Origin of the sequence: Cupriavidus agavae, from assembly GCF_004217045.1 — a bacterium.
Lineage (GTDB): Bacteria > Pseudomonadota > Gammaproteobacteria > Burkholderiales > Burkholderiaceae > Cupriavidus > Cupriavidus agavae.
Genome location: NZ_SGXM01000001.1, coordinates 1429456 through 1890828 on the forward strand (window position 1 = coordinate 1429456; position 461373 = coordinate 1890828).

Genomic DNA, 461373 nt, shown 5'->3' on the forward strand with positions numbered 1-461373 from the left:
AGAAAATACGATTCCAGCGGCGATCGTCCGCCAACGCGGCGCACAAACAAAAAAGCCCGCACGGCTGACCGGCGGGCTTTCGAATCTGGTTGCGGAGGCAGGACTTGAACCTGCGACCTTCGGGTTATGAGCCCGACGAGCTGCCAACTGCTCCACTCCGCGGGGCGAACTATACCCGGATTGGGGAAGGAATGGTAGGAAAGTTTGATGCGCAACCGTCAATCCCAGTAGTCGTCGGGTAATTCGCCGGTCTCGAGCAGAGCAGATAGTTGCCATTCCGTGAGGATATACACGCGCTGATCCCTGGCCTTCGCCACTTTTTTCGGACCCGCGTTGGGTCCAGTGCAAAGGAACGTCAGGGACTGGGTGACCGATTGGACGACGCGGAGGCCGGCCACACCCGCCCTTCGCTCCAGATCTGAGCGGTGTTCTTGGGCGAACCCCGTAAAGGTAATCTGAGGCAGATTACGGTCGAAACCTGACGTCCGTGCTCGCGCAATCTTCGGAGGGGCCGGCATATAGGGCTCGGCAAGCAACGCGTATCCGCCACGCAGATACTCGATAACCCGATCCTTTCTGAAGGTTCGGAGAGCCCGCGCCGCCAAGCAGAACCCGCTAACGTAGTAGCCGGCCTCCACCCAGTTTGCGACCTCGTAGTGTTTGGTTTCGCCTTTCGCGTTTCGATACAGGAAATGCAGATTCATAGCCTTTCTCGGGCATGCTGCGGCCCAGTGGAAAGGGGGCGACCAAGGATGTCTACGGGGAGTTGGCGTACATGGCGCCAGAATGAAGTTCGAGAGAAACGACTGCAATTTTAGGCAAGCTTCTCCCGCCTCATCAACTGCCCTAGGACCGGTATAGATGGTTTCAGGCCGGCAACGTCGGACCACCCTTCGGCAATGAGGCTGTCGTCGGCTTTTCGCTGCACCCTATCATTCGCTGCGTGAGTCGCTTGCGCATGATCTCGATCGGCAGTTCGATGAGGTATATCGCAGCAGTGGCTGCGACAAACGTTGCCGCAACATAGAGCAGAGGCGTGGGTTCGACCATCCCGGACCATCGCACTAACGTCCCGACCGGAATCTGGAAGATGTAAACCGGGAAGGAGAGATCCCCAAAGAACTTGTCCAGTCGGCTATTTTTGGTTGCTTCGAAGAGTATGCCCGCGAGCGCTGCAGTGGCCACGTATAGGAGGGTGTACGGCTGAGGGCTTGCCACCCATAAACTGCCGGCTATGACAAGAAACAGTGTCCAATGTCTAGGATTTCGGATATCGCCGACGCGATGCATCCAGTACGACAGGATGCCTAGCCCAAAGAAAAGCATGGCATATGGGTAGTACATATCTACCCGGTAACGAAGCGAAATGTCTGCAGGGGCGAAGAATCTAAGTGAGAGCCAGTAGACAAGACCAACTAACATAAACGCGAGCGACCGCTTGAAATTGCGAACGACGTAAGGTGCCGCGGCGTAGAACAGGCACTCAAAGGCGAGTGTCCACGCCGGCACGTTCAAGATAAGCGACGCGCCATTGTGTTGCTTGTCTACACCAAATTCTGAAAACACCATCCGGCCGTCCACGTTGCTTACATGCGCCAACAGGTCGAGGCCAATGATGAAGGTGTTGGAGAACAGCGTCAAAGCACCCATGACGGTAGGAAGCTTGAGGGCCTGTTCAAACACGCTTGCCACAATGCCAGTGGGTACCAGGATCAGAATGGAGGCTGCGTAGGTTGGCCACAATCTGAGAAAACGCCCGGCATAGAACGCCCGGTTCGCACCCGGTCCGACATAGCGTTCGTTCAGCCCCATCGCGATATAAAAGCCGGAGAGGATGAAGAAACAATACACGGCAGCACCAGCGTCTATGAGCTTTATGCCCCCTAGGTTCCCGGTGTGTGAGAAAAGTACCGCAACCGCCAGAAAGAGTCTGAATAGGCCCATTTGTCTGTGGAGCTCGTTTTTTGTGCCGCGATATTACACGCGGCTCGGACTCGTGCCACAGGTCTTTTGGGGGGTATCTACCCGTTCCAAGCAATGGTTGAACCCTGATATATTCATCTTTTGTAACGAAAAGAGCAAAATAGAGGAAAAATGTCTGAGTTTCAGTTTCGAATCCCGGAAGAGTGCGATATCGAGCCCATTCTCGGACTGATGGCCGCAGCATTTCCCGGCGCTACGCTTTACTCTCGCGACTACCTCAATTGGCTGTACTGGAAGAACCCTGTCGGCGCTGCGGTAGGGTTCAATGCCTGGGACACTGAAGGCTTGACTGGACACGTGGTAGCCATCCCGCAGCAGATCGTCCTGCATGGAAAACCGGAAACCGCGATCTTGCTTCTCAACGTCGCCACCGCCCCTCGAGCGAGGGGCAAAGGTCTGTTTATTGAACTCGTACGCCGGACAATTGAATTGGCCGCCGAACGAGGGCACGCCGCGGTGCTGGGTGTCGCAAATGCCCAGACCTATCGTGCCTACGAGCAAAAACTCGGCTTCCAGAATGTCGCAGGACTAGACGCACATGTGGAGTTCATCTCGCATAAGCTGGACATGATGTGGGCTACAGAACGAGCCCAATTGCACCAGGACTGGACGGAAGAGACGCTGCAATGGCGGTTGTCCAATCCCAACAACCCGCTCAGGATTGTCGCGGCCACTCGCGATAGCATTACCGTCGAAGGAAAGTCGTCGATGCCGATAATCCGGTCTCGCGCCATCATCCCTCGTCGCGGCATTCCGGTAGGGAAGTCGTTGACTGGGACTTCTAGCCGTATCGGCCCGGCTGTAGTTCTCGGCATGGCGCCGAAGGGGACGGTTCGGCATCGTTTCGCTTTGGAGGTGCCGAAAAAAATGCGACCATCACCGCTTCGCTTGGTCTACCGGAATCTGGTGACACCGGGCGACCGACTACACCCTGAAGAGATTCTCTTTAGCTTCCTGGACTTCGATGCCTTTTAGCCTTGCCTGACATCGGAACCCTCTGTGGGGCCTGGCCACCCGCAAGGAACAGACGTACCGCGACCAGACCTCCGGCGCCATCGTCCGCGCTATCGCCGCCCACAACGGTCGCGAACCCACGATATCGTCCGTCCTCGCTGGCCTGAGCATCGACCACAGGTCGAAACGGACGTCTTGAACCGCGACCGCGTCCACCTGCTCATACGCCTGCCCCTGACCGAACGCGTCATCGTCAAGGTCGAGGCGAACCGCTACTCCATCACCCACGCCACCGAGTCGCCCAACCCCTACGACGACCCCACCGGCTAGAAGCTCCCCACCTCGTGAACGCCGACCTCGAAGACATCGCCGCCAGTCCGGCTGGATCACCCAGCAACGCAATCCGGACGGCACGCCCTTCGAGCCCCGCAAGCCGCAGCTACGACCTCCGCCCGGGCGCCTCAGGCGAAAGATGTTCGCCAAGCTGCCGACCACGAAAAACATGCGAGTGCAGGCCGGGCCGGATAGCGCTGTGGTCGAGTTTGCTGGGAGCGTGCGGAGGATGGCGGTAGTCACCCCTGCGGGCTGAGGGATCGGGTGAACCGCCGGTGGTGGGTTGGAGGTCGAATATGCGCGGCGGGAGCTGCTGGGATTCGGGGGGATGTGGGGCGGTTGGGGGAACTGATGTCGGGGTGGATGAGCACCCGAGAGGAGGCGTTGCGCAAGGACGGTTGGCTCGTAGAAAAGGCGCGGGGCCTTGGCAAGGGCAGCGTGCGGCGGATCACGCGAGGGGGGAAGTCGAAACTCTGCTCGATCCGCATTACGCAAGACCAGTTGATCGCTTTTCCCCGCAACGAGATGGACAACGGCTGGAGCAAGCTAGCCGATGTTGACATGGTGGTGGTGGCATCCGGGGATGATCCAGCTTCGCCGCGCGCCGCACGCATTCACCTGTTTGACGCCAATGAGGTGCGTGACCGATTCGACCGCACCTACGCGGCGCGGATAGCCGCAGGGCACTCGATCCCGGTCGGTCGCGGGGTCTGGTTGGGACTCTATACACCGGATGGTGCGCACGAGCCGCCGAGCTGCGTCGGCGGAGGCATTGGCAACAAGTATCCGCCCATCGCGGTGATTCCCTTTGCCGATCTCCAGGCACCCACGGCGAACGGCTTCGACGACGAAGGCGGCGACGATGCCCTGCAATTGGTAGACGGCCACGCAGAGCGTCCGGCAGAACAGCCGGCCGTGCCGTTGACCATTTCCGAGCAAAGCGGCGTTTGGCAGAAGCCTTCGGCGTATCGCCCGAGAACGTGAAGATAACGATCGAGGGGTGACGAAAAAAGAAGCGCCCCCCTGCTTGGGGTCGCTCCTTTCGCATGTTGCGTAGTTCCCTCGAAACAGGGATCAACTGACCCGAAACTCCAGATGCTTCCCCAGCGCCTGAAACGCTGCGGCAATCGTATCGATCGTCGTCGCGTGGCCGCAGCCGCGTTCCTCTGCGGGGGTGAAGATGCTGGATAGCACATCTGACTGCCTCGACAGTAAGTGATGAAGGCGGGAAGTGAGGAGCCGTAGGCTTCCTATCAGACTCCGCCGTCCAGTTTGCATTTTGACAATGCTCCCTCATCGCTCTCCGCAGCTTGCACAGGACTTCGGACTAAACTAAGCTAAACTAGATAAACTAGCTGAAAACCCAGAAGGAGAGCGTATGCAAACGGTGAACATTCACGAGGCCAAAACGAACCTCTCACGCCTCATCGAGGCTGTGGCCGAAGGCCAAGAGGTTGTCATCGCGAAGGCGGGCAAACCGATGGTGCGCATGGTGCCGTTCGCCACGCCGCAGACGCCGCGGCGCCTGGGCGGGCTGAAGGGAAAGATGCGCATCGCAGACGACTTCGACGCCCCGCTCCCCGACGACTTGCTGGCGGCATTTGAAGGGCGGTAATGCGTATTCTGCTCGATACCCATATCTTTCTCTGGGCCGTTTCAGATGACCCGAAGCTGAGCAAGAAGGCTCAGCAGCTGATCGTCGATGCCCGCGAGGTTTACGTCAGTGCGGCAACGATCTGGGAGATCTCCATCAAGGCGGGGCTCGACAAGATCGAGGGCGACGTTGACGAACTGGTCGCGGAGATCGGCGCAGCGGGCTTCCGTGAATTGCCCGTAACGAGTGCGCATGCTGCGACGGTTCGCAGCCTGCCCTACCATCATCGCGATCCGTTCGACCGTTTGTTGGTGGCCCAAGCCATCACGGAGCCGTTGCGGCTGTTGTCAGCCGACGAACACGTCTGGAAATACTCCGATCTGGTGATCCGGGCGTAACCGATGTCCACCATCAGCCCGGCGCCGCGCGAGGTCGTAGTCACCGTCCTGAGCATCGAGGGCGACGGCACCGTAGGTCAGGACGTCCTCGACACCCGATGCGGGTTGTAAAGCAGATGGGACGCGCTGACTGGACGATGATCGCCCGCGTGTATGGCCGCTGGATGCCCTTAACGCGGGGAGTTCGCGGGGAAAATTCGGGGAGCGCGGGGTGATTATATAGTCCGAAAGTGGTCCAATGTGGACGGCGGATCGCCCGCTAAGCCTTGTGGGGACTGGGGTTAAGGGTGTTTAGTGGGAGATAGTGACGTGTTGTGTATTCGTCACAAAATAGGTGGTGGTGCGAGGGAGGGGACTCGAACCCCTACACCATTGCTGGCGTCAGGACCTAAACCTGGTGCGTCTACCAATTTCGCCACCCTCGCGGTCCTTGGGAGCGGCTTCGGGAAAGCAAAAAAGGCGGCTGGAACTGCCCGCCTTTGCTTGCTTGTGGCGCCTGTAGCGCCGGAAGCCGGTCCGTGCCGCGGGGCGTTGTGCAGCCTGCGGCGTAATGAGGAAGCGGATTGTATCGCAAGGCGAACAGGGAATCCAGTCCCCTGCCCGTCCTGCGGATGCCGCGCCGGGGTTACTTGCGGGTGCGGATGAAGGCGATGACCAGCACGGTGGCGCAGGCTTCCAGGGCGGCCACGAAGTACAGGCCCGACGACAGCTGGCCGGTGTTCGACTTGAACCAGCCAATCGTGTACGGCGCCACGAAGCCGGCCAGGTTGCCGATCGAGTTGATCAGGGCGATGCCGCCCGCCGCGGCGGTGCCGGTCAGGAAGGCCGAGGGCAGCGACCAGAACACCGGGAAGGCGGCCAGGATGCCGATCGAGGCGATGGTCAGGGCCACCAGGGCCAGTACCGCGCTGTGCAGCCAGAAGCCGGTCAGGGTCAGGCCCACGGCGGCGATCAGGGTGGCGATGGCGCAGTGCATGCGGCGTTCGCCGGTGCGGTCCGAGTGGATGCCGTTGAGCACCATGGCGATGGTGCCGGCCACGAACGGGATGGCCGAGATCAGGCCGATCTGCAGGTTGCCGTGGACGCCCAGCTCCTTGATGATCGACGGCGACCAGAACGCAATGGTGGCGTTGCCGCTGACCACGCAGAAATAGATCGCGGCGCAGATCCAGACGCGGGAATTGGTGAAGGCGTCCTTCAGGTGGGCATGCTTGGAGGGGTCGCGCGCCTCGGCGTCCACGTCGGCCGTGACGATGGCCTGCTCGCGGGCGCTGAGCCATTTGGCGTTGACGGGCTTTTCCGGCAGGAAGGCCAGCACGGCGAAGCCGGCCAGCACCGAGGGGATGCCCTCGATCACGAACAGCCATTGCCAGTTGGTCAGCCCGTCCACGCCGTCCATCACGCTCATGATGAAGCCGGCCAGCGGGCCGCCGACCACGCCGGCGATGGCAAACGAGGTCATGAACAGGCCGTTGATGCGGGCGCGCCGGGCGGCCGGGAACCAGTAGGTCAGGTAAAGCACCACGCCCGGGAAGAAGCCGGCCTCGAAGATGCCGAGCATGAAGCGCAGCGTATAGAACTGCATCGGCGTCTTGACGAAGATCATCGCCATCGACGCCAGGCCCCAGAGGATCGTGATCCGGGCCAGGGTCTTGCGGGCGCCGATTTTTTCGAGCAGCAGGTTGCTCGGCACTTCGAACAGGAAATAGCCGATGAAGAAAATCCCCGCACCCAGGCCGTAGACGGCCTCGCTGAACTGCAGGTCCTGCAGCATCTGGAGCTTGGCGAAGCCCACGTTGACGCGGTCGATCCAGGCCAGGATGAACAGGAAGACGAGAAACGGGATCAGGCGGACGGTGATCTTGCGGTACGCCTCGCTGCGCTGCTGGGCCAGTTCGGCGGGCGGCAGGCCGTCGAAGGCGCCCGGGGCGCCGGTCATCACGGAAGACATCGGTAAGTACTCCTTGGGTGTGGTGGGCGGGGCCCCGCTGCGTTGGCGAGGCCCTCTACGCTCTTGCGCTGTGCTGGCGCAGGCGGCGGGCGGCGTGAATCCGCCCTGTCGGATACGGGAATCCGGGTTCTGGCAAGCCGGCCGCGATCAGCCGAGCGCGGCCTCGATGGCTGCGGACACCTGCAGCACGCGGGCATCGCTGCCGCGCAGGCCACACACGCCCAGCCCCATGCCCTCCCCCATTGGCAGCGAGGTGGCGCAGCCGTCGAGGAAGTTGATGACGCTCGGGTTGCGCAGCACCAGGCCGTTGATGGCGAAGAAGTCTTCGTCTCGGGTCAGCGCGTCGAGGCGTGGCGGACGCACGGCCACGCTCGGCATGAGCCAGGCATCGGCATCGCGCAGCAGGTCGGCGGCGCGTTGCTGCATGGCGCGGCGCTCGGCCAGCAGGACGATGTAGTCAGTGGCCGACAGCTTCTCGCCACGCCGGATGCGCTGCGCCACGCGCTGGTCGTACTGGTCACCCTTGCTTTGCAGCAACTCGCGGTGCCACGTCCACGCCTCGGCCGCGGTCAGGCCGCCGGCAGCATTGATCTCGGGCAGGCGGCGCAGTTCGGCAAAGCTGAACTCGATGATCTGCGCGCCCTGGGCCGACAGGCGTGCCACCGTGGCCTCGAAGGCCTGGCCGACCTCGGCGTCGATGCCGTCGAACACGAAATCGCGCGTCACGTACAGGCGCAGGCCGCGCAACGGCGCGGGGCGCGTGTCGAGCGTCTCGCCGCTCAGCACGGCGTCCACCGCCGCACAGCACGCCACCGAGCGCGCCAGCGGGCCGGCCGAGTCGAGCGAGGTCGAGAGCGGCACGGCGCCGTCGAGCGGCACGCGGCTGGCGGTGGGCTTGAAGCCGGTCAGGCCGCAGAACGCCGACGGGATGCGGATCGAGCCGCCAGTATCGGTGCCGAGCGTGGCCACCGCCATCTCTTCGGCCACGCTGACAGCGCCGCCCGAGGTAGAGCCGCCGCTGATGCGCTCCGCGTCGAATGGTGCGCGCGGCGTACCGTAATGCGGGTTGAAGCCCAGCCCCGAGAACGCGAACTCGCTCATGTTCGTGCGGCCGATCAGCACGGCACCGGCAGCGCGCAGGCGGGCCACGGCAGGCGCGTCGGCCTGCGCCGGCGCGTTGCCGTCGAGGGCCTTCGAGCCAGCGCGCGTCACCTGGCCGCGCACGTCGAACAGGTCCTTGACCGACACCGGCAGGCCGGCCAGCGGCGAGGCCACCAACCCGGCCGCGCGGGTCTGGTCGGCGGCGCGGGCCTGCGCCAGCGCGCCGGCGGCATCCACGCTCAGGAAGGCGGTGCCGCCGGCCTGCTGATGGCGTTCGATATTGGCCAGCGCCTGCTCGGTCAGGGCCACGCTGGTGGTACGGCCAGCCGCGAGCGCGGCGGCGAGTTCGGCAATGGTCGGGGCTGTCATCGTCTTCCTCTGCTCTCGGGGTTGTCTTACTCGGCGACGGCCAGCGTTTCCACGCGGTAGGCGTGGCGCAGGCTGCGGTTGCGTACCGGGTCGTGCAGTTCCACTTCGAACGATTCGCCGTGGCCCATCTCGCCGATCACGGCCTGGGTGCCGCAGAACATGGCCGTGCCGGCCGGCAGCTTTGCTTCGCCGGTCAGGCGTTCGATCAGGTCACGCGGGTCCAGCAGGCGCGTGACCTTGCCTTCCTGATACAGCGCGCGCTGGCCGTCGCGCACGCGCCAGCAGCGCATGTCCAGCGCGTCCCAGTGATCGGCCACCTCGTCGAAACGCCAGACTTCGCGGCTCATCGGCTTGGCGCACATCTGCTTGGAGACGGTCACGTCATAGGCTTCCACCTTGCGGTCGGTATGGTCCGAGCCGATGCCGATGTAGAGCGCGTCCTCGCCCTGCAGCAGCACGAACTCGGTTTCGCCAGACGAGTCGTCGCGCGGCACTTCGAGCACGTCGTCGGTCGTCAGCAGCTGGGCGGCCAGCGGGTAGAACGTGGGCACCGTGGCGGGCGGCTTCACGCCGATGGCCTTCAGCTCGTCGATATGGTGCTGGACAGCGTCCTTGTCCCGGCCGGTCCAGCCGGCAATGATCAGTCGTTCGATGTCGAGGGCGAGTGCGCCCCCGCCGGCTACCTGGAGTTGCAGTGTCGGCATGGCTTGCTACCTTGTTACGGAGGGTAAAAGTTCGGTCAGAGGGTCCGGATGATGTTTTTCCGGAATTCGTCGATGTGTTCGCGGATGGAATCCCGCACGGCCGGGATGTCGCGCCGTTCAAGGGCGTCGACGATCTCCAGGTGCTCCTGGTACACGTTCTCCAGGTGCTGCGGATCGGACAGCGAGAGGAACCAGAAGCGCGCCTGTTTCTCGTGCAGGCCACGTAGTAGTTCCGCCAGAACGCGGTTGCGCGAGGCGGCGGACATGGCGGTGTGGAATTTCAGGTCGAGCGAGGCCAGCGCGGGGATGTCGCGGCGGGCGATCAGGTCCGGCGAGCGGTCCACGATGTCGCGCATCGCCTTGAAGTCGCTGTCGTGTCCGCGCTCGCAGGCCAGCGTGGCGCACAGCACCTCGTTGGTGGCCCGCACCTCGATCATGTCCAGCACCTCGTTCAGCGACAGCGGCGTCACCAGCACGCCCTTGCGCGGCAGGATCGACACCAGCCCTTCCACCTCCAGCCGGTGCAGCGCCTGGTGCACGGGTGTACGGCCCAACCCCAGCAACGTTGCCACCTGCGCCTCGATCAGCGGCTCCCCCGGGCGGAACTCGCAGGAAATGATGCGGCGCTTGATCTCGGTATATGCCTGCTCGCGCAGGGCCGCGCCGCTCTGGGCGGGGGTCAGCGGTGCCGGTGCGGGATCGGCCGTGCCGACCAGTCGGATGGGATTCGCCATGTACTGCCTTCAGCGATGTTTGAAGTTGCAGTGATACTAGTGTGATATTTCACTGAGGGCAACGGGAAATGGCTTAGGGTAAACGCGGGGAATGGGCCCCCGCACCGCCCCGGAGCGTGCACCGCGCGCCCGATACCATTGGTGCAATGTGATGCCATCGTGGTGCAGTGGCTGGCGGGACGGCGGCTTTGCTATCCCGCATGCTCCAGCATGGCCAGCAGCAAAACGTTGGCCCCGGCCTCGATATGCTCGGGCAGCGCATCCTCCAGTTCGTTGTGGCTGATGCCATCCTTGCAAGGCACGAAGATCATGCCCGCGGGCGCGCGCCCGGCAACGTACACCGCGTCGTGGCCCGCGCCGCTGACCACGTCCATATGCGGCAGGTCCAGCCGGGTGGCGGCGCGGCGCACGCTGTCCACGCAAGCCGCGTCGAAGATGCACGGTTCGAACTTGACCACCTGGCGGATCTCGACGGTCACGCCTGCCATATCGGCGATGCCGCCGAAGGCCGCCCGCATCGCCGCGTCCATGCGGTCCAGCCCGGCCTGGGCCAGGTTGCGGAAGTCCACCGAGAAATCCACGCGTCCCGGAATCACGTTGCGCGAGTTCGGCGTGACCTCGACAAAGCCCACCGTGCCACGCCCATGCGGCGCCTCGTCACGGGCGATGCGGTTCACGGCCTCGATCATGCGGGCCGAGGCCAGCAGCGCGTCGTGGCGCAAGGCCAGCGGCGTGGGGCCGGCGTGAGCGTCCTGGCCGAGCACGGTCACGTCGTACCACTGCTGGCCCAGCGCACCGGAAACCACGCCGATCGGCAGGCGCGCGGCTTCCAGCACAGGGCCCTGCTCGATGTGGGCCTCGAAGTAGGCCGCGTACATGCCGCCCGGCACGTCGCCCGCGGGATGGGCGCCGAGGTAGCCGATGGACGCCAGCGCGTCGCCCACGCTGATGCCGTCGCGGTCCTGCTGCCCGCGGGCTTCCTCCGCATCGAACACGCCCGCGAAGACGCCTGAACCCATCATCACCGGCGTGAAGCGCGTGCCCTCCTCGTTGGTCCAGAACGCCACCTCCAGCGGCGCGCGCGTGGCGATACCGAGGTCATTCAGTGTGCGCATGACTTCGAGCCCGGCCAGCACGCCGAAGTTGCCGTCGAACTTGCCGCCCGAGGGCTGCGTATCGATGTGGCTGCCGGTGGCCACGGCCCGCGCGTCGGGGTCCGTGCCGGCGCGGCGCGCGAACACGTTGCCGATCTCGTCCACGCGTACGTCGAGCCCGGCCTCGCGGCACCACTGCACCACGAGGCCGCGGCCCTGGCGGTCTTCGTCGGTCAGCGCGATGCGGCAGACGCCGCCCTTCGGCGTGGCGCCGATCGCGCCGAGGTCCATCAGCGATTGCCACAGGCGGGCGCCATTGATGCGGGGAGTGAATTGCGAATCCATGTGTGAGTCGTCCGGGTCGGAGAAGGTCGAGCCGCTATCGAGCAAGAAGCAGACCACACGTTTGCCGCGCACCGTTGCGCCCGCGATGGGTGCATGGCCACTGGCACATCACTTGCTAGACCGAACGCAGCCCCATGCAGACGTCCATGCCGGACGTTTCCCCATCACTACGGAGCCATGCCTGTGTCCCACTCCACGCCTTCCCAAGCCAAAGGATTCTCTGCCGCCGTCCGTTCCGTCCCGGCTGCCGTCGCGCTGTCGCTGCTCGTCCTGCCCGGCGCCGCGATGGCCGAAAAGGTCTTGCGCATCGGCATGACCGCCGCCGACATCCCGCGCACGCTCGGCCAGCCCGACCAGGGCTTCGAGGGCAACCGCTTCACCGGCATTCCGATGTACGACGGCCTCACGCAGTGGGATCTGTCCAAGGGCAACGGCCCGAGCCTGCTGATTCCCGACCTGGCTACCGAGTGGAAGGTCGATGACAAGGACAAGACGAAGTGGACCTTCAGGCTGCGTCCCGGCGTGAAGTTCCACGACGGCTCGGCGTTCAACGCGGACGCCGTGGTCTGGAACGTCGGCAAGGTGCTCGACAAGACGGCGAAGCAGTTCGACGCGAGCCAGGTTGGTGTGACGGCCTCGCGCATGCCCACGCTGCGCAGCGCGAAAAAGATCGATGACCTGACCGTAGAACTGGTCACGTCCGAGCCGGACTCGTTCCTGCCGTACAACGTCTCGAACCTGTTCATGGCGTCGCCCACGCAATGGGAAAAGAAGTTCGCTGCGGTGCCCGCCTCGGTGACCGACGCCGCCGAGCGCAGCAAGCAGGCGTGGGTGGCGTTTGCCGCCGACGCCTCCGGCACGGGTCCGTTCAAGATGACGCGCTTCGTGCCGCGCGAGCGCCTGGAACTGGCGAAGAATCCGGCCTACTGGGATGCGAAGCGCGTGCCGAAGATCGACAAGGTCGTGATGTTGCCGATGCCCGAGGCCAATGCCCGCACCGCCGCGCTGCTGTCGGGCCAGGTTGACTGGATCGAGGCGCCCGCCCCCGATGCCGTCGCGCAGATCAAGAGCCGTGGCTTCGAAGTCTACGCCAACGCCCAGCCCCATATGTGGCCGTGGCAGTTGTCGTTCGCCCCGAATTCCCCGTGGCTCGACAAGCGCGTGCGCCAGGCCGCCAACCTCTGCGTGAACCGCGCGGGGCTGAAGACGCTGCTGGGCGGATACATGGCCGAGGCCCGCGGCATTGTCGAGGCCGGCAACCCGTGGTGGGGCAATCCGAAGTTCGACATCAAGTACGACCCCGCCGCCGCCAGGAAGCTGATGGCCGACGCCGGCTACTCGGCGGCCAAGCCGGTCAAGGTCAAGGTGCAGGTCTCGGCGTCGGGCTCGGGCCAGATGCAGCCGCTGCCAATGAACGAGTACGTGCAGCAGAACCTCAAGGAGTGCTTCTTCGACGTGGATTTCGACGTGGTCGAATGGAACACGCTGTTCACGAACTGGCGCATCGGCGCCAAGGACGCCAGCGCGCACGGCGCCAACGCCATCAACGTGAGCTTTGCGGCGATGGACCCGTTCTTTGCGATGGTCCGCTTCGTCAGCACCAAGACCCAGCCGCCGGTTTCGAACAACTGGGGGTTCTTCGGCAACGCCGAGTTCGACAAGCTGATCGAGACGGCCCGCACCTCGTTCGGGGAGAAGGACCGCGACGCCGCGCTGGCCCGGCTGCATGCCCGCATCGTCGAGGAGTCGCCGTTCGTGCTGATCGCCCACGACGTGGGCCCGCGGGCGATCTCGAAGAAGGTCAAGGGCGTGGTGCAGCCCCAGAGCTGGTTCATCGACATTGCGACGATGTCGATGGATTGAGGGGGATTCTGCTCCCGATGGTTTGCTCCCCTCTCCCGCTATACGGGAGAGGGGAGCTTGCTGCAATCGTCATCGCTCCGAATCTACAACCCCACAGCCGGCCACCGCCCATGACCTACCTGCTCCGCCGCATCGTGTATGCGTTGCCCATCCTGCTTGGGGTCGCCCTGCTCTGCTTCTCGCTGGTGCATATCGCACCCGGCGATCCGCTGGTTTCGGTGCTGCCACCGGATGCCTCCGAGGAACTGCGCCAGCAACTGACCGCGCTGTACGGCTTCGACAAGCCGTTCCTGGAGCAATTCATCCACTGGTTCAGCCGCGCGCTGCACGGCGATCTCGGCACCTCGATTGCGACGAACCGCCCGGTGATGGCCGAGGTGTCCAAGGCCGTGATCAACTCGATCCGGCTGGCCGCCGTGGCCACGCTGATCGGCTTCACGTTCGGCTGCCTGTTCGGCTTCGTGGCTGGCTACATGCGCGACTCGGTGTCGGACCGGCTGGCGTCGTTCGTGTCGGTGCTCGGCGTCAGCATTCCGCACTACTGGCTCGGCATGGTGCTGGTGATCGCGTTCTCGGTCATCCTGGGCTGGCTGCCGGCCACCGGTGCCGGGCCGGGCGGCTCGGGCGACTGGTCGTGGGACTGGGAGCACATCCAGTACCTGATCCTGCCGGCCGTGACGATGTCGGTGATCCCGATGGGCATCGTCGCCCGCACCATCCGTGCGCTCGTGGCCGAGATCCTGTCCAACGAGTTCATCGTGGGCCTGCGCGCCCGGGGCCTGTCGGACATGGCGGTCTTCCGCCACGTGGTGAAGAACGTGGCGCCCACGGCGCTGTCGGTGATGGGCCTGCAGCTCGGCTACCTGCTGGGCGGGTCGATCCTGATCGAGACGGTGTTCTCGTGGCCCGGCACCGGCTTCCTGCTGAACTCGGCGATCTTCCAGCGCGACTTCCCGCTGCTGCAGGGCACGATCCTGATCCTGGCCGTGTTCTTCGTGCTGCTGAACCTGGTGGTCGACGCGCTGCAGACGCTGTTCGACCCGCGCATCCAACGCCACTGAGGAGCCTGCCATGGAAATGACGCTGAACAAGGCCCTGGCCCCGCTGCCGGTCGAGCGCTCGCCCGGCTACTGGAGCACGGTTGGCCGACGCCTGCTGCGCAACAGGCTGGCGATGCTGGCCGCGCTGGTCCTGCTGACGCTGATCGTGCTGGCGATCTTCGCGCCAATGCTGATGCCGGCCGATCCGTACGCTTCGTCCATCCTCAAGCGGCTCAAGCCGATCGGCTTCGAAGGCTACCCGCTGGGTACCGACGAACTGGGCCGCGACATGCTCTCACGCCTGATGCTCGGCGGCCGGCTCTCGCTGTTCATGGGCATCACCCCGGTGCTGCTGGCCTTCGTGATCGGCAGCGCCATCGGCATCGTGGCCGGCTATGCGGGCGGCTGGACCAACACCGTGATCATGCGGCTGACCGACATCCTCTACGCGTTCCCGTCCGTGCTGCTGGCCATCGCGTTGTCCGGCACGCTCGGCGCCGGCGTCGGCAACGCGCTGCTCTCGCTGACCATCGTCTTCATTCCGCAGATCGTGCGCGTGGCCGAGAGCGTGACCACGCAGGTGCGCAACCGCGAATTCGTTGATGCCGCACGCGCCTCGGGGGCGTCGTCGCTGACCATCGTGCGCGCCCACGTGCTCAACAACGTGCTCGGGCCGATTTTCGTCTACGCCACGAGCCTGATCTCGGTGTCGATGATCCTGGCGTCCGGGCTGTCCTTCCTCGGCCTGGGCGTCAAGCCGCCCGAGCCCGAGTGGGGCCTGATGCTGAACACGCTGCGCACCGCCATCTACACCCAGCCGTGGGTGGCCGCCCTGCCCGGCGCGATGATCTTCCTGACATCGATCTCGTTCAACCTGCTGGCCGACGGCATCCGCTCGGCCATGGAAATCAAGGAGTGAGCATGACCGAGACGCTTGCACCGCTGCCCCCGGCCGCCGCACCCGACGTGGGCGGCCCGGCACAACCGCTGGTCATCGCCCGCAACCTCGTCAAGCATTTCCCGCTGAAGTCGCCGGTGCCGCTGCGCAAGGGCGGCGTGGTCCGTGCCGTCGATGGCGTCAGCTTCGACGTGCTCAAGGGCGAGACGCTGGGCGTGGTGGGCGAGTCCGGCTGCGGCAAGTCCACCACGGCGCGCCTGCTGATGCAACTGACCCCGCACGACAGCGGCGAGCTGATCTTCGACGCGCAGGGCGTGGGCTCGGCCCAACTCCCCATGAAGTCGTTCCGCAGCCAGGTGCAGATGGTGTTCCAGGACAGCTACTCGTCGCTGAACCCGCGCCTGACGATCGAGGAATCGATTGCGTTCACGCCGCGCGTCCACGGCGTGCCGGCGCAGGAAGCCACCGGGCGGGCCCGCTATCTGCTCGAACGCGTGGGGCTGGAGCCGAAGCGCTTTGCGGGCCGCTATCCGCACGAACTGTCAGGCGGCCAGCGCCAGCGCGTGAACATTGCGCGGGCGCTGTCGCTGCGGCCCCGGCTCGTGATCCTCGACGAGGCGGTGTCGGCGCTCGACAAGTCCGTGGAAGCCCAGGTGCTGAACCTGCTGCTCGACCTCAAGGCCGAGTTCGACCTGACCTACGTTTTCATCAGCCATGACCTTAACGTGATCCGCTACCTGTGCGACCGCGTGATGGTGATGTACCTCGGCAAGGTGGTGGAAGTGGGTGAAACCGAATCGGTGTACGCCAATCCGGCCCACCCGTACACGCGGGCGCTGCTGGCGTCGATGCCGTCGATGGACCCCGATCACCGCACACTGGCCGCCCCGCTGGCCGGTGATCCGCCAAACCCGATCAACCCGCCGCCCGGCTGCAGCTTCCACCCGCGCTGCGCACGCGCCGAGCCGGTGTGCGAGCGTCGCGCCCCGGCGCTGACCGACGCACTGGCCGGGTATCCGGTGTCATGCCTGATGGCGATGCCCGACGGCGGCCACTCGCTGCCGCTGCGGCGCATGACTCCCGGCCTGCACGCCGCCACGCCCTGACCTCGCGGAGAACGATATGTCCCAAGAACTCGGCGCCTCCACGGCCCCCCTCCCGCCCGCGGTTTCGGTGCGCGACCTCCACGTCACCTTCTCGGGCGGCGGCAAGACCATCCGCGCCGTCAATGGCGTCTCGCTCGACGTGTCGCCCGGCGAGGCCGTGGCACTGATCGGCGAATCGGGTTCCGGCAAGAGCGTCACGCTGCGCGCGCTGATGCGGCTGCACCCGCCGCGTCGGACGACGATGACCGGCCAGATCCGCGTGGACGGCCACGAAGTGCCGGCGCTCGACAAGCGGGCGCTGGCGCGGCTGCGCGGCGGCACCATCGCCATGGTGTTCCAGGAGCCGCTGCTGGCCCTCGACCCGGTCTACACGGTCGGCCAGCAGATCATCGAATGCATCCGCACGCACCGCAAGGTGTCGAAGACCGAAGCGCGGGCGCTCGCCCTCAAGGCGCTCGAAGCGGTGCGCATTCCCAGCCCCGAGCGGCGGCTGGCGGCGTATCCGCACGAGATGTCGGGCGGCATGCGCCAGCGCGCGATGATCGCGCTGGCGCTGTCGGCCCGGCCGAAAATCCTGCTGGCCGACGAGCCAACCACGGCGCTCGACGCCACGGTGCAGATCCAGGTGCTGATCCTGCTGCGCGAACTGCAGCGCGAACTTGGCCTGTCGATCGTGTTCGTGACCCATGACATTGGCGCGGCGGTGGAAATCGCCGACCGCGTGGCCGTGATGTACGGCGGCCGCATTGTCGAGGAAGGCCCGATCCGCACGCTGCTGCGCGACGCGCGGCACCCCTACACGATTGCCCTGCTGCAAAGCCGGCAGCACGGCATGGACCGCGGCCAGCGCCTGCAGACCATTGGCGGTGCGCCCCCCGATCTCTCCGCGCTGCCTCCGGGCTGCACGTTCGCACCGCGCTGCGCGCATGCCCGGCCGGCGTGCCTGGCCGAGGTGCCACGCGCTGTCGCGCTCGGCGGCGGCCACCAGGTCAGCTGCGTGCTGGCCGAGGCGCCCGCCATCAGCGAATGCGCCGCCTGATTCCATGCTTCCTGCCACGAGGATTTCACACACCATGAGCCTGGCCACGCATCCCGCCCGTGCCTTCCTGCCCTACCCCGACGCGCCCGTGCCCGGCGCGGCCGATGGCCCGCTGCGCAGCCTGACCTTCGCGGTCAAGGACCTGTTCGACGTGGCGGGCTACCCCACCGGCGGCGGCAATCCCCATGTGCTGGCGCGTTCGGGCATCAAGACGACGACCGCGCCCACGGTGCAGAAGCTGCTCGATGCCGGCGCCACGTTCGTCGGCAAGGTCCATACCGACGAACTTGCGTTCTCGATGAACGGCCAGAACTACCACTACGGCGGCCCGTTCAACGGCGCGGCACCGGACCGCATCACGGGCGGATCGTCGTCGGGATCGGCTTCGGCGGTGTCGAACGGGCTTGCCGACTTTGCGCTCGGCACTGACACGGGAGGCTCCGTTCGCGCCCCGGCCAGCCATTGCGGCCTGTTCGGCATCCGGCCAACGCACGGGCGCATCTCGCTGTCGCAATGCATGCCGCTGTGCGAATCGCTCGACACCTGCGGCTTCCTGGCACGCGACATCGCCACGTTCGCCCGCGTGGCGGACGTGCTGTTCGGCGTCGATGGCGACCCACTGCCAGCCATGCCGAGGCTGCTGCTGGCCGCCGACCTCTTCGAACTCCCCACCGCCGAAGCCCGTGCCGCGCTGGCCCCCGCCGTGGCCCGCATCGAAGCCGTGTTCGGCAAGGCTACCCCGGTGGACGTGGCCGACCGTCCGCTCCCGGACCTCTATTGGGCCTTCCGCTACGTGCAGGGCTGGGAGGCATGGCAGGCCGATGGCGCGCTGATCGAGCACTACGGGCTGCAGCTCGGCCCCGACGTGGCCGGGCGGTTCGCGTTCAGCAAGGGCGTGACGCAGGCGCAATTCGACCAGGCGGGCGCCGTACGGCGCGAGTTCACGGCACATCTGGGCCGGCTGCTCGGCCACGACAGCGTACTGGTGCTGCCGACCATGCCTGATATCGCGCCGCTGCGCACAGCGCCGATGGAATCGCTGGAAGACTACCGCACGGCCGCGGCGCACTCGCTGTGCCTGACGCCGCTGTCGGGCTTCCCGCAACTGAGCCTGCCGCTGTCCGGGCGCAGCGGCGCACCGCTGGGGATCTCGCTGATCGGGCCAAGGGGCAGCGACCGGAGCCTGATTGCCGTGGCGGAGACGCTGATGGCGGGGCTGGCCTCGTGAAGCCCGCTGCAAACCGAACACCTGGTAAAACGAACATGCCCAAGATCCGCATCACCGCCGCCAGCCACACCTTCCTCGCCGAAACCCACCCGGACGCCCCGGAGACCGTCGCGGCCTTCCTGCAACTGTTGCCGTACCGCCAGAAGCTGATCCACGTGCGCTGGAGCGGCGAAGGCTGCTGGATTCCGCTGGGGGAGTTCCGGCTCGGCGTGGGCTTCGAGAACCATACAAGCCACCCGTCGGTGGGCGACATCCTGTTCTACCCGGGCGGCTACAGCGAGACCGAGATCATCCTCGCCTATGGCAGCTGCTGCTTCGCCAGCAAGATGGGGCAACTGGCCGGCAACCACTTCCTGACCATCGTGGAAGGCAGGGAGAACCTGCGCGCGCTCGGCACCAAGGTGCTCTGGGAGGGCGCGCAGGACGTGGTGTTCGAACTCGCGGAGTAGCCGCTACGCGGTATCCTTGGGCCGTCAACGGGGAGCACCGCATGTACATGATCTACTGGACCGAAGCCACCACCGAGGGCATGGCGCCGCACGCTCAGTCCTTTCCGGGCGATGGGCTGCGCGACGCCCTGCAGTTTGCCGAGTCACTGCGCCGGCGCCAGTTCGCCGGCGAGCCGGTCAGCTTCGTCACGCTGTGTTCGGAGAACCCGAATTCGGTTGGCAAGTCCGGCGCCGCCGATCCGCTGCCCGACTACGAGTGGAAGAAGCGGCGGCCGTAGGATCCACGGCCGCCGCTGGCATCAGCCCGCCAGCACGCCCCGGTCGCCATCGGGCGGCGCCACGCGGAACCATGCCGCGTAGAGCGCGGGCAGGAACAGCAGCGTCAGCAGTGTGGCCACGATCAGCCCGCCCATGATGGCCGCGGCCATCGGCCCCCAGAAGACCGAGCGGGCCAGCGGGATCATGGCAAGCACGGCCGTGGCAGCCGTCAGCAGGATTGGCCGGCAGCGGCGCACGGCCGATTCCACGATGGCCTCCCATGGCGGCAGGCCGGCGCCGATATCCTGTTCGATCTGGTCCACCAGGATCACGGAGTTGCGGATGATCATCCCGAGCAGCGCCGTGATGCCAAGCTGGGCCACGAAGCCCATCGGCACGTGCAGCAGCAGCAGCGCGGCGGCCGCGCCGATCAGCCCCAGCGGCCCCGTCAGGAACACCATCACCGCACGCGAGAAACTGTGCATCTGCAGCATCAGCAGCGTGAAGATGATGAAGATACACAGCGGCAGTTGCGCCGCGATCGACGCACCGGCCTTGCCGCTCTCCTCCTCGGCGCCGGCGATGGAGATCCTGTAGCCCGCCGGCAGCGAGGCGCGGATCTCGTCCAGCCTGGGGTTGATCTGCGCGGTGACGGTCGGCCCCTGGATGCCGTCCACGATATCGGACTGCACCGTGATGCCGAAGTCGCGGTTCTCGCGCCAGATCACGCCCGGCTCGGAACGCAGCGTGACGCGCGCCACCTGGGTCAGTGGCACGGCCCGGCCGCTGCTGGTAGGCACCAGCACGTTGTTGAGGTCCGACATCGCGTCGCGCTCCTCGCGTGGCGTGCGCATGATGATGTCGATCAGCTTGTCGGCATCGCGGTACTGTCCGACCGGCACGCCGGTCAGCACGGCCTGCGTGGCGCGTGCCACAGCGTTGGTGGTGACCCCCAGCGCGCGTGCCTTGTCCTGGTCGAGTTCGAGCCGCAGCATCTTGACGTTCTCGTTCCAGTTGTCGTTCACGCCCACGGTATTCGGGTTGTCCGCCATGATCGCAGACACCTGGTCAGCCGCCTTGCGCACCACGGCGGCGTCGGGGCCGATCACGCGGAACTGCACCGGGTACTGTACCGGCGGCCCGTTCGGCAGCAGCTTCACCCGGCCCCGCAACTGCGGGAACTCGCTGGCGATCACCTTCTCCACGCGGCGGCGCAGCGGGTCGCGCGCCTCCACGGTCACCGGCATCACAATCAGCTGCGCCACGTTCGACTGCGGAAAGATCTGGTCAAGCGGCAGGTAGAAGCGCGGCGAGCCGTTGGCCACGAAGGTGGTGATGCTGTCCACCGCCTCGTCGCGCCGCATGGCCACCTCGAAGCGCTTGGCCACCGTTTCCATTTCCACGAAGCTGGTGCCCTCGGGCATCCACAGCTCCACCATCAGTTCGGGCCGGCTCGAATCAGGGAAGAACTGGGTTTCGATGAACTTGAACGCAAACAGCCCCAGCGCGAACATCGCCAGCGTCACGGCGATCACGGTCTTGCGCCACTCGACGCACCAGTTCACCAGCTTGCGGAAGCGCGTGTAGAACGGCGTGTCGAAGACCTCGTGATGCCCGCCATCGTTGCCGCGCGTCTTCAGCAGCAGGTAGCCCAGGTACGGCGTGAAATAGACCGCCGCCAGCCACGACAGCAGCAGCGCCAGGGCCGTTACCGCGAAAATCGCAAACGTGTACTCCCCCACCGTGGATTTGGCCAGCCCCACGGGCAGGAAGCCCGCCGCCGTGATCAGCGTGCCCGTCAGCATCGGCATGGCGGTCGAGGTGTAGGCGAACGTGGCCGCCTCCATCTTCGAGAAGCCTTCCTCCAGCTTGCGGACCATCATTTCCACGGCGATGATCGCGTCATCGACGAGCAGGCCCAGCGCGATGATCAGCGCCCCCAGCGAGATCTTGTGCAACCCGATGCCGAAGATGTTCATGAACAGGAACGTCACGGCAAGCACCAGCGGGATGGTCAGCGCCACCACCAGCCCCGGCCGGACGTCGATGCGCAGCGGCCGGGTATGCAGCCCCAGCGCCACGAAGCTTACGCCCAGCACGATGACCACGGCCTCGATCAGCACGCGCACGAACTCGCCCACGCTGCGCTTGACCGCCTGGGGCTGATCCTGCACCTGCTCCATCTCGATGCCCATCGGCAACTGGCCTTTGAGCCGGTCCGTGACGCGGCGCAGTTCCTTGCCCAGCGCGATGATGTCGCCGCCCTTCTCCATCGAGATACCGAGCCCGATCACGTCCTTGCCGTTGAACCGCATGCGGCTGACCGGCGGATCGACATAGCCGCGGTAGACGTTGGCGATGTCGCCGAGCCGGATGTTGGCGATGCCGTTCGGGCCGCGCAGCACCAGGTTCTTGAGGTCCTCCACATCGCCAAGCTGGCCCGTGATGCGGACTTGCAGGTTGTCCGTCGGCGTCACCAGCACGCCGCTGCCGGTGGGATTGTTCTGTTCCGAGATCTGGTTGGCGATGGCGTTGATGTCCAGCCCGAGCTGGGCAAAGCGCGCCTGGTTGAACTCGATGTAGAGCTTTTCGTCCTGCAGCCCCAGCAGCGTGACCTTGGCTACGGCCGGAATGCGCAGCAGATCCTGGCGCACCAGGTCGGCGTACTCGCGCAGTTCCTTGTAGTTGAAGCCGTCGGCGCTCAGCGCATAGATGGAGCCGTAGACGTCACCAAATTCGTCGTTGAAATAGGGCCCGCGCACGCCCTGCGGCAGCGTCTGCTGGATGTCGCCGATCTTCTTGCGCACCGTGTACCAGATCTGCGCGGTGTCCTTGGCCGGCGAGTTGTCCGCCAGTTGGAAGACCACCGTGGTCTCGCCGGGCTTCGAGAAGCTGCGGATCTTGTCGGCGTACGGCACCTCCTGCAGTTGCCGCTCGATCTTGTCGGTGACCTGCACGGCGATCTGCTCGGCCGTGGCACCCGGCCAGAACGCCTGCACCACCATCACGCGGAACGTAAACGGCGGGTCCTCGTCCTGGCCCAGCTGGAAGAACGCCAGCAGGCCGCCCAGCAGCAGCACGACCAGCAGGTAACGCGTCAGCGGCTGGTGCTCGAGCGCCCAGCGCGACAGATTGAAGCGGGAATGTTCCATGGGCCGGCCTCAGCCCAGATGGCGCGCGAGGGCGCCGATGCGCACGCCCGGATTCGAAGCGGGCTGGGCCGGTGCCACGGACTGCATCGGCTTGACCCGCTGGCCAGCCTTGAGCAGATGCACGCCGGCCGTGACGATGGCCTGGCCCGGTGCCAGGCCCTGCCGGATCTCGATCAGGTTGCCCTGCGCCTCGCCCAGTGTCACGGGCACCGGCTTCACGGTGCCGGTGCCGTCCTGGCCGGGGGTATAGACCCACACCTGGTTGCTGCCCTTCTGCTGCAGCAGCGCGGTCAGCGGGATGCGGATCGCGGCGGCGGTACCGGTGCGGCTGAACGCCACCACGGCGGTCATGCCAATGCGCAGGTCGGCCGGCGGGTTGGGGATTGTGACGCGGGTGGGATACGTGCGGGTGACCGGATCGGCCGCGGCCGAAATCTCGCGCACCCGGCCGGGCAGCACGCGGTCCGGCTCGGACCAGGTATGGATCGATACGTCGGAGAGCCCGCGCAGCATGTCCACCTGATCTTCGGGCAGCCCGATCGCCACCTCCTTCTCGGCGGTCTGCGCCACGCGTACCACGGGCTGGCCGGGCGACACCACCTGGCCCACCTCGGCATCGATGGCGGTCACCACGCCGTTGGCGTCGGCGGTCAGCACGGCGTAACCGGTCTGGTTCGACTGGTTGCGCAGGCTGGCCTGCGCCTGCTCCAGCCGCGAGGCGGCCGAATCGTAGGTGGCCTGGCGGCGGCTCAGTTCGGCCGAACTGATGAAGTTGCGCGCGGCCAGTTCCTTGTAGCGCTTGAGATCGGAGGCGGCCAGGTCACGGTCGGTCCTGGCGGCGTCGAACTGGGCGCGGGCGCCCGATTCGGCGAGCGCCAGATCGGTGGGATCAAGGCGTGCCAGCGGCTGCCCCTTCTGCACCGCCGCGCCCACGTCCACCAGACGCGCCGAAATCTTGCCGCCCACCCGGAAGCCGAGCCGCGATTCGATGCGGGGCCGGATGTCGCCGGAGAATTCGAACTCGGTCTTGCCCGTGGCCGGACTCAGTTGCAGCAGCCGCACCGGCCGCACCGGTGCCTCTGGCTCCGCCTTGCGCTGGCAGCCCGATACGCCCAGCGCCGCCACCAGCACCAGCCCGAGCAAGCCGCCCCCGGCCTTTCGCACACGGCGCCCGAACGCCGCAGCGGCGCCCTGCGGCACCGCAATTTCCTGGGTTTCAACGGCCGCGACTTCCGGCCTGGCAAATGGCACTGGCATGGACAAGCGTCTTTGTAGTGAGATGAAGCGGAACTGCACCAACGACGGGTATTGCCTGGCGCGGCCGGACGGCCGATGGGGGTCTCGCTGGCGCCTCTGCGGGCAGCCTTGCCAGTGTCTCCGCCATGGCTGGCGGGCAATTAATAACTGGCCGGTCAGTAATATAGCCACGTCGGGCGAGTGCGTCAAACGCCGGATGACAAATGGCGGCCTGGTGCGACGAAATGTCTGCCATCCGGCGCCGCCGGCGCACGGGAGCGACCGTTGGCCGATGTTACAATTCGCGGCCCGGCGCTACGGCCCCCCGCCGCCGTCCCCTCCGCCGCCCCACCCGCCTTACCGAAAAAGAGATTGGCGTGACGCCCGATCAGTATTGCCAGGATAAAGCCGCAAAAAGCGGTTCCAGCTTCTATTACAGTGCCCTGCGGCTGCCTCCCGAGCGCCGGCAGGCCCTGACCGCCCTGCAGGCCTGGCGCATCGAACTCGACGCCATCGTCCATGAGAACCACGACGCCGGCGTGGCCCTGCAACGGCTGGACTGGTGGCGTGCCGAACTGCGCCGCCTCTACGACGGCCAGGGCGCCCACCCGGTCAGCCAGGCGCTCCGCCCCAGCCTCGACCTGCTGCCCCAGGCCGAAATGACCCAGGTGCTCGACGGCTCCGAGATGGATCTGGCCCAGTCCCGCTATATAGACGAAGCGGCGCTGGCGAAATACAGCCGTGCCGTGGGTGGCACATTCGGCCGGCTGTCGGCGCGGGTGCTGGGCTGCAGCGACCCCCAGACACTGGCCGCCGCCGAGAAACTCGGCCTGTCGCAGTTGCGCATCCGCATCCTGCGCGAAATGGGCAGCGATGCCCGCCAAGGCCGTATCTATATTCCCGTCGATACGCTGCAGCGCTTCGAAGTGCCCGCGGCGGACATCATGCAGTCGCGGCATGCCGAGCCCTTCGTGGCGATGATGCGCGACCAGGCCGCCCAGGCCCGTGCGTTGTACCGCGAGGCGCTCGACACGCTGCCCCGCGCCGACCGCCGCGCCCTGCGCGCCCTGCTGGCGCTGGCGGCGATCCACCACGCCCTGCTCGACGAAATCGAGGCCAGCCAGTTCCAGGTGCTGACCCAGCGCATCGCGCTGACGCCCATGCGCAAGCTCTGGCTGGCGTGGAAGACCTGGCTGCGGAACCGTTGAAGGAAATGACGATGACTGCTGCACCCCCCTCGCTCGGCGCCCGCATCCTGGCGCGCGCGGCGGAACTTGCCCGCCATTCGGACATGGAAGGTGGCCTGACCTGCGCCTTCCTGACGCCAGCCCACGCCCGTGCCCAGGCCGACCTGGCGGCATGGATGGAAGACGCCGGCATGACCGTGCGCATCGACGCCATCGGCAACGTGATCGGCCGGTATGCCGCCGATCCGGACGAAGCCGCTGCGCAGGTGCTGATGACCGGCTCGCACTTCGACACCGTGCGCGACGGCGGCCGGTACGATGGCCGGCTTGGCATCCTGCTGCCGATTGCCGTGGTGGGCGCGCTGCGCGACGCCGGCATCCGCCTGCCCTACCACTTGGACGTGGTGGCGTTCGCCGAGGAAGAGGGGCTGCGCTTCAAGACCAGCTTCCTGGCCAGCAGCGTGCTGGCCGACCGCTTCGACGCCGCGCTGCTCGACCGCGTGGATGCCGACGGCGTGACGATGGCCGCGGCACTGGCCGGGGCCGGTTTCCCGGGCGCCGGGAAACCGGACGCGCTGCGCGCGGCCGCCGTGGACCCAGCCACGCTGGCCGGTTTTGTCGAAGTGCACATCGAGCAGGGACCGGTGCTGCTGCATCGCGGCCTGCCGCTGGGCATCGTGACGCAGATCGCCGGCAGCAGCCGCTTCCAGGTCCGGATCGAGGGGCTGGCCAGCCATGCCGGCACCACGCCGATGGACATGCGCCGCGATGCCGCCGCCGGCGCCGCCGAGATGATCCTGCTCGTGGAGCAACGCTGCGGCCAGGTGCCGTCGCTGGTCGGCACGGTCGGCCAGTTGCAGGTACCCAACGGTTCCAGCAATGTGATTCCGGCCGCCTGCACGTTCTCGATGGATATCCGGGCGGGCGAGGACGGCATCCGGGAGGCAGCCATCGCCGACATCGTGGCCGGCATCGAGCGGATTGCCACCCGACGCGGCCTGACGGCAAGCGTGGAGCGCGTGACGCCGGTCAACAATGCACCCTGCGCGCGCTGGCTGATGGACCAGTTCGGCGCGGTGCTGCGCAAGCGTGGCATGGAGGTGTTCGAATTGCCGTCGGGCGCCGGGCACGACGCGATGATGATGCAGCGGATCACCGATGTGGCGATGCTGTTCGTGCGCTGTGGCAATGGCGGGATCAGCCACAATCCGCTGGAAACGATCACGGAGGAGGATGCCCAGCAGGCGGCGGAAGTCTTCGTCGACTTTTTGCGGCACTTCCGGCCCAAACCGGTGGAGCAATGACGCGGCGGCAGGTCAGCTGCCGCGGTACATTTCCTTGCTGAGGTCGTAGAGATTCTTGCGCAGCGTCTTGCGCTCGTCGGGCGACAGCTTCTGGCTGCCACCGCGCGGCCCCTGGCGGCCCGCCCGTTCGGCCATGTCGCGCTCGGTCTCGGCCCGGTCGCCGCGGCGCGGCGGTTGCCGGTTGCGGTCGGGCTGGGGCGGATGGCCCTGCCCGTTGGGCGGCTGGCTGCGCGGGTGAAGCAGGTGCGCCATGCCCGCCGACTGGGCGTTTGCCGACGCGGGCGCGACGGCGAGCAGCAGGGTCATGCCGGCAAGAACGCCCACCCGCGCGCAGACCGCGCGACGCAGGGTAAGCCCGTGCCGGTTTTGCTTCACTTTCATTGGATAATTGCGGTGTAGACAGTATCCCGCCGCCCGTTCCGGGGGGCGCGACATACCCGTGGTGACCATGTTTTGCCGGGCCAGCTGAAGGGGCCTCTGGCAACGGTTTGCGGAGTGTAATTGCACAAAAGGTGCACGCCGCCATACCACGGGGTAAAGTATGTAACGTTTTGTTAAGCCATTTTGAGCGAAAGCGATAGTCGCTAAGATACCGCCATGGAAAATACCAGCCACAAGATTCTCGTCGTGGATGACGACCCGCGCCTGCGCGACCTGCTGCGCCGCTACCTCGGCGAACAGGGATTCACCGTGCTCGTGGCGGAAAACGCCACGGCCATGAACAAGCTCTGGCTGCGCGAGCGCTTTGACCTGCTGGTGCTTGACCTGATGATGCCGGGCGAGGATGGCCTGTCGATCTGCCGCCGCCTGCGCGGCGCCAACGACCAGACGCCGATCATCATGCTGACCGCCAAGGGCGAGGACGTGGACCGCATCGTCGGCCTGGAAATGGGCGCCGACGACTACCTGCCCAAGCCTTTCAACCCGCGCGAACTGATCGCGCGCATCCATGCGGTGCTGCGCCGCAAGGGTCCGGCCGAAGTGCCGGGCGCCCCGTCGGAGACGCCCGAGACCTTTGCCTTCGGCGATTTCGTGCTCAACCTGGCCACCCGCACGCTGACCAAGAACGACGAGGAAATCACGCTCACCACGGGCGAATTCTCGGTGCTCAAGGTGTTCGCGCGCCATCCGCGCCAGCCGCTCTCGCGCGAGAAACTGATGGAAATGGCGCGCGGCCGCGAATACGAGGTGTTCGACCGCAGCCTGGACGTGCAGATCTCGCGCCTGCGCAAGCTGATCGAGCCGGACCCGAGCAACCCGCGCTTCATCCAGACGGTCTGGGGCCTCGGCTACGTCTTCATCCCCGATGGCGTGAAGTAAGCCCGGTCCGCACAGCAGCATCGTGTCGACCGCCCTCGGCCGTACCGCAACGCGGTTCTTCGGTTCGCTGTTCTGGCGAACCTTCATGCTGATCGCCCTGTTGCTGGCGATCTCGCTGGGTATCTGGTTCCAGAGCTACCGGCTCTTCGAACGCGCGCCACGCGCCCAGCAGATCGCCATGCAGGTGGTCAGCGTGGTCAAGCTCACGCGCGCCGCCCTGCTCTATTCCGACCCCGCGCGGCGCCGGTTCCTTCTGCTCGACCTCGTCCAGAACGAGGGCATCAAGGTCTATCCGCGCGAGAAGGACGACGACTTTGCGGCACCCAAGGCCAACCCGTTCCTGACCCAGCTGGTGCAGCAGGAGATCCGCAGCCGCCTGGGCGAGGACACCGTGCTGGCCACCACGGTCAATGACATTCCGGGCGTCTGGGTCAGCTTCGAGATCGAGGGCGACGACTACTGGGTAGCCATCAGCCCCGAGCGCTTCGAGCGCGTGCCGGGCATCCAGTGGCTCTGGTGGAGTATTGCCGCGCTGCTGCTGTCGATCATCGGCGCGGCGTTCATCACGGCCCGCGTCAACTACCCGCTCAAGCGCCTGGCCAACGCGGCCAAGCAGATCGGCACCGGCGGCGATCCGCCGCCACTGCGCGAACAGGGCGCCAGCGAGGTGGCCCAGGCCAACCGCAGCTTCAACCAGATGGTGCGCGACCTGCGCCAGCTCGACGACGACCGCGTGGTCATGCTGGCCGGCATCTCGCACGACCTGCGCACGCCGCTGACGCGCCTGCGGCTGGAAACCGAGATGTCGCCGGTGGACACCACCACGCGCGACGCGATGATCGCCGACATCGAGCAGATGGACGCCATCATCGGCCAGTTCCTGAACTACGCGCGGCCCGGGCAGGAAGTGGTCGAGCCCGTGGACCTGTCGGCGCTGGTGCAGGAATCGGTCGGCGTCTATGCCGCGCACGATGACGTACGCGTGCACGTGCGCTCCAACGGCCCGGTCATGGCCGTGGCGAACCGCATGGAGATCCAGCGTATCCTGGACAACCTCGTCGAGAACGCGCGCCGCTACGCCAAGGACGAGGAAACCGGCATGGCCGAGGTGGAGATCTCCACGCGGCTCGACGACAAGGACGCCGTGCTGACCGTGGCCGATACCGGCCCCGGCGTGCCAAACGAGCAGCTCTCGCTGCTGACGCGCCCGTTCTACCGCCTCGACAGCGCGCGCAGCGAGGCCAAGGGCGCCGGGCTCGGGATGTCGATCGTCAACCGCATCCTGCAGCGCAACGGCGGGCGCCTGGTGCTGGCCAACCGCCAGCCGCCGAAGAGCGGACTCGTGGTCACCGCGCTGTTCCGCCGCGCCTGAGCGGCCGGAACCGCCCTGCCCGGCGCTCCCCTTTGCGGATTTGCGCCACTCGCTTCGGATTGACAGGTTTTCTTCAGCTCCCGATATCGGATTGAAAGGCTGCCGACAGCGGATTGACAGCGTCGGCGCGCACACTGGCTGGCAGTATCCGACCACAGGCCCCCGGACCCACGGGCGCCAGACCGAGAGACAGCCATGTCCAGCACTCCGACCTCCCAGCACGGGTTCCGCACCGTGTTCCGCGTCGTCAGCGGCAATTTCCTAGAAATGTACGACTTCATGGTGTACGGCTTCTACGCCGCCGCCATTGCCCGTACGTTCTTTCCGTCCGGCAACGAATTTGCCTCGCTGATGCTGTCGCTGGCCACATTCGGCGCCGGCTTCCTGATGCGCCCGCTCGGCGCCATCGTGCTGGGGGCCTACATCGACCATCACGGCCGGCGCAAGGGGCTGATCGTGACGCTGGTCATGATGGCGCTGGGCACGCTGCTGATCGCGCTGGTGCCCGGCTACGCGTCGATCGGCGTGGCCGCGCCGCTGCTGGTGTTGCTGGGCCGGCTGCTGCAGGGTTTCTCGGCCGGCGTGGAGCTGGGCGGCGTGTCGGTCTACCTGTCGGAAATCGCCAAACCCGGCCAGAAAGGGTTCTATGTGGCGTGGCAATCGGCCAGCCAGCAGGTGGCCGTGATCTTCGCGGGCCTGCTGGGCGTGATCCTGCACGCCACGCTGGCGCCGGCCCAGATGGACGACTGGGGCTGGCGCGTGCCGTTCCTGATCGGCTGCCTGATCGTGCCGTTCCTGTTCATGATCCGCCGGTCGCTGGAGGAGACGGAGGCATTCCGGGCGCAGAAGCACCGCCCGGCCATCGGCGAGATCTACCGCTCGATGCTCGACAACTGGGGCATCATCGTCGCCGGCTGCATGCTGGTGGTCATGACCACGGTGTCGTTCTACATGATCACCGCCTATACGCCCACCTTCGGCAAGACCGTGCTGAAGCTCGGCGACGTGGACAACCTGATCGTGACCATGTGCGTGGGCCTGTCGAACTTTATCTGGCTGCCGGTGATGGGCGCGGTGTCAGACCGCGTGGGACGCAAGCCGCTGCTGGTGGTATTCACGATCGCCACGCTGGTGTCCGCCTACCCGGCCGTGTCGTGGCTCGTGGCCGAGCCCTCGTTCGGCCGCCTGCTGATGGTGGAACTGTGGCTCTCGTTCCTCTACGCCAGCTACAACGGCGCGATGGTCGTCACGCTGGCCGAAGTGATGCCGCCGGCAGTACGCACCACCGGCTTCTCGCTGGCCTACAGCCTCGCCACGGCGCTGTTCGGCGGCTTTACCCCGGCCATCTCGACCTACCTGATCCATGCCACCGGCAACAAGGCCGCACCGGGCCTGTGGCTCACGTTTGCCGCGCTGTGCGGCCTGGTGGCGACGCTGCTGATCTTCCGCGCACGCCGGCAGCAGACGGCGCTGCGCACGGCGTGACGACCGATTCGACGGCTGTCACGACACGGTCAGCGCATGCGTGGCATACTGCGGCCTTCGGCAATTGCTGCACTGCGTCAGTCGAGTCTGCCTATCGGGGCCTTTGAGATTTTCAATTGGCACCCGAGGTGTCCGGCGGCGCATAATCACAGATTGTTGCGATCGCTTTCAGGTACCGGGTACTGCCCGGCAGCCGGCAGCGAATCGCTCGCCTCACTCTCTTCAAACCGTATCAGGAGAAGTCCATGAAGACCGTTGGTCAAAAGCTCGAAGCGTTCCAGATCGTTGGCGTGAAGCCTGGTTTCAACAACCACGAGGAAAACGGCCAGTCGGCTTTCGAAGACATCACCGAGAAGTCGTTCGAAGGCAAGTGGAAGGTGATCTACTTCTACCCGAAGGATTTCACGTTCGTGTGCCCGACCGAAATCGTGGCCTTCGCCAAGCTGAACGGCGACTTCGCCGACCGCGACGCGATCGTGCTGGGCGGCTCGACCGACAACGAATTCGTGAAGCTGGCATGGCGCCGCGAGCACAAGGACCTGAACAAGCTGGACCAATGGCAATTCGCCGACGTGACCGGCTCGCTGGTGGACCAACTGGGCGTGCGTGACGTTGCCGCCGGTGTTGCCCTGCGCGCCACGTTCATCGTCGATCCGGACAACGTCATCCAGCACGTTTCGGTGAACAACCTGAACGTCGGCCGTAACCCGGAAGAAGTCCTGCGTATTCTGGACGGTCTGCAAACGGACGAACTGTGCCCGTGCAACCGCGCTGTCGGCGGCGCCACGCTGTAATTGGCCTGCCTCGCCAGTCGCCGCAAGGCGATTCGGCACCTCGCGCGGAAGGGTCACGCACCCTTTCGCGTCGGAACCCGCTACGTGCGGGTTTTTTGAGCCCTCGTCGATAGGAGAAATAAATGGAATTCCTGAGCACGATCAAGAATTTGATTCCCGACTACGCCAAGGACATCCGCCTGAATGTGGATGGCACGATCGCGCGCTCGTCGCTGGAAGGTACTGACGCCGTGGGCGTGGCGCTGGCCGCCGCCTTTGCCGCGAAGAGCAAGATCATCGTCGACGTGATCCGCAACGCCAACGTGCTGTCGGCCGAGGAAGTCACGGCTGCGCATACCGCCTCGGCGCTGATGGGCATGAACAACCTCTGGTATCCGTACGTGGAAATGGCCGAGGATCCGGATTTGGCCAGCCAGCCGGCCGGCCTGCGCATGAACGCCTATGCCAACCATGGCGGCGTGGACAAGCGGCGCTTCGAAATGTACGCACTGGCCGCCTCGATCATCGGCAAGTGCCATTTCTGCGTGAAGTCGCACTACCAATTGCTGAAGAACGAGCAGGGCATGAGCGCCCAGCAACTGCGTGACGTGGGCCGCATTGCCGCCGTGATCGGCGCTGCCGCCAACGTGATCGCCGCCGAGTAACGTCCGGGGTACACGGCGCGCCTGCGGGCACGGGGCCGGCTGGCATCGCAAGGTGCCAGGCGGCTTTTTTTCGTCGGACGCCCGACAGTTTCCGCACTGTCAATGGGTATTGTCCGACACGGGCGCAGGCCATTGAGGCGGTGCATTTGTGCATCGGACGGCCTACAATCCACGCAAGGTCACGAACTTTGCCGTTGCCATGAGCACCCTGCCTTCCCACACCTCGCCGCGCTTCCGCTTCCGGCTGGCCGCAGTACACGACTGGGGCGATATCGCCGCCGTCACGCAGCAGGCCTACGGCCAGTATGAGCTGGAGATCATGGAGGACTGCCGGGCGTCGTTCCAGCGCGGCATGCAGGCCGTGATGGCGGCCAAGAACAATCCAGACATGGAGTGGTGGGTTGCCGAAACCGACCACGGCGTGAGTGGCGCAGTGCTGTTTTGCCATCCCGGGGCCACGCTGACCGCGCTCGACGGCAGCACACTCACGCTGGAACAACCCGAGGCGCGTTTGCTCTCGGTCAACCCGCAGGCCCGCGGACTGGGCCTCGGCAAGCGGCTCATGCAGATCTGCATCCAGCGCGCGCACGATATCGGCGCCGCCACGCTGGTGTGTCGCGCGATGCCGGAAATGGATTCCGCGATCCGCCTTTGCGAACAGATGGGCTTCCAGCGCCGTGCCGAGCCCGGCTCCCGCCAGGGCGGCAAGACGCGCCTGATCGACTACGTCTACACGATTCCGCCTGACGAGGCCCCGGCAGCGTCGCCGCCGCCGGGCTGAAACGGGCGCGAATCAGTCCTGGCTGTCGGCCGGGCGGCGGAAGATCAGCACCGCTGCCTGGGCGACGATCCCCTCTTCCTTCCCTTCGAAACCCAGCTTCTCGTTGGTCTTGGCCTTCACGTTGCAGTGCGTGAGCGGCAAGCCCAGGTCTTCGGCGAGATTCGCCACCATGCCCCGGATGTGCGGGGCGAGCTTGGGTTTCTGCGCGATCACGGTGGCGTCCACATTACCGATCTCGAAACCGGCCTCGCGCACGCGGCGGGCGGCTTCGCGCAGCAGCACGCGGCTGTCGGCACCGGCAAAATTGGGATCGGTATCCGGAAAATGCCGGCCGATATCGCCCAGCGCGGCGGCGCCGAACAGCGCGTCGGTCACGGCGTGCAGCAGCGCATCGGCGTCGGAATGGCCCAGCAGGCCACGGTCGTGGGGAATATCCACGCCGCCTAGGATCAGCTTGCGGCCCGGCACCAGGGCGTGTACGTCGTAACCCTGCCCTACACGGAAATCGAACGGATTCAAAACGGCTCCTTCAGGTAAGTGTCATGCGCCTGGCGTCGTGCCGGCGCGCAGCAGGACATCGGCCAGCGCGAAGTCCTCGGGATAGGTCACCTTGAAATTACGCAGCGAACCATTGACGAGGCGCGGATGCAAGCCCAGCCGCTCGATCGCGCTGGCCTCGTCGGTCACCACCGCGCCGGCTGCCATGGCATCCTCCAGCGCGTGGCGCAGGACGCCAATCCGGAACATCTGCGGAGTCTGGGCCTGCCACAGGCCCTCGCGCGGCACCGTGGCGCCGATCCGGGCGTCGCTCGGCACCCGCTGCTCGGCGCGCTTGAGCGTATCGGGCACCGGCACCGCCAGGATGCCGCCAATCGGCTCGCTGGCCGCATCGTCCGACTCCACGGCCCGCACCAGCGTGTCGATCATGGCCGGCGTCAGGCCGGGGCGCGCCGCATCGTGCACGAGTACCCAGTCGGTATCGGTGGCGCCCAGCGTCTCCAGATGATGCAGCCCGGCCAGCACCGAGGCGTGGCGCGAATCGCCGCCCACGAATGCCGTATCGAACCGCAGCCCGGCAAACGCCTGGGCGCCGAAGCGCGATTCCAGCGGCATGTCGTCGGGGGCCAGGACCAGCGCGGTAGCACTGATGGCTTCGCAGGCCGAGAACGCGGCCAGCGCGAACCATAGCATCGGGCGTCCGGCCACGGTCTGGTACTGCTTCTGCACGGTGCCTCCGGCGCGGCTGCCGGTACCGGCACAGGGAATCAGGGCGAATCGACGATCGGACACAGGTTCTGCGGAGGATGGGTGGAAGTCCGGCCAGCAGGCCGGCCGGTGCGCATTCTATAATACGGCCCTTGCCCGCCGCCATGCCCAGATGGCGTGGCCGGGATCGCCGACACCCCTGCCCGCGACACGCTGCCCCAGCATCGCCGGCGGGGTGGCGTCGTTTTTGCATCTCTTCGCCCCATGCCAGACAAACTGCCCGACTTCCCCTTCGCCGCCCTGCCGCTGCTCAAGCCCGGCATGCGTCATGCCGTGACCGGACTGACCGGCTCGGCCGACGCGCTCGTGGTGGCCGCCTACGCCCGCCAGCACCCCGCCAGCGTGCCGATGGTGGCCGTGGTCTGCGCCAACGCCATGGATGCGCAACGGCTGGCCGACGAAATCCCGTGGTTCGCGCCCGAACTGCGCGTGCGCCTGCTGCCCGACTGGGAAACGCTGCCTTACGACAGCTTCTCGCCGCACCAGGATCTGGTGTCCGAACGGCTGGCGACGCTGCACGACATCCAGACCGGCCAGTGCGACGTGATGCTCGTGCCGGCGTCCACCGCGCTGTACCGGCTGGCGCCGCCGTCATTCCTGGCGGCCTATACGTTCTTCTTCAAGCAGGGCGAGAAGCTCGACGAGGCCGCGCTCAAGGCCCAGTTCACGCTGGCCGGCTATGAACATGTGAGCGCCGTGATGCGGCCCGGCGAGTACAGCGTGCGCGGCGGGCTGATCGACCTGTTTCCGATGGGCTCGGCACTGCCATACCGGATCGACCTGTTCGGCGACGAGATCGAGACGATCCGCGCCTTCGACCCCGATTCGCAGCGCAGCCTCTACCCGGTCAAGGAAGTCCGGCTGCTGCCCGGCCGCGAGTTCCCGCTCGACGAAGCCGCGCGCACGGCGTTCCGGGGGCGCTGGCGCGAGATCTTCGAGGGCGATCCGACCAAATCGGCGATCTACAAGGACATCGGCAATGGCGTGCCGTCGGCCGGTATCGAGTACTACCTGCCGCTGTTCTTCGAGCAGGGCGCCACGGTCTTCGACTACCTGCCAGCCGGCACCCAGCTGGCGTTCGCGGGCAATGTCGACGAGGCGATCCGGCGTTTCTGGGCCGACACCACGCAGCGCTTCAACTTCATGCGGCACGACCGCGAGCGGCCGCTGCTGCCGCCGGCGGACCTGTTCCTGTCCGAGGAACAGTTCTTCGTCGGCGCCAAGCCGCTGGCCCGGCTGGTGTTGCAGCGCGACCCGGCCCCCGCGGAGTCGCCCTCTTTCTCGGCGGCCCTGCCGGACGTCTCGGTCAACCGCCGCGCCGAGGACCCGCTCGTCAACCTTGAAGCCCTGCTGCTGAACAAGGCCACCCGCGTGCTGATGTGCGCGGATTCCGCCGGCCGGCGCGAGACGCTGCTGCAACTGTTTGCCGAAAGCGGACTGCGCCCGATGGTGGTCGAGGATTTTGCGGCATTCCAGGCCGGCGAGTCGCATTTCTCGATCGTCGTGGCGCCGCTGCAGAGCGGCTTCGCGCTGCCCTCGGCGGCGTACGCGTTCGTCACCGAGAACGAGCTGTACGCCGGCACCGCGCGCCGCGCCGGGCGCCGCAAGCAGGAGCAGGCGAGCACGGTTGACGCCATGGTGCGCGACCTCGCCGAACTGAAGATCGGCGACCCCGTGGTGCACAGCGAGCATGGCATCGGCCGCTACCAGGGCCTGGTGACGCTCGACATGGGCCAGGGCGAGGAAGAATTCCTGCACCTCGACTACGACCGCGGCAGCAAGCTCTACGTGCCCGTGCACCAGTTGCACGTGATCTCGCGCTACTCGGGCGCCGATCCGGACACCGCGCCGCTGCACTCGCTCGGCACCGGGCAGTGGGACAAGGCCAAGCGCCGCGCCGCGCAGCAGATCCGCGACACCGCGGCCGAACTGCTGAACCTCTACGCGCGCCGCGCGCTGCGCGAGGGTTTCGCCTTCCCGCTGCAACCGAAGGACTACGAGACGTTTGCCGAGAGCTTCGGATTCGAGGAAACACCCGACCAGGCCGCCGCCATCGCGGCCGTGATCGCCGACATGACCTCCGGCAAGCCGATGGACCGGCTGGTCTGCGGCGACGTGGGCTTCGGCAAGACCGAGGTGGCGCTGCGCGCCGCGTTCGTGGCCGTACTCGGCGGCAAGCAGGTGGCCATGCTGGCGCCCACCACGCTGCTGGCCGAGCAGCATTTCCAGACGCTGTCCGACCGCTTCGCCGAGTGGCCGGTGCGCATCGTGGAGCTGTCGCGCTTCAAGACCAAGAAGGAGATCGACGCGGCGATCAAGCAGATCAACGACGGCACCGTGGACATCGTGATCGGCACGCACAAACTGCTGTCGGAGCAGGTGAAGTTCCAGCGCCTGGGCCTGGTCATCATCGACGAGGAACACCGCTTCGGCGTGCGCCAGAAGGAGGCGCTCAAGGCGCTGCGCGCCGAGGTGGACGTGCTGACCATGACCGCCACGCCGATCCCGCGCACGCTGGGCATGGCGCTCGAAGGGCTGCGCGACTTCTCGGTGATTGCCACGGCGCCGCAGAAGCGGCTGGCGATCAAGACCTTCGTGCGGCGCGAGGAAGACGGCGTGATCCGCGAAGCCATCCTGCGCGAGCTCAAGCGCGGCGGGCAGGTCTACTTCCTGCACAACGAGGTCGAAACCATCGAGAACAAGCGCGCCCGGCTGGCCGAACTGGTGCCCGAGGCGCGCATCGCCGTGGCGCACGGCCAGATGCACGAACGCGAGCTGGAACGCGTGATGCGCGATTTCACCTCGCGCCGCGACAACATCCTGCTGTGCACGACGATCATCGAAACCGGCATCGACGTGCCCACCGCCAACACGATCCTGATCCACCGCGCCGACAAGTTCGGCCTGGCCCAGTTGCACCAGTTGCGCGGCCGCGTGGGCCGCAGCCACCACCAGGCGTACGCCTACCTGCTCGTGCACGACCCCGAGGGCCTGACCAAGCAGGCCCAGCGCCGGCTGGAGGCCATCCAGCAGATGGAGGAACTGGGCGCCGGCTTCTACCTGGCCATGCACGACCTGGAAATCCGCGGCGCCGGCGAGGTGCTGGGCGACAAGCAGTCGGGCGAGATCCACGAGATCGGCTTCCAGCTGTACACCGACATGCTCAATGCCGCCGTCAAGGCGCTCAAGGCCGGCAAGGAGCCGGACCTGATGGCGCCGCTGGCCGCCACCACCGAGATCAACCTCGGCACGCCGGCACTGCTGCCCAACGACTACTGCGGCGACGTGCACGAGCGGCTGTCGCTGTACAAGCGCCTGGCCAACTGCGAGACGGCCGAGCGCGTGGACGATATCCAGGAGGAACTGATCGACCGCTTCGGCCGGCTGCCCGCACAGGCGCAGGCGCTGATCGAGACGCACCGGCTGCGCATTGCCGCCGCCCCGCTGGGCGTGCGCAAGATCGACGCGGGCGAGGCCACGGTCAGCATGCAGTTCGTGCCGAATCCGCCCATCGACGCCATCAAGATCATTGAACTCGTGCAGAAGAACCGGCATATCAAGCTGGCCGGGCAGGACAAGCTGCGCATCGAGGCCAAGATGGATGACGTGGCCGCCCGCGCGCAGACGATCAAGCACACGCTGCGGCAACTGGCCTGACCGGCGCGCCGGGTGTACGATCTCATCCTTGACGAATCAACGTTTTTTTACGACACACTGCCCCATGCAAGCTACCCACGACACCACCGCCGCCGCCCATGACACCCCGCCGCGCGGCAGCGCGCTCGACTGGACCCAGCGCCTGGTGTCGTTCGATACCACCTCGCGCCACTCGAACCTGGGCCTGATCGAATCGGTACGCGACCATTTCCTGGCCAAGGGCCTGCGTCCTCACCTGAGCTACAACCCCCAGGGCGACAAGGCCAACCTGTTCGTGACGGTGCCGGCTGCGAACGGCGCCACGGACGGCGGCATCGTACTGTCGGGCCACACCGACGTGGTGCCGGTGGACGGCCAGAACTGGTCCACCGACCCCTTCCAGCCCGTGATCCGTGACGGCAAGCTGTACGGACGCGGCACCTGCGACATGAAGGGCTTCATCGGCACCAGCCTGGCGCTGCTGCCGACCATCCTCGAAGCGAAACTGCGCGAGCCGGTGCACTACGCGCTGTCGTTCGACGAGGAAATCGGCTGCATGGGGGCGCCGTACCTGCTGGCCGAACTGCGCGACCGCGGCGTGCGGCCGTCCGGCTGCATCGTGGGCGAGCCCACCAGCATGCGCACGATCGTCGCCCACAAGGGCATCAACGCCTACCGCTGCTGCGTGAAGGGCCAGGCCGCGCACTCGTCGCTGACGCCAAAGGGTGTCAACGCCATCGAATACGCCGCCCGGCTGATCTGCTACATCCGCGACATCGCCGACGAGTTCAGGGCCAACGGCCCGTACGACCAGGCGTTCGACGTGCCGTTCACCACGGCGTCCACCGGCACGATCCAGGGCGGTATCGCGCTGAACACCATCCCGGCCGAGTGCGAGTTCGTGTTCGAATTCCGCAACCTGCCCGGCGTCGACCCCGAGGCGATCCTGGCGCGCATCCAGGGCTATGTCGGCGATGTGCTGGTGCCGAAGATGCGCGCCGAGCACGTGGATGCCGGCATGGTCATCAGCAAGATCGCCGCCGCGCCATCGCTCGACGCCGCCGAGTCGGACGCCATCACGCAGCTGGTGCGCGCCCTGACGGCCGACCGCGAGACCAACAAGGTGGCCTACGGCACCGAGGCCGGCCTGTTCCAGCGCGCCGGTATTCCGGCCGTGGTGTGCGGCCCCGGCGACATCCAGCAGGCCCACAAGCCCGACGAGTTCGTGGCGCTGGACCAACTGGCGGCCTGCGAGTCGTTCCTGCACAAGGTGGTGGACAGCCTGCGGGCAGCGTGATCCGGGCACCCGGGCCGGTTACAATACCGGCCTTCCGCCTCGCCCTCACCTTCCGCTTCTGCCGTCATGCCCCTGATTCTCCAGAGCCTGTCCCCGCTGTCCGCCGCCGATCTCGACGCCGTCCGCACGGTGGCCAATGCTTCGCCGTTCGCCCTGCGTGGCGACACCGTGGCCGTGGCCGAAGACTGCAATCCGCTGACGCCGGCCCTGCGCGCTGCGCTGGAGGATGCCTGCGGCACGCGCGGCATCGATTGGGCCGTGCTGCCGGCCGGCCGCAAGCTGTCGGACTTCAGGCTCGTGGCCATGGACATGGACTCGACGCTGATCACGATCGAGTGCATCGATGAAATCGCCGATTTCTGCGGGCTCAAGGCCGAAGTGTCGGCCATCACCGAAGCGGCGATGCGTGGCGAGATCACCGATTTCAACGAAAGCCTGCGCCGCCGCGTGGCCCTGCTCAAGGGCCTGGACGCCAGCGTGCTCGATCGGGTCTACGCCGAGCGGCTGCGCCTGTCTCCCGGTGCCGAGCGCATGCTGCAGACCATCCAGGCGCTGGGCTTGCGCACGCTGCTGGTGTCGGGCGGCTTCGTCCACTTCACCGATCAGCTCAAGCCGCGCCTGAAGCTCGACTTCACCCGCGCCAATACCCTGGAAATCGTCGATGGCAAGCTGACCGGCAATGTGGTGGGCGAGATCGTCAATGCCGACGTCAAGGCACGCACCGTGCGCGAGGTGTGCGCGCAGATCGGCGCGGACACCTCGCAGGCCATCGTCATGGGTGATGGGTCCAACGACCTGAAGATGATGGCGGTGGCCGGCTTGTCGGTAGCGTTCCGCGCCAAGCCGGTAGTCCGCGAACAGGCCAGCGTGGCATTCAACCACGTGGGACTGGACGGCCTGCTGAATCTCTTTCCGCACTAAATTGCCGGTGAGCGCCTCGTAAGGCACACGAGGCGCCTGCTGCCACACTGCCGGGCGCTCGGCGCATTACATTTCTGTCATTGGTGTTTTGGTCGCAAACTGCACCGGAGTGCACCATAACGCCTTGATTTCCTTGTGAAATCAAATGCGAATGATTATTATTGTTCGCCTCCCCACACTGTCTTTCGATCGCCCGACGCATGCAAGCGTTAGCCATACTCCTATCCCTGGCCGCAGCCGCGTGCCTGTACCTTGCCGCGCCCAACCAACTGCTGGTCGTCGATGACGCCGGCAAGGGTCGTTCCCCGCTTTCCTCCCGCCTGCTGTGCTGGACCGGCCTGCTGCTCGCCGTGGCCGGCACGTGGGTCATGAGCGTTCCGGAAGGCTGGCCCGTGGCCATCGCCGCCACGCTGGTCGTCATGACGTGCTTCCTGTCGTTCTGGCCGTTCATCGGCACGTGGCTGCACCACAGCCGCACCGACGACGAGCCGGCCGACGCGCCCAACGACATGTCGAAGGAAGGGAGCGCATCATGATCGGTACCAAATGGCTCGCCGGGGCGCTGCTGGGCCTGCCCCTGGCCATCGCGCTCTGTACGCTCGGCATCCTGTGGCTGCCCGGTGGCTGGGAAGGCGGCGTCATTATCGGCGTCACGCTGAGCTTCGTGCTGTGGGTGGCCATCATCAGCCTGAGCCTGCTGTTCGAGACCAGCCTGGCCGCCTGGCTGTGGCTGATCGGCGGCAACGTGATCTGCTACGGCATCCTCTGGACGGTACGCGCGATGAATGCGATGCCGCCTGCCTCGGCGCTTTCCGCCGTCACCGGTTCCTGAGGCGATATTCATGAAAGCCAATACCCTCCGCGTCTACAACACGCTCCACACCTGGGTCGGCCTGATGGCCGGCTGGGCGCTGTTCATCGCCTTCTTCGCGGGCGCGATCACCGTCTTCCACCACGAACTGCACGTCTGGCAGAACCCGGCCCGCCTCGAAGGCCAGCACGGCACCGAGGTGCAGGTCGAAGGGCCGGCCGTCGACGCCTTCGTGCAGAAGCTGATCTCGGTCCATCCCGACGCCGCGAACAGCGTCTATGTGGGCCTGCCGAGCAAGGAAGAACCCGATTTCAACGCCTACTGGCAGGACAAGGCCGGCGAGTGGCACACGATGAACGGCGCGCGCCTGAACGGCGACAAGGCCGCGCAGAACGACACGTCGCTCGACCACGCCACCGGCGAACTGTCGGCCTTCCTCAACGCCCTGCACTACTCGCTGGGCCTGGGGCTGAACGGCACGTACTTCATGGGGATCATTTCCGTGCTGTACGGGCTGGCGCTGGTATCGGGCGTGATCCTGCACCTGCCGCGTCTCAAGAAGGACCTGTTCGCCGTGCGCCCGGGCCGCAACCTGAAGCGGTTCTGGATGGATTCGCACAATGTGATCGGCCTGTTCAGCCTGCCGTTCCACCTGATCTTTGCGATCACGGGCGCGATGTTCTGCCTGTCGCTGGTCATGGTGATGGTATTCAACGTGCTGACCTTCGACGGCAAGCTGTTCGATTCCGTGCCGCGCGTGACCAGCGGCACGCCTGAAGTGGTGGCCTCGGGCCGCGCATCGCCGACGATGACGTCCGCCCAGTTGCTGGCCATAGCCCGCGAGCACGGTGGCGAGCGCTTCACGCCTACCGCCATCCGCTTCCAGCGTTACGGTGACGCCAACGCCGTGGCCGACGTGCGCGGCGAAAGCACCCGCGCGCTCGGCAACGGAGGCTCGGTCGGCATCCACGCCGCCGCCAACGAGCCGAACGCTGGCAAGCTGATCGCCAACCAGACCGCCGGCGCCCGCGACACCAACCACATGGTCTACAGCGCCATGTTCGCGCTGCACTACGGCACGTATGGCGACATGGCCGTGCGTATCGTCTACCTGATTGCGGGGCTGGCCGGTGCCTTCCTGTTCTACTCGGGCAACCTGCTCTGGATCGAAACCCGCCGCAAGGCCCGCCAGGCCGAGCAGCCGCGCGTGCACAAGCTGCTGGCGCAGGCCACGGTTGGCGTCTGCATCGGCACCTGCATCGGCGTGGCGCTGTGCTTCCCGGCCGCGCTGCTGTGGCCCGAGCGTGCCGTGAGCTACGTGTTCTGGCCGGTCTTCGGCATTGCCGTGGCGTGGGCACTGGTGCGCCCGCCGATTCGGGCCGCCGTGGAGTTGCTCTATGTGGCCGCGCTGGCCACGCTCACGGTGCCGCTGTCCAACCTGATCCTGACTGGCGACCACCTGTTCGTGGCCGCGCTCAATGGCCGCTGGGTCATTGCAGGTTTCGACATTGGCGCCATCGCCATGGCCGTGGGCTACGTGGCGCTGGCCCGCGCCACGCAACGCCGCGCGGAAAATGGTCCGGTCGAATCGGTCTGGGCGTCGCCGCGCGCCGTGGCCGCCAGAGAGACCAGAGAGCCCCAGGCAGCGATGCGCAAGGCCGACGCGTCCTGAGGCCAGGCGCCCGCCAGCAAAAAAGCCCCGCCGGTTCCGGCGGGGCTTTTTGTTTTCCGGGCTGCGCTCCGGTGCTCAGCGCAGTTGCGACTCCATGGCCTGTTTCAGATCGCCGATCAGGTCGCGCGTATCCTCCAGCCCGATATACAGCCGCACCAGCTCGCCGGCGTTTTCCCACTCGGCGGGCGGCCACGTGCCTGCCGGGCGCATCTCCTCGACGTGGTATGGCACGGCCAGGCTGTGCGCCCCGCCCCACGACCAGCCAATGGCGAACAGTTGCAGCGCCTCCACGAACGCATCGACCTGCTCGCGCGTGTAGCGGCTGTGCAGGATGACAGAGAACAGGCCGCTGGCGCCGGAGAAATCCCGCAGCCACTCGGCATGGCCGGGGCAGTCGGGCAGCGCCGGGTGCAGCACGCGCGCCACTTCGGGCCGCTGCTTGAGCCATTCGGTCACTTCGCGGGCGGCGCGGTCGTGCGCGGCCAGCCGCACCGGCATGCTGGCCAGGCCGCGCAGCACCAGGAAGCAGTCGTCGGCGGACACGCCCCAGCCCATGACCATGCGGGTGCGTTTGAGGCGATCGTGAAGCTTGCCGTCGCGCGTGATGACCGCGCCCATCAGCACATCGCTGCCACCCGACTGGTACTTGGTCAGCGCCTGCACCGAAATATCGATGCCCTTGTCGAACGGCTTGAAGTACACCCCGGCCGACCAGGTATTGTCGATCGCCGTGACCACCCCGCGCGCCCGCGCGGCCGCGACGATGGCCTCGGAATCGGGCACCTCCATGGTCACCGAGCCGGGCGCTTCCATCCAGATCAACCGCGTGTTGGGCTGGATCAGCGCAGCGATACCGCCGCCAATCGACGGGTGGTAGTAACGCACGGTAACCCCGAACTCGCGCGCCAGCCACTCGCCGTGGTCACGGTTGGGGCCGTAGACGTTGTCAGGAACCAGTACGTCGTCGCCCGATTTCAACAGCGCGAAGTAGACCAGCGAGATCGCGCCCATGCCGGACGGCAGCAGCAGCGTGTGGCTGCCCCCCTCGAGCTGCGCCAGTTGCTGGCACAGCGCCTCGCTGGTGGGCGTGGCGTGCAGGCCATAGCGCCAGTAGGTCTTGCTGCGGTCGCCGTAGGCGCGCAGTTCGGCCAGGTTGCGGAAGACGATGGTGGAGCCGCGGTAGGTGGGCGTCGAGAACGATTCGAAGCCGGGCGCGATATCGAGATCGGGCTGGACCGCGGTGGTCTGGGTATAGCGGGACGGGTTGCGGGGCGAGTCAGAAGCGGACACGGCACGTTTCCTCGGAAGTCTGGACAGGCGTCCGAGCTTACCAGCAAATGTGAATCAGTCCACCCCGGCAGCGCAGGGGGAACAGGCGTCAGCGCGACTTGCCCGTGGAAATCGAGGACTTTGGCGGGGGCGGCGCATAGGTGACGCCGCTGTTCGGTGCCATATCGAATGGCGGAATGACGAGATAGCCGCCAAACGGCCGGATGAAGAATGGCAGGACGATGGCCGGATCGTACGGATCGGTCCAGGTGCCGCGCACGGCGCCGTTCCGGTCGATCTGGCCGTCCCAGTTGCCTGAGACGCGCGTGCCGTCGTCCGACTCTTCCATCAGGAAGTTGCCGTTTTCCCATTCACCGGAAAGCAGCCGCACGCCCTTGCCGTCGCCGATCGAGTATTCGCCCTGCAGGCTGTCGCGCGTGTCGGATTTCGGCGCCACGCGCATCCGCACCGGCTTGTCGCCGAGCGTGCCAACGTAGACAGGGTATTGGGCGTACTCGGGGCGGGCAACAAGCACACCGGCAGGCCCGGTGGACAGGGTCGTGCCGCGCCGGCTCTCGCCGGCCCGGATTGCATCGTTGATACCCAGGGAGCCGCCCTGCCCGCCCGCCGTCGACAGGCTATCACCCGCCGCCAGGGCGGCAAACGGGGTCGCCAGCATCGCGGCGACCGTCCAACCGAACAAAGCGGGCAAAGCAGCGGAAAAACGGGGCAAGGCGGACTTCCTAGGGTATTTGTCTGCCGAGACTTTAAACGCGCTCGAAGATCGCGGCAATCCCCTGGCCGCCGCCAATGCACATCGTCACCAGCGCATGGCGACCCTGCACGCGCTGCAGTTCATGGAGCGCCTTGACCGTGATCAGGGCGCCCGTGGCACCGATCGGATGGCCCAGCGAGATGCCGGAGCCGTTCGGGTTGACCTTGGCGGGATCCAGGCCCAGCGATTTCGTCACGGCACAGGCCTGCGCCGCGAATGCCTCGTTGGCCTCGATCACGTCGAGATCCTTGACCGACAGGCCCGCGCGCTCCAGCGCAATCCTGGTCGCCGGCACCGGGCCGATGCCCATCGTCTTCGGATCCACGCCAGCGTGGCCATACGACACCAGGCGAGCCAGCGGCTTCAGGCCACGGCGCTCGGCCTCGGCACGTTCCATCAGCACCACCGCCGCGGCCGCGTCGTTCAGGCCCGAGGCATTGCCCGCCGTCACCGTGCCGTTCTCCTTGACGAAGACCGGCTTGAGCTTGGTCATGTCGTCGATCGTCGCGTCGTGGCGCACGTGCTCGTCGGTATCGAACACGACCTCGCCCTTGCGGCTCTTCAGCGTCACGGGGACGATCTGGTCCTTGAAGTAGCCGGCCTTGATGGCGGCCGATGCCCGGCGATGCGATTCCAGCGCGGCCTCATCCTGCTGCTGGCGGGAAATATCGTATTCCTTTGCCACGTTCTCGGCGGTCACGCCCATGTGGATGGCGTGGAACGGGTCGTGCAGCGCGCCCAGCATCATGTCGATCAGCTTGGCATCGCCCATGCGCGAGCCCCAGCGCGCCATCGGCGCCAGATACGGCGCCCGGCTCATGCTCTCGGCACCGCCGCCAATGGCCACGTCGGCGTCACCAAGCAGGATGGTCTGCGCGGCGCTGACAATCGCCTGCAGGCCCGAACCGCAGAGGCGGTTCACGGTGAGTGCCGGGGCATTGATGGATACCCCGCCGTTCACGGCGGCGACGCGGCCCAGGTACATGTCCTTGGGCTCGGTCTGGATCACGTTGCCGAACACGACGTGTCCGACGTCCTCGCCCGACACCTGGGCGCGGGCCAGCGCCTCGCGCACCACCAGCGCCCCGAGTTCGGTCGGCGCCAGATCCTTCAGGCTGCCGCCAAACGTCCCGATTGCGGTGCGGACACCGCTCACCACCACCACTTCACGCGTCATGTCTTGTCTCCATGCGGAATGTTGCGGCGCACAGTATAGACCCGGGAGCGCAAAAACGAACGACCGTACTTTTACCTAATTGTCTCTACAGGCACGCGGACAGCCGTGCCCATACGGTCAGGCCACCTCGCCCCACAGATCGTGCCCGTCGGCGCCCGTGATCTTCACGTTGACGAAATCACCGGTCTTGTAACGCTGCGACGGCTTGGCCGCCGGGTCGATGTAGACCAGCCCGTCGATCTCGGGCGCATCGGCCGACGAACGGCCGATGCCGCCGTCCTGGTTCACCTCGTCCACCAGCACGCGCAGCGTCTGGCCGACCTTGCGTTGCAGGCGGCGCGCCGACACCTCCTCGGCAACCTCCATGAAGCGGGCACGGCGCTCCTCGCGCACCTCGTCCGGCAGTGCGCCGGGCAGGTCGTTGGCGGTCGCCCCATCCACGGGCGAATAGGCGAAACAGCCCACGCGATCCAGTTCGGCCTCGGCGATGAAGTCGAGCAGCGTCTGGAACTCTTCCTCGGTCTCTCCCGGGAAGCCGGCGATGAACGTGCTGCGGATGGTCAGGTCCGTGCAGATCGCGCGCCAGGCGCGGATGCGGTCGAGCGTCTTCTCGGCATTGGCCGGACGCTTCATGCGCTTGAGCACGTCCGGATGTGCGTGCTGAAGCGGCACGTCCAGGTACGGCAGCACATTGCCCTGGTTCATCAGCGGGATGATCTCGTCCACGTGCGGGTACGGGTAGACATAGTGCAGGCGCACCCAGGCACCATACTGACTGGCCAGTTCGCCCAGCGCGCCAACCAGCTCGGTCATGCGCGTCTTGAGCGGCCGTCCGGCCCAGAACCCGGTGCGGTACTTCACATCCACGCCATAGGCACTGGTGTCCTGCGAGATGACCAGCAGCTCCTTGACGCCCGCCTTGAACAGGTTCTCGGCCTCCAGCATCACCTCGGCCACCGGACGCGACACCAGATCGCCGCGCATCGACGGAATGATGCAGAACGAGCAGCGATGGTTGCAGCCCTCGGAAATCTTCAGGTAGGCGTAGTGCTTGGGCGTGAGCTTGATGCCCGCGGCCGGGACCAGGTCGGTGAACGGATCGTGCGGCTTCGGCAGGTGCGTGTGCACGGCCTGCATGACCTCGCCCAGCGCGTGGGGACCGGTCACCGCCAGTACCTTGGGATGCACCGTGGTCACGATGTCCTGGCCTGCCGAATCCTTCTTCGCGCCCAGGCAGCCCGTCACGATGACCTTGCCGTTCTCGTTGAGCGCCTCGCCGATGGCATCCAGGCTCTCCTGCACCGCCTCGTCGATGAAGCCACAGGTGTTCACGACAACCAGGTCGGCGCCGTCGTACGTGCCGCTGATGGCATAACCCTCGGCCCGCAGCTGCGTGATGATCTGCTCGGAATCGACCAGTGCCTTGGGGCAGCCAAGTGACACAAAGCCGACTTTCGGCGCAGGAGTGGACAGAATGGTTTCAGACGACATGGGGCACCGCGTATGTGGGGATCTGGGCGCGTCCTACCGTCCCCGGTGGCGCGCCGCGCTCTGGCTAAGGGCATCCGGCGAGCCTGCCGGGCGCCGCGTGCCATGGAAGGCCGAGATTTTACCTTGATCGGGCCGGCTTGGCGCGGCGTTCGCCAAGACCCACCCGTTCACCGGCCAAACAGCCCTGCGAGCCGATCGATCACCACCTCCCCGCCGATGGCGTAACCAAGCATGGCGCTGCCACCCGAGGCGAACCAGATCGCCTTGTTAACCCGGTCTCGCAACGCGAGAATACGACCCTCGTTGGCCTGGATCTGGTCGGTCAGATGGTCTTCGAGGCGATCGAACCGCTTGTCGATGTTGGCTTCTGACTTCTGGATCCGAGCCTCGGTTTTCTCCTCGGCCTCGAGGAACTGAGCCTTTACATTCTCCTCGGCCTGGCGGAACCGGGCATCCACTTGTTGGAACCGAATCTCCATCTTCTCATCGGTCTCCCGGAAGCGAGCTTCCATCTTCTCCTCGGTCTCCCGGAACCGCGCTTCCATCTTCTCGTCGGTCTGCCGGAAGCGCGCTTCCATCTTCTCGTCGGTCTGCCGGATGCGCGCATGCAAATCGACTTCCATCCTGTCGACCCGGTCTTCGAACTTGTCGAAGCGGTTCGCCAACTGGTGGATTGCAGCCAGAACCCGGGATTCGGAAACCTCGATTCGATCGGTAACCCGGGTTTCGGTGTGCTTGATCTCTTCCCGCAATGCCACTTCCACGGCGTCGATCTGTCGCTCGTTGCGCTCCACGCGAGCCTCGAGCGCCTGCTGGGAGGCCTTGACCTCGCCAATTTCGCGCTGGACGTGCGTCAGCTGGCCGTAGATTCCCCCGGCAAACTCGACAAGCCTGGCGAGTCCGGATGTGTCGGCGGATTGGGATGAGATGCTCCACGCATGCGCGGGATTAGACATGGATCGCCCTCCGGATCGGACCGGATGGCAGGCAAGGCGGGATGCGCTTGGAAATGGCCATCGTGCAGTGGAAAAAAGGATTGTCATCGGCTTGCCCGGTGCTCAGGGCTTTGCCGATTGGAGCACAAGTCGCCTCCTGAAATCCTTGTTCTGCAACCAACAGCGCGTAAAAAGGGCAAACCGCCACACATCCACAACATTGCGTGGCGCAGAGGCAACTCTTTCCAGCCTGCATTGCACAGGGGGAGAGATGCCCGCCGCCCTTTTTCCGTCAGTCTGGCGAAACTACTTCTTGTCCTGCTGGTTGAACGGGAACGTGCCGAACATGCTCTTGGCCTGGTTCTGCATCTGTTCCTGCATCTGCACGAACAGGTTCTTGCTCTGCTCGATGTAGTTGCTCATCATGCCCTGCATCATCGGGCCCTGCAGGTTCATGAACTGCGACCACATGTCGGGGCTGAAGGCCTCGCCCGAGTAAAGGCCCTTGGAGTTCTCGGCCAGCTTGTTCTGGATGTCGATGAACGCCTGGATGTTCTTCTCGAGGTAGGTGCCCATCATGCCTTGCATGGCATGGCCGTAGAAACGGATGATCTGCGACAGCATGGCGCTGGAGAACATCGGCACGCCGCCCGTTTCCTCTTCGAGGATGATCTGCAGCAGGATGCTGCGCGTGAGTTCGTCACCGGACTTCGCGTCGACCACCTTGAAGTCTTCGGTGTCCATGACCAGTTGCTTCACGTCCGCGAGCGTGATGTAGGTGCTGGTTTGCGTATCGTAGAGCCGGCGATTGGGATATTTCTTGATCAGTCGCTCTGCGCCTTTTTTGGTCGTGGCCATCGATGCTCTATCCTTTTGTCGTCGCTGGTGCCGTGTCCCGGCACCGCTGCTGCGCCCCGGCACGCGCTGCTGCACCGCATGCGGTGCAGTGCGCAATAAAGCGCGTCATTCCGGCCGGGTGACACGCCGCGGGCGCGCAAGATACAACCGGACCAGACCCATGTGGACCGCGCCACTTTGGTGCCGGTTGCGCCATTGCCCTGATTCTATGCTCAAGAAAGCACTATGGAAAGCCGCGGGGCTTTAAGGAAAACCCGCAGCATTCCGCTTGGTCGCCGTTAAAAGCAAACCGTCCGCAGGCCACCAGGCTTGCGGACGGAAAGATGCCCGACAGGCTGATTTCCAGACAGGCGGCACGCTTGTGCAGCGCGCCAGATGCGCCGCATCATCGGCCGCCTTCCCGGGTCAGCCCATGTGCAGACCGCCGTTCAGCGAGAAGTCGGCACCGGTCGAGAAACCGGATTCGTCCGACGCCAGCCAGGCGCAGATCGAGGCGATTTCCGACGGTTCGCCGAGGCGCTTGACCGGGATCGTGCCCACGATCTTGTCGAGTACGTCCTGGCGGATCGACTTGACCATGTCCGTGGCGATGTAGCCCGGCGACACCGTGTTGACCGTCACGCCCTTGGTGGCCATTTCCTGCGCCAGCGCCATCGTGAAGCCGTGCAGGCCGGCCTTGGCCGTCGAGTAGTTGGTCTGCCCGAACTGGCCCTTCTGGCCGTTGACCGACGAGATATTGATCACCCGGCCCCAGCCGCGGTCGGCCATGCCGTCGATCACCTGCTTGGTCACGTTGAACAGCGACGTCAGGTTGGTGTCGATCACGGCGTCCCAGTCCGCGCGCGTCATCTTGCGGAACACCACGTCACGCGTGATGCCGGCGTTGTTGACCAGCACGTCCACCTCGCCCACTTCGGCCTTGACCTTCTCGAAGGCCGCCTTGGTCGAATCCCAGTCCGCCACGTTGCCCTCGGACGCCACGAAATCGAAGCCGATGGCGCGCTGCTGTTCAAGCCACTTCTCGCGGCGCGGCGAGTTCGGGCCGCAACCCGCCACCACCTTGAAGCCGTCCTTGGCCAGGCGTTGGCAGATGGCGGTTCCGATGCCACCCATGCCCCCGGTCACGTATGCAATGCGCTGAGTCATATCCACTCCTAGTTGGCTCGATCGATTCGATGTTGCCGAAACGCTTCGGTTGTTGTTGTCGATGCCGGCGGCGTCCCTCGGTACGGTCCGCCGGCATACCCCTCATGCTCTTGTCGCCAAATGCCCTGCCCTGCTCAGCGCTCGACCGCCAGGGCCACGCCCATGCCGCCGCCGATGCACAGCGAGGCCAGGCCCTTCTTCGCGTCGCGGCGCTTCATCTCGTGCAGCAGCGTCACCAGGATGCGGCAGCCCGACGCGCCGATCGGGTGCCCGATGGCGATGGCACCACCGTTCACGTTGATCTTCGACTGGTCCCAGCCCATCTCCTTGTGCACCGCCAGCGCCTGCGCCGCGAACGCCTCGTTGATTTCCATCAGGTCCAGGTCCTGCACACCCCAGCCGGCGCGCGACAGGCAGCGCTTGCTGGCCGGCACCGGGCCCATGCCCATCACGGCGGGGTCCACGCCCGCGTTGGCGTAGGCCTTGATCGTCGCCAGCGGGGTCAGGCCCAGCTCCTTGGCCTTGGCGGCCGACATGACCACCACGGCGGCGGCGCCGTCGTTCAGCCCCGAGGCGTTGGCCGCCGTTACCGTGCCCGCCTTGTCGAAGGCCGGCTTCAGGCCCGACATGCTGTCCAGCGTGGCGCCCTGGCGCACGAACTCGTCGGTCTTGAATGCCACCGGGTCGCCCTTGCGCTGCGGAATCATGACCGGCACGATTTCCTCGTCGAACCTGCCAGCCTTCTGGGCCGCCTCGGCCTTGTTCTGCGAGCCCACGGCGAACTCGTCCTGCGCCTCGCGCGTGATGCCGTATTCCTTGGCCACGTTCTCGGCGGTGATGCCCATGTGGTACTGGTTGTAGACGTCCCACAGGCCGTCCACGATCATCGTGTCCACCAGCTTGGCATCGCCCATGCGGAAGCCATCGCGCGAGCCCGGCAGCACGTGCGGCGCGGCGCTCATGTTCTCCATGCCGCCCGCCACCACGATCTCGGCCTCGCCGGCGATGATGGCGTTGGCCGCCAGCATCACTGCCTTCAGGCCCGAACCGCACACCTTGTTGATGGTCATGGCCGGCACCATGTCCGGCAGGCCCGCCTTGCGCGACGCCTGGCGGGCCGGGTTCTGGCCCGAACCGGCCGTCAGCACCTGGCCCATGATCACTTCGCTGACCTGGTCCGGCTTCACGCCAGCACGCTCCAGCGCCGCCTTGATCACCAGCGCGCCGAGTTCGGGCGCGGGGATCTTGGCCAGGGAACCACCAAACTTGCCAACTGCCGTGCGAGCGGCAGAAACAATGACGATATCGGTCATTTCAGGTCCTTTCGAGAAAACGGTTCGCGGATCGGGTCGGAACGGAGCCGGCTTCCGTGCGCCGGCCCGCGAGAAAATCAGGCACGCTGTTTGACGTAGCGTCCCGGCGCAGGTTCGATCGCCTTGTAGTGGGCATTGCCGAACGCCTCGGGCGCCGCGCGCTTCTGGCCGGCCTGCTTGCCGAGCCACGCCATCCAGTCGGGCCACCAGCTGCCCGGCTGCTCCTTCGCGCCGGCCAGCCAGTCATGGGCCGAGGCAGGCAGCGAATCGTTGATCCAGTGGCTGCGCTTTTTCTTGACCGGCGGGTTGATCACGCCGGCGATGTGGCCCGACGCGCCCAGCACGAAGCGCAGCTTGTTCTTCAGCAGCGCGGTGGAGGCGTACGCCGCCGTCCACGGCACGATATGGTCCTCGCGCGAGCCATAGATGTAGGTCGGCACGTCGATGGCGCCCAGGTCCACTGGCGCGTTGCAGACCGTGAGCTTGCCCGGCACCTTGAGTTCGTCCTGCAGGTACGTGTGGCGCAGGTACCAGCAGTACCACGGCCCCGGCAGGTTGGTGGCGTCGCCGTTCCAGAACAGCAGGTCGAACGGCACCGGCGTGTTGCCCTTCAGGTAGTTGTCGACCACGTAGTTCCAGACCAGGTCGTTCGGCCGCAGGAACGAGAACGTGTTGGCCAGCTCCACGCCCCGCAGCAACCCGCACGGCGCGCCCGAGGCACCGCCCAGCGTGGCTTCACGCAGTTGCACGTGCGATTCGTCGACGAACACGTCGAGGATGCCGGTGTCCGCGAAATCGAGCAGCGTGGTCAGCAGCGTCAGGCTGGCGACGGGCCGTTCGCCCCGGGCAGCCAGCACCGCCAGCGCCGTGGAGATGATCGTCCCGCCAACGCAGAAGCCAAGCACATTGATCTTGTCGAGCCCGCTGATGTCGCGCGTCACTTCGATGGCGCGGATGGCGGCGTGCTCGATGTAGTCATCCCAGGTGCGCTCGGCCATCGAGGCATCGGGATTGCGCCACGAGACCAGGAATACCGTGTGCCCCTGCTCCACCGCATGGCGCACGAGCGAACTCTCGGGCTGCAGGTCGAGGATGTAGTACTTGTTGATGCACGGCGGCACCAGCAGCAGCGGGCGCGCGTAGACCTTGTCGGTCAGCGGCTTGAACTGCAGCAGCTGGAAGTATTCGTTCTCGTAGACCACCGCACCTTCGGTCACGGCTACGTTGCGGCCCACCTCGAAGGCGGCTTCGTCGGTTTGCGAGATCTTGCCGCGCCCCAGATCCTCCAGCATGTTGCGCACGCCGTTGCGCAGCGACTCGCCGCCGGACTCGATCAGCCGCTGCTGGGCGTCGGGATTGGTGGCGAGGAAGTTGGCGGGCGACATGGCGTCCACCCACTGCGACACGGCGAAGCGGATGCGCTGCCGAACCTTGGGATCGGCTTCCACGGCATCGGCCAGTTCCGTCATTGCGCGAGCCGTCAGCAGATAGAACGCCGCCGTATAGCGATACGCGGCGTTGTTGCGCCAGGCCGGGCTGGCAAAACGGCGATCCGACAGGCGCTGGCTCGCGGCGCCCTCCGCTGCGGGCTGCGTGGCGCCGTTCGGCGCCATCGCGCCGGCGCCCATTTCACGCCACAGTTCGGAGAAATCCTTCAGGTAGCGTTCCTGGATACTGGCCAGCTGGGCCGGCGCAATCTTCACCGCACCCGCCGCGCCATTGCCCTGCAACGCCTCGAACGCCTTGGCGAAGGCGTCGCCGCCGGGGAAGCCGGCAGGAAAGCCGTTGGGGAACCCATTGGGAAAGCCGTTCGGGAAACCATCGGGAAATGCACCGGCCATGCCGGCGGAAAAACCGGGTGGCGTCGTGCCACTGGTTTCGGGTGCCCACAGACGGGACCACTCCAGCCAGGCGGCTGGATCGAATGGCCCCGGCGCAAATTGAAACGGTTGGGACTTGTCTTCCGTGCCGGAAGCTGCCGCACCTTTGCCGGTCGCCATGATGTATTCGTCTCTCTGCCGTCGTGATGGTTGACGGGGACGGGGTAGCTGTCTCCCGACCCGCCCCGGAATCCGGGTTGCGTTCCACGGGCCCACTGGAGCGGCCCGTCACTTACGCTATGCTTGCCGGCGAAACCCTCGAACTTCCTCGGTTCCGATACATTTGAAGGCATTGTTGCCTTGCAATGTAGAGGCTGTCAATGCGGAATTCCGCATTCCCATACGGCCGTCGGGGAAGTCTTGCCCGACCTACCGGACGGTAATCCACATGCGGATTCCCGGGTCCCGGAGGCTCCCTACCAGAACGAGATGAAGCGCTGATGTATATCGTGGCAATTGGCTGGCTCTACGTGGTGCTGATGATGGCGATCACGGAGACCAATGTGGTGGCCGGGGTGGCGACGTTCGTGTTTTACGGGCTGGCGCCCGTGTCACTGGTGATGTACATCCTGGGCACGCCGGGCCGGCGCCGGCGCCGCAAGGAGCAGGAGGCCCGGGCGGCCCAGGCGGCGCGCGAGGCGCCCCCTGCCCGTCCGGAGCAGGACACCGGCGGCTAGTCCGCCAGCCAGACCAGCGTGGCCATGCGGCCCGTGGTGCCGTCGCGGCGATAGGAATAGAAGCGTTCGGCGTCGGTCACGGTACAGGCGTTCCCGCCCCAGACTTCGGTGCAGCCGGCCCGCGCGAGCCGGAGCCGGGCCAGTGCGTACAGGTTGGCCAGGAACTTGCCCGGCGCCCCCGGCACGAAGGCGGCATCGACGCCCGGCCGCTCGTGCGCCAGCGCCCGTTCGAGGAATGCCGCGCGCACCTCCGCACCCACTTCGAAAGCCGCCGGCCCGATAGCCGGGCCCAGCCAGGCCAGCCATCGCGTACCGCTATCGCCGCCAGCCCGCTCGGCCATCCGCGCCAGCGTGGATTCGATCACCCCATCGCACAACCCGCGCCAGCCGGCGTGTGCGGCGCCGACGACCGTCCCCGCCGCATCGCACAGCAGGACCGGCAGGCAATCGGCGGTCATGACCGCGCAGACGGCACCGGGTCGCGTGGCGATGCTGGCATCGGCCTGCGGCACGCCAGGGCCGCCGGGTCCACTGTCGTCGGCCGTGGCGACGCCGCAGCCATGCACCTGTTCGAGCCAGTGCGGCATCGCCGGCAGATGGCTGGCGAGCCGCGCCCGGTTAGACGCCACTGCCGCCGGTTCATCGCCCACGTGGGTGCCGAGGTTGAGTCCGCCCGGCCGGCCGCCGGCCAGCCCGTAGACGCCGGTGCTGACACCGCCGTGGCGCGTGGTGGAGAGCGCCCGTACCCGGGCGGGCGCCGGCCAGTCCGGCACGAGCCAGCCGGCTTCCGTCACCGCGTCAGCGCCCGCGGTCATCGTCATCGTCGTCATCGGCTTCGCCCTCGTACCAGGTGGCTTCGTCGAAATCGTCGTCCTCGTCGTCCTGATCGGCATGCGCCTCGAAATCGAGCGCGTCGATCAACGCCTGCAGGTCATCAGGGGGCGGCGCCTCCCACGAGACCTTGCGGCCCGAGACCGGGTGCACCAGCCCCAGCTTGTAGGCGTGCAACGCCTGCCGCGCCAGCGGCACCGGCAGCGGCACCCGGATGGCCTGGCGCGTGCCGCGCTGCGTGGCCTTGTGGTAGACCGGATCGCCCAGCAGCGGATGGCCGATCGATTCGAAATGCACGCGAATCTGGTGTGTGCGGCCGGTTTCCAGCTGGCACATCACCATCGAGACATGCGAGCGGCCCAGCGGCACCGTACCCAGCGTCTGGAAATGCGTGCGCGACGGCTTGCCGCTGTTCGTATACACGATGGCCATGCGCGTGCGCTCGCGCGCGTCGCGGGCAATCGGGGCGTCGATCGTTCCCTCGTCCGGCGTCTGGCCCCAGACAAGCGCCAGGTACGTGCGCTTGACCGTGCGGGCAGCCAGCTGGCGCACCAGGTCGGTCTGCGCGCTGATCGTGCGGGCCACCACCATCAGCCCGGTCGTTTCCTTGTCGAGCCGGTGCACGATGCCGGCGCGCGGCAGCCGCGCCGCGCCGGGATCGCGGTGCAGCAGGCCGTTCAGCACGGTGCCGCTCCAGTTGCCGGCCGCGGGATGTACCACCAGGCCGGCGGGCTTGTTGATGACCAGCAGCGTGTCGTCCTCGTAGACCACGTCCAGCGGCACGTCTTCGGCCGTAAACGCCGTCGATTCGGGCGCGGCCTGGGGCCGGATCTCGATGCGCTGGCCCATCTGGACCGACGCCTTGGCGCGGCTAGGTTCGCCATCCACGCGCACGGCGCCGTCCTCGATCCATTGCTGGATGCGGCTGCGCGAGAATTCGCTGAAGTGACGTGCAAGCAATTTGTCGAGCCGTTCGCCGTGGCCCGCGCTGTCGACGTCGAGGAACTGCGGCGCCATGTCGGCGGCGCCAGGGGCAGCCCCGGCCACCTCGTCCTGGTCTTCCCCGGCCTCGTCGAGCGCGTCGAAAGGCTCGTCGAGGTCCTCCGCTACGGGGTCGGCGACCTCCGGCGTTTCGATGTGGCCGTCCAGACCGGTTTCGGTGCTGGGGGTTCGGCTATAATGCTTGGCGCTATTTTTTTTCATCCGGAACAGGTTGCCCATGCAATTGCAGAGCATGAAACGCGCTGATTGGCGCGCGAAAATTGGAGCGGTTTTGCTCGCAGGCGGCTGCGTCATGCTGTCGGCATGCGGCCTGCTTGGAGACCAGCCTGACGAAACGGCCAGCTGGTCGGCCAACAAATTATATTCGGAAGCCAAGGATGCCCTCGACGGCGGCGACTACACGCGCGCCGTGAAGCTGTACGAGAAGCTCGAAGGCCGCTATCCGTTTGGCCGCTACGCCCAGCAGGCGCAGATCGATACCGCCTACGCCAACTACAAGGATGGCGAGACTGCCGCCGCGCTGGCCGCCGTGGACCGCTTCATCCAGCTCCACCCGAGCCATCCGAACATCGATTACGCCTACTACCTCAAGGGCCTGATCAACTTCAACGACAACCTCGGCTGGCTGGGCCGTTTCTCGGGCCAGGACCTGAGCGAGCGCGACCCGAAGGCCGCGCGCGCCGCCTACGATGCGTTCCAGATCCTGATCACGCGCTACCCGGACAGCAAGTACACGCCTGACGCCACGCAGCGCATGCAGTACATCGTGAACTCGCTGGCCCAGCACGAGGTCCACGCGGCGCGCTACTACTACCGGCGTGGCGCCTATCTGGCGGCCGTGAACCGGGCCCAGCAGGCGCTGAAGGACTACGACGGCGCGCCGGCCAACGAGGAAGCGCTCTACATCATGGTCCGTTCGTACGACGCGCTGGGCATGACCGACCTGCGCGACGATACCGCCCGGGTCATGGAGCGCAACTATCCGAACAGCGACTTCATCAAGTACGGCGCGCGCCGGAAAGACAAGTCGTGGTGGGAAGTGTTCTGACTTCCGCGCCAACCTGAGCCAAGGCTGACAGTGCCTGCCAGCCCGGCCCCGACACCCCGAATGCCGCCTCAGGCTTCGGGGTGTTTTTGTTTCCGGCGCGCGCCCGGCATCGTCCCAGTCTCAAAATCACCGCATCTGGATTCAGACAATTCCTAGCGTCGCAGCGGGGGTGCATCAATAAGCTGTCCTGAGAGTTTTCTTAGGAGCTTTACCATGCATACGCTGCATCCTACCGCCGCCGAACCCGGTTCGATCATTCCACAGAGTCGCGCGGCGCCGGCTCCGTCTCAGGCCCTTCAGGCCCTTCAGGCCCTTCATGCCCGCCCGCGCGGCCGCTGGCTGTCACGGACCACCAAGCGCCTGTTCGACGTTTCCGCCGCAGTGAGCCTGCTCGTCGTACTGTCGCCGGCGCTGGCCGCAATTGCCTGGCGCGTGGGCCGCGACGGCGGACCGTGCCTGTACGGCCATCCCCGCATCGGCAAGGGTGGCCGCCCCTTCAAATGCCTGAAATTCCGCTCGATGGTGCCCGACGCCGAGGCCAGGCTGAAATCGCTGCTCGAATCCGACCCCGCCGCCCGCGCCGAGTGGGAGGCCACCTACAAGCTTCGCAACGATATCCGCGTCACCGCGATCGGCCGGCTGCTGCGGCGCACCAGCCTCGACGAACTGCCCCAGCTCTGGAACGTGGTGCGCGGCGAGATGAGCCTGGTGGGACCGCGGCCGGTGGTGGAGAAGGAACTGCAGCGCTACGGTGCCTGCGCCGCGTACTACCTGCAGGTGCCGCCCGGCATCACCGGGCCCTGGCAGGTCAGCGGACGCAACGACACCAGCTACGAGGACCGCGTGGCGCTCGACCTCGACTACGTCACCCATTGGTCGCTGGCGCGCGATATCGGCATCCTGTTTCGCACCGTCGGCGTGGTGCTGCGCCGGCGCGGCGCCTACTGACGCGTCACCGGCCTCAGCAGCAGCATCGACAGCGGCGCCAGTGCCGACAGGTGGCGCATGTAGCTGCCGAGGTCCGGCTCGAACAGCATCGACACCGCCACATGGGCCATCACGAGACAGGCCGGCAGGCTCGCCGGGCTGGCTTGTGCCCGGCCGGCCACCCCGCCGGCCACCGCGCGGAACGCCGGCCACGCGGCCAGCCAGAGCCAGAACTGCATGGCCGCCTCCTTCACGCCCGGATGCCACAGCACCGTCAGGTTCAGCCGCAGGCAGGCGTAGAGATAGTTGCCGATGAAGCCCGGCAGGGAGTCGAGCGGATACGGATTCAGGAAGCTCGTGCGCGCACCATACGGTGACTGGAACTGCAGATACTGCACCGCCAGATCCCGGGCAACCTGCAGCGTGTGCAGTATCGCGGGAGGCACCAGCATCAGCGCCAGCAGAGCCACGCCCAGCGCCACGATGCGCCGGCGCGGTCCGAGCCGCGTCAGCAGGTACAGGGCCAAGGCCAGACCGAGGATCAGCGCGTAATAAGGCCGCAACAGGACGGCATAGGCCGTGTAGGGCAGCAGCAGCGCCAGCCACATGCGTATCGGCCGACCCTGACGGGCGCCCGTGGCCACCAAGAGCGCCATCGCCACCACCAGCGTATCCTTGCTCGCCACGAACAGGTTGAAGAACACGCACGCCACGCCAAGCAGCGTGGCCGCCGCCATCAGCCCCGGACGCCGGGCGTCGCGGTACAGGAACCACAGCAGCCACGCGCCAATGCCCATCACGAACGGATCGAGTCCCGCCCCGATCGCCGTGAACAGCTGGCCCGCCACGTCGAACGAACTGCCGGCGTAGGTGTCGGCGCCCGCCATCTGTTGCTCGATCTTCTCGGCGTCCCGGAAGATCGTATCGGGCAGCAGCCGTCGCGCGTTGAGGTACACCAGCCCGTACGACGCGATGGCACCGGCAGCCACGGTACGGGTCACGCCGGCGCTCAACGCCGGGCCCACGCTCAGGCTGCGCATCGACGCCGTCCCGTCATGCCGTGGCGCATTCGCTGTCAGGCGCTGCGGGACAGCGCAATCTCCAGGCAATGGCAATCGCCAGCCACGCCAGCACGGCCGCGCTGAGCACCAAATGCGCCGACGCCGCCCCGAGCATGCCGTGCCCGGCGATCAGCAGCCAGCTTACCGGCACGCCAGCCAGCACCACCGGCAGGAAGCCGCACAGCAGGAAGCCGCGCAGTTCGAGCGCAATCGCCGATACCCATAGCAAATCCGCCAACGCCCGCAGCACAAACGAGCCCAGCAGGACCGCGAAAACGATGCGGTCGGCGGCGCTGGCGTGCCCGTTCGCCAGCGCCAGTACCGGGTCGAGCAGCAGGAACAGTCCCACAGCCATGACCACCGTGGTGGCCAGCAGGCTCACAGACTGGCGCGCGAGCAGCCCCGCGAAGCGCCCCGGCGCCTGGCTGGCCGTGCGCGCCAAGGCAGGGCCAGCCGTTGCCACCAGCCCCGCCTGAGCCAACGTCTGCACGGCATTGGCAATGGCCCACAGGAAGACGTACTGGCCCACGGCCACCGCGTCGAGCCACGCCGAGGCGATGAAGCGCTCGGCGTACTGCGTGCCTGACAGCAAGACGGCGGCCAGATAGAAGCTGGCCCCCGCCCTCCAGATCACGGCCAGCGGCAACGCCGCTTCGCGTGCGCGGACCGGGGGCGCCGCGTCGGCTTCCCGGGCGATGACCCACCAGCCGTGGGCGATCACGCCCAGATTGGCCGCCACCCACAGGCCCAGCACTTCGACCATCGACGTCACCACGCCCGCCGCCAGCCCGGCCATCGCCGCCACGGCCCACAGGCCCGTGCGCACGAACAGCAGCCACGACGCAGCCCGCGTGCGATGCAGTGCGAACAGGTAGCTGTTGACCTCATAGGCCTGATGCTCGCTCACTACCAGCAGCGCAAGCACCACGGCCGCGCTGGCCGGCAGCCAGCCCGCCGGCACCAGCGCGAGGATGGCAAGGCAGACCACCGCGTACGCCATGCCATAGATCCGTTGCAGCCGGATTGCCTCGCGTACCGCCGGCCCGGGCCCGCTGGCAAGCCGCCGGTTCATCTCGGCGCTGTACCCGAGCCCGAGCAGCTTCGTGCCGATGACCGCGGCGGCCAGCGCCAGTCCATACTCGGCCATCGCGGCACCGCCGAGCACCCGCGCGATGGCCAGCGTCAGCGCGAACTTGGCGGCCAGTGCCACGGCCCGCAGCGCGAGCCGGATCAGCATGGTCCTGCCCTCCTTGCGTGACCGCCACCGCTCACATCGCGGGCATGGCGCAGGGTGTCGACCAGCTCGCCCCAGGCCGCCTGGTGATGCGCCGTCCGTCGCCGCAAGCTCCGATGGAAGGCATCGGCGGCACCCGGCGCGAGCACGGTTTGCAGCACGGCCAGCGGATCGAAATCGTTTGCATTGGCCACCCACTCCGGCAGGCCAAGGTCTTCATAGGCGCCGAAACCCTTGCGCTCATAGCTCAGGTGGAACGCCGGCACGCCGGCCAGCACGGATTCCAAGGCACCGTGCAGCCGCACCGACACCACGGCGTCCGGGCGGTCGTTGCGCAGCAGATCGCGCAGCGTGCCAGCCGGCTCGATGCCGAGGCTGCGGTAGTACCGCGCGTCGTCATTGCCGCGCACGGCGCTCTGCACGGCGAAGCTGATGCGGCATTCGCGCCCGAGCAGGTCGATCAGCCGGCGGGTCTGGGCGCGGTACTCCTGCCGGCGCGCGGCGCCCCATGCCGGGGCCTCGCGCAGCACCATCGCCACGTGCCGCACCGTTGTCGGGGTGGCGTCCGGCGTCGCCGACGCCAGCTGGTTTCCCAGCGCGAGCACGGCGAGGTCCGGCGCGCGCCGGACGTTGCCAAGTCGCGCCAGCCACTCCAGCGACCGGCCATCGCGCACATGGACCCGGTGCAACCCGCCCAGATGGTGCGCCAGCGCGCCGGACAGCCCCGCCGCCAACGGTCCGAACGCCGCCAGCGCCGGCCCGATGCTCTGCGGCAGATAGACCGCCGGCACGCCGGACTCCGCCGCCGCGCCCAACTGGACCATATGCCCGGCGTGCAGCTTCAACGCCTCGATGTCGGTGCGCGCACGCAGGTACCCGCCGCCGACCCCGACGATCAGGTCGGAGCCACCCAGCAGGCGCCGCAGCGCCCGCACGTCTGCGGTGGGAATCGCCGCCAGCGTGGCACCGCAGGTCCACAGCCGGCGCCAGCCCGCGCTGGCGATCACGGGGGCAGGCACCACCCGGCCGAAGTCGGCAAAAGACTGCGGGTCAGAGGCCACCAGCGTGATCTCGGCCTGCCCGCCCAGCGCCTCGCGGATCAGGCGCGCGGAAATGTCGACGAGCAGCCCGTCGCCGGAATTGCGGCGGCTGTAGGCGTGCAGCAGGGTCACACGGCTGCGGCTCATTGCATCGTCCCCTGGCGCCGGGGCGCCATCAGATCGTGGTAGAGCCGCATGACCCGGTGCACCATTGCCTCGACCGAATGGCGCTGGGCTGCCGCCGCGCAGTTCCGCCGCAGGCGCTCGCGCAACGCGGCATCGTCATGGACGCGTGCCAGCGCCGAGGCCAGCGGCCATGGATCGTCGGTATTGGTCACCACGAGGCCGATCTCTTCGGCATCGACCAGTTCGCTCGCGCCCGCCACCGCCGTGGTGACAATCGGCACGCCGGCCTGCATGGCTTCGAGATAGACGTATGGCAGGCCCTCGTAGCGGCTGGGCAGCAGCAGCGCGTCGAAGGCGCCGAGATAGCGCCGCGCCTGTGCCACGGCGCCCACCAGCCGCACGTTGGGCGGTACGGCGTCGGCCGGGCATCCCGCCACGGCCGCGAAATCGCCCTGCCCGATTACCGCAATCTGCGCCGGACAGCCAAGCCGGCCACGCAGCAGGTCGGCCACGCCTATCAGGCGGTCGAGCCCTTTCTGGTACACCAGCCGGCCGATGAATCCCACCACGAAGCGGTCAGGATCGATCCCCAGCGTCCGGCGAGCCTCGGCGCGCGGCAGTGTATCGAAGCTCGGTACGCCGTTGGGGATCGTGGTGATGCGCTGCCGTGCGATGCGCAGCGCCTCATGGGCATGGCTGGCTTCGGCGCCTGAGACCGCCACCAGCCGGTCGCAGGCATGGTTGCCGAGCAGCCGTTCGATGCCCCCGATCACGCGCCGCCGCAACGGCGACAGCGCCGGGTTCAGCGTGTAGAGCGCGTGGGGCGTGTAGACCTGCCGCCACGGCCCCCGGCAGCAACGCGCCAGCACGCCGGCCTTGGAACTGTGGCTGTGGACGATATCGGGCCGGATGCGCAACAGTTGCCGGTACACGGCCAGCCACGCCAGCGGATCGCGCCAGCCGATGCGGTGCGGCATCGGCACCTGCCCGATACTGGCGCACCGGTCGAGCACGCTGTCGTCGAAGATGGAGCGGTCGAGCCGCTCTCCGGCCGGCACCACGAGATGCGCCGCCACCCCTCCCGCGGAAAGCCCCCGGATCAGGTCGGCCACATGCATGGCCACCCCGCCGCTCACTGCCTCGGCCACCAGCGCCACCCGCAGTTGGCCCTTCGTGTCTGGATTCACTGTCACTGTCATTGTCGGCGCCCTCCGCGCCAGAGACTTCTTAATCTTGCCGACCACGCGCCCAGGCGCCCCGGCGGTCGGCCGCCGGCACCGTAGCGGCCGTAGCCGCCGTACCCATAGGTGCCGTAGGCGCCGAAGCGCCCGCCGTAGCGTCCCAGGCGGGGCGTCACCCCATTGAGCACCGCGCAGTCCAGTTCGATGCCGCACAGGCGCAGGCGCCGTACCGACTCGCGCAGATCGCCCATGCGCGAATGGCCGTCCCGTGCCACCAGCAGGACGAGGTCCGCGTTGCGGGCAAACAGCACCGCGTTGGTGTTGGCCTGCACCGGCGGGGCGTCGATCACCACGGCGTCGTAGCTGAAACGCGCCTGCGCCAGGAATTCCGCGAGGCGGCCGCCCGCGAACGGCTCCACCCCGTCGCCCGGCGCCTGGCCCTGGGTCAGTACGTCGAGGCCCGGCGCCACGCCGCGATGCACGGCGGCATCGAGCGAGAGCGCGCCGTCCACGACCTCGCAGGTTCCCGGCGCGGCTGGCAGCCGGAATGCCTCATGGACGCGCCCGCAGTGGGTGTCGATGTCCACCAGCAGTACGCGCAGGCCATCGGCCCCGAGCAACGCCGCCAGATTGGTGGCGATGAACGACTTGCCCGAGCCCGGCTCCGAGCCGGTGACCAGCACCACGCGGCGCTGCTGGTTCAGGCGCGTCAGGCGCAGCGCGGTCCGCAGGCTGCGCAGGCTTTCCACGGCGGGATCGTCCGGGGCGACCCCTGACAACAGGCCCCCGCCCTCGCCACGGCTGATCTGCACGTCGAGCGCCCGCTGCCGCTCCGTGCGCGGCACCATCGCCAGCACGCTGACGCCAAGCGCGGCCTCGATTTCCTCCGGTTCGCAAACGCCGCCGGCAAACCAGTCGCGGGCGAATGCCAGCCCCGCGCCCAGCACCAGGCCGCCCAGCAGGCCCATGCCGAGCGCCAGCGGCCATTTGGGCGCGATCGGCGTCTCGCCCGCTTCGGCCATGTCCACCACACGGGCGCCGGCCACCTGCCCGGCCTTCACGAGTTCGAGCTGCTGCGCGCTGCCCAGCAGCGCCATGTAGAGGTCGGTGGCCACGCGCACGTCGAGTGTGAGTTCGGCCACCTGCCGCTGCAGCGCCGGCAGGCCGCGCACGTTGCCCTCCACCTGCTGCAACTGGCGCCGCACGGCGTCCATCTGCCGGTCGATGGCGGTCACGCTGGCGTGGTGGCGCGTGAAACGCGTCACCAGTTCCTCGCGCTTCTGCGTCAGCCACAGCAACTGGGTGCGGGCCTCGGCGGCGGCCTTGAGCGCCAGGCGCGCCTCTTCGGCGAGGTCGGCAATGCCGTGCCGCTCGGTCATCGACGTGTAGCGCTCCTGCGCGGCCTCCAGCTGGCGCTTGAGGTCCGGCAACTGGCGGTCGAGAAACAGCAGGGACTGGGCCGCCTCGGCCGAGCGCTGTTCGATGCTCTGGCGCACGTACTGGTCGCCGATCTCGCGCAGCAGCGCCGTCACGAGGGCGCGGTCGGTGCCCCGCAGCGTTGCCACGAGCACGCCGGACTGCCGCACCTTCTCCTGCACGTTGAACTGGTCGCGCGTGGCCGCCACCATGCTGAGCCGCGAGCGCCGCGTGACCGTGAACTGCGCGCCGGGCGCCGCGCCGCGATCGATCACCTTGATCCGCCAGGGCCCATCCACGGTTTCCATCGCATGTTCCACGCCCATGGCGGCCGTCACCGGGATGCCGAGGCCCGGTCCGTCGAGGCGCCAGTGCCGGCCGTCCGGCAGCACCGTCAGCCGGAACGCCTCGCCTTCGAACGGCGCCGGCACGTCGAACGCCTCGACCACCACCTCGTCCACCCGCTCGCCCAGCCAGCCGCGCAGCACCCCGAGCGCGGCCCAGCGGCCCGGCAGCACCTCGATGTGCAGCCGCAGGCGGGTCACCGCGCCGGCCAGCACGCGCCGCGACGCGAGGATCTGCGCCTCGGCGGCGGCGGTGGTTTTCACGTCGAACAGGTTTGCCATGTCGGCGGGCAGGCCCAGCGTGGTGGCGGCCGTGCCCGCGTCGTCAAGCTGGATCAGCATGTCGGCCTGCCACGTGGGCCGCACCAGCAGCATGAAGGCCATCCCGGCCAACAATCCGGCCAGCACCATGGCCACCACCAGGCGACGGTGGCGGCTCAGCACGTCGAACAGGTGTAGCAGCGTTACCTCGTCGCGCGCAGCGGGCGCTCTGGCAGCGGCAGATGTCATCGGAATCGCGGGATGGAAGTTCTTGATGGGGGTCGGGTCGGCAGCTCGGGAATCCGGCCGCCTCTAGTGCAGCGATCCGATGCGGGCGGTCCACTCGCGCACGCCTTGCCGGATCTGGGCCAAGGCACGCTCGAAGGCGGACCGGGGGTGGCCGTAAGGGTCCGGCACGCCGGGCCCGCCGTGCTGATCGATCAGGAAGACCTTGCCGGAGCCCGGCAGGTACAGTTGCTGGATCGCCGATTTCTGGACCGCGTCCATGACGAGCACGAGATCGGCCCGCATCAGATGCGCCAGCGTCAGTCGCTGCGCGCGGTGTGCGGACAGATCGAGGCCCCTTTCCGCGCAGACTGCCGCCGCCAGCGCATCGGCCGGCGCGCCGGGAATGGCTTCAAGACCGGCCGACCACACCCGCCGCCCCGGCAGTGCCTCGCGCATGAGCCCCTCGGCCATGGGGCTGCGGCAGATGTTGCCGATGCAGACGACAAGAATGGCGCCGATCATTTGAGGACGCTGGCGGTCGAGTTCAGATACTGGGCGCTCGGAATCAGCTGGTTGACGACCCGGGCCCAGCGCGTGATGTCGCCGGCATCGACGAACACCACGTCGCGCGGCTTCAGCGGGAAGCCCTCCGCCAGCGCCAGCGCCACCGGCGAGCGGGCGTCCAGATGAAACACTTCCGGGCCGCCCGTCTCGTGCTTGCGCACCACGTAGATATGCTGCGGATCGCTGGTCATCGGATTGACGCCGCCGGCTTCGCCCAGCGCCTCGTTGAGGCTCAGCCGGCCGTTGCGCGGCAGCACCACGGACGGCTTGTGCACTTCGCCGAGCACGAAAACCTTGCTGTCCTCGCGCTGCGCCACCCGCACGATGTCGCCGCTGCGCAGGCCGATGCCGGCAGGGTCCTGCCCCGCCCGCAGCAGTGCCGGCAAGTCGATGTCCCAGCGCCGGCCGTCGCGGTGTAGCGTGATGCGGCTGCTGTCGCCGCGCTCGGCATGTACACCGCCGGCCCGGTTCAGCGCCTCCACCAGCGTCATCGGCACGTCGTCGATGTATTGCGGCCCCGGCGTCCTGACCTCGCCATCGAGGTAGACCCGCTGGCTGCGGTAGGCCAGCACCCGCACCGTCACCTGCGGCTGCGCGATCACCCGGCCGATGCGGCGCGTCAGTTCGTCGCGCGCCTCGCCCACCGTCATGCCCGCTACCCTGACGCGGCCCGCATAGGGAAACTGGATCTCGCCGGCCCGGTCGACCACGTAGCCCGGCACGGTCGAGGCACCGCCGTAGCCGGGCGCATCGTAGCCGATGCCTACCGAATAGGTCTGGTGGGGAAACATCAGCTCGGGGTGGTCCCAGACGACGATGGAGAGGATGTCGGCCGCGCCGATCTGGTACGGGCCGGGGCGCGCCAGCAGCGCGCCGAGGTCGGCCGGGGGCGCCCCGGCATGGGCCTGAAGCGTGTTGACGAGGTCCCAGGAGATCGCGGTGACGCCGGGTGCGCCGGGTGCGCCGGAGGGGTCGGCGGCAGGATCGCCGGCTTCCGCGGAATCAGAGGCTGTCGATGCGAACGACAGCGCGCCACGCATGCCCGGCGCCAGCATGCAGCCGTGCAGGGCAAGCGCTGCCAGCAGCATGGCGAGCATGCGCGCCACGCCAGTGCAGTACCGTCCGCCCGGGCCATCCGGCCGCCGCCTTCCGCTCATAGACCGCCTGTCAGGTGAAAAGAAACAGGCGGATCGTAACGACGGCGACCCACTGGTCACCATCGGATTTATCCTATTCTTTGCGGTGAATTCTTATGTCAGCGCATCACAGGTTTTCGCGTGTATTCTCGGGATGCGGCACTGCTGTGCCGTGGTCTTTCCCGCAACATCCTTGTTATTGCAATACCCACTGTGACCCGCATCATCCTCGCCGACGACCACACTCTGATCATTACTGGCCTGCGGGCATTGCTGGGCGGGAAAACCAATTGCGAGATCGTCGGTGAAGCGGCCAATCCCGAGGCCCTGCTGACGGTCTTGCAGGAACACCCCTGCGACGTGCTCGTCACGGACTTCCACATGCCCGACGAGCGCTGCGCCGACGGGCTGGTCATGCTCGGCATGATCCGGCGGCGCTTTCCGCAGGTACGCGTGATCGTGCTCACGGCGCTGGCCAATCCGGGGCTGGTCGGGAGCATGCTGCAGGAGGGCGTACGGGGCATCCTCGGCAAAGGCGGCAACATGAGCGAACTGCCGCTGGCCATCAAGGAAGTAATGAACGAACGAATCTACCTCTGCAAGTCGATCCGCCGCGAGCTGGAGCGCTTCGACCGCAACGTCTTCGCCCAACAGCCGACCCGCGTGCTCAGCCCCAGCGAGCTGGAGGTGGTGCGGCTCTACGCCAGCGGCCTTAGCGTGACGAGCATTGCGGGCGTGCTCCATCGCAGCATCAAGACCATCAGCACCCACAAGCGCAATGCCATGATCAAGCTCGGCCTGGACAGCGACGCGGCGCTCTGCCAGTACGCGTCGCGCAACGGACTCAACTAGCGTCGCCGCTGGCGCCCGCATCCGCTTGGGGCAGTTCCGCAGACGCTGCCGAACTGCCGTTCAGCCCTTCCAGGAAGCGGACCACCGTTTCGGACTCGCGCGTGCGCGTAAACGGCGGCAGGCTCTGCCAGATCTGGCGGCCGTAGGGTTTCTCCACGAGCCGGGTGTCGCAGATCACAAGAACGCCACGGTCCGACTCCGACCGGATCAGGCGCCCCGCGCCCTGTTTCAGCGTGATCACGGCGTGCGGCAGCTGGTGCACGGCAAACGGGCTCAGGCCCTTCTTCTGCAGCACCTCCATGCGCGCGGCCAGCACCGGATCGTCGGGCGGCGCGAACGGCAGCTTGTCGATGATGACCAGCGAGAGCGCCTCACCGCGCACATCCACGCCCTCCCAGAAACTCTGGCTGCCCACCAGCACGGCGTTGCCGAGCTGGCGGAAGCGATCGAGCAGCTCGGTACGGCTGGCCTGGCCCTGCACCAGCAGTGGCAGGTTCAAGCCGCGCGCCGCGAACAGGTCGTAGAGCATGTCCGAGGCCTTCTGCACGGCGCGCAGCGTGGTGCAGAGCAGGAAGGTCCGCCCGCCGGCGGCCTCGATCAGCGGCAGCGCCTTTTCCACCACCGCTTCGGTGAATTGGGGCGAGTTGGGCGGCGGCATGTCGCGCGGCACGTAGAGCAGGCCCTGCTTCGCGTAGTCGAACGGGCTCGGCAGCGTCAGCGAGCGGTCCTTGTCGAGCCCGAGCTGCGCGGCGTAGTGCGTGAAGTTGCCCTTCACCGACAGCGTGGCCGACGTGAAGATCCAGGCGCGCGGATGGCCGGCGCGCTGGCGCGTGAAGATCGGCGCGATCGACAGCGGCGTGCGGTGCAGTTGCACGGTCTGCGAGAAGACCTCGACCCAGCGCACGGTGTCGGGGCCGAGTTGCAGCGGTTCGGGTGCCGCGGGTGCCGTGGATGCCGCGGCATCGGTCCCGTCAGCACCCTCCTGGGCGGCCGGGGCTTGCGGTGGCACGGCGGTGGCCACGCGGTCGTCGCGCCACGCCGCCAGGCGCTGCGCCAGTTCCACGGCGCGGCGGTGGCACTGCTCCAGCGTTTCGGCGCGCTCGGCCTGAGATTCCAGCGCCTCGACGAAATCCGACAAGGCGGTGTCCAGCGCGTCGAGTGTTTCCTGGAACGGTTCGCGCATGCGCGGATCGGCCTCGATCTGGCCCAGCGCCAGGCGCATGTTGTCGCGGCCGAAGGCCAGCCGCAGGTCGCGGGCGGCGCGCTCCAGCGGTGCGCCCAGCGCCACCCAGTCCACGGCGTCACGGGCGTGCGACAGGCCCTCGGCCACGGTATCGCGCGCCAGCTCCAGCAGTTGGCTGGTCGAAAGCGTCTCGCCGAAGAACAGCGTGGCCGTCTCGGGCAACTGGTGGGCTTCGTCGAAAATCACCGTGTTGGCGGCCGGCAGCAGTTCCGCCATGCCGGTATCGCGCAGCACCACATCGGCGAAGAACAGGTGGTGGTTGACCACCACCACGTCTGCCTGCTGCGCCTCCTTGCGCGCCCGCATCACGAAGCATTCCTTGTACTGCGGGCACTCGCTGCCCAGGCAGTTGTCGCGCGTTGAGGTCACCATCTGCCAGACCGGCGCGTTCTCGGGCACGGCGGCCAGTTCGGCCTTGTCGCCGGTGGCCGTGGTCTTGGCGAACTTGGCGATGTCGCGCAGCCAGGCCGCGTCCTGCTTCGACGCCAGCCGGCCGTTGGCCTGCGCGCGCTCCAGGTGGTAGTGGCACAGGTAGTTGGCGCGCCCCTTGAGCAGCGCCACCGACACCGGCACATTCAGCGCGTGGCGCACGGTGGGGATGTCGCGCAGGAACAACTGGTCCTGCAGGTTCTTGGTGCCCGTGGACAGGATCACCTTGCCGCCCCACAGCATCGCCGGCACCAGATAGGCAAAGGTCTTGCCGGTGCCGGTGCCGGCCTCGACGATCACCGATTCGTTCTGCGCGATGGCGTCGGCCACGGCCTCGGCCATCTTGCGCTGCGAGGCACGCGGCCGGTAGCCGGGGATGGCGGTGGCCAGCGTGCCGGTCTCCGCGAACATCGTCGCCAGTTGCGCCTGCTGGGCAGCCAGCTCGCTGGCGGGGGCCGCCGCTACCGGCTGCGGGTCCGCCCCGCCATGTTCGGCAGCGGACTCGGGCGCGTGGGCGTGTTCGGAGAGGAGATCGGGCTGGGACAAGGTGGGGTGTCTTCTGTGTGGCTGGCCGGGTGCGCCGGGAGCGACGCTGGCCGGGTACGGCGGCGGTACGGCGGGCGCCCGGCCGCCTGCTGCATCAGGCCGGAACGTCGGGCTCGATATGCAGCTGCAGCAGCGTGATGGCGTCCTTCAGCTTGAGGCGGCGTTTCTTGAGCCGGCGCAGCTGCAGTTCGTCGTGCGTGGGATCTTCGGACAGGCGACCGATCAGGAAGTCGAGATCGCGGTGTTCGATCTGCAATTCGATGACCTGCCGCTCCAGCGTATTCAGATGTTCATCCATGATGCCTTCCTGCTGCGCGGGCGCGCCAGGCGTCCCGCGCGACCCGCCGGGCGTCAGAAGCCGAACGGGCTGGGCTGCTTCGACCCCTGCCCCTCGGACTTCTTTTCCTCGGCCTTGGCACGGCGTTCTTCCAGGTCCTTCTGGCGCTGCGCCGCGTCCTGCTGCTTCTGCTGGTAAGCCTTGACGTTCTCCTGCCGCTGGCGTGCCTGGTCGGCGCCCTTCTCGCGGGCCTCCTGCAGACGGGCGTCGAAATCGTCCTGCTTCTTCTGGTAGGCGGCGGCATTGGCCGCGCGCTCCGGCGCCTGGGCGCCGGCCTGCGCATCGCGCACGGCCTGCTCCTGCTGCTTGCGGTCGTAGGCGTCGCGGCTGGCCTGCTCGTTGGCGGCCCGGCCCGGCTGGCCCGCCTCGAACTCGGCGCGGCGAATGGCCTGGGAGCGGTCACGCTCGGCGGCCCGGAAAGCGCGCTCGGCATCGCCGACTTCCAGCTCCCTGGCGCGCAGCACATGCAACTCCGTGCGCTGCTGGTCCTTGGCCTTCTCGATGCAGCTGTTGACCAGGAACTTGCCGTAGCACTCGCGCTCGGCCACGGCGAAGCGGTAGCGGGTCCAGCTGCGCGAATCCTCGATGGCCTTGCGCTCGGCCTGGAAGTCGCGCGGGGCACCGCCCTGCGGCACCACGGCCGGGGCAGCGGCCGCAGCCGCGGTGGCGGGTGCCGGCGCCTGCGCATGCGCGGCGCGCGGCGGCGCGGCCAGCAGCAGCGCAGCCAGCGCAAGGGCGGAGAACGTGAGGGAAACCGGGTGAGCCATGACGGCCGCAGGGGGCTTGACGATCATGGCGCGATTCTAGCATCCGGCACCACTTCGGGCCGCCCTGCCGGGCGGACATGCGGCCGCCCGGCGAAAAGGCGCCGTAAAAGGTGTCTTCCCGTCACCGGAACGGCGCCGGGCTTGTGGCACAATGCCCCGCTTTCGACTGACTCGTTTTTTCGATGTCCAATCTGCCTGCTTCCGTCCTGCAAAAGATTGTGTCGCTGATCGCGGCCGAACTGTCTGTGCAACCCCGCCAGGTGGCCGCCGCCGTCGGCCTGCTGGACGAAGGCGCCACGGTGCCGTTCATCGCCCGCTACCGCAAGGAAGTCACGGGCAACCTGGACGACACCCAGCTGCGCAATCTCGAAGAACGACTGCTGTACCTGCGCGACATGGAAGACCGCCGCGCCACGATCCTGGCCTCGATCGAGGAACAGGGCAAGCTGACCGACGAACTGCGCGCCGCCATCGAGGCCGCCGAGACCAAGCAGACGCTCGAGGATCTGTACCTCCCGTACAAGCCCAAGCGCCGCACGCGCGCCCAGATTGCCCGCGAATGCGGCCTGGAGCCGCTGGCCCAGGCGCTGCTGGCCGACCCCACGCTCGACCCGCAGGCCGAGGCGGCGAAGTACGTCAACGGCAACCCGACCGCCGACGGCGGCGTGCCCGACGTGAAGGCTGCGCTCGACGGCGCCCGCGACATCCTCTCCGAGCAATTCGGCGAAACCGCCGAGCTGCTGGGCAAGCTGCGCGAACACCTGTGGACCAACGGCCTGGTGTCGTCGTCGGTCATGGAAGGCAAGGAAACCGCCGAGGAAGAGAAGTTCCGCGACTACTACCAGTACAGCGAGACGATCCGCACGGTGCCGTCGCACCGCGCGCTGGCGCTGTTCCGCGGCCGCAACGCGGGTGTGCTGATGGTCAAGCTGGGCCTGGGCGAGGAACAGGACGCCATGGTGCCCCACCCGTGCGAAGGCATGATCGCGCGCCATGTCGGCATCGAGAACCGCAACCGCCCGGCCGACAAGTGGCTGGCCGACGTGTGCCGCTGGTGCTGGCGCGTCAAGGTGCAGCCGCATATCGAAACCGAACTGCTGACCCAGTTGCGCGAAACCGCCGAGGGCGAGGCCATCAAGGTCTTCGGCCGCAACCTGCATGAACTGCTGCTGGCCGCGCCGGCCGGCCCCAAGTCCGTGATGGGCATCGACCCGGGCATCCGCACCGGCTGCAAGATCGCCGTGGTGGACCACACCGGCAAGCTGCTGGAAACGGCCACGATCTACCCGCACGAGCCGCGCCGCGACTGGAACGGCTCGCTGGCCACGCTGGCCCGGCTGGCCGAGCAGCACAACGTGGCGCTGTGCTCGATCGGCAACGGCACCGCCAGCCGCGAGACCGACAAGCTCGTGCAGGACCTGATGAAGAACCTGCCCGAACTGAAGCTGACCAAGATCGTTGTCAGCGAGGCCGGCGCGTCGGTGTACTCGGCATCGGAACTGGCCGCCAAGGAGTTTCCGGACCTGGACGTGTCGCTGCGCGGTGCGGTGTCGATCGCACGCCGGCTGCAGGACCCGCTGGCCGAACTGGTCAAGATCGATCCGAAATCGATCGGCGTGGGCCAGTACCAGCACGACGTGAACCAGCGCGAGCTGGCGCGTGCGCTGGACGCCGTGGTGGAAGACTGCGTGAATGCCGTGGGCGTGGACGTCAATACCGCCTCGGCGCCGCTGCTGGCGCGGGTGTCGGGCCTGAACTCGGTGCTGGCGCGCAACATCGTCGATTTCCGCGATGCCAATGGCGCGTTCCCGAACCGCGATGCGCTGAAGAAGGTGCCGCGCCTGGGCGACAAGACGTTCGAGCAGGCGGCCGGCTTCCTGCGCATCAACACCGGCGACAACCCGCTGGACCGCTCGTCGGTGCACCCGGAAGCCTACCCCGTGGTGCAGAAGATCCTGGAGCACATCAAGAAGGGCCTGCCCGACGTGATGGGCAACCGCGAGGCGCTGCGCGGCGTGTCGGCCCAGCAGTTCGCCGACGACAAGTTCGGCCTGCCGACCGTGCGCGACATTCTCACCGAACTTGAAAAGCCGGGCCGCGACCCGCGCCCCGAGTTCAAGACCGCGACCTTCCAGGAAGGCGTGGAAGACGTGAAGGACCTGCAGCCGGGCATGATCCTGGAAGGCGTGGTCACCAACGTGGCCGCGTTTGGCGCGTTTGTCGACATCGGCGTGCACCAGGACGGGCTGGTCCATATCTCGGCGCTCTCGACCAAGTTCGTCAAGGACGCGCACGAGGTGGTCAAGGCCGGCCAGATCGTCAAGGTCAAGGTGATGGAAGTGGACGTCAAGCGCAACCGGATCGGCCTGACGATGCGCCTGGACGACGAGCCGGGGCAGACGGCGGCCCGCGTGGGCGGAGGCGAGCGCTCCGGCGACAGGGGCCCGCGCAGCGGTGGTGGCAACCGTGGTGGTGGCAACCAGCGCCAGCCGGAAACCCAGGGCGCAATGGCGGCTGCGTTTGCCAAGCTGAAACGGTAAATCTACTTCCGCTGACGGGGTGCTCCCCTCTCCCGCACAGCGGGAACAAAGTAAAAAACCCCGCAATCGCGGGGTTTTTTACATCAAATTTCCACCTTCGTCCCCAGCTCCACCACCCGGTTGGCCGGGATCGAGAAGAAGTCTGACGGCTTGGCGCCGTTCTGGTGCATCCAGGCGAACAGGTTCTCGCGCCACATCGACATGCCCGGCAGCTTCGACGGAATCACCGATTCCCGGGCGATGAAGAACGACGTCTCCATCAGTTCGAAGTGCATGTCGAGCTTGCGCTGGGCGAGGTCCAGCACGCGCTGCACGTCCGGGGTCTCCTTGAAGCCGTATTCCGACTCCAGGATGAACACGCCGCCGCCGAGATCCTTGCAGGTCAGGCGGTGGTCGTCATCCACGTACGGGATGTCGCGCGTGACAAAGCACAGGAACACCACGCGCTCGTGCAGCACCCGGTTGTGCTTGAGGTTGTGCAGCAGCGACACCGGCACCGACTCGGTATTACCGGTCAGGAACACGGCCGTACCCTCCACGCGATGCGGCGGATGCGCCAGCAGGCCGGCGATGAACGGCTCCAGCGGAATGCCGTCCTCCAGGCTGCGCGCACGCAGCAGCTTGCGGCCGCTGTGCCACGTCATCAGCAGGAAGAACGCCGTGGAGCCCATCAGCAGCGGGAACCAGCCGCCCTCGGCCACCTTGAGCAGGTTGGCCGAGAAGAACGACAGGTCGACGATCAGGAAAGTGGCGCCCAGCACCATGACCAGCACCCGGTTCCACTTCCAGAAGCGGCGCATCACGATCACGGCCAGGAAGGTGGTGATCAGCATCGTGGTGGTCACGGCAATGCCGTAGGCCGCCGCCAGGTTCTCGGACTTGCGGAACGACAGCACCACGGCAATCACCAGCACCAGCAGCGCCCAGTTGATCACCGGCAGGTAGATCTGGCCGATTTCGGCCGCCGAGGTGTAGCGGATGCGCATGCGCGGCAGGAAGCCGAGCTGGATCGCCTGGCTGGTCAGCGAGAACGCGCCCGAGATCACGGCCTGCGAGGCGATGACCGTGGCGGCCGTGGCCAGCAGCACCATCGGCAATTGCAACAGTTCTGGCACCATCAGGAAGAACGGATTGGCAATCGCGCCGGGATTGCCGAGCAGCATCGCGCCCTGCCCGAAATAGTTCAGCATCAGGCACGGCATGACCAGCACGAACCAGCCGTACCGGATGGGCCGGGCGCCGAAGTGGCCCATGTCGATGTAGAGCGCCTCGGCGCCGGTCAGCACCAGGAACACGCTGCCAAGCACGATGAACGCCTGCAGCGAGTGGTCGAGCAGGAACGAGATGCCGTACCAGGGGTTGATGGCCTTGAGGATGTCCGGCGACTGCATCAGGTTGTAGATGCCCAGCGCGCCCAGCGCCAGGAACCACGCCACCATGATCGGCCCGAACAGCTTGCCCACGGCGGCCGTGCCATGGCGCTGGATCACGAACAGCACGCAGAGGATCGACACCGTGATCGGGATCACGAAATGCGACAGCCCCGGCGCGGCAATCTCCAGCCCCTCCACGGCCGACAACACCGAAATGGCCGGCGTGATGACCGCATCGCCATAGAACATGCAGGCGCCGAAGATGGCCGACATCATGATGATCTTCGCCATGCGCGAGCGCGGCGCCGCCGTGCGCTGCGCCAGGGCCATCAGCGCCAGTACCCCGCCCTCGCCGTTATTGTCGGCGCGCATCACGAACAGCACGTACTTGATCGACACCACGACGATCATCGCCCAGAACAGCAGCGAGATGATGCCGAGTACCGCTTCGGGGCTGAACGGAATGCCGTGGTCCTTGCTGAAGCATTCCTTGAGCGCGTACAGGGGGCTGGTGCCGATGTCGCCGAAGACGACGCCGATCGCGCCGATCATCAGTGCACGCGTGCTCGGACTCTCGACGAAATAATGGCTGGTTGTGGACTGGGTGGTCATGGATTTGGGTCAGGTGGACCGGCCTGCGTCCTCAGCGCGTCAATATGACTTTACGCGCACAATTCTACTCACGCAGGCGGCGCCGGTCCCCGATGGGGCGCGTTGGCCTTCTCAATTTCTATTGCGTTGCACAAACGCGCGCATTCTAGAGGAAGTGCCCTGCGACGACCACTGTTGAAATTCCCGGGCAGCGGCGCGCAGGCGGCGGCGTGACCGAACAAGCATGGGAAAGAAGCGGGAGCGGGTCAAGGACCGATGCGTCGGGCGGCGCGCCGAGGGGCGGCCGCACCCGTTGCATGGGTACGACAGACATGGCGAATGCATCACATCCGGTTAACCGCGTTCCGCACGCGCATGCTCAGACGCCGAGGTAGCGGTCCAGCGCCGCCGGCGCCGCGGCCAGCTCGGCGGCCGCGCCGGACATGGCCACCAGCCCCTTTTCGAGCACCACCACCCGCTCGGCATGGGCCAGCACCGCCCGGTAGTTGCGATCCACCACGATGCTGGCGATACCGGTGCCGCGCACCGTGGCAATCACGTTCCAGATCTCATGGACGATTTTCGGCGCCAGGCCCTCGGTGGCTTCGTCGAGGATCAGGCAGTCGGGGTTGGTCATCAGCGCCCGGCCGATCGACAGCATCTGCTGCTCGCCGCCCGACAGTTGCTGGCCGCCGTGGCCCAGCCGTTCCTTCAGGCGCGGGAACAGGTCGAGTACCCTGCCCTCGTCCCAGTCCCGGCGGCCGTTGCAGCCGGCGCGCGCCGCCATCAGCAGGTTCTCGCGCACAGTCAGATTCGGAAAAATGCCACGTCCCTCGGGCACGTAGGCCACGCCCAGCCGGGCCACCTCGTGGGGTTTCGCGCGCGACATGTCGCGCCCGGCCACGTGGATCGCGCCCTCGCGCTCGCGCACGTGGCCCAGGATGGTCCGCAGCAGCGTGCTCTTGCCCATGCCGTTGCGGCCCAGCAAGCCCACGGTCTCGCCCTCGCCAACGCGGAAGTCGATGCCGCGCAGCACGTGGCTGGAGCCATACCAGGCGTTGACGCCGGCAATGTCGATGATCGCGGCGGCGCTCATGCCGGCTCCTCCTCGCCCAGGTAGGCCAGCTGTACCTCGCGGTTGGCACGGATCGCGGCCGGATCGCCCGAGGCGATGACGCTGCCGTTGACCATCACCGTGATGCGGTCGGCCACGGCGAAGACGGCTTCCATGTCGTGCTCGACCAGAAGGATCGCGTGGCCGTCGCGCAGGCCGCGCAGCAGATCGAGCATGCGCGCTGATTCCTCGGCGCCCATGCCGGCCAGCGGTTCGTCCAGCAGCAGCGCCACGGGCTCGGTGGCCAGGCACATCGCCACTTCGAGCTGGCGTTTCTGCCCGTGCGCCAATTCGCTGGCCACGCGGTTGGCGTGGCGGGCCAGCCCTGCGCGCTCCAGCGCCTCGTCGGCCAGCGCCTGGCTGGTGCGGCAGCCCTGCGCCGGCTCCCAGATGCGCCACGCCCGCTGGGCGCGCGATTGCGCCGCCAGCCGGCAGTTCTCGCGCACGGTCAGCGGCAGGAAGATATTGTTGCGCTGATAGCTGCGCCCCACGCCCTGGCGCGCCAGCCGGGGCTGCGCCCAGCCGGTGACGTCCTGGCCCTGCAGGTCCAGCCGCCCCTCGCTGGGCGGCAGTTCGCCGGACATCAGGTTGATCAGCGTCGACTTGCCGGCGCCGTTGGTGCCGATCACGGCATGGATCTCGTGCAGATGCAGCGACAGGTCCACCCGGTTGACGGCGGTCAGCCCGCCAAAGCGGCGCGTCACGCCATGGGCCTGCATCACGGGTACGGGTGCGGTGGTCATGCGGCCTCGCGGCTGTGGGTGGCGGCCTCGGAAGCCTCGGCGGCCGTGCGGGCGTGGCGGGGCGCGCGATGGCGCAACACGGCCGGCACGCTGACCAGCCCGCGCGGCAGCAGCGCCACGGCGGCGATGATGAAGCCGCCCATCAGCAGTTGCCAGTGCTTGGTCAGTGCGCCGAACCATTCGGCCAGCAGTACGAACGAGAACGCGCCCAGCACCGCGCCGGCCAGGCTGCCGACGCCGCCCAGGATCACCATCAGCATCGCGTTGCCCGACTGGTGCCACGAGGCGATTTCCGGATTCACGAAACCGAACTGGATCGCGTAGAGAAAGCCGGCCAGCCCCGCCAGCATGCCGCCGGCCACGAAGGCGCCCAGCTGGTAGCGGTACGTGGCATAGCCGGCCGCCCGCATGCGCTGCTCGTTGTGCCGGATGCCCACCAGCGCATGGCCGAAGCGCGAGCGCAGCAGCAGCGCCAGCACGGCCACGGTCAGCACCAGCGCCGCCAGCACCAGCCAGTAGAACTGCACCGGTTCGTTGACGGTCAGCGGCTGTTCCGAGAACAGCCCGAACTCGGGCCGGAAGTAGATATAGGTGCCGTCGCTGCCCCCGGCGATCTTGGTGTCGTGGAACACGAAATACACCATCTGCGCGAAGGCCAGCGTCACCATGATGAAGTAGATGCCGCGCGTGCGCAGCACCAGCGCCCCCACCACCAGCGCCAGCAGCCCCGCCGCGCCCATCGCGCCGAGCAGCAGCAGCCAGCCGTTGCCGGCGCCGCCCTGGGGCGCCAGCATGGCCGTGGCATAGGCCGCCATCGCAAAGTAGGCGGCATGGCCCAGGCTGACCAGCCCGGTGTAGCCGATCAGCAGTTGCAGCGACAGCGCGAAGATCGCCATGATCATCACCTTGCTGAGCAGCTCGACGTAGTACTTGTGGCTGTCGGCGGTCAGCACCAGCGGCGCGGCACAGAGCAGCGCCAGCGCGATGACCCAGCCGGCGGCGGCCAGCCACGTGGGGCGGCGGACTTCGAGTGGCGGCGGGGTTTCGGTGTTGGGTTGCATGTCCATCTAGCTCGGTTATGCGCTCCCCTCTCCCGCACTGCGGGAGAGGGGAGAAAACAATCAGCAAACAATCGGTACGACTTCGCCCTACCCCGCCTTGAACAACCCCTGCGGCTTCCACAGCAGCACCACCGCCATCAGCACGTAGACCAGCACGCCGGCGGCGTCCTGCCAGAACACCTTGCCGAAGGTGTCGACAAAGCCGATCAGCAGCGATGCCACGAGCGCGCCCTTGACCGAGCCGATGCCACCGATCACCACCACCACGAAGCAGATGATCAGCACCTGCCCGCCCATGCCCGGATAGACCGACGACACCGGCGCGGCGATCATCCCGGCCAGCACCGCCAGCGCCACGCCCAGCGCGAAGACAAAGCGGTACAGCACGTTCACGTTGACGCCGAGCGACTGCACCATCTCGCGGTTGGTGGCGCCGGCGCGGATCATCATGCCCACCCGCGTGCGGCGGATCACGTAGTACATCGCGCCGGCCACCAGCAGGCAGACCGCCGAGATGAACAGCCGGTAGACCGGATAGGTCATGTCATTGCCGATGGGCAGCGACCCGGCCAGCAGTTCTGGCACGGGCACGCCGTGCACGTCGTCGCCCACCAGGATGCTGCGCAGTTCCTCGAAGACCAGGATCAGGCCGTAGGTCATCAGCACCTGCTGCAGGTGGTCGCGCTGGTACAGGTAGCTGAAGAACGCCCATTCGAGCACGTAGCCAAAGGCCACCGCCAGCACGATGCCGAGCGGCAGCGCGATGAACAGGTTGCCGGTCAGGCTGGCCAGCGTGAACGCCAGGTAGGCGCCCAGCATGTAGAAGCTGCCATGGGCGAGGTTGATCACGCCCATGATGCCGAAGATCAGCGTCAGCCCGCTGGCCACCAGGAACAGCAGCAGCCCGTACTGCACGCTGTTCAGGCACTGGATCAGGAAAGAGACGAGGTCCATGCGGGCTACCGGGGCACAAAAGGCATGACGGGACCGGTCACAGGCGGCAGCCGCGCGCCGGATCGGCCAGCGCCTTCACGGCCACGCTGCTGACCTTGTTCTCGCGGCCGTCCACCTTGCGCAGGTAGAAATCCTGCACCGGGTTGTGCGCCTTCGACAGCGTGAAGGTGCCGCGCGGGCTGTCCACGCGGGCCGCCTCCATCGCCTTGATGACCTCGGGCTTGCGCGTCATGTCGCCCTTCACGGCGTTGGCCCCGGCCGCCAGCAGCTGGGCGGCGTCGTAGCCCTGCACCGCGTAGACATCGGGCTGCAGCTTGTAGAGCTTGGCGTAGTCGAGGCGGAACGCCTTGTCGCGGGCGTTGGTCAGGCCGTCGGCGTAGTGCAGCGTGGTTTCCAGCCCCTGGGCTGCCGCGCCCTGCGCTTCGAGCGTGCCGTCGGTCAGGAAGCCCGAACCATACAGCGGAATCTTGTCCTTGAGCCCGGCCGCCTGCCAGTCCTTGACGAACTTGACCGCCCCGCCGCCGGCGAAGAACACGAATACGGCGTCCGGCTTGAGCGACGCCACCTCGGTGATCAGCGCCTGGAACTCGACGTTCGGGAATGGCACGCTCAGTTCCTTGACCACCTTGCCGCCCTTGGCCTCGAACGCCTCCTTGAAGCCCTTGACCGACTGCTCGCCGGCCGCGTACTTCCAGGTCAGCGTGACCACCTTCTTCATGCCGCGCTCGGCCACCACCTGGCCCATCGCGTAACCGGGCTGCCAGTTCGAGAACGACGAGCGGAAGATGTTGGGGCCGCACAGCGGGCCGGTGGCCTCGTCGGCGCCGGCGTTCGGGATGATCAGCAGCGTGTTGTTTTCCTTGGCCACCTTGACGATGCCCATCTGCACGCCCGAGTGCACGGTGCCCACCACCACATCCACCTGGTCGCGCTTGATCAGCTTGGTGGCGTTCTCGGGAGCCTTGGCCGGATCCGATTCATCGTCGACCTTGAAATACTCCACGTCGCGTCCGCCCAGCTTGCCGCCCTGCTGCTGCACGTACATCCGGAAGCCGTTCTCGATGGCCGTGCCCAGCGCCGCGTAGGTGCCCGTGTAGGGCAGCATGAAACCCACCTTGACCTTGCCGCCCGCAGGCGCTGCCGCCGGGGCGGCGGTCTGGGCGACGGCCCCCGTGCCCGCCGCGAGCAGCGCGGCGGCGCCGAGCCAAAGGGACAACCGTGCCGACAAGGGACGAGCGTGGGGCGGCCTGCGCGAGGCATTGCGGTGCATGGAATCTCCTCCTGGTGGTCTGAAGCCCGGGCGCGGCGGTCGGCCCCGGTGAGACCCGGGAGCCGGGAGCCGGGAGCCGGGAGCCGGGAGCCGGCCGCACCAATTATTTTAGGATTGAAGTATGTGTGTTTATAAACGCCACGGTGGCCGCCGTCAATGCACCGGCCTGGTCGCGGTGCGGCGAATGCCCACAGCGCGCGAGTTTAAGCAGCACCGTTTGCGGGGCATATCGATGGATACCCTCGATCTGGGCCATCGTGCCGTACTCGTCTTCCTCGCCCTGCACCGCCAGCACCGGGCAACGCAGGTTGTCGAGCAGCGGGCGCAGGTCGAAGGCGCGGAAGGCCGGATCGAGCCAGATATCGTTCCAGCCCCAGAACGCCGAATCCACGTCGTGGTGATGGCGTGCCAGCCTGGCGCGCAGGTCGGTGGTCAGGTAGGTCTCGCGCGTGACGGCGATGCTGCGCACCGACAGGTCCTCCACGACGATATGCGGGGCCAGCACGGTCACGCCGTCCACGGCATCGGGAAAGCTCGCCGCGTGGATCAGCGCGATCGAGCCGCCGTCGCTGTGGCCCAGCAGCCAGGGCTTGCCGTGGCGGCGGCCGGGACCGATATCGAGTGCCGCGAACAGCGCCGGCAGTGCCTCGCGCGCCTGGCGGTGCATGAAATCGACGCCCCACTTCTCGTCATGCGGCCGGGGCGTCGATCCTCCATAGCCGTATCTTGAAAAAACCAGCCCGCGGAAATCGCCGGCCTCGCACAGCTTGCGCGGAAAATCGCGCCACATGCTGACCGAGCCCAGCCCCTCGTGGAGGAACACCGCCAGCGGCCGCCGCACGCGCTCGGGCCGCAGCCATTGGTATTCGATCTCGATCTGGCGCCCGTCGAACGGAATCCGTACTGCCTCGCTGCTCATGTCGTCACCTTGCCTTGCCCACCCCGCGCCCACCTCACACCGCCCGTGCCGCTTCCTCGCGCTGGCGCAGCCGGAACCGCTGGATCTTGCCCGTGGCCGTCTTAGGCAGTTCCGCCACGCATTCGATCTGGCGCGGATACTTGTACGGCGCCAGCTTCGACTTGACGAAGGCCTGCAGTTCCCCCGCCATGCCATCGTGCCATTGCTGGCCCGGCCGCAGCACCACGAACGCCTTGGGCTTGACCAGCTCGTCGGCGTCGGCCACGCCGATCACGGCGGCCTCCAGCACGGCCGGATGCTGCGACAGCGCCGCCTCCACCTCGAACGGCGAGACGTAGATGCCGCCCACCTTGAGCATGTCGTCGCTGCGGCCCGCGTAGGTGTAGTAGCCGTCGGCATCGCACACGTACTTGTCGCCGCTGCGCGTCCAGGCGCCCACGAAGGTATCGCGGCTCTTGTCGCGGTTGCACCAGTACATCAGCGCGGCCGAGGGCCCCTTGATATAGAGGTCGCCGATCTCGCCGGCCGCGCAGGGCTGGCCTTGCTCGTCGAGCAGCTTCAGTTCATAGCCCGGCACCGGCTTGCCCGTGGTGCCGTAGCGCACCTCGCCGGGCCGGTTCGACAGGAAGATATGCAGCATCTCGGTGGAGCCGATGCCGTCGAGGATGTCGCAGCCGAAATGCGCCAGGAAGCGGTCGCCGATATCGCGCGGCAGTGCCTCGCCGGCCGAGGTGCAGACCCGCAGCGCCACGCCGTCGCGGGCCGGCAGGTCGGCGGCGGCCAGCATGCCGGCGAACAGGGTCGGCACGCCGCAGAACACCGTGGGCCGGTGCGCGGTCAGCCGCTGGAACACCGCCTGCGGCGTGGGGCGTTCGGCCATCAGCACCGTCGTGGCGCCCACCGACATCGGGAAGGTCAGTGCATTGCCCAGCCCATAGGCAAAGAACAGCTTGGCCGCCGAGAAAACCACGTCGTCCGCGCGGATGCCAAGCACCTGCCGGGCGTACAGGTCAGCGGTGTGGAACAGGTTGCCGTGGGTATGCACCGTGCCCTTGGGCCGGCCCGTCGAGCCCGACGAATACAGCCAGAAAGCGATGTCGTCCGGACCGCTCGCCACGGCCTGCGCCAGCGGCGCGGCGGCGGCAACCATGCCGGCCACGGTGTCCGGCCCGTCTCCGGCGCCGGCATGGGGGGCGGCCACGATCAACGCCGGGGCCATGGCGGCCTTGTCGATGGCGGCCAGCATCATCGGCCGCAGCGGCGCGGACACCACCACGGCGCGCGCGCCGCTGTGCTCCAGCATGTACGCGTAGTCGTCGGCGGTCAGCAGCGTGTTGACCGCCACCGGCACCACGCCGGCCAGCAGGCAGCCCAGAAAGACCACGGGGAAGTCGATGGTGTCGAGCGCGCACAGCAGCACGCGCTCCTCGCGGCGGTAGCCCGACTGGCGCAGCGCCCCAGCAAAACGCCGGCTGCGCGTGTCGAGTTCGGCATAGGTGATGGCGCCGCCGTCATCGATATAGGCCGGCTTGGCGCCGCGCCCGGCCTGAAGGTTGCGCGAGAGCAGATCGTCGGCGGCGTTGTAGCGCGCGGGCAGCGCCTGCACGGCAGCGCCGGACGAACCGGCGCCGGCGGCAGCGGGGGTTGGGGGCGTCATGTCTCCACTCCTCTGGCCAGCCGGGTCGTAAAAAGTCCAAATGCGGCCCGCATGGCTGTCAGCAGTTTGTCTTCTTGTCCCGACAGCTGGCAGGGCCGCCGCCGGATATGCGATGCATTTTATTTCACATCGACTATTATGCAAGCAAGGGTATGCACTATATAACCGAAGGTATGCCTTTGACGGCCGCCGGTGCCCCTTATAATGCGCGCGCCCCGTGACACCGATCATCCGTAACCGAATCCAGCATGCGCCGAGACCCTGACTCGATCCTGACTGCGGACCACCGCGCCGAGCCACGCGGCGCCGGCGAGCGCGATCCCTACCTGACGCAGCTTGGCGAGCGCATCCGCTCGCTGCGGGCCGCGCGCGGCATGTCGCGCAAGGATCTGGCGCGGGGCGCCGAGGTGTCCGAACGCTACCTCGCCAATCTGGAGACCGGCACCGGCAATGCGTCGGTGCTGCTGCTGCGCCAGGTGGCGGCGGCGCTCGACGTACCGCTGCCGGTGGTGCTTGCCGAAGTGGACGGCCAGCTCGATGCGTCGGGCCAGCCCGGCCAACGCGCGACCGAGTTCTCGCAACTGGTGCAATGGCTCGCGCAGCTGCCTGCCGCCGATCTGGCCCGCGTGCGCGAGGCCGCGCGGCATGCCCTCTCACCGGCCGAATCGCGCGACGCGCGGCACCGGCGCATTGCACTGATCGGCCTGCGCGGGGCCGGCAAGTCCACCATCGGGCGTGCGCTCGCCGCCGCCGAAGGCATGCCGTTCGTCGAACTGAACACGGTGATCGAACGCGAAGCCGGCGCGAGCCTGTCCGAAATCCACTCGCTGTACGGCCAGGCAGCCTACCGCCGCTACGAAAACCGCGCGCTCGACCGTGTGCTGCGCGAGCACGACGCAATGGTGCTGGCCACGCCAGGCAGCCTGGTGTCGGAACCGGCCACGTTCAACCTGCTGCTGGCGCGCTGCTTCACGGTCTGGGTCAAGACCTCCCCCGAGGAACACATGGCGCGCGTGGTGGCCCAGGGCGACATGCGTCCGATGGAGGGCAACCGCGAGGCCATGGCCGACCTGCGCCGCATCCTGCAGGCCCGCACGCCGCTCTACTCGCGCGCCGACGTCTCGATCGACACCAGCGGCCAGGACGCCGCCACCTCGCTCACCGCCCTTCGCGCACTGCTGCCCGTCGCCCACTGACCTGCGCCTCCCCGGCGTAGGGGTTCCACCGGCCTTGCACTGCCCGCATCGATGCACTATATTGCATCAACAAAGATACAGCACTATAGTGCACTGAAGGAGACGCCCCCATGCCGACGGATCTCGCCGCGCCCGCCCCCGTGACCTTTGAGCGCGATCCCGCGCACTACCGCCACTGGAAACTCACTTTTGACGGACCGGTTGCCACGCTGGCGATGGATGTCGACGAGGAAGGCGGCCTGCGGCCCGGCTACGCGCTGAAGCTGAACTCCTACGATCTGGGCGTGGACATCGAACTGCACGATGCGCTGCAACGCATCCGATTCGAGCATCCCGAAGTCCGCACGGTCGTGATCACCAGCGCCCGCGACCGCATCTTCTGCTCGGGGGCCAATATCTTCATGCTCGGCAAGTCCAGCCACGCCTGGAAGGTGAACTTCTGCAAGTTCACCAACGAGACCCGCAACGGCATCGAGGACGCCAGCCGCCATTCGGGCATCAAGTTCATCGCCGCCTGCAACGGCACCACGGCCGGTGGCGGATACGAACTGGCGCTGGCCTGCGACGAGATCGTGCTGGTGGACGACCGCTCGTCGGCCGTCAGCCTGCCCGAGGTGCCCCTGCTCGGCGTATTGCCCGGCACCGGTGGCCTGACGCGCGTCACAGACAAGCGCCGCGTGCGGCGCGACCACGCCGACATCTTCTGCCTGACCACCGAAGGCGTGCGCGGCCAGCGTGCCCGCGACTGGCGCCTGGTGGACGAGGTGGTCAAGCCGGCCGCCTTCGCCGAGCACGTGCGCGAGCGGGCGCAGGCGCTGGCGGCGCAGAGCGACCGCCCCGCCGATGCCGCCGGCGTCAGGCTGACCCCGCTGGCCCGCGAAGCCGGCGATGGCGGCTACCAGTACAGTACGGTCCGGGTCGATCTCGACACCGGCAGCCGCCAGGCCACGATCACGGTTTCCGCCCCGTCGGGCACCCAGCCTGCCGACCTGCCCGCGATCCTCGATGCCGGCGCCCAGTGGTGGCCGCTGCGGATGGCGCGCGAACTCGATGACGCGATCCTGACACTGCGCGCCAACCACCTCGATATCGGCATGTGGGTCCTGAAGACCGAGGGCGACGCCGGCAAAGTGCTGGCCGCCGACGACCTGATCGAGGCCCACGCCGGCCACTGGTTCGTGCGCGAGACCGTGGGCATGCTGCGCCGGACGCTGGCGCGGCTCGATGTCTCGTCGCGCAGCCTGTTCGCGCTGATCGAGCCCGGTTCGTGCTTCGCCGGCACGCTGCTGGAACTGGCGCTGGCCGCGGACCGCAGCTACATGCTACAGGTCTCCGATGTGGCCGACGAGACGCCCACCGTACACGTCCACGCCGCTAATTTTGGCCGATATCCGATGCCGAACGGCCTGACCCGCCTCGCCGCCCGGTTCTACGAGGACGCGCAGGCCATCGGCGCCGTGCGCGAACACATCGGCCAGCCGCTCGACGGCGCGCAGGCCGAGGCGCTGGGGCTGGTCACGATGGCGCCGGACGATATCGACTGGAACGACGAGATCCGCATTGCACTCGAGGAACGCGCGAGCCTGTCGCCCGACGCGCTGACCGGCCTGGAGGCCAACCTGCGCTTCGGCGGCCACGAGACCATGGAAACCCGCATCTTCGGCCGCCTCACGGCCTGGCAGAACTGGATCTTCAACCGCCCCAACGCGGTAGGCGAGCACGGGGCCCTCAAGGTATTCGGCACGGGCAACAAGCCCCGCTTCGACTGGGACCGCGTCTGACCCGGCCCTGCCCCCTATATATATATATAAGAGGAGACCCCATGAGCATCGACTACAGCCAGAAGATCCCGAACAACGTCAACCTGTCCGGCGACCGCGCCCTGCAGCGCGCGCTGGAGCACTGGCAGCCGGCATTCCTCGACTGGTGGCAGGACATGGGCCCCGATGGCTCGCACCATCATGACGTCTACCTGCGCACGGCCGTGTCGGTCGATCCTTCGGGCTGGGCCCATTTCGACCATGTGAAGATGCCCGACTACCGCTGGGGCATCTTCCTGCAGCCGGCCGACGCCGAGCGCCGCATCCACTTTGGCGAGCACAAGGGCGAGGCCGCGTGGCAGGAGGTGCCGGGCGAGCATCGCGCCAACCTGCGCCGCATCATCGTGACGCAGGGCGATACCGAACCGGCGTCCGTGGAGCAGCAGCGGCACCTGGGCCTGACCGCCCCGTCGCTCTACGACCTGCGCAACCTGTTCCAGGTCAATGTCGAGGAAGGCCGCCACCTGTGGGCGATGGTCTACCTGCTGCACCGCTACTTCGGCCGCGACGGCCGCGAAGAAGCCGAGGCACTGCTGGGCCGCCGCTCCGGCGACGAGGACAACCCGCGCATCCTGGGCGCGTTCAACGAGCGCACGCCGGACTGGCTGGCGTTCTTCATGTTCACCTACTTCACCGACCGCGACGGCAAGTTCCAGCTCTGCGCGCTGGCCGAATCGGGCTTCGACCCACTGGCGCGGACCACGCGCTTCATGCTGACCGAAGAGGCGCACCACATGTTCGTGGGCGAATCGGGCGTGTCGCGCGTGATCCAGCGCACCTGCGAGGTGATGCGCGAGCGCGATATCCGCGACCCGGCCGAAGTCCGCGCCGCCGGGGTGATCGATCTGGAGACCATCCAGCGCTACCTGAATTTCCATTACAGCGTGACGATCGACCTGTTCGGCGCCGACCAGTCGTCGAATGCGGCCACGTTCTACAGCGCCGGCCTCAAGGGCCGCTTCGAGGAAGGCAAGCGCACCGACGACCACGTGCTCAAGGGCGACGTCTACCGCATCCTCGAAGTGGCCGACGGCAAGCTCGGCGAGCGCGAGGTACCGATGCTCAACGCGCTCAACGAGGTACTGCGCGACGACTACATCAAGGACTCGATGGGCGGCGTGGCGCGCTGGAACAAGGTGATCGAGAAGGCCGGCATCGACTTCCGCCTGACCGTGCCGCACAAGGCGTTCAACCGCCGTATCGGCACGCTGGCCAACCTGCGCGTGTCGCCGGAGGGCCAGGTCGTCAGCGAGGCCGAGTGGAACGCCAACGAATCGCGCTGGCTGGCCACCGACGACGACCGCCGCTTCGTGGCCTCGCTGATGGGCCGCGTGGTGGCGCCGGGCAAGTTCGCCAACTGGATCGCGCCGCCGGCCATCGGCATCAACCGCCAGCCGGTGGATTTCGAGTACGTCCGGTTCAACTGAGCCACCGACCCACCGCCTCACCGATTGCCAGCCATGGGCGCCGCCGACCTCATCAAGCAACACCTGATCGATCCGGAGATCTGCATTCGCTGCAACACCTGCGAAGACACCTGCCCGATCGACGCCATCACCCACGACGACCGCAACTACGTGGTCAAGGCCGATGTCTGCAACGCCTGCGGCGCCTGCCTGTCGCCGTGCCCCACGGGCGCCATCGACAACTGGCGCACCGTGCTCAAGGCCGACGCCTACCCGATCGAGGCCCAGCTGCTGTGGGACGAACTGCCGGCCGAGGCGCCGCCGTCCGAGGCCAGCATCGACGCCGCCGCGGCCGCCGGCCAGGCCCTGGAGGCCGCGGCCCAGCTTCCGGGCCAGCCCACGGTGCAGCAGGTGGAAACCAGCCGCCACACCTCGGCCCGCGCGCCGTGGTCGGCGGCACACCCCTACGTGAACCTGCACGGCCTGCGCGAGCCGGCTACCGCCACCGTGGCCGGCAACTACCGGCTGACCGAGGCCGATGCGTCGAGCGATATCCACCACATCGTGCTCGACTTCGGCAACCAGTTCTTTCCCGTCCTCGAAGGCCAGGCCATCGGCATCGTGCCGCCCGGCACCGATGCCTCGGGCAAGCCGCACTACATCCGCATGTACTCGGTGGCCAGCCCGCGCGATGGCGAGCGCCCCGGCTACAACAACCTGGCCCTGACCGTGAAGCGCGTGGAGACCGACCACGACGGCAATCCGGTGCGCGGCGTGGCGTCGAACTTCCTCTGCGATCTGGCCAAGGGCGAGACCGTGCAGGTAGTGGGGCCGTTCGGCAGCACCTTCCTGATGCCAAACCATGGCCAGGCCAGCGTGATGATGGTCTGCACCGGTACCGGTTCGGCGCCGATGCGCGCCATGACCGAGCGGATGCGCCGCAACATGGAGCACTTCACCGGCCGGCGCCAGTTGTTCTTCGGCGCCCGCAATCGCCGGGAACTGCCCTACTTCGGGCCGCTGCTGAAGCTGCCGGAGGATTTCCTCGACATCCACTTCGCGTTCTCGCGTGACCCCGACGTGCCCCGGCGCTATGTGCAGGATGCCATCCGCGAGGCCGCCCCCAGCGTGGCGGCGCTGCTTGGCGACCCGCACGGCCACGTCTATATCTGCGGGCTCAAGGGCATGGAGGAAGGCGTGCTGCAGGCGTTCGCGGATGTCTGCGAAGGCGCCGGACTGCACTGGAACGATCTTGAAGCGGCCCTGCGCGCCGAGGGACGGTTGCACATCGAAACCTATTGAGGGTGGCCCCTGGCGCCGACGCCCGGAAAAACCGCCTTCCCTTCTGAAACCTGCTTCCTATAATGTTTCTCAAGAAACAGGAGCAGAGCGAATGCAATCGAGGCAGATTCCGGAGGCAGGACCCGGCGGCAGCCCCGACCCCGGCGTGACGCTGACCAAGGCCGTCATGCGCGCGGCCGGCTTCCTGGGCATCAGCCAGGCCATCGTGGCCAGCGTGCTGGGCATCAGTACCGCTTCGGTATCGCGCATGGCTTCGGGCGGCTACGTACTCGACGTGCATCGCAAGGAATGGGAGTTTGCCGTGCTGTTCGTACGCCTGTTCCGCTCGCTCGACGCCATCCTGGGCCATGACGAGCAAGCGCGGCTGTGGCTGACACATGACAACCTCGCGCTCGGCGGCAAGCCGCTCGAACTGATCCGCACCACCGAAGGACTCGTCCGTGTCGTTCACTACCTGGACGCCACCCGCGGTCGCATCTGAGCGCAAGCCGTTCGCGCTCGCGCTCTGGCGGGCCGTCGAGGCCCAGCATGTGGTCTCGACCATGCCGCTGGTGGACACCCTCGACGAACAGGCAGCGCTCGAAGCCGTACTCGACGCCGGCAAGCCAGCCATTCCGCCCGACGCGCGCCACCTCCACTACCTGATGTTTACGCCGTTCCGCTATCCACCCACCGAATGGGGTTCGCGCTTCCGGGGCGGGCAGGACCCCGGCGTGTTCTACGGCGCGCTGACCGTGCGCACCGCCTGCACCGAATTGGGCTACCGGCGCTGGCGCTTCCTCGAAGACTGCCCCGCGTTGCCCCGCATCGACGCCCGCGCGCAGACCCTGTTCCAGGTTGGCATCCGTACCGAAGGCGTGGCGCTCGACGCCCCGCCGTTCGACCAGGACGCCGCGAGCTGGACCGATCCGGACCACTACGATGCCTGCCAGGCTTTTGCCCGCACCGCACGCGAGGCCCGCATCGGCCTGATCCGCTACCGCTCCGTCCGCGATACCGCGCCCGCCGAGCCTGGTGTCTGCGGTGCGGTCCTCACGCCACTTGCGTTCGCATCGCCCCAGCCGCTGGCCACCACCACGTGGATGCTGACCGTCCGCCACGATCGCGTGATCTGGCAGCGCGACGACTTGCAGCAACGCGACAGCTTCGAGTTCGAGAGTGCCCCCTGGCGAACCTCGCCGCATCGCACAAGCGAAAGTCCGCAATCAGCCTGAACCCACCGTTGCCCACAGCGCTCCAACGACTATGGACACGGGTTTCACGTCCATTTGATGACGAGGCAAAGTTTCTGTTGCATTGCGCCAACACATTGCCTATAATCATCTTCTTCGACGGACGCGGGGTGGAGCAGTTGGCAGCTCGTCGGGCTCATAACCCGAAGGTCGCAGGTTCAAGTCCTGCCCCCGCAACCAACCGATCGAACGCAGTATCGCTACGACAAACCCGCCAACTCAGGCGGGTTTTTTGTTTTCCGGCTCCCGCCTCGCGCGCCCCTCCCTGCCTCCCCACCCGCAATTTCTGCAGCCAGCCCCTGCGCATTCTTCAATCCGCATGCCTCATGAGGCACCTGGCGCCACCGTTTCGGGGCGGAACGACTTTTGCAGACCTACAGGCTCCTACGCAATGTTTCTTCAGTCCCTGAAAGGAGAATTGAAATGACGATGCAAAAGACCATGGCAATCCTGGCCGCCTGCACGATGCTGGCAAGCGGCGCCGTTCTGGCACAAGGTTCGGGTGGCGGCGGAGCCGGTGGTGCAGGCGGTGGCGCGGGCGGCGGTAGCGCCGGCACCGGCGTCAGCGGCGGCGCGCCGGGCACGAGTACCAATCCGGGGCCGACCTCGACCAAACCGGGCAGTGCCACGGGCGCCTCGCCGCGCTCCGACGGTACGGCTACCGGCTCGATCCACGATTCGGGACGCAACACGGACGGAACCCGGCGCGGCAACACGCGCAGCGGCAACGATGCCGGCAGTTCGCAACAGCGCACCACGCCGGGCTCGTCATCCTCGACCGGCGGCACGGCACCGGGCACCGGCATGGGCACCAGCGGCAGCATGGGTACCGGTACGCCCGGCATGGGCACCGGCACGCCCGGCACCGGCACGGGCGCTCCGGGAAGCGGCCGATAAGGCAGCCGCGCAGGGGTTTTCCCACATGGGCACATAGGAGCGACGGGACGGGGCCGGTGTTACACTTGGCGCCATTCTTCCCGGACGCTCCTCCATGAAATTCTGCTCGAACTGTGGTCATGCGGTGGTGCTGCGCGTGCCCCAAGGTGACAATCGTCCGCGCAGCGTTTGCGACGGCTGCGGCACGATCCATTACGTGAATCCCCGCAACGTGGTGGGTACCATCCCGGTCTGGGAAGACAAGATCCTGATCTGCAAGCGCGCCATCGAGCCCCGCTACGGCTTCTGGACGCTGCCCGCCGGCTTCATGGAAGTAGGCGAGACCACGGCCCAGGCCGCCGCGCGCGAGACGCTTGAAGAAGCCGGCGCCCGCGTGGAGGTGGGCGAGTTGTTCTCGATGCTGAATGTGCCGCACGTCCATCAGGTCCACCTGTTCTACCTGGCCAGACTGCAGGACCTCGACATCGCGCCGGGCGAGGAAAGCCTCGAGGTCAAGCTGGTCACCGAAGCCGACGTGCCGTGGGACGACCTGGCCTTCCCCACCGTCATCCACACGCTGCGCAGCTTCTTTGCCGACCGCGCCTCCGGGCGGATCGCCGCCGGCGATTTCCGTCTGCACACCCTCGATATCGACAAGCCAATGCGGCCGCTGACCAGCCGCGCCACGGTCACGCCCTGACGGCCACGGCCGCGCTCCGAACAGCCTGCGCATGATCACCTGGCTTGACCCGCAAGACCCGTTTCCGCCAGTCGAGCACGCGCTGGGAGCCGCCAGCGATGCCCCGGGACTGCTCGCCGCCAGCCGCGACCTGACCCCGCAACGGCTGCTGCTGGCGTACCGGCAAGGCATCTTCCCCTGGTATTCCGACGGGCAGCCCGTGCTGTGGTGGAGCACCGATCCGCGCATGGTGCTGGCGCCCGACGCCCTGAAGATCTCGGTTTCCTTCCGCAAGACCCTGCGCCGCGTGCTGCGCGACCCCGACTGGGAAATCCGCGTCGACGACAACTTCGTCGCCGTGATGCGGGCCTGTGCCATGGCGCCGCGCGACGGCCAGCTTGGCACCTGGATCACCGACGAGATCGTCTCGGCCTACGCCGCGCTGCACCGCGCGGGGCGCGCCCATTCCGTCGAGACCTGGTACCAGGGCGAACGGGTGGGCGGCCTCTACGGCGTGGCGCTGGGCCGCATGTTCTACGGCGAATCGATGTTCGCCCATCGTACCGATGCCTCGAAGATCGCACTGGCCGCGCTCTGCGGGTTCCTGTCGCAGCACGGCGTCGCCATGATCGACTGCCAGCAGGAAACCGACCACCTGGCCTCGCTCGGCGCCGCGCCCATCCCGCGGGCCGATTTCGTGGGCCATGTCAGGCAGGCCACCGCGGCGCCCGACCTCGACCCGTGGCGCTTCGACAAGTCGGCACTGGCACGCTGGACAGCCTGAGCGTCAGCGGCGCTGCTCCAGCCGGCCTTCCAGCCTGCCGACCCGCCCATTCAGCGCACTGACCTCCTTCGAGACGCCCTCGACCCGCTGCTCGATCCGATCCGTGCGGGCATCGAGACGATCCAGCCGCCGATCCACGTTATCGAGCCGGGTAGATAGCCGTTTGTCCATTTCGTCGATCTTGCCCGTCAGCCGCTTGTCCACCTCATCGATCTTTCCCGTCAGCCGCTTGTCCATTTCATCGATCTTGACTTCCAGCGGTGCGATCGCTTGTCCGATGGCCTGCGGAAGCACGCGCTCGACCTCTTCCCGGACCACCTGCGGCACCACCTTCCGCACCTCCTCGCGAACGGCCTTGCCGACCTCGATGCGCACGGTCTCCTGAATCATGCCCGTCTGCTTCTGCAGCATGCCGAACATGGAGCCGACCACGCCGAGGCCCACGGCCAGCACGGTAGCCATGTTGGCGTACCGGTTCCATTGCGCGCCGCCCTGCCCGCCCCCCACCGCTCCTGCGGCTGCCGTCGCCGGCATTGCCAGACCCACCATGACATTCTCCTTTTCATGTGCCAGATGCCCCACATGCTAGAGGTCCGTTTCGCAGAAGGATATGGGACGAGTCTCAAAATGGCCCCGCCCTGCGCCGCGGGGCGGCACACCGTCCGCCATGGCGTCTGATAGACTGCCAATCACACCCCGTGAGCAGGCGACTGATCCGCCCCCGTCGACGTCATGAGCAAGCTGAAGGAACTCCCGCTATCCGCGCTGCAGTTTTATGCGACGGCGCCGTATGCTTGCAGCTACCTGGAAGGCCGCATGGCGCGCTCGCAGGTAGCCACGCCGGCGCACCTGATCAACGCCGATGTCTACTCGCGGCTGGTGCGCGCCGGCTTCCGCCGCAGCGGCATCTTCACGTACCGGCCCTATTGCGACGAATGCCGCGCCTGCACGCCGTGCCGCGTGGTGGTGGACCAGTTCCATCCGGACCGCAGCCAGCGCCGCGCGTGGCGCCAGCACCAGGGGCTGCAGGCGCTGGTGGCGCCACTGACCTATGTCGAGGAACACTACGCGCTGTACCTGCAGTACCAGTCGATGCGCCACGCCGGTGGCGGCATGGACCAGGACAGCCGCGACCAGTACGAGCAGTTCCTGCTGCAGAGCCGCGTCAACTCCCGGCTGGTGGAATTCCGCGAGCCGCCCGGGTCGGCCGAGGCCGGCAAGCTGCGCATGGTGAGCATGATCGACGTCCTGGACGACGGGCTTTCGTCGGTCTACACGTTCTATGATCCGCTGATCGAAGGGGCCAGCTACGGCACCTACAACATCCTCTGGCAGATCGCCCAGACCCGCGAGCTGGGGCTGCCCCACCTCTACCTGGGCTACTGGATCGCCGAGAGCCGCAAGATGGCCTACAAGGCGCGCTTCCAGCCGCTGCAGATACTGACCGGCAACCAGTGGCACGCGTTCGACGAGGCCGCGCCGCCCGTGGCGCCCCAGCCCGCCCCGCGCGCACCGGGCCCGGCCCAGGAATAGCCGCCCGGCCACCTGCGCTCGCGCAACCTGCCGGAGCCGGCCCCGGAGCGGCTACAATGCCGCCCTGGTCCCGACTTCCCGCCGGCCGCCGGCCGCGCCCCGCCTGTGCTCAACGCGCTCTACCCCCTGTTTCGTCCCGCCCTGTTCTCGATGGATGCCGAGGACGCGCACCATTTCACGCTCAACAACCTGATGCGCGCCCAGCGCCTGGGGCTGGCCGGCTGCATCGGCAACAGCATCGCCAGCGATCCGCGCACCGTGATGGGCATCCGCTTTCCGAACCCGGTGGGCCTGGCGGCCGGACTGGACAAGGACGGCGCCTATATCGACGGGCTGGCCGCCTTCGGCTTCGGCTTCATCGAGGTGGGCACGGTCACGCCGCGCGCCCAGCCCGGCAACCCGCGCCCGCGCATGTTCCGCCTGCCGCAGGCCGACGCGCTGATCAACCGGATGGGCTTCAACAACGGCGGCGTCGATGCCTTCGTACGCAACGTGCAGGCCTCGCGCTGGAAGGCCGAGGGCGGCGTGCTGGGGCTGAACATCGGCAAGAACGCCGACACGCCCATCGAACGCGCGGCCGACGACTACCTGTACTGCCTGGAGCGCGTCTACCCGCACGCGAGCTATGTGACGGTCAACATCTCGTCGCCCAACACCAAGAACCTGCGCCAGCTGCAGGGCGCCAGCGAACTGGACAGCCTGCTGGCCACGCTCAAGGACGCCCAGCAGCGGCTGGCCGACCAGCACAGGCGCTACGTGCCGGTCACGCTGAAGATCGCGCCCGACCTCGACGACGACCAGATCCGCAACATCGGCGACGCGCTGGTGCGCCACCGCATCGATGGCGTGATCGCCACCAACACCACGATCTCGCGCGACGCGGTCAAGGGGCTGCCGCATGCCGAGGAAGCCGGCGGACTGTCCGGCCGGCCGGTGTTCGACGCCTCCACGCGCGTGGTGCGCGAACTGCGCCGCGTCATCGGCGACGCCCTGCCGATCATCGGCGTGGGCGGCATCTTCGATGGCGCCGGTGCGCGCGCCAAGATCGATGCCGGCGCCGAACTGGTGCAGGTCTACAGCGGCCTGATCTATCGCGGTCCCACGCTCGTGCGCGACTGCGCCGCCGCGCTCAGAGCGGCAGCGTAAGCCGGGCTTCGAGCCCGCCCTCGCTGCGATTGGCCAGGCGCAGGTCCGCGCGGATGGCCTGCGCGAGCCGCCGCGCAATGGCCAGGCCCAGCCCGCTGCCGGGCGCCCGTCCGGCGGTCTCTGGCGCCCGATACCACGGCTGGAACACGGTCTCGAGCTGGGCCGGCGCGATGCCGGGCCCGGAATCGAGAACGGCCAGCGTCAGCCGCTGCGGCTCCACGTAAACCGCCAGCCGGACATTCGAGCCATAGCGCAACGCGTTGTCGATCAGGTTGACCAGGATCCGGCGCAGCGCGTGCGGGCAGGTCAGCACCTGCTGGCCGATGTGGCCGTCGAGCGGGATCGGCCGCCCGGCATCCTTGTAGTTGTGGAGCAGCGCATCGAGCAGGTGGTCGGCATCGACCTGCCGCAGCGATTGCGGCCCGCTGCCCTGCATCCGCGCGCAGGCCAGGCTGGCTTCGGCAAGCTCGCGCATTTCATCGAGATCGCGCTCGATCGCCCCGCGCAGCAGCGGCTCGTCGATCAGTTCCGCGCGCAGCATCAGCCGCGTCATCGGCGTGCGCAGGTCGTGCGCGTACGACGCCTGCACGGCCAGCAATTCCGCCTCGCGCTCGGTGCATCGTTGTTTCGCCAGATTGATCGTCTGTACCAGTTGGCGAACGATGGCCGGCCCCTCCACGGGCAGGAACTGGCCCGCCTCGTCCGGCGCGGGTGGATCGTCGATCCGGGACGCCAGCTCCATGAGCGCCGCCTGCACCGCCAGCAGATGCGTGGCGCAGAGCGCCGCGACGATGGCCAGGCCCATCACGCAGGCCAGCAGCAGGAGCAGCGCAAGGTCCACGGAAGGCGGCACGTGCGCGATCAGCCTGTGCAGCCCGAGCCAGCCCAGCGCGGCAACCAGCGCCAGGATCACCGCAGACGCGCCAAGCCGCGCCCGGTCATGGCGGGCCAGCGTGGCGCCGCACCGCTGGAGCAGGCTGCGGGCCACGGGCGCCGGCGGCGGCGGGGTCGGCGCGGCCACGCGGGGCGTGCCGTGGGCCAGGTTGGTCAGGGTCGGCTGGATGGTCATGACGTTCTCCGGAGTGCCGCCTCACCGGACAGCTCGGCGCTATGACACCATGGGCTGAGCCAGGGCACCATTGAACGTGAGTTCTCCCACCCTATACGTTGATTTACCTCCCCCTATGCGCGATGACGATTCCAGCGCACTCGCTGTTTCGCCAGTTTCAGCGCGCCGCCACCGTCTTGGGCTCAAGGTATGACACCAGCCCCGCCAGGCCAAATTCCCGGCCGAGCCCCGATTGCCGGACCCCGCCGAACGGCGCCAGCACCTCGGGATCGACGCGGTTGACCAGGATCGTGCCGGCCTGCATGCGCTCGGCAATGCCACGGGCGCGCTGCGCATCGGCGGAGAACACATAGCCGAACAGCCCGTACGGCGAATCATTGGCAATCTCCACGGCATCGTCCTCGGTGTCATAGCCGATGATCGACAGCACCGGGCCGAAAATCTCTTCCCGGGCAATCTCCATGTCGTTGTGCACGCCCGCGAACACGGTCGGTTTGACGAAAAAGCCCCCGGCCAGGCGCTCGGGCAGCCCTTCCGGCTTGCCCTCGCCGCCCGCCACGAGCACGGCGCCCTGTTCCTGGCCACGCCGGATGAAGTGCTGCACGCGGTCGAACTGGGCCTGGCTCGCCAGCGGCCCGAGGGCGGTGGCCGGATCGCGCGGATCGCCCACCACGAGGGCGCCGACGATGGCCTGCACCCGCTCCACCACCTCGCCCATCAGCGCCTGCGGCACCAGCAGCCGCGTACCTGCCATGCACGCCTGCCCGTTGTTCAGGAAGGCGCCGCTGACCGCCATCGGCAGCACCCTGGCGAGATCGGCGTCGGCCGTGACGATCGACGCCGACTTGCCCGACAGCGCCAGCGTGACGCGCTTCATCGTATCCACGGCCGACCGTGCGATGGTCTTGCCGGTCTGCGTCGAGCCCGTGAACGAGATGCGCGCCACGGCGGGATTGGCGCAGATTTCCGCGCCCACGTCGCCGCCCCGGCCCAGCAGCACGTTGAACACGCCCGGCGGCAGGCCAGCCTCGTGCAACGCCTCGCAGAGCACCTGGGTCTGGAGCGGGCTCAGTTCGCTGGGCTTGATGACCGTGGCGCAGCCGGCCGCCAGCGCCGACGCCAGCTTGCTGCACACCGTGCCCGCCGTGCTGTTCCAGGGGGCGATCAGCGCCGACACCCCTACCGGCTCCAGCAGCACCGTGGCCGTGCCCGCGCGGTATTCGAGCGGATACCCGGCCAGCGCGTCGGCCGAACTGGCAAAGCACTGCGACGCGTACTGGCTGACCCATTGGGCCCGGGCCACCGGCGCGCCGTATTCCTCGATGGTCGCGTCGCGGATGGCGTCGGTGTAGCGCAGCACGGCCGCCTGCAGGCTGCGCAGCATGTCGATACGCTCGGCCTTGCCGGTCTGCCGCAGCTGGACCTGCGCACTACGGGCGGCGGCGATCGCGCGCCGTGCGTCGGCGCGATTGGCCAGCGTTACCACGGCGAGCGGCGCGCCCGTGGTCGGGTTGACGATCTCGATCGTCTCCGCGCCCTGCACGCGCACGAATTCGCCATCGATATAGGCAGTGTTCAGGATTTGCATGAGGTTTCTCCAAAGGCACGGCAGCTCCCTGTCGTTGCTGCGTTGGAGACCACTCTAAGGCCGGGACGTATCGCATCCGTAGCCATCCGGTGGCCATTGTGTGAGCGGACGTATCGCGCCGGAACGCCGATACACGCCGATACAAGCCGCCCCCCGCGCCGACACAAACGCAATACACGGCCACGTCTCAATGGAGCCCGGAACACTCCCCATCCCCAACCCCGCCTGGAGAAGCCTCATGAAGACCGTGCACGCCGCCGCCGTGGTGGCCGCAGCCGCCGCCACCCTGTGCGCCACGCTGTTCGCCGCCCATGCCATCGCCGCCGACAAGCCGGCCGCCAACCCCAATGCGTCGCCGATCTATGGCGTGACGATCCCCGAGGGGTATCGCAAGTGGGAACTGGTGGCGCCGGCGCTGGAACACGAGCCGCTCAACGAACTGCGCACCGTGGTGGGCAACCAGATCGCCATCGACGCCTACAAGAGCGGCAAGCTGCCGTTCCCGGATGGCGCCGTGCTGGTCAAGCTGGCCTGGAAGTTCACGCAGTCGCCCGATTTCCCCTCGGCGCTGATCCCGGGCAAGGCCACCACGGTGCAGGTCATGGTCAAGGATTCGAAGAAGTACGCGGCGTCGGGCGGCTGGGGCTACGGGCGCTTCATCGACGGCAAGCCCGCCGACCTGGCCCAGCACCAGACCTGCTTCGCCTGCCACAACTCGCTCGTGAAGGATCGGGACTATGTGTTTACCCGCCTTGCGCCGTGACGCAATTTGTAGAATCCGGCCCTCGCGGCCGGTGAGCGCAAACGCATGAAAATCGGCATTTCGGCGCAATTTATTGCGGCAGCCTTGTTTCCTGGAGACGTTTTACGGCAGGATATGCCGCTCTGCAGCACTAAAAGCAAGCCACCCACCCCCTGAAAATGGTATCCTCGCAGGCTTCGCGCCGTCGCATCCGATGCGGCTACGCGCGCGCCTGCACCTGCCGCCGGGCGCGCAGCGTTCGCCTCGAACCGCCGGGCCGTCATGCAGCACGCATTTCCGTGTACGTGGTCGCCCGGAGGACGGGCGCGCGTACCGCTTGCGGCTGACTGATAGCACCGATTCTTCGGGGGAGAACAATTACATGCTGCGTCTCAAGGCATCCACCACCCAGACCATCCTCGGCAGCGCGGTAGCGCTGGCCCTGCTCTACGGCGGCGCCGTGCAGGCCCAGACGGCCACCGTGAAGGTCCTGTCGATCGTGGATCACCCGGCCCTCGACGCCATCCGCGACGGCGTGCGCGACGAGCTGAAGTCCGCCGGCTACGACGCCGACAAGAACCTGAAGTGGGAGTACCAGAGCGCCCAGGGCAACCCGGGCACGGCCGCCCAGATCGCCCGCAAGTTTGTGGGCGACCAGCCGAGCGCCATCGTCGCCATCGCCACGCCGTCGGCGCAGGCCGTGGTGGCCGCCACGAAGTCGGTGCCCGTGGTGTACTCGGGCGTGACCGATCCGGTGGCCGCCCAGCTGGTGAAGGGCTGGACCGCCACGGGCACCAACGTGACCGGCGTCTCGGACAAGCTGCCGCTGGACAAGCAAGTCACGCTGATCAAGCGCGTGGTGCCCAATGCCAAGACCGTCGGCATGGTCTACAACCCCGGCGAAGCCAACTCGGTGGTCGTGGTCAAGGAACTCAAGGAACTGCTGGCCAGGCAGGGCATGTCGCTCAAGGAGGCCGCCGCGCCCCGTACCGTCGACATCGGCCCGGCCGCCAAGAGCCTGATCGGCAAGGTCGACGTGATCTACACGAACACCGACAACAACGTGGTCTCGGCCTACGAATCGCTGGTCAAGGTGGCCAACGAGTCGAAGATCCCGCTGGTGGCCGCCGACACCGACAGTGTCAAGCGTGGCGCCGTGGCCGCGCTCGGCATCAACTACGGCGACCTGGGCCACCAGACCGGCAAGGTCGTGGTGCGCATCCTGAAGGGCGAGAAGCCCGGCACGATTGCCTCGCAGACTTCCGACAACCTGGAACTGTTCGTCAACACCGCCGCTGCCGGCAAGCAGGGCGTGACGCTGGCGCCGGACCTGGTCAAGGAAGCCAAGACCGTCATCAAGTAAGACCCGCCGCGCCGCGCGCCCTACCCTGCGGCGCGCGGCGCCAAGCGCCCCCGTGGCCCTACCCGGGCCGCCGGACGGCCTGCAAAGGATTCCCCCCATGTCCCTGTTTTCCCTGCTGGGCGCCCTGGAGATCGGCCTGATCTTCAGCCTCGTGGCGCTCGGGGTGCTGATCTCGTTCCGCATCCTCAACTTCCCCGACCTGACCGTCGACGGCAGCTTCCCGCTGGGCGGCGCCGTGGCGGCCACGCTGATTTCCGCCGGCCAGGACCCGTTCCTCGCCACCGTGGTGGCGATCGTCGCCGGCGCCATGGCCGGCTTCGTCACGGGCTGGCTCAACGTGCGGCTCAAGATCATGGATCTGCTGGCCAGTATCCTGATGATGATCGCGCTGTACTCGGTCAACCTGCGCATCATGGGCCGGCCCAACGTGCCGCTGATCACCGAGCCGACGATCTTCACGATCCTGCAGCCCGAATGGCTGCCCGACTACGTGCTGCGGCCGCTGATCCTGTTCGTGGTGGTGATCCTCGCCAAGCTGGCGCTGGACTGGTTCTTCTCGTCGCAGCTCGGCCTGGCCATGCGCGCGACCGGCGCCAACCCACGCATGGCGCGCGCCCAGGGCGTGCCCACGGGCCGCGCCACGCTGGCCGGCATGGCGCTGTCGAATGCGCTGGTGGCACTGGCCGGCGCCCTGTTCGCCCAGACCCAGGGCGGCTCCGATATCTCGATGGGCATCGGCACGATCGTGATCGGCCTGGCGGCCGTGATCATCGGCGAAACCATCATCCCGGCGCGCCGGCTGGTCTACGTGACGCTGGCGGTCGTGCTCGGCGCCATCCTCTACCGCTTCTTCATCGCGCTGGCGCTGAACTCCGATTTCATCGGCCTCAAGGCCCAGGATCTGAACCTGGTGACCGCCGCGCTGGTGACGCTGGCGCTGGTGCTGCCGGCCACGCGCAAGAAGCTGTTCGCCCGCAAGACCGGAGGTGCCTGAGATGTTGCGCGCTGAAAACCTGAAGCTCACGTTCAACCCGGGCACCCCGATCGAGAACCGCGCGCTGCGCGGCCTGAGCCTGGAGATCCCGGCCGGCCAGTTCGTGGCCGTGATCGGCTCGAACGGCGCCGGCAAGTCAACCTTCCTGAACGCCGTCAGCGGCGACACGATGGTCGACAGCGGCCGCATCCTGATCGACGACACCGATGTCACGCGCCAGCCGGCCTGGGATCGCGCCCACCTCGTGGCGCGCGTGTTCCAGGACCCGATGGCGGGCACCTGCGAGGCGCTGACGATCGAGGAAAACATGGCGCTGGCCATGGCGCGCGGCGCACGGCGCGGTTTCCGTCCGGCGCTGAACAAGGCGTCGCGCGAACTGTTCCGCGACAAGCTGCGGCTGCTGAACCTGGGCCTGGAAAACCGCCTGACCGACCGCATCGGCCTGCTCTCGGGCGGCCAGCGCCAGGCGGTGAGCCTGCTGATGGCATCGCTGCAGCCGTCGCGCATCCTGCTGCTCGACGAGCACACGGCCGCACTGGACCCCAAGACCGCCGCATTCGTGCTGGAACTGACCGCGCGCATCGTCGAGGAAAGCCAGCTGACCACGATGATGGTGACGCACTCGATGCGCCAGGCGCTCGACTACGGCCAGCGCACGGTCATGCTGCACCAGGGCCAGGTCGTGCTCGACGTCTCGGGCGACCAGCGCAAGGGGCTCGACGTGCCCGATCTGCTGAAGATGTTCGAGCAGACCCGGCATGAGCAACTGGATGATGATGCGTTGCTGCTGAGCTGAAACTGCGCCCCTCTCCCGTCATGCGGGAGAGGGGAGAAAACCGGCGGCACATTACATCTCTTTCAAGCTTTCCCCGCCTTCTCCAGCCACTTCCCCAACTGATCCGTCACTGCCGTGCTCGAGAACGAGCAGCTGTCTTGCGCGAACACCGCGGACATCTCCATCCGGCGTAGTAATTCCTCCATCGCCTGCCCGAAGACCGGCGGCAGCGTCAGCGACGCCGCCGAGGCGCGCCACTGCGCGATCAGTTCGCCAACCGGCAACTGGCCGGCGACATGGGCATCCAGGGCCTGCCGCATGGCAGCCAGCGTAGTTTGATTGGCGCCCATCAACGCGCCCTCCTTTCTTTGTAAAGTTCTCGGAACGTGCGGCCGCTCGGGGCCGGCATGTCCCGCGTATCGGTCCAGCCGCGGCCGGCCATCGGCAATCGGGAGATCAGCTTGCCGCGTCCACCCATGCGCGCCATCAAGCGCGCTCCAAGGCGCGTGACGAATGCATAGAGATCAGGACGCCGTGCCACATAGCCCCAGACCTGCAGCGCCATGCGCTCCTGCCACGGACGCAGGCCGCGTTCCATCTGCTTCTCGCGCAGCTTGCGCAGCAGGTCGGACAGCGGGATCGACGCCGGGCAGACCCGATTGCATTCGCCGCACAGCGTGGCCGCCTGCGGCAGGTCCACGGCATTGGCCAGCCCCACGTAGCTCGGCGTCAGCACGCTGCCCATCGGGCCGGGGTAGACCCAGCCATAGGCGTGCCCGCCGATCTTCTGGTACACCGGGCAATGGTTCATGCAGGCGCCGCAGCGGATGCAGCGCAGCATCTCCTGGAACTCGCCGCCGATCAGCCCGCTACGGCCGCCATCGACCAGCACGAAGTACATGTGCTCGGGGCCGTCCTGCTCCCCCGCGGCGCGCGGGCCGGTCAGCAGCGAGAAATAGTTCGAGATCGCCTGCCCCGTGGCAGAGCGCGGCAGCAGGCGCATCACCGTGGCCAGATCCTCCAGCGTCGGCAGCACCTTCTCGATGCCGGTCACGGCCACGTGCACGCGCGGCATGATCGTGCACATGCCCTCGTTGCCTTCGTTGGTCACCACGGCCACCGAGCCGGTCTCGGCGATGATGAAATTGCCGCCCGTCACGCCCATGTCGGCGGACAGAAATTCCGGCCGCAGCACCTCGCGCGCCTCGCGCGTCATCTCGGGAATGTCGGTCAGGCGCGGCTTGTTGTGGACGCGGGCGAACAGGTCGGCAATCTCGTCCTTGTCCTTGTGGATCACCGGCGCAATGATGTGCGACGGCGGCTCGGCGTCGTTGATCTGCAGGATGTACTCGCCGAGATCGGTCTCGATGCTCTGCACGCCCATCTCGCCCAGCACCTGGTTCAGGCGCATTTCCTCGGTCACCATCGACTTGCTCTTGATGACCTTCTTCACGCCGTGTTTCTGCGCGATCTCGCCCACCAGCCGGGCGGCGTCGGCGGTGGTCTCGGCGAACAGCACCGTGGCCCCCCGCTTCGTCGCATTTTCTTCAAATTTGGCAAGCCAGACGTCGAGGTTCTCCAGCGCGCGGTTGCGGCGCTCCTTGAGCGCGGCGCGCGTGGCATCGAAATCGATGTCGCGGATCGCGTCGGCGCGGGCCGTGACGAACTTGGTCGACAGCTTCTTGAGGTTCTGCTGCAGGCGCTGGTCGGCCAGCTTCTGGCCGGCGCGCGCCTTGAATTCCATGCTGTGGACTTGCATCGTGGAGGCTCCGATGTGTAGACGGCGTGGCGGCGTCAGGCGTCGCCCGCCAGCACCTGCGCGATATGGAGCACGCGCGTGCGCGCATCGCCAGATCGCCGCAGGCGCCCTTCGATATTGAGGATGCAGCCCAGGTCGCCCAGCACCACCGCATCGGCGCCGCTGGCCTGGATGTTGGCGCACTTCTCGTCGACGATGGCCGTCGAGATATTGCCGTACTTGACCGAAAATGTGCCGCCAAAGCCGCAACACGCCTCGCAATCCTTCATTTCGGTCAGTTGCACGCCCGGCAGCTTGCCCAGCAGCGCGCGCGGCTGCTGCTTGACGCCGAGTTCGCGCAGGCCCGAGCAGGAGTCGTGATAGGTCACGTGGCCGGTAAAGCCGGAGTCGAGGGCATCCACCTGCGCCACGTTGACCAGGAAATCGGTCAGCTCGAAGACCCGCTCGCGGAGGCGCTCGTAGCGGCCGTGCAGTTCGGGATCGTCGCGCAGCAGGTCGTGGTAGTGATGCAGAATCATGCCGCCGCAGGAACCCGACGGGATGACGACGTAATCGAAGATCTCGAACTCGCGCAGGAATTTCTCGGCCAGGTCGCGCGAGACCGCGCGCTCGCCGGAGTTGTAGGCGGGCTGTCCGCAGCAGGTCTGCGCCTCGGGCACCATCACCTCGTACCCCGCCGATTCCAGCAGCTTGAGCACCGAGAACCCGATTTCGGGACGCATGAGGTCCACCAGACAGGTGGCGAACAGTCCGATTCGCATCGTAGAACCTTTATTCCAGACCCGGAAACCTCGCAATTATGCCTGCCCCGCCGCCCGCTGCGGGCGTGTGTCTTCACGCATTGACCGTACCGAAATACCGGGAATCGCATTTCACCAGTTGAAATTTTCACAATGCGAGATAGAATCAGGCAAACGCTTAATTTTTGCCGCACGGCAACATTTCCCATATGGCAGAAGCAGACAAGACACCTGGCAAGACCTCGATCCAGGTGATCGAGCGCATGATGACCCTGCTGGACGCGCTGGCCCAGCACGCGGACCCCGTCAGCCTGAAGGAGCTGTCGCTGGCCACCGGCCTGCACCCTTCCACGGCCCACCGCATCCTCAACGATATGGTGGCGTGCCGTTTCGTCGACCGTTCCGATCCGGGCAGCTACCGGCTCGGCATGCGGCTGCTGGAACTGGGCAACCTCGTGAAGGCACGGCTGTCGGTGCGCGATGCGGCGCTGGCGCCGATGCGCGCGCTGCACCGCGTCACCGGCCAGACCGTGAACCTGTCGGTACGCCAGGGCGACGAGATCGTCTATATCGAGCGCGCCTACAGCGAGCGTTCGGGCATGCAGGTGGTGCGCGCCATCGGTGGCCGCGCCCCGCTGCACCTGACCTCGGTGGGCAAGCTGTTCCTGGCCGCCGACGAGGCGCCGCGCGTGCGCAACTACGCCACGCGCACCGGCCTGGCGGGCCACACGCGCACGTCGATCACCGAGATCGCGCGGCTGGAACGCGAGCTGAGCTGGGTGCGCTCGAACGGCTATGCGCGCGACAACGAGGAACTGGAGTTGGGCGTGCGCTGCATCGCCGCCGGCATCTACGACGATTCGCGCCGGCTCGTGGCCGGACTGTCGCTCTCGGCCCCGGCCGACCGGCTGCAGGACAGCTGGCTGCAGAACCTCAAGGACACGGCGCTGCAGATCTCGCGCGGCATGGGCTACGTGCCCGAGACGGCGATCTGACCCGGCGCCGCGCTGCGGCGAGGCACAAAAAAACGCGCCGGAGGCTCACCCTCCGGCGCGTTTTTCATGGGCGCACGTTGCCTTCAGGTGCCGTGCGCGTGCGCCGACACCAGCATCGCCGTCGGCGATCTAGGACCCTGAGTAAGATTCGGCGTGGACGGAAAAGGGCGCGGTTGGCCCCCTGCCGTCGGGGGCTGGTGTTCGAGCCAGCTACGCACGCGCGTGGCATCGGCAAAGCGCGACAGCTTGCCCACCGAATCCAGGAAGACCATCACCACATTGCGATCGTTGACGCGCGTCTGCATCACCAGGCACTGGCCGGCCTCGGAGATATAGCCGGTCTTCTGCAGGCCGATCTCCCAGTTGCCGCCGCGCACCAGGCGGTTGGTGCTCACGTAATGCTGCGAGCGGCCCAGCACGTTGACTTCGTGCTCGGTCTGCGTGGAGAACTCGCGGATCGTGGGATTGCGGTAGGCGGCGTTGACCAGGCGGGCCAGGTCCATGGCGCTCGACACATTGCTGCTCGACAGGCCGCTGGAATCGACGAAATGGCTGTCGTTCATGCCCAGTTCGCGCGCCTTCTTGTTCATGGCGCTGACAAACGACGGCAGGCCGCCCGGATAGCTGCGGCCCAGCACGGACGCCGCACGGTTCTCCGACGACATCAGCGCCAGCAGCAGCATTTCGTGGCGCGTCAGCGTGGTGCCGAAGCGCAGGCGCGAGCTGCTGTGCTTCTCGGTGTCGCGGTCATCCTCGGTCACCGTCAGCATCTCGTCCATCGGCAGGCGCGAGTCCATGACCACCAGCGCCGTCATCAGCTTGGTGATCGAGGCAATCGGCAGCACCGCCGTGGAATTCTTCTGGAACAGCACCTCGTTGGTGTTCTGGTCCATCACCAGGGCCACTGACGAACGCAACGACAGGGCGTCGTCGGTATCGCGCAGGCCCATGGCCTCGCCCAGCGAAGGCTTGGACGGCACGAATGCCGCCCGCACTGGCGCGGCACGGCTGGCCACGACGGTGCGCTTGCCGTTCTTGACGACAATGACCTTCCTTGCCGAGGGCGCGGCCTTGGCCGCAGCCACCTTCTTTGATGGTTTGGCGGATTTAGACGATTTTGCGACTTTTTCGGTCTTCTTGACCGAAGATTTCGCCGCAGTCGACTTCGTCGCTGCGTACGTAACCGGGGCGGTCATCAGGGCAACCGACACCAGTGCCGTGGTGGCAAAGGCGCTCAGTTGAGGAAGGCCGAAGAGTCGGGACATAAAGGATTCGGTCCGGAACATTGTCTGCTCAGCGCGGGGCGGAATGGCGCTAGTTTAGAAAATTAAGAAATTCATAGCAAGATTAATGACTTACAACGGCTCGTTAAAGTTGAATTTGCAAACATTTCCACAATGTGGAAAAAGAGCCGTTTAAGTCATTCCTCCGCTACCTCAAATACAACAAATTACCTCGTCGTGCTGCCCGAAAACGCCTCAGCCAGCATATCGGTTGTCATTTGACTGTCGTTCGATACAAATGAGACGTTTGAGCAAGAATCAGGCTAAAAATCGTGCAAATCGGCTCACCGGCTCGCGGTCGGTGGTCAACTGGTTGGCCGTGGCGCCGGGATCGGCATAGCCGAGCGACATGCCGCAGACCACCATTTCCTCATCGGTCAGCCGCAGCTGATCCTTGATGATGCGGTGAAACTGGGTGAAGGCAGCCTGCGGGCAGGTGTCGAGGCCACGCGCGCGGGCCGCCACCATGATGCTCTGCAGGAACATGCCGTAGTCGAGCCAGCTCCCCTGCTCCATGATCCGGTCGATCGTGAAGATCAGGCCCACCGGCGCGTCGAAGAACCGGAAATTGCGCGCGTGCTGCTCGTGCATGCGCGCCTTGTCCTCGCGGCGGATGTCGAGCAGGCTGTACAGGTCCCAGCCCACCTTGCGGCGGCGCGACAGATACGGGTCGACCCACTCGCGCGGATAGTACGGATACTCCTCGCGGTACTTGGTGTCGCGCTCGGGATCGTCGTAGGCGGCCAGCACGTCGGCACAGAAGCGCGCCTTGGCGTCGCCCGACAGCACGTAGACCTTCCACGGCTGCGTATTGGTGCCCGATGGCGCGCGGCTGGCCACGGCCAGGATGTCCTCGATGGTCTCGCGCGGCACCGGCGTATCCAGGAACGCGCGCACCGAACGGCGGGTGGTGATGGCGCGATCGACGCAGGCTGCCTCGGCGGAATTCGGGGAAGTCGACATGCCTGGCGGTCTCCTCAATGCTGGTTGATGGCTTCGGGCTGGCCCACGACCAGCTGCTCCAGCGCGTGGCGCAGCGCCTGCGGCAACGGCACGGGCCGGCGCGTCTCGCGGTCCACGTAGACGTGCACGAAATGGCCCTGCGCGGCGGCCGTCTCGTCGTCGTTGCTGAACAGCCCCACCTCGTAGCGCACGCTCGAATTGCCGAGCTTCGCCACGCGCAGCCCGGCCACGACCGTGTCAGGGAACGTCAGCGACGAGAAGTAGTTGCACTGCGTCTCGATGACCAGCCCGATGGTGCTGCCCGCCTCGATGTCGAGCACGCCCGCCTTGATCAGGTACGTGTTCACGACGGTATCGAAATAACTGTAGTAGACAACGTTGTTGACGTGGCCATAGACATCGTTATCCATCCAACGCGTGGTGATCGGCTGGAAATGCGCGTACGTGGAACGGTGAGCAGGTTCGGGCTTCATCGGGATGGGAATCGGTCAGACTGCAACGCCGGAAGCGGCGGGTTGATAGCGTTGCCGCCGCCACACGAGAGGTCGTATGAGCGCACGGTACGCCGCAAGGTTCCAAACTTTTTGAGATGAATGCAACAAAATCATGACGCTTCGACCGAAAGCGAGGCCAGGCGACGGTGATACTGCGCGGCAAGCGTGACCGTTTGCGTGTGCACGGCCACGGTGTTTTCGATCTGGTTGCCGTAGCCGCCGGCCATCGCCACGGCGATCGGCAGCCGGCGCGCGGCGGCGAAATCGAACACCATCGCGTCACGCCGCGCCAGCCCGGCCATGGTCAGGCGCAGCCGGCCGAGCCGGTCGTCCTCGTGCGGATCGGCGCCGGCCAGATAGATCAGCAGATCGGGGGCGAAGCGTGCCGCGAGCGTGTCGAGCGCCCCGGCCAGCGCGGCGGCGTAGGTGGCGTCGTCGCAGCCGTCGGGCAGGCCCACGTCGAGATCGCTCGCCTCCTTGCGGAACGGATAGTTCTTCTCGCCGTGCAGCGAGAGCGTGAAGATGCTCGGGTCGTCGCGCAGGATCGACGCGGTGCCGTTGCCCTGGTGCACGTCGAGATCGATCACGGCCACGCGGCGCACGGCGCCATCGCGCTGCAGGCGCCGCGCCGCGATGGCCGCATCGTTGAACACGCAGAAGCCGCCGCCCTTGTCGGCATAGGCGTGATGGGTGCCGCCGGCCAGGTTCACGGCGATGCCCTGCGTCAGCGCCGCCTGGCACGCGGCAATCGTCGCCCCGGCGGAGCGCCGCGAACGCTCCACCATCTCGGGCGACCACGGAAATCCGATCTCCCGCTGGCGTGCCGCGTCGAGCTGACCTGACGAGACATCGGCGATGTAGGCCGCCGTATGGGCCAGCGCCAGATCGCTGTCATCGGCGCGCGGCGCTTCGTGCAGCGTCAGCCCCGGCACCTCGCGCACCACGGCGTCGCGCAGCATGCTGTACTTGCGCATCGGAAACCGATGGCCAGCAGGCAGCGGCAAGACGAAATGGTCGGCGTAGAAGGCAAACATGGAATCGGGGGCGTGATCGGGCAGCGCGGCCAGGGTGACGCCTTCGCACCATTCCCCGACCGGGCAGTCAGCGATGGTAGCACCGTCGCGACGGGGCTGAGAATTTCCGCTTCAAACGGGTGTTTCTCCCGCATCGCACCACGATGCCGACTCGGTATTTACCCTTGCCGGTCGCCCTTACGTGGAGCAACCTGCCCTTGCCAGCCCCTTCCATGGCCTATTTTTTGTGCGATGCACAAAAACCGCTTGACACCCATCGTCGTTTTCTTAGAATTGGAATTGTTGCGGCGCATCAAAGCCCCGGACCGGAGCCCCGGCCGAAGGCGGTGCCGACAAACATACGGATATACGCTCGGGCTAGCCAGGCTCCAATCAGTCATGGCTCTGACATCTGGGCGGCTTAATTTCTATTTGCTAGACCTTGAAGTTTCACCACTGGAGACCAGCATGATTCTGACCCCGGAACAAGTTGCAGCCGCACAAAAAGCCAACCTCGAGACCCTGTTCGGTCTGACCTCGAAAGCCTTCGAAGGCGTGGAGAAGCTGGTCGAGCTGAACCTGCAAGTGGTCAAGGCCACGTTCGCCGAGAACGTGGACAACGCCAAGAAGGCGCTGTCCGCCAAGGATGCCCAGGAACTGCTGGCCATCCAGGCCACCCTGGTGCAACCGGTTGCCGAAAAGACCCTGGCCTACACCCGCCACCTGTATGAAATCGCTTCGGAAACCCAAAGCGAGTTCACCAAGGTAGCCGAAGCCCAACTGGCCGAAGGCACGAAGAACGTCCAGGCCCTGGTCGAGAACTTCGCCAAGAACGCCCCGGCCGGCTCGGAATCGACCGTCGCCATCGTGAAGTCGGCCATCTCGGCCGCCAACAACGCGTACGAGTCGGTCCAGAAGGCCACCAAGCAAGCCGTTGAAATGGCCGAAAGCAACTTCCAGGCTGCCGCCACGGCTGCTTCGAAGGCTGCCCAGCAAGCCAGCGCCACGGCTCGCACCGCCACCAAGAAGCCCACGGCCGCTGCCTAAGCTTCTGCACCCGTAGTACTCCAGCGCACCGGCTCCGGCCGGTCCGTTGGCCGAGCGCCCTCCCCCGTCGATCAGGACGCTCCGCCAACGGCGGCGACCCCCGCAGCACCCCTCTCGCCCGCACCGTACCGCTGTCTCCTCGGTGCCGATCCAAAAGGTATCGATTCAAACCCGGCCCCTGCATGCAGGCAGCCGGGATTTTTTTCGTCCCGGCCTTCGCGGATGCGACAAAAGCACGGCGGTTAATTGAATTAATTCGAGGCAGAAGAAAACCCGCCAAGGGGCGGGTTTTCCAACGACACAAACCATCAAGGCTTATCGCTTGCGCGGCGGCGGCACGTCCGTGCACACCCCCTCGTAGATTTCGGCAGCCATGCCGATCGATTCGCCGAGCGTCGGGTGCGGGTGGATGGTCTTGCCGATATCCACCGCGTCCGCGCCCATTTCGATCGCAAGGCAGACTTCGCTGATCAGGTCGCCGGCGTGGGTGCCGACGATGCCGCCGCCGATGATCCGGTGCGTTTCCTCATCGAAAATCAGCTTGGTGAAGCCTTCGTCGCGGCCGTTGGCGATGGCGCGGCCCGACGCGGCCCACGGGAACGTGCCCTTCCCGTACTTGATGCCCTGTGCCTTGCACTGCTCTTCTGTCAGGCCGGCCCAAGCCACTTCCGGATCGGTGTAGGCCACCGACGGGATCTGCTTGACGTCGAAGTACGCCTTCTCGCCGTGGGCAGCTTCGGCGGCCACGTGGGCCTCATGCACAGCCTTGTGGGCCAGCATCGGCTGGCCGACGATGTCGCCGATGGCGAAGATATGCGGCACGTTGGTGCGCAGTTGCTTGTCGACCTCGATGAAGCCACGGTCGGTCACGGCCACGCCGGCCTTCTCGGCGCCGATTTTCTTGCCGTTGGGCGTGCGGCCCACCGACACCAGCACCGCGTCGTAGCGCACCGGCTCGGCGGGAGCGCCCTCGCCTTCGAACTTGACGTAGATGCCGTCCGGCTTGGCTTCCACGCCAACCGTCTTGGTCTTGAGCATCACGTTGTCAAAGCGATGCTTGTTCATCTTGTCCCAGACCTTGACGAGGTCGCGGTCCGCGCCCTGCATCAGGCCGTCGAGCATTTCCACCACGTCGATGCGGGCGCCCAGCGTGCTGTACACCGTGGCCATTTCCAGGCCGATGATGCCGCCGCCGATGACCAGCATCTTGTTCGGGATATCGCGCAGTTCCAGCGCGCCCGTCGAGTCGAAAATGCGCGGATCTTCAGGGATGAACGGCAGCTTCACGGCCTGGCTGCCAGCCGCGATGATCGCCTTTTCGAAGCGGATCACGGTCTTCTTGCCCGTGGTCGCCTTGGCATCGCCCTCGGTTTCCTGCACTTCGAGGTGGTTCGGGTCCAGGAACGTGCCGATGCCGCGCACGGTCTGCACCTTGCGCGCCTTGGCCATGCCGGCCAGGCCGCCGGTCAGCTTGTTGACCACGCTTTCCTTGTAGTGGCGCAGGCCGTCCAGGTCGATCTTGGCTTCGCCGAACAGGATGCCGTGCGCGGCCAGCGCCTTGGCCTCGTCGATCACGGCCGCGTTGTGCAGCAGCGCCTTCGACGGGATGCAGCCCACGTTCAGGCAGACGCCGCCCAGCGTGCCGTAGCGCTCCACCAGCACCGTGTTCATGCCGAGATCGGCCGCGCGGAACGCCGCCGAGTAGCCGCCGGGGCCGGCGCCGAGCACGAGCATGTCGCACTGGATATCGGCCGACCCGCTGTGCTTGCCAGCGGCCGGTGCCGGGGCGGGAGCGGGGGCTGCCGCCGCCGGCGCCGCGGCCGGAGCCGGTGCTGCCGCAGGGGCAGGGGCCGGTGCCGGGGCAGCGGCCGCGCCGCCTTCCACCGTACAGATCACGGTGCCCTTGGCTACCTTGTCCCCGACCTTGACCTTGACGTCCACGACCTTGCCGGCCGACGACGACGGCACTTCCATGCTGGCCTTGTCGCTCTCCAGCACGATCAGCGACTGCTCTTCCTCGACCGTATCGCCGGCCTTGACCAGCACTTCGATCACTTCCACCGCGTCGAAATCGCCGATATCCGGCACCTTGACTTCGATCACACTCATGCTTTCCTCCTGGGATGCGCGCCCTGCCCGCCTCGGGGTTCAGGCCGCGCCGTCGTTGTTGGTTGCCGAGCCATCCGGCTGCCGGGGCTGCTGGAATTCCGTCTGGAGCTTCACCGTATGCACGTCGATCGGGCCTGCCGAGCTTTTGTCGAACTCGATGCCGGCATCCACCCCCACCCGCGCGATCTCGCCGGCATCCATGCCCGGCAGGTCATAGACCGCGTGCATCGCGCCCAGCGCATAGTTGCGCCCCGAGCCGATACCCCAGAAACGGTCGAACGAAAACACCTCGCGGTAGGAATAGACGCCATAGATGCCGCCCGGATTGGCGATCAGGCAGACGATCTGCGATGACTCGTAGGGGTCGTCGTCGTCTTCCTTGGTGTTGATGAAATACTCGTTCTTGAGCTTTTCATGGACCTTGAGGAAGGTTCGGAACACCTCGTCGCGGGTCATCAGCCGGCACTCTTCGCCCATGCCCGTCAGCAGCGCGCGCATGACCGGAAAATGGGCCGTGGTGCCCGCCAGCGCGACAAAGCTCTCGCCCACGGGAATCACCTTCTGGTTGCGCTCGTAGGCACGCGACAGCCGCGTATCGCCGAACGTCACCAGCGCATCGGCTGCGATCGCCACCTCGTCACCCTTACGTACGACAACGCAGGTCGTCATGGCTCGCCTCCGTTACTTTGCTTCTCGGCGCCCCGGCATGCCGGGGCGCGTTGCGGTTGCTTAGAGCAGGATGCGGCGGAAGTCCGCCAGCAGCGCCGCAAAGTACGTGTTGAAGCGCGCAGCCTCGGCGCCGTCGATCACGCGGTGATCCCACGACAGCGACAGCGGCAGCGTCAGGCGCGGCGCAAACTGCTTGCCGTCCCAGACCGGCTTCATGTACGACTTGCACACGCCCATGATGGCCACTTCCGGCGCATTGATGATCGGCGTGAAGTACGTGCCGCCGATGCCGCCCAGCGACGAGATCGAGAAGCAGCCGCCCTGCATCTGGTCCGGCTTCAGCTTGCCGTCGCGGGCCAGCTTGGCCAGTTCGCCCATTTCCTGGCTGATCTCCAGCACGCCCTTCTTGTCGGCGTCCTTGATGACCGGCACGACCAGGCCGTTCGGGGTGTCGGCGGCAAAGCCGATGTTGAAGTACTTCTTCAGCACCAGGTTGTCGCCGTCCAGCGAGGCGTTGAAGTTCGGGAACTTCTTGAGCGCCGCCACGGTGGCCTTGATCATGAATGCCAGCATCGTGATCTTGATGCCGGCCTTCTCGTTTTCCTTGTTCATCTGCACGCGGAAGGCTTCCAGCTCGGTGATGTCCGCCTCGTCGCAGTTGGTGACGTGGGGGATCAGCACCCAGTTGCGGTGCAGGTTGGCGCCCGAGATCTTCTTGATGCGCGACAGCGGCTTGGACTCCACCTCGCCGAAGCGCGTGAAATCGACCTTCGGCCACGGCAGCAGGTCCAGGCCCACGCCCGAACCGCCACCAGCGGCGGCGGCCGGCGCGGCGCTCTGGCCGCTCATCACGCCCTTGACGAAGCCCTGCACGTCCTGCTGGGTGATGCGGCCCTTCGGACCGGTACCGGGCACGCGCGCCACATCGACGCCGAGTTCGCGGGCGAACTTGCGCACGGACGGGCTGGCGTGGGCGGCCTTGCCGGTCACGCCCTGGGCCGGCGCGGCGGCCGGGGCCGCGGCGGGAGCCGGTGCCGGGGCGGCGGGAGCGGGAGCCGGGGCGGCGGGGGCAGGAGCCGGGGCGGCCGGCGCGGGGGCCGGTGCGGAAGCGGCGGCGGCACCTGCGGCGCCGGCAGCTTCCAGAATCAGGATCAGCGTACCCTGGGCCACGTTGTCGCCCACCTTGACCTTGACTTCCTTGACCGTGCCGCCCTGCGGCGCGGGCACGTCCATCGTGGCCTTGTCCGATTCCAGCGTCACCAGCGCGTCTTCGGCGTTGATGGTGTCGCCCGGCTTCACGTGGACTTCGATGACGGGTACGGCGTCGTAGTCGCCGATATCGGGGACCTTGACCTCGACGGTGCCGCCACCAGCAGGCGCGGCAGCCGGCGCGGGCGCTGGTGCAGCAGCAGCCGGAGCCGGAGCCGCCGCGGCAGGCGCCGGGGCGGGAGCGGCAGCGGGCGCCGGGGCGCTGGCGCCAGCGGGCTCCAGCATCACGAGGATCGAGCCCTCGGCCACGTTGTCGCCTACCTTGACCTTGACTTCCTTGACCGTGCCGCCCTGCGGCGACGGCACGTCCATCGTGGCCTTGTCCGATTCCAGCGTCACCAGCGCGTCTTCCGCGTTGATGGTATCGCCCGGCTTCACATGCACTTCGATGACGGGAACGGCGTCATAGTCGCCGATATCCGGCACCTTGATTTCAATCGCTTGACTCATTCAGTGTCTCTCCTGGGCAGCCGGCACCCTGGTTGTTGGCGACGTGGCGACAAACGGACAAACGCAATCGGCGAGGTTACTCCGGCCTCACGCATCTGTCACGCTGCCGCGCATCACCAGCGGCCGCGGGCGCCGCCGGACCAGCCGGGGGCACCCGCGGCACGGCGGCATGCCGTGCTGCGGGGGGTTCAGTCGTGCAAGTCCGGGGTCAGACCGACATCGGGTTCGGCTTGTTCGGGTCGAGGTTGTACTTCTTGATGGCTTCCGCCACCTTCTCGCGGCCGATCGCGCCCTCGTCGGCCAGCGCCTTCAGCGCGGCCACCGTCACCCAGTTGCGGTCCACTTCGAAGAAGTGGCGCAGCTTCTCGCGGGTGTCCGAGCGGCCGAAGCCGTCGGTACCCAGCACCACGTAGCGGCGCGGCACGAACGGACGGATCTGTTCGGCGAACGCGCGCACGTAGTCGGTCGAGGCAATCACCGGACCGCGCACGCCCTTGAGCTTCTGGGCGACGAACGATTCGCGCGGCGTCTCGGTCGGGTGCAGCAGGTTGAAGCGCTCGGTGGCCTGGCCTTCGCGGGCCAGTTCGGTGAAGCTCGGGCAGCTCCAGATGTCCGATTCCACGCCCCAGTCCTTCTTGAGCATGTCGGCGGCGGCAATCACCTCGCGGAAGATCGTGCCCGAACCCAGCAGCTGCACGCGCGGGGCGTTGCTGTTTTCCACGCCCTTGCGGAACTGGTACATGCCCTTGACGATATCCTTCTCCGAGCCGGCCGGCATTTCCGGGTGCTCGTAGTTCTCGTTCATCACCGTCAGGTAGTAGTACACGTCTTCCTGCTCCGCGTACATGCGGCGCAGGCCGTCCTGCATGATCACGGCCAGTTCGTACTGGAACGTCGGGTCGTACGAGATGCAGTTCGGGATGGCGGCGTGGAACACATGCGAGTGGCCGTCCTCGTGCTGCAGGCCCTCGCCGTTCAGCGTGGTCCGGCCCGAGGTACCGCCCAGCAGGAAGCCGCGCGAGCGCATGTCGGCGGCGGCCCAGCACAGGTCGCCGATACGCTGGATACCGAACATCGAGTAGTAGATGTAGAACGGGATCATCTGCACGCCGTGCGTCGAGTACGACGTGGCGGCGGCGATCCAGTCACACATGGCGCCGGCTTCGTTGATGCCTTCCTGCAGCACCTGGCCAGTCTGCGATTCCTTGTAGAACATCAGCTGGTCGTGGTCTTCCGGCACGTACTTCTGGCCCTGCTGGTTCCAGATGCCGACCTGGCGGAACAGCCCTTCCATGCCGAAGGTGCGCGACTCGTCCGGGACGATGGGCACCACGTGCTTGCCAACCTGCTTGTCCTTGAGCAGCGTGTTCAGGATCCGGACGAAGGCCATCGTGGTGGACACTTCGCGGCCCTCGCCGGTGGCCTTGAGCAGCGCGTCGAACGCCGACAGCTCGGGCACCTTGAGCGCCTCGGCCTTCTGGCGGCGCGTGGGCAGGTAGCCGCCCAGGTTCATGCGCGCCTGGCGCATGTATTCCAGTTCCTTCGAGCCTTCCTCGAAGGTCAGGTACGGCACTTCCTCGAGCTTGTCGTCCGGCACCGGGATGCTGAACTGGTCGCGGAACGCGCGGATGGCGTCCACCGGCATCTTCTTCTGCTGGTGGGCCACGTTCATGGCCTGGCCGGCATCGCCCATGCCATAGCCCTTGATGGTCTTGGCCAGGATCAGCGTCGGCTGGCCCTTGTGCTCGCTGGCGGCCTTGTACGCGGCGTAGACCTTGTGCGGATCATGGCCGCCGCGGTTCAGGCGCCAGATGTCGTCGTCGGACCAGTCGGCCACCATGGCCTTCAGTTCCGGGGTGTTGAAGAAGTGCTCGCGCACGTAGGCGCCGTCCTTGGCCTTGAAGGTCTGGTATTCGCCGTCCACGGCGTCCATCATCCGCTTCATCAGCAGGCCCTTGGTGTCGCGCGCCAGCAGCTGGTCCCAGCGGCTGCCCCACACCACCTTGATCACGTTCCAGCCCGAGCCGCGGAATTCCGATTCCAGCTCCTGGATGATCTTGCCGTTGCCGCGCACCGGGCCGTCCAGGCGCTGCAGGTTGCAGTTGATCACGAAGACCAGGTTGTCCAGCTTCTCGCGGCCGGCCATGCCGATCGCGCCCAGCGATTCCGGTTCGTCGGTCTCGCCGTCGCCCAGGAACGCCCAGACCTTGCGGTCGCCGGCCTTGACCAGGCCGCGGCTGTCCAGGTACTTCATGAAGCGGGCCTGGTAGATGGCCATGATCGGGCCCAGGCCCATCGACACGGTCGGGAACTGCCAGAAATCCGGCATCAGCCACGGGTGCGGGTACGACGAGATGCCCTTGCCGTCCACCTCCTGGCGGAAGTTGTCCAGTTGCTCGGGCGTCAGGCGGCCCAGCAGGAAGGCGCGCGAGTACACGCCCGGAGCCGAATGGCCCTGCACGAAGACCAGGTCGCCGCCGCTCTGTTCCGACGGGGCGCGCCAGAAGTGGTTGTAGCCCACGTCATAGAGCGTGGCCGCCGAGGCGAACGACGAGATATGGCCGCCCACGTTGGTGTGCTTGTTGGCGCGCAGCACCATGGCCATGGCGTTCCAGCGCGTGTACGAGCGGATGCGGTGCTCCACGTCCTGGTCGCCGGGAATGCGGGCCTGCTGCTCCACCGGAATCGTGTTGATGTACGGCGTCTCGGCGTGGAACGGCTGCGTCACGCCATTCACGCGTGCGTATTCGATCTGCTTGTCGATCAGGAAGGCCGCGCGCTCGGCGCCTTCGGCGTTCAGGACGCCCTGCAGGGCATCCAGCCACTCGTGGGTTTCCTGGGGATCGGCGTCGTTGGCGCTGCTGGCGCCGAGAATCTGCTCTGGTACAGCGGACATGGACTGTCTCCTGGTGAATTCCGGTGGCGGCAAACGCGTGGCGCCCGCCCGCACTCTTTCGGTCGAAGCGATTCTATGGAAGCACAGCAACGGCTGACAAGCGAAATTTTCAGATTACGAATTCCTTTTTTATAATGCGGAATATTGCGGCAGTGCACCAGAAACGGCGCCGCACGCGGGGTTCCGCGCCGGCCCGGCCTGCCGCCAAGCCCTTGTGGCGTATAGGCGGTTTCCCCAAGCGACGCACCGCAATAAAGCCGATACACTGCCCGGTCAGTCGTCAATCCCTTATGCAGTTCTTCGAACGAATCCTCTCCGGCCTGCGCTCGGCCATTTTGCCCCCTGATGCCGCCAGCACCGTGAGCGAGCCCGCCCGGCCCGCCCACGCCGCCCGCATGGGCGGCGCGCCCGCCGATCATGGCGACCCCGGCGAGCACGTGGACGCCATCGAGACGCTGGCCCCGGCGCCGCGCCGGCTGTGGATCCTGCGCTGGCGCAACCTGGTGGCGACGAGCTGGTTCATGTTCATCCCGCTGGTGGCCATCGTGCTGTTCACGGTGGCGATGGGCGTCATCCTGTGGTCGCTGCACGAGACCGAGCGCCAGCAGCAGCGCGACGCGCTATACCGCGACGCCGCCTGGGCGCAGCAGCGCGTGCGGCTCTCGCTGCTCAGCAACCAGGACCAGATGGCCTCACTGGCGCGCGACATTGCCGCCGCGCAGCTCGACCAGGGCGCCTACCGCACCGCCGCCCAGGAAATCCTGCGCGAGAACCCGGAAATCGTCTTCATCAACTGGCTCGATGCCACGCGCAAGGGCCGGTGGTCGCTGCCGTCCACCTCCGAGTTTGCCGGCCGCCTGCGGGAAATGGTGGACAAGCCGCTGGAACCGGAAGTTCTCGACACCTTCGACGCCGCCCGCGAGACCCAGCGCGTGGTCTATTCCCGCCCGCTGACCAACGACCGCGGCGACAGCTTCATGCTGATGGAAGTGCCGATCGTGCGCGACAACGAGTTCCTGGGCACGCTCGGCGCGCTGTACTCGATCAACGGCATCCTGACCCACCTGCTGCCGCCCGAGCTGACCGAGCGCTACCGCTTCTCGCTGATCGACAAGAACAACCAGACCCGCGCCAGCACGTCGGTGCGGCCGGTGCCGGGCAATGCGCTGTCCTACGAAGTGCTGCTTGATCCACCTGGCCACTCGCTCTCGCTGCGCGCCGACGCCTATCCGCCGCCGTCGAACCTGCCCAACAACATGCTGCTGTGGCTGGTGGTGGGGCTGTCGTGCTTCCTGCTCTGGAGCCTGTGGAGCATGTGGCGGCACACCAGCCGCCGCTCCGAGGCGCAGCGCGCGCTGCTGGCCGAGACATCGTTCCGGCGCGCGATGGAAAACTCGATGCTGATCGGCCTGCGGGCGCTCGATCTGAACGGCCGCATCACCTATGTGAACCCGGCCTTCTGCCGCATGACGGGTTGGTCCGAGGCCGAGCTGGTGGGCCGGGTGCCGCCCTTCCCCTACTGGCCGCCCAACGACCAGCAGGAGATGCAGAAGCAGATCGACCTGACGCTGCAGGGCAAATCGCCGGCCACCGGCTATGAAATGCGCGTGATGCGCCGCGACGGCAGCAGCTTCTTCGCGCGGATGTACGTCTCGCCGCTGGTCGACAGCCGGGGCCGCCACACGGGCTGGATGAGTTCGATGACGGACATCACCGAGCCCAAGCGCGCCCGCGAGGAACTGGCCGCCGCCCACGACCGCTTCACCACGGTGCTGGAAAGCCTGGACGCCGCCGTGTCCGTGCTGGCCACCGACAAGGCCGAACTGCTGTTCGCCAACCGCTACTACCGCCAGTTGTTCGGCTGGGAGGCGGAGGGCCACCTGAAGCTGGCCGGCGACGATTTCGACAAGGACCAGATGTCGAGCGACAACACCGACTTCGTCGATGCCTACGCCGGCCTGCCCGCCTCGGAACTGATGCCGTACGCGTCTGACGCGCGCGAGGTGTTCGTGCCGGACATGCAGAAATGGTTCGAAGTGCGCCGCCGCTACATCCAGTGGGTGGACGGGCATCTGGCGCAGATGCAGATCGCCACCGACATCACCGTCCGCAAGGCGGCCGAGGAAATGGCGCGCCAGCACGAGGAGCGCATCCAGTTCACGAGCCGGCTGACCACGATGGGCGAAATGGCGTCGTCGCTGGCCCACGAGCTGAACCAGCCGCTGGCCGCCATCAACAACTACTGCATGGGCGCCGTGGCGCGCCTGCACTCGGGCCGCAGCACGCCCGAAGACCTGATTCCGGTACTGGAGAAGACCTCGGCGCAGGCCGTGCGCGCCGGCACCATCATCAGCCGGATCCGCGGCTTCGTGAAGCGCAGCCAGCCGCAGCGCCGGGAAGCCGCGCTGCACGACATCGTGGCCGACGCCGTGGGCCTGGCCGACCTGGAGGCCACGCGCCGCCGCGTGACCATCCTGACGCGCCTGCCGGCACCGCCGGTCATGCTCTACGTCGATCCGGTGCTGATCGAACAGGTGCTGGTCAACCTGCTCAAGAACGCCGTGGAGGCCATGGCCGGCCTGCCCGCGATGCGCGCCACGGGCGTGGTACGGCTGCATGCCCGCATCGAAAACGTTGAGTTCGGTCAATGTTGCTGCATCGACGTGATCGACCAGGGCCCGGGCGTGGACGAGGCCACCAAGGAGCGGCTGTTCGAGCCGTTCTTCAGTACCAAGTCCGACGGCATGGGCATGGGCCTGAACATCTGCCGCTCCATCATCGAATCGCACCAGGGCCGGCTCTGGGTCGAAAACAATGTGGACGGGATCGGCTGTACGTTTAAAATCACCCTGCCGCTGCAGCCGGCGCTGCCCGAACAGTAACGGGAGCACCCCTGGCATGCCGGGCCTACCTCTGCCGCGGGGCATCGGGAGGGCGCCCGGACATCCACCCCCGGGGGTGTTGCGCGCCGCCGCATGCAGTTACACTTCGTTGCAAACGACTTTGCCCCAGGAGACTTCATGACCGCAACGCCCAGCCCAACGCCGCATCGTGGCGAGACCGTCTACATCGTCGACGACGATGAGGCGATGCGCGACTCGCTGACCTGGCTGCTAGAGGGCAACGGCTACCAGGTGCGCAGCTTCAACAGCGCCGAGCAGTTCCTCTCCGCCTACGACACCAGCACGGTGTCCTGCCTGATCCTCGACGTGCGCATGCCCGGCATGAGCGGCCCCGAGCTGCAGGAACGCATGATTGCCGAGAACATCGACATCCCGATCGTCTTCATCACCGGCCACGGCGACGTGCCGATGGCGGTCTCCACGATGAAGCGCGGCGCCATCGACTTCATCGAGAAGCCGTTCGACGAGTCCGAACTGCGCTCGCTGGTGGAGCGCATGCTCCAGAAGGCCCGCACCGACCACTCCACGGCCCGCGAGCAACGCGCCGCCAAGGACCTGCTCGGCAAGCTGACCACGCGCGAGCAGCAGGTGCTGGAGCGCATCGTGGCCGGCCGGCTGAACAAGCAGATCGCCGACGACCTGGGCATTTCCATCAAGACCGTGGAGGCGCACCGCGCCAACATCATGGAAAAGCTCAACGTGAACACCGTGGCCGACCTGCTGAGGCTGGCGCTGTCGCGGAACGCCTGAGGTTGTCCGCTGCCTCCGGGCCAGCACCCTCTCCCGCCACGCGGGAGGGGTGCAAGCTTCACCCTCCCCCCAGCGCCTGATACAACATCATCCGCACCCGTAGCCGGTTCAGCCGGTTGCGTTCCACCGCCGCCTGCGCCGTGCGCAGCGCCTGCCGGTCCTCCAGCCAGAACCGGATGGTCTGCTTGCCGGCCCGATAGCGGGCCGCGCCAGCCTTTTCCGCCGCCTGCGCCGCCCGGCGGGCATCGAGCAGTGGCGCCGCTTCGCGCAGCAGGCTTTCGCGCTGGCCCAGCGCTTCGCTGACCTCGGCGAACGCCTGATACAGCGTCTTGCGATACAGCACGACCGATTCCTCGTACTCCGTGCGCGAGATTCCCACGTTCAGCCGCACCGTATTCCACTGCAGGAACGGCAGCGCCAGGCCCGCCCCGAGCGTGCCGATCGGGTTGGTCAGCACGTGGCCGAGATCGCGGTGCGCGGTGCCGACCGTGCCGGTCAGCGACAGCGTCGGAAAAAATCCGGCCTTGCTGGCATCGTGCGCCGCCAGGCTGGCACGGATGCGCGCCTGCGCGGCGGCCACGTCGGGCCGGGCCTGCAGCACGCTGGCGGGCAGGCCGGGCCGGACGTCCGGCTCGGGCCCGTCGGGCAGGACAAACCCGGCGATCTCGTCGAGCGGCACGGCTTCGTCGAGCAGCGTCGTCAGCGTCCTGCGCTGCGCTTCGCGCTGCTGCAGCAACTGCTCGTAGGCGGCCTCGTTTCCGGCCATCGCACGGCGGGCCAGCGCCAGTTCGGCCATCCCGTCCGCGCCGGCCCGGTAGCGTGCCGCCACGAGCGCCTCGATGCGGCGGGCGTCGCGGATATCGGCCTGCGCATCGGCAAGCCGGGCGTTCAGCTCGGCAATCGTCCAGTACGTCGACGCCGTGGCGCCGATCAGCGACAGCCGCGCGCTGTCCAGGTCGAAACGCGACGCTTCCGACGCCCAGGCCGCCGCATCGCGGGTCCGCGCCAGCTTGCCCCACAGGTCCAGTTCGTAGCCAAGCTGGAAGGTCAGGCCGTACTCGCGCTGGCTCGGATTGTCGTGCCGCAGCGCCTTGCTGACCGATGACTGGCCGCCCAGGCTGGCGTCGGGCGTCAGGTTGGTGTCCGCCAGTCCCGCCTGCATGCGCGCCCGTTCGAGCCGGATGGCGGCAAGCGCCAGATCGGCATTGCGCGCGAGCGCCCGGTCGATCAGGCTGTCCAGCCGCGCGTCGCCGAACGCCTGCCACCAGTGGTCGGCTTCGCCCTCGCTGGCCGCGCTGCCGCCGCGTGCCTCCCAGGCGTCCGGGAGTTCGACCTCCGGTGCCCGATACGGGGTTTCGAGCAGCGCGCCGCAGCCGGCCAGACTGGCGAGCGCGGCGGCGAGCAGGCAGTTTCGGATCGTCATCGTCGTCACCCTCGCGCCAGCGCCGCCACCGGATCGAGCTTCGACGCATTGCGCGCCGGCACGAAGCCGAAGCCGATGCCCGTGGCAGCGGCGGTCGCGCAGGCGCCCAGCACGGCCAGCGGCGAGAGGTACATGGCAATGGCGTCCTGCAGCCAGCCGAACACGATCCCGATGGCCCACGCCATGACCACGCCGAGCACCCCGCCCACCAGGCAGATCAGCACCGCCTCGATCAGGAACTGCTGGCGGATATCCGATGGCCGGGCGCCCACGGCCATGCGGATGCCGATCTCCCGGGTGCGCTCGCTGACCGACACCAGCATGATGTTCATCACGCCGACCCCGCCCACCACCAGCGACACCACGGCAATGGCCGACACCATCAGCGTCAGCGCATTGGCGGTGCCCTCGATACTGCGGATGAAGCTGTCGTTGGTCGTGACGAAGAAGTCCTTGCGGCCATGGCGCCTGGCCAGCAGCCGCTCCACGTCGGCCACCTGCCACGCCCCGCCGCCCGGCTTGAGCCGGAGCTTGATGCCCTGGAAGTAGTCCTGCGGCGCCAGCCGCGACATGTGCGTGGTGTAAGGCAGCCAGATCCAGAGCGTATCGTCGCCATCCAGTAGCGACTTGCGCGAAACCGCCACGCCCACGATGCGCAGCGGCACCTGCCCCACCAGCACGATCTCGCCCAGCGGGTCGCCGTGAGCACCGAACAGCCGCGTCCTGAGGTTCTCGTCGATCACGGCCACCTGGGCGCGCCGCGCCACATCGTCCGCGGAGAACCACGTGCCCGCCGCCAGCCGGGTATTGCTGGCCCGCGCATAGGCGTGGCCGACGCCCAGCGTCGAGACGTCGAGCCGGCGGTTGCCGCGCCGCAGGGCAGGCGTTCCGTAGGTCACCGGGCTGAGGCTGTCGACGTACGGCTGGGCGGCCAGCACCGGCAGGTCGGCCTCGCGCAGCGACTGCAGCGCGCGAGGGTCTTCGCCGCCGCGCTCGGCCCCCGGGTAGATGTCCATGGTGTGCGAGCCCATCGCATGGAAATCCGCCACCACCCGGCGCTTGGCGCCCTCGCCCAGCCCCACCACGGCGATCACCGAGGCAATTCCGATCACGATCCCGAGCATCGTCAGCAAGGCGCGCATCCGGTGCGTGAGCATGGCGTGCCAGGCCGTGCCCAGGCCGGCACGCAGCGTGGCAAACGGAAGCGCCCGGCGCGCGCCGCCAGCGGCCGGCGGCTCCGGCAGCCTGGCCGGCTGGCTGGTCCGGGCCGACGGGCACGCGCCGGTACGCCGGTCGGCAACGATGGCGCCATCCTGGATCTCGATGATGCGGTCGGCACTGGCCGCCACCTCGGGATCATGCGTGACGATGACGATCGTATGGCCCTCGCGGTGCAGCGCCCGCAGTTGCGCGAGCACGTCATGATGGCTGGCCCGGTCGAGCGCACCGGTCGGCTCGTCGGCCAGGATCACGGCCCCGCCGTTCATCAGCGCCCGGGCGATGCTCACGCGCTGCTGCTGCCCGCCCGAGAGCTGCGCGGGCCGGTAGTCGAGCCGGTGGCCCATGCCGAGCCGCTCCAGCAGCGCGCGCGCCCGCTGGTCGCGTGCGGCACGCTCCATTCCCGCGTAGAGCGCCGGCATGCCGGCATTGTCGAGCGCGCTCAGGTGCGGCAACAGGTCATAGCGCTGGAAGATGAAGCCGAAGTATTCGCGGCGCAGCGCCGCCAGCGCGTCGGGGCCGAGCAGGCTGGCATCCTGCCCGGCGATGCGGTACGCCCCGGCACTCGGCCGGTCGAGGCAGCCGAGGATATTGAGCAGCGTCGACTTGCCCGACCCGGAGCGGCCGATGATGGCCACCCTCTCCCGCGTCGATGCGCAGGTCGATGCCCGACAGCACCGTGGAGGTTTCCCGGCCGTTCCGGTACACGCGCGACACGCCACGCAGTTCGAGCAGCGGGCCGGTCATGGCTGGCCTCCGTCGTCCGGGGACCGGGCGCCCACCACCACGCGCTCGCCCTCCGCCAGCCCGCCCAGCACCTGCACCGAGACGTGGTCGCTGACCCCGGTCTCGATCTGCCGGGATTCCACCCCCGCACCGTTGCCGCCGGACAGCACATCCACGCTGTACCGCCCTGCCCGATCCGGGCCGCGTACCGCCGCGGCCGGCACCACCAGCGCCTGGCTGGCCCGGCCGAGCACGATCGACACCTGCGCCGTCATCGACGGCCTGAGGATGCCGTCTTCGTTCGCCACTTCCAGCAGCCCGTTGTAATAGACCGCACCGGCCGCGCCCGACTGCCCCGGCATACCGTCCTGCGACGCCTGCTCGACCGGCGGCGCCGGTTCCACGCTCTTGAGCCGCGCGTGGAACTTCCGCTGCGCGGCGCCGAGGATCGTGAACCACGCCTCCTGCCCCGCCCGCACGCGCACCACATCGGCCTCCGAGATGCGCGCCTTGACCAGCATCTGGTCGAGTTCCGCCAGCACCAGGATCGTGGGCGCCGCCTGTGCCGACACCACGGTCTGGCCCTCCTGCGTCACGATGGCGATCACCTGCCCGTCCATCGGCGCCGAGATGCGCGTATAGGCCAGGTTGGCGCGCGCCGTCTCCACCGCCGCCCGGCCCTGCCTGAGCTGCGCGTCGAGCGCGGCAATGTTGGCGCGCGTGGTATCGGCCTGGCTTTGCGCCAGTTCGAGATCGGCCACGGCGTTGGCATCGTCGGCGCGCAGTGCCTGCTCGCGCCGCAGCGCCAGTTCGTGCTGCCGCCGCAGCGCCACCTGCGCGGCGCGCTGCGCCTTGAGGTTCTGCAAGGCGGCTTCGGCCTGCAACAGCTCGTTCTGCTGCAGGATGGGATCGATCTCGGCCAGCAACTGGCCCTTGACCACGCGCTCGCCCAGCGCCACCTTCAGCGACTTCAACTGGCCGCTGACCTGGGCGCCGACACTGACCTGCCGGACCGGCGTCAGCGTGCCCGAGGCCAGCACCGCCTCCTCGATGTCGGCGCGCGCCACCGGCACGGTATCGAATTCGGCAGGCGCCGGCTGCAGCAGCCACCCGCCGCCGGCCGCCAGCAGGCCAGCGGCCCCCAGCGCCGCCAGCCATCGCGCATGACGCAACCCGCTCATGAGGTGGCTCCGTCCCCGGCGGGGACCACGCGCACCAGCACGCCGTCCGCCAGTTCATAGACGGTATCGAACATCGGCAGGTACGTCCGGTCATGGGTCACGACCACCGCCGCCTGGCGCCCCGCCGTGATCGCCGCCATCACCTGGCGGGCGCTTTCGCCATCGAGATTGGCCGTGGGTTCGTCGAACAGGCCGATGCTGCGCCGCGCGTACAGTGCCCGCGCCACCATCAGCCGTTGCCGCTCGCCGGAAGACAGCGACGCCGTGGCCTCGCTGACGACCGTGTCGATGCCGGCCGGCAGCGCGCCAATGCGCTCCCCGAGCCCGACGTCATCGATCAGCCGCAGCGCCGCCAGCCGGTCGGGCCGCGCCGCGAACATCGTCACGTTGTCGAGCACCGAGCCGCCGAACAGGATATCGGCCGAGGTCTGCAGGTACATATGGCGGCGCAGCGCCGGCCACGGCGCCTCGGCCCCGTCGATCCACAGCACGCCGTCATCGGGCAGGTCGAGGCCGGACAGCAGCGTCAGCAAAGTGGATTTACCGGCACCCGAAGCACCAAGCAGCGCGATCTTCTCGCCGGGCCGGATGCCGAGTTCGATCTCTGAGAGCGCCACCGGGCTGCTCTCGTGCTGGAACACCAGATGCTCGACCCGGATCGCGTCGTGCCACGGTGCCGGGTCAGGCAGGTCCGCGTCGCGCTCCTGCTCGAAGAGGTCGCGCGCCCGTTCGTTCGCCACATGGTTGGAACGCGCCGCCAGCCAGGCGCCGTAACCGGCCGTGGCCGCGCCAAAGGCGATCTGCCGCAGGAACACGAACGCGTAGAAGGCACCGAACGATAGCTGGCCGGCCAGCATGGCCGACGCGGCCACCCCCAGCATGACCAGCAACTCGATATTGCCGAGCAGCATGTAGCTGGTTTCCTGCCGTATCAGCAGGTTGGCCTTGCGCCGCCAGGTGTCGGTGATGCGCAGGCCATGGTCGCCGTAGTCCGCGGCCCGGCGGTGCGTGGCGAGCGCCGATTTCCAGGCCGTGATGCCGAGCACGGTTTCCAGCAGGAACTGCTGCTGGTCCGCCGCCGCCTGCTCCGATTCCAGCCTCAGGCCCTGCTCCTCGCCCTTGAAGCGCTGCGTCAGCAGGCCCGACACGGCGATGCCCGACACGCTGACCACCGCCAGCCACGGCTGCAGCCAGGCCATCGCCGCAATCGCCACGACCGACACCACGACCGAACACAGCATCGTGTTGGAGAGCCTGACGCGGTCGAGCGCCGCGAAGCCATAGGCGGTAAAGCGCTCGACGATCTCGCCCGGAAAGCGCCGCGAGAAGTAGCGCAGCCGGTTCTCCACCAGCAGGCCGAACCCGTTGTCGAGCGCCCGCATGCCCGTCATGGCGCAGCGCAGGTACATCAGCCGGGCGGCCAGGCGCATGAAGAAGAACGCCGCCACCGTGGCCAGCAGGAAGGCCACCCCGATGCGCAGGTAGGCCGCCATGCCGTCAGCCCCGAGCATGCGGTCCACGGCTGGCCCGACAAACAGCGGCGTCACGAACGACAGCAACGACACCAGCAGCGTCAGGCCAATCAGCCCGGTACCGCCGGCACGGTCGACCAGCGAAGCCAGCGCATGGGACCGGGGTGCGGCATGCGGGTGCGGGTGCACCGATTCGTCAAGGATCAGCGCGTAGCCCGAGGCGGAGGCGGCAAGCACGCCAGCGGGCAGCATCTGCTCGCCCATCGCCGGATCGTAGACCTGGAACAGGTCGCCGCCAGCCCGCATCACCAGCACGAAATGATTGCCGCCGACGTGGAGAATGGCCGGCAACGGCAGTTCCGCCAGCGCACCACGCCCGAACCGGACCGGATCGGACGCAATGCCGTAGCCGGCCAGCACTTCGGACAGGTCGGCCAGTGACATGCCGAGCTGCGGCGCGCCGTAGCGGGCTCGCAGTTCCGCCAGATCGGCGGGAATGCCAAGGGAACCGAGCAGCATGGCCAGGCAGGCCAGCCCGCATTCGGACGTCTCGCCCTGGTAGACCGGCTCGATATCGTGCAGGCCCCGCAGGGTATGGGGAAAGATCGTCTGGAGCATTACTGGCCCCCGTCATTGAAATAGAACAGCGACGGAAAATGCCAGAGCAGCCATTGGTCGCCATGCTCCCGCAGGGCCTGCTCAAGACAGCGTGCGACGTCGTTGCCATCCACACAAGGAGGAAAAACGCGGATCGCAAGCCGTCCGCCCTCCCAGAACACATAAAAGGGAATCAACCGGCCGCCCACCAGCCGGGCCAGCTCCCCGGCGCCGCCATGCAGCCGGGCCGGACGGCCGAACAGCGTCACCGGATGCGTGCGCATGGCTCGCCCCAGATGGGCCTCGGTGAATTGCGGCAGGATGTCCGGAAAAATGGCGAGATTGGCGTGGTTTGCACGCATCTCGCGCAACATGGCCCGGCGCGCGGCGGCCGGCTCGTCCGGGTGATGCTGGATCATCACCGCATCGCGCCGCGCAAAGGCGGCGGCCTCGTCGGCGCCGTAGTGCCCGGCCGCGTAAATGGAAATGGTGTGGGTGCGCCGGGGCGGCACCAGGGAAATGACCGCTACGGCCAGCGCGTCGGAGCAGACATGGAGCGGCGCGAAAACCGGCGTGAAACCCTGCGCGACCATGTTTTCGCGCGCCATCGCCAGTTCGGCGGCGCAGGCTTCGAGCATGCCCACCAGCCCGGACTCGGTGTGGTACATCGCCGATTCCAGCACGAGGCGGCGGCGCACCAGCGCGGCATAGCCCTGGCGCGGCGCCACGCCAAGCAGTTTGCGCTGGTTCTCCCGCCAGGTCCGGGCGCGCGCCCGGTCGCGGGCCGCCTCCCGGCCAATCCGCCAGGGCAGCCGGGCCAGCGACGCCGCCAGCCGGACAGGCATGCAGGACCAGAACGCCGCACCAAGGGCCGCGCTCAGGCGAGCCGCCAGCCGGCTGCGGGCGCGTGCGAGCGCGGCCGCGATACCCGCCCTGCCGAGCGAAATGGCAATGGATAGCTGCATGATGAGGACCTGCGAATGGGAGGAGAAACCAGAAAGCCGTTGCCAGGAGAAACGGCCGGAATATCCGGCCGTCCTTCGTGAGTATTCCTTCCGACGGGAATAATCACGGGTAAAACACCAATCTCGAGAACCGACGATTATTTACCAGGGGTATTGGCGTACCACTGGCCGGTCTTCGAGTCCTTCTTGCATTGGGCATAACGGCTGCGGCAGCCTTCGAACGTCTTGAACATCTGACGTTTTCCGCCAACCACCGCCATGGCCTGCTGCGGACTGAGCTTCTGAATCCTGGCTTGGGTGTCTGACATTTTCTTCGAGTGCAAAATCGCGCCTGTTTATCTGATGGGTACCGGCTTGCGGCGCATGCAAGACCGCCCCATCGTCCGGAGCCCGTTGGAAAACACTCCGGATAACCGGAATACTAGGCAGACGGCAGAGACGTGAAAATCGAAGAAAGCTTAAATTACAGCGCTGCAATCAAGTAGCCGCGATACTTCTGATATTGCAGGCTCTGCTACGCCAGATATTCGCGCCCGTTGAAAGTCAACACCCAGTGCGGACGAAACACGACGAATATCGCCACCAACATGCCGGTCAGGAACGCGTCGCCAAAGGCCATGATGACGACCCCGGTCAGCCGGTCCGCCACACTCAGTCCGGCCCCGCCGGGCGCCGAGGTCTGCACCAGCCACGCCACGCGCAGGCCGCCTGCCACCATGGACGCCAGCAGCGCCGCGAAATAGCCATGCCCGAGGATGAAGACGAACAGGTGCCGGGGCAGGCGGCGGCGCAGCACCGCCTGCAGCGCCGCCGTGACGAGCGCGGGCACCGCCGCCATCCAGATGAAGCGCGGCGCCAGCGCCACCCAGCCGATGTCCGGCCACGCCTGCCCTGACAAGTAGGCCAGGCCGAGCAGCGAGACCACATTGGCCAGCGCCAGCGAGATCAGCGCCAGCGGCAGGCCGAACATCGTCACGGCCAGCGTGGCGCCGGTCAACTGGATCACCACGTCGTGGCCCACCGTGGCCCGCGCGGACCACAGCAGCGTCAGCAAGACCAGCGATCCCAGCCACGCATGCTGGATCGGCTCGCGCTGCAGCACTTGCCACGGCCGTTGCATCACTGCCCAGAGCAGCACGCCCACCGCCAGCGTGGGCAGCGGCCAGACCGCCAGGAACTCCAGAATTGAAGATTTTTCGATGTGCATGGGCGGATGCTAGCAGCCCGCCCGCCGCGGCCACTTGCATGCGATCAAGCGCGCCGGGATGCCGTCGCGCCGCGCCGGAGCCTTTATAATCCCGGTTTCGCGCCGCCGCCCCCGGCCCGGCGCCCGCCTTTCCAGTCATTCCAGCCACGTATCCCATGTCCGCACAACTGATCGACGGTAACGCCCTCGCCAAACATATCCGTGCCGAAGCCGCCCAGCGCGCCGCCCGCCTGACCGCCGCCGGCCACCAGCCCGGCCTGGCCGTGGTGCTCGTGGGCGAAGACCCGGCCAGCCAGGTCTATGTGCGCAACAAGGTCAAGGCCTGCGAGGACAACGGCTTTCATTCGTCGCTGGACCGCTACCCGGCCGACCTTTCCGAAGCCGACCTGCTGGCCCGCATCGACGCGCTGAACCAGGACCCGAAGATCCACGGCATCCTGGTGCAATTGCCGCTGCCGAAGCACATCGACAGCCACAAGGTGCTCGAAGCCATCGCCCCCGGGAAGGACGTCGACGGCTTCCACGTGGCCAACGCGGGCGCGCTGATGACCGGCGCCCCGCTGTTCCGCCCGTGCACGCCGTATGGCTGCATGAAGATGCTGGAGTCGGTGCAGTTCCCGCTGCGCGGCGCGCGTGCCGTGGTGGTGGGCGCGTCGAACATCGTCGGCAAGCCGATGGCGATGATGCTGCTGCAGGCCGGCGCCACCGTCACCATCTGCAACAGCAAGACGCGCGACCTGGCCGCCCATACCCGTGACGCCGACGTGATCGTGGCCGCGGTGGGCCGCCGCAACATCATCACGGCCGACATGGTCAAGCCCGGCGCCGCCGTGATCGACGTGGGCATGAACCGCGACGATGCCGGCAAGCTGTGCGGCGACGTGGACTTTGCCGGCGTGCGCGAGGTGGCCGGCTACATCACCCCGGTGCCGGGCGGCGTGGGTCCGATGACGATCACGATGCTGCTGGTCAACACGCTGGAATCGGCCGAGCGCGTGGCCGGGCTGGGCTGAGGCCCGCCGGAGGCGCCCTGCCGGCGCCTCAATCGCACCCATAGCAAAGTCGTACTGGATATTTGGGCCCAAAGGCCTCATCTTGCACAGGTAACGTGCCGCGCCGTCCCAGTCGCGCGGCCCACCAGCCGGGAATTGCCATGACTGATACCACCGACCGCGCCAACAATCCGCTGCTCGATTTCTCCGATCTGCCGCGCTTCGCCGAGATCCGCCCCGAGCACATCGGCCCGGCACTGGACGTGCTGCTGGCGCAGGCGCAGGCCGCCGTCGACCGCGCCGAAGACCCGGCCACGCCGGCCACCTGGAACACCGCCGTCGAGGCGCTGGAAACCGCCACCGAGCCGCTGGGCCGCGCCTGGGGCGTGGTGGGCCACCTGAGCGCCGTGGCGGACACGCCCGAACTGCGCAAGGCCCATGCGGACAACCTGCCGCGCATGACCGAATTCTGGTCGTCGCTGGGCCAGAGCCTGGCGCTGTACGAGAAGTACAAGGCCGTGGCCGCCGGCCCCGAGTTCGCCGGCCTGAGCCCGGCGCGCAAGCAGTTGCTCGAAAACGAGCTGCGCGGCTTCCGCCTGGGCGGCGCCGAACTGGCCGAAGACCGCAAGCCGCGCTTTGCCGAGATCCAGGAAGAGCAGGCCCAGTTGTCGAAGGCGTTCTCCGACCACGTGCTCGACGCCACCAACGGCTACGCCCTCTATATAGAAGATGGCGCGCGGCTGGCCGGCATCCCGGCCGATGCCCAGGAAGCCGCCAGGCTGGCCGCCGGGAAGGACGGCAAGCCGGGCTACAAGTTCACGCTCCATTTCCCGTCGTACTACCCGGTGCTGCAGTACGCCGACGACCGCGCGCTGCGCCGCACGATGTACGAGGCCAGCGTCACGCGCGCCTCGGAACTGGGCCCGCAGTACAACAGCGGCCAGGCCGACTGGGACAACACCGCCAACATGCGCGACCAACTCGCGCTGCGCCGCGAGGAAGCCCGGATGCTGGGCTACGCCAACTACGGCGAGGTCTCGCTGGTGCCGAAGATGGCCGAATCGCCGGCCGACGTGCTGAAGTTCCTCGATGAACTGGCCGTCAAGGCCCGCCCCTACGCCGAAGCCGACTGGAAGGAACTGCAACAGTTTGCATCAAGCGAACTGGGCCTCGACAGGATCGAACCGTGGGACGTGGCCTACGCCTCGGAGAAGCTGCGCCAGAAGCGCTACGCGTTCTCCGACGACGAGGTGAAACAGTACTTCCAGGAGCCCAAGGTGCTGGAAGGGCTGTTCGGCGTGGTCGAGAAGCTGTTCTCGGTCAGCATCCGGCCGGACACCGCCCAGACCTGGCACCCGGACGTGCGCTTTTTCCGCGTGGTGTCGCCGCAGGGCGCGCTGCTGGCGCAGTTCTATATCGACCTGTACGCCCGCGAAGGCAAGCGCGGCGGCGCCTGGATGGACGACGCCCGGGGCCGCAAGGAACGCGGCAACGGCACCGTGCAGACGCCGGTGGCCTATCTGACGTGCAACTTCACGGCGCCGGTCGGCGGCAAGCCGGCGCTGTTCACGCATGACGAGGTCATCACGCTGTTCCACGAGTTCGGCCACGGCCTGCACCACATGCTGACGCAGGTGGGCGACCTCGGCGTCTCGGGCATCAACGGCGTGGAGTGGGATGCCGTGGAACTGCCGTCGCAGTTCATGGAGAACTTCTGCTGGGAATACGAGGTGCTGGAAACGATGACGGCCCACGTGGAAACCGGCGCCCCGCTGCCCCGCGCGCTGTTCGACCGGATGCTGGCGGCCAAGAACTTCCAGAACGGCATGATGACGCTGCGCCAGATCGTGTTCTCGTCGTTCGACATGCACCTGCACACCGATTTCGATCCCCAGGGCACGGTCTCGGTGCTGGAACTGTCGCGCCAGATCAACGACAGCAAGCACGTGGTGCCGCAGTCGGCGCTGTCGCGCTGGCCGAACACGTTCAGCCACATCTTCGCGGGCGGGTACGCGGCCGGCTACTACAGCTACAAGTGGGCCGAGGTGCTGTCCGCCGACGTCTACGCGGCGTTCGAGGAAGCCGGCAACCTGTCGGGCAGCGTGCTCGACAGCGCGGTGGGCGAGCGGTACCGGCGCGAGATCCTGTCGGTGGGCGGCAGCCGGCCGGCCATGGAATCGTTCGTCGCATTCCGCGGCCGCGCCCCGCAGATCGACGCGCTGCTGCGCCACGGCGGCATGGCCGAGACGGCTGCGGCGGCCTGATCGCCTGAACGCCTGAACGCCTGATCGCCTGATCCCGCCACCGGCGCCCGGCCATGGACCTTCCTTTCCCGATTCGCAAGGAATGTCCGCCGGGCGCCTGCGTCTGCAACCGCGAGGCGCTGCTGGCCGACCCCGGCGCCGACCTGCGCATCCTGCAACTGACGCAGCAGGAAGAGAAGAAGCTCGTCGAAAGGCTGGAGAACGTGGCGTCGCTCGACGAACTGCTGCGCATGCAGGCGCGCATGCGCGACCTGCTCGGCATGGAGATTTCGATCACGCCCAGCGACAATGTCGTGCGCACCACGCGCGGCTTCCGCATCGAAATGGCCGACCAGCCGGGCCTGTGCCGCAAGACGCGGCAGGCCATCCCGGCGGCCATCCGGCGCAGCATGGACAACCATCCGGAAATCGCTTTCGCTATCCTGAACCAGCGCGACCTGCTGGGCGGGTAGCATGCTGTCCGGGCCGGACAACCCCCGAAGAATAAAACCAGAGCCACCGATGAGAATTGCCAGCTGGAACGTCAACTCCCTGAAGGTCCGCCTTCCCCAGGTCTTGCAATGGCTGGCCGCCCAGGACGCCGCCGGCACGCCCGTGGACGCGCTGTGCCTGCAGGAACTGAAGCTGCCCGACGACAAGTACCCGCTGGCCGAACTGGAAGCCGCCGGCTTCCACAGCGTCTACACCGGCCAGAAGACCTATAACGGCGTGGCCATCGTGGCGCGCGACGGCACCATGCCGGCGCCCACCGACGTGGTGCGCAACATTCCCGGGTACGAGGACGCGCAGCAGCGCGTGGTGGCCGGCACCTATGGCGACGTGCGCCTGATCAGCGCCTACTTCCCGAACGGCCAGGCGCTCGACTCCGACAAGTTCGTCTACAAGCTCGACTGGCTCAAGGCCATGACCGACTGGCTGCGCGCCGAGATGGCCAGGTACCCGAAGCTGGCGCTGCTGGGCGATTTCAACATCGCCCCCGAAGACCGCGACGTGCACGATCCCGCCAAATGGGAAGGCCAGAACCTGGTCTCCCCGCAGGAGCGCGATGCGTTCAAGGCACTGATCGCCATGGGTTTCGTGGATTCGTTCCGGATGTTCGAGCAGCCCGAGAAGACGTTCTCCTGGTGGGATTACCGCATGATGGGCTTCCGCCGCAACGCGGGGCTGCGCATCGACCATATCCTGCTGTCGCCGGCGCTGGCCGGGCGCTGCAGCACCTGCATGATCGACAAGGAACCGCGCCGCTGGGAGCAGCCGTCCGACCATACGCCGGTCGTGGCCTCGCTCGACCTCGCCTGACCGCGGCCCACCGATGAGCGTCGCCGCCCGCGCCCACCCCCCTGCCCTGCAACGCTGGTTCCCCTGGCTGCGGCGCGTGACACCGCTGACGCTGCGCGCCGACGCGATTGCCGGGCTGCTCGGCGCCGTGCTGGTGCTGCCGCAGGGCGTGGCCTTCGCCACGCTGGCGGGCCTGCCGCCGCAGTACGGCATCTACACGGCCGTGGTGCCGTGCATCGTCGCGGCGCTGTTCGGGTCGAGCTGGCATGTGATGTCGGGGCCAACCAACGCCAACTCGCTCGCGCTGTTTGCGATGCTGAGCCCCGTGGCGTTCGCCGGCAGCCCCGCCTACATCGCGCTGGCGCTGGCCGTGACGATGCTGGTGGGCGTGCTGCAACTAGCCGTGGGGGCGCTGCGGCTGGGTTCGCTGGCCAACTTCATCTCGCCCTCGGTGCTGCTCGGCTTTACCTGCGGCGCCGCCACGCTGATCGGGCTCTACGCGCTCAAGGACCTGTTCGGCCTGGCCGTGCCCACGGGCACCAGCGCCTTCGGCGTGGTGCGCTTCCTGTTCGACAATGTGGATACGGTCAATGCCAGCGCGCTGATCGTGGGCGCCGTCACGCTGGCGGTGACCATCGCCATCAAGCGCGTGTGGCGCCGGCTGCCGTTCATGCTGCTGGGCCTGCTGGCCGGCTACGGCACCGCGATGCTGCTCAACCATAGCGGCTGGGCCGCCGCGCAGCACGTCAACGTGGTGGGGCCGATCCCCTCGGCCATCCCGCCGTTCCACGTGCCCGACATCAACTGGCGCACGGTGCCCGACCTGCTCGGCATTGCCGCCGCACTGACCATCGTGGCGCTGGGCCAGTCGATCTCGATCGCCAAGGCCGTGGCGCTGCGCTCGGGCCAGCACGTCGACGCCAATCGCGAGTTCATCGGCCAGGGCCTGTCGAACATCGCGGGCGGCCTGTTCTCGGGCTATATCTCGTGCGGCTCGCTGAACCGCTCGATGCCGAACTTCGAGGCCGGCGCACAGACGCCGCTGGCCAGCGTGTTCTCGGCACTGCTGCTCGTGGTGCTGGTCATGGTCAGCGCGCCGCTGCTGGCACAGATTCCGCTGGCGGCCATTGCCGCCATGCTGCTGCTCGTGGCCTGGGGCCTGTTCGACTTCAAGCGCCTGGGCCGCATTGCCCGGCTGTCGCGCACCGAGTTCGCCATCGCGGTGGGCACCTTCGTCGCCACGCTCGTGATCCGGCTGGAGATGGCCGTGCTGCTCGGCACGATCCTGTCGCTGGTGGCCTACCTGTACCGCACCTCGCGCCCGGCCGTGCGCAGCCTCGTGCCCGACGCCGACGACCCGGGCCGCCGCTTCACTCCTCTGGACGAATTACGACGTCCGCAGCCAGAATGCCCGCAGCTGAAACTGCTGCGCATGGAAGGTGCCATCTACTTCGGCGCGGTGCAGTACGTGACCGACCGCCTGCACTGGCTGCGCACCGTCGACGCGGACCAGAAACACCTGCTGGCGATGACCAAGAGCATGAATTTCATCGACCTGGCCGGCGCTGAAATGTGGGAGGCCGAATTGGCCGAGCGGCGCGCCGAAGGCGGCGACCTCTACTTCCACCGGCCGCGCACGCAGGTGCTGGAAACGTGGACGCAGACCGGCTTCGCCGACAAGCTCGGGCCGGACCATATCTTCCCGACCAAGCGACAGGCGCTCCGCACGATCATCGCCAGGCTCTCGCCCGAGATCTGTGCGCAGTGCCATGTGCGCATCTTCGAGGAATGCGCAGCCCGTCCGGGCGGCCCCGACCATCGCGGCACGACGCAAGCGGACGCACAAACGCGTCACCCGGCCTGAGCGGCGATCGGTTCAACCAGACAAATTTGAAGTTATTACGAGATACGGTAGGAATGTAGCGCGCCGGCCGGCCTGTCGTGACAACAGGACCAGAACCGGCGGCGGAGGGTTGCTGCCGTCGGTCGGTCCTCAGACCGGCGCTACGTGCGCGCGCTTGACCACGACCGGCTGGGGCACGCCCTGCTCGATCAGCACCACGGCCGCGCGTTCGATCGTGTCACGACCGGCGCGGAACGCCTCTTCCAGCGACAACACCTGGTCGGCACTGAAGCCTTCCCAGAGCGCTTCGCGCGTTACCACACAGGTCACTTGTTCACCATTGACCACCGCGTGGAACAGCAAACCCTCATTGTTGATGTCGTAGCGGTCTTGCTCCTGGAATTTGATTTCCATCATCACAGCCCTCCATATGCAAGTGGAGAAGCATCCTAACATGGCTTTGCGGAAATCGTCTGTGATCCCCTGCACAAGCCATGCCGAATGCGATTCGTCTCATTCGTCGCGGTCATCGACCCATCGGATCTCGTTTGCCGCGAGCATGACGCACGCATGTGTCAGCGTGATGTGCCCGATCGTTTCGATCACGCGGACGGTTGCCGCGCGCAGTCGGACCACCACTTTCGGGGCCTTTCACGAAACGTTTGACAACGCGGAAAATCCTGCTAGAATCTCGGTCTTCGTCGGGGCGTTAGCTCAGTTGGTAGAGCAGCGGACTCTTAATCCGTAGGTCGAGTGTTCGAGTCACTCACGCCCCACCAGACACAAGAAAGGCCGGAAGCAGCGATGCTTCCGGCCTTTTGCTTTCCGGCGCCAGGCTTTTCCGCCCCTACGCCGCCTGCGAGCGCTCGAACAGCGTGCGCGCGAGGCGCCGGTGATCGGCCAGCACATGCGGCAGATCGGCCGTCAGCAGCACACCGTCGCGCACCACCGGCCGGCCATTGATGATGCTGGTCGACACATTGGCCGGCGTGCAGAACACCAGCGCCGCCACGGGGTCATGCCCGGCCCCCGCAAATCCGACGTCCGACATGTCGAACGCGACGATGTCAGCCGACATGCCCGGCGCCAGCGCGCCAATATCATCACGGTTCAGCACCCGCGCGCCGCCGAGCGTGGCAATCTCCAGCGCCTCGCGCGCACTCATCGCCGCCGGGCCGAAGCCCACGCGCTGCAGCAGCATTGCCTGCCGCGCTTCGCCGAGCAGATGCGCGCCATCGTTGGAGGCGCTGCCGTCCACCCCCAGCCCCACCGGCACACCGGCGTCGCGCATGCGGCGGATCGGCGCGATGCCCGACGCCAGCCGCATGTTCGAGCACGGACAATGCGCCACGCCGGTACCGGTGCGCGCGAACAGCGCCACGCCCTCCTCGTCAAGCTTCACGCAATGCGCGTGCCAGACATCGTGCCCGACCCAGCCCAGGTCCTCGGCGTACTGCGCCGGCGTCATGCCGAACTTTTCCCGCGAATAGGCGATGTCGTTGTCGTTCTCGGCCAGATGGGTGTGCAGCGACACGCCGTAGTGGCGCGCCATCACCGCCGACTCGCGCATCAGGTCGCGCGATACCGAGAACGGCGAGCACGGCGCCAGCACCACGCGCAGCATGGCGTGGCGCGAGGCGTCGTGATACTGCTCCACCAGCCGCTGGCTGTCGCGCAGGATGGCCGGCTCGGTCTCCACCACCACATCGGGCGGCAGCCCGCCCTGGCTGCGCCCCACGCTCATCGAGCCGCGTGCGGCGTGGAAGCGCATGCCGATCTGTCGCGCGGCGTCGATCGAATCGTCGAGGCGGGAGCCGTTCGGGTACAGGTAGAGGTGGTCGCTCGTGGTCGTACAACCGGACAGCATCAGTTCGGCCATCGCGGTCTGGGTCGAGACGCGGATCATCTCGGGCGTCAGGTGCGACCAGATCATGTAGAGATTGGTCAGCCAGCCGAACAGCTCGGCGTCCTGCGCGGCCGGCACGGCGCGCGTCAGGCTCTGGTACATGTGGTGGTGGGTATTGACCAGGCCCGGCGTGACCACATGGCCGCGCATGTCGATGACCTCGGCGCCGCCTTCGTCGACCAGGCGGCGGTACTGCGGGGGCAGCTCGGCGGTAGGCCCCACCCACTCGATGGCCGGACCATTGGCGACGAGCGCACCATCGGCAATCTCGCGGCGCTGGGCGTCCATGGTGACCAGGACGTCGGCGTGCTGGAGGATCAGGGTCATGGTTGTCTTCCGTCTCGGATGTGTACGAGCCGAAGTCTACTTGCCGCCCGCAGGCCGCCCAAAGCGCAGAATTCCGCGCCGGGTGTGCGCAAATTGTGGACACCCGGCGCGCCGCAGCCCTAGCGGAACAGGTTGGCCAGCGCCGCCCCCATGGCCTCGGCCATCAGCTCGGCCGCCGGCGTCAGCGCACTGCGCCCGCGCGCCACCAGCCGCAACGTCTGGCGCTGCAGCCCGGCGTCCTGCAGCGGCACGAAGACCACCGAGCCGCGTGCGCGGTCTTCCATCACGTCGAGCGGGTTGAGCAGCGCCACGCCACCGCCAGCCGCCACGAGCCGCTGGATCAGCACCACCGACGTGGATTCCACCGCCGGCGCCACCTCGATAGCCTGGCGCGCGAACGCATCGTCCACCAGTGCGCGGATCGACAGCGACGGCGCCGGCAGGATCAGCGGGTAGCCGGCGCACTCGGCCAGCCGCGCGGAAGTCTGCGCCGCCAGCGGGTGCCCGGGCGCCACCACCGCGCCGATCGACCACTCGCGGCTCGCCACCACGCGAAAGGCGGCCACCTCTGGCAGGTCGTAGCCCAGGCCAAGGTCGGCATCGCCCTGCTCCACCGCCGCCACGATACCGCTGACGGGCAGATCGGCCACGCGCACGACAATGCCCGGATGGTGTTGACGGAAGTCATGCACCAGCGACGGCATCAGCGCCCCGGCCAGCCCCGAGGTGGTGGCCACCGTCACCATGCCGCGCCGCGCACCCCGGATCTCGGCCACGCGCGCCTGCAGCGCCTCGTGCTCGCGCAGCGTCTGCCGCACATGGGCCAGCACCATCTCGCCGAGCGGCGTCAGTTGCAGACGCCGGTTGATGCGGTCGAACAGCGGCGCCCCCAGCGAAGCTTCCAGATCGAGGATCTGGCGGTTGATCGCCGTGGGCGCCACGTGCAGGACTTCCGCCGCGCGCCGGATCGATCCGCGCCGGACAACCTCGTCGAGATAGCGAAGCACGCGCGCATGCATGGCGGGGAGCGGTTGTTTGGGACCGGCGCATTGTAATGCCGGCCAGTCTTCGACAAAAAAATCGCAAAAGGGGCTTGCGCGGTACTCGATGGCTTGCTAGAATCTCTTTCTTCGTTGGGGCGTTAGCTCAGTTGGTAGAGCAGCGGACTCTTAATCCGTAGGTCGAGTGTTCGAGTCACTCACGCCCCACCAGCGAATTCCTCGAAAGCCCGAAGCGCGCAAACGCTTCGGGCTTTTGTCATTTCCGGGCCACCTCGCTAGTGGTCTGACCTCCGCGGGTTCGCCCCAATGTTCGCCCGTACGCTTTCGCGGTTGAATGCTCTCGACGCACATCACGGAACGAAGTTCCGTATTGCGGAACATAGAAGAGCAACACCTCGGAGGCATCTCTTGAAAGCAGTTCTGAAAGCGGGCGCGATGGGCGCCCTTGCGGCGTTCGGCCTGAGCGCGGCCGGCGTGGGTCACGCACAGTCCTACCCCACCAAGCCGATCCGCCTGATCGTGCCGTTTGCCGCGGGCGGTACCACCGATATCGTGGGCCGCGCCGTTTCCGAGGCGCTGGGCCGCGAGCTGGGCCAGCCCGTGGTCGTCGAGAACAAGGGCGGCGGCGGCGGCGCGATTGGCGCCGACGCACTGGCCAAGTCGGCTCCGGACGGCTACACGCTGGGCATCGCCACCGTCAGCACGATGGCCACCAACCCGGCCACCAATGCCAAGAACCCCTACGATCCGATCAAGGACTTCGCGCCGATCACGAACCTGGTGAACGTGCCGAACGTGCTGACCGTCAATCCGAAGGTGCCGGCCAAGAACCTCAAGGAATTCGTGGCGCTGATCAAGGCCAATCCGGGCAAGTACAGCTACGCCTCGGCCGGCAAGGGCAGCATCTCGCACCTGGACGGCGAACTGTTCAAGTTCATGACCAAGACCGACATGGTCCACGTGCCCTACCGCGGCTCGGGCCCGGCGCTGAACGACACGCTGGCGGGTCAGGTCAACGCGCAGTTCGACAACCTGCCGTCTTCGATGCCGTTCATCCAGAGCGATCGCCTGCGCGCGCTGGCCGTGGCCGCGCCCAAGCGCGTCGAGGGCCTTCCCAACGTGCCGACTTTTGCCGAGGAAGGCATGAAGGAAATGAACAACATGGCCTGGTACGGCCTGGTGGCACCGGCCGGTACCCCGCCGGCCATCGTCGCCAAGGTGCACGACGCCGCCGTCAAGGCGCTGCAGGACCCGGCCGTCAAGAAGCGCCTGCACGATGCGGGCGCCTATCCGGACGGCAACACCTCGCAGCAGTACGCGGCCCAGATCAAGCGCGAGCTTGACCTGCGCAAGAAGATTGCCGTGGATCAAAACATCACGCTGGAGTGATGCAACGATAACCCAGCGAGTGGCGCGCCCGTCTCAGGCAGTGTTGCCGGTACAACACCCCGGTCTGCGGGCCGCCACAATCCCCGGTACAGTGTCAGGATCCAATGATCCATGTTCAGGCCGGAGACCCATCCCCGGCCGTCTCTCGAGAGGAAGATGATGCTGAAGAAGACCGTACCGACGCTGATCGTTGCCGCACTGACTGCCCTCGGCGCCGTGCAACTGGCCCACGCGCAGCAGAAGAACTACACCGAAGGCGGCGACCTCTACAGCGGTAGCCGCGCCAAGGACAAGGCCAATCCGAACCAGAATCCGGCCAAGTCCGGCAAGTTCGATCCGTACACGGACGGTGCCAGGAAGTCCACCCGCACCGACCTGGCACCGCGCAAGGCCGATCCGTACACCGACGGCGCCCGTGGCGGCACGCGCGACCCGTACCTGGACGGCGCCCGCACCGGCGCGCGCGACCCGTACACGGACGGCGCCAAGACCGGCAAGCCCGATCCGTACACCGACGGCGCCAAGAAGTAATCCACGCCCCGCGCTGGCCGGATCACCGGCCGGCACGCCCGTCCCAGGCAACCTCGCCCGGGACGCGCCGCTTCACCTTGCCACCGCCTCCGGGGTGCCGACCACCTGAAGTCTCGGCAGCCACGTTGCAGGTCCGGGCGGCACGACCACCTTCCCCTTTGCCTCGACCCGCCGGCCGGCCAGCTCCCGCGCCTGGGCCTCGCCCATGCCCGATAGCTCCCAGGTGCCACGGTCCGCCGTTTCGAGCATGACCACGGGAAAAGGCGCGCTGCCCTTGATCCGCAGGTCGCCGACCAGGGTTTCCAGTTCCGGGGCCGCCGAGGTGGCGCACGCCACGATGCCGAGCGCCGCGACGGCGCACGCAAGAATTGCCTTCAACTTACAGTCTCCGAAAACAGGACGGGGCAGCCTTCGCCGCCCCGCCCTGCTGCCATATGGCGTGGTTGCCGAACGGCCTTATTGGATCACGACCGACAGCGTTGAGCCAGCCGGCACCTTGACCGTCTCGCTATACGTGCCCGTCACGGCCTTGCGGACCACCGGCAGGCTCGCGTACGGCTGGAGCGTGGCCGGCACGGCCTGCGTCAGCGTACGGCTCGGCAGCTGCTGTTGCGGGTCGATGACCGGCAGCACGAAGCCGCCCTCGCTGCGCGCCGGGAAGCCGAAGCCGCCCGGGCTCGGCGCCTTCATCAGCGCGCCCGAGGTGGCCGCAAAGCGGCGCAGTTGCTCGCCCAGGCTCGACGTGGGCGCCACGGCGCGGATCGCGTTGTCGAGGACCACGACCGAATCCGTGCTGCTCACGTTCGCCAGCAGGCCCTTGTAGAACGTCAGGCCGAGCTGGCGGTCCAGGAAGCCGCCCAGCGAACCGGACACCGAGTAGCTGTCGCAGGTGGCGCCGAATGCGGTCCAGTCCAGCAGGTTGCAGTTGTACGAACCGGCCTTGTACCCGATGTAGTTCGGGAAGCGGACGTCGCGGATGGCGTTGTACGTGGGCTCGATCGACTGGCTGGCGAAGTCCTCCATCATCATCGCCGAGGCTTCTTCGAGCCAGGTGTCGAACTGCTTCGTCGGTCCGGCCACCACGCCGCGGCGATAGAAGTTCTGCATGTGCATGCCTTCGTGCGCCATGGTCAGGAGCATCGACTTCATGCCTTCCGGGCCGCCCAGGTACAGCGTCTCGGCGTCCAGGTACAGCGACACCGAGTCGTTGCCGTACGGGTTCTCCGTCGGGTCGCTCTTCACGGCATTGCGCGAGTAGAAGTAGCCGATCATGCCGAACGGCGTGCCATCCTGGTCGAAATTCAGGATCACGATATCGATCGGCTGGCCCGTGCCGGAGATCAGCTCGGAATAGCCGTGCGCCCCCCAGAGCGGACCGCCCACGGACTTCAGCATGTCGTAGATCTTGCCGGTCGGGGAGAATCCTGCCGCCAGCGTGTTGACGATGGCCGGGGTGACCTTCCCGGTCATGTTCTCGGCCGTTTCCACCCAGAAATTGATGACGGTGCCGTCGCTGGCCGTGTCCTGGCGCACCAGCGTCGCGGGGCGGGCGCTGTTGTCCTCGTGATAGAAGACGCGGGTGTCGTTGACCACCGAGCGGGTCGGGGCACCGATCATCGAGGCGCTCGGGCTGCCCGTACGGGAACCGGCCTTGGCCACCCAGCCCGTATGGTTGAAGTCCGAGATGCGGCGCTTCGCCTCTTCCACGCCATTGCGCCACCGCACTTCGCTGGCCGCCACGTTCGGGTAGTACGACGCGGTCAGCGGGATCGTCGGCATGGTCTGCGCGGTGCCGGTCTGGTTCGTGAAGACCAGCGTCACATCCTGGCCGGTCAGGCCGGCGATGCTGACGGGCATCTCCACGGCCGAGGCCGTCGCATTGATGTTCTGCCAGACACCCACGCCGGAGCCGGCATAGGTATTCGCATCGACGGCACCACAGCCGCTGCAGGCCGGCGAGACGACGCTGGTAGGCTTGGCCGCCGGATCGGACGACCCCGTGTTGCCGGTATTGCCAGTCGTGCCGGTAGCGCCGGCCGTGCCGCCCGAGGCCGTGGTGGCCTGCGTGGCCGGGGTGCCGCCGTCACCGCCGCCTCCGCAGGCGGCCAATACGGCTGATGTCAGGACTGCCAGAGCAAGGGACCCCGGGAAAGACAATGTGCGCTGTTTGCGCATCGCGATTTCTCCAAATTGTTAGCCAGCCGACACCTGTCGCGGCGTCTTCTGCTAACGGCAGCCCCGGCATGCCCTGCACCCGACTTCAGAGGGATTCCCCGTCCCTGCGATCCCTGCGGCACCTCCACCAAAAGATTGACTAGGACATACCCGACCTGTCATGCAATTGTCTCGACATTGCTGCTAGTGTTGCGCCTACCGAATTTTGTCGTTCCGCGACCGGCCCGGATGAGGCTGGCGCCCAAGCCGCCCGGGCCGGCCAATGCACCGGCCCAAGAAGTGTCACAGGCGGCAAGAAAACCCTGATAGGGAGACCTGAGCCAATGCAGCCAAAAGCACTCGAGATTCACGAACCCGTAGTCCTGTCGCTCGTCGATGCGGTCACCGCATGGCAGGACGCGCTGGACCGCACCCTGAACGTGTCGGGGCTGACCTATCCGAAGTGGCTCCTGCTGCGGGCCATCAAGCAGGACCAGTTCACGCGCGGCCAGCCGTGCCCGGGTGCCATCCTCCTCGATGTGCCACAGACCGAACGCCTGCTGCGCGAACTGCACGCCGACGGCTGGCTGGAATTCCCGGCCGACGGCTCGCCGCGCATCGCCGCCAGCGCCGAGCGGCGTATCGAGCGCGCCGCCCAAGGCGTGCGCGCGCTCCATTCGGTCTCGGTCTGCAACCTGAACGCCGCCGAGCGCGCCGCGCTGACCGGCCTGCTGCACCGCATGACGGCCACGCTGGAGGACCACTCGGCCCGCCACGCCCGCCATGCCGCGTGGGATACCCATCCGCTGTCGATCGTGGTGCCCGACGACGCCGGCCACGGCACCCGGCACGCCCTGGCCGCCTGAGCCCGGCGCTTTCTGCCTTCCGCGCCTTCCCTGCCTTCCCGGCAGCCCGACGCCCCGCCCTGTGCGGGGCGTCGCCGTTTTGTCGCCCGGCGCGCGCAAATCTTGCCTACAGTGTGAGAGCACCGGCACATGGCCGGGCGCCACCGTGGAGAAGCCATGCCCCCGGAAAACGAAGAAAAGGTAGCGCAGCTGCTTGAAGACCTGGTCGCCTTCGCGCGCGAGCGGCTGCCCGACGCCACGTTCGCCATCGTCGAGCCACTGCTGCGCCACTACTACGACCTGGCCGATGCCGAGGACCTGCTGGCCCGCAACGTGGCCGACCTCTACGGCGCCGTGATGGCGCACTGGCAGACCGCCCAGAAGTTCGTGCCCGGCACGGCGCGGCTGCGGGTCTACAACCCCAATTTCGAGGAGCACGGCTGGCACTCGGACCACACCATCGTCGAGATCGTCAACGACGACATGCCGTTCCTGGTCGATTCGGTGACCATGGAGATCAACCGGCACGGCATGACGCTGCATTCGGCGATCCACCCGGTGTTCCGCGTCTGCCGCGACGGCCGGGGCGCGATCGAAAGCCTGGGGCTGGGCGGCAGCGAATCGGGCACCGAGACCTGCCGGCTCGAATCGTTCATCCACTTCGAGATCGACCGGACTGGCGAAAGTACGAGGCTCGACGCGCTCCGCTTCGGCATCGCCAGCGCGCTGGGCGATGTGCGCGCCGCCGTGGAGGACTGGCCGCGCATGCGCCAGATCGCGCAGGAGACCGTGGCCGGCATGGCCCAGGCCCGCGACGCCGGCTCGCCCGACGCGCTTGAGGCGCGCGCCTTCCTCGAATGGATGCTCGACGACCATTTCACGTTCCTGGGCCACCGTGACTACGAACTGATCGCCCGCGACGGGCAGTTCTTCCTGCGCGGCGTGGCCGGGTCAGGCGCGGGCATCCTGCGCGAGGCGCTGCGCGATCCGGGCTCGGACGACCTCACGCCACTGCCGGCCGCCGCGCGCGCCATCATCGAGGGCGCCTCGCCGATCTTCGTGACCAAGGCCAACTCGCGCGCCACCGTGCACCGGCCCGGCTATCTGGACTACGTGGGCGTCAAGCTGCTCGATGCCGACGGCAAGCTGTTCGGCGAGCGGCGCTTCGTGGGGCTGTACACGTCCACGGCCTACATGGTCAGCGCCAGCGAGATTCCGATCGTGCGGCGCAAGTGCGCCAATATCCTGGCGCGCGCCGGCTTCCTGACCAAGGGGCACCTCTACAAGTCGCTGGTGACGATCCTTGAGCAGTACCCGCGCGACGAGATGCTGCAGGCCGACGAGGACGAGCTGTTCGGCATCGCGCTGGGCATCCTGCGGCTGCAGGAGCACCAGCGCACGCGGCTGTTCGTGCGGCGCGACCGCTTCGACCGCTTCATCTCGTGCCTGGTCTTCGTGCCGCGCGACAAGTACAACACCGACCTGCGCCAGCGCATCCAGAAGCTGCTGGTCCAGGCGTTCAACGGTACCAGTTGCGAGTTCACCCCGCTGCTGTCGGAGTCGCCGCTGGCCCGCATCCAGCTGACCGTGCGCGGCGAGCCCGGCACGATGCCCGAGGTCGATACCCGCGAACTCGAAGCCCGCATCGTGCAGGCCACGCGGCGCTGGCAGGACGACCTGGCCCAGGCGCTGCACGACAACCGCGGCGAGGAACTCGGCAACCGGCTGCTGCGCCACTACGGCGATTCGTTCCCGGCCGGCTACCGCGAGGATTACGCGGCGCGCACCGCCGTGCGCGACATCGAACTGATGGAACACGCGCGGCAGCACCCGGGCGGGCTGGCGATGAACCTGTACCGGCCCATCGAGGCGGCGCCGGGCGCGTTCCGCTTCAAGGTCTACCGGGCCGGGCAGCCCATCGCCCTGTCGCTGAGCCTGCCGATGCTCGAACACCTGGGCGTGCGCGTGGACGAGGAGCGCCCGTACCTGATCGAGCCCGATGCCGGCGCGCCGGTGTGGATCCACGACTTCGGCCTGGAAATTGCCGCCGACCCGGACGGCCGCCCGCTCGACGTGGACCTGGAGAAGATCAAGCCGCTGTTCGAGGACGCCTACGGGCGCGCCTGGCACGGCGAGATCGAGAACGACGACTTCAACCGGCTGGTGCTGCGCGCCGGGCTGGCCGCGCGCGACGTGACGATCCTGCGCGCCTATGCCAAATATCTGCGCCAGGTGGGCTCCACGTTCAGCAACGCCTATATCGAGCGGGCGCTGACGGCCAACCCGGAAATCGCCGCGATGCTGGTGTCGCTGTTCATGGCCCGCTTCGACCCGGCCCAGGCGGGCGCCGACCCCGCAGGGGGTGCCGAGGCGCGCAGCCGCAGATGGCTGGACCAGATCGACGCCGCGCTGGACAAGGTGCCCAACCTCGACGAGGACCGCATCCTGCGGCTGTTCCTGAACGTGATCAACGCCACGGTGCGGACCAACTACTTCCACCGGGGCGCGGACGGCCAGCCGCGCCCCTATGTCTCGTTCAAGTTCAACCCGGCGCTGGTGCAGGGCCTGCCCGAACCGCGCCCGATGTTCGAGATCTGGGTCTACTCGCCGCGCGTGGAGGGCGTGCACCTGCGCGGCGGGCGGGTGGCGCGGGGCGGGCTGCGCTGGTCAGACCGGCGCGAGGATTTCCGCACCGAGGTGCTCGGCCTGATGAAGGCCCAGATGGTAAAAAATACCGTGATCGTGCCGGTCGGGTCGAAGGGCGGCTTCGTGGTCAAGCGCCCGCCGCCCGCCACCGACCGCGACGCATTCCTGGCCGAAGGCGTGGCCTGCTACCAGACCTTCCTGCGCGGCCTGCTCGACCTGACCGACAACCTCGTCTCCGGCGAACTGGTACCGCCGCCCGACGTGGTGCGCCTGGACGAGAACGACCCCTACCTGGTGGTGGCCGCCGACAAGGGCACGGCCACGTTCTCGGACTACGCCAACGCGATTTCGGCAGACTACGGCTTCTGGCTCGACGACGCCTTCGCCTCGGGCGGCTCGGTCGGCTACGACCACAAGAAGATGGGCATCACGGCGCGCGGCGCCTGGGAAAGCGTCAAGCGCCATTTCCGCGAGATGGGCACCGACATCCAGACCACGCCGTTCACCGTGGTGGGCGTGGGCGACATGTCCGGCGACGTGTTCGGCAACGGCATGCTGCTGTCGCCCCACATCAAGCTGCTGGCCGCATTCGACCATCGCCACATCTTCCTCGACCCCGACCCCGATTGCGCGAAAAGCCTGGCCGAGCGCCAGCGCCTGTTCGATTTGCCCCGATCGAGCTGGGCCGACTACGACACCACGCTGATCTCGGCCGGCGGCGGCGTGTTTCCGCGCTCGGCCAAGACCATCGCGCTGTCACCGCAGGTGCGCGCCGTGCTCGGCGTCGAGGCGGCCACGCTGTCGCCGAACGAACTGATGCACGCCATCCTGTCGGCGCCGGTGGACCTGCTCTACAACGGCGGCATCGGCACCTACGTCAAGGCCAGCACGGAGACGCACCTGCAGGCCGGCGACCGCTCGAATGATGCCATCCGCGTGAACGGCAGCGACCTGCGCTGCAAGGTGGTGGGCGAAGGCGGCAACCTCGGCTTCACCCAGTTGGGGCGCATCGAGTTTGCGCGTCACGGCGGGCGGATCAATACCGACGCCATCGACAACTCGGCCGGCGTCGACTGCTCCGACCACGAGGTCAATATAAAGATTCTGCTAGGTCTGGTGGTGGCCGACGGCGAAATGACCGAGAAGCAGCGCAACAAGCTGCTGGCCGAGATGACCGACGAAGTGGGCCTGCTGGTGCTGCACGACAACTACTACCAGACGCAGGCGCTGTCGGTGGCCGGACGCGAGGCACCCGCCCTGCTCGACGGCGAGGGCCGGCTGATCCGCTGGCTCGAACGCGCGGGCCGGCTCAACCGGCCGCTGGAGTTCCTGCCCTCCGAGGCCGAGATCGCCGAGCGCCGCGCGCTGGGCCAGGGGCTGGCTTCGCCCGAGCGTGCGGTGCTGCTGGCCTACAGCAAGATGTGGTTGTACGACGAGTTGCTGGCCTCGGACCTGCCCGAGGATGCGCTGGTGGCCGGACTGCTGCTCGACTACTTCCCCGAGCCGCTCCGGCAGCGCCATGCGGCGGCCATGACGCGCCATCCGCTGCGGCGCGAGATCCTGTCCACGCATCTGACCAATCTGCTGGTCAACCGGATCGGTGCCACGTTCGTGCACCGGCTGATGGAGGAAACCGACGCCCGCCCGGCGGACATCGTGCGCGCCTGCCTGCTGGCGCGCGACGTGTTCGGCCTGAGCGGCCTCTGGGCCCGCATCGACCAGCTCGACAACCGCGTGGACGATGCCGTTCAGGCGCGCATGTTCGGCGCGCTGGGGCGCCTGCTGGAACGCGCCACGCTCTGGTTCATCCGCTACCTGCGTGGCGGCGGCACCGTGGAACCGGGCGCGGCGCGCTTTGCCGAAGCGGCCCAGTGGCTGACGCCGCAGCTCTCGGCCCTGCTGCCCGAGGACGGCGCCAGGGAACTGGCCGAACGTGCCGCCGCGCTGACCGAGGCCGGCGTGGACGACGACCTCGCGCTGCGGGTAGCCGCCGGCGACCTCTCGGCCGCCGCGCTCGACATCGCCGAAGTGGCCGCCTCGTGCCAGCGCACCCTCGACGCCGTGGCCGGGGTCTACTTCGCGCTCGATACCGAGATGAATTTCGCGTGGCTGCGCGAGCGCACGCTGTCGCTGCCGTCCGATACGCACTGGGACCTGCTCGCCCGCACCACCACGCTCGAAGACCTGGGCCGGCTCAAGCGCGCGCTGACCACGAGCGTGCTGGGCCAGGCGCACGACGGCGAAGCCGCGCCGGCCATGATCGAGCGCTGGCGCGGCCACCGGCAGGTGGCGCTGGAACGCTACGCGCAGATGCTGACGGACCAGCGCGCGTCCGGGGTGTCGGGCGCGGCGGCGTTGTCGATGCTGTCGGTGGCGGTCAGGGAGATTGGCCTGCTGGAACGCGCCTGACCGGAACGCGCCCGAAGTGCGGGGCGCGTCCGGCAGGCGGTGTCAGTCGTCGTCGATGACGTCGTCATCGTCCATGTCGCGCAGCGGCGGCGGGTCGTCACCATCTTCGGTGAGATCGTCGTCGCCGTCGCCACGGGCACGGAATTCGAGATTGAGGCGGAGGAAGAGGTCGAACGCATCGGCCAGCAGGTGTTTCTGGCGCGGCAGCAGGCTTGCGTAGGGCATGTCGTAGATGGACTGATGCGTGCCACGCGCGCCCTTGAGCCCGCGGTCGCGCGCGATGTCCGACAGCAACGCGGCAAAGCCCGAGAGATCCTGGGCCGCCAGCGCCGTGTTCAATACACGCGCGATGACTTGCGGGGAAGCACCCGACCATCCAATGACTTCGGCATTGGAGGCGGAATCGTGGGAAAGATCGCTGATGTCCATGATTGCCTTAACGGTCCGGCACCCGCCGCCTTGAGCGAACTTCGGCGACTTCACCCCTCGCAACCGCCGTCGCCCCTCTTGAGGGGGGAGATCAGGCGCGTTTGCCGCCACGCCGGCCGTCCGCGGGCCGGGCCGGTTTCGGCGATTCCTTGAGGCGGGCCACCTGGCGGTACTTCTGCGTGCCGTCGGGCGCCTGCTTGACCTCGAGCGGATTGCGCGCGCCGCACTGGGGGCAGCGGAACAGCGGACCCTGGCCTTCGTTGCGGATTTCTACCTCGTCCTGCGCCCACTGGGCACCGCAAGGCTGGTTCTGACAGACAAACATCTATGGACTCCGATCGAGCGAGTCATCGTACCACGAGAGCAGGAAAGATCACCTGAGCGAGGCGCCCTACATCGGCGGGGTACGTGACTTGAGGTTATACCAATGGGGCGCGTACGCCAGGGAAGTCACAGCGCGTCGTGCAAACGCCAGACAACGGCGCGGCAAAGGCCGCTATACTACTGTACGTTTATACAGTATCGGACCGATCCCATGCCCGCCTATCAAGCCGCCGCGATCCTGCTGGAAGCCCACTACTTCGGCGACGACGCCGAGACCCTGCACCTGCCCTGCGACAGCGTGACCGTGCAAGGCGGCGCCATCCTCGTGGAGGGCGTGGAGATCAGGTTCCTGCGCGGCCTGCGCTGGACGCCGGATTATCTGTCATTCCAGTCCGGGGGTGACCATTATCGGTATCCGGTGGGCCGCCCGGCCGTGGTGGGCCCCCAGGCGGCGCGCTTCGGGATGCTGTAGATCGTGGAAGCGGGCAGGACTATCGCGCCGCCCGCAACGCAAACGTCAGCCGCGTCCCCTGCCCGCCCTCCACCAGCCGCACCTGGCTGCCATTGAGTTGCAGCATGCGCTGCACGATCAGCAAACCCAGCCCGCCGCCGCGATGCGCCCCGCCTGACGGAAATGGCCGCTGGAAGATCGATTCCCGCAAGGCGGCGGGAATGCCGGGGCCGGTATCGCTGACCGTGACGGCGACCTTGCCGTCCTGGCTGGCAAGGTCGATTTCCACGGTGCCGCCGGCCGGCGTATGGCGAATCGCGTTGTCGAGCAGGTTGGTCAGCACGCGCTCGATCATGCCGAGATCGGCCGAGACCGCCGGCAGCGCGGGCGGCACCCCGGCGCGGAGCTGGAGCTGCTTGGCCTCGGCGGACAGCGCGAACTTCTCCAGCACGTCCTGCGTGAGGTCGACCATCGAGAAGTCCTCGGGCATGGCCTGCACCATGCCGTGTTCGAGCCGCGCCAGTTCGAACAGCGATTGCGCCAGCCCACCCACCTTGGCGCTCTGCGCCAGCGCAATGGCCAGGTAGCGCTGGCGCTCCTCCACGCTCAGCGAATCGGCCTTGACCGACAGCGTTTCAAGATAGCCATGCAGCGAGGTCAGCGGCGTGCGCAGGTCGTGCGAGATATTGGCGACCATCTCGCGGCGCTCCTGGTCCTGCTGGCGCAGCGCGCGCCATTGCGATTCGATGCGGCCAGCCATCTGGCGGAAGGCGGTCTGCAGCGCGGCAATCTCGTTGCGCGGCAGCGGCTCGGCCAGTTTGTCGGGCACGGCCGCCTGCCCGTCGCCCGAGTCGAAACGGCGAATGTCCTCGGTCAGCCGGCGCAGCGGGCGCGTGATCAGCCCGAACGCCACCAGGCCGGCAACGAGGCACAGCGCCGCCACCAGCCCCATCGACCAGAGCGTGGTGCGCATCACCGACAGCTCCGACGCCTGCGCCGCCAGCTTGTCGTGCGCCTCGCCCATCAGCACCACGTAGATATAGCCGCCCTGACGCAGCGGCGCCGCGCTGAAGACCTTGCGGCCAGTGGCGCTGCGCGGGTCGTCGCCGAGGATGGGCAGCGCGCCGCCGTCGATCAGCTTCTTCACGGGCGCCAGGTCCACGCGGTCGCGCACGAGGTGCCCGCTCGGGGCGTCGTGGCCCCGGATGCGCCCCTGGTCGTCGAGCAGGTACACCTCGACGCTCGGGTTGACCACCATCAACTGGCCGAACAACTGCCGCAGCGCCTGCGGCGCGAGCGCGCTCTGGTCCTCCAGCAGCGCGTTGCGGGCGATATAGGCGGCCAGCCCGCGCGAGATGTCCTGGATCACCTCTTTCTCGTGCATCGCGTTGGCGCGCACCTGAAGCCAGGCCGAGGCGCCGCAGCAGGCCAGCAGCAGCGCGGCAAAGACCAGCGACAGCCGCTGGGTCAGCGAGAGGTTCTTCATGGCGCGGCTCCGGGCTCGGTGCCGTCCGCCGGCGGGTTTGCCGACAACTCGGCCTGCGGATCGGCCACGAAGCGGTAGCCCCGGCGCCAGACCGTCAGGATGCGCCGCGGCGCGGCCGGATCGACCTCGATCTTGGTGCGCAGCCGGTTGATATGGGTGTTGACGGTGTGCTCGTACCCTTCGTGCTGGTAGCCCCAGACCGCGTTGAGCAGGTCCATGCGCGAGAACACCTTGCCGGGATGGCGCGCGAAGTAGTACAGCAGGTCGAACTCGCGCGGCGTCAGGTCAAGCCGGCGGCCATCGAGCGTGACCACCCGCGCCAGCGGGTCGATCGTCAGGCCAGCCAGGTCGAGCGTGCCGGCATCGGACCGCACATCACGCGCCATGGCCTCCACGCGCCGCAGCAGCGCCTTGACCCGGGCCACGAGTTCGAGCACCGAGAACGGCTTGGCCAGGTAGTCGTCGGCGCCCAGTTCCAGGCCGAGGATGCGGTGCACCTCGCTGGAGCGGGCGCTGGTGATGATGATCGGGGTGTAGCGCGTCATGGCCCGGGCGCGGCGGCAGATCTCCAGGCCGTCGACGCCGGGCAGCATCAGGTCGAGCACCAGCGCGTCCCAGCCCCCCTGCTCCAGCAGCCGCAGCCCCTCGGCGCCGTCGGCGCTGTGCACCACCTCGTAGCGCTCGTCGCGCAGGTGCATCGCCAGCACATTGGCGATGCCGACATCGTCTTCGACCAGCAGGATGCGTTTGGCTTGTTCCATGTTCTCTCGGGCCGGGGCCGGGTGGCGCGGGGGTCGCCCCGGCATGCCGCTATTGTGCAGAAATCCGCGCGAGCGGGTGTTCACGAATTGTTTAAGGTTTGGCGAAGACTCCGGGACCGCCGCCTGCCTACGATTCGTCTCATCCCGCAATCGATCCGGAGACCATCATGCGCATGACCCGTCGCTTTCTGCTGTCTGGCGGCACCCTGACCGCCGCGGTGGCCGCCGTGGGCGGCTGGCGGCTGCTGGCCGACAACCTGGCCAATGCCGCGTCCACCGCCTCGGCCGCCAAACCCGGCGCGCCCGCGCCCCAGACCTTCGCCGTCACGCTGACCGACGCCCAGTGGCGCGCCAGGCTGACGCCGGCCCAGTACGACGTGCTGCGCCGCGAAGGCACCGAGCGCCCGTACAGCAGCCCGCTCAACAACGAGCACCGCAAGGGCGTGTTCGCCTGCGCCGGCTGCGCGCTGGACCTGTTCTCGTCGAACACCAAGTTCGACAGCGGCACCGGCTGGCCCAGCTTCTGGGCGCCGCTGGCCGATGCCGTGGGCACCACCAGCGACCGCACCTTCGGCATGCTGCGCACCGCCGTGCACTGCCACCGCTGCGGCGGGCACCTGGGCCACGTGTTCGACGATGGCCCGAAGCCGACCGGCCTGCGCTACTGCATGAACGGCGTGGCGATGACCTTCCGCCCGGCTTCGGCCTGACCCCGCGCTCCCACCCCTGACGAGGCCCTTGCCATGTTGCTGCTGATTCTCTCCTATCTGGGCGGCGTGCTCACGATCCTGAGCCCGTGCATCCTGCCCGTGCTGCCGTTCGTGTTCGCCCGCGCCGACCAGCCGTTCAGGCGCTCGGGCCTGCCGCTGCTGGCGGGCATGGCGCTGACATTCGCCGGCGTGGCCACGCTGGCCGCCGTGGGCGGCGGCTGGGTGGCGCAGGCCAATGAATGGGGCCGCTGGCTGGCCATCGCGCTGCTGGCCGTGTTCGGCATCACGCTGCTGTTCCCGAGCGTGGCCGAGCGGCTGACCCAGCCGCTGGTGCGCGCCGGCAGCCGCCTGACCAACATCGCCCAGGCCGATGGCAAGCCGGCCAGTCCGGCCTCGTCGTTCCTGCTCGGCATCGCCACGGGGCTGCTCTGGGCGCCGTGCGCCGGGCCGATCCTGGGCCTGGTGCTGACCGGCGCCGCGCTGCAGGGCGCCAGCGTGGGCACCACGTTGCTGCTGCTGGCCTACGCGGCGGGCGCCGCAACCTCGCTGGCCGTGGCGCTGCTGATCGGCGGACGCGTGTTCGCGGCCATGAAGCGGTCGCTCGGGGCCGGGGAATGGGTGCGGCGCGGCATTGGCGCCGCCATGCTGGTGGGCGTGGGCGCCATCGCGCTCGGCCTCGACACGGGCATCCTGACCCGCATCTCGACCGTGGCCACGGGCGGGCTGGAGCAGCGGCTGGTGGACCGGTTCGCCGGGCGGGCGGACGCGGGGGCTGCGGGCGGCGCGATGATGATGCAGGCCGGCGGCAACCCGGCCATGGCGATGGCCGCCAAGGCTGACGCCGGCAACCTGCCCGTGGAAGGCAAGTTCCCGGGCCTCGACGGTGCCGTGGCGTGGATCAACTCGCCGCCGCTGACCGCCGCCGAGTTGCGCGGCAAGGTGGTGCTGGTGGATTTCTGGACGTACTCGTGCATCAACTGCCTGCGCACGCTGCCCTATGTCAAGGCGTGGGCCGACAAGTACCGCGACCAGGGCCTCGTGGTCATCGGCGTGCACGCGCCGGAGTTCGCGTTCGAGCGCAATCTCGACAACGTGCGCAAGGCCGTCAAGGACCTCGGCATCACCTACCCCGTGGCCGTCGACAACAACTACGCCATCTGGCGCGCCTTCCAGAACAACTACTGGCCGGCGCACTACTTCATCGACGCCCAGGGACGCATCCGCTACCACCATTTCGGGGAAGGCAACTACGCCAAGTCCGAGCAGGTGATCCGCGAACTGCTGGCCGAAGCCGGACACGCGGGCGCCGAGAAGCTGGCGATGACCGGCCCCGACGTCGCCCAGGGCGTGGAGATGGCTGCCGACAATGAGGCGCTGCGCTCGCCCGAAACCTACATCGGCTTTGCCCGCGCCGAGAATTTCGCGTCGCCGGGCGGACTGAAGCCCGATGCCGCGCAGGACTACCGCGCCCCGGCCGACCCGGCACTGAACCAGTGGGGGCTGGCCGGCGACTGGAAGGTTGGCCGGGAGCACGCCACGCTGGCCAAGGCTGACGGGCGTATTACCTACCGCTTCCACGCCCGCGACCTGCACCTCGTGCTCGGCCCCGGGGCGGATGGCAAGCCGGTGCGCTTCCGCGTGACCATCGACGGCCAGGCGCCCGGTGATTCCCACGGCACCGACGTGGCCGCCGATGGCACCGGCACCGTCACGGGCCAGCGCCTGTATCAACTCGTGCGGCAGACCGGCGATATCCGCGACCGCACCTTCGACATCGAATTCCTGGACCCCGGCGTGCAAGCCTATGCCTTCACGTTCGGCTGATCCCGGCCCTTGCACCGCTGCTTTTTCGTAGAACTACTATTGCTGAACAGGTTGAAAAGGAAACGACCATGACAACCAACAAGACCAATACCACCGCCACCGCCACCGCCACCACCACCACGCTGCAACGCTGGATGCGTCCGACCACGCTCAAGATGATGGGGCTGGCGGTGCTGGCGGCCATCGCCACCACGTGGCGGGTGCCCGCGCTGTCGGCCGAGGACGCCGTGCGCATTCCCGCGCCCGTCGTGGACCAGAAACCGGGCGCGAGCCATGCGGAATCGGCCGTCTTCGCGGGCGGCTGTTTCTGGGGTGTGCAAGGGGTGTTCCAGCATGTGCGCGGCGTGACGCTCGTCACATCCGGTTACGCAGGCGGCGCCGCCAACACGGCGCAGTACGAGAAGGTGGGCACCGGCAACACCGGCCACGCCGAAGCCGTGGAGGTGCGCTACGACCCCACGCAGGTCAGCTACGGCAAGCTGCTGCAGATCTTCTTCTCGGTCGCCCATAACCCGACCCAGCTCAACTACCAGGGCCCGGATCGCGGCACGCAGTACCGCTCGGCCATCTTCCCGCGCTCAGCGGAGCAGCGCGCGGTGGCCGAAGCCTACATCGCGCAACTGGGCGCCACCAAGGCGTGGAAGGCACCGATCGTGACCACCGTGGAAAACGACAGGAAGTTCTATGCGGCCGAGAACTATCACCAGGACTTTCTGGTGAAGAACCCGAATTATCCGTACATCGTCATCAACGACCTGCCCAAGGTCAGCAACCTGAAGACGATGTTCCCCGATGTGTACCGGAAGGACCCGGTACTGGTGAATGCGAAGGGCGGGTGACACGTGCCTCCGCTGGCGGGCTTCAACTGGACAATCTGACTGCGACAGTCATGATCCAGCCCGCCAGCACGCAGGCGCCTACCCAGCCAATTCCGATTACAAGAACGTCACGCCAACTCATTGCCATTCCGGTTGCCTGGATTGGGGTTAAGGCTAGACGATCTCGCACCCGGAACAATGTCCAAGATGTAAGGAATCGTTGCGATTTGCGACGATTACCGACCTCTTGAGACAGTTGCAATATTTACGATACCAACTCAATACGCGCGGGCCAGGAAGTCCCGCGTCCGGGCATGCACCGATGCGCCGAACAGTTGCGCCGGCGCGCCCTCTTCCACGATCCGGCCGCCGTCCATGAACACCACATGGTTGGCCACTTCACGCGCGAAACCCATCTCGTGCGTGACCACGAGCATCGTCATGTGCTCCTCGGCCAGTTGGCGCATGGTGCGCAGCACTTCGCCGGTCAGTTCGGGGTCGAGTGCCGAGGTGGGTTCGTCGAACAGCATGATGTCCGGTTCCATCGCCAGCGCGCGGGCAATGGCCACGCGCTGCTTCTGCCCACCCGACAGCCGCGACGGATAGTTGTCGCGCTTGTCGAACAGGCCGACCTTGCGCAGCAGCGCCTCGGCCGTGGCCACCGCCTGGGCGCGCGGCAGTTGCTTGACCGTCATCGGCGCCTCGATCAGGTTTTCGAGCACGGTCAGGTGCGGGAACAGGTTGAACGACTGGAACACCATGCCCATCCTGGCGCAGATGCGGCGCAAGTGCTTCGCGTCGGCGTACTTCGCGCGCCCGTCGGTCGTGGCGGCCAGCACCTCGCCCTCGACCACGATCTCGCCGCTGTCGATGACTTCCAGATGGTTCAGGCAGCGCAGCAGCGTGCTCTTGCCGGAGCCGGACGGCCCGATGACCGCCGTCACATCGCCCTTGCGCAGCGACAGCGACACGCCCTTGAGCACTTCCAGCTCCCCGAACGACTTGTGGATGTCGCGGGCGCCGATCATCAGCTCACTGTTCATATCTTGCATAGCGCTTCTCCAGCCGCTGGAAGAACCACGTCAGGACCAGCGTCATGACCAGGTAGAACGCCGCGGCCACCAGGAACGGGGTGGTGGTGAAATCGCGCTGCACGATGCTGCGGGCGGTGCGCAGGATGTCATTGAGCGCCAGCACGTAGATCAGCGAGGTGTCCTTGACCAGCGTGATGGTCTCGTTGCTGACCGGCGGCAGCACGCGGCCGATCATCTGCGGCAGCACCACGCGGCGCATGGTCTGCACGTAGCTCAGCCCCAGCACCTTGCTGGCCTCGTACTGGCCACGGTCCACGGACTGGATGCCGGCCCGGAAGATCTCGGCGAAGTACGCGGCATAGTTCAGCGCGAACGCCACCACGGCCGCCGGAAAATCGGGCAGCCGGATGCCCACATACGGCACGAACGGCAGCGCGAAGTAGATGAACAGCATCTGCAGCATCAGCGGCGTGCCGCGCATCAGCCAGATATAGCCGTTGACGAGCTGGCTCAGCGGCCGCCAGGCCGAGATGCGCATCAGCGCCAGCGCCAGCCCCAACGGCACGGACAGCGCCAGCGTGATGGCGAACAGGGTCAGTGTGACCTTGGCCCCTTCCATCATCGGGGGCAGCAGTGATAGTACGTAGTCCATGCGGGAGCGTCAGGGCCAGGGCGGCGCCGGTTGCGTGATGACTGCCTGTCTTATTTCGTGATGTCCGAGCCGAACCACTGCGCCGAGATCTTCGCGGCCGTGCCATCCTGCTTCATCGCGGCCAGCGTCTTGTTGAGCTTGTCGAGCAGCTCCGCGTCGTCCTTGCGCACGCCCACGCCGTAGTCCTCGGTGCCGAAGTTCTCGTCCAGCACGCGGTACTCGCCGGTGCGCTTGCTCGCCAGGTAGCGGCCCACCACTTCGTCCACGACGATCGCATCGAGGCGGCCTGCCGACAGATCCATCAGCGCCGTCACGTTGTCGCCGAAGGTCTTCACTTCCTTCAGGCTGGCGGCGGTCTTCTCGTCCTTCCTGATCGCGTCCACGGCGCTGCTGCCGTCCTGCGCACCCACGATCTTGCCGGCCAGGTCGGCCTTGGCCTTGATCGGCGAGTTGGTGGTCACCATGATGATCTGGTGATTGGTCATGTACGGCGCCGTGAAGCTGATGTTCTTCTTGCGCTCTTCGGTGATCGTCAGGCCGTTCCAGAGCACGTCCACGCGCTTGCCGTTCAGCTCGGCTTCCTTGGCGCTCCAGTCGATCGGCTTGAACTCCACCGCCATGCCCAGGCGGTTGGCCGCTTCCTTCGCCATGTCGATGTCGAAGCCGACCAGCTGGTTCTTGTCATCCCGGAAGCCCATCGGCGGGAAATTGTCGTCAAGGCCAACCACCACGGCGGTGGCGGCGCCAGCAGCCGGCTTGGCCGGCTCGGCGTCCTTCTTGCCACAGGCGGCCAGCGTGACGAGACCGGCGATCATCAGGAGAGCTGCGATTTTCTTCATGGGTTCTGCACTAGAGTCGATTTCAACGGCGATACGATACCAGCGGAGCATGCGCCCCGACTCGCACCACAAATGACACAAATGAAAAAACCCGCCTGGCTTTGAGCCAGGCGGGTTTTTTGATTTCTGGTCGGGGCGAGAGGATTTGAACCTCCGACCACCTGCACCCCATGCAGGTACGCTACCAGGCTGCGCTACGCCCCGAAGAAGAACGAGAGTATATCAGAGCCATCGCCGATGGCTAGAGGTTTGCGTGCATTTTTATGCGCGCCGCGTGATCTCGCCGAGCTGGGCGAGCAGGTTCTGCACGTCGAGCAGTTCGCCGCGCAGCGTGGCGAGGTCGACGGACAGCGCCGGCGACGTCTTTGTCTGCGCCGGTTGAGCTTCGTCAAGCTCGGCGGCCAGGCCGGCGTGGTGCCGCACTTCGTCCAGCCGATTGCGGGCGCCATTGATCGTGAAGCCCTGCTCGTACAGCAGTTCGCGGATGCGGCGGATCAGCAGGACTTCGTGGTGCTGGTAATAGCGGCGGTTGCCGCGGCGCTTCACCGGCTTGAGCTGCGTGAACTCCTGCTCCCAGTACCGCAGCACATGCGGCTTGACGGCGCAAAGCTCGCTGACCTCACCGATGGTGAAGTAGCGCTTTGCGGGAATCGGCGGCAACGCGATGCGCTCGCTGGCTTTGTCCGTCATGCGATGGAGGTGCTGGTATCCGGGCCAGGGGCCCATGAGCGGTTGGCGCGACGCGCGCGCGGCATTGCAGGATACAGATTGCCAACCCCTCGGGCAATCCACATGGCGGGGGTCGCGGGGGTGACTGTATGGTGGCCGCTACGCCCGGGACGGGCAGCGGCGCCGGAGGCGGGCTCCGGCGGCCGGGTCGGCGTCAGATTCGGTTCAGCCGGGCAGCGCCAGGTCGGCACGCTCCTCGACCAGGCTCTTGAGCTTCTGGCTGGCGTGGAACGTCACCACGCGGCGCGCGGTAATCGGGATGATCTCGCCGGTCTTGGGGTTGCGCCCGGGACGCTGCGCCTTGTCGCGCAGCTGGAAGTTGCCGAAGCCGGACAGCTTGACGCTGTCGCCCTGCTCCAGGGCTTCGCGGATCACGTCGAAAAATGCCTCGACCATGTCCTTCGATTCGCGCTTGTTCAGCCCGACCTGGTCGAACAGCATTTCTGCGAGTTCGGCCTTGGTCAGCGTGGGCACCTCGGTCGCGCGGGCTTCCGGCGATGCATCGTCGAGGGAGGCAGCGTGCCGGTCGCTCACCTCGCCCAGGTCTGCAGCATTCATGGAAATCGCGTCTCGATCGTTCATCCTAGATCGCTCTGTCAAATCTGTCTGGCGATCCGCCCGGAAGCTGTGTCCGGGCGCTCCTGATGCGGGTTACCGCTCAACCGCGCAGGCGGGCGTCGAAGCCTGCCGTCAGCGCATCGACCATGCAGCGTACCGCGCTGTCGACGGTCTCGTCCTGGAGGGTCGCCCCAGTATCTTGCAAGGTCAGGCGGAACGCAAGGCTTTTCTCGTCGGCGCCGATCGAGGCCGAAGCGGCCTTCGGACGGAACTCGTCGAACAGCACCAGCCCCTGCACGAAGTGGCCCAAACCGGCCTTGTCCAGCGCCGCGCGCATCGCGTCGGCCATGTCCTGCACACGCACCGACTGCCTGACCACGACGGCCAGATCGCGCACGGCCGCCGGGAACTTCGACACTTCCGTGTACGCGGGCAGGCCCACGTCGCGCAGTGCGTCCAGTTCCAGTTCGAACACCACCGGGGCGTTGACCAGTTCGTACTCCTGCAGCCAGCGCGGGTGCAACTCGCCCACCACGCCCACCGGCTTGCCGTCGACGATCACGCGGGCGGCGCGGCCCGGGTGCAGCGCCGGGTGCGACACCGGCTCGAAGCGCGGCGTGCGCGGATGGAACAGCGCCTCGACGTCGCCCTTGACGTCGAAGAAGTCGACCTGGCGCGTCGCCACGCCCCACTGCTCCTCGAACGCCGGGCCGTAGGCGATGCCGGCGGCCATCATCGGCTGGCGATAGCCGGCCACGGTCAGGCCGCCGTCGGCTACGCTGGCGTCGCGGTGGAACACGCGGCCGACTTCAAACAGCCGTACGCGCGCCGCCTTGCGGTTGAGGTTGTAGCGGACCTTGTCCACCAGCCCGCCGATCAGCGTCGAGCGCATCACGGCCAGTTGGCTGGCGATCGGGTTCAGCAGGCGGATCGGGTTGTCGTTGGCCGCGAAGTCGCGCTCCCACTGCTCCTCGACGAACGCGAAGTTGATGACCTCGTGGAGGTCGCGGGCCGCCAGCGCGTGGCGCACCACGTGCTGCGAGCGGCGGGCCTCGTTGGTCGGACGCATCTCGCTCTCGGCGATCGGCGGGCGAGCCTGGATGCGCTCGAAGCCGTAAATCCGCGCCACTTCCTCGATCAGGTCTTCCTCGATCTCGATGTCGAAGCGGTAGCTCGGCGGCGTCACCTCGAACACCTCGCCCTCGGCACCTTCCGAACGCGTGAACGGCAGCTTGAGACGCAGGAACACATCGGCGATTTCCGCCGAAGACAGTTCGATACCCAACACACGCTCGGCACGCGCCACGCGCAGCTGCACCGGGGCGCGCTGCGGCAGGTTGACCACGTGATCGTCCACCGGACCCGCCTGGCCGCCGCAAATTTCAAGAATCAGCGACGTGATGCGTTCGATATGCTCGACCGTCGTCGCGTAATCCACACCGCGCTCGAAGCGATGCGCGGCATCGGTCGAGAAGTTGTAACGGCGCGCACGGCCCTGGATGGCGTTCGGCCACCAGAAAGCGGCTTCCAGATAGATGTTCGTCGTGTCGAGTGTCACGGCGGTGCTGTCGCCGCCCATGATGCCGGCCAGGCTCTCGATCTCCTTGTCATCGGCGATCACACCCACCTGCTCATCCACCTCGACCGTGTTGCCGTTCAGCAGCTTGATCTGCTCGCCCTTGCGGCCCCAGCGGACGTCCAGCCCGCCGTGGATCTTGTCCAGGTCGAACACGTGCGACGGACGGCCCAGTTCGAGCATCACGTAGTTCGAGATATCGACCAGTGCCGAGATGCTGCGCTGGCCCGAGCGCTCCAGGCGCTGGACCATCCAGCCCGGCGTGGCCGCGCGGGCGTTGACGCCGCGGATCACGCGGCCCGAGAAACGGCCACACAGGTCCGGTGCCGAGATCCTGACCGGCAGCTTGTCCTGCAGCGTGACCGGCACCGGCGCCATCGCGGGCAGCGTCAGTTCGGCGCCGGTCAGTGCCGACACCTCGCGCGCCACGCCATGGATCGACAGGCAGTCCGCCTTGTTCGGCGTCAGCTTGATCGTGAAAACCTGGTCATCCAGGTCAAGATAGCTGCGGATATCCTGGCCGACCGGCGCATCCTCGGGCAGCACCAGCAGGCCGCCGGCGTCCTCGGACAGCTTCAGTTCGCGCGCCGAGCACAGCATGCCGTAGCTTTCCACGCCCCGCAGCTTGCCCACCTTGATCTCGAACGGCTTGCCGCCCGCCTCGGCCGGCGGCAGCACCGCGCCCACCAGCGCGCACGGCACCTTGATGCCTGGCTTGACGTTGGGCGCGCCGCACACGATCTGCAGCGTCTCGCCCGTGCCCACATCGACCTGGCAGACGTTGAGACGGTCGGCATCGGGATGGCGCTCGGTGGCCAGCACGCTGGCCACCACGATCTTGCTGAACGGCGGCGCAACCGGGCCCACCTCTTCGACTTCGAGCCCGGCCATGGTCAGGGCGTGCGAAAGCGCGTCGGTGGAGATCTTTTCAGGATTGGCGAAAGTACGAAGCCAGGATTCCGAGAATTGCATGGCGCTTCTGATCCGGTAGGTATTCTGTGATGTCTTTGACGATGCGGGCTGGGTGTTCCGGCGCTTTGGCGATCAGGCGCTCAGGCGAACTGGCGCAGGAAGCGCACGTCGCCCTCGAAGAACAGCCGCAGGTCGTTGATGCCATAGCGCAGCATCGTCAGGCGCTCCAGGCCGGAGCCGAACGCGAAGCCGATGTAGCGCTCGGGGTCCAGCCCCATGTTGCGCAGCACGTTCGGATGCACCTGGCCCGAGCCCGAGATTTCGAGCCACTTGCCGTTGCCGAACGCCATGTCGATTTCCGCCGACGGCTCGGTGAACGGGAAGTAAGACGGGCGGAAGCGCACCTGGATATCGTCGCGCTCGAAAAACTTGCGCAGGAAATCGGTGTAGACGCCCTTCAGGTCGGCAAAGCTCACGTCCTCGCTGATCCACAGCCCTTCCACCTGATTGAACATCGGCGAATGGGTGGCGTCGCTGTCCACGCGGTAGGTGCGGCCGGGGCAGATCACCTTGATCGGCGGCATGGCGCGGCCGGCGTACTTCTGCACGTGCATGCGCGCGTAGCGGACCTGCATCGGGCTGGTATGGGTGCGCAGCAGCAGGAGCTTGTCGTCGCTGTCGCGGCCGTCCACGTAGAACGTGTCCTGCATCGAACGTGCCGGATGGTTGTCCGGGTTGTTCAGCGCCGTGAAATTCATCCAGTCGGTCTCGATCTCGGGGCCATCGGCCACGTCGAAGCCGATCGAGCCGAAGATCTGTTCCACGCGCTCCCAGGTGCGCATCACCGGATGGACGCTGCCGCGCGCCACGGCTCGGCCGGGCAGCGTCACGTCGATGGCCTCGGCGGCCAGGCGGGCGTTCATCAACGCGTCTGCCAGCGCCTGGCGGCGGGCCTGCAACGCGGCTTCCACCTGCTGCTTGACCTGGTTGATGCGGGCACCCTCGGTCTTGCGCGCCTCCGGGTCCAGCTTGCCCAGGCCCTTGAGCAGTTCGGTCAACGCGCCGGTCTTGCCCAGGAAGCGGGCTTTTTCGTTTTCCAGCGTGGCGTTGTCGTTGGCACCCGCGAAGGCGGCCTGTGCGTCGGCGACGATTTGTTCCAGATCCAGGGACATGACGGCAATACGTGGACAGTACGTGGAAGGGTGGCCAGCCCCGCGCGGCAGATCACGCGCGGGATGGCTTCGGCATTGCGAATGGCGTTTCGACGATTGACACGGGTGCCAGGATCGACACGGCATTCGCAATGAAAACGGGGCTCGGTAAGGAGCCCCGTTTCAGCGGACCTTGCGGTCGGTGCTTGCCCGGAAGCGCCTTTCAGCGCGTCCGGCAGCCGGCATCAGGCAACGGTGGCTTTCACCTGGTTGACGATGGCGGCAAAGGCAGGCTTGTCATGGATAGCCATGTCCGACAGCACCTTGCGGTCCAGCTCGATCGAAGCGCGCTTCAGACCGTTCATGAACACGCTGTAGGTCATGCCATGCTCACGCGTCGCGGCGTTGATACGTGCAATCCAGAGGGCGCGGAACACGCGCTTCTTGTTGCGACGATCGCGGTACGCGTACTGGCCAGCACGCATGACCGCCTGCTTGGCGATACGGTAGACATTATTGCGACGGCCGCGGTAACCCTTGGCAGCGTCGATGACTTTCTTGTGACGGGCCCGTGCAGTGACCCCACGTTTTACTCGAGGCATATGAAGCTCCTTTCGTTATCGTTGAGGGTTATGCGTAGGGCATCATGGCGCGAACCGACTTCAGGTTCGTCTCATGGACGTCCTGGGTGCCGCGCAGCTGACGCTTGTTCTTGGTGGTCTTCTTCGTCAGGATGTGACGCTTGAAGGCCTGGCCACGCTTGAACGAACCGTTCGGGCGTGCCGTAAAGCGCTTGGAGGCGCTTTTCTTGGTCTTCATCTTAGGCATGAATAACTCCAGCTCTATGACATGCATGCAGGTGGACGGCTGACGCCATCGCTTGCAAGACCCGCATCCACTTGTTTTTGTACGCCGCACCCCGCAAGGCGCCGCGCACGGCTTCCGCACGAGGCGACGCCGGGATGCGCATGGCATCCCGGCCGTCCTCCCCGCACAGGAATTACTTCTTCTTCTTGGGCGCGATGACCATCACCATCTGGCGACCTTCCATCTTCGGCATCTGCTCTACCTGACCCAGTTCGTCCAGGTCAGTCTTCAGACGCTCCAGCACGCGCGCGCCGATTTCCTGGTGAGCCATCTCACGGCCGCGGAAACGCAGCGTGATCTTGGTCTTGTCACCCTCTTCCAGGAAGCGCTTCAGGTTGCGCAGCTTGACGTTGTAGTCGCCATCATCCGTGCCAGGACGGAATTTCACTTCCTTGACCTGGATGATCTTCTGCTTGAGCTTGGCCTCATGGGCGCGCTTGGCTTCCTCGTACTTGAACTTGCCGTAGTCCATGATGCGGGCCACGGGCGGAGCCGCGTTGGGCGCGATCTCCACCAGATCCAAGTCCTTGTCCTCGGCCATGCGCAGTGCGTCCATGAACTTGACGATGCCGAGCTGCTCGTTATCAACCCCTACCAGGCGCAGCTCAGGCGCGCTGATCTCACGGTTGATACGGTGACCTTTGTCTGTAGCGATGTTCCGTTACCTCAAGAAGACAAAAAAACAAGCCGTGCTTCACACCCTCAGGCTTTGCTGGAGACGTCGTTCTGAAGACGCTCCACGAACGCGGAGACGGGCATCACACCCAGATCCACGTTGCCTCGGGCACGCACGGCCACTTGATTGGCGTCCCGCTCCTTGTCGCCTACCACCAGCAGGTAAGGGATCTTCTGAAGCGAGTGCTCGCGGATTTTATACGTAATTTTCTCGTTACGCAAATCTGCCTTTGCCCTAAACCCTTGTTTTTGCAAGAGTTGCACAACGCTCTCGGCATATTCCGATTGCGATTCCGCAATGTTCATCACCACCACCTGCTCCGGCGCCAGCCAGGCGGGCAGCGCACCTGCGTGGTTTTCCAGCAAGATGCCCAGGAACCGCTCGAACGAACCGAGAATGGCCCGGTGCAGCATGACCGGACGCTTCCGGGCGTTGTCGTCGGCGACGTATTCGGCACCCAGGCGCTCCGGCAGCACCAGGTCGAGCTGCAGCGTGCCGCATTGCCACGAGCGGCCGATCGCGTCCTTGATGTGGTACTCGACCTTCGGACCATAGAAAGCGCCCTCGCCCGGCAATTCTTCCCACTCCACGCCGCAGGCACGCAGTGCCAGGCGCAGGCCCTCCTCGGCGTGGTCCCAGACCGCGTCCGAGCCGGCGCGCTTTTCGGGGCGCAGCGACAGCTTGACCTTGACATCCTTGAAGCCGAAATCGTCGTAGACCGAGAAGGCCAGTTCGTTGAACGCCTTCGCTTCCTCGACGATCTGCTCTTCCGTACAGAAGATGTGTGCATCATCCTGCACAAAACCGCGCACGCGCATCAGGCCGTGCAGCGCGCCCGAGGGCTCATTGCGGTGGCAGGCGCCGAACTCGGCAAAGCGCAGCGGGAGGTCGCGGTACGAGCGCAGGCCGTGGTTGAAGATCTGGACATGGCCCGGACAGTTCATCGGCTTGATCGCGTAGTCGCGCTTCTCCGACTCCGTGACGAACATGTTTTCCTTGTAGTTCTCCCAGTGGCCGGACTTCTCCCAGAGAGAACGATCCATCACCTGCGGCGTGCGCACTTCCTGGTAGCCACCTTCCGTCAGGCGGTTGCGCATGTACTGCTCCACGGCCTGCCAGACGCTCCAGCCCTTCGGGTGCCAGAACACCATGCCCGGCGCCTCTTCCTGCAGGTGGAACAGGTCCAGCGTCTTGCCGAGGCGGCGATGGTCGCGCTTTTCGGCTTCTTCGAGCATCGTCAGGTAGGCTTCCTGGTCTTCCTTCTTCGCCCAGGCCGTGCCGTAGATGCGCTGGAGCATCTCGTTGTTCGAGTCGCCGCGCCAGTAGGCGCCGGCCACCTTCATCAGCTTGAAGACTTTGAGCTTGCCCGTCGACGGCACGTGGGGGCCGCGGCACAGGTCGACGAAGTTGCCTTCGCGGTAAAGACCGATTTCCTGGTCGGCGGGAATCGACGCGATGATCTCGGCCTTGTACTTTTCGCCCATCGATTCGAACAGCGCCACCGCCTCGTCGCGGTTCCAGACCTCGCGCGTGACCTTCTCGTCCTTGCGGGCGAGTTCCGTCATCTTCTTCTCGATGGCGGCCAGGTCTTCGGGCGTGAAGGGGCGCTTGTAGGCGAAGTCGTAATAGAAGCCGTTGTCGATGACCGGGCCGATCGTGACCTGGGCGTCCGGATACAGCTCCTTGACCGCGTAGGCCAGCAAGTGGGCCGTGGAGTGGCGGATCACGTCGACACCATCGGCGTCCTTGTCCGTGACGATGGCCAGCGCGGCATCGCGGTCGATGCGGTAGCTCGTGTCGACCATCTGGCCGTCAACCTTGCCGGCCAGCGCGGCCTTGGCCAGGCCCGAGCCAATGCTCTGCGCCACTTCGGCCACCGTGACGGGGCCGGGATATTCACGGCGGGAGCCGTCCGGCAGCGTGATTGCGATCATCATTGCACCTCTTGTGGAATCCGCCGCGCCGGCGTCGGGCGCCATGGCGAGCGGAGCAAAGCAACTTTTGTGGCGCCGGCCCGTCACGTCAGATGCGGACAAACCGGCTACTGGATTCTTCTGGCCGACGCGCCGCCGGAACCTCACGGACACGGGCGACGCGGCAGCATAGCAGCACGCTGGCAGGCGACAGACGAAAAAAAACGCGGCCAAGGCCGCGTTTTTCTGTGTTTCCCCGCATCCGCTGCGGGTCGAAGGCGCACCTCGACTACTGTCGCTAACCAGCGGTAGTAGTTCGAGTTGTCATGTTCATGATGCGCTTCCGGCGTTGTACTGCATGTGCGTTGGTAGGCTCGATTGGACTCGAACCAACGACCCCCACCATGTCAAGGTGGTGCTCTAACCAGCTGAGCTACGAGCCTAGCGAAGCGCAGAGTATAACCTTATTTCCGGCGCGCGTGCAACACCCCCTGCACTTCCTCGATCAACGACACGGCGCGCTGCAGTTGCGTGGCCTCCGCCACTTCGGCCGTGAACTGCATGCGCGCCACGCCCTTGCTCGACAGGGTCTTGACGCCGGTCACGTTGATCTTCTCGCGCGACAGCACTTCGGAGATATCGCGCAACAGCCCCTGGCGGTCCACCGCTTCCACGTGGATGTCCACCGGGTAGACGGAATCGCTGCGCTTGCCCCATTCGGTCTGGATCACCCGCTCCGGCGCCCGCGACGACAGTTGCTGGAACGTGCTGCAGTTGCGCCGGTGGATCGACACCCCGCGCCCGCGCGTGACGAAGCCGACGATATCGTCGGGCGGCGCCGGCTTGCAGCAGCGCGACATCTGGGTCATCAGCGAATCCACCCCCACCACCAGCACGCCGCTCTTGGCGCCGCGCGCCACGCTGGTGGCGCGGCTCTTCTTGGTGACGGCCTCTTCCTCGTTGAACTGCGGCTGGACATCGCCCTCGGGGTGGCGCAGCGCGTGCTCCACGTGCCGCAGGCTGAACTCTTCCTTGGCCACCGCGGCAAACAGGTCATCGGTGGTCTTGAAGTTCAGGCGCGTCGCCAGGTCGTCGAGGGCAACGGCGGTCTTGCCCTCGCGCTGCAGCGTCTTCTCGATCAGGGTCCGGCCCTGCGCGATGGTTTCCTGCGAGTCGAGCGCGTTGAACCACGCCCGCACCTTGGAGCGCGCCCGGCTGCTGGCCAGGTAGCCGAGATCGGCGTTCAGCCAGTCGCGCGACGGCCCGCCCTGCTTGACCGCCACGATCTCCACGGTCTGGCCGTTCTTGAGCGGCGTGTTCAGCGGCACCATGGCGCCGTCCACGCGGGCGCCCCGGCAGCGGTGGCCGAGATCGCTGTGGAGGTAGTAGGCAAAGTCCACCGGCGTGGCGCCCTGCGGCAGCGCCACCACGCGCGCCTGCGGCGTCAGCACATAGATATGGTCGTCGATGGCCGCATGCTTGAGCTGCTCCCATGGCGAATCCTCGTGGGCCACCGTGTGGTCGGCCTCGTCCTTCCAGGCCAGCAGCTGGCGCAGCCACGCGATCTTCTCGTCGTAGCTGTCGTCCGCCGTGAACTGGCCCGAGTAGCCCTTGCCGCCCGCCTCCTTGTAGCGCCAGTGCGCCGCCACGCCGTATTCGGCAAAGTGGTGCATCTCCTGCGTGCGGATCTGCACTTCGAACGCGCGGCCGTCGTCGCCAATCACCACCGTGTGCAGCGACTTGTAGCCGTTGGCCTTGGGCCGCGAGATATAGTCGTCGAACTCGCGCGGGATCGGCTGCCAGATATGGTGCACGATGCCGAGCACCGTGTAGCAGTCCTTGATGTCGTCCACGATCACCCGGAACGCGCGCACGTCATACAGGTCGGCGAAGTCGAGCTCCTTGCCGCGCATCTTCTTCCAGATGCTGTAGATGTGCTTGGGCCGCCCCGACACCTCGGCGCGGATGCCGGCGGCGTCCAGCTCGGCGCGCAGCCGCTCGATCGCGCCCGCGATGAAGCTTTCGCGCTCGATGCGCTTCTCGTCGAGCAGCCTGGCGATGCGCTTGTACGTATCGGGCTGTTCGAAGCGGAAAGCCAGGTCCTCCAGCTCCCACTTGACCTGCCAGATCCCGAGCCGGTTGGCCAGCGGCGCGTAGATGTCGAGCGTTTCGCGCGCCACGCCGGGCAGCGGCAGCGTCTTGGTCTGGGCCAGCCAGCGCAGCGTCTGCAGCCGCGAGGCCAGCCGCACCAGCACCACGCGGATGTCCTGCGCGAAGGCCAGCAGCATCTTGCGCAGCGCCTCCACCTGCTCCTGCCGCGCGGCCGCCTGGGACTTCGACGATTCGGAAACGTCCGCCTGGCTCACGGCAATCGCGCCGATCCGCAGCAACTGCCGCACGCCGCGTTCGAGCCGGCACACTTCCTCGCCGAACCGTTCGGCCACGCCGGCCTCGGCGCCGGGCACGAACGCCGACACCGCGAACAGGCAGGCTGCGGCGCGCGCGGCATCGTCCACGCGCAGGCCGTCGAGGATGCGCAGCATGCCCTCGGCATGCGACAGCACGCTCTCGCCGGTGGGCAGCAGCGCGGGCTGGCCGTCTTCCTCGCCGCCCGCCACCTCGCGCACATACGCCAGCGCGCGCTCGACGAGCCCGGCGTCCGGTACCCCGGCCGTCTGCCCCGTCAACTCCGTGGACGTCACCATGTCACTACGCCTGCCATCAGTTGAGGGCGGCGGTCACCACCACTTCGATCAGGTAGTCGGGGTTGGCCAGCCTGGCCTCCACCGTGGCGCGCGGCGGCGTGTTGCCCTGCGGCACCCAGGCGTCCCAGACCTCGTTCATCTCGCCGATGCGCGTCACGTCGGTCAGGAAGATCTGGCACATCAGGATGCGGGTCTTGTCGCTGCCGGCCTCGGCCAGCAGGCGGTCGATATGGCCCAGCACCTCGCGGGTCTGGCCGCGCAGGTCGGCCTTGGGATCGACCTCGGGCACCTGGCCGGCCAGGTAGACCACGCCGTTGAAGACCGCGTATTCGGACAGTCGCTGGCCCACGTGGGCGCGCTTCAGGGTGTTGGTGCTCATCGCAATTTCTTTAAATTGATGGAATCAGATTGTTCAGGTGCCCAGGAAGAAACGCCGGGCGATGTCGACCTGGGCGGCATCGACAAAGGTCGGTGCGTGGCCCACATCGGGAATGTCGATGGTCGTGACCTGCTTGCCACGCGCGACCATGTCGGCGGCCGTCTCGCGCAACAGCAGGTCCGACTGCGCGCCGCGCACCACCAGCGTCGGTCCCGGCGCGGCTCCGAACAGGTGCCAGAGCGCGGCCTCGCCAGCCTGGACCACCTCGGGCGTCGTGTTCCGGAACGGCACGGCCAGCGCGGGATCGTAGTGCAGGCCCCACTCCAGGCCCTCGGCGCCCTGCACCGGCTTCAGGATGGCCCCGTTCAGTTCGCGCCATTGTTCCGGCGTGTGCCGGCCGAACGACGCGCTGATGGTCTGCAGGTAGGCCAGCCCTTCCTCGAACGTCTTGAAGCGGACCGGCAGGCCCAGGTAGGCGCCGATGCGCTCGATGGCCTGTGCCGTGATGCGCGGGCCTACGTCGTTGAGCAGCAGCTTGCGCACCGGCGATTTCGGCAGTCCGGCCAGGCTCATGCCGATCAGGCCGCCCATCGACGTGCCGAACCAGTCCACCTGCTCCACATTGAGCCGCGCGATCAGCGTGACCATGTCCGAGACATATTGCGGCAGGATGTACTGCTTCGGATCGGCCAGCCACTCGGAGCGGCCACGCCCCACGACATCGGGGCAGACCACGCGATACTCGTCAGACATCGTACGCGCGAAGACGTCGAAATCGCGGCCGGTCCGCGTCAGGCCGTGCACGCACATCAGCACGCGCGGATTGGCCGGATCGCCCCACTCGTGATAGGCCATGCGGTGCAGCCCCGCGGGACTGATGCATTGAACGAAGCCGAGGCGCGGGCTGGAGGTCATCGGGACTCCTGTGGGAAGGCCGCCGCATCCCCTGCGGCGTGCAGTTTTTCAGGAACAGCTGCGCGCGATCAAATGATGCGCGGACGTGGGCAACCAGGCAAAAGACCAAAGCCGGATTGTACGCCCTGCGGGTACAATGCCGCAGCACATCCTGACACTCCCGACGGAGGCTTCCATGCTCAAAGGCAAGACGGCACTGGTCACGGGCTCGACCAGCGGTATCGGACTCGGCATCGCACAGGCATTGGCTGCGCAAGGCGCCAATATCATCGTCAACGGTTTCGGTGACGCCGACGGCGCAAAGGCGGAGATCGCCAGCGCGGGCGGCGGCATCCAGGTGGGCTACCACGGCGCCGACATGAGCAAGGCGGCCGACATCGAGGACATGATGCGCTACGCCGAGAAGGATTTCGGCGGCGTGGACATCCTCGTCAACAACGCCGGCATCCAGTTCGTGGCGCCGATCGACGAATTCCCGGCCGAGCGCTGGGACGCCATCATCGCCATCAACCTGACCTCGGCCTTCCACACCACGCGGCTGGCGCTGCCGTCGATGAAGGCGAAGAACTGGGGCCGCATCATTAACGTGGCCTCCACCCACGGGCTGGTGGCATCGGCCAACAAGTCGGCCTACGTGGCCGCCAAGCACGGCATCGTCGGCTTCACCAAGGTCACCGCGCTGGAAACCGCGCAGACCGGCATCACGGCCAACGCCATCTGCCCGGGCTGGGTGCTGACCCCGCTGGTACAGAAACAGGTCGAGGCGCGCGCCCAGAAAGAAGGCATTCCCGTGGAACAGGCCAAGCGCGAGCTGGTGCTCGAAAAGCAGCCGTCCGGGCAGTTCGTCACGCCGGAAGAACTGGGCGCGCTGGCCGTCTTCCTGGCCGGCGACGCGGCGCGCCAGGTGCGCGGCGCGATCTGGAACATGGACGGCGGCTGGGTGGCCCAGTAAGGAGTGGCGATGATGAAGACGCGTCGCGATGCATTGCGGACGCTGGGCGCCGGGGCCTTGATGCTGTCACCGCTGCTGGCGGCAGCACAGGCCGCCAGGCCGCTGGCCATCACCGTCTACAAGACGCCGACCTGCGGCTGCTGCGGCGCGTGGGTCCAGCATCTGCAGGACAACGGCTTCACGGTGACCACGCACGATGTGGACGACACCGGCCCGTATCGCCAGAAATATGGCATTCCGGAGCGCTTCGGTTCCTGCCATACCGGCGTGATCGACGGTTACGGCATCGAGGGCCATGTGCCGGCGGCGGATATCCGGAAACTGGTGGCGACCAGGCCGAAGGCGACGGGGCTGGCCGTGCCGGGCATGCCGGTCGGATCGCCGGGCATGGAGGTTGGATCGCGCAAGGATCCGTTCGACGTGCTGCTGGTGAAGGCCGATGGGGCGGCTTCGGTGTTTGCGAGCTACAACAGGAAGGGGTAGGACTTGTTGCTTCCCTCTCGCGCCATGCGGGAGAGGGAAGCAAACCCAGACTTAAACCAGCTCCGCGCCGGTCTTGGCCTGGACTTCCTCACGGGTGACGCCGGGCGCCGTTTCGACGAGCTTCAGCCCTTGCGGCGTCACGTCGATCACGGCCAGGTCGGTGATGATGCGATTCACCACGCCCACACCGGTCAGCGGCAGGTTGCAATCCTTGAGGATCTTGAGGTCCTCGGTGCCATCCTTTTTCTTGGCGGTGTGCTCCATCAGCACGACCACGCGGCCCACGCCGGCCACCAGGTCCATCGCGCCGCCCATGCCCTTGACCATCTTGCCCGGGATCATCCAGTTGGCCAGGTCGCCGCGCTGGCTGACCTGCATCGCGCCGAGGATGGCCAGGTTGATCTTGCCGCCGCGGATCATTGCGAACGAATCGGCCGACGAGAAGATCGAGGAGCCGCGCAGCGTCGTCACGGTCTGCTTGCCGGCGTTGATCATGTCGGCGTCCACCTCGTCCTCGGTCGGGAACGGGCCGATGCCGAGCAGGCCGTTTTCGGACTGCAGCCACACCTCCATGCCCTGCGGCACGTGGTTGGCAACCAGCGTCGGCAGGCCGATGCCGAGATTCACATAGAAGCCGTCCTGCAGCTCGGCGGCCGCGCGCGCGGCCATTTCATCACGTGTCCATGCCATGATCTGTCTCCTTACTTGGCACGCACGGTGCGCTGTTCGATGCGTTTCTCGGGATTCGTGTTCAGCACGATGCGGTGCACGAAGATGCCCGGCAGGTGGACGTCGTCCGGATCGATCTCGCCGGTCTCGACGATTTCCTCGACCTCGGCCACGGTGATCTTGCCCGACATCGCACAGACCGGGTTGAAGTTGCGCGCGGTGCGGCGGAACACGAGGTTGCCGGCCTTGTCAGCCTTCTGGGCCTTGACCAGTGCCACGTCAGACACCAGCGATTGCTCCATCACGTACTGTTCGCCGTTGAACTCGCGCACTTCCTTGCCCTCGGCCACGATCGTGCCCACGCCGGTCTTGGTGAAGAAGGCCGGGATGCCCGAGCCGCCGGCGCGCAGCTTCTCGGCCAGCGTGCCCTGCGGGGTGAATTCGAGTTCGAGTTCGCCGGCCAGGTACTGGCGCTCGAACTCCTTGTTCTCGCCCACGTACGACGAGATCATCTTGCTGATCTGGCGCGTGGCCAGCAGCAGGCCCAGGCCGAAGCCGTCGACGCCTGCGTTGTTCGAGATGCAGGTGAGCTGCTTCGCGCCACTGTCGCGCAGCGCGGCGATCAGTGCCTCGGGGATGCCGCACAGGCCGAAGCCGCCCACGGCGATCGTCTGGCCGTCGCGCACGACGCCCGCGAGCGCCTCGGCGGCACTGGCGTAGACCTTGTTCATGTTTGCTCCTTCCTCGGTAGTCCCGCTGCGCGGCCGGGCGGCCCCGCGCGGAAATTGTAACGGTACAATCGGCGGTCAGGCGCCGCCGTTGACGACCCAAAGCATACGTCAACGCATGGCGAAAACGCCATTACGTAAAAGTACATAAGGGATAATGCCCGCCATCGATTACCAGACCGCTTTCCAGCTGGCCCCGGTCGGCCTGGTGCTTTCGCGCGCCCGCGTGATCGAGGATTGCAACGACGAGGTGTGCCGGATCTTCGGCACCACGCGCCAAGCGCTGATGGGCCAGTCGTTCCAGGTGCTCTACCCCACCGCCGACGAGTTCGAGCGCACCGGCGCGCGGATCGTTCCCGTGATGAACACGAAGGGGCTGTATTCGGACGAGCGGATCATGAAGCGCGCCGGCGGCGAGCTGTTCTGGTGCCACGTGACGGGCCGCGCGCTGGACCGCAAGGACCCGCTCGGCGCGGGCATCTGGACGTTCGAGGACCTGTCCCAGAAGCGCCCGGTCACGGCCGAACTGACCGCGCGGGAGCGGGACATTGCCGCCCAGCTCGTGGAGGGCCGGACCAGCAAGCAGATTGGCAAGCTGCTGGCGATCAGCCCGCGCACCGTGGATATCTACCGGGCGCGGCTGATGAAGAAGTACGGGGCCCACACGGCGGTGGACCTCGTGCAACGGCTGGTGAACCACTGAGGCCACCGGCCGCCCGCTGGCTTCAGCGCTTGGCGATCGACGCTTCGGCCTTGCCGACCAGATCGGCGCCGATCTGCTTCTTCCACTTGTCGTAGACCTTGGCCGTGGCCTTCTTGAACGCGTCGTGCTCGGCCGGGGTCAGCTGCGTCACTTTCACGCCGTGCTGCTCCATGTCCTTCCAGGCCGGGGCGCCGGCCTCGACCAGCCCCTTGCGGGCCAGCGCGATTTCCTGCTTGCCGGCGTCGATGGCGGCCTGCTTCACGATCTCTCGGTCAGCCGGGGTCCAGCTTTCCCAGATCTGCTTGTTGACCACGAAGATCAGCGGATCGGCCACGTAGCCCCAGGTCGTCACGTACTTCTGGCCCACCGTGTACAGCTTGGCGGCGGCGAACACGCTTTGCGGGTTCTCCTGGCCGTCCACGGCGCCAGACGCCATGGCGGGCTGGGCGTCGGCCCAGCTCATCTGCGTCGGGTTGGCGCCGAGCGCGTTGAACGTCTCGATGTAAAGTGGCGAACCCACCACACGCAGCTTCAGGCCCTTGAGGTCTTCGGGCTTGCGGATCTCATGCTTGGAGTTCGACACCTCGCGGAAGCCGTTCTCGCCCCAGGCCAGCGGCACCACGCCCGCCTTCTCCAGCGTGGTGAACAGTTGCTTGCCCACCTCGCCCTGCGTCAGGGAGTCCAGGGCCTTGTAGTCGGGCATCAGGAACGGTAGCGAGAACAGGTTCAGTTCCTTGACCTGCGGCGACCAGTTGATGGTCGAACCCACGGCCATGTCGATCACGCCCTGGCGGATGGCCGAGAACTCGCGCGTCTGGTCGCCGGCCACCAGCGAGGTGCCGGGGTAGAGCTTGATGTTGATCCGGCCATTGGTCCGCTGGCGCACCAGGTCGGCCCAGATCTCGCCGCCCTTGCCCCACGGGAAGGCGGGGCCGAGCACCAGCGACATCTTGTATTCGGACTTGTAGGTCTGGGCCGAGGCGGCCGCCGGCAGCAGCGCGGCGGCGGCGATCGAGGCGGCAACGGACAGCATCAGGGCACGGCGTTTCATGCGGGAATCTCCTTGAGTCGGTTTTCTTGTCACTGTTGTTGAATCAGTAGCCCAGATAGTCGGGCAGCCACGTTGCCAGCGGCGGGTAGGCCAGCACCATCAGCATGGCGATGAACATGGCCAGCAGCATCCAGATCACCCACGGCACGGTTTCCTCCATGCGTACCCTGGCGATGCGGCACGACACCATCAGGTTCACGGCCAGCGGCGGCGTGAACTGGCCGAGCGCCACCTTGAGGGTCAGGACCACGCCAAACCATACCGGATTCCACTGGAAGGCGTTGGCAATCGGCAGCAGCAGCGGCACGAAGATCAGGAAGATCGAGATCCCGTCCAGGAACATGCCCACTGTCATCAGCAGCAGCACGATCAGCGCCAGCACGCCGTACTCGCCCAGCCCGGAGTTGGCGATGGCATGGGCCAGCGGGTCGATCACGCCGAGCGTGGACAGCGCGTAGGCGAAGATGCCGGCCAGCGCCACCACGAGCAGGATCACCGCCGAGGTCTCGGCCGCCTCCTGGAAGATCGTGAACAGGTCGCGCATGCCGATGCTGCGGTAGATCACCATGCCCACGAACAGCCCGTAGACCACGGCCACCACGGCGGCCTCGGTGGGCGTGAACCAGCCCGCGCGCATGCCGCCGAGGATCAGGAACGGCGCCACCAGGCCCCAGGCGGCCTCGCGCAGGCTCTTCCAGAACGGCGGACGCGGCAGCGCGGCTTCCACCGCGCCCATGTTGTGCTTGCGCGCCAGCCACACGGCCGGCACGATCAGCGCCACGCCGGCCAGGATGCCGGGGATCAGGCCCGCGGCGAACAGCGCCGGCACCGAGGCGCCCGGCACCAGCACGCTGTAGATGATGAATGCCACCGAGGGCGGGATCAGGATGTCGGTGGCCGCAGCCGCGCCCACCACCGCCGCGCTGTACGAGCCCGGATAGCCGGCCCGCGACATCGCCGCGATCATCACGCCGCCCACGGCCGCCGCGTTGGCCGGGCCCGAGCCCGAGATGCCGCCCAGGAACATCGCCACCAGGATGGCCACCAGCGGCAGCATGCCCGGCCCGCGCCCCACCACGGCGATGGCGAACGTGACCAGCCGCGCCGCCACGCCCGAGCGGTCGAAGATCGACCCCACGAGCACGAACATCGGAATGGCCAGCAGCGGGTACTTGGCCAGCCCCGCGTAGAAGTTCTGCGGCACGGCCAGCAGGCCGAACATCTGGGTGTCGAGGTTGGACAGGCCGATGGCCACCAGCCCGCCCAGGCCCAGCGAGACGCCGATCGGCACGCCCAGCAGCATCAGGCCGATGAAGATGACGAAGAGAATGATGGCGACCAGGGTCATGGCGCGCCCTCCCCGCCTTGCCGGCGCAGCGCCTTCAGCGCGCGGAGGTTGCGTCCGGCCAGCGCCAGCGCCCGCAGCGCGATGGCTACCGACAGCACCGGCAGCCAGACCGAATACCACCAGCTCGGCACCCCGATGCCCGGCGAAGTCTCGCCGAACGTGTATTCATCCCATGTGATCCGTACGCCCAGTACGGCCAGCGCCAGGAACATGGCGGCCACGGCCAGCGCCGAGAGCACCGCCAGCCGCTTCTGCCGGGTGGCGCTGCCGCGCTCGAAGAAGTACTCGATGCGGATGTTGCGGTCGCGCGCCACGGCGGCGCTGCCAGCCACCAGCGCCAGCACGATCATCAGGAAGACCGAGAATTCCTCGGTCCAGGCGAACGATTCATCGGTGAAGTAGCGCACGACCACATTGGCGAACGTGATGCCGACCAGCAGCACCATGACGATCACGCCGATCCAGTCCTCGATACGTGGGGAAATGCGGAATTCGCTGTCGCGCGCCTCGTCGGCCGCTTCGGGGATGACCGCCGAATCGACGAGATGCTGCGGCCCGGCGTCGCGCCGTGCCTGTTTGTCTTGATCCATTTTTGCTACCCGGCCTCCGGTTCCGGGCCGCCCGGGGGCCTTGCCGGCCGCCGGGGCGTCTCATTCTTATGTTTCTTCGCGGCCTGTCTCCTCCCGGGGGCGGAGTTCAGACCATGCCATCGTCGGCGGTGACCACCGCGCCGTTGATGAAGCGCGATGCATCGGACGCCAGCAGCAGCAAGAGGCCATCGAGGTCTTCGGGTTGGCCCAGGCGCTTGCGCGGCAGCATCTGGATCAGCTTCTGCCCCGCGTCGGTATCCCAGTGGTGGTGGTTGATGTCGGTATCGATGTAGCCCGGGCAGATCGCGTTCACGTTGATACCGTGGCGCGCCCACTCGAGGGCCATGGCCTTGGTCATGTGAACCACGGCGGCCTTGCTCATGCAATAGACACCAATCTGCGACAGTACCTTGAGACCGGCCACCGACGCAATATTGATGATGCGTGCCTGGGGCAATGGATTGCCCTGTTTTTCGGCGCCCTTGGCCCGCGCGATCATGCGCTTGGACACTTCCTGGGCCACGAAGAACGCGCCCCGGGTGTTGGTATCGAACACGAAATCGAAGTCGTCCGGGGTCACGTCGGTGAGCTTCTGCGTGGTGGACACGCCCGAATTGTTGACCAGGATATCGATGGAGCCAGCCTCGGTCTCGGCATGCGCCACGGCGGCGCGGATGCTGTCGGGGTCGGTCACGTCGAGCCGCACCACGTGGGCGCTGCCGCCATCGGCCTCGATCGCCGCGCGCAGCTCCTTGAGCAGTTCCACCCGGCGCGAAGCCAGTATCACCTTGGCGCCGGCGGCCGCCAGCACATGGGCGAACCGCGTGCCCAGCCCGCTCGAGGCCCCGGTCACCAGCGCGACCTTGCCTTCCAGATTGATCGACAAACCCATAGTTACCTCGGTATTGGTGCCCTCCGGGCAGGGCCGGACGGCGCGTTCGTGTTCCGCTCCGCGGGCGCCGGGCACGCGCTCCGGCGACCCTTCGAAAAAAAAGAACGGTCGTTCCAAAAAATTGCTTGCCTGAGGGTGTCGAGTCCCGGACAATGCCGAAGATTCTAAGAACTTGGTCCCCAAAGGGAAAGAGGAAAAACGCCTAGTTCAGGCCCGGTGATCCGCCGGCAGCCCTGTTCGCAGCGCCTTGTCCGCGTGCGCAAGCACCCACCGGCGCACAAGGACGCGCCCGCCGCCCGCCTCGCTCCCCGCCCGTTCCCGGTTCCGCAGAGCACGCTCACCGCATCCCACAAACCGCAGTTCCGCGTCACGCGCTGCAAGTTACGCGCTGCAACCATGCGGCAGTATTGCCGCCCAGAAGAAACAGAGGGTTAGAGACAATGGATCAGCAACAGCTCGTCGAGCAGTTCGGACCGCGCGAAGCCATGGAGTACGACGTCGTCATCGTTGGCGGCGGCCCCGGCGGCCTGGCCACGGCCATCCGCCTGAAGCAGCTGGCGGCGGAAAAAGGCAGCGACGTCAATGTCTGCGTGCTCGAAAAGGGCTCCGAGCCCGGCGCGCACATCCTGTCGGGCGCCATCATGGACCCGATCGCGCTCAACGAACTGATCCCGAACTGGAAGGAACTCGGCGCGCCGCTGAACCAGCCCGTCACCGAAGACAAGTTCCTGTTCCTGGACGCCAACGGCTCCAAGGGCGCCCCGCTGCTGCCCGAGTGCTTCCACAACGAAGGCAACTACATCGTCAGCCTGTCGAACTTCGTGCGCTGGCTGGGCCAGCAGGCCGAGGCGCTGGGCGTGGAAATCTTCCCGGGCTTCCCGGCCGCCGAAGTGCTCTACAACGAGGACGGCTCGGTCAAGGGCGTGGCCACCGGCAACCTCGGCATCAACAAGGAAGGCGAGCCCACCGAGAACTTCCAGCTCGGCATGGAGCTGCACGCCAAGTACACGATCTTTGCCGAAGGCGCCCGTGGCCACCTGGGCAAGCAACTGATCGCCAGGTACAAGCTCGATGCCGGAAAGGACCCCCAGAGCTACGGCATCGGCCTCAAGGAACTGTGGGAAATCGATCCGGCCATGCACCAGCCGGGCCTGGTCGTCCACACGGCCGGCTGGCCGCTGGACCCTGCCACCTACGGCGGCTCGTTCCTCTATCACATGGAGGACAACAAGGTGGCCGTGGGCTTCGTGGTGGGTCTCGACTACACCAACCCGTGGCTGTCGCCGTTCGAGGAATTCCAGCGTTTCAAGACCCATCCGGAAATCCGCCAGTATTTCGAGGGCGGCAAGCGCATTGGCTACGGCGCCCGCGCCATCACGGCCGGCGGCCTGCTTTCGCTGCCGAAGACGGTGTTCCCGGGCGGTGCGCTGGTGGGCTGCGATGCCGGCTACCTGAACGCCTCGCGCATCAAGGGCAGCCACGCCGCGATCAAGACCGGCATGCTGGCCGCCGAGGCCGCGTACGACGCGCTGCAGGCCGGCCGCCAGCACGACGAACTGGGCGCCTACCCGGCCGCCTTCGAGCAAAGCTGGCTGCACAAGGAACTGCTGCAGGCCAAGAACTTCAAGCAGTGGTTCAAGAAGGGCCGCACCACGGCCACGCTGATGACCGGTATCGAGCAGTGGCTGCTGCCGAAGCTCGGCATCCGCAACCCGCCGTGGACGATCCACCGCGAGAAGCCGGACCACGTCTACCTGAAGCCGGCCGCCGAGTGCCAGAAGATCGAGTATCCGAAGCCGGACGGCAAGCTGACCTTCGACCGCCTGTCCTCGGTATTCATCAGCAACACGAACCACGAGGAAAACCAGCCGGCGCACCTGACGCTCAAGGACGCCAGCGTGCCCGTGAACATCAACTGGGAAAAGTACGCCGGCCCCGAGGCCCGCTACTGCCCGGCTGGCGTGTACGAGTTCGTGCAGAACGACGAGGGCAAGGAGCGCCTGCAGATCAACGCGCAGAACTGCGTGCACTGCAAGACCTGCGACATCAAGGACCCGACCCAGAACATCGTCTGGGTCACGCCGGAAGGCGGCGGCGGCCCGAACTACGTGGGCATGTAAGCCCTCGATGTCGACACGACGCCGGCCCCGCGCCGGCGTTTTTTCATGGTTCAGGCGCTGCTGCCGGGCGGGGGCCGGAAGACCTGCACATCGGGCGGCGTTCCGTGGAATTTCTCCGCCTGGGCCATTGCCGTATGGCCACAGTTGCCATTGGCCAGCTTCGAGGTGGCAATGTTCGACGTGAGGTTGTTCACGTCGCCGTACCGGCACAGCGTGCCGGGCTTGCCGGGTTCGACCGGATCGTACCAGCCCCCTTCCGAGACCCGGATGGCGCCGCGCCGGATCTGGTCGGTCAGCCGCACCCCCACCAGCATCTGCCCGCGATCGTTGAACACGCGGATCACGTCGCCGTCGACAATGCCGCGCGCCCGGGCGTCCTCGGGATGCATCAGGCACGGCTCGCGCCCGTGGATCGCGTAGGTTTCGCGCAGCACCGTGCCGCATAGTTGCGAATGCAGCCGCCCCGCCGGGTGGCTGGACACGACGTGGAGCGGGTACTTGGTGCCCGTGCCGCCCAGCCGTTCGAGCGGCTCCATCCAGGTGGGATGCGGCGGGCAGTCGTCGTACTTCATGTGCGCGATGTTCGAGGAATAGATCTCGATGCGCCCCGACGCCGTGCCCAGCGCGTTGAGCAGCGGATCGTCGCGGAACTCCTTGTGACGGATATACCCCTTGGCTTCCTCGCTGATCGGGAACGCCAGTGGCTTGTTGCTGTTCCAGAACACGTCGAAGACCGGCATCTCCATGCGCTTGCCGCGTGCCTGGATGCGCGCGGCCTCGTAGAAGACCCGGATCCAGCCCATCTCGTCGCGCTCCTCGGTAAAGGCCGAGCGGGTGCCCATGCGCTCGCAGATCGCCGTGAAGATGTCGTAGTCGTTGCGCGCCTCGAATAGCGGATCGACGACCTTGCGCATCGGCAGGATATGGCTCATCGCATAATCGCCAATTCCCTCGATATCGTTGCGCTCGTACGAGGTGGTACACGGCAGCACGATATCGGCATGGCGCGCCGTGGCGGTCCACTGGTAGTCATGCACGATGAAGGTGTCCAGCTTCTGCCAGGCCTTGATCATCCGGTTGCGGTCCTGGTGGTGCATGAACGGGTTGCCGCCCACCCAGTACGCCAGGCGGATGTCGGGATAGGTCTCGCGCTTGCCGTTGTGGTCGTAGGCGCCGCCGGGGTTCTCCAGCATCTCGACGATGCGCGAGACGGGAATCGTCTCGGTGCCGCCCGCTTCGAGCCACTCCGAGCCCGGCGGCGGCTTGGCGCCGGCCGAAATGCCGGGCAGCACCGGGCCGGTGGCCGTGGGACTGCCACCATTGGCATAGTGGTACGTGAACCCGTAGCCCCCGCCGGGCAGGCCGATCTGGCCCAGCATGGCCGCCAGCGTCACCAGCATCCAGTGGGCCTGCTCGCCGTGGTGCTGGCGCTGGATCGACCAGCCAGCCGCCAGCATGGTGCGCTTCGACGCAAAGCGCCGTGCCAGCGCCCGGATCGTGTCGGCGGGAATCTCGCAGATATCCGATGCCCACTGGGCGTCCTTGGGCTTGCCATCGGACTTGCCGGTCAGGTACGGCACGAACTGATCGAAGCCGGTGGTGTAGCGTTCCAGGAACTTGGCGTCGTGCAGGTTCTCGGTGTAGAGCGTGTGGGCGATGCCGAGCATCATCGCCACGTCGGTCTGCGGGCGCGGGGCCAGCCATTCGGCGCCGAAGAAGCGGCACGTCTCGGTTTTCTGCGGATCGATGCAGATCACCTGGACGCCCCTGCGCCTGAGTGCCTCCATGCCGGGATAGGCACCGTGGTCCGGCACCTGCCAGCCGATCTGGTTCGTGACCATCGGGTTGGCGGCCCAGAACACCATCAGCTCGGTATGCTCGGCCAGCACCGGCCAGACCGTGGGCTGCTCGTAGACATCGATCGATCCCACCACGTAAGGCAGGATCACCTGCGCCGCGCCGGTCGAATAGTCGCCGCTGCGGCTCACAAAGCCGCCATTGACCGTCAGCGCGCGGGCCAGCAGCGTCTGGCAGTTGTGCAGCTTGCCCGGGCTCTTCCAGCCATACGAACCACCGAAGATCGAGGTGGGCCCGTAGTGCTTGCGTACCCGCGTCAGTTCGTTGGCCACCAGGTCGAGCGCCTTGTCCCAATCCACCCGCACGAAGTCGCCCTTGCCCCGCCCTGCCTTGTCGCTGCCCGGTCCGTGTTCGAGCCAGGCGCGCCGCACCATCGGATAGCGGATGCGGGTGGGCGAATAGATCGAATCGCGCACGCCCGGCAGTTGTGGCGAAGGGTGCGGATCGCCTTCCCACGGCCGGATGCCCGTCACATGACCGCGCTCGGTGCGCATGTAGAACGCGCCCCAGTGCGAGCCGGTCAGGACTTCGGCCGGCCCCGGCGGCGCCGCCCGGGCGCCCGGCACCAGCAAGCCGGGGCGTACGGCGCCGAGCGCCCCCATCGCCAGCCCGGCCTGGATCAGGCGGCGGCGCGTCAGCTTCGCGCCATGGTCGCCATGGTCGTCATGGTCGTTGGAATCATTCGGCATCGTGGCTCCCTTGTCGTTGTGGGGCCGGGGCTCCCATCCCCAGCAGGCTTTCGAGACATTGCGCAAGTCCGCCGTAGAAGCCGCCGGCATCGTGCCGGCGGCAACCGGCGACAAACGCCGGCATCCAGCCCGCCAGCCGCGTGCGCAGCAGCGCCACGCCTTCGGCATCGCCATCGCGCAGCAACGCCGCGTAGAAGGCCAGTTCGATGGCCGCGTGGTCCGGCGGCTCGCGGCTGTCACCCACGGACAGGTCGTAGCGGCCTAGCAGATCGGCCATTTCGTGGGCGGCCGGGCCGAACAGCTGCGGCGTGGGCTGGCCCGTGGCAGCCGGGCCCGTGGCATGGAAACTCTCGTAGAGCGATACGGCCGGCGGCCCCGCCACGCCTTCGAACAGCCGGGTGTAGGCCACGGAAACATCGAGCGCCACGGTCTCGACGGATCGCTCCGTCCCCCCGTCCAGCCCCCGCCACAGTTCGCGCATGGCGTCGTGGCAGCCCAGTTCGTCGGCCATCGCCTCGCAGACCCGGCGCCCTTCTGGCGTGCGCAGCATCGCCACCTCGGTCACCCCGGGCGGGGCCGCCAGCAGGCCCGCCATCCATTCGAGCATCGAGGCCTGCAGGCTGGCGGCGTCGGCGTCGGCGGTCATCATGGCTTCGCTCCCCGGGCGGCGGCGCCCACGTCCTTGGCGTGGTACTGCAGCCACGACAGCAGGAGCCGGTACTCGGCATCGTCGAGCGACGTGTAGCGCTTCATCGCCCCGAGCGTGCCGATCCACTGGTTGGCGAGGAAATCCTCGGGATGCGGCAGCGCGTGGCAGGTGGCGCAGGTAGCGCGGAAGGTCTCGTCGCTGTGGCGCCACAACTGGGCCAGATCGGCGGAAAGACCCTTCTGGGCGATCCATACCGTCAGCCGCACCTCATGCCACGACTGGTCCGCGTGTTCGGGCTTGACGGTACGCAAGCGCTGGACCGAGGCAATCGCCTCGGCGGACAGCACCGCCTGGAGGATGCGCTGCCCCGGCAGCGCGTAGATCACGCTGTCCGAGCCCTCCACCTGCCAGCCATCGACCCGCACCTGCAACCAGCCCTCCTGCCGCGACAGCACCGTTACCCTGGTGGCGCCAAGCAGCTTGCCGTCCTCGCCCGTGTGCTGCGGGGCCTGGGCGAGCACGAATGGCGTGGGCGAAATGACATAGAGCGCCTGCGCCCTGGCCTGCTGGTCGGGCGACGCCGCGAGCGCGTCGAGCCGCGACGGCCCGGCGGCCGCGTGTGCCGCTGGCAGCATCACGATCTCGTCGGTCCGGTTCGGCTTCGGCTGGCCGGCGTTGGGCGCGTCCACCGGCGGCAGCGATTTCAGGTACTCGGCCATGGCGAGCCGGTCGTCGGCATGCAGCCGCGAGGTGTTGGCGATCACCTCCTTCATGTCGCCGCCCGCCTTCATGGCGATCGGGGTCACGCCTTCGGCCAGATAGCGCGCGATGTCGTGCACCGACCAATACCCAATGCCGGTCTCGTCGGGCGTGATGTTGGGGATGTAGCCGGTGCCTTCCACATTGGGCCCGCCCGAGAAGCGCCGTCCCAGCGGCACGGCACCCATGGCGTTGCGCGGCGAGTGGCACTCCACACAGTGTCCGGGGCCCTCCACCAGCGCGCGGCCCCGGTGCCACGCGGCGCTCTTGTCCGGCACGGATGCGTCGAGCGGCTTGCCATCGAGGAACATCAGCCGCCACAGGCCCACGCCGCGCCGCATCGAGTACGGGAAGTGCAGGTCGTGGTCGGGCGCCGCGCCGACCTCCGGCGGCAGCGTCTGCAAGTATCCGAACAGATCGCGCAGGTCGTTGGCGGACATGCGCTGGTACGAGGTGTACGGGAACGCCGGGTACGCGTGCCCCTTGTCGGGCAATACCCCTTCGCGCATCGCCGTCACGAACTGTTCGAGCGTCCAGCGGCCAATGCCATCGCCGGGGTCGGGCGAGATATTGGGCATATGGAAGGTGCCGAACGGCGTCTCCAGCGCCCGGCCGCCGCCGAGCAGCGTTTCCTCGTTCTTGCCCGGCGACGCGTGGCACGTGGCGCAGTCGCCGGCCAGGAACATCGTGCGGCCGTTGGCAAGATCGGGCGGGGCGGCGTCGGGCAGGTCGCGCGAGGCGTGCAGCAGCCGCCAGGTCGACGGTGCCGTCAGCGCGAAGAACGCGCCGATGGCGATCAGCACGATCACCAGAAGAACGATGCGTGGGGACGCTCTCTTTTTCATGGCACCACCTCCCTGGTTGCTGGAGCCCGCTGCCCTCCGGGCATGCCGTAGTGTTCCCGACAATGCGTCACACAGGGGGAGAGTGTGAAAACGTGAAAAACGACGCCGCAGACTCGGTCCGCGCGCAAAAAAACGCCGGTCACTGACCGGCGTCTCTCATTGGCAATTCCTGACTTTTCAGCGCTTCAGCCGCCTGCCCCGCGCGGGGCCTTGAACACCTCCACGGGCGGCGGCGTGCCCTTGAACTTCTCCACGTCGGCCATCGCCGTGTGCCCGCAATTGGCCTGGGCGAGCTTCGACGTGCCGATGCCGGTAGTCAGGTTGTTCACGTCGCCATACCGGCACAGCGTGCCCGGCTTGCCACCCTCTGCCGGGTCATACCACGCGCCCTCGCAAACGCGGATCGCGCCGGGCCGGATATCGTCGGTCAGCCTGACCCCGGCCAGCATCTGCCCCCGGTCGTTGAACACACGCACGAGGTCGCCATCGGCGATGCCCCGCCTGCGCGCATCCTCCGGGTTCATCAGGCACGGCTCGCGGCCCTGGATGGCGTAGCTTTCGCGCAGCACCGTGCCGCAGAGCTGCGAATGCAGCCGGCTCTTGGGATGGCTCGACACGATGTGCAGCGGGTATTTCGTGGTCGGCCCGCCCAGGCGCTCGATGGGCTCCATCCAGGTGGGGTGCGGCGGGCAGTCGTCGTACTTCATCCGCGCGATGTTGGACGAGTAGATCTCGATACGCCCGGAGGCCGTACCCAGCGCATTGAGCAGCGGATCGTCGCGGAACGACTTGTGCCGGATATAGCCCTTCGCTTCCTCGCTGATCGGGAAGGCCAGCGGCTTGTTGCTGTTCCAGAACACGTCGAACACCGGCATTTCCATGCGCTTGCCGCGCGCCTGGACCCGTGCCGCTTCGTAGAACGAGCGAATCCAGCCCATTTCGTCGCGGCCTTCGGTGAAGGCCTTGCCGGTGCCGAGGCGCTCGCAGATCGACGCGAAGATGTCGTAGTCGTTGCGCGACTCGTAGACCGGATCGATGACCTTGCGCATCGCCAGGATGTGGCTCATCGCATAATCGCCAATTCCCTCGATATCGTTGCGCTCGTACGAGGTGGTACACGGCAGCACGATATCGGCATGGCGCGCCGTGGCGGTCCACTGGAAGTCGTGCACGATGAAGGTGTCGAGCTTCTGCCACGCCTTCAGCATCCGGTTGCGGTCCTGATGGTGCATGAACGGGTTGCCGCCCACCCAGTACGCCAGCCGCACGTCCGGGTAGTTCGCCCGCCGGCCGTTGTGGTCGTAGGGCTTGCCCGGGTTCTCCAGCATTTCGACCACGCGCGCCACCGGAATCGTCTCGGTGCCGCCCGCTTCGAGCCACTCCGAGCCCGGCGGCGGCTTGGCGCCGCCGACGATGCCCGGCAGCACCGGACCCGTGGCCGTGGGGCTGCCGCCATTGGCGTAGTGGTATGTGAAACCATAGCCCCCGCCGGGCAGCCCGATCTGGCCCAGCATGGCCGCCAGCGTCACCATCATCCAGTGCGCCTGCTCGCCGTGGTGCTGGCGCTGGATCGACCAGCCACCGGCCAGCATGGTCCGCTTTGACGCAAAGCGCCGTGCCAGGTCACGAATCGTATCGGCAGGAATCTCGCAGATTTCCGATGCCCACTTGGCGTCCTTGGGCACGCCGTCCGACTTGCCGGTCAGGTACGGCACGAAGCGGTCGAAACCGGTGGTATAGCGCGCCAGGAACTTGGCGTCGTGCAGGTTCTCGGTGTAGAGCGTGTGGGCAATGCCGAGCATCAGCGCCACGTCGGTCTGCGGGCGCGGGGCCAGCCACTCGGCGCCGAAGAACCGGCAGGTATCGTTGCGCACCGGGTCGATGCAGAGCACCTTGATGCCCTTCTGCTTGACGGCATCCATGGCCGGAAAGGCGCCATGGTCCGGCACCTGCCAGCCGATCTGGTTCGTGACCACCGGGTCCGCGCCCCAGAACACCAGCAGCTCGGTGTGCTCCACCACCACCGGCCAGACCGTGGGCTGCTCGTAGACATCGATCGAGCCAACCACGTACGGCAGGATCACCTGCGCTGCCCCAGTCGAATAGTCGCCGCTGCGGCTTACGAAGCCGCCGTTCACGGTCAGCGCCCGCGACAGCAGCGTCTGGCAGTTGTGCAGCTTGCCCGGGCTCTTCCAGCCGTACGAACCGGCGAAGATCGACGTCGGCCCGTGCTTGCGGCGCACGCGGTCAAGTTCCTTCGCCACCAGGTCGAGCGCCTTCTCCCAGCTCACGCGCACGAAATCGCCCTTGCCCCGCCCTGCCGTGTCGGCTCCCGGGCCGTGTTCGAGCCAGGCACGCCGCACCATCGGATAGCGGATACGGGTGGGGGAATAGATCGAATCCAGCACCCCCGGCAGCATGTGCGACGGGCGCGGATCCTTCTCCCATGGCCGCAGGCCCGTCACGCGGCCACCTTCCACCTTGGCGTAGAACGCGCCCCAGTGCGAGCCGGTCAGTATCTCGGCATTGCCGCCCGCGCCCTGCGCGCGGGCGCCGGCAGCCAGCAATGCGGGGCTGGCGGCGCCGAGTGCGCCGGTAGCCAGGGCGCCCTGGATGAAACGACGGCGCGAGACGCCCGATGCGCCCGTGTCACGGTAGTTATTCTCATTCGGCATGGTGACTCCATTCTTGTGATTCGAGGCCCGGTGCGTGCTGCAGCAGCACGCCGAGCAGACTGGCGACGGCGCCATGAAACCCGCCGGGGTCGTTCAGGCGGCACAGTTCGATCAGCGCGGGCACCCAGCGCGACAGCCGCTCGCGCATCAGCGCGATGCCATCCGCGTCGTGGCGCCGCAGCAGCACCGCGTACAGCGCAAGCTCCACCGACACGTGATCGGCGGGTTCGCGCTGCGATGCCAGCGAGACGTCGAAGCGCACCAGCAGTTCGTTCATCTCGTCGACTGCGCAGCCGAACAGCCGCGCGGCCGGCCTGGCCGGGTCGTCCGCGTAGGCGCTTTCATAGAGCGGCACGGTCGGCGCGCCCATGACACCCTCGAACAGGCGGGTCCAGTCCACCGCGATGTCGAGCGCCAGCGTCGACGCCGGCCCGGCCGCCAGCGCCGCACGCAACTGGGCGATGGCCGCCCTGGCGTCGAATTCCTGCGCGATGGCGTCAAGCAGCACCTGTCCCTCCGGCGACTGCAACTGCGCGATGGTCGGCTCGCTCGGCGGCTCGTCGAGCCAGGCGGCGATCCGTTCGAGCATCGCCGCGCAGATCTCGCGTGGCGCCCAGTCCGATTTGTCCGGTTTGTCCGGTTTGCCGTGCCCGATCATTGCGCCCTGCCGTGCGGTGTCTCGTCGTGCGCTCCGCCCACGTCCTTCGAGTGGTTCTGCAGCCAGGCCAGCATCAGCCGGTACTCGGCATCGTCAAGCGACGTATAGCGCTTCATCGCCCCGAGCGTGCCGATCCACTGATTTGCCAGATACTCGTTCGAATGCGGCAGCGCGTGGCACGAGGCGCACGACTGGCGATAGGTCTCGTCGGCATGCTTCCAGAGTTGGGCCAGGTCGGCCGACAACCCGGCGGGCTGGATCCACACCGTCAGGCTCGTCTCGTGCCAGTCCTGTCCGGTTTCGGCGTCGCGCACGGTCTGCTTGCGCTCGGCCCTGGCAATGGCTTCGGGCGACAGCACCGCCTGCATGATCCGCTGGCCCCTGAGCGCGTACAGCGCACTCTCCGATCCGTCCTGCTGCCAGCCATCGACGCGCACCTGCATGCGGCCGCCGTCGCGGGCCAGCACGGCCACGCGCGTGGCGCCGAGCAGCTTGCCGTCCTCGCCCGTGCCGCCGGCCTCGATCGTGAACGGCGTGGGCGCCACCACGAACAGCGCGTCGTGCCGGGCCAGTTCGGCGGGCGGCGCCGCCAGCGACGCCAGCCGGGACGGCCCCGCGTGGCTGCGGTCTTCCGGCAGCAGTACCACCTCCCCCGTCCGGTTCGGTTGCGGCGCGCCTGCATTGGGCGCATCCACGCCGGGCAGCGACTTCAGGTAGACCGCCATCGCCAGCCGGTCACCCTCGGACAGCCGCGACGTGTTCATCACCACTTCCTTCATGTCCCCGCCGGCCTTGATGCCGATTGGATTGACGCCTTCCTCCAGGTAGCGGGCGATGTCGTTGACCGACCAGTAGCCGATGCCCGTTTCGTCCTGCGTGATATTGGGGATGTAGCCAGTACCCTCGGGGTTCGGGCCGCCCGCGAAGCGTTTGGCGAACGGCACCGCGCCCATCAGGTTGCGCGGGGAGTGGCACTCCACGCAGTGCGCCGAGCTTTCCACCAGGTACCTGCCGCGGTTCCATTGCTCGGTCTGCGTCGGGTCGTCCTCGACGGGCTTGCCGTCAAGGAACGCCAGCCGCCACAGCCCCACGCCGCGCCGGATCGAGAAAGGGAACCTCAGATCGTGGTCAGCCACCTTGCCCGGCACCGCCGGCAGCGACTGCATGTAGGCAAACAGGTCGCGCAGGTCGTTGGCCGACATGCGCTGGTATGACGTGTACGGAAAGGCCGGATAGGCGTTGCCCTTGCCGGGGATCACGCCTTCGCGCATGGCCATGATGAACTGTTCGAGCGTCCATCCGCCGATGCCGTCGCTGGCGTCCGACGAGACGTTGGGCATGTGGAAGGTGCCGAATGCTGTTTCCAGCGAGCGCCCGCCGCCGAGCAGGGTTTCGTCGCCCTTGCCCGGCGAGGCGTGGCACGTGGCGCAGTCGCCGGCGAGAAACTGGATGCGCCCGTTCCTGAGATCGGGCACGGATGCATCCGGGACATCGCGTGCGGCGTGCAGGAGCCGCCAGGTGGATGGTGCCGTGAGCACCAGGAAAGCGGCGATGCCGATGACCGCCACGGCGGCGATCATGATCAGGGACCTTCTTCTCGTTTTCATGCGGTTACCTCGTTGAGCAATCCGTGATTGCCCGTAACCGTATGCCCTGCCGCCAATGTTGTTATTGACCCTCGGCAAGCCTTGCTATGGCCGCGATAGTCTGAGGCAATCTGCCCCCGCGGCCTTGCGCCGCGTCATGGTCACGCCCGCGGCCGGCGTCGCGCGCAGGCGACAGCCGCCGGGGGCCGGCCCCGCTCAGGTGCCCTGCACCGGCATGCAGGTCGAGGCCAGCAGTTGCTCGTAGATGAAGCACTGCAGCAGGGTCAGCTCACGCTCGCCCAGCGCGTCGAATGCCACGCCGAACGCCGGGAACTCGTCATCGTCCTGCGACGGCGCGCTGCGCACCGCGCCGTCGACCGTGATCTCGGTATCGAGCGAGGCCGTGCGCAGCTGGAAGCGCAGCCGCACGCGCTGGCCCACGGCCGGCGCCGGAGAAGACGTCTGCACCAGCGCGCCGCCCGTGCTCAGGTCGGACAGCAGGCCCAGCCGTGCCAGCCCTTCGCTCATGCAGGAGTCGAGGCACGCGGTCGGCGGCAAGGCGGCGGCGTCCGATGCCGCGTCGTCGGCGCCTTCCAGGTTTTCCACTAGATAGGCGGCCAGCCGGGTTGGCACCCGGGCGGCCCGGCGCACCGGCATCTGCTCGGTCTGGGCCGGCGCCGACAGCACCAGGTAGCGGAACGGGCTGCGGCACACCGCCGTCACCGTGGACGTGAAGCTGTGGATGGCGTGGCCCGAGAAGCCGCGCAGCAGCAGGTCTTCGCCGGCGTTGATCGTCAGTTCGCGGCCGCCCAGCGTGGGCCAGGTCACGAACAGGCCGTGCTCGATGAAGCCGATCAGCCGGCTCGCGGCGGCGCGTGCCGTGTCGCCGGGCGTCTTGACGTGCAGCAATGTGCCGACCTGGAGCCCGAGCGGCCCGGCGGTCAGCCGCGACGCGCCACGGGCGTCGGGTTCGTTGCCGGCCTCGGGCATGTCGTCCGGGCGGCAGACCGTGCCGTGCCGGAACATCAGCGCGAGGTCGCGCGCATCGGGGATGATGCTGCCGCTGCCAAGCATCAGGTTGCCCTGGCCGTCGAGCAGCGACCACGGCAACGGCTGCCCGACGGGCAGGTCCTGCGGAGTCAGAGGGATCATGGCGGATGGCTCTCCATGAAGCGCCGCACCGGCGCGGGCAGGCGCCGGTGCGAGGAAATCGATGAGATCGGGCCGGCACATGGGCTTGGCCGTGCACAACCCGGATGTGTCAGCTATCGACAGTTGTCCGTGAACCTTGACCCCCCGATGGGGGCATGATGCGGCGCCCCGCCATCGCCCCCGGGCCTCGCGCAGCGTCGGCGGAAGGCAAACGGGCCTTGACCCAAGCCAGCCTACGTCGCAAAATCGCCAAACGCAAAAAAAGCTGTCAGACAGCCTGACATCCGAACGGACGTTCCATGGACCGACTCACCCGCCCGGCCACGCTGGCCAGCCGCATCGCCCAGACGCTGCGCGACGACATTGCCGCGGGCCACTTCGCCGCGGGCGCACGCCTGCCCGCCGAGGCCACGCTGGCCGAAACATTCGACGTCAGCCGCCCGATCGTGCGCGAGGCCATCGCGCTGCTCAAGGCCGATGGCGTGCTGGTCACGCGCAAGGGCTCCGGCGCCTATGTGTCCGATACGCCCGGCGGACAGGTCTGGCGCCTGGCCAGCGCGCCCGATGGCGGGCCCACGCTGGCGCAGCTGTTCGAGCTGCGCCGGGTCGTGGAAACAGCCTGCGCCGAAATGGCGGCGCTGCGCCGGACCGACGCCGATGTGGCCGCGATGCGCGACGCGCTCGACGCCATGCAGCGCCAGGCCGACGATTTCCCGAGCGCCGCGGCGGCCGATATCGCCTTCCACCACGCCATTGCGCAGGCGGCCCACAACCCGTGTTTCACGGGCCTGACCGATTTCGTGAGCCAGCAGTTGCTGGCCGCCCGACAGCGGGCCTGGGAGAACAGCGCCCGCCTGCGGACCACCGGCGCCGCGCCACGCGCGGCCGATGCCGAGCATGCGGCGCTGGCCGACGCCATTGCGCTGGGCGACCCGGTGGCGGCCCGTGCAGCGGCCACGGCCCACCTCGGGGCAGCGGCGGCACGCATGGGCCTGGCCTGAATCGCCAAATCAAATCGTAAAAACGCCAGAAAAGCAGGAGCAGACAGATGGAACACGTAGATTGCGTCGTGATCGGCGCCGGGGTGGTGGGGCTGGCCGTGGCCCGCGCCATGGCACTGCAGGGCCGCGAGGTCATCATTCTCGAAGCCGAGAATGCGTTCGGCACGATCACGAGCGCGCGCAACAGCGAGGTGATCCACGCCGGCATCTACTATCCGGCCGGTTCGCTGAAGGCCGAACTGTGCGTACGCGGCAAGGCCATGCTCTACGACTACTGCGCGAGCCATCACGTGACCCACCAGCGCTGCGGCAAGCTGATCGTGGCCACCAGCGAGGCACAGGTGGCCACGCTGGCCGGCATTCGCGCCAAGGCCGAGGCCAACGGCGTCCACGACATGCAGTTGCTGACCCGCGACGAGGCCCGCGCGCTGGAACCCCAACTCGAATGCCACGCGGCGCTGCTGTCGCCCTCGACCGGCATCATCGACAGCCACGGGCTGATGACGGCGCTGCTGGGCGACGCCGAGCAGGCCGGCGCGATGCTGGCCGTGCAGTCGCCGGTGCTGTCCGGCGCGGTGACGCCGGACGGCATCCGCCTGGAAGTTGGCGGCGCCGAAGGCAGCACCACGCTGCTGGCGCGCACCGTGATCAATTCGGCTGGCCTGACGGCCCCCGAACTGGCGCGCCGCATCGACGGCATGCCCGCCGGGCACATTCCGCCCCAGTTCTACGCCAAGGGCTGTTATTTCACGCTGGCGGGCCGCGCGCCGTTCTCGCGCCTGATCTACCCGGTGCCCGAAGCGGCGGGGCTGGGCGTGCATCTGACGCTGGACCTGGGCGGCCAGGCGCGCTTCGGCCCCAACGTGCGCTGGATCGACGACATCGAGTACAGCGTGCCGCCGCACGACGCCGACAGCTTCTATGACGAGGTCCGCCGCTACTGGCCGGGGCTGGCCGATGGCGCGCTGCAGCCGGGCTACGCGGGCATCCGCCCGAAGATCAGCGGGCCGGGAGAGACCGCGGCGGATTTCCGCATCGACGGCCCCGCGACGCATGGCGTGCCGGGGCTGGTGAACCTGTTCGGAATCGAATCGCCGGGGCTGACGTCGTCATTGGCGATCGGGGAACGGGTGGCCGCGCTGCTGCAGCGATGAAAGGCCGGGGTCAATCCTGACCCTCGCCCCGGAAACTCATCGCCGCGCAACCTGCCCCCACCAGTGCCGCCGCGGCCGCCAGCCCGAATGTGTGCATCGGCGCCAGCGTCTTCCACGTCCAGCCCATCGCCAGCCCGCCCAGCGTGCCGCCGAGGCCGTACGAGATGCCGGTGTAGAGCGCCTGGCCACGGCCCTGCAGCGGCCCGGCGAACCAGCGCTGCAGGCGCTTGAGGCTGGCGCTGTGGTGCGCGCCGAACGTGGCGGCGTGGAGGATCTGCACCACGGCCATCAACCAGACGAACTGGGTGAAATATCCGGTCAGCCCGAAGCGCAGCGCGGCCAGCACGAACGTGCCGGCCAGGATGGTCCGTAGCGCCAGCGCGCCGAACAGCCGCCCCTGATAGAAGAAGAACACGATTTCCGCCACCACGCCGATGGTCCACATCGCGCCAATGGCCAGCTTGCTGTAGCCCAGTTGCTCCAGGTACAGCGAATAGAACACGTAGAGCGCCGCGTGCGCGAACATCATCAGGAAGGCCGAAGCCAGGAACCAGGCCACGTCAGGGCGCCGCAGCAGCGGCAGCGCGGGCGGTGGCCTGACGCGCGGGCCCTCGTCGGCGGCATCGCGCATGCCGAACACCACCACGGCGAACAGTGCCAGCGTGGCACTGGCCAGCCACGGGAAGGCCGGCATGCCGAAGTGCTCGAACAGCGCACCACCGGTCAGCACGGCCGCGATGAAGCCGACCGAGCCGAACATGCGCACGCGGCCATAGCGATGGTCGAAGGCGCCGTGGCGGCGCAGCGTGGAGATCGTCAGCGCGTCACCGAGCGGTGACATGGCGCTGGTGATCAGGTTGAGCCCGATCATCATCGCCATCATGCCGCCGTAGCTCGTGATGCCCGGCACGGCCAGGAAGGCAAGCAGCGCCGTCACGGCCGCCAGCCGCAGCAGCTTGACCCGCGTGTGCATGACATCGGACAGCCAGCCCCAGAGGTAGGGGCCAACAATGCGGCTCAACTGGAAGCACGCCATCAGCACGCCGATCTGCACCGGCGAGAAGCCGCGATCGGCGAAGAACAGGCTCACATACGGCGAAATGACGCCGACATAGGCGTAGTAGCCGAGGTAGAACAGCCCGAAGCGAAGGTAGGTGGCCCCGTCGATCGATCCCGGCGAGGCCGTGGTCGTGCCCAGGGCGTCTCTCAGGGGGTGTCCTGGACCGGGATATGGGCCGGGATGCGCGGGGTATCGACGTGGACATCGCCGCATTGCGCCCGGTGGCGCAGCGCGTGGTCCATCAGCACCAGTGCCAGCATGGCCTCGGCGATCGGCGTGGCGCGGATGCCCACGCACGGGTCGTGCCGGCCAAATGTCTCGACGCTGGCGCTGTTGCCCCCCTTGTCGATCGATTCCCGCGCGGTGCGGATGCTCGACGTCGGCTTGATGGCCAGCGACACCGTGACGTCCTGCCCGGTCGAGATCCCGCCGAGCACGCCCCCGGCATTGTTGGTGCGGAAGCCGTTTGGCGTCAGTTCGTCGCCATGGACCGTGCCGCGCTGCGCCACGCTGTCGAAGCCGGCGCCGATCTCCACGCCCTTGACCGCATTGATGCCCATCATCGCGTGGGCGATATCGGCGTCCAGCTTGTCGAACAGCGGCTCGCCCAGCCCCACCGGCACGCCGCTGGCCACCACCTCGATCCGGGCACCCACGGAGTCGCCATCCTTGCGCAGCGCATCCATGTAGGTTTCCAGCTCGGGCACGATGTCGGCGTTCGCCGCAAAGAACGGGTTCTCCGGCACATGCTTCCAGTCGGTGAACGGCACTTCCACCTCGCCAAGCTGCGACATGTAGCCGCGAATCTCGGTGCCGTACTGCTCGCGCAGCCATTTCTTCGCAATGGCGGCCGCGGCCACCACGGGCGCGGTCAGGCGGGCCGACGAGCGGCCGCCGCCACGATAGTCGCGGATGCCGTACTTGTGCCAGTAGGTGTAGTCGGCGTGCCCGGGGCGGAAGGTCTCGACGATATTGCCGTAGTCCTTGCTGCGCTGGTCCGTGTTGCGGATCAGCAGGCAGATCGGCGTGCCGGTGGTCTTGCCTTCGAACACGCCCGAGAGGATTTCAACCTGGTCGGCTTCCTGGCGCTGCGTCACGTGGCGCGAGGTGCCGGGCTTGCGGCGGTCCAGGTCGATCTGGATATCGGCCTCGGTCAGCGACAGTCCCGGCGGGCAGCCATCGACGACCGCGCCAATCGCGGGCCCGTGCGATTCGCCGAAGGTGGTGACTGTGAAAAGCAGGCCGAGAGTATTGCCAGACATGATCGAAACCGCGCAGGAATTGGGGACGGCCTACATTGTACGGCCATTGGCGACGGCCAAGGGCGGCACGGCCGCCTGCGGCGCCGCTGCCCCGCCAAACCCGGCCGCAAACACGCCGCTGCCCTCGAAGCCGGGATAGAACTGGCTGCGCATCCGCGCCAGATACGCCTGCAGCCTGGCATGCGACTCCGCTGCCGCGCGGATCGGCGTCTCGAAGACCGGTGACTGGAGGCTGGCGCCAAATGCGAACAATGTGGCGTCCGCGCCGCATGGCCGGTCGCCCATCAGATAGGGCTTGTCGCCGAGCACGTCCGCCACGGCCTTGATCCCGTGCACCGCGATGGCCGTCATGTCGGCTTCGCTATGGCGCCCCAGCCCCTGCGCCCACAGCATCTGGCGCACCTTGCGCCGCACCAGCGCCTTGACCAGCCCGCGCGCCGGCTTCGGCACGATGTTGAAGAACTGGGCGGGGCCGCGCTCGAAGTTGTCGCCTTCCAGCCAGCGCACCCGCGCCACGGCCCAGTACAGATTGTCTTCGAGCAGTTTCTCCACCGCCCACGCCGTGCCACGCTCCGCCGGCGTCAGGCCCTCGTCGAAATCGATGTGGTACGTCTTTTCCAGATGCCAGCGGATCAGCGTGGAATCCGCCACGAGCCGGCCCATGTCGTCGAGGTAGGGCAGCTTGCCCTTGGGCGCGCGGCGCACGTCGCCCCGCTTCGCCTGGTATGGCAGGCCGGCGAGCTTGAGCAGCATCTCGGCCTTCATGACGAACGGGCTGGCATCGGGCAGCCCGAACGCCGGGCCGAAGGTGTAGAGCGTGATCATGGCGTTTTTCCGATCTTTCCGAGGGTTGTCCGCTTACTTCCAGTCGCCGCGCAGGGCGAGCACCATCTGCTGCAGGCTTTCCGGCGTGGCCGCTTCGGGCGGCACCGGTTCGCCGACCACCAGTTCGAGCCGGCTCAGGATGCCCCGCCGGAACGGCCGCGTCATCGCGGGCGCGCCCTTGCGCGAGAAGAAGCTGCCCCACAGCCCGCGCAGCGCCATCGGCACCACGGGCACCGGCGTGCGCTGGATGATCTGGTGCACGCCGCTCTTGAACGGATTGAGGTCGCCGGTGGCCGTGATCTTGCCCTCGGGGAAGATGCAGACCAGTTCGCCCTCGGCCAGCGCCGCCGCCACGGCGTCATAGGCCCGCGCCAGCATTTCCGGATGCTCGCGCGCCGGGGCAATCGGAATCGCCTTGGCCTGGCGGAAGAACCATGACAGGCCCGGCACCTTGAAGATATTGTGATCCATCACGAAGCGCACCGGCCGCGGGCTCGCCGCCATCAGCACCACCGCATCGGCAAAGCTCACGTGGTTGCAGACCAGCACGGCCGCGCCCTCCTCCGGGATGCGTTCGGCGTTGATGCGGCGCAGCCGGTAGATCGTATGCACGAGCAGCCAGGCGATGAAGCGCAGCAGGAACTCGGGCACCAGCGTATAGATATAGATGGCCACCACGGCGTTGAGCAGCCCGACCACCAGGAACAACTGCGGGATCGAGTAACCCGCCTGCGTCATGAACACGCCCAGCAGCGAGGCGGCAATCATGAAGAAGCTGTTCAGGATATTGTTGGCCGCGATGATCCGGGCGCGGTGCGTGGGCGCCGAGCGGCTCTGGATCAGCGCGTAGAGCGGCACGCTGTAGAAGCCGCCAAACATCGCCAGGAAGAACAGGTCGGCCAGCACGCGCCAATGCCCCGGCTCGGCCAGGAAGCCGCCCACCCCGCTCAGCGCGGCGCCGGCGGCCTGCCCCTGCGAGGCGAAATAGAGATCCACCGCGAACACGGTCATCCCGATCGAGCCGAACGGCACGAGGCCGATCTCCACATGGCGCCCCGACAGCCGCTCGCACAGCAGCGACCCGATGCCGATCCCGACCGAGAACACCGCCAGCAGCAGCGTGACCACGTTCTGGTCGCCGCCGAGCACGTCCTTGGCGTAGCTGAAGAACGAGGTCAGGAACGTGGCGCCAAGGAACCAGAGCCACGAAATGCCAAGCAGGCTCAGGAACACCACGCGGCGCTCGCGCGCCAGCTTCAGGTTGCGCCAGGTTTCGGTGAACGGGTTCCAGTTGATGCGCAGGTCGGGCTGCGGCGCCGGCGACAGCGGCACCCCCTGCGACACCACGCGCCCCGCCACGGCGATCAGCACGCAGGCGACCCCCACGTAGAACGGCCCCACCACGGTACCGTCGCCGCGCGTCAGGCCCGCCATTTCGCCGCCCAGCAGCGTGCCGAGCAGGATGGCCACGAACGTGCCCATTTCCACGAGCCCGTTGCCGCCCACCAGTTCGGTCTGGTCCAGATGCTGCGGCAGGTAGGAGAATTTGACCGGTCCGAAAACCGTGGAATGGAGCCCCATCAGGAACGTGCCCAGGTACAGCAGCGGCGCGCTGTGCAGGTAGAAGCCAGCCAGCCCGAACAGCATGATGACGATTTCCAGCGTCTTGACCAGCCGGATCAGCTTCGCTTTCTCGATCTTGTCGGCAATCTGGCCGCTGGTGGCGGAAAACAGCACGAACGGCGCGATGAAGATGGCCGAGATCAGGAAGGCCGCGCTATGGGGGTCGACACCCTCGAACAGCGCCGCGTGGTAGGTCACCAGCGAGGTGAAGGCGACCTTGAAGACGTTGTCGTTCATGGCCCCCAGGAACTGGGTCCAGAAGAACGGGGCAAAACGGCGCAGGCCCAGCAGGCGAAACTGGCTTTCTTGGCTCATGGATGCAAACGGAAATTGGCCCCGGTGACCCACGGGGGGATCAGTTCGCCGCCATCATGCCAGCAGCCGGCGGTGCCGGCTATGGGACGATTCTCAATCGGAACCAATTAGTAGAAATACGAGGCGGCCCGTTGACAGGGCCGCCTGGAGGGGGTGCCGGAGCCGAAGCCGGCTCAGCCGGCGCGGTTCTGCGGCTCGGCGCCGCGCTCGCCGGTCTCCTCGGGCCAGTCACGGATATACGCCTTGAGCATGCGGTTCTCGAAGCTTTGCTCCTCCACCACGGCCTTGGCCACGTCGTAGAACGAGATCACGCCCATCAGCGTGCGCTTCTCCAGTACCGGCAGGTAGCGGGTGTGGCGCTCCAGCATCATGCGGCGCACCTCGTTGACGTCGGTTTCGGGGGTGCAGGTCAGCGGCGCATCGTCCATGACCTTGCGGATGCTGTGGGTACCAAGCGTGCCCTGGTTGGCCGCCATGGTCTCGATGATCTCGCGGAAGGTCAGCATGCCGACCAGGTCGCCGTACTCCATGACCACCAGCGAGCCGATGTCGTGGCCGGCCATCGTCTGGATGGCCTCCAGCAGCGGGGTATCCGGCGTGACGGTGAAGAGCGTGTTGCCCTTGATCTGCAGGATGTCGCTGACTTTCATGATGGTGTCTCCGCTGCCTCGGTGATGCGCCCGTGGGACCGGGCTATATATATAGGACCTGGGCTGACGCCCGATGGCCGATCCTAGCCCAATTCCGCGCCGCAAGTAAAGCGAGGGCGGCCCCGGGAGCGGCGCCGGCGGCGCCGGACGCCGAGTTACCCCCGATGGCGCGGGCGCCGCATGGTGCTAGGATGCCGGGCAGAGACAATCCATCGATCGAGAGAAGCCCAATGTCCGGTACCCGATTCGACACGCTGGCGCTGCACGCCGGCGCCGCGCCCGACCCCGCCACCGGGGCCCGCGCCACCCCGATCCACCTGACCACGTCGTTCGTGTTCCGCGACAGCGAGCACGCCGCGTCGCTGTTCAACATGGAGCGCGCCGGCCACGTCTATTCGCGCATCAGCAACCCCACGGTGGCCGTGTTCGAGGAACGCATCGCCGCGCTGGAGAATGGCGCGGGCGCCATCGGCACCGCCTCGGGCCAGGCCGCGCTGCACCTGGCGGTGGCCACGCTGATGGGCGCCGGCGCGCATATCGTGGCGTCCACGGCGCTGTACGGCGGCTCGCACAACCTGCTGCACTACACGCTGCGCCGCTTCGGCATCGAGACCACCTTCGTCAACCCGCGCGACATCGATGCCTGGCGTGCCGCCATCCGCCCCGAAACGCGGCTGCTGTTTGGCGAGACGCTCGGCAACCCGGGGCTTGACGTGCTCGACATCGCCACGGTGGCGCAGATCGGGCAGGACCACGGCATTCCGCTGCTGGTCGATTCCACGTTCACCACGCCCTATCTGCTGCGCCCGTTCGACCATGGCGCGGGGCTGCTCTACCACTCGGCCACCAAGTTCCTGGGCGGCCACGGCACCACCATCGGCGGCGTGCTCAGCGAAGGCGGTACGTTCGATTTCGAGGCATCGGGCAAGTTTCCGGAGTTGTCGGAGCCCTACGAGGGCTTCCACAACATGGTGTTCACCGAGGAAAGCACGGTGGCGCCGTTCCTGCTGCGCGCCCGGCGCGAGGGGCTGCGCGATTTCGGCGCCTGCCTCAATCCGATGGCGGCCTGGCAACTGCTGCAGGGCATCGAGACGCTGCCGCTGCGCATGAGCCGCCATGTCGACAACACGCGCCGCGTGGTGAACTTCCTGGCCGGCCATCCGATGGTGGAATCGGTGGCCTATCCCGAACTGGAATCGCATCCCGACTACGAACTGGCGAAACGGCTACTCCCGAAAGGGGCCGGCGCGGTGTTCAGCTTCAACCTCAGGGCGGACCGCCAGGCAGGCCAGCGCTTCATCGAGAGCCTGGCGCTGTTCTCGCACCTGGCCAACGTGGGCGATGCGCGCTCGCTGGTGATCCATCCGGCCTCGACCACGCATTTCCGCATGGACGCCGCCGCGCTCAGGGCCGCCGGAATTGGCGAAGGTACGATCCGGCTGTCGGTGGGCCTGGAAGATCCGGACGACCTGATCGACGATCTCAAGCGCGGCCTCAAGGCTGCCGAGAAGGCCATGGAAAAGGGAGGCAAGGCGAAATGAGACTGGAACTCTCCGGCCAGCCGGCTTATGCCTACACCGGCGGCAAGCCGTTCGATCCCGCCCTGCCCTGCGCGGTCTTCGTCCACGGCGCGCAGAACGACCACAGCGTCTGGGCGCTCCAGACGCGCTGGTTCGCCAACCACGGGTTCTCGGTGCTGGCGGTCGACCTGCCCGGCCACCATCGCAGCGGCGGTGCCCCGCTGGATACCGTCGAGGCCATGGCCGACTGGGTCATGGCGCTGGTGGCGGCGGCTGGCGTGACGGCGCCGGTGCTGGTGTTCGGCCACAGCATGGGCTCGCTGATCGCGCTCGAATGCGCGGCGCGGCATCCGGCGGCGGTGCGCGGCATCGGGCTGCTGGCCACGGCGTACCCGATGAAGGTGTCCGACGCGCTGCTCGACGCCGCGCTGCACCGCGAGCCCGACGCCATTGCGATGGTCAACCAGTGGTCGATTTCCAGCCTGGCCAGCAAGCCGTCGTCGCCCGGCCCCGGCGCGTGGATGCACGGCGGCAGCCAGCGGCTGATGGAGCGCATTGCCGCCCGCAACCCCGGCGCGCACGTGTTCCACACCGATTTCTCGGCCTGCAATGGCTACGCGCACGGCGAGCAAGCGGCGGCGGCCGTGGCGTGTCCGGCGTTGTTCGTGGTCGGCAGCAAGGACATGATGACGTCGCCCAAGGCGGCCCAGGCACTGGCCGGGCGCATGCGCGACGCCCGCGTGGTCACCGTGCCCAGCGGGCACGCGATGATGGGCGAGAAGCCGGACGAGGTGCTCGACGCGCTGGCGGCATTCGCACGCAAGGTGCTTGGCGCCGGATAGCCGGCCGCGCACTACACTGCAGTGAAACCATAAAAATCAGGAGACTGCCATGGCCCACGCCCCCACGAAGGAATTTGCAAGCTTTGCCGAGTTCTACCCGTTCTACCTGAACGAGCATCGCGACCGCACCTGCCGGCGCCTGCATTTCGTCGGCTCGACCATCGCGCTGTGCTGCCTGGCGGCACTGGTGGTCACGGGCAACGCCTGGTGGCTGCTGGCGGGGCTGGTCTCCGGCTACGCCTTTGCCTGGGTGGGCCATTTCGGCTTCGAGAAAAACCGCCCGGCCACGTTCCGGCACCCGTTCTACAGCTTCGCCGGCGACTGGGTCATGTACGCCGATATCTGGCGCGGCCGGATTCCGTTCTGAGCCGGTCCGCCCCCGGCCGCTGGCCTTCAGACCTGTCCGTGCCAGCCCGGCGGCACCACTTCCACCACCCTGCCCTTGCCGGCCGCGGCCTCGTTGGCGGCGGCATCGGCCGTCTGCTGGCGGAACACGGCCTCCAGCGGCTGGTCGAGCTGGGGGTTGTCGAGGATGCCACGCAGGATCTCCACGCCCTGCATCTGCTGGGCCAGCGCCGTGCGCGGCAGGCGCGCCAGATTCAGCACCAGCCGGTCATGCAGCATCCGCAGCGTGACCTGGGCCGGATCGCACAGCAGCGCCCAGTGCGCCTGGCCCCGGTCCTGCTGGAGCTTGCCCACCAGGTGCAGCGTCTTGAGCTTGCCGAGCAGGCCGGCCAGATAGTCGGCCTCCACGCGCAGCTTGCGGCCCAGGTCCAGCTCGCCGACGCTGCGCGGCACGTCGTCGCGGGCGCGATACAGCACATAGAGGATACCCAGCGCGTCGAAGAACTCGCTGCCGGCAAAGGTGCGGCGGCGCCAGTGGCCCTCGCGGATCACCGGCAGGTTGGCGGCGATCGTGGCGCCCAGCAGCGTCACCAGCCAGCTCACGTACATCCAGAGCAGGAACAGCGGCAGCACCGCGAACGTGCCGTAGACGGCGGTATAGGTCGGGATATGGGTGATGAAATAGCCGAACACGCGCTTGGCGATTTCGAACGCCACGGCGGCCACCACCCCGGCCGTCAGCGCGTCGCGCCAGTCCACGTAGGCGTAGGGCACGGCCATGTAGAGGAACGCGAAGGCCACGGCGGACAGCAGCACCGGCACCACGCTCACCAGCAGCGTCACGCCGAACGGCAGGTTGCCGACATAGCCCATCGAGATCGACAACAGGTAGGAACTGACCGACAGGCTTGCCCCGATCAGCACCGGCCCCAGCGTCAGCACGGCCCAGAACACCAGCACCCGCTGGGCCAGCGGCCGGCGCCGCTTGACGCGCCAGATCGCGTTGAGGGCGTCTTCGACGGTCAGCATCGTCAGCACCGACGTCACCATCAGCCCGCCCAGGCCCAGCGCGGTCAGGCCGCGCGCGCTCTTGGCGAACTGGCCGATGTAGCGCGATACCGAATCGCTGACGTTGCCGCCCGGAATCAGGTTCTGGAACAGGAACATCTCGATCTGCCCCCGGAAGTCGCGGAACACCGGGAACGCCGCCAGCAGCGCAAAGGCCACCGTGAGTACCGGCACGACCGCCAGGAACGTGGTGAAGGTCAGGCTGGCCGAGACTTGCGGCAGGCGGTCTTCCCCCGCGCGGCGCAGCGCATAGCGCGCCAGCGCGCGCACCTTCTGCAGGTTCCACTCCCTGCGCAGACGGGCGATTCGGGCAGCGGCACGGGCGGCGGCAGACATGCGGGGAAGGACTCCTGGATTGGGACGATTCTGAATCTGACAGGCCGGGAGCCACGGCTACGGCACCCGGCGCGGGGGCACAACTATAATACGCGGATTGTTTCGCGGCGCCCTGCGTCACCTTTCGTTGCAGATTCCGTTGCAGATTCCGTTGCAGATTCCGCCGCGGGCCCCGTCTACCCCTGTCCTTCCACCCCGGAGCCACCCTCCCGCCGCCGGACCCCGATGACCGACATCCTCGTCCTCTACTACAGCCGCCACGGCAACACCCGCAAGCTGGCCGAACTGATTGCCGCCGGCATCGACCGCGTGCCCGGCGCCCAGGCCCGGCTGCGCACCGTGCCACCTGTGTCCACCGTCTGCGAGGCCACCGCGCCGGATATCCCGCCCGAGGGCGCCCCGTACGCCGAATTGCGCGATCTCGAAGAGTGCGCGGGACTGGCGCTCGGCAGCCCCACCCGCTTCGGCAACATGGCGGCGCCGATGAAGTACTTCCTCGACGGCACCGTGGCCCAATGGCTGTCCGGCGCGCTGTCGGGCAAGCCGGCCTGCGTGTTCACGTCGACCGGCAGCCTGCACGGCGGGCAGGAAACCACGCTGCTGTCGATGATGCTGCCGCTGCTGCACCACGGCATGCTGATCGTCGGGCTGCCCTATTCCGAGCCGGGGCTGATGACCACGGCCGCCGGCGGCACGCCGTACGGGCCGAGCCACCACGCCCATGTGGACAACCACGGCCCGGTCACCGACCACGAGGCCTCTCTGGCCATCGCCATGGGCCGCCGCCTGGCCGAATCCGCGCTGAAGCTCGCCGCATGACGCCCTCGCCGACCGCCCCATCCGCCACCGCCACCGACCGCGCCCTGCACCACGCCGGGCTCTGGCGCCTGAGCCTGTGCAGCCTGGTCGCGCTGATCGCGCTGTGTATCGCCTGGGAGTGGTTCCTTGCCCCGCTGCGGCCCGGCGGGTCATGGCTGATCCTGAAGTTCCTGCCGTTGCTGCCGGTGCTGCGCGGCGTCTGGCGGCGCAACCGCTACACGATGCAGTGGTCGTCGATGCTGATCCTGCTGTACTTCACCGAAGGCATCGTGCGCGCCACGAGCGACCGGCCGCCCTCGGCGTGGCTGGGCTGGGTCGAGGTGGCGCTGACGCTGCTGTTCTTCGTGGGCACGGTCTTCTATCTGCGCCCCTACAAGCGCCGCGCCCGCGCCGCCGCCCAGGCCGCCGCCCCTTCCGCCAACCCGCCTACTTCCCGCTGACCGTCATGACCGCTGCGCATACCGATTCCTTCCTCGACCTCTGCCGCGCGGCCCTCGGTCCGCAGAACGTGCTGACCGACCCGGCGGACAAGGCCCCGTATCTGACCGACTGGCGCCGCCGCTACACCGGCGATGCCCTGGCGGTGCTCCGCCCCGGCTCCACCGAGGAAGTGGCCGCCGTGATGCGCGCCTGCCATGCCCACCGGCTGGCCGTGGTGCCGCAGGGCGGCAACACCGGCCTGTGCGGCGGCGCCACGCCCGTGGGCGCCGATGCCGGGCGCAACACGGTGGTGCTGTCGCTGCAGCGCATGAACCGTGTCCGGCAGGTGGACCCGCTCAACAACACGATCACGGTCGAGGCCGGCGTGATCCTGCAGCAGTTGCAGGACGTGGCACAGCAGCACGGCCGGCTGTTCCCGCTCTCGCTGGCGGCCGAAGGCAGTTGCACGATCGGCGGCAACCTGTCGACGAATGCCGGCGGCACCGCCGTGCTGCGTTACGGCAATACCCGGGAGCTGTGCCTGGGGCTGGAAGTGGTCAACGCCCGGGGCGAGGTCTGGGAGGGGCTGCGCGGACTGCGCAAGGACAATACCGGCTACGACCTGCGCGACCTGTTCATTGGCGCCGAAGGCACGCTCGGCATCATCACGGCGGCGGTCATGAAGCTGTTCCCGGCTCCGCGCGCCCGCGTCACGGCGCTGGCGGCCGTGCAGAGCCCGCGCGCCGCGCTGGCGCTGCTCGCCATCGCCCAGTCGCACGCCAGCGCCATGCTGACGGGCTTCGAGCTGATGTCGGCGATGTGCCTGGAACTGGTGACGAAGCACTTCCCGCAACTGCGCTACCCGTTCGACGCGCCCCACCCGCAACTGGTGCTGCTGGAACTGTCCGACAGCGAGAGCGAGGCGCATGCGCGGGGCATCTTCGAGAAGATGATGGAGGCCGCCTTCGAAGCCGGCGTGGTCAGCGACGCCGTGGTGGCGGAGTCCGTCCAGCAGTCGCGCGATTTCTGGAACCTGCGCGAGCACATTCCGCTGGCGCAGGTCGAGGAAGGCAAGAACATCAAGCACGACATCGCCGTGCCAATCTCGCGCGTGGCCGATTTCATCGAAACCACCGACAGCCTGCTGCAGGACGCCTACCCCGGTGCCCGCATGGTCACCTTCGGCCACCTTGGCGACGGGAACCTGCACTACAACGTATCGCCGCCGGCCGGGGTCGATCACGAGCATTTCCTGCAGCACCAGGACGCCATCAACCTGATCGTCCACAACAGCGTGCATGCCCACCACGGCTCGATCTCGGCCGAACACGGGCTCGGACAGCTCAAGGTCGAGGAAAACCAGCGCTACAAGAGCATGGTGGAAATGACCATGATGCGGGCCATCAAGCACGCGCTGGACCCGCAGGGGCTGATGAATCCGGGGAAGGTGGTCTGAGCGGCTGCTAATGCAGGACCGGCGCCTCTCCCCCTTCGCCCTCGCCGAACAACTCCCCGCACAGCGCCTCGCCCTCCTCGGTCAGCCGGGCCGTGCCGCGGCCGTCCTCTTCCATGGCGGTGACCACGAGGTCGGCTTCGGCGAGTTGGGTCAGCATGCGCCGCAGCACGCTCATCTGGGCGCCGGAGCGCTTGCTGAGGCGGGCCAGCGAGAGGTCTTTCGCGTGGTCTGCCGGCCCCACGGCGCTGCGGGCGTGGTCCCAGAGGGTCTGGAGCACTGCCGCCAGCACCGGGTCGAGGCCCTCGCCGGCTTCGTCTTGCTGGTCTGTGTTGTCCGTCATGTTGTCTCCCGTTCCTGCAACGTCGCCACGAGCTTGCCCAGCGTGACCACGGCCGCCTCGACCTCGGCGGACCAAGCGCCGCTGTAGTTCAGGCGGATGCAGTTGGTATAGGTCGGCACCGGCGAGAAGATATGGCCGGGCGCCACGGTGATGCGCCGCTCCAGCGCGGCGTGGTACAGCGACATCGCGTCCACCTCTTCGGGCAGTTCCACCCACAGGACATAGCCGCCGGCGGGGCGCGAGACCCGCGTGCCGGCCGGGAAGAACCGCCGCACCGCCGCCGCCATGATGTTGGCCTGCTGTGCGTACGCCTTCCGCACCCGACGCAGGTGGAAATCGTAACCGTCTTTTTTTAAGAATTCTGCGATGGCTAGCTGGGGGATGGTCGAGGTGGTCAGCGTATTCAGGAACTTGAGCCGCTCCACCTTCTCCTTGTAGCGTCCCGGCAACGCCCAGCCGATGCGGTACGCATTGGTCAGCGTCTTCGAGAACGACGAGCAGTGCAGCACGATGCCAGCCGTGTCATAGGATTTCAGCGAAGTCGGATGCACGTCGCCGTAGTACAGCTCGCCGTAGACATCGTTCTCGATGACGGGAATGTCACGGTCGGTCAGCAGCGCCACCAGCGCCTGCTTGCGCTCGTCAGACATCTGGAAGCCCAGCGGATTCTGGAAGTTCGGCATCACCATGCAGGCGGCCACCGGGCGTTCATCGAGTAATTTCGCCAGGGCCTCGACGTCGATGCCGGCCACCGGGTCGGTGGCCACTTCCACGGCCCGCATGCCGAGCCGCTCGATGGCGTGCAGCATCGCGTAGTACGTGGGCGACTCCACGGCGATGGTGTCGCCGGGCCGCGCCACGGCCTGCAGACACAGGTTGATGGCCTCGGTGGCGCCGATCGTGACGATGACCTCGTTGGGGTCGACGGTGTAGCCGTTTTCGAGATAGCGGCGCGTGATCTGGCGGATCAACTGCGGCGAGCCCGGCGGCAGGTCGTCGAGCACGCTCCAGGTGTCGTAGCGCTTGCCGATCGCATTGGCGTACTGGATGATCCGCTGCCACGGGTAGAGCTTGGGGTCGGGATACGGCGAGCCGAGCGGAATGGCATCGTCGGCGCGGATCGAGCGCAGCGTCGACAGCACGAGCGCGCTGACATCCACGGCCGAGGGGCGCGCGGCGGGCCGGCTGGGCTGCAGGTCGATGGCCGGCTCACCGGGCCGGGCGCGCACGAAGTAGCCCGACTGGGGCCGGCTTTCCAGGATGCCGCGCGATTCCAGCAGCAGGTAGGCCCGGATCACGGTGGTGATGCTGAGCCGGTGGTGCTGGGCCGCCTGCCGTACGGACGGGATCTTCTCGCCGGGCAGCAGTACGCCCTGCTGCACCAGCGCTTCGATATCGGCGGCAAGCTTTTCGTACAGGGTGGCCAACGGGGGCGCCTTTCAGGGTTGTCCGGCCGTGCCGGCACCCGGAGGCGGTCAGCCTGCGGTCACTGGCGCGTCGGTAGCGGTCACGGAATCAGCCGAAGTGTATTCGACGTAGCCGTCCTGGCGGCAGAAACTGAGCAGGCGCAGCCCCGCCTGGCCGGCGATGCGGATGGCCAGCGAGGTTGGCGCGGAGATCGTGGCCAGCATCTGGATCCGCATCCGCGCGGCCTTGCGGACGAGTTCGTAGCTGGCCCGGCTCGACAGAAAGACGAAACCGTCGCCGAAATTCTCGCGGGCACGGGCCAGGTGGCCGATCAGCTTGTCGAGCGCGTTGTGGCGCCCCACGTCCTCGAACACGGCGCGCAGTTCGCCGTCCGGGCCGCACCAGGCCGCGGCATGGACGCCGCCGGTGGCCGCCATCAGCGGCTGGCGGGCACGCAGCGCGTCGGCGGCGCGGCGCATCATGGCCGGGGTGGGCGAAATCCGGTGCGCGGGGGCGCCCATCGGCTCGGGAACGAGGTCGAGCAACGCCAGGCTCTCGATACCGCAGACGCCGCAGCCGGTCCGCCCGGCCAGCGAGCGCCGCCGGGCCTTCATCGCCATGAAGGCGCGCTGGGAGATCTCCAGCCGGACCTCGATGCCGTCGCAGCCGGGCTCGACCTCGACCTCGTAGATCTCGCCAACGCCGTCGACAATGCCTTCGGTCAGCGAGAACCCCACCGCGAACGCTTCGAGATCGAGCGGCGTGGCCATCATCACGGCATGCGAGATGCCGTTGTAGACCAGCGCCACGGGCACCTCGTCGGCCACCATGTCGATTTCCAGCGCGACGGCGTCGCCCTGGTGGCGCCGGATATCGCGCGCCACGTAGCCTCGTTCTGCCATGCCTGCTCCCGCTGTCCGGCGTGTCAACCCAATGTCGCCCGCTCAGCCCGCGCGTTGCAGCAGCACGGGGATCGACTTCGACGTGGGCGTGCCCGACCGGTCGCCGATGCTTTCCAGCGGCACCAGCGGGTTGGTCTCCGGGTAGTAGGCGCCGAGGCAGCCCGCCGGAATGTCGTAGTCGACGAGCAGGAAGTCTTGCACGTGGCGCGTGATGCCGTCTTCCCAGACGCTCGTGACATTTACGCGTTCGCCCTCTGCAAACCCCAGGCGCTCGCGGTCGGCACGGTTGATGAAGATCACCCGGCGCAGGCCGAACACGCCACGATAGCGGTCGTCGAGCGCGTAGATCGTGGTGTTGTACTGGTCGTGCGAACGGGTGGTCATCATGACCATCAGGTCGTCGCCGTACTGCTGGCGGGCACGCTGGATCGGCGTGTCGCGGTCGATCGCGTGCACCAGGAACTGCGCCTTGCCCGACGCCGTGCGCCAGACGCGGTTGCGCGAGGCCGGGGTCAGATGGAAGCCACCCGGCTGCGCCACGCGCTCGTTGAAGCGCTCGAAGCCCGGAATCACCTTCTCGATGGCGTCGCGGATGCGCGAGTAATCCTGCGCGTACCAGCGCCAGTCCACCTTCGCGGTGCCAAGCGTGGCTTCAGCCATGCGCGCCACGATCATCGTCTCGGACAGCAGGTGCGGCGAGGCCGGCTTGTTCATGCCGTACGACATGTGCACCATGCAGACCGAATCCTCGACGGTCACGCCCTGCGCCACGCCGTCCTGCTCGTCGATCTCGGTGCGGCCCATGGTCGGCAGCAGCAGCGCGTCGCGGCCGATGACCAGGTGGCTGCGGTTGAGCTTGGTGGCGATGTTCACGGTCAGGTCGCACTGGCGCAGCGCCTCCCAGGTGCGCGGCGTGTCGGGCGTGGCGATCGAGAAATTGCCGCCCAGCCCCACGAACACCTTGACCTTGCCTTCCAGCATCGCGGCGATGGCCGCCACCACGTCCTGGCCGTGCTCGCGCGGCGGCTCGAAGTCGAATACCTGCCCCAGGCGGTCCAGGAACGCGGCATCGGGTTGCTCCTCGATGCCCATGGTGCGGTCGCCCTGCACGTTCGAATGGCCGCGCACCGGCATCAGGCCGGCGCCCGGGCGGCCGATATTGCCGCGCAGCATCATCACGTTCGACAGCAGCTGGATGGTGCGCACCGACTGCTTGTGCTGCGTCAGGCCCATGCCCCAGCACATGATCGTGCGCTCGCTCCTGACGTAGACGTCGGCCAGCGCGTCGATGTCGGCACGCGGCACGCCGGATTCGGCCACGATGTCGGCCCAGCTTTCGGCGCGCAGGTCGGCGGCGAAGGCCTCGTAGTCAGCGGTGTGCTCGCGGATGAAATCGATATCCACCACGCGCTTGCCGCCCGTGGCCACGGCCTCGTCGTCGAGTTCGATCACGCGCTTGCCCAGGCCCTTGAGCAGCGCGAAGTCGCCTGCCAGCGTGGGACGCACGAACATCGAGGCGATCTGCGTGCCGCCGCCGCCCAGCATCTCGGTCACGTGCTGCGGGCTGACAAAGCGCTCCAGGCCGCGCTCCTTGAGCGGATTGACCGAGACGATGGTCGCGCCGCGCTTCGAGGCGTCGCGCAGCTCGTTGAGCATGCGCGGATGGTTGGTGGCCGGGTTCTGGCCCCAGACCATGATCGTGTCCGCCAGCTGGAAATCGTCGAGCAGCACCGTGGCCTTGCCCACGCCCACCGTCACCGGCAAGCCCCGGCTGGTGGCCTCATGGCACATGTTCGAGCAGTCTGGGAAATTGTTCGTGCCGTACATCCGGACGAACAACTGGAACAGGAATGCCGCCTCGTTGCTGGCCCGGCCGGACGTGTAGAACGTGGCCGCATCGGGGTTGTCCAGCCGCTGCAGGTGCGCGGCGACCAGGCGGAACGCCTCGTCCCACTCCACCGGCACGTATTTGTCGGTGGCGGCGTCGTAACGCACCGGATGCGTCAGGCGGCCATGCTGCTCCAGCTCGTAGTCCGACTGCTGCATCAGCTCCGCCACCGTGTAACGGGCGAAGAACTCGTTGGTCACGCGCTTGCTGGTGGCCTCGGCGGCCACGGCCTTGACCCCGTTCTCGCAGAATTCGAAGGTCGACGCATGCTGGCGATCGGGCCAGGCGCAACCGGGGCAGTCAAAGCCATCGGGTTGGTTCTGCTTGAACAGCGTCTTGTACTTGCCGCCGGCAACCTTTTCCTTGACCAGGTTGATGGCGACCTGCTTGAGCGCGCCCCAGCCAGCGGCCGGGTGCGTATACGGGGCAACGTGTCCCTTTTCGGGTGTCGGGGTACTCATCGGGGGCGACTTCCAGCTAAAGAGCCCGAGTGCCCGGCCCGGTTTTCCGTGTCTATCCGGACGCTCGCAGCGATAGCTGGAAGCCTAAGCGCGCCATGTGACGCGGGGGACGTACAGAGGGACGACGACCAGAAGAGTACAGTTTGTGACAACGCAGTGCACAAATCCGGAACTGTGCTTGTTATTTGTGCATGGGACGCCGGATTCAGGAGTGCACGGCATAAAAAACGTCAAGAACGGCAAGGGGTTCTCCATCGTGCTTGCCATAGACAGCATTAAGTACGATATTGCTGGTTATGCCACGCAACAGCGCCTCTCCACTGCCGCCCGAAGTTGCCGCCCGCCTTGAAATGCTCGGGGCGCGGATCCGTGATGCCCGCCTGCGCCGGAAATTTCGGCAAGTCGACCTCGCCACCCGCACGAAGCTGTCCCGCTCCACGATCGAAGCGATCGAGCGCGGCAGCCCCGATACGGCGATCGGCGCCTATGCGCGCGCGCTGTGGGTCATGGGGCTCGACCGTGAGATCGACCTCATCGCTGATACCGCGCTGGACGCCGAAGGCGCGGCGCTGGAGTACCAGCCCGGCGAACGGCGGGTGCGGGTACGCAAGGGGTTGGACAATGACTTCTGAAGTCTGGGTCTGGGCCTGGCTTCCCCGCGATACCGAACCAACGCTGGCGGGACGCTTCGTTCATGCGCGGCTGGCGCGGGACGCCGGACTTCCCCGCTTCCTGGGCCGGTTTGTCTACGGACGCTCCTATCTGGCCAACCCCGACGCGCTGGCGCTCGATCCATTGCATCTGCGGCTCGCTGACACCACCTACGAGACCGTTGCACTTGGCGGCTTCTTCGGAGCGCTGCGCGACGCCATGCCCGACGACTGGGGCCGTTTCGTCATCGACCGGATGTGGGGCCGGCAGGAAGACGCAACAGGCTACCTGCTGAACGGCAATGGCGACCATATCGGCAACCTGGGCTTCAGCGCGTCGCGCGAGGCGCCGCCGGAGCGACCGGTCCTGCCCGAACTCGATGTCTTGAAGCCGGCGCGGCAGGTGCTGCTCGGCATGGCACTTCAGCGAGAACCTGACCCCGTCCTGCGAGGGCTGGTGCAGCCGAACACCAACCTGGGTGGCGCGCGGCCGAAGCTGACCATTATGGATGGCGGCAAGCAGTGGATCGCCAAGTTCCCGGCGCGCGAAGACCACGGTGCGCCGATGGCCCGCATCGAAAACGCGATGCTCAAGCTCGCGCGGGCGTGCGGCATCGACACCGCTCATGCCCGCGTCGTGGAGGATGACATCCTGCTTGTCGAGCGCTTCGACCGTGCGCTCGTCGCGGATGGCACCGGATGGCGGCGCGACGGGTTCCTGAGCGCCCAGACCGTTTTTCATGGCAATGTCGAGGTACAGGCATACAGCTTCCCGGGAAGTTATCCCCGGCTGGCCCGCGAGATGGCGCGTTTTAGCGAGGAGCCCGCCGCCGACCAACGGGAATTGTTCCACCGGATGGTCTTCAACTGCTGCATCTCGAATACCGACGATCACGAGCGCAACCACGGGTTCCTGGCCGCTGACACTCCCGGATTCTATGCGCTGTCCCCCGCCTACGACATGGTGCCGCGCCACCACGCGACCCGCAGGAAGGAGCATGCACTGGGAATCGGCCAGCATGGCGCAGTGGGGACCCGCGAGAACCTGCTTAGCGACTGCGAGGTCTTTGGCCTGACCCGGGCGCAGGCGCGCGAGATCCTCGAACGGGTCGAGCACACCGTGCAAGCCGACTGGGAACAAACCCTGCGGGATGAGGGGCTGGACGGCGCAGCCCTGGACGCGTGGCGCCCCTGTTTCGCGCCGCTGCCCGAGACGCTCTGATCCTCCACCTCCGCCGCCTACTCCGGCGCCTGCGGCGTAGCCGCGATGATGTCTTCCAGCTGGGCGCTCATGGGAATACCGAGCCGTTCGCCGGTGGGCAGGCGGTTCAGGAACCACTGCTTGTAGAGTCGTTCCAGCTCGCCCGAGGTGATCAGGTGGCGCACGGCGTTGTCGACTACGCTGGCGAACTGGGGGTCGTCGCGGCGCAGCATGATGCCGTAGGGGTCGTAGGACAGGAAATCGCGCGTCACCACGAATTGCTTGCCGGCGTCGGCGCGGGCCAGGAAGCCGTACAGCAGCACATCGTCGCCGGCATAGGCGGCCGCGCCGCCGTTGCGCAGCACTTCGAACGCGTCGGCGTGGTCGCGGGCGCGGATCAGCTTCACGCCCAGGTTGAAGCGCTGCGACAGTTGCTCGATGGAATCGGCGTTGGTCGTGCCGGCGGTGGCCACGACGGTCTTGCCCTTGAGGTCGCGGAACGCCTTGATCGGCGAGTTGCGCGGCACCATCAGCTTGGTGCCGGCCACGAAAATAACTGGAGAAAATGCGACGGTGCGCATGCGCTCGGCGTTGCGGGTGGTGGAGCCGCATTCGAGGTCGATCCTGCCCGAGGTCATCGCGTCGAAGCGGTTTTCGGAGGTCACCGGCACCCACCGGATGGCCAGTTCCCGGCTGATCTCGGCGGCGGCGGCGCTGACGATGGCCTGGCAGATATCGATCGAGTAGCCGATCGGCCGTTTTGCCTGGTTAAGGTACGAGAACGGCAGCGACGATTCGCGGTAGCCGATCACGAGCGTGCCGGTGTCGCGCGCCTTCTTCAGCGTGCCGGCCAGCACCACCGGTTCGGGCGCGGTGGTCTGGGCCGCCGCCATCGGCGCCAGCACGGCCAGCCATGCCGCCAGCACCGCCGGGAGGGTAAGGCGCCACGCGCGCATCGCGTCAGGCTCCCGCCGATTCGGGCTTGGTGCCGGGAATGTCCTTTTCCGTCTCGGGCACCGGCCCCGTGGTCAACTGCCCCTCCCACTTGGCCACCACGGCGGCGGCAATCGAGTTGCCCACGGCATTGGTGGCCGAGCGGCCCATGTCAAGGAACTGGTCCACGCCCATGATCAGCAACAGCCCCGCCTCGGGAATGCCGAACTGGTTCAGCGTGGCCGCGATCACCACCAGCGAGGCGCGCGGCACCCCGGCCATGCCCTTGGACGTGAGCATCAGCAACAGCAGCATCGTGATCTGCGTGGCCATCGGCAGGTGGATGTCGTACGCCTGGGCGATGAACAGCACCGCAAACGTGCAGTACATCATCGAACCGTCCAGGTTGAACGAGTAGCCCAGCGGCAGCACGAAACTGGAGATTTTACGATTCACGCCGAAGCGGTCGAGCGAGTCGAGCAGCTTGGGATAGGCCGCTTCCGAGCTGGCCGTCGAGAACGACAGCAGGAACGGCTCGCGGATCAGCCGGATCAGCTCGAACACGCGCCGGCCGAGGAACACGAAGCCCGCCAGCGCCAGCAGCCCCCAGAGCACGAACAGCGCCAGATAGAAGCTGCCCATGAACTTGGCGAACGTGATCAGGATGCCCAATCCCTGCGTGGTCACCGTGGAGGCAATCGCCGCGAACACGGCCAGCGGCGCCATCCACATCACCGCGCCGGTGATCTTCAGCATGATCTGCGCCAGATCCTCGATCACGGCGGCCATGCGCTGGCCGCGCTCGCCCAGCGTGGAAATGGCGGTGCCGAAGAAGATCGAGAACACCACGATCTGCAGGATCTCGTTGTTGGCCATCGCCTCGGCCACCGATTTCGGCACCAGGTGCGAGATGAAATCCTTGAGCGTGAACGCGTTGGTCTTGAGGTTGGTGGCGGCGCCCACGTCCGGCAGCGGCAGGCCGATGTTGATGCCCGGCTGCAGCAGCGTGGCCATGATCAGCCCCAGCGTCAGCGAGACCAGCGAGGCCGTGATGAACCAGGCCAGCGCCTTCACGCCCACGCGCCCGACGGTGCTGGCGTCGCCCATGTGGGCAATGCCCATGACCAGCGTGGAGAACACCAGCGGCGCGATGATCATCTTGATCAGCCGCAGGAACACATCGGTGATGATCGAGATGTAGCCGGCGATGTCCTTGGCCACCTTCGGGTCGGGGAACGCGGTATTGCACGCGTAGCCCACGGCGGCGCCGAGCACCATCGCAATCAGGATCCAGGTCGTGATACTTGACTTGCTCATGGCGTCTCCAGGGATGGACCGATGGCTCCCGCGCCGGGGCACGTGGATAACCATAGGTCGCAGAAGCGCCAAAACGCAAATCGCTACGCAAACCCGGATGCACTCCCGGCGCCCCGGGGTGCCGCCGGTAGCACCTCGCACGCGCCGGGTGGCGGATGGTGCCCAACGCTAACGCTTCTGCCAGACCCGCAGGCCGAACAGCGGCAGCACGCCATAGATGTGATCGAAGAGGTCCGACTGGATCTGCTCGAAACGCTCCCAGCGCGTGTCGTTGACGAACAGGAACACTTCGAGCGGCAGGCCCTGGCTGACCGACTGCACGTGGCGCACCACGAGCGGCAGGTCCTGCCGGATGGCGGGATGCTGGCGGAAGTAGCCCAGCATGTAGCGGCGCAGCAGGCCCAGGTTGGTCAGGCGTGGCTCGCCGGGCTCCGGCGTCAGCGGCACGCGCAGTTCCGCGTGGCTGGCCAGTTGCGCCAGCAGTGCATCGTCGCAGAAGCGCACGCTGTCGGCATCCACCGGGATGCTGTGCCGCACCCGGCGCGCACCGCCTTCGAGCATGCCGCGCCAGTTCCTGACGCCGTTGGTCAGCAGCACATAGCTCGGCAGCGTGATGATCGTGTTGTCGAAGTTCTGCACCTTGATCGTGTTCAGCGCGATGTCGGTGACGACGCCATCGGCCACGTAGCCGGGCACCTCGATCCAGTCGCCGATGCGCAGCATGTCGTAGGCGGCCAACTGGATGCTGGCGACAAAGCCCAGGAGCGAATCGCGGAACACGATGATCAGCAGCGCCGTCATCGCGCTGACGCCGGTCAGGAAGTACGCCGGCGAGCGCCCCAGCAGCAGCGACACGATGCTGATGAACGCCACCAGGTACAGCACGATGGCGGCCACCTGCAGGAAGCTCTTGATGGGCCGCGTGGCGGCATGCGGAAAATGGCTGTAGCGGTCCTCGATGCTGGCCAGGAACGCAAACCCGGCGCGCAGCCCCGCCACCACCATGAAACAGGCCGCCAGCACGGCCACCGGCTTGCCGAGCATGGCGATCAGCGGAAACGTGAGGCCGGAGAGCAGCGGCGCCGACAGGAAGACGATCAGCGCCGGCACGATCGGCGCGAGCCGGTGGAACACGCGGCGCTGGGCCGCGGCCCGCAGCCACTTGCGGTGCTCGCCCCGCGCCAGCCTTCCCACGGCCCAGAGCAGGACCCAGCGCGTGACGTAGTAGCACAGCACGCTGGCCAGCACGATGGCGAGCAGCAGCCCGGCCACCAGCAGGATGGCCACCGGCAGGCTGTCGGTCTGGGCGTACAGATGGCGCGATCCATCTGGCCCGGTCACGATGCGGAAGATGTCTCCGGACATGGCACCTCGCGGCCGCCGGCAAATGGCGGCAATGTGGCGGTGGACCGGCCACCTTGACCGATCGCCCCGCCCGCTTCGGTGCGCTGGCATACACGGCGATACAAAAACCCGCCTTCCGCCACACATCGCCGATACGCGCGGCCAACACCATGGGTCCGGTTCAGACGCCCCGCTCAGTCCCCATGCGCGAAGATTCCCATCCGCCGTTCGATGAAGTCGAGCACTTCGAGCACCGCCGCGGGCAGTGGCCGGCCGGCCTTGACCAGCAGCCGCGCCTGGGTGCCGCGGAACAGCGGATGGTCGATCGGCACCGTGGCCAGGCTGCCGGCGGCCACCTCGCGGTAGGCCGCGAACTGGCCGATCAGCGTCACGGCATCGCCATTGGCCACGAACTGCTTGAGCGCCGCCAGCGAGTTGCTGACCAGCGTGGGCCGGATCGAGATGTTCTCGGCAAATTCCAGCATCCGCGCCGCGTGCCCGATGCCGTAGGACTCGGGCATCAGCGCCAGCGGGTACTCCAGCACCTCGCGGATCGTGGCCGGGCCGCCGCGCAGCGCCAGCGGATGGCCGTTGCGGGCCAGCAGCACCACGGGCTGGGCCGAGCTGGCCCGATGCTCGATGCGCGGATGCAGCGGCGGGTTGTAGGCCAGCCCGATATGGGCGCGGCTCTCGGCCACCTCGTCGAGCACGTCGTCCACGGGCAGGATCTCCATGCGGATATCGACCTTCGGGTACTGGGTGCAGAACGGTGCGATGACCTCGTTGACCAGCGCGTCGACATAGCCCTCGCTCAGCACGATCCGCACCGTGCCCTGCTGCAAGCCCTTGAGCGCGTGCAACTGGTCTTCGAGCTTCTCCTGGTGCGAGCGGTAGCCGCGCCAGAACTCCAGCAGATGGGCGGCGGCCTCGGTGGGCCGCACCCCGCGCGGCAGGCGCTCGAACAGCGTCGTGCCCAGTTCCTCCTCCAGCAGCCGGATCTGCCGCGTGATCACCGAGGGCGACGTGTTCAGGCTTTCCGCAGCGCCCCGGATCGTGCCGTGCGCCAGGACTTCGCGGAAGTACCGCAGCCGTTGCTGATTGATTTCCCGCATGTTGCCGTCTCGATGTCGATCATGAATCACTTCGAACCGGCGTGGCCGCGTGCCGTTGCCCTGGCAAGAACGAAGTGTGGACTTTGTTGCTGTTGGTGCAAGTCTAAGCCGCTGCCACTATCCAAGCCAATCCCACAACCATCACAACGCTTCGGAGACTGGCAATGTTAGTGATGTCGAACCCCGGCGCCCTCGACGGCACCACCGCCCTCTACAACAAGATCAACCTGCGGCTGCTGCCGTTCCTGCTGGTCTGCTACCTGTTCGCCTACCTGGACCGCGTCAACATCGGCTTCGCCAAGCTGCAGATGCAGTCCGACCTCGGCTTCTCGGACGCCGCCTACGGCGTGGGCGCCGGCATCTTCTTCATCGGCTACGTGCTGTTCGAGATCCCGAGCAACCTGATGCTGCCCCGTGTGGGCGCCCGCAAGACGTTCAGCCGCATCCTGGTGCTCTGGGGCATCACCTCGGCGTGCATGATGTTCGTGCGCGACGTGCCCACGTTCTACGCCATGCGCTTCCTGCTGGGCGTGTTCGAAGCCGGCTTTGCGCCCGGCATGATCTATTACCTGTCGTGCTGGTACGGCCCGCAGCGCATGGCCCGGGCGATTGCCATCGTGTTCCTGGCCGGCCCGATCGGCGGCATCATCGGCGGCCCCGCGTCGGCCTGGCTGATGACCTCGCTGGCCGGCCACGGCGGCCTGGCCGGCTGGCAGTGGATGTTCCTGGTCGAGGGGCTGCCCTGCCTGCTGCTCGGCGTGCTGGCGCTCAAGCTGGTGCCGGACCGCCCCGCCGATGCCACGTGGCTGACCGCCGACGAAAAGCGCCTGCTCGAACAGGAACTGGCGGTGCCGGCCGCGCACAAGCACTCGTTCGGCGCCGTGGCGCGCGACCCCAAGGTCTACGTGCTGGCCACGGCCTACTTCTGCGTGATCGCCGCCATCTACGCGCTGAGCTTCTGGCTGCCGACGCTGATCAAGGCGCAGGGCGTGGCCGATACCGTGAAGCTGGGCTGGTACACGGCCCTGCCCTACCTGGGCGGCGCCATCGGCATGGTCTACATGGGCCGCCGCTCGGACCGCAAGGGCGAGCGCCGCTACCACGCCGCCGTGCCGGCGCTGGCCGGTGCCGCGCTGCTGGCCGGCTCCACGCTGGCCGACGGCCACCTGTTCGTGACGCTGGCGCTGCTGACGCTGGGCACCACGGCGCTGTGGATGACCTACACGGTGTTCTGGGCCATGCCGCCCGAGTACATCAAGGGCCCGGCAGCGGCCGGCGGCATCGCGCTGATCAACACCATCGGCCTGTCGGGCGGCTTCTGGGGACCGGCCATCATCGGCTGGGCCAAGACCGCCACCGGCAGCCTGCACCCGGGCGTCCTGGTGATGGCCGCCATGCCGCTGGCCGCCGCGCTGATCATCCTCGCCAACAAGCTTCCCTCGCGCCGCTGACGTGCGCTTTACACCCCATAACAGGAGAACCCCATGCTGCTGCACCTTTCCACCTGGTCCGAAGTCGATCAATTCCTCAAGCGCAGCCAGACCATCGTGATCCCGATCGGCTCGAACGAGCAGCACGGCCCCACGGGCCTGCTCGGCACGGACTGGCTGTGCCCCGAGATCATCTGCCGGGCGGCCGAGACGCAGGGCGACATCCTCGTGGCCCCCACCTTCAACATCGGCATGGCGCAGCACCACCTGGGCTTTGCCGGCACGATCTCGCTGCGGCCCACCACGTTCATCGCGGCCATCATGGACTGGGTACATTCGCTGTCGCGCCACGGCTTCAGGAAGATCCTGTTCCTGAACGGCCATGGCGGCAATGTCGCCTCGATCGAGGCCGCGTTCTCGGAGATCTATGCCGAGTCGAGCTTCGCCGGGCGCCGTGCCGGCTTTGCGCTGAAGCTCTGCAACTGGTGGGATCTGGAGGGGGTGAACGAGCTGGCGCGGGACATGTTCCCGACCGGACACGGCGCGCACGCCACGCCGTCGGAGATCGCGGTCACGCAGTTCGCGTTCCCGGACACGATCAAGCATGCCGACTATGCGCCGAAGATCGCCCCGTCGGGCCCGATCCGCGAGGCCCTGGAGTTCCGTGGCCGGTTCCCCGATGGCCGCATGGGCTCGGACCCGGGCCAGGCCACGCCCGAGAAGGGCCGCGCCCTGGTGGAACTGGCCGCGCGCAGCCTGCTGACCGAACTCGCGGCGTTCACCAACGAGTCCGTGCCGGCCTGATGCGGGAGGGGCGCAGGCCCCTCAGGCTTTCTCGCGGTGGATCGACAGCGGGCCGAACGACTGCGTCACCGGCATGACTTCCACGAAGTTGATGTTCACGCGGGCGGGCAGCGTCGCGGCCCAGAACACGGTCTCGGCGATGTCCTCGGGCGTCAGCGCATCGGCGCCTTCGTAGGTCTTCTCCACACGCGACTGGTCGCCGTCGAAACGCACCGACGAGAACTCGGTGCCGCCAACCAGCCCCGGCGCCACGTCCGTCACGCGGACGCGCGTGCCGGTCAGGTCGGCGCGCAGGTTCAGCGAGAACTGGCGCACGAACGCCTTGGTCGCCCCGTAGGTATTGCCGCCGGGGTAGGCATAGGCGCCCGCCACCGAACCGATGTTGACCACGTGGCCGCGGTTGCGCGCCACCATGCCGGGCAGCACGGCGCGCGTCATGTAGAGCAGGCCCTTGATATTGGTGTCGACCATCGTGTCCCACTTGTCGAGGTCGGCGGTCTGCGCCGATTCCAGCCCCCACGCCAGCCCGGCGTTGTTCACGAGCAGGTCCACCTCGGCAAAGCCGGCCGGCAACCCGGCCACGGCGGCGGCCACGGCGTCACGGTCACGCACGTCGAGCACGAGCGGCAGCACCTTGTCGCGGCCCAGCGCGTCGGCCAGCGCTTCGAGCCGGTCTTCCCGGCGTCCGGCGGCAATGACGCGGTGGCCGGCTTCGGCAAAGCGGCGCGCAATGGCAGCGCCAAATCCTGCGGTGGCGCCAGTGACGAATACGATCATGGTTGCTCTCCAGCATCTAACGGGTTCGGGTGGCGATGGTACACCGGGTTGCGGGAGAGGGTATGCGGGTTGCTCATCACTCCGCCCGCCACCCTCCGCTCGTCGCCACCATCGTCTGGGCCAGTTCCATCGTGCCGCTGCCCTTGACCACGCGGGCCAGCACCGGAAACGCCTGCTGGACCCGCGCATCGCCGGCCCATGGCGCGGCGTCGAGCGTATAGGTGTAGCGGACCGTCGTCACGGGCCGCCCGGCGTTGTCGCGCGCCGCCTGTGGCTTGTCCCAGCCGGTGACCCTGGCCAGCCGCACATGGCCGTAGCACAGGTCGGGCGTCTCTCCCGCGCCATGCGCCGCGGTCTTCGGGTGGGCGTTGACGAACGAGCGGCCCTTGTCGGTCAGGCCGTAGCGCAGCGCCTTGACCGTTTCGCTGGACCCGTCCTGATGCTTCAGCGTCATCTCGGCCGGCACGTGCGCCACCAGCCCGGCGTGTTCGAGCGCGGGCATCTGGATGCCGTCGCGCATCTGGGCGGCCACCGGCAGGTCGGGCACGTCGACCGGCCACTCGTGCCGGCCGATGCAGAGGTCACCATGCGCGGCGAGCTGCTGCTCCAGTCCGGCACGGAAATTGGCTTCGGTCGCCGCGTCGGGATGGCCGCAGCCAGCCAGCAGCGCGATGCCGCCGGCGACGGCGGCGCAAAGTTGGATCGTTTTCATCTCGGTATCACGGGTTGCGCACGGGCGTGCCCGAATGCCCTGCGGCGAACTCGGCGGCGGCACGGGCTACGGTGTTGGTCTGCCGGGCGGCCTGCGCGGGCGGCACGAAACCATCGGTCAGGGTCTTCAGGAACGTGACCAGATCCTGCATCTCGGCATCGGTCATCGGCGGCTTGCTGCCCGCGCGCCGCTGGTCCAGCGGCATCTGTCCGTCGAGATTGGCGCGGTACTGCGCCGGCAGGTCGTCGAACTTGTTCACGCGGCCCCTGGCATCGCGCGGGTACCAGTTGCCGGGCGCCGTGTCGCGCGTGTTGTAGAAGCGCACCACGTCTTCCAGCGAATGGAATACCCCGTTGTGCATGAACACGTGCCGCGTGGCCACGTTGCGCAGCACCGGCGTCTTGAACATGCCGCACGTTTCCTTGGCGCCCTTGTCCTTGCCTGGCCGATGATCGGTGCGCAGCGGCCCGCACAGGCCCAGGTCGAAATACTTCGGGTCGGCGTTGGCCGGTATCTCGCGGTTGCGGGGCACGCCGATGGCCGCGAAAGAGTAGTCGCTGGTCATGTCCTGGCTGCCGTCGTTGCCCCCGCCCAGCAGGTGGCAGGCCATGCAGTTGCCCTTGTTGGGATCGAGGAACACGCGCAGGCCGCGCAGTTCGGCATCGGTCAGCGCGCCGCCCACCTTGTTGGTGCGGTAGCGGTCGAACTTGCTGCTGTAGGGATGGAAGCTGCGGTCTTCCACCTGGAACGCCTGCAGCGCGGCGCCCACCAGCGAAAAGGCCCGCTCGGTGTCGTCGAACGCCTGGGCGCCGTAGGCTTGCCGGAATGCGCCGGCATGGGGGCCGCGCCGCACCGCCTCGACCACGGCCGCCTTGCTGGCCGCCGCCATCTCGTTGGGCGCCAGCAGCGGAATGGCCGCCTGCTCGGCGATGGTGTTGGCGCGTCCGTCCCAGGTCAGGCCGCCGCCGGGACCGGGCGCGCTGATCATGTCGGGGTTCTCGAACGTGTCGGAGTAGGCGTTGGTGTACTCCTTGTACATCAGCGTGGGCACGGCGCGCGTGCCCGGTTGCCGCCCGTCGCTGCCGCCAAGCTGGACGGACAGATCGTTGGCCGGCGCGAACGCATGGTTCGGATCGTGGCACGTGGCGCACGACATCTTGCCCGAGCCCGACAGCGACGGATCGAAGAACAGCCTGGCGCCGACCTGCGCGGCAGGCGTCAGCGGGTTGGCCGGGGCCGGCGCGGCCGGATGTGCCACCTGCACGGCGGCTGCCTTGGGCAGCACGGCGGCGTGGGCCGGTGCGTGCGATGCCGCGTCGGAGGGCTTGCAGCCCGCCAGTGACGCCGCGCACGCTGCCGCCAGCAGGCTGGCGGCGAGAATGGGAAAGCGCATGATGCTCGGAGAACGGTAGCGACGGAATGGCGGCGGCAAGCGCCGGAGCGCCCGCCGCCGCCGCGCGTGCATCAGGACTTGATGGCCCAGATGCTGGTCTGCGTGGCATCCGGCCCCGCGGCCGTGTTGCCGCCGCTCAGCGAGCCGCTGCCGCTGACGCCCTTCGTCGCCCCGCCCGAGACCAGATCGCCCGACTGCACCACGTACTTGTGGTTCATCGGCCGGACCGAGTCGAAGTGGGTGTTGGCGCTGCCCGAGTACTCGGCCAGGTTGGCCAGGTTCTGGGCGATGTACTTCTCGGTGTACTTCGAGCGGTTCATGTACGACGTGGCCACGCCGGGGTCAGCCAGCGCGAACATGTCCTGCATCGTGCGCACGAACGAGAAGTGGCTGTAGGCGTCGGAGTCGATGACCTGCTTCGGCGCGTTCGGCTGGTTGGTCAGCAGCGAGAAGATGGTGGGACCATCGCCCTTGTTGCCGCCGTTGTAGCGCGCCACGGCCGTGTTGATGCCCTCGCCCAGCGGCCAGCCGCTGGTGGCGCCGCCGCCCACGTTCCAGCCGCAGCACGACGAGCTGCCGTAGAAGCTCGACCCTTCGTCGAACAGCATGACGATGGCCGAGCGCCGGCTGGTGTTCTTCCAGACCGGGCTGGCCTTGATGGTCTCGACGAGGTATTTGGCGTAGGCGTCGCCGCGCTTGATGCCGGCCGCGGCGTTGGTGCAGTCCGCCACCGCCGAACCCGTGCCGTGGATGTCGTCGCACTGGTCCGGCACGATGTAGTTCAGCGCGCCGATGTCGCCGCTCTTGAGGTCATCCTCGAACTGGTGGGTGTTCCAGGTGATGCCCTTGCCCTTGGCGTAGGTATCGATGGCCGCATCCCACTGGCCGCCGCCAACCGTGCGGTTCAGGTTCCGGAAGAAGTCGGGACGGTTGCGCACCTCGTCGAAGTTCACCGCCGGGTGGTGCTTGGTCTTGTACAGGCTGGCGATCATCGGCTCGGTGGCGCCCAGCCCGGACGTCACGTTGACGGCCGTGATGGCCGCGTTGCCGGCGCCGTCGCGGCGCGGGTCCTGGCCCGGGTCCATCGACTCGCTGTAGACACGCGTGGGCATGCCAACGTTGTAGAGCGCCGTGAACAGGTTGCGGCGGCCCTTGAGGTTGTGCACCTTGGTGTCCGCGTTGCAGGCGTTCAGCGGCACGTAGACATCGGTGGGCTGGTTGGCCGTGTCGCCGGCCGGCAGGCAGTTCCACGCGTTGTCGTCGGCCACGCCCCAGTCGTCGGCGCTGGCCAGCGAAATGTAGTTCGGCTCGCTCGGGTTGCCGGTCGAGAAGTAGTTGGCGGCCTTGTTGCCTTCCTGGTTCAGGTACTTGTAGAAGTTCGGATAGGCCGGGTCGTCGATGGTCTGGTTGCTGTGGTTCTCGAACACCACCACGAACAGGTGGTCATAGCGCGGGATGCCTTCCGGGTTGAACGCGGCGTCCTGGGCGGCCTGGATCGTGCTCACCGGATCGGTGGCGGCGTCGCTGGCGTAGCCCCGGTCGAGAATCGCCGAGGCCAGCTGGTAGCGCGTGGCGAGCGTGTTTGCTTCGGACAACAGCGCGGCCGAGGCGCGGGCATCGGCTACCTTGGCGGGCAGTGCCAGCACGTCGTCGGGCGCGACCGTGACGTCGGCGGTGCCGCCGGTCAGGCTCAGGCGGGCCGCGATGGCTGCCTTGGCATCGGACACGCTCAGGTGCTCGGCTTCGGTCAGCCGCACCACTTCGGTCGACAGCGGGCTCAGCGCCACCGTGGCGCCGTTGGCGGCCTGGTCCGGCACGCTGCGCAGCACCATCTTGCCGGCCACCCTGGCGGTGCCGCCGCTGGCGTCGGTGTACGTGGCATCGGTGTCGACCACGGCCACGAGGCTCGCAGCCGCCGTGGTCAGCTTGAAACTGCCGTCGGCCGCCGAACGGGTGGACGGCTCGCCGTTATCGCACGCGCCATTGCCGTTGGTGTCGGCGCAGACCGTGGCGTTGGCGTAGACGGTGGGCACGATCTTCTGCTGCACGTCATCGCCGGTGGTGCTTTTGGCGTAGTCGACGCCGCTGGCCGACGATGCCGCGAAGCCCGTGGGGTTCCTGAGCGTGGTGCCGCCCACTACGCCGCTGACCGTGGCGGCCGGCGTGGTGCCGCCGGTGCCGCTGTTGCCGGATGAGGTGGAGCCGTTGTTGTCGTCGCCGCCGCAGGCGGCAAGCATGGCCGCCGCCGCGAGCGCGGTCAGCAGCGGTACAAAGCTGGAGTGTTTTGGATGCATGTTCTGGCTTCGCCTGGACAAGGGCGAGAATTTTTAGTGGGAGGTAGGACACCGCGTCATGGTGGGCATGACTGCAGCGGCCCCGATCCTAGAAGCCGAATATGACGTTTTGATTGCGTCGCATGTATCGGCGTTGACGCATCAAGTTACGGAATATTTCAGCGCCAGACCCCGTTGGCAGAAGCGTCCGATTGGCGCATATTTGCGGCCTTCTGAAGCCATCCGGGGCCCGCCACCTTTCAACTGCTGAAAGGTTCTTGCCTCCGTCTCCATGTCATCGACCGCCGCCCGCCAACTCGCCACTGTCCATTTCTCGAACGAACTGCGCGACTGGATCGTCAATGCGCTGCGGCGCGGCGGCCAGCCCGACGAGATCGTGCGCGCGCTGGCTGCGCAGCGCTTCGACGCCGGGGTAGCCCGCGATCTGGTCGATGCCTTCGGGCGCGTGCTGCGCGAAGGCGGGGCCATGCCCGAGGGCAGCCTGACCATCGCCCGGCAGGCTCCGCAGCCTGCCGCACCCCGGCTGCCGCGCGCCACGGTGCTGCATGGCGGCGACCGCAACGTATCGGTGCTGACACGCCACGACAAGCCCGTGGTGGCCGTGCTGGAGGCGGTGCTGACCCATGCCGAGTGCGACTCGCTCATCGCCGCCGCGCGCCCTCGCCTCGCAGCCTCGACCATCACCGATCCGCAAACCGGCGAACAGGTGGTCAGCCCCGACCGCACGAGCCGGGGCATGTTCTTCCGGCTGGCGGAAACGCCGCTGCTGGCACGGCTTGACGCCCGGATCTCGGCGCTGATGCAGATGCCGGTGGCGCATGGGGAGGGTCTGCAGGTGCTGCACTACACCGCCGGCGCCCAAAGCCGCCCGCACTTCGACTTCCTGATGCCGAACAATGCCGCCAACCAGGCGTCGATCGCCCGCAGCGGCCAGCGCGTCAGCACGTTGGTGATCTACCTGAACGAAGTGGCCGAAGGTGGCGAGACGGTGTTCCCGGAGATCGGCCTGTCAGTGGTGCCGCGCAAGGGCAACGCGGTGTACTTCGAGTATTGCGACAGCCAGGGGCAACTCGACGGCCGCACGCTGCACGCGGCAGCCGAAGTCATGCGGGGGGAGAAGTGGGTGGCGACGAAATGGATGCGGGAGCGGATGTTCGTGGCGGCGCAGGGGTAGCTTCGGCTTTTTCTCCGCTCTCCCAGTGGGACAGCGGAGAAAACCAGAGTGGGAGAAAACCTACCTCTCCACCACGCCCTTCGCAAACCCTGCAAACATCACCCCCAGCGCGCCCCACAGCACCGCCTGGATGCCGAACGTCGCCATGCGGTACTGCCACAGCAGCGTCGCCGGGAAGTGGTCGGGCACCTCGTCGATGCCGGGCAGCAGCGCGTGTCCCAGCAGCGCCAGCACGACGAACACCGCGCCCGCGCCCAGCCAGGCGTGCCAGGCATCGCGGCGCGCCGCGAGCTGGCGGGCGACGATGACCGCCACCACCATGGCCGCCAGCGACAGGCCGATCATCGTGAAGAACAGCCCGGTACGCAGGCCGATGGTCGACGGATCGCCGATGGCCGGCGGATTGGGCGGATACTTCAGGAACGGCACCAGCACGATGGCCACGAAGCCCAGCCCGGCCATCAGCAGCGCCGTGGCGCGGGCGCCCAGCGCTCCGATGCGGCCGTAGACGTAGGCGAAGGCCAGCGCGAACAGGCCGCCCACGGCGGCGCCGAACACGCCAAGGCCGACGAACAGGCCCAGCCCCGACTGGGTCTCGCGGCTGACCAGTTCGGGCATCTCGTGCTGATGGCTGCCGCCCATCGCGTGGGCCATCTGTTCCTCGAACGCGATGGCGCGGTCCACCTGGGGCTCGCCCACCATGTGGGCAAAGACGAAGGCCAGCACGCTGGCCAGAAAGCCCGCGAGCATGCCGCGGACCAGCAGGTCTCTCACCATGTGGCTACCCGCTCAGTGGCAGGGAAAGCCAAGCAGGTGCCGGCCGTCATGGACGAACTCGTGCACGTACATGGTGTTGAAGATCGCCGCGGCGCCCTCTTCCACACCGACGAAGTAGATCGCCAGCAGCATCAGCATGCCGCCGAAGATGGCCCAGGGCAGCAGTTCGCCCAGCGGAATCGAAACGGGAACGACGGCCGGTGCGGCCGGGTGGTGAAGCGTGGCTTGCATGGAAGCTCCTGGAGGATGACGCGTCCTGTGGCGGATGGATCGATCGATGCGGAGGTCTGGCTTGTCTTCCCGCCCGCCGCCGTCTGGCAGAAGGGCTGGTTGATATACAGTGGCGCGACCGCGCCGGAATTGCACCGGCTTCCCCGCATCGAGAGTCCGCGCATTATAGACCGCTCCCACCGCAAGATGGCCACTTCCGCCCGCCCCGGCCCTGTCCGCCTCACGTTGCTCTGCCCGCCCGCCACGGCGGCGCTGCGTGCCGGACGCTTCCCCGACGATGACCCGCTCGACGCCGCCGGACTGGCGCTGCTCGCCGCCGCCCCGGCCGTGCACGCTGACCGGGTGCTCTGCAGCCCGGCGCGCTGCGCCCGCGAAGCCGCCGCCGCGCTGGGTCTGGCAGCCACCGTCGCACCCGATTTGCGCGAGATCGGCCATGGACGCTGGACCGGCCAGTCGCTGAAGGCCGTGGCGGCAGATGAGCCGGCATTGCTGTCGGCGTGGCTGTCCGAGCCCGATTTCGATGGCCACGGCGGCGAATCGATCGCCCATGCGGTGGCGCGCGTGGCGCGCTGGCTGGCCGGCCACCCGTTCGGCGAGGAGCATGCGCTCGTGATCGCACCCGCCAGCATCGCCCGCGCCATCGTGGTAGCGGCGCTCGAAGCGCCGGTGCGCAGCGTCTGGCAACTCGAACTGGCGCCCCTGACCGTGGCGCGGCTGGCCGGCGGACCGGGCCGCTGGCGGCTCGCGGCGCTGGGGCTGCCACTCTCAGGCGGCTAGAGCAGCACGGTCAGCAGCTTCAGCAGCGTCTCCTTGACCGGAAACTGGCCCGCCACCAGCAGCAGCATCGGCAGCGCGGCCGGCACGGCGATGGCCAGCAGCACCCCCTTGTTGAGGATCACGGGCCGGATCCTGGTCACCGACTCGTAGAGCGTCTGGGTATCGGCCGTGGCGCCCAGTTCGTTCGCGTTGAGCATGGCGTCGTCGTCGAGCCCCGCCTCGCCCGCCAGCCAGCGGCGCTGCACCTTGCGTCCGTGCTCGGACAGCAGTACGCCATAGTCCAGCATGGCCTCGCGCTTCAGGCGCAGCAGCGACGGCGTGAAGCACAGCAGCGGCATGGCCACCAGCACGATCAGCACCAGCGCGAGCAGCACCATCTGGACGTAGAGCGAAGGCACCGGCACGTCGTGATACTCGACGAGGTGCGCCCACGACGCCGCCACCACGGACGACACCGCCAGCGTGAACGGCCCGAACACGGCCGGCAGCCGGGCCAGGAATCCGAGCCCGCCCACGCGGTCCGGGTGGCTCGGCACCAGGCGCAGCGGCAGCCGCGCAATGCGGACCAGCACCACCGACGCCAGCACCAGCCGCCAGACCCACGCCAGCAACAGCACCGAGAACAGCGGCCGGACCACCAGCAGCAGCCACCATGCCCCGAACGTCCGGGCGGAACGGTCGCCCGCCCAGGCAATCTCGTCCGGATTCGGCGCCATCAGCACGGTGGTGGTCCAGACCACGACCAGTCCGCCGATCACGACCCACGGATAGGCCCGGTCCCGCAGCCGCATGCCGCCCGCGATCACCTCGCGAAAGCGCGGGACCAGCGCCTCGCCGACGATTCCCGTCCGGACGAACTGGGCGAAGCACAGCGGCACCATCCGCTGCGCCAGCGCCTCGCCGAACACCATCAGCGGGATGGCGACGAGGCAGCGCACATGCACGCCGTAGTGGCCCAGCAACGGCTCCCCGGGCCCGCCCGGCAGCATCCGGCCGGTGCCCCAGGCCCACACCACCAGCGGCAGCCAGCCCAGCATGCTGTAGAACAGCGCACGCCGGCCAATGCCCAGGCCGGCCGGCGGGATCAGGCCGACCCGGCGCTGCAGGTGGAACAGCAGGTCATCGCGGACGAGGGAGAAGGACTGGATGTCCGCGTGGCCTTGCGACGTTGGATTCATGGCGGTTCCTGGACGCCGCAACGCGGCCGATCGATGGTCGGTCATTCGGCATCGGCGCAGAAGTGAATCTTTTAATTTCTGCCTGAAACGGATTGGGATGCCGGCCCGACCGCCGTACACTGCCGGCATGTCTTATCCCCCCGCTCCGCCATCCACCCCCACCGCCCTGTTCTGGAGCGGCGAGACCCTGCGCAGCCGGCGCGTGGCCCAGACCGTGCTGGCCGGCCGGATCGGGATTCCGCCGCTCCCGCCGCGCCTGCTGGCCGACTGGCAACGCGAGATCTCGGCGCGGATGGTGCTGGAGCCCGGCGATGTCGAGGTCATGCCGCTGGCGCGTGCCCGCGTGCGCTGGCCGGAGTACCGCGCGTGCGTGGAGGCTCTGGCGGCATGGGCGGCCACGCTGGGCCTGCCCGGCCTGCCCGGACTCGGTGACGTGGCGCTGATGGTGTGCCGGGGTGCGCGCTATCACCATGACGGCGGGCAGTATGCCGGCGCGGCGTTCTGCAACCTGTTCCTGAGCGAAGACAAGGGCCAGGACGTCCATTTCCCCGGACTCGACCTGCGCGTCCCGCTGGCACCGGGTACGGCGCTGATCTTCGACACCTGCCAGCCGCACGGCGTGATCCCGCGCACGCGCGGGCATTTCGCGCCGGCCGATTTCCCCGACGGGCGCGACGACACGCAGGTGTTCCTGACCTGGGAGTTGCCGATCGAGCACCCGCCGCTGGCCGCCGCGCTCGGCATCGCGTTTGACCCGGCATCGCGCGCCCCGTCGCAGGAAGCAGACGAAGGGCTGTGGCTGGACGGCAGCCGGGCCGAAGTCTGCCCGGCGACGGGCGCCTGGCTGCGCTAGGCCGCGCTATCGCGTCACTTCGTGCAGCGCGTCCTGCCAGTCCGCCACGAAGCGGCCGATGCCGAAGCGTTCCTGCGCCGTCCGGGCCGCCGCCCGGCCCCAGCGCTCCGCCATCCGCGGGTCTTCGATCAGGCCGCGCATCGCATCCACCAGCCCCTCCACGCGGGTATCCACGTAGCCGTTGACCCCGTTGCGGATCACGGTCGCCAGTTCCGTGGTGGCCAGCCCCACGACCGGCATGCCGATCGTCATCGCCTCCACCACGGCCAGCCCCAGGCTGGTATAGCGGATCGGATGGAAGAAGAAGCGGTAGCGCGCCATGAACGCGGCAAGCTCCGGATTGGCGACCTCGCCGATGCCGCCCGACGCCCGCGCGTCCATGCCGACCAGATCGAGCGCCACGTGGCGGCGTGCGTGGTCGAACACATCGGCACCGAGCCGCCGGCCACGCCGCGCAAGGTGGTTGACCACGCTGATGCCGCGCGCAAGCTGGCCCGTATAGCGCACGGACGGGTCCACCACCACGCCGTGGTCGATCACGCGCACCGGTGTGACGCCGCTATCCCACATCAGCGCGTTGAACGGCGTCACGTGCACCAGCAGCACGTTGGGGTCCTGCACCGGGTGGCGCGTGTTGGTAGGGTGCTCCTGCGGAGGGTCGTGTTCGAGGTAGATCGTCGGCAGCCGTCGCTGGGCCGGGCTCAGCAACATCTCACGGTCGCTGGCCCAGTGGTCCCGGTGCTGGTACAGCACGCAGTCGAACGCCGTCTCGCGCACCCTGTCATGCGGCACCTCGTGGACGTTGCCGCCCCACGGCAGTTGCCCGCCCACGCCGGCGTAGCCCGGCGGGTATCCCGGTTTCGTCACGACATGGAAGTCGTGCGGCACCTGCGAGAGGTAGTAGAGATAGTTGCCGTGGACATGCCACGTCAGGATGCGCAGGCGCTCAGGCATGGTGGAAGGGCCGCTCCGCAAGTTGGGTCGCCGTCTCGGCAACGGTGTCCGCTTCGATGCGCAGCGCGCATTCGTGGCCATACGGGCAGGACTGCCACGCGCAGGGCCGGCACGGCGGGTGGTACGCGAGCACCCGGTGCAGCGTGTGGTCCAGCGGCGCCCAGCGCCCGCTGTCGCTCCCGCACGACACCACCACGCTCGGCGTGCGCACCGCCGCGGCAATGTGCGAAGCCCCGGTATCGTTGCAGAGCAGCAGCCGCGCGTGGGCGACCAGCGCGGCCATTGCCCCGAGCGACGTCCTGCCGCACAGGTTGACCACCGGCCCGCCAATCAGCGCGCAGAGCCGGGCGTCCAGCGCGGCCTCGTCGGGCGCCCCGGTCACCACCACGCGCCAGCGCCGCTGCAACTGCCGCGCCACGTCGGCGAACCGCTCGACTGGCCAGCGCCGTGACAGCATGCGCGCGCCCGGATGGATGCAGACGAACTCCCCGTCGCGCAGCCCGAACTCGGCGGCCAGCCGCCGCCAGCTCTCGGCATCGTGCTCCTGCAACGGGAACGACAGCCGCGTATCGGCCGACGGATAGCCCAGCGCCTCGGTCAATGCCAGCAGGCGGCTGATCTCGTTGCCTCCCGGCCACGGCACCCAGAGCCCCGGCGCCGCCGGCCGCGCGGCGCCACCCGGGAAGAACCCGCCCACGCGCCGCGCGCCCAGCCGGCTGACGATCTGGTTGGTCAACGTCCCGCTGCCATGGAGCTGGATCGCAAGGTCGAACTGCCGCGCGCGTGCCGTCTCGAAGAACCGCTGCAAGGCGGCGTCGCCGCCATCAGCCTGTTCCGGCAGGCCCGGCGCACCGGGGAATGCAAGGAAATCGTCCAGGAGGCTGGCGTAGCGCCGCGCGAAGTCGTGCGCCCAGGGCAACCCCACCAGCGTGATCTGCGCGCCGGGCTCGCCCCGCCGCAGCGCCGCCAGCGCGGGCACGGCCACGAGCATGTCGCCGAGTTGCAGGGCGCGGAAAACGGCGATCCGGCGTTTGGCAGTGGCGGCCATCAGAGAAACCCCGTGCGAAAGGCCAGCGCGCCGCGCAGCCGCCAGTACAGCGACAGCGGCGGAATCACGATCGACGTTGCCAGCATCTCCAGCACATGCGGCAACGTCCACGACGCGCCGCGCAGCCGGCGCAGGCAGAACGCACCGGTCAGCACCAGCCAGACCGTCCCCGCCATCGCCGCCACCTGCACGCTGCCGGCCAGCGTGGCGCCGATGGCCACCAGCGCCGCCAGCACGATCGCGTAGTAGTCCCAGGGCGGCACGCGCCGGATGCGGGCACGGTACAGGCGCGGATGCTTCTTGAACAGCAGCGCGTCGAAGAACACCCTGGCCTGCGCGGCCGCGCTGCTGCCCCAGCGCGCGGGCCGCACCGGATGCTCCACGACCGCGCCGCCGATTCGTCCCACGGGCCCCACCTGCTGTTCGAGCCGGAACTGGAGGTCCGAATCCTCGCGCCACGCCCGCGTGAAACGTTCGTCGAAGCCGCCCACGCGTTCGAACGCCGACCGGCGCACGAAACAGTTGGCGGTCACGAACTCGGCCTCGGCCAGACCACCGGTATCGCGCTCATGGTCGGTGGGCCGTTGCGGCAACGGCACCACCACGCGGCCGGCCGCCGCGCACCACGCCGGCAGGGCCGCCAGCGCGAGGTAGCCCTCGCGTACCCAGTCGGGCGACGGAATCGTGTCGTCGTCGGTAAACGCCAGCAGTTCGCCGCGCGCCAGCGTGGCTCCGGCGTTGCGCGCCCCGGCCGGACCCTGCGTACGCACCACGGCCGTGTAGCGCAGCGCCAGCCCCGGATGCGCCGCAGCCAGCCCGGCCACGAGGTCGGCGATGCGCGGCTCGCAGCCATCGTCCGCCACGATGACCTCGAAGCCCCGCCGGTCCATGCGTTGCGCGCACAGCGCCAGCAGGCAGCGCCGCAGCAAGTCCGGGCGCCGGAACGTGGCGATGACGACCGACACGATCGGCTCAGGCGGACGCATGGGGCTTCTCCAGCAGGAACGAGCCGATGACCAGCGCATCGAGCGGCGATGTCCAGAAGCACTCCACGGCGTCGCGCGGCGTGCAGACGATGGGCTCGCCGCGCGTGTTGAACGAGGTATTGACGAGGACCGGCACGCCGGTCAACTGCTCGAAGGCGGCCAGCACGTCGTAATAGATCGCGTTCTGGTCGCGCCGGACGGTCTGCACGCGCGCCGTGCCATCGACGTGCGTCACCGCCGGAATGCGTGCGGCCTGCTCCGGCAGCACGTCATAGACAAACAGCATGAATGGCGCGGTGCCGTCGCCGGGCTTGTCGGCGTGGAACCATTCGTCGAGCCGTTCCTCCATCACCACCGGCGCCACCGGCCGGAAATCCTCGCGGTCCTTGATCTGGTTCAGGCGCTGCTGCATGCCGGGATCGAGTGGCGACGCCAGGATCGAGCGCGCGCCCAGCGCACGCGGCCCGAACTCCATGCGTCCCTGGTACCAGCCGATGATGCGATTCTGCGCCAGCAGTTCGGCGGTCCGCGCGGGCACGTCATCGAGCTTGCGGTACGGCAGCCGGGCCCAGTCCAGGAACCCGGCGATCTCGTCGTCGCCGTAGGCCGGGCCAAGAAAGGCATGGTCCATCCACCAGTGGCGGGCGGGCCTGCCGCGCGCATTGAAATCGGTCCACAGCGCGGCCCCCAGCGCAGTGCCGGCGTCGCCCGCCGCCGGCTGCACCCAGACCGCGTCGAACGGGCTGCGGTCGCGCACGCGGGCGTTCATCACGCAGTTCAGCGCCACGCCGCCCGCCATCGCCAGATTCTGCTCGCCGGTCGCCCCGGCCAGCCACGTGGCCATGCCAACCACGGTCTCCTCCAGCACATGCTGCAGCGAATGCGCGATGTCGAAATGGCGCGCACCGAACTCGCTGCCGCGCACGCGCGCCGGCCCCAGCACCGCCGCAAGATCTGTCTGCGCCACGCGGTAGCCGCCCTCCCCGTCGCGGGTCACCATCTGGCGAAACGCGTCAACATAGGCGGGCTGGCCGTACGACGCCAGCGCCATCACTTTGTACTCGTCGGACGAATGCAGGAAGCCCAGGTGGCGGGTCACACGCTCGTAAAGCAGCCCGAGCGAATCGGGCAGCTCGATGTGCTTGATGCGGCGATAGTCGTGGCCGTCGAACACCCCGTAGCTGGTGGTCACGCGCTCGCCCCGGCCGTCCATCGTCAGCACTGCGCAGCGCGGAAACGGCGCCGCCAGGAACGCGCTGGCCTCGTGGCCCATGTGGTGCTCGACAAAATGCCAGCGGAACGGCCCGTCGTGGCGCACGCCGCCGAACCGCCCCGACAGGTGATGCGGCACCCCCGATGCCAACTGGCGCGGTGCGTTGACCACGTACGACAGGAACAACTGGTCCCACGGCGAGGTGGCCACATCGGCCTGGCCGTGTCGCGACGGTTCGAGCGGCAACACCAACGATTCGGCGCCCTTCAGTTCGCCCAGCAGCAGCGCCGGATCGTAGGAATAGGCCACATGGTCGAGCTCGGCCAGCGTGATGCCGGCTTCGCGCAGGCAGTAGTCGATGGCGTGGTAGGGCAGCTCCCAGGCGCTGAACGGCACCGGCCGCTTGCCGTGCTTGACATGGGTGAAGCGCTCGTCCTCGGCGGCCGCCAGCACGGCACCGTCGTGGACCAGACAGGCGGCGGAGTCGTGATAGACGGCATTAATGCCAAGTGTGTACATGCGCGGTCTCCTCGGCGAACGGTGGCGTATCGGACGCGAGCCCGGGCGCGGCGGGCACGGCGGGCACGGATGGCGCCGCAGCGGCGGCCGGCGGGTGCCACGGCATGGCGGTCTCGCAGGCTTCGCCGGCAAGCAGCGCCCGCGCGGCGTCGAGCACCTGCTCTACCGTCACCTCGCGCAGGCAGCGGTGGTGGCCCTGCGGGCAGGCACTCTTGTAGCAATAGCGGCATGGCACGTCATGGAACAGCACGCGGTGCGGCACCATCCACGGCGTGTGCTGCGGATTGGTCAGCGCGTAGAGATCGGCCACCGGCGTGCCCAGCGCGGCGGCAAGGTGCACCGGGCCGCTGTTGTTCGAGACCAGCAGGTCGGCACTGGCCAGCAGCGCGCCCATCTCGCCAAGCGAGAGCCGGCCCGCCAGCGGCACCACTCCGGCGCGCCCGGCCAGTGCGCAGACCTGCGCGACGATCCCGGCCTCGCCCGCCGAGCCGGTCACCAGTACCAGCGCGCCGGATTCGTCGGCCAGTTGCCGCGCCACCGCGGCAAAGCGTTCGGGCGGCCAGCGCCGCGAGGGCGCCGTGGCACCTGGATGCACCACGACATGGCGCCGCGCGCCCAGTTGGCGCAGCAGCGCGGCCACGCTGTCGCGGTCGGCATGGGCCAGCCGGAAACGCAGCCGGGGATCGCGCGTGGCCGCGCCCACCTGCGCCACGAGGTCGAGCTGCCGCTGTGCCTCGTGGCGTGGCGGACGGTGCGTGTCGAGGTTGGGCTCGGTATCGCGGACCCAGTCGCTCAGCAGCGCGTAAGGGTTCTCGCGGCAATGCGCCAGCCGCAGCGGAATGCCGGCCATGCAGCAGAGGATCGCGGCCGGCAGCGGGCTCTGGCTGTACACCGTGAAAATCACGGCGGCGTCGAACGACCGCGCCGCCAGCCGCGCCGCGCAGGCGGCAATGCCATCGGACACCTCGCGCGTGCCGGGTTGCGGATCGTGGCGCACCCATGGCGCATCCCAGGTCATGACATCGGCCACCATCGGCAGATGCGGCGCCAGTGCGGCGCAGGGGCGCGAGGTCAGCAAGGTCAGTTCGCGGCCCGGCAGGCTGTCGGCCAGCGCCTGCAGCGCGGGCGTGGTCATCAGCACGTCGCCCATGTTGTCGAGCCGCACGCACAGCACGCGCCGCGCCTGCTCCCAGCCTGCCCCGGAACCGGCCGTGCTCATGGCCGCTCCGACATCATGGGCGGCGACGGCGCCACGGGCAGCCCCGCTGCGATCACCTGCGCCGCGCGGTCGAGCGTGGGGACGATGAAGTCGGGCGTGCGGAACGGTCCCGGCATCCATTCGGTCTCGTTGCCGCAGTCCACCAGCACGGTATGGCAGCCGGCGCGGCCGCCCGCCTCCACATCGTCGAGGATGTCGCCAACCATCCACGATTTCGCCGGATTGCAGCCCAGCGCCGCGCAGGCGTGCCCCAGCAGCCCTGGCGCCGGCTTGCGGCACAGGCAGTGCATCGCATAGCGCGGCACCGACCCCGCCGGGTGGTGCGGGCAGTAGTGAAAGCCTGCCAGCCTGGCACCGTGGCGCGCGAACAGTTCGGCCAGCACGCGCTCCACGCGGGCCAGCGCCGCTTCGGGGAACAGCCCCAGCGCCACGCCGGGCTGGTTGCTGACCACGGCCAGCGGCATGCCCAGCCGCGCCAGGCGCCGCAGCGCGTCGCCAGCCGTGTCGGCCAGCCGGATCCGCGCCGGGTCCACGTTGTACGGCACGTCGTGCAGCAGCGTGCCGTCCTTGTCGAGCAGGATCGCGCCCGCCGCCTGCGGGCTCAGGGCCATGACGTCTCCTTCATCGGCAGCACCATGACCTCGGGGATCACGGTTTCCTCGGGCTGCGTCAGCACGAAGCGCACCGCGCGCGCCACGTTGGCCGGGTCCTGCAGCGTGGAAGTATCGATATCGGCGAAGCGGTCGAGCAGGAACGGCGTGCGCATGCCGCCCGCCACCACGGCCGACACCTTGATCCGGTGCGGCCGCAGTTCGGCGTGCAGCGCGTGCGAGAAGCCGAGGATGCCCCACTTCGTCGCGTGGTAGGCCGACGCATTGGGCCAGGCGCGCTTCGACGCCGTGGACGCAATGTTGACGATATGCCCGCCACCCTGCGCCTTCAGCAGCGGCACGGCGGCGTGCGCCAGCAGGTACGGGCCGTACAGGTTCACCATCAGCACGCGGCGCCACTGCCCGGTGTCCACTTCGTCCACGGGCAGCGTGATGTCGATGGCCGCATTGTTCACGAGCCCGTCGAGCCCCCCGCCCTCGCGGCCGATCTCGCCGAACAGCCGTTGCACGGCATCGGGATCGGCCACGTCCACGGCAAACGCGCGGGCCTGCGCACCGCTGTCGCGCAACGCGGCCGCGCTGCGCTCGCCGAGCGCTTCGTCCACATCGGCCACGTACACATGGGCGCCGGCCTCGCCGAGCATGCGGCAGATCTCGCTGCCCAGCCCCCGGCCGCCTCCCGTGACGAGGTAGCGCTTTCCTTCGAGCAACGGATCCTTGCCTTGCGTCTGCATCTCATCTCCTTGGATGTGGGACGGCGAGCGGTGGAGGCCGATCGAGCGAAATACATGCCACGGGGACAGCCAGGCCGGCGGCTTCATGCCGCTCGCGCACAGCCGCACGCAGCAGCGCCGCCACGCAGCGCGCAAACGCCTCGTCGTACCAGCCGTTGGCGCCGCTGGCGGCCACCACGATGCCGTCCTGCGCCACCGCGCCGGCCAGCAGCATGTCGCCGTCGCACAGCAGGTGCGCGGCACTGGCGGCCACCTGCCCGCTGTCGATACCGGTGCGCCACGTCAGCCGGGCCTTGCCGCGTGCGTAGTGCGCATAGTCGGCATCCCAGCGTCCGCGCGATGGCAGCGAATGTTCGTAGAGGATCGCGTCCTCGAACCGGTATTGGCCGACAGCCTTGCCTGGGTCCATCACCACCACATGCATGCAACCGCTCTCGCCCACGGCACGGTCGTCGAGGCTGGCCACCAGCATCGGCAGGGCCAGCGCCACGGCGCGGCGGGCGGCATCGGCATCGAGCAGGGGCTGCGCGGTGTCGGAATTGGCGTTCGGCATGCTTCGCTCCCGGCGGGACAGAGGGAAAGCGCTGGGAACGCAAGCTTCGCGCCGGGCCCAGGCAGGCGAGTCTGCGGCGTGCCTCCACGCGCGGCAACCACGGCCGGCAGCGCTTCTACACGCGGCAAGTAGAAACGGCTCTCGCGAACTGCAAACGGCTGTCCGCAACGGCATGGCCGGCGATATGGACACGGAACCGAACGAGAACCGGTTCAACGCTTCTCTTCATCGGCTCGGCGGCGGGCACGGCCCCGCACTGGCATGCAAGGTGCAGACAGCGGGTCTGACCTTCGACACCACCAGCATGCCCACGGGAGTCCACCATGCGAAGAATCGCCCTGATCAGTGAACACGCGTCGCCGCTTGCCAGCATCGGCAGCATCGACAGCGGTGGGCAGAATGTCTACGTGGCGCACCTTGCGCGCCAGTTGGGCAAGTGCGGCTATGCGGTGGATGTGTTCACGCGGCGCGACAAGGCGCTGCTGGCGGACGTGGTGCCGTTCGCGCCGAACGTGCGCGTGGTGCATGTGCCGGCGGGCCCCGCCGTGCACGTACCGAAGGAGGCGCTGCTGCCGTACATGGCCGATTTCGGGGACTTCATGGTCGACTTCATGCGGCGCGATGCCATCGGCTACGACATCCTGCACGCCAATTTCTTCATGTCGGGCGTGGCGGCACTGCGGGCCCGCCGTGCGCTCGGCATCCCGCTGGTGATGACCTTCCACGCGCTTGGCAAGGTACGCCGGCTGCACCAGGGCAGCGCCGATGGCTTTCCCGACAGCCGCTTCGACATCGAGGACGAACTCGCGCGCGAGGCCGACTGCGTGATTGCCGAGTGTCCGCAGGACCTGGAAGACCTGGTCACGCTGTACCGCGGCGACCCGGCCCGCATCGAGACCGTGCCCTGCGGCTTCGACGACGAGGAATTCGCGCCGATGGACCGCGATGCCGCGCGCGCATCACTGGGCTGGGAGCGCGAAGCCTTCACGGTGCTGCAACTCGGTCGGCTCGTGCCGCGCAAGGGTATCGACAATGTGATCCGGGCCATGGGCTGCCTGCGCCGGCACTTCGGCATCGCGGCACGCCTGCACGTGGTGGGCGGCAACGCCGAGCAGCCCAGCGTGGAGGCCACGCCCGAAATCGGCCGGTTGCGTGGCGTGGCCGAGCAAGCCGGCGTCGCCGACGCCGTCACGTTTGTCGGCCGGCGCGGACGCGAGCAGTTGCGCACGTTCTACAGCGCTTCCGATGTCTTCGTGACCACACCCTGGTACGAACCGTTCGGCATCACCCCGGTGGAAGCCATGGCGTGCGGCGTGCCCGTGGTGGGCGCCAGCGTGGGCGGCATCCGCTCCACGGTGGCCGATGGCGAGACAGGCTACCTCGTGCCCGCGCATGATCCCGACACGCTGGCCGCCCGGCTGGCCGACCTGGCGCGTGACCGCGCCACGGCACGGCGCATGGGCGAGGCCGGGCGCCGCCGCGCGCAGGCGCTGTTCACATGGGCCGGCGTGGCGCGCCAGATGGAGCAGGTCTACGCGCGGCTGGCCACCGCGCACGCCGGCAGCGGCCGCGTGGCCGCCTGATGGCCCGGTACGGAGGCATGCCATGAAGGATCCGGATCACAAACGCATCGTCGTCACGGGCGGGGCGGGGTTTCTGGGGTCGCACCTGTGCGACCGGCTCGTCGAGGCCGGCCACGACGTACTGTGCGTCGACAACTTCTACACCGGCAGCAAGGAGAACATCGCCCACCTGCTCCAGCGGCCCAACTTCGAGCTGCTGCGTCACGACGTGACGTTTCCGCTCTACGTCGAAGTGGACGAGATCTACAACCTTGCCTGCCCGGCCTCGCCGGTGCACTACCAGAGCGATCCGGTGCAGACCACCAAGACCAGCGTGCACGGCGCCATCAACCTGCTGGGGCTGGCCAAGCGCGTCAGGGCGCGCATCCTGCAGGCGTCCACGAGCGAGGTTTACGGCGACCCCGACAACCATCCGCAGCAGGAGAGCTACTGGGGCCACGTGAACCCCGTGGGGCGCCGCGCCTGCTACGACGAAGGCAAACGCTGCGCCGAGACGCTGTTCATGGATTACCACCGCCAGCACGGTGTCGACGTCAGGATCGCACGCATTTTCAACACCTACGGCCCCCGCATGCATCCGGCCGACGGGCGCGTGGTCTCGAACTTCATCTCCCAGGCATTGGCCGGGGAGCCGCTCACGCTCTACGGGGAAGGCACCCAGACGCGCTCCTTCTGCTATGTCGACGATCTCGTGGAGGGGCTGATCCGGCTGATGGCCTCCGACGCGGCCGGAACCCCGGTCAATCTCGGCAATCCGTGCGAGACCTCGATGCGGGACATCGCCAGCGAGATCCTGCAGGCCACCGGGTCTGCCTCGCGGATCGAACATCGGCCGCTGCCCGAGGATGACCCGCGCCAGCGCTGCCCCGACATCACGCTGGCGCGCACGCTGCTGCACTGGCAACCGGCCGTGCCGCTGCCCCAGGGCCTGCGGCTGACCGTAGCCTACTTCGTGTCGCGCTACGCACGGACGCAGCGGGCCCGCGCGCACGCACCCGACTGGCAGGCCCCGGACACGGCGGCGTGGCGCGCCGCCGATTCCCGCTGACCGCACGCGCCCTGCCCGCGCGGGGCCACCGGCGGCGCTGAACGTCACGCCGCCGGCGCCCCCGGCGCGCCCGACGAACCGAGCGCCACGGTGCGCGGCTGGCCGTGGGCGACGATGGCTGCGATCAGCTCGGCCATCTGTACCGGTTTCGACAGGTGCCGCTGGAAGCCGGCCATCATTGCCCGAATCCGGTCCTGCGGCTGCGCGTGCCCCGACAGCGCGATGGCGGTCAGCCGGTGGTCCAGCGGTACATCCCGGTTCGATTCGAGCCGGCGCACCTCGCGCAGCACCGTGTAGCCGTCTTCATCGTCGAGCGCGATATCGCACAGCAGTACCTGCGGCCACGCCGCCGGCGCGGTGCGCGACAGCCAGCCGAGCAGGTCGCGCCCATGCGCGAACGCCTGCGCCTCGGCGCCGAGATCTTCCAGCGCCTCCACCAGCACCTCGCGCGTGGGCGGGTCGTCATCGAGCACCAGCACCTGGCTGCCGCGCAGCGTCTGCGGCCCGAGTGCCACCGGGTCGGCCTCGGCGAAGCTGGCAGGCGCCAGCACCTCGCTGACCGGGCGCATCGGCATGCGCAACTGCCAGGTGTGCCGCGCCGCATCGTGGGCCAGCGCAACGCCCGCGTCCGCCAGGCGGTCCTGCAGAGGCTGGAGTTCGCCGGCCGGCAGCGTGAGCCCCTGCGTGGAAGGCGTGGCCGAGAGCGTCAGCGACGCGTCGCCATGGCTCCGTTCGAGCCGCAACTCGATGCGCCCTCCTGCATCCACCGACGCCACAATGCGCTCGCAAAGCTCCCACAGGGCCTTCTGCAGCAGCCCCGGATCACCCGTGACGCGCAGCTCGGCCTCGCCCACGACCGTGAACAGGTGGATGTGCCGCTGCGCAATGGGCTCGCGCAGTCCGTCGACCACGCCCGCCACGATGGCCTCCAGCCGAATCGGCTGCAACGCCAGCCGCTCCTCGGTGCGTTCGAGTTCGCGCTGCTGCTGTTGCAGGCGCCACATCTGCGCGTAGACGCCGCCGCGCGCCAGCAGCGCCTGATGCGTGCCGGCTTCGACCACGCGCCCGTGCTCCATGACCAGGATATGGTCGGCATCGGCGATCGTGGACAGCCGGTGCGCGATGATGAACGCCGTGCGCCCCTTGGCCACGCTGGCCAGCTCGTGCTGGATCGCGCGCTCGGTGCGCGTGTCGAGCGCCGACGTGGCCTCGTCGAACACCACGATCGGCGGGCGCTTGAGCATGGCCCGCGCGATGGCCACGCGCTGCCGCTCGCCGCCCGACAGCCGCACGCCGCGCTCGCCCACCATCGTCTCGTAGCCCTCCGGCAGGCGGTCGACAAAGCTGTCGAGCTGCGCCGCGCGCGCGGCCGCCACCACATCCGCGTGCGAGGCCCCCTCGCGGCCGTAGGCGATGTTGTAATGGATCGTGTCGTTGAACAGGATGGTGTCTTGCGGCACGATCCCCACGGCCTCGCGCAGGCTGCGCTGCGTCACGAGCCGCAGGTCCTGGCCATCGACCAGCACCCGGCCGGAGTCGGGCTGGTACAGGCGGAACAGCAGCCGGGCCAGCGTGGACTTGCCCGAGCCGCTGCCCCCCACCACCGCCACGGTCTGGCCCGCGCCCACGCGGAAGCTCACATCCCAGAGCGTCTGCCGGCTGGGGCCATAGCTGAAGTTGACATGCTCGAAGACGATCTCGCCCTGCCCCACCGCCAGCGGACGCGCGCCCGGCGCGTCGTCATCCTCGCCGGGGCGGCCCCGCGCATCGAGCAGCGCCCAGAGCCGCTCCACGTTGGTCATCGCATCGTTGGACTCCCGGAAGATGAAACCCAGCGTGTTCAGCGGCAGCACCACCTGGATGATGTAGGCGTTGATCAGCACGAGGTCACCCACGGTCAGCGTGCCCTGCGCCACGCGCTGCACGCCGAGCAGCATCACGCTGGCCACGCCGATGGCGATACAGGCGCTCTGGGCGATGTGCAGCGCGGACAGCGCGTACTGGTTCTCGATGCCGACGCCTACCCAGCGGTCCAGCAGCCGGCCCAGCCGCTGCGACTCGAACGACTCCCGCGCGAAGTACTTGACCGTGTCGTAGTTCAGCAGGCTGTCCACGATCCGGCCGTTGGTCTGCGCTTCCACGGCATTGACCTTGCGCTGGACCCGCATGCGGCGCCGTGTCAGCAGCACGGTGCAGACCGTGTACAGCGCAAACACCACCAGGATGATGGCCGCGAACTGCCCGCCATAGGCGCTGACCAGGATCACCAGCACCGCGGCAACTTCGAGCAGCGTGGGGACGATCGTGAACACGGCCACGCCCAGCAGGAAGCCGATCGCGGCAGTGCCCTTTTCGAGGTCGCGAATGATGCCGCCGGTCTCGCGCTGCGAATGGAAGCGGGCCCCGAGCCCATGCAGGTGCGCGAATGTCCGTGCCATGAAGCGGGCCACGGTGCCTTGCGCCACGCGCGCAAACACCACGTCGCGCAGCTCATTGAACGCGTTGCCAAGCAGACGCAGTACCGCGTACGCCAGCACCAGGAACACCGGCACGGTGATCACGAGCCGCACGAACGGCCCGGCGCTGGCCGCGCCGGCAGGGTTCGCCAGGGTCTGGGTCGAGGCCGCCTCGTCGACGATCAGCTTGAGCACCAGCGGCACCGCCACCGTGGCCGCCTTGGCGAGCAGCAGCAGCGCCACGGCGGCGAGCACGCGCAGCCGGTGCGCCGAGATGGCGCACCACAGTTCGGCGGCGATACGCCGGCGCGAGACCGGCGGTGCGGCATGAGGCAATGCGGGCTCCGTTCCGGCAGACAGGACCCGTCTGGGGCGCAAGGTCCATGCCGGGGAAGCGGTCGCTCTGCACCCGGCCCGAGGCCCATGCCGCAGCCTCCCGAAAGCGGCCCCGCAGGACGCAACTTTTGCAGGAAGCGTGGCCTCGCGCGCTTCCCACATTGCAAACGTGGCGGACGCGCCGCTAGCGTTGCGCGTCGCGGATGCGCATGATGGTCTGGCGCGACACCTGGAGCCGGCGCGCGAGTTCGCTGACCGAGGTGCCCTGCCGCAGCGCCTCCCGGACATCGTCCTGGGTGCCCTGCGGCAGCGCCGGGCGCCGGCCTAGCCGGGCGCCGCGCTGGGCAGCCTGCTCGGCGCTGGCCTTCATGCGCGCGCTGCGCGTGCTCTGCTCCAGCGCGTTGGCAGCCTCCAGCGCGCGGCATACCGGCGAGTCGGTCACGGTCAGGTCGGCGTTGCCGGCCTCGATGCAGAGCAGCCGCACGCCGAGCGTGCGCAGCCGGGCTACCGTGCCGAGCACTTCCCGCAGCGACGCGCCAAGGTTCCTGAGATGGAACGTGACCACCGTATCGCCGGGGCGCAGCCGGCGCAGCATTTGCTGCATGCGCGGCCGTTCGAGCGCCGGCATGGCGATCGGCACGCGTTCCCACCAGGCGAGCCCGAAATCCACCACGAAGCCCTCGGCGTCGAGCTTCACGCACTCCGTTTCGAACTCGCCAAGGTTTCCGGCCTGGTTGGTGTAGATGTGAGTGGGCATGTCCGTGTCGTGACGTCTGGGCGACGTGGCATGTGCAATGGGTCCAAGCTTAGCAGTCCGTACTCAATCGGGCCATTCCGGACATCCCGTAAACAGTGTCGGCCCTGGCCGATTCTCCGTACCATCGAGCCACGGACCCGGCTTGCGGCGGGCCCGGCCCGGGAGACAAGGAGGCCAGCCATGGCAACACAGCAATACTATGGGCATACGGTCGAAGGCGCTGCCATGTTTCTTGCAGAAGGCAACTGGCAGGCGTCGGGGCGCGTCGCGCAGTGTGGCGCCGTGGTCGTGCAGTCATGCACGATCGGCATTTTCCGGACGCGCGAACGTGCCATGGCCGAGGGGCTGGCGTGGGGCAAGCATTGGATCGATGCCAACCAGTGCTTCGACCACGCGCTGCCCGCTGATCTGCCGTTCCCTGCGGAGCAGGCCGAGCAGGCAACGCCGGCGCCCTAGCGGCCGCCGGGCCCCCGACCCCGCTTCAGCGGCCCGGCGACTGACGCAGCCGCAGCAGCGTCGACAGCAGATTGTCGACGATCACCGGCTTGGGCAGGTGCGCGTCGAAACCGGCATTGCGCGCCGCACGCACATCGCTCTCGCGCCCGTAGCCGCTCAGCGCGATCGCCAGCACGCTCTGCAGTTCCGGCTGCGCACGCAGACGGCGCAGCAGCTCGTAACCATCCATGTCTGCCATGCCGATGTCGGACAGCAGCAGGTCGGGCCGCTGCGTCATCATCTGCGCCAGCGCCGACCTGCCGTCGAACGCCACGTCGACGGTGGCCCCCTCCGACTCCAGCAGCACGCGGAACGCCTCGACCGTCTGGGCGTCATCGTCTACCAGCATGATGCGCATGCCGTCGAGCAGCGTGGCCGACACCACCGCTGAAGGCTTGCCGTCCCGCGCGGCGCTGCCCACCGGCAGTTCCACCGTGAACGTGGCGCCCTCGCCGCGCCCCGGCGATGCCGCATGGACAGTGCCGCCGTGCAGCGTGACCAGTTCCCGTACCAGCGACAGGCCGATCCCCAGCCCGCGCGGGCGGCCCGTAGGGGCGCCGTCCTGCCGGAACAGGTCGAAAATGAACGGCAGCGCCTGCTCGGCGATGCCTTGCCCGGTATCCCGCACCGTAAAGCGCGCCATGTCGCCGTGGGTCTCCAGCAGGACCGTGACCTCCCCGCCCTCGGCGGTGAACTTCAGCGCGTTGCTCAGCAGGTTCCACGCCACCTGTTCGATGCGCGTCACATCCGCGTGGATCCACAGCGGCGCCTGCGGCAGGTTCACCGTCAGCGTGGTGCGCTGCGCGCGCGCCTCGTCGCGCACGGCGTCGGAGACCTGCCGGACCACTTCCACCAGATCCACGGGCTGGCGCGTGATCGACAGCTTGCCGGTGCGTACGCGCGACATATCGAGCAGATCGTCGATGATCTGCGCCTGGCTCAGCACAGTGCGGCGGATGGTGTCGGTGGCACGCGCGATCAGCGGGTTCTGGCGCGCCTCGGCCGAGCGCGAGATCAGCTCGCTGCTGGCGCTGATCAGGTTCAGCGGGTGTTTGAGTTCATGCGACGCCACGGCCAGGAATTCATCGCGCTGCGCGTTGTCGTGGCCATGCCGCCAGCCCGACTCGTAGCGGGGCGCGCCCGGCGTCAGCACCTCGTCCAGGTCGCGTGCGATCTTGGCAAACCCGGACACGCCGCCCTCATCGAGCCGCGACAGCACGCCGCTGGAGCGGAACCGCGAGCCATCCTTGCGCAAGTGCCAGCGGTCTTCCTCCACGCGGCCGAACTTGCGGGCGCGCGTCATTTCCTCGGCCGGCACCTTGCGGGCCCGGTCCTCGGGCGTGAACAGCATCTCGGCCGGCTGGCCCAGCATTTCCTTCTCTTCGTAGCCGAAGATGCGCTCGGCGCCGTGGTTCCAGCTGGTCACGTGGCCATCGTCGTCGAACGTGATGATGGCGTAGTCGCGCGTGCTCTCGGCCACGATGCGCATGCGGCGCTCGCCTTCGCGCAGCCGCTCCTCGGCCGACATGCGCGACGTGATGTCGATGAACGACAGCACCGCGCCGTCGATACGGTCCTCGGTGGTGCGGTAAGGCAGGAAGCGCGCCAGGTACCAGTGGCCATCGGCGCTGCGCACCTCGCGCTCGATCAGCCGCAGCGAATCGAAGGCGTCGGTGGCATCGTCGGCCAGCTTGTCGTAGTCGAGCCGGTGCGTGATGTCCAGCAGCGAGCGGCCGATGTCCGACGGGATGATGCTGAAGACGTCCGTGGCGCGCGGCGTATAGCGCTTGATGCGCATGGTGCGGTCAACGAAAATCGTGCCGATATCGTTGGCCGTGATCAGGTTGTGCAGGTCGTCGTTGATCTTTGAGGTTTCCTCGACCTTCGACTTCAGCTCGGCATTGACCGTGGTCAACTCCTCGTTGATCGACTGCAGTTCTTCCTTGCTGGTTTCGAGTTCCTCGGTGGCCGAACGCAGTTCCTCGTTCATGGCCTGCAATTCCTCGTTCGACGCCTTCAGTTCCTCGGTGGACGTCTCCGACTGCTCGATCGTCGCCTGCAGCTGCTCCTTGGTGCGCTGCAGCTCGCGTTCGAGCTGGCGCACCACGGGGTCGGGCATCGGCTTCTGCTGCACGTCGGCGTCCGCGCTCATGCTGTCCTCTACCTCGTCGAAGAGGATCAGCACGAAATCGGCATTTGCCTCGGCGTCATGCACCGGCCGCGCGATCATGTTGACGAAGAAGCGGCGCCCTTCGCGCGTCAGTTGCACGCGGCGCGCCTCCACGCTGTGGTTGGCCTGCAGCGCCTGGAAGATGGCGGTGCGCAGTTCCAGCCGCAGTTCGGGCCGCACGGCCGCGATGATGTTGTGCGAAGGCTCGCCGCCCGCGTACTGCAGGAAGCGCCCGGCCCGGTCCGAGAGGTGCACGATGTCCGATTCGCGGCTCACCAGCACGCTGGGCGGCGCGTATTGCTCCACCACCCGCTGGTGGAGGTCGCCGAACGAGAACTTGCGCCGGCCCGGCTGGGTCATGACCGTCAGCGGCAGCCGCGCGCTCTGCATCGTCGCCGTCATCGGCACCGGCGCGTCGCTGCGTACCGCCACGTTGGCGCGGTAGATACGCGCCTTCTTGTCCACCACGGTGAACAGGCCACCCACGCTGTCGGCCGCCTCGGAGCTACCCAGGAACAGGAAGCCGCCCGGCCGCAGCGCGAAGTGGAACGTGCGCAGCACGTCGTGCTGGGCGTCGCGGTCCAGGTAGATCAGCAGGTTGCGGCAGCAGATCATGTCGAGCCGCGAGAACGGGGGATCGCGCAGCAGGTTGTGCAGCGCGAACAGCACGTGTTCGCGCAACTCCTTCTTCACGCGATAGTGGGCGGCATCCTTGACCAGGAAATGGCGCGCCCGGCCCGGCTCCACGTCCGCCAGGATCGATTCGGGATACAGCCCGGTGCGGGCGTAGGTGATGGCCCGCTCGTCGATATCGGTGGCGAAGACCTGGAACGGCACGCCTTCGGCACTGCGCGACGACGCATCCTGCAGCAGCATCGCCACCGAGTAGGCTTCCTCGCCCGTGGCGCAGCCGGCGGACCAGATCCGGATCGGCTCGCTGGCCGGGCGCTGGTCGAGCAGTTGCGGGATCACCTCGGACTGCAGCGCGTCGAACGCCTCGCGGTCGCGGAAGAAGTTGGTCACGCTGATCAGCATGTCCTGCAGCAACTGCGGCGTCTCCTCGGGATGCTCGTGGAGGAAATCGCGGTACTCAGCCAGTTCGGCCAGCCCATTGACCTGCATGCGGCGCTCGATGCGGCGCAGCACCGTGGCGCGCTTGTACTGCCGGAAGTCATGCGAGGTGCGCGTGCGCAGGATGACCATGATCTCGCGCAGCACCCGCTCGTTGACCGTGGCCAGTTCCTCGTCGGTCTCGTGCAGCGCCTCGGTCGCGCCGCGCATGCGCTGGACGTTCGACCACATCTCCATCAGCTTCTGCGGCATTTCGGACACCGGCATCACGAAATCCACCTGCCCGGTACCGATCGCCGCGCGTGGCATGCTGGACACCCCGGCATCCTCGGGATGCTGAGCCATGACGATACCGCCCAGTTCCTTGATCCGGGTGATGCCCACGGCCCCATCGGAGGCGGCGCCCGACAGCACGATGGCCACGGCACGCTCGCGGTGCGCCTCGGCCAGCGAGCGGAAGAACAGGTCGATGGCCGCCCGGCGATCGTCGCGCGAGGCCAGGGGCTGCACCCGGAGAATGCTGTCGACCATCGTCAGCACCTTCGACGGCGCAATCAGATAGACATGGTTGGCTTCGACCGGCACGGCGTCCGTCACCTGGATCACCGGCATCGACGTCACGCCACCCAGGATCTCCGGCAGCAGGCTCTCGTGGTCTGGCGAAAGATGCACCACGATCACATAGGCGGCGCCGGTCCGCGCGGGCAGCGTCTCGAAAAACGTCTTGAGCGCCTCCACCCCACCGGCAGACGCGCCAATGCCCACCACCGGAAAGTTGAGTTGGCTCGGGATGGATTTCACCTGCGTGCTGACCATTGGCGTTCGGACGACCGGGAATAGGAGAGCCTGCATATTACTACGCAGGATGTCTGCCGGCGCCGCACCCGGACTGACCACGACCGTGTGGCGCAGGCAAAAAAAAGCCGCTCCGGAGAGCGGGAGATGAAACAAATAGCCTGCGGCGCGAACCTCTGCAGGTGCAGCGACTGTATGGCCGCCGACTCATCCCATGTCCGTACGTAATGCATGAATTACGGACATTAAATTCGGACAGTCAAACCCGTCCGGCCGGTCCATTCTGGTTATAGTGACCACAGAGTCTGACGGTCGCGCTGCCGCGTTGCCGGCGCGGAGGAAGCATGCAAAAAGGAAAGATGTTGCGCGATCTGATCGTCCTCGACCGGTACATCGCCGAGCGCGAAGCGGAACTGCGCCGTACGGAAATCGCCGCCCGGCAAGTGGCGCATCCGGCTGGGACCCCACCGCCGGCCGAGCCGCCCGAGGTGGCGGCATTGCGCCGGACTATCTACGTGCTGAGGGCGCGGCGCGACACGCTGAACGGGCAGGTCAAGCGCGTGGCCTGAAGCGATTCGCTACCCCTGTCCTGCCCTCCACGCATCACTTGCCGGTCTTTGGCGCAGGCTGGTCAGACGTTCCGCCTGACGCCTTGCCCTGGTGCTGCTTGCCGGGATCTTCGTTCTTGAAGCCACCGTAGCTGCTCTGGCCCGGATCGGCGCTCCGGCTCTTGATCTCGCCGGCGTCGCGGTCCTCCCGCACGCCCGGATTGCTCGTCTCCTGCTTCTCCTGCTTCTCCTGCCTGCCGGAATTCCCTGCCTTGCCGTGGGTGTCGTGGCGATTCGTCATGACGGTCTCCTTGGAGTTGGTATCCCGCAGTGCCGCAAGGCGTATGCCAGCCCCCCCCCCGGAACGCCACCAGCCAGCGCCGGCGGTCGGCACAAGGCTTGCATCGAAGCGGTGACTTTGCCAAGGAGTCCAGCGATGCAACCCGTCCGCTTCCTACCCGCTGTCGTCGGCCTCGCGCTGGCGCTGATGTCGACCACGATCTACCTCGCCACCCCCGACGCGGCACCGCTGTCGGACAAGCCCGGCACCGCGCTGGCCGGCGACGCCGACGTGATGTTCCTGCGCAAGGCCGCTCAGGCTGGCGCGCTCGAGATCGAGGCCAGCCGCATGGCCGAGAAGAAGGCCAGCAGCGCCGCCGTCAAACAGTTCGCCGCGCAGATGATCAAGGACCACAGCGCCGCCTCGGCAAAGATGGAACCGCTGGCCAAACGGCTTGGCGTGCAGTTGCCCGCGTCGCCGCCGGAAGTCCAGAAGCAGGAACTGGCGCAAATGAACACGTTGAACGGCGCGGCATTCGACCAGGCCTACGCGCAGAAGATCGGCGTGGAAGCTCACGAGGAGGCTGTCAGCCTGTTCCGCGAGGCGGCCAAGGACACCAAGGATGATGGCGTCCAGGCATTCGCGCGCGACACGCTGCCCACGCTGCAGCACCACCTCGACATGGCGAAAAAGATGGCCGGACAGGTAAGAAAGTAAGTCGAAAACTTGCCAGAGGACCGGCGGTCATGGGCTGGTGTGCCGTAACCGCAATGGAATGGGTTTTGCATCGGGTTCCCGCAGCGCCCGGCCCGTCCCGGCGGGCGCCATAACTTCCATCCCCACACAGCAAGAAAGACGACATCATGGACAAATCCAAAGTACCCGTGGACCAGCGCGCCGCGCTGTCGCTCCTGCTCGATGACCATCGTGCGCTCAAGAAGCTGTTCAAGCAGTTCCAGGATGCGAAGGACGACAGCCAGAAGGCGTCGATCGCCGCCGAGACCTGCCACCAGCTGACCGTCCACGCGCAGATCGAGGAAGAGATCTTCTACCCGTCGCTGCGCGGCGTCAGCGACAAGCTCGATGACATGCTCGACGAGGCCAACGTGGAGCATGCCGTGGCCAAGGAACTGATCGCGAAGATCGAGTCCGGCGACAAGGAAATGCTCGAAGCCCACTACACGGTGCTGTCCGAATACGTGGGCCACCACGTCGAGGAGGAAGAGAACGAATTGTTCCAGGCCGTGATCAAGGCCAAGGTCGACCTGACCGAGGTGGCGCAGCAGATGGAAGGCCGCAAGGCCGAGCTGATAGGCCAGCCGGCCTGACGCAGCCTCGACACTTTCCCGGCGCGGCGCACGTGCGGCAAGCCCGCGCGTGCGCCGCGTTCGTGTCAGACACTGTGTTGTCCGTAGCCGCTCACATCCCTGAATCCTCTCGCTAGAATGCACGCCACTGCGGTATTGCCCGCTTTTTGACATGCAGGTCGGGAGGCCAAATGAACCGGAAAATTCTGATTGGCGTGATCGCCATCGTCGCGGTCGTCGTGGTGACGAGCTACGCCAGCCCCTACTGGACCATCTACCAGATGCGGGGCGCGATCGAGAAACACGACGCCGAAACGTTCTCGAAGTACGTTGACTACGCGGCGCTGCGCGAGAACCTCAAGGCGCAGCTCGCGCCGGGCAGCAAGGACGCGCCGAAGGACCATACGCTCGCCGGTCTCGGCCAGATGATCGGCGGCGCGGTGGCCGACAAGGTCGTGGACGTCATGGTCACGCCCGAAGGCGTCATGGCACTGATGTCCGGTGAAAAGCCCGGCCCGCAGATCGCCCGCCGCAAATCACAGACCGCTCCGGCCGCCGCACCCGACGCCGCAGCCAAACAGGAGGCCGCCAGGGACGCCGTGAAGTACAGCGTGTCGTATCGCGGCTGGAGCCTGGTCCAGGCCAGCGCGATGCGCGACAACGGCCAGCCAATCATCGTCGATCTGCGCCGCCACGGCCTCTGGTCGTGGAAGGTGGCCGGCGCCCGGATTCCGGGATTGTCCAGCCACTGAACGCCGGGGGCCGCGCTACCGCTTGCCGGACATCTGTTCGAGCGTCTCCAGCAGCGGCACGTCGTCCGGCTCCCCGTCGTAGCGCGTACCGTTCAGGTAGAGCGCCGGCGTGCCATTGACGCCGCTGCGCACGCCACCCGCAAAGTCCGCCCGTACCTTGCGCGCGAAAGCCCCGCCGAACGCCCGCTCCACGAGATCCTGCGGCACGCCCAGATCCTGGGCGTAGCGCGCGAGATCGTCGTCATCGAGCGCGTCCTGATGCTCGAACAGCCGGTCATGCATCGGCCAGAACTTTCCCGCCGCCGCAGCCGCCTCGCTCATCAGCGCGGCCGCACCGGCATGCGGATGCATGTCGACCAGCGGGAAATGGCGGTAGACCACGCACAGACGATCCCCCAGCGCCTGCTGCAGGCGCTGGATGATCGGATACATCCGCCCGCAGAACGGGCACTCGAAATCGCCATACTCCACCAGCACCAACGGCGCATCGAGACGGCCCTGGTGATGGTCTTCGGCAGTCACCGGCACGACGAGATGGCTCATGACAGGTCTCCGGCAACAGCGGCCACGGCCCGCTTCGGCAGCCGGTCCAGCGCGGCCAGGATGCCATCGACGCCGGGGTTGATGGCCAGCGGCGACACGTAGCTCCAGCGCACGACTCCGTCGGCATCGATCACCACCAGCGCCCGCTCGGCCGTACCATCGCCGGCGCGGTACACGCCATACGCCCGCGCCACCGCGCCCTTCGGCTCGAAATCGGCCAGCAGCGGAAAATGCAGGTGGCGCTGTTCGGCAAAGGCCGTATGGCTCCAGACCGAATCGACCGAAATGCCGAGCAGCACCGCGCCATAGGCTTCCAGCTCGGCGCGCGCCGCGTTGAACAGGCTCATTTCGTCCCCACAGACCGGACTCCAGTCGGCCGGATAGAACGCCAGCACCACCGGCCGCCCGCGCAACTCGCGCAGCGCGATGGTCTGGTCAGGGGTGGCATGCAACGTGAAGTCGGGCGCGGTCGCACCCACGAGCGACGCGGAGGACGGTCGCGCCGAAACGGAATCTGGCACCTAGGGCTCCTTGGACTGGCTGCGCGGCTCGAACGCCGCGCCTGAAGCCATTGTTGCCAAGGTGCCCGGAGAGGACTTGCGGGAGAACGGGAGCGATTTCGCATTCGACCCGTCAAAAAAACAAAAGCCCGGGAAGACCGCGATCTTCCGGGGTTCCGCCGCCATATACAGACGTATTGGCGGAAACGGTATCGAAATCTTCGGGCGGACCAACGAGTTGGCCGTCTTCGATCGCGCGATGGAGCGACTGCAGCGTACCGAGGAGCGAGTGGGTGACCCAGAAATCAGTCACCTCGTGCGACGCTTTGAGCATCTGCTCGCTGGGCAGATCTCCAGCCGAGAATCGGATCGCGGCGGCGCGACAACAGAGCCAACTCAACGCACCGGCGAAGTGATTGGATAGCGGAGTATTGATGCAACTGCTCATGCGCTATCTCGTTCTATCAGGCGGGTTGCTACCTTCCATGCGGTTCGCCGATCTGCAGGCTGGGTGAAGGTCTCAGGACGGCCAGTTTGAGTCATTCGCAGGCGGCCATGAATGACCGTTTCTGTTCGGATCAGTCGTTGATCGACGTTCTCAAGGGCAAAAAAAAACCACGTCCCGTAGGACGTGGCGGAACGTTCTAAGTACCGCCGATTTCTCGGCGTGGCATCGCTGCCCGCTACATTGAACGTGGGTAGTTCGAGAGTGATCGCATCAGCGCAGTCTTACCACTTCACGCGCACACCGAGCTTCGCGCCAATCGCATTGCTGTCGCCGAAGTTCTGCAAGCTGGTGCGTGCCAGCAGTTCGCCGTAGACGGTGTAGTGGTCATCGTCCCAGTTCATCGAAGCACCCACGCCCAGTCCGGCCCACAGCGCCTGCTCCTTGCTGACCACGCTGATATCCGCCACGCGTGCCGACGTGCCGTGCAGGAAGTCGTAGTACAGGTTGGTGATGCCGTACACATGCGAGCGGCGAGTCTTGCCGTTGGCGGCCATCCACTTGGTTTCGTGATCCAGCGAAACGCCCAGGCGCGAGACCAGGCTGTTGCCGTTGTCGCGCGAGACATTTGCGCCGTACTGGTCCGTGAACGCGTCGAAGCGCACTTGCGACCAAGCGAGTTGCGCCTGCGGCGTGATGGACCAGTTGCCGCCCAGCGCGAGCTGGTGGCCGGCTTCCACGCTGGTGGCCACGCCGCTGCCGCGATTGCCGTTGGTAAGCTTGGCCGAGAGTGTCGACGAGCGGATGTCAGTGTCGTACCACGTTACCGTGGCGCGGGCATCGACATACGAACCATTGTTGCCGTACCACGTTGCCGTGCCGCCAAAGCCGTAGCCGCTGGCATCGATCGCGCCGTTGCCGAACATCGACGAGACATTGGAGTTGGCAACGCCGTAGTGGAACGTCGGGCCAACCACCAGCGTGCCGGAGGCGTTCTCGATGACCGGCGCATCCACACCGCCCTCGAACTTCCACATGCGCACGTTGTAGCTGGCGCTGGTCGTGCTGGTGGACGGATCGATATGTGTGTTCGAACCTTCGACACGCGCCCAGGCGCCGCGACCGATGATCGGCTTGCCGGCGTCCTGCTCGGCTTGAACGGCAGCGTTGGGCGACCACGAACGGTTGCCGACGCGCTGTTGCAGCGTGCCCAGTTCGTTGAAGCGTTGCAGGACGCTCGAATAGGCTTCATACAGCGGCACGGTCGGCGACAGCAGCGGAGCGGTGGCCGATGAGGCCGCACTTCCGCCAACCGTCGTATCGGCCAGCGTCGAGCGCAGGTACCAGTCGCCATCGGCCGGCGTGGACACGCCATTCTTGTAGAGGCGATACGCGTACGCGCCCGCCACCACGGCTTGCTGGCCCTGGAACGTGTAGTCGCCTGCCAGCGTGAAGGCACCATTCGATGCCCCTTGCACGTCGATCACCTTGATGCCATCGACAGTCGCTGCACCCGAGCCGCCGACATTGACCGCACGGATCTGGCTGGTGCCCGAGGTGTCGCCCGTCACCACCAGTCGTCCCGTGGCCGAGGTATCGCCGCCAAACACGGTGTTCACGCGCACCAAGCCGCCATTGCCGATGTAGTTGCCGGCGACGGTCAGCACGCCCGAGCCGCCGCCCGGCGTGACCGTGCCCGTGTTCGTAACATCGCCGAAGATCGTGCCGGCGCCCGACAACGTACCGGCGGCGTTTACGGTGACCGGGCTCGTGATAGAGCCATCGATGGCCAGCGTGCCGAGGTTGATCGTAGTCGGACCCGTGTACGTGCTGGCTGCCGTCAGCACCGTGGTGCCCGTGCCGTTCTGTGCCAGACCGCCTGCGCCCGAGACGATACCGCCATACGTATAGGCATCGGAACGATTGAAGGCGAGAGTGGCGCCGGTGTTGACCACCACGTTGCCGGCGAGGCTGCCGCTGGTGCCGCCATTGCCGATCTGCAACGTGCCTTGGTCTACCGTCCACGGCGCGGCGACCGTACCGGTGCCGATCAGCGCCCAGGTGCTGGCGCCGGTCTTCGTGAAATTGTCGAAGTAGCGGTACTGCGCGGTATCGCCGATGGCGGAGACATCGAACACGCTGTTGGTGTCGCCGCCGAGGCGGAAGGTGTCGTTGGTCGCGCCGCTATGGGACACGACGTTGCCGACGATATTGGAACCGGCTTGTAGTTCGAGCGTGAGGGAGCCCGTGCCAGTGGCGAACTCGACGGCATTGGCGTATCCGGTACCGGCACGGAGGGTGCCGGAGTTCGTGACAGTAAACGTGCCCGCGCTGGAGCCGGAAATGATTGCGGCGTTGCCCGTACCGCCTTCGATCAGCCCGGAGTTTTGTATGGTTGCCGTGCCGACGGTCAGCCGAACGCCCGCGCCACCGGGTGTAGTACCGGAAAGATCGGTGCCGCCACGAATGGTGCCTTGATTCACAAGACTCCCATTGACGGTGTTGGTGAACGCCACGCCGTTGCCTACCGAGCCGCCCATTCCGTCGCCGCCCACGATCAGCCCGGTCGCCGAGTTCACAAGTGTCGCGCCGACGGACAGATTGACGCCGGCAGCACCGTTCGCGCCAGCAACAGTCGCATTGCCGCCCTTGATCGAGCCGTTGTTGATGAGGTCCGTGTTAGGGAACACCGAGATGGCAACCCCGGCTGCCGCGCCGGCGGCGGTGGAGTCCCCGCCCGTAGCGACGCCATTGAAGATTGCAAGTCCACCGGCACTGAGGGCGAGCGCGGTATTGGCGTTGGTGCCCGCCGTAGCCACGTAGGTTCCATTGAAAGTCCATGGTCCCGTGGCAGACGTACCAAAGGTGCCGAGGGGCACGTCCTTGGTCAGGACGAAACCATCGGTATCAAGGGTGATCGGCTTGGTCGGTGTCGGTACGCCGGTCAGCGTAGTGTTCAACGTAAAGCTTCCGGTCAGACGGATGATGGCATTCGCGTCGCCATCGGCATTTGCGGCGGCCACCGCCGCTTGCAACTCGGCCAGATTGGAGGCGGTGTATTCAGCCGCCGATGCGCCGACCGGAAAAAGCAATGCGACGGCCACCGTGATGGAAGAAACTTGCGGTGCGCACACCCCTGGGCGCCGGATTCCACGACTAATTTTGGACTGCATGGGTCTACCTTTGTTTGTATTGTTTTGGCTACAAATCGCAGCCGTGGCGATGGTAGATCACGCCATGACGTTATGTAAGCGTTACAAGAAAAGGTGTCGCGATGTGGCTACGGGATATCTTTCCCCCCATTGCGAGCAGGGACAAAAAAGTATTAGAGCCTCCTCTCTAACAGGGATTTGTTCACGCAGGATATCGCCGCCCAATTCGAAAATCCCCAGCAGTTCGACCCCGCAGGCTTGTTCTCTTTGTGGGCCGACCTGTGCGCAGTAGTGAATCAGCCAGCCCCACACGAAAATCGTGGGGGTACGCTTGCTCTCCTCGGGAAGGCGGTATGCGTCTCGGCCCCATAAGGATCAGCAATTCCCTGATCCATGGAGATCTCCGGCCACCACATGTTGCAATCCCCTTCTGCCAAGGAGATTCACGATGGATGACCATACAACACATCCGCTACTACTCTACCCTCTTTGCCGCAGGGTCGACGGTCGTCCGGTGCGACGATGCGAAGAGGGCACGGGATGATCCGCGCGCTCACTACCGTTTGTGATGAGCCGATCGGCGAGGTCTGCCCGATCAGGTTAGGCATGCCCATCACGGCACACTGGGGGTTCATGGGGCCCGTGAAGAGGAGATAGAGTCGCCGGTATCACGCTAAAGAGGGAGCTTTTGTGGTAATACCTTCGCGAGCAACTTCCTCCTCGCTCTAGCAATCAGACGGTGGCTCCGGCCAGATTCCCGACGAACTGTGTAATTGCCGGCTGTTAGCGTGGACGCCTAGTTGATGATGATCTTGCCAATCACCTGTCCGGACTCCTGCGCTTCATGCGCAGCGACGATGGCGTCGAGCGGTAGATGCAGTCCGATAGTGGGACAATAGGCACCTTCGGCCAGGCATTGGCTGATCGCCGAGATGGCTGCGGACTTTGCGGTGAAGGGGACTGTGTAGATGTAGACGAATCGGAAACCGCATCCGGCGATCATGGCGCGGAGCAAGTTAACGCTCAACTGATCGTCAGAGGCGCCCATTGCATAGGCGCTGATAACCCCGCCGTTCGCCAGGCACCCTATATCGATCTCCAGATTCTCCTTCACGCTGACATCCACGATACGGTCAACGCCGCGCTGTCCGGTTGCCGCTTTTACAACAGTCGTCACATCCTCGCGCCACCGATCGATAACCACGTCCGCGCCGGCGCGGCGCGCCGCATCCGCCTGGCCGGGCGTCGAAACAGTCGTCGCGACCCAGGCACCGGCCCATTTCGCCAGCAGGATCGCTGCCGTGCCTACGGCTCCCGCGCCGCCGTGGACAAGTACGGCCCGCCCTTTGATTTCTCCGTCAGCGAACAGACAACGATGCGCGGTGAGCGCAGGCACGCCCAGACAGGCACCAACCTCGTAGGACACGTTGTCAGGCAAACTGACGGCTTGCTGCGACGGCACGACGACAAACTCGGCAGCCGTGCCAAACGCGCGCAGGTACTGCGCTTCGAACAGCCACACTCGTTCGCCGATGCGAGCGGAATCCACACCGGTCCCCACCGCGTCGATCACGCCCGCGCCATCCTGATGTGGAACCACCAGTGGAAAACTCATTCCGCCGGAGAAACCTGTTCGCGCCTTGATGTCGCTGGGATTCAGCCCTGAAGCATGGATGCGTACGCGGACCTCACCGGCACCTGGTTGTGTAACGGGAAACTCGCCAAGCCTCAACACTTCCGAAGCCTTGCCCTGTCGTTCGTAATAAGCCGCCTTCATCGATCTCACTCCTTGCATGAACGTCGCGGCCCACCTTGAACTGCGACGCACAATCGAGCCTGCACTATCCGCGGCAGATCGCTTTCGGACAAGACGGCACATCTTTGATATATAGGGATACAAAGTATCCTAATGAAAACGGGAGTCGGAATGACCTCTTCGGTTACCACGTACCAGTGCTCGGTGACAGCAACCGTCGATGTGGCAGGCGGCAAATGGAAACCGCTGATCGTTCACTACCTGATGGACGGTACCAAACGGTATGGCGAACTCCGGCGCCTGATCGGAACGGTCACCCAGCGGTCATTGACGCTGCAGTTGCGCGAACTGGAACTGGACGGGATCGTGATTCGCGAAGTGTTTGCCGAGGTACCGCCGCGCGTGGAGTACACGCTGACGGAATTCGGCAGGACGCTAGCGCCCGTGCTCGATGCAATGAAGGCGTGGGGCGATGCGTATATTGAACGACTGGGGCATCCGGTTCTGAGAGAAAGCCGGGCCGATCGCTAGCTGAAGGCGCTCACTCCACTTGGAGATACCGACGAGCGCAGTGTATCGCGAGCGGGCCTGCGCTAGGCAAAAGTACTGGTCATCAACCGGTGCTCTCAGCCAGATCCGCTCCTAGCGGAACTCGCCGCGAACGTGCACGACATGGCGTTGAACTTTGGCGGCTTCTCGCTCGTATCTTGGCGGGGCGTGCGTATCGTTCCGGTAAGACCCCACCTTAAATTCTCACCCTCTATTTGATAATGCGAATCGTTTATGAGAGTGAGAAGAGAAAATGCCGCGCGCGGCCGAAAGCTGCGGGCCACGTCTATGGTTATTGCCGCATTTTCAGCGTTACCGGCGTTTGCAGAACCGGGCGCGGACCAGGCGACAAATCGCGATGGGCGAAATGGCGATGTGGCAACACTGCCGGCAATGACCGTCACGGCGCGAAAGTCAGAGGAAGCACCTCTCGATGTCCCCCAGAGCGTGACCGTCATCGACAGCGATAGCCTCGGCGCAGCGCCGCTGGATCCCCAGGCGGCGATCGTGCAAGGCTCGGCGAATGTTGTGTGGAACACGTGGAGCGGCGCACAGGGGTTTTTTGCGGTCCGCGGAATCAGCTCGCTGGGGGCGCCAGTCAACAATGCCGACGGAACTGTTGCCTTCAACATTGACGGCGTTCCGACCAGCATGCTTGGGCTGTCAAGCCCAACTCTTGATGTCCGCCAGGTAGAAGTCTTGCGAGGGCCCCAAGGAACGCTCTGGGGCAGCAATGCCCTTGGCGGCGCAATCAATGTCACGACCAACCGGCCTGACGGTGAGCGTGATTTTCACGTCAAGACGGAGGTCGGCTCGCACGGCTACCGACTAGGCGAAGCGGTGATGGGTGGAAACCTGATTCCGGATGCACTGGACGGTCGCCTTGCTGTTCAGGTCGCCAATTCCAACGGCGACATCAATAGCCTGGCGACAGACAGGCTGGGCCAGCGCGACGTACGTGGCGCAAGGGGTGGACTGCGCTGGCACGATGGGACCAACTCCGTCTCGGTAACCGGCTTCTATGCCAAAGACCGCGGGAACGCGCCCTTTTTCCTGCTGAAGGACTCGTCCGGATTTCCAGTCAGCGGCACCATGACAATGCCGACGCAGGACACCCAGCGCGGCGGCACAATCGTTAAGATCGAGCATGCGTTTGATTCGGCCACACTGACATCCATCACAAGCTTTCAGCAAAATCGCGTCTCCAACTATGTCGATGCGACAGATTCGCTTGTCTACGCGGAGGCCGGCATCCCCGCAGCATTCTTGACCAGTACGCCCGGTTTTACCGACGATAAAGAGAATCTCTACTATCAGGAGATCCGGTTGAACTCTCTGGCTGGTGGACCGGTGAGATGGGTTGCTGGTGGTAGCGCGAGCTACTCTGATGCAGAACGACATTGGGGGAACGGACTGCAACAGAACCCTACCTGGCACGATACGCGCCTAAAAACTCGCAGCTTCGCCATGTTCGGCGATGCGACGATTCCATTTGGCAACCAATGGTCGCTCTCCCTCGGGGGGCGGCTGAACAATGATGCAATAGACATGGACGTTCGCAACATCCAGCGGTTTCCAGGTGCATCCGGTCACAGCGACACGTCGCAGACGTATCTCACAGGGAGAATGTCTCTTGCCTACACGTGGAGCCCCGTCTTAATGAGCTACGCCTCCGTCAGTCGCGGCCACGCCATGCGGATCTACAGCCTGTATGGCACTGCGGCCAACGGCGCGTTGGCGGATCCATATCCGGCTGCGACCGGCATCACTTATGAATTCGGGACCAAAGTCGACCTCTTTGATAAGCGACTCCAACTCGATGGCGGCGTCTTTCTCAATGAGATCAAGAACGGCGTACTAACCTACCTCGACCCAGCGTCCGCTACATTCAGAACGAGCTATCAGGACTATCGCACGACTGGCTTTGAACTGCAGGCGCGAGCGCTGGTAGTGCGCGGGCTGACGTTGTCAGGTAGCGTCGGTTATACACACGCCGAATTGCGCGATGACAGCTTCGCGACAAGCCGCGTACCAAACATTCCGTCCTGGACGGCTACCGCATCCCTTCAGTACGCCTTCCCTGCGCAGGCCTTCGCTCTCCCAGGCTCCTTTTCGATCGCCGCCGACTATCGCTATGTCAGCTCAAGGGTTGCCGATGTCGATCGTTCGTTCTCCATGGCACCGTACAGCATTGCGAACGCAGCCTTGAGTTGGCAAAGTCCAGGAGGCGCCCTACAAGTATCGTTGTTTGCCCGTAACCTGACAGACAAGCGCTACTACACCTATGGATCGAGCTTGAACGCGATACCGATCGTCACAGTGGGACAGGGACGAGTGCTTGGGGCCGGGGCGACTATACGATTCTAGGCCAGACCATAGCAGCGTTCCGTGCAAGGAACTGGGTTGGGCTCACGCCCAGTTCCTTGCGGAACAACGCGCTGAGCGTAGAGGCGTGCGCGTATCCAAGGGTGTGCGCCACATCCGCCACCGACAGACCCTGCTCTAGCAAAGCGGCCGCACACGATATCCGAAATGTTCGAGCCCACTCACCAAATGACATGCCGGTCTCCTGCCGGAACAAGCGCATCAGACTCCGTTCACTGAGACCAACGAGTTGCCCCCAAGCCTGAGCGGTCAGATGCATACTAGGGTCTCGAGACAGAAGGTAGACGAGACGCTGCAAGCGTCGATCTACAGGTATCGGCAAGGACGCGCCAACTTCGCTTGCCATCCCCAACTCGTCTCGCAATAGCTGTTTATACCGCCGCCCGTGCTCTTCGCTCATGAGCTGACCGTCGTTCAACCGCCGCCGAAACCCGCGAATCAGTTGTTGCGTGAGAGCCGACAGGTTCAATAGTGCGCAACGCCCTTGCGTCAAGATGCCTTCGTTCGGTTGGAATGACAGGCAGGCCACGGTCTCTCCACTGCCGTACCGAAGTCGGTGGGGCAACCGAGGTGGTATCCAAAGTGCGATGGCCGCAGACAGCAGATGGCGATGACACCCAACTTCTACAAGAATGGGCCCGGTCATTGGCCAGAGGAGTTGCCCTTGGGCATGGGCATGCATCCCCTCATCGTCTGTGGCAACGACTTCGCTCCCCCAAATCGCGACTTCCTCCGCATGGGTCAAGGCCAGTTGAATGCCAGAAGCTGGTCAATTTCGGCATCCAGTTGGTCCTGCGTGACAGCCCGCATCGGCACGCCAAAGACTTTGCCGAGGGGCACGAGCAACGGTTGAAGCGTGACTGCCGCGGCCCTGTTGGAGACCACCGCCACACTTCCTGCGCAATGCTGCACCAGCAGTGAACGATTCTTCTTTAACCAGAGAACCAGGGGCTTCATATCGATTGGCTTGCCGTCCCTGCCTCCGCCGGGATCCCTCGTTAGCAAGACGAATCGACCTTCCCGCTGTAGAAGTTGGTCGAGATCAGACTCCCATGAGCCTGCATGTTCGGCACTCCACCATACCCGGGGGAAGTCCGTCGTATCGATCCTCAATCGTCTCTCCAGTCAGAAGCCCAACAAAAGACGTCGTCCGAGCGGCGTTTTTTTTGCCGCCCGCTCCCACGGTGAATGCCGCCAATCATCCGGAATTCCGGTTGATCGGGTACTCCGTGGGCCCATCGTCCTTGAAACCTAACACTGTTAGTGTATCATTCGCTCAACCAAACTAACAGCGTTAGGGTGAAGATATCCGGATCGCCCGGTGATGCGGTGAAGGTCTGGGCAAGACAAGCGATTGATGAACCCGAGACGGGGAGACAACAAGTGGAACGAATGACAAATGAGGACCGTAAGAGCTTGACGGACGAAGCGCTCAGGCGGCTGGCAGGCGGCCTTCAACTCGGCAATTGGACGGAAGAAGAGAAGACTGCGCTCGCATGTCGGATGCTGGCGCTTGAAGGCCACTCTCGCACGCTCGCGGGACAGATTACGGTAAGGCGTTCCGACGGATCGTTCCTGACCACTCCGTTGGCCGTCGGCTTCGACGAGGTCGGCACAGACCAGATCATCCGTATCGACGATTCGATCAACGTTATCCAGGGCAGTGGCGCTGCCAATCCGGCCATCCGCTTTCATCTATGGATATATCGCCAGCGTCCGGACGTCAATTGCATCATCCACACGCATCCGCCTTACGTATCTGCGTTGTCGATGACCGGGCGTCCCCTGCGCGTTGCCCACATGGATGCGACTCCGTTCTTCAACGACTGTGGCTTCCTGTCCGAATGGGCCGGACTGCCGATCGCTGATAGCGAAGGCGCAATCATCGCCGCAGCGCTCGGTTGGAAACGCAGCGTGCTGCTTGCGCACCACGGGTTCCTTTGCGCGACTGGCTCTATCGAGGAATCGGCTTACCTGTCGATGCTCATCGAGAACGCTGCCCAACTACAACTACTGGCGGAGTCGACGGGGAGGCCGATTGCGGAGCTGGATCCCGAGCTAGCGCAAGAGTCTCATGACTTTCTGCTTCGTCCCGACATCGTCCAGTCGAGTTTTGCGATGTTCGCGCGACGAGCACTCCGCAACGGCGCTCAGCATCGTCACGTGAGCAAAAGTTTGTGACGACCGCATCCCCCTCGCAACCATGAAACCGATGTCCGCATGAAAGACCCTGGGTACGAGGACGTCCAGTGTCCCGACCCATCATTGAACAATGAAAGGATGCACATGAAATATCAGGCTGTCATTTCCGGCGCCGGCCCAGTTGGATGCTGGCTCGCCGGTGAGTTGCAACTTGCTGGCGTCTCGACTCTTCTGCTGGATCAAAGCGAATCGATTGATCCGCAGTCGCGCGCCTTGACCGTACACCCACGCACTATCGAGACCTTTGCGTCCCGAGGCATGGAGACAACGTTTCTTCAAGAAGGCGTTGCGATCCCGGCCGGCCACTTCGCACTTTTGGACTATCGACTCAACTTTAGTCCACTTGAATCTACCTACCCCTTCACACTGGCCATTCTTCAAGCCAGAACCACCGAGTTGCTGCAACAGCGTGCACGCGAACTCGGCGCCGAGATCCGTCGTGGGCATCGGGTCGAGTCATTCACGGAAAACGACTCCGCGGTCACGGTAGCGGTGCAGGGTCCTACGGGGTCATATCAGGTGGAAGCCCAATACCTGGTTGGTTGCGATGGCGTGCGAAGCACGGTACGCAATTGCGCCGGCATTGCCTTCCCCGGAACGGACCCCACCGTGTACGGCTGGTTGGGTGACGTCATTCTGGACTCGCCGCCTACCGACGTTGCTTTCAACAAGTGGACGTCCGACGGCACGATGGCGGTCGTCAAACTGACTGACAAGCTTCACAGGCTTGCCGGAATTTCGCCCGATGACGTCCAATCCAAGCATCCCGGCGATTTTACACTCGAGGAGTTGCGGGAGAAGACCATCGCGATCATGGGGACTGACTACGGAATGCACAGCCCTGCGTGGCTTGCTCGCTATAGCAATACGGCCCGGCAGGCGGCGACATACCGAAAAGGACGCGTTCTACTGGCTGGCGATGCCGCTCACCAGCATTTCCCTGCTGGTGGCGTCGGACTCAATGTTGGGATTCAGGACGCCATGAATCTTGGATGGAAACTTGCCGCAACCATTAACGGCTGGGCACCACAAGGGTTGCTCGACAGCTACCACACGGAACGGCATCCGGTCGGTGAAGCTCTTCTTGAACACACGCAGGCGCAGACGTTGCTGATGAGCGTATTCACGAATGAATGTCGAGATCTTCGGTCCTTGCTGCAGAAGCTGATCCTAGACAATCCGGAGCTCGAGATGAGCCTCGTCAAGCGGCTGACTGGCTTGGCGGTGGCATACCCATCCGCCGATCCATCGGCTCACCCTCTGGTCGGCCAGCGTGTTCCGAACCTGGCGTTCCAACGCCCCGGTGGGCGCCCCTTTGAAACGCTCCACGCAGGTCGCTATGCCCTGATCGATATGCGGACGGATGCGGAGTTCTCCAGCCCTCTTCGCGCCGGCGATCTCGGTGGTCATGCCGGGATGCATGTAACCGCGCATTGCGGTCCATCAAGCGCCGATACTCCTGCCGCCTGGTCCAATCTCACCGCCATGCTGGTACGCCCGGACGGGTATCTTGCGTGGGCGAGCGAGAGTACTGACACAGCCACATTGAAAGGTGAATTGGCCAAAGCAGGCAACGCCATGTTCGCAAAAATCGCCGCCTCCGCGCCGGAGGTACTCTGATGTCCACCCTCCTGACTCCTGGCGGTGAAGCCGGCAACGGCCCGGTGGACTTTCCTGACACGATGCTAATTGGCGGGACCCTAGTTCGGGGCGCGGACTCGATGGACGTGGTAAATCCCGCCACAGGCGGAGTCCTGGCCGTCGCACCGCGCGCATCGGCTGCTCAAGTGGACCAGTCCATTGCAAGTGCAAAGGCAGCGTTTGCGACGTGGTCGCGCACCGATCTGTCGTACCGGCGAAGCGTCCTGCGCGACATTGCCGATGTGGTTGAAACGAACGCGCAGCAACTTGCCCGTCTTCTCACACAGGAACAGGGCAAACCTCTTGCCGACGCGATGGCGGAAGTCCAGGCTACCGCTACGTTCTTTCGGCATGTCGCTGCGGCCGAGTTGCCAACGACGTCCCTGGAACACAGCGATATTCGACGGGCCGAACTGCATCGACGCCCGCTGGGCGTGGTGGCAATCATCGTACCGTGGAATTTTCCGCTGCTGCTGATGGCCTTCAAGGTACCCGGGGCGCTTCTGACCGGCAACACCGTAGTCGTGAAGCCGGCGGCGACGACGCCACTCACCACGTTGATGTTTGCACGGCTAGTCGCGCAACTGGTTCCTGGCGGCGTTCTCAACGTGATAACGGACGCAAACGACCTGGGTGGAATTCTGACTTCGCATCCGGATGTCGCCAAGGTGTCGTTTACCGGGTCGACGACCACCGGATACGCGGTGATGGCAAATGCGGCGAAGACGCTGAAGCGCGTCACGCTGGAGCTCGGTGGAAACGATCCGGCAATCGTGCTGGATGACGCCGTAACGGCTGACATCGCCCAAGGCATATTCCGCGCCGCGTTCTTCAATGCTGGCCAGGCGTGCATTGCCATCAAGCGCCTGTACGTCCACGCATCCATCTACGACGAACTTTGCACCGCCCTCGCGGGTCTTGCCGCTGGCGTCACGGTCGGTAACGGCTTGGACAGCCGGACGACCATGGGACCTCTCCAGAACCGCGCTCAGTACGAAAAAGTCAAGCACATCGTGGCCGAGGCGGCGACGAAAGGGAGAATTGTCAGCGGCGGGCTAATCGATGATGGGGACGGCTACTTCATCCGTCCCACCATCGTCGCCGACATTGAGGAAGGGACCCGCCTGGTCGACGAGGAGCAGTTTGGTCCCGTGCTGCCGCTGATTCGCTATACCGATCTGGACGACGCCATCCAGCGGGCAAATGCCAGCGAGTATGGCCTTGGTGCATCGGTGTGGTCCTCCGATGTGGTCCGGGCACGTGCTGTTGCCGAGCAACTGGTATGCGGCAGCGTCTGGATCAACCAGCATCTCGACCTTGCGCCGAATATTCCTCAGGCGGGAGCAAAACAGTCCGGTTTCGGCGTGGAGCTTGGCAACGATGGTCTCCTGGAATTTACGCAAATTCAAGTCATTAACGTTCGTCTTGACGAAGTACAAACGGAGTTGAACTGATGAAAGGCAATGTGCGCTGCATCAATCCCCCGGGACTTCCGAAACTCGAGAGCGTGATCTCCCATGCAATCGTGGTCGAACCGGCAGGATTGATCTATGCCTCCGGGCAGCTTTCGTGGGATGAGAACGGTGTGCTCATCGACGGAACCATGCTCGACCAATTGTTCCGGGCTTACGCCAATATCGACGTCGTTCTTCAGGCCGCAGGTTCGTCGCGGGAGAAGATCGTGAACGAGGTGATCTACCTGGTCAACTATTCCCCCGATAACGCAGGCCAACTCGTCGCCGCGCTTGCGGCGATCCGCCCCACCGGGTCCGTTCCACCCGCGAGTACCGTCGTCGGCGTTCAGTCGCTGTTTGCCCCCGGCTTTCTCGTTGAAGTGCAAGTCGTCGCGACAACCTGATCGTGTAACGAAAGCCGGCGTCGCAATGGATTCGCACCGGGATGGCGTGGGTCCAGGTCGGCCCCAGCCGCGAGAGCGGTTCAACCACAACGGCAAGTGCGCCGGGTCGTCACAGGTCGACGCTTGATCAACAACCTTGACCTCCGGCAGCTTAACTCACCGCCAAGGACCCGGCGCGCGCAACGCCGGCAGACACCACAAACCTGCCAACGTTCTTCCTCGGCCTCACCTAACGGCGTATGCGGATCTTGGCCGAGTACGTCCTCCTGGTGATCGGAATCTAGTCTCACCGGTTCGCGCCAAAAGGTAACGCCGACGAACTGGCCTCAGTTCTGGCGCCGTGCACCCGCGCTCGTCCCGAAGACGATGCTGACGCTGACTGCAAGCCAGATGTATCACGACAACAAAGGAGACAGTGGTGAAATTGAATCGTTTTGCAGCAGTTGCCCTGGCCGCGTGCTCGGGTTCCGCACTGGCACAGTCGAGCATTACACTTTACGGCGTGGTCGATGCCAACATCGAGTATGTGAACCACGTGGGCGCGGTGCCGACAGCGGCCAATGGATTTAATCCTGGGCCTGGGCATGATGTTGTTCGCGCGAACTCAGGCGGCTTTTCCGGGTCTCGCTGGGGTATCCGCGGTGTGGAAGACCTCGGCGCAGAAATGCAAGCCGTGTTTGTGCTCGAAAATGGATTTAACGGCGATGCCGGTACGGTGCAGCAGTCGGGCCGACTATTCGGTCGGCAGGCCTTTGTGGGGATAAAGCATGCGACCTATGGCCAGATCAGCCTTGGACGTCAGTACACCTCATTGTTCGACAGCATTGTCAACTTTGTGCCGACGTACTTTGCCACGCAATACGAACCAATCACGCTTTTTACCGGTTCAAACTTCCGTGAGGACAACACGCTCAAGTACACCTTGAACGTGACGAATTTCACGGGTGTGGCGCACTATTCCTTCGGCACCGGCTTGGCGCTGCCGCAGACCGTGGAGTCCGGCCTGGCGATCGGCGGGAATGGCGAAGTGCCAAGCCAGGCGCGAAGAGACAGCGCCTATGGCGCATCGCTGTCCTATACCGGTGGTTCGCTGTGGGCAGCGATCGCGTACGACCAGTTCAATCCCTCCATTGGCACGACAAGTAGCACGAGCAGTGGCAGTTTCAAGAAAGCCACGGCGGCCGTCAGTTACAGTTTCCCGTGGGGACGCGTGATGGGCGGCTATCGATGGGGGCAAAACAAGATGCCATCGGGAGCCACGATCGGACGCGATGATTTCTTCTGGTTCGGTGGCATCTATCAGGTAACGCCGGCGTTTAGTCTGATGCTCGAGTACGACTATGACAAGGTTCGCAACGTATTCGGCAACACGAGCGTTGCGAATCCCTGGCAGGTGAACCTGATTGCCGATTACAACTTCTCGAAGCGAACGGACGTGTACCTGTCGGTCGCCTATGCCAAGCATGCAGGGTTGGGGCTCGACTCGGCGTTGATTGCAAATGCGGTTAGCCTTGCGCTGGGTAACAGCTATGCGCGTGGCAACGGCAACTCGTCGATGATGGGTGTGTCAATTGGCGTGCGGCACAGATTCTGACGTACCCGAGCGCAAGCCATCCTACCTCACGTCTGCCAACCGCTGGCAAACGAATCGGACGGCTTGCGGCGGCATGCCAATGGCGGCGGTTAGCGGAACACGTTCTCAAACAATGGTCGTGATGCGCGAAATGCTACACTAACGACGTTAGTTTTTAAGAGCTTCCACTAAAACCTGCACCGATGAAAGCCCCGAGAATTCAGCGAAATCAAGTGATTGACGCAGCATTGACGCTGTTGGAGGAGGAAGGCCTGGAGGGGCTGACCATGCGCAAGCTTGCCCAGGCGCTGCAGATTCAAGCCCCTTCGCTGTATTGGCATTTTGAGAGCAAAAGCGCATTGCTAGACGGCATGGCCGATGCCCTCGTGGAATCTGTCGCCGTCACTGTTGCTGATGACAACCAGCCCTGGGATAACCGCATGCGCCAGATTGCTGGGGAGTTGCGCCAAGCGTTGCTGAAGCGTCGCGACGGTGCCCGCGTGTTTGCCGGTACCTACGTTGTCACGGACAACATGCTGCGCATCAGCGAAAACATGATCGATGCGCTTGTCAAGGCAGGCTTCCCCTCCGGTCGGGCTGCGACGCTCAGTTTTAGTATTGCCTACTACGTCTTGGGGTTCGTGACCGAAGAACAGGCACTTGGCCCTGAAGGAGTACCTGACCTGGACACTCGCAAGACAGCCTTCTTTGAATTGGCGAAATTAAAGTACCCGCAGAACTGGGCCGCACGTCACGCAATTTTTTCCGAAGACTTCGATGGGCGATTTGCTGTTGGTCTCGACACTTTGCTTGCCGGCATCAGCACCCAGATCGATCATGTGGCCCAACACGCGAAATCGAAGCCATCCAGGAGTCGCACGATAGCTTCCAAAGCGAAGGCTCCGCACAAGGCTAAAGCGTAACGGCATTCTGGAGGCATTGGCCGTAGGGGCGGCAACGTCCTCAGTTAGCAAAGCCGCGATAGCCTGATAAGCTACCTTGCAGCGGACGCGCTACTTTCACACTCCGTTTTGCGGCCGAAACGCGCGTCGCGCGCCGGCGACTGGCCGAACATGCGGCCATATTCGCGCGTGAATTGCGGCACGCTTTCATAGCCGACGGCAAACGCTGCGCGGCTCGCAGTGGCGCCTTCGGCTTGCATCAGCCGTCGAGCCTCCACGAGCCGAAGATGCTTCTGGAACTGCAGCGGTGTCAAAGAGGTCACCGTCAGGAAGTGCTGGTGGAAGGCGCTCTGGCTCATACCCGCCACTGCGGCGAGGCGCTCGACCGTAAGGGGCTTGTCGAATTCAGCGCGAATCATTGCCACGGCGCGAGCCACCCGTTGGGCATTTCCGTTCGCTTTGGCTAGCTTGCGCAGTGCCGAGCCATGGCGGCCCATCAACAGCCAATAATGCAATTCGCGCACCAATGAGCCCTGCAAGATCTCCGCCGCCATCGGACGGTCGAGCAACCGGACCAGCCGCAGCAGCGCATCGGCAACTTCGGCGTCCGCCGGGTCCACGCGCACAGGCTTTTCGTCGACCTCCCCTACCACACCGATTTCCTCGCTCAGCGCGGCAACGAGCCCTGCATCGAGCTCCATGCAAACCGACAGGTAGGGTGCGGCAATGCTCGCCTTCGTGATCTGACTGACGGTAGGCACGTCCGCCGTAATCAGCAGCGATTCGCCGGCGGCGAAATCGAAATCCTCGGTGCCCATTGTCACCCGCTTGCCACCCTGTTGCACCATGCAGATCATGGGCCGTGATATCGAGTAGAGAAGCGGGCTTGGCGATGCGGCATGCACGATGGTGAGGCCTGGAATGGGCTTCGCCATTACTCCGGAGGCGAGGGCATCGACATGGCGCTTGGCGGCGGAAAGCAGTCTGGATTCCATGCCCGGAAGATTACACCGTGCCGTGCGCCTACGCATCGAATTTGCAGGATCAGGCAAGAAACACGGAGCTTCAGACAACTCGCCAGCGCCGCGCCATTCGATACTGATTCCCGTCAATCCACCCCGAAGAAAGTAGCCAATCATGACCCGCATCACCCTTGTTACCGGCGCAAGCCGCGGCCTGGGCCGCAACACTGCATTGAGCATCGCCCGTCAAGGCGGGGATGTTGTCATCACTTACCAGAGCCGCGAGGAGGAAGCCAAGGCCGTAGTGGAGGAGATCGAGGCCATGGGCCGCAAAGCAGTGGCATTTCGGCTCGACGCCGGAAGCGTCGGCGTTTTTGGTGCTTTCGCCGAGCAACTGCGCCATGCCCTGCAACAGCACTGGGGACGGCCGACCTTCGATAGTCTCGTCAACAACGCCGGCCATGGCGACTACGCGATGATCGGAGAGACCACCGAAGCACAGTTTGACCGGCTGGTGGACGTCCACTTCAAGGGAGTGTTTTTCCTGACGCAGGCACTGGCTCCACTCATCACGGACGGCGGTAGCATCGTCAACCTTTCATCGGGGCTAACCCGCATTAGCTATCCTGGATACGGCGCCTATGCCGCAGTGAAGGGCGCGATCGAAGTGCTGTCCGTCTACATGGCCAAGGAACTGGGCTCGCGCGGAATCCGTGTCAACACCGTCGCCCCGGGCGCCATCGAAACCGATTTCGGTGGCGGCGCGGTGCGGGACAACGCCGAACTCAACCAGTCCTTCGCCACCATGACCGCACTGGGACGCGTCGGCGTGCCCGACGATATCGGCGCCATGATCGCCCGCCTGCTTTCAGACGACAACCGATGGGTTAATGCGCAACGGATCGAAGTGTCTGGGGGACAGTGCATCTGAAGATGGCGGCTCGTAAGGTCGACGCCGGTTGGTGAGCGTCACCAGCCACCGGCGTCTGGGCGCCATAGTCACACCCTGTTGGCTTCCAGTGCCCCGGGGGCGGCCATCCGCGCAATCTTCTACAACCACACTGGCGAAGTCGGCAATGCCGACACCTTCGGATGCTTCCGTATCCGGAGAATGGTCACAAAATGAACGCGTGCCTGATACCTAGCCTTTGAACAGGATTGGCTGCGAAGTCTCTACGCGACTGCTTCCGCAGACGCTGACGCGGCAGCCGCCTCCACCAAAAGCGATAACAGTTGGGCACCTTCCGCGACCTGCTCGCCGCTGCCATAGAGAATCTCGCCGACCCTCCCGTCGTTCGGGGCAGTGATGGTGTGCTCCATCTTCATCGCCTCCATCACCAATAGCGGCATGCCCCGCGTGACCTGGCTGCCTGGTTCGACCATGACGGCAATGACCTTGCCAGGCATTGGCGCGGTCAGCTTGCCGCCTTCGTCTTCGTCTTCCCCGGCATGCGATAGCGGGTCGAGCCATTCCAGCGTCGTGTGCTCGCCGCCTTGGAAGACGTGCGCCGTATCCCCGTCTTGATGTACTTGCCCGTGGGTACGGCGCGTGCCCAGGTCCACGCGGATGTCGTCGGCGTTGAATGTGTAGGCGAACGGCGCGGCCTGGTCCGCGCAGATCAGCGTGCTGCGGCGCGTGTCGCGGGTATCGCCTTTAAGCACCACTTCGAGCTTGTGCCCGGCACTCTGGAAGTTCAGCGCGCGCGCATCGCAGCCGTTGAGGCGCCAGCCGCTGGCGTGTGTCCACGGCGAATGACGGTCGGCTTCGTCGATGCGGCGCTCGCGCGCCTCGCGTTCCAGCAGCGCCGCCACAGCCAGCGCGATGGCCTCGATGCCCACCGATTTCTGCGGCGGGAACAGCACGGTCTGGTTGCGCTCGATCAGGCCCGTATCCAGATCGGCCGTGCGGAACGCTTCGGACTTCAGCAGCCGCTGCAAGAACGCCACGTTCGTCGACAACCCCACGACGTGATAGTGCGCGAGCGCCTGGCTCATGCGATGCAATGCTTCATCGCGATCACGGCCCCAGACGATCAGCTTGGCGATCATCGGGTCATAGAACGGGCTGATGGTGTCGCCCTCCCGCACCCCGGCGTCGATACGGATGCCCGCAGGGCCGTGAAAGTCTCCGCCGCGCATGAACTGCACCGCCGGCGGCGTGCGCAGGAAGCGCAGCGTACCGGTAGAGGGCAGGAAACCCTTCTCCGGGTTTTCGGCGTAGATCCGCGCTTCCAGCGCGTGGCCGTCGATCTTCAGTTGCTCCTGCGTCAGCGGCAGCGGCTCGCCCGAGGCGACGCGCAACTGCCACTCCACGAGATCCTGGCCCGTGATCATCTCGGTAACCGGATGCTCCACCTGCAGGCGCGTGTTCATCTCCATGAAGTAGAACGAGCCGTCCTGATTGGCGATGAACTCGACCGTGCCCGCACCCACATAGCCGACGGCACGTGCCGCGGCCACGGCGGCCTCGCCCATGGCGCGGCGACGCTCTTCCGTCATGCCCGGCGCGGGCGCTTCTTCCAGGACTTTCTGATGGCGACGCTGCACCGAACAGTCGCGCTCGAACAGGTAGACGCAGTTGCCAAGCGTATCGGCAAAGACCTGGATCTCGATATGGCGCGGACGTGTCAGGTATTTCTCGACGAGCACCTTGTCGTCGCCGAAGCTGGCAAGTGCCTCGCGCTTGACCGAGGCCAGCGCGGCCTCGAAGCCCTCGCCCGCCTCCACCACGCGCATGCCCTTGCCGCCGCCTCCGGCACTGGCCTTGAGCAGCACCGGATAGCCGATGCGATCGGCCTCGCGCCGCAGCAGTGCCGCATCCTGATCCTCGCCGTGATAGCCGGGCACCAGCGGCACCGCAGCCTTCTCCATCAACTGCTTGGCCGCACTCTTGCTGCCCATCGCGTGGATGGCCTCGGCCGGCGGGCCGATGAAGACGAGTCCCGCTTCCGCGCAGGCACGGGCAAAGTCCTCGTTCTCCGAAAGAAAGCCGTAGCCCGGGTGAATGGCCTGGGCGCCGGTTTCCTTCGCCATCTCGATGATGTGGTCCGCGCGCAGATAGCTGTCGCGTGCGGCCGGGCCGCCGATATGCACGGCCTCGTCGCAAAACGCCACATGCCGTGCGTCGGCGTCTGCGTCCGAATACACGGCCACCGTGCGAATGCCAAGGCGGCGGCAAGTCGCCGCTACGCGGCAGGCAATCTCGCCACGGTTGGCGATCAGGATCTTGTTGAACATGATTGTTCCTTTACATGCGGAAGACGCCGAACTTCATGTCGCCAATCGGCGCATTGAGGCTCGCTGACAATCCCAGGCCCAGCACGGTGCGCGTCTGCGCGGGATCGATGACGCCATCGTCCCAGAGCCGCGCGCTCGCAAAATACGGATGACCCTGGTGTTCATACTGCTCGCGGATCGGGGACTTGAACGCTTCTTCCTCGTCAGCGCTCCACTTCCCACCCTTGGCCTCGATACCATCGCGGCGCACCGTCGCGAGCACACTCGCGGCCTGCTCGCCACCCATCACCGAAATCCGCGCGTTCGGCCACATCCACAGGAAACGCGGCGAATACGCGCGGCCACACATGCCGTAGTTGCCTGCGCCGAACGACCCGCCGATGATGACCGTGAACTTCGGCACCTGCGCCGTCGCCACAGCGGTGACCATCTTTGCGCCGTTGCGCGCAATGCCTTCGTTCTCGTACTTGCGGCCCACCATGAAACCCGTGATGTTCTGCAGGAACACCAGCGGAATCTTGCGTTGGCAGCACAGTTCGATGAAGTGCGCACCCTTCAGCGCCGACTCCGAGAACAGGATGCCGTTGTTCGCGATGATGCCCACGGGGTAGCCCCAGATGCGCGCGAAGCCGCAGACCAGCGTGGTGCCGTAGCGCGCCTTGAACTCGTCGAACTCGGAACCATCGACGATGCGTGCGATGACCTCGCGCACGTCGTACGGCTTGCGCGTATCGGTGGGAATCACGCCATACAGTTCTTCTACCGGATACAGCGGCTCTTGCGGTTCGTGCAAACGAATCTGGTCGGGCTTGCGACGGTTCAGGTGCTGCACGATATTGCGTGCGAGGGAGAGCGCGTGATGATCGTTCTGCGCGAAGTAGTCGGCCACGCCCGACAGGCGTGTGTGCACGTCGGCGCCACCGAGATCTTCCGCGCTGACTTCTTCACCGGTAGCCGCCTTCACCAGCGGCGGACCACCCAGGAAGATCGTGCCCTGGTTCTTGACGATGATCGACTCGTCGCTCATCGCGGGCACATACGCACCGCCCGCCGTGCACGAACCCATCACCACGGCGATCTGCGGAATGCCCTGCGCGGAGAGATTCGCCTGGTTGAAGAAGATGCGGCCGAAGTGATCGCGATCGGGAAACACATCGTCCTGGTTCGGCAGGTTCGCGCCACCCGAATCCACGAGGTAGATGCACGGCAGGTTGTTCTGCTCGGCGATCTCCTGCGCGCGGATATGTTTCTTGACCGTCATCGGGTAGTACGTGCCGCCCTTGACCGTGGCGTCGTTGCAGACGATCACGCATTCCTGCCCTGCCACGCGGCCGATGCCGGTGATGATGCCGGCGCCGGGCGCGGCATTGTCGTACATGTCGTAAGCCGCCAGTTGCGACAGTTCGAGGAACGGCGTACCGGGGTCAAGTAACTGCTGCACGCGATCACGCGGCAGCAGCTTGCCGCGCGACAGGTGCTTGTCGCGTGCGGCCTCTCCACCGCCTTCGGCCAGTTTGGCGACCTTCTTTTCAAGGTCGCGCACAAGCAACTGCATGGTCTCGGCATTCGCCTTGAAGGCCTCCGAGCGTGCGTTGAGTTTGGTCTCGATTCTTGGCATGGCTGCTGTCCCCGCTTACATCGTTTCCGCGAACAATTCGCGGCCGATCAGCATGCGGCGGATTTCCGAAGTGCCCGCGCCGATCTCGTACAGCTTGGCGTCACGCCACAACCGGCCCACCGGATACTCGTTGATATAGCCGTTGCCGCCCAGGATCTGCACCGATTCGCCGGCCATCCACGTGGCCTTCTCGGCGGTGTACAGGATCACTGCCGCGCAGTCCTTGCGCACCTGGCGCACATGATCGGTGTCCAGCGAATCGAGGTTCTTGCCCACCGTGTACAGGTAGCTGCGCGCGGCCTGCAGCGTGGTGTACATATCGGCGACCTTGCCCTGAATGAGCTGGAATTCGCCGATGCTCTGGCCAAACTGCTTGCGGTCGTGGATGTACGGCGTGACCACGTCCATGCAGGCCTGCATGATGCCGACCGGGCCGCCCGACAGCACGGCGCGCTCGTAGTCCAGCCCGCTCATCAGCACCTTGGCGCCGCTGTTTTCCGCGCCGAGGATGTTCTCGACGGGCACTTCCACGTCCTGGAACACCAGTTCACCGGTGTGCGAGCCGCGCATGCCGAGCTTGTCCAGCTTCTGCGCCACCGAGAACCCCTTCATGCCCTTCTCGACGATGAACGCGGTCATGCCGCGCGCGCCGAGGTCCGGCTCTGTCTTGGCGTAGACCACCAGCACGTCGCAGTCAGGACCGTTGGTGATCCACATCTTGGTGCCGTTCAGCACGTAGCGGTCGCCCTTGAAGTCCGCGCGCAGCTTCATGCTGACCACGTCCGACCCGGCGTTCGGCTCGCTCATGGCCAGCGCACCGATCCACTCGCCCGACACCAGCTTCGGCAGGTACTTCGCTTTCTGGGCGTCGGTGCCGTTGCGGTGGATCTGGTTCACGCACAGGTTCGAATGTGCCCCATAAGACAGTCCGACCGATGCCGATGCGCGGCTGATCTCCTCCATCGCGATCATGTGCGCGAGGTAGCCCATGTTGGCGCCGCCGTATTCTTCAGCCACGGTGATGCCGAGCACGCCAAGGTCGCCCATCTTCTTCCAGGCGTCCATCGGAAACTGGTCGGTGCGGTCGATCTCGCCGGCGCGCGGCGCCAGTTCGGCCTGGGCCCAGTTGCGCACCGATTCGCGCAGCATCTCGATGTCTTCGCCAAGGTCGAATCTCAGGCCAGGAAGTTCATACATGGTGGGGGTCTCCAGTTTTATTTCGCATCCAGTATGGATATGCGGATGACGTTGTATCGAGTCTATGAGGGGTAGGCGTTATTGCAAAATCATCAATTCAGACTTCTGGTATCCGACGAACGCATACCATCTTCAACCCCGTGTACTCGATTGCAGCGCGCGGGCCACCTTCGACGCTGCTGGTCGGCCAAGGTACGAAGAAATGAACTGACTGGCGGCAAGCAGCGGAGCCATATCGACACCCGTTTCCACACCGAGCGCGTCGAGCAGGTAGATCACGTCCTCCGTGGCGACATTGCCGGAAGCACCTTGCGCATAGGGACAGCCGCCGAGTCCTGCCACTGACGAATCGAAAGTCGCCATCCCGAGTTGAAGCGAAGCGTGGATATTGGCGATCGCCATGCCATACGTGTCATGGAAGTGGCCGGCCAGTTTTCCCATCGGCACACGCCTGGCCACCTGCTGCAACATGCGCTGCACCTTCACCGGCGTTCCCACGCCGATGGTGTCGCCTAAGGACACTTCGTAGCATCCCATCTCGATCAGGGCACTGGCCACGCTGGCAACTTTCTCGGTGGGTACATCGCCGTCATACGGGCAGCCCACCACGCACGACACATACCCTCGCACCGGCACGCCATCCGCATGCGCGGCGGCCAGCACCGGTTCAAAGCGCGCGAGACTCTCGGCGATCGAACAATTGATGTTCTTCTGCGAGAAGGCCTCGGAGGCCGCAGCGAAGATGGCTACCTCATCGGCGCCGCCATCGCGGGCTGCCTCATAGCCTTTCATGTTTGGTGTAAGCGCCGCATAGCGGACGTCGGGCTTTCGAACGATGCCTTGCAACACATCGGCGTTGTCAGCCATCTGCGGCACCCACTTTGGCGAGACGAAGGCGGTCGCTTCGATCGTCGCCAGGCCGGCATTGGCCAGTCGTTCGATCAACGCGATCTTCACGTTGGTGGGTACGAGCGCTTTCTCGTTCTGCAAGCCATCTCGGGGACCCACTTCAACGATCTTCACCGTCCGGGGGATGCCGCCATCAAAATGTTCCATGCTCACTCCTGTTCCTCACCAAGAACGCTTCATGCTGCTACCGGGACCTGATGCGGGCAAACGCTGCCGTCATGGCGTTCGCGGCAGGCCGGAGCCCCAAATCTGTTTGCCGGCTTTCCCGTCCGGCTGCATCGGTGCCGCACTGCCCAGTACACGCCGCGACAGTGGAGGTTGTCCTGTCCCAGTACCTCCTTGGCCCAGTTGAGCAGCGCGTCGTCCGGATACCACTGCAACTCGGCCGCACTGCCGAGAACGACAGCCACGTCGGTGGCCGATCGTGTAAGCAATGCGTTCACCAGCAGAGAACCCAATGCGTGCTCCAGCATGTCCGTGTTCCCGTTGGCTGACCGCGTTTCACGCCGGAGTCGTCCAGCAGAGGCTCGTATCAGGTGGAGAAGCTGCGTGGTATCCATGCTGATGTCTTACGCCACACCGGCGGCCATGGCGTCTGCCGGCTCGGATAGCCCACCAGTCCGATAGGCCGCCATCAGTTCGGCGCGCTTTGTGGCCACACGCGCGATCGACGCCTCCTTCACATGCCCGTAGCCCCGGATATCGTCGGGAAGGCTGGCGAGATCGATCGCCACGCTCAGTCGCTCCGCAGTCAGGGTGCGCGTAAACTCTTCAACCAGTGCGAAATACTCCGCCACCAACGCGCGTTCCACGCGGCGCTCTTCCGTTCGGCCGAATGGGTCGAACGCCGTGCCGCGCAGGCCCTTGAGTTTTGCCAGCACTTTGAACACCGTCATCATGTGCGGACCGAAGCGGCGCTTCTTCGGCGTGCCCGGTTCCCGTCCCGTGAGGCTCGGCGGCGCCAGCCAGAAGTTGAGCTGATAGTCACGGCCGGGCTCGCCCTCGAACTGCGCACGCAGTTTGTCGAGGAAGGCCGGATCGGCGTGAAGCCGCGCCACTTCGTACTCGTCCTTGTAGGCCATCAACTTGGCGAGATGCTTCGCCACCGCTTCGGTCAGAGGCCTTTTGGAGGGGCTGCCGATGGCATCTTCAACCGCGCGCACCCTGGCAACGGCGTCGGTGTACCGCTTCGCATAGGCAGCGTTCTGATAGTCGGTCAACATTGTTGCACGGTGGCGGATCGTGCTGTCGAGCGTTTCCGGCATGGCGACCACCTCCTGACCAGTGGTGTTCTTGCCCAGCATCGCCTGCACCGCATCTTCGCCAAGGTGCGCCAGCGCGCGGCCCCATGTGAAGGCCTGCTTGTTGCGGTCGACGGAGACCCCGTTCAGTTCGATGGCTCGCGTCAGGCTTTCCAGCGACAGCGGCACCCAGCCACGCTGCCATGCATAGCCAAGCAGCAGCGGGTTCGAATAGATCGCATCGCCGAGCAGCTTCAACGCCCACGCGTTCGCGTCGAGGAACTGGCACGCCTCGCCCACGCTGGCGCGGATGTCGTTTTCCGCGGACGTGTCGGGGAACGACCACTTGGGGTTCGCCAGGAACTCGGCGGTAGGCGTCTGCGCGCTGTTGATCGCGGCAGCCGTGCGACCGTTCTGGACCTTGGAAAGTACCTCGGCGGAAGCCGACACGATGGCATCGCAACCGATGACGAGCCGCGCTTCGCCGGTGGCAATGCGCGTGGCGTGCAGTGCTTCAGGCGACGGCGCCAGTTGGACATGGCTCAGCACTGCACCGCCCTTCTGCGCCAGGCCAGCCATGTCAAGCACCGTGACGCCCTTTCGTTCGAGGTGCGCCGCCATGCCCAGCAGCCCGCCTATCGTGACCACGCCAGTGCCACCGATCCCTGTGACAAGGATGCCGTAGTGGCTTTCAAGCGGTGCGAAGTACGGCAGCGGTAGTGTGGCCTCAAGTCCGGTACCGCCCTTCCCGCCTTGGGCTGCCGGCTTGCGCACCTGTGCGCCTTCTGCCGTGACAAAGCTCGGGCAGAAACCGTTGACGCATGAAAAGTCCTTGTTGCACGACGACTGGTTGATGACGCGCTTCGTGCCCAGCGGCGTCGCCAGCGGCTCCACGGACAGGCAGTTCGACTTGACCGAGCAGTCGCCGCAGCCTTCGCACACAGCGTCGTTGATGAAGGCCCGACGTGCGGGATCGGGATACTTGCCCTGCTTGCGACGGCGCCGCTTCTCCGTGGCGCAGGTCTGGTCGTAGATCAGGATCGTCGCGCCTTCCACTTCACGCAGCCGCTTCTGCACGGCATCGAGTTCATCGCGATGATGCACGGTCACGCCCGCAGCCAGCGCATCGGTCTTCGCGTACTTCTCTGGCTCGTCGGTGACGATTACGATCTCGCGCACGCCTTCGGCCTTCACCTGATGCGTGATCTGCGGCACGGTCAACACGCCGTCCACGGGCTGCCCGCCCGTCATGGCAACGGCGTCGTTGAACAGGATCTTGTAGGTGATGTTCACCTTCGCCGCGACGGACGCACGAATTGCGAGCAGGCCCGAGTGGAAATACGTGCCGTCGCCAAGATTCACGAAGACATGCTTCTCGTCGGTGAACGGCGTCTGGCCGATCCACGCCACCCCCTCGCCGCCCATCTGACTGAACGTATCGGTATTGCGATCCATCCACATCGCCATGTAGTGGCAGCCGATACCAGCGAGCGCACGCGAGCCCTCGGGCACGCGGGTCGACGTGTTGTGCGGGCAACCCGAACAGAACCACGGCTTGCGCTCCACGGAAAGGCGCGGCTTGGCGGCTTCGCGCTCCTTCGCTTCGATCAACGCCACACGGGCAGCGATGCGGCTGCGCACGTCAGCAGGTAGATCGAATGTGTCCAGCCGCCTGGCGATGGCCTTGGCGATCAGTGCTGGCGACAACTCGTAGTGCGCAGGCAGCAGATACTGCCCCTGCGGCACCGACCATTCACCGCCCTGGTTGCCACGCTCGTCAAACTTTCCGAACACCTTTGGCCGCACGTCCTCGCGCCAGTTGTAAAGCTCTTCCTTGAGTGCGTACTCGAGAATCTGCCGCTTCTCTTCCACGACGAGGATCTCTTCGAGCCCCGTCGCGAACTCGCGAGCGTCCTGCGCATCGAGCGGCCACACGCATCCGACCTTGAACAGCCGGATGCCGAGCCCCTTGCAGGTGTCATCGTCCAGACCCAGATCGCGCAGTGCCTGCCGCACGTCGAGATAGGCCTTGCCGGCAGCCATGATGCCGAAACGCGGCTTGTCCGAATCGAGCACGATGCGGTTGAGCTTGTTGGCACGGATGTAGGCCAATGCGGCATATAGCTTGTGGTCGAGCAGCCGGGCTTCCTGCGCGAGGGGCGAATCGGGCCACCGGATGTTCAACCCTTCGGCCGGCACCTGGAAATCGGTGGGGATCTGTACCTGCACGCGATCCGGGTCGATCTCGACCGACGAGGTGGATTCGACCACATCGGTCACGCACTTCATCGCGACCCAAAGGCCGGAGTAGCGGCTCATCGCCCAGCCGTGCAGGCCGTAGTCGAGATACTCCTGCACGTTCGACGGATACAGCACCGGAATGCCCGCCGACAGCAGCACATGCTCGGATTGATGCGCGACCGACGAGGACTTCGCCGCATGGTCGTCACCGGCCAGAACCAGCACACCGCCATGCTGCGCCGAACCCGCTGCATTGCCGTGCTTGAGCACATCCATCGAACGGTCAACGCCGGGACCCTTGCCGTACCACATGGCAAACACGCCGTCCCGGTTTGCTTTTGGAAAGAGATTGATCTGCTGCGTGCCCCACACCGCCGTGGCAGCCAGATCCTCGTTGACGCCGGCCTGGAAGACCACGTCGCTGGCGGCGAGATGCTTTTTCGCCTTCCACAGCGCCATGTCCAGTGCACCGAGCGGTGAGCCCCGGTAGCCGGATACGAACCCTGCGGTGTTGAGTCCGGCCGCCGCATCGCGCGCCTTCTGCAGCAGCGGCAGGCGCACCAGTGCTTGCGTGCCGCTCATGTACACGCGCCCCTTCGACAACGTGTACTTGTCGTCAATGGTGGTCGACGCAAGCGCATCGGCAAATGCTTGTTGGGATTGTGGGGTAAGCGGACTATTCACGGCGTAGTCTCCAGGGCGATACGCCCTTCTCTATAGGTTTGCCCCAGTGTATGGATCCATCCAGCGATCGTAAAATCACGAATTCAGACACCTGCTATTTGTTTTTCGGATACCCATGAGCGCACCCCAACCGAAGGCCAGCCGTAGGAAGATGCAAGGCATCGAGAGCGCGTTTCCCGCCGCAAAAGAGATCACGCTGCGGCAGATGCGCTACTTTCGCGCTGCGGCGGCGACGGGCCAGTTTTCAATGGCCGCTACCGAAGAACACGTTTCACAGTCCGCCATCACCAACGCAGTCCTGGCGCTGGAACAACTGCTTGGCGTCCGCCTGTTCGACCGCTTCCCACATGGCGTTGCACTGACCGCAGAAGGCAACCACCTGTACCAGCACGTCACGCGCATTCTCGAATCGGTGGAAGATGCGCTGCGGCAGCCTCGCATTCGCCTGGATGCACTGGAGGGCAGTGTCAGCATCGCCGCCACCTATACCGTTCTTGGTTATTTCCTGCCCGGCCTGCTCGCGCGTTTCCGAAACAACTATCCCAACGTGGAACTGGATCTGCACGATCTTGATCGTCTCTCCGTCGAGGAACAGGTGCTGCGCGGAGACATAGAACTAGGAATCGTGCTGCTCTCGAACGTCGAGGAGCCCACCAGGTTCGGACACCGTCCGCTGATCCGCTCGCGTCGTCAGCTTTGGGCGGCGCCGGGTCACCCGCTACTGCAAGGGCCGCCCCCTACGCTCAGGCAGATTGCCGAGTATCCCTACATCCTTCTCACGGTCGACGAGGGCGAGGCTTCGACGATGCGCTACTGGCAGAGCAAACGGATCGCGCCGAACGTGGGGTTCCGAACGACTTCGATGGAAGCGCTGCGCGGACTGGTCGCCCACGGATTCGGCGTGACCGTGCTCTCTGACATGGTCTTCCGGCCGTGGTCGCTTGAAGGCAAGGAAATCGAAGCGAGGCCGCTCGCCACGCCGGCACCGGATATGGAAGTGGGGGTCATCTGGCGCAAGGACACGGAACTGTCCGTGCCCGCTACCGCGTTGCGGGACTTCCTGATCTACGCGTGCAGCCGCTAGTCGAATATCACGCGCTATTGCTCGTGCAATGCCGCGTGACTGAGCAACAGTCCGTCTGCATCGACATAGACATATCCCCCGGCGCGAAAGGAAATGCCGGCGATGACAACATCAGCATCCCGTTCGCCTTGTCCGTGCAGACCACCCCGCACGGGCACTGCGCCGAGGGCCAGCACACCAATATCGAGCGTAGCCAGCGTGACGCAGTCGCGCACATTGCCGTTGACGATCACACCGGCCCAGCCGTTGCCGACTCCCAACCGCGCCATCCTGTCGCCCAGTACCGCGACGCGCCGCGAGCCGCCTGCGTCGGCTACCAGCACGCGTCCGTGTCCTGGCTCCGACAGGTAGTCCCGAGTGGGGCCAGCATCCTCGAAGCAGGTGACCGTCGCAATTGGGCCGTGGAACGCGCTGCGTCCTCCATATGACTGGAACGGGGATGCGTAACCTTCGACATCATCCGGCCGGCTATCGGCGAGATCGCTGGTAGAGAATCTGTCGGCGCTATCTGTTGCCATGGTCATGTCCCATGCTCAGTTCAACGTCGCGCCGGCCTGCTTGACGATCCTGGCATGCTTGTCGAGTTCGGTCTTCATGAACGCACCGGCGCTCTCCGACGCAGCGGTCGACACAATGACGCCTTGCTGCACAAGTTGCTCCTGCACGTCCTTGTCCTGCAAGGTTGCCTTGATCTTCGACTGAAGCTGCGCAACGTTTTGCGCCTGCATGCCAGCGGGGCCGACGATGGCAAGCCACGCATCGAAGTTGTATTGCGGAAGCCCCGATTCCGCGAGTGTCGGCACATCGGGGAGGCCGGGCACGCGCTGCGTCGTTGACACCGCAATAGCCTTGAGCTTGCCGGCCTTGACGAGAGGCAACACCGTCTGCAAGGTGAGGAAGCCGAGCTGGACCTGACCGCCGACCAGATCGGTGGTGTAATTGCCCGCGCCCTTGTAGGGGACGTGGCTGACTTCGACTTTCGCCTCGCTGGCGAACAACTGACCTGCGAGATGGAGCACGGTGCCATTGCCCGACGAGCCGTAGTTGAACTCGCCCGGCTTGGACTTCAGCAACGCTACGAGTTCCTTCGTGTTGTTCGCGCGGACTGACGGGTTGACAACCAGCACCAGCGGCAGCGTGCCAATGACGGTGATGGGCGTAATGTCCTTCAACGCGTCGTACGGCATGTTCTTGTAGATGAACGGGTTGATGACGTGATTCGATGAGATCAGGCCGAGCGTCGTGCCGTCCTTCGGGGCACGCACAAGCTGTTGGGTGCCCGGCACGCCGCCCGCACCGGGCAGGTTTTCCACCACCACGGAGTGGCCCAGGTTCTTGGACAGCGACTGGCTCATCGCGCGCGCTACGGCATCGGCTTGCGAACCGGCCTGCGTCGGCACGATCAGGCGAATGGGTGTCTGTGCCTGGGCCGGAGAGATACTCGCGGAAACCAATACGAGCGACGTCATTACGGCAAATGCATGACGCACTTGCTTCCGAAGTGGGGTGGGCATTCCTGTCTCCGTCTATTGTGTGACACCGCCTCCGTGGGCGACATCTGGTTGGACGGAGTGTAGTGCGACGGCCTGCGTCAGAAGAGTGCTATTCCGGGGCACCGGCTATCGCACTCAGGCATAGCGTAGTTTCCCTAACCTTCCTGTCTAAGGGTGTCGATCAGCGCAGTCACCGCGCGCAGGCGCGGCGTCTTGTATGGCGAGTAGACGAGGAGGTGCCTGCTGCTCCATGCCTCGTGCAAAGGAATGCGCATGAAACGCTCGGTCCCGGCATAGGCAGCGCTCGCGCTTGCCGGCAGCACGGCGATGCCCAGGCCTGCCTCAACCATACGGCAGGCGGCCTCGAAGCTGGAAACGGTGACGCTCTGGTTGAAAGGCTTGCGCAGATTCGTCGCCTGTTCGCCAAGCTCCTTCGCCAGCGCACCACCGGCCTGAACGACCACGAGGGGATGGTCGAGCACTTCGACAAAGCGCAGACGTTCGCGGTTCGACAGCGGATGTTCGTTCGGCACCACCACGTTGAGCGGATCGACAGCAAACGGCCACGACTCCAGGCCGGGCACGCCACTCGTCGCAACCCCGATCCCCACATCGGCGGCATCGTCAAGACAAGCGCGGATGCACTCTGCCGTCGAACGCTCGAACAACGCGATCCCGACATGCGGATAGGCTTGCTTGAAACGGTGCAGCCGCTCCGGCAGGAAGCCGATGATCGCCGAGGGGCTGGCCGCCAGCCGCACTACGCCGCCCACCTGTTCGCCAAGATCCTGTACTTCGCGTGCAAAGGAGACGATGTCCGCATTGAGTTTGCGGCCCAGTTCCAGCGCCCGTTCGCCCGCGTTGGTCAGCACCACGCCAGTGGTCGAGCGCACGAAGAGGGTCACCCCGAGACTCCGCTCCAAATCCGCGATGCGGCGGCTCAGCGCCGACTGCGCGATGTGTTCCAGTTCCGCCGCGCGCTTGATGGAACCTTCCCGCGCCACCGTGAGAAAGAGCTGGATGCTGACAGGGTCGATGCGATGCAAAGGGTATACCCGCTATCTTGGTCTGCGATACCGGGAATGCTACATCAGCGCTTCACCTTGCGGAACGCACCGACGTAAAGTCCAACAAAATCCCACAGGAGCACCCCCATGAACGTCCTCGAGGCCGCCGGCCGTATCTTGTATCTGGCCGACTCGTCGACGGCGATGGCGCAGCAACTGGCGGGCGAGGATCTGACACTGGCTGCTGCAGGGCCGCTACGCGACGACGTTTCCACCGACGAGATCACGCCCGTCCCTATCCTCACGCATTACGACGATGCGCTCGGACGCTATCCCTACACTGGCTACAAGGCCGGCGACACGCTGCCCTTCGTTCCCGATTCGGTTCGCATTGGCAAGTTCGGCGTCACGGTTGCCGGCAACCGGTATGGCAAGGGCTCGTCACGCGAGCACAGTCCGGCTGCCGAGAAGCTCGCCGGTATTCGCCTGGTCGTGGCAAAGAGCTTCGAGCGCATCTACCGCCAGAACGCCGACAATATCGGCCTCTACACGTCCACGGACTTCGGACTCGTGGCACGCCTGGAAGCGGGCGAGCCGATTCCGGTCGACGATCTCGTGGCTGGACGCGACGCCCTCGCCGCGTCAGTCCTCAAGCATGGCGGCCTGCTGAAGTTTGGACAGCAATACCTCACGCGCGTACAGCCAGCCGGTACCGTTGACGACCAACAACCGCAAACGCTGTTCGAGAAAATCGTCCGGCGCAACTTACTGTCGACACCGGTCACGCCCGCACATCCGAATCCTGGCGACGGCATTTTCGTGCAGGCGCACTGGCGATTCATCCACGAGTACTACACGGGCATGTGTGCACACATGTTGCATGCCAATTTCGGCAAACCTGTGCAACTCAAGCAGGCTGACCATATTGTCGTCTTCGAGGATCACACGTCCTACGTGACGGAGAGTCCGGCGCATGTGCGCAACGGTCTGGTCGAGAACGTCGTGCAGATGCGGTACGCGCAGCGCGACTTCGTCAAGACCTATGGGCTGACGTTTCACCGCACGCTGACTGACGAGGAAGTGCGCCTAGACGACGGCAGCAATGTCGCAGGCATCTCTCACGCGATGATGGCCGAGCGCTACGCGCTACCAGGACAGGTCGTCGTCGGCACCGACTCGCATACGCCGCACAGTGGCGCGCTGGGTTGTGTAGCCTTCGGTGTCGGCACCACAGACATGGCGAATGCGTTCGTCACCGGTGCGGTGCGGATGACGTTGCCGGAATCGATCCGCGTGGTGCTCGATGGCACGCTGCAGGCCGGCGTGACCGCCAAGGACGTGGTGCTGCAACTGCTGGCCCAGCCCGCCATCAAATCCGGCGCCGGCGTGGGAAAAGTCTTCGAGTTCACGGGCCCGGTGGTATCGGCGATGAGTGTCGACGAGCGCGCGACGCTGACCAATATGTGTGCCGAACTCGGCGGCTTCACGGGCATCGTGGCGCCGGATGCGGAGACCGTGCGCTTTCTTCGCGAACGGCGCGGGATCGAATTCGAAGTGGAACCATGGATGTGCAGCGATGACGGCGCGCGCTACGCCTCCACGCTCGAAGTGGATTGCAGCACCCTGACTCCGATGATCGCGCGGCCAGGCGATCCCGGCAATGGACTCCCTATCGGCGAGCTCGACGAAACGGTAAAGGTCGACATTGCCTACGGCGGGTCCTGCACCGCTGGCAAGCGCGAGGACTTCGACCAATACCACGCTGTGTTCCAGTGGGCATCCGAACGTGGACTGCGCATTCCCGAGCACGTCACGCTGTACCTTCAGTTCGGCACCACCGACGTACGAGACTACTGCCAGAAGCAAGGCTATATGACCGCATTCGATGCGGTCGGTGCACGCATCCTCCAGCCCTCCTGCGGCGCATGCGCGAATTGCGGCCCCGGCTCTTCCACCAGCCCTGAGCAGGTCACCGTGAGTTCCATCAACCGCAACTTCCCGGGCCGTTCCGGACCCGGCAAGGTCTGGCTGGCCAGCCCCCCTACCGTCGCGGCGAGTGCTATCGCAGGCATGCTGACGTCCTTCGAAGACTTGCAGCGACGCACGCCCGCGCAGACTCGCTGAATCACTGATCCACTGATTCACCACGGTTTATCCCGCGCAGTCCCGTTCCGGACTGCGGGAGAACGTTCGCCCTGATTCGCATGAAGTGCCAGTCAAAAGGCACGTAACAACCATACCAAACCAGAACACAAGGAGGAGACCATGAAGGAAAAACTGATGACGGTCGCTGCATTGGCAGCACTATCGCCCCTGGCATTCGCACAGTCCTCGGTCACGCTGTACGGTGTTGCCGATGCTGGCGTGGAGTACCTCAACCATGCCAACGCCAATGGCAACAGTCTGACGCGCCTGACATCGGGCAACATGTCGGGCTCGCGTTGGGGCCTGCGCGGCGTTGAGGACCTGGGCGCGGGGACCAAAGCACTGTATGTGCTGGAGAGCGGCTTCGAGATCGACACCGGCGTAGCATCGCAGGGCGGCCGGCTGTTTGGCCGGCAGGCGTATGTCGGCCTCGAGCACCGTCTGGGCCGGCTCACGCTCGGCCGGCAACAGAATGCGTTGTATGACCTGCTGATCAACTATGACCCGATGGTGCTGGGCGCACGCTACTCGTTGCAGATGGTCGATTCGTCATTCGTCGGCCGCTACGACAACATGGCGAAGTACACCGGCAAGTTCGGACCTGTAACCGCCATTGCCCTCTACAGCTTCGCGCGAGGCACCTCGATCACAAGCGGCGGCGCGACGTCGTTCGCTGGCGAAGTGCCCGGCGACCCGAAGAGCGACCAGGCGCTCAGCGCCGGCTTTGACTATTCGTCCGGCCCCATTGGTATGACCGCGATCTACGACCAGCAACAAGGCACGTTGGGCATCACAGGACAGAACACGAGCCAGCGCGACCGTCGCATCGCCGTGGCCGGCAGTTTCAAGTTCGGCACCACCGGCAAGCTGTTCGCAGGCTATCGCTGGCTGAACGGGGATATCGGCGTGCTGGCAGGGCAGCCTTCGAAGCGCAGCGATGTCTACTGGCTCGGCTACCAATATCAGATACTGCCGGCACTCAGCCTGACCGCAGCGAGCTATTACTTCAACGACAAACGCACGGGCCGTGACCCGTGGAGCCTGATCGGGTCTGCCAACTATGTGCTCTCCAAGCGCACCGACGCGTTCCTCAACGTGGGCTATGCTCGGAACAAGGACGGTTCCAACCTTGGCCTGAACGGCTTCGGGACCAGCATCACACCGGGTAACAATCAGACAGGGGTGATGCTCGGCTTGCGTCACAAGTTCTGACGCCCGACATCCCAGCATGAGAGCGTAAGGAGCGGTATGCCGAAGAACCAGATCCTGACCTATGTCGATGCCGGCGCATCGGATTGGACGGCAGTTCTCATGCGTGCCGTGGCACACCAGCTTCCCACTGGCAGCTACGAAATCCGCGCGGTGGTGGCCGACGATATTCGCTTCGACAGCACACTGTTCGACGATGCCGCATTGTTCATCATGCCCGGAGGTGCCGACCTTCCCTATTGCGCGTTGCTGAACGGCGCACCCAATGCGCGGATTCGAACTTATATCGAAGCTGGCGGCAACTATCTCGGAATCTGTGCCGGCGCCTACTACGCCTGTCGCGAGATCGCCTTCCACGCCGGCACGCGGGGCGCAATATGTGGAAGCCGCGAACTACGTCTGGTCAATGCCGCTGCAGTCGGCTCCCTGCCAGAGCTGACTTCTGGCAAGTTGTACGACGGCACACCTGGCACTGCGGCGGCCGTACGGCTACGCACCACCGAAGCGCTTTCTCCGGAATCCATTGTGGTTCGCAGCCACTATCACGGTGGCTGCCGATTTGACTTCGGCGGACCTGTTCCGGCTGGCACCGAGGTTCTCGCGACCTATGCCGACACCAACGAGGTCGCGCCCGCAATCGTCGCCGCCAGAGTGGGGCTGGGCACCGCGGTTCTCACGGGAGTGCACCTGGAGATATCCGCAGAAGATTTCGCTGAAATGCTTGCGGCTCACCCGGACAGCGCGAGACATCAGGAAATTTGCGGCTTGCTCGCGACTGACTGCAATCAGCGCCAAAACGTGTTTCGACAGGTTCTAAGGCGCGCCGGCCTCGTACTCAATGCTTGAGGATGCAGTTCTGATCTTCCGACAACCTGCGCCGCCGTGGTCGCCGGCCTGAGAAGATGCTCCGCAGAGGATGACAACAGTTAACTGACCTGGACAATATCGTGGTCGCGCAACTTGTCGTCCTGCGATAGCACAAGACGCTTCGTCGTGACTTCGATCAGCGGCTGCAGGGCCTTGACTGCCTGCTGGGTGAGGGGATGTGGGTGTGCAAGACGCAATCTGCGGCGCACGTTATCAAAGTAGGCGGTGAAATACTCAGCCAACGCCGCGGCATTGCGGTTGGCCTCACCGATCGAATCGGTGCGGAGCCGGAAGCAAATTTCCTTGGGAACCGCATCGCCAGCAAAGGCACGCACGTGCGTCGGCAGGGCCATCCGGAAATACGGTTTGCCGTTGCGGACTTTGATGTAGGAGGGAAATTTCATGGAAGCCACCTCTCCATGGTACGCCGTCTGGTACAGACGATGGGACAGTGGCACGGACTTAGTGGCCCGATTCTAAACCAGAACCCGGCCCCCGCAGGGGCCGGGCTGTCTTCTGGCGGAGACGGAGGGATTCGAACCCTCGATCCGGGTTTTGGCCCAGATGCTCCCTTAGCAGGGGAGTGCCTTCGACCTCTCGGCCACGTCTCCCAAACCTGCGTTGTGCGAGGGAGGCCGCACAACGAAGCGCGTATTCTAGCGAGACAGTTGCAGCCGGTCAACGGATTTTCGATGACCCATGACAAAAATCGCTGCAATCGCCCGCCAGAAAAACTTCAGAATCCGATCACGCCTGATCGAGTTCGAACACCTTGTGCAGCGCGCGGACGGCAAGCTCCATGTACTTCTCGTCGATCAGCACCGAGATCTTGATTTCGGAGGTGGAGATCATCTGGATGTTGATACCTTCTTCCGACAGCGTGCGGAACATCTTGCTGGCGATGCCCACGTGCGAGCGCATGCCCACGCCCACCACCGAGACCTTCGACACCTTCGGGTCGCCCGACACACTGGCGGCGCCGATATGGGCCTTCACGCCATCGCCGAGGATGGTCAGCGCGCGCTGGTAGTCGCCGCGCGGCACCGTGAACGTGAAGTCGGTCTTGCCGTCCACGGACTGGTTCTGGATGATCATGTCGACGTCGATGTTGGCATCGGCGATCGGGCCCAGGATCTGGTAGGCGATGCCCGGCTTGTCCGGCACGCCGAGCACGGTGATCTTGGCCTCGTCGCGGGCGAAGGCGATGCCGGAGATGACGGCTGCTTCCATTTCAGAATCTTCCTCAAAAGTAATCAGCGTGCCCGAGTGCATTTCCTGCTCGAGCGGCATCAGGGGGTCGGTCAGCGACGACAGCACGCGGGTCTTCACGCGGTACTTGCCGGCAAACTCCACCGAACGGATCTGCAGCACCTTGGAGCCCAGGCTGGCCATTTCCAGCATTTCCTCGAAGGTGATCTTGTCCAGGCGGCGGGCGTCCTCGACCACGCGCGGGTCGGTGGTGTACACGCCGTCCACGTCGGTATAGATCAGGCACTCGTCGGCCTCGATGGCGGCGGCAATGGCCACGGCCGAGGTATCCGAGCCGCCCCGGCCCAGCGTCGTGATGTTGCCGTCCTCGTCGATGCCCTGGAAGCCGGTGATGACCACCACCTTGCCCTGCTCCAGATCGCCGAGGATGCGCTCGTCATCGATCGACTCGATGCGGGCCTTGGTATAGGCCGAGTCGGTCTTCACCGGCACCTGCCAGCCCGTGTAGCTGACCGCGTCGATCCCCTCGCCGTGCATGGCGATGGCCAGCAGCGCCACGCTGGCCTGCTCGCCCGTGGAGGCCAGCATGTCCAGCTCGCGCGGGTCCGGCTGCGCGGAGATTTCCTTGGCAAGGCCAAGCAGGCGATTGGTCTCGCCTGACATGGCCGAAGGCACCACGACTACGCGGTGACCGGCGCGGTGCCACTTGGCTACGCGCTTGGCGACATTCTTGATGCGTTCCGTGGAACCCATCGAAGTGCCGCCGTATTTGTGAACGATGAGAGCCATCTTCTTGTCGACGCCAGCGGTTGTGCAAACCGTCGAAAATACACGATCCACGCTTGCCAGTAAAGGCTGGCAGGCCGGAAACAACCCTGAAAACACCGTATTATTCTGATTTTTCTTGTGAGTTCTATTCACAAGTACGCGGACGGCGGCAGTTCCTTCCACTCCACCCGCCAGCGCGGCGCGCGGGCGGCGCTGCCCGGCCAGCGCCGTTGCATCCCGAGCCCGGCGGCCAGCACGAGCACCTCGCCGTCCCCCTCCCCGCTCCACAACAGCGGCAGGAACGCCCGCCGCCACGCCGGGACGCCCGCCTCCTGGTAGGCCTGCTTGAGCGCCCGGGCGGGGCCGCCCGGCCGCAGCACGATGCGTTCGCCGCCCGCACGCCCTGCCAGCCGCAGCGGCTGCTCCAGCACGGCCTGCGGCACACCGAAATCGTCGTCGCGCGTGAGATGGAGTTCCCCCCGCCAGGCCGGCACGACGATGCGCGCCTCACCACGCCAGCCGAACCGGAACGGCGCAGGCGGTTCGTCCGGCACGGCGCGGCAGGCCAGCACGCGGTCACGAAAGCGGCGCAGCACCAGGCCGTCGTGCGCGATGGCGGGTTCGCCGCCGCCGTGCTCCACCAGTTGGGCGCGCATGGCCGCCAGGCGCGCCGTGGTGGGCGGCTGCGTGCCAAGGTCGCCCAGCCAGTGGCGCAGCACCGCGTCGGCCTGCTCCGGCGGCAAGGCGCGCAGGCCCGGGAGTTCGAGTTCGGAGAGGGTATCGGCGTCGCGGCCGCTTCTGACCAGGCCGGCCAGCGTGCCGGCGGTCTGCGCATCGAGCATGGCGGCGGCCTGCCCGAAGTGGGCGGCGGCCTGCACTACATTGCCGTCGAGGCCCGCAAACGCCTGGCGCAGCAACGGCAGCTGGGCGCGCAGCGCATTGCGCGCGAAGCGCGTATCGGCGTTGGAGGGATCGTCGATCCAGGACAGCGCCTCGGCCGTGCAGTATGCCTCGATGCCGGCGCGCGGCACGTCGAGCCAAGGCCGCAGCAGTTGTACGTCGCCCTCGGCGTCGAGTGGCCGGCGCGCCGGCATGCCGGCCATGCCGGCCACTCCGGTGCCCCGGAACAACCGCAGCAGCACGGTTTCCACCTGATCGTCGCGATGGTGGGCGAACAGCAGCAGCGCGGCGCCCTGCGCGCGGCACATGCGCCCCAGCGCCGCGTAGCGCGCACGCCGCGCGGCGGACTCGATGCCCTCGCCGGCGGCCGGCTGCACCGACACCCGCGCCACGGACAGCGGCACCTGCCAGCCGGCGCACAGTTCGGCGCAGAAATCGCTCCACGCGTCCGCCTCGGCCTGCAGCCCGTGGTGAACATGCAGCGCGACCAACCGCGCCAGCGGAAACGCCTCGGCCAGCGCCGCGCGCGTGGCGTGGAGCAGCGCCACGGAATCGCGCCCGCCGGACAATGCCACCGCAACGGTCACTGGCGCGCCAGAAACAACAAAGGCCGCACCAGCCTGGAGAGCCTGTGCGACCTTCGTGGTCAGGAAGTGCTCAGCGTTCACTTCACTCCTGGACGCCGGTTTCCTTGAACTTGCCATATGCCATCAGCCGTTCGTGCCGGCGCGCCTGCAGTTCCTTGACGCTCATGCCCTGGAACTGGCGCAGCGATTCGGCCAGCGTGCGCTTGAGCATCGTGGCCATGCCCTTGGTATCGCGGTGTGCGCCGCCAAGCGGCTCGCTGACGATCTTGTCGATCAGGCCCAGCGCCTTCAACCGGTGCGCGGTCAGGCCCAGCGCCTCGGCGGCCTCCGGGGCCTTCTCGGCGGTCTTCCAGAGGATCGACGCGCAGCCTTCCGGCGAGATCACCGCGTACGTGGCGAATTGCAGCATGTGCACGACGTCGCCCACGGCAATCGCCAGCGCGCCGCCCGAACCACCCTCGCCGATGATCGTGGCGATCAGCGGCACGCGCAGGCCGGCCATGACGTAGAGGTTATGGCCGATGGCTTCCGACTGGCCGCGCTCTTCGGCGTCGATGCCCGGGAACGCGCCCGGCGTATCGACGAACGTGAAGATCGGCAGGCCGAACTTGTCGGCCAGTTCCATCAGGCGCTTGGCCTTGCGGTAACCCTCGGGCTTCGACATGCCGAAGTTGCGCAGCGCGCGCTCCTTGGTGTCGCGGCCCTTCTGGTGGCCAATCACCATGCACGCCTGGCCGTTGAAGCGGGCCAGGCCGCCGACGATCGACAGGTCGTCCGCGAACGCGCGGTCGCCATGCAGTTCGTGGAAATCGGTGAAGATCTCGCGCACGTAATCCAGCGTGTAGGGACGCTGCGGGTGCCGCGCGATCTGCGCAACCTGCCACGGGGTCAGGTTGGCGTAGATATCCTTGGTCAGCTGCTGGCTCTTTCCGGCCAGCCGCGAAATCTCTTCGGAAATGTCGACAGCCGAATCGTCCTGCACGAAACGCAGTTCTTCGATCTTTGCCTCGAGCTCGGCAATCGGCTGCTCGAAATCCAGGAAGGTGGTTTTCATAAAACGCGGACCAGTCTGTGAAGGGGCGCATTCTACCGGAAAATTTTCCGCTGTCGGAGCCCCAATATGTTGATTTCAATGCACTTATGCGTGGAATCAACGCCCTTGCCGCCGATTCGGCGCCGCCGGTAACTAATACGTCACAGGCAGCGGATCGAGGCTGCGCCACATGTACCAGGTAGCCACCGTGCGCCACGGCTCCCAGTTTGCCGCCACTTCGCGCGCCTCGCTGCGGGTGACGGGTTCACCACTGAAATAATTGGCCGAGATCGCGTTGATCAGCCCGACATCGTCGAGCGGCAACACGTTGGGCCGCATCAGATTGAACATCAGGAACATCTCGGCCGTCCAGCGGCCAATACCGCGGATCTGGATCAGCTCGGCGATCACGGCCTCGTCGTCCATGCTGGCCCATTCGTCCACGTGGACACTGCCCGACTTGAAATGCTGCGCCAGGTCGGTGATGTACTCCGCCTTGCGTTTCGACAGCCCACAGCCCGCCAGGTCTGCCACGCCGGCCTTCAGGAACTGGGCCGGCGTCAGGCGCGGGCACAGTGCGGCCAACCGGTCCCAGACCGCCTGCGCTGCCTTGACCGAAATCTGCTGGCCGACGATGGCCCGCGCCAATGTGATGAAAGGATCACCACGAGATACCAGGTGAGCGGGGCCATATGTCGGAATCATCTTGCGCAGGATGCGGTCGCGCTTCATCAGGTCCGCGCAGGCCTCGTCCCAGTAGGCGGGGCGCTCCGCGTCGATGACGGTTTCCACCGGCAGCGGCACGGCGTCCGCCTCGGGCAGTTCCGCCCGCGCACGGGTGCCAGCCGGCTTCGCAGCCTTCGCGGCAGGCACCCTGGGCGCCTGCCGCGCCGCTACCTTGCCGGCAGGGGCCGGCCCGGTGGCGGCGGTCTTCGGCTTGCGCGCGGCAGCGTTCAAGCACGCCTCCACTCGGTGGCACCGCCCGGCTTGTCTTCGAGTACCACGCCGGCGTCGAGCAGTCCGGCGCGGATGCGGTCGGCTTCGGCGAAGTTGCGCTCTGCCTTGGCCGCCTTGCGCGCCGCGATCTGCGCCTCGATCTGCTCGCCGCTGAGCGCGCCGGCCACGCTGCCGCCCTGCAGGAACGTGTGCGGATCGCGCTCCAGCAGCCCCAGCGTGCCGGCCAGCGCCTTGAGCTGGCGCGCCGCCACTGCCGAGCCGGTACGGTTCACTTCGCTGGCCAGGTCGAACAGCACGGACACGGCGATCGGCGTATTGAAATCGTCGTTCATCGCCTCGGCGAAGCGCTTCGCGTGCGGCTCCTCCCAATCCACCGCGCAGCCGCCCGGCTGGGTTTCCTTGAGCGCCGTGTACAGGCGCGTCAGCGCGTGGCGGGCGTCGTCCAGGTGGGCGTCGCTGTAGTTCAGGGGGCTCCGGTAGTGCGCGCGCAGGATGAAGAAGCGCACGACCTCGGCGTCGTACTCCTTGAGCACATCGCGGATCGTGAAGAAGTTGCCAAGCGATTTCGACATCTTCTCGTCATTCACGCGCACGAAGCCGTTGTGCATCCACATGTTGACGAACGGCTTGCCGCTGGCCCCTTCGGACTGCGCGATCTCGTTCTCGTGGTGCGGGAACTGCAGGTCCGCGCCGCCGCCGTGGATGTCGAAATGCTCGCCGAGCAGCGTGCAGCTCATGGCCGAGCACTCTATATGCCAGCCCGGGCGGCCGCTGCCCCACTTCGAATCCCACTTGCTCTCGGGCGGCTCGCTCTCCTTGGCGGATTTCCACAGCACGAAGTCGAGCGGGTCCTGCTTGGCATCGTTGGCGCTGACGCGCTCGCCGGCCCGCAGGTCTTCCAGCGACTTGCCCGACAGCTTGCCGTAGCCCGGGAACTTGCGCACCGAGTAGTTCACGTCGCCGTCCGGCGCGTGGTACGCCAGGCCCTTCGCCTCGAGCTTCTCGATGATGTTCAGCATCTGCGGCACGTATTCGGTGGCGCGCGGCTCGTAGTCGGGCCGGATGATGCCCAGCGCGGCGGCATCCTCGTGCATGTACTGGATGAAGCGGGTGGTCAGCTGCCCGATCGTCTCGCCGTTCTCGGCCGCGCGGCGGATGATCTTGTCGTCGATGTCGGTGATGTTCTGGACATACGTAACGTCGTAGCCCGCCGCCCGCAGCCAGCGGTGCACCATGTCGAACACCACCATCACGCGCGCATGGCCCACGTGGCAGTAGTCGTACACGGTCATGCCGCACACATACATGCGGACCTTGCCGGGTTCGATAGGCACGAAGGGCTGCTTTTCACGCGCGAGCGTGTTGTAGATGTTCAATTGCTGCATGAAGCGGATATGAGTGGGTGACGGCGGGGGAATGCGCGCGCCACGGCGCGCAAGGCCCCATATCTTACCGGAACCGCCCGGCGCCGGCCCGGCGTGCCCCTCCAAAGCGGCATGCGCCGGCAGCGGCCCCGGTGCGCCGCGTCCTGCACGCCGCGCCGCTTTGCTAGAATGCCGCGGATATCAAGAACCGCCACGATCCGTCCACGATCCGCCTCTTCATGCGACCGCCTCTGCCTTTCCTGCATTCTGCCGCTGCCCGCCGTGGCGCCACCCTCCTCGCGCTGGCCGGGGCCCTGGCCGCCGCGCCGGCCGCCGCGCAGAATGGCCCGCTGTCGCTGGAGGCGCCCCCGGCGCCCGTCAGCGGCGTGAATTCGGCCGATCCCGGCATGGTGCCCGCCCAGAAGGCCGTCAACGACAAGCGCTACGACGATGCGGTCAAGGCGTTCGACAAGGTGCTGGCCGGCAACCCGCGCAACGTCCAGGCCCGCTTCCAGCGCGCCTGGGCCCTGGCCAAGCTCGGCCGCGACGACGAATCGGTCCAGGCCTTCGTCGAGATGGCGCAGGATTTCCCCGAACTGCCCGAGCCGCACAACAACCTTGCCCTGCTCTACGCGAAGCGCGGCGACCTGAAACGCGCCGAGGCGGAACTGCTGCTGGCGCTGCAGGCCAAACCCGACTACGCCATCGCCTACAGCAATCTTGGCGATGTCTACCGCCGCCTGGCCGAGCAGGCCTATGGCGACGCGGTACGCCGCAACCCGGCCGATACCCGCGCCGCCGCGGCGCTGCGCCAGGTGCGCGGCACCGATGCGACGCCGGCAGCGCCGGGCGCCACCCCCGTGGCCCCGGCCAGTGCGCCGGCCGCGCCGCGTGGCAAGGCACCGGCCGCCCGCTAATCTCAACCCCGTGCATTCTTTCCAGTGCATTTGACTGCCTGAACCGCTTTTCCCGGAGTCCAGACATGACCGTTTCCCGCCGCATCGCCCTGGCTGGCCTGATCGCCACCGCCGCCGCCCTGTCCCCGCTGGCCGCCCTGGCGCAGGGCGCCAGCCCGGCCGCCGCCACGCAGAAGGCCGAGCGCGTACAGTTCGCCACCAGCGCCGGCAAGTTCACGATCGAGGTGTATCCCGACGCGGCGCCCAAGACCGTCGCCAACTTCATGGAGTACGTGAAGAGCGGCTTCTACACCGGCACCATCTTCCACCGCGTGATCAATGGGTTCATGGTCCAGGGCGGCGGCTACGACCGCGAGATGAAGGAAAAGCCCACGCGCGCCCCGATCCCGCTGGAGGCGCAGAACGGCCTGAAGAACAAGGCGTACACGGTGGCCATGGCCCGCACGTCGAATCCGAACTCGGCAACCGCCCAGTTCTTCGTCAATGTGGTGGATAATCCGAACCTCGACTACCCGCAGCCCGATGGCAACGGCTATGCCGTCTTCGGCAAGGTGGTGGAAGGCGCCGACACGATCGACAAGATCAAGACCACGCCGACCACGGCCTACGGCGCCATGCGCAACGTGCCGGCGGCCCCGGTCGTGATCGAGTCCGCCACCGTCGTCACCAAGTAACAACCGCGTCCCCCCCGGATGCGGCAGTAACCGTCACCGAACCCCGAACGAGAGGTAACCCCATGAGCAAGGTACAACTCCAGACGACGCAAGGCGTCATCACCATCGAACTGGACGCCGAGAAGGCCCCGAAATCGGTGGAGAACTTCCTGTCGTACGTGCGCAAGGGCCACTATGACAACACGGTCTTCCACCGCGTGATCAAGAACTTCATGATCCAGGGCGGCGGTTTCGAGCCGGGCATGAAGCAGAAGGACACCGACGCCCCGATCGAGAACGAAGCCGGCAACGGCCTGAAGAACGACCGCTACACCGTGGCAATGGCCCGTACCAACGCGCCGCACTCGGCCACGGCCCAGTTCTTCATCAACGTGGTGGACAACGACTTCCTGAACTTCAGCTCGCCCACGCCGCAGGGCTTCGGCTACGCCGTGTTCGGCAAGGTCGTGGAAGGCACCGACGTCGTGGACGCCATCAAGGGCGTGCGCACCGGCAGCTCGGGCTTCCACCAGGACGTGCCGATGGAAGACGTGGTGATCCAGAAGGCCACGATCGTCGAGTAACCGGCCATCCACGCCAAACCGGTTGCGGCATGCCGCGCATGGTGAACACGTCCATCCGACCCGCATGACCGCACCCGCCCGCACGCCGGCGGCCGCACCGATTCCGGTGCCGGCGCCGGCGTGGTTCATTTCCGACCTGCACCTGACCCCCGGCATGCCGCGCACGCTCGACGCGTTCGGCCGCGTGCTGGACGATGCCGTGCAGCACGCCCGCGCGCTGTTCATCCTGGGCGACTTCTTTGAATTCTGGATCGGCGACGAAGAGACGGCCACGCCGTTCGCCGCCGACGTAGCCGCCGCGCTGCGCCGGGTGGCCGAGGCGGGCGTGCCGGTCTTCCTGATGCACGGCAACCGCGATTTCCTGCTCGGCCGGCGCTTTGCCGCCGCGGCGGGGGCCACGCTGCTGCCTGACCCCACCGTGATCGACTGCGCCGGCCGGCGCGTGGTGCTGAGCCATGGCGACATGCTCTGCACCGACGACGAGCGCTACATGCGCTTCCGGCGTTGGACGCGCAGGCGCTGGGTGCAACGGCTGTTCCTGCTGCTGCCGCTGCCGGCAAGGCTGCGCATCGCACAGCGCCTGCGGGCCGACAGCGAGGCCGGACGCGCGCGCCGGCCTGCCGACGCCCCGCCGCCCACCTATGGCGACGCCACGCCGGCCGCCGTCGAGGCGCTGCTGGCCGATTCCACCGCCGGCACGCTGGTCCACGGCCACACCCACCGGCCGGCCCGCCACGTGCATGGCGCCGGCGAACGCTGGGTACTGACCGACTGGGACCTCGACGGCCGCCATCCGCGCGCCGCCGTGCTGCAACTCGACGCCGCAGGCTTTACCGTGCTGCCACGGGCCTGAGCGCCCCGCCTCCCACGCCCTCGTTACTTCATCATCCGGCGCAGTTCGCTTGCGTCGAAGCGGTCGTTGGGGGTGTTCTCCAGGTGCTCGCCCAGCCGGTCCAGCGCGGCCAGCACGGCCTCGATCCGGTCATGCTGCTTGGCGGCATTGTCGATCAGGCTCTTGAGCGCCAGCGACACCGGATCGTCGGCATTCGGCGTGATGCCGTACGCGGAGAACTCCTGCCTTGCGCCCTGCTGCGCCGCCGGGGCGTCCGGCATGATGATGCGGGCCGGGATGCCCACCGCCGTGGCGCCGGGCGGCACCGGCTTGAGCACCACCGCATTCGACCCCACGCGCGCGCCGTCGCCCACCTCGAAACCGCCCAGCACCTTGGCGCCAGCGCTGACCACCACGCCCGCGCCCAGCGTCGGATGGCGCTTCTGGCCCTTGTACAGCGACGTGCCGCCCAGCGTCACGCCCTGGTAGATCGTGCAGTCGTCGCCGATCTCGGCGGTTTCGCCGATCACCACGCCCATGCCGTGGTCGATGAATACGCGGCGGCCCAGCTTCACGGCCGGGTGGATCTCGATGCCGGTCAGGAAGCGCGACCAGTGCGAGATCCAGCGGCCCAGCCAGTGGAATCCGGCACGCCAGCAGGCATTGGCCACGCGGTGGAACATCACGGCATGCAGGCCCGGATAGCAGGTCAGCACCTCCAGCCGGCTGCGCGCGGCGGGGTCGCGCCGCATGATGGCGTCGATTTCTTCCTTCAGGCGAGTGAACATCGTTATCGTGTCGTGTTGCCACGCCCGGTCGCCGTGCCTGCCGGGAGGCAGGACGGTCGCCGGCGCGGTCATGAGCGGGCTCGGCGCTGGTGGCGACCGCCGGGGACGGGTCGGGTCGCACGCGAGCAGCGAGTGTAAGAGATTTGCCAGCCTGCCGCCGGCCCTGACGCCGTCAGGGCTTTTGGGGCCGCGCGGTCCTCAACATCGTCCCGGCAGCCGGCAACACGCGCTCGCACCCGGACGGCGGGGGGCGCCTCGGGAGTCGTGCGGGAGGAATGCCGGTCGGAAGCTCACGGATGCGGGTCCTGGTCGTTGTCGAGGTCTTTGCCTGCCTGATCGCCTGCCGGCGGCGTGTCGCCGCTCAGCACCATGCGCTTGGCGATGCCGCGCAGGATGTTGACTTCCTCGCGTTCCAGTCCGGTGCGCGCAAACATCCGGCGCAGCCGTGGCATCAGCTTGCGGGGGTTGGCGGGATCGAGAAAGCCAATCGCCGCCAGGCCCGCCTGCAGGTGCCCGAACATCGATTCGATCTGCTCGGCCGTGGCAGGCTCACCAGCATAGCCGATATTCGGTGCGGCGTCCGGGGCACCCTGCACCGGCACCTCCAGCAGCGCCAGCCGCATTTCGTAGGCGATCAGCTGCACGGCCTGCGCCAGGTTCAGCGACGCATAGGCCGGATTGGCCGGGATGTGCGTCACGGCGGAACAGCGCAGCACGGCCTCGTTGGGCAGGCCATAGCGCTCGTTGCCAAACACGAAGGCCACCTCGGCGCCGGCATCCCTGCTCGCCAGGCTGCCCAGCACCGTACGCGCCTGGGCCGCCGCCGCGCGCGGCATCAGCCGCGGCGGGCCGAACTCGCGCTGCCGCGCCGTCATCGCCACGGTAAAGGCCGTGCCGGCCAGCGCGGTCTCGATGTCGGGGACGATGCGGGCACCGGCCAGCACGTCATCGGCGCCGCTGGCCATGGCCACGGCATCGGCATGCGCGAGCACAGCCGGCTCGCGCGGCGTCACCAGCACCAGGCTGCCCGGCGCGGCGCCGAAACCCATGGTTTTCATGGCGCGCGCCACCGAGCCGACGTTGCCGGGGTGGCTGGTCTCCACGAGTACCACGCGTACCCGCGAGAAAATGTCTGCCGGATCACATGGCACCGGAGCTGCCGGGTCCGACCCGGCCTGGGGATTCAACGCTTCGCTCATCTGGGATGGCCCATGGCCGCCGATTGCCGCCGTTTGCGGCATCGACGCGTGCGTGGGCCCGGGTTTCCTATACAATGCTGCCTTCAAATTGCGGCGCGTCGCCTCTCAGCTGGCGGCGCCCCTCGTTCTTCTACAATCCGTTGTGTTGTTCGGCCAACGCCGGGCATTCGCGCCTCCCTCGCCCCAGCTGGCCGGGACGCCGCGCGAACCATGCCCTGCCGCGCCGTCTGGAGAGATTCATGCATCCGATGCTCAATATCGCCGTCAAGGCGGCCCGCAAGGCGGGTTCCATCATCAACCGTGCGTCGATGGACGTCGACCTGGTGCGCGTTTCGCGCAAACAGCACAACGATTTCGTGACCGAAGTCGACCGCGCTGCCGAAGCGGCGGTGATCGAGGTCATCCGCACCGCCTACCCCGAGCACGACATTCTAGCGGAAGAGTCCGGCCAGTCCTGGGCCGAGGGCGAGGAACAGGGCGAATTCACCTGGGTCATCGACCCGCTCGACGGCACCACCAATTTCATCCACGGTTTTCCCCAGTACGCGGTCTCGATCGGCCTGCTGCACAAGGGCGTGCCGTCGCAGGCCGTCGTCTACGACCCCACGCGTGACGAACTGTTCACGGCCAGCAAGGGCGCCGGCGCATTCCTGAACAACCGCCGCATCCGCGTGACGCGGCGCGACAAGCTGGCCGACTGCCTGATCGGCACCGGCTTCCCGTTCCGTGACCTCGAAGGCATGGACGAATACCTGGAAATCTTCTCGCTGATGACGCGCAGCTGCGCGGGCCTGCGCCGCCCGGGCGCCGCCGCGCTGGACCTGGCCTACGTGGCCTGCGGCCGGCTGGATGGCTTCTTCGAGCGCGGCCTGAAGCCGTGGGACATGGCCGCCGGCATGCTGCTGATCACCGAAGCAGGCGGCCTGGTGGGCAACTACGCCGGCGAATCGCGCCAGATGGAACAGGGCGAAGTACTGGCGGGCAACCCCAAGGCGTTTGCGCAGATGGTGCGCCTGCTGTCGCCGTTCTCGCTCGACAACGCCCGCCCGGCGCTCAAGCCGATCGTCGACTGATCGCGCTGCCCCGCGGCGCCGCTCAGGCGCTGCGGTCCAGCGTGCAGGCCAGCGGCAGGTACGACGGCTTGAAGCCGTCATTGCCGCCCCGCACCGCGCAGTTCCACGAGCCGTCTGCCAGCCGCCCCACCGTGATCCTTGCGTTGCGGGCGGCCACATGCACATCGCCGTCGAGCGTGACGACGATGGCGCCGGAACCGTCGGCGTTGAACACGAACGTGCTGGCCGTGGCCGTCAGCGGCGACCGGATATAGCCCAGCGCGGCCACCGGGTCCGGAAACGCATGGACGCCGGCGTGCAGCCGCTCCTCCACCGGAATCTTGTAGGCCGACGCCTCCCAGAACGCCCGCGCCACCTGGGCCTTGACCGTGTAGTCCTGGTACGTCGGGATGGCGATCGCGGCCAGGATGCCAAGGATCGCCACCACGATCATCAGTTCGACCAGCGCGAAACCGCGCGCCGGCTTCCGCCGCCTCCCACCTTCCCGCTGCCCCGCTCTCGTCTCGTTTCGCATCGCTTTGCCCGGTGTGCTGTCCCCGGAGCCATCCAAGGACCGTGCCATGCCGTGCAACGCCCCAAACTGACAATTTGTGTCCCGCAGGACACCCCCGGCGGGACCCGGCTGACAAGTTCGCGGCGCCCGCCCTCGGCGCGGTGACAAATCGCGGCACCATAACCGCGGCACCATAACCGCGGCACCGTCAGTGCGGCACCGTAAAACGCTCAAAAAGTCCGAGTCATTTTCAGAATCCGGCACGGGACAAACGGGCCATTGCGACCCTACATTGATCCCACACCAATAAATTCACTTGCGCCCCCTCACACCGTGTGTATTAATACACACGGATCAACCGAAGGGGTCACCTTGCATTCATCGGCCTTGATCCGCCTGCTGGAGCGGGAGGGATGGGAACTGGCGCGGTGTCGCGGCAGCCATCTCACGTTCAGGCATCCGTCGCGCGCGTTTATCGTGACCGTGCCGCATCCGCGCAAGGACCTGCCCGTGGGCACGGTCCGCAGCATCCTGCGCACGGCCGGGCTCTGAGGCGCACGCAACGCGCGAACCATCGAACCAACATCTTACGAACGAAAGGAAAACACCACATGGACTTTCCCATCGCCATCCACAAGGATCCGGACACCGTCTACGGCGTCACGGTGCCCGACGTGCCGGGCTGCCACTCGGCGGGCGCCAGCATCGAGGAAGCCATCCGCAACGCCCGCGAGGCCATCGTGAGCCACATGGAAGTGCTGCTCTCGATGGACAAGGACATCAATCTGACGCCCACGCCCATCGCCGAACTCTCGGCGCGCGAGGAGTTCGCGGACGCGGTCTGGGCGCTGGCCGACGTCGACATGAGCAAGCTCGACACGTCTCCCGAGCGGATCAACGTGAGCATGCCGCGCTTCGTGCTGCACAAGATCGACATGTTCGTGAGCGGCCGCCACGAGACGCGCAGCGGCTTTCTGGCCCGGGCCGCCATGGCGGCCATCGCCGCCACGCGCTGATTTCTTGCGCGAGGCGAAACTTCCCCTTCAAAAATGGGAAGCCGCCACCGCGATCGCAGCACAGGCAGGCAGTAAAATGCCGCTTTGCGCCGCAGCCGGGAACTGCCACCCGGCCGCGGCTACCGATACACAGGCGGCCCTGCCAGGCCGCCCGCGAGGAACGCATGTCCGCAGAGATCCTTTCCAACCCTTCCGCAACCGAGAACGCGGCCGCCGACGAAGCCGGCGCCCCGGCAACGCCCGAGGCTGCCGCTCCGGCAAAGCCGGGCCGGCCGGCCAAGCCCGCCCGGACGGATGCCGCGAAGCCGTCCGCGCCGGCGGAGAAGGTCACGCCGATGATGCAGCAGTACCTCGGCATCAAGGCCGACCATCCGGACACACTGCTGTTCTACCGGATGGGCGATTTCTACGAACTGTTCCACGACGATGCCGAAAAGGCCGCGCGCCTGCTCGACATCACGCTGACCGCACGCGGCCAGTCGGGCGGCGTGCCGATCCGCATGGCCGGCATCCCGTTTCACTCGGCCGACCAGTACCTCGCGCGGCTGGTCAAGCTCGGCGAGTCGGTGGCCATCTGCGAGCAGATCGGCGATCCGGCCACCAGCAAGGGCCCGGTCGAGCGCAAGGTCGTGCGCATCGTCACGCCGGGCACGCTGACCGACGCCGCGCTGCTGCCCGACAAGATCGACTCGTTCCTGATGGCCGTGCACCAGCAGACCACGCGCCGGGGCGTCGGCAAGACCGGCCTGGCCTGGCTGAACCTGGCCAGCGGCGAACTGCGGCTGATGGAGTGCGACGGCGCGCAGCTCTCGCGTGAGCTCGAACGTATCCGCCCGGCCGAACTGCTCTACGCCGACGGCATCGAACTGCCGGCGCTGGCCTGCGCCCGCACGCGCCTGCCCGAGTGGCATTTCGACCAGGAGGCCGGCACGCGCCGGCTGCGCGAGCAGATCGGCGTGGCCAGCCTGGAGCCGTTCGGCTGCGCCGGGCTGGGCGCCGCGCTCGGTGCCGCGGGCGCCCTGCTCAACTACGCCGCCAGCACGCAGGGCCAGTCGCTGCGCCACGTGCAGGGCGTGACGGTCGAGCGCGAATCGGAATTCGTCGGCCTCGACACCGCCACGCGCCGCAACCTCGAACTGACCGAGACGCTGCGCGGCGGGGAGTCCCCCACGCTGTTCTCGCTGCTCGACACCTGTTCCACGACGATGGGCAGCCGTGCGCTGCGGCATTGGCTCCATCACCCGCTGCGCGATCCCGCGCTGCCGCGGGCGCGCCAGCAGGCCATCGGCACGCTGATCGCCCAGGACCCCGACCCACTGCGCGCCCAGCTGCGCAAGCTGTGCGACGTCGAACGGATCACGGCACGGCTGGCGCTGCTGTCGGCCCGGCCGCGCGATTTGTCGTCGCTGCGGGACACGCTGCGCGGGCTGCCCGACGTGCAGGCCAGCATCACCGGCGGCGACGATGCGGCACTGCTGGCCCAGACGCTCGAGGAACTGGAGGTGCCCCAGGAGTGCCTCGACCTGCTCGTCAGCGCCGTGGCCGAAGAACCGTCGACCGTGATCCGTGACGGCGGCGTGATCGCGCGCGGCTACGACGCCGAACTCGACGAACTGCGCGACATTTCCGAAAACTGCGGCCAGTTCCTGATCGGCCTGGAAACGCGCGAGCGGGAGCGCACCGGCATCGCCAACCTGCGCGTGGAATACAACCGCGTGCACGGCTTCTATATCGAAGTCACGAACGGCCAGGCCGACAAGGTGCCGGACGACTACCGGCGCCGCCAGACGCTCAAGAACGCCGAGCGCTACATCACGCCGGAACTGAAGGCGTTCGAGGACAAGGCGCTGTCGGCCCAGGACCGCGCGCTGGCACGCGAGAAGCAATTGTATGAAGCGCTGTTGCAATCGTTGCTGCCGCATATCGGCAACCTGCAGCGTGTGGCCGGGGCGCTGGCCCGGCTCGACGTGCTGGCCACGCTCGCCGAACGCGCCCGCACGCTGGACTGGACCCAGCCGGAACGCGTGAGCGAGAACGTGATCGACATCGTGCAGGGCCGGCATCCCGTGGTGGAAGGCCAGCTTGCCGCCGAGTCGGTCGCCTTCATCGCCAACGACTGCCACCTGACCGAAGCGCGCAAGCTGCTGCTGATCACCGGCCCGAACATGGGCGGTAAATCGACATTCATGCGCCAGACGGCGCTGATCGTGCTGCTGGCCTGCGTCGGCGCCTGGGTGCCGGCCCGCCGTGCCGTGATCGGCCCGGTCGACCGCATCTTCACGCGGATCGGCGCCGCAGACGACCTGGCCGGCGGGCGCTCGACGTTCATGGTCGAGATGACCGAGGCGGCGGGCATCCTGCACAACGCCACGCCGTCGAGCCTCGTGCTGATGGACGAGATCGGGCGCGGCACCTCGACATTCGACGGCCTGGCGCTGGCCTGGGCCATTGCGCGCCACCTGCTGTCGCACAACCGCAGCCACACGCTGTTCGCCACGCACTACTTCGAACTGACGCAACTGCCGCAGGAGTTCCCGCAGGCGGCCAATGTCCACCTGTCCGCCGTGGAGCATGGCGACGGCATCGTGTTCCTGCACGCGGTACAGGATGGCCCGGCCAGCCAGAGCTACGGCCTGCAGGTGGCGCAACTGGCCGGCGTGCCGCAGCCGGTGATCCGCGCCGCGCGCAAGCACCTGGCCTGGCTCGAACAGCAGTCCGCCGACGCCACGCCCACGCCGCAGATGGATCTTTTCGCCGCGCCGCCGACCCCGCCGGACGAGGAGTTCGAAGACTTCCCGACGAGAGAGCGCGTGACGGTCGGGATCGAAACTTCGCCGGCACTCGATGCGCTGGCCGAGATCGATCCGGACAGCCTGTCGCCGCGCGACGCCCTCGAGGCGCTGTATCGGCTCAAGATGCTCGCGCAGTCCAACGCCACGCCATGACGGCACCGCGCCCGATCGGTTCGACGGGCCGCACGCGCCGCCGCGCCTCGGTGGCGCTGCTCGCGCTCGCCACGGCGGCATGCTGCGCGTGGCTGGCCGCACCACGCCCGGCCCACGCCACGCGCACCGGCAAGGTCCGGCCGCCGCCCGCGCCGGTGGTCCAGCCCCTGCGCATCGGGCTGATTGCCGATGTGCCGCAATGGCCGGCGGCCGAGACGGACACCGCGGCGCTGTTCGACCTGATGAACGCACGCCAGATGGCGCTGATCGTCCATGCGGGCGGCATCAAGGGCGATACGGAATCCTGCGCGGATGCGGTGCTGGCCGCGCGGCTGCGCGTGCTCGACGACTCCCCTGCCCCGCTGCTCTACGTGCCGGGCGAGACCGACTGGGCCGAATGCCGCAAGCCGGTCGCGGGCAAGTTCGACGCCGTGGAGCGGCTGAACCGCCTGCGCGAGCTTTACTTCCCGGTGGATACGACGCTGGGCCGCCGCACGCTGCCAGTGGTCCGGCAGTCGGACCAGGCGATGTTCCGCAGCTTTCGCGAGAACGTGCGGCTGGTGGCGGGCGGCGTGATGGTGGTGGGCCTGAACCTGCCCGGCGACAACAACCACTACCGCAGCGAGGGGGGCCGCAACGGCGAGTTCGAAGACCGCCGCGAGGCCAACCGGCAGTGGCTGCAGCGGGCGTTTTCCGTGGCCACGCAGCGCGACCTGCCCGGCGTGCTGGTGATCGCCCATGCCGACCCCGAGTTTGGCAATGGGTGGGAGAAACGCGGCAGGCCCTCGTTGCTCGACGGCTTCCTGCGCCGGGGAACGCGCGACGGCTATCTGGAGTTCAAGCGTCAGTTACGCGATCTTTCGGCCAGATTCCCGGGGCAGGTGCTGCTGGTACACGCCAGCGACAGCGGATTCAGCATCGACAAGCCGCTGCGCGACAAGGAAGGCAAGACACTTGGCAACTTCACGCGTGTGGCGCTGCCGATCGGGTCGCCGTCACGCTGGGTCGAGCTGACCGTGACGCCCAATACGCGCTCGGTATTCCAGGTGGCGCTGCAGGACGGCCCCCGCAACAATTGATCTGGCACAAGCCGCACGCAGTGCGTGGAAAACAAGAAAGCCGGCGTCTGCCGGCTTTCTTGTTTGCTGCGTGCGATGACCTGTCGCGTATCGCCCGGATGGGTGGCTCAGTGCAGCGTGCGGGGGCTCTCGTCGCCGTCTTCGTCCTCGTCGACGACTTCGATGCCCGATGCGCCGTGGGCGTGACCGTGCTCGACTTCCTCGGCCGTGGCTTCACGGACGTCGGCCACCTGCAGGAAGAACCGCAGCGCCATGCCGGCCAGCGGGTGGTTGCCGTCCAGCACGACCTTGTCTTCGGCAACGTCGGTCACCGTGTAGATGATCGTGTCCTCGTCGTCGCCATCCTCGGGCACGCCTTCGAACTGCATGCCCACTTCGAGCGGCTCGGGGAAGCGGTCGCGCGGCTCCACCTTCACGAGTTCGGCGTCGTAGTCGCCGAAGGCTTCTTCGGGCTCCAGCTGCAGCTGGGTCTCGAAACCGGCGTCGTGGCCGTCCAGCGCTTCCTCGATCTTGGGGAACGTGCCATCATACCCGCCGTGCAAATAGACCATGGGCTCATCGGACTCTTCGATCAGATTGCCCTGCGCGTCCGACAGCTTGTACACCACGGACACCACCGTGTTCTTAGCGATTTTCAATTCTTGACTCCATGAGCGATTCCGCATTATACGCGCAGGCCCTGCCTGCGGGACCCATTGATCCTGACGCGCCGCTCACGCTGCTCGGGGGCATGACACCCGCAGCCTTCATGCGTGACATCTGGCACCGCAAACCGATGCTGATTCGACAGGCCGTGCCTGGAATCGTGCCCCCAGTGTCGCGCGAAGCGCTTTTCGAACTGGCGGATCGGGACGACGTGGAATCGCGGCTGGTGTCGTACTTTCGCAACCGCTGGAAGCTCGAACACGGGCCGTTTGCCGAGGACAACCTGCCCTCGCGCAAGACCGGCAAATGGACGCTGCTGGTCCAGGGCGTGAACCTGCACAACCAGGCCGCCGCCGACCTGATGAGCCAGTTCCGGTTCGTCCCCGACGCACGGCTCGACGATGTGATGATCAGCTACGCCACCGACGGCGGCGGCGTGGGTCCGCACTTCGATTCGTATGACGTATTCTTGCTGCAAGTTTCGGGCCGCCGCCGCTGGCGGGTGTCGTCGCAAACCAGGCTGGACCTGATTCCGGACATGCCGCTGAAGATCCTGTCGGATTTCAGCACCGAGGAGGAATGGGTGCTCGAACCCGGCGACATGCTCTACCTGCCGCCGCAGTACGCGCACGACGGCACCGCCGAGGGCGAGTGCATGACCGCTTCGATCGGCTTCCGCGCGCCGCCGTACCGCGAGCTGGCCGGGCACTTCCTGGCATGGCTGTCCGAGACAGTGGAAGGCAACGAGGGGCTCGACGGCCGCTACGCCGACGCCGGCGAGGCCGCAACGCCCACCCCGGCGCAGATCCCGGCCCATATGGCCCGTGCCGTGACCGAGCGCCTGCAGGCGCTGAAATGGAACGCCGGCATGGTCTCGGAGTTCCTTGGCACCTACCTCTCGGAGCCCAAGGCCTCGGTGCAGTTCGAGGAGGTCGGCGAGATCACGCTGAAGCAGTACGCGAAGCTGGCCAAGGCACATGGCGTGGTCCTTGCTCCGGGTTCTGTCGCGCTGTATGACCGTGCGGGCTTCTACCTGAACGGCGAAGCGTACGAGCCGCCGCCAGCATTGGCCAAGTGGCTGCGGCGTCTGGCTGACCATCGCCAGCTGACTGCGGAGGAAGTCAATGCTTGTGCGGCCCTGCCAGACCTGATGGACACTTTTCATGACTGGGCCATGGAGGGCTGGTTGCAGTTTTCGCCTGCACGCGTGTAATAATGCGTAACAGATCGAACCGGTAAATTTCGGCTATACACAAGCCGGGGAAACGCGGATATAATCGCCCGCTGGCTAGTACTGTGGACCACTGCACTGTCGGCACCCGGGAGAGCCTTTATACGCAGTACAAGAGCGATAATTACCGGTAATTATTCATCGCCTGTTTTCGTTTTATTAAAAGTTAAAGGACGAACAATGAAGAAGTCTCTCCTGATCGCATCCCTGCTGGCTGCTGTTGCCCTGGCCGCTTGCGGCAAGAAGGAAGAAGCCGCCGTTCCGGCCGCTGACACCGCTGCTTCGGCTCCGGCCGCTGCCGCTCCGGCTGCTGACGCTTCGGCTCCGGCTGCAATGGCTCCGGCCGCTGACGCATCGGCCCCGGCTGCCGACGCATCGGCTCCGGCTGCTGACGCTTCGGCTCCGGCTGCCAAGCAGTAATCGGATTCCTCCGATAAAAAAGCCGACCTTCGGGTCGGCTTTTTTATTTTGCGGATTATCGCGGCACCCGCCACACCACCCTGCAAATGGGGGGAAGCCCCGGCGCGCGATTATGGCCGCACCGGCTGCCAGCCCAGCCCCTCCTCCTGATCGGCGACGAGAATATCGTCGGCCAGCACTCCCAGTACTGCCGCCAACGCGCCGGCCGCCAGGTCACGGGTATTGTTCTGCTTGCTCAGATGGGCTGCCACCACGCCTGACAACTGCGGGTGTTTGACCTGCGACAGGATGCTGGCCGCGATGTCGTTCGCCAGATGCCCGAAATCGCCGCCGATACGCCGTTTCAGCGAGTACGGATAGAGCGAGTTGCGCAACATTTCCCTGTCGTGGTTGCATTCGAGCACCAGCGCATGCACGCCCGCCAGCCGCGCGGTCACATACGGCGTCTCCATGCCGGCATCGGTCAGCACACCCAGCCGCGCATCCCCATCGGTCAGGACGAACTGCAGTGGCTCGCGTGCATCATGAGGCACTGTATAGGGATGGATTTGCAGGCCGCCCACCACGAACGCGTGGTCGGCGCAACACACCCTGACGTCCGCCGCGTCGGCGCCGCGCAGGTGGGACGTGGCCAGCCAGGTGCCGTGGCTCGTGTGCACGGGCAGCTTGTGGCGCGCCGCAAACGCGTAGGCCGAACCTACGTGGTCGCCATGCTCGTGCGTGACCAGCACGGCATCGAGCTGGTCGGGCGTGACACCGAGCCGCTCCAGCCGCCGCGCGGTTTCCTTGATGCCGAAGCCACAGTCCAGCAGTACGCGCGTGACCGTGGCACCTTCGGATGATTCGATCAGCAGCGAGTTGCCCTCGCTGCCGCTTCCCAAAAAAGCAAAGCGCATCATCGATGCGCTCGCCCGGGGCGATGCCCGACGGCGGGCGCCGTCGGCATCTGGCCATGACAGACCACGGCCATCAGTGCAGCTGTTCGTCGAGCAGCGACAGGATGCGCTTGCCGATCTCGGTGTTCTCCGGCTGGCCGGCATCGTTCTGCACGGTCACCGTGGTGCCCGTACCGCTGCCCTTCAGCGACACGCGATACTTCTTCGCGGTCTTGCCGTCGTTGGCCTTGGTGAAGATCTTCGAGAAGAAGCCGCGATCGTCCACGGCCTGCTTCGGATCGACGTAGCGCACGTAGTACAGGCCCTGCGCGCGATCGCGGTCCTCGACCGTGAAGTTGACGCGGTCCAGCGACAGGCCCACCGAGCGCCAGGCGCGGTCGAACGGCTCCGGCAGTTGCAGCGCCGGGGCACCATTGACCTGCGACAGGAACGACTTGCCATCGCCACCTTCGGCGGCGCCCGTGGCAGCGCCAGCGCCGATGCCGGTAGCGGCGCCCGACGGGGCTGCCGGTGCGGCCGCCGCGCCGATGCCAGCCGGCGTCGGGTTCTTGGCCATCATGTTGGCCTGGTCCTTCTGCACGCCCAGGCGCTGGGCCAGGCGCGACAGGAATTCGGCTTCCAGCTCCGGATCGGCCGGGCGCGGCGTCCAGACCGTGGTCGACTTGTCGACACCGGTCAGTTGCTCCTGCGCGCCACGGTGGCTGATGAACACCTCCAGCTGGCCGTTCTGCGAGCGCTCGACGCGCGTGCGGAACTTGTCACGCTCGGACGTCGAGTACAGGCCGTCGAACACCTTGCCGATCGTATTGCGGATGATGTCCTGCGGAATCTTGGCGCGGTTCTCGGCCCAGTCCGTTTCCATGATGCCGGTCTGCGGCGAATCCTGCGTCAGCAGGAAGCCGTTTTCCTGCCAGAAGCCGCGCAGCGTCTCCCACAGCTGGTCGGCGCGCATGCCATTGCTGACCACGAGCCAGCGCTGGTTGCCGTCGCGCTCCATGCGGATGCCCTGGGCGCTCGGCAGCACGTTGGCGCCCGGCTCGGCCTCGCGCGTCTTGGTGGCCTGCTGGTAGTTCGACAGCGTGGACGTGCCGGCGGCGTCGGGCACCGTGTAGCGGCGGTCGCCTTCGAGCTTGGTCAGGTCCGGCGGAATGTCCAGCGATGCGGTCTTCTTGCCCTGGGACTTGTAGTCGATCTTGTCGGGCTGCATGGCCTCATTGATGCTGCTGCAGCCGGCAATCAGCGTCAGCGCCAGCACTGGCGCAACCACGGCGACACGGCGGATCTGCGTCGCGCCGCGACGGTTAAGCTTCTGTTTCATTGACACGTAATCCTGGTTTCAAGAATCGGCGATTAGCCGAACGTTCAGCCGGTGAATCTCAGCCCAGCAGGCCGGCCGCTGCCAGCGCGCGGCGCACATTCTCATGCTGGCTCTCCACCAGCGGGGTCAGCGGCAGGCGGATGCCGCCGGCCATCTTGCCCATCTGCTGGAGCGCCCACTTCACGGGAATCGGATTGGCCTCGACGAACATCGCGCGGTTGAGGTCGATCAATTCCATGTGCAGGCGGCGCGCCGTGACCACATCGCCCTTCAGGGCGGCCACGCACATGTCATGCATCTTGCGCGGCGCCACGTTGGCGGTGACCGAGATATTGCCATGGCCGCCCAGCAGAATCAGCGCCACCGCGGTGGGGTCGTCGCCGCTGTAGATCGCGAAGCCTTCCGGGGCGTCCTTGATCAGTTGCGCGGCACGGTCGATATTGCCCGTGGCTTCCTTGACGCCGACGATGCCCGGCACCTGCGCCAGGCGCAGGATCGTGTCGTTGGCCATGTCGGCCACGGTGCGGCCGGGCACGTTGTACAGCAGCACCGGCAGTTCCACGGCTTCCGCGATGGTGCGGAAATGGCGGTACATGCCTTCCTGCGTCGGCTTGTTGTAGTACGGCACGACCTGCAGCGAGGCATCGGCGCCCACCTTCCTGGCGAAGGCCGTCAGTTCGATGGCCTCGCGCGTGGAGTTGCCGCCGGTACCGGCGATGATGGGCACGCGGCCCGCCGACTGCTCGACGGCCACGCGGATCAGCTCGCAGTGCTCCTCGACATTGACGGTCGGCGATTCGCCCGTGGTACCCACGATCACGATGCCATCGGTGCCCTCCGCCGCGTGCCAGTCGATCAGGGCGCGCAGGGCCGGGTAATCCAGGCTGCCGTCCTCATGCATCGGGGTGACGATGGCCACGATGCTGCCGGTAATCTGTGTCATAGCTCAGGGATTCGGAAATTCGAAACAACCGCGATTGTACCGGAACCGTCAGGCACGCCGGACCCCCGACGATGAGGGAAAACGTGAGCGTGCGTAACGGCTTGCCGGGGCCGTCACCCGGCCAGCGGATAACGTGCCGGCGCCGCCGCGCCGGCGTCCTCGCAAACGGCACAAATCCGCTGCACGAAGGCCGGTTTTGGCGATTCCACGAGGCCGTCCTCGTAGCCAACCACCCGAAGATGATCACGCGTCACATCGAGCAATTCGCCTGGCCGCAGCAGGAAATCCGGCCGGGACGGTTTGCCGAGGGTCTCGTTGCCGGCCGCGAAGGTCTCGTAGACCAGTACGCCACCTGGCGCCAGCGCACCAAGCAGGTGCGGCCACAGCGGCCGGTGCAGGTAGTTGGTCACGACGATGGCGTCGAAGCGGCCCGCATCGGCCAGCGGCCAGCCGCCCTGCTCCAGATCGGCCACCCGGCCCCGCACGCTGGCCGGCAGGCCGGCCACGGCATCGGCGTCGCGGTCCACGGCCAGCACGTCGAAGCCCTGCCCGGCCAGCCAGCCGGCATGGCGGCCGCTGCCGCAGGCCAGGTCGAGCACGCGGCCCGCCGGACGGATCAGGTGCGCCCAGCGAACCAGCCAGGGCGACGGCGCGGCCGGTGCCGCGGGGTGTGCAGGAGTCATGGGGGAAAGGGACGGGAATCCGGGGGAAAGACGCCTGCTGGCCTACTGGAGCACCATCAGCACGGGCCGCAGCATCAGTTCCACCATCGACAGCAGCACGGTCATCACGGGCTGCATCCAGATCTGGGTGATGACCCCGGCCGCCACCAGCGCCAGCACGATGAAGATGCCGTAGGGCTCCACCTTGCCCACGGCCTCGGCCGCGCGGCGCGGCAGGAAGGCGGTCAGCACCCGGCCGCCGTCGAGCGGCGGGATCGGGAACAGGTTGAAGGCCGCCACCACGGTATTGACCAGCACGCCGGCGCGCGCCATCTGGTTCCAGAACGGCTCCGGCACCTGCGCCACGGCCAGTCCCACGGCCACCAGCGCCCACAGGAACGCCTGGATGATATTGCTGGCCGGCCCCGCCAGCGCCACCCACATGCCATGCCAGCGCGGGTTGCGCAGGTGGCTGAACACCACCGGCACCGGCTTGGCGAAGCCAAACACGAACTGGCCGGCCGTCAGCACGTAGAGCAGCAGCGGCACGGCCACGGTGCCGATCGGGTCGATATGGCGCACCGGGTTCAGGCTCACCCGGCCCAGCAGCCAGGCGGTGTTGTCGCCGAAATACTTGGCCACGAAGCCGTGGGCGGCCTCGTGCAGCGTGATGGCCAGCAGCACGGGCAGGGCGTAGACGGCAATGGTCTGGACGATCGAGGAATCCATCAGGTCATTCTATCGGGCTGGGGTCAGCATACCGGCGCGGCATGTCGGTGCATTGTGCGGTATGTATCAGAAAGGATCGGACAGCCTGGCCCCTCATGCGGCGGCCAGGCCGAAGCGTTCGATATCGCCACGCCCGAGGCGCACCAGTTCCGGCTCGCCGCCGGTCAGGTCGATCACGGTGGTGGGCTGCGCGGGCGCGGCGCCGCCGTCGATCACCAGGTCCACCCGCCTTTCGAGCCGGGCACGGATCTCCGCCGGGTCGTTCATCGGCGCCTCGTCGCCCGGCAACTGCAGCGTGGCCGAGATCAGCGGCTCGCCCAGTTCGGCCAGCAGCGCCAGCGGGATGGCGTGGTCGGGCACGCGCACGCCGATGGTCTTGCGGGCCGGGTGCGAGAGCCGGCGCGGCACTTCCTTGGTGGCTTCGAGGATGAACACGTACGGTCCCGGCGTGGCGCCCTTGATCCAGCGGTATTGCCGGTTATCGACCCGCGCGAAGTTGCCGAGTTCCGACAGGTCGCTGCACATCAGCGTCAGGTGGTGGCGGTCGTCGATCTCGCGCAGGCGGCGCAGCCGCTCCACGGCGGCCTTGTCGTCGAGCGGGCAGGCCAGCGCGTAGCTGGAATCGGTGGGCAGCGCGATCAGGCCGCCCTGCCGCACGATCTGCGCGGCCTGCTTGACCAGCCGCGCCTGCGGGTTGTCGGGATGGATCTCGAAGAACTGTGACATGAGGCGCGAAGGCTCCCGGCGTGCGTGGCAGGCTTACCAGTTGTGCCAGACCGGCGTGACGTCCGACGGCAGCGGCGGCAGCGTGCCGAGTTCGACCCGCCCCTCCCCCGGCCCGTGGAAATCACTGCCGCGCGAGGCCAGCAGCCCGTAATGGCGCGCCACGTCGGCGTAGCGGCGGTACTGGTCCGGCGTGTGGCTGCCGGTGACCACCTCCACCGCCTGGCCGCCAAGCTGGGTGAACTCGTCGAACAGCGCGTCGTGCTGGGTGTCGGTGTAGTTGTAGCGGCCCGGATGGGCCATGACCGGGATGCCGCCCGATGCGCGAATCCAGCCCACGGCCTCTGGCAGCGCCGACCAGCGGTGCGGCACGAAGCCGGGCCGGCCTTCGGACAGGTATTCGCTGAACACCTCGCCGATGGTCTTGCAGTAGCCCTCGTCCACCAGCCAGCGGGCGAAGTGCGTGCGCGAGATCAGGTCGGGGTTGCCCACGTGGCGCAGCGCGCCCTGGTAGGCGCCGGAAATGCCGACTTTCGCCAGCGCGTCGCCGATATCCTGGGCGCGGCGGGCGCGGCCGTCGCGGGTGCGGGCCAGTCCGTCGATCAGGTCCGGGTGGAACGGATCGATCTGCAAGCCCACGATGTGGACGGTCTGCCCGGCCCAGGTGACCGAAATCTCCACGCCCGGCACGTAGCGCATGCCGAGCGCCTCGGCGGCGGCGCGGGCCTCGGCCTGGCCACCCACCTCGTCATGGTCGGTCAACGCCCAGAACGCCACGCCGCCGGCGTGCGCCCGCGCGGCCACCTCGGTGGGCGCGAGCATCCCGTCGGACACGGTGGAGTGGCAGTGCAGGTCGGCGTTGATGGCGTGAGGCGTTTGCATGGCGTTCATTCTACTCCCGGGAAGGTTTTTTAGCCCTGCCGCCAGCGGTGGCGTGCCCGGATTGCGGGCGGGCGCAAGGTATGATGGGCGCCTGTTTTCGATCCGCTGCCCCAGCGCCTGCCATGTCCGCCACCGCTCCGACGACTCCTGACACCACCCAGACTGACGTGCTGATCATCGGCGCCGGCCCCGTGGGCCTGTTCGCGGCCTTCCAGGCCGGCGTGCTCGGGCTGCGCTGCGAGATCATCGACGTGCTGGACCGCGCCGGCGGACAGTGCACCGAGCTGTACCCCGAGAAGCCGATTTACGACATTCCGGCCGTGCCCGGCTGCCTGGCCCAGGATCTGGTGGACCGGCTGCTCGAACAGTGCGCGCCGTTCGACTTCCCGATGCATTTTGGCCAGCGCGCCGACTCCGTCACCGATACCGCCGGCCCGGACGGGCATCCGCGCCTGCTGGTGACCACCGATGCCGGCAAGCGTTTCGATGTGGCCGCGGTGCTGGTCTGCGCCGGCGCCGGCGCGTTCGCCCCGCAGCGGGTGGCGCTGCCAGAGGCCGTGGCGCTGGAAAATCGCCACCTGCACTACGCGGTGCGCGAGGTCTCGCACTTCGCCGGCAAGCGCGTGATCGTGGCCGGCGGCGGCGATTCGGCGCTGGACTGGGCGCTGGCGCTGCGCAAGGTGGCATCCCGCGTGACGCTGCTGCACCGGCGCGAAGGCTTCCGGGCGGCCGACCACACGGTCAGCGCGATGCGCGCCGCCGTGGCGGCCGGCGAGATGGATTTCGTGGTCGGCATGCTGGGCAGCCTGCAGACCGGCGACGACGGCTCCCTGGTCGGTGCCATCATCAAATCGCGCGACGGCGACCAGACATTGGCCGCCGATGAACTGGTGGCGCTCTACGGACTGGTCTCGGAGCCGGGCCCGATCGCCCACTGGGACCTCGACATGCACGCGGGGCGCATCCACATCGAGAACACCACCACCTACGAAACGTCGCGCCGCGGCATTTTCGCGGCCGGGGACATCGCCGTTTATCCAAACAAGCAGAAACTGATCCTCTCGGGCTTCCACGAGGCCGCACTGGCACTGCGCCGCGCCTACCACTACGCCTTCCCGGACAAGGCGCTCGTGCATATGCACACGAGCAACAACCCGGGGTTGAAGGCGAAGCTGACGGCGTAGCGGCATTCAACCCGCCAGGAACGCCTCGATCAACCCCGCCACCACTTGCGGCTGGTCGTGGTGCAGCATATGCCCGGCGTCATCCACGATGGCCTCCCGGAAATCCGGAAACGCCCGGAAGCGCTCCCTGAACTCCTCGATGCTCTGCTTGTGGGCGATGTGCTTCAGCGTTTCCGAGTCGCGCGCCTCCACGTGCAGCACCGGTGCCGTGACCTGGCCCCAGATCGCCATGATCTCGTCGATCCGGTACAGCGTGGGATTGGTCATCTTGTGGGCCGGGTCGCCCAGGATCTCCCAGCGGCCCTCGTCGTTGCGGCGCGACCAGTGCGCGGCCAGGAAGGCGGCGCGGTCGTCGGGCAGGCGGGGGTTGGTCTTCTGCAGCCGGGCCGCCACGGCGGCCTCGCTCTCGTAGGTCTTCAGCACCGGCGCCGCGCGCAGTTCGTCGAGCCAGCGCGCCAGGCGGGCCGGCGCCTGGTCCGGGCGCGTGCGCGTCAGGCCGAAGCCCTCCAGGTCCACCACGCGGCGCACCCGCTCCGGCCGCACGCCGGCGTAGATGCAGACCACATTGGCACCCATGCTGTGGCCCACCAGGTCTACCTGCCCCTCGGGCTGGTAATGGTCGAGCAGCGCTTCGAGGTCAGCCACGTAGTCCGGGAACCAGTACGACTGTGTGCCCGGATGGCGCGTGGGGTAGTCGGTTTCGCCAAAGCCGCGCCAGTCCATGGCGATGACGTGCCAGTCGCGCTCGAAGGCATCGACGAGGAACTGGAACGAGGCCGCCACGTCCATCCAGCCATGGAGCATGAACAGTTTGGGGGCGCCGGGTTGTCCCCAGTGGCGCACATGCGTGCGCAGTCCGCGCAGCGTGATAAATTCGGAACGCGAAGTTTCCGTGATGGTCATGGTGTCTGCCCTCTGTGCCCGGGTCTTCTTGAGCGTGCAGGGAGTGGGTGTCCACCGCACGGCCGCCCGGATAAAAAATAGAACGATCGTTCGCTCGGCGGATTATAGCCACAATGGCCAGCCGCCTGCAGCGATCCCAAAAGACAGACAGGAGACCCTGGCATGACCGCCTTGCCGGCCACGCGCCGTGACGACTATCACGCGCTGCACGAATCGTTCCGCTGGAACGTGCCCGAATTCTTCAACCTGGCCGAGGTCTGCTGCGGCCGCTGGGCGCGCGACCCGGCCACGGCCGGCCGCATCGCCGTCCATACCGAGCATGAGGACGGACGGCGCGCCTCGTACACCTACGCCCACATCCAGGCCGAGGCCAACCGCCTGTCGAACGCGCTGCGCGAACTGGGCGTGCAGCGCGGCGACCGCGTGGCCATCGTGATGCCGCAGCGGATCGAGACCGTGATTGCCGGCATGGCCGTGTACCAGCTTGGCGCGGTGGCCATGCCGCTGTCGATGCTGTTCGGCCCCGAGGCGCTGTCCTACCGGATCGACCACAGCGAGAGCCGCGTGGCCATCGCCGACGAGACCTCGATCGACAACCTGCTCGCCGCCCGGCCCGAATGCCCGACGCTGAAGACCGTGCTCGGCGTGGGCGGCGCCACGGGCCGCGGCGACCTGGACTGGGACACCCTGCTGGCCGCCCAACTGCCCGAGTTCACCGCCGAGCAGACCGAGGCCGACGAGGCCGCCGTGCTGATCTACACCAGCGGCACCACCGGCCCGCCCAAGGGCGCCGTGATCCCGCACCGTGCGCTGATCGGCAACCTGACCGGCTTCGTCTGCTCGCAGAACTGGTATCCGCAGGACGACGACGTGTTCTGGAGCCCCGCCGACTGGGCCTGGACCGGCGGCTTGTGGGACGCGCTGATGCCCGCGCTCTACTTCGGCCGGCCCATCGTCGGCTACCAGGGCCGCTTCACGGCCGAGCGTGCCTTCGAACTGCTGGAACGGTACGGCGTGACCAACACCTTCCTGTTCCCCACGGCGCTCAAGCAGATGATGAAGGCCTGCCCGGTTCCCTCGGAAAAATACGATCTCAAGCTGCGCGCGATCATGAGCGCCGGCGAGGCCGTGGGCGAGACGGTATTCACGTGGTGCCGCGACGCGCTGGGCGTGATCGTCAACGAGATGTTCGGCCAGACCGAGATCAACTACATCGTCGGCAACTGCACCGCGCAGTATGACGACGCCCGCCTGGGCTGGCCCGCCCGCCCCGGCTCGATGGGCCGCCCCTACCCCGGCCATCGCGTGGCGGTGATCGACGAGGACGGCAAGCCCTGCCCGCCGGGCGAGGATGGCGAGGTGGCGGTCTGCGCCACCGACATCCATGGTCATCCGGACCCGGTTTTCTTCCTCGGCTACTGGAAGAACGACGCGGCCACGGCCGGCAAGTATTCGGAACATGGCGGCCTGCGCTGGTGCCGCACGGGCGATCTGGCGCGTATCGACGCCGAGGGCTATCTCTGGTACCAGGGCCGCGCCGACGACGTGTTCAAGTCTTCGGGCTACCGGATCGGGCCGAGCGAGATCGAGAACTGCCTGCTCAAGCATCCGGCGGTATCGAACTGCGCCGTGGTGCCGTCGCCGGACCCCGAGCGCGGGGCCATCGTCAAGGCGTTCATCGTGCTGACGCCGGCCGTGGCGCGCTCGCTGGACAACGACGCGGCGCTGGTCAGCGAGCTGCAGCAGCATGTGCGCGGCCAGCTGGCGCCGTACGAGTACCCCAAGGCCATCGAGTTCATCGACCAGTTGCCGATGACCACCACCGGCAAGATCCAGCGCCGCGTGCTGCGGCTGATGGAGCAGGAGCGCGTGCAGAAGGCGGCGGGCGCCGCCTCCAGCTAGCCCGCCGAGGCTTCGAGCCAGGCAAGTTCGTCCTCGTCGAAGCCCGCCGCGCGGCGGGCTTCGAGGTTGAACGGGCCGCGCAGCTTCGGCGCCTTGTACTGCTCGGCCAGTGCGGCGTAGGTGGCCACCGGTTCCAGCCCGCGCTGGCTGCAAAGCCACCGGTACCAGTGGTTGCCGATGGCCACGTGGCCCACCTCGTCGCGCAGGATGATGTCGATGATGGCGGCGGCGGCGGCGTCGCCCGCCTCGGCCAGCCTGGCGCGCACCGGCGGCGAGGCGTCGAGCCCGCGCGCCTCCAGCGTGCGCGGCACCAGCGCCATGCGTGCCAGGACGTCCCCCGACGTCTTGTCGGTCATTTCCCAGAGGCTGTTGTGGGCCGGCAGGTCGCCATAGCTGGCGCCGAGCGTCTGCAGATGGTCGGCCAGCAACGTGAAGTGGTACGCCTCCTCGTCGGCCACGCGCAGCCAGTCACGGTAGTAATCGGCCGGCATGCCACGGAAACGCCACACCGCATCGAGGGCGAGGTTGATGGCGTTGAACTCGATATGGCACAGCGCGTGGATCATGTTGGCGCGGCCCGCCGTGGTGTGGATCGACCGGCGGCGCGCCACCGCTTGCGGCGGCACCAGTTCGGGCCGCGCCGGGCGGCCCGGCAACGCCACGGCGGGGTCCGCCACGATGGCGTCATCGGGATCGACTACGGTCTGGCCGTCACCGAGCGACGCATAAAGCCGGCGCGCGGCGGCGGCCTTGCCCCGGGCATCGGCCATGCACAGCACCTCCAGGGCCTGGCGGCGGGCCGGGCGCGGTGAATCGGCGAGGTGGTCGGGTGCAATCACTGGCATAGGCGTAAAATCCGGGGAGCCGCCATTGTAGAGCCTCGCCGGCGCCCCGCCGGTGGCGAACATGGCTCTTTTAATCTGCGCGGCCATCCCCAATTACGATCATCAGGCAGGAGACCCCATGGCGCTTTACCAGCTCGGCGATATCGCCCCGTCCATTCACGAACACGCCTATGTGGCGGCGGAAGCCACCGTCATCGGCAACGTGACGCTCAAGGCGCGTGCCAGCGCCTGGCCCGGCGTGGTGATCCGCGGCGACAACGAGCCGATCGTCGTGGGCGAGGACACCAATATCCAGGAAGGCTCCGTGCTGCACACCGATCCGGGCCGCCCGCTGACGCTGGGCGACAAGGTGTCGGTGGGCCACCAGGCCATGCTGCACGGCTGCACGGTGGGCGAAGGCTCGCTGATCGGCATTCAGGCCGTGGTGCTCAACGGCGCCGTGATTGGCAAAGAGTGCCTGGTCGGCGCCGGCGCGGTGATCACCGAGAACAAGGTGTTCCCGGACCGCTCGCTGATCCTGGGCGCGCCCGCCAAGGTGGTGCGCGAACTGACTGACGAAGACGTGGCCAACCTCTATCGCAACGCCGAGACGTACGCGAAGCGGCAGGCCCAGTACAAGACCGAACTCAAGCGCATCGGCTGAAGCCGGCGCCCCAACGCAAGAAAGACAGACCCGTGACCGCTTCCTCGAATCCCGACACCCTCCAGAAATTCCTGTTCGACGCGGCCCCCGTGCGCGGCGAGCTGGTGCGCATGGAGGCCACCTGGCAGGAGGTGCTGAACCGCAACGCCTACCCGGCGCCGGTGCGCCGCCTGCTGGGCGAGATGATGGCGGCCGCGGCGCTGCTGTCGGCCAACCTCAAGTTCAATGGCGCGCTGGTCATGCAGTTGCATGGCGATGGGCCGGTGCGCATGCTCGTGGTGGAATGCCTGTCGGACCTCTCGATGCGGGCCACCGCCAAGATTGCCGAGGGCGCCGGACTGGCCGATGACGCCACGCTGAAGCAACTCGTCAACGTGCACGGCAAGGGCCGCTTCGCCATCACGCTCGACCCGCAGGACAAGCTGCCGGGCCAGCAGCCCTACCAGGGCATCGTGCCGCTGGCCGACGAACACGGCCCGCTGGCAACCATGACCGAGGTGCTCGAACACTACATGCAGGCGTCCGAACAGCTCGATACCCGGCTCTGGCTGGCGTCGAACGACCAGGTGGCGGCCGGCATGCTGCTGCAGAAGCTGCCGTCGTATGGCGGCACCATGGAAGCCCGGCTCGGCGAGACGGGCGCGCCACTCGGCGACGAGGGCCGCGCGCAGGATCTCGACACGTGGGACCGGGCATGCCAGCTCGGCGCCACGCTCAAGGACGACGAACTGCTGGCGGAAACGCCCGACACGCTGATCCGCCGGCTGTTCTGGGAAGAGCTGCAGGCTGCCGGCCTGCGCGTCTTCGAGCCAATGACCCCGCACTTCCAGTGCTCCTGCTCACGCGAGCGCGTGGGATCGATGCTGCAATCGCTGGGCCGGGACGAGATCGAAGGCATCATCGCCGAGCGCGGCGAGGTGGAAATCCATTGCGATTTCTGCGGCCAGCGCTATGCGTTCGACCCGGTGGACGCGGCGCAGCTGTTCACGGCGCCGGTGGCGACCGGGGCGGGCGAAGGGGCACAGCAGCAGCATTAAGCGGTGGTTTTCTCCTCTCTCCCGCATGGCGGAGAGGGGAGCCAAGTCAAAGGCATGGTTACACCGTGCGGAACCCCACACAGGGTTCCCCGGGTCCAATGGCATGCTTGTTACCTGGCTGCCGAAGGAGTCCGACATGACAGCGACAATTCGTTGCACTTCACTGCTGACCGCTGCGGCGGCCGCCATCCTTGCCGGCTGCGCGGCGCCCGTGCCGCGTGACATGGACGGCGTGCCAGCCACGGCGCGCCTTCCGGCCGGCTCCATTCCGCCAGCACCGCTCAACGAGCCCGAGCGCCAGAAACTTTCCACATTGAACCAGCAGATCCTGCGCGAGCAGGCCACGGTGATGGCCAGCGAGCAGCAGGCCGCGGCGTGGAGCCGCGCGGCATATGCCAGTCCGAACACCAGCTTCAGCCTGTTCTATGGCGGCTGGGGCGGCGGCAACTGGGGCGGTGGCGTGGGAATCAGCTCGCCCGGCTATGGCGGATATGGCGGCTGGGGGGGATGGGGCGGCTACCCCTACGGCTGGTGGTAGGCAGCCGGATGCCGGATCAGTGGCCGCCGCGTCCCGCGACCGAATTGGGCGGCGGCGGCAGCGGTGGCGTGGCGCTGACCTTCGGGGCCGGGGCCACGAACTGCACGAAGACCTCACTGTCCTTGACCATGCCCAGCTCGTAGCGGGCACGTTCCTCGATGGCGCCGGTGCCGTCCTGGAGATCCTGGACCTCCCCTTCGAGCTTGGCATTGCGCAGCTTCAGCGCCGTATTGTGCGTGGCCTGTTCGTTGACCTGGCGGTTCAGGTCCCAGACGCGCAGCCAGCCGCCCTTGCCCAGCCAGAGCGGGTACTGGATGGCGATCAACAGCACGAACAGCAGCAGCGAAATCAGGCGCATCGGGGCTCAGGCGCAAGGGACAGATGGCTCCGGCGGAGCCGGATCGGCACCAATGATCCACCAAGCAGCCGAAGATTGCAAAACAAAAGACGCTACAAAGCGCAACAACGACACAATACTGTTGCAAACCCCGCGCGCCAACAAAAAACGCCGCCCCGAAGGGCGGCGTTTCCACGAGCGGACTGCCGGATGACCGGCCGCCGGTCAGCGCAGGTTGTAGAACGCGCTCTTGCCCGGGTACGTAGCGATATCGCCGAGGTCTTCCTCGATACGGATCAGCTGGTTGTACTTGGCGATGCGGTCCGAACGCGACAGCGAACCGGTCTTGATCTGGCCAGCGTTGGTGCCCACGGCGATGTCGGCAATCGTGCTGTCCTCGGTCTCGCCCGAGCGGTGCGAGATCACGGCCGTGTAGCCGGCGCGCTTGGCCATCTCGATGGCGGCGAACGTCTCGGTCAGCGTACCAATCTGGTTGATCTTGATCAGGATCGAGTTGCCGATACCCTTCTCGATGCCTTCCTTCAGGATCTTGGTGTTGGTCACGAACAGGTCGTCACCCACCAGCTGCACGCGCTTGCCGAGCTTGTCGGTCAGCGTCTTCCAGCCTTCCCAGTCGCCTTCGGCCATGCCGTCCTCGATCGAGACGATCGGGAACTTGTCGCACAGGTTGGCCAGGTAGTCGGCGAATTGCGACGACGACAGCTTCAGGCCCTCGCCTTCCAGCGAGTACACGTCCTCGGCCTCGTGGTAGAACTCGCTGGCGGCGCAGTCCAGCGCCAGCAGCACGTCCTCGCCCACCTTGTAGCCGGCCTTTTCCACGGCCTGCACGATCGTGTTCAGGCACTCCTCGTTCGACGAGAAGTTCGGCGCGAAGCCGCCTTCGTCGCCCACGGCCGTCGACATGCCCTTGTCGGCCAGGATCTTCTTCAGTGCGTGGAACACTTCGGCGCCGCAACGCAGGGCTTCACGGAAGCTGGTCTGCGACACGGGCATGATCATGAATTCCTGGATGTCCAGGCTGTTGTTGGCGTGCGCGCCACCGTTGACGATGTTCATCATCGGCACCGGCATCTGCATCGCGCCCGAACCGCCGAAGTAGCGGTACAGCGGCAGGCCGGCCTCTTCGGCAGCGGCCTTGGCCACGGCCATCGACACGGCCAGCATGGCATTGGCGCCCAGGCGGCCCTTGTTCTCGGTGCCGTCCAGTTCGATCAGCGTGCGATCCAGGAACGCCTGCTCGGAAGCGTCCAGGCCCATGATGGCCTCGGAGATTTCGGTGTTGATGTGCTCGACGGCCTTCAGCACGCCCTTGCCCAGGTAGCGAGCCTTGTCGCCATCACGCAGCTCGATGGCTTCGCGCGAACCGGTGGACGCGCCCGACGGCACGGCCGCACGGCCCATCACGCCCGATTCCAGCAGCACGTCGCATTCGACGGTGGGGTTGCCGCGCGAGTCCAGAACCTCGCGGCCGATGATATCTACGATTGCACTCATATTTCCTCTCAGGACTGTTGAATCTTGCCAATCTGCTGCGTCATGACGCGCTCAGGATGCCCGACAAATATGTCAGGCGCCTTCCACGACGATCATGTTCATCTTTGCGGCATGCTCGCGCGACTTGCGGGCGGCCAGGTATTCCTCGCTGGCGTAGAACGACTTGGCGGCGTCGTAGCTCGGGAATTTCAGCATCACCACGCGCGTGGGCGCCAGTTCGCCCTCCAGCGGCTCGGTCCGGCCGCCACGCGCCAGCACTTCCGCGCCGTGCGCCTGCATGGCCCGCGTGGAAAGCACCTTGTACTGCTCGTACTGCTGGGGGTCCGTCACGTCGACGTACGCGATGATATAACCGGCGGCCATCCGTTATCTCCAAAGCTTTTGTATTGTCTTTCGATACTGTTGCAACGGCTTTGATGCAACTTCAAGCGACACCGCCCGCGACAGGCGCGGGCGGCGGTTACTGCGGGCGGGCTCAGGCGCAGGCCGGCCAGCCGAAGTTGTCTTCGAGGAAGCCGGCGCGCTTGGTCAGCGCGTCCAGATCCTTGAGCACGGACAGCAGGTCCTTCATGCGCGAGAGCGGCACGGCGTTCGGACCATCGGACATGGCCTTGCTCGGGTCCGGATGGGTTTCCATGAACAGGCCGGCCACGCCGGTCGCCACGGCGGCGCGCGACAGCACCGGCACGAACTCGCGCTGGCCGCCGCTGCTGGTGCCCTGCCCGCCCGGCAACTGCACCGAGTGGGTGGCATCGAACACCACCGGCGCGTTGGTTTCGCGCATGATCGCCAGCGAACGCATGTCCGAGACGAGGTTGTTGTAGCCGAAGGAGACGCCGCGCTCGCAGGCCATGAACACGTCGTCGGGCAGGCCAGCTTCGCGGGCGGCGTCGCGTGCCTTGTCGATCACGTTTTTCATGTCATGCGGCGCCAGGAACTGGCCCTTCTTGATGTTCACCGGCCGGCCGCTCTGGGCGCAGGCGCGGATGAAATCCGTCTGGCGGCACAGGAAGGCCGGCGTCTGGAGCACGTCCACCACGGCCGAGACCGGCTTGATCTCGTCGATCTCGTGGATGTCGGTCAGTACCGGCACCCCGATCTCGCGCTTGACCGTGGCCAGGATTTCCAGCCCCTTCTCCATCCCCAGGCCGCGGAACGACTTGCCCGACGAGCGGTTGGCCTTGTCGAACGACGACTTGTAGATGAACGGAATCCCGAGCGAACTCGTAATTTCCTTAAGTTGACCGGCCGTGTCGAGCGCCATCTGCTCGGACTCGATCACGCACGGGCCCGAGATCAGGAAGAACGGCTTGTCGAGGCCAACGTCGAATCCACACAGTTTCATGGCTGTCTCCTTCGTCGCGGGCCGCTCAGGCGCCCTTGCGTTGCTGCGCGGCCAGCGCGGCTTCCACGTAGGCCTTGAACAGCGGGTGGCCATCGCGCGGCGTCGAGGTGAACTCCGGGTGGAACTGCACGCCGACGAACCACGGGTGCATCGACTCCGGCAGTTCCATCATTTCGGGCAGGTTCTCGGTCGGGGTCCGGGCCGAAATCACCATGCCGGCGCCTTCCAGTTGCGGCACGTAGTGGTTGTTGACTTCGTAACGGTGGCGATGGCGCTCGTTGACTTCGGCGCCGTAGATCTGCGCGGCCTTCGTGCCAGCCTTGACCGGCACGCGCTGGGCGCCCAGGCGCATCGTGCCGCCCAGGTCGGAATCGGCCGAGCGCTGTTCCACCTTGCCCTCGCGGTCCAGCCACTCGGTGATCAGTGCCACCACCGGGTGCTCGGTGTCGAGGTTGAATTCGGTCGAGTTGGCATCGGCCATGCTGGCCACGTGGCGCGCGAACTCGATCACGGCCAGTTGCATGCCCAGGCAGATGCCGAGATACGGCACCTTGTTCTCGCGGGCGTACTGGATCGCGCGGATCTTGCCTTCCGTGCCGCGCTTGCCGAAGCCGCCCGGCACCAGGATGGCGTCCAGCGGCTGCAGCGCTTCGAGGTGGCCCGATTCCAGATCCTCGGAATCGATGTACTCGATGTTCACGCGCGTGGCGGTGTGCATGCCGGCGTGGCGCAGCGCCTCGATCAGTGACTTGTACGACTCGGTCAGGTCGACGTACTTGCCGACCATGCCGATCGTGATTTCGTGTTCCGGGTTCTCCTGCGCCTTGACCAGCTTCTGCCACATCGACAGGTCGGCCGGCTTCGGGTCCAGGCGGAGTTCCTCGCAGATCAGGCGGTCGAGGCCCTGCTCGTTGAGCATCTGCGGGATCTTGTAGATGCTGTCGGCATCCCACACCGAGATCACGGCGTCCTGCGGGATGTTGGCGAACAGCGAGATCTTGGCGCGCTCGTCGTCGGGAATCGGACGGTCGGCGCGGCACAGCAGCGCGGTCGGCGAAATGCCGATCTCGCGCAGCTTCTGCACCGAGTGCTGCGTCGGCTTGGTCTTCAGCTCGCCGGCGCTGGCGATGAACGGCACCAGCGTCAGGTGCACGAAGGCGCAATGGTTGCGGCCCATGCGCAGGCTCATCTGGCGCGCGGCTTCGAGGAACGGCAGCGATTCGATATCGCCCACGGTACCGCCGATTTCCACCAGCGCCACGTCGGCCTTGCCGTCGTGCGAGGCGGCCGCGCCGCGCTCCACGAACGCCTGGATCTCGTTGGTGATGTGGGGAATGACCTGCACGGTCTTGCCGAGGTACTCGCCACGGCGCTCCTTGCGGATCACCGATTCGTAGATCTGGCCCGTCGTGAAGTTGTTCGACTTGCGCATCTTGGCCGAGACGAAGCGCTCGTAGTGGCCGAGATCGAGGTCGGTTTCAGCGCCATCTTCCGTCACGAACACCTCGCCGTGCTGGAAAGGGCTCATCGTGCCGGGATCGACGTTGATGTAGGGATCGAGCTTGAGGAGGGTGACTTTGAGGCCGCGCGACTCGAGAATGGCCGCGAGCGAAGCAGCAGCGATGCCCTTGCCGAGAGAAGAGACGACGCCACCGGTGACGAAGACGAATTTGGTCATAAACCGAGCTTGCCGGGGAAATCGGGATTATACATGAGAGCCCGTGCGCCGCCGACCCGGAATTTGTGACAACGGCATGTCCGGCCGCCGTCGGTTTCGAGGGTTTCGGCGCCGTCAGCGGCCCTCCCGCATCGCGCCGATCAGCTCGCGCACCAGGCCGGCCGTCTCCAGCGGGCGCTCCATCGGATAGAGGTGGCCGCCCTCCACGAAGCGCAGCCGCTCGCCCACGAGCTTGCGGGTGGCGCCCAGTCCCACCTGCCGGACTTCCTTCGAGCGCGTGCCGGCGATGAAGCTGACCGGCACCGGTGCTCCATGCGCCACGCGCCGGCCGAGGCTGGTCGGCAGCGTGCGATAGATCGTGTATTCGACATCGCGGTCGAAGCGCAGCCGGCGCTCGGCGGCACGGCCCGTGGGCTCGGTGCCAAGCTCGGTGTAGTCGCGCAGCACCTCGGGGTCCCAGACCTGGAAGTTGCGCTTGGCCTGGAAGTGGGTCCAGACCGATTCGGCGTCGGGCCAGTGCGTGCGGCGGTTCTTGGTCACGGCGGCCGGGCTCGGCTTCTCGTCGAGCCCCAGCACCTGCGAGGCGCGCAGCAGCGAGGCGCGCCAGCCGGCGATGATCGGCGAATCGAGCATCACCACGCCCTGCACGCGGTGCGGCTGGCGCAGCGCGGCCATCAGCGACAGGAACCCGCCCAGCGAATGGCCCACCAGCCAGACCTTGCGCTCGTCGGCCCCGCCCCGCCCGGCGCGCGCCATCTCGCGTAGCAGTTCCTCCACGAGATTGGGCCATTCGCGGGTGACCGGCAGCTTCGGATCGTGGCCGTAGCGCTCCACCGCGCGAATCTCGAAGCTGTCTTCCAGTGCGCCGAACAGCTTGCGATAGGTCGGCACCGGAAAACCGTTGGCGTGGGAGAACAGCAGGATGTCGCGCATGGGGGCGTTGGCGAAAATACGATGGAATATGCCTGGGAAGGGCATGCCGCCGCAGAGTGTACTGCGTCGGCATGGCCGTTCCGGCTAGGCAATTTCCTCTATCGCCGGCCCCGCGCCAGGACGTTCAGCGCTCGCGGCGCGCCCGCACGGGCTGGCCCCAGCGGTCCATGTCGTCACGGGCCAGCGGGAATTCGGCGGGCTGGGCGGCATCCCACTCAGGGTTGCTGATCTCGCCGAACACCTGGCGCAGGCGCTGGCCCCAGGTGTCGCGGATCATGCGGAAGTAGGCATTGCGTTCGTCGATGTTGACAAAGCGGGTCACGCGCAGCGCGTCGGCCTCGTAGACCAGCAGGTCCAGCGGCAGGCCCACCGAAATATTCGACTTCAGCGTCGAATCCATCGAGATCAGCGCGCATTTGGCGGCCTCGCCCAGCGGCAGCGATGGCGACACCACGCGGTCGATGATCGGCTTGCCGTACTTGGCCTCGCCAATCTGGAAATAGCAGTTCTCGGGCGTGGCTTCGACGAAGTTGCCGGCCGCGTAGATATTGAACAGCCGCGTGCGCTCGCCCCGGATCTGGCCGCCGAACACCATGCTGACGTTGAAGTCGATGCCGGCGTCGCGCAGCGCATGGGCGTCGCGCTTGTGCACGGCGCGCACGGCCTCGCCGACGATGGTGGCGGCCTCGAACATGTCGCGCGCCGTCCACAGCGAGCGCTTCTCGTCACGCGCCTCGGCCAGGCACTGGCGCACGGACTGGCTGATCGCCAGGTTGCCGGCGGTCATCAGCACCATCATGCGGTCGCCCGGCTCTTCGAAGACGGTCATCTTGCGGGCCGTGGAAATGGCGTCCACGCCGGCATTGGTTCGGGAATCGGAAAGGAATACCAGGCCGGCATCCAGCCGCATGGCTACGCAGTACGTCATGAGGTGATTTGTTGTTGGGGGCAGCCGACACGGCAAGCTTGCATTTTAGCCGGTCGGAAAAATCGGGGCGTTTGAATAGAGGCTAGTCCGTGGGCGTAATCACGATTTCCACGTCCAGCGTTTCCCCCGCTCCGCCTTCGAGAATGCCCCGGATTGGTGCAGCCGAGGTGTAGTCGCGCCCCACGGCGAGGCGGACATGACGGGTATCCGTCACACAGCGGTGGGTGATGTCGATGCTGCACCAGAGCCCCTGGGCCGGATCGAGGCAGATATCGGCCCACGCATGGCTGGCCATGGCCGTGGCGGCGGGGTCGTAGAAGTAACCGCTGACATAGCGCGCCGGAATGCCCAGCGCGCGGCAGGCGGCCACCATGACCTGCGCCTGGTCCTGGCAGACCCCGCTGCCGCGCCCGAACGCCTCGGCGGCGGAAGTGCCCACGTCGGTCGTGTTCGACTGGTAGCGCACCTGGCCGGCGATGCCGTCGGCCAGCGCCAGCAGCGCCGGCAGGTCGTGGCCGGCGGCCAGGTACGGCGCGGCGAATGACTGGAGCGCGGGCGGCGCCTGCGTCAGCGCGGTGCCTGACAGGAAGTACAGCGGCGAGACACGGGCTTCGCCGGGTTCCGGCGCGTCGTGGAACGCCGCGGGGCCATCACCGTCGACGGCCCGCACGTCCACCTCGCCCGTGGCGGCAATGGCGATGGTCACCGCCGGCCCCGCCATGGTGAAGTTGTGGACGATATTGCCGAAGCCGTCACGCGCCTCGGTCAGGTTGCCCGGCACGGTCAGCCGCCAGTCCTCGACCCATTGCAGCGGCCCCGAGCGCGGCGCCAGGCGCAACTCGTGCACGCTGCGGCGCACCGGCTCGGTGTAGCGGTAGACAGTCTTGTGTTGGATCCGGTATTTCACGATGGGTTGTGCGCGCCACGCCCTGCCTGGCCGGTTCGGAGCGACGCTTCCGTCACAACTGGCTCAGGCAGCCAGCGGCACGAGGAAGTCGCGGCTGATGCCGTTGCCGAGATCGCTGATGCGCTCCAGGAAGCTGGTCAGGTAGGCGTGCAGGCCGACGCCGAAAATGTCGTCGATGCGCGCGTATTTCAGGTCGGCGTGGAGTTTACCAGCCTGCCGCCCGGTTTCCGCCGACTGCTGGTTGGCCACCAGCGCCAGGATCGCCACCACCTCCTCCATGCTCGCCACCAGCGAGCGCGGCATGTCCGGCCGCAGGATCAGCAGTTCGGCCACGCGCTGCGGCGTGATCACGGTGCGGTAGATCTTGCGGTAGACCTCGAAGCCCGACACCGAGCGCAGCACCGCCGCCCAGTGGTAGAAATCGTTCTGCTCGCGGTTGGGATCGTCGGTATCGTTGTCGTCGCGGCCCGACGCCTGGAACTTGACGTCCAGGATGCGCGCGGTGTTGTCGGCGCGCTCCAGGAAGGTGCCCAGCCGCATGAAGTGGAACGCGTCGTCCTTGAGCATCGTGCCGAACTGCACGCCGCGCGCCAGGTGCGAGCGGAACTTGACCCATTCGAAGAAGCGCGACGGGTCCTGGCGCAGTTCGCCATCGGCAATCATGCGCTGGACGTCGAGCCAGGTGGTGTTGATGGTCTCCCAGACCTCGGTCGTCAGCGATCCGCGCACGGCCCGCGCGTTCTCGCGGGCGGCCCGCAGGCAGCTCATGATCGATGACGGATTGGTCATGTCGCGCACCATGAAGTCGATCACGTCGTCCCGGTGCAGCAGCCCGTACTTCTGGTCGTAGACGTGCGTCAGCTCGGAGATGTCGAGCATCGCCCACCAGCCCTGCTCGGCCACCTCGGCCGACTGCGGCATCAGCGAGGTCTGGTAGTTGACGTCGAGCATGCGCGCGGTGTTCTCCGCGCGCTCGGTGTAGCGGGCCATCCAGAACAGGTGGTCGGCGGTACGGCTCAGCATGGCGTGGCTCCCGGGTTGTCTTCGTTCACGGACTCAGCGTTCCAGCACCCAGGTGTCCTTGGTGCCCCCGCCCTGCGAGGAATTCACCACCAGCGACCCTTCCCGCAGCGCCACGCGCGTCAGCCCGCCCGGCACCATGCGCACCTCCTTGCCCGACAGCACGAACGGCCGCAGGTCGATATGGCGCGGCGCGATGCCCGATTCCACGTAGGTCGGGCAGGTGGACAGCGCCAGCGTGGGCTGGGCGATGTACTGCTCCGGGCGGGATTTGACCACCTCGCGGAACTGGTCGATCTCTGCGCGCGTGGCGGCCGGGCCCACCAGCATGCCGTAGCCGCCCGCGCCGTGCGTCTCCTTGACCACGAGCTTCTCCATGTTGTCGAGCACGTACTGGAGGTCGTCCGGGCGCCGGCACATGTAGGTCGGCACGTTCGACAGGATGGCCTCCTCGCCCAGGTAGAAGCGGATCATGTCCGGCACGTAGGGGTAGATCGACTTGTCGTCGGCCACGCCGGTGCCGATGGCATTGCTGATGGTCACGTTGCCGGCCCGGTAGACCGACAGCAGCCCGGCCGCGCCGAGCGTGGAATCGTGCCGGAACGCCAGCGGGTCGAGGAAGTCGTCGTCCACGCGGCGGTAGATCACGTCGATGCGCTGCGGCCCCTGCGTGGTGCGCATGTAGAGGTGGTCGTCCTCGACGAACAGGTCGCTGCCCTCCACCAGCTCCACGCCCATCTGCTGGGCCAGGAACGCGTGCTCGAAGTAGGCGGAGTTGTACATGCCCGGCGTGAGCACCACCACGGTGGGGTCCGCGATGTTCTGCGGCGACACGCTGCGCAGCATGTCGAGCAGCAGGTCCGGGTAGTGGGCCACGGGCGCCACGCGGTTGCGGGCGAACAGCTCCGGAAACAGCCGCATCATCATCTTGCGGTTTTCGAGCATGTACGACACGCCCGAGGGCACCCGGAGGTTGTCTTCCAGCACGTAGAACTCGCCCTCGCCGGCGCGCACCACGTCGATGCCGGCCACGTGGGCGTAGATGTCGCGCGGCACGTCGATGCCGAGCATCTCGGGCCGGTACTGGGCGTTGTTGTAGATCTGGTCGGGCGGGATCACCCCGGCGCGGATGATGTCCTGGCCGTGGTAGATGTCGTGGATGAACCGGTTCAGCGCCGCCACGCGCTGGCGCAGGCCGCGCTCCAGCATGGCCCACTCGCTGGCTGGGAAAATGCGCGGGATCACGTCGAACGGGATGGTCCGCTCGGTGCCGCTGTTGGACTCGTCCTTGTCGCCGTACACGGCAAAGGTGATGCCCACCCGGCGAAAGATCAGGTCCGCCTCGGCCCGCTTGTTGTCCATCCCCCCGGCGGACTGGCCGCCGAGCCAGTCGGCAAAGCTGCGGTAGTGCGGCCGCACCGTCCCGGCCGGCAACGTCTGCCCGGCCTCGATGGCCGCCACCGTGCCGTCTTCCCGCCCTTCCAGCATCTCGTCGAAAAACCGCGCCGCCATGATGGCCGCTCCCTTGGTGGAATTCTTGGTATCGAGACTACGCTTTCAGCATATCCACGCCGGCAAATCCCGCAAGGGAAGCCTGCTTGAACGCGTGGGAAGGGTTAGCAAGATGCGAGCCAGCGGCAGGGAATACCAGTGAGATGGCGGTTACCGGGCCGCGCCTCCCGCACAAGACGCCGATTCCGGCGGGCAGTTGTCGAGGATGTCCTGCACCAGCGTCTCCGGGGGGCGCCGGATATCGAGCACCAGCGCGTCGCGCGGCTCTTCGAGCGTGTCGAACTGGCTTTGCAGCAGCGCCGGGTTGAAGAAGTGGTCCGAGCGGACCGACAGGCGGCCGCCGATCGTGGCCGCATCGCCCTTCATGAACACGAACGTCACGCCGCCGTCGGGCGGGCTCAGGCGGTCGCGGTAGATCTGGCGCAGCGCCGAGCAGGTGAAGACGTGGGTCCGGCCCTCGGCACGGGCTGCGTCGATGGCGGCGCGCATGGCGGCCAGCCACGGCCAGCGGTCGTCATCGGTCAACGGAATGCCGGCGTGCATCTTGGCCTTGTTGGCCTCGCTGTGAAACGTGTCGGCATCGTGGAAGCCGCAATGCAGGCGCTGCGCCAGCATCTGGCCCACGGTGGTCTTGCCGCTGCCGGAAACGCCCATCAGGATATAGATCATGTCTGCTCCATCGATCATGGTGTCGGATGGTGTCGCCATCCTTGTCGGTAGCCGCCACGCGGCAGTCGGCTGCGCGGCGGTGCCCCGGACGCCCTGGCGCCGGGGAAAACCTAGGAATTTCTTGAGAAACGGCGGCTGATGCCGCCTATTGTGCGACGGCCGCGTGGGTTTGGACAGCCGCCGCGCCGGCATCGGCTTCGGACAGGTCAAGCGCGCTGCCGCCCTCCTCGGCAATCCGCGCATGGCGGCGGAACAGGCCGAACAAGCCGCGCCCCATGCTGAACTGCGCGAAATCGTCGGCAGGTGCGGCGGCCGGCTGGCGCGCGGCAAATGCGGCCTGTACCGCGGCGTCGCCCACCAGTTCGAGCGTGCCGGCCACGGCATCCACGCGAATGACGTCGCCGTCACATACCCGCGCGAGCGCCCCGCCCACCAGCGCCTCGGGACCCACGTGGATCACGGCTGGCACCTTGCCCGACGCCCCCGACATGCGGCCATCGGTCACCAGCGCCACCTTGTGCCCGGCGTCCTGCAGCGCGCCGAGTGCCGGGGTCAGGCGGTGCAGCTCGGGCATGCCGTTGGCATTCGGCCCCTGGAAGCGCACCACGGCCACCACGTCGCGGTTCAGTTCGTCGGCCTCGAACGCGGCCTGCAGCGCCTCCTGCGAATCAAACACGCGCGCCGGGGCCTGCACCACGCGGTGCTCGCCGGCCACCGCCGACACCTTGATGACGCCCCGCCCGAGGTTGCCGGCCATCAGCCGCAGCCCACCCTCGGCCGAGAACGGCGCGGACGCCGGCGCCAGCACGCTGGCATCGCCGCTCGTGGTCGGGCCATCGCGCCAGCGCAGCACGCCGTCCGTCATCACTGGCTCCTGCGTGTAGCGCGCCAGGCCCGGACCGGCCACGGTCTGCACGTCCTCGTGCAGCAGGCCGGCGTCGAGCAGTTGCCCGATCACGTAGGCCACGCCACCCGCCGCGTGGAAATGGTTCACATCGGCGGCGCCGTTCGGATAGACGCGCGCCAGCAGCGGTGTCACGGCCGACAGCCGGTCAAAGTCGTTCCAGTCGATGATGATCCCCGCCGCGCGGGCCATGGCGACCAGATGGATCGTATGGTTGGTGGACCCGCCCGTGGCCAGCAGCCCGACCATCGCGTTGACAATGGCGCGCTCGTCGACGATCCGCGCCAGCGGCGTGTACTCCCGGCCGCGTGCGATCAGCGCCAGCGCGCGCTGGGCGGCCGCCGTGGTCAGCGCATCGCGCAGGCCGCTGTCCGGATGCACGAAGGCCGCGCCGGGCATGTGCAGCCCCATGATTTCCATCAGGAACTGGTTGCTATTGGCAGTGCCGTAGAACGTGCAGGTGCCGGCGCTGTGGTAGGCGGCACTCTCGGCTTCGAGCAGCGCGTCGCGGCCCACCTGCCCCGTGGCGTAGAGCTGGCGCACGCGTGCCTTCTCCTTGTTCGACAGCCCCGAGGCCATCGGCCCGGCCGGCACGAAGACCACGGGCAGATGGCCGAACTGCAGCGCGCCCATCAGCAGGCCCGGCACGATCTTGTCGCAGACGCCGAGCATCAGCGCCGCATCGAAGGTGTTGTGCGACAGCCCCACCGCCGTGCTCATGGCGATGGCGTCGCGCGAGAACAGCGACAGCTCCATGCCGGCATTGCCCTGCGTGATGCCGTCGCACATCGCCGGCACGCCACCCGCCACCTGCGCCACCGCGCCCACGGCACGCGCGGCCTCGCGGATCACGGCCGGATAGCGCTCGTAGGGCTGGTGCGCCGACAGCATGTCGTTGTACGCGGTCACGACGCCGAGGTTCGGCGCATGTTCCACGCGCAGCCTGAGCTTGTCGTCGGACGGCAGCGCCGCGTAGCCGTGGGCCAGGTTGGCGCACGACATGCCGCGCAGCGGCCCCAGCTCCTGCTGGGCGCGCTCGCACCGGGCCAGATAGGCGGCACGGCTGGCGCGGCTGCGTTCGACGATGCGTTCGGTAACGGCCGAGACTTCGGCACGGGCGTGGCCCGGGGCGGCTGGGGACATGGCGGAATCGATCCTCGTGGGGGAAGCCGGGAACCAGCAAGGCTCCCGATCCTGTAGATTTTCTACATTATAGCCAGGAGCGACGCGGCGACGAAAGCCCCGGATCCCCGCTGGGGCGCTTGAGGCTTGGAAATTGGGGTAAATCCCGAGATTCACGCGTACCGGGAAGCACAGGAAATCGACGGTCAAACGTGTAGAATCTCTACAAGAACAAGGCGGACACCCCCCACACCGCCGGCCCGACACCACGCACACCATCACCATGCGCGACCGAATCCTCGCCGTCTACGACACCCTGCGGCCCTCCGAACGCCGCCTTGCCGACTACGTGACCCGGCACGGCGCCAGCGTCATCCGGCTCACCATGCCCGAACTGGCCGAGCGCGCCGGCGTCTCGCAGCCCACCATCGCGCGCTTCTGCGCGGCGCTCGGCTATGACGGCTTCAAAGAGTTCAAGCTTCAGTTCGCCCAGAACCTCGGCGGCGGCATCCCGTTCGTGCACCAGGACGTGGCGGCCAGCGACCGTCCGGCCGACATCGCCGGCAAGGTCTTCGACCGCACCATCGCCACGCTGATGACCGTGCGCAACGCGCTCTCGGCCGACCAGATCGAGCACGGCATCCGCCTGCTGGCCGGCGCGCGCCGCATCGAGTTCTACGGCTGCGGCAATTCGGGCATCGTCGCGCTTGATATCCAGCACAAGTTCTTCCGGCTCGGCATCCCGACCACGGCGTATTCCGACCCCCACGTCTTCAGCATGTCCGCCGCGCTGCTGCGTCCCGGCGACGTGGCCGTGCTGGTGTCCAACAGCGGCCGCACCTGGGACATGCTGACCGCCGCCACCCTGGCCCGCAGCAGCGGCGCCAGCGTGCTGGCCCTGACGCACAGCGGCTCGCCGCTGGCAAAGCTGGCCGATGTCTGCGTGTTCTCCGACGTCGAGGAAGACAGCGAGGTCTATACCCCGATGACCTCGCGCATCTGCCACCTCGTGCTTGGCGACGTGCTCGCGGCCGGCGTGGCCCTCGACCGCGCCGAAGCCGTGGCCGGCGGATTGCAGCGCGCCAAGGCCCATCTGCGCGAGCGCCGTATCGCCGGCGCCGACCCGGCCCCGCTGCCGGCCGAAGCCAAGCCCGCTACGTCGCGCAGAAATCGTAAAACTACGACGTCCACACTGTAGGGCGGCACGTTCATCGCGGGGCTGCCACGACATCGCGCCAGTAGCGGCGGTGTTGCTGGCGATACGTCGCCACGGCCTGCCCCTCGCCTCTTGTCTCGATCGTGACGGCCCCGGTCTCGTCACTCCGGTAGCGTGCAATGCCGGCGCGGGCGTAGCGCCGCCAGACGTCATCGCGCGGATGCCGGTACCGATTGCCAAAGCCGAGCTGGAACACCGCCAGCTCCGGCCGCACCGCCCCCAGGAAACCTCGGCTCGACGATGTGCCACTGCCATGATGTGGCACGAGCAGGTAGTCGGCCCGCAACGCGCCGGGCGCCAGGCGCCGCGTCAACGCCAGTTCCTCGCGCTCGCCGATATCGCCGGTCAGCAACGCACTGCGCCGCCCGGTGGACACGCGCAGCACGCAACTGCGTGCGTTGCTGGATAGCCGGCTGCTGTTGAGGTCCGCCGGCGACGGATGCAGGATGTCGAACGACACCCCGTCCCAGGTCCATGCCGCGCCGGCCAGACAAGGCCGCCAGCCCGCCGTTTGCCCCGCCGTTTGCCCCGGCGCCAGCAGCCGGTGATCCGGCGGCGCCGCCGTCAGCCGCGCCGCTACCGGCACCGCGCCCAGCACATCGGCGACACCGCCCGCGTGATCGGCGTCCTCGTGGCTGACCATCAGCATGTCGAGCCGCCGCACGCCGCTGGCCCGCAGGAACGGCACGATGACCTGCCCGCCCGCGCTGGTGCCGGAGACGTAGACCGGCCCCGCGTCATAGAGCAGTGTCCGGTCCCGCGTCTCCACGAGCACTGCGGTGCCCTGCCCCACATCGAGCGCAGTCAGCCGGAACTCGCCATGCGGCACTGGCGTGCGGCCCGCCGCCAGCATCGGCACCATCAGCACGGCACCGGTCCAGCGGGGCGGAGCCCGCCCTTGCGGGCCGCGCGGCACCAGCAGCACGACCACGCCGAGCCACGCCAACCCAAATGCAAGCGGCCCGGCCTGGGCGGCCTCCCAGACGGCCCAAGAGGGCGCCGCCAGCCACGCCAGCCCCTGCACCAGCCACGCCAGCGCGCCATGGGCGATGGCGAGCAGCGGCGGCGCCAACCCCGCAGGCGCCACGGCCGCAAACAATGCCAGCGGCGTCACGAGCAGGCTGACCACGGGAATCGCCACCGCATTGGCCAGCCCGGACACCACCGATACCTGACCGAACAGCAACAAGGTCAGCGGCACAAGCCCGATCGTCACCGCCCACTGCGTCCGCGCGGCGCTGGCGATGCTGGCACGCAGCCTTGCCGCCCAGCCTTCGGGCGCGCGCTCCCGGCCGGCCTCGTCGGCGCGGCTCGCATGGAAGAAGATCACGGCGACCGCGCCGAACGAGAGCCAGAAGCCCGGCGACATGACCGCCCACGGATCGATCGCCACCGCCAACGCGGCCGCCCACGCCAGTACGACCGACGCCGGCGGCGCCCGCCCGCTCCATAGCGCCACGGCAGCGACGGTCAGCATGGTCACGGTACGCAGCGCCGGAATCTGCATGCCGGCGATGGCGGCATAGGCAAAGCCGGTGGCCACGGCGACGACGAGGGCGGCTTTCTGGGACGGCCAGAGGAGGGGGAGTGGAATCAGCCGAAGGCGCCGGTTTGCTCCCCTCTCCCGCAAGCGGGAGAGGGGGCAGGATGCGCATCGGGTGCGCCCGAGCCACCGCCCGAACCCGAACGACCGCCGCCAGCCCCACCCCGCCAGCGCCCCGGCGGCGCCGGACAGCATCGTGATATGCAACCCCGAAATGCTGACCAGATGCGAGATACCGGTGCGACGGAACACCTCCCAGTCCTCGCGGGCGATGCCGCGCTGATCGCCGATCACCAGTGCCACGAGCACCGCGCCGAAGCGGGCGTCGGGCGGCAGCGCCTGCCGCAGGTGGTCGCGCAGGCCGGCGCGCCAGCGGGCGATCCGGACGGCGAGCGGCAAGTCACCGGCATCGGCCACGAACGCTCCGGCGCGCACGTGTCCGGTGGCATCGAATCCCTGCGCCAGCAGCCAGTAGCCGTAGTCAAAACCATGCGGATTGGCCAGCCCGCGCGGCCGGCGCAGGCGTACGGTCAGGCGGTAATGCTGTCCGGGCTCCAGCCCTTCCGGCGCATCGCGCCATGTCAGCAATAGCCGTTTCGCCAGAAACTGCGTTTCGCCCTGCCCTTCCCAGTGCGAAGGCAGGAATGCGAAGCGTGTGCCGTGCGGCGCCGCGTCCGGCAATCCGGCCACGATGCCCGTCACGCTCAGTTCACGCCCGGCCAGCGAGGGGTCCAGCCAGTGTCCGAGCCGCACCTCGGCCCGCCACGCGGCCCACGAGAAGCCGGCCAGCACCGCCAGCGCCACCCCCGCCGTCCAGCGCACCGGCGCGCGCAGCCGCCCCACCGCGCAGGCTGCCGCTGCCGCGCACGCGGCCACCAGCAGCCACCACGCGGACGGCAGCGCGCCCTGCTGCTGGAGCCACCAGCAACCGGCGACGAAAGCCAGCAGCAGCACACGCATCGGACCCTTCCTTCGCAAGATGGAAAGCCGTACTTGTACCGCGTGGAAATCAGGAAAAACGTGTCCGGATGTTGTGCCGAGGTGTCGAAAGCGTGAAATCGGCGCGCAGGATGACGCGCGTCAACGCGGCGCCATGATGTCGGCGAAAGTGCCAAGCCGTGGCAATGCCGCCACGGCGTTGCGCCACATCAGATCGGCCAGCTCGCGCTCGCCGATGCCGCGCAGCCCGGCCATCACGCGTGCCACGCCAGCCACCTCGCCGGGCGTGTTGCGCGCCTTGTGCTGCTCGCCGAACTGGTCGTCCGAGAGCCATGCCGGGGCAATGTCGGGCGCATCGGTTTCGAGCACGATCGCTTCGATGGGCAACCCGGCGGCCAGCCGGCGGATCTGCTTCGCGCGGGAAAACGTCACATTGCCGCCAAACCCGAGCTTCATGCCGTGCTCCACGTAGCGGCGCGCCTGCTCGTTGCTGCCGTTGAATGCGTGGGCGATGCCCTGCCGCACGCCCACGCGCCGCAACTGGGCGTAGACCTGATCCTGCGATTTGCGCACGTGCAGCAGCACCGGCAGGTCGAACTCGCGTGCAATCTTCAGTTGCTCGGTGTAGAGCCAGGTCTGGTGCGCGGCGTCGAGGCCGGGCACGAAGAAATCGAGCCCGATCTCGCCAATGGCCACCAGGCGCGGATCATCGATCGAGGCTGCCACCTGCTGGCGCAGGGCGTCGAGATCGGCCTGTCCGGCGCCAGGCGTGCACAGCGGATGGATGCCGAGCGCGTAGACGCAGTGGCGGTTGCCGTGCGCCAGCGCGCGCACCGCGCCGAAGTTCGACACCGCCACGGCCGGCAGCACGATGCCGGTCACGCCCGCCGCCACCGCGGCCGCCGTCACGGCGTCGCGGTCGGCGTCGAACTCGCTGGCGTCAAGGTGGCAGTGGGTGTCGATCCACATACCGGCTCAGCGCTCGCTATGCAGGTGGCCGTCGCGCAGCCGGAAGATCCGGTCGCAGCGGCCGGCCAGTTCCATGTCGTGGGTGACGATCACGAAGCTCGTGCCCAGCGTGCGCGACAGTTCGAGCATCAGGTCGTAGACGCCGCCGGCGGTGTGGTCATCGAGGTTGCCGGTCGGCTCGTCAGCCAGCACGCAGGCCGGCTGGCCTACCAGCGCCCGCGCCACGGCCACGCGTTGGCGTTCGCCGCCCGACAGCTCGCCGGGCCGGTGCTTCGAGCGCCCGCCCAGGCCCACGCGTTCGAGCATGGCCTGCGCGGCCTCGCGCGCCTGCGCCTCGCTGAGACCGCGAATCCGCATCGGCATCCCCACGTTGTCGAGCGCGGTGAATTCCGGCAGCAGGTGGTGGAACTGGTAGATGAAACCGAGCGAGCGGTTGCGCACCACGTTGCGTTCCTTCTCGCGCAGCGCCGTGAAGGGCTTGCCAAGCAGCGCCACGCGGCCCGAATCGGGATCGTCGAGTCCGCCCAGCACGTGGAGCAGCGTCGACTTGCCCGAGCCCGAGGCGCCCACGATGGCCACTTTCTCGCCAGCATTGACGTGCAGGTCCACACCGCGCAGCACCTCCACGTCGAGCCCGCCCTGGCGGAAGCGCTTGGTCAGGCCCTCGCCCACCAGCACCGGGGCGCCGGTGCGCGCGGCCGGCGCGGCCGGGGAAACCTCCTGGAGCAGCGTCGAATCATTCATAGCGCAGCGCCTCCGCCGGGTTCACGCGGGCGGCACGCCAGCTCGGGTAGAGCGTGGCCAGCGTGGCCAGCACGAAGGAAATGATGCCGATGGTGGCGATGTCGTTCACGCGGGGGTCCGAAGGCAATTCACTGATGAAATAGATGTCCTTGGGCAGGAACTGCACGTGCAGCAGCCGCTCGATGAACGGCACGATCACGTCGATGTTGGTGGCGATCAGCGTGCCGCCCAGCACGCCCAGCACCGTGCCGATGAAGCCGATGGCCACGCCCTGCACGATGAAGATCTTCATGATCGAGCGCGGCTGGGCGCCCATGGTGCGCAGGATGGCGATATCGGGCTGCTTGTCGGTCACCGTCATCACCAGCGTCGACACCAGGTTGAAGGCGGCCACGGCGATGATCAGCGTCAGGATGATGAACATCATGCGCTTTTCGGTCTGCACGGCGGCGAACCAGTTGCGATTCTGGCGCGACCAGTCGCGCAGGTAGAGGTCGCCGGACATCGTGCCGGCCAGCTCCTGCGCCACCTGGGGCGCCTGCTGCATGTCCCGGAGCTTGAGCCGCACGCCCGACGGGCCGTTCTGGCGGAACAGCACCTCGGCGTCGGCCATGTTGACCAGCGCCAGCGCGCTGTCGAACTCGTAGTGGCCCGACGAGAAGATGCCCACCACCGTGAACTGCTTGAGCCGGGGCAGGATGCCGGCCGGCGTGATGGTGCCCTGCGGCGCCACCAGCGTGACCTTGTCGCCCACGCGCACGCCCAGCGCGTTGGCCAGTTCGCTGCCCAGCGCGATATCGAAGCCGCCCGGCACCAGCGCGTTCATGCTGCCGGCCTTGAACTGGCTGCCGATATCCGACACCTTGGGTTCCTGGGCCGGGTCCACGCCGCGCAGCAGCACGCCGCGCACCGCGTCGTCCCGGGTCAGCATGGCCTGGGCGGCCACGTAGGGCGCGGCGCCCACCACCTCCTTGTTGCGCTCGGCCTCGGCGGCGGTCTTCTGCCAGTCCTGCAGCGGCGCGGCGCCGATCACCTCGATATGCGCCAGCACCGACAGCATGCGGTCGCGCACCTCCTTCTGGAAGCCGTTCATGACCGACAGCACCACGATCAGCGCCGCCACGCCCAGTGCGATACCGAGCATCGAGATCATCGAAATGAACGAAATGAACGTATTGCGGCTGGCGCGCTTGCTGGCGCGGGTGTACCGCCAGCCAATCTGCCACTCGTAAGGAAAGTTCAAGGGAAGTCCTGTTGTTCTGGAAATGCGTCCGGCGGCAGTCTACCTTGGGTGACGGAAAACTGGCGCCGGCCAGCCGGGAGTTTACAATCTCGCCCACCATGACGACGCACCTGACCCTGATTGTGCCCTTTTCCGTCCCGCCGGGCGCCGGCGACGACGCCACGGACGATGTCGTGCCGGGCGCGCTGCTGCGCCAGTTGGAGTTGCCCGCGCTCGGAAAGTTGCTGACCCGCGCCACGCCCGGGCCGCGCGAGACGCATGACGACCCCTACCTGCGCTCGCTGCCCCAGGAGCGCTGGCTGGCGGGCCGGGCCGGGCTGGACACGGCACAGGTACCGACCGCCCCGTTCATGCGGCTGGCGGACCGCGCCGCCGCCGGGCTGCCGGCCGGGGACGCCGGGGACGCCGGGGAAGCGGGGGAAGCCGGCTGGGCCTGCCTGCAGCCGGTGCACATCCATGCCGCGCGCGACCATCTGGTGCTGATGCATCCCGACCAGGTGGAAATCGCCCCGGCCGAGGCCGACGCGTTGCGCGCCGCCATTGCCGGGTTGCTCGACGAGTCCGGCATCCGGCTCGAAGCTCCCCGGCCGGCCCGCTGGTATGTGCCAGAAGCGACGTTTGGCGAACTTCTGGCCACCACGCCGGTGCGCGCCACGGGCCGCAATATCGACATCTGGATGCAGGCCGGCCCGCGCGCGCGGGACTGGCGGCGCTTCCAGAATGAAATCCAGATGACCTGGCACAGCCACCCGGTCAACGAGGCCCGCGAGGCCACGGGCCGGTTGCCGGTCAATTCGGTCTGGCTGCACGGCGGCGGCAAGGTCCGCCCGGTCCGGAAGCTGGCCGATACCGTGCTGTCCGACGATCCGTTCCTGGCCGGGCTCGCGCTCGCCGGCGGCAGCCAGACCGGCCCGCAGCCGGCGCGCTTCGCCGACCTGCCCGCCCCGGACGGCGCCGGGAGCGTCCTGACGCTGCTCGACAGCGCCACCGAAGCCCATATCTCTGCCGACTGGGGCCTGTGGCTGGAACGGATGCACGCGCTCGATGCCGAGTGGTTCCAGCCCGTGCTGGACGCACTGATGGCCGGGCAACTGCAGGCCGCCACGTTCGTGCTCGGCGGCGAGAACCACTTTGCCGAATTCACCGTGACCCGGGCCGACCTGCGCAAGTTCTGGCGCGGCCTGGGCGCGCGCGGCGACTGGCGCGCCCTGCTCTCCAACCTGGCCATGGCCGCCTGACCGCTGACGGCCGACGCACCCCCTGCCGCGAGACCCCATCCCCACATGACCCGGATCGCCATCCGCTCCCACTCCCCCGAACATGCCGGCGTGCTGTCCGCCGCGGGCCTGCACCCCACCCTGGCGCGCATCCTGGCCGCGCGGGGCGTGCTGCACCCGTCCGAACTGGCAACCGACCTGCCCGAACTCGTGCCGCCGGCCCGCATGAAGGGCATCGACCACGCCGCGCAGTACCTGGCCGACGCCATCGCCACGGGCCGCAAGCTGCTGATCGTGGCCGACTACGACTGCGACGGCGCCACGGCCTGCGCCGTGGGCGTGCGCGGCCTGCGCATGCTGGGCGCCAGGGTCGATTTCATCGTGCCGAACCGCTTCGAGTACGGCTACGGGCTCACGCCGGAAATCGTCGAACTGGCCGCGCGCCAGCAGCCGGACGTGATCGTCACGGTCGACAACGGCATTGCCAGCGTGGACGGCGTGGCGGCCGCCAACGCGCTCGGCATCGACGTGGTGGTGACCGACCACCACCTGCCCGGCGCGGTGCTGCCGGACGCCGCCGTGATCGTCAACCCGAACCAGCCCGGCTGCGAGTTCCCGAGCAAGAACCTGGCCGGCGTGGGCGTGATGTTCTACGTGCTGCTGGCGCTGCGCGCCGAGCTGCGCCAGCGCGGCGTCTTCACGAAGGAAACCCAGCCGCCGCTGCAGACCCTGCTCGACCTCGTGGCCCTCGGCACGGTGGCCGATGTGGTCAGGCTCGACACCAACAACCGCATCCTCGTGGCGCAGGGCCTCAAGCGCATGCGGGCCGGGAAGATGCACGCCGGCGTGGCCGCGCTGTTCCGGGCCGCCGGCCGCGAAGCGCAGCGCGCCAACACGTTCGACCTTGGCTTCGGCCTCGGCCCGCGCCTGAACGCGGCCGGGCGGCTGGCGGACATGTCGCTCGGCATCGAATGCCTGCTGACCGACGACGCCAACCGGGCCTGGGAGATTGCCCAGGAACTGGACGGCATGAACCGCGAGCGGCGCGATATCGAGGCCGGCATGCAGCAGGAGGCGCTGCAGATCCTGGAGCAGCCGCTGGACGGCCTGGACCCGGCCTCGCGCCATACGGTCAGCGTGTTCCACGAGACCTGGCACCAGGGCGTGATCGGCATCGTGGCCTCGCGGCTCAAGGAGAAATACCACCGCCCGACGATTACCTTCGCACCGGGCGACGACGCGCATATCAAGGGCTCGGGCCGCTCGATCCCGGGCTTCCACCTGCGCGACGCGCTGGACCTGGTGTCCAAGCGCCATCCGGGCCTGCTCGTGAAATTTGGCGGACATGCGATGGCCGCGGGCCTGACCGTGCGCGCGGCCGATTTCGACACCTTCGTGGCCGCCTTCGAGGCCGTGGGCCGCGAATGGCTCAACGCCGAGCAGCTGGCCCGCGTGATCGAGACCGATGGCGATATCGAGGACGCCTGCTTCTCGCCGGAATTCGTGACCTTGCTGGAAGGTCACGTCTGGGGCCAGGGCTTCCCGCCACCCACGTTCTCGGGAGAGTTCGACGTGCTGCGCCAGACCGTGCTCAAGGGCAAGCACCTCAAGCTCCAGCTCGGGCGCGGCAGCCAGCGCTTCGACGCGATCTGGTTCAACCACGCCGACGCGCTGGACGGCGCCAGCGCGCTGGTGGCCTACCGGCTCGACAACAACACCTTCAACGGCGCCACGCGCGTGCAACTGATCGTCGAGCACGCGCAATAGCGGGCAACAGCGCACCGGCGCGGCGTTGCCCCGGTCAGCGCGACGGCAGGTAGCTGGCCGGATTGACCGGCTTGCCGTTGCCGCGCACCTCGAAATGCAGTTCGCTGGCGTTGTTCATGCTGCCCAGCTCCTGCCCGACCGCCACGCGGGCGCCTTCCTTGACCAGTGTCTTGTCCAGGTTGCCGTAGACGGTCAGCCAGTCGTCGTTGTGCTTGATGATGACGAGCTGGCCGTAGCCGCGCAGCGTGCCGACGTGGATGGCCCACCCCGACGCGGCCGCGCGGACCTTGCCGCCGGCCGGCACCTCGATGCGCAGGCCCTTCTCGGCCGGCGGCGCGAAACGGCCCGTGACCCGGCCATCGGCAGGCCACTGCAGGCTGATGGCGCTGGCGGGCGGCTTCGACGGCGCTGGCTCGGCGGCGGCCGGCTTCTCGGGCTTGTCGGCCACGGCCGGACCCGCGCCGGCCTTGGCGGCCGAGATACCGGCGCCCGCCGGCGGCTTGATCCGCACCAACTGGCCGACCTCGATCTGGCTGGTATCGGAGATATTGCTCCAGCGCGCCAGTTCGGCCACCGAGCGGCCGTTGCGGCGGGCAATCGAGTACAGCGTGTCGCCGCGCTCGACGCGGTAGTAGCCCTCGGGCGCCGGCTCGCTCGGCGTGGTGCCGCAGGCGGCCAGCAGCACCGCCACGGACACGGCGGCAAGGGACCCGGCCAGGCGGCGGGCGGCGGACTTGGGACGGAATACGGAAGAACTTGTCATGCTCGGGGGGAGAGGAAACAGCCGGAACGTGACCGCTATTGTCGCCGAAGTGAAGGCAAAGGCGGGCGCGAAGCCGACATCCGATGCCCCGGAGCCCTTCCGGGATGCGGCCGGTTGGCAGGATTACCACGCCAAACCGGGCGCGGGGGCCGGAAAGACGGCCCCGATCCGCTATAATTCCACGTTTTCGCAAGCGCAGAATTCTAGGAATCCCATGGAAGTAGAACGCCTCAACGCCATTTCCGGTGCCATCTCCGATCTCCGTTCCCGGACGGAAGATCTACGGGGGTATCTTTGACTACGATGTCAAGGAAAACCGCCTAGACGAAGTCAACGGACTGCTGGAAGACCCGGCCGTCTGGAACAATCCCAAGCGCGCCCAGGACCTGGGCAAGGAAAAGAAGGCGCTCGAAGCCGTCGTGCAGACGCTGCGCAAGCTGACCGAGGACCTCTCCGGGGCGGACGAACTGTTCGAACTGGCGCGCGAGGAAGGTGACGACGACACGCTGATCTCGATCGAGACCGACGTGCAGGGCTTCGAGGCCATCGTCGCCGACATGGAATTCCGCCGCATGTTCTCGGGCGAGATGGACCAGGCCAACGCGTTCATCGACATCCAGGCCGGCGCCGGCGGCACCGAGGCCTGCGACTGGGCCTCGATGCTGCTGCGCCAGTACCTGAAGTACTGCGAGCGCAAGGGCTTCAAGGCCGAGGTGCTCGAAGAGTCCGAAGGCGACGTGGCCGGCATCAAGAGCGCGACGATCAAGATCGAGGGCGACTACGCCTTCGGCTACCTGCGTACCGAGACCGGCGTGCACCGGCTGGTGCGCAAGTCGCCGTTCGATTCGTCGGGCGGCCGCCATACGTCGTTCTCGTCGGTGTTCGTCTACCCCGAGGTGGACGATTCGTTCGAGGTCGAGGTCAACCCGGCCGACCTGCGCGTGGACACCTACCGCGCGTCGGGCGCCGGCGGCCAGCACATCAACAAGACCGATTCGGCCGTGCGGATCACGCACATCCCGACCGGCATTGTCGTGCAGTGCCAGAACGACCGCTCGCAGCACCGTAACCGGGCCGAGGCGATGTCGATGCTGAAATCGCGCCTGTACGAGCACGAGATGCGCAAGCGCCAGGCCGAGGCCGACAAGCTCGAAGCCGGCAAGACCGACGTGGGCTGGGGCCACCAGATCCGCTCGTACGTGCTGGACCAGAGCCGCATCAAGGACCTGCGCACCAACGTGGAAATGTCCAACACGCAGAAGGTGCTCGACGGCGATCTCGATCCGTTCATCGAGGCCAGCCTGAAGCAGGGGCTGTAACCCGAGCCGCAAGACCGCCCGCGCCGCGCGGCCCCGCTCCGCCAGCGGGCCGCGCGGCGCGCACGAGAATAACCCGAGCCAACCACCGCCAGCCGTTTCACAGAGGAAGGTCCACGTCATGACCACCGGAACGCCCCGCTCCACCCATCTCTACATCGTCACCGGCGCTTCGCGCGGCCTGGGCGCCGCACTGGTGCGCGCGCTGCTCAAGCCGGGCAACCGCGTCATCGGCGTGGCCCGCAGCCGCAATACCGGGCTGGAAGCCGAAGCCTCGGCCAGCGGCGTGGCCGTGGCCTGGCACCTGCAGGACCTGTCGCAGCCGGGCCCGTCGGCGGGCTGGCTCGGCAGCGTGCTCGACGCCGTGGACGACACCCCGGCCAGCATCACGCTGGTGCTCAACGCGGGCGTGGTGGAGCCCATCGGCCCGATCACGCAGCTGCGCGACACCACGCTGGTGCCGCACCTGCAGACCAACCTCGTCACGCCGATGACGATGACCGGCGCGTTCATCGAGCACACCGCCCGTTTCGACTGCCCGCGCCGCGTGCTGGCGATCTCGTCGGGCGCCGCGCGCAACCCGGTGCCGGGCTGGAGCGCCTACTGCGCCGGCAAGGCGGGGCTGGACATGTTCATCCGCTCGGTCAACGCCGAATACGCGAGCCTGCCCGCCGAGCGCGCGGTGCGCGCCGTGGCGCTGGCCCCGGGCGTGGTGGACACGGGCATGCAGGAAACCATCCGCGAGGCCGATTTCGCCCAGGTGCAGCGCTTCCGCGACCTCAAGGCCAATGACCAGCTGGCCTCGCCCGACGACGTGGCCGGGCGCATCGTGGCCTACCTGGGCCGCGACGATTTCGGCACGACCGAACTCGACGACATCCGCAACTATTGAACTGCCGCGCGGGGTTCCGCCTCGCGCAACCGAATTTCACACCATGACCGAACCCACCCGCACGCCCGCCGCCCAGCCCACCGACGCGCCGGCCGTAGACGAGAACAAGATCATCGCCGAGCGCCGCGAGAAGCTGCAGGCACTGCGCGAGCAGGGCATCGCCTTCCCGAACGACTTCCGCCCCACGCACCAGGCCGGCGCGCTGCATGACCAGTACGACGCCACCGAGGCGCCCGAACTGGAAGCCAGCCCGGTGGAAGTGGCCATCGCCGGCCGCATGATGCTCAAGCGCGTGATGGGCAAGGCGAGCTTCGCCACGGTGCAGGACGCCACGGCGCGCATCCAGTTCTACGTGAGCCGCGACGCCATCGGCGAGGAAACCTACGCCAGCTTCAAGAAGTGGGACCTTGGCGATATCGTGGCGGCACGCGGCACGCTGATGAAGACCAAGACCGGCGAGCTGTCGGTGGCGGTGACCGAACTGCGCCTGCTCTCCAAGAGCCTGCGTCCGCTGCCGGGCGACTTCTACGGCCTGGCCGACCAGGAAATGAAGTACCGCCAGCGCTATGTGGACCTGATCGTCTCGCCGGAAACGCGCGACACGTTCCGCGCCCGCACCAAGGCGATGTCGTCGCTGCGCCGCCATATGGCCGACGCCGGCTTCATGGAAGTGGAAACGCCGATGCTGCACCCGATTCCGGGCGGTGCGGCAGCCAAGCCGTTCATCACGCACCACAACGCGCTGGACATGCAGATGTTCCTGCGCATCGCGCCCGAGCTGTACCTGAAGCGCCTGATCGTCGGCGGCTTCGAGCGCGTGTTCGAGATCAACCGCAACTTCCGTAACGAGGGGGTGAGCCCGCGCCACAACCCCGAGTTCACGATGATGGAGTTCTACGCGGCCTACACGGACTACCGCTGGCTGATGGACTTCACCGAGAACCTGATCCGCGAAGCCGCCATCGACGCCCGCGGCAGCGCCACGCTGACCTACCAGGACCGCGAACTGGACCTCTCGAAGCCGTTCCACCGCCTGACGATCTGCCAGGCCATCCAGAAGTTCGCGCCCGAGTACACCGACGCGCAACTGGCGGATGCCGCATTCCTGCGCACCGAGCTCAAGGACAAGTTCAAGATCAACACCAACGCGCCGCAGTTCCTGAACGCCGGGCTGGGCACGCTGCAACTGGTGCTGTTCGAGGAAACCGCCGAGTCGCAACTGTGGGAGCCGACCTTCATCGTCGACTACCCCGTGGAAGTCTCGCCGCTGGCGCGCGGCTCCGACACGCAGCCGGGCATCACCGAGCGTTTCGAGCTGTTCATCACGGGCCGCGAGATCGCCAACGGCTTCTCGGAACTGAACGATCCGGAAGACCAGGCTGACCGCTTCCGCAAGCAGGTCGAGCAGAAGGACGCCGGCGACGAGGAAGCGATGTACTTCGACGCCGACTACATCCGCGCGCTCGAATACGGCATGCCCCCGACCGGCGGCTGCGGCATCGGCATCGACCGCCTGGTCATGCTGCTGACGGACAGCCCGAACATCCGCGACGTGATCCTGTTCCCGCATCTGCGCCGGGAAGATTGAGCGGTCTCCCCCCCTGGGTGTTCCCCTCTCCCGCCATGCGGGAGAGGGGTCGGGGGTGAGGGCCAGTTTTCTGTTACGCCCACCCTGTCAGACACCTTCCGACACCGCCGTAACCCCCTGATTCACAAGCGTTTTCCGCGCTACACCTCCTTACAAAATCGAACGGATTTTGCCGCGCGATTGGGCCAGACTTCCAGTATCCCGAGCGATTTGGAGTTTTTGCCATGTCTGGTCCGGAAACCGTCCCTACCCTGCCGCGTTCGCGGCGCCTGCATCCGCTGATCGCCACGGCCGCCGTGGCGGTGGTGATTGCCAGCCTGACCGCCGTGGCCGCTGTCACGGGCGTCCTGCCGATCGGCAAGGCCGACACGTCGCCAGCATCGTCATATCGCCAAAGCCAAACCGCCCCGAGCCAGCCGGCCGGCTCGGCCACTCGCCCGCCCGAGCGTGAAGTTGCCCAGCGTGCCGAGCCGAAGCCGGCACCGCGCCCGAGCAGCACAGCCGGCCATGTGACCGGTGTGCAGGTCGTGGCCGCCGAGAAGCCGACCAGCGGCCTGGGCGCCCTGGGTGGCGCCGTGGTGGGTGGTTTGGTGGGGAATCAGATCGGTAACGGCAACGGGCGTATCCTGGGCACCGTCGCGGGCGCTGCCGCAGGCGGGCTGGGCGGGAATTACGCCGAGAAGAAGCTGAACACCGACAAGACCTATCGTGTCAGCGTGAAGATGGACGATGGCTCGCGCCGCACGTTCACCTATCAGAACCCGCCGGGGGTGGAAGTTGGCGAGCGCGTGCACATGGAGAAGGGTGTGCTGGTGCGGGGATAACAACAAAACGCAACAAAAAGCACGGCGCGAAGCCGTGCTTTTTACTATGCCGTGAGGCGTTGGGAAAACCGCCTCAGGCCGCTTCCTCGATCCACGCCTGCTGGATCGCTTCCAGGATCTTCTCGCCCGAGCGTTCCGGCAGGTCATCGAAACCTTCGAGTTCCAGCACCCACTGGCGCAGTTGCGTGAAGCGCACCGTCAGCGGATCGACGTCAGGAAACTTGTCGTAGAGCGCGGCGGCAACGTCGTAGGTATCTGTCCATTTCATGGGAAAACTCCTCGCGTGGGCCTTAGTGGCCTTCCTTGGCGTGGTTGATCGTGTATTTCGGGATCTCGACGGTCAGGTCGCTGTCAGCGACGATGGCCTGGCACGACAGTCGCGAGTTGGGTTCCAGCCCCCAGGCCTTGTCGAGCAGGTCTTCCTCGGTTTCCTCGGCATCTTCGAGCGAGTTGAAGCCCTCGCGCACCACCACGTGGCAGGTCGTGCAGGCGCACGACTTCTCGCAGGCGTGCTCGATGTTGATGCCGTTCTGCAGCAGCGCGTCGCAGATGCTGGTGCCGCTGCCGGCTTCGAAGACGGCGCCCTCGGGACACAATTCCACGTGGGGCAAGACGATGATCTGTGGCATTTCTTTCCTGTGCTTGCGTGCGGTTGCGGCGCTCAGCCGAGTTCCTGCACGGTCTTTCCGGCCAGCGCGCTCTTGATCGAACGATCCATGCGGCGCGCGGCAAATTCGTCGGTGCCATGCGAGAGCCGTTCCACCTCGGCCTTGATGGCGTGATGGTCCTCGCCCCGGGCGATCTCGCGTACGCTGGCCATCAGCGCCTGCACGGCGGCGCGTTCCTCGGCCGACAGCAGGTCGCCGTCGACATCGAGCGCCCGCCCCGTGGCTTCCACCAGCCGCTCGGCCTCCACGCGTTCCTCGGCCAGCGCGCGGCTCTTCATGTCGTGCTCGGCCTCGCGGAAGCTCTCCTGGAGCATGCGGGCGATATCGTCGTCGGCCAGCCCGTACGACGGCTTGACGGTCACCGAGGCTTCCACGCCCGAATTGGTCTCGCGCGCCGACACCGACAGCAGGCCGTCGGCATCCACCTGGTACGTCACGCGGATGCGTGCCGCGCCGGCCACCATCGGCGGAATGCCGCGCAGCTCGAAGCGGGCCAGCGAACGGCAGTCGGCGGCCAGTTCCCGCTCGCCCTGCAGCACATGGATCGCCATGGCCGTCTGGCCATCCTTGAACGTGGTGAATTCCTGCGCACGCGCCACCGGAATGGTGCTGTTGCGCGGGATGATCTTCTCCACCAGCCCGCCCATCGTCTCCACGCCCAGCGAGAGCGGGATCACGTCGAGCAGCAGCCAGTCGTCGCCCGGTGCATGGTTGCCGGCCAGCAGGTTGGCCTGCATCGCGGCGCCCAGCGCCACCACGCGGTCCGGATCGAGGTTGGTCAGCGGCTGCTGGCCAAAATACTCGCCCACGGCACGGCGGATGGCCGGCATGCGCGTGGCGCCGCCCACCAGCACCACGCCCTTGACGTCTTCGGGCCCCACGCCGGCATCGCGCAGCGCCTTGCGCACCGGCGCCAGCGTCTTCTCCACCAGATGCTTCGTGATCTCGATAAAGGTCGCGGCGTCCAGCGGCAGGTGCACGATCTCGCCGCTGGCCAGCACGGCATCGATCACCGTGCTGTCGCTGGCCGAGAGCGCCTCCTTGGCCGCGCGGGCACGCACCATCAGCAGGCGCATGTCCTCGGCCGACAGCGGCTGCAGCCCGGCCTGCTCGACGATCCAGCACATCAGGCGCTGGTCGAAATCATCGCCGCCCAGCGCCGAATCGCCGCCGGTGGACATCACCTCGAACACGCCCTTGGTCAGCTTGAGCACCGAGATGTCGAACGTGCCCCCGCCCAGGTCGTAGACGGCATAGATGCCTTCGGCGGCGTTGTCCAGGCCGTAGGCAATGGCCGCCGCGGTCGGCTCGTTGAGCAGCCGCAGCACGTCCAGCCCGGCCAGTTGCGCCGCGTCCTTGGTGGCCTGACGCTGCGCGTCATCGAAGTAGGCCGGCACCGTGATCACGGCGCCGACGATATCGTCACCGAGCGAATCCTCGGCACGCTGGCGCAGCGTGGCCAGGATCTCGGCCGAGACCTCCACCGGACTCTTCACGCCGGCCACGGTCTTGATCTGCACCATGCCCGGCGCATCGACGAAGTCGTACGGGCTGTGCTCGATATTGGCCACGTCGCGCAGGCCCCGGCCCATGAAGCGCTTGACCGAGACGATGGTGTTCTTGGGGTCGCGTACTGCCTCGTCCTGGGCCTTGTAGCCGATGTGCGCGCCGCCGGCCGGCAGGTAACGCACCACGGACGGCAGCAGCGCGCGGCCGCTCTCGTCGGGCAGGACTTCGGGAATGCTGTTGCGCACGGCGGCCACCAGGGAGTTGGTGGTGCCAAGGTCGATACCCACCGCCAGACGGCGCTGGTGCGGCGCCGTGGACATGCCGGGTTCGGAAATCTGGAGCAGTGCCATGAGAATCTTCTAATCTTCGAGCCGATCGATCGCCTCGCTGGCGTCGTGTTCGATCTTCTCGATAAACATCAGTTGGCGCGCGGCGGCACCGGCCGCCTCGTTGTCGCCACCGTCGAGCAGCGCGCCCAGCGCCGCGTGGCGATCACGCTTTTCCTGGCGCAGCTCGCGCAGCAGGCGGTCGAGCCGGCCCACGTCGCGCGCCTCCACCGCGTCCTGCAACGCCTCGCGCCATTCCATCTGCTGCATCAGGAAGGCCGGCGCCATCGCCGTGTTGCTCTCGGCCTGGATGTCCACCCCGCGCATCTGCAAGAGGTAGATGGCCCGCTTGAGCGGCTGGCGCAGCGTCCGGTAACCCTCGTTGGCGTGCGCGGCCCACTGCATGGCCACGCGCCGTTCGGCATCGCCGGCATTGGCGAAACGGTCCGGGTGGGCCTGCGTCTGGACGGTCCGATAGGCCGCATCGAGTGCCGCTTCGTCCACTTCATACTGGGCGGGCAGCCCGAACAGCGAGAAGAAATCGTCTTTCAAAGCGCGTCTTTCAAAAACTTCGCCAACAAAAAGGAGCGGTCGAGCCGCCCCCTTGTCGTGGTGCCACGCCGGGCCTCAGACCCGGAACGACTCGCCGCAGCCGCACTCGTCCTTGACGTTCGGGTTGTTGAACTTGAACCCCTCGTTCAACCCCTCGCGCGCGAAATCGAGTTCGGTGCCGTCGATGTACGGCAGGCTCTTCGGATCCACGATGACCTTGAGGCCACGCGTCTCGAAGACCTGGTCCTCGGGCAGCACCTCGTCCACATACTCGAGCTTGTACGCCAGGCCCGAGCAGCCAGTGGTCTTCACGCCGACGCGCAGGCCCACGCCCTTGCCGCGACGTTCGAGGTAGCGGGCGACGTGCTTCGCCGCCTTTTCGGTCATTGTGATCATCTTCGCCTTGCTGTCGTCAAAACTTCAAAAAAGCCGTGCGCCGACGCTCAGGCAGCCTGTTCGGCGCCGTGCTTCTTCTTGTAGTCCTCCACGGCCGCCTTGATGGCGTCTTCCGCGAGGATCGAGCAGTGGATCTTCACCGGCGGCAGCGCCAGTTCCTCGGCGATCTGCGTGTTCTTGATCTCCAGCGCCTGGTCGACGGTCTTGCCCTTGACCCATTCGGTCACCAGCGACGACGACGCAATGGCCGAGCCGCAGCCGTAGGTCTTGAACTTGGCGTCCTCGATCACGCCCGATTCGTTCACCTTGATCTGCAGCTTCATCACGTCGCCGCAGGCCGGAGCGCCGACCATGCCGGTGCCCACCGCGTCGTCGTCCTTGTCGAACGAACCGACGTTACGCGGATTTTCATAGTGGTCGAGAACCTTGGTGCTGTAAGACATGTTGGTTACCTCTGACGAATCTTCATGGGGTTCTTGTTATGTCCGGCCGGCTGCGCTCAGTGCGCGGCCCACTGGATCGAATTCAGGTCGACGCCGTCCTTGAACATTTCCCAGAGCGGCGACAGTTCGCGCAGCTTGCCGATCTTGTTCTTGAGCAGTTCCACGGTGTAGTCGACTTCCGATTCCGTAGTAAAACGTCCAACGGTGAAGCGGATCGAGCTATGCGCCAGCTCGTCGTTGCGGCCCAGGGCACGCAGCACGTACGACGGTTCCAGCGACGCCGACGTGCAGGCCGAGCCCGACGACACGGCCACGTCCTTGATGGCCATGATCAGCGACTCGCCCTCGACGTAGTTGAAGCTCACGTTGAGGTTGTGCGGCACGCGGTGTTCCATCGAGCCGTTCAGGTACACCTCTTCCATCGACGACAGGCCGTTCCACAGGCGGTCACGCAGCATGCGGATCCGCTCGTTCTCGGTGGCCATTTCCTCGCGGGCCAGACGGAACGCCTCGCCCATGCCGACGATCTGGTGCGTAGCCAGCGTGCCCGAACGCATGCCGCGCTCGTGGCCGCCGCCGTGCATCTGCGCCTCGATCCGGATACGCGGCTTGCGGCGCACGTACAGCGCGCCGATGCCCTTCGGGCCGTAGGTCTTGTGGGCCGAGAACGACATCAGGTCGCACTTCAGCTTGCTCAGGTCGATGCCGACCTTGCCGGTGGCCTGCGCGGCGTCACAGTGGAAGATGATGCCCTTCTCGCGGCAGATCTCGCCAATCTGCTCGACGTCCTGGATCACGCCGATCTCGTTGTTCACCAGCATCACCGACACCAGGATCGTGTCCGGGCGCAGCGCCTGCTTGAACACGTCCATGTCGATCAGGCCGTCGTCCCTGACGTCGAGGTACGTCACCTCGAAGCCCTGGCGTTCCAGTTCACGCGTGGTGTCCAGCACGGCCTTGTGCTCGGTCTTCACGGTGATGATGTGCTTGCCCTTGCCCGAGTAGAAATTGGCCGCGCCCTTGATGGCGAGGTTGTCCGACTCGGTCGCACCCGACGTCCACACGATCTCGCGCGGATCGGCACCCACCAGCGCCGCCACCTGCTCGCGCGCCTCTTCCACGGCGCGCTCGGCGTCCCACCCGTAGGCGTGGCTGCGCGAGGCCGGATTGCCGAACTGCTCGCGCAGGTACGGAATCATCTTGTCGGCAACGCGCGGGTCCACCGGCGTCGTGGCCGAGTAATCCATGTAGATCGGGAAGTGTGGGGTGGTGCTCATCTTATGACTGCCTTATAGGGATCGCTAATCGCGTACTGCCTACCGATAGTTTAGTATAAATACTGCGACGCTGCTCAGGACTGGGCGAGGCTGAACACGGAATTGACCACACGCGCACGCGCGGGCTTTTCCTGTTTTTCGGATTTGTTGCGGGAAACGGTGACCGGTTGCTGCGCGGCGTCATCGCGGCGGTCGTGCAACACGGCCGGCTGGCGGGCACGCTGCTGGTCGACCAGATTCTTCAGTGATACGGAATCGAGGTACTCGACCATCTTCTGGTTCAGCGTGGCCCACAGTTCGTGGGTCATGCAGCGGCCGGAGCCGTCATCGCCATTGCAGTTGCCCTTGCCGCCACACTGGGTGGCGTCCAGCGGCTCGTCCACGGCGATGATGATGTCTGCGACGGTGACGTCCTCGGCCTTGCGGGCGAGGCTGTATCCGCCTCCCGGACCGCGCACGCTTTCCACGATCTCGTGGCGGCGCAGCTTGCCAAACAGCTGCTCCAGGTACGACAGCGAGATCTTCTGACGCTGGCTGATGCCCGCAAGAGTCACGGGGCCCTGATCCTGGCGCATGGCCAGGTCGATCATTGCAGTGACCGCGAAACGGCCTTTGGTGGTCAGTCTCATGATGCTCGGGGAGAGGGAATACTTGAGGATTTCGGTCGAGTTTACGATATCCCGACTAAATCAGTCAAGTTCCCCCTGCTGCAACGCACTGTTCCGAAACCCATAACGATGGCCCCCGGAACGGCGCTTCCAGCCCGGTTTTCCCCTGCCGAAACGCGCGATTCTACCGGCTGCGGCGCACTTGCGCAGCGCCCGGCGCGGCCTGCGGGACGGCTACAGCTGTTCGGCCAGCGCCCTGCCCCGGGCGAAGCCGGCCGCTTCGGCGTCCTGCGGCGTCTTGAAATGATCCGTCGGCGGCGCATTCTCGACCAGCGAGGCCGCCGACCGGATATTGGTCCCCTTGCGGCAGACCCGCACCGTGTAATCCCATTCGATGGGTGTGCGGGGCTTCACGAGCACCTGGATTTCGTGGGTGTCGAACACCTTCTTCTTCCATTCACTGCTGTAGGCCATTCCTGTCTCCTGGCCGGCTGTGTCTCGGTCCAACCCCTGGGCCCTGGTCAGTTCACTTCGCCGGCATCGATGGTGCGCATGGCTTCGGCCTCGGCCAGGGCGAGTGCCGCCTCTGGCGTTTCGGCCGTGCCTGTCTCGGTTTCAAACGTGGGGCCGCCGGGCTCGCCGAACGCGTCCGCTATCGTGACCACGCCGGCAAACCCGCCCGCCGCGTGCCGCACGGCGCGGACCACCACCGCATAACCACCGTACTCGAACTGCGTCACCATGGCGCGCTCCTGGGTTCGTGGCGCGGCCCAAGGCCGCGGGGCAGCCGCCTAACCACTATAGGACGCCGTGCCGCAACGTGCGCATCGGCGGCACGCGCGGCGGCTCGGGGATTGCCTCAGCTTGACGGCGGCAGCAGATGGTCGCCGTCGGCGCTGCCGCCGAACACCTGGGCACGCAGCTTGGCCAGCTTGTCGCGCACCTGGGCGGCCTTCTCGAACTCCAGGTTCTTCGCATGGTCGAGCATCTGCTTCTCCAGGCGCTTGATCTCCTTGGCCACCTGCTTCTCGCTCATGTCCTCGTACTTCGCGCGCTCGGCGGCGGCCGACGCCTCGGCCTTGACCTCGTCCGGGTCGTAGACCCCGTCGATGATGTCCTTGATGCGCTTGACCACGCCGCGCGGCACGATGCCATGGGCCTCGTTGTGCGCCATCTGCTTGGCCCGGCGGCGTTCGGTCTCGCCAATGGCCACGCGCATCGAATCCGTCATGCGGTCCGCGTAGAGGATGGCCGTGCCGTTGACATTGCGCGCGGCCCGGCCGATCGTCTGGATCAGCGAGCGCTCGGCGCGCAGGAAGCCTTCCTTGTCGGCATCGAGAATCGCCACCAGCGACACCTCGGGAATGTCGAGCCCCTCGCGCAGCAGGTTGATCCCCACCAGCACGTCGAACGTGCCCAGGCGCAGGTCGCGGATGATTTCCACGCGCTCCACGGTGTCGATGTCCGAATGGAGATAGCGCACCTTGACGCCGTTCTCGGACAGGAACTCGGTCAGTTGCTCGGCCATGCGCTTGGTCAGCGTGGTCACCAGCACGCGCTCGTTGACCTTGACCCGCGCGTGGATCTCGCCCAGCAGGTCGTCCACCTGCGTGGTGGCGGGCCGCACCTCGATGGTCGGGTCCACCAGCCCCGTGGGGCGCACCACCTGCTCCACCACCTGGCCGGCGTGCTCCTTCTCGTAGGCGGCCGGCGTGGCCGTGACGAACACCGCCTGGCGCATCTTGCGCTCGTATTCGTCGAACTTGAGCGGCCGGTTGTCGATCGCCGACGGCAGCCGGAAGCCGTACTCCACCAGCGTGGTCTTGCGCGCCCGGTCGCCGTTGTACATGCCGTTGAGCTGGCCGATCAGCACGTGCGATTCGTCAAGGAACATCAGCGCGTCGGGCGGCAGGTAGTCCACCAGCGTCGGCGGCGGCTCACCGGGCCTGGCCCCCGACAGGTGCCGCGAATAGTTCTCGATGCCCTTGCAGAAGCCCAGTTCCGAGAGCATTTCGAGGTCGAAGCGTGTGCGCTGCTCCAGCCGCTGGGCCTCGACCAGCCGGTTCTCCTTGTAGAAGAAATCCAGCCGCTCGCGCAGCTCGGCCTTGATGTTCTCGATGGCCCGCAGCACGGTCTCGCGCGGCGTGACGTAGTGGCTCGACGGGTAGACCGTGAAGCGCGGAATCTTCTGGCGCACGCGGCCCGTGAGCGGGTCGAAGAACTGCAGCGAATCCACCTCGTCGTCGAACAGTTCCACACGCACGGCCATCTCCGCGTGCTCGGCCGGAAAGATGTCGAGCGTGTCGCCGCGCACCCGGAACGTGCCGCGCTGGAAATCCGAATCGTTGCGCGTGTACTGCATGGCGATCAGCCGGGCGATCACGTCGCGCTGGCTCAGCTTGTCGCCGGTGCGCAACGTCAGGATCATCTGGTGGTATTCGCTCGGGTTGCCAATGCCGTAGATCGCCGACACCGTCGCCACGATGATCGTGTCGCGCCGCTCCAGCAGGCTCTTGGTGGCCGACAGCCGCATCTGCTCGATATGCTCGTTGATCGACGAGTCCTTCTCGATGAACAGGTCGCGCTGCGGCACATAGGCCTCGGGCTGGTAGTAATCGTAGTAGCTGACGAAATACTCCACCGCGTTGCGCGGGAAGAACTCGCGGAATTCCGAGTAAAGCTGCGCCGCCAGCGTCTTGTTTGGCGCAAATACGATGGCCGGGCGCCCCATCCGCGCGATGACGTTGGCCATCGTGTAGGTCTTGCCCGAGCCGGTCACGCCCAGCAGCGTCTGGAACGACAGCCCGTCCTCCACGCCCTCCACGAGCTGGCGGATTGCCTCGGGCTGGTCGCCGGCGGGCGGATACGGCTGGTAGAGCTGGAACGGGGACCCCGGAAACGTGACGAACTTCTCTTCGTCGAGAACGGGGGCGGCTTCTGCGAGATTCGTCATGAAATTAGGGAAATACCTCAGGAAAACGGGCGGATACGCTAGAATCTTGGGGTTGCGCGGCCCGGTTCAACCCCTGCCCCGGTCCGCCGCAGCCCTGCGCAGTCCGAAGCATTCTACGCCCTCCGTTTTGTTACACAGCTGACCACGAGATTCCAAATGAGTTTGTTTTCTGCCGTCGAGATGGCCCCGCGCGACCCGATCCTGGGCCTGAATGAAGCATTCAATGCCGATACGCGTCCCACCAAGGTCAATCTGGGCGTGGGCGTGTACTTCACCGACGAAGGGAAAATCCCGCTGCTGCGCGCCGTCCAGGAGGCCGAGAAGGCCCGCCTGACCACCGCCACGCCGCGCGGCTACCTGCCGATCGAGGGCATCGCCGCCTACGACCAGGCCGTGCAGACCCTGCTGTTCGGCAAGGAATCGCCGCTGATCACGGAAGGTCGCGTAGTGACGGCTCAGGCACTTGGCGGCACGGGCGCGCTGAAGATCGGCGCCGACTTCCTGAAGCGCCTGTACCCGGACGCCTCGGTCGCCATCAGCGACCCGAGCTGGGAAAACCACCGCGCGCTGTTCGAAGCCGCCGGTTTCCCGGTGGTCAACTATGCCTATTACGATGCCCCGAGCCACGGCCTGAACTTCGCCGGCATGGTGGCATCGCTGAAGTCGTACCCGGCCAACACGATCGTCGTGCTGCACGCGTGCTGCCACAACCCGACCGGCGTGGACCTGAACGACGACCAGTGGAAGCAGGTGGTCGAGCTGGTCAAGGAGCGCAACCTGATTCCGTTCCTGGACATGGCCTACCAGGGCTTTGCCGACGGCATCGACCGTGACGGCGCCGCCGTGCGCCTGTTCGCCGAATCGGGCCTGCCGTTCTTCGTGTCGAGCTCGTTCTCGAAAAGCTTCTCGCTGTACGGCGAGCGCGTGGGCGCGATCTCGATCGTGACCACCAGCAAGGACGAAGCCCAGCGCGTGATGTCGCAGGTCAAGCGCGTGATCCGCACGAACTACTCGAACCCGCCGACCCACGGCGGCACCGTGGTGGCCACCGTGCTGAACAGCCCGGAACTGCGCGCCATGTGGGAAGAGGAACTGGCCGAAATGCGCGACCGCATCAAGCTGATGCGCAATGCGCTGGTGGACAAGCTGGCCGCCGCCGGCGTGCCGGGCGATTTCTCGTTCGTGAAGGCCCAGCGCGGCATGTTCTCGTATTCGGGCCTGACGTCGGCCCAGGTGGACCGCCTGCGCACCGAACACGGCATCTACGCCGTGGGCACGGGCCGCATCTGCGTGGCCGCGCTGAACAGCCGCAACATCGACGCCGTGGTGAAAGCCATCGCCGCCGTCTACTAAGCGGGCTGCCGCACCCGGGCGTTGCACCAAACTGCAACGCCCGCCCCCGAAAAGGCGACCTGAAGGCCACTCCGGTCGCCTTTTCGCGTCTTGTCAGCCGTTGTCATCCAGATATAGCGCCATTGTCCTATTGTCTTCAACGCGTGGCAGCGTACCTTTGGAAGGTATGCTGCAGAGCACGATCGTTCGATTGCTGCCATAATCGTTGTGCGAGTCACTCGCGACAAGAAAGGCTAGACAGGCATGCTTTATCAATTGCATGAATTCCAGCGCTCGATGCTGAACCCGCTTACCGCGTGGATGCAGGCGACCGCCAAGACACTGACCAACCCCCTCAGCCCCCTTTCGCTGCTACCGGGCGCGCCCCGGCTTGCGGCGGGCTACGAGCTGCTGTACCGGCTCGGCAAGGAGTACGAGAAACCGGCGTTCGACATCAAGACGGTGCGCTCCAACGGGCGCGATATCCCGATCGTCGAGCAGACCGTGCTGGAGAAGCCGTTCTGCAAGCTGATCCGCTTCAAGCGCTTCGCGGACGACCCCGATACCATCAAGCTGCTCAAGGACGAGCCGGTGGTGCTGGTGGCCGCGCCGTTGTCGGGCCACCACGCGACGCTGCTGCGCGACACGGTCCGCACGTTGCTCCAGGATCACAAAGTCTATGTGACCGACTGGGTCGATGCCCGCATGGTCCCGGCCTCGGACGGTGACTTCCACCTCTCCGACTATATCTATTACATCCAGGAGTTCATCCGCCACATCGGCGCGGAGAACCTGCATGTGATCTCGGTGTGCCAGCCCACCGTGCCCGTGCTGGCCGCGATCTCGCTGATGGCTTCGGCCGGCGAGAAGACGCCCCGCACGATGACGATGATGGGCGGCCCGATCGACGCCCGGAAGAGCCCGACATCGGTCAACTCGCTGGCGACCAACAAGTCGTACGAGTGGTTCGAGAACAACGTCATCTACACGGTGCCGGCCAACTATCCGGGCCATGGCCGCCGCGTCTACCCCGGCTTCCTGCAGCACGCCGGCTTCGTGGCGATGAACCCGGACCGCCACCTGACCTCGCACTATGACTATTACCTGAGCCTGGTCGAGGGCGATGCCGACGACGCCGACGCGCACGTGAAGTTCTACGACGAGTACAACGCGGTGCTGGACATGGCCGCCGACTACTACCTCGACACGATCCGCGAGGTGTTCCAGGAGTTCCGGCTGGCCAACGGCACGTGGGAGATCGACGGCGTGCCGGTGCGTCCGCAGGACATCAAGTCCACCGCGCTGCTGACGATCGAAGGCGAACTCGACGATATCTCGGGCGCCGGCCAGACCGCGGCCGCGCACGACCTGTGCGGCGGCATCCCGAAGACACGCAAGCAACACATCACCGCGCCGAAGTGCGGGCATTACGGGATCTTCTCGGGCCGACGCTGGCGCGAGAACATCTACCCGGAGCTGCGCGACTTCATCCGCAAGCACTGAATTGCCGTAGTCGATCCGCCAAAAACAAGACGCCCGCGAGTATTCGCGGGCGTTTTGCGTTGGGTCAGCCGCTGAGCGCCGTCAGCGCCGCTCAGCGCCGGGTCAGGTACGACAGCAGCATGTCCGTATGGAGGTCGGCAAAGCGCGCGTGTTCTTCTTCCGAGGCCACGTCGCGGCCGATCACGGCACTGATCGTGTAGCGGTTCGACAGCACGTAGTAGCCCAGCGCGGAGATCGTCAGGTAGAACTGCGGCACGTCGATGCCCTCGCGGAACACGCCCTGCTGCTGGCCGCGCGCGATGATGTCGGCCAGCACGTCGACCACGGGATTGATGAGCTGGTGCAGTTGCGCGGATTTCTTCAGATGCCGCGCCTCGTGCAGGTTCTCGCTGTTGACCAGCCGGATGAACTCGGGGTGAGCGTAGTACCAGTCCCAGACAAAGCGGGCCAGCGTGCGCACCGCTGCCACCGGGTCTTCGTCGGTGATATGGAGCTGTTCCTCGGCCGCGCGGAACTCGGCGTACTGCTTTTCGAGCACGGTCAGGAACAGGCCCTCCTTGCTGCCGTAGTAGTAGTACAGCATGCGCTCGTTGGTCTCGGCGCGGCGGGCAATCTGGTCCACGCGCGCCCCGGCCAGCCCGCCCTTGGCAAACTCCTCGGTCGCGGCGGCCAGGATGCGCCGGCGCGTGCCTTCCGGGTCCCGCTTGGTTCTTGGCTCGTTTGACATGTAGTTCCGGTCTGTCGATTGCGCGGATTATGGCACAGCCGTCACCCCCCTCGCCTTCCTCCCTCGATCGGGTGACGGGTCATGATCGCCGTTTCTGCACTGCGGCGAAATCGGGGATAATCCTTGCCGCACACGCTCCGCAGAGGGCGTTGGCGAACCGTCGCTCCCACGAAACATCCCAATTCGCTGTCCGCAGTGTTGCAGTCGTGACCCACACCCCCCCGACCGCCACCGGCCCCGCCGGCCTGGCGGACCGCCTGGAAGCCGTGCTGCCCCAGACCCAATGCACCAAGTGCGGGTTCGATGGCTGCCGTCCCTATGCCGAAGCCATGGCCGCGGGCCAGGCCGAGACCAACCGCTGCCCGCCCGGCGGCGTAGCCGGCATCGTGCGGCTGTCCGCGCTGCTGGGCACCGCGCCGCAGCCGCTCGACCCGGAACGCGGCACCGAACAACCGCGCGCCGTGGCGCGTATCGACGAATCGCTCTGCATCGGCTGCACGCTGTGCATCCAGGCCTGCCCGGTGGACGCCATCGTGGGCGCCGCCAAGCAGATGCATACCGTGCTGCCCGACTGGTGCACCGGGTGCGACCTCTGCGTGGCGCCCTGCCCCGTGGACTGCATCGCCATGATCCCGGTCACCGGCGCCGCCACGGGCTGGCAGGCGTGGTCGCAGGAACAGGCCGATTCGGCCCACGCCCGCTACGTGTCGCGCCGTGCCCGGCTGGTGCGCGAACGCGAGGAAAACGACGCCCGGCTGGCCGCCAAGGCTGCCGCCAAGCTCGAAGCCCTGCAGGCCGAGAGCGCCGCCTCGGCCGAGGAACAGGCCGCGCAGGCGCGCAAGAAGGCGATCATCGAGGCCGCCATTGCCCGCGCCCGGGCCAAGGCCGCGGCCGTGAAGCCGCGCAACACCGACGAGACACCATGAACCCCGCCAAGCGCCTCGCCATCTTCGAGACCCTGCGCGAAGTCAATCCGAACCCCGAGACCGAGCTCGAATACAGCTCGCCGTTCGAGCTGCTGATCGCCGTGCTGCTGTCGGCGCAGGCCACCGATGTCGGCGTGAACAAGGCCACGCGCAAGCTCTATCCGGTGGCCCACACGCCGCAGCAGATCCTCGACCTCGGCGAGGCCGGGCTGATCGAGTACATCAAGACCATCGGCCTGTACAAGACCAAGGCCAAGCATGTGATGGAAACGTGCCGCATCCTGGTGGCACAGCACGGCGGCAAGGTGCCGCCGGTGCGCGAGGCGCTGGAGGCGCTGCCCGGGGTAGGTCGTAAGACCGCCAATGTGGTGCTCAACGTCGCGTTCGGGCAGCCGACGATTGCCGTCGATACCCATATCTTCCGCGTCGCCAACCGCACCGGGCTGGCGCCGGGCAAGACGCCGGACGCCGTGGAACTGAAGCTGCTCAAGGTCACGCCGACCGAGTTCCTGCACGATGCCCACCACTGGCTGATCTTGCACGGGCGCTATGTCTGCAAGGCGCGCAAGCCCGAATGCTGGCACTGCGCCATCGAGCCGCTCTGCGAGTTCAAGCCCAAGACGCCGGCCCCGAACGTCTGAAGCGGCGCGCGCCCCGAAAGCCCAGGCAATCGCTGGCAATTCGGGAAAGTGCGAGGTTGGGCGGATTCTTCCAAACACCGCCGTCCCGCACCCGCCCCGGGCGCAACGCTGCTACCCTATGCGGTCATCGCACGCGTCCGGGACCTGTCATGACCGCCCCCGAAGTCCATGCAGCAGACGATGCAGTTTCTTCAGGTTTTTCCGATGCCGAAGGCATCCTCGACGTCCTGATCGTCGGTGCCGGCCTGTCCGGCATTGGCGCCGCGCGCCAGCTCCAGCAGCAGTGTCCGAACAAGCGCTACGCCATCCTCGAAGCGCGCGACGCCATCGGCGGCACCTGGGACCTGTTCCGCTACCCCGGCATCCGCTCCGACTCCGACATGTACACGCTCGGCTACCGCTTCAAGCCGTGGCGGGGCGCCCGGGCGATTGCCGATGGCCCGTCGATCCTCTCGTATATCCGCGAAACCGCCGACGAGGCGGGCATTACCCCGCGCATCCGCTTCGGCCACAAGGTCGTGGCGGCGGCCTGGCACAGCGCCGAGGCATGCTGGACCGTCGACGTCGAACGCGCCGCCGACCAGGCCCGCCAGCGCTTCAAGGCGCGCCTGCTCTACGTCTGCGCCGGCTACTACAGCTATGCCGAGGGCTACCGGCCCGACTTCCCCGGCGAGGCCGGCTTTCGGGGCACGGTCGTCCACCCCCAGTTCTGGGATGCGTCGATCGACTATGCGGGCAAGCGCGTGGTGGTGATCGGCAGCGGCGCCACGGCCGTGACGCTGGTGCCCGCCATGGCCGAGACGGCCGCCCATGTGACGATGCTGCAGCGCTCGCCCACCTATATCGTGACGCGCCCCGGCGAGGACGCCATTGCCAACCGGCTGCGCAGCCTGCTGCCGGCGCGCGTGGCCTATGGCCTGACGCGCTGGAAGAACGTGCTGCTCGGCATGTTCTTCTTCCAGCTCGCGCGCCGCCGGCCGGCGAAGGTCAAGCAGCGGCTGGTGCAGATGGCCGCCGCCCAGCTCACGCCCGGTTTCGATGTCGACACGCATTTCACACCGCGCTACAACCCGTGGGACCAGCGCGTCTGCCTGGTGCCGGACGGCGACCTGTTCCGTGCGCTGCGCCAGGGCCGCGCCTCGGTGGTCACGGACCAGATCGAACGGTTCGACGCCAACGGCATCGTGCTGCAATCGGGCCAGACGCTGCCGGCCGACGTGGTGGTGGTGGCCACCGGCCTGAAGCTGAACGTGCTCGGCGACATCGCGCTGACCGTCGACGGCCAGCCGCGCCGGCCGTCCGAGTGCCTGGCCTACAAGGGGATGATGCTCGGCAACGTGCCGAACATGCTGCTGGCGTTCGGCTATACCAATGCCTCGTGGACGCTCAAGGCCGACCTGACCGCCGAGTACGCCTGCCGCCTGCTGCGCTTCATGGACCGGCGCGGCCACCGCATCGCCATGCCCCGCCCCGCGCCCGATCTCGCCCCATCGCCGTTTCTTGATTTCACGTCCGGCTACGTGCAGCGCGCCGCAGCCGTGCTGCCGCGCCAGGGCGACCGCAAGCCGTGGCGCGTGTATCAGAACTACCTGATGGACATGCTGACCAACCGCCATGGCCGCATCGACGATGGCGTGCTGCGCTTCGACACCGCGCAGGCCGCCCCGCTACCGAACCACGACCCGCTCGCCGAGGCCCAATCTTGAAGATTCTGCTATTGATCGTTCTCGCGGCGGTGGCGCTGGCCGCGCTGCTGCTGGCCTTCCTGTTCCTGTTCACGTGGCGCACGGCGCGCCGGATCGGGGCCGCGTTCCCGCCCACGGGCCGCTTTGTCGAGGTGCCCGGCGCGCGGCTCCACGTGGTGGAGCGTGGCGAGGGCCAGCCGGTGCTGCTGGTGCACGGCCTGTCGGGGCAACTGGCGAATTTCGACTACGGCATGATCGGGCCGCTGGCGCGCGACCATCGCGTGGTGGCGGTGGATCGCCCCGGCGCGGGCTGGTCCACCCGCGCGCCGGGCGCGTCCGCCGATCTCAAGGCGCAGGCCGACACGCTGGCGGCGCTGATCGACCAGCTTGGACTGGAAAAACCGCTGGTGGTCGGCCACTCGCTCGGCGGCGCGATTGCGCTGGCGCTGGCCGCCTATCACCCGGAGCGCGTGGGCGGGCTGGCGCTGATCGCCCCGCTGACCCATCCGCCCGAGGTGGTATCTCCGGTGTTCGCGGCCATGGCGATGAAGAGCGCGTTCGCGCGCAAGCTGATTGCCTGGACGCTGCTGATTCCGATGTCGATCCGCAACCGCGAGCAGGTCATGGACATCGTATTTGGTCCAGATTCAGTACCTGAGGATTTTCCGACGCGCGGTGGCGGCCTGCTGGCGCTGCGCCCCGGCCATTTCCTGGCCGCTTCGGAGGATTTGCGCGGCGTGCCCGACAGCCTGCCGGCGCTGTTGCCGCTCTATGGCACGTTGCAGGTGCCGGTCAGCATCCTGTTCGGCCGCGAAGACCGCATCCTCGACTATCGCGAGAATGGCGAGGCATTCGTGGCCCGCCTGCCGCATGCCCGGCTGACGCTGGTGTCCGGCGGCCACATGCTGCCGGTGACGGCGGTGGACACCAGCGTGGCGTTCGTGCGCGAGGCGGCGGCCAGCCTCGCGCAACCGGTCACCGCCGACGCCTAGTGCGATAGGGTGAGACGATCGAGCAAGAAAACATGCAGTTTCTTGCTCGTTTGTCTCACTCCGATCCCGCTCAGACGATCTTGCAGGCTTCGTCGAAGGTCAGGCGCGGCAGGCGCGGATGCAGCTTGTCGGCCTCGCCATAGCCCAGGTTGATCAGGAAGTTGACCTGCCACTTGCCGTCCGGGAAGAACGCGGCGTTGAGCTTGTCGGCATCGAAACCGGCCATCGGGCCGCAGTCCAGGCCCAGCGCGCGAGCCGCCAGGATGAAGTAGCCGCCTTGCAGCGAGCTGTTCATCAGCGCGTCGCGGGCAATCTTGGCGTCGTTGCCGGCGTACCAGGCGCGCGCATCGGCGTGCGGGAACAGCTTCGGCAGTTGGTCGTGGAACGCGTTGTCGAACGCGACGATGGCCGTCACGGGCGCCGAGCGGGTCTTCTCCACATTGCCGGCCGCCACGCACTCCACCAGACGCGCCTTCTGCTCGGCCGACTTCACGAACACGATGCGGGCCGGCGAGCCGTTGGCGGCCGTCGGGCCGAACTTCATGGCCTCGTAGATCTGCTTGAGCACGGCGTCATCGACGTGCTTGTCCTGCCACACGTTATGGGTGCGGGCTTCAGTGAACAATTGTGCAATAACGGCCTGATCGACGGGTTTCATTGCGCGTTTTCCGGTTTTCGTGATGAAAGAGAGCGCAATTGTACCTACGCTGTTGCACTCGTGCGCGACGGCCTTCGTCGAAGTCGTTCAAAACGATTCAATCCCGGGCGTCTGCGGGCGGCGTGCCGCTGGCCCGGCGCGTCAGCCAGAGCACGCCGAGCAGGATCAGCGCCCCGCCCACGGCCTGCGTCACGCCAATGTGCTCGCCGAGCAGCGCCGCCGCCAGCACCACGGTGACCACGGGTTCGAGCGTCGAGAGCATCGACGCCTTCGCCGCGCCCAGCCGCTGCAGGCCGGCGAAGAAGGTCAGGATGGCCAGCACCGTGGACACCAGCGCGATACCCAGCAGCGCCAGCCAGCCGCCGCCGGTGCCCGGAAACTGCGGCGGCACGCCCAGCCCGGCGCGCACGATGCCGACTGTCACGTAGACCACGGCCGCCGCCGCGCAGATCACCGTGGTGGTGGCAATGGCGTTGACGCCGGCCGTCACGCGCGCCCCGACCACGATGTAGACCGAATAGATCACGGCCGCCGCCACGCCCAGCGCGATGCCGAGCGGCGCGCCCTCGCCGCCGCCCACGGTCAGCCCGGCACCAACCGAGCACAGCACGAGCGCGATCACCGAGGTGGTGGTCAGCTTTTCCTTGAGGAAAACGGCCGCCAGCAGCGTCACGAACAGCGGATAGAGATAGAGCAGCAGCGCCACGAGGCTGGCCTGCGCGTGGTTCAGCGCGGTGAAGAAACAGTAGGACTGGCCCACGTAGCCGATGCCGCCCATCGCCGCCAGCGCCAGCACCCGGCGCCACGGCGGCAGCGCGATGCCGCGCGTACGCAGCACCACGGCCATGGCCACGGCGGCCACCACGAAACGGACCGCCAGCAGCCCGTAGACATCGGCACCCGAGGCATAGGCGAAACGCGCGAAGATCGCCATCGCGCCGAAAGCGGTGGCGGACAGTGCAATCAGCAGCACGCCAGCGAACTTGTCGCGGGCCGGACCGAGGGTGGCGGAAGCGGTCATCGTGGGGAGCGGGAGCCAAGAGAGCGGGAACGCTGCATTCTACTGGCCTGCGCGACGCCGGCGGCACCCGGCCGATCCCCGATGCCGCGCCGGCGCATTCCGGGGCGCTGCCTTACAATAGCGCCCATCATGTTCAATCCCTCAAGAGAAGAAGTCCGCCGTTTCTTCTGCGATGCCTGGCAGAAGCGCGTAGCGGGCAATGTCCTCACGCCGCTCGAAGCCATCGCCGTCGACTGGATCGACCAGCACCCCGAATACCACGCGCTGCTGACCGATACCGAAGGCGCCCTGACGCGCGACTACACGCCCGAAGGCGGCCAGACCAACCCGTTCCTGCACCTGGCCATGCACCTGTCGATCTCCGAACAGGTGTCGATCGACCAGCCCCCCGGCATCCGCGCCGCCTGCGAGGCCCTGAGCCGCCGGCTCGACTCCACCCACGACGCCCAGCACCAGATCATGGAAGCGCTCGGCCAGATGCTCTGGAACGCCCAGCGCAACGGCATGCCACCGGACGGGCAGGCGTATGTGGACGATATCTTGCGGCGGGCGCGGGGATGAGACGCGATTGAAGCGCCCCATGTATCACATTCATCCGGCGCTCCCTATTCTGCTTCCTCAAATACCAGACAACGCCTGACAAGCGCGCTTCTGCGCACGTGCTAGGCTTGCCGGCATCTTTGTCCCAGTAGTGCCGCCGCTGCTGCGCGGCGCTTCCCGCCATGCCCCAATCCTTTGCCGACCGCGCCGGCCTGCGCCGCGCGGCCTCCCCTTCGCTGCGCTGCGTTTCCGCCATGGCGGGCGCCGTGCTGCTGCTGGCGCCGCTGGCGGCGCACAGTGCCGTGGCGCTGCTGCAGCCGCCGCGTGCCATCGACGGCACCAAGCCGCTCACGCTGACGCTGCTGATTACCGCCGATGACGACACGCGGCGCTACGAGGTGCCGGACACGCTGCAGGTCACGGCCGTGGGCGACCTGGCCGCGCCGGTGAAGATGGAACTGAAGCGGGTGGACAAGGCTGGCAAAGGCCCGCGCATCCTGAACCTGCGGCGTGGCGACAACCGCACCGTCAGCTACACCGCCGACTGGCCTGCCGGGCTGCGCGGCATGGTGCGGCTCGACGTGGCGGGCATCGACGCGGCGCCGGTCACCATCACGCTGAACCGCGCCCCGCTGCCGGGCGAAGCCACTCCCACGGCGCCGGTCATCGTGGCCAGACCCGCCACGGCGACCGACACTCCGGCTGGCGCGCCGACCACGACCGAGCGCGACCTGGCCAACGCGCAGGGCACGCCGATGTCGGACGAGGCCGTGACGCCCGTGGTCTCGGATGGCGCCGCGCCGGCGCCGGTGCCGGCCGATCTCCGCGACTCGCAGCGGCTGGCGTTCAACGAACCGATGTACCTGCTGTTCGGCGCGCACAACGGTGCCAACGCCAAGTTCCAGATCAGCTTCCGCTACCGGATCTTCGAGGGCGAGAACCCGAACTCGAAATCGGTGCTCGACAACCTTTACTTCGCCTACACGCAGTTCTCGCTCTGGGATCTGGCCAGCGCCTCACGGCCGTTCAAGGACACGAACTACCGGCCAAGCCTCTATTACTACCTGTCAGACGTGGGGGTGAAGAACAGCGTGATCAGCCGGATGTCGATCGCCACCGGTTTCGAGCACGAATCCAATGGCCGCGACGGCGACAACTCGCGCGCCGTCAATACGCTGTTCGTGAAGCCCACGATGTACTTTGGTGACCAGACCGACTGGCACTGGCGCGTGGCGCCCAAGGTCTACGCCTACGTGGGCAAGAGCGACAACGAGGACATTGCCCACTACCGCGGCTACATGGACCTGAACATCGCCTACGGCCGTCCGGATTCGTGGGAGATCGCCACCACGCTGCGCAAGGGCACGCGCAAGGGCTATGGCAGCATCGACGCCCAGCTGACCTACCCGCTGGCGCGCCTGCTGCCGGGCACGGCCGGCTACCTGATGGCCGGCTATTTCTACGGCTGGGGCGAAAGCCTGCTGTACTACAACCAGAAGACGCCGTGGCAGTTCCGGATCGGCTACGCGCTGTCCCGGTGACGCTGCCTCGACCGTTCAGCCGGCCAGCGGCTTGCCCTCGGCCTTGAGCCGCGCATTGCCGACCGCCGCCGCGAACTGCCCGTGGCCGTGCCAGCCCGTGGCGCGGCCCAGCTTCTTGCCCTTGTGGAAGAACATGAACACCGGGATGCCGTGCAGGCCGAAGCGTCGGCCCAGTTCGGGGTGCTCGTAGACGTTGGTGTGCAGCCAGCGCAGGTTCAGCGCCCGGATCGGCTCGGGATTGGCGAGCATCGCCTTCTTGGCCATTTCGCAGTTGAAGCAGTCCACGCCCCAGAAGAACACGCAGACCAGATCGTCATTGCCCGCCTCGCCGGCAATGGCGGCGTCGATGGTGGCGGGGTCCACTTCCTGCATGGCGAGCGCGTCGAAGGCGCGGTGGTCGAGGTGATCGGGTGGGGTGGGTTGCTCGGATTGGGGCGCGTCAGCCATCACAAATTCTCCAGAAACGACAACGCCCGATGGCCTTGCAGCCACCGGGCGTCGTTCACATCGTCATTCGGCCAGCGGTCAGGCCAGCGCTCAGCGCGGCGCCGAAACGGTCACCAGCGCCGGGCGCAGCACTCGGTCGGCAATCGTGTAGCCGCGTTGCAGCACGCTGACCACGGTGTTCGGCTCCTGCTCGGACGGCACCATCGAGATGGCCTGGTGGCGGTGCGGGTCGAAGCGCTCGCCCACCGGGTTGACCTCGACGATCTTGCCGCGCTCGAAGGCGGCGGCCAGCTGGCGGGCGGTCAGTTCCACGCCTTCGCGCAGCTTGGCCACATCGCCGCTGTTGTCGGCCAGCGCGGCCTGCAGGCTGTCCATGACCGGCACGAGGTTGTCGGCGAAGCTCTCGATGGCGAACTTGTGCGCCTTGGACACTTCGTCCTGGGAACGGCGGCGGATGTTCTCGCCCTCGGCCGTGGCGCGCAGGAACATGTCGTAGTGCTCCTTGGCCTTGGCTTCCAGTTCGGCCACCTGCTGGGTCAGGCGCGCCACATCATCGGCACCGGCTGCAGCGTCGGGCGCCTGCGCGCGGGCGGCGTCATCGGCCGGCGGCTGCATGTTCGGATTCGGCGTCAGATTCTGTTCTTCCATGTCGATTCGTATCAAAAGCTGAAACAAGCCTGCCGGGCGATGCCGGCAGGCCGGGGAATGGTTCGATGCCGTTCGGACATCAACGGGCAAGTCTAGCCGACTTGGCGACGCCACCCCGGTTTTTCAAGAGTGGCGGTTCAGGGACGCAGAAATACGCCGTTACAAAGGGCGGGTTTCATGAGGCGGAGTGTTCATTGCCTTGCTGCATCGCAAACACTAAGATTCATGCAGGAAAAATGACAAAAATAACGGGAGCCGAGGTGGATCCATTCGATGCATCCTGGGGAAGGCGCACCATGCACAAGCTGCCAGTCGTGACCGTATGCCTGATCGCCGCACTGTCGGCCATGACGGTATTCATCTGCCTGTCCGAAGCGGTCAGCGCCCGCGACACCGAATATGGCAGCGGCAAGGCCGTGTTCAAGCACTACCTCGTCCACTACGTCCGCTAACCACCAGCCCTGAATCAGTGCCGGAAGTCGTCGATCCGGCGCCGGTCGCGCTTGGTCGGACGGCCCTGCAACTGCGCCGCCGGTTCGGGCTGCAGCTTGCGCCGCTCGGCGTCGGCCTGGCGCCGGGACTGGCTTTCGGGCGTTTCCTCGTACGTGGTCTGCGCGATGGGCGCCGCGCCGCGCGAGGCCGGCACGCCCCTGACCTCCACCTCCCAGCGCTGCTGGTGCGCCTCCAGCACGACCCGATCGCCCGGCTTCACCTCGCGCGAGTTCTTGACCGCCTGGCCGTTCACCGTGACCTTGCCGCGCTCCACGGCATCGGCCGCCAGCGAGCGCGTCTTGAAGAAGCGCGCGCACCAGAGCCATTTGTCGATGCGCATGCGCGCGCCAGCGTCGAAATCCACCTGCATGTCCTGCCTCCTGCTTGCTGCGGTCAGGCCGCCGCGCCGCGCGCATGGGCACGCGTGCGGCGCGCCTCGATCTCATGCGCATGCAGCGGCGCCAGCGGCCAGCCCTGCAGATGCTGCAGGGCAATATCGGCCAGGCCGGCAATCCAGACCTCCGAATCATTCATGCATGGAATGAAATGGAAGTCGTTGCCGCCGGCCAGCCGGAAGTCGTTCTGGCCTTCCATCGCAATTTCTTCAAGCGTCTCGATGCAGTCTGCCGGAAAGCCGGGGCAGAACACGTCCACGCGCTGCGTGCCGACCTTGCCGAGTTCGGCCAGGGTCGGAGCTGTATAGGGCTGCAGCCATTCGGCCTTGCCGAAACGTGACTGAAACGTTACCTGGTACTGGCCCGGTTGCAGGCCCAGCGCCTCGCCGAGCAGCCGCCCGGTCTTCAGGCATTCGCAGTGGTACGGGTCGCCCAGGTCCAGCAGCCGGCGCGGCAGGCCGTGGAAGGACAGGATCAGGCGGTCGCCCTGCGCGAAATCAGGCACGCCGTGCTGGCGCCAGTAGGCACGCACCTGTTCGTTGAGCGCGCGGATATAGGCCGGGTGATCGTGGAAATGCTTCACCAGCCGGAGTTCGGGCTGGTTGCGCCAGCCGCCCAGCACGCGGAACACCTCGTCGAACGCGGTGGCCGTGGTGGTGCCCGAGAACTGCGGGTACAGCGGCAGCAGCAGGATCTGTTCGGTGCCCTGGCGCCGCAGCGCCTCCATGACCGACTCGATCGACGGGTTGCCGTAGCGCATCGCGCAGGCCACCGTCACGTCATGCCCCAGTTTCTGCATCAGCAGCTGCAGCGCGTGCGCCTGGCGCTCGGTATGCACCAGCAGCGGCGAACCCGTCATATGGGCCTCGCGCAGCCAGATCGACTCGTACTTGAGCGCCGAGGCCCGCGAGCGGAACGGCAGGATCAGCCCGTACAGGATCGGCAGCCAGGCCAGGCGCGGGATTTCCACCACGCGCGGGTCGGACAGGAAGGCTTTCAGGTAGCGCCCCACCGCCGCGGGCGTGGGGGCGTCGGGGGTGCCGAGGTTGATCAGCAGGATTGCGGTGCGCGGCGAGTGGCCGTGCTGGTAGGCCGGTTCAGGCGAAAACGTCATGGGGTGTCCGTTGCAACTCCGGGGGCGCCTGGGGATTGGCCTAATTCTGGCTCAGCGCGCTGGACAGCAGGCGCGCGGTGATGTCGACGATCGGGATCACGCGTTCGTAGGCCATGCGCGTGGGGCCGATCACGCCGAGCGTGCCCACGATCTGGCCGTCCACCTCGTACGGCGCGGTGATCACCGCCATGTCTTCAAGCGGCACCAGCTGGCTCTCGCCGCCGATGAAGATCTGCACGCCCTGGGCGTGGCTGGACACGTCCAGCAACTGCAGCAGGCTGGTCTTGTGCTCGAAAACGTCGAACAGCCGGCGCAGCTTGTCCATGCTGGACGACAGGTCTTCCACCTCCAGCAGCTTGCGCTCGCCCGAGATGAACACCTGCTCGCTGTTGTCCTCGGCCATGGCGCTGCTGCCAGCCTCCACGGCCGCTTGCATCAGCGACGACATGTCGCGCCGCAGCGCCTGCAGTTCCACGCGCAGGTGATCGCGCACGGCGTCGAAGCTCATGCCCGCGTAGTGCGCGTTGAAGAAATTGGCGGCCTCGATCAGCTGGGCCGGGGTATACGATAGTTCGGTCTGGATGATGCGGTTCTGGACGTCGCCTTCCGGGCTGACGATGATCAGCAGGATGCGCTTGTCTGACAATCGCATGAATTCGACCTGGCGGAACGCCTGGGCGCGCCGGGGCGTCATGACCACGCCGGCGAACTGCGACAGGTTCGACAACGTATGGGCGGCCGCCGTGATCATGCGCTGGGGCCCGAGCTGCTGGTTGGCCATCTGGCCCTGGATCTGGTCCTTGAGCCCGGCCAGCTCGGCCGGCAGCACCACCTCGCCATCGAGCGGGCGGGCGGTCAGCATGGCGTCGACGAACAGCCGGTAGCCGCGCGGCGTGGGAATCCGCCCCGCCGACGTGTGCGGGCTGGCGATGAACCCCATTTCCTCGAGATCCGACATCACATTGCGGATGGTGGCCGGCGAGAGGTCCAGCCCCGAGTACCGCGACAGGGTGCGCGAGCCGACCGGCTGCCCCTCGGCGATGTAGCGCTCGATCAGGGTCTTGAGAAGGGTTTTCGAACGTTCGTCCATGATGCCCCGATTCTAATCAAATCTGCGCGGTTCGGGCGGCACGGCGCGCGGGCACGGCCCGAGGCTGACAATGGTCACGCCGGTATGGTCTAATCCCGCCATGTCTGCCCCCTCAAAGACCAGCGCCACGCGCGCCCCGTTCAAGACCGTCGCCCTGGTGGGCCGGCACTCGACCGCCGGCATCGAAGGCCCGCTCGAAGAGCTGGCGTCGTGTATCTCCCGCAACGGCCAGGATGTCGTGTTCGAACGCGCCACCGCGCTGGCTACCGGCCTGACCGGCTACCCGGCCCTGACCGCCGAGGAAATCGGCCGCCAGGCGGACGTGGCCGTGGTGCTGGGCGGGGACGGCACGCTGCTGGGCCTGGCGCGCCAGCTGGCCGGGCACGATGTGCCGGTGATCGGCGTGAACCACGGCCGGCTGGGCTTCATGACCGACATCCCGCTTGAAGACGTGACCACGGCCCTGCCCGAGATGCTGGCCGGACGGTACGAGGCCGAATCGCGGATGCTGCTCGAATCGCGGGTGATCCGCGACGATACGGTGATTTTCTCGGCGCTGGCGTTCAATGACGTCGTGGTCAACCGCTCCGGCATCTCCGGCATGGTCGAACTGGCGGTCTCGGTGGACGGCTATTTCATGTACAACCAGCGCTCGGACGGCCTGATCGTGTCCACGCCCACTGGCTCCACCGCCTACGCGCTGGCCGCCGGCGGGCCGATCCTGCATCCCACGCTGTCCGGCATGGTGCTGGTGCCGATTGCCGCGCACGCGCTGTCCAACCGCCCGATCGTGCTGCCGCACGATGCCGAGGTCACGATCGAGGTGGCCAGCGCACGCGATGTCAGCGTCAACTTCGACATGCAGTCGCTGGCCTCGCTGCTGCCCGGCGACCGCATCGTGGTGCGCCGCTCGGCCAAGACCGTGAGCCTGCTGCACCCGGTGGGCTACAACTATTACGCCACGCTGCGCAAGAAACTGCACTGGCACGAATTCCCGACCGAGGACAACCGGCTGTAAGGCTTGTCCTTGCGCACCCGCCGGCCCTTCCGCCCCGCCACCCCGATCCGACCCCACCCAGCCCACCGCCCAAGATGCTGCGCAGCCTGTCCATCCGCGACTTCGTCATCGTCGATACGCTCGACCTCGATTTTTCGAGCGGCTTCACCGTGTTCACGGGTGAAACCGGCGCGGGCAAGTCGATCCTGATCGACGCGCTGGCACTGGTGCTGGGCGAGCGCGCCGATGCCGGCGTGGTGCGCGAGGGCGCCGCCCGCGCAAGCCTGGGCGCCACGTTCCACACCCACCCGGCGCTCGACGCCTGGCTGGCCGAGCGCGAACTGGCCGGCGACGACGACACTGTGCTGCTGCGCCGGACCGTGGACGCCAGCGGGCGCAGCAAGGCGTTCATCAACGGCGCCGCGGCCACGCTGGCGCAACTGCGCGAGGTGGGCGAGCAACTGGTGGATATCCACGGCCAGCACGCCCACCAGCAGTTGCTGCGCCCGGACGCCCAGCGCCACCTGTTCGACGCCCATGCCGGGCTGACCGAGCAGGCCGGCGCCGTGGCCGAGGCCTGGCGCGCGTGGCGCGTCTGCGTGAAGCAGCGCGAGGCCGTGGAGCACCAGTCGCGCGAGATGCAGCTGGAGCGCGAACGGCTGGAATGGCAGGTCGGTGAACTCGACAAGCTGGCGCCGCAGCCCGGCGAGTGGGACGAGATCCAGTCCGAATACAACCGGCTGTCGCACGCCGCCGGCCTGATCGACGGCAGCCGCGCGGCGCTCGATGCCCTGTCGGAATCCGACGGCGCCGTGGCCTCGGTGCTCAACGGCGTGGTGCACCGGCTGCAGCAGCTGGCCGATGTCGACGCCGCCCTGCGCGACGTGCTGGCGGCGCTGGAACCGGCGCTGGTGCAGGTGGAGGAAGCAGCCCACTCGCTGAACCGTTACGTCGACCGGCTCGAACTCGATCCCGAGCGGCTCGCCGCCGTGGAGGCCCGCATGCAGGCCCTGCACACCACCGCGCGCAAGTACCGGCTGCCACCCGAACAACTGGCCGACGAACTGCTGGCCCGCAAGCAGCAGCTTGACGACCTGCAGGCCGCGCAGGACATCAACAAGGTGCTGGCGCGCGAGGCCGCCGCCCGCGCCGCGTACCTGACGCTGGCGCAACACCTGTCGGCCGCGCGCAAGGTGGCCGCCGAGGCGCTGTCGAAGGCCGTGACCGAGGCCATGCAGGGCCTGTCGATGGCTGGCGGCACGTTTGCCGTGGCGCTGAACCCGCTCGAAGAGGGCCAGAGCCACGGCCTCGAACAGATCGAATTCCTCGTGGCCGGCCATGCCGGGGTCAGCGCGCGTGCGCTGGCCCGCGTGGCGTCGGGCGGCGAACTGGCGCGGATCAGCCTGGCCATCTCCGTGATCACCAGCGAAGCGGCGCCCACGCCGACGCTGATCTTCGACGAGGTGGACACCGGCATCGGCGGCGCCGTGGCCGAGGTGGTGGGCCGGCGCCTGCAGGAACTGGGCCGCGCGCGCCAGGTGCTGTGCGTGACCCACCTGCCCCAGGTGGCCGCGCAGGCCGGCACCCATCTGCTGGTCAGCAAGGAGAGCCGCGCGGACAAGCACGGCGCGGTGACGCGCTCGCGCATCCGCGCACTCGACGCCGAGGGACGCATCCAGGAGACCGCGCGCATGCTGGGCGGCGCGACGGTCACGGCCACCACGCTGCAGCATGCCGAGGAAATGCTCGCGCAGGGCCGGCTCGCCAGCCAGGCCGCGCCGGCCGACGAAGCCGCCAACGCGCCGCGCGAGGGCGGCGGCCGCAAGCCGCGCCGCGCGGCCGGCTGAACATACAGGAGTTTCAAACCGATGACCCATGGCAAGCTGCCATCGACCTTCCGCCAGTTGCCGCGCTCGGTAGCCGTGACTGCCTTCGCCGCGCTGGCCCTCACCGCCCTCTCGGGCTGCGCCTCGGAGTCGAAATCGTTCGCCCCGCCGCGCGGCAGCCTGACCGACGACCGGGCGCTCGGCGACATCCTCGTCAAGTTCACGCCGCCCGACGTGGTGGTGTCGGAAGACGCCGGCAAGCTGCTGGCCACGGTGCCGGGTCCGGTGCGCTACGTGGTCAAGCGGCCGATGTCCGGCGGCGTCTGGCTGGTCACGGCGATCACCACCTCGGCCGACGTCACGCTGGACCAGGCGGTGGCGACGCTGCAGGCCGCTCCGCGGGTGGAATCGGCCACGCCGGACCGCATGCTCAAGCCGCACCGCAGCCGGCCGACCGGCCGCGACATGCCCGCCAGTTGACGTGTCCGGCGCCTCAATCCCGGTCGGCGCCGGCCGTTAATGACCTGACGAGAACCAATATAAGAACCAATAACCGGAGCACCGGTATTCCTCAGCAGTTCGTTTGACGCGATCTTCCCAGGAGTCCAGATGCCGTACGTTCCGCCCGTTTTCCATTCGCTTTCGCGTCCTTCACGCCCCATCCTGCTGCTGCCGGCCGTGCTGCTGGCGCTGGGCGCCACGCTGACCCTTGCCCCGGCCGCCCACGCGCAGGCCGATGCCAGCGCCGCGCAGGCCCGCCCTGCCCCGCGCTACACCGGCAACTACATCGTGCGCTGGCGCGATGGCAGCCAGACCGTCGACAGCCAGGCCGACACCTCGCGCATGAAACGCGTGGCCTCGAATACCGGCCTCACGCTCTCGGTCAGGCGGCCGATGGGCGGCGGCTCGCAACTGCTGACCGTCAAGGATGCGCGCGGGGAGTCGCCCGAACTGGTCGCCAGGCGGCTGCGCAACGACCCCCGCGTGGCCGATGCCGTGCCCGACCGCTGGCTGCAGTTGCATGACACCACGCCGAACGACCCCGAATTCGCCGTCAACCAGCCCTACCTGGGCACGCCGGCATCGCTGACCGGCGCCGCCAACCTGACCCGCGCCTGGGATCGCTCGCGCGGCAGCAGCAGCATCGTGGTGGCGGTGGTGGACACCGGCATCCTCGCCCATCCGGATTTGGCCGGGCGGCTGGTGCCGGGCTACGACTTCATCTCCACCACGACGGTTTCGGTCGATGGCGACGGACGCGACAGCGATCCGACCGATCCGGGGGACTACGTGCCAACGGGCGAGACCTGCCCCGGCGGCGGCGACCCCGATCGCACCAGCACCTGGCACGGCACGCGCGTGGCGGGCGTGCTCGGGGCGGCAACCAACAACAGCCTCGGCATTGCCGGCGTGGACTGGTCGGCGCGTATCCAGCCGGTGCGGGTGTCGGGGCGCTGCGGGGCGCTGTTGTCCGATACGGTGGATGCCATGCGCTGGGCCGGCGGCCTGAACGTGCCGGGCGTGCCCAACAATCCGACGCCGGCCAAGGTGATCAACATCAGCCTGGGCGGCGGGAGCTGCAAGGACTCGCCTGAGCAGAAGGCCGTCGACGATCTGAACGCTGCCGGCGTGGTGGTCGTGGCGGCGGCTGGCAATCAAGGCAGCGCCGTGGAATCCCCCGCAGACTGCAGCGGCGTGATCGCCGTGACGGCCCATGCCAACGACGGCGAGAACGCGAGCTACGCCAACGTTGGAAAGGAAATCGCGATCAGCGCGCCGGGCGGCGGCTGCGGCACTTCGAAAGTTGTGGAGTCAGGCGGCATCACCACCTGCGCCTCGCGCGGACCGCTCGGCATCACCACGCTGTCGAACGACGGCGCGGCGTCGCCGGGGGCCTACACGATCTCGCGCAACTCGGCCGGCACGAGCTTCGCCGCCCCGATGGTCTCGGGCGTGGCGGCGATGATGCTGGCGGTCAACCCCTCGCTGACGCCGGCCCAGGTGACGGCCGTGCTGAAGGCATCGGCCCGTGCGCATCCGGCGAACACGTACTGCACGGCCAGCGTCAACGCGGGCAAGTGCGGCGCCGGCCTGCTGGACGCCGACGCGGCGCTGGCGCTGGCACCGACTCCGCCGGCGACGGGCAGCAACGCGGCGCCGCCGCCTGCAACCGCAGGCGATAGCGGCGGCGGTGGTGGCGCCTTCGCGCCGTGGAGCGCGGCAGTGCTGCTGCTGGTTGGGATTGCCGGCTTCGTGACGCGCCGGCGAGGATAGTAGTTTTCTGAGTTTCTGCGGGTTGGCTCCCCTCTCCCGCCATGCGGAAGAGGGGAGCCAACCACGTGGCTACTGACGCCGCCACCACCACTCCTGCAGCAGCCAGCATCCCAAACCTGCCATTGCACCGGCCGCGTGGGCGCCGCGGGCGACGTTGAAACCCCAGGACGGGTCGAAGACCAGTGCTGCCAGCCAGGACTGTTCGGTCCAGACCTTGCCCAGCACCACCACCGCGATCACCACGCCGATCACGCGCGGCCAGCCGGCCTCCTGCAGCAGGCGCAGCGCCGTCCAGAGCGCCAGCCCGTGGGCCGCGCCGGACAATCCGCCGTACCAGCCCACCGCCGGCATGCGCAGCAGCGCCACCTGGGCGACCAGCCCGCAGATCACGAGCACGGCCAGCATCTCGCGGATGCGCGCGACGCGGCCGGCCAGCAGCAGCAACCCCACCGTGGCGGCCACGTCGGCCAGATAGTGTTTCCATCCGAGATGCACCCACATCGAGGTCAGCACGCGCCACCACTCACCCTCGAAGCGCACCCCGTGGCGCAGGTACATCCCGTGCGCGTGCAGCCACGGCACGAACGTGAACGCCGCGGCCAGCGCGGCGACGGCGGCCGACGCCGCCAGCATGGCGGGCCAGCCGGGCAGTCTCGTGGGGGGCGGCGAGGTCGGTTCGGGCAGCACCATCCTCAGCGGGCGCCGAACACGGCCTGCCAGAGCGCGCGGACCGGGGCGGTCTGCTCGCTGACGCTGTCGGGCGGCACGCGGGCCTGATCGTGGCCGTCGAGCCGCAGCTTGTGCTGGCGGGCGCGGAAGACGCGGTAGGCATCGCCCACGGCCAGCGCCAGCCCGGCATCGATCAGGTTCAGCACGCCCGCCATGCGCAGCAGCGCGATGTTGCCGGCATTGCGCGTCAGCTCCGGGTGCGCGCCGCTGTGCAGCAGCACCAGGTACTGCACCGTGAACTCGATATCGACCATGCCGCCACGGTCGTGCTTGAGGTCGAACAGCGGCGTCGGGTTCGGGTGGCCCTCGGCCACCTTGGCGCGCATCTGCACGATTTCCTCGCGCAGCGCGGCGGCGTCGCGCGGCTGGCGCAGGATCTCCTCGCGCAGATCCTCGAAACGGTTGCCGATCTCGCGGTCACCCGCGCCGAAGCGTGCCCGCGTGAGCGCCTGATGCTCCCAGACCCACGCGGTGTTGTCGCCCTCGCGCAGCTGGTAGCGGCGGAACGCATCGAAGCTCGTCACCAGCAGCCCGGCGGCGCCGTTCGGCCGCAGGCGCGTGTCCACGTCGAACAGCATGCCGGCCGCCGTATGGCTCGTGAGCCAGGTGATCAGGCGCCGCGCATAGGCCGCGTAGACGTCGGGGGCGCGCTCGTGGTCATCGTCGTAGAGGAAGATCAGGTCCAGGTCCGACGCGTAGCCCAGTTCCTTGCCGCCCAGCCGGCCGTAGGCGATCACCGCGAAGCGCGGCGTGTCGCGGTGGCGCGTGGCCAGTTGGCGCCAGACCGCCTGCATCGTGACTTCGAGCATGGCGTCGGCCAGGTCCGACAGCCGGTCCGCCACCTGCTCCACCGTCAGCAGGCCGCGCAGGTCCTGCAGCAGGATGCGGAAGGTCTCGGCATGGTGCTCGCGGCGCAGGATGTCCATCTGCGTCTCGACCTGGCCGTCAGACGCGTGCAGCCGCTCGGCCAGCCGGTCGCGGAACGCCGCCCAGTCCGGCGCGGCGGCCAGCGCATCGCTGTCGAGCAGTTCGTCGAGCAGTTGCGGGTGGCGCGTCAGATAGGCGGCCGCCCAGCGCGAGGCGTGCAGCGTCTGGGCCACGCGGTCCATGGCCTGCGGGTACTCGGACAGCAGCGACAGATAGGACGCGCGGCGGCTGATCGCGTCGAGGAAGTCCAGGAAGCGGGCGATGGTGCTATCGGCATCGTCCTGCTTCGCGGCCAGGTCCAGCGCGCGGTTCACGAGTTGGTCGAAGCGGTTGCGGCTCGATTCGGACAGCGCGCGATAGCGCAGCGACGTGCCGATCGCGCGCAGCCGGTCATAGAGGCCGGTGCAGTCGCCAAAGCCCGCCGCCTGCAGCGCCTGGCACGGCGACGACTGCGGGTCGGTCTCGTCGTCGGGGCTGGCCTGGGCTGCGCGCGAGGCCATTTCCTCGCGCACCAGCGCCGGCCACAGCGGCTCGCTCTGGGCCGCTTCGTCATCGGCAAACGGATCGGCGAAGGTGGCCTCGAACTGCTGGGCCACCGGCGCCATCAGCGTATCCATCTGGGCCACCAGCGCCGGCCAGTCGGCGCAGCCCATCATCAGCGCCACGGCGTGGCGTTCCTCGTCCGAATTCGGGAGATGGTGCGTCTGGGCGTCGTCGCGGTACTGGAGCCGGTGCTCCAGCTGGCGCAGGAAGCGGTAGGCGTCGGCCAGCTCGCCGGCCTGCCCCACCGGCAGCAGGTTGCGCGCCACGGCCACGTCGAGCACTTCGAGCGTGGGCCGCACCCGCAGCGCCGGGTCCTGTCCGCCCCGGATCAGCTGGAACACCTGCGCCATGAACTCGATCTCGCGGATGCCGCCGCGACCAAGCTTGATATTGAAGGATTTCTGATTGACACCGTGCCCGGCCAGCCCCCCGCTGCGCTTGGCAGCCTCGGAGCGGATCTGCGCGTGCAGCGCCCGGATAGCGGCGATCACGCCATAGTCGAGGTAGCGGCGGAACACGAACGGCGTGGTCAGCCGGCCCAGCAGCGCGGCCGCGCGTTGGGCGTGCGGCGTGTCGATGGCGGACACCACCCGGCCCTTGATCCACGCGTAGCGCTCCCACTCGCGCCCCTGCACCACCAGATACTCTTCGAGCATGCCGAAGCTGCAGACCAGCGGGCCGGCGTCGCCATTGGGGCGCAACCGCATGTCCACGCGGAACACGTAGCCGTCGCCGGTCACCTCGGACAGCAGCGTGATCAGCCGCCGCCCGAGCCGGATGAAGTATTCGTGGTTCGACAGGCTGCGGCGGCCGCCCTGGGTGTCGCCGTCCTCGTCGTAGAGGAAGATCAGGTCGATGTCCGACGACACGTTCAGTTCGCGCCCGCCGAGCTTGCCCATGCCCACCACCACCAGTTCCTGCACCTCGCCGCTCTGGGCGCCGGTGGGCTGGCCGTAGGTGGCGCCCAGGTCGTCGCCAAGCACGCGCAGGCCGTGCTGGATCGACAGTTCGGCCAAATCGGTCATGGCGCCGGTAATCTCGCCCAGCGTGGCCAGGCCACGCAGGTCGCGCTCGATCACCACGCACATCACTTCGGCACGCAGGCGGCGCAGCGCCTGGGCGGCGGCCGCCTCGGCATCGGCCGAGGGCACCTGCAGCACCTGCAGGCGCTGCACCATCCAGTCACGCGTGATCGGGCCCACCGCGGCCTCGGCCACCACGCCGGGCGCGCCAGGCCGCGCGGCCAGCACACGGCGCGCGTAATGGGAGTACGCCGCCGAGTACAATACGTGGCCTTCGGTTTCGACCGGCGTCAGACCCTGCGCCGACATGGTGGCAAAAGCCCCCTGGGCCATGCTGCCGATGGGCCCCGCGGCGCCTTCGGGCGTCAGGTCCAATGTGGTGCCGGCGCCATTTTGCACGCCCTGCGGGTCGGTCGGAGCGCGGGCTTGGCCCGCGGCGGAACTCGTCGGATCAGGGACAGTCATTCCAGTTACTTTTGCATGTTTGGGTAGCGCCGCGAACCTTGCGGCGGCGCGGCCCGCACCACTTTGGAGAGCGGCTAGTATTGTCGGATAATCTGCGCATGTCCAGCCGCCCCACCGCCCCCCACGACGGTTCCGCGCCCCCTGGCGCGGCCGCCGACGGTGCCGCCGCCGCGGCCGCTGCCTCCCCTTCCCCCTCTTCCGCCGCCGGCCGTGGCCGGCGCGCCGGCGTGCGTGCGCTCGCCTTGCTCGGCGCCGCCGGGCGCGCGGCCCTCGCGCTGACCCGCCATCCGGCCTGGGGCCGGCTCTGGCGCGTGCTGGTGCGCGTGCTGCTGGTGCTCGCCGCGCTGGCCGTGGTGGGCGTGCTGCTGATCCGCTTCGTGCTCTGGCCGCAGGCCCATACGGCCCGCGAGTGGCTGGAGCGCGAGGGGTCGGCGGCGCTCTCGGCGCGGCTCACGATCGGCCAGCTCGATACCTACTGGGAAGGCTGGCACCCGGCCTTCCGCGCCCGCGACGTGCGTGCGGTGGATCGCCAGCAGCGCACGCTGCTGGCCGCCGGGGCGCTGGAGGGCAAGCTGTCGTGGCAGTCGGTGCCGTCGCTGGCGCTGCAATTTGCCAGCCTGACCGCCGACCGGACCGATGTCTTGATCCGGCGCACCCCGCAAGGCCAGTTGCTGGTGGCCGGCGTGCCGGTGGACGCCAACAAGCGCAGCGACGACAACGACCCGTTCCTGAACTGGCTGCTGTCGCAGGGCCGCATCGAACTGGTCAGCGGCAACCTGCGCTGGCTGGACGAGAAAGCCCGGTTGCCGCAGCTCGACGTGGCGGACATCCACTTCACGTCGCAGCGCCGGGGCGCCCAGCACACGCTGCGGCTGGAGGCGCGCAGCGCCTCGCTGGCGCCGCAGCCGCTGGTGGTGCAGACCACGCTGCGGCACGACTATCTGTATGGCGCCGGCAACTGGCAGCACTGGACCGGCCAGGCCAGCTGGCAGTTCAACCAGGTTCAACTGCCAGTGGTGCAGCGCTACCTGGCGATTTTCGACAATGTGGGCAGCGGGGTCTTCAGCACCGACGGCACCGTCGATTTCCGGGGCGGGCACGTGCTGCGCAGCCAGTTGCGGATGCGCGCCGCCGATGTGGACCTGCACCTCTCGGGCGCGCCCGAGGCGCTCAGGCTGGCCAACGCCCAGGCGCTGCTGCTGCACAACGGCGACCGCAACGGCAACAACACGCTGACGATCGATACGCTGCTCTGGCAGGCCGAGCCGCTGGCCGGGCCGCCATCGGCCTCGGACACCTCGTGGCGCGAGGGCATGCGCAAGGTCACCATCGCCTGGACACGCGACGACGCGGGCCGGCTGCGCAAGTTCGCGCTGCGCGCGCCGACGTTCGACCTGAACACGGTGCGGGCGCTGGCGGCATCGATGCCGCTGGACATGGCCGTGCTGCGCCAGTTGCGCGCGCTGCAGCCGGCCGGCCATATCGACAACCTCGATGTCAGCTGGGCGCGCGAGCGCACCGGCATGCTCGGCCGCACGCCGGGCGCGCCGCACTACACCGTGCAGGGCACGCTGCGCGGTGTCTCGGTCAACAGCCAGCCGGCCGTGCCGGCCGTGGGGCCGGACGGCAAGCCACACACGGGCATGCCGGGCTTCACGCGGCTCTCGGGCACGTTCAGCTTCGACGACCGCCAGGGCAGCGCCCGCGTGGACAGCAGCGGCGCCACGCTGAGCTTCCCGGGCGTGTTCGACGATCCGCGCGTGCCGTTCGACTCGCTGCGCGGCGAAGTGCGCTGGACCCACGAGGGCGAGCATCTGGTGGTCCGCTCTGACGGCATACGGTTCGCCAATGCCGATACGGCGGGCTCGGTGCGCGGCTCCTGGCGGGCCGGCGGCGACGGCGCCAGCGGCATCGCGGACCTGACCGGCCAGCTCGACCGCGCCCAGGCCAACCGCATCCCCCGCTACCTGCCGACGACGATGCCGGCCACGCGCCACTATCTGGAAGGCGCGCTGGTGGGCGGCGAGGCCCATGACGTGAAATTCCTCGTCAAGGGCGACCTGCACCACTTCCCGTTCCATCCGCCGTTCGCCCGCGCCGGCGATTTCCGCGTGGAAGTGCCGGTGCGCAACGTGAGCTACCAGATTGCCCCGCACGAGCACGGCCCCAATGTGGGCGGCAGCGCCGCCACGGTTTCCAATGGTGCCGGCAGTGCCGGCACTGCCAATGGCGGCACGGCATGGCCCGATTTCACCGACATCTCGGGCCATCTGCTGTTCGAGCGCAGCAAGATGTCGTTCGTGGCGAAGCAGGCCGGCGTGCGGGGCGTTCCGGGCGTGATGCTGCGCGACGTGAGCGGCCAGATCGACGATCTCAGCGACCACGGCCGCCTGCAGCTGGACGGCTCGGCCACGGGCCCGGTGCAGTCGTTCCTGCGCTTCGTGGCCGCCACCCCGGTCAAGGGCTGGACCGGCAACATCACCGAAAACGCCCGCGCGCCCGGCCATGGCGACCTCAGGCTCAAGCTCGACCTGCCGCTCGCCCACGCAGCCGGCACCAAGGTCAACGGCGAGTTCCGCTTCCCGGGCAACGACATCACGCTGATGCCGGAACTGCCCACGCTCCACGGGGCTACCGGCGCCGTGGCATTCGACGAACACGGCTTCCAGCTCAACGGCGTCCGCGCCCGCTTCCTGGGCGGCGAGACCCGCATTGCCGGCGGCACGCAGCCGGACGGCACCACGCACGTGACCGTGGGCGGCACCGCCACGGCCCAGGGCCTGCGCGAGGCGCTGGGCGCCGAAGCGCCCGGGGCGCGCATCGAGGGCACCACGCCCTACTCGGCCGTGATCGGCGTGCGCGAGAAGCGGCTGCAGGTGCAGGTTTCGTCCGAACTGAACGGGCTGGCGCTGAACCTGCCCGCCCCGCTCGGCAAGACGGCCACGCAGGACATGCCGCTACGCGTGGACCTGCGTCCCGTGGCGTCCCGCACCGGGGCCGCCGGGCTCGACGAACTCTCGGTCCAGCTCGGCAGCGCCAACAGCGCGCGCTACCTGCTGCGCCGGGGCGAATCCGTGGAGGTGGTGTCGGGCGGCATCGGCATTGGCCAGGCGGCGCCGCAGCCGTCCGGCGGCGTGGCGCTCGCGGTCAGTGCCGAGCGGCTCGATGTCGATGCCTGGCGTGGACTGCTCGCCGGGCCCGGCGGCGAGGAGCGCCGGCCGGCTGGCGAGGTGGACCGCTCGTCGCCGTTCCTGCCCGAGCGCATCAATGTCCGCACCAAGGCACTCGACGCGTTCGGCCGCAGCATCGATGACGTGACGATCGAGGCCAACCGCCAGTCCGGTGGCTGGAACCTGCAACTCGGTTCGCGCCAGGTGGCCGGCACGGGCCAGTGGCGGCGCGACGCCGGCAGCCCCTCGGGCGCGCTGTCGGTGCGGCTGACGCACCTGGAGATTCCCGACGCCGTCGACGACGGCCACTCGGCCGAGGCCATCACCCGCAGCGTCGAGGAAATGCCGGCGCTGGACCTGGTGGTGGACCGCTTCGTGCTGCACGGGCGCGATTTCGGCAAGCTCGAAGTCAAGGCCCACACGAGCCACGCCGACAACCAGCCCGTGTGGACGCTCGACAGCCTGACCATCGCCCAGCCCGGCGCCACGCTGACCGGCAACGGCAGCTGGCGGCTGCCGCGCCGGCTGCGCGAGGCGGCCGCCAAGGGCGCGACGTCGCCCACCGAGGGCCGCCGCACGCTGCTGAACTTCAAGCTCGACATCCGCAACGCCGGCGACGTGCTCGACCGCATGGGCATGGCGCACACGGTGCGCGACGGCAAGGGCACGCTCGAAGGCCGCATTGCGTGGCGCGGCTCGCCGATGTCGATCGACTACCCGACGCTGTCCGGCAAGCTGAACCTGCAGCTCGAAAACGGCCAGATCCTCAGCGTGGACCCGGGCGCGGCGCGGCTGCTCGGCGTGCTGAGCTTGCAGAGCCTGCTGCGCTTTGCCACGCTCGATTTCCGCTCGCTGACCAGCAAGGGCATCGTGTTCGACGACATCAGCGGCGCGGGCACGATCGAGAACGGGGTGGGCAAGATCGACGATTTCAGCTTCAAGGGCAGCCAGGTCGTGGCGTCGATGCGCGGCACGGCCGACCTGCTGCACGAGACCCAGGACCTGAACGTGTCCGTGACGCCGCGCATCAACGCCACCACCACCTCGGTGGCGGCGGCGTTCATCAACCCGGTGCTCGGCATCGGCACGCTGGCCGCGCAGCTGATGTTCGCCGACGAGTTCTCGAAGGTCTTCACCCAGCACTACCATGTGAGCGGCTCGTGGGCCGACCCCAAGGTGGCCAAAGTGGAGGACAATGAGCCGCGCAAGCCGCCGATCCTCGACCGCTCGGGCGTGTACCCGCGCTAGGCGGCCCGGGGCCGTCGATCCGGCCCGCCCTCTCGCTCCGATGCTCCAGGAACCCACGATGACCGCTCATCCGTCCAGCCCGCCCGGTACGCACCGCTCGCCGTTCCACGTTGCCGCGATCCAGACCGTGACGGGCACGTCGCCCGACGACAACCTGGCACGGGCCGACGAACTGATTGCCGAGGCCGCGCGCGGCGGCGCCCAGCTGGCGCTGCTGCCCGAGTACTTCGCCATGATGGGCCGGCACGAATCGGACAAGGTGGCCATCCGCGAGCAGGACGGCGACGGGCCGGTGCAGCGCTTTCTGGCCGACGCCGCCCGGCGCCACCGGATGTGGCTGGTGGGCGGCACGCTGCCGATGTGGTGCGGCGACGACAAGCGCGTCTACAACACCTCGCTGGCGTTCGATCCGCACGGCCAGCGCGTGGCGCGCTACGACAAGATCCACCTGTTCGGCTTCACCCGGGGCGAGGAGAATTACGACGAGGCGCGCACGATCCTGGCCGGCAAGACACCGGTGGCCTTCGACGCACCGTGCGGCCGGGTGGCGATGTCGGTCTGCTACGACCTGCGCTTTCCCGAGCTGTACCGCGGCCTGGGCGCCGGCCGCGACGGCCAGGGCGTGAGCTTGATTCTGATGCCGGCCGCCTTCACCTACACCACGGGGCAGGCCCACTGGGAAATCCTGCTGCGCGCCCGCGCCATCGAAAACCAGTGTTATGTGCTGGCTGCGGCACAAGGCGGCAAGCACGAGAACGGCCGGCGCACCTGGGGCCACTCGATGCTGGTGGACCCGTGGGGCGAGCTGATGGGCGTGCTGCCCGAGGGCGAAGGCGTGGTGGCGGGGGTCATCGACCCGGCCCGGCTGGCCGAGGTGCGTCAGAACCTGCCGGCACTGCGCCATCGCGTGCTGTAGGATTCAGGACATTACGTTTCAACGTTTGCATGCCGCCGTGGCCAGGTCGCCACGGGGTGAAAGACCAAGGAAAATCATGAACGCCGGCGATCTCGGAATCCGCAACCTGGCCACCGCGCAGCAACTGCTGCTGGCACCGTACGGTCTCGACGAGGCCAAGCTCCAGCGCGTGCTGGCCGACATCTTCACCCACAAGGTGGACTACGCCGACCTGTACTTCCAGCACACGCGCAACGAGGCGTGGAGCCTTGAGGAAGGCATCGTCAAGTCTGGCAGCTTCAGCATCGACCAGGGCGTGGGCGTGCGCGCCGTCTCGGGCGACCGCACGGCGTTTGCCTATTCGGACGACATCAGCCTGGCGGCACTGTCGCAGGCGGCGGCCGCCACGCGCACGATCGGCAAGACCGGCAGCGGCCGCGTCAAGGTGGCCGGCGCGCTGGCCTCGCAGACGGGGCGCAACCTGTACACGCCGAACGATCCGCTCGATTCGATGACCGCCACCGAGAAGGTGGCGCTGCTGGAAAAGATCGAGAAGATGGCGCGCGCCAAGGACCCGCGCGTGGTGCAGGTCATGGCCGGCCTGGCTGGCGAATACGACGTGGTGCTGGTGGCGCGCAGCGACGGCGTGATTGCCGCCGACGTGCGCCCGCTGGTGCGTGTGAGCGTGACCGTCATCGCCGAGCAGAACGGGCGCCGCGAGATCGGCTCGTCGGGCGGCGGCGGCCGCTACGCCTACGGTTACTTCACCGACGAACTGCTGCGCAAGTATGTGGACGAGGCCGTGTCGTCGGCGCTGGTCAACCTCGAAGCCCGCCCGGCCCCGGCCGGCGCGATGACCGTGGTGCTCGGCCCGGGCTGGCCCGGCGTGCTGCTGCACGAGGCCGTGGGCCACGGGCTGGAGGGCGACTTCAACCGCAAGGGCTCGTCGGCCTTCGCCGGCCGCATGGGCGAGCGCGTGGCCGCCAAGGGCGTGACCGTGGTGGATGACGGCACGATTGCCAACCGCCGGGGCTCGCTGAACCTTGACGACGAAGGCAACCCGACGCAGTGCACGACGCTGATCGAGGACGGCATCCTGACCGGCTTCATCCAGGACACGCTCAACGCGCGCCTGATGAAGATGCCGGTCACCGGCAACGCCCGCCGCGAGAGCTACGCCGCGCTGCCGATGCCGCGCATGACCAACACCTACATGCTCAACGGCGACAAGGACCCGGCCGAAATCCTCGCCAGCGTGAAGCGCGGACTCTATGCCGTGAACTTCGGCGGCGGCCAGGTGGACATCACCAACGGCAAGTTCGTGTTCTCGGCCAGCGAGGCCTACATGATCGAGGACGGCAAGATCACGTACCCGGTCAAGGGCGCCACGCTGGTCGGCAACGGCCCGGAATCGCTCAAGGACGTGACGATGATCGGCAACGACATGCGCCTGGACTCGGGCGTGGGCGTCTGCGGCAAGGAAGGCCAGAGCGTGCCCGTGGGCGTGGGCCAGCCGACGCTGCGGATCGAGAACATGACGGTGGGCGGGACGGCGTAAGCGTTTCACCCACCCTTTTGTTTGGCTCCCCTCTCCCGCTCGCGGGAGAGGGGAGCGAAACATCCCCCTACGGCCTCACCTCGTACACCAGGTTGAACGGCGTCTGCGCCGCCCGCCTGAAGCTCCCGAATCCCCCCTGCTCCGTCACGCCGCGCATGCGCGCCTCGCCCGCCTGGGCGCCCAGGCACATCGCGCCCTCCTGCGCGCGGGAACCCGGCGTGCAGATGAACGTCGACGCCGAATAGAACACCCTTCCCACCGGATTCAGATTGTCCTGCAGGTTGTCGTTTGCAAACGGCTCGACGATCATCCAGCAGCCGTCCGGCTTCAGGGTCTGGCGGATATGCCGCGCGGCGCCGACCGGATCGCCCATGTCGTGCAGGCAGTCGAACACGGCCACGAGGTCATAGTCGTTTCCTGAAAAATCCTTGGCCGATGCCACTTCGAACGTGACACGATCGCCCACGCCGGCGCGCCGGGCGGCGTCCGTGGCATAGCGGATCGACGGCTCGTGGTAGTCGAAGCCGCGGAAAGTCGAGGCCGGAAACGCCTGCGCCATGATGATCGTCGAGGCGCCATGGCCGCAGCCGACATCGGCCACGGTGGCGCCCGCCTCCATCCGCGCCGCCAAGCCTTCGAGCGCCGGTATCCACTCGTCCACCAGATGGGCCGCGTAGCCGGGCCGGAAGAACCGCTCCGTGCCATGGAACAGCGACGGATCATGTTCGTGCCAGCCCAGGCCCCGCCCGTTGCGGAAGATGTCGAGCATGCGGGGGATCGCGCGGAACTGCGCCACGGCAATCTGGAACGCGCCCGGGATGAACGCCGGACTGCCCTCCTGCGCCAGCGCGAACGCCTGCTCCTCGGTCAGCCAGAAGGTGTCCTGGCCGGGGTCGTACTCCACGTAGCCGCTGGCCGCCTGGGCCGACAGCCACTCGCGCAGGTAGCGCGGATCAGTCCTGGTCTTGGCGGCGAGCGTGTCGGCGGTCATCGGCTTCTCCGCCAGCGCCTTGTAGAGCCCCAGTTCGTCGCCCACCACCACGGTGGCGGCGTGCATCACCGCGCCCAGATCCTGGACGAACTGCCCCATGAAGGCATTGAGCCTTGCTTCATCGACTGCCATGATCGCTTCCCCCATGTGGATTCTTGTCGGGGGCGCCCGCCCATCCCAGGCGTCCGATTCCAATATAGGCAGGCGGAATGCTCTGCATTCGCTTAAATGCGATGCAGTTGCCGCTTGCAACCATTCCGGAAAAGCGATATAAAGATGCTTCGTTGCGGCGCACGCGGCGATTGCACCCCGGCCTTTGACAGACCCCGGCGCAATAAAATGCCTTTCGATCACGCGCCGCAGCATAAATGTCACGCATCCGCGTAAAACCGACACAAGCTGACCCTGCCCACTTCGATTTCCGCCATGACCGCCAAGTTTTACTTTTACTTCTTTTGGCATCTCACACCGCTGGCGGATAGAGAGGGACGGATGTAAGCAGACCCCGAATGCAAAAGAAACCGCCAGCAACCCTGGCGGTTTTTTTATTCCCGCCACGACTGCGACGCACCATTCCAACAGAATCCACACCTCACAAGAACCCGGAGCCATCATGCTGAAGAACACCGACGACCTGCGTATTCGAGAACTCAAGGAACTGCTGCCCCCGGCGCACCTGATCCGCGAGTTCGCCTGCTCGGAAGCCGCGTCCGACGTGATCTACGGCGCCCGCCAGGCCATGCACCGCATCCTGCACGGCATGGATGACCGCCTGATCGTGATCATCGGCCCGTGCTCGATCCACGACACCAAGGCGGCGCTGGAATACGCCAGGCTGCTCAAGGTGCAGCGCGACCGCTTCGCCGGCGAGCTGGAGGTGGTGATGCGCGTCTATTTCGAGAAGCCGCGCACCACGGTGGGCTGGAAGGGCCTGATCAACGATCCGCACATGGACGGCAGCTTCAAGATCAACGACGGCCTGCGCACCGCCCGCGAACTGCTGCTGAACATCAGCGAAATGGGCGTGCCGACGGGGACGGAATATCTGGACATGATCAGCCCCCAGTACATTGCGGACCTGGTCAGCTGGGGCGCCATCGGGGCGCGCACGACCGAATCGCAGGTGCACCGCGAACTGGCGTCGGGGCTCTCCTGCCCGGTGGGCTTCAAGAATGGCACCGACGGCAACGTCAAGATCGCCGTGGACGCCATCAAGGCCGCGTCGCAGCCGCACCACTTCCTGTCGGTGACCAAGGGCGGCCACTCGGCCATCGTGTCGACCTCGGGCAACGAGGACTGCCACATCATCCTGCGCGGCGGCAAGGCGCCGAACTACGACGCCGCCAGCGTGCAGGAAGCCTGCGACGCGATCTCGAAGTCCGGCCTGGCCGCACGCCTGATGATCGACGCCTCGCACGCCAACAGCAGCAAGAAGCACGAGAACCAGATGCCGGTCTGCGAGGACATCGCTCGCCAGATGGCCGGCGGCGACCGCCGCATCATCGGCGTGATGGTGGAATCCCACCTGATCGCCGGCCGCCAGGACCACGTGCAGGGCACGCCGGTGGAAGACCTGACCTACGGCCAGTCCGTCACGGACGCCTGCATCGGCTGGGACGACTCGATCGGCATCCTGGAAACTTTGGCCAACGCCGTGAAACAGCGCCGCCTGGTGCCCGGCAGCGGCAACTGAGCCGAATCGACTCCAGATGTGACGACGCCGGCCATGGGCCGGCGTTTTTTTATGGCGGCAACACCGTGCGCTAGGCCAGTTCCATGGCGGCGAGACGGTCTGCGGAGGCTTCAAGCTGTTCGAAGATGGGGTCCGCGACGCGGGCAGGAAACCCTTGCGGCACCCGCCCCGCCACCTCGGCGATGGCACCAGGCAAGCGTTCCAGAAGACCGGTCAGGACTGGCTCGGCGGACGTGCCGACGTAGCAGCGCCGCGCCATAGCGTTGAAATGGCGGCGACGAATATCGCGGAGCAGGAAGTGGCGATTCTTGCCTGACACGGCCATGGCCAGCTTGACCCGCTGATGCGGCACTTGATTCGGTCCGTTGCCCACGATCGGCCAGACCGACATGATGTCGTACAGCGGCGCAAGCCGGAAACGGCCGCCGGGCAGAAGATGGATGCTGAAGTTCTTGGCATGCCCGTCCGTGGCAGCGAGCATCCAGAACACGATCTGCGCGGCGAGCAACGTGTCGAGATCGCGCCCGGCGTTGACCGACTGCCGCAGCACACCCGCCAGATCCGTCATGCCGGGACCGCCGTCCGCCTCATATTTCAGATGCGAAGGCAAGCCCAGCGCCTGGCAAAAATCCTCCTGTGGCAGACGCATGATCCAGGTGCCGCTCGAATGCATCTGCCGGTCGAAGCGTTTCACGGATAGCACGCGCTGCGTGCCGAACGTCAGCATTTCGCAGTCGGCCGCCGGCAGGCCCAGCGCCTGCACCATCTGCATGCAGAGCCATTCGTTCTCTACCGAAGTCGTGAGGTCCGCGCGTCGGTTGCCGACCAGTCCGATCGGCATCTTCAAGATGTGAGTGGTGGGCGTGGCGCCCCGCGGCAGCATCCACTGCCCGCCGTGAACCAGCAGCGCCGTCTTTTCCTGCATTCCGGCGATAGAAACTCGGAAATCTACGATTTCATCGATCCCGAGGGGCCCCGGCGCGGTCACCGTGCGCGAGAGCAACGTCTCGATGTCTTCGTCGGACAACGGCGTACCTTCGATGCGCTCTATGTTCTCCGGCTCCTCATCCTCGCCGAGCATTTGCACGGCGCCAGTACAGTCCCGCCCGATGGCCGCGAGCAGATCGAACGCATCGGTCGAACTGGTCCGGTGCCGGGCGGCCAGCCGGCGGCGGATGACATCGCTGTCCGGCAGGAGATTGTCGAAATAGTTGAGGACGGCCTCGCCCCGCAGCGGGCCGGTGTCGATACCAAACGGCAGCGAAAGGGACAGCGGTCGACCGGCGGCCGACGCCATCCACGCTGCATCGTAGGAAAATTCCATCCCGGAGCGCGCCGGGATGCGCCACGTTCCCACGCGCTGTCCGTTGGTCCAGACAGAAATCGCCCGGCCTTTCGACGGTCTGCCCATCTTTACCACTCCGTTGTCGATGCTTCAGGCGGGGGCGACTTCGGATGAATCACGAGTTCGAGTCCGTAGAGACTCAACAGAGCCAGTAATTGTTCTGCAGAGATCACCTTCGGGTCAAGTTCTAGCGCGGACAGGCGGCTCTGGCTGAATCCGAGCCGCGCGGCAGCATCTGACTGACTGAGTTTGCGCGCGCGGCGGGCCGATCGAAGAATCTGGCCAATCTGCCCTGCTGTTGTTATCACCTGATGCATGCCTTTTTACCTCTTATGCAGGTAACCACATAATAGCTGTAAATCAGGTAAATGCAAATTACGCGTATAACAGGTAATCAAGCTCCAGGCGAAAAAAGGCCGTCCACTGGGGACGGCGCTTCCGGTCAGCAACTCAGACCGCTGACCTACTTCTTCACCACCAGATCGCCCTTCAGCGAGCCGATATAGGCGGCCATGTTCTGCAACTCCGCCTTGGTGAACGGGCGCGGTTTGCCGCTCTTGTCCGTCACGGCGGGGTTGCTGTTCATCTGGCCGGCCATGATGGCGTTGGTGCGGCCCACGATCGGGTTGCCGCTGGTCTGGTAGGCCGACATGGCGTGGTAGAGGTAGTCCGGATGCTGGCCGGCCAGCTTGGGGTAGTCCGGCGAGATCGGGGCGTTCATGTCCTTGCCGTGGCAGGCCACGCAGCCGCCCTTGTCGACCAGCGCCTTGCCGGCGGCGATATCGGCGGCCTGGGCCGGCAGCGCGGCAAACCCGAGTACGGCCGCGCCCAGCGCGTACGAAACTGCTTTCAGCGTCTTCATGATGGCGGGTTCCTACTTGAGCGTGTTGTTCTTGGTATCGGACTTCTGCTGCGAGTAGTAGGCAGCCAGCGCGGTGATGTCCTTGTCCGTCAGGCTCGCGGCAATCGCATGCATGGTGGGGTGCTTGCGGTCGCCCTTCTGGTAGCCCTTGAGCGCGTTCTCGATGTATTTGGCGCTCTGGCCGCCGAGCAGCGGCACCTGGTAGGTCTCCGGGAACGATGCTCGGTAGCCGGGAATGCCATGGCAGCCGATACACATGGCCACCTTGTCGCGGGCGGTGTCGACACTGCCCTTGTCCTGGGCATGCGCAGCCGTTGCGGCCGCGCCCAACACCACCATCGTGAGGAGCTTTTTCATTGTCGTAGCAGATAGGGAAGTGTTAAACCGCGTGTGACCTGCCCCTTGCCGGGACGCCAGACGGAATGCGGGATGGGGACGTGAAGCGGTTCGCCGGAAATCGGCCGAGGTCGTCGGCCAGACAGGGCGCAGCCGGGCGTGATGCTGATGTGCCGCGGTGCTCAGACACCATTCTTGCAACCATCTCGCGCTGTTGCCGCCTCCCGATGCTCCGCCATGTCTCGGGTGGCGGAACTGCCGGGCTTGAGGAGGGTATTGACTTTGGGGGCGCGTCAAACCGGCGCATTGTACCGCAGCGTGCACGCGCTGGTCCACGCCGTGCGCCTTCGGGTGTGCCCCACTGAACACGAACGCCGATCTGCTCTTATACTGGCCCATTCCGGCCGGATTTCCGATTGTCCGCGCGGTTTGTCGGCCGGGCCGGTTGCCGTTTCAGAAGTGCCGTTCCCAATTGTCCGCCGACCGGCCTGCCAGGCAGGCCGGCGCGCTACACCAGGTTGCTCAATGTCCACCAACGCCAACGCCAATCCGTCCCAGCAGGTCAAGTTCGAAGGTAGTGCCCAGTACGTTGCCACCGACGACCTGAAGCTGGCCGTCAACGCCGCGCGCACGCTGCAGCGTCCGCTGCTGATCAAGGGCGAGCCCGGCACCGGCAAGACCATGCTGGCCGAGGAAGTGGCCGCCGCGCTGGGCATGCCGCTGCTGCAGTGGCATATCAAGTCAACCACCAAGGCGCAGCAGGGCCTGTACGAGTACGACGCCGTGTCGCGCCTGCGCGACTCGCAGCTGGGCGACGACCGCGTGCACGACATCCGCAACTACATCGTCAAGGGCGTGCTGTGGCAGGCGTTCGAGGCCGACGAGCCCGTGGTGCTGCTGATCGACGAGATCGACAAGGCCGACATCGAATTCCCGAACGACCTGCTGCGCGAACTGGACCGCATGGAGTTCTACGTCTACGAGACGCGCGAACTGGTCAAGGCGCGCCACCGCCCGCTGGTCATCATCACGTCGAACAACGAGAAGGAACTGCCGGACGCGTTCCTGCGCCGCTGCTTCTTCCACTACATCAAGTTCCCGGACGCCGAGACGATGCAGCGCATCGTCGACGTGCACTACCCCGGCATCAAGCGCGAACTGGTGGCTGCCGCGATGGAATCGTTCTACGAGATGCGCAACCTGCCGGGCCTGAAGAAGAAGCCGAGCACGTCCGAACTGATCGACTGGCTCAAGCTGCTGATGGCCGAGGACATTCCGGCCGAGGCGCTGCGCAGCCCCGACCGCAAGGCCGCCATCCCGCCGCTGCACGGCGCGCTGCTCAAGAACGAGCAGGACGTGCACCTGTTCGAGCGCCTGGTGTTCATGAACCGCGCCAACCGCTGAACGACCGCCACACTTCAAGCGAAGATTTAAGCGAATTACGATGACGAAGTTTGTCCAGCCCGTCACGCTGACCGGGCAACACGCCACGCTGGCCCCGCTGTCGCGGGACCACGCCGCCGGGCTGCGCGAAGCCGCCGCCGATGGCGAACTGCATCGGCTCTGGTACACATCGGTGCCAACGCCCGAGGGGGTCGAGGCCGAGATCGAGCGCCGCCTGGGGCTGCAGGACCAGGATTCGATGCAGCCGTTCACGGTGCTCGACGCCGGGGGCCGCGTGGCCGGCATGACCACCTACATGAATATCGACGGCAAGAACCGTCGCGTGGAAATCGGCTCCACCTGGTACGCAAAGCGCGTGCAACGCACGGCGCTGAACACCGAGTGCAAGCTGATGCTGCTGCGCCACGCATTCGAATCGCTCGACTGCATCGCCGTGGAATTCCGCACGCACTGGATGAACCACCAGAGCCGCACGGCCATCGCCCGGCTTGGCGCCAAGCAGGACGGCGTGCTGCGCAGCCACCTGCGCATGCCCGACGGATCATTGCGGGACACGGTGGTCTTTTCCATCATCGCCAGCGAATGGCCCACGGTGCGCGCCCACCTGCAATACCAGCTCGAGCGTCCGCGCTGATCGCCCGCCGGGCCGGAGACACCCATGCTGATCGACTTCTTCTTCTCGCTGCGCCACGCCAAGCTGCCGGTATCGGTCAAGGAATACCTGACGATGCTCGAAGCGCTGCGCGCCCAGGTGATCGCGCCATCGATCGACGAGTTCTATTACCTGTCGCGCATGACGCTGGTCAAGGACGAAAAGCACTTCGACAAGTTCGACCAGACCTTCGCGGCCTACTTCAAGGGCGTGGAGAGCCTGGTGGACTGGAAAAGCGACATCCCGCTGGACTGGCTCCAGAAGACGCTGGAGCGCGAGCTGTCCGCCGAGGACAAGGCGAAGATCGAGGCCATGGGCGGCCTGGACAAGCTCATGGAGCGCCTGAAGCAACTGCTGGAAGAGCAGAAGGAGAAGCACGAGGGCGGCAGCAAGTGGATCGGCACCGGCGGGACATCGCCGTTTGGCCACGGCGGGTACAACCCCGAGGGCATCCGCATCGGCGGGCCGTCGAAGGGCAACCGCACCGCGATCAAGGTCTGGGAGGCGCGCGCCTACAAGGACTATGACGACCAGGTGGAACTGGGCACGCGCAACATCAAGGTGGCGCTGCGCCGCCTGCGCCGGTTCGCGCGCGAGGGTGCCGACACCGAACTCGACCTCGACGACACGATCCACTCCACGGCGGCCAACGCCGGCATGCTCGACATCAAGCTGCGGCCCGAGCGCCACAACAAGGTCAAGGTGCTGATGCTGATGGACGTGGGCGGCTCGATGGACGACCACATCAAGCGCGTGGAGGAACTGTTCTCGGCCACCAAGACCGAGTTCAAGCACCTGGAGTACTACTACTTCCACAACTGCCTGTACGACTACGTCTGGAAGAACAACCGCCGCCGCCACGCCGAGAAGATCGCCACGTGGGACTTGATGCACAAGTACACGCCGGACTACAAGGTGATCTTCGTCGGCGACGCGACGATGAGCCCGTACGAGATCCTGCAGCCGGGCGGCTCGGTGGAATACAACAACCCGGAAGCGGGCGCGGTCTGGCTCAACCGGATGATCGAGCAGTTTCCGCGCTTCGTCTGGCTCAATCCCGAGCCGGAGGGGCTCTGGCAGTACCGGCAGTCGATCACGGTGATCAACCAGATCATGAAGAACCGGATGTATCCGGTGACGCTGGCGGGGCTGGAAGAAGCGATGAAGGTGCTGTCGAAATAAGGTTTCTACGATGCGCGTGGGGTGTGCTTCAGACCACGACATCGACCCCTTCCATGACCCACTGCCGGAACGTCTGCAGCGCCGGCAGATGGGCCTTCTGCTCCGGGTAGCACAGGTAATAGCCCTTTCTGGCCAGCACCCGCGCCGGATGCGCGACGATCAGCGTGCCGGTGGCCAATTCCTCCTCGATCAGGCAGCGCGGGATCAGCGCGATGCCGAGCCCCGACACCGCCGCCTGCGTCAGCAGCGTGAACTGGTCGAAGCGCGCGCCAGCCCAGGCCTCGCGCGTGGAAATGCCGAGCGCCGCAAGCCAGTCCGGCCACGCTTCGGGCACCGTCGTGTGGTGCAGCAGCGGATAGCGCAGCAGCGATCCTGGCGTTTTTGCGATGCCGTCGGGTTCGTGCACCAGCAGTCCGGGGCGGCAGACCGGCAGCACTTCCCTTCCCGTCATGTAGTCGGCCTGGGTGCCGGGCCAGACGCCGTCGCCGAAGCGGATCGCCGCGTCCAGATCGGGCTGCGAAAAATCGTAGCCCTGCGCGTGCGGCACGAATTCCAGCGTGACTTCGGGATAGCGGGCGAAGAACTGCGGCAGGCGCGGAATCAGCCATTTGGCGCCGAGCGTCGGCATGCTGGCGATGTGAAGAATGCCCCCACGGCCCTGCCGCGCGATCAGTTCCACGCTGGCTGATTCGATCGTGTCGAGGCTTGGCCCGATCCGCTCCAGATAGCGCGCCCCGGCCTGCGTCAGCAGCAGCCGCTGGCGCACCCGTTCGAACAGTTCGACGCCCAGAAACGCTTCCAGGCTTCGAACCTGTTTGCTGACCGCGCCCTGCGTCACGTGCAATTCGCGCGCCGCCACCGTGAAACTGCTGTGCCGCGCGGCGGCCTCGAAAGCCACCAATTCGGTCATCGACGGGCATAAGCGCCGCATGAGCCACCTCACATCCATTTACTTCGATACCAAATGGAATGATCGAGGGATTTTATTTCGTTTGCAAGGGTCAGGTGTTGGCGCGCAGAATCGACCGGCGACGGGGAACACAGATTTCCTGCGATTTCGCCGAGGCCCCTCAGGCCCCTCAGAGGCCGATTGTCTTCTCTCTTTCAACGGAATCCCTTCGATGCAACGCCGTCCCCTGCTGAAAGTCCTTGCCGCCGCCACCGCCTTCGCCGCCGCCGGCATGACCCTGCCCGCCTTCGCGCAGGGCACCTATCCGAGCAAGCCGATCACGCTCGTCGTGCCGTTCCCGGCCGGCGGCACCACCGATATCGTGGCGCGCATCGTGGCCGACAAGCTGGGCCAGCAACTGGGCCAGGCCGTGGTGGTGGACAACCGCGGCGGCGCCGGCGGCAGCATCGGCACCGGCTTCCTGGCCAAGGCGGCCCCGGACGGCTACACGCTGGGCATTGCCACCGCGTCGACGCACGGCATCAACCCGGCCGTCTACCCGCGCCTGCAATACGACGCCACCAAGGATTTCACGACCATCACGAACCTGGCCTCGGTGCCGAACGTGATGAGCATCAACCCGGCGGTCAAGGCCACGGACATGAAGTCGTTCATCGCGCTGGCCAAGTCCGAGCCGAACAAGCTGGCCTACGGCTCGGCCGGCAACGGCAGCGTGTCGCACATGATGGGCGAGCTGTTCAAGATGAGCAGCAAGACCGAACTGCTGCACGTGCCGTACAAGGGCGTGGGCCCGGCGCTGAACGACGCACTGGCCGGCCAGGTGCAGATCCTGTTCGACAACCTGCCCTCGTCGCTGCCGTTCATCGAAGGCGGCAAGCTGCGCGCGCTGGCCGTGGCGGCGCCCAAGCGCGTGGCGGCCCTGCCGAACGTGCCGACCTTCGCCGAACTGGGCCTGCCCGAAGTGAACGACGCCGCGTGGTTCGGCCTGATCGCCCCGGCCAAGCTGCCCGCCGATATCCAGGCGAAGCTGAACGCCGCCGCCATCAAGGTACTGGCCATGCCGGAAGTCAAGGCCAAGCTCGAAAAGCTGGGCGCCACCCCGGTGGGCGACACGCCGCAGCACTTTGCGCAGCAGATCGCCACCGAAGTGGCCAAGAACAAGAAGGTGGCGGCCGCCGCCAAGATCTCGCTGGACTAATCCGATCCACCACAGGCAGCACGTATGACCGAAGCAGAACGAAAGACCGCGGAAAGCCCGTACTTCCTGCGCATGCCGGAAGGCGAGAGCGGACCGCTCTTTCTGGATTCACCGCATAGCTGCACCACGTACCCGGCGGATTTCCGCTACGCCGCCGGGCTGCCCCTGCCGCTGCTGCGGCAGGCGGAAGACACGTTCGTGGACGCGCTCTACGCCGATGCCCCCGCGCGCGGCATTCCGCTGCTCGAAGCGGGCTGCCCGCGCAGCTACCTCGACGCCAACCGCGGCCTCGCGGAAATCGACGAGAGCCTGCTCGACGCGCCCTGGCCCGGCCCGAAGCAGGAAACCTCCAAGACCCGCCTCGGCAAGGGGCTGGCCTGGCGGGTGCTGGACACGGGCGAGGCCATCTACGACCGCAAGCTGACCGTGGCCGAGCTGCAGGCGCGTATCGACACATACTACGTGCCCTACTACGCCCAGTTGCAGCGGCTGTCTGACCAGGCCGTGGCGCGCCATGGCGTGGCCTTCCACATCAACTGCCACTCGATGCCGAGCGAGGCCGCCAGGTTCGCCACCGAGCATCCGGGCCTGCAGCATCCGGATTTCGTGGTGGGCGACCGCGACGGCACCACCTGCGACCCGCGCTTCACCGACCGCGTGGAGGGGCTGCTCAAGGAAATGGGCTACGACGTGTGGCGCAACCACCCGTACAAGGGCGTGGAAATCGTGCGCGTGGTGGGTCAGCCGCAGGCCAACCGGCACAGCCTGCAGCTTGAAATCAACCGCAAGCTCTACATGGACGAAGTGGGCCTGACCCGCTCGGCCGGCTTCGACGGGCTCCAGCGCAATCTCAACGCGCTGATGGACGAACTACTACGCTTCGCGCGTACGTTCTGACGCGGTCTGGCGGACGCTGCAACGGCGTCCGCCGTCCCCGGACACGCGCCATGGGTGTCTCGGGGATCGCCTAGTTGTGCAAGAACCGCGATTTCGATAATGACCGCGTGAAAATCGTCGCCGATCGCTACCAGATGTAAGCAATTAGAACGAAGGGTAACAACATTTGGGAACTCTGCCGGTAGGCTTTCCTCTATCATGGCAAACCTTCACCAACCCTCCTTGCTTGCCTGAGCAACGACGATCCCGTGATCCGACGAATTTCCGAACTGTTCGGCAGCCAGCTTCGCATGCTGACTGCCGCAGTGGCCGGCGCCATCGCCCTGGCCGGCTGCGCTACCGCGCCGACCGAAGAGGCCGCGCCCGCCGCCCCGACACCCGCCGCCGCCCCGGCTGCCACCGCTCCCACCCCGCCGGCCGTCAAGCCGCCGCCGGTCGTCAACAAGAATCCGCCTACGACCACGGTCACACTGCCTGACAAGGGCCGCGTGAGCCTGGCCGAGTACCGCACCCGGATGCGCGAGCAACTGATGAAGTCAGAAAACGCCACCGCACCGGTGGCTGACTGCGCGGCCCATGCGAGCTGGGTCGTGCCGCGTTCGGCAAATTACGATGCGCTGAAGATTCCGACCGGCGCGCTGGCCACAGGCCAGGCGGTGGAGGAACGTTGGGAAGGCCGCTTCTCGCCCGGCAAGCAGGCCGTGCCGGTCAGCTCGGTGGTGACGTTCAGCGCCACCGCCCACAAGCGGCGCGGCGAGGCCCAGTGGCAGCCCGTGAAGGTGCGCTGCGGCTACAACGACGGCATGATGCTGGCCTACGAACTGCTCGACAGCAACGGCGACACGATCATCGAACCGCCCGCCGCCCCGGCCGTAGCCACCCCGTCGCAGACAAGGAAGAAGGGCAAGAGCAGCGCGAAGGCGACTTCCTCTGCGAAGAAGTCTTCGGCGAAGTCGACGTCTTCGAAGAGCAAGAAGAAGCAGTAGGCGCCGCAACCGGTACCGCTGGCGTACTCCCCTCTCCCTAAGGGAGAGGGGAGAAAACCCTACCCCAGATACTCCCCGATCGCCTGCAGCATCGCCGTTCCCAGCAGCGCGCTTTTTGCCCCGTTCCAGCCCACGGCTGCATCGGGAAGATCGGCGTTGTCCTTGAACGGCATTTCCAGCGTCAGCGCCAGGCAGCCGAAGGTGTGGCCGATGTATTTCGACGCCAGCTTCAGCGCGTCGGCGTTGTACTTGCTCGCCGCGTAGCCGTGCACGTCCTGGAAGTCCGGCGTGGCGCGCTTGAAAGCCTCGATGAAGCGCGACTGCTGCTCGCGCTGGGTCTCGGTAAAGCCGGGCAGCATCTCGCTGCCGGCCACGAAGTTGTACGGCAGCGCCTCGTCGCCGTGGATATCGAAGAACAGGTCCACGCCGGTCCGCTCGATCGCCTGGCGCACGTAGAACACCTCCGGGCTGGTTTCCTCGCTCGGCTGCATCCACTCCCGGTTCAGGTTGGCGCCCGCCGCGTTGGTACGCAGGTTGCCGCGCGCCGAGCCGTCCGGGTTCATGTTCGGCACGATGTGGAACACCGCGCGCTCCAGCAGCCGGCGCGCAACCGGGTCTGCGCTCCACATGCCGGTGCCGGTCAGCCGTTGCAGCGTGCCCTCGACGAACCATTCGGCCATGCTTTCGCCCGGATGCTGGCGCGCGATCATCCAGATCGTCTTCTTGCCCGGCCCGGGCTGGCCCACGGTCACGCAGGTCAGGTCGCGGCCATCGACCGTGCTGCCCAGGTGCGACAGCTTCGCCAGCGGCGAGCGCTGGCACGTGGCCAGCAGCATCAGGTGGCGCTCTTCCGGATACGGCTCGAAATAGGCAAACCAGACACTGTCGTGCTCGGGCGTGAAGTCGACGGTCATCGTCGTGCCGTCGTAGCGGGTCGGCACGCGGAACCAGTGGGCGCGGTCGTACGAGGCCACCGCGCGGTAGTCGCGCCAGCCGTCGGGATAGGTGCACTCCCCGGCGTTCAGGAACTTGAGCGTGCACGCCTGGCCCGCCGCGCCCTGCAGCCGGAAGTGGAACCACTGGCGGAAGTCGGCGTGCGAATCGGCGCGGATGCGCAGGCGGATGTCGTCGGCCCGCGCGAGCGATTCCACCTCGATGGCGCCCGAATCGAACAGCGTGGAAATATGCAGTGCTGAGGTCATGGTTGTTATCCTTCGGTCCCTCGGTCAGTCTTCCAGCCGGCGGCGGAACACCCAGCGGGCGTCGTCCGAGGCCGTCTTGTCGAAGGCGTAGCCGTCTTCGGCGAACCGCTTCAGCCTGGCCGCGTCGGTGATGCGATGGGTCACCGCGTAGCGGGCCATCGTACCGCGCGCCCGCTTGGCGTGGAACGAAATGATCTTGTAGCGCCCGGCCTTCCAGTCCTCGAACACGGGCGTGATCACGCGTGCGGCCAGCACCTTGGGACGAATGGCCTTGAAATACTCTTCGGAGGCCAGGTTGACCAGCGTGGGCTGGCCTTCGTGCCTGAGGTCGGCCAGGTCCTTGTTGACGAGCTGCGTGACGTCATCGCCCCAGAACGCGTACAGGTCCTTGCCGGCCGCCGTATCCAGCCGGGTGCCCATTTCCAGCCGGTACGGCTGCATCCAGTCCATCGGGCGCAGCACGCCGTACAGGCCGGACAGGATGCGGATGTGCTTCTGGGCGAAGGCCAGGTCCTCGGTGGACAGCGACGTGGCATCGAGCCCGTCGTAGACGTCGCCGTTGAACGCCAGCACGGCCTGCTTGCTGTTGGCGGCGGTGAACTCGGGCGACCAGTCGGCGTAGCGGGTCACGTTGAGCACCGCGAGCTTGTCGGAGATATCCATCAGCGAGCCCACATCCTGCGGCGCCAGCTTGCGCAGGCGCTCGATCAGCGTGGCGGAACGGTCGATGAAGCGCGGCATCGTATGGGTCTTGATGCGGGGCGGCGTCTCGTAGTCCAGGGACTTGGCGGGAGACAGGACGATGAGCATGGCAAAATCGCGGACAGAACAAAGCTGAGATTGTAGCGAATGCCCACCGAAGTGACTGCCGCCACCCCTGCCGCACCCGTTTCCGCCTCCCCGCCACCCCGCGTCGTGCTCGATTCCAACGTCTGGGTGGACTTGCTGGTCTTCCGCGACCCCCATGTGGAGCCGATCCGCGCCGCGCTGGCCGCCGGCACCATCGCCCCGGTGATCCGCGCCGACTGCCGCGAGGAGCTGCGCCGCGTGCTGGCCTACCCCCAGTTCGCGCGCTTCGCCGTCGATATCCCGGCGGCGCTGGCCGAAGTGGACCGCCTGGCCACGCTGGAACCGCTGCCGGACCCGGCCGAGGCGGACGCCATCCGGCTGCCGAAATGCCGCGACACCGACGACCAGAAGTTCATCGAACTGGCCCACCATGCGCGCGCCGCGCTGCTGGTCTCGAAGGACAAGGCCGTGCTCAAGCTCAGGAGCCGCTTGCGCCGCACGAGCGGCGTGGAAGTGCTCACGCCGCCCGCCTTTGCCGGATGGCTGGCCGCCTGGGTACCACCCGGCGAACCCCGCTAGAATGTCGCAGCCGCGTTTCACGCATTCCTCACGTTTTCCGTCACTGTCCATGTCCGAATCGTCGCCCGCACCCCTGAATCCGCCCCCCTCGCGCCTGCCGAACGTCGGCACGACCATCTTCACCGTGATGTCGGCGCTGGCCGCCGAGAAGAACGCCGTGAACCTGGGGCAGGGTTTTCCGGATTTCGACTGCGATCCGCGCATCGTCGACGCCGTGGCCGACGCCATGCGCGCGGGCCACAACCAGTATCCGCCGATGGCTGGCGTGCCCGCGCTGCGGCAGGCCATCGCCGCCAAGATCGCCACGCTGTATGGCCACCAGTACGACTGGAACACCGAGATCACGGTCACGGCCGGCGCCACGCAGGGCCTGCTGACGTCGATCCTGAGCGTGGTGCATCCGGGCGACGAGGTGATCGTGCTGGAACCGTGCTACGACAGCTACCTGCCGTCGATCGAGCTGGCCGGCGCCAGGGCGGTGCCCGTGCGCCTGGAAGCGCCGCTGTTCCGCATTCCGTTCGACAAGCTGGCGGCCGCCATCACGCCGAAGACGCGGCTGATCATGATCAACACGCCGCACAACCCCACCGGCACGATCTGGCGCGCCGAAGACATGCAGAAGCTGGCCGGCCTGCTGGCCGGCACCGACATCCTGCTGCTGTCGGACGAAGTCTACGAACACATGGTCTATGACGGCCAGCGCCACGAATCGGTGGCGCGCCACCCGGAACTCGCCCGCCGCAGCTTCGTGGTGTCGAGCTTCGGCAAGACGTATCACGTCACCGGCTGGAAAGTGGGCTTCGTGGCCGCGCCGGCCGCGCTGATGAACGAATTCCGCAAGGTGCACCAGTTCAACGTGTTCACCGTGAACACGCCGGTGCAGGTGGGGCTGGCCCAGTACATGGCCGATCCGGCGCCGTACCTGGAGCTGGCCGGCTTCTACCAGGCCAAGCGCGACTATTTCCGCGCCGGTCTGGCCGGCTCGCGGTTCAAGCTGCTGCCTTCGGACGGCACGTACTTCCAGTGCGTCGATTATTCGGCGATTTCCGACATGAGCGAGGCGGATTTCTCGATGTGGCTCACGCGCGAGATCGGCGTGGCCGCCATCCCGGTGTCGGCGTTCTACTCCGAGCCGCGCGAATCGGGCGTGGTGCGGTTCTGCTTCGCCAAGAAGGAAGAAACGCTGAAGCTGGCGCTGGAGCGGCTGGCGAGGATTTGATCGTCATGCGCCGGTATTCTCCCCTCTCCCGCGCGCGGGAGAGGGGAACCAACCCACTGAGGGAAATCAGGTTCCTTACCGATTCCGGCTCAGCATCAGTTCCGTATTCGCCTTCCGCTCGGCATTGACCTTCTGCACCGACGGGCGCTCGGACATCGCCTTCAGGTAGTCCTTCACCGGCAGGCCGGCCAGCAGGTCCTGGCCATAAATGATCTTCGTGCACGACGAGATCAGCGGCAGGTGGCACACGGCGGCGCAGTCGGCCAGCGTGAACGTGTCGCCGGCGATGTAGGGCGAGAACTTCGCCAGCTTGCCGAACGCCGGGATGTACTTGTCGAGCAGCGCGCGCTGGCGCTCCTTGACGCGGTCGCTGACCTTGCCGCCGAAGAACGCCTCGGCATACAGCTCGCGGGCGGTCAGCTCCAGATACAGCTCCAGATACGTGACGATCTCGCGCACCTTGGCTGCCTGGTACGGGTCCTTGGGCAGCAGCGGCGACTGGAGATAAGTGGCTTCCAGGTACTCGGCGATCGTTTCGGACTCGCACAACGGGCCGGCATCGGTGATGATGTAGGGCACCTTGCCCAGCGGCGACGCGGCCAGGTCGGTTTCGCCGAGCCAGGCCAGCACTTCCTCGAACGGCAGGTTCTTCTCCAGCAACGCCAACTTCACCTTGTTGTAGTAGTTGCTGGCGGCAAAACCGCAAAGCTTCAGCATGTCGTCTCTCTCCGTTGGAAATATGTCCGATCAGCGCACGCCGCATGTGCCGCCCCTCTGTCGCGAAGGGTGCAGAAAACGTACGATCGTGCTAATTTAGCCACAACTTTTTTGGACCAACAATGAGCAATTCCACTATCCAGTCGCTGGGCATCGTTGGCACGGGCGCCATGGGCCGGGGCATCGCCCAGATCGCCGCCCAGGCGGGCCTGACGGTCAGCCTGTTCGACGTCAACGCCCAGGCCGTGGCCGCCGCGCGCCAGTACCTGCAGGATACCTTTGCCAAGCTGGCCGACAAGGGCAAGATCAGCGCCGCCGACAGCGAGGCCGCACTGGGCCGCGTCAAGGCGTGCACGGCGCTCGAAGACCTGGCCGGCTGCGACATGGTGCTGGAAGCCATCGTGGAACGCCTCGACGTCAAGCGCGACCTCGTGGCCAGGCTCGAAGCCATCCTGCGCGAAGACGCCGTGATTGCGTCGAACACCTCGTCGCTGTCGATCACGGCCATCGCCGTGGGATCGAAGCATCCGGGCCGCGTGGTGGGCTACCACTTCTTCAATCCGGTGCCGCTGATGAAGGTCGTGGAAGTCATCGACGGCCTGTCGGGCGACCCCGCCGTGGGCGACCGCCTGATGGAACTCTCGCGCCGCATGGGTCACACGCCGGTGCGCTGCAAGGACATGCCGGGCTTCATCGTGAACCATGCCGGGCGCGGCATGAACATCGAGGGCCTGAAGGCCGCGCAGGAAGGCGTGGCCGAGTTCGTCGACATCGACAACATCATGCGCGAGCAGGCCGGCTTCCGCATGGGCCCGTTCGAGCTGATGGACCTGACCGGGCTGGATGTGTCGCATCCGGTGATGGAATCGATCTACAACCAGTTCTACCAGGAACCGCGCTACCGCCCGTCGCCGATCACGGCGCTGCGCTCGGTGGGCGGCCTGCTGGGCCGCAAGACCGGCGCGGGCTTCTATGCCTACCCGGAAGGCCAGAAGCAGGTGCCCGCCACCCGCGCGGTGCCTGACAGCCGTCCGGCCAGCGTCTGGGTCAGCCGCGCCAACGCGCGTGGCCATGCCATGGCCGTGAAGCTGCTCGGCGCGCTCGGGGCAAATGTCGAAGGCGGCAACACGCCGTCCGCCGACGCGCTGATCGTCGTCACGCCGCTGGGTCTCGATGCCACCACCGCCGCGCTGGAGGAAGGCCTGGACGCCACGCGCGTGGTTGCCATCGACACGCTGCTGCCTTTCGAGGCCACCAAGCGCCGCACGCTGATGACCACGCCGGCCACCAGCGCCGCCGCCCGCGACGCCGCGCACGGCCTGTTCGCCAGCGATGGCGTGCCGGTGACCGTGATCCGCGACTCGGCCGGCTTCATCGCCCAGCGCATCATCGGCTGCATCGTGAACATCGCCAGCGACATCGCCCAGCAACGCATTGCCACGCCGACCGATATCGACCTGGCCGTGAACCTGGGCCTGGGTTACCCGAAGGGCCCGCTGGCCCTCGGCGATACGATCGGCGCGAACGTGATCCTGGAAGTGCTGCGCAACATGAACCGCCTGACCGGCGACATGCGCTACCGCCCGAGCCCCTGGCTGTGGCGCCGCGCGGGCCTGGGCCTGTCGCTGCTGACTGAAGAAGCCTGATACCGAAGCGGGCGCCCCGACGAGACACGGGGCGCCTTTTTGTTTTCCTGCCCCAGACAATGAGGCTGCCATGACTGCCCAGCTGCTGTCCGAACGCGTCGGTTCGACGCTCGTCCTGACCATCTCCAACCCGGAAGCCCGCAACGCGCTGCATCCGGACATCTACGCGGCCTCGCGCAAGGCGCTCGACGCGGCCACGACCGACGACGCGATCCGCGCCGTGGTGCTGACCGGCGCCGACGGCGTGTTCTGCGCGGGCGGCAACCTGAACCGGCTGCTCGGCAACCGCTCGCAGCCGCCTTCGGTGCAGGCGGAAAGCATTGGCGTGCTGAACGCATGGATCGAGTCGTTCCACGCCTTCCCCAAGCCGATCATCGCCGCCGTGGAAGGCCCCGCCGCCGGCGCCGGCTTCTCGATCGTGCTGGCCTGTGATTTCGTGGTGGCGGCCAGCGATGCCAAGTTCGTCATGGCCTACGTGAAGGTGGGCCTGACGCCCGACGGCGGCGGTTCGTACGAACTGGCGCGCATGCTGCCGCGCCAGCTCGCCAGCGAAATGATGATGGAAGGCAAACCGGTGGACCCGGCCCGTCTGGCACACTTTGGCATCGTCAACCGTGTGGTCGCCCCGGGACAGGCACTGACCGAGGCGCTGGCCATCGGCGCGAACATCGGCCGCGAATCGCCCAACGCGGTCAGCGGCATCAAGGCGCTGATCAACCATGCGGGCACCGCCACGCTGGGCGAACACCTGGCCGCCGAGCGCGACAGCTTCGTGGCCGCGCTGCACCACAAGGACGGTGGCGAAGGCATCAGCGCCTTCCTGGAGAAGCGCAAGCCGGACTACCGCTGAAGCTGGCGCAACCCATGACGTAACGCAATCCAAGCGACATAGCAAAAAATCCAAAAAATTCCGGAGACACGATGAGCACCAACGTTTCGCACTTCGAAGGCACGCGTCCCGTGGCCGACCAGCAGCGCTTCGACGTAGGCGCGCTCGAGGCATGGATGCGCGAGCATGTAGCCGGCTTTGCCGGCCCGCTGACCGTCGAGCAGTTCAAGGGCGGCCAGTCGAACCCCACGTTCAAGCTGGTCACGCCGGGCCAGACCTACGTGATGCGCGCCAAGCCGGGCCCCAAGGCCAAGCTGCTGCCCTCGGCGCACGCCATCGAGCGCGAATACCGCGTGATGAAGGCGCTGGCCGGCACCGACGTGCCCGTGGCCCATATGTACGCGCTGTGCGAGGACGAGGAGGTAATCGGCCGCGCGTTCTACATCATGGAATTCGTCAGCGGCCGCGTGCTCTGGGACCAGTCGCTGCCGGACATGACGCCAACCGAGCGCGGCGCCATCTACGACGAGATGAACCGCGTCATCGCCGCGCTGCACTCGGTTGACTACCAGGCCATCGGGCTGGGCGACTACGGCAAGCCCGGCAACTACTTCCAGCGCCAGATCGAACGCTGGAGCAAGCAGTACAAGCTCTCCGAGACCGAATCGATCCCGGCCATGGACCAGCTGATGGCGTGGCTCCCCGAGCACATCCCGACCGAATCGGCGGACCTGACCACCATCGTCCACGGCGACTACCGGCTCGACAACCTGATGTTCCACCCCACCGAGCCCAAGGTACTGGCGGTGCTGGACTGGGAGCTGTCGACGCTGGGCCATCCGATGGCCGATTTCGGCTACCACTGCATGAGCTGGCATATCCAGCCAGGCCAGTTCCGCGGCATCGCCGGCCTGGACCATGCCGGGCTGGGCATCCCCGACGAAGCCACCTATCGCCGCCTGTACGAGCAGCGCACCGGCCGCCAGATCACCGGCGACTGGAATTTCTACCTCGCCTTCAGCATGTTCCGCATCGCCGGCATCCTGCAGGGGATCATGAAGCGCGTGGTGGATGGCACCGCCTCGTCGGCCCAGGCGCTGGACGCTGGCAAGCGCGCCCGGCCGATGGCGGAGATGGGTTGGGAGTATGCGAAGAAGGCGGGGGGTTGAGCGTTACCGATCGCGCTGATTGACTCCTCTCTCCCGCCGTGCGGGAGAGGGGAGCAAAAACCGATCGCAATCCCTGGAATGTTGTATGACAACCGAGAACCCTCGGCTGTCCTCCGCGCTTGCCTCCATGTCCCTACATTAACCGTTTGTTCTACGTGTTTTCCCGATAGACCAGCGCCCCGCGCCAGCCTACACTTGCGTCAATCGTTGTACGACAACTGATGATAAGTGTTGACTGGAGACACAGCATGACCTCTTCTCGCCGCCAATTCCTTGGCCAGCTTTCTGGCCTGGCTGCCATGGGCACCGTGGGCACGTCTGGCATCCTGGCCCCGGCATCCGCCTGGGCGCAGGACAAGTGGCCGAACAAGCCCATCCGCCTGGTAGTGCCCTACCCCGCCGGTGGTTCGTCCGACATCATTGCGCGCCTGATCAGCAAGCCGCTCGGCGAGGCCCTGGGCCAGGCCGTGGTGGTCGACAACAAGCCGGGCGCGAACGGCAATATCGGCGCGGCCATCGTTGCGCAGTCGGGCACCGACAACCACACGCTGCTGCTGTGCGACGTAGGCGCGCTGGCCATCAGCCCGTCGGTCTACACCAAGCTCACGTTCAATCCGGACAAGGACCTGAAGGCCGTAGGCATGCTGGCCTACTCGCCGCACCTGCTGGTCGTGCACCCGTCCGTGCCGGCCAACAACCTCAAGGAACTCGTGGCGCTGTCGCACAAGCAGCCGCTGAACTTCGCCGTGACCGCCATCGGCAGCGCGCCGCACCTGGCCGGCGTGGCCGTGCAGCAGGCAACGCAGGCATCGTGGCAGTACGTGCCCTACAAGGGCGGCGCACAGGCGATTGCCGATACCGTGGGCGGCACCGCTCAAGTGCTGATGAACGGCATGCTGGCCACGCTGCCGCACGTGCAGTCGGGCAAGCTCAAGCTGCTGGCTGTCTCCAAGCGTACGCGCATGGCGCTGGTCAGCCAGACGCCGACCATCGCCGAGAGCGGCGTGCCGAACTTCGAGTCGGGTACGTGGCAGGGCGTGATGGCACCGTCGGGCATGCCCGATGCGCTGGTGCAGCGGATCAACACGGAACTGGTGCGCATCATCCGCACGCCGGAAATCCGCGCCAACCTGGCCGGCCAGGGCGCCGAAGTGGTCACGATGAATCCGGCCGACACCGGCAAGTGGTTCACCGCAGAAGAAAAACGCTGGGCGCAAGTCGTCAAGGCGTCGGGGGTCAAGCTGGACGCCTGACAGGCGGACTCTGGCGGCAAAAAGGAAGGGGCGCGAGATTCGCGCCCCTTTTTTTCATTGCCGCGCGCCGGTCAGTCGCCCAGCGCCACGCCCTCGCGGCGCGGATCGGCGCCGCCCGCCCAGACCTGCCTGCCGTCCACGGTCTTGCGCATCACCACCTGCGTACCGCTGGTCATCTCGATCTCGGCCACCTGATGGCCCTGCTGCTTGAGCGCCTCGACCAGACGCGGCGTGACCAGGCCACGCTCCACCTCGGTGGGCCCGTTGCGGCTGCCGAAATTGGCCATGCCAACGGCCTGCTGCACGTCCATGTCCCAGTCAAGCAGCCCGACCAGCGCCTTCGATACATACTCGATGATCTGAGAGCCGCCCGGCGAGCCCAGCGCCGCCACGAGCTTGCCGCTCTGGCGGTCGAACACGAGCGTCGGCGCCATCGACGAACGCGGCCGCTTGCCCGGCTCTACCCGGTTCGCCACCGGCTTGCCGTTCTCGGTCGGCGTGAACGAGAAATCGGTCATCTCGTTATTGAGCATGAAGCCGCGCACCATGATGTGCGAGCCGAAGTACGACTCGATCGTGGTGGTCATCGACAGCGCCCCGCCCCGGTTGTCCACGGCCACGATCTGCGACGTAGACACGCGCGGCGGCGAGCGGTCCGGCGCGAAGGCCACCTTCACGCCGGGCGGTGTGCCGGGCTGTGCACGGCCCATGCTCTTGTCGCTGATCAGCGCGGCGCGCTCGGCCAGATAGTTCGGGTTGACCATGGCCGCCACGTCCACCGGCACGAAATCGGCGTCGGCCACGTACAGCCCGCGATCGGCATAGGCCAGCCGGTCCGCCTCGGCAATGGCATGCACGGCCAGCGGGTTCGGTTCGAATTTCGACGGCAGGCTGATGGCGGTCGGCTTCAGGCTGGCCAGCGCATAGCGCGGGTCACGCTTCTCCAGCGCCTCCAGCGTGCCAAGGATCTGGGCAATCGCAATCCCGCCCGATGACGGCGGCGGCATGCCGCAGATCTTCCACTGGCGGTAGTCGGTGCAGACCGGCACGCGCACCTTGGCCTTGTAGCCCTTCAGGTCAGCCAGCGACAGGCTGCCGGGATTGGCATGGCCGTTGACCTTGGCCACGATCTCGCGCGCAATCGGCCCGTTGTAGAAAGCGTTCGGGCCGTGCCGGGCGATCTCGCGCAGCGTCTGCGCCAGTTGTGGATTTTTTACGATGGTGCCGACGGCCTTCGCCTTGCCCTGGCCGTCTAGGAAGTAGGCGGACATGTCTGGCGAGCCGCCCATGAACTTGTCGGCCGCCACCTGGGTGTAGAGCCGCTGCGACATCGGGAAGCCTTTCTCGGCCAGCCTGATCGCCGGCTGGAACAGCCGCGCCCATGGCAGCCGGCCGTGCTCGCGGTGCGCCATCTCCAGCGCGCGCAGCACGCCGGGCACACCTACCGAGCGTCCGCCGATCTGCCCTTCCGAAAATTCCATCGGCTTGCCGTCCGGGCGCATGAACAGGTTCCCGGTCGCCCCGGCGGGCGCGGTCTCGCGGCCGTCATAGGCCTGCACGCGCTTGCCGTCCCAGTACATGATGAACGCCCCGCCGCCGATGCCGGTGGCCTGCGGCTCGACCAGCGTCAGCACGGCCTGCATGGCCACGGCCGCATCGATCGCCGAGCCGCCGGCGCGCAGGATCTCGCGCCCGGCTTCGGTCGCCAGCGGATTCGCCGCGGCGGCCATGTGCTTCTGCGCGATCGTGGTGGTCATGTCGGGCCGATAGCCCGACGACACTTCGGGAGCCGGCGGCATCGCCGCCGTGGCCGGCCGGGCGGTGCCGGCGGATGGCGCGGCCGGTGCCGTGGCACTCTTCTCCGCCGTGGTACCGCACGCCGCCAGCAGCACGGCCAGCGCCGCGGCCATGGCGCCGCGCCAGTGCAGGGAATCGGAAGGGTTCGACCGGGATACCCGGGATGCTGCCGCTGCGTCCGTCATGCCGTCACTCCATGGGGGGAAGGTTCGGCGATTGTAGCGGCGATCGGGGCCCTGAATATATGAGAACAGTCTGAAAAGGCGCTTCGGCCTGCTCGGCCGAATGCACGACGGGAGGCTCGCGCCTCCCGTCCGGACCCCGCTGGAACCGCCCGGCGGGCCGCTTACAGCGTGGTGAAGGACCAGTTCAGGTTGACGCCCTGCCCGTTCAGCGTGCCGCCGACCGTGACGTTGTAGCGCGTCTTGCCCGCCAGCGGCGCGCGCGGCGTGCAGATGGCCAGCCCGCGTGCGGCGCCCGACATGCCCGAGGTGCGGGCGTCCACCTTCTCGCACGGCACGTTGTTGCCCGAGGCATCGGTGATCGTGAAGGTATCGGCATTCAGCGCCAGCGCGGTGTTGACCGCCTGGACCGTGACCGGATAGCCCATGGTCTGCCCGGCGTAGGCCGGTGCCGGATTCGGGCTCTCGTTGTTGACCCAGCTGGTCGGCACATCGGCCTGGCCGTTCCAGGGGTAGGCCACCATCTGGTTGTCGGCGCCGCCCACGCTGCGGTCGGCGAGGTCGATGGTCTGGTAGTAGTACGCGGCCGTGCCGGAGCCGTTGGGGCCCACCGATTCGGCAAACCCGCTGCCGGCCGAGCCATAGCTGCCGAGCAGCGCGGCGCGGTGGAACGGCGCGTTGACCAGATCGATGACCAGCGCGTCCTTCGGCGCCATCGACAGGCTTGCGTTGGCCGCAGACGTCCAGCGATTGGCGCCGGCCACCACTTCGGCCGTGGCGTTGCTCGGGTACGCGGCCTGGATGCGGTCGTTGGGCGCGGCGCCGGTGTAGCCGGTCTTGCCCGCCTGCTCGTCGTGCGTCAGCGTCTGGTTGGCGAGCATGTAGGCCGTGTGGTTCTGCGCCGCGGTGTTCAGCGCATCGCGGGCGGTCAGCGGTGCCAGGCCCACCTGCTCGCGCCGGTAGTTGGCATAGCAAAGGCCCGCCGTGCGCGGCTCTTCGAGCGTGCGATAGCCGGAAACACCGGTACCGCGCGCCGGCAACAGGCTCACGGCGCCGGTGACGGGCGCCGGGGCATTGCCCGTGACGGTGTAGCATGCCCGGTCGCCACCTGCCGGCAGCGAGGCCGCCGGGTTCGTGGCGGACTGCTGGGCGCTGGTGTTGCCCGCGCCCGGCGTACCGGAGGCAGCCGGTGCGCCGGCCGCGGCGGGGGTGGCCGAGCCGCCATCGCCGCCGCCACAGGCAGCGAGTGTCAGCGCCGCGCACGCGGCGAGCGTGCCGGCCGCGAGCGGGTTGCGGTGGAAGAATGCGTGGCGCAAGCGCGAGTGTTTCCCTGGCATGTGGATGCGGCCCGATGGCCCGATGGATTGGAATGGGGGAACTGCCCGCGAACCCGGTGCGAGGACCGGGTGGGACGCCAGGGCGCGGCAGCGCCTCGATGTGATGCGTCCTGGAGCAGAGGAACGGGGACGATGGTAGGCATGCCCACCATGACCGTCCAGCTTCAGAACATTTTCTTACGGTGTGATCCGAGCGCGGGGCACCCGGCGCGGGCCGTCAGCCCGGCGCGGACGCTGCCACGTCGGCCATGCCGGTGCCGAGCGACGCCATCACGGCCATCAACTGGTCGCGCAGCCAGCGGTTGGCGCCGTCGTTCTCCCCGCCGGCGTGCCAGTAGAGGTGCAGTTCGAGCGACGGCACCTTGAACGGCAGCGACAGCAGGCGGTTGGCGTACGGCTCGTTCGCAATGCGCGCGTAGCGCATCGGCAGGGTCGCCAGCAGGTCCGTACAGCTGACCACGCGGCAGGCGGCCGCATAGTGCTGGCAGCGCAGCCGCACACGCCGCGTCAGGCCCATGCGGTGCAATGCCTGGTCCTCCAGCCCCGCGCCGCGCCGCCGCGACGACACGTGCACGTGTTCGGCGGCCAGGTAGCGCTCCAGCGTCAGTTCCTTCATCACCAGCGGATGGTCGCGCCGGGCCAGTACCACCATGGGGTCGGCCATGAACGCGGTGTGGTGGATGGCCGGGGAGACCGGCAGCAGGATGTCGAGCGCGGCATCGAGGGTGCCGGCCAGCAGTTCCGACTCCATCTCGCGGCGGTCGAAGCGGATCGCGGCAATCTCGACATGCGGGGCGATGGCCGTGACGCGCGCCATCAACGGCGGCAGCAGCGTGGATTCCAGCGCGTCGCGCATGCCGATGGTGAACCGGCGCGTGGTGTTGGCGGGATCGAAGTGGGGGGTGTCCTGCAGCGTGCGCGCGAACGATTGGAGCGCGGTGCGCACCTCCCCCGCCAGCGAGCGCGCCAGCGGCGTGGGCGCCATGCCCTGCCCGCGCCGCTCGAACAGCGGATCGTCGAACAGCGTGCGCAGCCGGCCCAGCGCGTGGCTCACGGCCGGCTGGGTCAGGTTGAGCTGCCGCGCGGCAGCGGTGATACTGCCCTCGCTGTAGATGGCGTTGAAAACCACGAAAAGATTGAGATCGATCCGGCTGAGCTGCATGGCACTTTCCTGGCACGGGAGCGTTGGCGCATTCTGGCATGAAAATGCAGCACATTGATACTGACCAATCCAGAAAATTCATTTTTCTAATTTCACTTCCTGGGCTAGAGTAGCCACGGTTGGCACGGCGTGCCCGTCACAAACCCAGTCACCAACCCGGCCCGGTGCGGCACGGGTTACCGAGGAGACCCCATGCAATTCGAGTACTCGCCCAAGGTCAAGGAGATGCAGGCCAGGCTGCTGGCGTTCTTCGACCAGCACATCTACCCGAACGAGAAGCGCTTCTACGCCGAGGTGCAGGCGAACCGCGAAGCCGGCAACGCGTGGATTCCGACCAAGGTGGTGGAAGAACTGAAGCCGCTGGCCCGCGAAGCCGGGCTCTGGAACCTGTTCCTGCCGCGCTCCAAGCGGGCGCCCGAGGGGCTGTCGAACCTCGAATACGCGCCGATGTGCGAGATCATGGGCCGGGTGCCCTGGTCGGCCGAGGTGTTCAACTGCGCCGCGCCGGACACCGGCAACATGGAGACGCTGGAGCGCTACGCCTCCGAGGAACTGAAGGACCAGTGGCTGGAACCGCTGCTGCGCGGCGAGATCCGCTCGGCCTTCCTGATGACCGAGCCGGCCGTGGCGTCGTCCGATGCCACCAACATCGAATGCCGCATCGAGCGCGACGGCGATCACTACGTGATCAACGGCACCAAGTGGTGGTCGTCGGGCGCCGGCGATCCGCGCTGCAAGGTCTACATCGTGATGGGCAAGACCAACCCCGACGCCGGCCGCCATGAGCAGCAGTCGATGATCGTGGTGCCGGCCGACACCCCGGGCATCACGATCAAGCGCTTCCTGCCCGTGTTCGGCTACGACGACGCGCCGCACGGCCACATGGAAATCGAACTCAAGAACGTGCGGGTGCCCGCCGGCAACATCCTGCTGGGCGAAGGCCGCGGCTTCGAGATCGCGCAGGGTCGCCTGGGCCCGGGCCGCATCCACCACTGCATGCGCAGCGTGGGCGTGGCCGAGCGCGCGCTGGAACTGATGTGCAAGCGCAGCCTGGAGCGCGTGGCGTTCGGCAAGCAGGTGGCCCGCCATGGCGTGACGCAGGAGCGCATCGCCGAGGCCCGCTGCGACATCGAGATGGCCCGCCTGCTGACGCTCAAGGCGGCCTACATGATGGATACCGTGGGCAACAAGGTGGCCAAGGCCGAGATCGCCATGATCAAGGTGGTGGCACCGAACGTGGCGCTGCGCGTGATCGACTGGGCCATCCAGGTTCACGGCGCCGCGGGCGTGTCGGGCGACTTCCCGCTGGCCAACTGGTGGGCGCACCAGCGCACGCTGCGCCTGGCCGACGGTCCGGACGAGGTGCACCGCAACGCCATTGCCAAGCTCGAACTGGCCAAGCACATGAGCCTGAATCCGGATAGCATCCAGATGCCGGTGACGCGCGGCTCCTGATCTGGCAGGACGTACGGCAGAAAGGCCCGACGGCAGTCCGCGTCGGGCCTTTTTTCGCTCGAACATGCGCTGCGAGCAGGGTTATTCCATTCATGCTTAAATGCCCCGGCCTAACCATCAGGGAGCACGTTGCAAATGATCGACGTCTATTCGTGGGCCACCCCGAACGGCCACAAGGTTCACATCATGCTCGAGGAGTGCGGCCTCGCGTACAAGGTGCATCCGATCAACATCGGCGCCGGCGACCAGTTCGGTGACGAGTTCCTGCGCATCAGCCCGAACAACAAGATTCCCGCGATCGTCGACAGCGACGGCCCCGACGGCGCGCCGATCTCGCTGTTCGAATCGGGCGCGATCCTGCTCTACCTGGCCGGCAAGACTGGCAAGTTCCTGCCCGGGGACGTGCGCGGCAAGTACGACGCGCTGCAGTGGCTGATGTTCCAGATGGGCGGCGTTGGTCCGATGCTGGGTCAGGCCCACCACTTCCGCATCTACGCACCCGAGAAGATCGAATACGCGGTCAACCGCTACACGAACGAAGCAAAGCGTCTGTACGGCGTGATCGACAAGCAGTTGGCCAGGCACGCCTGGCTGGCCGGCGACAGCTATTCGATCGCCGACATCGCCACGTTCCCGTGGCTGCGCAGCTGGAAGAACCAGGGCGTGGAACTGGAAGACTACCCGCACCTCAAGCGCTGGTTCGACGAGATCGCAGCGCGCCCGGCCGTGCAACGTGGCGTGGAGGTACTGGCCAAGGAGCGCCAGCCGCTGCAGACCGACAAGGAGCGCGAGTTCCTGTTCGGCGCCACGCAGTATCAGCGGCGCTGAAGCGCATCCCCCGAACGGGTCAGGCGGCCTGGTGCCAGGACGCCGGCTGGCGCGAGGGAGTGGGTTCCGGCAGGCGCATGCAGCAGAGCAGGCTGGCGCCGGGCAACAGCGCATCGACGCAGAAATCCTCGCCGGCGCCCGGCGCGAAACTCATGCCGGGCTGCAGCAGAATGGTGCGCGGCCCGTCGGGCATGGTGTCATCGCGCCACTGCAGGCACATGGCGCCGTGGTGGCAATGGGCCCAGTACAACCCGCGCGCCTGGAGTCGCAGCCCCCAGTCGGCCTCGCCGGGCTCGAGCGCGACAAATTCGCCCATGCCGGCCGCATCGGGATCGTGCATGCACCGTTGCAGGGCGATGGTCCGCACGACAATGCTGTCGAGCACGGCCTGCACGACATACTCCCGGCCGGGCTGCGCGACGAACGCATCGCCGCTGGCGAGGATCGCCAGCTCTGCTTCACCGTCGAGTACGCGTACGCCGCCATGCTGGCATGCCCACCATTGCGGACGCTCGGGATGCGGCATCCGATAGCGCGTGCACGCCGCCAATCGCGCGGTTTGGCGACATGTCCGAGCCGGGCCGTTGCCGGAATGACACATACGCGCGAAGTAGAGTCTGTTGTAAAAGGCGTGATTTCGCACGGCAGTGCACCGCGCGCACGGGTGTCGGAGGGCGTGAAAATCTGCATGGCATTTCTACGAAACGGAGCATGGGACGCAGCAGGTCCCGACATGCGCAATGGACGGCGCGAGGCGGTTCTCCGCCCGACGACCCACTGCGCGACAGCCCCGTTTCGGCACGGTGCGCGGCACCGTCCGGTCAGCCTCCGATGCCGCACCCATTGGCGGGCGCATCCCTTAAGATGCGGAACTGGCACCGATAGAACGACAAACTATAAGTTGTCGTTGCCTATAGGTCAAACCCTTAGGCTCGATCGATTAGCGACTTATTATCCACAAAGTAGCACTATGACAGCAGACCCACTCAAGCTGTTCGGACGCCATTTGACCTGGTTGCGCAAGCAGCGCGGCTGGTCGCAGGAGGCCCTGTCGCTGGAGAGCGGCCTGGCCAGATCGTACCTCAGCGGCATCGAGCGCGGCACGCGGAATGTTGCGCTATATAACATCTGTACCCTGGCAGACACGCTCGGCGTTGCACCAAACGATATGCTTGACTTCGGCAAGCATGTTGCGCAAGACAGCACCGAGCCGGCCCGGTCGCCGTTCGACGCCGAGCAGTCTCCGTCGGTGCAGGCCACGCTGCGCTACATGTCCGAACTCAACGACGTGGATCGTGATGTCGTGGCCGGCGTGGCCCGCGCACTGGCGCGCCGCCACCCCCGGTAGCGTAGCGGCACAGGTCCGGGCGCGCTTCAGACGCCGAGCATGCCCTGCCGCTCGATGAAGGCGATCACTTCATCGAGCCCCTGCCCTGCCTTCACGCTGCCCATCACGAACGGGCGCTCGCCGCGCATCTTGCGCGTGTCGCTCTCCATGATCCCGAGGTTCGCGCCCACGTACGGCGCCAGGTCGGTCTTGTTGACCACCAGCAGGTCGGACTTCGTGATCCCCGGCCCGCCCTTGCGCGGGATCTTCTCCCCGCCGGCCACGTCGATCACGTAGATGGTCAGGTCCGACAGTTCGGGGCTGAACGTGGCGGCCAGGTTGTCGCCGCCGGACTCGATGAAGACCACGTCTGCATCCGGAAACTTCGCCAGCATGCGATCAACCGCTTCCAGGTTGATCGACGCATCCTCACGGATCGCCGTATGCGGGCAGCCGCCCGTCTCCACCCCCATGATCCGCTCGGCCGGCAACGCGCCCGAGACCGTCAGCAGCCGCTGGTCTTCCTTGGTGTAGATGTCATTGGTGATCGCCACGAGGTCGTAGCGGTCGCGCATGGCCTTGCAGAGCATTTCCAGCAGCGTGGTCTTGCCGGAGCCGACAGGGCCGCCCACGCCAACGCGCAGCGGAGGATTCTTCTTGGTACGGGTCATGGTGGACTCGGAGGATCAGGATCGGAACAGCCGGGAGTACTGCGTCTCGTGTCGTGCGGACAGCAGGCCCAGCATCGGGGAAAACGTGGAAAGCCGCGGTGGCTCGGTGGCGGCCCGGCGAAGCGCCTCGTCGACGGTTTCGCGCACGGCGTCATGCAGCCCGAGCAGAATGCGCTGCCCGGCCACCTGGCCGAGGGGCACCGCCTTGATGGCGGCGGCCACCTGGTTCTCGGCCCAGTTGAAGGCGTAGGCCGCCAGCCCGTCGCGCTCGTCGATGCCCAGCGCCACGCAGGCGGCCGTGAATGCGGTGGGCAGGCAGAGCGGCGCCAGCCCGCCCAACGCCTCGCGCAGGGCGGCGTCGCCCCACGCCATCTGCCCGACGAGTTTGGCCAGCGACCAGCCCATCTGCTCGGTCTCGAGCCTCAGCTCCGACGTTTCGCGCGTAGCGTGGAACCACCCGTTCCACTTCGCCACGGACACGTGGTCGCCAGCCACCCAGGCACGGTGGAGCAGCAGCCAGACCGGCGCCTCGCACTGGGCCTGGACGTGGACGAGGTTGTCATGAATCCAGCGGCATGCGCTATCGGCGTCCTTCACCAGTCCGCAATCGATAGCCGCCTCCAGCCCTTGCGAGTAGCTGAAGCCACCGATCGGGAGGGCCGGGGAAGCGAGGTGAAGGAGGGAGATGAGTTGGGGCAGTGCGGTCATTGGAACTGACTCCGCTTGATGCGCCTGCCCTCTCCCCCTGCCCCTCTCCCAGAGGGAGGGGGGAGCGAACCACCGGTGTTCTCCCCTCTCCCGCCTGCGGGAGAGGGGTTGGGGGAGAGGGCTGGCGGTTGATTCATCGTGAGATCACATCAGTGCTTGTGCCCACAGTGTTCCCCATGCACATGCCCATCCCCATGATCGTGGTCATGCCCATGGTGATGCTCGTGAAACACGGCCTGCGCCGCAGCATAGTCTTCCGCGAACGTCGCGTCGTGTCCATGCTTGTGGCCGCCGCCGTACGCCCCGGCCTCCGGTTCGAATGGAGCATCGGCGCGCGTGGCCTGGACGCCCAGCCGCGCGAGCATGTCGGCCAGCACCGGATCGTATTCGAGCCGCAGGTATTCGCGCCCCACTTCCACCGGTGTGTGCCGGTTGCCGAGGTGATAGGCCGCGCGCATCAGCGCCTGCGGGTCGCGGGCGGACACTTCGAGCACCGCTTCTGCCGCAGCCTGCACCTCGATGAACGTGCCGTCCTCCGCCACCAGCAGGTCGCCTCCGCGCAGCACGGTGCCGCGCGGCAGGAACAGGGCGGCCTCGGCGCCGTTGCCGAGCACGGCGCGCAGGCGGCTTTTGCTGCGGTCGCCAAACGGCAGGACGAGTTTGGGTGCGCGGTTCACCAGCACCGGCGCAATGCCGTGTGGCGCGGGCAGGACTTTATCGATCTTGATCACGGGTCAGAACAGGAAATAGCGTTGCGCCATCGGCAGTACGGTGGCCGGTTCGCACATCAGCAACTGGCCGTCGGCCACGACCTGATAGGTCTCGGGATCGACCGTGACATGCGGCTGCCAGTCATTGTGCACCATGTCGCGCTTGCTCACGGTGCGCGTGCCGCGCACGGCGGCCAGCGTCTTGGCCAAGCCGTAGCGGCCGCCCACATCGGCCTCCAGCGCGGCCTGCGAGACGAACGTCAGCGACGACTTCGGCAGTGCGCCCCCCGCCGACGCGAACATCGGCCGATAGTGCACCGGCTGCGGTGTCGGGATCGACGCGTTGGGGTCGCCCATGGCTGCCGCCGCGATCATGCCACCCTTCAGGATCAGGCTCGGCTTCACGCCGAAGAAGGCCGGCTTCCACAGCACCAGGTCGGCCCACTTGCCAACCTCGATCGACCCCACCTCGTGCGCGATGCCGTGCGTCAGCGCCGGGTTGATCGTGTATTTGGCGATGTAGCGCTTCACGCGGAAGTTGTCGTGGCCGCCGCGCGCATCGTGCGGATCGCCGGGCAACTTGCCGCGCTGCGCGGCCATCTTGTGCGCGGTCTGCCAGGTGCGGATGATCACCTCGCCCACGCGGCCCATGGCCTGCGAGTCGCTCGAAATCATCGAAAACGCACCAAGGTCGTGCAGGATGTCTTCGGCGGCAATCGTCTCGCGGCGGATGCGCGATTCGGCAAAGGCGATGTCCTCGGCAATCGACGGGTCCAGGTGGTGGCACACCATCAGCATGTCGAGGTGCTCGTCCAGCGTGTTGACCGTGTACGGACGCGTGGGATTGGTCGACGAGGGCAGCACGTTGGACTCGCCGCACACCTTGATGATGTCCGGCGCGTGGCCGCCGCCGGCGCCCTCGGTGTGGTACGTATGGATCGTGCGGCCCTTGAACGCGGCGATGGTGGCCTCCACGAAGCCGCCCTCGTTCAGCGTATCGGTGTGGATGGCCACCTGCGTATCGGTGGCGTCGGCCACTGACAGGCACGTGTCGATGGCCTGCGGCGTCGTGCCCCAGTCCTCGTGCAGCTTCAGGCCGATCGCGCCGGCTTCCACCTGCTCGGTCAGCGGCTCCGGCTGGCTGGCGTTGCCCTTGCCGAGGAAACCGATGTTCATCGGGTAGGCGTCGGCCGCCTGCAGCATGCGCTCCATGTACCACGGGCCCGGCGTCACGGTGGTGGCGAAGGTGCCCGTGGCGGGCCCGGTGCCGCCGCCAATCATCGTCGTCACGCCACTCATGAGCGCCTCGTCGATCTGCTGCGGGCAGATGAAGTGGATGTGTGTGTCGATGCCGCCGGCCGTGACGATCATGCCCTCGCCCGCGATGACTTCCGTCCCCGGTCCCACCACGATCGTCACGCCCGGCTGGATGTCCGGGTTGCCGGCCTTGCCGATGGCGGCGATGCGCCCGTGCTTGAGGCCGATATCGGCCTTGACGATGCCCCAGTGGTCGATGATCAGCGCGTTGGTGATGACGGTATCGACGCAATCCTTCGACATGCGCTGGCTCTGCCCCATGCCGTCGCGGATCACCTTGCCGCCGCCGAACTTCACTTCCTCGCCGTAGATGGTGAAATCCTTCTCCACCTCGATCACGAGTCCGGTGTCGGCCAGCCGCAGGCGGTCACCCGTGGTGGGTCCGAACATCTCGGCATAGGCCTGCCGCGAAATCTTCACGCTCATTACAGCGCTCCCATGATCTTGCCGTTGAAGCCGTAGACGATGCGGTCACCGTCCAGCGCCACCAGTTGCACCGTGCGCGACTGGCCCGGCTCGAAGCGCACCGCCGTACCCGCCGCGATGTCGAGCCGGAAGCCGCGCGCGGACTCGCGGTCGAACGACAGCGCGGCATTGGTTTCATAAAAGTGGAAGTGCGAGCCTACCTGTACCGGGCGGTCGCCGGTGTTGGCCACGGTCACGCTGATCGTCGCGCGCCCCACATTCAGTTCGATCTCGCCGTCGAGCGGCATCAGTTCACCGGGAATCATCGCCTTGCTCCTTTGCGTGTGGCCCGTCGCGTCAGGCGACCAGCAGGCCAGCGCCGTACAGCGCCACGCCGGCACCGGCCACGCGCGCGATCCAGCCGGCATGGCGGCGCAGGAACGCGCCAGCGCCGATACCCATCACGTGCAGCGCCATCGTGCTGACGGCGAACCCGCCCACGTAGGCCAGCACCGCCGGCATTGCTGCGGCCGTGGCCGGCAGTTCGGCGCCGTGCGCATAGCCATGGAACAGCGCGAAGCCGCCGACGATGGCCATGCCGGCCATGGCCGGGAGCCGGGCGCGAACCGCTACCAGCAGGCCGATCACGAGCAGCGACGCGGCGATCATCGGCTCCACGGCGGGCAGCGCCACCCCGGCCAGGCCCAGCGCCGCACCGATCAGCATCATCGCCACGAACGCAAATGGCAGGCGCAGCAGATCGAGCCTGGACGCACCAGCATCGAACGAACCTTTCGGCGATGCCGCCAGCGCGCTCCAAACGCCCACCGCGGCCATGGCCAGCAGGTGGTCCGCCCCCGTGAACGGATGCGCCAGGCCGGCGAACAGGCTTGCGCCAACGGTGGCGCCATCGTGGCCCGGGTGAGCGAAGGCCGAGACTGCGGTCAGGGACAGCGTGGCGCCGGCGAGCAGGCGTGCGCCGAGCGCGCGATGGTTCGGGTGCATAGGGTTCATCCTCTTCTTGTTGAATGCGTGAGCGGTGTCAGACGATAGGGTGATGGACGGTCACGAGCTTGGTGCCGTCCGGGAACGTGGCTTCCACCTGGATCTCGGGAATCATCTCGGCCACGCCGTCCATGACGTCCTCGCGCGCCAGCACGGTGGTGCCTTCATGCATCAGTTCGGCCACGGTGCGGCCATCGCGGGCACCTTCCATGATCGCGGCCGTGATCAGCGCCACGGACTCGGGGTAGTTGAGCTTGAGTCCGCGCGCGCGCCGGCGTTCGGCCAGCAGCGCGGCGGTGAAGATCAGCAGCTTGTCTTTCTCGCGAGGCGTCAGTTCCATGTCGGCTTCGGTTCCATGTGTGCTTGGTTATGGTTCAGGTGGCCCAGAGCCGCAGCGGCCGGGCGGGCACGCCGTGGATGGGCATGCGCAACGTTTGCCAGCAATCGATCATCAGGTGCCGCACCGCTTCCATGTCGCGGCCCAGCACGCGCACCAGCAGCATGGGCTGCGCCTGCGCGCGTGCTGCCAGGCAGGTCACACCGGCGCGCAGCGCGGGCTGGTACGGCAGGCGTTCGGCCAGCGATTCGGCAAGGTCCTGCGTGGCACCCGGCCCCACCGCCCAGAGCGTGCCCAGGATCGGCAGGCCATCCATGCCGGCCACGGCGCCGCGCAGCGGCGAGCCGGCTTCGAAATGCGACTGTTCGATCCACAGGGGCTGGCCGGGCGCGCCGATGTGCGTATCGAGCCAGAGCGAGCCGCTGGCCCACCGCTCGCCCGACGCCAGCCGGCCCAGCACCACGGCATCCCAGCCTATGGCACTGCCGCCCGGCGCCACCACCACATCGGTGGCGATCCGCGCACGGGCATCGTCGAACACGATGTTCTCCTGCGGCAACCAGTCGAGCCGGGCGCCTTCGGCCACGTCGATACGCACGTGCTGCGCCGCGTCACGGCCAGCCGACTTGTACCACTTGGTGGCCCCCGGTGTGGCCAGTACCGCGTGCGCGCCCGCTTCCACAGCGATATCGATGTCGAGCAGGTCGCCGCCGGCCACGCCCGCAGGCGGATGCAGCACCACGCCATGGCAGATCTCGCCCTCGGGATACAGCGGCTTCTGCACGCGCAGCGGCCCCTCGTGGCGGCGCTCGACCATGGCGGTGCGGCCGGCGCGCACCGCAAAGCGCAGGCGCAGGCGGGCGTGCCAGGACGAGGGCACGGCGAGCGACGAGGGAAAGTCAGGGTGACGCATGAACAGGGGCGATGGCGTGGAGACGCGGGAGCGAAGCCGGCGAACGGTGGCGCAGATCATAGCGCGCGGGCGCCTTCGCCGAAAGGCGTCCGCACGGTGTTCGCGCAGCGCAATCCGCTACACCGCGATCAGTTCTCGCACGCCGTCCTGTTCCATGGTCGCGCCCGGCCCCCTGGCCACCACCTCGCCGCGGCTCATCACCACGTAGTGGTCCGACAGATGGCGGGCGAACTCGTAATACTGCTCCACCAGCAGCACGGTCATGCCGTACTCGTCCACCAGCAGGCGCAGCGCGCGGCCGATGTCCTGGATGATCGACGGCTGGATGCCTTCGGTGGGTTCGTCCAGGATCAGCAACTTGGGCTCGCTCATCAGCGCCCGGCCGATGGCCAGTTGCTGCTGTTGTCCACCCGACAGATCGCCGCCGCGCCGATGCCGCATCGTGCGCAGCACCGGGAACAGCTGGTAGATACGATCCGGCACGCCAGCGGGCTTGCCCCGGCTGGCCGCGCCGATCAGCAGGTTCTCCTCGACCGTAAGCCGGGGAAAGATCTCGCGGCCCTGCGGCACGTAGGCCAGTCCGGCCGAAACGCGCTCATAGGGAGCCTTCTTTTCCAGCGCCTTGCCGTCCCAGCTGACGCTCCCGCTGCGCGTCGGCACCACGCCCATCAGGCATTTCAGCAGCGTGCTCTTGCCCACGCCGTTGCGGCCCAGCAGCGTGGTCAGCTTGCCGTGCGGCACGTCGAACGAGACGTTGCGCAGGATGTGGCTGCCGCCGTAGTACTGATTCAGTGCATTGACCTGCAGCATCGTTATCTTCCCAGGTAGGATTCGATCACGCGCTCATCGCGCTTCACGGCATCGAGCGTGCCCTCCGCCAGCAGGCTGCCTTCGGCGAGCACGGTCACCTTGCCCTTCTCGCCGGCCAGCGCGGCCACGAACTCCATGTCGTGCTCGACCACCATCATCGAGCAGCTGCCGCGCAGGCTGTTCAGCAATCCGGCCAGCTGCATGGTCTCCTCGTCGGTCATGCCCGCCACGGGTTCGTCCAGCAGCAGCAGTTGCGGCTGCTGCATCAGCAGCATGCCGATCTCCAGGCGCTGCTTCTGGCCATGCGAAAGCAGGCCGGCCGGGCGGTACGCCTCGTCCTCCAGCCCGGTCAGCGCCAGCGTCTCCTCGATGCGGCGGTGGCCCTCGCCGGTCAGCCGCGCGCGCAGCGACGACCACCAGCGCTTGTCGGCCTTCATCGCCAGCTCCAGGTTCTCCCAGACCTCATGCTGTTCGAACACGGTGGGCTTCTGGAACTTGCGGCCGATGCCGGTCTGGGCGATCTTCGGCTCGGTCATGCGCATCAGGTCGATGGTCTGCCCCAGGAACACGCGGCCCGTGACGTTGGCATTGCGCGGCCCGGTCTTGCCGGTGATCACGTCCATCATCGTGGTCTTGCCCGCGCCGTTCGGGCCGATCACGCAACGCAGTTCGCCGTGGTCGATCGACAACGACAGGTTGTTCAACGCGCGGAACCCGTCGAACTGCACGGTCAGCCCTTCCACATAGAGGATAGGTCCGTGCGTGGTATCGATGACGCCGGGTTCAAGGATGCGGCCCAGCCCGGTGGCGTCGCCGCTTTCGGCCTGCTCTACTCCCAGTGCGGCATTCATGCGTTGCTCCCTTGTTGCGGGGCCGGCACCGGTTCGCCGGCAGCGGCTTCAGTCTTCCGGGCGGGCTGGCGCGTGGCGCGCAGCCGGCGTACCAGGCCCACTACCCCATCGGGCAGGTACAGCGTGACCAGGACGAACATTGCGCCCAGCAGGAACAACCAGTATTCGGCGAAATAGGCCGTGAACATGGTCTTGGCGCCGTTCACGAGGAAGGCGCCGATGATCGGGCCGATCAGCGTGCCGCGACCGCCCACCGCCACCCAGACGGCCATCTCGATCGAGTTGGCCGGCGACATTTCGCCTGGGTTGATGATGCCCACCTGCGGCACGTACAGTGCGCCAGCGATGCCGCACAGCACGGCCGAGAACGTCCAGACGAACAGCTTGTAGCCGAGCGGGCTGTAGCCGGAGAACATCACGCGCATCTCGGCATCGCGCACGGCGGTCACCACGCGGCCCAGCTTCGACGTCACGATGTAGCGGCACGCCACGAAGCCACCGATCAGCGCCAGGAAGGTCAGCACGAACAGCGCGGTGCGGGTCTCGGGCGCCGCCACGGCAAAGCCGGCGATCCGCTTGAAGTCCGTGAAGCCATTGTTGCCGCCAAACCCGGTTTCGTTGCGGAAGAACAGCAGCATCGCGGCATACGTCAGCGCCTGCGTGATGATCGACAGGTACACGCCCTTGATGCGCGAGCGGAACGCGAAGAAGCCGAACAGCCACGCCAGCACTCCCGGCACCAGCACCACCAGCAGCAGCGCGTACGGCAGATGCTCCGTGCCGTGCCAGAACCATGGCAGCTCCTTCCAGTCGAGGAACACCATGAAATCGGGCAGGTCGCTCTTGTAGACACCCTCGCGGCCGATCGAGCGCATCAGGTACATGCCCATGGCATAGCCGCCCAGCGCGAAGAACAGCCCGTGGCCGAGGCTCAGGATGCCGCAATAGCCCCACACCAGGTCCAGCGCGATGGCGGCCAGCGCGAAGCACATGATCTTGCCGATCAGCGTCAGCGCGTAGGCCGAGAGATGCAGCGGATGCCCCTCGGGCAGGACCAGTGCGCAGACGGGCACACCGATGCCGACGATGATCGTGAACGCCACGAGCAGCGTCCAGACGCGGCCCGAGAACAAAGGCTGGCGCTCGGGAACGGCGAGCCGGAACGCCTTGCCGGATTTCGATTGGAAACTGGACATGTCAGGCCTCCGCGCTGCGCCCCTTGAGGGCGAAAAGTCCCTGCGGGCGCTTCTGGATGAAAAGCACGATCAGCACGAGGACGAATATCTTGGCCAGTACCGCGCCGTAGAACGGCTCGATGAACTTGTTGATGATGCCGAGGCCGAACGCGCCGACGATGGTGCCCGCCAACTGCCCCACCCCGCCAAGCACGACCACCATGAACGAGTCGATGATGTACGCCTGTCCGAGGTCGGGCCCCACATTGCCAATCTGCGACAGCGCGCAGCCACCGAGGCCCGCGATGCCGGCGCCGAACGCGAACGCGTAGCTGTCCACTTTCCAGGTCCGCACGCCCACGCAGGCCGCCATGGTGCGGTTCTGCGTCGTGGCGCGCACGAACAGGCCCAGGCGCGTGCGGTTCAGCACGGCCCACGCCACCGCTACCACGGCCAGCGCGAACAGGATGATGACCACGCGGTTGTACGGGATCACCAGTCCGGACATGGCCTCGAAGCCGCCGCTCATCCACGAGGGGTTGGCGACCTCCACGTTCTGCGCGCCGAAGATCGTGCGCACGGCCTGTTGCAGCAGCAGGCTGATACCGAACGTGGCCAGCAGCGTTTCCAGCGGACGGCCGTACAGGTGGCGCAGTACGGTGCGTTCGAGCACGAAGCCGACCGCCCCGGCGGCCAGGAACGATGCCGGCAGCGCGGCCACCAGGTACCAGCCAAATGCCTCGGCCGGCAGGTAGGCGCGGAACAGCGTCTGCACCACATAGGTGGCATAGGCGCCCAGCATCAGGAACTCGCCGTGCGCCATGTTGATGACGCCGATCAGGCCGTAGGTGATGGCCAGGCCCAGCGCGGCCAGCAGCAGCACGCTGCCCAGGCTCAGGCCCGCGAACAGGTTGCCCACCACTTCGGCGCGGCGTTCGTTGCTGCGCAACTGGTCGAGCGCCTTCTGGGCGGCCACGCGCACGCCTTCGTCGGGCTCGCGATACTTGCCGGACTCATCTTTCTCCACCAGCGGGGCCAGCTTCTGGCGTGATTGCGGATTGCTGTCGCTGGCCAGCAGGCGGATCGCTTCCAGCCGGGCGTCGCGCGCGGCGCTCGCACCTTCGGCCAGCACCGTGCTGGCCCAGATCACGTCGAGACGCGCCCGCAGGGCGGCATCGGCCTCGGCCTTGCGGGCGGCTTCCACGGCGTCACGCGAGGCGCTCTCGGGCTGGTCGAACAGGGTGTTGATGGCTTGCGTGCGTACGGCGATGTCCGGCGACTGCAGCAGCAGGCTGCTCGCGGCGCTGTCGACGATCGAGCGCAGGCTGTTGTTCAGGGTCAGGGATTCCAGCTCGTCGGGCTTCGCCGTGACAGGCTGGCCCGTGATGGCGTCAAACGTCTTGTCGCCCTCGGTGCGCACCATGCCGACGGACGGCGCAAACTGCAGCGCGTCGTCCTGCAACGCCTTGAGGATGGGTCCGGCCTGCGCCGCCGGCGCCTGGGTGATCTTCGTGAGTGCGGCGGTCTTGGCGTCGAAGTCGTCTTCGGCGAGCGGCTTCAGGTCAGCCTGTGTGAGCGGCGTGGCGGCCCATAGCGGGGCAGCGGCCAGCAGCAGCACAGCGAACATGGCGCGCAGCCATGAACGGATGTCGGGTCGGTGCATTCAGGAGCCTGTTGGTAGCGCGATGGTTCGCGTCTTGTGTCTGTGGAATTTGCCGCGGTGTTCTCCCCTCTCCCACTTCATGGGAGAGGGGAGCGAATAGCAACGGATAGCAGCGATGCCTTAGTTGCTGACCTTGTCCGCCTTGCCTTCGTTACCCGCGATGAACGGGCTCCACGGCTGGGCGCGGATCGGCTTGGCGGTCTTCCACACCACGTTGAACTGGCCGTCGCCCTTCACCTCGCCAATCATCACGGGCTTGTAGAGGTGGTGGTTGTCGCCCATCGTCAGCGTGAAGCCGTCGGGCGCCTTGAACGTCTGGCCGTACATGGCGGCGCGCACCTTGTCCGGATCGGTCGAGCCGGCTTTCTTGACGGCCTGCGCCCACATGTGGATGCCCACGTAGGTGGCTTCCATCGGGTCATTGGTCACGCGCTTGTCACCGCCGGGCAGGTTGTTGGCCTTGACCCATGCCGCCCACTGCTTCTTGAACGCGTCGTTCTCGGCGTTCTTGACCGACATGAAGTAGTTCCAGGCGGCCAGGTGGCCCACCAGCGGCTTGGTGTCGATCCCGCGCAGTTCTTCCTCGCCCACGGAGAACGCCACCACCGGCACGTCCTTGGCCTTGAGGCCGGCGTTGCCCAGTTCCTTGTAGAACGGCACGTTGGAGTCGCCGTTGATCGTCGAGATCACGGCCGTCTTGCCGCCTTGCGAGAACTTCTTGATGTTGGCGACGATGGTCTGGTAATCGCTATGGCCGAACGGCGTGTAGACCTCCTCGATATCCTTGTCGGCCACGCCCTTGCTCTTCAGGAAGGCGCGCAGGATCTTGTTGGTGGTGCGCGGGTAGACATAGTCCGTACCCAGCAGGAAGTAACGCTTGGCACCGCCGCCTTCCTTGCTCATCAGGTATTCCACGGCCGGGATGGCCTGCTGGTTCGGCGCGGCGCCCGTGTAGAACACGTTCCTGGACATTTCCTCGCCCTCGTACTGCACCGGATAGAACAGCAGCGAGTTCAGTTCCTCGTAGACCGGCAGCACCGACTTGCGCGACACCGACGTCCAGCAGCCGAATGTCACGGCAACCTTGTCCTTGGTGATCAGCTGGCGCGCCTTCTCGGCGAACAGCGGCCAGTTCGACGCGGGGTCTACCACTACCGGCTCGAGCTTGCGGCCCAGCACGCCGCCGCTCTTGTTGATCTCGTCGATCGTCATGAGCGCCACGTCCTTGAGCGACGTCTCGGAAATGGCCATGGTGCCCGACAGCGAATGCAGGATGCCGATCTTGATCGGTTCCTTGGTCTGCGCCATCAGCGGGCTGGTACCGATCATCGCGGCGGCGGCTACGGCCGTCAGCGTCAGCATGTCACGTCGTTTCATTGCAGCTCCCAGTTCGTCCGGTTCGTGTGGTTTGTGTTTTGGCAGGGACTACGCACCCCGGGTGATGCTTCTGCAACTAGCGTGCCAATGGACCGGAAGCCGGCACGTGACGTCAGGCAAGCGAGGAAGCGCCGCAGGCGACGGAACGGACCTCGCGTCCGGCAATGCGGCACCAGAACAGTGCTCATCGGGCAGCCGCGTCGATGCACCGCGACTGTGCAACACCAGAGTTGGTGCATCCCGCCCCACTTCTGGCGTTTTAAGGAAACGGCCATTATTAGGTTTCGCATGACCGACCAGAATTGACTGCGTAAGCCCTCGCACAGAGGTACGGGGTTTCTGACTAGGAGAATTGCGATGAACACCGCACAACGAATGCTGGCCGGCGTGGTGCTCGGTTTGTGTGCAATGGGGGCGCAGGCTGCAGAGAATGCCGACCTGAGCGTGGGCGGCTTGATCCGTCCTGCCGCATGCAACGTCAGCCTGTCGAACAATGGGGTAGTCGATCAGGGCATCGTCAAAGCCCTCGATCTGAAGAATTCGGAGTTCACCCGGCTGGACGACGCCACGCTAACCATGAACATCGACTGTGAAGCCAGCATGGCGGTCGCGGTAGGCCTCACTGACGCCCGGTCCGGATCCAGCGTGAGCGGCATCCCGCATTTCATTACCTCGGCGTACTACGACGGCAATGGCTTCGGCCTGGGAAAGAGCGGAAACAACAAGCTGGGTTCGTACGTCATCGTGCCGAAGCATACCGCCACGGCGGACGGCAAGACCGTCACAACTATCTGGAAGGGGGCATCGACGGGGTGGAAAGCGTATTCGAGCAACGACGCGATGGGACCAGCCTGGATGCATAGCTGGAGCGGCACCAGCGGTACCTCGCCGGTGAATCACCAGAATATCTCCCAGGAACTGGTCATCAAGACAGCGCTGAACAAGAAAGCAGATCTGCCGAATATCGATAGCGACCTCCCGATCGACGGTCTCGCCACGTTTACCCTGCGGTACCTCTGAAGCTGCCGACCCCGGATCGGCGCTGCCGCAGGGCTCGCGCTGCCGGCGGCGGCAGGCAAAAAAAAACGGGACCCGCTGGGGTCCCGTTTTTCATGCAGAGGCGAGGATGCTTACTTGCTCATCCACGGCATCATGTTGGCGTTCATGTTGTGCATGATCCAGAGCGAACCGGCCAGCACGATGAACAGGATCAGGACCGTGAACAGCAGGGCCATCACGTTCCACTTCTGTCCATCCGAACCGTCCAGGTGCAGGAAGTACTTCAGATGCACGATGATCTGCACCACGGCCAGGCCCAGGACGATCCAGAGCATGGTGGCGCGGTCCATCGAGCCATCCATCACGATCTTGAACGGGATGGCCGTCAGGATGACCGCCAGCACGAAGCCGATGACATACGACTTGACGCTGCTGTGGCCATGCGAGGCGCCATGGGCGCCCGTAGCGTGTTGCTGTGCCATTTACATTGCTCCCATCAGGTAGACGACGGTGAACACACCGATCCAGACCACGTCCAGGAAGTGCCAGAACAGGCTCAGGCAGTTCAGGCGCTTGGTCACGACCGGGGTCAGGCCCTTCTTCGACAGTTGGTACATCAGCACCAGCATCCACAGCATGCCGCTTGCGACGTGCAGGCCGTGGGTGCCCACCAGCGTGAAGAACGACGACAGGAATGCGCTGCGGCTCGGGCCGGCGCCTTCATGGATCAGATGCTGGAACTCGTAGATTTCCATGCACATGAATGCCGCGCCGAGCAGGAACGTCACGGCCAGCCAGAACATCACGCGGCCGCGCTGCTGGTTTTGCATCGACACCATGGCAAAGCCATAGGTGATCGACGACACCAGCAGGATGCCGGTTTCCACCAGCACGAAGTTCAGATCGAACAGCTCCTTGCCCGACGGGCCGCCTGCCACTTCGCCGCGCAGGACGGCGTAGGCGGCGAACAGGCACGCGAACAGGATGCAGTCGCTCATCAGGTACAGCCAGAAACCGAAGACGGTGTTCTCGCTGGTGTCGTGATGCGCGTGGTCGTGCGACTCGTCGTGCGAGTGCGCATGCGCGGGGGCTTGCGCCCCGAAGCGGTCAAGTACTTCTGTCGACATGGTTATCAGCCCTGGGCAGCAACGCGCTGCTGGTAGCGGGTTTCGATCTGCTCGACCTCGGTGGCCGGCACGTAGTAGTCGATGTGGTCATCGTTGGCGCGGCGGATGAACGCCACCACCATGCCGACCAGGCCCACGGCGGCAAGCCACCAGATGTGCCACGTCAGCGCAAAGCCCAGCGCCAGGCTCCAGGCACCCATGTAGAAGCCGGCAGCGGTGTTCTTCGGCATGTGGATCTGCTCGAAGCCGTCCGTGCGGATCTTCTCGCCACGGGCCTTCATGTCGGCGAACGCGTCCAGGTCACGCACCACCGGGGTGTGCGCGAAGTTGTAGAACGCGGGCGGCGACGACGTTGCCCATTCCAGCGTACGGCCACCCCACGGGTCGCCAGTCACGTCGGCCAGCTTCTTGCGGTCGCGGATCGACACGATGATCTGCAGCACCTGGAAGCCGATGCCCATGGCCACGAACACCACGCCCACCACGGCCAGATGCAGCCACGGCGTCCATTCCGGGTTGTCGGTGTGGTTCAGGCGACGGGTCATGCCCATCAGGCCCAGCACGTACAGCGGCATGAAGGCGAAGTAGAAGCCCACCAGCCAGCACCAGAAAGCGCACTTGCCCAGGCGCTCGTTCAGCTTGAAGCCGAACGCCTTCGGCCACCAGTAGGTGACGCCGGCCAGGTAGCCGAACAGCACGCCGCCGATGATCACGTTATGGAAGTGGGCAATCAGGAACAGCGAGTTGTGCAGCACGAAGTCAGCAGCCGGCACGGCCATCAGCACGCCGGTCATGCCGCCGATCACGAACGTGACCATGAAGCCCAGCGTCCACAGCACCGGCGACGTGAACTCCACGCGGCCACGGTACATCGTGAACAGCCAGTTGAAGATCTTCACGCCCGTCGGGATCGAGATGATCATCGTGGTGATGCCGAAGAACGCATTCACGTTGGCGCCGGAGCCCATCGTGAAGAAGTGGTGCAGCCAGACGATGAACGACAGCACCATGATCGCGCTGGTGGCATAAACCATGCCCTTGTAGCCGAACAGCTTCTTGCGCGAGAACGTGGCGATGATTTCCGAGAAGATACCGAAGGCCGGCAGCACCAGGATGTAGACCTCGGGGTGACCCCAGATCCAGATCAGGTTCACGTACATCATGGCGTTACCGCCGCCATCGTTCGTGAAGAAGTGCATGTCGAAGTAACGGTCCAGGCCCAGCAGTGCCAGCGACACCGTCAGCACCGGGAAGGCGGCCACGATCAGCACGTTCGTGCACAGCACGGTCCACGTGAACACCGGCATGCGCATCAGCGTCATGCCCGGGGCGCGCATCTTCAGGATCGTCACCAGGAAGTTCACGCCGGTCAGCAGCGTGCCCAACCCTGATATCTGCAGGGCCCAGAGGTAGTAGTCCACCCCCACGCCCGGGCTGTAGTCGATGCCCGACAGCGGCGGGTAGGCCAGCCAGCCGGTCTTGGCGAATTCGCCAACGCCCAGCGACACGTTCACCAGCATCGCGCCAGCCACGAACAGCCAGAAGCTCAGCGTGTTCAGGAACGGGAACGCCACGTCGCGCGCACCGATCTGCAGCGGCACCACCAGGTTCATCAGGCCCGTCATCAGCGGCATGGCCACGAAGAAGATCATGATGACGCCGTGCGCCGTGAACACCTGGTCATAGTGCTCGGGCGGCAGGAAGCCGGTGTTGCCGTTGGTGGCAACCGCCAGCTGGGTACGCATCATGACCGCGTCGGCAAAGCCGCGCAGCAGCATGATCAGCGCCACCAGCGAATACATGATGCCGATGCGCTTGTGGTCGACCGAGGTAATCCACTCGGTCCACAGGTAACCCCACTTCTTGAAATACGAGATCGCACCGAGCAGCGCCAGCCCACCGAGGGCGACGCAGGTCAGTGTGACCATGATGATCGGCTCATGAAACGGAATCGCCGACAAACTCAATTTGCCAAACATCATTGCTCCTAGATTTGCGCGCCCACGGCCGGGGTGGCCGGCGTGGTGAGGGACACACGCTCTTCGCCGAGCGTGTTACGCGACGTGCAGACCGGACCGCCATCGAAACCTTCGCGGGCGACTGCCTGGCCGTCGTGGCCCATGTACTGGTGCAGGATGCCGGTGAACAGTCCGTCTTCGACACGGCCGAAGTACGTCACCGGTTCTGCTTCGCTCGGCTTGGCCAGGACCTTGTAGTCTGCCGAAGCGAGCTGCTTGCTGGACGCGCGCACCTGTTCCACCCACTTGTCGAACTCGAAGTTCGACATGGCGAGCGCCTTGAACTTCATGCCCGAGAAGCCGCCGCCGCTGTAGTTGGCGGACATGCCGTCGTACGAGCCGGCTTCATTGGCAATGAGGTGCAGCTTGGTTTCCATCCCGGCCATGGCATACACCTGGCTGCCCAGTTGCGGGATGAAGAACGAATTCATGATCGAATCCGACGTGATCTTGAAGTTGACCGGGGTGTTGACCGGCAGCGCCAGCTGGTTCACCGTCGCGATCTTCAGTTCCGGATAGATGAACAGCCACTTCCAGTTCATCGCCACGGCTTCCACCTGGATCGGCTTGACGTTCGATTCCAGCGGCTTGTACGGATCCAGGTCGTGCGAAGACTTCCACGTGATGATGCCCAGCGCGATGATGATCAGGCAGGGAATCAGCCACACCACCACTTCGATCCTCGTGGAGTGCGACCAGTCGGGGTCATAGGTGGCCTTGGTGTTGCTGGCGCGGTATTTCCACGCGAACACGAAGATCAGCACGATGACCGGCACGACGACCAGCAGCATGAGCCAGGTGGCGATCAGGATGATGCCCTTGATGTCCACGCCGACTTGCCCCTTGGGGTTCATCAGGGCGTAGTCGCAGCCGGCCAGCAGGAGCAGGCCAAGGCAAGGCAGGAACCGCATCAGGCGCGGCAATGTTGGTGTCTTCATGTCACGACGGTCTGGTTGCGCCACGCCTGTGCACAAGCGTGGCACCGCCACCTGCTGCACGGGGCAACGGGCTGGCTGGGCTGGGGAAAACCGGGGACGTGTCCAAAGCTGGCGATGCGGATGGGGCGATGGACCATGCGGCCGGGCAACGCCATGAACGCGGCTTGGACAGCAACTGACGACTGCGTGCGCGAAACGCCGGGGGCGGAAGCGTGCGCTGAGGTAACCGACTGCCTGAACTGCGATCGTTCCCGGTTCGGAGCAGCCACCGGGAGAAGCGTTGTGTAACGATGCCCACGCGATTACCGCTTGCTATAGACCGCTACGCCAGCGCAGCGAAAACGGTCTCCGAGCGGATATCGCATTACATAAAACATCGTTGGCCGCGAATGTACCGCAACGCAACATTGCGGGTAAACCCAAACACATCGGAAACACTGTTCTTTTTATCGGACAATGTTCACAGATGTAGCGCAGACGAAACAGTCACACTGTGATCCGATGCGGAGTGCGAAATTTTCTGGACAAAAGAAACGGGCCGCGTTCTAGCGGCCCGTTTCGATCCGATGCTGGACGCTCAGGAATAGCGCCGGCTGATCGATTCTGCCACGCAGACCGGACGGTCACTGCCCTCGCGCTCGATCGTGACCTCCCACGTCGACTGCGCGCCGGTCAGGCCGTTCGGCGTCGGGTCGAGCCGCTCGACCTTCAGCAGCTTCACACGGCCGCGCAGACGGCTGCCCACCGGCACCGGCGCGGTGAAGCGCACGCGGTTCAGCCCGTAGTTGACGCCCATCTTGACGCCTTCCATGTGGATCGCGCTGGCCATCAGCTGCGGCAGCAGCGACAGCGTCAGGAACCCGTGGGCCACCGGGGCGCCGAACGGCGACTCCCGCCGGGCGCGCTCGACGTCGACGTGGATCCACTGGTGGTCACCCGTGGCCTCGGCGAACAGGTTGACCTGCTGCTGGGTGATCTCGAACCACTCGCTGACGGCCACTTCCTGGCCCTGAAGGGTTTCCAGCTCTTCGAGCGATGCGATGGTGCGCATGTTCTCTATCTCCTTGTTGTTGGGGGCAGGACGCTACGCCGGGCGGCGCTTGTACATGCCCATGCCCTTGACCGTGCAGACCACCTCGCCCTTCTGATTGGTGCCCACCCACTGGGTCAGCACCACGCCACGGTCGGGCTTCGAGTTCGAGGGCCGCGTCTCCAGGATCCGCAGCACGGCGGTCAGGGTGTCGCCGGCATAGACCGGCTTGATCCAGCGGACTTCATCCACGCCCGGCGAACCCATGCTGGTCGACCGGTCGCCCATCGACTGTACCAGCAGGCGCATGATGATGCCGCACGTCATCCAGCCGCTCGAGATCAGCCCGCCGTAGATGCTCTGCTCGGCGGCGGCCTTGTCGACATGGAACGGCTGCGGGTCGTACTGCCTGGCGAAAGCGACGATCTCTTCCTCGGTGACGTGGTAGCTGCCGAGCGGGATCTCGCTGCCAACGACGTAGTCTTCGAAATACATCTTGTCGGACATGGGGGCTCCAAAGCAAAAAACCGCGCTCGGGGTCTCCGGCGCGGTTCAAGTCAAGGCTGTCGATCAGGCGGCTTCCTGGAAGCCCGGCTGGCTGGCGAATCGGCCCAGGTGATGGTCCACATCGCCAAAGGTCGTGTTGATGAACGTCAGCCGCTTGAACATGTGCGCGGCCGGCATTTCGTCGGTCACGCCCATGCCGCCGTGGATCTGCACCGCCTCCTGGCCTACCGAGCGGGCCGCCTGGCCCACGCGCGCCTTGGCGGCAGACACGTAGCGGCGGCGTTCCTCGGGGCTGGCCTCGTCGAAACGGGCCGCGGCCAGCAGCGTGATCGAGCGCGACTGCTCGGCATGGATGAACATCTCCACCATGCGGTGCTGCAGCGCCTGGAAGCGCGCGATCGGCACGCCGAACTGCTGGCGCGTCTTGGCGTAGTCGAGCGTCGTGGCGTTCAGCGTGTCGAGGATGCCGACTGCTTCCGAGCACAGCAGCACTGCTGCATAGTCGGCCGTGGCTTCGAGTACGTCCCAGCCCTTGCCTTCCGTACCCAGCAGCGTGGCCGGCGCGTCCTGGAACGTCACGTCAGCGGCATGCAGGTTGTCGAGCGTGCGATAGTCCTGCACGGTCACGCCGGCGCCGTTCGTGTCGACGAGGTACAGCGAGATGCCGTCCTGGTCGCGCTGGCCGCCGCTGGTGCGGGCCGACACCACGAGCTTGTCGGCTTGGGCGCCGTGCACCACGACCGTCTTCTTGCCGTTGAGCTTGCCGCCCTGGGCCGTCACGCGGACGTTGTTCAGTTCATAGCGCGACTGCTGCTCGCCGAACGCCGTTGCCAGCTTCACCTCGCCGCCGGCCACCTGCTCCAGCACGGCTTCCTGGCCGCCGGCCAGCTTGAGTGCCTGGGCGCCCACCACCGTCGCCAGGTATGGCTCCACCACCAGGCCGCGGCCCAGTTCCTGCTGCACCACCATCATGTCGACGGCCGTGCCCGAGAAGCCGCCCTGCGCTTCCGGCACCGGCAGCGCGGTCAGGCCGAGTTCGACCAGTGCGCCCCAGGCGTTTGCGCCGTAGCCCTGCTCGGACTTCATGTTTTTCTTGCGCGATTCGAAATCGTAGCTCTTTTCCACGAAGCGGCGGATCGCGTCAGCCAGTTGCTTCTGTTCGTCGCTGAGATTGAAGTTCATGTCGCGTGTCTCCTCACAGCCCCAGGATCATCTGGCTGATGATGTTCTTCTGAATTTCGTTGGAACCACCGTAGATCGAGGTCTTGCGGTAGTTGAAGTAGTACGCGGCCAGCGGCGCGGCATCGTCGTAGCCGGTGACCGTATGCGCCTGCTCGCACTCCAGGTAGGCCGGATCGAACGGCATGGCGTACGGGCCGGCGGCCTCCACCATCAGTTCGGTCAGCATCTGCTGGATCTCGGTGCCCTTGATCTTGAGCATCGAGGCCTCGGGGCCGGGGCCCTTGCCGGCCGCTTCGCTCGACACCACGCGCAGCACGGTGATCTCCAGCGCCATCAGTTCGATCTCCAGCGCGGCCACCTTGCCGGCGAACACCGGATCTTCGAGCAGCGGCTTGCCGTTCTTCTCCTGCTGGCGCGCCACGCGCTTCAGGAAGCCCAGTTCGCGCTTGGATGCGCCCACGCGGGCAATGCCGGTGCGCTCGTGGCCGAGCAGGTACTTGGCGTACGTCCAGCCGCGGTTTTCCTCGCCGACGCGGTTCTCCACCGGAACCTTGACGTTGTCGAAGAACACTTCATTCACTTCGTGGTCTTCGTCGAGCATGATGATCGGACGCACCGTGATGCCCGGCGTCTTCATGTCGATCAGCAGGAACGAGATGCCTTCCTGCTTCTTGGCCTCGGGGTCGGTGCGCACCAGGCAGAAGATCATGTCGGCGTGCTGGCCGAGCGTGGTCCAGGTCTTCTGGCCATTGACGATGTAGTGCTTGCCATCGGCGGTCAGTTCGGCACGGGTCTTCACCGAAGCCAGATCCGAGCCCGAGCCCGGCTCCGAGTAACCCTGGCACCACCAGTCGGTGCAGTCCAGAATGCGCGGCAGATAGTACGACTTCTGCTCGGCATTGCCGTACTTCATGATCACGGGCGCAACCATCGCCACGCCAAACGGCAGCACGCCGGGCGCGCCGACGCGGGCATTTTCCTCATCCCAGATATGGCGCTGCGTGGCGTTCCAGCCCGTACCGCCAAAATCCACCGGCCAGTGCGGCGCGGACCAGCCCTTCTTGGCCAGCGTCTTGTGCCAGAGCACCAGATCGTCGCGGCTGGGGCGGCGGTGGTTGAGAACCTTTTCGCGGATTTCCGCCGGCAGGTTGGCCTCGAGCCAGCTGCGCACTTCCTGACGGAAGGCGTTGTCGGCCTCCGAGTAGTTGAGATCCATGCCCGTCTCCATTGGTGGTGCCGGCGGGCGCCGGCCGTTTGTTATACCCGGCGCATCGCTGCGCTGGATAGAACCGGGCACAGGATGCTTGTTCAGTGGGCCGTCTGCTTCAATGCATCCGGCACGATGAGCGGAAAGGTGTCGATGCCCTCGTCGGCCAGCGCCTGCACATCCTCGGGAGTGGCCGAGCCGCGGATACCGCGCTCCGGTGCCTCCTCGTAGTGCATGCGCCGTGCCTCTTCCACGAAACGCTCGCCCACGTCCTCGGTCTGCGCCATGACCTGCCGCACGGCCTTCAGGTAGGTGGCCTGCAACGCCTGCATCATCTGCTGCGCGTCGGCCTGCCCTTCCCCGCCTTTGCGGCCCTGGTCCGGCGCCGGCTTCGCGGTCGCACCCGACAGGTTCAGGCGCGGCGCGCTCGGCAGGCGGCTGACCGCATGGTCGCCACAGACCGGGCATTGAACGAGATCGCGTGAAATCTGCGACTGCGCATCTTCCGCCGAGGCGAACCAGCCCTCGAAACGATGGTCTTGCGCACAGCGCAGGTCGAGCACCTTCATGATCTTTCCAGCCCGTCGGGCAATGTTAGCCGTGAATCGAAATTTTGTGAACGGTCGTGCTAATTTTTTTCGTGACCGTTTGCGGCGGGCGGATGCGTGGACGACACAATATCGACGCGAACGCTGCCGGAAGCCGCTGAACCGAGGGAAAACCCGGCCCGTTGGCGGACACAAGCTTACAGGATTCGGGCCGTTGAGGTCATCGGCCCTGCGCACGGATGCAGGCTACTGCGGGCGGGGCGCCTGCGCCGTTGCCGGGGAGTCGCGATCAAGCATGGCCGCGCGCGCGGCCTCCGCTGCATTGGCAAAGTGCTGCCTGCGAACGGCTTCGAGTTGCCGAGCGGCCTCGTCCGGATCCAGTCCGCCGTGGTTGGTGACATGTGCGGCAGCGGCCCGATAGTTCTCATATCTGGCGGCCCAGAACGCGTCGTCCTGGCGCTGGGCGTCGAAGCGGCGCACTGCATCCTCGCCCACATTGGCGCGCAGGAACTCGCGCATCTGGTCAGCGCTTGCGCCTTGTGCACGCAGAGACTGAAGCTGCTGGGTCAGCGCCTGGGCCCGCGGTACCGGAGCTGGCTCCACTTGCTGGCCTTCGCCGGACCGGAGACTGGCAAGCACTCGTTGCTCGCGGTCTTCCTCTGCCCCGTACCAGTCCCTTGCGACCTCCGGACCCAGATACTGGCGCCGCATGTCGGACCTCGCCCTGAGGAACTCGGCGATGCGAGGCAAATCGGCCGTGCTCACTGCGCCGGCCTGGCGCGCAAAGCCATAGGTCGGCAACAGCGCGTCGTGCGCGTCCATATAGGCGATGAACCGCTGCGCGAGGTCCATCGCCTGGGCAAAGGCAAGTGGTGCGGGCTTTGCCAGAACGTTCCTGATGTGCCCCTCCAGCCGCGCAATCTGGTGCTGTCGGTTGGCTTTGGGGGCGCTCGCCAGGAAGTACTCGAACAGGTGCCGCGTTTGCAGCGTGATCCGCAACCGTCCGTTGGCGTCAGTCAGGAGTCCGTCGGGCGCAGCGGTATCCGCGCCGGCCCTGGTGGGGTGCGGATCGGGCTCGCCTCCGGCCGCCTCTATCCGTGCTGGTACACCAACGCCGGGGCGGGCTGATTCTGCCGCATCCCCGGAAGGTGGTTCACCTACACCAAACACGAAGAGCAAGACAGCAGCGAAGCCGATTCCAGCCGCCGCCCACTTCATGCCTCGGCTTCTCACAACCCTTCCAGTTTCAAGCGATTGGCATGCTGCCGGATCACTGCCACGGGATCGGCCGACCACAACCCACGCAAGCCAAGAATCTGGTTCACCTCGTCGAAGTGGTTCCAGTCGTAGATGCCGAGCTCCTTGCCGAACCGCGCGCTGCAGACAGAGACGAAGCCGTCGTGGCTGCCGCCGTTGCGGGACTCGATGAGCGCTCCGACCGGAATGAATACGAGATCCGACGGATCCAGTACGTTAGTGCCTGCCGCATCCCCCATCCACGAGTAGAGAAGCTGACGCTGCCCGTTGCGGACATCGACTTCGCCGGTCGGGCCGGTACAACTGGCCGGCAGGCCGGCGCTGGGATATGCGGTGTTGTACTCCGCCGAACCCGCGGTGGACAGCTGCTGTTGCGCTGCCAGTGCATCGGGCGGGAGTGGCTGGCCAGATGTCAGGTCGATGGCGTAACCGATCAGGTTGAACACGATGGTAAGCAGCGCCAGCACGGCCGGCGGTTGCTCGCCGGCCAGGTCGAACAGTTCCATGCCCTTGTGAGGCGTGCCGATCGTGGTCACCGAAACTACGTTGTTCGGCAGCACGGAAGCGGCATAGCGGGAACTCAAGCCACCCATGCTGTGCCCGATCAGGTTGAACTGCGTGGGACCATTCACCACCATGAAGTCCTGCATCCACTGGACCAGTTGGCCGCCACGCCGGTCAGGGCCCTCGCCGTTGACGGAGCCCACCTGCACGACATAGACCTCCGCGCCATTCTGGGCGAGGTCTTCGGGGATCCCGTAGAAGTAGTTCACCAGCCCGAGATACTGTGACGTGCCGAGACCCCCGTGGACGAGAATGATCGGGTGCTGGGTGCGTGCATACGTCGACTGCGCCGATGCTGACAAGGGCGCCAGGAAGATCGATACCGCGAAGCCGAGCGAGAAGAGTCCGGTGAGTGTCGTGCGTAACATGGGGGTCTCCTGTGAGCCGGAGCACCTCGTATGGCGCCCCTGCCGTCAGACCGCAGCCCGACGCCTACCCATGCTAGAAAACGAAAAAACCTGTTTCAACGTGACACTGCATTGACGCTAACTGCCCCGACGGGAGTTGAGAAGGTGAATCGCCACCCGCCACCGACGCCGCGCCGCGGGTGGCCAGACGCATCACCCGTTCGCCCGCACGACTGGAAAAGGCGGCTCGGACTGCTCGCCCGGCTGCCACGCGCCGGAGACAATCTTCTCGAGCCAGAAAGCGCCGATGATCGTCTTCACGTCGGTGATGCGGCCCTGGCGCACCCAGTCGATCACCTGCCCTACCGGGGTAATGAACGTCTCGAGGAACTCGCCGTCATCGAGCTTCGCTGCGCCGGCGGTCAGGTCGCGCGCCAGGAAGAGGTCGATGAATTCGGTGGAGTAGGAAATGACCGGGTGGATGCGCGTCAGGTAGTCCCAGCGCCGTGCCGTGTATCCCGTCTCTTCTTCCAGTTCGCGCTCTCCGCAGCGCTGCGCCCCCTCTTCGGGGTCGAGCTTGCCAGCCGGAAATTCCAGCATGACCTCGCCCACCGGGTAGCGGAACTGGCGCTCCATCAGCACCGTGCCGTCGTCGAACAGCGGGATCATCATCACCGCGCCGGGATGCAGCACATACTCGCGGCCGGTCTGCTTGCCGTCGGGCAGGCGGACGATGTCTTGCTTGAGAGTCAGGAACTTGCCGCGATGGATCGTCGCCGAGGCGACGGGAGTTTCCCTCAGATGCCCGTCATCGGGCTCGGAAGCACCGGACTGGCTGGCGGGAATGGCGGCGGTAGTCTTGTCGGACATGGACGCTCCGGATGTGTGGCACGGTCCCGGGGCGTCAGGAAGTTGGCCGCGTCAGGCCGTGCGATGTTTGACCAGGTATTGCCAGGTGAAGCCGGGAAAGGCGAACACCAGCATCATGCAGCCCGTGATGGCGTAGAACTGCCAGCCTTGCGCAAAGGTGCTGCCAAGGCTGGCTTCCACCGCAAGACCGGCCGCGCCGGCCACCACGTACCACGTGAAGAGCTCCACCAGGCGCAGCCACAGCGGCTTGCGGGCCCACTTCAGGCCCACCGCCGCGAACAGGCGCTGGTTGACGAACGGCAGGTTGGCACACACCAGTGCCAGCAAGATGACAAACCAACCGCCTGCCGAGGAACTCATCGCATCACCTCAAAACGTTGCTGCGTCAGGACGCCAGTGTCGCACGGATCGCCTGGTAGCACAGGCCCATCAGCGCCGCCGGGAAGATACCCAGCAGGATCACGGCCAGGCCATTGATACTGAGCATCGCGCGTACGCCGCCCGAAGCCTCCAGCGGCTCGTCGCCGGCCGGCGCATCAAAGTACATCAGCTTGACCACGCGCAGGTAGTAGAAGGCACCGATCAGCGAGAACACCACGGCCACCACCGCCAGCCAGCTCATGCCAGCCTTGACCACGGCCTGCAGCACGGCCAGCTTGGCGTAGAAGCCGACGGTCGGCGGAATGCCGGCCATCGAGAACATCATCACCAGCATCAGAAACGCGAACCACGGATGGCGGCGCGACATGCCCTTCAGGTCGTCCAGCGTTTCAGCCTCGAAACCCTTGCGCGTACGCACCAGGATCAGGCCGAACGTGCCGAGCGTGGTCAGCATGTACGTGATCGAGTAGAACATCGACGAGCTGTACGCATTGGCCGCGCCATCCGCCTTGTTCGCCACCACGCCGGACAGCATGCCCAACAGGATGAAGCCCATGTGCGAGATGGTCGAGTACGCCAGCATCCGCTTCAGGTTGGTCTGCACGATGGCCGTCAGGTTGCCGATCACCAGCGAGGCAATCGACAGCACCACCAGCATCATCTGCCAGTCGGTGGCCAGCGGCAGCAGGCCTTCCACCAGTACGCGCAGGATCAGCGCGAAGGCGGCAACCTTCGGGCCGGCCGCGATCAGCAGCGTCACGGCGGTCGGCGAGCCCTGGTAGATATCCGGGATCCACATGTGGAACGGTGCGGCGCCAAGCTTGAACGACAGACCGGCCACGATGAACACCACGCCGAAGGCCAGCATCGTCGTATTGACGCGACCCGACTCCACCACGCGGAAGACCTCGCCGAGGTTCAGCGAACCCGTGGCGCCGTACATCATCGACATGCCGTACAGCAGGAAGCCCGAGGCCAGCGCACCCAGCACAAAGTACTTGATGGCCGATTCCGACGTCACGCGCGAATCGCGGCGCAGCGCCACCAGTGCGTACGAGGACAGCGACAGCAGTTCCAGACCCAGGTACAGCGTCAGGAAATTGTTGCCGGTGATCATCACGATCTGGCCGCCGAGCGTGAACAGCGCCAGCATGTAGAACTCGCCGGCGAACATGTCACGCTCGCCAAGGTAGTGGCGCGTGTAGACCAGCGTCAGGAACATGCCCAGCGCGCAGAACGCCGACAGCACGTTGGCCATCGGATCGATCACGACCAGGTTGGCGAACGCATAGTGCGTTTCGCCATTGGCCGCGTTCAGGCCGAACCAGCCCGTCAGGACGAGCGTGACCAGCAGGGAGAGCGGGTAGGCCAGGCTCGTGCGGTTCTTGCCACGGGCGAGGTCGATCCAGTTGATCGCCGCGATGGCGACCGCCAGGAAGATGATTGGCGCCACCGGGGCCAGGCTAGAGGACGATTGCATGTTTATTCTCTCCCCCGCTTACAGCTTGGACTGTGCCACGTGGGACAGCAGGTTCACCACCGAGGCGTGCATCACGTCGGTGAAGGGTTTCGGGTACAGGCCCATGTACAGCGTGAGGATGGCCAGCAGGCCCAGCATCAGGAATTCGCGCTTGTTCAGGTCCAGCAGTTCGCGCACATGGTCGTGCACGATGTCGCCGAAGATCACGCGCTTGACCATCCACAGCGAATAGGCTGCACCGAAGATCAGGGCGGTGGCGGCCAGCAGGCCAATCCAGAAGTTGTACTTCACGGCGCCCAGGATGACCATGAACTCGCCCACGAAGCCCGACGTCGCCGGCAGGCCGCAGTTGGCCATGGCGAAGAACACCGAGAAGGCGGCGAACTTCGGCATCACGTTCACCACGCCGCCGTAGTCGGCGATCTGGCGCGAGTGCACGCGGTCATACAGCACGCCGATGCACAGGAACATGGCGCCCGAGACGAAGCCGTGCGAGATCATCTGCACGATACCGCCCTCGACACCGATGTCGTTGAAGATGAAGAAACCGAGCGTCACGAAACCCATGTGGGCAATCGACGAGTACGCCACCAGCTTCTTCATGTCGGCCTGGACCAGCGCCACGAGGCCGATGTAGATCACCGCGATCAGCGAGATCGTGATGATGAACGGTGCCATGTAGTGGCTGGCGTCCGGGGCGATCGGCAGCGAGAACCGCAGGAAGCCGTAGGCACCCAGCTTCAGCATGATGGCGGCCAGCACCACGGAACCGCCGGTCGGCGCTTCCACGTGGGCATCGGGCAGCCAGGTGTGCACCGGCCACATCGGCACCTTCACGGCAAAGGCCATGAAGAAAGCCAGGAAGATCAGGATCTGCTCTTCGAACGACAGCTTGGCCTGGTGCCAGGTCAGGATGTCGAACGTCCCCGTCTTGTTGTACAGGTACAGCAGCGCGACCAGCGTCAGCAGCGAGCCGAGCAGCGTGTAGAGGAAGAACTTGAACGCGGCATACACGCGGTTCGGCCCGCCCCAGACACCGATGATGATGTACATCGGGATCAGCGTGGCCTCGAAGAACACGTAGAACAGCATGCCGTCCAGCGCGCAGAACACGCCGACCATCAGGCCCGACAGGATCAGGAACGCGGCCATGTACTCGGCCACGCGCTCGGTGATCACTTCCCAGGCCGCGATCACGACGATCACGGTGATGAACGCGGTCAGCACCACGAACCACATCGAGATGCCATCCACGCCAAGGTGGTAGGCGATGTTGAAGCGCTCGATCCAGTTCGCCTGCTCGACGAACTGCATCGCAGCCGTCGACGTATCGAAGTGCAGGACCAGCGGCAGCGTGACGATGAAGCTGGCGATGGCGCCGAACAGCGACATCCAGCGCACGAAGCACTTGCTGTTGTCGGAGCCGAACATCAATACCAGCAGGCCGAAGAAGATAGGCAGCCAGATTGCGAAAGACAGAACCATTTCTTTGTTTTCCTTACTTGGTGCCTATCACTTGGTGCCTATCACGCCAGTGATCGTCAGCGTCAGGAGCACCAGCATGCCGAGGATCATCGCGAAAGCGTAATGGTAGATGTAGCCAGACTGGATGTAGCGGCTGGCTGCGGCGAACGAGGCCACCACGCGGGCCGAGCCGTTGACGAACAGTCCGTCGATGAGGCTCTGGTCGCCGCCCTTCCACAGGCCCGTACCCAGCAGGCGTGCGCCACGGGCGAACACGGCCTGGTTGAATGCGTCCATGTAGTACTTGTTGTCGAGCAGCGTGTAGAGGCCCGAGAAGCGTTGCTTGATCGCCGCCGGGATGTCCGGGCGCTTCATGTAGAAGAACCACGACAGCACCACGCCGGCAATGGCCAGCCACAGTACCGGGGTCTGCAGCGAGTGGATCGCCATCGGCACCCAGCCATGGAACATTTCTTCCAGTTCCTTCATCGCATGGTGGTTCTCGCCGACGAAGATCACGTCCTTGAACGCCACGCCATGCTTGAAGAACTCGCCGAACAGCATCGGCTCGATGGCGATGGCGCCGATGATCACCGACGGAATGGCCAGCAGCACCAGCGGCAGCGTCACCACCCACGGCGACTCGTGCGGCTTCTGTCCCGGAGCCAGGCCATGGTGATGGTCGTCGCCGTGCGCATCTTCCTCGTCATGGTGGTCGTGGTGGTCATGTGCGTGAGCCTTGCCCCAGCGCTCTTCACCGTGGAACACCAGGAAGTACATGCGGAACGAGTAGAACGCGGTCACGAACACGCCAGCCAGCACAGCAAAGTACGCGAAGCCCGAACCGGCCAGGTGCGACTCGGCCACCGCCTCGATGATCGAATCCTTCGAGTAGAAGCCCGAGAAGAACGGCGTGCCGATCAGCGCCAGCGAACCCACCAGCGACGTGATCCACGTGATCGGCATGTACTTGCGCAGGCCGCCCATGTTGCGGATGTCCTGGTCGTGGTGCATGCCGATGATGACCGAGCCGGCGCCCAGGAACAGCAGTGCCTTGAAGAACGCGTGCGTCATCAGGTGGAACACGGCCACCGAGTAGGCCGAGGCACCCAGCGCCACGGTCATGTAGCCGAGCTGCGACAGCGTCGAGTACGCCACCACGCGCTTGATGTCGTTCTGGATGATGCCAAGGAAGCCCATGAACAGCGCGGTGATCGCACCGATGACCAGGATGAACGACAGCGCGGTGTCCGACAGTTCGAACAGCGGCGACATGCGCGACACCATGAAGATGCCGGCGGTCACCATCGTTGCCGCGTGGATCAGTGCCGAGATCGGGGTCGGGCCTTCCATCGAGTCAGGCAGCCACACGTGCAGCGGGAACTGCGCCGACTTGCCCATCGCGCCGATGAACAGGCAGATGCACGCCACGGTGATCATCAGCCAGTCGGTGCCCGGGAAGATCACGGCGGCCAGTTGCTCGCGCTGGGCGAATACGTCGGTGTAGTTCATGCTGCCGCTGTAGGCCAGCAGCAGGCCAATGCCGAGGATGAAGCCGAAGTCGCCCACGCGGTTGACCAGGAACGCCTTCATGTTGGCGAAGATCGCGGTCGGACGCGTGTACCAGAAGCCGATCAGCAGGTACGAGACCAGGCCCACGGCTTCCCAGCCAAAGAACAGCTGCAGGAAGTTGTTGCTCATCACCAGCATCAGCATCGAGAAGGTGAAGAGCGAGATGTAGGCGAAGAAGCGGTTGTAGCCGGGGTCCCCTTCCATGTAGCCGACGGTGTAGATGTGCACCATCAGCGAGACGAAGGTCACCACCACCATCATCATCGCGGTCAGCGAATCAACGAGGAAGCCGACTTCCAGCTTCAGCGTACCGATGGTCATCCATTCGTAGACGGTGGCGTTGTAGCCGGCGCCGTCCATGACGTCACGCAGCACCAGCAGCGAGAGCACGAACGCGATGGCGACGCCGAGGATCGTTGCCGAATGGGCGATGATCCGTCCGCCGCGCGTCTCGGAGGAGAACGTGCCGAAGAACTTGGTGCCGAACAGGCCGGCTATCGCGGCGCCGGCAAGCGGCGCCAGCGGAATCGCCAGCAGCAGGTTGGGGTTGAGCGTGGTTGCCATAGGACGCTTATTGGTGTGCGGTCAGGGAGCGGTCTTGGTTCTTGTCGTGGACGTTCATGTCAGCCCTTGAGGGTATCCATGTCGTCAACGTTGATCGTGTCCAGATTACGGAACAGCACGACCAGGATTGCCAGACCGATTGCCGACTCGGCAGCGGCCACCGTAAGGATGAAGAAAACGAAAACCTGTCCGGCCAGGTCGCCCATATAGTGCGAGAAGGCCACGAAGTTCATGTTGACCGCAAGCAGCATCAGTTCGAGCGCCATCAGCAGCACGATGACGTTCTTGCGGTTCAGGAAGATGCCAACGATGCTGATCGCAAACAGGATGGCACCGAGCACGAGAAAGTGGGCGAGAGACAGCACAGCGGGGTTCTCCGGGCTTAGTTCTTGTTGGCGGAAGCCGCGGCATCCGCTTCGGCCCGGCCCTCGGCCGGCATTTGCACCAGGCGCACGCGCTCGTCGCGGCGCACGCGCAGCTGGGCGCCCACGTCCTGGGCCTTGACGTCCTTGCGGCGACGCAGCGTCAGCGCCACGGCGGCGATGATCGCCACCAGCAGGATGATGCCGGCCACTTCGAACGCATAGATGTAATCGGTGTAGATCAGCTTGCCCAGCGCCGCGGTGTTCGAATAGTTCGGGTCCTGCGAGCCGGCTGCCGCCACGGCATTGGTGGTGCCGATGAAATTGCGCACCAGCACGATGGCCATCTCGGCGATGATCAGCGCGCCGACGATCGAGGCCATCGGCACGTAGGTCCAGAAATCTCGCCGCAGATGCTCGATGTCGATATCGATCATCATCACCACGAAGAGGAACAGCACCATCACCGCACCCACGTAGACGAGCACGAGCAGGATGGCCAGGAACTCGGCCTTCAGGATCATCCAGATCGCCGCGGCGGTGAAGAACGCCAGGACGAGGAACAGTGCCGAATGCACCGGGTTCTTCGCCGTGATGACTTTCAGTGCGGAGAGCACCAGCACCAGGGCGAAGGCGTAGAAGATGGCTGTCGTGAGTTCCATGGTCCTTATCGGATCCTCTCTGGGCCGCGCTGCCCGGGGCTCCCCGTGGGAAACCCGTGTGCCGCGCGGCATCCTTCCGTTGGCCCCTTGCGGGACCGATTCAATGTCGTTGGCGGGAATGACCCCGCCCAGCTTCGGTTGCTTAGCGGTACTTCGCGTCCGCGGCCTTGGCCGCGGCGATCTGCGGTTCGTAGCGGTCGCCCACGGCCAGCAGCATGTCCTTGGTGAAGTACAGGTCGCCGCGCTTCTCGCCGTGGTACTCGAGAATATGCGTTTCGACGACCGCGTCCACCGGGCAGGCTTCCTCGCAGAAACCGCAGAAGATGCACTTGGTCAGGTCGATGTCGTAGCGCGTGGTGCGGCGGGTGCCATCGGTACGCACGTCGGATTCGATCGTGATGGCCATGGCCGGGCACACTGCCTCGCACAGCTTGCATGCGATGCAACGCTCTTCCCCATTGGGATAGCGGCGCAGTGCGTGCAGGCCGCGGAAACGCGGCGACATCGGCGTTTTCTCTTCCGGGAACTGGACAGTGATCTTCCGGGCGAAGAGATAGCGGCCGGTCAGCGCCATGCCCTTGAAGAGTTCCTTCAGGAGCAGGCTGTTGAAGAAGTCCTTGATGGCGAGCAGCATGACGATTGCTTCCTAAGTATTTCCGCGCGGCGCGCCCTGCCCCATCGGGCGGCGCGCCGTCGCCAGGCCTGTCACGGCCAGATGTTCCACGGCGACTTGATCCAGATCGCCACAATGATCAGCCACGCCACGGTCAGCGGAATGAAGATCTTCCAGCCCAGACGCATGATCTGGTCATAGCGGTAACGCGGGAACGACGCACGGATCCAGATGAAGACCGACAGCAGCAGGAATACCTTGAACACGAGCCAGAAGAAGCCCGGGATCGCATTGGTCAGCGCGCTCGAGAACGGCGGTGCCCAGCCACCGAGGAACATCAGCGAGGTCATCGTCGAGATGATGATCATGTTGATGTATTCGGCCAGGAAGAACAGCGCGAACGTCATGCCCGAGTACTCGATCATGTGGCCGGCCACGATTTCCGATTCGCCTTCCACCACGTCGAACGGGTGACGGTTGGTTTCGGCCACGCCCGAGATGAAGTACACCAGGAACATTGGCAGCAGCGGCAGCCAGTTCCACGACAGCGCATTGATGCCCATGTTGGCGAAGTAGCCGGTGTTCTGGCTGTTCACGATGGCCGACAGGTTCAGGCTGCCCGACACCATCAGCACCGTCACCAGCGCGAAGCCCATGGCGATTTCGTACGACACCATCTGCGCGGCGGCGCGCATCGCGCCGATGAACGCATACTTGGAGTTCGACGCCCAGCCAGCCAGGATCACGCCGTAGACGCCCACCGAGCTGATCGCCATCACGTAGAGCAGGCCCGCGTTCACGTCGGCCATCACCACTTCGGCCTGGAACGGAATCACGGCCCAGACCGCCACGGCCGGCATCAGCACCATCAGCGGCGCCACCAGGTACATGCCCCGGTTGACCTGCGACGGGAACATGACTTCCTTGAGCAGCAGCTTCAGCACGTCGGCGATTGGCTGCAGCAGGCCCAGCGGACCCACGCGGTTCGGGCCGATACGGACGTGCATCCAGCCGATCAGCTTGCGTTCCCAGAGAATCAGGTAGGCAACGCACAGCAGCACCGGCACCACGATGACCACGGCACGGATCAGGATCCAGATCAGCGTCCAAGCGCTGCCGAAGATGGCCTGGCCTTGCGAGGTAATGAGATCGATCATGTAGCTATCCCGCTCTTCTTATACGGTCGCCGTCGCCGCGGCATTCTGGCCGGCCGACAGGTCGATGGCTTTTTCCACGGCGACGTTGCCGAACAGCGCACCCAGCGTCGCGGCGGCCACGGTACCGGCCGGCACGCGCACGGTGTTCACCGGCAGCGTCTTTTCCAGCGCCGCGGGCAGCACCACACTGGCACCATCCTGCGTCACGCGCACCGGGTCACCAGCCTGCACGCCCAGCTTTTCGAACAGGTCGGCCGACAGCGCCACCTGCATCGCACGGCGCGCGGCCGCGGTCAGCTGCAGCGATTCGGCACGTCGCACGATCGGATCGGCGTGGTAGATCGGCACATCGGCGATACGCTCGATACCGTTGGCAGCAGCGGCCGTCACGCGGATCGCCGCATCGGTGGCGTTGTTCAGCTGTCCAGCCACCGGCTGGGCCAGCGCGGCGTCGCGCACGGCCTCGGCCGTCTCGAAATCGAAGCCCGGCACGTCAAGCAGATTGCCCAGCACGCGGAGCACCTTCCAGCCCGGACGCGATTCACCCAGCGCGCGGACCACACCGTTGAAGCTCTGGGCACGGCCCTCGGCGTTCACGAACGTACCGGCGGTCTCGCTGAACGGCGCGATCGGCAGGATCACGTCGGCGTATTGCAGCGCGGCTTCCGAGCGGAACGGCGACAGCACCACGACCGTACCGGCCTGCTGCAGCGCGGCCAGCGACTTGCGGGCGTCGGCCGAATCGAACTCCGGCTCGGCGTTCAGCACGATATAAGCCTTGCGCGGCGCTTCCAGCATGGCTTGCGCATTGGCGCCGCCCTGCTGCGGCAGCGCGCCGGCGATGTAACCACCGACGGTGTTGGCCGCTTCGGTCAGGAAGCCCAGCGTGGCGCCCGTTTCCGTGGCGATCCACTGTGCCAGCGCATGCAGCGCCGAGAATTGCGGGTGACGCACGGCCTCGTTGCCGAGGAATACGGCGCGGCGCTCGCCCGACATCAGCGCATCGGCGGCGGACTTCGCGGCGTCGCCACCGTCGAAACCATCGGTACCGGCCGGAGCAGCCACGCCCTTGGCCGTTGCCACGGCGCGGGCGATACCTGCCAGCGCGGCGGTCCAGCCCGACGGTGCCACGTCGATGCGGGCAGCCGGCATCAACAGGTCTTCACCACCGGCGCCCAGCACGGTCACGCGGGCACCCTTCTTGACGGCCTGGCGCAGGCGCGATGCCAGCAGCGGCTGGTCCTTGCGCAGCGAGGCACCGATGACCAGGGCGCGTTGCAGCGTGGTCACGTCGGCGATCGGCATGCCCAGCCACGGGGCACCCTTCAGGGCGGCCGAGAAATCGGCCTGGCGCAGGCGGAAGTCGACGTTGTCGCTGCCGAGGCCGCGCACCAGCTTGCCCAGCAGGAACAGTTCTTCCAGCGTGCTGTGCGGGCTGGCAATGGCGGCGATCTGGTCCGCGCCATGGTCGCGCTTGATGCTCGCCAGGCCGTTGGCCACGTATTCGAGCGCGGTCTGCCAGTCGGTTTCCATCCACTGGTTGCCCTGCTTGAGCAGCGGGCGGGTCAGACGGTCGGCGCTGTTCAGGCCCTCGTACGAGAAACGATCCTTGTCCGAGATCCAGCATTCGTTGACGTCTTCGTTCTCCAGCGGCACCACACGCATCACGCGCTGGTTCTTGGTCTGGATCACGAGGTTGGCGCCCACGCCGTCGTGCGGCGACACCGACTTGCGGCGGGCCAGTTCCCACGTACGGGCCGAGTAGCGGAACGGCTTGCTGGTCAGCGCGCCGACCGGGCACAGGTCGATCATGTTGCCGGACAGTTCCGAATCCACGGTCTGGCCAACGAACGTCGTGATTTCCGAGTGCTCGCCGCGGTTCAGCATGCCCAGCTCCATCACGCCGGCCACTTCCTGGCCAAAGCGCACGCAGCGGGTGCAGTGGATGCAGCGGGTCATCTCCTCCATGGAGATCAGCGGGCCCACGTTCTTGTGGAACACCACGCGCTTTTCTTCCTTGTAGCGCGACTCCGAAGCGCCGTAACCCACCGCCAGATCCTGCAGCTGGCATTCGCCGCCCTGATCGCAGATCGGGCAGTCCAGCGGGTGGTTGATCAGCAGGAATTCCATCACGGACTTCTGGGCCTTGACGGCCTTTTCAGAGTTCGTGAAGACCTTCATGCCGGGCGTCACCGGGGTGGCGCAGGCGGGCAGCGCCTTGGGCGCCTTTTCCACTTCGACCAGGCACATGCGGCAGTTCGCCGCGATGGACAGTTTGCGGTGGTAGCAGAAGTGCGGGATGTAGGTGCCCAGCTTGCGGGCCGCTTCCATCACGAGGCTGCCTTCCGCAACCTCCACCTTCTTGCCGTCGATCTCGAGTTCAACCATGTTCTGCCACGCTTCAGGAATGGGCCGGGACCATGCACTGCTTGTGTTCGACGTGATACTCGAACTCTTTCCAGTAGTGCTTGAGCATGCCGCGTACCGGCATCGCCGCGGCATCGCCGAGTGCGCAAATCGTGCGACCCATGATGTTTTCCGCGACGTTATTGAGCAGGTCCAGGTCTTCCTGGCGGCCTTCTCCGTGTTCAATGCGATTGACCATGCGATAGAGCCAGCCGGTGCCTTCACGGCACGGCGTGCACTGGCCGCACGATTCTTCAAAATAGAAATACGACAGGCGCAGCAGCGACTTGACCATGCAGCGCGTCTCGTCCATGACGATCACGGCGCCCGAGCCCAGCATCGAGCCGGCCTTGGCGATCGAATCGTAGTCCATGGTCGAGGCCATCATCAGGTCGGCCGGCACCACCGGCGCCGACGATCCGCCAGGGATCACCGCCTTCAGCGCCTTGCCGCCGCGCATGCCGCCCGCCAGCTCCAGCAGCGTGGAGAACGGCGTGCCCAGCGGGATTTCGTAGTTGCCCGGACGCTCGACGTCACCGGAGATCGAGAAGATCTTGGTGCCGCCGTTGTTCGGCTTGCCCATCTTCAGATATTCCTCGGGGCCGATTTCCAGCAGGAACGGCACCGCGGCAAACGTCTCGGTGTTGTTGATCGTGGTCGGCTTGCCATACAGGCCGAAGCTCGCCGGGAAAGGCGGCTTGAAGCGCGGCTGGCCTTTCTTGCCTTCCAGCGATTCGAGCAACGCCGTTTCCTCGCCGCAAATGTACGCGCCATAGCCATGGTGCGCATGCAGCTGGAAGTTGAAGCCCGAACCCAGGATGTTGTCACCGAGGAAACCGGCACGGCGTGCCTCTTCGAGGGCTTCCTCGAAGATCTTGTACTCGTTCCAGATCTCGCCGTGGATGTAGTTGTAGCCCACGGTGATACCCATCGCATACGCGCCGATGGCCATGCCCTCGATCAGCGAATGCGGGTTGTAGCGGATGATGTCGCGGTCCTTGAACGTACCCGGCTCGCCCTCGTCGGTATTGCAGACCAGGTACTTCTGGCCCGGGAACGTACGCGGCATGAAGCTCCACTTCAGGCCCGTGGGGAAGCCCGCACCACCGCGGCCGCGCAGACCGGACGCCTTCACGTCCGCGATCACCTGTTCGGGGGGCACCTTGCCCTCGAGAATGCGGCGCAGCTGCTTGTAGCCGCCGCGCGCAACGTAATCCTCGAGATGCCAGTTCTTGCCGTCCAGGCCAGCCAGGATCAGCGGCTTGATGTGACGGTCGTGCAGAGAGGTCATGTTACTTGTCCCCCTTGGCGGCGGCTTCGGCCTTGAGCTCGTCGACGAGTGCGTCGAGTTTGTCGTCGCTCATGAAGCTGCACATGCGGGTATTGTTGACGATCATCACCGGGGCATCGCCGCAGGCGCCCATGCACTCGCCTTCCTTCAGCGTGAAGCAGCCGTCGGCGGTCGTCTCGTTATAGTCGATCCCGAGCTTGCGCTTCAGGTATTCGCCCGCCCGGTCGCCACCAGACAGCGCGCAAGGCAGGTTCGTGCAGACGGTGAGCTTGTACTTGCCCACCGGCTTGGTGTCATACATGTTGTAGAACGTGGCCACCTCTTCCACCCACACGGGCGGCATTTCCAGGTAGCTGGCGACGAACTGCATGACTTCGGGGGAAACCCAGCCCACTTCGCCCTGGGCCACGGCGAGTGCCGCCATCACGGCCGACTGCTTCTGGTCGGTCGGATACTTCGCGATCGCGCGATCGATTTCCTTGAGAGCTTCTGCTGATAGCATGGTCATTGCAGTATTACTACGGCGAAGCCGCGCACACGCGCCACTCCGCTGGTTTGCAGCCGTCGCTGCCATGTCCTGCCGGCCGGATGCATGATGCATACCTGCCGGTCCGTTGCAGGCACCTGCCTGCCGCCACCGCTACCGCCGGGGCCGGCCGAACACGCCCGGATCGTCGTCCGGGCAACGGCCTGTGACGGGATACTTCCCGAGGTTCCGGGTATCCCTTAGCGGTCGATCTCGCCGAACACGATGTCCTGCGTGCCGATGATCGTGACCGCATCCGCAATCATGTGTCCCCTGGCCATTTCGTCGAGCGCGGCCAGGTGGGCATAGCCCGGTGCCCGGATCTTCAGGCGATACGGCTTGTTCGCACCGTCGGAGATCGCGTAGATGCCGAACTCGCCCTTCGGGTGCTCCACCGCCGCGTAAGCCTCGCCCGGCGGCACGTGCATGCCTTCGGTGAAGAGCTTGAAGTGGTGGATCAGCTCTTCCATGTTCGACTTCATGTCCACCCGCGACGGCGGCGCCACCTTGTGGTTGTCGGTGATCACCGGACCCGGGTTGCGGCGCAGCCAGTCGATGCACTGCTTGATGATCCGGTTCGACTGGCGCATTTCCTCCACGCGCACCAGGTAACGCGAATAGCAGTCGCCGGCCGTGCCCACGGGGATGTCAAAGTCGAGCTGGTCGTACACTTCGTAGGGCTGCTTCTTGCGCAGATCCCACTCGATGCCCGAACCGCGCAGCATCGGGCCGGTGAAGCCCATCTGCAGTGCGCGCTCCGGCGTGACCACGCCGATATCCACAAGACGTTGCTTCCAGATACGGTTATCGGTCAGCAGCGTCTCATATTCATCGACATACGTCGGAAAACGGTTCGTGAAGTCCTCGATGAAGTCCAGCAACGAGCCCGAGCGGGCTTCGTTCATCACCTTGATGGCCTTCTCGTTGTGCACCTTGGACGCACGATATTGCGGCATCGTGTCAGGCAGGTCGCGGTAGACGCCGCCCGGACGGTAGTAGGCCGCGTGCATGCGCGCGCCCGACACCGCCTCGTACATGTCGAACATGTCCTCGCGCTCGCGGAAGGCGTAGAGGAACACCGCCATCGCGCCCACGTCCAGCGCGTGCGAGCCGATCCACATCAGGTGGTTCAGCAGGCGGGTGATCTCGTCGAACATCACGCGGATGTACTGCGCGCGCACCGGCACTTCCAGGCCCAGCATGCGCTCGATGGCCATCACGTACGCATGTTCGTTGACCATCATCGACACGTAGTCGAGACGGTCCATGTACGGAACGCTCTGGATCCAGGTCTTCTGCTCGGCCAGCTTCTCGGTGGCACGGTGCAGCAGGCCGATGTGGGGGTCGGCGCGCTGGATGACTTCGCCGTCCAGCTCAAGCACCAGGCGCAGCACGCCGTGGGCTGCAGGGTGTTGGGGGCCGAAGTTCAGGGTGTAGTTTTTGATATCTGCCATGACGCCGTTCTCAGTGCTGCGTGCCGCCGTATTTGTCCTCGCGGATCACGCGGGGCGTGATTTCGCGCGGCTCGATCGTCACCGGCTGGTAGATGACCCGCTTCTGCTCCGGGTCGTAACGCATTTCCACGTAGCCCGAGACCGGGAAGTCCTTGCGGAACGGATGGCCGACGAAACCGTAGTCGGTCAGGATGCGGCGCAGGTCGTTGTGGCCTTCGAACACGATGCCGTAGAAGTCGAACGCTTCGCGCTCGAACCAGTTCACAGAGTTCCAGACGTCCACCAGCGACGGCAGCACGGGCATGTCGTCATCCGGGGCGAACGTGCGCAGGCGCAGGCGCCAGTTGTGCGTGACCGACAGCAGGTGCGTGACCGCGGCAAAGCGCGGGCCGTCCCAGGTGCCTTCGGCGTATTCGGAGTAATCGACGCCGCAGAGATCGAGCGCCTGCTCGAAGCGCAGCGACGGATCGTCGCGCAGCAGCAGCGCCACGTCGAGGTAGTCGGCAGCCTTGACGATCAGCGTCAGTTCGCCGTTCGCCTGGCTCAGATTCTGTACACGCTTGCCCAGCACCTTCTCGAGCGCGGCCTTGAGGGTATCGAGATTCGCCATGTCAGCCCTTGCGCGCGATGGTGTTGGTGCGCTTGATCTTGTTCTGGAGCTGGATCACGCCGTAGATCAGCGCTTCCGCCGTCGGCGGGCAGCCCGGAACATAGATGTCGACCGGCACGATGCGGTCGCAGCCACGCACCACCGAATACGAGTAGTGGTAGTAGCCGCCGCCGTTGGCGCACGAACCCATCGAGATCACCCAGCGCGGTTCCGCCATCTGGTCGTAGACCTTGCGCAGCGCCGGAGCCATCTTGTTGCACAGCGTACCGGCCACGATCATCACGTCGGACTGACGCGGCGACGGGCGGAAGATCACGCCGAAACGGTCCATGTCGTAGCGGGCGGCGCCGGCGTGCATCATTTCCACGGCACAGCAGGCCAGACCGAACGTCATGGGCCACAGGGAACCCGTGCGGGTCCAGTTGATCAGCTTGTCAGCGGTCGTCGTGACAAAGCCTTCATTGAGAACGCCTTCGATTGCCATTTCACATCACTCCCAATCGAGCGCGCCCTTTTTCCAGATGTAGACGAAGCCCACGATGAATTCCAGCAGAAACACGCCCATGGCGATGAATCCCGGCCAGCCGATGTCCTTGAGGGCAACGCCCCACGGAAACAGGAAGGCAGTTTCGAGATCGAACAGGATAAAGAGGATGGCGATGAGGTAGTAGCGCACATCGAATTTCATGCGCGCATCCTCGAACGCTTCGAAGCCGCACTCGTAGGGCGAGAGCTTCGCTGCGTCAGGCTTGTAGGGACCGAGGATCCGACCGATGGACATCAGTACTCCACCGAGCACGACGCCAAAGAGGATGAAGATGAGGACGGGGAAGTAGGCTTCGAGAGTCAAGGTACGGCCAGCCTTATCTGGAATGTTGTCAACAGCACCAGCTAGCGGCGTCCTGTTGCCCACCCCAGGCGCCATCCCGTCTTAGCTACGGCGCCGCCTTGCGGACTGCCGGACAGCCCCACACGCCCATCTTCGTCAATGGACATGCACGGGACTCCCGATCAAGTTTTTTGGTGCCGACGGCGAGACTCGAACTCGCACAGCTTTCGCCACTACCCCCTCAAGATAGCGTGTCTACCAATTTCACCACGTCGGCTGGGGGAGAAACAATATTGCCTTGCGCCGGGTTTTGAGGCCCTACGAAGCGTGGTCAGAGAAGTCTGTCCTCTGGCTTTCGCCCCGCGCTGGGGAATCGTTTCAAGCCTTGCATTCTAACTCATGATTCCCGATTTGTTCAATGCACAACCACAAATAAAATCAGGAATCCGCGAACACACTGTTCGATTATTGCGCGCTATCCGGACTTACTTGGGGACAGCGGGCGCGCCCGGCACCGAGGCGCCATTGGCTGCCGGCGCCGAAGCTGCCGCAGCCGAGGCCGGCGCCGGTTGTTGTGCGGCGCCCATGACGCCAAGCGAGGCCTGGGGCTTGTAGTTGCCAAGCAACGTCAGGCCCAGCGTGCACGCGAAAAACAGCGCTGCGAGGACGGCCGTGGTACGCGACAGGAAGTTGGCCGAGCCCGAGGCGCCGAACAGACTGCCCGACGCACCCGAGCCAAACGCCGCACCGACGTCCGCGCCCTTGCCATGCTGCAGCAGGACGAGGCCGATCACGCCAAGCGCGGACAGTACCTGCACAACGACCAACAAAGTCTTGAAGATTGCCATTTGGTTAAATTCGTTTCGTACTTGCCTGATCAGACAGTCGCATCCGGCATTCAGGCATTGCCGATGGCGAGGAAATCATCCGCTTTCAGCGAGGCGCCGCCAATCAGGCCCCCGTCGATATCGGACATCGAAAACAGTTCTGCGGCGTTGTCAGGCTTGACGCTGCCGCCATACAGGATGGCCAGGCCCTGCGCCACGCCCGCGTCGCGCGAAGCCACCTGGGCGCGCAGCGCAGCGTGCACGGCCTGGGCCTGCTCGCTCGACGCGGTCTTGCCCGTGCCGATGGCCC

417 protein-coding genes, 9 tRNA genes, 4 pseudogenes and 1 riboswitch (1 of these 431 only partly in view) are annotated in these 461373 nt (G+C 66.7%); of the genes and pseudogenes, 164 read left to right on the forward strand and 266 right to left on the reverse strand.

The features are described 5' to 3' along the window. Window positions 1-86: 86 nt before the first annotated feature. The 3 genes from EV147_RS06445 to EV147_RS06455 form a co-directional block, all read right to left on the reverse strand. Window positions 87-162: transfer RNA gene (locus EV147_RS06445), tRNA-Met, on the reverse strand. A 56-nt stretch (window positions 163-218) separates the two neighbouring features. Next, window positions 219-704 carry a BRCT domain-containing protein gene (locus EV147_RS06450; protein WP_130390258.1) on the reverse strand — a complete coding sequence of 162 codons (486 nt, stop codon included), beginning with the start codon at window positions 702-704 and terminating at the stop codon, window positions 219-221. A 163-nt stretch (window positions 705-867) separates the two neighbouring features. Further along, window positions 868-1944: an acyltransferase family protein gene (locus EV147_RS06455; RefSeq protein WP_221344634.1), complete on the reverse strand. Its 1077-nt coding sequence runs from the start codon at window positions 1942-1944 to the stop codon at window positions 868-870. A 150-nt stretch (window positions 1945-2094) separates the two neighbouring features. Between EV147_RS06455 and EV147_RS06460 the strand changes: the two genes are divergently transcribed. The 6 genes and pseudogenes from EV147_RS06460 to EV147_RS06485 all read left to right on the forward strand — a co-directional run bounded on the left by EV147_RS06460 (window position 2095) and on the right by EV147_RS06485 (window position 5262). After that, on the forward strand, window positions 2095-2958 hold the full coding sequence (locus EV147_RS06460) for a GNAT family N-acetyltransferase (protein ID WP_130390260.1): 864 nt from the start codon (window positions 2095-2097) through the stop codon (window positions 2956-2958). Window positions 2959-2982: 24 nt separating this feature from the next. Next, window positions 2983-3267, forward strand: coding sequence for a phage tail protein (locus EV147_RS26405; protein WP_268907412.1), 285 nt, complete (start codon window positions 2983-2985; stop codon window positions 3265-3267). A 52-nt stretch (window positions 3268-3319) separates the two neighbouring features. After that, window positions 3320-3526, forward strand: a pseudogene (locus EV147_RS26455) (phage virion morphogenesis protein); the annotation flags it as partial. A 107-nt stretch (window positions 3527-3633) separates the two neighbouring features. Then, complete coding sequence (locus tag EV147_RS06475; protein ID WP_130390262.1) at window positions 3634-4254, forward strand: hypothetical protein; 621 nt, start codon at window positions 3634-3636, stop codon at window positions 4252-4254. Window positions 4255-4648: 394 nt separating this feature from the next. Further along, a complete protein-coding gene (locus EV147_RS06480) occupies window positions 4649-4885 on the forward strand; it encodes a type II toxin-antitoxin system Phd/YefM family antitoxin (RefSeq protein WP_130390263.1) in 237 nt (78 codons plus the stop codon). After that, the gene (locus EV147_RS06485; protein WP_130390264.1) at window positions 4885-5262 is read left to right on the forward strand and encodes a type II toxin-antitoxin system VapC family toxin; all 378 of its coding nucleotides are present in this window, start codon (window positions 4885-4887) and stop codon (window positions 5260-5262) included. The genes EV147_RS06480 and EV147_RS06485 overlap by 1 nt, the downstream gene beginning before the upstream one ends. A gap of 338 nt (window positions 5263-5600) precedes the next feature. On the opposite strand, the gene EV147_RS06490 is transcribed toward EV147_RS06485, so the two are convergent. The 6 genes from EV147_RS06490 to EV147_RS06515 form a co-directional block, all read right to left on the reverse strand. Further along, a tRNA-Leu gene (locus tag EV147_RS06490) sits at window positions 5601-5687 on the reverse strand. A 200-nt stretch (window positions 5688-5887) separates the two neighbouring features. Further along, window positions 5888-7213, reverse strand: coding sequence for an MFS transporter (locus EV147_RS06495; RefSeq protein ID WP_130390265.1), 1326 nt, complete (start codon window positions 7211-7213; stop codon window positions 5888-5890). A gap of 147 nt (window positions 7214-7360) precedes the next feature. Further along, complete coding sequence (locus tag EV147_RS06500) at window positions 7361-8683, reverse strand: amidase (protein WP_130390266.1); 1323 nt, start codon at window positions 8681-8683, stop codon at window positions 7361-7363. Window positions 8684-8709: 26 nt separating this feature from the next. After that, complete coding sequence (locus tag EV147_RS06505) at window positions 8710-9387, reverse strand: DUF2848 domain-containing protein (protein WP_130390267.1); 678 nt, start codon at window positions 9385-9387, stop codon at window positions 8710-8712. A 35-nt stretch (window positions 9388-9422) separates the two neighbouring features. Next, window positions 9423-10121, reverse strand: coding sequence for a GntR family transcriptional regulator (locus EV147_RS06510; protein ID WP_130390268.1), 699 nt, complete (start codon window positions 10119-10121; stop codon window positions 9423-9425). A 191-nt stretch (window positions 10122-10312) separates the two neighbouring features. Further along, a complete protein-coding gene (locus EV147_RS06515) occupies window positions 10313-11560 on the reverse strand; it encodes a Zn-dependent hydrolase (RefSeq protein WP_130390269.1) in 1248 nt (415 codons plus the stop codon). Between the two features lie 177 nt (window positions 11561-11737). On the opposite strand from EV147_RS06515, the gene EV147_RS06520 reads away from it, so the two are divergent. From EV147_RS06520 to EV147_RS06555, 8 genes are all read left to right on the forward strand, one after another. Then, on the forward strand, window positions 11738-13423 hold the full coding sequence (locus EV147_RS06520; RefSeq protein WP_130390270.1) for an ABC transporter substrate-binding protein: 1686 nt from the start codon (window positions 11738-11740) through the stop codon (window positions 13421-13423). Window positions 13424-13533: 110 nt separating this feature from the next. After that, window positions 13534-14484: an ABC transporter permease gene (locus EV147_RS06525; protein WP_130390271.1), complete on the forward strand. Its 951-nt coding sequence runs from the start codon at window positions 13534-13536 to the stop codon at window positions 14482-14484. Between the two features lie 10 nt (window positions 14485-14494). Continuing rightward, a complete protein-coding gene (locus EV147_RS06530) occupies window positions 14495-15382 on the forward strand; it encodes an ABC transporter permease (RefSeq protein ID WP_130390272.1) in 888 nt (295 codons plus the stop codon). Window positions 15383-15384: 2 nt separating this feature from the next. Further along, window positions 15385-16467, forward strand: a complete 1083-nt coding sequence (locus EV147_RS06535) for an ABC transporter ATP-binding protein (protein ID WP_130390273.1) — start codon at window positions 15385-15387, stop codon at window positions 16465-16467. Between the two features lie 16 nt (window positions 16468-16483). Continuing rightward, window positions 16484-17506, forward strand: coding sequence for an ABC transporter ATP-binding protein (locus EV147_RS06540; protein WP_130390274.1), 1023 nt, complete (start codon window positions 16484-16486; stop codon window positions 17504-17506). A gap of 34 nt (window positions 17507-17540) precedes the next feature. Next, window positions 17541-18734: an amidase gene (locus EV147_RS06545; RefSeq protein ID WP_130390276.1), complete on the forward strand. Its 1194-nt coding sequence runs from the start codon at window positions 17541-17543 to the stop codon at window positions 18732-18734. Window positions 18735-18769: 35 nt separating this feature from the next. Continuing rightward, window positions 18770-19183: a DUF3830 family protein gene (locus EV147_RS06550; RefSeq protein ID WP_130390277.1), complete on the forward strand. Its 414-nt coding sequence runs from the start codon at window positions 18770-18772 to the stop codon at window positions 19181-19183. Window positions 19184-19224: 41 nt separating this feature from the next. Further along, a complete protein-coding gene (locus EV147_RS06555; RefSeq protein WP_130390279.1) occupies window positions 19225-19461 on the forward strand; it encodes a hypothetical protein in 237 nt (78 codons plus the stop codon). Between the two features lie 21 nt (window positions 19462-19482). Here EV147_RS06555 and EV147_RS06560 read toward each other — a convergent pair whose 3' ends face one another. Beyond that, entirely contained in the window at window positions 19483-22593 is a 3111-nt protein-coding gene (locus EV147_RS06560) for an efflux RND transporter permease subunit (RefSeq protein ID WP_130390281.1), read from the reverse strand. A 9-nt stretch (window positions 22594-22602) separates the two neighbouring features. Then, window positions 22603-23850, reverse strand: coding sequence for an efflux RND transporter periplasmic adaptor subunit (locus EV147_RS06565; protein ID WP_130390282.1), 1248 nt, complete (start codon window positions 23848-23850; stop codon window positions 22603-22605). 356 nt (window positions 23851-24206) lie between these two features. Here EV147_RS06565 and hpnD point away from each other — a divergent pair, with 356 nt between their 5' ends. Together hpnD and EV147_RS06575 are read left to right on the forward strand one after the other, a co-directional pair. Then, on the forward strand, window positions 24207-25037 hold the full coding sequence (gene hpnD, locus EV147_RS06570; RefSeq protein WP_130390284.1) for a presqualene diphosphate synthase HpnD: 831 nt from the start codon (window positions 24207-24209) through the stop codon (window positions 25035-25037). Between the two features lie 11 nt (window positions 25038-25048). Further along, complete coding sequence (locus EV147_RS06575) at window positions 25049-26320, forward strand: Zn-dependent hydrolase (protein ID WP_407923199.1); 1272 nt, start codon at window positions 25049-25051, stop codon at window positions 26318-26320. Between the two features lie 12 nt (window positions 26321-26332). Here EV147_RS06575 and EV147_RS06580 read toward each other — a convergent pair whose 3' ends face one another. Further along, entirely contained in the window at window positions 26333-26701 is a 369-nt protein-coding gene (locus EV147_RS06580) for a hypothetical protein (RefSeq protein WP_130390287.1), read from the reverse strand. Between the two features lie 216 nt (window positions 26702-26917). Between EV147_RS06580 and ompR the strand changes: the two genes are divergently transcribed. From ompR to EV147_RS06610, 6 genes are all read left to right on the forward strand, one after another. Then, window positions 26918-27640 carry an osmolarity response regulator transcription factor OmpR gene (gene ompR, locus EV147_RS06585; protein ID WP_010810107.1) on the forward strand — a complete coding sequence of 241 codons (723 nt, stop codon included), beginning with the start codon at window positions 26918-26920 and terminating at the stop codon, window positions 27638-27640. Window positions 27641-27662: 22 nt separating this feature from the next. Continuing rightward, the gene (locus EV147_RS06590; RefSeq protein WP_130390289.1) at window positions 27663-29012 is read left to right on the forward strand and encodes an ATP-binding protein; all 1350 of its coding nucleotides are present in this window, start codon (window positions 27663-27665) and stop codon (window positions 29010-29012) included. A 195-nt stretch (window positions 29013-29207) separates the two neighbouring features. Next, the gene (gene tcuC, locus EV147_RS06595) at window positions 29208-30497 is read left to right on the forward strand and encodes an MFS transporter (protein WP_130390290.1); all 1290 of its coding nucleotides are present in this window, start codon (window positions 29208-29210) and stop codon (window positions 30495-30497) included. A 245-nt stretch (window positions 30498-30742) separates the two neighbouring features. Further along, a complete protein-coding gene (locus tag EV147_RS06600) occupies window positions 30743-31291 on the forward strand; it encodes a peroxiredoxin (RefSeq protein WP_130390292.1) in 549 nt (182 codons plus the stop codon). Between the two features lie 122 nt (window positions 31292-31413). Beyond that, complete coding sequence (locus EV147_RS06605) at window positions 31414-31935, forward strand: carboxymuconolactone decarboxylase family protein (RefSeq protein WP_130390293.1); 522 nt, start codon at window positions 31414-31416, stop codon at window positions 31933-31935. Window positions 31936-32134: 199 nt separating this feature from the next. Next, window positions 32135-32716 carry a GNAT family N-acetyltransferase gene (locus tag EV147_RS06610; protein ID WP_130390295.1) on the forward strand — a complete coding sequence of 194 codons (582 nt, stop codon included), beginning with the start codon at window positions 32135-32137 and terminating at the stop codon, window positions 32714-32716. Window positions 32717-32728: 12 nt separating this feature from the next. On the opposite strand, the gene ispF is transcribed toward EV147_RS06610, so the two are convergent. Both ispF and ispD read right to left on the reverse strand, forming a co-directional pair. Beyond that, window positions 32729-33235 carry a 2-C-methyl-D-erythritol 2,4-cyclodiphosphate synthase gene (gene ispF / locus EV147_RS06615; RefSeq protein WP_130390297.1) on the reverse strand — a complete coding sequence of 169 codons (507 nt, stop codon included), beginning with the start codon at window positions 33233-33235 and terminating at the stop codon, window positions 32729-32731. A gap of 21 nt (window positions 33236-33256) precedes the next feature. After that, a complete protein-coding gene (ispD, locus tag EV147_RS06620; protein WP_130390299.1) occupies window positions 33257-34006 on the reverse strand; it encodes a 2-C-methyl-D-erythritol 4-phosphate cytidylyltransferase in 750 nt (249 codons plus the stop codon). A 180-nt stretch (window positions 34007-34186) separates the two neighbouring features. On the opposite strand from ispD, the gene mfd reads away from it, so the two are divergent. From mfd to EV147_RS06650, 6 genes are all read left to right on the forward strand, one after another. After that, complete coding sequence (gene mfd / locus EV147_RS06625; RefSeq protein ID WP_130390300.1) at window positions 34187-37639, forward strand: transcription-repair coupling factor; 3453 nt, start codon at window positions 34187-34189, stop codon at window positions 37637-37639. Window positions 37640-37703: 64 nt separating this feature from the next. Then, window positions 37704-38915, forward strand: a complete 1212-nt coding sequence (gene argE / locus EV147_RS06630) for an acetylornithine deacetylase (protein ID WP_130390301.1) — start codon at window positions 37704-37706, stop codon at window positions 38913-38915. A gap of 66 nt (window positions 38916-38981) precedes the next feature. Beyond that, window positions 38982-39836, forward strand: coding sequence for a phosphoserine phosphatase SerB (gene serB / locus EV147_RS06635; RefSeq protein ID WP_130390303.1), 855 nt, complete (start codon window positions 38982-38984; stop codon window positions 39834-39836). Between the two features lie 200 nt (window positions 39837-40036). Further along, window positions 40037-40372, forward strand: coding sequence for a hypothetical protein (locus EV147_RS06640; RefSeq protein ID WP_235844615.1), 336 nt, complete (start codon window positions 40037-40039; stop codon window positions 40370-40372). Continuing rightward, a complete protein-coding gene (locus EV147_RS06645; RefSeq protein ID WP_130390305.1) occupies window positions 40369-40668 on the forward strand; it encodes a hypothetical protein in 300 nt (99 codons plus the stop codon). Before EV147_RS06640 ends, EV147_RS06645 begins: the two co-directional genes overlap by 4 nt. Window positions 40669-40678: 10 nt before the next feature. Then, the gene (locus tag EV147_RS06650) at window positions 40679-42319 is read left to right on the forward strand and encodes a PepSY-associated TM helix domain-containing protein (RefSeq protein WP_130390306.1); all 1641 of its coding nucleotides are present in this window, start codon (window positions 40679-40681) and stop codon (window positions 42317-42319) included. A 75-nt stretch (window positions 42320-42394) separates the two neighbouring features. Here the strand turns inward: EV147_RS06650 and EV147_RS06655 are convergent, their stop codons facing one another. From EV147_RS06655 to phaC, 9 genes are all read right to left on the reverse strand, one after another. After that, on the reverse strand, window positions 42395-43609 hold the full coding sequence (locus EV147_RS06655; RefSeq protein WP_130390307.1) for a cystathionine beta-lyase: 1215 nt from the start codon (window positions 43607-43609) through the stop codon (window positions 42395-42397). Between the two features lie 88 nt (window positions 43610-43697). Continuing rightward, on the reverse strand, window positions 43698-44267 hold the full coding sequence (locus EV147_RS06660; RefSeq protein WP_130391209.1) for a hypothetical protein: 570 nt from the start codon (window positions 44265-44267) through the stop codon (window positions 43698-43700). Window positions 44268-44355: 88 nt separating this feature from the next. Next, the gene (gene bktB, locus EV147_RS06665) at window positions 44356-45540 is read right to left on the reverse strand and encodes a beta-ketothiolase BktB (protein ID WP_130390309.1); all 1185 of its coding nucleotides are present in this window, start codon (window positions 45538-45540) and stop codon (window positions 44356-44358) included. Between the two features lie 117 nt (window positions 45541-45657). Beyond that, window positions 45658-47031, reverse strand: coding sequence for a 30S ribosomal protein S12 methylthiotransferase RimO (gene rimO / locus EV147_RS06670; RefSeq protein WP_130390310.1), 1374 nt, complete (start codon window positions 47029-47031; stop codon window positions 45658-45660). Window positions 47032-47198: 167 nt separating this feature from the next. Further along, window positions 47199-47987 (reverse strand): hypothetical protein, encoded by a 789-nt coding sequence (locus EV147_RS06675; RefSeq protein WP_130390312.1) that lies wholly within the window; start codon window positions 47985-47987, stop codon window positions 47199-47201. Between the two features lie 285 nt (window positions 47988-48272). Beyond that, entirely contained in the window at window positions 48273-48824 is a 552-nt protein-coding gene (gene phaR, locus EV147_RS06680; RefSeq protein ID WP_130390314.1) for a polyhydroxyalkanoate synthesis repressor PhaR, read from the reverse strand. 405 nt (window positions 48825-49229) lie between these two features. After that, window positions 49230-49970, reverse strand: a complete 741-nt coding sequence (locus tag EV147_RS06685) for a 3-ketoacyl-ACP reductase (RefSeq protein ID WP_130390315.1) — start codon at window positions 49968-49970, stop codon at window positions 49230-49232. Between the two features lie 134 nt (window positions 49971-50104). Then, on the reverse strand, window positions 50105-51283 hold the full coding sequence (locus EV147_RS06690; RefSeq protein ID WP_130390317.1) for an acetyl-CoA C-acetyltransferase: 1179 nt from the start codon (window positions 51281-51283) through the stop codon (window positions 50105-50107). Window positions 51284-51360: 77 nt separating this feature from the next. Then, window positions 51361-53283, reverse strand: a complete 1923-nt coding sequence (phaC, locus tag EV147_RS06695) for a class I poly(R)-hydroxyalkanoic acid synthase (protein WP_130390318.1) — start codon at window positions 53281-53283, stop codon at window positions 51361-51363. A 320-nt stretch (window positions 53284-53603) separates the two neighbouring features. On the opposite strand from phaC, the gene EV147_RS06700 reads away from it, so the two are divergent. After that, entirely contained in the window at window positions 53604-53840 is a 237-nt protein-coding gene (locus EV147_RS06700; protein WP_130390320.1) for a hypothetical protein, read from the forward strand. Here the strand turns inward: EV147_RS06700 and pgeF are convergent. Next, on the reverse strand, window positions 53837-54670 hold the full coding sequence (pgeF, locus tag EV147_RS06705) for a peptidoglycan editing factor PgeF (protein ID WP_407923200.1): 834 nt from the start codon (window positions 54668-54670) through the stop codon (window positions 53837-53839). The genes EV147_RS06700 and pgeF overlap by 4 nt on opposite strands. Then, window positions 54639-55874 carry an RluA family pseudouridine synthase gene (locus EV147_RS06710; protein WP_130390321.1) on the reverse strand — a complete coding sequence of 412 codons (1236 nt, stop codon included), beginning with the start codon at window positions 55872-55874 and terminating at the stop codon, window positions 54639-54641. The genes pgeF and EV147_RS06710 overlap by 32 nt, the downstream gene beginning before the upstream one ends. Window positions 55875-55890: 16 nt before the next feature. Between EV147_RS06710 and EV147_RS06715 the strand changes: the two genes are divergently transcribed. Together EV147_RS06715 and EV147_RS06720 are read left to right on the forward strand one after the other, a co-directional pair. Then, complete coding sequence (locus EV147_RS06715) at window positions 55891-56721, forward strand: outer membrane protein assembly factor BamD (RefSeq protein ID WP_130390323.1); 831 nt, start codon at window positions 55891-55893, stop codon at window positions 56719-56721. A gap of 345 nt (window positions 56722-57066) precedes the next feature. Further along, window positions 57067-57669: pseudogene (locus tag EV147_RS06720) on the forward strand (sugar transferase); the annotation flags it as partial. On the opposite strand, the gene EV147_RS06725 reads toward EV147_RS06720, so the two are convergent. The 7 genes from EV147_RS06725 to EV147_RS06755 all read right to left on the reverse strand — a co-directional run bounded on the left by EV147_RS06725 (window position 57663) and on the right by EV147_RS06755 (window position 66200). Then, window positions 57663-58688, reverse strand: coding sequence for a hypothetical protein (locus EV147_RS06725; RefSeq protein ID WP_130390327.1), 1026 nt, complete (start codon window positions 58686-58688; stop codon window positions 57663-57665). The pseudogene EV147_RS06720 and the gene EV147_RS06725 overlap by 7 nt on opposite strands. Window positions 58689-58701: 13 nt before the next feature. Further along, a complete protein-coding gene (locus EV147_RS06730; protein ID WP_130390328.1) occupies window positions 58702-59946 on the reverse strand; it encodes a lipopolysaccharide biosynthesis protein in 1245 nt (414 codons plus the stop codon). After that, the gene (locus EV147_RS06735; protein WP_130390330.1) at window positions 59940-61130 is read right to left on the reverse strand and encodes a polysaccharide pyruvyl transferase family protein; all 1191 of its coding nucleotides are present in this window, start codon (window positions 61128-61130) and stop codon (window positions 59940-59942) included. The genes EV147_RS06730 and EV147_RS06735 overlap by 7 nt, the downstream gene beginning before the upstream one ends. Beyond that, a complete protein-coding gene (locus EV147_RS06740; protein WP_130390332.1) occupies window positions 61127-62308 on the reverse strand; it encodes a glycosyltransferase family 4 protein in 1182 nt (393 codons plus the stop codon). The genes EV147_RS06735 and EV147_RS06740 overlap by 4 nt, the downstream gene beginning before the upstream one ends. Continuing rightward, window positions 62305-64560, reverse strand: a complete 2256-nt coding sequence (locus EV147_RS06745) for a GNVR domain-containing protein (RefSeq protein ID WP_130390334.1) — start codon at window positions 64558-64560, stop codon at window positions 62305-62307. Before EV147_RS06745 ends, EV147_RS06740 begins: the two co-directional genes overlap by 4 nt. A gap of 63 nt (window positions 64561-64623) precedes the next feature. Next, window positions 64624-65061, reverse strand: coding sequence for a low molecular weight protein-tyrosine-phosphatase (locus EV147_RS06750; RefSeq protein ID WP_130390336.1), 438 nt, complete (start codon window positions 65059-65061; stop codon window positions 64624-64626). Then, the gene (locus EV147_RS06755; RefSeq protein ID WP_235844616.1) at window positions 65058-66200 is read right to left on the reverse strand and encodes a polysaccharide biosynthesis/export family protein; all 1143 of its coding nucleotides are present in this window, start codon (window positions 66198-66200) and stop codon (window positions 65058-65060) included. The genes EV147_RS06750 and EV147_RS06755 overlap by 4 nt, the downstream gene beginning before the upstream one ends. A gap of 252 nt (window positions 66201-66452) precedes the next feature. Between EV147_RS06755 and EV147_RS06760 the strand changes: the two genes are divergently transcribed. Then, window positions 66453-67091 carry a response regulator transcription factor gene (locus EV147_RS06760; protein WP_130390337.1) on the forward strand — a complete coding sequence of 213 codons (639 nt, stop codon included), beginning with the start codon at window positions 66453-66455 and terminating at the stop codon, window positions 67089-67091. On the opposite strand, the gene EV147_RS06765 is transcribed toward EV147_RS06760, so the two are convergent. The 3 genes from EV147_RS06765 to EV147_RS06775 all read right to left on the reverse strand — a co-directional run bounded on the left by EV147_RS06765 (window position 67084) and on the right by EV147_RS06775 (window position 70440). Then, entirely contained in the window at window positions 67084-69309 is a 2226-nt protein-coding gene (locus EV147_RS06765; RefSeq protein WP_235844617.1) for an ATP-dependent DNA helicase, read from the reverse strand. The two genes, EV147_RS06760 and EV147_RS06765, sit on opposite strands and share 8 nt — an antisense overlap. A gap of 94 nt (window positions 69310-69403) precedes the next feature. Then, the gene (locus EV147_RS06770; protein ID WP_130390339.1) at window positions 69404-69607 is read right to left on the reverse strand and encodes a DUF465 domain-containing protein; all 204 of its coding nucleotides are present in this window, start codon (window positions 69605-69607) and stop codon (window positions 69404-69406) included. 53 nt (window positions 69608-69660) lie between these two features. Continuing rightward, window positions 69661-70440, reverse strand: coding sequence for a hypothetical protein (locus tag EV147_RS06775; protein WP_130390340.1), 780 nt, complete (start codon window positions 70438-70440; stop codon window positions 69661-69663). A 155-nt stretch (window positions 70441-70595) separates the two neighbouring features. Between EV147_RS06775 and EV147_RS06780 the strand changes: the two genes are divergently transcribed. Beyond that, window positions 70596-72953, forward strand: a complete 2358-nt coding sequence (locus tag EV147_RS06780) for a Tex family protein (RefSeq protein WP_130390342.1) — start codon at window positions 70596-70598, stop codon at window positions 72951-72953. An 83-nt stretch (window positions 72954-73036) separates the two neighbouring features. Here the strand turns inward: EV147_RS06780 and EV147_RS06785 are convergent, their stop codons facing one another. From EV147_RS06785 to EV147_RS06820, 8 genes are all read right to left on the reverse strand, one after another. Then, window positions 73037-74938 carry a potassium transporter Kup gene (locus EV147_RS06785; RefSeq protein WP_130390343.1) on the reverse strand — a complete coding sequence of 634 codons (1902 nt, stop codon included), beginning with the start codon at window positions 74936-74938 and terminating at the stop codon, window positions 73037-73039. A 358-nt stretch (window positions 74939-75296) separates the two neighbouring features. Beyond that, window positions 75297-76013: an ABC transporter ATP-binding protein gene (locus EV147_RS06790; RefSeq protein ID WP_130390345.1), complete on the reverse strand. Its 717-nt coding sequence runs from the start codon at window positions 76011-76013 to the stop codon at window positions 75297-75299. Further along, window positions 76010-76774, reverse strand: coding sequence for an ABC transporter ATP-binding protein (locus tag EV147_RS06795; RefSeq protein WP_130390346.1), 765 nt, complete (start codon window positions 76772-76774; stop codon window positions 76010-76012). Before EV147_RS06795 ends, EV147_RS06790 begins: the two co-directional genes overlap by 4 nt. Further along, window positions 76771-77835, reverse strand: coding sequence for a branched-chain amino acid ABC transporter permease (locus EV147_RS06800; protein WP_130390347.1), 1065 nt, complete (start codon window positions 77833-77835; stop codon window positions 76771-76773). The genes EV147_RS06795 and EV147_RS06800 overlap by 4 nt, the downstream gene beginning before the upstream one ends. An 87-nt stretch (window positions 77836-77922) precedes the next feature. Further along, the gene (locus EV147_RS06805; protein WP_130390348.1) at window positions 77923-78789 is read right to left on the reverse strand and encodes a branched-chain amino acid ABC transporter permease; all 867 of its coding nucleotides are present in this window, start codon (window positions 78787-78789) and stop codon (window positions 77923-77925) included. A gap of 37 nt (window positions 78790-78826) precedes the next feature. Then, entirely contained in the window at window positions 78827-80059 is a 1233-nt protein-coding gene (locus EV147_RS06810; RefSeq protein ID WP_235844618.1) for an ABC transporter substrate-binding protein, read from the reverse strand. Between the two features lie 103 nt (window positions 80060-80162). After that, a complete protein-coding gene (locus EV147_RS06815; RefSeq protein ID WP_130390349.1) occupies window positions 80163-80978 on the reverse strand; it encodes an alpha/beta fold hydrolase in 816 nt (271 codons plus the stop codon). A gap of 34 nt (window positions 80979-81012) precedes the next feature. Further along, the gene (locus EV147_RS06820; RefSeq protein WP_130390350.1) at window positions 81013-82635 is read right to left on the reverse strand and encodes a benzoate-CoA ligase family protein; all 1623 of its coding nucleotides are present in this window, start codon (window positions 82633-82635) and stop codon (window positions 81013-81015) included. 248 nt (window positions 82636-82883) lie between these two features. On the opposite strand from EV147_RS06820, the gene EV147_RS06825 reads away from it, so the two are divergent. The 10 genes from EV147_RS06825 (at window position 82884) to aat (ending at window position 91930) form a co-directional block, all read left to right on the forward strand. Beyond that, window positions 82884-83831: a helix-turn-helix transcriptional regulator gene (locus tag EV147_RS06825; protein ID WP_130390351.1), complete on the forward strand. Its 948-nt coding sequence runs from the start codon at window positions 82884-82886 to the stop codon at window positions 83829-83831. A 110-nt stretch (window positions 83832-83941) separates the two neighbouring features. Further along, complete coding sequence (gene boxC / locus EV147_RS06830; protein ID WP_130390352.1) at window positions 83942-85612, forward strand: 2,3-epoxybenzoyl-CoA dihydrolase; 1671 nt, start codon at window positions 83942-83944, stop codon at window positions 85610-85612. A 41-nt stretch (window positions 85613-85653) separates the two neighbouring features. After that, window positions 85654-87078 (forward strand): benzoyl-CoA 2,3-epoxidase subunit BoxB, encoded by a 1425-nt coding sequence (gene boxB, locus EV147_RS06835; protein ID WP_130390353.1) that lies wholly within the window; start codon window positions 85654-85656, stop codon window positions 87076-87078. A 33-nt stretch (window positions 87079-87111) separates the two neighbouring features. Then, window positions 87112-88359, forward strand: coding sequence for a benzoyl-CoA 2,3-epoxidase subunit BoxA (gene boxA, locus EV147_RS06840; protein ID WP_130390354.1), 1248 nt, complete (start codon window positions 87112-87114; stop codon window positions 88357-88359). Between the two features lie 91 nt (window positions 88360-88450). Beyond that, the gene (locus tag EV147_RS06845) at window positions 88451-88840 is read left to right on the forward strand and encodes an MbcA/ParS/Xre antitoxin family protein (protein WP_130390355.1); all 390 of its coding nucleotides are present in this window, start codon (window positions 88451-88453) and stop codon (window positions 88838-88840) included. Then, complete coding sequence (locus EV147_RS06850; RefSeq protein WP_198680179.1) at window positions 88800-89573, forward strand: RES family NAD+ phosphorylase; 774 nt, start codon at window positions 88800-88802, stop codon at window positions 89571-89573. Before EV147_RS06845 ends, EV147_RS06850 begins: the two co-directional genes overlap by 41 nt. Before the next feature lie 122 nt (window positions 89574-89695). Next, window positions 89696-89771: transfer RNA gene (locus EV147_RS06855), tRNA-Met, on the forward strand. A 243-nt stretch (window positions 89772-90014) separates the two neighbouring features. Continuing rightward, window positions 90015-90488: a hypothetical protein gene (locus EV147_RS06860; RefSeq protein ID WP_130390356.1), complete on the forward strand. Its 474-nt coding sequence runs from the start codon at window positions 90015-90017 to the stop codon at window positions 90486-90488. A gap of 94 nt (window positions 90489-90582) precedes the next feature. Then, window positions 90583-91167: an NUDIX hydrolase gene (locus EV147_RS06865; RefSeq protein WP_130390357.1), complete on the forward strand. Its 585-nt coding sequence runs from the start codon at window positions 90583-90585 to the stop codon at window positions 91165-91167. 31 nt (window positions 91168-91198) lie between these two features. After that, window positions 91199-91930, forward strand: coding sequence for a leucyl/phenylalanyl-tRNA--protein transferase (gene aat / locus EV147_RS06870; protein ID WP_130390358.1), 732 nt, complete (start codon window positions 91199-91201; stop codon window positions 91928-91930). Window positions 91931-91933: 3 nt separating this feature from the next. On the opposite strand, the gene EV147_RS06875 is transcribed toward aat, so the two are convergent. Further along, window positions 91934-92479: a hypothetical protein gene (locus EV147_RS06875; RefSeq protein WP_130390359.1), complete on the reverse strand. Its 546-nt coding sequence runs from the start codon at window positions 92477-92479 to the stop codon at window positions 91934-91936. Window positions 92480-92662: 183 nt separating this feature from the next. On the opposite strand from EV147_RS06875, the gene EV147_RS06880 reads away from it, so the two are divergent. Together EV147_RS06880 and EV147_RS06885 are read left to right on the forward strand one after the other, a co-directional pair. Further along, window positions 92663-93463 (forward strand): arginyltransferase, encoded by an 801-nt coding sequence (locus tag EV147_RS06880; RefSeq protein ID WP_130390360.1) that lies wholly within the window; start codon window positions 92663-92665, stop codon window positions 93461-93463. 105 nt (window positions 93464-93568) lie between these two features. Next, window positions 93569-94609 (forward strand): quinone-dependent dihydroorotate dehydrogenase, encoded by a 1041-nt coding sequence (locus EV147_RS06885; protein WP_130390361.1) that lies wholly within the window; start codon window positions 93569-93571, stop codon window positions 94607-94609. On the opposite strand, the gene EV147_RS06890 is transcribed toward EV147_RS06885, so the two are convergent. After that, the gene (locus EV147_RS06890) at window positions 94593-95678 is read right to left on the reverse strand and encodes a sensor histidine kinase (RefSeq protein WP_235844619.1); all 1086 of its coding nucleotides are present in this window, start codon (window positions 95676-95678) and stop codon (window positions 94593-94595) included. The genes EV147_RS06885 and EV147_RS06890 overlap by 17 nt on opposite strands. 157 nt (window positions 95679-95835) lie before the next feature. Beyond that, the gene (locus EV147_RS06895; RefSeq protein WP_130390362.1) at window positions 95836-97266 is read right to left on the reverse strand and encodes an aldehyde dehydrogenase family protein; all 1431 of its coding nucleotides are present in this window, start codon (window positions 97264-97266) and stop codon (window positions 95836-95838) included. A gap of 238 nt (window positions 97267-97504) precedes the next feature. Here EV147_RS06895 and EV147_RS06900 point away from each other — a divergent pair, with 238 nt between their 5' ends. From EV147_RS06900 to EV147_RS06915, 4 genes are all read left to right on the forward strand, one after another. Next, complete coding sequence (locus tag EV147_RS06900; RefSeq protein WP_130390363.1) at window positions 97505-98029, forward strand: cytochrome P460 family protein; 525 nt, start codon at window positions 97505-97507, stop codon at window positions 98027-98029. Between the two features lie 361 nt (window positions 98030-98390). After that, the gene (locus EV147_RS06905; protein ID WP_130390364.1) at window positions 98391-99371 is read left to right on the forward strand and encodes an ABC transporter substrate-binding protein; all 981 of its coding nucleotides are present in this window, start codon (window positions 98391-98393) and stop codon (window positions 99369-99371) included. A 97-nt stretch (window positions 99372-99468) separates the two neighbouring features. Continuing rightward, complete coding sequence (locus EV147_RS06910) at window positions 99469-100365, forward strand: ABC transporter permease (RefSeq protein ID WP_130390365.1); 897 nt, start codon at window positions 99469-99471, stop codon at window positions 100363-100365. Window position 100366: 1 nt separating this feature from the next. Continuing rightward, window positions 100367-101161 (forward strand): ABC transporter ATP-binding protein, encoded by a 795-nt coding sequence (locus EV147_RS06915; RefSeq protein WP_130390366.1) that lies wholly within the window; start codon window positions 100367-100369, stop codon window positions 101159-101161. A 62-nt stretch (window positions 101162-101223) separates the two neighbouring features. Here EV147_RS06915 and EV147_RS06920 read toward each other — a convergent pair whose 3' ends face one another. Genes EV147_RS06920 through EV147_RS06930 form a run of 3 tightly spaced genes read right to left on the reverse strand, consistent with a single transcriptional unit; the run spans window position 101224 to window position 103660 of the window. Further along, window positions 101224-101490, reverse strand: coding sequence for a hypothetical protein (locus EV147_RS06920; protein ID WP_130390367.1), 267 nt, complete (start codon window positions 101488-101490; stop codon window positions 101224-101226). Next, entirely contained in the window at window positions 101490-102899 is a 1410-nt protein-coding gene (locus EV147_RS06925; protein WP_130390368.1) for a LutB/LldF family L-lactate oxidation iron-sulfur protein, read from the reverse strand. Before EV147_RS06925 ends, EV147_RS06920 begins: the two co-directional genes overlap by 1 nt. A 35-nt stretch (window positions 102900-102934) precedes the next feature. Next, entirely contained in the window at window positions 102935-103660 is a 726-nt protein-coding gene (locus EV147_RS06930; RefSeq protein WP_130390369.1) for a (Fe-S)-binding protein, read from the reverse strand. A gap of 188 nt (window positions 103661-103848) precedes the next feature. On the opposite strand from EV147_RS06930, the gene EV147_RS06935 reads away from it, so the two are divergent. After that, complete coding sequence (locus EV147_RS06935) at window positions 103849-104634, forward strand: IclR family transcriptional regulator (RefSeq protein ID WP_130390370.1); 786 nt, start codon at window positions 103849-103851, stop codon at window positions 104632-104634. Between the two features lie 83 nt (window positions 104635-104717). Here EV147_RS06935 and pbpG read toward each other — a convergent pair whose 3' ends face one another. Further along, window positions 104718-105719, reverse strand: coding sequence for a D-alanyl-D-alanine endopeptidase (gene pbpG, locus EV147_RS06940; RefSeq protein WP_407923201.1), 1002 nt, complete (start codon window positions 105717-105719; stop codon window positions 104718-104720). Here pbpG and EV147_RS26460 point away from each other — a divergent pair. After that, on the forward strand, window positions 105706-105876 hold the full coding sequence (locus EV147_RS26460) for a hypothetical protein (RefSeq protein ID WP_407923202.1): 171 nt from the start codon (window positions 105706-105708) through the stop codon (window positions 105874-105876). The two genes, pbpG and EV147_RS26460, sit on opposite strands and share 14 nt — an antisense overlap. 299 nt (window positions 105877-106175) lie before the next feature. Here EV147_RS26460 and EV147_RS06945 read toward each other — a convergent pair whose 3' ends face one another. The 3 genes from EV147_RS06945 to EV147_RS06955 all read right to left on the reverse strand — a co-directional run bounded on the left by EV147_RS06945 (window position 106176) and on the right by EV147_RS06955 (window position 108408). Continuing rightward, window positions 106176-106880, reverse strand: a complete 705-nt coding sequence (locus tag EV147_RS06945; protein ID WP_130390372.1) for a nitroreductase — start codon at window positions 106878-106880, stop codon at window positions 106176-106178. Window positions 106881-106894: 14 nt separating this feature from the next. Beyond that, window positions 106895-107353, reverse strand: a complete 459-nt coding sequence (locus EV147_RS06950) for an acyl-CoA thioesterase (protein WP_130390373.1) — start codon at window positions 107351-107353, stop codon at window positions 106895-106897. Between the two features lie 131 nt (window positions 107354-107484). Then, entirely contained in the window at window positions 107485-108408 is a 924-nt protein-coding gene (locus tag EV147_RS06955) for a histone deacetylase family protein (protein ID WP_130390374.1), read from the reverse strand. Window positions 108409-108855: 447 nt separating this feature from the next. Between EV147_RS06955 and phaP1 the strand changes: the two genes are divergently transcribed. Beyond that, entirely contained in the window at window positions 108856-109434 is a 579-nt protein-coding gene (phaP1, locus tag EV147_RS06960; protein ID WP_130390375.1) for a TIGR01841 family phasin PhaP1, read from the forward strand. Between the two features lie 315 nt (window positions 109435-109749). Here the strand turns inward: phaP1 and lpdA are convergent, their stop codons facing one another. The 4 genes from lpdA to aceE form a co-directional block, all read right to left on the reverse strand. Then, the gene (lpdA, locus tag EV147_RS06965; protein WP_130390376.1) at window positions 109750-111543 is read right to left on the reverse strand and encodes a dihydrolipoyl dehydrogenase; all 1794 of its coding nucleotides are present in this window, start codon (window positions 111541-111543) and stop codon (window positions 109750-109752) included. 39 nt (window positions 111544-111582) lie between these two features. Continuing rightward, a complete protein-coding gene (locus EV147_RS06970) occupies window positions 111583-112212 on the reverse strand; it encodes an Ntn hydrolase family protein (protein WP_130390377.1) in 630 nt (209 codons plus the stop codon). 60 nt (window positions 112213-112272) lie between these two features. Continuing rightward, entirely contained in the window at window positions 112273-113931 is a 1659-nt protein-coding gene (gene aceF / locus EV147_RS06975; protein WP_130390378.1) for a dihydrolipoyllysine-residue acetyltransferase, read from the reverse strand. Window positions 113932-114139: 208 nt separating this feature from the next. Continuing rightward, the gene (gene aceE / locus EV147_RS06980) at window positions 114140-116827 is read right to left on the reverse strand and encodes a pyruvate dehydrogenase (acetyl-transferring), homodimeric type (RefSeq protein WP_130390379.1); all 2688 of its coding nucleotides are present in this window, start codon (window positions 116825-116827) and stop codon (window positions 114140-114142) included. Between the two features lie 290 nt (window positions 116828-117117). On the opposite strand from aceE, the gene EV147_RS06985 reads away from it, so the two are divergent. Next, window positions 117118-119709 carry a PAS domain S-box protein gene (locus tag EV147_RS06985; protein ID WP_130390380.1) on the forward strand — a complete coding sequence of 864 codons (2592 nt, stop codon included), beginning with the start codon at window positions 117118-117120 and terminating at the stop codon, window positions 119707-119709. Between the two features lie 138 nt (window positions 119710-119847). Next, a complete protein-coding gene (locus tag EV147_RS06990) occupies window positions 119848-120480 on the forward strand; it encodes a response regulator transcription factor (RefSeq protein ID WP_130390381.1) in 633 nt (210 codons plus the stop codon). Between the two features lie 58 nt (window positions 120481-120538). Here the strand turns inward: EV147_RS06990 and EV147_RS06995 are convergent, their stop codons facing one another. The 7 genes and pseudogenes from EV147_RS06995 to EV147_RS07020 all read right to left on the reverse strand — a co-directional run bounded on the left by EV147_RS06995 (window position 120539) and on the right by EV147_RS07020 (window position 129269). Then, on the reverse strand, window positions 120539-121903 hold the full coding sequence (locus EV147_RS06995; RefSeq protein ID WP_130390382.1) for an efflux transporter outer membrane subunit: 1365 nt from the start codon (window positions 121901-121903) through the stop codon (window positions 120539-120541). A gap of 5 nt (window positions 121904-121908) precedes the next feature. Beyond that, a pseudogene (locus EV147_RS07000) lies at window positions 121909-123868 on the reverse strand (MacB family efflux pump subunit). Further along, the gene (locus tag EV147_RS07005; protein ID WP_130390383.1) at window positions 123865-125028 is read right to left on the reverse strand and encodes an efflux RND transporter periplasmic adaptor subunit; all 1164 of its coding nucleotides are present in this window, start codon (window positions 125026-125028) and stop codon (window positions 123865-123867) included. Before EV147_RS07005 ends, EV147_RS07000 begins: the two are co-directional and overlap by 4 nt. Further along, entirely contained in the window at window positions 125025-127118 is a 2094-nt protein-coding gene (locus EV147_RS07010; RefSeq protein ID WP_130390384.1) for an ATP-binding cassette domain-containing protein, read from the reverse strand. Before EV147_RS07010 ends, EV147_RS07005 begins: the two co-directional genes overlap by 4 nt. Continuing rightward, window positions 127118-128062 carry a lysophospholipid acyltransferase family protein gene (locus EV147_RS07015; protein ID WP_130390385.1) on the reverse strand — a complete coding sequence of 315 codons (945 nt, stop codon included), beginning with the start codon at window positions 128060-128062 and terminating at the stop codon, window positions 127118-127120. Before EV147_RS07015 ends, EV147_RS07010 begins: the two co-directional genes overlap by 1 nt. A gap of 137 nt (window positions 128063-128199) precedes the next feature. Next, a complete protein-coding gene (locus tag EV147_RS25915; RefSeq protein ID WP_157994671.1) occupies window positions 128200-128370 on the reverse strand; it encodes a hypothetical protein in 171 nt (56 codons plus the stop codon). 206 nt (window positions 128371-128576) lie between these two features. Further along, window positions 128577-129269: a hypothetical protein gene (locus EV147_RS07020; protein WP_130390386.1), complete on the reverse strand. Its 693-nt coding sequence runs from the start codon at window positions 129267-129269 to the stop codon at window positions 128577-128579. Window positions 129270-129424: 155 nt separating this feature from the next. Between EV147_RS07020 and folD the strand changes: the two genes are divergently transcribed. The 5 genes from folD to EV147_RS07045 all read left to right on the forward strand — a co-directional run bounded on the left by folD (window position 129425) and on the right by EV147_RS07045 (window position 135667). Further along, window positions 129425-130282 (forward strand): bifunctional methylenetetrahydrofolate dehydrogenase/methenyltetrahydrofolate cyclohydrolase FolD, encoded by an 858-nt coding sequence (folD, locus tag EV147_RS07025; protein WP_130390387.1) that lies wholly within the window; start codon window positions 129425-129427, stop codon window positions 130280-130282. Window positions 130283-130422: 140 nt separating this feature from the next. Beyond that, complete coding sequence (locus EV147_RS07030; RefSeq protein ID WP_130390388.1) at window positions 130423-132525, forward strand: M3 family metallopeptidase; 2103 nt, start codon at window positions 130423-130425, stop codon at window positions 132523-132525. Between the two features lie 53 nt (window positions 132526-132578). Beyond that, window positions 132579-132977 carry a hypothetical protein gene (locus EV147_RS07035; RefSeq protein ID WP_130390389.1) on the forward strand — a complete coding sequence of 133 codons (399 nt, stop codon included), beginning with the start codon at window positions 132579-132581 and terminating at the stop codon, window positions 132975-132977. A 49-nt stretch (window positions 132978-133026) separates the two neighbouring features. Continuing rightward, window positions 133027-133824, forward strand: a complete 798-nt coding sequence (gene xth, locus EV147_RS07040; RefSeq protein WP_130390390.1) for an exodeoxyribonuclease III — start codon at window positions 133027-133029, stop codon at window positions 133822-133824. Window positions 133825-133837: 13 nt separating this feature from the next. Next, a complete protein-coding gene (locus tag EV147_RS07045; RefSeq protein WP_130390391.1) occupies window positions 133838-135667 on the forward strand; it encodes a SulP family inorganic anion transporter in 1830 nt (609 codons plus the stop codon). Window positions 135668-135796: 129 nt separating this feature from the next. On the opposite strand, the gene EV147_RS07050 is transcribed toward EV147_RS07045, so the two are convergent. Further along, the gene (locus tag EV147_RS07050) at window positions 135797-136060 is read right to left on the reverse strand and encodes a DUF1488 family protein (RefSeq protein WP_130391215.1); all 264 of its coding nucleotides are present in this window, start codon (window positions 136058-136060) and stop codon (window positions 135797-135799) included. Window positions 136061-136349: 289 nt separating this feature from the next. Between EV147_RS07050 and EV147_RS07055 the strand changes: the two genes are divergently transcribed. Beyond that, a tRNA-Lys gene (locus EV147_RS07055) sits at window positions 136350-136425 on the forward strand. Window positions 136426-136493: 68 nt separating this feature from the next. Here the strand turns inward: EV147_RS07055 and EV147_RS07060 are convergent. After that, on the reverse strand, window positions 136494-137879 hold the full coding sequence (locus EV147_RS07060; protein WP_130390392.1) for an 8-oxoguanine deaminase: 1386 nt from the start codon (window positions 137877-137879) through the stop codon (window positions 136494-136496). A gap of 119 nt (window positions 137880-137998) precedes the next feature. Further along, window positions 137999-138898, reverse strand: coding sequence for a LysR family transcriptional regulator (locus EV147_RS07065; protein ID WP_130390393.1), 900 nt, complete (start codon window positions 138896-138898; stop codon window positions 137999-138001). Between the two features lie 116 nt (window positions 138899-139014). Between EV147_RS07065 and EV147_RS07070 the strand changes: the two genes are divergently transcribed. From EV147_RS07070 to EV147_RS07080, 3 genes are all read left to right on the forward strand, one after another. Beyond that, a tRNA-Lys gene (locus EV147_RS07070) sits at window positions 139015-139090 on the forward strand. 198 nt (window positions 139091-139288) lie between these two features. Further along, window positions 139289-140269: a Bug family tripartite tricarboxylate transporter substrate binding protein gene (locus EV147_RS07075; protein WP_130390394.1), complete on the forward strand. Its 981-nt coding sequence runs from the start codon at window positions 139289-139291 to the stop codon at window positions 140267-140269. Window positions 140270-140428: 159 nt separating this feature from the next. After that, window positions 140429-140800 carry a hypothetical protein gene (locus EV147_RS07080; protein WP_130391216.1) on the forward strand — a complete coding sequence of 124 codons (372 nt, stop codon included), beginning with the start codon at window positions 140429-140431 and terminating at the stop codon, window positions 140798-140800. 72 nt (window positions 140801-140872) lie between these two features. Here the strand turns inward: EV147_RS07080 and EV147_RS07085 are convergent, their stop codons facing one another. Both EV147_RS07085 and EV147_RS07090 read right to left on the reverse strand, forming a co-directional pair. Beyond that, window positions 140873-141178: a hypothetical protein gene (locus EV147_RS07085; RefSeq protein ID WP_130390395.1), complete on the reverse strand. Its 306-nt coding sequence runs from the start codon at window positions 141176-141178 to the stop codon at window positions 140873-140875. A 78-nt stretch (window positions 141179-141256) separates the two neighbouring features. Continuing rightward, window positions 141257-142909 carry a M30 family zinc metallopeptidase gene (locus EV147_RS07090; protein WP_407923203.1) on the reverse strand — a complete coding sequence of 551 codons (1653 nt, stop codon included), beginning with the start codon at window positions 142907-142909 and terminating at the stop codon, window positions 141257-141259. Window positions 142910-143298: 389 nt separating this feature from the next. Here EV147_RS07090 and EV147_RS07095 point away from each other — a divergent pair, with 389 nt between their 5' ends. After that, window positions 143299-143820: a MarR family transcriptional regulator gene (locus tag EV147_RS07095; RefSeq protein ID WP_130390397.1), complete on the forward strand. Its 522-nt coding sequence runs from the start codon at window positions 143299-143301 to the stop codon at window positions 143818-143820. A 156-nt stretch (window positions 143821-143976) separates the two neighbouring features. Continuing rightward, a complete protein-coding gene (locus tag EV147_RS07100) occupies window positions 143977-148854 on the forward strand; it encodes an NAD-glutamate dehydrogenase (protein WP_130390398.1) in 4878 nt (1625 codons plus the stop codon). Between the two features lie 42 nt (window positions 148855-148896). On the opposite strand, the gene EV147_RS07105 is transcribed toward EV147_RS07100, so the two are convergent. Next, entirely contained in the window at window positions 148897-149283 is a 387-nt protein-coding gene (locus tag EV147_RS07105; RefSeq protein ID WP_130390399.1) for a hypothetical protein, read from the reverse strand. 91 nt (window positions 149284-149374) lie between these two features. Next, a complete protein-coding gene (locus tag EV147_RS07110; RefSeq protein ID WP_130390400.1) occupies window positions 149375-149608 on the reverse strand; it encodes a hypothetical protein in 234 nt (77 codons plus the stop codon). 210 nt (window positions 149609-149818) lie between these two features. Here EV147_RS07110 and EV147_RS07115 point away from each other — a divergent pair, with 210 nt between their 5' ends. After that, a complete protein-coding gene (locus tag EV147_RS07115; protein WP_130390401.1) occupies window positions 149819-150079 on the forward strand; it encodes a hypothetical protein in 261 nt (86 codons plus the stop codon). A gap of 19 nt (window positions 150080-150098) precedes the next feature. On the opposite strand, the gene EV147_RS07120 is transcribed toward EV147_RS07115, so the two are convergent. Both EV147_RS07120 and EV147_RS07125 read right to left on the reverse strand, forming a co-directional pair. Then, window positions 150099-151544, reverse strand: coding sequence for a sensor histidine kinase (locus tag EV147_RS07120; protein ID WP_130390402.1), 1446 nt, complete (start codon window positions 151542-151544; stop codon window positions 150099-150101). Further along, entirely contained in the window at window positions 151541-152305 is a 765-nt protein-coding gene (locus EV147_RS07125; protein ID WP_130390403.1) for a response regulator transcription factor, read from the reverse strand. Before EV147_RS07125 ends, EV147_RS07120 begins: the two co-directional genes overlap by 4 nt. Window positions 152306-152472: 167 nt before the next feature. Here EV147_RS07125 and msrB point away from each other — a divergent pair, with 167 nt between their 5' ends. From msrB to msrA, 3 genes are all read left to right on the forward strand, one after another. Then, window positions 152473-153015, forward strand: coding sequence for a peptide-methionine (R)-S-oxide reductase MsrB (msrB, locus tag EV147_RS07130; RefSeq protein WP_130390404.1), 543 nt, complete (start codon window positions 152473-152475; stop codon window positions 153013-153015). Window positions 153016-153048: 33 nt separating this feature from the next. Further along, window positions 153049-154839, forward strand: a complete 1791-nt coding sequence (locus tag EV147_RS07135) for a cytochrome c biogenesis protein DipZ (RefSeq protein ID WP_130390405.1) — start codon at window positions 153049-153051, stop codon at window positions 154837-154839. A 68-nt stretch (window positions 154840-154907) separates the two neighbouring features. Beyond that, window positions 154908-155678, forward strand: coding sequence for a peptide-methionine (S)-S-oxide reductase MsrA (msrA, locus tag EV147_RS07140; protein ID WP_130390406.1), 771 nt, complete (start codon window positions 154908-154910; stop codon window positions 155676-155678). A gap of 257 nt (window positions 155679-155935) precedes the next feature. Here msrA and EV147_RS07145 read toward each other — a convergent pair whose 3' ends face one another. The 16 genes from EV147_RS07145 to EV147_RS07220 form a co-directional block, all read right to left on the reverse strand. After that, a complete protein-coding gene (locus tag EV147_RS07145; protein ID WP_157994676.1) occupies window positions 155936-156685 on the reverse strand; it encodes an amino acid ABC transporter ATP-binding protein in 750 nt (249 codons plus the stop codon). Window positions 156686-156689: 4 nt separating this feature from the next. Further along, window positions 156690-157343 (reverse strand): amino acid ABC transporter permease, encoded by a 654-nt coding sequence (locus tag EV147_RS07150; RefSeq protein ID WP_130390407.1) that lies wholly within the window; start codon window positions 157341-157343, stop codon window positions 156690-156692. 50 nt (window positions 157344-157393) lie between these two features. Further along, a complete protein-coding gene (locus tag EV147_RS07155) occupies window positions 157394-158182 on the reverse strand; it encodes an amino acid ABC transporter substrate-binding protein (RefSeq protein WP_157994672.1) in 789 nt (262 codons plus the stop codon). Between the two features lie 127 nt (window positions 158183-158309). Continuing rightward, window positions 158310-158386, reverse strand: a tRNA-Pro gene (locus tag EV147_RS07160). Window positions 158387-158443: 57 nt separating this feature from the next. Further along, window positions 158444-158872, reverse strand: coding sequence for a MerR family transcriptional regulator (locus EV147_RS07165; protein WP_130390409.1), 429 nt, complete (start codon window positions 158870-158872; stop codon window positions 158444-158446). A 204-nt stretch (window positions 158873-159076) separates the two neighbouring features. Then, entirely contained in the window at window positions 159077-159493 is a 417-nt protein-coding gene (locus EV147_RS07170) for an integration host factor subunit alpha (protein ID WP_130390410.1), read from the reverse strand. Window positions 159494-159569: 76 nt separating this feature from the next. Continuing rightward, the gene (pheT, locus tag EV147_RS07175; protein ID WP_130390411.1) at window positions 159570-162017 is read right to left on the reverse strand and encodes a phenylalanine--tRNA ligase subunit beta; all 2448 of its coding nucleotides are present in this window, start codon (window positions 162015-162017) and stop codon (window positions 159570-159572) included. 80 nt (window positions 162018-162097) lie between these two features. Next, entirely contained in the window at window positions 162098-163123 is a 1026-nt protein-coding gene (pheS, locus tag EV147_RS07180; RefSeq protein ID WP_198680216.1) for a phenylalanine--tRNA ligase subunit alpha, read from the reverse strand. 230 nt (window positions 163124-163353) lie between these two features. Beyond that, window positions 163354-163710 (reverse strand): 50S ribosomal protein L20, encoded by a 357-nt coding sequence (rplT, locus tag EV147_RS07185; RefSeq protein ID WP_071070014.1) that lies wholly within the window; start codon window positions 163708-163710, stop codon window positions 163354-163356. A 28-nt stretch (window positions 163711-163738) separates the two neighbouring features. Then, the gene (rpmI, locus tag EV147_RS07190) at window positions 163739-163936 is read right to left on the reverse strand and encodes a 50S ribosomal protein L35 (protein WP_006575466.1); all 198 of its coding nucleotides are present in this window, start codon (window positions 163934-163936) and stop codon (window positions 163739-163741) included. A 172-nt stretch (window positions 163937-164108) separates the two neighbouring features. Then, a complete protein-coding gene (gene infC, locus EV147_RS07195) occupies window positions 164109-164630 on the reverse strand; it encodes a translation initiation factor IF-3 (protein WP_130390413.1) in 522 nt (173 codons plus the stop codon). 47 nt (window positions 164631-164677) lie between these two features. Beyond that, window positions 164678-166585, reverse strand: a complete 1908-nt coding sequence (thrS, locus tag EV147_RS07200; RefSeq protein ID WP_130391218.1) for a threonine--tRNA ligase — start codon at window positions 166583-166585, stop codon at window positions 164678-164680. Between the two features lie 345 nt (window positions 166586-166930). Continuing rightward, window positions 166931-167007 (reverse strand) — tRNA-Val (locus EV147_RS07205). Window positions 167008-167028: 21 nt separating this feature from the next. After that, window positions 167029-169269, reverse strand: a complete 2241-nt coding sequence (locus EV147_RS07210; protein WP_130390414.1) for a RelA/SpoT family protein — start codon at window positions 169267-169269, stop codon at window positions 167029-167031. Window positions 169270-169285: 16 nt separating this feature from the next. Then, window positions 169286-169648, reverse strand: coding sequence for a RidA family protein (locus EV147_RS07215; RefSeq protein ID WP_130390415.1), 363 nt, complete (start codon window positions 169646-169648; stop codon window positions 169286-169288). Between the two features lie 33 nt (window positions 169649-169681). After that, window positions 169682-170563, reverse strand: coding sequence for an alpha/beta fold hydrolase (locus EV147_RS07220; protein ID WP_130390416.1), 882 nt, complete (start codon window positions 170561-170563; stop codon window positions 169682-169684). Window positions 170564-170738: 175 nt separating this feature from the next. Between EV147_RS07220 and EV147_RS07225 the strand changes: the two genes are divergently transcribed. Beyond that, complete coding sequence (locus EV147_RS07225; RefSeq protein WP_130390417.1) at window positions 170739-171515, forward strand: 3-hydroxybutyrate dehydrogenase; 777 nt, start codon at window positions 170739-170741, stop codon at window positions 171513-171515. Between the two features lie 12 nt (window positions 171516-171527). Further along, window positions 171528-171998, forward strand: a complete 471-nt coding sequence (locus tag EV147_RS07230; protein ID WP_130391219.1) for a DUF411 domain-containing protein — start codon at window positions 171528-171530, stop codon at window positions 171996-171998. A gap of 51 nt (window positions 171999-172049) precedes the next feature. Here the strand turns inward: EV147_RS07230 and EV147_RS07235 are convergent, their stop codons facing one another. Both EV147_RS07235 and EV147_RS07240 read right to left on the reverse strand, forming a co-directional pair. Then, window positions 172050-172688, reverse strand: a complete 639-nt coding sequence (locus EV147_RS07235) for a CoA transferase subunit B (RefSeq protein WP_130390418.1) — start codon at window positions 172686-172688, stop codon at window positions 172050-172052. A gap of 11 nt (window positions 172689-172699) precedes the next feature. Beyond that, window positions 172700-173398, reverse strand: coding sequence for a CoA transferase subunit A (locus EV147_RS07240; RefSeq protein ID WP_130390419.1), 699 nt, complete (start codon window positions 173396-173398; stop codon window positions 172700-172702). A 154-nt stretch (window positions 173399-173552) separates the two neighbouring features. Here EV147_RS07240 and EV147_RS07245 point away from each other — a divergent pair, with 154 nt between their 5' ends. Continuing rightward, on the forward strand, window positions 173553-174098 hold the full coding sequence (locus EV147_RS07245) for a PAS and helix-turn-helix domain-containing protein (protein ID WP_130390420.1): 546 nt from the start codon (window positions 173553-173555) through the stop codon (window positions 174096-174098). Between the two features lie 22 nt (window positions 174099-174120). Here the strand turns inward: EV147_RS07245 and EV147_RS07250 are convergent, their stop codons facing one another. The 4 genes from EV147_RS07250 to EV147_RS07265 form a co-directional block, all read right to left on the reverse strand. Further along, window positions 174121-175149 (reverse strand): DctP family TRAP transporter solute-binding subunit, encoded by a 1029-nt coding sequence (locus EV147_RS07250; protein WP_130390421.1) that lies wholly within the window; start codon window positions 175147-175149, stop codon window positions 174121-174123. A gap of 43 nt (window positions 175150-175192) precedes the next feature. After that, the gene (locus tag EV147_RS07255; protein ID WP_198680181.1) at window positions 175193-176497 is read right to left on the reverse strand and encodes a TRAP transporter large permease; all 1305 of its coding nucleotides are present in this window, start codon (window positions 176495-176497) and stop codon (window positions 175193-175195) included. Next, complete coding sequence (locus EV147_RS07260; RefSeq protein WP_130390422.1) at window positions 176494-177087, reverse strand: TRAP transporter small permease; 594 nt, start codon at window positions 177085-177087, stop codon at window positions 176494-176496. The genes EV147_RS07255 and EV147_RS07260 overlap by 4 nt, the downstream gene beginning before the upstream one ends. A 106-nt stretch (window positions 177088-177193) precedes the next feature. Continuing rightward, window positions 177194-177979, reverse strand: a complete 786-nt coding sequence (locus EV147_RS07265) for an SDR family oxidoreductase (RefSeq protein WP_130390423.1) — start codon at window positions 177977-177979, stop codon at window positions 177194-177196. Between the two features lie 440 nt (window positions 177980-178419). On the opposite strand from EV147_RS07265, the gene EV147_RS07270 reads away from it, so the two are divergent. Beyond that, complete coding sequence (locus tag EV147_RS07270) at window positions 178420-180099, forward strand: electron transfer flavoprotein-ubiquinone oxidoreductase (protein ID WP_130390424.1); 1680 nt, start codon at window positions 178420-178422, stop codon at window positions 180097-180099. 50 nt (window positions 180100-180149) lie between these two features. On the opposite strand, the gene torA (EV147_RS07275) is transcribed toward EV147_RS07270, so the two are convergent. The 7 genes from torA (EV147_RS07275) to EV147_RS07305 form a co-directional block, all read right to left on the reverse strand. Continuing rightward, window positions 180150-182645 carry a trimethylamine-N-oxide reductase TorA gene (gene torA, locus EV147_RS07275; protein ID WP_130390425.1) on the reverse strand — a complete coding sequence of 832 codons (2496 nt, stop codon included), beginning with the start codon at window positions 182643-182645 and terminating at the stop codon, window positions 180150-180152. Further along, on the reverse strand, window positions 182635-183294 hold the full coding sequence (locus EV147_RS07280; RefSeq protein WP_130390426.1) for a TorD/DmsD family molecular chaperone: 660 nt from the start codon (window positions 183292-183294) through the stop codon (window positions 182635-182637). Before EV147_RS07280 ends, torA (EV147_RS07275) begins: the two co-directional genes overlap by 11 nt. Beyond that, complete coding sequence (locus EV147_RS07285) at window positions 183291-184898, reverse strand: c-type cytochrome (RefSeq protein WP_130390427.1); 1608 nt, start codon at window positions 184896-184898, stop codon at window positions 183291-183293. Before EV147_RS07285 ends, EV147_RS07280 begins: the two co-directional genes overlap by 4 nt. Window positions 184899-185083: 185 nt before the next feature. Next, window positions 185084-187573 carry a trimethylamine-N-oxide reductase TorA gene (torA, locus tag EV147_RS07290; protein ID WP_130390428.1) on the reverse strand — a complete coding sequence of 830 codons (2490 nt, stop codon included), beginning with the start codon at window positions 187571-187573 and terminating at the stop codon, window positions 185084-185086. Further along, window positions 187563-188231 (reverse strand): TorD/DmsD family molecular chaperone, encoded by a 669-nt coding sequence (locus EV147_RS07295; RefSeq protein WP_130390429.1) that lies wholly within the window; start codon window positions 188229-188231, stop codon window positions 187563-187565. Before EV147_RS07295 ends, torA (EV147_RS07290) begins: the two co-directional genes overlap by 11 nt. Next, on the reverse strand, window positions 188228-189838 hold the full coding sequence (locus EV147_RS07300) for a c-type cytochrome (RefSeq protein WP_130390430.1): 1611 nt from the start codon (window positions 189836-189838) through the stop codon (window positions 188228-188230). The genes EV147_RS07295 and EV147_RS07300 overlap by 4 nt, the downstream gene beginning before the upstream one ends. A 195-nt stretch (window positions 189839-190033) precedes the next feature. Continuing rightward, window positions 190034-190969 carry a flagellar brake protein gene (locus tag EV147_RS07305; RefSeq protein WP_130390431.1) on the reverse strand — a complete coding sequence of 312 codons (936 nt, stop codon included), beginning with the start codon at window positions 190967-190969 and terminating at the stop codon, window positions 190034-190036. A gap of 299 nt (window positions 190970-191268) precedes the next feature. Between EV147_RS07305 and EV147_RS07310 the strand changes: the two genes are divergently transcribed. Together EV147_RS07310 and EV147_RS07315 are read left to right on the forward strand one after the other, a co-directional pair. Continuing rightward, entirely contained in the window at window positions 191269-191970 is a 702-nt protein-coding gene (locus tag EV147_RS07310; RefSeq protein WP_130390432.1) for a FadR/GntR family transcriptional regulator, read from the forward strand. Window positions 191971-192017: 47 nt separating this feature from the next. After that, entirely contained in the window at window positions 192018-193124 is a 1107-nt protein-coding gene (locus EV147_RS07315; RefSeq protein ID WP_130390433.1) for an NAD(P)/FAD-dependent oxidoreductase, read from the forward strand. Here the strand turns inward: EV147_RS07315 and EV147_RS07320 are convergent. From EV147_RS07320 to EV147_RS07340, 5 genes and pseudogenes are all read right to left on the reverse strand, one after another. Then, window positions 193046-194397 (reverse strand): annotated as a pseudogene (locus EV147_RS07320) (MFS transporter); the annotation flags it as partial. The gene EV147_RS07315 and the pseudogene EV147_RS07320 sit on opposite strands and share 79 nt — an antisense overlap. Then, the gene (gene aroC / locus EV147_RS07325; protein WP_130390434.1) at window positions 194331-195446 is read right to left on the reverse strand and encodes a chorismate synthase; all 1116 of its coding nucleotides are present in this window, start codon (window positions 195444-195446) and stop codon (window positions 194331-194333) included. The pseudogene EV147_RS07320 and the gene aroC, both read right to left, overlap by 67 nt. 30 nt (window positions 195447-195476) lie before the next feature. Continuing rightward, complete coding sequence (locus EV147_RS07330; protein ID WP_130390435.1) at window positions 195477-196271, reverse strand: glutathione S-transferase family protein; 795 nt, start codon at window positions 196269-196271, stop codon at window positions 195477-195479. Between the two features lie 33 nt (window positions 196272-196304). After that, entirely contained in the window at window positions 196305-198209 is a 1905-nt protein-coding gene (locus EV147_RS07335; RefSeq protein ID WP_130390436.1) for an MFS transporter, read from the reverse strand. A 173-nt stretch (window positions 198210-198382) separates the two neighbouring features. Beyond that, window positions 198383-198859, reverse strand: coding sequence for a CBS domain-containing protein (locus EV147_RS07340; protein ID WP_130390437.1), 477 nt, complete (start codon window positions 198857-198859; stop codon window positions 198383-198385). Between the two features lie 230 nt (window positions 198860-199089). Between EV147_RS07340 and EV147_RS07345 the strand changes: the two genes are divergently transcribed. The 3 genes from EV147_RS07345 to EV147_RS07355 are packed head-to-tail and all read left to right on the forward strand — an operon-like array spanning window position 199090 to window position 201588. Further along, complete coding sequence (locus EV147_RS07345; protein ID WP_130390438.1) at window positions 199090-200400, forward strand: O-acetylhomoserine aminocarboxypropyltransferase; 1311 nt, start codon at window positions 199090-199092, stop codon at window positions 200398-200400. Next, a complete protein-coding gene (locus tag EV147_RS07350; protein WP_130390439.1) occupies window positions 200397-201221 on the forward strand; it encodes an alpha/beta fold hydrolase in 825 nt (274 codons plus the stop codon). The genes EV147_RS07345 and EV147_RS07350 overlap by 4 nt, the downstream gene beginning before the upstream one ends. 49 nt (window positions 201222-201270) lie before the next feature. Continuing rightward, window positions 201271-201588, forward strand: a complete 318-nt coding sequence (locus EV147_RS07355; RefSeq protein ID WP_130390440.1) for an Mpo1-like protein — start codon at window positions 201271-201273, stop codon at window positions 201586-201588. 26 nt (window positions 201589-201614) lie between these two features. Here EV147_RS07355 and EV147_RS07360 read toward each other — a convergent pair whose 3' ends face one another. Continuing rightward, entirely contained in the window at window positions 201615-202970 is a 1356-nt protein-coding gene (locus tag EV147_RS07360; protein WP_130390441.1) for a YihY family inner membrane protein, read from the reverse strand. A 225-nt stretch (window positions 202971-203195) separates the two neighbouring features. Between EV147_RS07360 and wrbA the strand changes: the two genes are divergently transcribed. The 3 genes from wrbA to EV147_RS07375 are packed head-to-tail and all read left to right on the forward strand — an operon-like array spanning window position 203196 to window position 205665. Next, on the forward strand, window positions 203196-203789 hold the full coding sequence (gene wrbA, locus EV147_RS07365) for an NAD(P)H:quinone oxidoreductase (protein ID WP_130390442.1): 594 nt from the start codon (window positions 203196-203198) through the stop codon (window positions 203787-203789). Then, window positions 203786-204229 (forward strand): DUF2069 domain-containing protein, encoded by a 444-nt coding sequence (locus tag EV147_RS07370; protein ID WP_130390443.1) that lies wholly within the window; start codon window positions 203786-203788, stop codon window positions 204227-204229. The genes wrbA and EV147_RS07370 overlap by 4 nt, the downstream gene beginning before the upstream one ends. A gap of 5 nt (window positions 204230-204234) precedes the next feature. Beyond that, the gene (locus tag EV147_RS07375) at window positions 204235-205665 is read left to right on the forward strand and encodes an FAD-binding oxidoreductase (RefSeq protein WP_130390444.1); all 1431 of its coding nucleotides are present in this window, start codon (window positions 204235-204237) and stop codon (window positions 205663-205665) included. A gap of 7 nt (window positions 205666-205672) precedes the next feature. On the opposite strand, the gene EV147_RS07380 is transcribed toward EV147_RS07375, so the two are convergent. From EV147_RS07380 to EV147_RS07395, 4 genes are read right to left on the reverse strand one after another with little or no spacing between them, the layout of a single operon-like run. After that, window positions 205673-206005 (reverse strand): helix-turn-helix domain-containing protein, encoded by a 333-nt coding sequence (locus tag EV147_RS07380; RefSeq protein ID WP_130390445.1) that lies wholly within the window; start codon window positions 206003-206005, stop codon window positions 205673-205675. Then, entirely contained in the window at window positions 206002-207432 is a 1431-nt protein-coding gene (locus EV147_RS07385) for an aminotransferase-like domain-containing protein (RefSeq protein ID WP_130390446.1), read from the reverse strand. The genes EV147_RS07380 and EV147_RS07385 overlap by 4 nt, the downstream gene beginning before the upstream one ends. Before the next feature lie 48 nt (window positions 207433-207480). Next, on the reverse strand, window positions 207481-208314 hold the full coding sequence (gene fdhD, locus EV147_RS07390; protein WP_130390447.1) for a formate dehydrogenase accessory sulfurtransferase FdhD: 834 nt from the start codon (window positions 208312-208314) through the stop codon (window positions 207481-207483). Window positions 208315-208356: 42 nt separating this feature from the next. After that, complete coding sequence (locus EV147_RS07395; protein WP_130390448.1) at window positions 208357-210663, reverse strand: FdhF/YdeP family oxidoreductase; 2307 nt, start codon at window positions 210661-210663, stop codon at window positions 208357-208359. Window positions 210664-210959: 296 nt separating this feature from the next. Here EV147_RS07395 and EV147_RS07400 point away from each other — a divergent pair, with 296 nt between their 5' ends. Continuing rightward, window positions 210960-211295, forward strand: a complete 336-nt coding sequence (locus EV147_RS07400) for a helix-turn-helix transcriptional regulator (RefSeq protein WP_130390449.1) — start codon at window positions 210960-210962, stop codon at window positions 211293-211295. Beyond that, the gene (locus tag EV147_RS07405) at window positions 211285-212535 is read left to right on the forward strand and encodes a type II toxin-antitoxin system HipA family toxin (protein WP_198680182.1); all 1251 of its coding nucleotides are present in this window, start codon (window positions 211285-211287) and stop codon (window positions 212533-212535) included. The genes EV147_RS07400 and EV147_RS07405 overlap by 11 nt, the downstream gene beginning before the upstream one ends. Window positions 212536-212552: 17 nt before the next feature. Here the strand turns inward: EV147_RS07405 and EV147_RS07410 are convergent, their stop codons facing one another. The 4 genes from EV147_RS07410 to EV147_RS07425 form a co-directional block, all read right to left on the reverse strand. Then, window positions 212553-213470 carry an amino acid ABC transporter substrate-binding protein gene (locus EV147_RS07410; protein WP_130390451.1) on the reverse strand — a complete coding sequence of 306 codons (918 nt, stop codon included), beginning with the start codon at window positions 213468-213470 and terminating at the stop codon, window positions 212553-212555. Between the two features lie 4 nt (window positions 213471-213474). After that, window positions 213475-214764 carry a dicarboxylate/amino acid:cation symporter gene (locus tag EV147_RS07415; protein ID WP_130390452.1) on the reverse strand — a complete coding sequence of 430 codons (1290 nt, stop codon included), beginning with the start codon at window positions 214762-214764 and terminating at the stop codon, window positions 213475-213477. 168 nt (window positions 214765-214932) lie between these two features. Beyond that, window positions 214933-216129 carry a mechanosensitive ion channel family protein gene (locus EV147_RS07420; RefSeq protein WP_130390453.1) on the reverse strand — a complete coding sequence of 399 codons (1197 nt, stop codon included), beginning with the start codon at window positions 216127-216129 and terminating at the stop codon, window positions 214933-214935. A gap of 173 nt (window positions 216130-216302) precedes the next feature. Then, complete coding sequence (locus tag EV147_RS07425; RefSeq protein WP_130390454.1) at window positions 216303-217220, reverse strand: LysR family transcriptional regulator; 918 nt, start codon at window positions 217218-217220, stop codon at window positions 216303-216305. Window positions 217221-217384: 164 nt separating this feature from the next. Between EV147_RS07425 and EV147_RS07430 the strand changes: the two genes are divergently transcribed. Further along, a complete protein-coding gene (locus EV147_RS07430) occupies window positions 217385-218671 on the forward strand; it encodes an MFS transporter (RefSeq protein ID WP_130390455.1) in 1287 nt (428 codons plus the stop codon). A 33-nt stretch (window positions 218672-218704) separates the two neighbouring features. Continuing rightward, window positions 218705-219454, forward strand: a complete 750-nt coding sequence (locus tag EV147_RS07435; RefSeq protein ID WP_130390456.1) for a creatininase family protein — start codon at window positions 218705-218707, stop codon at window positions 219452-219454. Between the two features lie 21 nt (window positions 219455-219475). Here the strand turns inward: EV147_RS07435 and EV147_RS07440 are convergent, their stop codons facing one another. The 4 genes from EV147_RS07440 to EV147_RS07455 all read right to left on the reverse strand — a co-directional run bounded on the left by EV147_RS07440 (window position 219476) and on the right by EV147_RS07455 (window position 224630). Next, window positions 219476-220231: an SDR family NAD(P)-dependent oxidoreductase gene (locus EV147_RS07440; protein ID WP_130390457.1), complete on the reverse strand. Its 756-nt coding sequence runs from the start codon at window positions 220229-220231 to the stop codon at window positions 219476-219478. A gap of 76 nt (window positions 220232-220307) precedes the next feature. Next, window positions 220308-220943, reverse strand: coding sequence for a hypothetical protein (locus tag EV147_RS07445; RefSeq protein WP_130390458.1), 636 nt, complete (start codon window positions 220941-220943; stop codon window positions 220308-220310). 7 nt (window positions 220944-220950) lie between these two features. Next, a complete protein-coding gene (locus EV147_RS07450; RefSeq protein WP_235844621.1) occupies window positions 220951-222336 on the reverse strand; it encodes a cytochrome-c peroxidase in 1386 nt (461 codons plus the stop codon). 71 nt (window positions 222337-222407) lie between these two features. Further along, on the reverse strand, window positions 222408-224630 hold the full coding sequence (locus EV147_RS07455; RefSeq protein WP_235844622.1) for an alkaline phosphatase family protein: 2223 nt from the start codon (window positions 224628-224630) through the stop codon (window positions 222408-222410). Between the two features lie 271 nt (window positions 224631-224901). Between EV147_RS07455 and EV147_RS07460 the strand changes: the two genes are divergently transcribed. Then, window positions 224902-225804, forward strand: coding sequence for a 2OG-Fe(II) oxygenase (locus EV147_RS07460; RefSeq protein WP_130390460.1), 903 nt, complete (start codon window positions 224902-224904; stop codon window positions 225802-225804). Between the two features lie 60 nt (window positions 225805-225864). Here EV147_RS07460 and EV147_RS07465 read toward each other — a convergent pair whose 3' ends face one another. Continuing rightward, window positions 225865-226581, reverse strand: coding sequence for a CbtA family protein (locus EV147_RS07465; RefSeq protein ID WP_130390461.1), 717 nt, complete (start codon window positions 226579-226581; stop codon window positions 225865-225867). A 12-nt stretch (window positions 226582-226593) separates the two neighbouring features. After that, window positions 226594-226812 (reverse strand): CbtB domain-containing protein, encoded by a 219-nt coding sequence (locus EV147_RS07470; RefSeq protein ID WP_130390462.1) that lies wholly within the window; start codon window positions 226810-226812, stop codon window positions 226594-226596. Window positions 226813-226845: 33 nt separating this feature from the next. Beyond that, window positions 226846-227002, reverse strand: a riboswitch (cobalamin riboswitch). Here EV147_RS07470 and EV147_RS07475 point away from each other — a divergent pair. Next, window positions 226999-227589: a histidine phosphatase family protein gene (locus tag EV147_RS07475; RefSeq protein WP_130390463.1), complete on the forward strand. Its 591-nt coding sequence runs from the start codon at window positions 226999-227001 to the stop codon at window positions 227587-227589. (Overlaps the previous riboswitch by 4 nt.) Here EV147_RS07475 and EV147_RS07480 read toward each other — a convergent pair. Then, window positions 227586-228767 (reverse strand): hypothetical protein, encoded by a 1182-nt coding sequence (locus EV147_RS07480; protein ID WP_130390464.1) that lies wholly within the window; start codon window positions 228765-228767, stop codon window positions 227586-227588. The two genes, EV147_RS07475 and EV147_RS07480, sit on opposite strands and share 4 nt — an antisense overlap. Before the next feature lie 127 nt (window positions 228768-228894). Here EV147_RS07480 and EV147_RS07485 point away from each other — a divergent pair, with 127 nt between their 5' ends. Next, the gene (locus tag EV147_RS07485; RefSeq protein WP_198680183.1) at window positions 228895-229620 is read left to right on the forward strand and encodes a 2OG-Fe(II) oxygenase family protein; all 726 of its coding nucleotides are present in this window, start codon (window positions 228895-228897) and stop codon (window positions 229618-229620) included. 6 nt (window positions 229621-229626) lie between these two features. Here EV147_RS07485 and EV147_RS07490 read toward each other — a convergent pair whose 3' ends face one another. The 8 genes from EV147_RS07490 to EV147_RS07525 are packed head-to-tail and all read right to left on the reverse strand — an operon-like array spanning window position 229627 to window position 237457. Then, window positions 229627-230574: a glycosyltransferase gene (locus tag EV147_RS07490; RefSeq protein WP_130390465.1), complete on the reverse strand. Its 948-nt coding sequence runs from the start codon at window positions 230572-230574 to the stop codon at window positions 229627-229629. Then, window positions 230567-231622, reverse strand: a complete 1056-nt coding sequence (locus EV147_RS07495; protein WP_130390466.1) for a glycosyltransferase family 9 protein — start codon at window positions 231620-231622, stop codon at window positions 230567-230569. The genes EV147_RS07490 and EV147_RS07495 overlap by 8 nt, the downstream gene beginning before the upstream one ends. Further along, window positions 231622-232608, reverse strand: a complete 987-nt coding sequence (locus EV147_RS07500; RefSeq protein ID WP_130390467.1) for a glycosyltransferase family 2 protein — start codon at window positions 232606-232608, stop codon at window positions 231622-231624. The genes EV147_RS07495 and EV147_RS07500 overlap by 1 nt, the downstream gene beginning before the upstream one ends. Then, a complete protein-coding gene (locus tag EV147_RS07505) occupies window positions 232595-234340 on the reverse strand; it encodes a carbamoyltransferase family protein (RefSeq protein WP_130390468.1) in 1746 nt (581 codons plus the stop codon). The genes EV147_RS07500 and EV147_RS07505 overlap by 14 nt, the downstream gene beginning before the upstream one ends. Then, the gene (waaF, locus tag EV147_RS07510; protein ID WP_130390469.1) at window positions 234321-235559 is read right to left on the reverse strand and encodes a lipopolysaccharide heptosyltransferase II; all 1239 of its coding nucleotides are present in this window, start codon (window positions 235557-235559) and stop codon (window positions 234321-234323) included. The genes EV147_RS07505 and waaF overlap by 20 nt, the downstream gene beginning before the upstream one ends. After that, entirely contained in the window at window positions 235556-236170 is a 615-nt protein-coding gene (locus EV147_RS07515; RefSeq protein WP_130390470.1) for a D-glycero-alpha-D-manno-heptose-1,7-bisphosphate 7-phosphatase, read from the reverse strand. Before EV147_RS07515 ends, waaF begins: the two co-directional genes overlap by 4 nt. Continuing rightward, complete coding sequence (locus EV147_RS07520; protein WP_130390471.1) at window positions 236161-236904, reverse strand: SDR family oxidoreductase; 744 nt, start codon at window positions 236902-236904, stop codon at window positions 236161-236163. The genes EV147_RS07515 and EV147_RS07520 overlap by 10 nt, the downstream gene beginning before the upstream one ends. Before the next feature lies 1 nt (window position 236905). Then, the gene (locus tag EV147_RS07525) at window positions 236906-237457 is read right to left on the reverse strand and encodes a hypothetical protein (protein WP_235844623.1); all 552 of its coding nucleotides are present in this window, start codon (window positions 237455-237457) and stop codon (window positions 236906-236908) included. Window positions 237458-237780: 323 nt separating this feature from the next. On the opposite strand from EV147_RS07525, the gene EV147_RS07530 reads away from it, so the two are divergent. Further along, window positions 237781-239040, forward strand: a complete 1260-nt coding sequence (locus EV147_RS07530; protein WP_130390472.1) for a glycosyltransferase family 4 protein — start codon at window positions 237781-237783, stop codon at window positions 239038-239040. A 22-nt stretch (window positions 239041-239062) separates the two neighbouring features. Then, complete coding sequence (locus EV147_RS07535; RefSeq protein ID WP_130390473.1) at window positions 239063-240088, forward strand: UDP-glucuronic acid decarboxylase family protein; 1026 nt, start codon at window positions 239063-239065, stop codon at window positions 240086-240088. Between the two features lie 44 nt (window positions 240089-240132). Here the strand turns inward: EV147_RS07535 and EV147_RS07540 are convergent, their stop codons facing one another. Both EV147_RS07540 and EV147_RS07545 read right to left on the reverse strand, forming a co-directional pair. Beyond that, a complete protein-coding gene (locus EV147_RS07540; protein WP_235844624.1) occupies window positions 240133-242880 on the reverse strand; it encodes an ABC transporter transmembrane domain-containing protein in 2748 nt (915 codons plus the stop codon). A gap of 184 nt (window positions 242881-243064) precedes the next feature. Then, window positions 243065-243637, reverse strand: a complete 573-nt coding sequence (locus tag EV147_RS07545; protein ID WP_130390475.1) for a recombinase family protein — start codon at window positions 243635-243637, stop codon at window positions 243065-243067. Between the two features lie 180 nt (window positions 243638-243817). Here EV147_RS07545 and EV147_RS07550 point away from each other — a divergent pair, with 180 nt between their 5' ends. Then, complete coding sequence (locus tag EV147_RS07550) at window positions 243818-244093, forward strand: hypothetical protein (protein WP_206751181.1); 276 nt, start codon at window positions 243818-243820, stop codon at window positions 244091-244093. A 25-nt stretch (window positions 244094-244118) separates the two neighbouring features. Here the strand turns inward: EV147_RS07550 and EV147_RS07555 are convergent, their stop codons facing one another. Then, a complete protein-coding gene (locus EV147_RS07555; protein ID WP_130390477.1) occupies window positions 244119-248189 on the reverse strand; it encodes a CheR family methyltransferase in 4071 nt (1356 codons plus the stop codon). 323 nt (window positions 248190-248512) lie between these two features. Between EV147_RS07555 and EV147_RS07560 the strand changes: the two genes are divergently transcribed. Continuing rightward, window positions 248513-248737, forward strand: coding sequence for a hypothetical protein (locus EV147_RS07560; protein WP_130390478.1), 225 nt, complete (start codon window positions 248513-248515; stop codon window positions 248735-248737). 34 nt (window positions 248738-248771) lie between these two features. Here the strand turns inward: EV147_RS07560 and EV147_RS07565 are convergent, their stop codons facing one another. Further along, window positions 248772-249017, reverse strand: a complete 246-nt coding sequence (locus tag EV147_RS07565; protein WP_130390479.1) for a hypothetical protein — start codon at window positions 249015-249017, stop codon at window positions 248772-248774. Window positions 249018-249152: 135 nt separating this feature from the next. Here EV147_RS07565 and EV147_RS07570 point away from each other — a divergent pair, with 135 nt between their 5' ends. The 3 genes from EV147_RS07570 (at window position 249153) to EV147_RS07580 (ending at window position 251055) form a co-directional block, all read left to right on the forward strand. Further along, window positions 249153-249713, forward strand: coding sequence for a DUF4142 domain-containing protein (locus EV147_RS07570; protein WP_235844625.1), 561 nt, complete (start codon window positions 249153-249155; stop codon window positions 249711-249713). A 146-nt stretch (window positions 249714-249859) separates the two neighbouring features. Beyond that, on the forward strand, window positions 249860-250324 hold the full coding sequence (locus EV147_RS07575) for a hemerythrin domain-containing protein (RefSeq protein ID WP_130390480.1): 465 nt from the start codon (window positions 249860-249862) through the stop codon (window positions 250322-250324). 170 nt (window positions 250325-250494) lie between these two features. Next, entirely contained in the window at window positions 250495-251055 is a 561-nt protein-coding gene (locus tag EV147_RS07580) for a DUF2939 domain-containing protein (RefSeq protein WP_130390481.1), read from the forward strand. 15 nt (window positions 251056-251070) lie between these two features. Here the strand turns inward: EV147_RS07580 and EV147_RS07585 are convergent, their stop codons facing one another. The 5 genes from EV147_RS07585 to EV147_RS07605 all read right to left on the reverse strand — a co-directional run bounded on the left by EV147_RS07585 (window position 251071) and on the right by EV147_RS07605 (window position 257472). Further along, window positions 251071-251598, reverse strand: a complete 528-nt coding sequence (locus EV147_RS07585; RefSeq protein ID WP_130390482.1) for a DsbA family protein — start codon at window positions 251596-251598, stop codon at window positions 251071-251073. Next, on the reverse strand, window positions 251595-252119 hold the full coding sequence (locus EV147_RS07590) for a redoxin domain-containing protein (protein WP_130390483.1): 525 nt from the start codon (window positions 252117-252119) through the stop codon (window positions 251595-251597). Before EV147_RS07590 ends, EV147_RS07585 begins: the two co-directional genes overlap by 4 nt. Window positions 252120-252231: 112 nt before the next feature. Beyond that, entirely contained in the window at window positions 252232-252546 is a 315-nt protein-coding gene (locus tag EV147_RS07595) for a hypothetical protein (protein ID WP_130390484.1), read from the reverse strand. Between the two features lie 281 nt (window positions 252547-252827). Next, window positions 252828-255503, reverse strand: a complete 2676-nt coding sequence (locus EV147_RS07600; RefSeq protein WP_198680184.1) for an autotransporter family protein — start codon at window positions 255501-255503, stop codon at window positions 252828-252830. A 988-nt stretch (window positions 255504-256491) separates the two neighbouring features. After that, complete coding sequence (locus tag EV147_RS07605) at window positions 256492-257472, reverse strand: NADPH:quinone reductase (protein ID WP_130390486.1); 981 nt, start codon at window positions 257470-257472, stop codon at window positions 256492-256494. A 150-nt stretch (window positions 257473-257622) separates the two neighbouring features. Here EV147_RS07605 and EV147_RS07610 point away from each other — a divergent pair, with 150 nt between their 5' ends. Continuing rightward, entirely contained in the window at window positions 257623-257982 is a 360-nt protein-coding gene (locus tag EV147_RS07610) for a winged helix-turn-helix transcriptional regulator (protein ID WP_130390487.1), read from the forward strand. A 306-nt stretch (window positions 257983-258288) separates the two neighbouring features. Then, a complete protein-coding gene (locus EV147_RS07615) occupies window positions 258289-260367 on the forward strand; it encodes a TonB-dependent receptor (RefSeq protein ID WP_198680185.1) in 2079 nt (692 codons plus the stop codon). Here EV147_RS07615 and EV147_RS26465 read toward each other — a convergent pair. Together EV147_RS26465 and EV147_RS07625 are read right to left on the reverse strand one after the other, a co-directional pair. Next, a complete protein-coding gene (locus EV147_RS26465) occupies window positions 260354-261067 on the reverse strand; it encodes a helix-turn-helix transcriptional regulator (protein ID WP_130390489.1) in 714 nt (237 codons plus the stop codon). The genes EV147_RS07615 and EV147_RS26465 overlap by 14 nt on opposite strands. A 59-nt stretch (window positions 261068-261126) precedes the next feature. Beyond that, window positions 261127-261342: a hypothetical protein gene (locus tag EV147_RS07625; RefSeq protein WP_130390490.1), complete on the reverse strand. Its 216-nt coding sequence runs from the start codon at window positions 261340-261342 to the stop codon at window positions 261127-261129. A 435-nt stretch (window positions 261343-261777) separates the two neighbouring features. Between EV147_RS07625 and EV147_RS07630 the strand changes: the two genes are divergently transcribed. The 6 genes from EV147_RS07630 to EV147_RS07655 all read left to right on the forward strand — a co-directional run bounded on the left by EV147_RS07630 (window position 261778) and on the right by EV147_RS07655 (window position 268582). Next, a complete protein-coding gene (locus EV147_RS07630; protein ID WP_130391225.1) occupies window positions 261778-262566 on the forward strand; it encodes an aldolase in 789 nt (262 codons plus the stop codon). 105 nt (window positions 262567-262671) lie between these two features. After that, window positions 262672-264207 carry an FAD-dependent monooxygenase gene (locus EV147_RS07635; protein ID WP_130390491.1) on the forward strand — a complete coding sequence of 512 codons (1536 nt, stop codon included), beginning with the start codon at window positions 262672-262674 and terminating at the stop codon, window positions 264205-264207. Next, entirely contained in the window at window positions 264207-265682 is a 1476-nt protein-coding gene (locus tag EV147_RS07640; protein WP_235844626.1) for an aldehyde dehydrogenase family protein, read from the forward strand. The genes EV147_RS07635 and EV147_RS07640 overlap by 1 nt, the downstream gene beginning before the upstream one ends. After that, on the forward strand, window positions 265682-266086 hold the full coding sequence (locus EV147_RS07645; protein ID WP_130390492.1) for a RidA family protein: 405 nt from the start codon (window positions 265682-265684) through the stop codon (window positions 266084-266086). Before EV147_RS07640 ends, EV147_RS07645 begins: the two co-directional genes overlap by 1 nt. 418 nt (window positions 266087-266504) lie before the next feature. Beyond that, on the forward strand, window positions 266505-267680 hold the full coding sequence (locus tag EV147_RS07650; RefSeq protein ID WP_130390493.1) for a porin: 1176 nt from the start codon (window positions 266505-266507) through the stop codon (window positions 267678-267680). 212 nt (window positions 267681-267892) lie between these two features. After that, window positions 267893-268582: a TetR/AcrR family transcriptional regulator C-terminal domain-containing protein gene (locus tag EV147_RS07655; RefSeq protein ID WP_235844627.1), complete on the forward strand. Its 690-nt coding sequence runs from the start codon at window positions 267893-267895 to the stop codon at window positions 268580-268582. 71 nt (window positions 268583-268653) lie between these two features. On the opposite strand, the gene EV147_RS07660 is transcribed toward EV147_RS07655, so the two are convergent. Then, window positions 268654-269556, reverse strand: a complete 903-nt coding sequence (locus tag EV147_RS07660) for an AraC family transcriptional regulator (RefSeq protein WP_130390495.1) — start codon at window positions 269554-269556, stop codon at window positions 268654-268656. 142 nt (window positions 269557-269698) lie between these two features. Between EV147_RS07660 and EV147_RS07665 the strand changes: the two genes are divergently transcribed. Beyond that, entirely contained in the window at window positions 269699-270454 is a 756-nt protein-coding gene (locus EV147_RS07665; RefSeq protein WP_130390496.1) for an SDR family NAD(P)-dependent oxidoreductase, read from the forward strand. Window positions 270455-270696: 242 nt separating this feature from the next. On the opposite strand, the gene EV147_RS07670 is transcribed toward EV147_RS07665, so the two are convergent. From EV147_RS07670 to EV147_RS07695, 6 genes are all read right to left on the reverse strand, one after another. Further along, window positions 270697-272760, reverse strand: a complete 2064-nt coding sequence (locus tag EV147_RS07670; protein WP_130390497.1) for an acetyl/propionyl/methylcrotonyl-CoA carboxylase subunit alpha — start codon at window positions 272758-272760, stop codon at window positions 270697-270699. 10 nt (window positions 272761-272770) lie between these two features. Continuing rightward, window positions 272771-274378: a carboxyl transferase domain-containing protein gene (locus EV147_RS07675; protein ID WP_130390498.1), complete on the reverse strand. Its 1608-nt coding sequence runs from the start codon at window positions 274376-274378 to the stop codon at window positions 272771-272773. Window positions 274379-274393: 15 nt separating this feature from the next. Continuing rightward, a complete protein-coding gene (locus EV147_RS07680; protein WP_130390499.1) occupies window positions 274394-275575 on the reverse strand; it encodes an isovaleryl-CoA dehydrogenase in 1182 nt (393 codons plus the stop codon). A gap of 132 nt (window positions 275576-275707) precedes the next feature. Then, window positions 275708-276631 (reverse strand): hydroxymethylglutaryl-CoA lyase, encoded by a 924-nt coding sequence (locus EV147_RS07685; protein ID WP_130390500.1) that lies wholly within the window; start codon window positions 276629-276631, stop codon window positions 275708-275710. Window positions 276632-276660: 29 nt separating this feature from the next. Continuing rightward, window positions 276661-276957, reverse strand: coding sequence for a hypothetical protein (locus EV147_RS07690; RefSeq protein WP_130390501.1), 297 nt, complete (start codon window positions 276955-276957; stop codon window positions 276661-276663). Between the two features lie 96 nt (window positions 276958-277053). After that, window positions 277054-280650, reverse strand: a complete 3597-nt coding sequence (locus EV147_RS07695) for an indolepyruvate ferredoxin oxidoreductase family protein (RefSeq protein ID WP_130390502.1) — start codon at window positions 280648-280650, stop codon at window positions 277054-277056. Window positions 280651-280801: 151 nt separating this feature from the next. Between EV147_RS07695 and EV147_RS07700 the strand changes: the two genes are divergently transcribed. Next, the gene (locus EV147_RS07700; protein ID WP_130391227.1) at window positions 280802-281734 is read left to right on the forward strand and encodes a LysR substrate-binding domain-containing protein; all 933 of its coding nucleotides are present in this window, start codon (window positions 280802-280804) and stop codon (window positions 281732-281734) included. 14 nt (window positions 281735-281748) lie between these two features. Here EV147_RS07700 and rraA read toward each other — a convergent pair whose 3' ends face one another. The 3 genes from rraA to EV147_RS07715 form a co-directional block, all read right to left on the reverse strand. After that, on the reverse strand, window positions 281749-282258 hold the full coding sequence (gene rraA / locus EV147_RS07705) for a ribonuclease E activity regulator RraA (protein WP_130390503.1): 510 nt from the start codon (window positions 282256-282258) through the stop codon (window positions 281749-281751). 9 nt (window positions 282259-282267) lie between these two features. Then, a complete protein-coding gene (locus EV147_RS07710) occupies window positions 282268-283203 on the reverse strand; it encodes a tripartite tricarboxylate transporter substrate binding protein (RefSeq protein ID WP_235844628.1) in 936 nt (311 codons plus the stop codon). A 179-nt stretch (window positions 283204-283382) separates the two neighbouring features. Next, window positions 283383-284273, reverse strand: coding sequence for a LysR family transcriptional regulator (locus EV147_RS07715; protein WP_130390505.1), 891 nt, complete (start codon window positions 284271-284273; stop codon window positions 283383-283385). A 108-nt stretch (window positions 284274-284381) separates the two neighbouring features. Here EV147_RS07715 and EV147_RS07720 point away from each other — a divergent pair, with 108 nt between their 5' ends. From EV147_RS07720 to EV147_RS07730, 3 genes are all read left to right on the forward strand, one after another. Continuing rightward, a complete protein-coding gene (locus EV147_RS07720) occupies window positions 284382-286358 on the forward strand; it encodes an aconitase family protein (RefSeq protein ID WP_130390506.1) in 1977 nt (658 codons plus the stop codon). A gap of 141 nt (window positions 286359-286499) precedes the next feature. After that, window positions 286500-287591, forward strand: a complete 1092-nt coding sequence (locus EV147_RS07725) for a porin (RefSeq protein ID WP_130390507.1) — start codon at window positions 286500-286502, stop codon at window positions 287589-287591. A gap of 36 nt (window positions 287592-287627) precedes the next feature. Then, window positions 287628-288434 carry a BPL-N domain-containing protein gene (locus tag EV147_RS07730; RefSeq protein ID WP_130390508.1) on the forward strand — a complete coding sequence of 269 codons (807 nt, stop codon included), beginning with the start codon at window positions 287628-287630 and terminating at the stop codon, window positions 288432-288434. A gap of 80 nt (window positions 288435-288514) precedes the next feature. Here EV147_RS07730 and EV147_RS07735 read toward each other — a convergent pair whose 3' ends face one another. From EV147_RS07735 to cysS, 7 genes are all read right to left on the reverse strand, one after another. After that, window positions 288515-288859 carry a DUF6538 domain-containing protein gene (locus tag EV147_RS07735; protein ID WP_130390509.1) on the reverse strand — a complete coding sequence of 115 codons (345 nt, stop codon included), beginning with the start codon at window positions 288857-288859 and terminating at the stop codon, window positions 288515-288517. Between the two features lie 113 nt (window positions 288860-288972). Continuing rightward, window positions 288973-289066 (reverse strand) — tRNA-Ser (locus EV147_RS07740). A 136-nt stretch (window positions 289067-289202) separates the two neighbouring features. Then, a complete protein-coding gene (locus EV147_RS07745) occupies window positions 289203-290453 on the reverse strand; it encodes an aspartate kinase (RefSeq protein ID WP_130390510.1) in 1251 nt (416 codons plus the stop codon). A 128-nt stretch (window positions 290454-290581) separates the two neighbouring features. Continuing rightward, window positions 290582-292036 (reverse strand): tRNA lysidine(34) synthetase TilS, encoded by a 1455-nt coding sequence (tilS, locus tag EV147_RS07750; RefSeq protein WP_198680186.1) that lies wholly within the window; start codon window positions 292034-292036, stop codon window positions 290582-290584. Then, a complete protein-coding gene (locus EV147_RS07755) occupies window positions 292002-292973 on the reverse strand; it encodes an acetyl-CoA carboxylase carboxyltransferase subunit alpha (protein ID WP_130390511.1) in 972 nt (323 codons plus the stop codon). Before EV147_RS07755 ends, tilS begins: the two co-directional genes overlap by 35 nt. A 132-nt stretch (window positions 292974-293105) precedes the next feature. After that, window positions 293106-293909, reverse strand: a complete 804-nt coding sequence (locus EV147_RS07760) for a DNA-3-methyladenine glycosylase family protein (protein ID WP_130390512.1) — start codon at window positions 293907-293909, stop codon at window positions 293106-293108. Continuing rightward, the gene (cysS, locus tag EV147_RS07765; RefSeq protein WP_130390513.1) at window positions 293906-295294 is read right to left on the reverse strand and encodes a cysteine--tRNA ligase; all 1389 of its coding nucleotides are present in this window, start codon (window positions 295292-295294) and stop codon (window positions 293906-293908) included. The genes EV147_RS07760 and cysS overlap by 4 nt, the downstream gene beginning before the upstream one ends. Window positions 295295-295512: 218 nt before the next feature. Here cysS and EV147_RS07770 point away from each other — a divergent pair, with 218 nt between their 5' ends. The 4 genes from EV147_RS07770 (at window position 295513) to EV147_RS07785 (ending at window position 298280) form a co-directional block, all read left to right on the forward strand. Continuing rightward, the gene (locus tag EV147_RS07770) at window positions 295513-296190 is read left to right on the forward strand and encodes a tetratricopeptide repeat protein (protein ID WP_130390514.1); all 678 of its coding nucleotides are present in this window, start codon (window positions 295513-295515) and stop codon (window positions 296188-296190) included. Between the two features lie 65 nt (window positions 296191-296255). Continuing rightward, a complete protein-coding gene (locus EV147_RS07775) occupies window positions 296256-296864 on the forward strand; it encodes a peptidylprolyl isomerase (protein ID WP_130390515.1) in 609 nt (202 codons plus the stop codon). Between the two features lie 62 nt (window positions 296865-296926). Further along, on the forward strand, window positions 296927-297427 hold the full coding sequence (locus EV147_RS07780; RefSeq protein WP_130390516.1) for a peptidylprolyl isomerase: 501 nt from the start codon (window positions 296927-296929) through the stop codon (window positions 297425-297427). 64 nt (window positions 297428-297491) lie between these two features. Continuing rightward, window positions 297492-298280 carry a UDP-2,3-diacylglucosamine diphosphatase gene (locus tag EV147_RS07785; RefSeq protein WP_130390517.1) on the forward strand — a complete coding sequence of 263 codons (789 nt, stop codon included), beginning with the start codon at window positions 297492-297494 and terminating at the stop codon, window positions 298278-298280. A 23-nt stretch (window positions 298281-298303) separates the two neighbouring features. Here the strand turns inward: EV147_RS07785 and cysE are convergent, their stop codons facing one another. Beyond that, the gene (gene cysE / locus EV147_RS07790; RefSeq protein ID WP_130390518.1) at window positions 298304-299047 is read right to left on the reverse strand and encodes a serine O-acetyltransferase; all 744 of its coding nucleotides are present in this window, start codon (window positions 299045-299047) and stop codon (window positions 298304-298306) included. 290 nt (window positions 299048-299337) lie between these two features. After that, window positions 299338-300246 (reverse strand): RNA methyltransferase, encoded by a 909-nt coding sequence (locus tag EV147_RS07795; protein ID WP_130390519.1) that lies wholly within the window; start codon window positions 300244-300246, stop codon window positions 299338-299340. Between the two features lie 239 nt (window positions 300247-300485). On the opposite strand from EV147_RS07795, the gene EV147_RS07800 reads away from it, so the two are divergent. Further along, window positions 300486-301319 (forward strand): inositol monophosphatase family protein, encoded by an 834-nt coding sequence (locus tag EV147_RS07800; protein WP_130390520.1) that lies wholly within the window; start codon window positions 300486-300488, stop codon window positions 301317-301319. 22 nt (window positions 301320-301341) lie between these two features. On the opposite strand, the gene EV147_RS07805 is transcribed toward EV147_RS07800, so the two are convergent. After that, window positions 301342-301833, reverse strand: coding sequence for a pilin (locus EV147_RS07805; protein WP_157994674.1), 492 nt, complete (start codon window positions 301831-301833; stop codon window positions 301342-301344). A 351-nt stretch (window positions 301834-302184) separates the two neighbouring features. Here EV147_RS07805 and EV147_RS07810 point away from each other — a divergent pair, with 351 nt between their 5' ends. The 4 genes from EV147_RS07810 to EV147_RS07825 all read left to right on the forward strand — a co-directional run bounded on the left by EV147_RS07810 (window position 302185) and on the right by EV147_RS07825 (window position 306852). Beyond that, window positions 302185-302364, forward strand: coding sequence for a type II toxin-antitoxin system HicA family toxin (locus EV147_RS07810; RefSeq protein WP_130390522.1), 180 nt, complete (start codon window positions 302185-302187; stop codon window positions 302362-302364). A gap of 59 nt (window positions 302365-302423) precedes the next feature. Next, window positions 302424-302828, forward strand: a complete 405-nt coding sequence (locus EV147_RS07815) for a type II toxin-antitoxin system HicB family antitoxin (protein WP_130390523.1) — start codon at window positions 302424-302426, stop codon at window positions 302826-302828. A 335-nt stretch (window positions 302829-303163) separates the two neighbouring features. Then, the gene (gene mutS / locus EV147_RS07820) at window positions 303164-305773 is read left to right on the forward strand and encodes a DNA mismatch repair protein MutS (RefSeq protein WP_130391229.1); all 2610 of its coding nucleotides are present in this window, start codon (window positions 303164-303166) and stop codon (window positions 305771-305773) included. After that, entirely contained in the window at window positions 305770-306852 is a 1083-nt protein-coding gene (locus EV147_RS07825) for a hypothetical protein (protein WP_235844629.1), read from the forward strand. The genes mutS and EV147_RS07825 overlap by 4 nt, the downstream gene beginning before the upstream one ends. A 107-nt stretch (window positions 306853-306959) precedes the next feature. Here EV147_RS07825 and EV147_RS07830 read toward each other — a convergent pair whose 3' ends face one another. Then, window positions 306960-307490 carry an FKBP-type peptidyl-prolyl cis-trans isomerase gene (locus tag EV147_RS07830; RefSeq protein WP_130390524.1) on the reverse strand — a complete coding sequence of 177 codons (531 nt, stop codon included), beginning with the start codon at window positions 307488-307490 and terminating at the stop codon, window positions 306960-306962. An 11-nt stretch (window positions 307491-307501) separates the two neighbouring features. Between EV147_RS07830 and EV147_RS07835 the strand changes: the two genes are divergently transcribed. After that, the gene (locus tag EV147_RS07835; RefSeq protein ID WP_198680187.1) at window positions 307502-308710 is read left to right on the forward strand and encodes a ribosomal protein uL16 3-hydroxylase; all 1209 of its coding nucleotides are present in this window, start codon (window positions 307502-307504) and stop codon (window positions 308708-308710) included. Between the two features lie 198 nt (window positions 308711-308908). After that, window positions 308909-309148 (forward strand): hypothetical protein, encoded by a 240-nt coding sequence (locus EV147_RS07840; protein ID WP_130390526.1) that lies wholly within the window; start codon window positions 308909-308911, stop codon window positions 309146-309148. 110 nt (window positions 309149-309258) lie between these two features. Here EV147_RS07840 and EV147_RS07845 read toward each other — a convergent pair whose 3' ends face one another. The 7 genes from EV147_RS07845 to EV147_RS07875 all read right to left on the reverse strand — a co-directional run bounded on the left by EV147_RS07845 (window position 309259) and on the right by EV147_RS07875 (window position 315301). Further along, a complete protein-coding gene (locus EV147_RS07845) occupies window positions 309259-310047 on the reverse strand; it encodes an MBL fold metallo-hydrolase (RefSeq protein ID WP_130390527.1) in 789 nt (262 codons plus the stop codon). Window positions 310048-310117: 70 nt separating this feature from the next. Then, the gene (gene bamC / locus EV147_RS07850) at window positions 310118-311362 is read right to left on the reverse strand and encodes an outer membrane protein assembly factor BamC (RefSeq protein WP_130390528.1); all 1245 of its coding nucleotides are present in this window, start codon (window positions 311360-311362) and stop codon (window positions 310118-310120) included. Between the two features lie 58 nt (window positions 311363-311420). Next, window positions 311421-312305: a 4-hydroxy-tetrahydrodipicolinate synthase gene (gene dapA / locus EV147_RS07855; protein ID WP_130390529.1), complete on the reverse strand. Its 885-nt coding sequence runs from the start codon at window positions 312303-312305 to the stop codon at window positions 311421-311423. A gap of 113 nt (window positions 312306-312418) precedes the next feature. Continuing rightward, a complete protein-coding gene (locus EV147_RS07860; protein ID WP_130390530.1) occupies window positions 312419-312988 on the reverse strand; it encodes a class I SAM-dependent methyltransferase in 570 nt (189 codons plus the stop codon). A 42-nt stretch (window positions 312989-313030) separates the two neighbouring features. Further along, window positions 313031-313696, reverse strand: a complete 666-nt coding sequence (locus EV147_RS07865; RefSeq protein WP_130390531.1) for a site-2 protease family protein — start codon at window positions 313694-313696, stop codon at window positions 313031-313033. 93 nt (window positions 313697-313789) lie between these two features. Next, complete coding sequence (locus EV147_RS07870; protein WP_130390532.1) at window positions 313790-314422, reverse strand: L-threonylcarbamoyladenylate synthase; 633 nt, start codon at window positions 314420-314422, stop codon at window positions 313790-313792. A gap of 33 nt (window positions 314423-314455) precedes the next feature. Further along, entirely contained in the window at window positions 314456-315301 is an 846-nt protein-coding gene (locus EV147_RS07875) for a 3',5'-nucleoside bisphosphate phosphatase (protein ID WP_130390533.1), read from the reverse strand. 122 nt (window positions 315302-315423) lie between these two features. Here EV147_RS07875 and EV147_RS07880 point away from each other — a divergent pair, with 122 nt between their 5' ends. Beyond that, a complete protein-coding gene (locus EV147_RS07880; protein WP_130390534.1) occupies window positions 315424-316485 on the forward strand; it encodes an NAD(P)/FAD-dependent oxidoreductase in 1062 nt (353 codons plus the stop codon). 6 nt (window positions 316486-316491) lie between these two features. Here the strand turns inward: EV147_RS07880 and EV147_RS07885 are convergent, their stop codons facing one another. Continuing rightward, window positions 316492-317388 carry an alpha/beta fold hydrolase gene (locus tag EV147_RS07885; protein ID WP_130390535.1) on the reverse strand — a complete coding sequence of 299 codons (897 nt, stop codon included), beginning with the start codon at window positions 317386-317388 and terminating at the stop codon, window positions 316492-316494. Between the two features lie 162 nt (window positions 317389-317550). Between EV147_RS07885 and EV147_RS07890 the strand changes: the two genes are divergently transcribed. Next, window positions 317551-319290: an acyl-CoA synthetase gene (locus EV147_RS07890; protein WP_130390536.1), complete on the forward strand. Its 1740-nt coding sequence runs from the start codon at window positions 317551-317553 to the stop codon at window positions 319288-319290. On the opposite strand, the gene EV147_RS07895 is transcribed toward EV147_RS07890, so the two are convergent. Then, on the reverse strand, window positions 319287-320135 hold the full coding sequence (locus EV147_RS07895) for a ferritin-like domain-containing protein (protein WP_130390537.1): 849 nt from the start codon (window positions 320133-320135) through the stop codon (window positions 319287-319289). The genes EV147_RS07890 and EV147_RS07895 overlap by 4 nt on opposite strands. Before the next feature lie 118 nt (window positions 320136-320253). Between EV147_RS07895 and EV147_RS07900 the strand changes: the two genes are divergently transcribed. The 3 genes from EV147_RS07900 to EV147_RS07910 all read left to right on the forward strand — a co-directional run bounded on the left by EV147_RS07900 (window position 320254) and on the right by EV147_RS07910 (window position 322353). Then, complete coding sequence (locus EV147_RS07900) at window positions 320254-320778, forward strand: gamma carbonic anhydrase family protein (RefSeq protein WP_130390538.1); 525 nt, start codon at window positions 320254-320256, stop codon at window positions 320776-320778. Window positions 320779-320810: 32 nt separating this feature from the next. Beyond that, window positions 320811-321815 (forward strand): Hsp33 family molecular chaperone HslO, encoded by a 1005-nt coding sequence (hslO, locus tag EV147_RS07905; protein ID WP_130390539.1) that lies wholly within the window; start codon window positions 320811-320813, stop codon window positions 321813-321815. A gap of 136 nt (window positions 321816-321951) precedes the next feature. Beyond that, a complete protein-coding gene (locus EV147_RS07910) occupies window positions 321952-322353 on the forward strand; it encodes a hypothetical protein (RefSeq protein ID WP_130390540.1) in 402 nt (133 codons plus the stop codon). 16 nt (window positions 322354-322369) lie between these two features. On the opposite strand, the gene ftsB is transcribed toward EV147_RS07910, so the two are convergent. The 12 genes from ftsB to edd all read right to left on the reverse strand — a co-directional run bounded on the left by ftsB (window position 322370) and on the right by edd (window position 335244). Then, window positions 322370-322711, reverse strand: coding sequence for a cell division protein FtsB (gene ftsB / locus EV147_RS07915; RefSeq protein WP_130390541.1), 342 nt, complete (start codon window positions 322709-322711; stop codon window positions 322370-322372). A gap of 204 nt (window positions 322712-322915) precedes the next feature. Then, a complete protein-coding gene (eno, locus tag EV147_RS07920) occupies window positions 322916-324205 on the reverse strand; it encodes a phosphopyruvate hydratase (protein WP_130390542.1) in 1290 nt (429 codons plus the stop codon). 72 nt (window positions 324206-324277) lie between these two features. After that, window positions 324278-324568 carry a DUF1330 domain-containing protein gene (locus tag EV147_RS07925; RefSeq protein ID WP_130390543.1) on the reverse strand — a complete coding sequence of 97 codons (291 nt, stop codon included), beginning with the start codon at window positions 324566-324568 and terminating at the stop codon, window positions 324278-324280. 112 nt (window positions 324569-324680) lie between these two features. Next, complete coding sequence (kdsA, locus tag EV147_RS07930) at window positions 324681-325550, reverse strand: 3-deoxy-8-phosphooctulonate synthase (RefSeq protein WP_130390544.1); 870 nt, start codon at window positions 325548-325550, stop codon at window positions 324681-324683. Window positions 325551-325575: 25 nt separating this feature from the next. After that, window positions 325576-327228 carry a CTP synthase gene (locus EV147_RS07935; protein WP_130390545.1) on the reverse strand — a complete coding sequence of 551 codons (1653 nt, stop codon included), beginning with the start codon at window positions 327226-327228 and terminating at the stop codon, window positions 325576-325578. 114 nt (window positions 327229-327342) lie between these two features. Continuing rightward, entirely contained in the window at window positions 327343-328161 is an 819-nt protein-coding gene (locus EV147_RS07940; RefSeq protein ID WP_130390546.1) for an alpha/beta fold hydrolase, read from the reverse strand. A 124-nt stretch (window positions 328162-328285) separates the two neighbouring features. Continuing rightward, window positions 328286-329089: a peptidase gene (locus tag EV147_RS07945; RefSeq protein ID WP_198680188.1), complete on the reverse strand. Its 804-nt coding sequence runs from the start codon at window positions 329087-329089 to the stop codon at window positions 328286-328288. 82 nt (window positions 329090-329171) lie between these two features. Further along, window positions 329172-329996, reverse strand: a complete 825-nt coding sequence (locus EV147_RS07950) for a transglutaminase family protein (RefSeq protein WP_130390547.1) — start codon at window positions 329994-329996, stop codon at window positions 329172-329174. A 63-nt stretch (window positions 329997-330059) separates the two neighbouring features. After that, the gene (locus tag EV147_RS07955; RefSeq protein WP_130390548.1) at window positions 330060-331019 is read right to left on the reverse strand and encodes an alpha-E domain-containing protein; all 960 of its coding nucleotides are present in this window, start codon (window positions 331017-331019) and stop codon (window positions 330060-330062) included. A gap of 33 nt (window positions 331020-331052) precedes the next feature. After that, window positions 331053-332528: a circularly permuted type 2 ATP-grasp protein gene (locus EV147_RS07960; protein WP_130390549.1), complete on the reverse strand. Its 1476-nt coding sequence runs from the start codon at window positions 332526-332528 to the stop codon at window positions 331053-331055. A 150-nt stretch (window positions 332529-332678) separates the two neighbouring features. Beyond that, on the reverse strand, window positions 332679-333197 hold the full coding sequence (locus EV147_RS07965; RefSeq protein WP_130391232.1) for a gluconokinase: 519 nt from the start codon (window positions 333195-333197) through the stop codon (window positions 332679-332681). A 145-nt stretch (window positions 333198-333342) separates the two neighbouring features. Next, window positions 333343-335244, reverse strand: coding sequence for a phosphogluconate dehydratase (gene edd / locus EV147_RS07970; protein ID WP_130390550.1), 1902 nt, complete (start codon window positions 335242-335244; stop codon window positions 333343-333345). Between the two features lie 262 nt (window positions 335245-335506). Here edd and EV147_RS07975 point away from each other — a divergent pair, with 262 nt between their 5' ends. Continuing rightward, window positions 335507-336421: a MurR/RpiR family transcriptional regulator gene (locus EV147_RS07975; RefSeq protein WP_130390551.1), complete on the forward strand. Its 915-nt coding sequence runs from the start codon at window positions 335507-335509 to the stop codon at window positions 336419-336421. 10 nt (window positions 336422-336431) lie between these two features. On the opposite strand, the gene EV147_RS07980 is transcribed toward EV147_RS07975, so the two are convergent. From EV147_RS07980 to EV147_RS07995, 4 genes are all read right to left on the reverse strand, one after another. Next, window positions 336432-338942, reverse strand: coding sequence for a DNA internalization-related competence protein ComEC/Rec2 (locus EV147_RS07980; RefSeq protein WP_130390552.1), 2511 nt, complete (start codon window positions 338940-338942; stop codon window positions 336432-336434). 120 nt (window positions 338943-339062) lie between these two features. Continuing rightward, entirely contained in the window at window positions 339063-339890 is an 828-nt protein-coding gene (locus EV147_RS07985) for a TatD family hydrolase (RefSeq protein WP_130390553.1), read from the reverse strand. A gap of 6 nt (window positions 339891-339896) precedes the next feature. After that, window positions 339897-340634, reverse strand: coding sequence for a lipoprotein-releasing ABC transporter ATP-binding protein LolD (gene lolD, locus EV147_RS07990; protein WP_130390554.1), 738 nt, complete (start codon window positions 340632-340634; stop codon window positions 339897-339899). After that, complete coding sequence (locus EV147_RS07995) at window positions 340627-341877, reverse strand: lipoprotein-releasing ABC transporter permease subunit (RefSeq protein WP_130390555.1); 1251 nt, start codon at window positions 341875-341877, stop codon at window positions 340627-340629. The genes lolD and EV147_RS07995 overlap by 8 nt, the downstream gene beginning before the upstream one ends. A 98-nt stretch (window positions 341878-341975) precedes the next feature. Here EV147_RS07995 and EV147_RS08000 point away from each other — a divergent pair, with 98 nt between their 5' ends. Then, window positions 341976-343115: a hypothetical protein gene (locus EV147_RS08000; RefSeq protein WP_130390556.1), complete on the forward strand. Its 1140-nt coding sequence runs from the start codon at window positions 341976-341978 to the stop codon at window positions 343113-343115. A 45-nt stretch (window positions 343116-343160) separates the two neighbouring features. Continuing rightward, window positions 343161-344861 (forward strand): single-stranded-DNA-specific exonuclease RecJ, encoded by a 1701-nt coding sequence (gene recJ / locus EV147_RS08005; protein WP_130390557.1) that lies wholly within the window; start codon window positions 343161-343163, stop codon window positions 344859-344861. 34 nt (window positions 344862-344895) lie between these two features. On the opposite strand, the gene EV147_RS08010 is transcribed toward recJ, so the two are convergent. Next, entirely contained in the window at window positions 344896-345624 is a 729-nt protein-coding gene (locus tag EV147_RS08010) for a peptidoglycan DD-metalloendopeptidase family protein (RefSeq protein ID WP_130390558.1), read from the reverse strand. Between the two features lie 214 nt (window positions 345625-345838). Here EV147_RS08010 and prfB point away from each other — a divergent pair. From prfB to EV147_RS08030, 4 genes are all read left to right on the forward strand, one after another. Next, a protein-coding gene (gene prfB / locus EV147_RS08015; protein WP_130390559.1) for a peptide chain release factor 2 occupies window positions 345839-346943 on the forward strand; the annotation gives its coding sequence in 2 pieces (ribosomal slippage) (window positions 345839-345919 and window positions 345921-346943; 1104 coding nt in all). A 118-nt stretch (window positions 346944-347061) separates the two neighbouring features. Next, window positions 347062-347832, forward strand: a complete 771-nt coding sequence (locus tag EV147_RS08020; RefSeq protein WP_130390560.1) for an SDR family oxidoreductase — start codon at window positions 347062-347064, stop codon at window positions 347830-347832. A 43-nt stretch (window positions 347833-347875) separates the two neighbouring features. Then, the gene (lysS, locus tag EV147_RS08025; RefSeq protein WP_130390561.1) at window positions 347876-349420 is read left to right on the forward strand and encodes a lysine--tRNA ligase; all 1545 of its coding nucleotides are present in this window, start codon (window positions 347876-347878) and stop codon (window positions 349418-349420) included. Window positions 349421-349644: 224 nt separating this feature from the next. After that, window positions 349645-350244, forward strand: a complete 600-nt coding sequence (locus EV147_RS08030) for a glycine zipper 2TM domain-containing protein (protein ID WP_130390562.1) — start codon at window positions 349645-349647, stop codon at window positions 350242-350244. A gap of 73 nt (window positions 350245-350317) precedes the next feature. Here the strand turns inward: EV147_RS08030 and iscX are convergent, their stop codons facing one another. The 11 genes from iscX to uvrB all read right to left on the reverse strand — a co-directional run bounded on the left by iscX (window position 350318) and on the right by uvrB (window position 358976). Then, on the reverse strand, window positions 350318-350512 hold the full coding sequence (gene iscX, locus EV147_RS08035; RefSeq protein WP_130390563.1) for a Fe-S cluster assembly protein IscX: 195 nt from the start codon (window positions 350510-350512) through the stop codon (window positions 350318-350320). Window positions 350513-350534: 22 nt separating this feature from the next. Further along, window positions 350535-350873 carry an ISC system 2Fe-2S type ferredoxin gene (gene fdx / locus EV147_RS08040; RefSeq protein WP_130390564.1) on the reverse strand — a complete coding sequence of 113 codons (339 nt, stop codon included), beginning with the start codon at window positions 350871-350873 and terminating at the stop codon, window positions 350535-350537. A 32-nt stretch (window positions 350874-350905) separates the two neighbouring features. Continuing rightward, on the reverse strand, window positions 350906-352771 hold the full coding sequence (gene hscA, locus EV147_RS08045) for a Fe-S protein assembly chaperone HscA (protein ID WP_130390565.1): 1866 nt from the start codon (window positions 352769-352771) through the stop codon (window positions 350906-350908). A gap of 9 nt (window positions 352772-352780) precedes the next feature. Then, a complete protein-coding gene (gene hscB, locus EV147_RS08050) occupies window positions 352781-353299 on the reverse strand; it encodes a Fe-S protein assembly co-chaperone HscB (protein ID WP_130390566.1) in 519 nt (172 codons plus the stop codon). A 75-nt stretch (window positions 353300-353374) separates the two neighbouring features. Then, window positions 353375-353695 (reverse strand): iron-sulfur cluster assembly protein IscA, encoded by a 321-nt coding sequence (gene iscA, locus EV147_RS08055; RefSeq protein ID WP_130390567.1) that lies wholly within the window; start codon window positions 353693-353695, stop codon window positions 353375-353377. Between the two features lie 47 nt (window positions 353696-353742). Continuing rightward, window positions 353743-354138, reverse strand: a complete 396-nt coding sequence (gene iscU / locus EV147_RS08060; protein WP_130390568.1) for a Fe-S cluster assembly scaffold IscU — start codon at window positions 354136-354138, stop codon at window positions 353743-353745. 56 nt (window positions 354139-354194) lie between these two features. After that, entirely contained in the window at window positions 354195-355415 is a 1221-nt protein-coding gene (locus EV147_RS08065; RefSeq protein WP_130390569.1) for an IscS subfamily cysteine desulfurase, read from the reverse strand. 74 nt (window positions 355416-355489) lie between these two features. Further along, window positions 355490-356044, reverse strand: coding sequence for a Fe-S cluster assembly transcriptional regulator IscR (gene iscR / locus EV147_RS08070; RefSeq protein ID WP_130390570.1), 555 nt, complete (start codon window positions 356042-356044; stop codon window positions 355490-355492). 213 nt (window positions 356045-356257) lie between these two features. Continuing rightward, complete coding sequence (locus EV147_RS08075) at window positions 356258-356497, reverse strand: hypothetical protein (RefSeq protein WP_130390571.1); 240 nt, start codon at window positions 356495-356497, stop codon at window positions 356258-356260. A gap of 47 nt (window positions 356498-356544) precedes the next feature. Next, complete coding sequence (locus EV147_RS08080) at window positions 356545-356766, reverse strand: hypothetical protein (protein WP_130390572.1); 222 nt, start codon at window positions 356764-356766, stop codon at window positions 356545-356547. Window positions 356767-356882: 116 nt separating this feature from the next. After that, on the reverse strand, window positions 356883-358976 hold the full coding sequence (uvrB, locus tag EV147_RS08085) for an excinuclease ABC subunit UvrB (protein ID WP_130390573.1): 2094 nt from the start codon (window positions 358974-358976) through the stop codon (window positions 356883-356885). Between the two features lie 156 nt (window positions 358977-359132). Here uvrB and EV147_RS08090 point away from each other — a divergent pair, with 156 nt between their 5' ends. Together EV147_RS08090 and EV147_RS08095 are read left to right on the forward strand one after the other, a co-directional pair. Then, window positions 359133-360329: an amino acid aminotransferase gene (locus EV147_RS08090; protein WP_130390574.1), complete on the forward strand. Its 1197-nt coding sequence runs from the start codon at window positions 359133-359135 to the stop codon at window positions 360327-360329. Window positions 360330-360572: 243 nt separating this feature from the next. After that, window positions 360573-361811: a polyhydroxyalkanoate depolymerase gene (locus EV147_RS08095; protein WP_130390575.1), complete on the forward strand. Its 1239-nt coding sequence runs from the start codon at window positions 360573-360575 to the stop codon at window positions 361809-361811. 91 nt (window positions 361812-361902) lie between these two features. Here the strand turns inward: EV147_RS08095 and EV147_RS08100 are convergent, their stop codons facing one another. Next, window positions 361903-362538, reverse strand: coding sequence for a TetR family transcriptional regulator (locus EV147_RS08100; RefSeq protein WP_130390576.1), 636 nt, complete (start codon window positions 362536-362538; stop codon window positions 361903-361905). Between the two features lie 206 nt (window positions 362539-362744). Here EV147_RS08100 and rsxB point away from each other — a divergent pair, with 206 nt between their 5' ends. The 4 genes from rsxB (at window position 362745) to EV147_RS08120 (ending at window position 366782) form a co-directional block, all read left to right on the forward strand. Continuing rightward, complete coding sequence (gene rsxB / locus EV147_RS08105) at window positions 362745-363464, forward strand: electron transport complex subunit RsxB (RefSeq protein ID WP_130390577.1); 720 nt, start codon at window positions 362745-362747, stop codon at window positions 363462-363464. Further along, window positions 363461-364105, forward strand: a complete 645-nt coding sequence (gene nth, locus EV147_RS08110; RefSeq protein ID WP_130390578.1) for an endonuclease III — start codon at window positions 363461-363463, stop codon at window positions 364103-364105. Before rsxB ends, nth begins: the two co-directional genes overlap by 4 nt. 149 nt (window positions 364106-364254) lie before the next feature. Beyond that, window positions 364255-365811: a flavin-containing monooxygenase gene (locus EV147_RS08115; RefSeq protein WP_130390579.1), complete on the forward strand. Its 1557-nt coding sequence runs from the start codon at window positions 364255-364257 to the stop codon at window positions 365809-365811. Continuing rightward, window positions 365808-366782, forward strand: a complete 975-nt coding sequence (locus EV147_RS08120; RefSeq protein WP_130390580.1) for an alpha/beta fold hydrolase — start codon at window positions 365808-365810, stop codon at window positions 366780-366782. The genes EV147_RS08115 and EV147_RS08120 overlap by 4 nt, the downstream gene beginning before the upstream one ends. A gap of 70 nt (window positions 366783-366852) precedes the next feature. On the opposite strand, the gene EV147_RS08125 is transcribed toward EV147_RS08120, so the two are convergent. Together EV147_RS08125 and EV147_RS08130 are read right to left on the reverse strand one after the other, a co-directional pair. Beyond that, window positions 366853-367440, reverse strand: a complete 588-nt coding sequence (locus tag EV147_RS08125) for a malonic semialdehyde reductase (RefSeq protein ID WP_130390581.1) — start codon at window positions 367438-367440, stop codon at window positions 366853-366855. A gap of 97 nt (window positions 367441-367537) precedes the next feature. After that, the gene (locus tag EV147_RS08130) at window positions 367538-368461 is read right to left on the reverse strand and encodes a DMT family transporter (RefSeq protein WP_130390582.1); all 924 of its coding nucleotides are present in this window, start codon (window positions 368459-368461) and stop codon (window positions 367538-367540) included. A gap of 129 nt (window positions 368462-368590) precedes the next feature. On the opposite strand from EV147_RS08130, the gene EV147_RS08135 reads away from it, so the two are divergent. Further along, on the forward strand, window positions 368591-369022 hold the full coding sequence (locus EV147_RS08135) for a DUF1841 family protein (RefSeq protein ID WP_130390583.1): 432 nt from the start codon (window positions 368591-368593) through the stop codon (window positions 369020-369022). 161 nt (window positions 369023-369183) lie between these two features. Further along, window positions 369184-370542: a phospholipase A gene (locus EV147_RS08140; RefSeq protein ID WP_130390584.1), complete on the forward strand. Its 1359-nt coding sequence runs from the start codon at window positions 369184-369186 to the stop codon at window positions 370540-370542. 15 nt (window positions 370543-370557) lie between these two features. Here EV147_RS08140 and EV147_RS08145 read toward each other — a convergent pair whose 3' ends face one another. Then, a complete protein-coding gene (locus EV147_RS08145; protein ID WP_130390585.1) occupies window positions 370558-370989 on the reverse strand; it encodes a thioredoxin family protein in 432 nt (143 codons plus the stop codon). A gap of 90 nt (window positions 370990-371079) precedes the next feature. Continuing rightward, entirely contained in the window at window positions 371080-371637 is a 558-nt protein-coding gene (grpE, locus tag EV147_RS08150; protein WP_130390586.1) for a nucleotide exchange factor GrpE, read from the reverse strand. A gap of 296 nt (window positions 371638-371933) precedes the next feature. On the opposite strand from grpE, the gene EV147_RS26085 reads away from it, so the two are divergent. Then, window positions 371934-372089: a hypothetical protein gene (locus EV147_RS26085; protein ID WP_198680189.1), complete on the forward strand. Its 156-nt coding sequence runs from the start codon at window positions 371934-371936 to the stop codon at window positions 372087-372089. Window positions 372090-372103: 14 nt separating this feature from the next. Here the strand turns inward: EV147_RS26085 and EV147_RS08155 are convergent, their stop codons facing one another. From EV147_RS08155 to hrcA, 3 genes are read right to left on the reverse strand one after another with little or no spacing between them, the layout of a single operon-like run. Next, complete coding sequence (locus tag EV147_RS08155) at window positions 372104-372499, reverse strand: RNA-binding S4 domain-containing protein (RefSeq protein WP_130390587.1); 396 nt, start codon at window positions 372497-372499, stop codon at window positions 372104-372106. 23 nt (window positions 372500-372522) lie between these two features. Beyond that, the gene (gene hemH, locus EV147_RS08160; protein WP_130390588.1) at window positions 372523-373638 is read right to left on the reverse strand and encodes a ferrochelatase; all 1116 of its coding nucleotides are present in this window, start codon (window positions 373636-373638) and stop codon (window positions 372523-372525) included. A gap of 40 nt (window positions 373639-373678) precedes the next feature. Further along, on the reverse strand, window positions 373679-374728 hold the full coding sequence (gene hrcA, locus EV147_RS08165; protein WP_130390589.1) for a heat-inducible transcriptional repressor HrcA: 1050 nt from the start codon (window positions 374726-374728) through the stop codon (window positions 373679-373681). A gap of 100 nt (window positions 374729-374828) precedes the next feature. On the opposite strand from hrcA, the gene EV147_RS08170 reads away from it, so the two are divergent. The 4 genes from EV147_RS08170 (at window position 374829) to mprA (ending at window position 379825) form a co-directional block, all read left to right on the forward strand. Beyond that, window positions 374829-375746 (forward strand): NAD kinase, encoded by a 918-nt coding sequence (locus tag EV147_RS08170; protein ID WP_130390590.1) that lies wholly within the window; start codon window positions 374829-374831, stop codon window positions 375744-375746. 74 nt (window positions 375747-375820) lie between these two features. Next, window positions 375821-377572, forward strand: a complete 1752-nt coding sequence (gene recN, locus EV147_RS08175) for a DNA repair protein RecN (protein WP_130390591.1) — start codon at window positions 375821-375823, stop codon at window positions 377570-377572. A gap of 21 nt (window positions 377573-377593) precedes the next feature. Further along, window positions 377594-378031, forward strand: coding sequence for a hypothetical protein (locus EV147_RS08180; RefSeq protein ID WP_130390592.1), 438 nt, complete (start codon window positions 377594-377596; stop codon window positions 378029-378031). A gap of 129 nt (window positions 378032-378160) precedes the next feature. Then, entirely contained in the window at window positions 378161-379825 is a 1665-nt protein-coding gene (gene mprA, locus EV147_RS08185; protein ID WP_130390593.1) for an MprA protease, GlyGly-CTERM protein-sorting domain-containing form, read from the forward strand. 69 nt (window positions 379826-379894) lie between these two features. On the opposite strand, the gene rrtA is transcribed toward mprA, so the two are convergent. Together rrtA and glnE are read right to left on the reverse strand one after the other, a co-directional pair. Beyond that, window positions 379895-380515, reverse strand: a complete 621-nt coding sequence (rrtA, locus tag EV147_RS08190; RefSeq protein WP_407923205.1) for a rhombosortase — start codon at window positions 380513-380515, stop codon at window positions 379895-379897. A gap of 2 nt (window positions 380516-380517) precedes the next feature. Further along, the gene (glnE, locus tag EV147_RS08195; protein WP_407923218.1) at window positions 380518-383379 is read right to left on the reverse strand and encodes a bifunctional [glutamate--ammonia ligase]-adenylyl-L-tyrosine phosphorylase/[glutamate--ammonia-ligase] adenylyltransferase; all 2862 of its coding nucleotides are present in this window, start codon (window positions 383377-383379) and stop codon (window positions 380518-380520) included. A gap of 230 nt (window positions 383380-383609) precedes the next feature. Here glnE and EV147_RS08200 point away from each other — a divergent pair, with 230 nt between their 5' ends. The 3 genes from EV147_RS08200 to tldD all read left to right on the forward strand — a co-directional run bounded on the left by EV147_RS08200 (window position 383610) and on the right by tldD (window position 390382). After that, window positions 383610-387929 carry a YhdP family protein gene (locus tag EV147_RS08200; RefSeq protein ID WP_130390595.1) on the forward strand — a complete coding sequence of 1440 codons (4320 nt, stop codon included), beginning with the start codon at window positions 383610-383612 and terminating at the stop codon, window positions 387927-387929. Window positions 387930-387987: 58 nt separating this feature from the next. After that, window positions 387988-388845 carry a carbon-nitrogen hydrolase family protein gene (locus EV147_RS08205; protein ID WP_130390596.1) on the forward strand — a complete coding sequence of 286 codons (858 nt, stop codon included), beginning with the start codon at window positions 387988-387990 and terminating at the stop codon, window positions 388843-388845. A gap of 76 nt (window positions 388846-388921) precedes the next feature. After that, window positions 388922-390382: a metalloprotease TldD gene (gene tldD / locus EV147_RS08210; RefSeq protein ID WP_130390597.1), complete on the forward strand. Its 1461-nt coding sequence runs from the start codon at window positions 388922-388924 to the stop codon at window positions 390380-390382. 67 nt (window positions 390383-390449) lie between these two features. Here tldD and EV147_RS08215 read toward each other — a convergent pair whose 3' ends face one another. Continuing rightward, window positions 390450-391505, reverse strand: a complete 1056-nt coding sequence (locus tag EV147_RS08215) for a class I SAM-dependent methyltransferase (RefSeq protein WP_130390598.1) — start codon at window positions 391503-391505, stop codon at window positions 390450-390452. A gap of 481 nt (window positions 391506-391986) precedes the next feature. Between EV147_RS08215 and aroG the strand changes: the two genes are divergently transcribed. Further along, window positions 391987-393066, forward strand: a complete 1080-nt coding sequence (gene aroG, locus EV147_RS08220) for a 3-deoxy-7-phosphoheptulonate synthase AroG (protein ID WP_130390599.1) — start codon at window positions 391987-391989, stop codon at window positions 393064-393066. A 70-nt stretch (window positions 393067-393136) separates the two neighbouring features. Here the strand turns inward: aroG and EV147_RS08225 are convergent, their stop codons facing one another. The 4 genes from EV147_RS08225 to EV147_RS08240 form a co-directional block, all read right to left on the reverse strand. After that, on the reverse strand, window positions 393137-394477 hold the full coding sequence (locus EV147_RS08225) for a type II toxin-antitoxin system HipA family toxin (RefSeq protein ID WP_130390600.1): 1341 nt from the start codon (window positions 394475-394477) through the stop codon (window positions 393137-393139). A 2-nt stretch (window positions 394478-394479) separates the two neighbouring features. Then, window positions 394480-394728: a helix-turn-helix domain-containing protein gene (locus tag EV147_RS08230; protein WP_130390601.1), complete on the reverse strand. Its 249-nt coding sequence runs from the start codon at window positions 394726-394728 to the stop codon at window positions 394480-394482. 146 nt (window positions 394729-394874) lie between these two features. Beyond that, entirely contained in the window at window positions 394875-395273 is a 399-nt protein-coding gene (locus EV147_RS08235; protein WP_130390602.1) for a c-type cytochrome, read from the reverse strand. Window positions 395274-395285: 12 nt separating this feature from the next. Next, window positions 395286-395630, reverse strand: coding sequence for a c-type cytochrome (locus tag EV147_RS08240; RefSeq protein ID WP_130390603.1), 345 nt, complete (start codon window positions 395628-395630; stop codon window positions 395286-395288). A 504-nt stretch (window positions 395631-396134) separates the two neighbouring features. Here EV147_RS08240 and EV147_RS08245 point away from each other — a divergent pair. From EV147_RS08245 to EV147_RS08255, 3 genes are read left to right on the forward strand one after another with little or no spacing between them, the layout of a single operon-like run. Beyond that, window positions 396135-397013 carry an AAA family ATPase gene (locus EV147_RS08245; protein ID WP_130390604.1) on the forward strand — a complete coding sequence of 293 codons (879 nt, stop codon included), beginning with the start codon at window positions 396135-396137 and terminating at the stop codon, window positions 397011-397013. A 40-nt stretch (window positions 397014-397053) separates the two neighbouring features. Continuing rightward, window positions 397054-397647 (forward strand): GNAT family N-acetyltransferase, encoded by a 594-nt coding sequence (locus tag EV147_RS08250; protein ID WP_130390605.1) that lies wholly within the window; start codon window positions 397054-397056, stop codon window positions 397645-397647. Between the two features lie 24 nt (window positions 397648-397671). Beyond that, the gene (locus EV147_RS08255) at window positions 397672-398847 is read left to right on the forward strand and encodes a vWA domain-containing protein (protein ID WP_130390606.1); all 1176 of its coding nucleotides are present in this window, start codon (window positions 397672-397674) and stop codon (window positions 398845-398847) included. A gap of 28 nt (window positions 398848-398875) precedes the next feature. Here EV147_RS08255 and EV147_RS08260 read toward each other — a convergent pair whose 3' ends face one another. Then, on the reverse strand, window positions 398876-399778 hold the full coding sequence (locus EV147_RS08260; protein WP_130390607.1) for a LysR substrate-binding domain-containing protein: 903 nt from the start codon (window positions 399776-399778) through the stop codon (window positions 398876-398878). 190 nt (window positions 399779-399968) lie between these two features. Between EV147_RS08260 and EV147_RS08265 the strand changes: the two genes are divergently transcribed. The 3 genes from EV147_RS08265 (at window position 399969) to EV147_RS08275 (ending at window position 402838) form a co-directional block, all read left to right on the forward strand. Continuing rightward, window positions 399969-400955, forward strand: coding sequence for a tripartite tricarboxylate transporter substrate binding protein BugE (locus EV147_RS08265; protein WP_130390608.1), 987 nt, complete (start codon window positions 399969-399971; stop codon window positions 400953-400955). A gap of 24 nt (window positions 400956-400979) precedes the next feature. Next, the gene (locus EV147_RS08270; RefSeq protein WP_130390609.1) at window positions 400980-401852 is read left to right on the forward strand and encodes an N-formylglutamate amidohydrolase; all 873 of its coding nucleotides are present in this window, start codon (window positions 400980-400982) and stop codon (window positions 401850-401852) included. Window positions 401853-402100: 248 nt separating this feature from the next. Beyond that, window positions 402101-402838 carry a BspC domain-containing protein gene (locus tag EV147_RS08275; RefSeq protein WP_368013922.1) on the forward strand — a complete coding sequence of 246 codons (738 nt, stop codon included), beginning with the start codon at window positions 402101-402103 and terminating at the stop codon, window positions 402836-402838. Between the two features lie 59 nt (window positions 402839-402897). Here EV147_RS08275 and EV147_RS08280 read toward each other — a convergent pair whose 3' ends face one another. Next, window positions 402898-404040, reverse strand: a complete 1143-nt coding sequence (locus EV147_RS08280; RefSeq protein WP_130390610.1) for a M14 family metallopeptidase — start codon at window positions 404038-404040, stop codon at window positions 402898-402900. A gap of 24 nt (window positions 404041-404064) precedes the next feature. Then, window positions 404065-404850, reverse strand: coding sequence for a peroxide stress protein YaaA (yaaA, locus tag EV147_RS08285; protein ID WP_130390611.1), 786 nt, complete (start codon window positions 404848-404850; stop codon window positions 404065-404067). Window positions 404851-404889: 39 nt separating this feature from the next. Here yaaA and EV147_RS08290 point away from each other — a divergent pair, with 39 nt between their 5' ends. Together EV147_RS08290 and EV147_RS08295 are read left to right on the forward strand one after the other, a co-directional pair. After that, complete coding sequence (locus EV147_RS08290) at window positions 404890-405408, forward strand: putative toxin-antitoxin system toxin component, PIN family (RefSeq protein ID WP_130390612.1); 519 nt, start codon at window positions 404890-404892, stop codon at window positions 405406-405408. Window positions 405409-405457: 49 nt separating this feature from the next. Then, window positions 405458-406627, forward strand: a complete 1170-nt coding sequence (locus EV147_RS08295; RefSeq protein WP_130390613.1) for a pyridoxal phosphate-dependent aminotransferase — start codon at window positions 405458-405460, stop codon at window positions 406625-406627. A gap of 75 nt (window positions 406628-406702) precedes the next feature. Here the strand turns inward: EV147_RS08295 and EV147_RS08300 are convergent, their stop codons facing one another. Beyond that, window positions 406703-407344, reverse strand: a complete 642-nt coding sequence (locus EV147_RS08300) for a glutathione S-transferase (protein ID WP_130390614.1) — start codon at window positions 407342-407344, stop codon at window positions 406703-406705. Between the two features lie 122 nt (window positions 407345-407466). Here EV147_RS08300 and EV147_RS08305 point away from each other — a divergent pair, with 122 nt between their 5' ends. The 4 genes from EV147_RS08305 to EV147_RS08320 all read left to right on the forward strand — a co-directional run bounded on the left by EV147_RS08305 (window position 407467) and on the right by EV147_RS08320 (window position 412241). Beyond that, a complete protein-coding gene (locus tag EV147_RS08305; protein WP_130390615.1) occupies window positions 407467-408990 on the forward strand; it encodes a 3-hydroxyacyl-CoA dehydrogenase in 1524 nt (507 codons plus the stop codon). A 70-nt stretch (window positions 408991-409060) separates the two neighbouring features. Continuing rightward, window positions 409061-409840 (forward strand): oxepin-CoA hydrolase, alternative type, encoded by a 780-nt coding sequence (locus tag EV147_RS08310; protein WP_130390616.1) that lies wholly within the window; start codon window positions 409061-409063, stop codon window positions 409838-409840. A gap of 71 nt (window positions 409841-409911) precedes the next feature. Beyond that, on the forward strand, window positions 409912-410988 hold the full coding sequence (locus EV147_RS08315) for a phosphotransferase (RefSeq protein ID WP_130390617.1): 1077 nt from the start codon (window positions 409912-409914) through the stop codon (window positions 410986-410988). A gap of 248 nt (window positions 410989-411236) precedes the next feature. Further along, window positions 411237-412241 carry a Bug family tripartite tricarboxylate transporter substrate binding protein gene (locus tag EV147_RS08320; protein ID WP_130390618.1) on the forward strand — a complete coding sequence of 335 codons (1005 nt, stop codon included), beginning with the start codon at window positions 411237-411239 and terminating at the stop codon, window positions 412239-412241. A 71-nt stretch (window positions 412242-412312) separates the two neighbouring features. Here the strand turns inward: EV147_RS08320 and ggt are convergent, their stop codons facing one another. The 3 genes from ggt to EV147_RS08335 form a co-directional block, all read right to left on the reverse strand. After that, window positions 412313-414223, reverse strand: a complete 1911-nt coding sequence (gene ggt / locus EV147_RS08325; RefSeq protein WP_130390619.1) for a gamma-glutamyltransferase — start codon at window positions 414221-414223, stop codon at window positions 412313-412315. Window positions 414224-414384: 161 nt separating this feature from the next. Then, window positions 414385-415536 (reverse strand): CAP domain-containing protein, encoded by a 1152-nt coding sequence (locus EV147_RS08330; protein ID WP_235844630.1) that lies wholly within the window; start codon window positions 415534-415536, stop codon window positions 414385-414387. A 238-nt stretch (window positions 415537-415774) separates the two neighbouring features. Further along, entirely contained in the window at window positions 415775-416719 is a 945-nt protein-coding gene (locus EV147_RS08335) for a LysR family transcriptional regulator (RefSeq protein ID WP_130390621.1), read from the reverse strand. Between the two features lie 192 nt (window positions 416720-416911). Between EV147_RS08335 and EV147_RS08340 the strand changes: the two genes are divergently transcribed. Both EV147_RS08340 and EV147_RS08345 read left to right on the forward strand, forming a co-directional pair. Continuing rightward, window positions 416912-418174 (forward strand): acyl-CoA dehydrogenase family protein, encoded by a 1263-nt coding sequence (locus EV147_RS08340; protein WP_130390622.1) that lies wholly within the window; start codon window positions 416912-416914, stop codon window positions 418172-418174. 135 nt (window positions 418175-418309) lie between these two features. Further along, complete coding sequence (locus EV147_RS08345) at window positions 418310-419002, forward strand: glutathione binding-like protein (RefSeq protein ID WP_130390623.1); 693 nt, start codon at window positions 418310-418312, stop codon at window positions 419000-419002. A 19-nt stretch (window positions 419003-419021) separates the two neighbouring features. Here EV147_RS08345 and EV147_RS08350 read toward each other — a convergent pair whose 3' ends face one another. Then, complete coding sequence (locus EV147_RS08350; RefSeq protein ID WP_130390624.1) at window positions 419022-419528, reverse strand: hypothetical protein; 507 nt, start codon at window positions 419526-419528, stop codon at window positions 419022-419024. 444 nt (window positions 419529-419972) lie between these two features. Here EV147_RS08350 and EV147_RS08355 point away from each other — a divergent pair, with 444 nt between their 5' ends. Continuing rightward, complete coding sequence (locus EV147_RS08355) at window positions 419973-420350, forward strand: helix-turn-helix domain-containing protein (protein WP_130390625.1); 378 nt, start codon at window positions 419973-419975, stop codon at window positions 420348-420350. Window positions 420351-420376: 26 nt separating this feature from the next. Here the strand turns inward: EV147_RS08355 and ureG are convergent, their stop codons facing one another. From ureG to urtA, 13 genes are all read right to left on the reverse strand, one after another. Further along, on the reverse strand, window positions 420377-421000 hold the full coding sequence (gene ureG / locus EV147_RS08360; RefSeq protein ID WP_130390626.1) for an urease accessory protein UreG: 624 nt from the start codon (window positions 420998-421000) through the stop codon (window positions 420377-420379). A 15-nt stretch (window positions 421001-421015) separates the two neighbouring features. Continuing rightward, the gene (locus EV147_RS08365) at window positions 421016-421708 is read right to left on the reverse strand and encodes an urease accessory protein UreF (RefSeq protein ID WP_130390627.1); all 693 of its coding nucleotides are present in this window, start codon (window positions 421706-421708) and stop codon (window positions 421016-421018) included. A gap of 149 nt (window positions 421709-421857) precedes the next feature. After that, on the reverse strand, window positions 421858-422439 hold the full coding sequence (ureE, locus tag EV147_RS08370; protein ID WP_130390628.1) for an urease accessory protein UreE: 582 nt from the start codon (window positions 422437-422439) through the stop codon (window positions 421858-421860). A gap of 3 nt (window positions 422440-422442) precedes the next feature. Next, window positions 422443-424161, reverse strand: a complete 1719-nt coding sequence (gene ureC / locus EV147_RS08375; RefSeq protein WP_130390629.1) for an urease subunit alpha — start codon at window positions 424159-424161, stop codon at window positions 422443-422445. Further along, window positions 424161-424466 carry an urease subunit beta gene (locus EV147_RS08380; RefSeq protein ID WP_130390630.1) on the reverse strand — a complete coding sequence of 102 codons (306 nt, stop codon included), beginning with the start codon at window positions 424464-424466 and terminating at the stop codon, window positions 424161-424163. The genes ureC and EV147_RS08380 overlap by 1 nt, the downstream gene beginning before the upstream one ends. 31 nt (window positions 424467-424497) lie before the next feature. After that, window positions 424498-425145, reverse strand: a complete 648-nt coding sequence (locus EV147_RS08385; protein ID WP_130391235.1) for a HupE/UreJ family protein — start codon at window positions 425143-425145, stop codon at window positions 424498-424500. Window positions 425146-425182: 37 nt separating this feature from the next. After that, on the reverse strand, window positions 425183-425485 hold the full coding sequence (locus EV147_RS08390) for an urease subunit gamma (protein WP_130390631.1): 303 nt from the start codon (window positions 425483-425485) through the stop codon (window positions 425183-425185). A 34-nt stretch (window positions 425486-425519) separates the two neighbouring features. Further along, entirely contained in the window at window positions 425520-426395 is an 876-nt protein-coding gene (locus EV147_RS08395; protein WP_130390632.1) for an urease accessory protein UreD, read from the reverse strand. A gap of 117 nt (window positions 426396-426512) precedes the next feature. Next, window positions 426513-427205, reverse strand: a complete 693-nt coding sequence (urtE, locus tag EV147_RS08400) for an urea ABC transporter ATP-binding subunit UrtE (protein WP_130390633.1) — start codon at window positions 427203-427205, stop codon at window positions 426513-426515. 2 nt (window positions 427206-427207) lie between these two features. Continuing rightward, window positions 427208-428056, reverse strand: coding sequence for an urea ABC transporter ATP-binding protein UrtD (urtD, locus tag EV147_RS08405; RefSeq protein WP_130390634.1), 849 nt, complete (start codon window positions 428054-428056; stop codon window positions 427208-427210). Continuing rightward, window positions 428053-429252: an urea ABC transporter permease subunit UrtC gene (gene urtC / locus EV147_RS08410; protein ID WP_130390635.1), complete on the reverse strand. Its 1200-nt coding sequence runs from the start codon at window positions 429250-429252 to the stop codon at window positions 428053-428055. The genes urtD and urtC overlap by 4 nt, the downstream gene beginning before the upstream one ends. Before the next feature lies 1 nt (window position 429253). Then, entirely contained in the window at window positions 429254-430894 is a 1641-nt protein-coding gene (urtB, locus tag EV147_RS08415) for an urea ABC transporter permease subunit UrtB (protein WP_130390636.1), read from the reverse strand. 120 nt (window positions 430895-431014) lie between these two features. Beyond that, the gene (gene urtA, locus EV147_RS08420; protein ID WP_130390637.1) at window positions 431015-432271 is read right to left on the reverse strand and encodes an urea ABC transporter substrate-binding protein; all 1257 of its coding nucleotides are present in this window, start codon (window positions 432269-432271) and stop codon (window positions 431015-431017) included. A 357-nt stretch (window positions 432272-432628) separates the two neighbouring features. Between urtA and EV147_RS08425 the strand changes: the two genes are divergently transcribed. After that, window positions 432629-433291 (forward strand): DUF1120 domain-containing protein, encoded by a 663-nt coding sequence (locus EV147_RS08425; protein ID WP_130390638.1) that lies wholly within the window; start codon window positions 432629-432631, stop codon window positions 433289-433291. Window positions 433292-433401: 110 nt separating this feature from the next. Here the strand turns inward: EV147_RS08425 and cyoD are convergent, their stop codons facing one another. The 30 genes from cyoD to tpiA form a co-directional block, all read right to left on the reverse strand. Beyond that, complete coding sequence (gene cyoD / locus EV147_RS08430; RefSeq protein WP_130390639.1) at window positions 433402-433752, reverse strand: cytochrome o ubiquinol oxidase subunit IV; 351 nt, start codon at window positions 433750-433752, stop codon at window positions 433402-433404. After that, complete coding sequence (cyoC, locus tag EV147_RS08435; RefSeq protein WP_130390640.1) at window positions 433753-434397, reverse strand: cytochrome o ubiquinol oxidase subunit III; 645 nt, start codon at window positions 434395-434397, stop codon at window positions 433753-433755. 5 nt (window positions 434398-434402) lie between these two features. Further along, the gene (gene cyoB, locus EV147_RS08440; protein ID WP_130391236.1) at window positions 434403-436376 is read right to left on the reverse strand and encodes a cytochrome o ubiquinol oxidase subunit I; all 1974 of its coding nucleotides are present in this window, start codon (window positions 436374-436376) and stop codon (window positions 434403-434405) included. 8 nt (window positions 436377-436384) lie between these two features. Then, the gene (gene cyoA, locus EV147_RS08445) at window positions 436385-437353 is read right to left on the reverse strand and encodes a ubiquinol oxidase subunit II (RefSeq protein WP_130390641.1); all 969 of its coding nucleotides are present in this window, start codon (window positions 437351-437353) and stop codon (window positions 436385-436387) included. Window positions 437354-437930: 577 nt separating this feature from the next. Beyond that, window positions 437931-438404 carry a MaoC family dehydratase gene (locus tag EV147_RS08450; protein WP_130390642.1) on the reverse strand — a complete coding sequence of 158 codons (474 nt, stop codon included), beginning with the start codon at window positions 438402-438404 and terminating at the stop codon, window positions 437931-437933. 33 nt (window positions 438405-438437) lie between these two features. Further along, complete coding sequence (locus EV147_RS08455) at window positions 438438-438890, reverse strand: MaoC family dehydratase (RefSeq protein WP_130390643.1); 453 nt, start codon at window positions 438888-438890, stop codon at window positions 438438-438440. A gap of 63 nt (window positions 438891-438953) precedes the next feature. Then, the gene (locus EV147_RS08460) at window positions 438954-440072 is read right to left on the reverse strand and encodes an acyl-CoA dehydrogenase family protein (protein ID WP_130390644.1); all 1119 of its coding nucleotides are present in this window, start codon (window positions 440070-440072) and stop codon (window positions 438954-438956) included. Window positions 440073-440085: 13 nt separating this feature from the next. Continuing rightward, a complete protein-coding gene (locus tag EV147_RS08465; RefSeq protein WP_130390645.1) occupies window positions 440086-441288 on the reverse strand; it encodes an acyl-CoA dehydrogenase family protein in 1203 nt (400 codons plus the stop codon). 92 nt (window positions 441289-441380) lie between these two features. Next, window positions 441381-441848 (reverse strand): DUF1178 family protein, encoded by a 468-nt coding sequence (locus EV147_RS08470; protein WP_130390646.1) that lies wholly within the window; start codon window positions 441846-441848, stop codon window positions 441381-441383. Window positions 441849-442073: 225 nt separating this feature from the next. Continuing rightward, window positions 442074-443045, reverse strand: a complete 972-nt coding sequence (locus EV147_RS08475) for a lipase secretion chaperone (protein ID WP_130390647.1) — start codon at window positions 443043-443045, stop codon at window positions 442074-442076. Between the two features lie 11 nt (window positions 443046-443056). Next, entirely contained in the window at window positions 443057-444016 is a 960-nt protein-coding gene (locus EV147_RS08480) for an esterase/lipase family protein (protein WP_130390648.1), read from the reverse strand. 192 nt (window positions 444017-444208) lie between these two features. Beyond that, complete coding sequence (locus EV147_RS08485) at window positions 444209-444865, reverse strand: NUDIX domain-containing protein (protein ID WP_130390649.1); 657 nt, start codon at window positions 444863-444865, stop codon at window positions 444209-444211. Window positions 444866-444916: 51 nt separating this feature from the next. Continuing rightward, window positions 444917-445225 carry a DUF2818 family protein gene (locus tag EV147_RS08490; protein WP_130390650.1) on the reverse strand — a complete coding sequence of 103 codons (309 nt, stop codon included), beginning with the start codon at window positions 445223-445225 and terminating at the stop codon, window positions 444917-444919. A gap of 25 nt (window positions 445226-445250) precedes the next feature. Continuing rightward, window positions 445251-446726, reverse strand: a complete 1476-nt coding sequence (nuoN, locus tag EV147_RS08495; RefSeq protein WP_130390651.1) for an NADH-quinone oxidoreductase subunit NuoN — start codon at window positions 446724-446726, stop codon at window positions 445251-445253. An 18-nt stretch (window positions 446727-446744) separates the two neighbouring features. Beyond that, window positions 446745-448211: an NADH-quinone oxidoreductase subunit M gene (locus EV147_RS08500; protein ID WP_130390652.1), complete on the reverse strand. Its 1467-nt coding sequence runs from the start codon at window positions 448209-448211 to the stop codon at window positions 446745-446747. 27 nt (window positions 448212-448238) lie between these two features. Then, entirely contained in the window at window positions 448239-450326 is a 2088-nt protein-coding gene (gene nuoL, locus EV147_RS08505) for an NADH-quinone oxidoreductase subunit L (protein WP_130390653.1), read from the reverse strand. A gap of 59 nt (window positions 450327-450385) precedes the next feature. Further along, window positions 450386-450691: an NADH-quinone oxidoreductase subunit NuoK gene (gene nuoK, locus EV147_RS08510; protein WP_029050842.1), complete on the reverse strand. Its 306-nt coding sequence runs from the start codon at window positions 450689-450691 to the stop codon at window positions 450386-450388. A gap of 17 nt (window positions 450692-450708) precedes the next feature. After that, window positions 450709-451350, reverse strand: coding sequence for an NADH-quinone oxidoreductase subunit J (locus tag EV147_RS08515; protein WP_130390654.1), 642 nt, complete (start codon window positions 451348-451350; stop codon window positions 450709-450711). A gap of 142 nt (window positions 451351-451492) precedes the next feature. Beyond that, window positions 451493-451984, reverse strand: a complete 492-nt coding sequence (gene nuoI, locus EV147_RS08520; RefSeq protein WP_130390655.1) for an NADH-quinone oxidoreductase subunit NuoI — start codon at window positions 451982-451984, stop codon at window positions 451493-451495. A gap of 71 nt (window positions 451985-452055) precedes the next feature. Continuing rightward, window positions 452056-453120, reverse strand: coding sequence for an NADH-quinone oxidoreductase subunit NuoH (gene nuoH, locus EV147_RS08525; protein WP_130390656.1), 1065 nt, complete (start codon window positions 453118-453120; stop codon window positions 452056-452058). Between the two features lie 18 nt (window positions 453121-453138). Then, window positions 453139-455508 carry an NADH-quinone oxidoreductase subunit NuoG gene (nuoG, locus tag EV147_RS08530; RefSeq protein WP_130390657.1) on the reverse strand — a complete coding sequence of 790 codons (2370 nt, stop codon included), beginning with the start codon at window positions 455506-455508 and terminating at the stop codon, window positions 453139-453141. 13 nt (window positions 455509-455521) lie between these two features. After that, a complete protein-coding gene (gene nuoF / locus EV147_RS08535; protein WP_130390658.1) occupies window positions 455522-456817 on the reverse strand; it encodes an NADH-quinone oxidoreductase subunit NuoF in 1296 nt (431 codons plus the stop codon). A 1-nt stretch (window position 456818) separates the two neighbouring features. After that, on the reverse strand, window positions 456819-457319 hold the full coding sequence (gene nuoE / locus EV147_RS08540) for an NADH-quinone oxidoreductase subunit NuoE (RefSeq protein ID WP_130390659.1): 501 nt from the start codon (window positions 457317-457319) through the stop codon (window positions 456819-456821). A 224-nt stretch (window positions 457320-457543) separates the two neighbouring features. Then, window positions 457544-458797, reverse strand: a complete 1254-nt coding sequence (locus EV147_RS08545; protein ID WP_130390660.1) for an NADH-quinone oxidoreductase subunit D — start codon at window positions 458795-458797, stop codon at window positions 457544-457546. A 10-nt stretch (window positions 458798-458807) separates the two neighbouring features. Beyond that, on the reverse strand, window positions 458808-459407 hold the full coding sequence (locus EV147_RS08550; protein WP_130390661.1) for an NADH-quinone oxidoreductase subunit C: 600 nt from the start codon (window positions 459405-459407) through the stop codon (window positions 458808-458810). 1 nt (window position 459408) lies between these two features. Next, on the reverse strand, window positions 459409-459891 hold the full coding sequence (locus EV147_RS08555; protein ID WP_008643342.1) for a NuoB/complex I 20 kDa subunit family protein: 483 nt from the start codon (window positions 459889-459891) through the stop codon (window positions 459409-459411). A gap of 6 nt (window positions 459892-459897) precedes the next feature. Further along, the gene (locus tag EV147_RS08560) at window positions 459898-460257 is read right to left on the reverse strand and encodes an NADH-quinone oxidoreductase subunit A (protein WP_130390662.1); all 360 of its coding nucleotides are present in this window, start codon (window positions 460255-460257) and stop codon (window positions 459898-459900) included. A 171-nt stretch (window positions 460258-460428) separates the two neighbouring features. Then, a tRNA-Leu gene (locus tag EV147_RS08565) sits at window positions 460429-460513 on the reverse strand. Window positions 460514-460721: 208 nt separating this feature from the next. Next, entirely contained in the window at window positions 460722-461084 is a 363-nt protein-coding gene (secG, locus tag EV147_RS08570) for a preprotein translocase subunit SecG (protein WP_130390663.1), read from the reverse strand. A gap of 50 nt (window positions 461085-461134) precedes the next feature. After that, window positions 461135-461373: the 3' portion of a triose-phosphate isomerase gene (gene tpiA / locus EV147_RS08575; RefSeq protein ID WP_130390664.1), read on the reverse strand. Its footprint extends 499 nt past the window's final position; 239 of the gene's 738 nt are visible here — the last part of the coding sequence; its start codon lies beyond the right edge, outside the window — the gene reads right to left on this strand; the stop codon is at window positions 461135-461137.

Coding starts and splice junctions, on each gene's coding strand:
- cyoD (WP_130390639.1), bottom strand. CDS start 433,752: ATGGCACAGCAACACGCTACGGGCGCCCATGGCGCCTCGCATGGCCAC.
- EV147_RS08300 (WP_130390614.1), bottom strand. CDS start 407,344: ATGCTGAAGCTTTGCGGTTTTGCCGCCAGCAACTACTACAACAAGGTG.
- nuoN (WP_130390651.1), bottom strand. CDS start 446,726: ATGCAATCGTCCTCTAGCCTGGCCCCGGTGGCGCCAATCATCTTCCTG.
- EV147_RS07585 (WP_130390482.1), bottom strand. CDS start 251,598: ATGAGCCATCTCGTCGTGCCGGTGACTGCCGAAGACCATCACCAGGGC.
- EV147_RS06820 (WP_130390350.1), bottom strand. CDS start 82,635: ATGACGCCCCCAACCCCCGCTGCCGCCGGCGCCGGTTCGTCCGGCGCT.
- EV147_RS06730 (WP_130390328.1), bottom strand. CDS start 59,946: ATGCTGATCCGGCTCGCGCTGCGGGCCGTGGCACTGGCCGCCAAGTTC.
- EV147_RS07745 (WP_130390510.1), bottom strand. CDS start 290,453: ATGGCTCTCATCGTTCACAAATACGGCGGCACTTCGATGGGTTCCACG.
- EV147_RS08455 (WP_130390643.1), bottom strand. CDS start 438,890: ATGTCCGACAAGATGTATTTCGAAGACTACGTCGTTGGCAGCGAGATC.
- aat (WP_130390358.1), top strand. CDS start 91,199: ATGATCACCTGGCTTGACCCGCAAGACCCGTTTCCGCCAGTCGAGCAC.
- EV147_RS06550 (WP_130390277.1), top strand. CDS start 18,770: ATGCCCAAGATCCGCATCACCGCCGCCAGCCACACCTTCCTCGCCGAA.
- EV147_RS06510 (WP_130390268.1), bottom strand. CDS start 10,121: ATGGCGAATCCCATCCGACTGGTCGGCACGGCCGATCCCGCACCGGCA.
- EV147_RS07155 (WP_157994672.1), bottom strand. CDS start 158,182: ATGAAGAAAATCGCAGCTCTCCTGATGATCGCCGGTCTCGTCACGCTG.
- EV147_RS06805 (WP_130390348.1), bottom strand. CDS start 78,789: ATGGACCTCGTCTCTTTCCTGATCCAGTGCCTGAACAGCGTGCAGTAC.
- EV147_RS08295 (WP_130390613.1), top strand. CDS start 405,458: ATGTCCGAATCGTCGCCCGCACCCCTGAATCCGCCCCCCTCGCGCCTG.
- cysE (WP_130390518.1), bottom strand. CDS start 299,047: ATGTTCACTCGCCTGAAGGAAGAAATCGACGCCATCATGCGGCGCGAC.
- EV147_RS07880 (WP_130390534.1), top strand. CDS start 315,424: ATGTCCGCCACCGCTCCGACGACTCCTGACACCACCCAGACTGACGTG.
- secG (WP_130390663.1), bottom strand. CDS start 461,084: ATGGCAATCTTCAAGACTTTGTTGGTCGTTGTGCAGGTACTGTCCGCG.
- EV147_RS07735 (WP_130390509.1), bottom strand. CDS start 288,859: ATGAAATTTCCCTCCTACATCAAAGTCCGCAACGGCAAACCGTATTTC.
- EV147_RS06480 (WP_130390263.1), top strand. CDS start 4,649: ATGCAAACGGTGAACATTCACGAGGCCAAAACGAACCTCTCACGCCTC.
- EV147_RS07380 (WP_130390445.1), bottom strand. CDS start 206,005: ATGACGGACAACACAGACCAGCAAGACGAAGCCGGCGAGGGCCTCGAC.
- EV147_RS07520 (WP_130390471.1), bottom strand. CDS start 236,904: ATGCAGACGCAAGGCAAGGATCCGTTGCTCGAAGGAAAGCGCTACCTC.
- rpmI (WP_006575466.1), bottom strand. CDS start 163,936: ATGCCTAAGATGAAGACCAAGAAAAGCGCCTCCAAGCGCTTTACGGCA.
- EV147_RS07965 (WP_130391232.1), bottom strand. CDS start 333,197: ATGATCTATATCCTGATGGGCGTTTCCGGCAGCGGCAAGACCACCGTG.
- EV147_RS08395 (WP_130390632.1), bottom strand. CDS start 426,395: ATGCGTCACCCTGACTTTCCCTCGTCGCTCGCCGTGCCCTCGTCCTGG.
- EV147_RS07110 (WP_130390400.1), bottom strand. CDS start 149,608: ATGTTTGTCTGTCAGAACCAGCCTTGCGGTGCCCAGTGGGCGCAGGAC.
- EV147_RS06740 (WP_130390332.1), bottom strand. CDS start 62,308: ATGACAGTGACAGTGAATCCAGACACGAAGGGCCAACTGCGGGTGGCG.
- EV147_RS07220 (WP_130390416.1), bottom strand. CDS start 170,563: ATGACCTCCAGCCCGCGCCTCGGCTTCGTTCAATGCATCAGTCCCGCG.
- urtA (WP_130390637.1), bottom strand. CDS start 432,271: ATGAAACGACGTGACATGCTGACGCTGACGGCCGTAGCCGCCGCCGCG.
- EV147_RS07730 (WP_130390508.1), top strand. CDS start 287,628: ATGCCGAAGAACCAGATCCTGACCTATGTCGATGCCGGCGCATCGGAT.
- EV147_RS07475 (WP_130390463.1), top strand. CDS start 226,999: ATGGCCACTTCCGCCCGCCCCGGCCCTGTCCGCCTCACGTTGCTCTGC.
- EV147_RS06520 (WP_130390270.1), top strand. CDS start 11,738: ATGCCTGTGTCCCACTCCACGCCTTCCCAAGCCAAAGGATTCTCTGCC.
- EV147_RS06645 (WP_130390305.1), top strand. CDS start 40,369: ATGATCGGTACCAAATGGCTCGCCGGGGCGCTGCTGGGCCTGCCCCTG.
- EV147_RS08125 (WP_130390581.1), bottom strand. CDS start 367,440: ATGAAACCCGTCGATCAGGCCGTTATTGCACAATTGTTCACTGAAGCC.
- rraA (WP_130390503.1), bottom strand. CDS start 282,258: ATGACCATGGCAACAGATAGCGCCGACAGATTCTCTACCAGCGATCTC.
- EV147_RS07410 (WP_130390451.1), bottom strand. CDS start 213,470: ATGCGCGCGTGGCGCCTTACCCTCCCGGCGGTGCTGGCGGCATGGCTG.
- EV147_RS08225 (WP_130390600.1), bottom strand. CDS start 394,477: ATGGGCAGACCGTCGAAAGGCCGGGCGATTTCTGTCTGGACCAACGGA.
- EV147_RS07305 (WP_130390431.1), bottom strand. CDS start 190,969: ATGATCCCTCTGACTCCGCAGGACCTGCCCGTCGGGCAGCCGTTGCCG.
- EV147_RS07945 (WP_198680188.1), bottom strand. CDS start 329,089: ATGACGTACTGCGTAGCCATGCGGCTGGATGCCGGCCTGGTATTCCTT.
- EV147_RS07555 (WP_130390477.1), bottom strand. CDS start 248,189: ATGGTCAGCACGCAGGTGAAATCCATCCCGAGCCAACTCAACTTTCCG.
- EV147_RS07005 (WP_130390383.1), bottom strand. CDS start 125,028: ATGAGCGGGTTGCGTCATGCGCGATGGCTGGCGGCGCTGGGGGCCGCT.
- EV147_RS06500 (WP_130390266.1), bottom strand. CDS start 8,683: ATGACAGCCCCGACCATTGCCGAACTCGCCGCCGCGCTCGCGGCTGGC.
- ureC (WP_130390629.1), bottom strand. CDS start 424,161: ATGAGCGTGAAGATTTCGCGGCAGGCCTATGCCGAGATGTTCGGACCC.
- EV147_RS08215 (WP_130390598.1), bottom strand. CDS start 391,505: ATGGCAGTCGATGAAGCAAGGCTCAATGCCTTCATGGGGCAGTTCGTC.
- EV147_RS08380 (WP_130390630.1), bottom strand. CDS start 424,466: ATGATTCCCGGTGAACTGATGCCGCTCGACGGCGAGATCGAACTGAAT.
- fdhD (WP_130390447.1), bottom strand. CDS start 208,314: ATGGCAGAACGAGGCTACGTGGCGCGCGATATCCGGCGCCACCAGGGC.
- lolD (WP_130390554.1), bottom strand. CDS start 340,634: ATGAATGATTCGACGCTGCTCCAGGAGGTTTCCCCGGCCGCGCCGGCC.
- EV147_RS07910 (WP_130390540.1), top strand. CDS start 321,952: ATGACAGCGACAATTCGTTGCACTTCACTGCTGACCGCTGCGGCGGCC.
- EV147_RS07675 (WP_130390498.1), bottom strand. CDS start 274,378: ATGCCAAGAATCGAGACCAAACTCAACGCACGCTCGGAGGCCTTCAAG.
- EV147_RS07640 (WP_235844626.1), top strand. CDS start 264,207: ATGTCCACCCTCCTGACTCCTGGCGGTGAAGCCGGCAACGGCCCGGTG.
- EV147_RS07350 (WP_130390439.1), top strand. CDS start 200,397: ATGAGACTGGAACTCTCCGGCCAGCCGGCTTATGCCTACACCGGCGGC.
- EV147_RS07445 (WP_130390458.1), bottom strand. CDS start 220,943: ATGAAAACGATCCAACTTTGCGCCGCCGTCGCCGGCGGCATCGCGCTG.
- EV147_RS07525 (WP_235844623.1), bottom strand. CDS start 237,457: ATGCCGAACGCCAATTCCGACACCGCGCAGCCCCTGCTCGATGCCGAT.
- EV147_RS08140 (WP_130390584.1), top strand. CDS start 369,184: ATGCCCCAATCCTTTGCCGACCGCGCCGGCCTGCGCCGCGCGGCCTCC.
- EV147_RS07145 (WP_157994676.1), bottom strand. CDS start 156,685: ATGATCGGCGCCCGCGACATCCACAAGTCGTTCGGGGAGCTGGAAGTG.
- grpE (WP_130390586.1), bottom strand. CDS start 371,637: ATGGAAGAACAGAATCTGACGCCGAATCCGAACATGCAGCCGCCGGCC.
- urtC (WP_130390635.1), bottom strand. CDS start 429,252: ATGTCCAGTTTCCAATCGAAATCCGGCAAGGCGTTCCGGCTCGCCGTT.
- EV147_RS06910 (WP_130390365.1), top strand. CDS start 99,469: ATGTCCCTGTTTTCCCTGCTGGGCGCCCTGGAGATCGGCCTGATCTTC.
- urtD (WP_130390634.1), bottom strand. CDS start 428,056: ATGAATGCCGCACTGGGAGTAGAGCAGGCCGAAAGCGGCGACGCCACC.
- mutS (WP_130391229.1), top strand. CDS start 303,164: ATGATGCAGCAGTACCTCGGCATCAAGGCCGACCATCCGGACACACTG.
- EV147_RS07060 (WP_130390392.1), bottom strand. CDS start 137,879: ATGACCCTGATCCTCCAGCACGCCGACGTCCTGGTCACCATGGACGCC.
- EV147_RS06925 (WP_130390368.1), bottom strand. CDS start 102,899: ATGCAAGTCCACAGCATGGAATTCAAGGCGCGCGCCGGCCAGAAGCTG.
- EV147_RS08245 (WP_130390604.1), top strand. CDS start 396,135: ATGTCCACCAACGCCAACGCCAATCCGTCCCAGCAGGTCAAGTTCGAA.
- EV147_RS26465 (WP_130390489.1), bottom strand. CDS start 261,067: ATGCATGCCCATGCCCAAGGGCAACTCCTCTGGCCAATGACCGGGCCC.
- EV147_RS08255 (WP_130390606.1), top strand. CDS start 397,672: ATGCTGATCGACTTCTTCTTCTCGCTGCGCCACGCCAAGCTGCCGGTA.
- EV147_RS06750 (WP_130390336.1), bottom strand. CDS start 65,061: ATGATCGGCGCCATTCTTGTCGTCTGCATCGGCAACATCTGCCGCAGC.
- phaR (WP_130390314.1), bottom strand. CDS start 48,824: ATGGCCACGACCAAAAAAGGCGCAGAGCGACTGATCAAGAAATATCCC.
- phaP1 (WP_130390375.1), top strand. CDS start 108,856: ATGATTCTGACCCCGGAACAAGTTGCAGCCGCACAAAAAGCCAACCTC.
- EV147_RS06920 (WP_130390367.1), bottom strand. CDS start 101,490: ATGGGCGCCAATCAAACTACGCTGGCTGCCATGCGGCAGGCCCTGGAT.
- EV147_RS08130 (WP_130390582.1), bottom strand. CDS start 368,461: ATGACCGCTTCCGCCACCCTCGGTCCGGCCCGCGACAAGTTCGCTGGC.
- EV147_RS07770 (WP_130390514.1), top strand. CDS start 295,513: ATGCGACCGCCTCTGCCTTTCCTGCATTCTGCCGCTGCCCGCCGTGGC.
- EV147_RS06575 (WP_407923199.1), top strand. CDS start 25,049: ATGACTGCTGCACCCCCCTCGCTCGGCGCCCGCATCCTGGCGCGCGCG.
- EV147_RS08240 (WP_130390603.1), bottom strand. CDS start 395,630: ATGAAAAAGCTCCTCACGATGGTGGTGTTGGGCGCGGCCGCAACGGCT.
- edd (WP_130390550.1), bottom strand. CDS start 335,244: ATGTCCCCAGCCGCCCCGGGCCACGCCCGTGCCGAAGTCTCGGCCGTT.
- tilS (WP_198680186.1), bottom strand. CDS start 292,036: ATGGCAAGTTCAAGGAAACCGGCGTCCAGGAGTGAAGTGAACGCTGAG.
- EV147_RS07535 (WP_130390473.1), top strand. CDS start 239,063: ATGAAGGATCCGGATCACAAACGCATCGTCGTCACGGGCGGGGCGGGG.
- thrS (WP_130391218.1), bottom strand. CDS start 166,585: ATGATCGCAATCACGCTGCCGGACGGCTCCCGCCGTGAATATCCCGGC.
- EV147_RS08280 (WP_130390610.1), bottom strand. CDS start 404,040: ATGACCTCAGCACTGCATATTTCCACGCTGTTCGATTCGGGCGCCATC.
- EV147_RS06810 (WP_235844618.1), bottom strand. CDS start 80,059: ATGCACCGCAATGCCTCGCGCAGGCCGCCCCACGCTCGTCCCTTGTCG.
- EV147_RS08500 (WP_130390652.1), bottom strand. CDS start 448,211: ATGGTTCTGTCTTTCGCAATCTGGCTGCCTATCTTCTTCGGCCTGCTG.
- mfd (WP_130390300.1), top strand. CDS start 34,187: ATGCCAGACAAACTGCCCGACTTCCCCTTCGCCGCCCTGCCGCTGCTC.
- EV147_RS06555 (WP_130390279.1), top strand. CDS start 19,225: ATGTACATGATCTACTGGACCGAAGCCACCACCGAGGGCATGGCGCCG.
- EV147_RS07370 (WP_130390443.1), top strand. CDS start 203,786: ATGACGCCCTCGCCGACCGCCCCATCCGCCACCGCCACCGACCGCGCC.
- EV147_RS08335 (WP_130390621.1), bottom strand. CDS start 416,719: ATGCAGCTCAGCCGGATCGATCTCAATCTTTTCGTGGTTTTCAACGCC.
- EV147_RS07630 (WP_130391225.1), top strand. CDS start 261,778: ATGACAAATGAGGACCGTAAGAGCTTGACGGACGAAGCGCTCAGGCGG.
- EV147_RS06650 (WP_130390306.1), top strand. CDS start 40,679: ATGAAAGCCAATACCCTCCGCGTCTACAACACGCTCCACACCTGGGTC.
- EV147_RS06700 (WP_130390320.1), top strand. CDS start 53,604: ATGTATATCGTGGCAATTGGCTGGCTCTACGTGGTGCTGATGATGGCG.
- EV147_RS06775 (WP_130390340.1), bottom strand. CDS start 70,440: ATGATCGTCAAGCCCCCTGCGGCCGTCATGGCTCACCCGGTTTCCCTC.
- EV147_RS06815 (WP_130390349.1), bottom strand. CDS start 80,978: ATGAGCAGCGAGGCAGTACGGATTCCGTTCGACGGGCGCCAGATCGAG.
- EV147_RS08170 (WP_130390590.1), top strand. CDS start 374,829: ATGTCTGCCCCCTCAAAGACCAGCGCCACGCGCGCCCCGTTCAAGACC.
- EV147_RS07450 (WP_235844621.1), bottom strand. CDS start 222,336: ATGCGCTTTCCCATTCTCGCCGCCAGCCTGCTGGCGGCAGCGTGCGCG.
- EV147_RS08095 (WP_130390575.1), top strand. CDS start 360,573: ATGCTTTATCAATTGCATGAATTCCAGCGCTCGATGCTGAACCCGCTT.
- EV147_RS06905 (WP_130390364.1), top strand. CDS start 98,391: ATGCTGCGTCTCAAGGCATCCACCACCCAGACCATCCTCGGCAGCGCG.
- pgeF (WP_407923200.1), bottom strand. CDS start 54,670: ATGACGACGATGACGATGACCGCGGGCGCTGACGCGGTGACGGAAGCC.
- EV147_RS06970 (WP_130390377.1), bottom strand. CDS start 112,212: ATGACGACCTGCGTTGTCGTACGTAAGGGTGACGAGGTGGCGATCGCA.
- hemH (WP_130390588.1), bottom strand. CDS start 373,638: ATGACGTTTTCGCCTGAACCGGCCTACCAGCACGGCCACTCGCCGCGC.
- EV147_RS08135 (WP_130390583.1), top strand. CDS start 368,591: ATGTTCAATCCCTCAAGAGAAGAAGTCCGCCGTTTCTTCTGCGATGCC.
- EV147_RS07010 (WP_130390384.1), bottom strand. CDS start 127,118: ATGCTCCAGACGATCTTTCCCCATACCCTGCGGGGCCTGCACGATATC.
- EV147_RS07860 (WP_130390530.1), bottom strand. CDS start 312,988: ATGACTCCTGCACACCCCGCGGCACCGGCCGCGCCGTCGCCCTGGCTG.
- dapA (WP_130390529.1), bottom strand. CDS start 312,305: ATGACACAGATTACCGGCAGCATCGTGGCCATCGTCACCCCGATGCAT.
- EV147_RS07895 (WP_130390537.1), bottom strand. CDS start 320,135: ATGCCAGTGATTGCACCCGACCACCTCGCCGATTCACCGCGCCCGGCC.
- aroC (WP_130390434.1), bottom strand. CDS start 195,446: ATGTCTGGCAATACTCTCGGCCTGCTTTTCACAGTCACCACCTTCGGC.
- EV147_RS06985 (WP_130390380.1), top strand. CDS start 117,118: ATGCAGTTCTTCGAACGAATCCTCTCCGGCCTGCGCTCGGCCATTTTG.
- nuoL (WP_130390653.1), bottom strand. CDS start 450,326: ATGGCAACCACGCTCAACCCCAACCTGCTGCTGGCGATTCCGCTGGCG.
- EV147_RS07420 (WP_130390453.1), bottom strand. CDS start 216,129: ATGTCCGGAGACATCTTCCGCATCGTGACCGGGCCAGATGGATCGCGC.
- EV147_RS08290 (WP_130390612.1), top strand. CDS start 404,890: ATGCCCACCGAAGTGACTGCCGCCACCCCTGCCGCACCCGTTTCCGCC.
- EV147_RS06745 (WP_130390334.1), bottom strand. CDS start 64,560: ATGACATCTGCCGCTGCCAGAGCGCCCGCTGCGCGCGACGAGGTAACG.
- ompR (WP_010810107.1), top strand. CDS start 26,918: ATGGAAAATACCAGCCACAAGATTCTCGTCGTGGATGACGACCCGCGC.
- EV147_RS06865 (WP_130390357.1), top strand. CDS start 90,583: ATGAAATTCTGCTCGAACTGTGGTCATGCGGTGGTGCTGCGCGTGCCC.
- EV147_RS08010 (WP_130390558.1), bottom strand. CDS start 345,624: ATGACAAGTTCTTCCGTATTCCGTCCCAAGTCCGCCGCCCGCCGCCTG.
- EV147_RS07015 (WP_130390385.1), bottom strand. CDS start 128,062: ATGCAGCTATCCATTGCCATTTCGCTCGGCAGGGCGGGTATCGCGGCC.
- EV147_RS07170 (WP_130390410.1), bottom strand. CDS start 159,493: ATGAACGATCGAGACGCGATTTCCATGAATGCTGCAGACCTGGGCGAG.
- torA (WP_130390425.1), bottom strand. CDS start 182,645: ATGCCGAATGATTCCAACGACCATGACGACCATGGCGACCATGGCGCG.
- EV147_RS08180 (WP_130390592.1), top strand. CDS start 377,594: ATGACCCATGGCAAGCTGCCATCGACCTTCCGCCAGTTGCCGCGCTCG.
- EV147_RS06955 (WP_130390374.1), bottom strand. CDS start 108,408: ATGTTTGCCTTCTACGCCGACCATTTCGTCTTGCCGCTGCCTGCTGGC.
- EV147_RS06895 (WP_130390362.1), bottom strand. CDS start 97,266: ATGCAAATCCTGAACACTGCCTATATCGATGGCGAATTCGTGCGCGTG.
- EV147_RS08270 (WP_130390609.1), top strand. CDS start 400,980: ATGACCGAAGCAGAACGAAAGACCGCGGAAAGCCCGTACTTCCTGCGC.
- EV147_RS07285 (WP_130390427.1), bottom strand. CDS start 184,898: ATGAAAAAGAGAGCGTCCCCACGCATCGTTCTTCTGGTGATCGTGCTG.
- folD (WP_130390387.1), top strand. CDS start 129,425: ATGTCCGCACAACTGATCGACGGTAACGCCCTCGCCAAACATATCCGT.
- EV147_RS07125 (WP_130390403.1), bottom strand. CDS start 152,305: ATGGAACAAGCCAAACGCATCCTGCTGGTCGAAGACGATGTCGGCATC.
- EV147_RS07635 (WP_130390491.1), top strand. CDS start 262,672: ATGAAATATCAGGCTGTCATTTCCGGCGCCGGCCCAGTTGGATGCTGG.
- EV147_RS06785 (WP_130390343.1), bottom strand. CDS start 74,938: ATGACCACCCAGTCCACAACCAGCCATTATTTCGTCGAGAGTCCGAGC.
- msrB (WP_130390404.1), top strand. CDS start 152,473: ATGCGCATGACCCGTCGCTTTCTGCTGTCTGGCGGCACCCTGACCGCC.
- EV147_RS06505 (WP_130390267.1), bottom strand. CDS start 9,387: ATGCCGACACTGCAACTCCAGGTAGCCGGCGGGGGCGCACTCGCCCTC.
- EV147_RS07100 (WP_130390398.1), top strand. CDS start 143,977: ATGCCCCCGGAAAACGAAGAAAAGGTAGCGCAGCTGCTTGAAGACCTG.
- yaaA (WP_130390611.1), bottom strand. CDS start 404,850: ATGCTCATCGTCCTGTCTCCCGCCAAGTCCCTGGACTACGAGACGCCG.
- EV147_RS06580 (WP_130390287.1), bottom strand. CDS start 26,701: ATGAAAGTGAAGCAAAACCGGCACGGGCTTACCCTGCGTCGCGCGGTC.
- EV147_RS06915 (WP_130390366.1), top strand. CDS start 100,367: ATGTTGCGCGCTGAAAACCTGAAGCTCACGTTCAACCCGGGCACCCCG.
- EV147_RS07615 (WP_198680185.1), top strand. CDS start 258,289: ATGGTTATTGCCGCATTTTCAGCGTTACCGGCGTTTGCAGAACCGGGC.
- EV147_RS07515 (WP_130390470.1), bottom strand. CDS start 236,170: ATGGCCCTGAGCCCGCAGGCGGCGGGCGCGATCCTGCTCGACAAGGAC.
- EV147_RS07030 (WP_130390388.1), top strand. CDS start 130,423: ATGACTGATACCACCGACCGCGCCAACAATCCGCTGCTCGATTTCTCC.
- iscX (WP_130390563.1), bottom strand. CDS start 350,512: ATGAAATGGACAGATACCTACGACGTTGCCGCCGCGCTCTACGACAAG.
- EV147_RS06715 (WP_130390323.1), top strand. CDS start 55,891: ATGCAATTGCAGAGCATGAAACGCGCTGATTGGCGCGCGAAAATTGGA.
- EV147_RS07050 (WP_130391215.1), bottom strand. CDS start 136,060: ATGGAAATCAAATTCCAGGAGCAAGACCGCTACGACATCAACAATGAG.
- EV147_RS07840 (WP_130390526.1), top strand. CDS start 308,909: ATGAAGAAGTCTCTCCTGATCGCATCCCTGCTGGCTGCTGTTGCCCTG.
- EV147_RS06545 (WP_130390276.1), top strand. CDS start 17,541: ATGAGCCTGGCCACGCATCCCGCCCGTGCCTTCCTGCCCTACCCCGAC.
- EV147_RS07665 (WP_130390496.1), top strand. CDS start 269,699: ATGACCCGCATCACCCTTGTTACCGGCGCAAGCCGCGGCCTGGGCCGC.
- EV147_RS07670 (WP_130390497.1), bottom strand. CDS start 272,760: ATGTTCAACAAGATCCTGATCGCCAACCGTGGCGAGATTGCCTGCCGC.
- EV147_RS08000 (WP_130390556.1), top strand. CDS start 341,976: ATGACGACGCACCTGACCCTGATTGTGCCCTTTTCCGTCCCGCCGGGC.
- EV147_RS07425 (WP_130390454.1), bottom strand. CDS start 217,220: ATGCGGGAAATCAATCAGCAACGGCTGCGGTACTTCCGCGAAGTCCTG.
- EV147_RS08465 (WP_130390645.1), bottom strand. CDS start 441,288: ATGGATCTCAACTACTCGGAGGCCGACAACGCCTTCCGTCAGGAAGTG.
- EV147_RS07925 (WP_130390543.1), bottom strand. CDS start 324,568: ATGGCCGCCGGTTATATCATCGCGTACGTCGACGTGACGGACCCCCAG.
- tldD (WP_130390597.1), top strand. CDS start 388,922: ATGAACGCCGGCGATCTCGGAATCCGCAACCTGGCCACCGCGCAGCAA.
- EV147_RS08305 (WP_130390615.1), top strand. CDS start 407,467: ATGAGCAATTCCACTATCCAGTCGCTGGGCATCGTTGGCACGGGCGCC.
- EV147_RS07795 (WP_130390519.1), bottom strand. CDS start 300,246: ATGAGCGAAGCGTTGAATCCCCAGGCCGGGTCGGACCCGGCAGCTCCG.
- bamC (WP_130390528.1), bottom strand. CDS start 311,362: ATGAAACAGAAGCTTAACCGTCGCGGCGCGACGCAGATCCGCCGTGTC.
- iscR (WP_130390570.1), bottom strand. CDS start 356,044: ATGAGACTGACCACCAAAGGCCGTTTCGCGGTCACTGCAATGATCGAC.
- aceF (WP_130390378.1), bottom strand. CDS start 113,931: ATGAGTCAAGCGATTGAAATCAAGGTGCCGGATATCGGCGACTATGAC.
- EV147_RS08345 (WP_130390623.1), top strand. CDS start 418,310: ATGATCGACGTCTATTCGTGGGCCACCCCGAACGGCCACAAGGTTCAC.
- EV147_RS07625 (WP_130390490.1), bottom strand. CDS start 261,342: ATGAAGCCCCTGGTTCTCTGGTTAAAGAAGAATCGTTCACTGCTGGTG.
- EV147_RS07270 (WP_130390424.1), top strand. CDS start 178,420: ATGGATCAGCAACAGCTCGTCGAGCAGTTCGGACCGCGCGAAGCCATG.
- EV147_RS06605 (WP_130390293.1), top strand. CDS start 31,414: ATGGAATTCCTGAGCACGATCAAGAATTTGATTCCCGACTACGCCAAG.
- EV147_RS07490 (WP_130390465.1), bottom strand. CDS start 230,574: ATGCCTGAGCGCCTGCGCATCCTGACGTGGCATGTCCACGGCAACTAT.
- nuoE (WP_130390659.1), bottom strand. CDS start 457,319: ATGCTATCAGCAGAAGCTCTCAAGGAAATCGATCGCGCGATCGCGAAG.
- EV147_RS08235 (WP_130390602.1), bottom strand. CDS start 395,273: ATGAAGACGCTGAAAGCAGTTTCGTACGCGCTGGGCGCGGCCGTACTC.
- EV147_RS07440 (WP_130390457.1), bottom strand. CDS start 220,231: ATGATCGTATTCGTCACTGGCGCCACCGCAGGATTTGGCGCTGCCATT.
- EV147_RS07045 (WP_130390391.1), top strand. CDS start 133,838: ATGAGCGTCGCCGCCCGCGCCCACCCCCCTGCCCTGCAACGCTGGTTC.
- EV147_RS08145 (WP_130390585.1), bottom strand. CDS start 370,989: ATGGCTGACGCGCCCCAATCCGAGCAACCCACCCCACCCGATCACCTC.
- EV147_RS07375 (WP_130390444.1), top strand. CDS start 204,235: ATGACCGCTGCGCATACCGATTCCTTCCTCGACCTCTGCCGCGCGGCC.
- EV147_RS08350 (WP_130390624.1), bottom strand. CDS start 419,528: ATGCCGCATCCCGAGCGTCCGCAATGGTGGGCATGCCAGCATGGCGGC.
- EV147_RS08020 (WP_130390560.1), top strand. CDS start 347,062: ATGACCACCGGAACGCCCCGCTCCACCCATCTCTACATCGTCACCGGC.
- EV147_RS07780 (WP_130390516.1), top strand. CDS start 296,927: ATGAGCAAGGTACAACTCCAGACGACGCAAGGCGTCATCACCATCGAA.
- boxC (WP_130390352.1), top strand. CDS start 83,942: ATGCCGACGGATCTCGCCGCGCCCGCCCCCGTGACCTTTGAGCGCGAT.
- EV147_RS06450 (WP_130390258.1), bottom strand. CDS start 704: ATGAATCTGCATTTCCTGTATCGAAACGCGAAAGGCGAAACCAAACAC.
- EV147_RS08550 (WP_130390661.1), bottom strand. CDS start 459,407: ATGGCGAATCTCGATACCCTCAAGGCCGCGCTCGAGAAGGTGCTGGGC.
- EV147_RS08340 (WP_130390622.1), top strand. CDS start 416,912: ATGCAATTCGAGTACTCGCCCAAGGTCAAGGAGATGCAGGCCAGGCTG.
- EV147_RS06600 (WP_130390292.1), top strand. CDS start 30,743: ATGAAGACCGTTGGTCAAAAGCTCGAAGCGTTCCAGATCGTTGGCGTG.
- cysS (WP_130390513.1), bottom strand. CDS start 295,294: ATGCAGCAATTGAACATCTACAACACGCTCGCGCGTGAAAAGCAGCCC.
- EV147_RS06530 (WP_130390272.1), top strand. CDS start 14,495: ATGGAAATGACGCTGAACAAGGCCCTGGCCCCGCTGCCGGTCGAGCGC.
- lpdA (WP_130390376.1), bottom strand. CDS start 111,543: ATGAGTGTGATCGAAGTCAAGGTGCCGGATATCGGCGATTTCGACGCG.
- cyoC (WP_130390640.1), bottom strand. CDS start 434,397: ATGTCGACAGAAGTACTTGACCGCTTCGGGGCGCAAGCCCCCGCGCAT.
- EV147_RS07255 (WP_198680181.1), bottom strand. CDS start 176,497: ATGACCCTGGTCGCCATCATTCTCTTCGTCATCTTCATCGGCCTGATG.
- EV147_RS08480 (WP_130390648.1), bottom strand. CDS start 444,016: ATGTTACGCACGACACTCACCGGACTCTTCTCGCTCGGCTTCGCGGTA.
- EV147_RS07870 (WP_130390532.1), bottom strand. CDS start 314,422: ATGTCACAGTTCTTCGAGATCCATCCCGACAACCCGCAGGCGCGGCTG.
- EV147_RS06455 (WP_221344634.1), bottom strand. CDS start 1,944: ATGGGCCTATTCAGACTCTTTCTGGCGGTTGCGGTACTTTTCTCACAC.
- EV147_RS07785 (WP_130390517.1), top strand. CDS start 297,492: ATGACCGCACCCGCCCGCACGCCGGCGGCCGCACCGATTCCGGTGCCG.
- EV147_RS07330 (WP_130390435.1), bottom strand. CDS start 196,271: ATGATCACGCTCTACACCTTCGGCCCGGCGTTCGGGCTGCCCGATGCC.
- aroG (WP_130390599.1), top strand. CDS start 391,987: ATGCTGAAGAACACCGACGACCTGCGTATTCGAGAACTCAAGGAACTG.
- uvrB (WP_130390573.1), bottom strand. CDS start 358,976: ATGACGAATCTCGCAGAAGCCGCCCCCGTTCTCGACGAAGAGAAGTTC.
- EV147_RS07660 (WP_130390495.1), bottom strand. CDS start 269,556: ATGGAATCCAGACTGCTTTCCGCCGCCAAGCGCCATGTCGATGCCCTC.
- EV147_RS07430 (WP_130390455.1), top strand. CDS start 217,385: ATGTTAGTGATGTCGAACCCCGGCGCCCTCGACGGCACCACCGCCCTC.
- EV147_RS06710 (WP_130390321.1), bottom strand. CDS start 55,874: ATGAAAAAAAATAGCGCCAAGCATTATAGCCGAACCCCCAGCACCGAA.
- EV147_RS07960 (WP_130390549.1), bottom strand. CDS start 332,528: ATGGCGGCGCGGTTTTTCGACGAGATGCTGGAAGGGCGGGAAGACGGC.
- EV147_RS08115 (WP_130390579.1), top strand. CDS start 364,255: ATGACCGCCCCCGAAGTCCATGCAGCAGACGATGCAGTTTCTTCAGGT.
- EV147_RS06995 (WP_130390382.1), bottom strand. CDS start 121,903: ATGACGATCCGAAACTGCCTGCTCGCCGCCGCGCTCGCCAGTCTGGCC.
- EV147_RS07210 (WP_130390414.1), bottom strand. CDS start 169,269: ATGGTGACGTCCACGGAGTTGACGGGGCAGACGGCCGGGGTACCGGAC.
- EV147_RS07560 (WP_130390478.1), top strand. CDS start 248,513: ATGCAAAAAGGAAAGATGTTGCGCGATCTGATCGTCCTCGACCGGTAC.
- EV147_RS06755 (WP_235844616.1), bottom strand. CDS start 66,200: ATGCTCGCCATGCTGCTGGCAGCGCTTGCCCTGCACGGCTGCATGCTG.
- EV147_RS07240 (WP_130390419.1), bottom strand. CDS start 173,398: ATGAACAAGGTCTACGCCAGTGCCGCCGAGGCGCTCGCGGGCGTCGTG.
- EV147_RS08470 (WP_130390646.1), bottom strand. CDS start 441,848: ATGAAGGTGCTCGACCTGCGCTGTGCGCAAGACCATCGTTTCGAGGGC.
- EV147_RS07065 (WP_130390393.1), bottom strand. CDS start 138,898: ATGCATGCGCGCGTGCTTCGCTATCTCGACGAGGTTGTCCGGCGCGGA.
- EV147_RS07900 (WP_130390538.1), top strand. CDS start 320,254: ATGGCGCTTTACCAGCTCGGCGATATCGCCCCGTCCATTCACGAACAC.
- EV147_RS07975 (WP_130390551.1), top strand. CDS start 335,507: ATGCGCGACCGAATCCTCGCCGTCTACGACACCCTGCGGCCCTCCGAA.
- EV147_RS07310 (WP_130390432.1), top strand. CDS start 191,269: ATGGACCGACTCACCCGCCCGGCCACGCTGGCCAGCCGCATCGCCCAG.
- serB (WP_130390303.1), top strand. CDS start 38,982: ATGCCCCTGATTCTCCAGAGCCTGTCCCCGCTGTCCGCCGCCGATCTC.
- EV147_RS08030 (WP_130390562.1), top strand. CDS start 349,645: ATGTCTGGTCCGGAAACCGTCCCTACCCTGCCGCGTTCGCGGCGCCTG.
- recJ (WP_130390557.1), top strand. CDS start 343,161: ATGACCCGGATCGCCATCCGCTCCCACTCCCCCGAACATGCCGGCGTG.
- EV147_RS07035 (WP_130390389.1), top strand. CDS start 132,579: ATGGACCTTCCTTTCCCGATTCGCAAGGAATGTCCGCCGGGCGCCTGC.
- boxB (WP_130390353.1), top strand. CDS start 85,654: ATGAGCATCGACTACAGCCAGAAGATCCCGAACAACGTCAACCTGTCC.
- glnE (WP_407923218.1), bottom strand. CDS start 383,379: ATGGCCCAGGGGGCTTTTGCCACCATGTCGGCGCAGGGTCTGACGCCG.
- EV147_RS07940 (WP_130390546.1), bottom strand. CDS start 328,161: ATGCGCGACATCCTGCTGTTCTCCCACGCCAACGGTTTTCCGGTGCCG.
- EV147_RS07235 (WP_130390418.1), bottom strand. CDS start 172,688: ATGGCATGGACACGTGATGAAATGGCCGCGCGCGCGGCCGCCGAGCTG.
- EV147_RS07710 (WP_235844628.1), bottom strand. CDS start 283,203: ATGACGTCGCTCGTATTGGTTTCCGCGAGTATCTCTCCGGCCCAGGCA.
- eno (WP_130390542.1), bottom strand. CDS start 324,205: ATGAGTGCAATCGTAGATATCATCGGCCGCGAGGTTCTGGACTCGCGC.
- EV147_RS08080 (WP_130390572.1), bottom strand. CDS start 356,766: ATGGTGACGCAGTTCGAGTACGGTGGTTATGCGGTGGTGGTCCGCGCC.
- EV147_RS08515 (WP_130390654.1), bottom strand. CDS start 451,350: ATGGAACTCACGACAGCCATCTTCTACGCCTTCGCCCTGGTGCTGGTG.
- EV147_RS06945 (WP_130390372.1), bottom strand. CDS start 106,880: ATGTCGACTTCCCCGAATTCCGCCGAGGCAGCCTGCGTCGATCGCGCC.
- EV147_RS07355 (WP_130390440.1), top strand. CDS start 201,271: ATGGCCCACGCCCCCACGAAGGAATTTGCAAGCTTTGCCGAGTTCTAC.
- EV147_RS07845 (WP_130390527.1), bottom strand. CDS start 310,047: ATGATGCGCTTTGCTTTTTTGGGAAGCGGCAGCGAGGGCAACTCGCTG.
- EV147_RS08075 (WP_130390571.1), bottom strand. CDS start 356,497: ATGGCCTACAGCAGTGAATGGAAGAAGAAGGTGTTCGACACCCACGAA.
- EV147_RS07890 (WP_130390536.1), top strand. CDS start 317,551: ATGACCGCCTTGCCGGCCACGCGCCGTGACGACTATCACGCGCTGCAC.
- EV147_RS07335 (WP_130390436.1), bottom strand. CDS start 198,209: ATGAGCCAAGAAAGCCAGTTTCGCCTGCTGGGCCTGCGCCGTTTTGCC.
- EV147_RS07150 (WP_130390407.1), bottom strand. CDS start 157,343: ATGGACTACGTACTATCACTGCTGCCCCCGATGATGGAAGGGGCCAAG.
- EV147_RS06535 (WP_130390273.1), top strand. CDS start 15,385: ATGACCGAGACGCTTGCACCGCTGCCCCCGGCCGCCGCACCCGACGTG.
- EV147_RS06675 (WP_130390312.1), bottom strand. CDS start 47,987: ATGTCTAATCCCGCGCATGCGTGGAGCATCTCATCCCAATCCGCCGAC.
- EV147_RS07685 (WP_130390500.1), bottom strand. CDS start 276,631: ATGGAACATTTTGATGGCGGCATCCCCCGGACGGTGAAGATCGTTGAA.
- EV147_RS08200 (WP_130390595.1), top strand. CDS start 383,610: ATGTCCAGCCGCCCCACCGCCCCCCACGACGGTTCCGCGCCCCCTGGC.
- EV147_RS06825 (WP_130390351.1), top strand. CDS start 82,884: ATGCGCCGAGACCCTGACTCGATCCTGACTGCGGACCACCGCGCCGAG.
- EV147_RS06560 (WP_130390281.1), bottom strand. CDS start 22,593: ATGGAACATTCCCGCTTCAATCTGTCGCGCTGGGCGCTCGAGCACCAG.
- EV147_RS07500 (WP_130390467.1), bottom strand. CDS start 232,608: ATGCGTCCGCCTGAGCCGATCGTGTCGGTCGTCATCGCCACGTTCCGG.
- EV147_RS08355 (WP_130390625.1), top strand. CDS start 419,973: ATGACAGCAGACCCACTCAAGCTGTTCGGACGCCATTTGACCTGGTTG.
- nth (WP_130390578.1), top strand. CDS start 363,461: ATGAACCCCGCCAAGCGCCTCGCCATCTTCGAGACCCTGCGCGAAGTC.
- aceE (WP_130390379.1), bottom strand. CDS start 116,827: ATGTCCGCTGTACCAGAGCAGATTCTCGGCGCCAGCAGCGCCAACGAC.
- EV147_RS06690 (WP_130390317.1), bottom strand. CDS start 51,283: ATGACCGATATCGTCATTGTTTCTGCCGCTCGCACGGCAGTTGGCAAG.
- EV147_RS07400 (WP_130390449.1), top strand. CDS start 210,960: ATGCCACGCAACAGCGCCTCTCCACTGCCGCCCGAAGTTGCCGCCCGC.
- EV147_RS08460 (WP_130390644.1), bottom strand. CDS start 440,072: ATGAACTTCAATCTCAGCGACGAACAGAAGCAACTGGCTGACGCGATC.
- EV147_RS07135 (WP_130390405.1), top strand. CDS start 153,049: ATGTTGCTGCTGATTCTCTCCTATCTGGGCGGCGTGCTCACGATCCTG.
- EV147_RS06990 (WP_130390381.1), top strand. CDS start 119,848: ATGACCGCAACGCCCAGCCCAACGCCGCATCGTGGCGAGACCGTCTAC.
- EV147_RS06930 (WP_130390369.1), bottom strand. CDS start 103,660: ATGCGAATCGGACTGTTCGCCACCTGTCTGGTGGACCTCATGCGTCCC.
- hrcA (WP_130390589.1), bottom strand. CDS start 374,728: ATGGACGAACGTTCGAAAACCCTTCTCAAGACCCTGATCGAGCGCTAC.
- lysS (WP_130390561.1), top strand. CDS start 347,876: ATGACCGAACCCACCCGCACGCCCGCCGCCCAGCCCACCGACGCGCCG.
- EV147_RS08260 (WP_130390607.1), bottom strand. CDS start 399,778: ATGCGGCGCTTATGCCCGTCGATGACCGAATTGGTGGCTTTCGAGGCC.
- EV147_RS07105 (WP_130390399.1), bottom strand. CDS start 149,283: ATGGACATCAGCGATCTTTCCCACGATTCCGCCTCCAATGCCGAAGTC.
- EV147_RS06890 (WP_235844619.1), bottom strand. CDS start 95,678: ATGACCATCCAGCCGACCCTGACCAACCTGGCCCACGGCACGCCCCGC.
- EV147_RS07260 (WP_130390422.1), bottom strand. CDS start 177,087: ATGGATCAAGACAAACAGGCACGGCGCGACGCCGGGCCGCAGCATCTC.
- EV147_RS07315 (WP_130390433.1), top strand. CDS start 192,018: ATGGAACACGTAGATTGCGTCGTGATCGGCGCCGGGGTGGTGGGGCTG.
- EV147_RS06725 (WP_130390327.1), bottom strand. CDS start 58,688: ATGCGCAGCCTGAGCGTGGGCCCGGCGTTGAGCGCCGGCGTGACCCGT.
- EV147_RS07550 (WP_206751181.1), top strand. CDS start 243,818: ATGGCAACACAGCAATACTATGGGCATACGGTCGAAGGCGCTGCCATG.
- EV147_RS06880 (WP_130390360.1), top strand. CDS start 92,663: ATGAGCAAGCTGAAGGAACTCCCGCTATCCGCGCTGCAGTTTTATGCG.
- EV147_RS07165 (WP_130390409.1), bottom strand. CDS start 158,872: ATGACGGACAAAGCCAGCGAGCGCATCGCGTTGCCGCCGATTCCCGCA.
- EV147_RS07580 (WP_130390481.1), top strand. CDS start 250,495: ATGAACCGGAAAATTCTGATTGGCGTGATCGCCATCGTCGCGGTCGTC.
- EV147_RS07460 (WP_130390460.1), top strand. CDS start 224,902: ATGTCATCGACCGCCGCCCGCCAACTCGCCACTGTCCATTTCTCGAAC.
- EV147_RS25915 (WP_157994671.1), bottom strand. CDS start 128,370: ATGTCAGACACCCAAGCCAGGATTCAGAAGCTCAGTCCGCAGCAGGCC.
- ureG (WP_130390626.1), bottom strand. CDS start 421,000: ATGACCCGTACCAAGAAGAATCCTCCGCTGCGCGTTGGCGTGGGCGGC.
- kdsA (WP_130390544.1), bottom strand. CDS start 325,550: ATGAAACTGTGTGGATTCGACGTTGGCCTCGACAAGCCGTTCTTCCTG.
- EV147_RS07470 (WP_130390462.1), bottom strand. CDS start 226,812: ATGCAAGCCACGCTTCACCACCCGGCCGCACCGGCCGTCGTTCCCGTT.
- EV147_RS08100 (WP_130390576.1), bottom strand. CDS start 362,538: ATGTCAAACGAGCCAAGAACCAAGCGGGACCCGGAAGGCACGCGCCGG.
- EV147_RS06515 (WP_130390269.1), bottom strand. CDS start 11,560: ATGGATTCGCAATTCACTCCCCGCATCAATGGCGCCCGCCTGTGGCAA.
- EV147_RS07800 (WP_130390520.1), top strand. CDS start 300,486: ATGCATCCGATGCTCAATATCGCCGTCAAGGCGGCCCGCAAGGCGGGT.
- EV147_RS07415 (WP_130390452.1), bottom strand. CDS start 214,764: ATGAGCAAGTCAAGTATCACGACCTGGATCCTGATTGCGATGGTGCTC.
- nuoI (WP_130390655.1), bottom strand. CDS start 451,984: ATGCTGCTCGCCATCAAGGACTTCTTCAACAGCCTGCTCCTGAAGGAA.
- bktB (WP_130390309.1), bottom strand. CDS start 45,540: ATGACGCGTGAAGTGGTGGTGGTGAGCGGTGTCCGCACCGCAATCGGG.
- hscA (WP_130390565.1), bottom strand. CDS start 352,771: ATGGCACTGCTCCAGATTTCCGAACCCGGCATGTCCACGGCGCCGCAC.
- EV147_RS07815 (WP_130390523.1), top strand. CDS start 302,424: ATGGACTTTCCCATCGCCATCCACAAGGATCCGGACACCGTCTACGGC.
- EV147_RS06540 (WP_130390274.1), top strand. CDS start 16,484: ATGTCCCAAGAACTCGGCGCCTCCACGGCCCCCCTCCCGCCCGCGGTT.
- EV147_RS07230 (WP_130391219.1), top strand. CDS start 171,528: ATGAAGACGCGTCGCGATGCATTGCGGACGCTGGGCGCCGGGGCCTTG.
- EV147_RS07485 (WP_198680183.1), top strand. CDS start 228,895: ATGTCTTATCCCCCCGCTCCGCCATCCACCCCCACCGCCCTGTTCTGG.
- EV147_RS08320 (WP_130390618.1), top strand. CDS start 411,237: ATGACCTCTTCTCGCCGCCAATTCCTTGGCCAGCTTTCTGGCCTGGCT.
- EV147_RS06660 (WP_130391209.1), bottom strand. CDS start 44,267: ATGCTGGCGACCCCGTTTGCCGCCCTGGCGGCGGGTGATAGCCTGTCG.
- EV147_RS08385 (WP_130391235.1), bottom strand. CDS start 425,145: ATGCACCCGAACCATCGCGCGCTCGGCGCACGCCTGCTCGCCGGCGCC.
- EV147_RS07575 (WP_130390480.1), top strand. CDS start 249,860: ATGGACAAATCCAAAGTACCCGTGGACCAGCGCGCCGCGCTGTCGCTC.
- EV147_RS08365 (WP_130390627.1), bottom strand. CDS start 421,708: ATGACCGCACTGCCCCAACTCATCTCCCTCCTTCACCTCGCTTCCCCG.
- recN (WP_130390591.1), top strand. CDS start 375,821: ATGCTGCGCAGCCTGTCCATCCGCGACTTCGTCATCGTCGATACGCTC.
- EV147_RS07955 (WP_130390548.1), bottom strand. CDS start 331,019: ATGCTGAGCCGTACCGCCGACCACCTGTTCTGGATGGCCCGCTACACC.
- EV147_RS07215 (WP_130390415.1), bottom strand. CDS start 169,648: ATGAGCACCAACACCCTGAAGCGCGCCCACGTGGGCCAGCGACTGTCC.
- EV147_RS08065 (WP_130390569.1), bottom strand. CDS start 355,415: ATGAGCACCACCCCACACTTCCCGATCTACATGGATTACTCGGCCACG.
- EV147_RS07775 (WP_130390515.1), top strand. CDS start 296,256: ATGACCGTTTCCCGCCGCATCGCCCTGGCTGGCCTGATCGCCACCGCC.
- EV147_RS07115 (WP_130390401.1), top strand. CDS start 149,819: ATGCCCGCCTATCAAGCCGCCGCGATCCTGCTGGAAGCCCACTACTTC.
- waaF (WP_130390469.1), bottom strand. CDS start 235,559: ATGAGCACGGCCGGTTCCGGGGCAGGCTGGGAGCAGGCGCGGCGCGTG.
- EV147_RS08230 (WP_130390601.1), bottom strand. CDS start 394,728: ATGCATCAGGTGATAACAACAGCAGGGCAGATTGGCCAGATTCTTCGA.
- EV147_RS07875 (WP_130390533.1), bottom strand. CDS start 315,301: ATGCAAACGCCTCACGCCATCAACGCCGACCTGCACTGCCACTCCACC.
- urtE (WP_130390633.1), bottom strand. CDS start 427,205: ATGCTGCAGGTCAATGCACTGAATCAGTACTACGGCGGCAGCCACATC.
- EV147_RS07300 (WP_130390430.1), bottom strand. CDS start 189,838: ATGAAAACGAGAAGAAGGTCCCTGATCATGATCGCCGCCGTGGCGGTC.
- cyoB (WP_130391236.1), bottom strand. CDS start 436,376: ATGTTTGGCAAATTGAGTTTGTCGGCGATTCCGTTTCATGAGCCGATC.
- EV147_RS07935 (WP_130390545.1), bottom strand. CDS start 327,228: ATGACCAAATTCGTCTTCGTCACCGGTGGCGTCGTCTCTTCTCTCGGC.
- EV147_RS07345 (WP_130390438.1), top strand. CDS start 199,090: ATGTCCGGTACCCGATTCGACACGCTGGCGCTGCACGCCGGCGCCGCG.
- EV147_RS07530 (WP_130390472.1), top strand. CDS start 237,781: ATGCGAAGAATCGCCCTGATCAGTGAACACGCGTCGCCGCTTGCCAGC.
- EV147_RS08205 (WP_130390596.1), top strand. CDS start 387,988: ATGACCGCTCATCCGTCCAGCCCGCCCGGTACGCACCGCTCGCCGTTC.
- EV147_RS06685 (WP_130390315.1), bottom strand. CDS start 49,970: ATGACTCAGCGCATTGCATACGTGACCGGGGGCATGGGTGGCATCGGA.
- EV147_RS07805 (WP_157994674.1), bottom strand. CDS start 301,833: ATGCGAAACGAGACGAGAGCGGGGCAGCGGGAAGGTGGGAGGCGGCGG.
- EV147_RS07605 (WP_130390486.1), bottom strand. CDS start 257,472: ATGAAGGCGGCTTATTACGAACGACAGGGCAAGGCTTCGGAAGTGTTG.
- EV147_RS07570 (WP_235844625.1), top strand. CDS start 249,153: ATGCAACCCGTCCGCTTCCTACCCGCTGTCGTCGGCCTCGCGCTGGCG.
- fdx (WP_130390564.1), bottom strand. CDS start 350,873: ATGCCACAGATCATCGTCTTGCCCCACGTGGAATTGTGTCCCGAGGGC.
- EV147_RS08485 (WP_130390649.1), bottom strand. CDS start 444,865: ATGTCCGACAAGACTACCGCCGCCATTCCCGCCAGCCAGTCCGGTGCT.
- EV147_RS07725 (WP_130390507.1), top strand. CDS start 286,500: ATGAAGGAAAAACTGATGACGGTCGCTGCATTGGCAGCACTATCGCCC.
- EV147_RS07245 (WP_130390420.1), top strand. CDS start 173,553: ATGCCCGCCATCGATTACCAGACCGCTTTCCAGCTGGCCCCGGTCGGC.
- tcuC (WP_130390290.1), top strand. CDS start 29,208: ATGTCCAGCACTCCGACCTCCCAGCACGGGTTCCGCACCGTGTTCCGC.
- EV147_RS06485 (WP_130390264.1), top strand. CDS start 4,885: ATGCGTATTCTGCTCGATACCCATATCTTTCTCTGGGCCGTTTCAGAT.
- EV147_RS07080 (WP_130391216.1), top strand. CDS start 140,429: ATGCTGAAGAAGACCGTACCGACGCTGATCGTTGCCGCACTGACTGCC.
- ftsB (WP_130390541.1), bottom strand. CDS start 322,711: ATGCGCCTGATTTCGCTGCTGCTGTTCGTGCTGTTGATCGCCATCCAG.
- EV147_RS07700 (WP_130391227.1), top strand. CDS start 280,802: ATGCAAGGCATCGAGAGCGCGTTTCCCGCCGCAAAAGAGATCACGCTG.
- EV147_RS07405 (WP_198680182.1), top strand. CDS start 211,285: ATGACTTCTGAAGTCTGGGTCTGGGCCTGGCTTCCCCGCGATACCGAA.
- EV147_RS07465 (WP_130390461.1), bottom strand. CDS start 226,581: ATGGTGAGAGACCTGCTGGTCCGCGGCATGCTCGCGGGCTTTCTGGCC.
- EV147_RS08425 (WP_130390638.1), top strand. CDS start 432,629: ATGAACACCGCACAACGAATGCTGGCCGGCGTGGTGCTCGGTTTGTGT.
- EV147_RS07280 (WP_130390426.1), bottom strand. CDS start 183,294: ATGATGACCGCCGACGCCGACGCCGCCAGCCTGCAGGCCTCGATGCTC.
- EV147_RS06770 (WP_130390339.1), bottom strand. CDS start 69,607: ATGGATGAACATCTGAATACGCTGGAGCGGCAGGTCATCGAATTGCAG.
- argE (WP_130390301.1), top strand. CDS start 37,704: ATGCAAGCTACCCACGACACCACCGCCGCCGCCCATGACACCCCGCCG.
- EV147_RS26085 (WP_198680189.1), top strand. CDS start 371,934: ATGCACAAGCTGCCAGTCGTGACCGTATGCCTGATCGCCGCACTGTCG.
- EV147_RS07360 (WP_130390441.1), bottom strand. CDS start 202,970: ATGTCTGCCGCCGCCCGTGCCGCTGCCCGAATCGCCCGTCTGCGCAGG.
- EV147_RS07720 (WP_130390506.1), top strand. CDS start 284,382: ATGAACGTCCTCGAGGCCGCCGGCCGTATCTTGTATCTGGCCGACTCG.
- phaC (WP_130390318.1), bottom strand. CDS start 53,283: ATGGCGACCGGCAAAGGTGCGGCAGCTTCCGGCACGGAAGACAAGTCC.
- EV147_RS06735 (WP_130390330.1), bottom strand. CDS start 61,130: ATGAGCCGCAGCCGTGTGACCCTGCTGCACGCCTACAGCCGCCGCAAT.
- nuoF (WP_130390658.1), bottom strand. CDS start 456,817: ATGACCTCTCTGCACGACCGTCACATCAAGCCGCTGATCCTGGCTGGC.
- EV147_RS07595 (WP_130390484.1), bottom strand. CDS start 252,546: ATGAGCAGTTGCATCAATACTCCGCTATCCAATCACTTCGCCGGTGCG.
- EV147_RS06495 (WP_130390265.1), bottom strand. CDS start 7,213: ATGTCTTCCGTGATGACCGGCGCCCCGGGCGCCTTCGACGGCCTGCCG.
- EV147_RS07250 (WP_130390421.1), bottom strand. CDS start 175,149: ATGAAACGCCGTGCCCTGATGCTGTCCGTTGCCGCCTCGATCGCCGCC.
- EV147_RS07480 (WP_130390464.1), bottom strand. CDS start 228,767: ATGAATCCAACGTCGCAAGGCCACGCGGACATCCAGTCCTTCTCCCTC.
- EV147_RS07395 (WP_130390448.1), bottom strand. CDS start 210,663: ATGAGTACCCCGACACCCGAAAAGGGACACGTTGCCCCGTATACGCAC.
- EV147_RS07985 (WP_130390553.1), bottom strand. CDS start 339,890: ATGTGGATCGACACCCACTGCCACCTTGACGCCAGCGAGTTCGACGCC.
- EV147_RS07645 (WP_130390492.1), top strand. CDS start 265,682: ATGAAAGGCAATGTGCGCTGCATCAATCCCCCGGGACTTCCGAAACTC.
- EV147_RS06900 (WP_130390363.1), top strand. CDS start 97,505: ATGAAGACCGTGCACGCCGCCGCCGTGGTGGCCGCAGCCGCCGCCACC.
- EV147_RS07690 (WP_130390501.1), bottom strand. CDS start 276,957: ATGCTGGAGCACGCATTGGGTTCTCTGCTGGTGAACGCATTGCTTACA.
- iscU (WP_130390568.1), bottom strand. CDS start 354,138: ATGTCTTACAGCACCAAGGTTCTCGACCACTATGAAAATCCGCGTAAC.
- msrA (WP_130390406.1), top strand. CDS start 154,908: ATGACAACCAACAAGACCAATACCACCGCCACCGCCACCGCCACCACC.
- EV147_RS07295 (WP_130390429.1), bottom strand. CDS start 188,231: ATGATCGGGCACGGCAAACCGGACAAACCGGACAAATCGGACTGGGCG.
- EV147_RS07020 (WP_130390386.1), bottom strand. CDS start 129,269: ATGCACATCGAAAAATCTTCAATTCTGGAGTTCCTGGCGGTCTGGCCG.
- urtB (WP_130390636.1), bottom strand. CDS start 430,894: ATGCACCGACCCGACATCCGTTCATGGCTGCGCGCCATGTTCGCTGTG.
- EV147_RS08315 (WP_130390617.1), top strand. CDS start 409,912: ATGAGCACCAACGTTTCGCACTTCGAAGGCACGCGTCCCGTGGCCGAC.
- EV147_RS07865 (WP_130390531.1), bottom strand. CDS start 313,696: ATGGATTCCTCGATCGTCCAGACCATTGCCGTCTACGCCCTGCCCGTG.
- EV147_RS08265 (WP_130390608.1), top strand. CDS start 399,969: ATGCAACGCCGTCCCCTGCTGAAAGTCCTTGCCGCCGCCACCGCCTTC.
- EV147_RS08450 (WP_130390642.1), bottom strand. CDS start 438,404: ATGCGCACCATCGCATCGCTCGAAGAGCTGGAAACCCTTCAGGGCCAG.
- boxA (WP_130390354.1), top strand. CDS start 87,112: ATGGGCGCCGCCGACCTCATCAAGCAACACCTGATCGATCCGGAGATC.
- EV147_RS06935 (WP_130390370.1), top strand. CDS start 103,849: ATGGCAGAAGCAGACAAGACACCTGGCAAGACCTCGATCCAGGTGATC.
- EV147_RS07095 (WP_130390397.1), top strand. CDS start 143,299: ATGCAGCCAAAAGCACTCGAGATTCACGAACCCGTAGTCCTGTCGCTC.
- EV147_RS07680 (WP_130390499.1), bottom strand. CDS start 275,575: ATGTATGAACTTCCTGGCCTGAGATTCGACCTTGGCGAAGACATCGAG.
- EV147_RS06875 (WP_130390359.1), bottom strand. CDS start 92,479: ATGGTGGGTCTGGCAATGCCGGCGACGGCAGCCGCAGGAGCGGTGGGG.
- EV147_RS06780 (WP_130390342.1), top strand. CDS start 70,596: ATGTCCAATCTGCCTGCTTCCGTCCTGCAAAAGATTGTGTCGCTGATC.
- EV147_RS06565 (WP_130390282.1), bottom strand. CDS start 23,850: ATGCCAGTGCCATTTGCCAGGCCGGAAGTCGCGGCCGTTGAAACCCAG.
- EV147_RS07755 (WP_130390511.1), bottom strand. CDS start 292,973: ATGAAAACCACCTTCCTGGATTTCGAGCAGCCGATTGCCGAGCTCGAG.
- wrbA (WP_130390442.1), top strand. CDS start 203,196: ATGACCGACATCCTCGTCCTCTACTACAGCCGCCACGGCAACACCCGC.
- rimO (WP_130390310.1), bottom strand. CDS start 47,031: ATGTCGTCTGAAACCATTCTGTCCACTCCTGCGCCGAAAGTCGGCTTT.
- EV147_RS06860 (WP_130390356.1), top strand. CDS start 90,015: ATGACGATGCAAAAGACCATGGCAATCCTGGCCGCCTGCACGATGCTG.
- EV147_RS06790 (WP_130390345.1), bottom strand. CDS start 76,013: ATGAGCGCCGCCGCGATCATCGACATTGCCGGCGTCAACGCCTGGTAT.
- EV147_RS08545 (WP_130390660.1), bottom strand. CDS start 458,797: ATGGCAGATATCAAAAACTACACCCTGAACTTCGGCCCCCAACACCCT.
- EV147_RS06460 (WP_130390260.1), top strand. CDS start 2,095: ATGTCTGAGTTTCAGTTTCGAATCCCGGAAGAGTGCGATATCGAGCCC.
- EV147_RS07340 (WP_130390437.1), bottom strand. CDS start 198,859: ATGAAAGTCAGCGACATCCTGCAGATCAAGGGCAACACGCTCTTCACC.
- EV147_RS07545 (WP_130390475.1), bottom strand. CDS start 243,637: ATGCCCACTCACATCTACACCAACCAGGCCGGAAACCTTGGCGAGTTC.
- EV147_RS06610 (WP_130390295.1), top strand. CDS start 32,135: ATGAGCACCCTGCCTTCCCACACCTCGCCGCGCTTCCGCTTCCGGCTG.
- EV147_RS07825 (WP_235844629.1), top strand. CDS start 305,770: ATGACGGCACCGCGCCCGATCGGTTCGACGGGCCGCACGCGCCGCCGC.
- EV147_RS08490 (WP_130390650.1), bottom strand. CDS start 445,225: ATGAGTTCCTCGGCAGGCGGTTGGTTTGTCATCTTGCTGGCACTGGTG.
- EV147_RS06525 (WP_130390271.1), top strand. CDS start 13,534: ATGACCTACCTGCTCCGCCGCATCGTGTATGCGTTGCCCATCCTGCTT.
- EV147_RS07435 (WP_130390456.1), top strand. CDS start 218,705: ATGCTGCTGCACCTTTCCACCTGGTCCGAAGTCGATCAATTCCTCAAG.
- nuoH (WP_130390656.1), bottom strand. CDS start 453,120: ATGATCGATCTCATTACCTCGCAAGGCCAGGCCATCTTCGGCAGCGCT.
- pheT (WP_130390411.1), bottom strand. CDS start 162,017: ATGCAATTCTCGGAATCCTGGCTTCGTACTTTCGCCAATCCTGAAAAG.
- EV147_RS08555 (WP_008643342.1), bottom strand. CDS start 459,891: ATGGCAATCGAAGGCGTTCTCAATGAAGGCTTTGTCACGACGACCGCT.
- EV147_RS07495 (WP_130390466.1), bottom strand. CDS start 231,622: ATGGCCGCCACTGCCAAACGCCGGATCGCCGTTTTCCGCGCCCTGCAA.
- EV147_RS08155 (WP_130390587.1), bottom strand. CDS start 372,499: ATGCAGGTGGATTTCGACGCTGGCGCGCGCATGCGCATCGACAAATGG.
- EV147_RS06800 (WP_130390347.1), bottom strand. CDS start 77,835: ATGCAACCCAACACCGAAACCCCGCCGCCACTCGAAGTCCGCCGCCCC.
- EV147_RS06640 (WP_235844615.1), top strand. CDS start 40,037: ATGCAAGCGTTAGCCATACTCCTATCCCTGGCCGCAGCCGCGTGCCTG.
- EV147_RS08475 (WP_130390647.1), bottom strand. CDS start 443,045: ATGAAGTGGGCGGCGGCTGGAATCGGCTTCGCTGCTGTCTTGCTCTTC.
- EV147_RS07835 (WP_198680187.1), top strand. CDS start 307,502: ATGAGCGATTCCGCATTATACGCGCAGGCCCTGCCTGCGGGACCCATT.
- EV147_RS08390 (WP_130390631.1), bottom strand. CDS start 425,485: ATGGAACTGACGCCTCGCGAGAAAGACAAGCTGCTGATCTTCACCGCC.
- mprA (WP_130390593.1), top strand. CDS start 378,161: ATGCCGTACGTTCCGCCCGTTTTCCATTCGCTTTCGCGTCCTTCACGC.
- EV147_RS07980 (WP_130390552.1), bottom strand. CDS start 338,942: ATGCGTGTGCTGCTGCTGGCTTTCGTCGCCGGTTGCTGGTGGCTCCAG.
- EV147_RS07225 (WP_130390417.1), top strand. CDS start 170,739: ATGCTCAAAGGCAAGACGGCACTGGTCACGGGCTCGACCAGCGGTATC.
- EV147_RS07505 (WP_130390468.1), bottom strand. CDS start 234,340: ATGTACACACTTGGCATTAATGCCGTCTATCACGACTCCGCCGCCTGT.
- EV147_RS08310 (WP_130390616.1), top strand. CDS start 409,061: ATGACTGCCCAGCTGCTGTCCGAACGCGTCGGTTCGACGCTCGTCCTG.
- EV147_RS07610 (WP_130390487.1), top strand. CDS start 257,623: ATGACCTCTTCGGTTACCACGTACCAGTGCTCGGTGACAGCAACCGTC.
- ggt (WP_130390619.1), bottom strand. CDS start 414,223: ATGACGGACGCAGCGGCAGCATCCCGGGTATCCCGGTCGAACCCTTCC.
- EV147_RS07885 (WP_130390535.1), bottom strand. CDS start 317,388: ATGACCATCACGGAAACTTCGCGTTCCGAATTTATCACGCTGCGCGGA.
- EV147_RS07265 (WP_130390423.1), bottom strand. CDS start 177,979: ATGGGTTTGTCGATCAATCTGGAAGGCAAGGTCGCGCTGGTGACCGGG.
- EV147_RS07565 (WP_130390479.1), bottom strand. CDS start 249,017: ATGACGAATCGCCACGACACCCACGGCAAGGCAGGGAATTCCGGCAGG.
- EV147_RS07120 (WP_130390402.1), bottom strand. CDS start 151,544: ATGAAGAACCTCTCGCTGACCCAGCGGCTGTCGCTGGTCTTTGCCGCG.
- EV147_RS07455 (WP_235844622.1), bottom strand. CDS start 224,630: ATGCATCCAAAACACTCCAGCTTTGTACCGCTGCTGACCGCGCTCGCG.
- nuoG (WP_130390657.1), bottom strand. CDS start 455,508: ATGGTTGAACTCGAGATCGACGGCAAGAAGGTGGAGGTTGCGGAAGGC.
- rplT (WP_071070014.1), bottom strand. CDS start 163,710: ATGCCTCGAGTAAAACGTGGGGTCACTGCACGGGCCCGTCACAAGAAA.
- EV147_RS08250 (WP_130390605.1), top strand. CDS start 397,054: ATGACGAAGTTTGTCCAGCCCGTCACGCTGACCGGGCAACACGCCACG.
- cyoA (WP_130390641.1), bottom strand. CDS start 437,353: ATGAAGACACCAACATTGCCGCGCCTGATGCGGTTCCTGCCTTGCCTT.
- torA (WP_130390428.1), bottom strand. CDS start 187,573: ATGCCGAATGAGAATAACTACCGTGACACGGGCGCATCGGGCGTCTCG.
- EV147_RS06475 (WP_130390262.1), top strand. CDS start 3,634: ATGAGCACCCGAGAGGAGGCGTTGCGCAAGGACGGTTGGCTCGTAGAA.
- xth (WP_130390390.1), top strand. CDS start 133,027: ATGAGAATTGCCAGCTGGAACGTCAACTCCCTGAAGGTCCGCCTTCCC.
- rrtA (WP_407923205.1), bottom strand. CDS start 380,515: ATGGTGCTGCCCGAACCGACCTCGCCGCCCCCCACGAGACTGCCCGGC.
- iscA (WP_130390567.1), bottom strand. CDS start 353,695: ATGATCACAATGACCGAAAAGGCGGCGAAGCACGTCGCCCGCTACCTC.
- EV147_RS06950 (WP_130390373.1), bottom strand. CDS start 107,353: ATGAAGCCCGAACCTGCTCACCGTTCCACGTACGCGCATTTCCAGCCG.
- EV147_RS08090 (WP_130390574.1), top strand. CDS start 359,133: ATGAGTTTGTTTTCTGCCGTCGAGATGGCCCCGCGCGACCCGATCCTG.
- EV147_RS06795 (WP_130390346.1), bottom strand. CDS start 76,774: ATGACCACCGCACCCGTACCCGTGATGCAGGCCCATGGCGTGACGCGC.
- EV147_RS06845 (WP_130390355.1), top strand. CDS start 88,451: ATGCAATCGAGGCAGATTCCGGAGGCAGGACCCGGCGGCAGCCCCGAC.